Origin of the sequence: Microbacterium sp. CGR1 (genome assembly GCF_001266755.1) — a bacterium.
Taxonomy (GTDB): Bacteria; Actinomycetota; Actinomycetes; order Actinomycetales; family Microbacteriaceae; genus Microbacterium.
In genome coordinates this window covers 1-453,410 of sequence record NZ_CP012299.1, presented here as the reverse complement: position 1 = coordinate 453,410, position 453,410 = coordinate 1, and the positions used below count along the sequence as shown (strand labels likewise).

Genomic DNA, 453,410 nt, shown 5'->3' with positions numbered 1-453,410 from the left:
GATGCGAGGTCACCGCCGCGCAGCGGCACGCCCGTGGCGGTGACGTCGACGGCGCCCGTGACCCCCTCCAGCGTGACCGAGTCGGTCGAGAGATGCAGGGTGTCCAGCGTTCCGCCGATCAGCTGCGGGATCAGGATGCCGTCGGCTTCGACGGCGAGCTTCTGGTCGGCCGGCAGGTCGAGCTGCTCGATCACCATGCCCCGCACGATGCCGGGCAGGACAGCGCGCGCGATGAGCTCCGCAGCGACGGCGAGAACAGCGAGAACGACCACGACGATCAGCAGCACCCAGGGCCAGCGCTTGCGCGCGCGCTTCGGCGGTATGGCACCGGCATCCCCGCCGTCCTTCCCACCCGGGATCACGAGCGTCGGATGCTCGGAATCCGCGGACGGGTAAGGAAGGGTGTGATTGTCGTCGCTCATGCTGCCATCCTGCCCTACGGCACGGACGACGGCAGAGGTCACATGCGCTCGGGAGCGGACACGCCGAGCAGGTCGAGGCCGTTGCGGAAGACCTGCCCTGCGGCGTCATTGAGCCACAGACGCGTGCGGTGCACGGTCTCGATGGGGTCGTCGCCCTGTGGGATCACGCGGCAGTTGTCGTACCAGCGGTGGTACAGGCCGGCGAGCTCCTCGAGGTAGCGCGCGACGCGGTGCGGCTCGCGCACTTCGGCCGCGAACGCCACGATGCGCGGGAACTCCTGCAGAGCGCCGAGCAGAGCGCTCTCGGTCTCGTGCGTGAGCGTCTCGGGCGCGAACTCCGAGCGATCCACACCGGAATCGGCGGCATTACGGGCCACGTTGTGCGTGCGGGCATGCGCGTACTGCACGTAGAACACCGGGTTGTCGTTCGTGCGCTTCTGCAGCAGCTCAGGATCGAGAGCGAGCGGGGAGTCAGCAGGCGAACGCTCGAGCGAGTAGCGCAGCGCATCGGTGCCGAGCCATTCGCGCAGATCGTCCATCTCGATGATGTTGCCCGCACGCTTGCTCAGCCGCGCTCCCCCGACCGAGACCAGCTGACCGATCAGCACCTCGACGTTCTTCTCGGGGTCTTCCCCGGCGGCGCCGGCGATCGCCTTGAGGCGGTGGACGTAGCCGTGGTGGTCGGCTCCGAGAAGGTACAGCTTGTACTCGAAGCCGCGGTCACCCTTGTTCAGGTAGTACGCGGCGTCGGCGGCGAAGTACGTGTACTCGCCGTTGGAGCGACGGATCACGCGATCCTTGTCGTCACCGAAGTCGGTGGTGCGCACCCACACTGCACCCTCGTCGTCGAACACGTGTCCCTGCTCGCGCAGGCGATCGACGGCGCGATCGACGAAGCTGACGCCGTCCGCGTCCTTGGCGTGCAGCGTGCGCTCCGAGAACCACACGTCGAAGTCGACGTTGAACTTCGAGAGCGACTGCTTCTGCTCCTCCAGCTGGAAGCCGTAGGCGAGCTCCCGCGTGACGACCACCTGCTCGTCACCGGAGAGCTCGAGCAGGTCCGGACGCGCCACGAGAACACGAGCGGCCAGATCGCCGATGTAGCTGCCGGCGTACCCGCCCTCGGGAGTTGGTTCGCCCTTGACGGCGGCCAGCACCGAATTCGCGAAGCGCTCCATCTGCACTCCGGCGTCGTTGATGTAGTACTCCCTCGCGACCTTCGCGCCGGAGGCCGCGAGCACCCGGGCGATCGCATCGCCGAGCGCCGCCCAGCGAGTGTGGCCGATGTGCAGCGGCCCGGTCGGGTTCGCGCTCACGAACTCGATGTTGATGCTGTGACCGGCCTGCGTGTCGTTGTGCCCGTACTCGGCGCCGGCTTCCACGATGAGCTTCGCCAGCGCGCCGGCGGCAGCCGCGTCGAGGCGGATGTTGATGAAGCCCGGCCCTGCGACCTCGGCGGTCTGCACGCCATCCACCTGCGCGAGGCCATCGGCGATCTGCTGCGCCAACTCGCGCGGGTTCGTGCCGAACGGCTTCGCCAGGCGCATCGCGATGTTCGAGGCCCAGTCGCCGTGGTCGCGGTTGCGCGGACGCTCGAAGACGATGTCCGACGCGGACAGCGAGAACGGCTCGCCAGGACGTCGTTCCTCGGCGATCGGTGCGAGGACGGCGAGGAGGGCTGTGGCGAGCGATTCAGGGTTCATAGGCCTCCCAGTTTACGGCGCGTCACGCGCCCGAATTTGCGAGGGCGGATTCGTGATCTACAGTCATGCCATGAAGGCCGCATCCGCCCGCTATCGTCTGCCCGTCGCGGGCCTCGCCGTCGCAGTGATCCTGGCGGTCGCGGCAGTCATCCTCGGCGTGTGGCGGCCCTGGGTTCCGATGCCGTCTTCGGCACCCGTTGGTGCTGCGGCGGCCGCGGACGAATCAGTGGCGATCGCGCCGGTTCCCCTTCTTCTTCCGGAGCATCCGACCGTTCTCGTGTTCGGCGACTCCTGGACCTACGGCTCGGCCGCGACCGAGCCGACCCTCGGATACGCCTATCAGCTCGCCGACCTGATCGACGGACAGACGATCGTCGACGGAATCCGCGGCAGCGGTTACCTCAAGCCCGGACTCGATGGGCCGGCCTTCGGTGTGCGCATCGCCGCTCTGGACCCGGCACTCACTCCAGACCTGATCATCCTCCAGGGGTCGATCAACGACCGGGCGCAGGGCGAGGCCGGATACCGCGAGGCCGTCACCGCCGCGTGGGATGCCATGGCGGCGAAGTATCCGGACGCGTCGATCGTCATTCTGGGGCCGGCGCCGCACGAACTTCCCGTGGGCGCTGAGACCGCGCGCATCGACGCCGATCTCGGTGAACTCGCCGCCGCTCGCGGATGGTGGTACATCTCCCCCGTCGCACAGAACTGGATCACCGACCAGAACTACCTGTCGGTCATCGACGTCGAGATCGGCCGCAAGCATCCGTCGACCGACGGTCACCGCTACCTCGCCGAGAAGCTGGCCGCAGCGCTCGGCGAACTGGGCGACGCGCCGGTGACCGAGGCCGGTGGGTCGGAGACCACTCCCGAGCAGTGATATTGTCGATCGGTACGCCTCCGTAGCTCAGTGGATAGAGCGCCGGTTTCCGGTACCGTAGGTCGCAGGTTCGACTCCTGTCGGGGGCACACACGGGTCACGCGCTGCATAAATGAGAATTCGCACGCGGAGCCGAGATATCGAGAAAGGCCGCCTGGCTCCAGGCGGCCTTTCTCGTTGCGCTCGCGGCCCACTTACTCCGGTGGCTCGCTGCCGAGTTCACGACGGGCCAGTTCGAGCGAGCTCATCGCGGCAGCCTCGCTGGAATGCCCCTCGCTGACGGCCAGGTAGTGGCCTCCCGCGCTCTTGAGGCGCCATCGGTAGTCTCCGGACGCGTCGCGGTAGACCTCGAACCGGCCCTTCGGCCCTGGCTCCACTCTGCCGAGCGCAGCGGCGACCGCCGGGTTCCTGACCTCCGCGAGGATCGTAGCGCGCAGCTGCGCCGCCGGCGCCTCAGCCACCCCCGTGAGAGACGAGAGGATGCTCACCGCGGTCGCCCGATCTTCGTCCGTGACCCACCGCTCACGCGCGAGCGCCTCGATGAGCGTGAGGCCGCTCGCTGCCTCCTTGAGATCGGAGCTGAACGCGAGCGCGTGTGCGTGTTCGAATCGGCGCGACCACTCCTGACGAGCATCCGTGGCTCGCTGGGTCCGCCTCGTCAGCATGAAGCTGACGACAGACCAGATCAGTCCGACTCCTGCCACGCCGGCCGCGATGATCGCGGCGAGGAGTGTCGCGCCGGAGTCCGTCATGCCCACACGATAGCGCGCACCGACCGAGCCGGGACAAGGATTCCGTCCGCCTGACCCCTAGTCGTAGCTGTGGTGCACATGCCAGCCGTCCTCACCCCGGAAGACGTCGAACACCAGGGAGTGGCCCTCGTCATCCGTGCCCTGGAACCGCCATCCGTACAACCCTCGCTCCGACTCCGGCGCCGCTGACCAGATCGAGTCCCTGAGTCGCGTGGGCGTGTCGGAGACCTTCCACCGACGCCCGGCGAAGACCATTCGCGACGGGATGTCGTCGACCATCCATATAGTCGCAGGCAGATGAGCGGGAGCTGGTCGCATGAGTCGAGAATAGAACAAATCTTCGAATCTTGCTACCGTTGTCACTGGGCCGGAGAAGGGAGCCGGCATGGGCACGAGCAAGCGCCTGGCAGCCCACTACGACATGCGCTCTCAGCATCAGACCATCCTCACCGCAGCGCGCGCCGGCGCTCTTCAATCCCTGACGGAGCGCGAGCTCGCGCTCCGGGAACAGCCCGTCACGATCTATCCGCAGCCGTATCGTGCGGTCCGCGCCTGGGTGCGCTTCGGGCCCGAAGCGGTGCGGGTCGATGCGAAGCTCGCGCGGTCGACACCGTTGGCCGCAGGCATCGAGTTCCGGGCAGGCGACCGGACGTTCCGGTGCTGGGTGTGGGGCAATGCAGTGACCGTCGATGGGGGCTAGCGAGACCGACTTCTGAGCAGAGGCTCTCGACGCCGGAACAGAAGTTCGTCGGGAGACCTCCTGGTCGCCATCGGCCAGCTATTGAGCTACTGGACTCTGACGGACGAGCAGCAGGCCACTCTGATCGACATGCTCGTCGATGCGGGCGGGGTCACGGTGCTGGGTGAGTCGCAGGACCGGCTCGGCCGAGACATGGTCGGGCTCCGGGTCAGCGATGAGGGGACGTCCTACCAGAACACCCTCCTCATCTCCGAGGACACCGGCTGGATCACAGGCATCGAGAACGAGCTGACGAAGCCGATGGAGTTCATCCCGGCCGGCGTCGTCGGCTACACGATGTGGGACATCGAGTAGCCCCGGTACATGACGGAATCAGGCGGCCGACGTCGCGTCGGGCTGGTCCTCACGTCGGGTCTTGGCGGTCGCTCCGAGGGAGATCGTCGACAGGAGACCGAGGGACAGGAACCCTGCCGCCGTCCACGCCGCGAAACGCGTGCCGTCGGAGAACGCGGCCTTGGCGTCGTCGGCGATGTCAGCCGTCTCGGGCTGCGCCTCCAGTCCGCTGATCGCTCCGCCCGCACTGTCGACGACGGCCGACACGATCTGATCACGCTGCTCGGCCGGGAGTCCCCGAGCGTCGAGTGATGACGCGAGTATCCCCGCCGTGCTCGTGAACAGCACGGTGCCGAGCACTGCGACCCCGAGCGCTGCACCGAGCTGTCGTGACGTCGACTGCGTGCCCGAAGCCGCGCCGCTGTCGTCGACCGGCACATCGGCGAGCACGACGCCGGTCAGCTGAGCGGTGGCGAGGCCGACACCGAGGCCGTAGACGAAGAGGAACGGGATCAGCGGCACCCACGACGCATCGGGGGCGATGACGAAGCCGACTCCGGCGACGCCGATGATCTCGGCGATGAGGCCCGCACGGACGACCCACACCGGCGCGATCTTTCCGCTGGCCGCCCCCGCGGCACCGCTCGCGACGAAGGATCCGAGGGCGAGCGCGAGCAGCAGGAGTCCGGTCTGCAGCGCATCGAAGCCGAGGACGAACTGCAGCCACAGGGGCAGAGCGAGGATGATGCCGAACTCTCCCAGCGACACGACTGTCGCCGCGATGTTGCCGTTGCGGAACGAGGGGATGGAGAACAGACGCAGAGCAAGCAGCGTGGACCTGCCCTGCCGCTCGCGATGCACACCCCATGCGATGAACGCGACGAGTGCCACGATCGCCAGCGCGAAGGCGAAGGGGATCGGAGAGACATCGAGCGGCCAGGCCCAGTCGCCGATCTGCGGACGTTGGTCGACGAGCCACCAGCCGTACGTGCGCCCCTCGATGAGGCCGAACACGAGGCTGGCCATGGTGATGACCGAGAGGATCGCCCCGACCACATCGATCTTCGACGTCCGGTCGCTGCGCGACTCCGCCACCGTGAGCAGCACGCCGATGACGATGATGATGCCCAGCGGGATGTTGATCCCGAACGCCCACCGCCAGGAGAAGGCAGTCGTCAGCCATCCGCCGAGCAGCGGTCCCACAGCGGCCATTCCGCCGATCGTCGACCCCCACACCGCGAAGGCGATCCCCCGCTCGCGCCCGCGGAAGGTGGCGTTGATGATCGACAGCGTGGTCGGCAGGATCATCGATCCGCCCACTCCCTGCGCAAGACGGGCGAGGATCAGCATCCCGCCGTCCGGGGCGAAGGCCGCGAGCACCGAGGATGCTGCGAAGACCACGACTCCGATGATCATCATGCGCCGACGCCCGAGCCGATCCGCGAGGCTGCCGAACACGAGCAGCAGCGCGGCGAACACCAGCGTGTACGCCTCCTGCACCCACTGCACTTCGGTGGAGGTGATGCCGAGATCGTCGACGATCGCCGGAATCGCCACATTCACGATCGTCGAGTCGACGATGATCAGCGAGACGGCGATGCTGATGAAGACCAGGCCCACCCAGCGCAGGCGAATGTAGCGTTCCATGACTACTAGCTTAGCTAGCAATAAGCGCGGCGTGCGGTTTTTTGATCTCGAGGTGCACCCGGCTACAGCATCGCGGTGAGCACTCCCCCCTCCGCCCGCAGCGCCGCGCCGTTGGTAGCCGATGAGCGAGGACTGGCGATGTAGGTCACCAGACTCGCGATCTCATCGGGCTCGATGAACCGCTCGAGCAGCGTTGTGCGGTTCTGACCGATGATGGAGGCTTTCATCACCTCGGGCGGAAGGGACTGCGCCTCTGCCACGGCTGCAACGCTCGCCGCCACCCCGTCCGAATACGTCGGCCCTCCGAGGATCGTGTTCACAGTCACGGCGGTGCCTCTGGTGCGCTTGGCCAGCCCGCTGCCGAGAGCGGCCATCGCGGCCTTCGTCGTGCCGTAGTGCACCATGTCGGCGGGGATGTTCACCCCGGACTCGCTGCTGATGAAGACGATGCGGCCCCACCCCCGCGCAAGCATGCCTCCGAGAAGGTGGCGGGACAGCCGGACTCCGCTCATGACGTTCACCTCGAAGTATCGACTCCAGTCGTCGTCCGTGATCGTCTCGAACTCGGCAAGGCCGAAGATTCCCACATTGTTGACGAGAATGTCGACGTCGCCCAAGGCTTCCGTCAGTCGCTCCACCTCTTCTCGCCTCGCGAAGTCCGCCGCCAGCCCTGAGACCGTCGAGCCGGGGTGCTCCGCACGCAGTCGCCGGACCGCCGCATCCACACGCTGCTCATCACGTCCGTTCACCGTCACGTCCACGCCTTCGCGGGCGAGCGCGGAGGCGATCGCGAACCCGATGCCCTGCGTCGAGCCGCTGATGAACGCCGTCTTCCCGTGCAGCTGCAGATCCATGGTGCTTCCTCTCCTCGACGCACACGCGTCTGTTTACTTGCTTGGGAAAGTTAACCGTAGATCCTGGGGCTTGCTCAGGCAAGTTCACCGATAACCATCTCCGAGGCACGATGACCTAGTCTGAGGCCATGTCAGAGCAGCCGGACGCCTCCCCCCTGACCACGGAACAGCTCGAGATCTGGGCATCCGTCGCCACGCTCATCGAACGACTGCCGACGGCACTCGACGCGCAGCTGCAACGCGACAGCGGTCTGACGCACTTCGAGCACGGCATACTGTTCGCTCTCGACTCGGCGCCCGAACGATCGCTGCGCCTGAGTGTGCTCGCCGGGTACGCGAGCTGCACCCTCTCGCGCCTCTCGCGGGCGATCACCCGTCTCGAATCGAGAGACTGGGTGCGTCGCGTCGCGGACCCCGATGACGGGCGCTTCACGCTCGGAGTGCTGACGGCGGCGGGACACGAGAAGGTCACACGGTCGACGCCCGGCCACCACGCTCTCGTGCAGCAGCTCGTCTTCGATGCGATCACCGCCGCGCAAGCTCGACAGCTCGCGACGATCAGTCGACGGATCTCGTCGGCTGTCGGGCCGGACTCCGGGTGGAGCCCCACTGCAGCAGCCGACTGAGGCCCCAGGACGGCTGCGCTCCCTCGCCCGAAGCGGGTGACGGGGTCTCCACCGCGCGCTCGGCCGGTGTCAGGATGGGCCGACGAACGGCCCGCACGACGCACCAGTATCGAGAGAATCGAGAGCGCGATGGACGACCCGGCACAGCTGCGATCCTGGAACCAGGGCGCGACGCGCGACGCGATCGAGCGCTTCGTCCTGTCGGTCACGGAAGGTGCGGACGCGGTTCCCGTCGAAGAGCGCATCGCCGTGTTCGACAACGACGGCACCCTCTGGTCGGAGAAGCCCATGCCGACGCAGCTCCACTACGTCGTCGAGCAGTGGCGTGTGGCCGCCGAGCTCGACCCGGAGCTCGCGCAGAAGCAGCCGTACCGCGCCGCCGTGAGCGGTGATCTCGCGTGGCTGGGCGCGGCCATCGACAAGCACTATTCGGGTGACGACTCGGATCTGGGCGTCATCCTCCAAGCCCTCGGCGGACTCACCGATGGCGTCAGCGTGGAGAAGTACGCCGAGTCGGTGGCGGAGTTCTTCGCGACCGCGACACATCCCGTGCTGCAGCGACGCTACGCCGACGCGGTCTATCAGCCGATGGTGGAGCTCCTCCGGTATCTCGAGCAGCACGGCTTCACCTGCTACATCGTGTCAGGCGGCGAGCGCGATTTCATGCGACCCATGACGCAGAGCAATTACGGCATACCGCCGGAACGCGTCATCGGCTCGGCGTTCGGTCTCGGCTACGACGCGGAGAAGGCGGTGGTGCGCTACGCGCCGTCCTTGGCGTTCTTCGATGACGGGCCGGAGAAGCCCGTGCGGATCTGGAGCAGGATCGGACGCCGACCGCTCTTCGCGGCCGGGAACTCCAACGGCGACATGCCGATGCTCGATTTCGCTCGCCGTGGCCCCCGTCCGGGCCTGGCCCTGCTGATCCACCATGACGACGACTCCCGCGAGGACACTCCGTACGATGCCGGTGCCGAGACGGCTCTCGCGAGCGCCGTCGACGCCGGTTACATCGTCGTGAGCGTGCGAGACGACTGGGAGACGGTGTTCCCGGGCGTTTCCGAATCACCCGCAGACGTGCCGTGAGCACCCCCCGCGCCGCCGGCACCCACGTCCTCGTGGTGCTGGCGTGCGCGACGATCGCACTGGTGGGAGCATGGCTCCTCCGCGACGTGATCGCGCCGCTCGCGGTCGCTCTGGTGGTCGTCGTGATCTGCAGCCCGGCGAGCAGCGCTCTCGTCCGGCGCGGGTGGCCACGGGGACTCGGCGTGACGGCGATCATCCTCCTCGCCTACTCTGTGCTGCTCACGATGGGCGCCTTGGTGTGGATCGCCGGAGTGCAGTTCATCGATCTCCTCGGCGACCTCTCCCCCGGCGGCGATCTCACGCATGTCGCATCGCAGCTCGACAGTTGGGCCGCTCTGGGCACCGGAGGCCCGAGCTCGGACTCCGGTGACGTCGCGCGCATCGTCGTGCCCGCTCTCGTCGCCGTCGCCCAGGGCGTGAGCAGCGCCGTCCTCGGCGTCGCCGTCGCTCTCTTCCTGGTCTGCGCCTACGTGGTCGTGATGGCGGTGGATGCCGGACGCTACCAGCATGCGTCGACCGTGTTCGGCGCTCACAAGGCCGAGACGATCGCGCGCATATCGCGGCTGAACACGAACATCCGGCGCTACTACGTGGTGAACACCGTGTTCGGCGCCATCGTCGCGACGCTGGACGGCTTCGCGCTCTGGTGGCTGGGAGTGCCGGCCCCCGTCCTCTGGGCCGTCCTGGCCTTCGTGACGAACTTCATCCCCAACATCGGATTCGTCATCGGACTCGTGCCCCCGGCGATCCTGGCTCTCGCGGTGGGTGGGTGGCCGCTGCTTCTCGGCGTGGTGATCGTGTACTGCGTCGTCAACGTCGTTCTGCAGGTGTTCGTTCAGCCGGCTTTCGTCAGTGATGCCGTCGGGCTCAGCGTCACGCTGAGCTTCTTCGCCGTCGTGTTCTGGACCGTGATCATCGGACCGGTCGGTGCTCTGCTGGCTGTGCCGCTGACTCTCCTGGCGCGCACTCTGCTTCTCGAAGGCAGTGACGACACCCTCTGGCTGCGCTGGGTATCGGGAGACCGCGGCGCTCGCCCGTCACCGGCGACCAGGGAAGGGCGCGTCGTTCGTCGCATCCCCTGGGATTCACGCCGCGTCCGACGGTGGTCGCGGTGACCGACGACGTGACCGGCACCGCCCGAGACGAGCCGCAGGGTGCGCGGGAGACGCTGCAGCACTGGGAGTCCGCTGCGACCGTTCCCCTCACGGTGCTCGGCCTCGGCTTCATCGTCGCGTACTCGGTGATCGTGCTCGTGCCGGGCCTTCCAGACTGGGTACGCCTCGTGCTCGTGGTCGAGATCGCGATCACCTGGCTCGCATTGGTCATCGACCTCATCGTGCGAGTGGCGCTCACCCCGGCCGGGAGCCGCGTCGCATTCCTGGTGCACCATCCCGTCGAAGTCCTGTCCGTTGTCGTCCCCCTGTTCCGAGCGTTCCGCGTCGTCGAGCTCGCACGCGGCCTCCCCTATTTCCATCGCCGCACCGGCGACGCGGTCCGGGCGCAGATCATCACCTTCGCCCTCGCGTACACGGTGCTCTTCGTCTACTTCATCTCGCTCGCCACCCTGCAGGTGGAGCGCGGCGCCCCTGAGGCGACGATCATCGACTTCGGCACGGCGATCTGGTGGGCGTGCGTCACCATCGCGACAGTCGGCTACGGCGACACCTACCCGGTGACGACTCTCGGACGGGTGTACGCGGTGTGTCTGATGATCGGCGGCATCGCGATCGTGGGCACCACCTCGGCGCTCGTCATCTCGTACATCGGAGACCGGGTGCGACGGATCACCCACCGCGACGAGACCCGTGAGCAGCTGTGACCGACACGACGCTCCTCGCCCTCGACGGGTGACATGCCGGCGACCGGTCTGCGTCTCGATGCCAGCATGAGCACATGAGCGACCACGCCACGCGACGCGCCCCGCGAGTCCTCCTGCCGAGCATGGCGGGGTACCGTCGCGAATGGCTGATGCGCGATGTCGTCGCCGGCCTCGCAGCCGGTGCCGTCGTGGTGCCGCAGGCGATGGCATACGCCACCATCGCGAACCTGCCCGTGCAGGTAGGGCTCTACACGTGCATCATCCCGATGCTGGTGTATGCGCTGCTCGGCGGGTCCCGCGCGATGAGCGTGTCGACGACGTCGACCATCGCCACTCTCACGGCCACGACGCTGGTGACGGCATCCGTCGCGTCGAGCGTCGAGGACCCGGCCGGAAGCCTGATGACCCTGGCGATGCTGGTCGGTCTGCTGCTCATCGGTGCGCGCCTGCTGCGGTGGGGATCGCTGGTCGAGAACATCAGTGCGGCGACGATCCTGGGGGTCAAGATCGGTGTCGGCGGCACAGTCGCCGTGGGGCAGCTCCCGAAGCTCCTGGGCGAGACATCGGAAGTCTCGGGAGAGGGGTTCTTCCGAACCATCGAGGCCGCGATCGCGGCCGCTGCGAGCATCAACCTGCCCACGGTCGCGCTCTCGGTCGGGAGCCTGATCGTCCTCCTCGTGCTGAAGCGGTTCGCCCCTCGGATCCCCGGAACCCTCGTCGTCGTGGTCGGCGGAATCGTCCTCGTCGCACTCGCGAACCTCGACGAGAGAGGTGTGGCGCTCATCGATCCCGTGCCCTCGGGACTCCCGACCCCCGGCATTCCCGACCTCACGCAGATCGGAGCGCTGCTTCCCGGCGCCCTCGCGATCGCGGTGATGGTCTTCCTCGAGACCGCGGCAGTCGCGCGCAGCATGCGCCGCATGACCGAGCCCGCCATCGACGCCGACCAGGAGCTCGTCGCCGTGGGAGCCGCCAACCTCGCCGGCACCTTCTTCACCGTGCTCCCCGCCGCCGGCGGGTTCTCGCAGAGCGCGGTCAATCGGGACGCCGGCGCCAGGACCCAGCTCGCGACGCTCGTCACCGTCGCGCTCGCGATCGTGGTCGCCCTCTTCCTCGGCCCGGTGGTCTCGCTGCTTCCCCAGGCGACTCTCGCGGCGATGGTCTTCCTCGCCGTGGCCGGGCTCATCGACATCCCCCTGCTGGTCCGGTGGGCGCGGATCAGTCCGACGGACTTCTGGATCGCGCTCATCGTCGCCGTGCTCGGCCTGACCGTCGGGCTGCTGGCCGCAGTGGCCGCCGGAGTGGCGTTGACGCTGATCCTGGTACTGCGAGAGCTCAACATCCCGCGGCTCGAGATCATCGGAGAGCGCGACGGACGCCTCGCGATCCACACTGTCCGCGGGCTCTACACGGCCAACGCTCTCGCATGCGAGAGGGCGATCATCGACATCGTCGCCGAACGGCCCGAACCGGTGCGCATCGTGATCTTCGACGCCCTGCGGCTCGACATCGTCACGATCACGGTCCTCGACATGCTGGAGGACCTCGACCGTGAGCTGACCGCGATGGACAGCACGCTGCACATCGCCGCGCTGCCGGAACGTGCCACGGCGATCGCGGTGAAGACGGAGTGGTATCAGCGCATGATCGCCGAGGGCCGGGTGCACGCGAACGTCGACGAGGCGTTCACCGCGACCGACTAGAGGCCGGGCCTGCGGTCTACTCCCGGGAGAGCATCGCGGCGGCCTCCAGTTCGAGATCGAGGTACTGCTCGCCGCTGACGTCGACACCGACCCCGAGCAGCTTGCCCCCGGTGAACGGGAACGGCACCCCGTACTGGCTGCTCACCGGATCCGCGCTGTCCCATCCGATGCAGAGCCCGTCTCCGCACAGCGTGAACTTGCCGATCTGGGCACGCATGGGTCCAGAGGCGACCGCCTGGTCGTCGACGTAGAGCGTGGCTGTGCCGAGCGACTCTCCGTGCTCCCCCGCCCCCTCCCGCACGAACTCCACGCCGAGGGTGTGCGGACCGGGAGTCAGCTCCTCGGAGGTGAAGGTCTGCTCCGGCGGGATGCCGAGGAAGTTGTACACGTAGGTGAGGCGGTTGTCCTTGATGAACAGCGAGTGCCCGCCGAACCTCGATCCGTGGGCGAACAGCACCCCCTGTGCGCCCTCGTCGAGCACGACGTCGGCGATGATCTTGTACGAGCGCCCTCGCACGTTGACCGCGACGCTCTCGGGCACCGCTGCGGTGTCGGGGTAGTAGACGTACCGCTCCCGGGGCTTCTCGGCCTGGGGCCGATCGATGGTGAGCTGCTCTCTCGCGGAGCGGTCGTCCAGAGGAAGGACGAAGTTGGCATCGGCCTCCTCGAACCACGCGGCGATGAGCTCCTTCAGCTTCTCAGGCTCGCTGGCCGCGAGGTCGTTCGACTCCGCACGGTCGACCTCGACGTTGTAGAGCTCCCATACGTCGTCCTCGAAGCGTCCTTTGCCGGTCAGCGGCGCGTGCACGGCAGCCGCCTTCCAGCCGTCCTTCCAGATCCCTCTCGTGCCGAGCATCGAGTAATACTGCGTCTTCTTCTCGGTCGCCGCATCCGGCGCCGCGTCGAAGCTGTACTTCATCGAGACCCCGTCGAGCGGATGCTGCTCCACGCCACGGAAGACCTCAGGCATGTCGATGCCGACCACGTCGAGCACCGTGGCGACCACGTCGACCGAGTGGTGGTACTGGTGACGCAGCTCTCCCTGCGCGCGGATGCCCTTCGGCCAGTGGATGACCATCGGGTCGCACGTGCCGCCGGCGAACTGCGAGTAGCGCTTGAACATCTGGAACGGTGTCGAGAACGCCACCGCCCAACCGGTCGGATAGTGGTTGTAGGTGTCAGCGGACCCCAGGCGATCGAGCATCGCCAGGTTCTCGGCGAGGTCGTCCGGGTATCCGTTGAAGAACTTGTTCTCGTTGACGGAGCCGTTGGGGCTGCCCTCGCCCGACGCGCCGTTGTCGGCGCAGTAGAAGACCAGCGTGTTGTCCAGCTGGCCGCTCTCCTCGAGATAGTCGATGATGCGCCCGACCTGCGCGTCGGTGTACTCGGAGAACCCGGCGAACACCTCCGCGAATCTGGCGAACAGACGCTTCTCGTCGTCGTTAAGCTCGTCCCAGGGGCGCACCTCGTCGGCGGGGTTCGCGACGTCGTCCGGCAGCGGGTTGATCGGCGTCAGGGCGGTCCCCTCCGGGACGATGCCCTTCTCGACCATGCGGGCGAGCACCCACTCGCGATACGCGTCATAGCCGTCATCGAACGCGCCCTTGTACTTGTCGATGTACTCCTGCGGCGCGTGGTGGGGCGCGTGGTTGGCACCCGGGCAGAACCACATGTACCAGGGCTTCGACGGGTTCGAGGACTGCTGGTTGCGGATCATCCGCAGAGCCTGATCCGCGAGGTCCTTCGAGAGGTGGTATCCCTCCTCCGGCGTCGCGGGGGCGTCGATGAAGTGGTTGTCCTCGACGAGATCGGGATACCAGTTGTTCGTCTCGCCGCCGAGGAAGCCGTAGAAGCGGTCGAAGCCGAGCTGAAGGGGCCACATCGAGCGGTTGCCGCCCGGGGCGACGTCCTCCTCGGGGACGTTGTGGTTCTTGCCGACCCAGAACGTCGAGTATCCGTTCTGCTGCAGGATCTGACCGACCGTGGCGCATTCGGCAGGGAGCCGCCCCGCGAACCCCGGGAAGCCGTTCGTACCCTCCATGATCACGCCCGCACGGTTGACGTGATGGTTGCGGCCGGTGAGCATGGTCGACCGGGTCGGCGAGCACAGCGACGTGGTGTGCCACTGCGTGTACGTGAGACCCGCTTGAGCGAGGCGATCCATGGTCGGCATGTTGATGCGTCCGCCGTACGGGGACCAGGAGGCGAGGCCGGTGTCGTCGTAGAGAACCACCAGCACGTTCGGCGCGCCCTCGGGTGCCACCGGCAGCTCGTACGGCGACCAGTCGGGCACGGAGTCCCGGACGTCCAGCTCGATCCTGCCCGAGAAGTCCGCGTTGAATTCCGACATCGTCTCTCCTTCGTCGCCGTATGAGAAATGGTTCGTCCCGAGGAGGCTAGTCATGCCGCGATCCCCCCACCCTCACGCGTCACCCGTGAAGGGTGAGGGACATCGATCACCCGGCGTCGAGTCGGCGACGCGACACCTCGGCGAGCGCGTCCTGCAGCGCGTCTCCGAGTCGGGGCTGCTCGACGAAGATGTTCTCCTCGCCGACGACGGCGCGCACCCCCGTCGACGCCAGCTGCGCCTGCACCCGGGGGCCGACGCCCGCGACCATCAGAGTGGCCCCCACCGCCGCAAGCTCTTGGGCGTAAGTGCGGATCATCGTGAGGAAGGTCACTCCCAGCTCGTCCGTGCCGCGGAGGCGGATGATCACGAATGCTCCGGGGCTGCTGTGCTCGGCGTCGGGCAGCTGCTGACGGAACGAGGGCGCGGAGGCGAAGAACAGACTGCCGTAGGGGGTCAGCACGACCGTCTCCCCCGGTTCGAGGGTCGGGGGCGGATCCTGCTCGATCGGACGCCCGTTCGGCTCGTCGAACACCCACCGACGCACCCGCACGCGATTCGACTGGCGTGCGATCTGCAGCACCACGGCGAGACCGACACCTGCGAGCACCGCGTACTGCAGCGGGATGAGGAGCGTGAGCGCGAAGGTGACGAGGAACACGGCGATCTGCACGGCGCCCGTCTTGAACACCATGACGATCTGCCGCGGCTTGACCGTGCGGACTCCGACCAGGATCAGGAGGCCGGCGAGCGCGGGCATCGCGATGTATCCGATGAGCGGCCCGAACACGAGCACGCTGAGCACCATCACGACGGCGGCGATGAGGTTGCCGGCCGCACTGCGGGCCCCGGCTGCCCGGGACAGCGCCGTCGCCGACATGGATCCTCCGACGGGGATGCCCTGCAGCATCCCGGTGGCGATGTTGGCGATGCCCTGCCCGCGGAAGTCGGCGGAGGCATCGGGGTAGCGACCGTCGGGGTTCGGGATGGACCCGGAGATCGCGGCTCCCTGCACGAGACCGACCAGTGCGAGCGACAGCGCGGGGACGATGAGCACGAAGATCATCGACAGGTCGGGCAGGGAGACCGAGGGAAGACTCCGACCCGCCTCTGCCACGTCGGAGATCGTCGCGACCGCGCCGTCGGGCAGCACCACGGCGAGCGCGGATCCGACGATGATCGCGACGACCATCGAGAGCGCGCCGAGCGGGGTGCGCTCGAGCAGAAGAATCAGTCCGATCGTGGCGGTGCCCACGATCACGGACCACCAGCTGATCTGCAGCAGGTTCGCGGCGATGTCGACGACCCTCAGCAGACGAGCGTCGGCATCGCTGTCGAACCCCGTGAAGTTCTCGAGCTGACTGAGCACGATGTTGACGGCGACGGCGTTGACGAATCCGATCAGCACCGCCGTCGGGATGAAGCGCACGAGGCTGCCCAGCCGTGCGACGCCGAGCACCAGCATCACGATGCCTGCCATCACGGTCAGCATCGCCATCGCGCCCATGCCGTCGTCTCCGTGGACCTCGGGCACATCGGCGATGATTACCGCCATCGCGCCTGTCGCCTGCACGGACATGAAGACCGATCCGGTGGCCAGCGCGCCGGCGAACGTCCCGACGATGTAGGCGTTCAACCCCATCACGGGGTTCACCCCGGCGAGCAGACCCGACGCGAGCCCGTCGGGGACGCTCTCGACCCCCAGCACGATTCCGGCCTTCAGATCGCTGAGGATGGTGCGGCGCGAGCCGAACCGACGCCGATAGCGCAGCCAGCGCTGTCGCAGCTCGTCCCCGGTCATCTGCATCGGAGCGGAGTCAGATCTTGATCGGGAACGTCAGCAGGATCACGAGCCCCACGAGGGCGATCACACCGCTGAGTGCGAGGAATGTCCTGCGCCGCCAGACCGCGCTCTGGTGCTGCGACAGTGCGGCGAAGAACAGCACCAGGGCGAACAGCACCGTCAGCAGCGAATAGTCGTCGCCGCGCTGGTTGTTGGCGAGGGCCTCGTCGAATTTCGCATCGGCTCGCGCGTTGAGCTCCTCGGCCTCCCTCGTGCCCGGGGGCACGTACTCCTCCATCACGAAAGGTCCCTGCGATTCGCGGTCTTCAGCGATCCAGGCGTCGAACGCGACCGTGAACTCGGGGGTGAACCGCTGCTCGATGAACTGCACCAGCTCCTGCCTGCCGTCCGCCTCCGCCAGCACCCACTCGGTGTAGATGGTGAGGTCGTACTGACGCGCGGCCTGGGCTGTCGACTGGGCCGACGCCGCCTGCACCCGGGCACTGGATGCCTGGCTGAAGGCGATCGACATCTCGCCGCCCCACTTCGACGCCTCGAATCCGCACCAGGCCGTGACGACCGCGGTGATCGAGAGCAGGACGACCGTGACGATGTCGAGGATCCGCGTGGCTCTCGTGCGTTCGGGTGTCGAGTCGTCCGTCATGCGCCCATCTTCTGCGTTGATCCGTGTCGAATGCAGCGGCGCTCACCCGTCGAGGGTGAGCGCCGCCGGGGCCGGGCTAGCTCACGGCATCCGGAGCACGCTCCGTCAGAGTCTCCGACACCGGTTCGGCTCGCGGATCACGTGCCACTGGCGCGATGTCCGCGTCCCCCTCCGGCCGACGCAGCAGCTCGATGAGGATCGCGAGGACCAGCAGGCCCGCTCCGACTCCGATGACCACCCCGAACGACACCGGTCGCGTGACGATCAGCAGCGTCATCGCCGCGAGCGCACCGACGAGGAAGATCGGACCTCGGAAGCGGTCCACCCCTCGACCGAAGGCACCGGTCGTGAGGCCTCGCTTCTCGGCCGCACCGCGTACGGCCGAGAACCCGCTCTCGAGGAGTCCCCTGAACGCGACCGCCGTTCGACCCGAGCCTGCGAGCCACGCCCAGATCGCGATCAGCACACCGACGAGTGCGAGCGCGGCGATCGTTCCCGCAAGGAGCGACGTGAGCTGTTCGAACAGCGCCGTCGCCGCCGCGGCCGACATGATCGACGGGCTCACCGCGCGGATGAACACACCTCGCCCGATGCCCATGCCCGCCGTGAGCAGCAGGAACACGAGAGCGAAACCTGCGCTCGACCAGAAGAGCGCTCGAGGTCGATCGCGCATCAGCAGCACGCCGGCGACGAAGAGGCCGAGCACGAGCCACGGCAGCCAGAAGCCGCCGATGTCCGCGACCTGGTACACCGTGCGCACCAGTGCGAAGGCATCCGCCTGGGCGATGGGAATCGACCTGTCGATCTCGGGGATCACGTCGGCGAGGCCGATCCCGCGCTCCGACATCGCCTCTTTGACCCGGTCGATCACCACTCCGAGTTCGATCGTGACCGCGCCGTCGTCGCCGAGCTGCACCGCCGTGCCCGGTGCGTTCTGGATGATCGCCGTGGCCCGCTCATGGGTGAAGCGCAGCGACTGCGTCCAGATGTCGGCGAACTGGTCTGACCGCACCACATCGCGCACCACTCCGTCGATCAGCGAGATCGCGCCGTTCGCGGCGGGGCCCTCGAGCAGCGAGATCGCCGTGTCGGCGCGCGGTGGAAGCCCGAGCGACCGGATGCCGTCGAACACCTCGCCGACGACCGCCGAGATGTCGACCTGCTCGTCTATCGCGGTGGTCACCTGATCGGCGACGAAATCCTGCACATCCGGATCGGACGCGAGCGGGGCGAATGTGGCGACGAAGCGCTCGGTGTCGACCAACTGCAGACGGGCCCAGGTTCCCATCGCGGCGACGGGCGCGAGCACCACAGCCAGCACGAGCAGGATCGCACCGACGACGCTCTTCGCTCGGAATCGTCGCTTCTTCGGCGTGCGGAGTTCGTCGTTCTCCCGTTCGAGCGCGACGACGCGCTCGCGGAGCTCATCCAGTTCACTCATCCGAGTCCCCTCCGTTCTGCGTCGCTCACCCGAAGGCGGCGATGCCCTTGCCGATGATCACCACACCCAGCACGAGAAGCAGCACCGTCATGATGACGGCGTTCTCCGCCTGCAGCCAGTCGCGCAATCTGCCCAGCGGCGCGCGCAGGCGCTCCGACGCGAGCAGGAATCCGACGACCGGGATCAACACCGTCGACGACGCGAGGATCGTGTAGATCACCACCACGACGACCATGTCTCCGACACCGAGCCCTGCGCCACCCAGAGTCACGCCGGCACTGGCTCCGAGCAGCAGGTTCTTGGGGTTCAGCGCCGCGAGCAGCAGTCCGAGCCCGAGTGCCGCGAAGAACGTCATCCCGTCGATCTGCGCCATCCACTTCGGCATCGCGGGCTGTGCGCCCGGCTTCGGCCGACCCCGCCATTGGCGCACCGCCATGAGCAGCATCAGCACACCGAGGACGAGCTGCACCACCCCGAGAATCGGAGTGGCTCCGTCGCCGGACTGGTCCGGGAGGACCGACGAGAGGGCGGCGAACAGCACAGCCACGATCACGATCCCCCCGAGCCATCCGACGAGGAAGCCGACCCCTGTGGAGCGGGCGCGGGGAGACATCAGCATCAGGATGCCGGCGATCACCGGCAGCGGGCTGATCGCGATGCCCACCGCGAGCGGCAGCAGCTGACCGATCACCGGACCCATGACGTCTCCCTCTTCTCGCCCGCTCGGCCGCTCAGCTCAGCAGCTTCTGCTTCGCCGCGGAGAACTCCTCCTCCGACAGCACGCCGGAGTCTCGCAGCGATGCCAGCTGCTGGAGCTTGGCGATCATGTCGTCTGCGCCGCCCGCAGCCGGAGGCGCAGGGGGAGCTGCCGGAGCGGCTGCGTACTGCGCCGCCGCGTTCTGGGCTGCAGCATCTATCTGCGCCTGCTGCTGGGCGGCCTCGTACTGCTGCTGCTCGTACTGTCCTTCCGCCCGCTGCTGCTGGTGACGCATCGACGCCCCCGACACCGCCGACGCGGTTCCTGCGACGACTGCTGTTCTCGCGGCGAGTCCGATCAGTCCCGGACGGCCGAATCTCCTCAGAGGCATGTCACTCTCCTTCCTGCTCGAGGATGTCCATCATGGCGTTGACGACCGGGGCGGGGATGCGGTCGGTCCGCAGCACCTCTCCCCCGGCACGTGCGAGGTTCTCGGCGAGCGCCCTCGCGAAGGCGAGCTCGAGCACGACGATCGCGGCCGAGCTGCCGGCGGGCACGAGCTCGGCGAGCATCTCGATGTCCTCGTCGCCGGCGAGGCCTGCGGCCAGCGGGTCGAGCTCGCTGAGGCCTGGCACCTCGCCCGCTTCGAGGTCGAAGACCTCGATCTCCCCGTCGTCCGATTTCGCGAGGACGACGACATCGAGCAGTCGCACCGTCCCCGCGCCTATGAGGTCGTCCAGCGCTCCGAAGATGCTCGGATCCGGATGCCTCCCCTCGAACCCGACGAGGTAGTACTCCACGGGTCCGTAGCGGAAATCATTCATCTCGTGTTCCTCTCTCTGACGGTGCGCGCGCGCTGAGCTCTTCGATCGCCGCACGATTGGTGTCGAAGACCCTCTGATCGTCGAGGATCCCCAGCTTCTTCAGTCGGTCTTCCGCCGATGCGCGCAGACGGCTGAACGACACCGTCACGCCATGGGATCGCATCGACTCCATGAGGCTCTCGAACGATTCCGCCGCGGTGACATCCGCATCGGTGACCGCCTCCATGTCGATGACGAGGTGGCGCACGGCACCCGGCCCCGGCGCCTCGACCGCCGAGCGCACCGCCGTCGCGAACGCATCCGCATTCGCGAAGAACAGCGGCGCAGCCATCCGCACCACGACGATCCCGGGTGCGGTCATCGCGCCCGGTTGCGCGGCGTCGAGCAGCGATGCCGTCGGCCGATCATCGTCGGCGAGCACGTCGATCGCCGGGCTCGACGCGCGCCTCGCCAGGTTGATGAGAGCGAGCACGAAGGCGATCAGGATGCCGGGGATGGAACCGACGAACAGCGTCACCAGGAAGCACACGGCGCCGATGGCGAACTCGAACCGATCGATCCGCCAGAGTGCGGCGAATTCCCTGATGCCCAGCAGCGGGAGGATCGCGAGCCCCACGATCGCGCCGATCGCGGGCGAGGGGATGTCCTCGAGCAGTCCGGTGCCGAACAGCAGCAGCAGCAGTGTCCCGGCGGCGAGCACGAGCGAGGGCAGCTGAGTGCGCGAGCCCGACTGGTCCATCGCCGCGGTGCGGCTGGTCGACGACCCGACGGCGAAGCTGCCCTGGGCCCCGGCGGCGATGTTCGCGACGCCGAACGCGAGCAGGTCTCGGTTCGGAGACGTTCGGTAATGCCGCTTCTCGCCGTACGAGCGGGAGACGAGCAGCCCCTCGGCCGTGGTCACGAGGGTCAGAGCCATGGCCGACGGCACGAGCAGCAGCCACGTCTGCCAGTCGAGCACGGGCCAGGTGAGGGTCGGTGCGCCCGCAGGCACCTCGCCGAGCACGGCCACGCCACGATCCGCGAGGCCGGTGCCGAGCACCACCACGGTGGCGAGCACCATCACGACGAGCGCCCAGGGCACCGCGCTCAGCATCCGCCGACCCAGCACGAGGATCGCGACCGACGCGATGGAGATCGCGAGCGACCACGGGTTCGTGGTGCCGAGACCCCCGACGAGACCCGCCAGCTTGTCGACGAACTCGCCGCCTGAATCGATCGAGACGCCCAGCATCTTGGCGATCTGCGAGACGAGGATGTCGAGGGCCAGGCCCCCGACGAATCCGACCAGGATCGGCTTCGAGAGGAAGTTCGCGAGGAATCCCAGTTTGAAGACCGCGAGCAGCACGAACATGACGCCGCAGATGATCGCCTGCGCGAGTGCCATGGTGATGTAGTCGTCTGAGCCGGCCGCGGCGAGGCCTCCGATCGAGGAGGCGACCAGCGCCGCCGCCGCCGCGTCCGGCGAGGCGACGAGCTGTCTCGACGAGACGACCAGGACGTAGACGATCGTCGGCACGACGAGTGCGTAGAGCCCTGCGGTCGGGGGAAGACCTGCGATCTGCGCATACCCGATGTTCAGGGGGATCGCGATCGCGAGGAGCGTGACGCCGGCGAGCAGCTCGCGCACGAGGTTGTGACGGGTGACTCCGGCCAGCGGTCTCTGCACCTCGTCACCTCCGCGCTCGCGCCCTCGATGCGGGACGATGTGCCCATGCTGACATCGGTGCGTCGGCGGAGACGCCGCCGCTCACCCGAAGCGGGTGAAGGGCGCCGGTCACTCGATCGGCGGGGTCGTCTCGCTGTCCTGGCGCGGGATCCACACCTGGCGGATGACGATCAGGATCGATGCGGTGATCGGGATCGCGACGAGCGCCCCGAGCAGACCGAGAAGCGTGGCGCCGATCATCGCGCCGATGATCACGAGCACGCTCGGCACGGCGGCAGCGCGACCCATCACCCGCGGCGTGACGACGTAGGCCTCGATCTGGATGTAGGCGAAGTACGCGATGACGAAGATCAGCGCAGCCGTCGGGCTGACGAACAGCGTGGCGATGCCGCCGATCACGAGGAAGACCAGTGACCCGATCATCGGCACGAGGGTGACGAAGAACGCGGCGATCGCCAGCACCGCCGGCGCGGGCGACCCCACGAGCAGCTGGAGGACGAGCACCACGGCCGCATTGATGGACGACAGCGTGACTCCCCCGGCGACCACCCCGCCCACCGACGACGTCACCTCGTCGAGCAGTCGTGAGAAGCTCGCTCGCCGATAGGCGGGGACGAGCCGAGAAACTGACTGCTTGATGCTCTCCAGCGACGCGACGAAGTAGAGCGTCAGCACCGAGACCATCACGAAGCTCGACACCGCCCCGATGACTCCGAATCCCGCTTTCAGGACCCCTCCCGAGATCGTCAGGAACGATGACAGGGTCGTGAGCGACTGCACCCCCTCCGCGACCACCGCCGAGAGGTCGACGCCGAGATTGCGTTCGAGATCGAGGTACCACTGGCTCTGCTGCATCGACTCGATCGTCTCGGGCGCGCCGACGACCACCGCGGCGAGCTGACGCACGATGGCCGGAACGACGACGAGCAGGATCGCGACGACGAGCAGCAGGAAGGCGACCGCGACGATCGCGACGCCGATGGGGCGGCGTACGCCGCGGCGCTCCAGCGCCCGCACCGCCGGATCGAGCCCGAGGGCGAGGAAGACGCCGAGGAAGATCGACATCAGCACGGTGGAGATGCCCGCGATCGTGGCGGCGATCGCCATCGCGAGAAGCACTCCGAGGGCGACCGCGAAACCCGAGCGCAGCGGATGCGCCGGGAGCACTCGCTGCAGACGACCCCACCGCGACGGGGTCGCCGGCGTGGCCACAGGATCCTGCGGGTCGGTCACATCCACACGAGGACTGTATCGAGGCGTCCGGACGGGTCCGGGCGGCCGCTCGCCCGCTCCGGGTGAGGGGGCGGCGATTTCGATGATGCTCGGTGCCACTATCACCACAGACAGAAACTCAACGAGAGGAGTCTGCAATGTCCATATGGGATAGCTTCTGGGCCATCATCTGGTGGTTCTTCTGGGCTTTCGTATTCATCTCCTACCTGATGGTGCTCTTCAACATCGTCGCCGACCTGTTCCGTGACCATGCGCTGAACGGATGGCTCAAAGCGCTGTGGATCATCTTCCTGGTCTTCGTGCCCTTCCTCACCGCACTGGTGTACCTGATCGCCCGCGGCCCCGGCATGGCAGAGCGCAACGTCTCGTCCATGCAGGCGCAGCAGCACGCGGCCGACAGCTACATCCGCAGCGTCGCAGGCAGCAGCCCGAGCGACGAGATCGACAAGGCGGCCAAGCTCCTGGCCTCCGGAACGATCACCGAGGCGGAGTTCGCCTCCATCAAGGCTCGGGCCCTGGCCTGACAGCCGAGACTGGGGCGGGCGGACAGATGCCTCGCGAACTCGGGGATGTGCAGATCCTCGTCGTGAGGATCGGATCCGACCGTCCCAGTCCTGCACTGCTCGAGTCGCTGCTGCGCCAGGTCGAGAGCAGCACGGTGCAGCTGCTCGACTTCTTCCTCCTGCATCGACGGAGCGAAGGGGGCTACGACCTCACCGAGATCGACGAAGCCGAGTTCTCGCTCGCCGGTCTGTCACTGCAGATCGCAGGCCTGGTCGGCAGCGACGACGCCCGGCGCATCGCGATGGAGCTCCCTGTCGGCGCCTGGGCAGCCGTGGTTCTCGTGGAGCCGATGTGGTTCGCACAGCTCTCCTCCGACCTCGCCCGGCTCGGCCACCCGCTCATCGGAACCTATTCCGTGTCCGCGGCGACGGCCAACGCGGTCTGGGAGCGCGCCCGTCGCCGCACCTGAAGTGGGATATCATCCGGGTGCGGAGCCTGCGCCTCACAGCGTGGTCCGCACGGCCTCCCGTCGCGACGACACCGCCAGTTTGCGATAGATCGACCGCTGATGGGTCTTCACCGTGTTGATGGACAGGCCCAGCTCGCTCGCGATCTCCGGGAGGGTGCGAGAGGTCTGCAGCTGCCGGAAGACGTCTCTCTCACGGTCGGACAGCGAGCCGGTCACGGGACTCGCTGCATCCGATGCCAGGCATCGGCCGATGAAGTCCTCGAATTCGGAGCCATGGTGCACGTGCTCGCTGAGGAGTCGCCGGACAGCCGTCTCCCGGCGCCCGAACGGCAGACGCACGTTCTCGCCTGACGCGACCGCGATCGCCGCCTCACACAGGTCATGCGCCTTGTCGTGATCGCCCACGTGACGGCGCATGACCGCGGCCGTGATCAGCGTCGATGACTTGACGTACGAGACCTCCGCGAAGATGCGCATGGATCGCAGCATCTCCAACGCCGCGGCGTAGTCTCCACCCCGGCGGAGCACCCCGGCGAGCGCGACGCCGATGAGGGGGAGGTCGGGGATCGCCAGGTGTCGGCGAGCGATCCGCAGGGCTCGCTCCTCGTTTCCGACGGCCTCCTCGAGGAGTGCGATGGCCGACTCTCGGAACACGGGCCACGAGACGCCGTGGAGCAGTTCGAGGGGGATGTCCTGGACGCCGATCGCAGCCCGTCGGCATGCTGCGGCCTCGCCTCCCTCTGCGGCCGCGTACGCCAGCATCATCCGCGCGACCGCCGTGAATGACGGGTCATGCCCGCTGGTCAGAAGCACCGCCTCGAAGTGCCGCACCGCATCGTCGGTCTCACCCGCCCAGTAGGCGACCAGACCGGCTGCTGCTGAGGTGCTGCCGCCGGCATAGCCGATCGCGGCCGACAGCGCGGTGCCGGGTGCCTGGATCTCGGCGAGGGTTCTCTCCGCATCCGTGAACCGGCCATCCCAGGTCTGGCCGAATGCGAGGTGGCCGAGCGCCCGCTTCCACAGCCCCACCTCGCCCGAGCCCTCGATCTCTCGGGCTGCGGCGCCGAAGTACTCGGCCGGAAGCGTGGGGTTGGTGGGATGCCGGATCTCCGACCATCCGATGAGGTAGTTGACGGCGGCGCGGTCGACCATGAGCTCTTTCGAGCTGGCGAGCAGCGAACGCAACGTGGAACCCGCCGACATCGCGTGCTCGCGGTCATCGGCGACGAACAGCTGTGCGATCGCGAGGGTCGTCGAGCATCCTCCCCCGGCGCGCTGGTGTGCGGCCTCGGCGCGATCCAGCAGCTCGCGGGCGAGATGATGCTCGCCCAGCACATCAGTCGCGCAGGCTCGGACGGCGAAGATCTCGGCGTCGTCCGGGTGATAGCCCCGCAGGACGGTGGCGAGGCGCTCGACCTCGGCCGCGCACACTCCCATGACCAGACGCATCCAGTGGCGCATGAAGGTGGCTCTGGCCCCCGGTCGGATCGTTCGCCCGCAGCGAGTGCGCGACCGACATCAGCGGATCGGTGGCCTCCCAGAACTGCGCCACGCGTCTATGACGCTCGGCGCTGCGCTCGGGATCCTTGCGAGCGATCTCGATGCACTGCCGGGCGAACGAGCCATGCCAGCGGTAGACGACACCATGCGGCGCCTCGAACCGGTCGAGGAAGAGCCCGAGCCTCACGCAGTCGTCGAGCAGCGCCGCCGCATCAGCACGCCCGGTCACAGCGCTCGCGAGCTCTGGCGTGAGCTCATGGCAGATGGCGGCATCGAGCACGAACTCTCTGGTCTCGTCAGGCAGCGCGCTGAGCACGTGGTCGCGCACGTAGTCGCCGAGGAACGCGGATGCCGTGGCGGCGTCGGATGAGGGGCGCGCCCCGCCGATCGCCACGAGCTTCACGGCGATCGGCCATCCGTGCGTCTCGCGCAGGATGGTCTCTGCGTCCAGCCCCGTCGCCCCCACGCCCTCGATCCGCTCGATCTCGGACCGCGTGAAGCGCAGTGTGTCGGATCCGACGAAGGCGCCGGGGTCCATCAGATGCTCCCGCGACAGCGTGATGTCCAGGAGAGTCGTTCCCACGAGCACCAGGTGGAGATTGTCCGGCGGCTGTTCGGCCAGCAGTCCGAGCAGTCCGTCTCGCCAGTGCTCACCGGCTCGCTGCGCGTCGTCGATCACGAGGTGCACGATGTCGTCGACCGTCTCGAGGACCTCGCAGATCTCGGCGTAGGCACGCATCGGGTCGAGGAGACCGCGTGTGAGGGCGAGGGCGTGGCCCGCTCGCTCACTGCCGACGATCAGCGCATCGACCACTCCCTGCGCGAGGAATCCGGCTTCCGCATCCGACGGAGTCAGAGCAAGCCAGGCGAGTTCGTCGGTGCCGGATGCCCATTCGGCGACCGCCGTCGTCTTGCCGTACCCGCTCGGAGCGCTGACGACGCTGAGATGCCGCCCTCTCGCCGCCTCGATCAGTGCATCGTTCACCCGCGCTCGCCGCACGCCTCCCGGTTGTCGTTCCGGAGGGCGGAAGCGCACAGCGGGTACAGGACGAGACAGGCGCGTGGGGGAGGCCATGCCCTCAAGGTAGCGACGGGCGGTATATCGGACAAGAGCATGTCTCCCTGACGATCACCAGTCGGTGGGAGCGATTCCACGTCGCCACGTCACCGACGACACCGTCCCGCGAGCCCTCACCCGCATCGGGTGAGGGACACGCCATCCGCGCCGTCCTCGGTGCACTCTGAGATCAGCGCGCCGGACCGTGCGCGGGGAGGTTCGCGATGACGGATGGGGCCGATCATGGGTGAGTTGCTGGTCACACTCATCCCCGTCGCGCTCGGAGTCGTCCTGAGCCCCTTGGCGATCATGGCTCTGGTGGCCGTGCTGCTCTCCCGACGAGCGAGTGCGAACGGCATCGCGTTCCTGATCGGGTGGGTCGTGGGGCTCGCCGGCCTTCTGGCGCTGGCTCTCTGGCTCTTCGGCGTCTTCGAGGTGCACGGGCTTCGCGAACCGCCGCTCTGGGTGCCGATCCTCCGTCTGGTGATCGGACTGTTCCTCGCGGGCGCCGCCGTCTGGGTCTACCGCAAGGGCTCTGCGCGCATCCGTCAGATGGCCGCCGCATCCTCGCCGCAGCAGGTGGTCGCGGCCGCTCCGCAGCTGCCGGGGTGGCTGCATGCCGTCGAGACGTTCCGGCCCGTGCGCACCGGATTCCTCGGGCTGGCGCTCTTCGTGCTGAACCCCGTCGACGCGTCCTGCGCCATCATCGCAGCGCTCGACATCTCGCTCGCGCAGGTCGGCGACGACGCGGTCTGGGTCGCCCTGGCGTTCGTGGTCGTCGGGACGTTGCCCATCGCGGTGCCGGTGTTCTACGTCGCGATCCGAGGCGAGCGCTCGCAGCCGCTGCTCGACTCCGCCCGACGATGGGTCGCCGGAAACACCCACGTGATGAACGCCGCTCTGCTGCTCGTGATCGGCGCCCTCCAGCTGCAGAAGGGCATCTCAGGGCTCCTGTGAGCGAACGAATTCGTTGCGTCATGACGCACCATGACTCGCCCCGATCCACTTCGGGTCGGCCGGCTGCACTGCTCGGGAACACCGCGTTCCCGAGAGACGAAGGAGGCAGAGATGGTCCGTGAATTCCAAGGGAAGATCGAGCTCGACGTCCGCGATTCGCAGGCGGACTGGGACGCCTTCCTCGCCTCGCCGCCGCCCCAGGGGGCGCCGAACGTGCTGGTGGTGCTCTACGACGACACCGGTATGGCCGCGTGGTCCCCCTACGGAGGCAGGATCAACATGCCGACCATGGATCGGCTGGCGAAGAACGGTCTGACGTACTCGCAGTGGCACACCACCGCACTCTGCTCACCCACGCGTTCGACCTTTCTCACGGGCCGTAACCACCACCGGAACGGCTTCGCCACCATCTCGGAGTCGTCGACCGGATTCCCGGGCTACAACTCGCACATCCCCGAGTCGAACGCGACCATGGCACATGTCCTCCGCGACGCGGGCTGGGCGACTTTCTGGGTGGGCAAGAACCACAACGTCCCGATCGACGAGTGGACCGCGGGGGCGTCGAAGAAGCACTGGCCGCTGGCGCAGGGCTACGACCGCTTCTACGGCTTCATCGGCGGCGAGACGAACAACTGGTATCCCTCGCTCGCGGAGGACAACCATTACATCGATCAGCCCTATCTGCCGGAGCAGGGCTACCACCTGTCGAAGGACCTCGCCGATCAGGCGCTGACGATGATCCGAGACGTCAAGCAGACCGAGCCCGACAAGCCGTGGTACCTCTGGTTCTGCCCGGGCGCCAACCACGCTCCCCACCACGCCCCGCAGGAGTACATCGACAAGTACAAGGGCGCCTTCGACGACGGCTACGACGCCTATCGCGAATGGGTGCTCGCCCGGATGATCGAACGCGGCATCCTGCCGGAGGACACCGAGCTCACCGCGTTCAATCCGATGCCGGACGGCACGTTCAACCCCACCGACGAGGTGCGGCCCTGGGACACGCTGAATGACGAGGAGAAGGCGATGTTCTCGCGGATGGCCGAGGTCTACGCGGGATTCAGTGAGTACACCGACTCGCAGATCGGACGCATCGTGGACTATCTCGAGGATTCCGGTCAACTCGACAACACGCTGATCCTGTACTGCGCCGACAACGGGGCATCCGGTGAAGGCAGCCCCAACGGATCGGTCAACGAGGGCAAGATCTTCGGCGGCTACCCCGACGACGAGGCGGAGAACCTGCGGATGGTCGACAAACTCGGCTCTCCCGAGACGTACAACCACTACCCCACCGGCTGGGCGGCCGCCTTCTCGACGCCCTACAAGATGTTCAAGCGTTACACCTATCAGGGCGGTGTCTGCGACCCTCTGGTGATTCACTGGCCCGCCGGAATGCGGGCGCGTGGCGAGGTGCGGCACCAGTACCACCACTCGACTGACATCGTGCCGACCATTCTGGAGGCGTGCGGGGTGCAGTTCCCCGACGTGTACAACGGCGTCGAGCAGACGCCGCTCGCGGGGGTCTCGATGACCTATTCATTCGATGCGGCCGCCGACGGGCCGACCGAGAAGCACACGCAGTACTACGAGATGCTCGGCCAGCGCGGCATCTGGCACGACGGGTGGAAGGCCGTCGCCGTGCACGGCCCCATGGCCGGCACGAGCGGGTTCGAGAACGACGAGTGGGAGCTATACCACACGGATGTCGACCGGGCGGAGGCCGTGAACCTGGCCGCCGAGCACCCGGATCGTCTCGAGGAGCTCAAGGCGCTCTGGATGGAAGAGGCGAAGGCCAACGATGTGCTGCCCCTGAACGACCTGCAGATCATCGGCAACCCGAAGGACTTCGAGACCTTCGTCGCGATGGAGTTCCACCAGCCGGCCCCGCCGTCCGGACGTTTCGTGTACTACCCGGGCACGACCGAGGTGCCGGAGCGCTCTGCGGCGAACACGCACAACGTGTCGTACAAGATCGCGGCCGAGATCGAGTTCACGCCCGAGACCGAGGGCGTCATCTTCGCCCACGGCTCACGGTTCGGCGGCCATGCGCTCGTCGTGAAGGACGGCGAGGTGCATTACCTCTACAACTTCCTCGGGATCCCGCCGGAGGATCGCGTCTCCGCTCCTGCGCCGACCTCCGGCAGACACATCATCGGCGTGGAGTTCACCAAGGAGGGCATGGGCGAGCACCGCGAGGGCGTCGGTCCGGTGAAGCTGTACATCGACGAGCAGCAGGTCGGCGAGAAGAGGATCCGGACCGTGCTGGGACACTTCTCGCTCTGCGGCGAGGGACTGACGATCGGCCGTGACAGCGCCGACCCCGTCTCGTCTCTGTACGGCTACGGGTTCGACTTCACCGGAGGAGAGATCGCGCAGGTGGTGTTCGACATCGCTGATGACGCCTACCTCGACCTGGAGGCGCATCTGGCCGCGGCGATGGCCAGGGATTGACGGAGCGCGCACCCGGGATCTCGGCATCCCGGGTGCGCAGTCTCTCGCAGATAGGTTGTGCACAATTTAATCGCGTGCAATACTCGAGGTATGGCCGTGACCGATGAGATGGTGTGCTTCTCGCTGTACTCCGCCGCCCGAGCGACGACGCAGGCGTACCGTGCCCTCCTGGCCCCGTGGGGTCTGACCTACCCGCAGTACCTCGTGCTCGCGATCCTCTGGATGGAGGGCGAGCAGACGATCGGCTCGCTGGGCGACGCCATGCAGCTCGACTCCGGCACCCTCTCCCCCCTGGTCCGCCGCCTCGAGCAGGCGGGCTACGTCGCGCGGGCCCGCAGCTCGGCCGATGAGCGCGTCGTCACCGTGCGACTGACCGACACCGGCATGGCTCTGCGCACCGAAGTCGCTCCGGTTCACACCAAGATCGCCGCCCTCGCCGGAATGCAGGACGACGACCAGCGTCACCGCCTGATCACCGAGCTGCAGGAGCTCACCGCACGCCTGCAGCTCGCCGACTGACCCCAACCCGGAAGGAGTCCACACGATGGACGCTCTCTACACCGCCGAAGCACTCGCCACCGGAGCCGGACGAAACGGCCGCGTCACCACGGGCGAGGGCCGACTCGACCTCGACCTCGCCATCCCGAAGGAGATGGGCGGCAGCGGCGACGGCGCCAACCCCGAGCAGCTGTTCGCGGCCGGGTACGCCGCCTGCTTCCACTCCGCACTGCAGACCGTCGCGCGTGCGCAGAAGGTGAAGATCACCGATTCGTCGGTCGGGGCCCGCGTGCAGATCGGGTCGAACGGCGAGGGCGGATTCGGCCTCGCCGTGCAGCTCGAGGTCGTCATCCCCGACCTTCCGCACGAGCAGGCTCAGGCGCTCGCAGACGCCGCCCACCAGGTCTGCCCGTACTCCAACGCGACGCGCGGCAACATCGACGTCGCGATCACCGTCTCCGACGACTGATCCCGCTCGACCTCCACCACGACCGATCCCACAAGGAGAACATCATGCGCGCCCTCACCCACGAGACCTTCGGAGAACCCGAAGACGTCCTCACCGTCACCGAGCGTCCGACGCCGGAGCCCGGCCCCGGCCAGGTCCGACTGAAAATCGTCCTCTCCCCCATCCACAACCACGACCTGTGGACCATCCGCGGCACCTACGGCTTCAAGCCGGAGCTCCCGGCAGCATCGGGCACCGAGGCTCTGGGAATCGTGGATGCTCTCGGCGAGGGCGTCGATGATCTCTCCGTCGGTCAGCGCGTCGCGACGGGCGGCACCTTCGGCGCCTGGGCGGAGTACGTCGTCGCGAACGCCGCGGGCCTCATCCCCGTGCCGGAGTCGCTCAGCGACGAGAGCGCCGCGCAGCTCGTGTCGATGCCGTTCAGCACCATCAGCCTGCTGCACTTCCTGGGCGCCGAGAAGGGCGACTGGATCGTTCAGAACGCGGCGAACGGCGCGGTCGGTCGCATGCTGGCACAGCTCGGCGCCGCTCGTGGCGTCAACGTCATCGGGCTCGTCCGGCGCTCGGCCGGGGTCGATGAACTGCGCGAGCAGGGCATCGAGAACGTGGTCTCCACGGATGCGGACGACTGGCGCGAGCAGGTCGCCGCGATCACCGGTGGCGCGCACGTCGCCTTTGGCATCGACTCGGTGGGCGGCTCGTCGGCGGGCGACGTCCTGTCGCTCCTCGGCGAGGGTGGCACTCTGGTCGCGTTCGGTGCCATGAACTCCCCCACGATGGAGATCGCCTCAGGCGACGTCATCTTCAAGCAGGCGACCGTCAAGGGCTTCTGGGGCAGCAAGGTGATCCAGACCATGGATGCCGGCACGCGCGGCGCCCTGTTCGGCGAACTGATCCAGCGCGTCAGCGACGGCACGCTGACCCTGCCCGTCGCCGGCGTCTTCGATGCGGCGGATGCCGCAGAGGCAGTCCGCGCAAGCAACACCGCGGGCCGGGTGGGCAAGGTTCTCCTGCAGTTCTGACCTGGTCAGGCGCAGGGCGGTCGGATTACTTGACAGCGGCAATTAATGCCGCCTACGCTGACGGTGACATCGAGATCGATCGAACACACCGGAGTGCGATGACCGACACCCTGCGCCTCACCTGGGACGCCCCCGCCACCCGCTGGGAGGAGGCGACGCCCCTCGGCAACGGCCGCATCGGCGCGATGGCGTTCGGCGGCTCCGACGGCCACTATCAGCTGAACGACTCGACGATCTGGTCGGGAACGCCCGACGGCCCCGCGCGTGCACTGCAGAAGGTGCGCGCCGGGGGTGCCGGCCCCGAACGGCTCGCGGCCGTGCGCGAGGCCCTCGCAGCCGCCGACGTGCGCCGGGCGGAGGAGCTGCTGATGGCGTTCGAGGGTCCCTACTCGCAGGAGTTCCTCCCTCTCGCCGATCTGCTCGTGCGCGTGGCGGACGCTCGATCGGATGAGACCGTCCCCGCTCGCATCCTCGATCTCGACAGGGCGACCCTCGTCGAGTCACTGCGCACCCCCGCCGGCCGAGTGACGCGACGGTCCTGGGTCTCGGCTCCGGCTCACTCCCTGATCATCGAGCTCACCTCGGACGACGAGTTCGAGACCACCGTCGAGCTGTCCACCCCGCTCCGCGGTCGCGTCGTCGACGCGTCCGACGCGCTCGTGCTGGATGTGCAGGTTCCGATCGACGGCGCCCCGCTGCACGAGGACTCCGTCGACCCCTTGCGCTACGCCGACGACGATGCCGAGTTCGACGCCTACGCGGCCGTCGCCGTCTCCCTCGACTCGGATGGCGAGGTGGGTCGCCACGACGATCGCATCGTCGTCCGCCATGCCCGCCGCCTGCTGATCGCCCTGTCCACTTCGTCGCGCGCCGGGTCGTGGTGGGCCGACGCCGACGGGGACTGGCGGACCGCCTCACGCGAGGCGATCCGGGATCGCGCACGAGAGAGGGCGGAGGCCGCGGCTCAGCGCGACGCCTCGTCTCTCCTCGCCGAGCACGTCGCCGACCGGCGCCGCATGACTCGGGCGCGATTCGCGATCGGCAGTCGGCGTGAGGGCGAGTGGAGCGTCGATCGCGACGTTCTCCGCGGCTCCAACCCCCTGCTCCGCGCGACGATCGCCGCCGAATTCGGGATGTACCTCCTCGCGTCGAGCTCTCGTGCCGGCAGCCCTGCGGCCAACCTGCAGGGGATCTGGAACGACCAGCTGCAACCGGCCTGGTCGTCGAACTACACGATCAACATCAACACCGAGATGAACTACTGGGCGGCGCCGATGCTGCTCGATCCTGATGTCCTCGAGCCGTTGATCTCCCTCGTCGAGCGCCTCGCCCGCACCGGCTCCGACACCGCCAGGGAGCTGTACGGAACACGCGGATGGGTCGCCCATCACAACAGCGACGTCTGGGGGTGGAGCCTGCCGGTCGGCGACGGGCACGGGGCGGCGAGCTGGGCGATCTGGATGATGGGCGGAGTCTGGCTCACCCACAATCTCTGGGACGCGTACGAGTTCGGTGGCGACGATGAGCTGCTCCGCGCTCGCATCTGGCCGCTGATGCGGGGCGCGGTGGAGTTCTGCCTCGACTGGCTGACTCCGGGCCCCGACGGGCACCTGCACACCTCGCCGTCGACGGCCCCCGAGAACTCCTATGTGGCCGCCGACGGTCTGCCGACGCCGCTCGGCCTGACCGCGACGTCGGATCTCAGCCTCATCGGCTCGCTCTTCGAGCGCGCGCTCGTCGCGATCCGCCGACTCGGCATCGACGACGCACTGGAAGCCGAAGTGCGCGAGGCGCTGGCAGCCCTCGCTCCGTTGCGCATCGGCTCCGACGGCCGACTGCTCGAATGGTCCGAAGAGGTCGACGAGCATGAACCGCTGCACCGGCACCTCTCCCCCGTGGTCGGACTCTTCCCGCTCGACCAGGTGACGCCCGAGCAGACTCCGGAGCTGTTCGACGCGTCTGTGGCGCTCATCGACGCACGCGGGCCGGGAGCCATGGGCTGGTCCTGGGCGTGGAAGGTGGCACTGCGCGCCAGGGCACGGCAGGGCGACATCGCCGCATCGCTGCTCGAGGAGGCGCTGACGCCGTTCGACGGCGACGCCACGCGGCACGGGCCCGTCGACGGCTCGGAGTGGGGAGGCCTGCTCCCCAACCTCTTCAGCACGCATCCGCCCTTCCAGATCGACGGCAACCTGGGATTCCCCGCCGCGATCACCGAGATGCTCGTGCAGAGCCACGGCCGCACAGTGCGTCTGCTTCCCGCGCTCCCCGCATCCTGGCCCCACGGAGACGTCCAGGGCATCGCCGTGCGACCGGGCCTCGTGCTCGACCTCGCCTGGGCGGACGGGCGGGTGATCTCGGGTGCTCTCGGCAACCCCGGCGAGCGCGACAGGGAGGTCTCCGTCTCGAACGGTGAGCGGGAGGCGATCATCGCTGTGCCGCCGGGCGCTCGGATCGACCTCGCCGATCATGATCTTCTCTTCTCCGCGTCGGCCGACCAGGAGGAGTCCCGTGCGCGGTGAGGTGCGTGATGTCGTCGCCCCCACCACACAGACCGAGCCTGATGACTTCGACGCCTTCTGGGCGGACACGATCGCTCGCACTCGGAGCTTTCCGCTCGACCTCTCCGTGACCCCGATGCCCACGCGTCTCACTCAGATAGACGTGTACGACGTGTCGTTCCGCGGGTACGGCGGAACACCGATCCATGCTTGGCTGCGCGTGCCTCACGGTGCCGCGGAGCCCCTCCCCGGGCTCGTGCAGTTCTTCGGCTACGGCAACGGCCGAGGTCATGCCCTGCGCGATCTGCGGTGGGCTGCCGCGGGCTACGCGCACTTGGTGGTGGACGCGCGGGGGCAGGGACACGGCGACACCGATGACGATCATGCCGACGGCGGTCCGTCCGCCGGCGGATTCCTCACCCGCGGCATCCGCTCGCCTCAGGAGTACTACTACCGCAGGGTGTATGCGGATGCCGTGCGTGCCGTCGACGCGCTCCGTGCCGTCGACGTCGTCGACGCGGATCGCGTGGGCGCGGTGGGCGCGAGCCAGGGAGGTGGAATCGCGCTGGCGATCGCCGGCCTGGTCCCCGACCTCGCTGTCGCGATCGTGCAGGCACCTTTCCTCTGCGAACTCGACCGGGCCGCCACGCTGAGCACCGAGCACCCGTACACCTTGCTCACCCAGTACTTCGCGGATCGGCGCGGCGACGCCGCAGCGGCTCTCGAGACGCTCCGATATTTCGACGGGATCAACCACGCGAAGCGTGCGACGGCCCCGGCTCTGCTGAGCACGGGACTCCTCGACGACATCGCGCCGCCCGAGACCGTGCTGCCCGCATTCGCCGCGTACGGCGGCCAGAAGACCGTGGTCCTGTGGCCGTACAACGGGCACGAGGCCGGCGGAGACCTCGACGAGGAGAACGCCCTGGAGTTCGCGGCCGAGCACCTGGGCCTGCACAGCCGACCGCCTCACGGCGGATTCGCTACGATAGCCGACACGACACGAAGGACCTGATGGACCACGACACCGCAGCGCGAACCACCCTGATCCGCTCGGCGTCCGACGCGGGATCACGGGTCTTCGAGACGATCCTGACGCGCAGTCCCATCAGCCGGATCGACATCGCCCGCCAGACGGGGCTCTCCCAGGCCGCCGTCACGAAGGCGGTGGCCCCGCTCGTCGCGGCCGGCCTCGTCGACGCGCCGCCCGCCTCGCATCGCGACGGCACCCCCGGACGCCCGGTGAGCCCCGTCTCCATCGTCCTCGAGTCGATGGTCATGATCGGCGTCAAGGTCAACGTCGACGAGATCATCGCCGTCGCGACCGATCTCGCCACGACCGTGCTCGCCAGCACCCGTCGTGCGCTTCCCGCCGACGATCCCCACACCGTCATCGACGCCATCTCCGACGTCGTCGCCGCGCTCACGGCCGAGCTCGGCGAGAGCGCGTCGGCCATCGCGGGAGTCGGAGTGTCGGTGTCGGGTGACGTCGACAGCATCACCGGGATCGTGCGCGAGTCGAACATCATGGGGTGGGCGGACGTGCCGCTCGGCGACCTGCTCCAGGAGCGCCTCCCCTGGCCCGTCACGCTCGAGAACGACGTGCACGCGCTGACGATCGGAGAGCACTGGTTCGGTGTCGGGCTCGGCACCGCCTCGTTCGCGATCGTCACCATCGGACGCGGGATCGGCAGCGGACTGCACCTCAACGGAGAGGTCGTGAGCGGGGCGTTCGGTGTCGCGGGCGAGATCGGGCACCTGCCGCTCGCCGATCCGGCACTCGTCTGTCCGTGCGGGCGTCGCGGCTGCGTCGAGGCCGCCGCCTCGACCGGAGCGATCGAGGCGGCGGTCTCCGGTGCCCTCGGCCGGCCGGTCGCGATCGATGAAGCCGTGGCTCTCGCCCACGCCGGAGACGCCGACGCCGACGCCGCATTCCGCGAAGCGGCCCGCCTCATCGGCACGGCCATCGCCACACTCGTTAACCTCACCGGTCCCGAAGTCGTCATCATCGGCGGCGAGGGCGTCTCGGACTTCGACCTGTTCGAGAAGACCCTGCACGACGCGTTCGAGGCGCACGCGTTCGGCGCTGCGGCGCGCTGCCGCATCCTGACCCGTCCGCACACCTTCGAGGACTGGGCGCGAGGCGCATCCGCCGCCGCCATCCAGTCGCTCGTGCGCTGACCGTTCGGGACGAGCGGAAGAGAGGGGACGGATGCCATCGGCATCCGTCCCCTTCTCGCGCCCAGCCCGCCACGGTCCGCAGCGCAGAGATGCGCGGGACGGATGATCCGTCCCGCGCATCCCGTGTCGATCAGAGTGCGTCGTACGCGGTCTGCAGCAGCTCCAGGTAGCGTGCGAGCCCGAGGCCCTCGATGTCGGCGACGTACGCGTCCCACGCGCCGTCGTCCGTGATGTCGCGCTGCCCCGTGACGAACTCCGCCTGGGCCTGCGTGATGTAGGTGGCGATGTTCGTCTGCAGCTCCGCGAGCTCGGCCGAGGTCTCGAGGTCGGGCCACAGCTTCTCGATCGGGAAGATCACGCTCTCGTCGGGCTGGAAGGGCTCGTACTCCTGCGTCGCGTAGAGCAGACGTCGCTCGTATCCGTCGGGCGTGTAGATGTCCTCCGGCACGACCTGGGCGTTGCGGAACTCCAGCGAGTCCCAGTACTGCGACATCGAACGCCACGCGGCGTTGGAGGTCTCGTCATACGTGATGGGACGGAATGTCGGCTCGAGCTCGGGGTCGAGCGCGAGGTCGCCGTCGACCGCGGGCACCCATGCCTCCCCCTCCGGTCCCATCGACGCGCGGATCTGGCCCTCGTCCGTCGCGAGGTAGTCGAGCAGCTTGATGGCCTCGATGCGCTCGTCCTCGGTCGACTTGTTGGTCAGCGCGAACGTGCCCACCGGATTCACCGGCGACCGCCACGTGGCGAGCTGAGTGCCGTCCGGACCCGCGATCGGCGCGACCGCGTCGTAGTTCTTGTCACGTCCGTCAGGAGAGTCCGCCGAGACGAACACGTACGGGTGCAGCGTGACGGCGGAGCCGAGGATCTGCGCGTCCCCGCTGTCTCCGAGCGCCTTGAGGGCGTCGCCGTTCTGCGTGAACGCCCCGGTGTCGAGCAGCCCTTCCTGCGCCAGCGACGTGATGTACTCCAGCCCCGCCCGCCAGCTGTCCGAGGTGGCGTTCAGCGCGACCTCATCGCCGTCGAGCACGAGAGGCGGCGGGCTCGAGGGTCCGCCGACCGGCGCATAGGTGAAGGCGTTCATCAGATAGTTGATGATCGGCTCCGACGCCGAGCCGCTCAGCGGCACCTCGTCGGCGGCGCCGTTGCCGTTCGGGTCGCCGTCCTTGAAGGCGCGCAGCACCGTGCGCAGCTCCTCGGTGGTGGTCGGCTGCTCGAGTCCCAGGGCGTCGAGCCAGGTCGTGTTCATCCAGAGCTTCGACGGGTAGCTGCAGTGGAAGCACTCGCTCCACTGGGTGATCGCATAGATGTGGCCGTCAGGCGCGGTGACCGACTGCTTCCAATCGGGCTTCTCCTCGAATCGCTCGGCGAGGTTGGGGGCGTATTCGTCGATGAGGTCTTCGAGGGGCACGAGCACCCCCTGCTGCCCGTACTTGAGGATCTCATTGCGCGAGAATCCGTCGACCCACGGCACGAGGAAGTACGCGTCGGGGTAGTCGCCGCTGGCGAGCGAGATCTGTCTCTTCTCCCCCGCGACGCTGCCGTCGTAGGTCGTGGTCTGCCAGTCGAAGTCGATGTCGAACTTCTTCTCGACCTCCTGGGTGAACAGATTGTCCTTGAGCGAGCCGTTCTCGCCCTGCGGGCCGAATGCGACGAGCTGGCCGTTGTCGTCGCTCGCCGGGGTGCAGGCGGCGAGCGCCAGTCCCGTCGCGACGACGGTGACCGCCGCGATCGCGCCTCGTGTGATGCGGTGTGTCATTGCCGGAATCTCCTTTGACCGGTTCAGGTGTGCGGGTGTGTGTGGTGGGTCTGTGAGAGGAGTGGTCAACCCTTGACGGCGCCGACCATGATCCCCTTGCTGAAGTGCTTCGCGACGAACGGGTACACGATCAGCATCGGCACGGTGGCGATGATGACGGTCGAGTACTTGAGCAGGTCGGCGAGCTCTCGACGTTCGAGCTGGGCGGCCAGGTCGCCACCGCCTCCGCCGTCGTTGAGGATGAGGATGCCTCGCAGCACGAGCTGCAGCGGCTGCAGGTCGGCGTCACGCAGATAGAGCAGCGCGTCGAAGTACGAGTTCCACTGCATGATCGCGTACATCAGCGCGATGACCGCGAGTAGCGGCTTGGCGAGCGGCAGCACGATGGTCCAGAGGATGCGGAGTTCGCTCGCACCGTCGAGCTGTGCCGCCTCGTAGACCTCGTCGGGGATCGACGAGCGGAAGTAGACCATCGCGATGATCACCTGCCAGACGCCGATCGCGTTCGGGAGGAGCATCGACCATCGGGTGTCGAGCAGGCCGAGCGACTGGACGACGATGTACATCGGGATCACTCCGCCGGAGAACAGCATCGTGAAGACGACGCCGCCGGTGAGGGTCTTGCGCCCGAACAGGTTCGCCCGGGACAGCGGATACGCGATGGCGACCGTCCCGGCGACGCTGATGATCGTGCCGACCACGGTGTAGAACACCGAGTTGCCGAATCCGCGGAGGATCGCGGGGTTGTTGAGAGCTTCGGTGTACCCACGGAGGGTGAAGTCGACGGGCCAGAACAGCACCCGGCCGGATGACACCGCCTGAGGGCTGGAGAACGAGCTGGCGACGATGTTCAGCAGCGGCAGGAGCACGACGAGCAGGAAGACCGTCAGCAGCAGGTAGGCGGCGATCACGAAGACGCGATCCGCTCTGGTCTCCTTCACCTTCACCCCGGAGGCCAGGGGGTCCCGTCGGCGGCGGCCGCGCCCTGAGCCCGATCCGACGACGATCTCCTCGGTGAGCAGGGGCTGCTCTCTGATCACGGTGCTCACCACAGCCCACTTCCTGTCACTCGCTTGGATATGCCGTTGACGACGAGCAGGAGCACGAGGCTGATGACGGCGTTGAAGAGTCCGATGGTGGCTCCGAGGCTGAAGTTGGCGTTCAGGATGCCGGTCTTGTAGACGTACGTCGGGATGATCTCCGACGTCGAGAGGTTCAGCGCGTTCTGCAGGAGGAACGCCTTCTCGAACCCGATCGCCATGATGTTGCCGACCCCGAGGATCAGGATGATCGTCGCTGTCGGCAGCAGGGACGGCAGGTCGACGTACCAGATCTTCTGCAGCCGTGATGCGCCGTCGATCTTGGCGGCCTCGTAGAGGGAGGTGTCCACGGATGCGAGGGCGGCGAGGTAGATGACCGCGGAGTACCCGGTGGTGGTCCAGATGTCTGTCGCCACATAGATGTGCCGGAAGAAGTCGGCGCTCGCCAGCAGATCGACCTGACCTGCGCCGAAGAAGCTCAGCGTCCGGCCCAGGATGCCCACGCGTGGAGACAGCAGCAGGATCGTCATCGACACGATCACGACGGTGGAGATGAAGTACGGCGCGTACGTGACGAGCTGGACCGTGCGGGTGAAGAACCGCAGTCGGACCTCGTTGAGCAGGATCGCGAGGATGATCGGCAGCGGGAAGCTCGCGATGAGGGTGTAGACCGCGAGGATGAACGTGTTGCCGATGAGCTTGGGGAACACCGGGTTGCGGAAGAGTGCGGTGAAGTTGTCGAATCCCACCCAGGGACTCCCCCACACGCCGTCGATGGGGTTGTAGTTCTTGAACGCGATGACCGCGTTGGCCATCGGCACGTATCGGAACACGATGAACCAGATGACGGGCAGGAGCAGCAGCAGGTACAGCTGCCAGTAGCGGCGCAGGCTGCGGACGAATCGCGAACGTGCGTCGGTGCGTCGAGGACTCGGCGGCGAGATCTCGACCGGTGGTGCGTGCTCAGCACTGAGCTTCATGATCGCCCTCCCAGGGCAGGATTACTTTACGTCGTAATAAAATCACGCCGAGCCGAAAAAGTAAACGCTCGATTTCCGGTCGGCGATTTCGAGGGATCGCTTGCACGTCCATCTCAAACGTGATTTATTGACGTTGTCAAGTAACTACCGGAGGGTCTCATCCCATGACTTCCCGTGCAGACACCGTCGTCGCACTCCGCGCCGCTGGTGCCGCCTTCATCGTCCAGATCTCCGACCCGATCCCCCGTGTGCTGCACTGGGGCGCGGATCTCGGAGACCTCGATCCCGCAGCCGTCTCGTCGCTCGCCCTCACCGCCGGGCCCGCCCAGCTGAACAACTCCCCAGACATCCCGCGTGCCTTCTCCGCGCTGCCCACCGAGTACGAGGGCTGGTCGGGAACCGCGGCTCTCTCCGGTCACGCGAGCGGACGCGCCACGACCCCCCGACCTCGACTCGTGGGACACGATGTCGAGATCCCGTCCGACGGCGTCGGCGGGCGCATCGTGCTCCGGTTCGACGACACGATCAGCGGCATCCGCACCGAACTCGCATATCACCTCGACCCGCACGGAGTTCTCGCGGTCGACACGTCCCTCGCACGCGACGCCGCCCTCAGTCCGCGCATCGGGCGGACCCCCTACACGGTGGGCGCCGTGCTGTCGCTGCTTCCGCTCCCCGAGCGCGCGACGGAGATCCTCGACTTCACCGGGAAGTGGTGCCGTGAGCGCTCCCCGCAGCGTTCGCCCTTCGGCTTCGGCACCCACCGTCGCGCCGCGCACCGCGGCAAGCCGGGACACGACTCGCCCTTCCTGCTCGCGGCCGGAACCGCCGGATTCGGCTTCCGGCACGGAGAGATCTGGGCCGTGCACCTCGCGTGGAGCGGTGAACAGCAGTACCTCGCCGAGCGCCTTCCCGAGGGCGCTGGCGTGTTCAGTTCGGTCATCGGAGCCGGTGAGGAGCTCCACCCGGGCGAGATCATCCTCGAAGACGGCGACCGCTACGACGCACCGACCGCGCTGTTCCTCTGGTCCGACAGCGGACTCGACGCGATCAGCGACCGACTCCACCGGCGCCTGCGCGCGCGTGCGACGCATCCGCGCTCGCCGCGACCCCTGGTGCTCAACACCTGGGAGGCGGTCTACTTCGACCACGACCTCGAGCGCCTCACCGCGCTGATCGAGCGTGCGGCGGAGGTGGGGGTCGAGCGCATCGTGCTCGACGACGGCTGGTTCCGCGGACGCCGCGAAGCGGATGCCGGCCTGGGCGACTGGTTCGTCGACGATGAGGTGTGGCCGGACGGACTCGGGCCCCTCGTCGATGTCGTGCGTGCTCAGGGGATGCAGTTCGGTCTCTGGTTCGAGCCCGAGATGATCAATCTCGACTCCGATCTCGCGCGCGCCCATCCGGACTGGGTACTGGGTCCGGCCGAGGGCCTCGGCCCGGAATCCCGGTCGCAGCACGTTCTCGACATCGCGCGCCCCGAGGCGTACGACTACCTTCTCGCGCGTCTCGACGCTCTTGTGCGCGAGCACTCGATCGATTACCTGAAATGGGATCACAACCGCGATCTTCTCGAAGCGGTCAGTCGCGGCGGCGATGGGGACAGGCCCAGCGTGCACCGGCAAACGGCCGCGCTCTACCGCCTGCTCGACGAGCTGCGGTCGCGGCACCCGGGGCTCGAGATCGAGACATGCTCGGGCGGCGGCGGACGCATCGACCTCGGGATCCTCGACCGCACCGATCGTGTCTGGGCCTCGGACTGCAACGATCCGGTCGAACGCGTCCAGATCGAGCGGTGGACGCGCAGCCTCGTCCCTCCCGAACTCATCGGCTCCCACCTCGGCTCCGCGCGATCGCACACCACCGCCCGCACCACCGATCTGTCGTTCCGTCTGGCTACGTCGCTGACCGCGCACGCGGGCATCGAGCAGGACCTCACCGTCGTCGACGACGGCGAGCTCGCGGCGATCGCCCGCTGGACCGCGATGTACCGCGAATTCCGCGACCTGCTGCACAGCGGTCGCGTCGTCAACGCGGACCTCGCGGATCCCGCGACATCACTTTCGGGAATCGTGGCCCGAGACGCATCCGAAGCGCTGTTCACCTGGAGCCGGTTCACGACATCGGCATCGGGCCAGTCCGGTCGGGTGCGTTTTCCCGGACTGGATGCCGCTGCGCCGTACACCGTCCGGATCCGCGAGGACCTCGGCGCGTCGAGCAGACACGGCGGAGACCCCGAGTGGGTGACGGCCGCCGTCGCCGCTCCGGTCGAGATGCCGGGGTCCGTCCTCGTCACCGCCGGCGTCCCCCTGCCGACGCTCAATCCGCAGCAGGCGATGCTCATCGAGATCAGGCGCGCAGACGACTGACGGTCACACCTCCTTCCCATCCCCCGACAGAGCAGTCGAACGAGAGGAAAGCAATGAACGCACACCGACAGAGAAGGAGAGCGGCCTCGTTGACCGCGGCACTCGCCGCGACAGCGATCGTCCTCGCTCTGGCACCTGGCGCGAGCTGGGCCACCGAGGCGACACCGGAACCGACTCCGGCGCCGGAGACGACGCCGGAGACGACGCCGACGACGGCTCCCGCGCCGACGGACGACCCGGCACCGACTGAAGAGCCGGCACCGACTGAAGAGCCGGCACCGGAACCTGCTCCCTCGAGCGCCCCGGAGCAGGAGCCACCGGCGGATGCGACGCGCACGCCTGCGGACGAGACCGAAGACGGCATCTCGAACCGATCGACCGCCCCCTACATGGGCTGGAGCAGCTACAGCATGCAGGTGTACGAAGGAGGCCAGTGGATCACCGCCGATCAGATCATGGCTCAGTCGGATGCCATGCATGACAAGCTCCAGGATTTCGGCTACGACTACATCAACATCGACGCCGGCTGGAACGGAGGCCAGGACGAGTACGGACGTCCCATTCCCAGCACGACACTGTTCCCCGACGGCCTCGACGCGGTGATCGACCACGTGCACGACAACGGCCAGAAGGTGGGTCTGTATCTGATTCCCGGGATGAGCCTCGAGACGGCGCAGAAGGCGCTCCCGATCTACGGCGCTCCCGGTTGCACGACCGAGAATCTGCTCAAGCAGCCTCTCCAGCAGGGCGACTACTGGGGCTTCGGGTACCGACTCGACTTCGACAACCCCTGCACCGAGAAGTACATCGACTCGATCGCCGATCTGCTCGGCGAATGGGGAGTCGACTTCATCAAGTTCGACAGCGTCACCCCCGGCTCCGGAATCAGCGACCTGTCGATGGACGCCCGCGAGGAGGTCGCCGCCTGGTCTCGGGCGCTCGACCGCAACGACATCTGGTTCGAGCTCTCCTGGGCCGTCGACATCGACTACGCGGACTACTGGAAGCAGTATGCAGACGGCTGGCGCATCGACTGGGACGTCGAGTGCTACTGCGGCGATGAGGCCCTGACCACCTGGGAGAACGTCGCCCGCCTGTTCCCGAGGCTCTCGGACTGGTGGCGCCACGCCGGGCCCGCAGGCTGGAACGACCTCGACTCCCTCAACGTGGGCAACGGGAAGATGGACGGCCTCACGCGCGACGAACGCCGCACCGCGACGACGCTCTGGGCGACCTCCGCGGCGCCGATGTACCTGGGCAACGATCTGACGAACCTCGACGAGTACGGGCTCGAGCTGATCACCAACCGCGAGGTCATCGCCGTGAACCAGGCAGGCGTGCCCGCTCGTCCCGTCTCGACGGCGACGAAGCAGCAGGTCTGGTACGCACTGAACCCGGATGGCACCTACACCGTGGCGCTGTACAACCTGGGCCGTGCAGACGCCGACATCACGGTCGACTGGTCCGACATCGGACTCGACGGCTCCGCGAAGGTCCGCGATCTCTGGGCCGGCAAGAACCTGGGATCGGAAGCGGAGGGCTTCACCGCCGAGAGCGTGCCAATCCATGGCGTGCGGCTGCTGAAGGTGACGCCCGCGAAGCAGGCGGCACTCACCGTCAACGACGACTCGCTGCGGGTCGGCTACGACGGGGCGTGGGACCGCAACGTCGGCAACGAGGTGCCTGCGACATCGCAGCCCTTCACCGTCGCCGTGTCCGACACCCCGGGTGGAGGCACGCCCGAACCGCCCGCCACCGGGCTGACAGTGACCCTGAACGACGACGATTCACGCATCGGCTACAGCGGGTCCTGGGGCGACAGCAACAACCGCGGGCTGGGCGACCACGGCGACGACGTCCACTACGTCGAGACGAACGGAGCGGCCTTCGAGTACACGTTCCAGGGAACCGGGATCCAGTACGTCACCGAGAAGCACGAATCGCAGGGCGAGGTCGAGGTCTACCTCGACGGACAGCTGGTCGAGACCGTCGACACCTCGCTGCCCGCGGCCGACGGGCGCCTCTCCCAGCAGGTGGTCTACGCCGTCGCCGATCTCGCGAGCGGAAGTCACACCCTGCGGGTGGTCAAGAAGTCCGGATCCTTCATGCTGCTCGACAAGCTCGTCGTCACTCTCGACAGCCAGCTGAGCACGACCTCGGGTGCGTTCAACAAGGCCGCTCCCGCCGACGTGACGGTCGATGTGCTGCGCGACCCGAGCGAGCTCTCCTCGATCAGCCTCGGCGGTGAGCCGCTCGAGCGCGACGCCGACTACACGCTGTCCGGATCGACGGTCACACTGAAGTCGTCGTACCTCGCCGCACTCCCGGTGGGAGACGCGACGCTGGACTTCGCGTTCACCGGAGACCATCTCGACGATGTCCACGCCACCACGGCCGACGGCGACTCCGTGTCGTTCACGTTCCGCGGGACGGGCGTCGCGTGGCTCGGCCCGAAGGCACCCGACCAGGGAGCCGTTGAGGTGTACATCGACGGCAAAAAGGTGAAGAGCGTCGACACCCACGCCGAGTCGCGCGTGTCGAATCAGACCCTGTTCGAGGCGACCGGGCTGAAGGACGGCGAGCACACGATCAAGGTCGTGAAGACGTCGGGAGACGTGCTCCGCACGGACGTGTTCCGATACACGGTCAAGAAGGTCGGCTGACCCCCGTCGGGGCGGGCCCCGTGCCCGCCCCGATGCACCACCGACGAACCCTCTCGCGGATGTCCGCCCCCGGGTGCACACTCTGCAGATGGAGATCACACTCGCACAGCCGGCGGGACTCGTGATGAGCCCCGCCTTCAGTCATGTCGCCGTCGTCCCGCCCGGGGCCACGACGATCCACGTCGGCGGCCAGAACGGCGTCGATGAGACGGGCGCGCTCGTCTCGACGGATGCTGCCGAGCAGTCGCTCCGAGCGGTCGAGAACGCTCGGATCGCGCTCGAGTCGGCGGGCGCGGGCCTCGACGATGTCATCAGCTGGACGATCTACATCCACCAGGATGCCGATCTTCGTGCCGCCTACGGTGCCGTCGCAGCGACGCTCGCCCGTGACGGCGCCCCTCCGTTGGTGACCGCAGCCCTCGTGTCCGGCCTCGGCGTCCCGGGCGCAGTGATCGAGGTGAGCGCGATCGCCGCCGTCATCCGCGAATGACCGCGGCGCGCCGACTCAGATCCTTCCGCGCACCGGGGTCCGCTCGGCCGAGTCACCGCCCTCGGGCATCGCCATCTCCGCGCGGACGCCGAGCAGTCTGACCTCCCGGTCGTGATCGAGCGTGGCACCGAGCACCAGTGCCGCCTCGATGACCGTCGCGCGCCGGGTGGTCGGCTCCGGCAGCTTGCGGCCGAAGGTCTTGGTCTCGAACGGCGCATAGCGCACCTTCAGATGCACGCGGACGACCGGGCGCCCCTCGGCGGCGCAGTCCTCGAAGGCCTGCCCCGCCAGTTCGGTCAGCGCCGCCTGAACCTCTGCAGTCGTCGTGAGGTTCTGCTGGTACGTCATCTCGCGACTGTGGCTGCGGGCCACCCATGGGGTGCTGTCGACTACGGTCGGACCGAGACCCGAGCCCAGCCCGTGGTACCAGACGCCCATCCGCGGTCCGAACTCCTCGATGAGCTCTGCCTCGTCCGCGTCAGCGAGTTCCTGGACCGTCGTTACGCCGTGGGTGGCGAGCCGCTTCTGAACCTTCGGGCCGACTCCCCACAGGTCCCGAGTAGGCCGGTCTCCCATCACGTCGAACCAGTTCTCGGCGGTGAGCCGGAAGACACCCCGGGGCTTGCCGAACTCCGTGGCGATCTTGGCCCGCACCTTGTTGTCGCCGATGCCGACCGAGCAGTGCAGTGCCGTCGACTCGAGCACCGCGTTCTGCGCGCTGCGCGCGGTCTGCTCGGGGTCGTCCGTGGTCACGCCGAGAAAGCATTCGTCCCAGCCGATGACCTCGAGCACCACCCCGGGCAGTGCACGCAGTGTCGACATCACCTCGGTCGAGGCCGACTCATACGCGTCGTGGTCCACCGGCAGGAAGACCGCGTTCTCAGGCGCCTTACGTGCCGCGATCTTCAGCGGCATGCCGGATCCGATGCCGAACTTCCGCGCCTCGTACGACGCCGTCGACACGACGGCGCGCTCCGTCGGGTCGCCCCGGCCGCCGACGATCACGGGGAGCCCTGCGAGCTCCGGTCGGCGCAGCACCTCGACCGCAGCGATGAACTGATCCATGTCGACGTGCAGCACCCAGTCGGTCATGCACCGAGTGTGGCCCGTGCCGAGCGAGTTGTCACCCCTCGGACACGATCAGCACATCACCGAGATCAGCCGATCGAGACGGCGATCGCGGTCGCGATCACGGCGAGGAGCGGCAGCGTGCCCTGCATCACCGCGGCGCGCGCCTTCGTGCGATCGGAGAGGATCAGCACCAGTGCGGCGGCGAGCATCATCCCCGTTCCGGCGAACACGAGAGTCAGTCCCACCGTTGTGAAGCCGATGATCACGAAGCCGACGCCGAGCAGCGCGGTCAGCGCGAGGAACAGGTTGTAGAAGCCCTGGTTGAAGGCGAGCGCCTTCGTCGTGAGGGCGTCCGCCTCGCTCGCGACGCCGAAGATCTTCCTCGTCTCGGGCTCTGTCCATCTCAGCGACTCGAGCGCGAAGATGAAGACGTGGAAGGCGGCAGCGGCCGCAGCGAGGACGAGTCCGACGATGAGCATGACTCGATCGTATCGATGTCGGCTCGCGCTAGATCAGGAAGATCGGCAGAAGCCCGGGGTTGTGGGCGTGCACGAGTACCCCGAACACCACCGCATCGAACAGCAGGTGCACCGTGACGACATAGGCCAGCGAGTGCGTCCGAATGAAGATGAACCCCTGCAGCAGCGCGAACGGGATGGTCAGCAGCGGTCCCCACTCGCGGTAGCCCAGCTCCCACAGGAATGAGACGAACACGATCATCTGCAGCACGTTGGCGAGGGCGTCGGGGAAATGCCTGCGCAGCAGGGCGAAGACGGTGCAGATGAAGAACAGCTCGTCCCAGATGCCGACCGCTCCGACGCCGACGAACAGCCGGGCGATGAGGTCGGGCGAGTCCACGACCGGCCAGTTCTGATAGACGCCGCTGGTGATGAAGTAGAACGGCAGGATCAGCCAGCCGAGCACCAGGACGGCGACGAGCCAGCCCCACTGCAGGCGCCCCCACCGGCGATGCGCCCGCCAGGGGAAGCCGATCGCCCGGTCGCGGAATACGAAGCGGGAGACGACGTACGGAACCGCCACCGCGCCGCCGAGGGCGAGCGTGAACCGCAGCATCGCGAGGTTGTCGAGCTCTGCCGCGAGCGGGATCACGCTGACGATGAGCATGCCGAGGGCGATCAGGGACAGGTCCCTGGTGAGCGAGGGCTGACGGCTGGTCCCCACGACTCGAGCGCTCTCTCGACGCATGCCCACGCGCACCGTCTGATCCGCCGCCACCGGCAGACGGCGCTCGACGAGCCACGCGCTCCCGACGCCGAGTGCGAGCAGCGCCCAGCCGAGCCACGGGATCTGCACCACGAAGAACGCCGGCGCCGCAGCGCACACGAGGAGCGCGGAGACGACCGCCGGCCACGTCGCCGAGATGCGCTGCGCGGTGATCACGCGCGCGACTTCCGCCGATACACGAGATCGCGGATGTCTCGCCCCTTGGCGATCCCCTTGCGTTCGAACGCGGTCATGACGCGTCCATCGAATCGCTCGGCCCAGTCGCCGTCGAAGGCGCGCTCGAACAGAGGCTCCGCGTCGAGCACCTCGCGCATCTGCAGCGCGTAGTCCTCCCAGTCGGTCGCGAGGCGGAGCAGACCTCCGTCACGGAGTGCGCGAGCGGCGGTGTCGGCGAACCCCTGGCGGACGAGACGGCGCTTGGTGTGCTTCTTCTTGTGCCACGGATCAGGGAAGAAGATCCAGACCTCTGCCGCTGCCGCTTCGGGGAGGTACGACGAGAGCACCTCCGGCGCATTCGCCTCGACCACGCGGACGTTGCGAGCACCTTCGCGGTCGGCGTCGAGCATGGTCCTGGCGAGGCCCGCGCGGAAGACCTCGACCGCGAGGAAGTCGTCGTCGGGGCGGGACGATGCGGCGGCGACGATGGCGTGCCCCTGACCGGAGCCGATCTCGACGTACAGGTCCGCATCCCGCCCGTACTCGGAGGCGGGATCGAGACGCGCCTCCGGGTGCACCGAGGTCCAGGCGACATCGCGGGGCACGTCGAGCAGGTAGTGCGGTCCGAGCTCTTCGAACGCGCGTTCCTGAGCGTCGGACATCCGGCCGCTGCGGCGCACGAAGGAGACCGGTTCGTCGCGGAAGGTGCGGGGTTCGGGCATGCTTCCAGGGTAGTCGGCGGCGCTGAACGCCACCGACCGCGGGTCAGGAGGCCGGTGCCGTCACGAAGTCGATCAGCTCCTCCACCCGACCGAGGAGCGCGGGCTCGAGGTCGCGGTAGGTGTGCACCTTCGACAGGATGTGCTGCCAGGCGCGACCGGTGTCCGCCTGCGTCTCGTACGGCCACCCGAATGCGCGGCAGATCCCGGTCTTCCAGTCCGTGCCCCGGGGGATCTCCGGCCATCTCGCGATGCCGAGAGCCCGAAGGGTGACGCACTGCCAGACATCCACGAACGGGTGGCCGACGATCTTCACATGCCTTCCGTGCGGACCCCGGGCGACGGCGTCGGCGATGCGCGATTCCTTCGACCCGGGCACGAGGTGATCCACGAGGACCCCGTAGCGACGCGATGCGCTGGGAGGCTCTGCGGCGAGCAGCTCGTCGAGCAGGTCGACTCCCTGCAGGAACTCGACGACGACGCCCTCGACCCGCAGGTCCGCTCCCCACACCTTCTCGACGAGCTCGGCGTCGTGCTTGCCCTCGACCAGGATCCGGCTGGGAAGCGCGACCCTGGCTCGTTGATCGGCGGCGACGAACGAGCCGGATGCCGTGCGTCGGAGGCCCTGCTCCTTCGCGGCCGGGACCGTGAGCCGCACCGGTGATCCGTCGATCAGGAACCCGCCTCCGAGCGGGAAGAGGCGCTTGCGCCCCACCCGGTCCTCGAGTTCGACGTTGCCGCCCTGCACCCGTGTGACCGCTCCGCAGAATCCGTCCTGCGCCACCTCGACGACGAGATCGAGCTCGGCGGGAACCTGCGGCACCGGCTTGGCTGCTCGTTCCCTCCAGCCGGCAGCGAGCACATCGGATCCGTACCTGTCGTCCATGCCATCCAGCGTATGTGTCTCCGCTGAGGGCGAACGGCTATCCCCGCTCGGAAGGTGTCGCGTGTCGGCCTCTGTGCATAGACTCGTGCCATGGGGCTCGGCTGCCGGTCGGAGGGAACACGATGAAGACACGGTGGCTGGCGCTGGCCGCACTGACTGCGGCGGCTGCAGCAGCCGCGTTCTCCGCATCTGCTGCCTCCGCGACCGACCCCGTGACGCTCGACTCGGGATACGTGACGGACGACGCCGACGTCCTCAGCCCGAGCCAAGAGGACGCCGTCGAGGCTCGACTCCAGACGCTCAGCGACAATTCCTCGTCCGATCTCTTCGTCGTCCTCGTCGATGACTTCACCTCGCCGACCGACAACGTCGCCTGGGCCGATGCCGTCGCAGAGAACAACAACCTCGGCTCCGAGCAGTACCTGCTCGCGATCGCGGTAGAGGGACGCAGCTACTACATCTCGGCAGCACCCGACGGCCCGCTCAGCGACAGCAAGCTCGACGACGTGGAAGACAAGATCCAGGGTCTGGCCGCACAGGAGGACTGGGAGGGCATGATCGTCCTCGCCGCCGACGAGATCGAGGGCGACGGCGGTGCGGGCGCTCTGCAGGCCACACTGATCGTGGTCGCCGTCATCGCGGTCGGCCTGATCATCTGGCTGATCATCGCCCTCATTCGCCGCGCGCGTCGCAATGCCGCGATCCGCAGGCGTGGCGCCATGCCCGAGACGCCCGATCCGAACGATCCGTTCTCCACGCTGACCGACGAGCAGGTGGAGACGCAGGCGGGGGCCGCACTCGTGCAGGCGGACGATGCGATCACCTCGAGCCGCGAGGAGCTCGGCTTCGCCGTCGCCCAGTTCGGCGACGCGGCGACCGCCGAGTTCAGCGGAGCAGTCGAGACCGCGAAGTCGAAGATGTCCGAGGCCTTCGATCTGAAGCAGAAGCTCGACGACGAGATCGAGGACACCGTCCACGATCGCCGCGCCTGGCACATCCGCATCATCCGGCTGTGCGACGAGATCGACGACGTCCTCGACGAGAACACCGACGCGTTCGACGCGCTCCGCAAGCTCGAGCAGAACGCACCACAGGAACTCGACAGAGTCCGCGGCGAGCGAGCCGCTCTCATCCCGCTTCTGACTTCCGCGGCTCCCGCTCTGGCCGCGCTGTCCGCCACCTACGACGCATCGGCACTGAGCACGGTGTCCGACAACCCGGCACAGGCTCAGGAGCGGGCAGCCCTGGCCGACCGCTCGATCGAGGCCGCGCAGCAGGCGATAGCGGCCGGTCGCTCCGGCGAGGCGGCGTTCGCCATCCGCACGGCCGAGCAGTCGGTGGCGCAGGCGACACAGCTGGTCGAGGCCATCACCGCGCTGGGCACCGAGCTCTCCCGTATCGAATCGCAGGCGCAGGCTCTCGTCGCCGAGCTGCAGGCCGACATCGCCGCGGCACAGCAGCTGCCTGACGCCGGAGGCACGCTCGCCGCGGTCGCGGCCGCAACCTCGCAGCAGCTGCAGCGTGCGCAGGCCGACCTCTCCGGAGCATCGCGCAGTCCGCAGCGCGTGCTCGAAGCGCTCAGCGCGGCGAACACGCAGATCGACGCCGCGATCGCGGAGGGCACCCAGGCCGTGGAACGGGCGCGACGCGTGCAGCAGCTTCTCGAGCAGACCCTGACGCAGGCGGGCTCCGAGATCCGAGCAGCGCGCGAGTACATCGAGACGCGGCGGGGAACCGTCGGCTCCACGGCTCGCACCCGCCTCTCCCAGGCCGACGCGACCCTTACTCAGGCCGTGAGTCTGCGGTCGTCGGATCCCGAGACCGCGCTCGCAGAAGCAGGACGCGCGCTCGAACTCGCCCGGCAGGCCACCTCATCCGCCCAGGCGGATGTCGCGGCCATGAGCCCGAGCCGCTACGAGAGCGGATGGGGCGGCGCCGGCGGCAGCATCTTCGGCGGCGGATCAGGCTCCGGCGGTTCCGGCCTGGGTGGCGACATCCTGGGCGGCATCATCGGCGGTCTGCTCTCGGGCGGCGGCGGAGGTGGCGGCTCCTCGCGCAGCAGCAGCTGGCGTTCCAGCGGTGGCGGCGGGTTCCGCAGCTCCGGTTTCGGTGGAGGCGGCGGCAGCCGCTCCAGCGGCCGCAGCGGCCGTTCGGGAGGGCGACGCTTCTGAACCGCACACCTATCGACCCCAGACATCGAGTCCGACCCTCTGAAAGGAACCACGCATGACCAAGCAGTCCATCTTCGGACGTATCTCGACCCTCGTCCGCGCGAACATCAACTCGCTCCTGGACTCTGCGGAAGACCCGCAGAAGATGATCGACCAGCTCGTTCGCGACTACACGAACAGCATCGCCGACGCGGAGTCGGCCATCGCCGAGACCATCGGCAACCTGCGTCTGCTGGAGCGCGACCACGAGGAAGACGTCCAGGCCGCCACCGAGTGGGGCAACAAGGCTCTCGCCGCCAGCCGCAAGGCCGACGAGATGCGCTCCACCGGCGACGCCGCCGATGCCGACAAGTTCGACAACCTCGCGAAGATCGCTCTGCAGCGCCAGATCAGCGCCGAGCGCGAGGCGACCGGGGCCGAGCCGCAGATCGCCGCTCAGACCGAGATCGTCGACAAGCTGAAGTCCGGCCTCAACGGCATGAAGGACAAGCTCGGCGAGCTGAAGAACAAGCGCAGCGAGCTGCTCGCCCGCGCCAAGGTCGCCGAGGCTCAGACGAAGGTGCAGGATGCGGTCTCCTCGATCAACGTCCTCGACCCCACCAGCGAGCTGGGACGTTTCGAAGACAAGGTCCGCCGTCAGGAGGCCCTCGCCCAGGGCAAGATCGAGCTCGCGGCATCCAGCCTCGACGCTCAGTTCGAGAGCCTCGAAGACCTCGGTGAGCTCACCGAGGTCGAGGCTCGTCTCGCCGAGCTGAAGGCGGGCGGCTCCGCCCCTCGCCAGGCCATCGAAGGCTCCTGACACACCTGCGGGTGCCTCGGATCCTCGCGTCCGAGGCACCCGCTCCTCTTTCTCAGCTGGAGGCACCCATGGTGCGTTTCCTCGTCGTCCCGCAGTGGCAGGGCTCCCCCGCCGCTCGCGCGATGCTGCTCGTCGACGGCGCCTCGGCGATCGCCGGCGACCTTCCGCGTGCCGCGACCACGGTGCTCGATGTGCCGGTCGAAGCCGGTGAATCCCTCGGCACCGGCGTCCGCCGACTCAGCGCTCTCCTTCGCACCCGAGAGCTCGTCGAAACCGGCATGACCGCCGACACCGTGATCATCGGCGGCGACTGCAGCGTGACCGTCGCCGCCCTGGCGGCTCTTCCCGGCGGAACCGACGACCTGGCCGTCGTGTGGTGCGATGCCCACGCCGACCTGCACACGCCGGACACCTCACCCTCCGGAGCGTTCTCCGGCATGGCGCTCCGCGCGGTACTCGGCGACGGAGAGCCTCAACTCGCGCTCTCGCCCGGGATCCCCCGCGATCGGGTGGTCACGGTGGGCATGCGCAATCTCGACGACGACGAGGTCACCGCCCTCGGCGGCCTCGCCCAGCTCTCCGTCGACGATCTGGAATCGCCCGACGCTCTCGCCGACGCGGTCGAAGCGACCGGCGCGCGCCGCGTATGGGTGCACATCGACGTCGATGTGCTCGACCCTGCGGAGATCGCCGGCGTCTCCTCCCCCGCACCGTTCGGACTCTCGCCCGCGAGTCTGAGCACCGCGATCCGCGCACTGCGGTCCCGTGTGCCGCTGGCGGGCGCCACCATCGCGGGGTTCGCCCCTCGCTCACCCGCTGACGCGGTCGACGACCTCGGCGCGCTGCTCCGTCTCGTCGGAGCCGTCGCATGACGTCCGACTGGCGGCCGGCCGCCGAGCGCGCTGTAGCTCGCGGTCGGAGACTCGACCGCCGGATCCCCGCGTTCCTCCTGCGTTCGCCGATCAGCCGGATCGGCTACTGGTGGGGCACGTCCGTGGGCTGGATCTGGGGGTCCCTGTGGAGCACGGGTCCCGTCGAACGCCGATCGGGCCTGTGGGTGTTCCAGGGGATGCCGAACTGGACGTTCAACCGCGGCGGAGTGTGCGTCGGCGGCTGCTTCCTGACGGGTGACGCCCGTCCGAGCGACGCCGTGCTGCGCCACGAGGCGGTGCACAAGGCGCAGTGGCTGCGCTACGGCATCCTGCTTCCGGTGCTCTACCTGTTCGCGGGCAGGGATCCGCTGCGCAACCGCTTCGAGATCGAGGCAGGCCTGGAAGACGGCAACTACGTGCGCCGCAGCAGGTCGCGGCCGTAGAGCGCGGAGGCGCTCAGCGGTCGACGGGCAGCAGCCCGAAGCGCTCCGGCGCGTGGATCTGAGCAGGCTGGATCTCGAGGGCGCCCGTCAGGTGCTCGACGATGTCAGCCGTGCCGAGGAAGCCTCCGAGAAGGGTGACGTGGGTGTCGAGTTCGTCGTCGCAGAGCATCTCGTCTGCCCATGCGCAGGTCGCTCGGGCGAGAGCCTCGCCGGGTGCGCACGCTCGCCCGCTTCCCGGTGCGCCCGATCGCTGGGATCGAGCGAGCCACGTGACCGTCATGCGTCCAGGGGCTTCGATCACGCCGATGTCGGACGCGTCGGCGACCTCGATGAAGATCCGACCCGACGCGCACAGCGGCAGAGTGGCGAGGAAGACCTCGAGCTCGGTGAGCGAGTGCTCGTCGGCCGTCACCAGGTGGTGAGCACGGCGACGTGCGGCGCGGCGTTCGGCACGCGTGCTGCGGGTCTCGAGGAAGGTCTCCATGATGCATCCATCATACAGCACATGAAGGGTTGCCTAACCTTGCTCGGGGACTTCTTCCACAAGTGCGTATCGCAGAGCCTCGAGTTCCTGGTCCGTCATCCCGTTCGCGCGCAGGTAGCCGGCGGCCGAACCCCAACGTTCGTCGACCTGCTCGAGCAGCGCCCGCATCACCGGTGCCGGCGACTGCGTCGCCAGCGCGACGGCGTGCACCGCCTGCGGATGCTGCGACCTCAGGTACGCGGCGATGCGCTGCGACCGCTCGGCGGGCAGCAGCGACTCCGTGAGCGCGTAGTCCGCGACGATCGCCTCACGGTCGGCGCCCACTGCGGCGAGCGCGAGCGCGACGGTCACCCCGGTGCGGTCCTTGCCGACCGTGCAGTGGACGAGAGTCGGCTCCCCCTCGGCGATGATGCGGATCGCGGCGACGAGCCGATCTCCGCTCTCCTCGAGCAGGTGCAGATAGAGATCCTCCAGGCTCGTGTCCGTCTCGAAGAACGACCGCACGGATCCGAGGAACAGCGGAAGGTGAGTGGTGTCGGGACCCTCGATCTCGGTCGGCTCTGCGGCGACCTCTTCGCCGTCGCGGAGATCGACGATGTGAGCGACGCGGCGACGGACCTCGTTCACCCCGGCAGTGGTCGCCGCCGAGAGCTGGCCGGATCGCAACAGCACGCCCGAACGGATCCGACCACCGTCTGCGAGCATCCCTCCGACGTCGCGGAAGTTGTTGACCCCGTCGACCTCGAGAACGCTCATGCCTGCGCCTGCGCCTGCGCCTGCGCCTGCGGCGAGCGCGGCGGAACCGGGTACCTTCCGGCGATCACGACTCGGTTGAAGGCGTTGATCGAGATGCAGGCCCAGCTCAGTGCCGCGTACTCCTTCTCGGTGAACACTCCACCGACCCGGTCGTACACGTCGTCGGAGATGCCCTCCTCGGAGATGAAGGTGAAAGCCTCGGCGAGCTCGAGCGCGGCTTCCTCGCGGTCACTGAAGACATTGCTCTCGCGCCACGTCGCGATCTGCATGAGCGTGTCGGTGTCGATGCCCGCCTTGAGCGCGCGATCCACATGCAGACGCGTGCAGTAGCTGCACCCGTTGAGCTGCGACGAATGGATCATCACGATCTCCTTGAGCCGATCGTCGATCCCGTTGGCTGCGCAGATGTCTCCCACGGTGCGGGCGAAGGCGTCGAGCGCCTGGTAGGCCGCCGGCTCGGTCTTTGAGAGGTGCACTCGCGTCTCGCTCATGGCTCAATGATATTCCGTTGTGCACTCAAGCTGGCGAGCCGCTCACAGGAAGCGAGAATGCAGAGCGCGAAATGACAGCGCCGATTTGATTCCTTTTCGCCAAGGGTGAGCCGGGTTACGGCAAACATAATGCTCCCGCATTTCCCCACCGCCCTCGAAGCAGAGCAGAATATGCAGGTGGCGATCGACACCAGCGAGTTCAGCTATCTTCCCGCACAGGCGCAGACGATGGGGGTCGCCGAACCGTCCGTTCGACGCGTGACGCTGCCCCTGCCGGACGGCCGCCAGGTGAGCGCGCTGCGATTCGGCGACGAGGCACCTCGAGTGACACTGCTGCACGGCGCCGGTCTCAACGCGCACACGTGGGACACGACCGTGCTCGCACTCCAGCAGCCGGTGCTGGCGATCGACCTCGCCGGTCACGGCGACTCGTCGTGGCGAGACGACCTCGATTACACCCCTCGCACTCTCGCCCTCGACGTCGCCGCGGCGCTCGACGCCTGGACGGACGCCCCGCAGCTGGTCGTGGGCCACTCCCTCGGCGGCCTCACCGGCGCAGCTCTCGCCGCTGCCCGTCCCGACCTCGTGTCGGAGCTGATCGTGGTCGACATCACCCCGGGCATCGACACGTCCGCCGGGCCCGCCGCTCTGCGCGAGTTCTACGCCGGCCCCACGGATTTCGAGACGCGCGACGAGCTCGTCGACCGCGCGATCTCGTTCGGGTTCGGGGGCGCCAGGTCTGACACCGAGCGGGGCGTGTTCCTGAACACCCGCGTGCGCGCCGACGGCCGCGTCGAGTGGAAGCACCACTTCGCGCACCTCGCGGCCCAGACGCTCGCTGCGCACGACCGCGGCGACGTCTCGGCGCCGTCCGCACTTCACACCACCGGCTGGCAGGATCTCTCGCAGACGTCGGCACCCCTCACGCTCCTCCGCGCGATCGACGGCTTCGTGACCGCAGCGGATGCGCAGGAGTTCGCCGATCGTCTGCCTCAGGCCCGCGTGGTCGCCGTCCAGGCCACCCACAACGTTCAGGAGACCGCGCCCGGGCAGCTCGCCGCGGTGATCTCGTCCTCGCTCCCGCCGCACGGAATGTGACGTTCCGTTCCACATTCCGCCCTCACCCACCCGACACATCCCTAGGCTCGATCCATCGGCACACAGCAACTGCCGCACCGAGAGGAAACAACCCATGTTCCGACGTACGCGACGACTCGCGCTGATCTCCGCCATCGCGGCGAGCGCCATCGTCCTCACCGCCTGCGCAGGTGCCGCAGCGCCCGAGACCACTGAGCCCGTCGGAGAGCCCGATCCCGACGCGACGCTCCAGGTGGGGCTCGTCCTCGAACCCACCAATCTCGACATCCGTCACACCAGCGGCGCCGCCCTCGAACAGATCCTCATCGACAACATCTACGAGGGTCTGATCAGCCGGACGCAGGAGAACGAGATCGTGCCCCGCCTCGCCTCGGACTACGAGGTCTCCGACGACGGACTCACTTACACGTTCACCCTCAACGAGGGCATCACGTTCCACAGCGGAACCGCACTCACCTCGGCCGACGTGGTCGCCTCGTACGAGGCCGTCCGCACGGACGCGACGCTGCAGGGCAACGCCGAGTTCGCCTCGGTGGCCTCTATCACCGCCCCGGACCCCGCGACGGTGCAGATCGTGCTCACGGAGCCGAACCAGAACTTCCTGTTCTCGCTCACCGGGCCTGCGGGTCTCGTCTTCCAGACGGGCGACACGACCGACCTCAAGACCGCCGAGAACGGAACCGGCCCCTTCACCCTGACTCGGTGGAACAAGGGCAGCGCCATCACCTTCGCCCGCAACGACGCCTATTGGGGCGAACCGGCGGGAGTCGCCGAGGTCGAGTTCCAGTACATCCCCGACTTCACCGCCGGAGTGAACACCGCTCTCGACGGCGGGGTCCAGGTTCTCACAGCCGTCGACCCGAATCTCGCCCCGCAGCTCGAGGATTCCGGCGACTTCGCCCTCACGACCGGGCGCACCACCGACAAGGCCACGCTCGCGTTCAACAACGCCAAGGCGCCTCTCGACGACGTCCGGGTACGCGAGGCACTCCGTCTCGCGATCGATCACGAGGCTCTCGTCGAGGCCGTCGGTGCGGGATCCACCCTGTACGGACCGATCCCCGAGCTGGACCCCGGTTACGAGGACCTCTCCGATGTCGTCTCCTACGACCCGGAGAAGGCGAAGGAGTTGCTTGCAGAAGCCGGCCAGGAGGATCTCGAGCTCACCCTGACGATCCCCAGCTTCTACGGAACGACGGTCCCCAAGGTGCTCATCTCGGACTTCCAGAAGGTCGGCGTCACCCTCGATGTCGACTCCGTCGAGTTCCCGGCCTGGCTGGAGGACGTCTACACCAACCACGACTACGACCTCAGCTTCGTGCTGCACGTCGAGCCGCGCGACTTCGGCAACTTCGCGAACCCCGACTACTACTTCGGCTACGACAACGCCGAGGTGCAGGGCCTGTACACCGAGGCGCTGGCCGAGGTCGATCCCGACAAGTCCGCGGACCTGCTCGCCGAAGCCGCGCGCATCGTGTCCGAGGACCACGCGGCGGACTGGTTGTACAACGGTGCGACCATCACGGCCGTGAGCCCGCTCGTGACCGGCTTCCCCGAGGACTCGATCAACTCCCGCATCAACCTGGCCGGGGTGACCGTGGCCACCGAGAAGTGATGACGCGCACGTCGTGATCCGCTACGCGCTCGTTCGAGGAGCCCTGCTCATCGCAGGGCTCCTCGTCTCGAGTGCGGTGATCTTCCTGACCCTCAGGGTCTTCCCCGGCGATGTCGCGCAGCTGATCGCGGGCACGCAGGCCTCCCCCGACGAGGTGGAGGCCCTTCGCGAATCCCTCGGTCTGAACCGTCCTCTCCCCGCGCAGTACGCGGAGTGGATCGGCGGGATCTTCCGCGGCGATCTCGGCACGTCGCTCCTCTCGGGCGCCTCGGTCGGCGAGGAGCTGCTCGAGAAGGCGCAGGTCACGGTCCCGCTCGGCATCCTCTCCCTGCTCATCGCCGTCCTCATCGCCGTGCCATTCGGCATTCTGGCCGCGCTGCGTCGTGGCGGTCGCGGAGGCACGGCGCTGAGCGTGGGCGCGCAGGCTCTCGCCGCGGTGCCCGTCGTCTGGGCGGGCATGATGCTCATCGTCGTCTTCTCGGTCTGGCTCGGCTGGCTTCCCCCGCAGGGCTTCCCCCGCACCGGGTGGAGCACGCCCTGGCGAGCGATCGAATCGCTGCTGCTGCCCGCTCTCACGATCGGCATCGTCGAGGGCGCGATGCTCATGAGATTCGTGCGCAGTGCGACCCTGCAGGCTGCGGGACAGGACTTCGTCCGCACCGCCGCCGCCAAGGGACTCACCCGCACGCGCGCCCTTATCTCCCACGGCATACCGGCGGTCGGACTCTCGATCATCACTGTCCTCGGACTGCAGGTCGCGGGCATCATCGTCGGCTCGGTCGTCATCGAGCAGCTGTTCACCCTCCCGGGTATCGGGCGGATGCTCGTGGCCGACGTCGGAACGCGCGACCTCGTCAAGGTGCAGAGCGAGCTGCTCGTGCTCACCGGTTTCGTGCTCGTGGTGGGCTTCCTCGTCGATCTGGTCCATCGTGCGATCGATCCTCGGCAGAGGGAGGCCTGATGTCCGGTTGGCTGTCGAGACTGTGGCGGACCGCGACCGGGCGATTCGGTCTGATCGTCGTCGCCATCGTCGCTCTCACCGCGCTCGTCTCGCTGTTCTGGACGCCGTTCGACCCGCAGGAGTCCGATCTGGCGGCTCGCTGGGGTGTCCCCGGCTGGCCGCATCTGCTCGGCACCGACGACACCGGGCGCGACATCCTCAGTCTGCTCATGGCGGGCTCTCGGACGACGGTGTTCGTGAGCATCGGCGCCGGGCTCGTCGCCACGGTCGTCGGCATCGCCCTGGCCGCGCTCGGCGCGCTCACGGCACGGTGGCTGCGTGAGACGGTGGCCGTGCTCGTCGACATCCTGATCGCCTTCCCCGTGCTGCTCATCGCGATGATGATCTCGTCGGTCTGGGGCGGCTCGCTCTGGGTGGTGATCTGGTCGGTGGGCATCGGCTTCGGCGTCAACATCGCTCGCGTCACCCGACCAGAGCTGCGCCGCGTGCAGCAGAGCGACTTCGTCCTCGCCGCGCGGGCCTCCGGCCTGACGACCGGTCAGAGCCTCGCACGCCACCTGCTGCCCAACGTCGCGCCGGTGTTCATCGTGCAGCTGTCGTGGTCGATGGCGGTCGCCGTGCTCGCCGAAGCGGGACTGTCGTACCTGGGCTTCGGCGCGTCGGTGGTGGAGCCGAGCTGGGGGCTGCTGCTCGCCGATCTCCAGCGCTACATCGGCGTGCATCCCCTCTCGGTCATCTGGCCGGGCCTCGCGATCACGATCACGGTGCTCGCTCTCAACCTCCTGGGCGACGGCCTGCGCGAGGCCACCGATCCCACGCTGCGGCATCGCGCCGCCGAGATCCACACGCCGGCGGTGATCGCATGAGTCTCGAAGTGACCGACCTCGTCGTCCGCATCGACGGACGGTCGGTGGTCGACGGCGTCTCGTTCGAGGTGCCGGACGGATCGCGCCTGGGCCTGATCGGCGAATCCGGATCTGGCAAGTCCTTGACCGCCCTGGCCGTTCTCGGGCTCCTTCCCGACGGCGCGACCGCGAGCGGCAGCATCCGCTGGAACGGCACTGAGCTGATCGGAATGCCGGATCGCGAGCTCGCACGCCTGCGCGGTGACGAGATCGGGATCGTCTTCCAGGAGCCGCGCACCGCTCTGAACCCGATCCGCACGGTCGGCAGGCAGATCGCCGAGTCGATCCGCATCCACGAGGGCATCGGTCGACGAGAGGCCCGAGAGCGAGCGATCCAGGAGGCGGCTCGCGTGCGCCTGCCCGACCCGACGTCGATCGTCGATCGGTATCCGCACCAGCTGTCCGGCGGTCAGAGGCAGCGGGTGGCGATCGCGATGGCGCTCGCGTGCCGACCGCGTCTGCTCATCGCCGATGAGCCGACGACCGCTCTCGACGTCACGATCCAAGCCGAGATCCTCGCTCTGCTGTTGAACCTCGTCGAGGAGCAGGGCATGTCACTCGTGTTCATCACCCACGATCTCGCCGTCCTCGCTCAGGTCGCGACCCAGGGCGTGGTTCTCGAAGACGGCCACGTGGTCGAGGCGGCTCCCGTGAGCACGCTTCTCACCGCCCCGACGTCGCCGATCACCCAGGGGCTGCTCCGCGACGCGACCGCGACCCTGTGGCGGCCCGAGGGAGGCACGCGATGAGCCTGATCGAGGCGCGGTCTCTGCGGCGTGACTTCGTGATCCCCAAGCGCTCCGCCTTCGAGCCGACGCGCAGGCAGACAGCCTTGGCACCGACAGACCTCGACATCGTCGAGGGGTCGTCCGTCGGGATCATCGGCGAATCCGGGTCGGGGAAATCGACGCTCGTCAGACTGCTGCTCGGACTCGACCGTCCGACGTCCGGCACCGTCACCGTCGATGGAAGAGCCGTGGATGCTGCGGCATCCGCCCGCTCGCTGCACTGGCTGCGCCGTCAGACCGGGCTCGTGTTCCAGGACCCGTACGCATCGCTGGACCCTCGGATGACCGCCGCCCAGATCATCCGAGAGCCCCTCTGGGCGCTCGGCATCGAGGGAGACCACCGCGCGCGCGTGCGCGACGTGCTCGAGCAGGTCGGCCTCGAACCCGAGATGGGCGACCGCTACCCGCATGAGTTCTCGGGAGGGCAGCGGCAGCGGATCGCGTTGTCCCGCGCCATCGTGCATCGACCCCGCATCCTCGTCGGAGACGAGCCCCTGTCGGCGCTCGACGTGACCGTGCGAGCTCAGATCCTCGAGCTCCTGATCGAGCTGCGACGCAGCGCCGACCTGACGCTCGTCCTGGTGTCGCACGACATCGGCGTGGTGCAGAACCTGTGCGACACGGTGGTCGTGATGAAGGACGGCGCCGTCGTCGAGCGAGGACCCACCGCAGACGTGCTGCTGCGCCCGACGCAGGACTACACGAAGGCTCTCCTCGCCGCGATCCCCGTGATCCCCGCTCCCCCGTCGTGAGCAGGGTCGTCAGCGCGCCGAGCTCGTGCTGAAGAACTTCCGCCGACGGCTGGGACGCAGCGCGCGGCGCATGTAGACGGTCCCGAGGTCGCGGCCGAACTTGTGCCCGACTCGGCCCATCCGTCCGGCCTCGACGAAGCCGAGCTTCGCGTGGAGCCGGATCGAGGCGTCGGCCTTCGTGTCGCTGATCACGGCCACCATCTCGCGGATGCCGAGCTGTTCGCAGGCGTCGATGAGCGCCTGCAGCAGCGCAGCTCCGAGCCCCTTGCCGCCGGCTCCCGGACCGAGGTAGATCGAGTCCTCGACCGTGTACCGGTACGCGTTCTTGCCCGCCCACGGCTGCGCCAGCGCGTACCCGATCACGACCCCCGCCGGCGAGACCGCCACCAGGAAGGGCAGGCCGAGCTTGCTCAGCAGCGCGAACTTCTCACGCCAGTAGGGGATGCTGCTGCGCCGCTCATCGAGAGTGACCACCGAATTGCTGACGAAATGGTTGTAGATCTCGCGCACGTACGGGAGGTCGCCCGAACGTGCGGGGCGGATCGAGTACGAGAACACGTCGGGTTCGGGCTGCGGGCGCAGATGGCGCGGCAGCACACGGCGGCGATCACCGGGCTCGAACTGCATGCGATCAGCTTAGAGGGGGCGCTTCGCCGACGCGCCAGTCGATCGGACTCGCACCGAGCCCGTCGAGCAGCTCGTTCGCTCGCGAGAACGGCCGAGAGCCGAAGAATCCGCGCCGTGCGGAGAGCGGAGACGGGTGCGCCGAGGCGATCACGGGGGTCTCGCCGAGGAGGGGCTGCAGATTCGCCGCGTCCTTGCCCCACAGGATCGCGACGAGCGGCTGGTCCCGCGCGACGAGTGCGCGGATCGCGAGCTCGGTCACCTGCTCCCATCCCCAGCGGCGATGGGAGCCGGCCTCGCCGGGCCGCACGGTCAGCACCCTGTTGAGCAGCAGGACCCCCTGGTCGCTCCACGCGGACAGATCTCCGTGCGGGGCAGGCGGGATGCCGAGATCGCTCTCGAGTTCCCGGTAGATGTTCCCCAGGCTGCGCGGCAGCGGCCGCACGTCATGGTCGACGGCGAACGACAGCCCGATCGGGTGCCCGGGAGTCGGATACGGGTCCTGACCGGTGATGAGCACCTTGACGTCGGACATCGGGCGTTCGAAGGCGCGCAGCACGTGATCGCCCGCGGGAAGATAACCGCGTCCTGCGGCCTGCTCCTCCCGCAGCCGCTCCCCGAGGGCGGTGATCGTCTGCTGAACCGGAGCGAGTGCGTCCGCCCATTCGGGGTCCATGAGACCGTCGCCGGCGAGCTCGGCGAGAGTGCGCGCGGTCATCCTCAGTCGATCGGCCGCACGCGCAGCGGTCCGCGGGCGAGAAGATGGTTGGCCGACTGCGCGACGGGTCGCATCGTGACGAGGTCGAGATTCACATGAGCGGGCGCGTCGAGGGCATAGGCGATCACGTCGGCGACGTCCTCGGCGCGCAGCGGCGCCTCGACGCCCGAATACACGGCCTCTGCCGCGACCGCGTCTCCGCCCAGACGGTTGAGCGTGAACTCCTCGGTGTGCACCATTCCGGGAGCGATCTCGGACACGCGGATCGGCTCGCCGTTCAACTCGAGACGGAGGGCGTGCACGAGCATGGCCTGCGCGGCCTTGGCGGCGTTGTAGCCTCCGCCGCCCGGGTAGGCCACCTGGGCGGCCGTCGAGGTCACGAACACGGTGTCCGCGTGACCGTCCGCGGCGGCTGCCCGACGAAGCAGAGGCAGGAGCCCCGCCACCAGACGCTGGCTCGAGAGCACGTTCGCGTCGTACATCCACTGCCAGTCGTCGATCGACGCGTTCTCGATGCGATCCGTGCCTCGCGCTCCGCCCGCGACCTGCACGAGAGCGTGCACGGGTCCCGAATCCTCGAGCTCCGAGACCAGCGCTGCGACGGCTTCCGGGTTCGTCAGGTCGCACGCGATCGTCGACGCCCCGGTCTCCGCCGAGAGCGCCTCCAGTCGGGACGCCCGTCGTGCGACTCCCACGACCCCCCAGCCGCGGGCGCGCAGCGCGCGCACCGTCGCCTGTCCGATACCCGAACTCGCACCCGTCACCACTGCACGCCTGTTCACCATTCCTCCACCGTACGATGTTCCGGCCGCGAAAGCCGCTGCGCATCGTCGGGTCGTCTCGACGCGCCGCGTCGGGAGTCGACGCGCGCCGACCGGACCTCGGAGACGAGGACGAGTGCGACCCCGGCTCCGCACAGGGCGAATCCGGCGATCGTGAGGATCGTCAGAGGCTCCCCCAGCAGGATGGTTCCGGCCAGTGACGTCGTCGGCGCGATCAGGAAGAGCAGCGCCTGCAGGGCGGTGATGCCGATGCGCTTCAGCAGCCACCAGTACAGACCGTATGCGGCGAGCGTCGGAGCGGCCGCGGTCAGCCACCACGGCGAGCCAGAACGATCCGGAGGCGGGCGGAACCAGCGTCCCCGTCACCGCCGCGATCACCACGAGCAGCGCCGCCGTCACCGTCACGTGGACGGTCAGCGTCACGAGCACGCCGGTCTGCACCCCGGTCTTCCGCTGCAGCAGGGTGCCGACGATGAGGCACACCATGGCGACGGCCGGCAGCGCATAGGCCGCAGGTGGAGCCTCGGTGGCGCCGAGCTGCGACTGGACGACGAGCAGCACTCCGATCGCGCCCACTCCGAGCCCGACCCATTGAGCTCCGCGCACACGCAGACCGAGGATGGGCCCGACGAGCACAGCCACCACCAGGGGCTGCACCGCGTCGATGAGAGCCACGGTGCCGGTGGCGATGCCTGCGGCGACGGCACCGTAGACCGCGATGCAGTAGCCGAACTGCGCGAAGATCCCTATCGAAGCCTGGATCCGGAGCTCACGTCGGTGCATCCCCGTCGCCGCTCCTGAGACGACGACGAGCACGAGCAGCGCGACGGCCAGGGGTGCGAACCGCCACACGAGGAGCGTCAGGGGCGAGACCTCGACGGTGGCGAACGCCGGGATGATGAACCCCGAGCTCCAGGTCACGACGAATGCGGTCGCGGCGGTCGCCGTCGTCACGACCCGAAGTACACCGATCTGTTTACTCATGCGGACGACTATACAGACTGGTATAGTCGTCCGCATGACCTCGTCCGTTCCCGAACTCGTCCCGCTCACGCCCGGAGGGCGGCGCGTTCTCGACGCCGCATCCCGACTGTTCTACGAGCGAGGCATCCACGCGGTCGGGGTCGACACGATCGCCGAGGCGGCCGGAGTCACGAAGAAGACGCTCTACGACCGCTTCGGGTCGAAGGAGGCGCTGGTCGTCTCCTACCTCCAGCACCGGGATGCGCGGTGGCGCGACCACGTCGCCGGCCAGCTCGCCCGGGTGCCCGATCCCGGCGCCGACCGTGTGCTCGCGGTCTTCGACGCCGCGATCTCCTGGTCCGACGAGAACAGCCCGAAGGGATGCAGCGCGATCAACGCCCGAGCCGAGATCGGCGAGGGCAACGACGACCACCCGGTGTTCCCCGAGGTGTCTCGCCAGAAGGCCTGGCTCCTCGATCTGTTCGAGGAGCTCTGCAGCGAAGCGGGGATCACCGATCCGCAGGCGATGGCACAGGCGATGATGCTGCTGTACGAGGGCGCGATCGTCACGGTCGGGATGACGACGTTCGCCGAGCCGTTCGCGATCGCTCGCACGTGGGCGGCGAGGCTGCTCGGCCGGCCCTGAACCCGCACGCGCACCGGCGCCGGGATCCGGCCGGTGTTCATTACGTCACATTTCCCACCCACTGTTGACAACTTCCGATATTCCGTACTGTCGCATCAACGACATCAGTCGAATCGACCTTCCAACAGTTCCAGGGGGAACACATGTCCGCACCCGAGACCTGGCGTTTCGAGACCAAGCAGATCCACTCCGGCGCTGCTCCCGACCCCGTGACCAAGGCCCGTGCCACTCCGATCTACCAGACCACGTCCTACGTGTTCGACAGCGCGGATCACGCCGCGAACCTGTTCGCCCTGGCGGAGTTCGGCAACATCTACACCCGCATCCAGAACCCGACGCAGGACGTCCTGGAGCAGCGCCTCGCGGCGCTCGAGGGGGGCACCGGAGCCCTGGTCCTCGCCAGCGGTCAGGCGGCGTCGACGTTCGCTGTGCTGAACATCGCGCAGGCCGGTGACCACATCGTCTCGTCCAGCTCGATCTACGGCGGCACGTACAACCTGTTCAAGTACACGCTCGCCAAGCTCGGCATCGAGGTCACGTTCGTCGAGAACCAGGACGACCCCGAGGAGTGGCTCCGCGCGCTGCGACCGAACACCAAGCTCTTCTTCGCGGAGACCATCGGCAACCCGCAGATCAACATCCTCGACATACGCACCGTCGCAGACGTGGCGCACGAGGGCGGCGTCCCGCTGATCGTCGACAACACGATCGCGACTCCGTACCTTATCCGCCCGTTCGAGCACGGCGCCGACATCGTCGTGCACTCGGTCACCAAGTTCCTCGGCGGCCACGGCACCACCATCGGCGGCGCGATCATCGACGGCGGCACCTTCGAGTGGTCGAAGAACGTCGAGCGCTTCCCCGGCCTCACCGAGCCCGACCCGTCGTACCACGGCGCGAGCTACACCGCCGCGGTCGGCGACCCGCTCGCCTACATCATCAAGGCCCGGGTGCAGCTGCTCCGCGACCTCGGCTCGGCCATCGCGCCGCAGAGCGCCTGGAACCTCATCCAGGGCATCGAGACGCTGTCGCTGCGCATCGAGCGTCACGTGCAGAACGCCCAGGAGATCGCCGAGTGGCTCGACAGCCGGGACGACGTGGCATCCGTCAACTACTCTGGCCTGCCCTCGTCGCCCTGGTACGCCAAGGCGAACCAGTACGCGCCCAAGGGCGTCGGCGCGGTGCTGTCGTTCGAGCTCAAGGGCGGCGTCGAAGCCGGTCGCGAGTTCGTCAACAGCCTGTCGCTGTTCAGCCACCTCGCGAACATCGGCGACGTGCGCTCTCTCGTCATCCACCCGGCGTCGACCACCCACGCGCAGCTCACGCCCGAGCAGCAGCTCACGGCCGGCGTCACCCCCGGCCTCGTGCGACTGTCGGTGGGCATCGAGAACATCGACGACCTCAAGGCAGACCTCGACGAGGCACTCGCCGCGGCTCGCCGCGTGTCGGAGGCCGCTCGCGCCTGACCGCCATCACGCAGAGCAAGTGCCCCGGGCTTCGGCTCGGGGCACTTCTCGTCCCCGGCTCGTTCGGCCCGTGCACAGGCGGCGCGGACGACAATGAGAACCCACCCGAGGAGCTCACGATCGCCGCCACGACGCATCCGCCGACCCGCCGACGCACGCACGTACCCGCGGGGCGAGCCATCGCCGTCGTCGCACTGGTCGTGCTGGTCATGATCGTGTGCGTCTGGGTCCCGGGCGTGGTGGGAACCGCGGCCGCTGCGCTTCTCCCCTGGTGCGGTCTCGCGCTCGGAGTGCTGGCGGTGGTCGCCCTCCTCCTCGCCCGACGTGTCCTCCTGGTGCTGCTCGTGCCTATCGTCGCGTGGACGATGGCGATCGCTCCGTCTGCTCCGGGCTTCGCCTCGGGCAGCGCCGACGAGTCGCCCGGCGTGCGGATCGTCAGCCAGAACGTGCGCGCCCACTCCGGTGGCGCGGCGGAATCCGCGACGGACCTCGCTGGCTCCGGCGCCGAGGTCATCGCCCTCACCGAGCTCGACGCCGACAGCCTCGCGGCGGCACGCGACACGCTCGCCGCCGACTACCCGCACTCGTATGCCGTCGGCACGGTCGCCGTGTGGAGCCGCCTGCCGATCGCGGATGCGCAGGCGCTGTCGCTCGGACTCGACTGGAAGCGCGCACTGCGTGTGGTCGTGAATGCGCCGGACGGCGACGTGGCCGTCTACGTCATGCACGCGGCGTCCGTCCGCCCGGGCATGCAGAGCGAGCGGGACGCGATGCTGTCCGGCATCGCCGATGCCGTCGCCGCCGATTCATCGGGGTCGGTCGTCGTCGTCGGCGACTTCAACGCCGCCTCTGCAGATCCTGCCCTGGGCGCCATCCGATCTCAGCTCGACTGGGTCAGGCCGACCGACGGCGCCCTCGGGTTCACGTGGCCCGCCGCACTCCCGCTCGCCAGGATCGATCATGTCTTCACGCGCGGCCTGACCGTGCTCGGTTCGACGACCATGCGGGCAGGCAGCAGCGACCACCTGGCGACGGTCACCACCCTCGCGTTCTGAGCGATCCGACGACGCATCCGTCCGCGGCGCACCGGGCGCGTAACCTGCGGCCGGCGCGTCGCGCGTCAGGCGAGAATGGAAGCATGGACTGGCAGACGACCTCTGAGGACACGGTGCCGTCGGCGCCCGTGACGGAGGCCGACGTGCGCCTGCTTCGCGCACGACCTCCCGCCACCGGCGCCTGGCGCGACGGGGACCCGGCCGGCGGACGGCGTTTCACCTCGTTCGGCGCTTTCCCGACCGAGAGCGGCGCCGAGCTCCCGGGCTTCCGCCTCGCGTTCGAGACCTGGGGCGAGCTGAACGACGACCGGGACAACGCGATCCTCGTCCTGCATGCGCTCACCGGCGACAGTCACGTGCGCGGCGCCGCCGGGGCGGGACACCCGACCGCCGGCTGGTGGGAGGACATCACCGGCCCCGGAGCACCGCTCGACACCGACCGCTGGTTCGTCATCGCACCCAACATGCTCGGCGGCTGCCAGGGATCCACCGGCCCGGCCAGCATCGCCCCCTCCGGATACGAGTGGGCCTCGCGCTTCCCCTACCTGACGATCCGCGACCAGGTCGCCGCGCAGGTACGCCTCGCCGACTCGCTGGGCATCGACACCTGGGCTGCGGTGATCGGCGGCTCCATGGGCGGGATGCACGCGCTCGAATGGGCGGTCTCGCACCCCGAGCGTGTCGCTCGCCTCGCCGTGCTGTCATCGCCTCCGGTCACGACAGCCGATCAGATCGCCCTGAACACGGTGCAGCTCGAGACCATCCGGATGGATCCCCGGTTCCTGGGCGGCGAGTACTACGATCTGGCCGACGGCGACGGCCCGCACCGCGGACTGGCGCTCGCCCGTCGTATGGCACTGCTCAACTACCGCAGTCCGATCGAGCTCAACCAGCGGTTCCAGCGCTCGTGGCAGTCAGGGGTGTCGCCTCTCGGCCATGGCGGACGTTTCGCGGTCGAGTCGTACCTGGACTTCCACGGCAACAAGTTCACCCGCCGTTTCGACGCGAACAGCTACATCACCCTCGTCGAGGCGATGAACTCGCACGACGTCGGCCGCGACCGCGGCGGGGTCGAAGAGGCGCTGCGCGCCGTGACGGCGACGACGCTCGTCCTCGGCATCGACAGCGACCGCCTCTTCCCCGTCGACGGCCAGCACCGCATCTCCCGCAGCATCCCGAACACCCTCGACGGCACCGAGGCCGTGGTGCTGAACAGCGATTTCGGGCATGACGGCTTCCTCATCGAGACCGAGGCGGTCGGCAGCAACCTGCGGCGGCTGCTCGCGAGCTAGATCGGATCGATCGTCCACGGCAGGGATCCGGTGCGCAGCCGTAGGCCCTCCCACTCGAAGTCGGTGCCCTGTGGCGACTGGACCACTCGGGTCGCGAAGTGCTGCGCCTCGCCAGCCGACGCGAGAGCGTCCTCGGCCGTGTCGAACCGGCTGAGCTGATGCAGGGTGACCCACGTCGGCGGGAAGAGCGTCCACTCCCCCGTCGCATGCCTCGACAGAGCTTCGGCAGGGCTCAGCCAGACCGCGTCGACGACCTCGTCGGGCGAGAACCGCAGGTCCCCTCGCGGCGCTCCGGCGAGGAAGAACCACGTCCGGATGCGGATCGGCGCCTCGGCCGGCGGCTGCCAGCAGGACAGCAGCACCGGATCGGCGATCGTCAGGCCGACCTCCTCGCGCGTCTCACGGATCGCCGCTCGACGCGCGTCGTCGCTCTCCTCCGCCCCCGCGCGGCGGTCGGACGGCTCCACCTTGCCGCCCGGGAACACCCACGCACCGGCGAACGAACCGCGATCCGGCCGGCGCATCAGCAGCACAGCGAAGCCGTCGGGTGTCGAGCGCAGCAGCACGGCCGTCCCGGCGACGGGCAGATGGTCGAGATCGGTCACAGCCTCACTCTATGAGGCGCAATGCCGCTCAGGCCTGAACGAGGACGGGCTTGCGCGCCTCTGTGCGATACGACAGCAACGCGATCACGAGGCCCGCGACGGCGAGGGCCGCCCCGGTCCACGACGGCGCGACGAAGCCCCATCCGGCCGCGATCACCATGCCGCCGAGGAACGCGCCGAGGCTGTTGCCGATGTTGAGCGCAGAGTGGTTCATCGCCGCGGCGATCGACTGATTGTCTCCGGCGACATCCATCAACCGCGTCTGGATCGTCGGGCTGAGCACCGAGGACACGAAGCCCACGACGAATACGAGGAGGGCGAGGCTGACGATCCAGAATGCGAGCACGGCGAGGAGTGCGAACACGAGCGCCATCGCTGCGAGTCCGAAGAGCAGCGTGCGTCGCAGGTCGATGTCGGCGAGATGCCCGCCGACGAGGTTGCCGGCGGTCATGCCCAATCCCATCAGCACCAGCACGATCGGCACCGCCCACTCGGGAGAGCCCGCCACCTCGGTCACCAGGGGCGCGATGTAGCTGTAGACCGCGAAGAAGCCGCCGAACCCGATCGCACCGACGCCGAGCGTGAACCAGACCTGCGGGATGCGGAACACGCCGAGCTCCTCGCGCATGGTCCGGCCGGGAGAGCCGGGATGCTCGGGCACGAAGAAGATGATGCAGACGGTCGCGAGGGCGAAGACGAGGGTCACGACCGCGAAGGCTGCCCGCCACCCCCAGAGCTGACCGAGGAAGGTCCCGAACGGCACCCCGACCACGTTCGCCACCGTCAATCCGGTGAGGATGAAGGCGACGCCCTTGGCTCGGTTGCCCGGCCCCATCACGTCAGCCGCGACCAGCGCGCCGATGCCGAAGTAGGCGCCGTGAGGCAGCCCCGCGAGGAATCGCGAGGCACCGACGAGCTCGAAGGTCGGGAGGAAGACCGTGAGCGCGTTGAACAGGGTCAGCGCCAGAGCCAGCCCGATCATCACGCGATGCCGCGGGTAGCGCGCGACGAAGCCGGCGATCGTGGGAGCTCCGACGACGACGCCGAGAGCGTAGAGCGAGATCAGCCAGCCGGCCTGGCTCAGCGCGTCTTCGGGGCTGCTGGCCCACAGCGTGGGCAGCAGCTCGTCAGCGATGTTGGGCAGCAGGCCCATGACGACGAACTCGGTCATGCCGATGCCGAAGCTGCCGATGGCGAGGGAGAGGAGCGCCCACTTCGCCGCACCCCTCGATTCAGTCGAGGGATTCACCCGTCGAGTCTACGGGGTGTCCGAGTCGTCGATCGCCGCTTCGAGCCGCTCGATCTTCGCGTCGAGCTCCCTCGCGTACCCGGGTCGGATGTCAGCCTTGAGCACCAGCGAGACCCGCGACCCGAACGGCATCACGGCCTCGGTCGCGCGCTTGACGACGTCCATCACCGAGTCCCAGTCCGGTCCTTCGATCTCGGTGAACATGCTGGTCGTGCGGTGCGGCAGTCCCGACTCGCGCACGACCCGCACGGCGGCGGCGACCGCGTCGTGGACCGACGCGTCTGAGCGCTCCAATCCGTCGGAGGGTGTGCCGCTCGGCGCGACGGAGAAGGCGATCAACATGGGTTCACTCCCGGGTGGTGGACGGATTGCGGGCGGGCACACGGACGACGGCGCGGATGCCGACGGCGAGGAGCACGATGAGGAGGACGTTCCGCGCGGTCAGGATGACGATGGGCTGCAGCTCCGCGCGCAGCAGCGCGTCGTAGCTGAGCGGGTAGACCAGGCACGTGAGGGCACAGAGCGCGAGCACGAGCACGGCGGGCCAGACGGCTCGTGCGCGGTCGAAGACGAACCACAGGATGACCGGAGCGATCAGCCACGTCTGGAACTGCGGTGAGCCCACCTTGTTCATCACGATCAGGGTCGTGACGAGACTCAGCGCGAGAGGAGGCAACAGCCGCGCCGACGATGCGCTCCGCGCAGCCTTGAGTCCCCCGACGACCATCACGACGACCACGAGGACCGCCATCAGCGGTGTGAGCACCGCACTGACCGCGTCCGCACCCTGAGCACTGATCTGGAAGGTCAGGATGTCGAAGCTGTACTCGATGCGAGCGGCACCCGAGATCGCGAGCCAGAGGAACGGGGTCGCCGCGACGGCTTCGATCTGGAGGCCCCGCCCGGTCTGCTCCGTCAGGAATCCGAAGATCTCGGTGTCGGCTCCGAGCAGGAACAGCAGCGAGATGACGACGGCGGACACGGCTGCAGCCGTGAGCAGGACGCGCATCCTGCTCACGAGCGCGACCACGGCGGCGAGCACGAGGGCGGCCGGCCAGATCTTGATCCAGGCGCCGATCGTCAGCAGTGCGGCTGCCGCAGCGGGGCGACGGACCAGCCAGAGCCCGCCGATCACCGTCAGAGGCACGGTGATCGCGTCTATGCGGTACATCGCGATCGGGCCGAGCAGAAGCAGGGCGGCGACCCAGAACCACGCCGCCGCACGCCGCGGCCGAGATGATGCGCGGCCGAGAAGCACCGCGAAGGCGATCGCATCGAGCACCGTCACAAGCGCAGCCCACGCGATCAGATAGGCCTCCGAGGCGCCCACGACGGCGATGAGCGGGGCCGACAGGACCTTGGCGAGCAGCATGGGAACGAGCGCGAGCTGGGGATAGACCCACGACTCGGTGATCCCGACGATCGCTCCTCCCGAGAGCGCGGCGGTCGACCAGGGTTCGTAGACCAGCACCACGTCCCCCATCGGCTGGCTCGGGTACAGCCACCCCATGACCGCGATCGCGATATGCACGGTCGCGAACGCGCTCCACAGCGCGACGAGACGAATCGTCGTGGTGCGGCTCACGCGATGACGTCCGCGATCGCGCGAGGAAGAGCCTCCGCGACATCCAGGGCGACGATCGGATGTCCCTGCGCGCCCCCGATTGCGCCGATGCCCGCAGCGATGCGCCCGGCGTGACCGTGCAGCCAGGCGGCGGCGGCCGCGATCTCCGCAGTCGATGCATCGACGGCGCCCGCGAGCAGCGCTCCGAGAACACCGCCGAGGACATCACCGGTGCCGGCCGTCGCCAGCCAGCCGGTGCCTGCCTCCACTCGGATGACGCCGCCGTCGGGGTCTGCGATCAGCGTCTGCGCGCCCTTCAGCAGCACGGTCGCGTCGATCTCGCTCGCCACGCGGGCGACCGCGGTCGCCCGATCATCGTCACCGGCGAAGCCGAGCTGAGTCTGCAGCCGCTCGAACTCGCGTCGATGCGGCGTCAGCACGAGCGGCGCGCGGCTCCCGGGCGCGAGATCCAGTGCCCCCGCGTCGACGACCACCGGGACGGAGCCGTCGAGCAGGTCGCGGAGCTCGCGTTCCTCGTCGGAGGTCCTGCTCGCGGCATTCGTCCCCGATCCGATGACCCAGGCGCCGACGCGTGCGCCGGCGGCCCGCGGGCTGACCACCGTCTCGGGGCGGCGAGCGATCACGGCATCCGCCGCTCGTCCCTCACCGATATACCGGACGAATCCTGCTCCGGCACGCCACGCCGCTTCCACGCCGAGCACGGCTGCGCCGGGGTAGTCCGAAGACCCGGTGCGCAGGCCCACGACCCCGCGGGAGTACTTGTCGTCATCCGCGCCCGGCACGCGCAGGAGGCGGGCGGTGTCGTCGCGGGACCAATCGCGTGCGTCGGGCATGACTCCACGTTAGTGCGACGGCCCTCCTCGCCCCAGCCGCACAGTAGCGTCGAGGGGTGAGCATTCTCTTCTCTCCCCTGAGCATCCGTTCCTCCACTTTCCGCAACCGGCTCTGGGTGTCCCCCATGTGCATGTACAGCGCGGTGGACGGCGTCGTGCAGGAGTGGCACCACACTCACCTCGCGCAGTTCGCCTCCGGCGGCGCGGGCCTGATCGTCGCCGAGGCGACCGCTGTCGTGCCGGAAGGTCGCATCTCACCGCGAGACGCCGGGCTCTGGAACGACGAGCAGCGCGACGCCTGGGCGCCGATCGTCGAGGCGATCCACTCGCGCGGTGCCGCAGCGGGCATCCAATTGGCGCACGCCGGCCGCAAGGCGTCGACCTGGTGGCCCTGGGCCGACGAGCGCGGATCCGTGCCCGAGACCGACGGCGGATGGACGACCACGGCCCCGTCCGCGATCGCCTTCGAGGGCTTCGCCGCACCGGTCGCACTCGATGCGGCCGGCATCGACGCCGTCGTGGCGGGATTCGCCGCCGCCACTCGACGGGCGCTCGACGCCGGCTTCGACGTGCTCGAGGTCCACGGCGCACACGGATACCTGCTGCACCAGTTCCTCTCTCCTCTGTCGAACCTGCGGGACGACGAGTACGGCGGATCGCTCGAGAACCGGGCTCGGCTGCTCCTCCGGGTGGTCGACGCGATCCGCGAGGTCGCCGGTGACGATGTGCCGGTGTTCGTCCGCATCTCGGCGACCGATCACGCCGAGGGCGGGTTCACGCCCGAGGAGGCGGCGACGGTGAGCACCTGGGCCACCGAGCACGGGGCCGATCTCATCGACGTCTCCAGCGGCGGGCTCGTCGCGCATCAGCAGATCAGCGTGTTCCCGGGATACCAGGTGCCGCTGGCCGAGTCGGTACGCCAGGGCGGACGCATCCCGGTGTCCGCCGTGGGCCTGATCACCGCTGCCGAACAGGCCGAGCAGGTGCTCGCCGACGGGGCCGCCGACGCGATCTTCGCCGGCCGGGAGTGGCTGCGCGACCCGCACTTCGCGCTCCGCGCCGCGCACGAACTCGGCGCGGACATCACCTGGCCGCCGCAGTACGAGCGCGCGCACTGGCGCTGACCACCACCCACGGCGAAGGCCCCGGTCCGCTCGGACCGAGGCCTTCGTCATGTGTGCGGTTCAGTGGCCGCGGATGCGACGGGTCGCGTCCTGCACCTCGCCCACGAGCTCCTCGAGGATGTCCTCCAGGAAGAGCACGGCGGTCGTGCGCCCCTGGGAGTCGCGCACCTTCGCCAGGTGTCGACCCGCTCGGCGCATCACCGCGAGTGCGTCTTCCAGATCCGTGTCCTCCTGGATCGGCACCATGTGGTTGATGCGCTTCGAGGGCAGCGGCTCGACCAGCTTCGCGGCAGAGCCCGGCCCGTCCGACGCCCGCAGGATGTCCTTCAGGTGGACGTACCCGACCGGCGCACCCTCGTCGTCGACGATCACGTAGCGCGAGAATCCGTACCGGGCGACGGCCTTCTCGATGTCGTCGGGCGTCGTGGACTGCGGAAGGGTCACGAGATCGCTGAGCGGAACAGCCACGTCGCGAGCCTTCTTGTCGGTGAACTCCACGGCGGCCGCGACCGTGCCCGCCGTGTCGGTGAGCACGCCCTCGCGCCGTGACTGGTCGACGATCGTCGCGACCTCGTCGAGTGTGAACGTCGACGCCGCCTCGTTCTTGGGCTCGACCCGGAACAGCCGCAGCACGCCGTTGGCGGCCGCGTTCAGCAGCCAGATCACCGGCATGAAGATCTTGGACACCAACACGAGCGGCGGCGCGAGTATGAGCACCGCGCGATCCGGCACCGAGAACGCGAGGTTCTTCGGCACCATCTCACCGAACACGACGTGAAGGAACGACACGATGAGCAGGGCGATCGTGAACGACACCGCGTCGACGACGCCGTCCGACCAGCCGATCGCGTGCAGCGGCACAGCGAGCAGATGGTGGATGGCGGGCTCTGAGACGTTCAGGATCAGCAGCGAGCAGATGGTGATGCCCAGCTGCGAGGTCGCGAGCATCAGCGTCGCGTGCTCCATCGCGTAGAGCGCGGTCTTGGCCGAGCGCGACCCGCGGTCGGCCTTCGGCTCGATCTGCGATCGACGCGCGGAGATCACCGCGAACTCTGCGCCCACGAAGAACGCGTTCGCCACCAGCAGCACGACCAGCCAGGCCAGTCCTCCCCAGTCGTTCATCGTCCGACCACCTCTCCCGGCAGATCCGGACTCGGAACGTAGCGGATCCGATCGACGCGGCGACCGTCCATCCGGACGACCTGGAGCGTGCCCGTGTCGAGGGCGACCTCGTCGCCCACCGACGGCACGCGCTCGAGGACGCTCATGACATACCCGCCCACGGTGTCGTACACATCTCCCTCGGGAACCTCCACGCCCGCTCTGCGGCGCAGCTCGTCGGGCCGCAGCTCCCCGGGGAACGTGATGCCGTCCCGATTGCGGACGACACCGGCGCGCGTGCGGTCGTGCTCGTCGGAGACCTCGCCAACGAGTTCCTCCACGAGGTCCTCCAGCGTGACGAGACCGGCAGTTCCGCCGTACTCGTCGACGACCACCGCCAGCTGATATCCGCGGGCTCTGAGCTCAGAGATGAGCGCATCGACGTGCACGGTCTCCGGCACGCGCAGCGGATCGGTCGAGAGCGCGCCGACAGGGACCTCGCCGCGTCGCTCGCGCGGCACGGAGATCGCGGCCTTGAGGTGCACGACACCCGTGATGTCGTCGAGATCGTCGTCGTACACCGGGAAGCGACTGTGCCCCGTCCGGCGAGCGAGCTGGATGACGTCGTCCGCCGAGTCTCCGACGGCGAGCGCATGCATGCTCGGCCGAGCCGTCATCACATCGGCGGCCGTCAATCGCGAGAACGTCAGGGTGCGGTCGAGCAGGCTGGCGGTGTCGGCTTCGAGCAGCCCGGCGCTCGCCGAACGACGCACGAGAGAGGAGAGCTCTTCTGCGCTGCGGGCGCCCGAGAGCTCCTCCTTCGGCTCGATGCCGATGCTCCGCAGGACCCCGTTCGCGCTGCCGTTGAGCACGACGACGGCGGGCTTGAAGACGGTGGTGAAGGCGACCTGGAACGGGATGACGAGTTTCGCGGTCGCGAGCGGCAGGGCGAGAGCGAAGTTCTTCGGAACGAGCTCGCCGAGGATCATCGACAGAACCGTGGCGACCAGCATGGCGACGATGGTGGCGATCGGGCCGACGGCCGCGTCGGGGATGCTCCACGCGACGAGCGTCGGACCGAGGAGGTTCGAGAGCGCCGGCTCCATCGTGTACCCGGTCAGCAGCGTCGTCAGGGTGATGCCGAGCTGGGCGGACGACAGGTGGGTCGAGGTGTGCTTGAGTGCGCTGATCGTCAGCGACAGGCGGGACTCGCCTCGGGCCTGGCGGGCTTCGAGGTCGGCACGGTCGAGATTGACCAGCGCGAACTCGCTCGCGACGAACAGCCCCGTGCCCACAGTGAGCAGAAGCCCCACGCCCAAGAGGATGTAGTCCATCAGTCGTTCCTCCCGATGTGGAGAGGCAGGCAGTGGGGCGATGTACTACAACTGGGAGGGTCGTCCATGGTGTCCACGATTCTACGGGATGCCGGTGCGACGGAGGACGGACCGCTACCAGCTGACCGGCAGCGCCTTGCCCTCTTCGTATCCGGCCGCGGACTGAAGCCCGACGAGCGCCCTGTCGTGGAACTCGGGCACCGAAGACGCACCGGCATAGGTGAACGACGACCGCACGCCCGAGGTGATCATGTCGAGCAGGTCCTCGAGTCCCGGACGCAGCGGATCGAGGTAGATCTTCGACGAGGAGATCCCCTCCGCGAACAGCTCCTTCCGTGCGCGCTCATAGGCATCGAGGCGTCCGAATCGGGCCTGCACCGCCTTCGTCGAGGCCATGCCCCAGGATTCCTTGTAGAGACGGCCCTCCGCGTCGCTCTGCAGCTCTCCGGGCGCTTCGATCGTCCCGGCGAACCAGGAGCCGACCATGACGGATGCTGCGCCGGCGGCGAGCGCGAGCGCCACATCGCGCGGATATCGCACACCCCCGTCCGCCCAGACGTGCGCGCCCTGCTCGCGTGCCGCTTCTGCGGTCTCGAGCACGGCGGAGAACTGCGGGCGGCCGACCGCGGTCATCATCCGCGTCGTGCACATGGCGCCGGGCCCCACGCCGACCTTGAGGATCGAGGCGCCCGCCTCGACGAGGTCCTTGACGCCGTCGGCGGTGACGATGTTCCCCGCCACGATCGGGATGCCGAGGTCCAGAGCGGCCACGGCGCTCAGCGCACGCAGCATCCCCTCCTGGTGCCCGTGCGCCGTGTCGACCACGAGCACGTCGACGCCTGCGGCCGCCAGTGCCTTCGCCTTGGCGGCGACGTCTCCGTTGATGCCGACCGCCGCCGCGACGGCGAGACGGCCGTCGCGGTCCAGGGCCGGCCGATACAGCGTCGAGCGCAGAGCACTGCGCGCACTGAGGGTGCCCACGAGATGTCCGTGGTGCGTGATCGTGACCATGTCGACGCCCGCGTCGGTGATCACGTCGAACGCATGACGCTCGGATCCGATGTCGTCGGCGTCGAGCGACGGTGTACCGACGTGCACGAGATCGCCCAGCTGCGCATCGGGCAGCGCGGTCGCCAGCCGTGTCGCGGGCAGGACGCCGAGGATCCTCTCCGCATCGTGCGGTGCCTCTCCCGTGGCGACGACGATGCCGTGCCCGGCGGTGGCCGGCATCAGACGAAGGGCATCCGCCACCGACGCCTCGGGCGGCAGCACGATCGGCGTGTCCCACAGCACCGGCTGCGCCTTGACATCGCGGATCGCGGCGTCCAGCCCCTGCAGGGGCATGTCCTGCGGAAGCACTCCGAGCCCGCCCCGCCGCGCGAGCACCGCGGCGAGCCGAGGACCGGTGACGGAATTCATGTTCGAGGCCACGATCGGGAGCGTCGCGGGAGTCCCGTCCTGCGGCGCCAGGTCGACCTGCAGACGACTCGTGACAGCTGATCGTCGCGGCACGAGGAACACGTCGGAATAGGTCAGATCGACTGCGGGTGACTCACCGGAGAACTCCATACCCCCACGGTACTCAGATAGCGCCGCCGAGGGCGCATGCCTTCGACGAATGCCCGAGGAAACACGTTAGGCTTGGAAGTCGAGAGTGTGCGGGCCCGGACGCATCACGCGTCCTGGTGTGCATATATGGACTTCAGCGATGAAAGAGGGCGATCGAGCGTGTCGAACCAGGTGACCGGCGTCGGGGGCGACGGGGGGTTCGGAGCCAATTCCTGGCTCGTGGAAGAGCTCTACGAGCAGTACAAGGTGAACCGCGACTCCGTCGACAAGGAGTGGTGGCCGATCCTCGAGAAGTACCAGTCGGATGCCGCGACCGGCAGCGCGGTCCCCGCAGCCGCCACGGAGCAGCCCGCTCACCCCGTGACCGCGCCCATCCCGGTCATCGGCGCACAGCCCGTCGCACGGACCACGACCAAGCCCGCCGCTGCAGCCCCGATCCCCGCGCAGGCTCCGAAGCCCGCAGCCAAGGCTGAGGCGCCCGAGTCAGCCGAGCCCGTCGAAGAGGACAAGGTCACGCCCCTCCGCGGTCTGCCCAAGACCCTCGCCGCGAACATGGACGAGTCGCTGACGGTTCCGACCGCGACGAGCGTGCGCACGGTGCCCGCGAAGCTGATGATCGACAACCGGATCGTCATCAACAACCACATGGCGCGCACGCGCGGCGGCAAGATCAGCTTCACCCACATCATCGGCTGGGCGCTGATCCGCACTCTCGACGAGTTCCGCAGCCAGAACGTCTTCTACGCCGAGATCGACGGCAAGCCCTCGGTCGTGGCTCCGGCTCACGTGAACCTCGGCATCGCGATCGATCTGCCCAAGCCCGACGGCACGCGCGCTCTGATGGTCCCCAGCATCAAGCGCGCCGACACGCTGACCTTCAGCGAGTACCTCGTCGCCTACGAAGACCTCGTGACGCGCGCCCGCAACAACAAGCTGACGGCGGCCGACTTCCAGGGCACCACGGTCTCACTCACCAACCCCGGCGGCATCGGCACCGTGCACTCCGTGCCTCGTCTGATGAAGGGGCAGGGCTGCATCATCGGCGCCGGTGCCCTCGAGTACCCGGCCGAGTTCCAGGGAGCGAGCGAGAAGACGCTCAACGAGCTGGCGATCGGCAAGACGATCACGTTGACGAGCACCTATGACCACCGCGTCATCCAGGGCGCCGGCTCCGGCGAGTTCCTGAAGAAGGTCCACGAGCTCCTGATCGGACAGCGCGGCTTCTACGACGACATCTTCGCCGCTCTGCGCATCCCGTACTCCCCCATCCGCTGGAACCCCGACATCGCGGTGGATCTCGCCGAGCGGGTCGACAAGCAGTCCCGCGTGCAGGAGCTCATCAACTCGTTCCGCGTGCGCGGTCACCTGATGGCCGACATCGATCCGCTCGAGTACGTCCAGCGCTCGCACCCCGACCTCGAGATCGAGAGCCACGGGCTCACCTTCTGGGATCTCGACCGCGAGTTCGTGACGGGCGGGTTCGGTGGCCGTCGGGTCGCCAAGCTGCGCGACATCCTCGGCGTCCTTCGCGACTCGTACTGCCGCACGCTCGGCATCGAGTACATGCACATCCAGGACCCCGAGCAGCGCCGCTGGTTCCAGGAGAAGGTCGAGGTCAAGTACCAGAAGCCCGGCCACGACGAGCAGCTGCGGGTTCTCCGCAAGCTCAACGAGGCCGAGGCGTTCGAGACCTTCCTGCAGACCAAGTTCGTCGGCCAGAAGCGGTTCTCGCTCGAGGGCGGCGAGTCCCTCGTCCCGCTGCTCGACGAGATCCTGCAGGGTGCGGCCACATCCGGACTCGAGGGCGCCGCGATCGGCATGGCGCACCGCGGCCGTCTGAACGTGCTGACGAACATCGCGGGCAAGACCTACGGCCACGTGTTCCAGGAGTTCGAGGGCACGCAGACCCCCGGCAACCAGCGCGGCTCGGGCGATGTGAAGTACCACCTGGGCACCGAGGGAACGTTCGTCGCCGATGACGGCTCCGAGCTCCCGGTGTATCTGGCCGCGAACCCGTCTCACCTCGAGACGGTCGACGGAGTCCTCGAGGGCATCGTGCGCGCCAAGCAGGACCGCAAGCCGATCGGCACGTTCGCCTGGCTGCCGATCCTCGTGCACGGCGACGCGGCGTTCGCCGGTCAGGGCGTGGTGGTCGAGACGCTGCAGATGTCTCAGCTGCGCGGGTATCGCACCGGCGGCACGATCCACGTGGTGGTCAACAACCAGGTCGGCTTCACGACCCTCCCGAACGACTCGCGTTCCTCGGTGTACTCGACCGATGTCGCGAAGACCATCCAGGCACCCGTGTTCCACGTGAACGGCGACGACCCCGAGGCTGTGATCCACGTCGCGCAGCTCGCGTTCGAATACCGCGAGCGGTTCCACCGCGACGTCGTCATCGACCTCGTCTGCTACCGCCGCCGTGGTCACAACGAGGGAGACGACCCCTCGATGACGCAGCCGCTGATGACCGACCTGATCCAGGCGAAGCGATCGGTGCGCAAGCTGTACACGGAGTCGCTCGTCGGTCGTGGCGACATCACCGAAGAGGAGTACGACGAGGCCAAGGCCGACTTCCAGAACCGTCTGGAGATCGCGTTCGCCGAGACGCACGCCGCCGAGACCGGTGCCAACCCGGTCGCCCAGGATCTGCCGCCGGTCGACGAGCAGGTCGGCGCTCCGGAGATCACCGGAGTCTCGAACGAGGTCATCCAGCTCATCGGCGACGCGTTCGTGAACAAGCCCGAGGGCTTCACCGTGCACCCCAAGCTGCAGCAGCAGCTCGAGAAGCGTCTCGACATGAGCCGCAACGGCAACATCGACTGGGGCTTCGGCGAGCTTCTCGCCTTCGGTTCGCTCCTCGTCGAGGGAACGCCCGTGCGGCTCGCCGGGCAGGACTCGCGCCGCGGCACGTTCGTGCAGCGTCACGCGACTCTGCACGACCGCGCGAACGGCCAGGAGTGGCTGCCGCTGTCGAACCTCTCCGAGTCCCAGGGCCGCTTCTTCGTCTACGACTCGCTCCTCAGCGAGTATGCGGCGCTCGGCTTCGAGTACGGCTACTCCGTCGAGGCTCCCGAGGCCCTCGTGCTGTGGGAGGCCCAGTTCGGCGACTTCGTCAACGGCGCTCAGTCGGTCATCGACGAGTACATCTCGGCTGCGGAGCAGAAGTGGGGACAGCAGTCCAGCGTCACGCTGCTCCTCCCCCACGGCTACGAGGGTCAGGGGCCGGACCACTCCTCCTCGCGCATCGAGCGGTTCCTGCAGATGTGCGCGCAGGACAACATGATCGTCGCGCGCCCCTCGACGCCCGCGTCGTACTTCCACCTGCTGCGCCGCCAGGCCTACGCGCGTCCGCGCAAGCCGCTCATCGTCTTCACCCCGAAGGCCATGCTGCGTCTGCGTGGGGCGACGAGCCCGGTCGAGGCCTTCACGCAGGGCCGTTTCGAGCCGGTTCTCGACGACAACCGGGGCCTCGATCGCAATGCCGTGAAGCGCGTCCTCGTGCACTCCGGCAAGGTGCACTGGGATCTCAAGGCCGAACTCGAGAAGAACCCGAACCCCGAGATCGCGCTGGTCAGGCTCGAGCAGCTCTACCCGACCCCGATCGACGGACTGAAGGCCATCACCGATTCGTACCCGAACGCCGAGCTGGTGTGGGTGCAGGAGGAGCCGGAGAACCAGGGAGCCTGGCCGTTCCTGGCACTCGCCTTCGCCGATGTCCCGGGTGACCGCAGCTTCCGTCCGGTATCGCGTCCGGCTTCGGCATCGCCCGCGACGGGCTCGTCGAAGGTGCACGCGGCCGAGCAGGCGAAGCTGCTGCGGGATGCTCTCACGCTCGGCTGATACCCGGCAGACATGAAGGGGGCGCCTCGACTTCGGTCGAGGCGCCCCTTTCGTCTGAGAGTTCAGTACCAGATGTCGAGTGCCGGCGCGGGGAATGCCACGAACGCGCGGTCCAGCTCTTCGACGACGGCGGCGTCGGCATCGATCCGTCCGGCGACGTGCAGAGACGAGGCCCGCACACCCCCGGCATAGAGGATGGAGAGCGCGGACACATCGAGCTCCGCATCCACGGCCGCGGCATCGTCCACGGCCTCGACGGATGCCTCCCCCGTCTCGTCGACGCGCAGACGCCAGTCACCCGACGCGAAGCCGAGCGGATCGCGAACGCGCAGAATCACATTGATGGGCGCCGAGTACCGTCGCGCAGGGAGAGCCGCGGGGACGTCGAGCAGGCGCAGCCAGCCATGGTCGTGCACCGTCTGGGTGACACCACGCGGGTCGCGAACCAGCCACGGAAGCGCGTCGTCGAGCGGACGCAGATCGGCGGTGACCTCGTCGACGAGATCGTGCTGCAGCGCGAACCCCCACAGGGCGGCAGTCGCTTCGGGAGTCTCCGCGACCAGCAGGCGCACGGCGAGGGCGAATCGGAAGGATCCGGTGCGCTCGCTGAGGGTGAAGGCCATCGCCCCGCGCACCTCGCCGTCCGCATCGACGAAGCGGATGCCGCGCACCTGATCGCGGTCGGTGTCACTCGGTGACAGGCCGGCGATGCCGGTCCAGCGGGAGTGCCACCCGGGGATCTGACCGCCACGATGACCGCGGACCCGATCATGCACCGCTCCGAGTTCCGCGGCGAGCGACTCGCGGTCGAGGTATTCGACGCGGCCGTCCGAAGACGGACCTGCCCAGCCGGCGCGACGGGTATCGACCGTGACGCGCGACATATGCACAGCCGACCCGAAGCCGTACCTGCCGTAGATGGTCGCCTCCGAGACCGTCAGCCCCGCGATCGGCACTCCTGCCGTCGCCGCTGCCCTGAGCTCGCCCTCGAGGAGCGCTCGCGCGATGCCGCGACGTCGGTGCGTGGCCGACACCGTGACTCCGCTGATCGCCCACATCGGGATCTCGCCCCCACCGGGCAGCGTCAGCGGCGTGACCCAGGAGTCGATCGTGGCGACCGGAGGTGCGCCCGTCGCCGCTGCGTCGTGGACGCCGATGTTGCGTCGCGACTCGAAGGCCGCTCGGCCGAAGGCGAGCGCCTCCGGTGCGGGCTCCGCGCCGAGGAAACCTCGGGTCATCGCCCTCTGGAAGCTCTCGGACTGTGCGTCGTCAGCGGTGTCGACGACCCGGTAGACCAGCGATTCCGCCGCCAGTCGCTCGGTGGAGGTCGGATCGGCCGGGATGTCGCGTGAATCGATGAGCGTCATGCTTCCAGCCTATGGGCGGATGCCGACATCACGATCTCAGGGGTCGACGGCTGCTCGCCCGCGGTCAGTGCTGAGCGGACTGCACCTCGCGCAGTCGCGCGAACACCTGGTCGCGCAGCTCCTCCGGAGCCGTCTCCTTGCAGGCGCGCGCCACGACCTCGGTGAGGGTCGTCGCCACGAGTGCCTCGTCCCGACAGGACGGGCAGTTCTCGAGATGCTCGCGGATCTCCGTGTGCTCGGTGTTGCAGACCTCGTTGCGGAGGTACTCCTCGAGATCCTTGCGGGCCTTGTCGCAGCCGCAGTCGGTCATTTCTTGCTCCTCGGGTCGGCCGCGGAGATTCCCCGCTCCACGGCGTAGTCAGCCAGCAGCTCCCGCAGCATCCGCCTGCCTCTATGCAGGCGACTCATCACGGTGCCGATGGGCGTCTTCATGATGTCCGCGATCTCCTGGTAGGCGAAGCCCTCGACGTCCGCGAGGTACACCGCCAGCCGGAAGTCCTCGGGTACGGCCTGCAACGCGTCCTTGACGACCGATGCGGGCATGTGGTCGATGGCTTCCGCCTCCGCCGAACGGCTGTGCGACGCGGTGGTCGTGGTCGACTCCGCACCGCCCATCTGCCAGTCCTCGAGCTCGTCGATCGTTCCCTGGAACGGCTCCCGCTGCTTCTTGCGGTAGATGTTGATGTAGGTGTTCGTGAGGATCCGATAGAGCCACGCCTTGAGGTTCGTCCCCTGCGAGAACGTCGCCCAGGATCCGTACGCCTTGACGAAGGTCTCCTGCACGAGGTCAGCAGCATCAGCCGGGTTGCGCGTCATGCGCATCGCCGCGGCGTAGAGCTGATCCATGAACGGGATCGCCTGTTCCTCGAATTCGCGCCGAGGGTCGCTGACCGTCTCTGCGGTTGCCGTGTCATCCATCACCGGCCAGTCTAGGCGGGCGAGGTCCACCGACTCGCGTTCCAGCGTTGCGAGCATGCTCTCTCCTTGTCGTCGAGCGCCCGGATTCCGTCATGCGAGCACTCGCGTTTACTAAGGTGGGAACCGATGAGCGCCAACAGGTATTCCCCCTCCCCTGTCCAGGGCGTCTACGTCGCGCCGACCAGCGCGAACGCCGTCCACGCGACCGTGACGATCCCGGGTTCGAAATCGCTCACGAATCGCGAGCTCATCATCGCCGCGATCGCTGACGGACCGGGCCGGCTCATCGCTCCGCTGCACTCCGACGACTCCCGCCGGATGATCGACGCGCTGCGTGCGTTGGGTGTGGGCATCGAGGAGGTCGACGGCAACGGAGACTTCGGCCCCGATCTGGCGATCACTCCCGCCAAACTCGTCGGCGGCACCACGATCGACTGCGGACAGGCCGGCACGGTCATGCGCTTCATCGCGCCGCTCGCGGGCCTCGCGCAGCACGACGTGCACCTCACCGCTCACGAGACCGCCCTGCACAGGCCGATGGGCGGCCTCATCAGCGCACTGCGCGACCTGGGAGTCGACATCGACGACGAGGGGACGTGGGCGCTGCCGTTCACCGTCCGCGGGCACGGCCGCATCCGCGGTGGACGGGTCGAGATCGATGCCTCGGCATCCAGCCAGTTCGTCTCGGGACTGCTGCTCGCGGCGCCGCGGTTCGACGTGGGTCTGCACCTGGTGCACACCGGCGAGCATCTGCCGAGCCTGCCCCACATCGACATGACGATCGAGGCGCTGAGTCGTCGTGGCATTCGCATCGAGCGGCCCGCCACCGGAGAGTGGCTCGTCGAAGCCGGGGTGCCCCGCGCCAAGGAGATCGCCATCGAGCCCGATCTCTCGAACGCCGCGCCGTTCCTCGCCGCGGCCCTGGTCACGGGCGGGGCGGTGTCGGTTCCCGGCTGGCCGGTGCACTCCACCCAGCCCGGCGCACTGCTTCCCGAGATCCTGCAGGCGATGGGCGCGCACGTCGGCCGGCACAGCGGGACGCTGACGGTCAGGACCGGCTCCGAGATCCGCGGACTCGACATGGACCTGTCCGCAGCGAGCGAGCTGACTCCCACCCTCGTCGGGCTCGCGGCGTTCGCGTCCGGCCCGACGACGATCCGCGGAATCGGTCACATCCGACTCCACGAGACCGATCGCATCGCGGCCCTCGTGGGCAACATCCGCGCGCTGGGAGGCGAGGCCGAGGAGCTCTCCGACGGTCTGCGCATCATCCCGCGGGATCTGCACGGCGGCGGCTGGGCGGCGCACCACGACCACCGCATGGCGACGACGGGCGCCCTCATCGGCCTGCGCGTTCCGGGAGTCGAGATCGACGACATCGGAACGACATCGAAGACCCTCCCTGAATTCACCCTCCTGTGGGAGCGCATGCTGCGGGGCGCGTCCGCGTGAGCTGGCTCGACGACTCCGACGACCTCGAGGACGACTTCGAGGACTTCGATGAGAGCAGCATCCGCGCGCGTCCGAACCCGAAGGCGAATCGCCCCCGCACGAAGCGGCGGCCCGCCCATGACGATGCGCAGATCGGACGCGTCCTCGGTGTCGACCGCGGCCGCTACTCCGTGCTGCTCGATGAGGACACGCCCGACGAGCGGATGATCACCGCGGCACGGGCACGAGAACTCCGCAGGAACCCGATCGTGACGGGCGACCAGGCGAAGGTCGTCGGTGACATCTCCGGCGAGGACGGCACGCTGGGGCGCATCATCGGCATCGCCGATCGCACCTCTCTGCTCAGGCGCAGCGCCGACGACACCGACCAGGTCGAGCGCGTCATCGTCGCGAACGCCGATCAGATGCTGGTCGTCGTCGCCGCGGCCGACCCCGAGCCGCGAGCCCGACTGGTCGACCGCTATCTCGTCGCCGCTCTGGACGCCGGCATCCGCCCGCTCCTCGTCGTGACCAAGACCGACCTGGCCGATCCCAGCGCCTTCCTGTCGCACTTCGACGGCCTCGACCTGCGCGTCTTCACGAGTGCGCAGGACGAGATGCCCGTCGATGAGATCGGCGCGGCACTGGTCGGTCACTCGACGGTCTTCGTCGGCCACTCCGGCGTGGGCAAGTCGACGCTCGTGAACGCCCTGGTGCCCAGCGCGCTCCGCGCTACAGGGCACGTCAACCAGGTCACCGGCCGTGGCAGGCACACCTCCTCGTCCACCGTCTCTCTGCGGTACGTCGGCCCGGAGGGTCGCGGTTGGGTGATCGACACCCCGGGGGTCCGGTCCTTCGGACTCGGGCACGTCAACCCCGCGAACATCCTCGCCGCATTCACCGAGCTCGCCGAGATCGCCGAGAACTGTCCGCGCGGATGCACGCACCTCGCCGATGCCCCGGATTGCGCTCTCATCGAAGCCGCGGAGAGCGGCGAGCTCAGCGAGACGGGACGAGCGCGTCTGGACTCCCTCCAGCGGCTCCTGCAGACCTTCGCCGACAAGGCGGAGCAGACGCCCGGCCGCTAGGCTGGAGGGGTGACTGTGCGCCTGGAACCCGGAACCGCTGCCCCCGACTTCGCTCTCCTCGACCAAGACGGACAGACCGTCACCCTCGACGATCTGCGCGGCCGCAAGACGGTGCTGTACTTCTATCCCGCGGCCATGACCCCGGGCTGCACGACTCAGGCCTGCGACTTCCGCGACAGCATCTCGTCGCTCGAGGGCGCCGGATACCGGGTGGTCGGGGTCTCGCGCGACGAGCCTGCAAAGCTCGCCGAGTTCCGCGAGCGCGACGGCCTCACCTTCACCCTTCTCAGCGACCCCGACCACGCGGTGCACTCCGCGTACGGCGTATGGGGCGAGAAGATGAACTACGGCAAGGTCGTGGAGGGCGTCATCCGATCGACCTTCGTGCTCGATGAGCAGGGTACGATCGCACTCGCCCAGTACAACGTCAAGGCCACCGGACACGTCGCGCGCCTGCGCAAGCTCCTCGGCGTCGACGCCTGACGGTCACTCCGCCGGGCGCTCGTTCTCGGCTCGCGTGCTGGCGATCAGCAGCGCGAAGCACAGCAGTGCTGGCAGACCCACTCCGACGGTGAACGCCCACGCGACCGGCTGCAGCGTCAGCGAAGCGAGCGCGAGCGCGATGGCGAGCACCTGGAAGACGACGCCACCCGATCGCGCCCATGACCGCCCCGTCCTCGTCCCGATCGCGAACGCGATGAGCGCGGCGGCGCCGAGGAGAGTGAGCACGATGAGAGCGAGCGCTGTCGGCAGTGAGGCTGCGTCCCCTGCGCCGAGGCCCACGAGCTCGATGAGAGCGAAGACGATCAAGGCGGCGCCCTCCGCCGCGAGGACCGCGGATGCCGCCAGAGCGAGGCCGGGTGAGCGCACAGTTGTCTCCTGAGAATCGGATGAGAACGGCGGAAACCCTTGATTTCGCCGGTTTCATGTAACAGAATAGACAGCGTCATGTGCTCCCACAGCGGCGTGGGGCGGGCTTCGAGCTCGCATCACAGAAAGCGGGCATCCGTCCGTATCTCATACAGGGTAGCTGAACCCGATCTGCACCCGAAATCCGAGTCGTCGCAGTGCGTCGATTTCTGAAAAACCACACCGAGGAGCCCCCATGGACTGGCGCGATAAGGCCGCCTGCTTGACTGTCGACCCCGAACTGTTCTTCCCTGTCGGGAACACGGGTCCGGCCGTCGACCAGATCGAGAAGGCGAAGACCGTCTGCGCCACCTGCACGGTGACCGAGATCTGCCTGCAGTACGCCCTCGAGTCCAGCCAGGACTCGGGCGTGTGGGGCGGCCTCTCCGAGGACGAGCGCCGCGCACTCAAGCGCCGCGCCGCCCGCGCCCGCCGCGCCTCCTGAACATCGAGAAGCGGCCCGAGACGATGTCTCGGGCCGCTTCTGCGTATCTGCTCACCGTCGCGGCGGACTCGTCACGCGGTGAGCCAGCGGAGCGGGATGTCGATGACGACTTCGGTGCCCTCTCCCTCGCTCCCCCGCCACTCGATCGATCCGCTGAGCTCCCCCTGGATCAGGGTGCGGATGATCTGCGTTCCCAGTCCCTGACCGATGCGCCCCTCCGGCAGCCCCTTGCCGGTGTCGTGCACCGTGACGCGCAGATTCTCCTCGGTGCGCGCGGCGTCGATCGTGACCATGCCCTCCTGCCCTGCGAGGCCGTGCTCCACCGCGTTCGTGACGACCTCGGTGAGCGCGAGAGCCAACGGCGTCGCATACTCGCTCGGCAGGACCCCGAAGCGCCCGGTCGACCGAGTGCGCGCACGGGTGTTCGGCGCGGATGCGACCTCGGCGACGAGCTTCAGAACCCGGTGGAACACCTCGTCGAAGTCGACCTTCTGAGTCAGCCCCTGAGCGAGGGTGTCGTGAACCACCGCGATGGAGTCCACACGTCTCATCGCCTGGGTCAGCGCATCGCGCGCCTCGTCCGAGTGCGTACGACGCGCCTGGATGCGCAACAGCGATGCGACCGTCTGCAGGTTGTTCTTGACACGGTGATGGATCTCGCGGATCGTCGCGTCCTTGGTGATGAGCTCCTGCTCCTGATGACGCAGCTCCGACACGTCCCGGCACAGGACGATGGCACCGATGCGCGTCCCGTGATCCTTGAGGGGAATCGCCCGCAGCGAGACAGTGACGCCGCGTGCTTCGATGTCGGTGCGCCACGGGGCGCGCCCGGTCACGACGACGGGCAGCGACTCGTCGACCTGTCGCGACGGCGGCACGAGCCTCGTGGTGACCTCGGCGAGAGACTCGCCCTCCAGTTCGTCATCGAACCCCATGCGATTGAACGCCGAGAGCGCGTTCGGACTGGCGAACGTCGTGATGCCGTCGACGTCGATCCGGATCAAGCCGTCTGACGCTCGGGGAGCTCCGCGGCGCGGGGAGGTCGGAGCCGCCGGATCGGGAAAGCTGCCGTCGGCGATCATCCGGAAGATGTCGTTCGCGCACTCGTCGAACGTGATCTGCTGTCGCGACGGCGTCCGGGCCTCGCCGAGGTTCGTGTGCCGGGTGACGACGCCGATGACGGTCCCCTGGTGCTCACTGCCGCGGCGCTCGTTGACGATCGGCACCGCCCTCACGCGCGTCGGGGTCTCCTCGAACCAATCCGGTGAGGACGAGTCCACGATCTCCGCCGAATCGAACGCCCCCTGTACCTGCGTGCGCCACTGCGGCCGCACCCGCTCGCCCACGATGTCGCGGTAGAACAGGGTGGCCGCTCCGCTCGGACGGGCGTGGGCTACGGCGACGAACGATCCGTCGTCGGTCTCGATCCAGACGACGATGTCCGCCGACGCGAGGTCCGCGAGAAGCTGACCGTCGCCGGCGAGTCGATGCAGCCACTCGACATCGTTCTCGGCAAGACGGCCCTGGGCATTGGCGAGGTCGCTGAGCGTTGACACCCCACCAGCCTAGAGCGCGTCCGCTCAGAGAACGGCCAGCGACGTCGCCCGCCAGCGTCGGTCGAGACCTTCGAGGCGAATCGCCACCGCCCGGGTGCGACCGGGACCCGCGACCACGACGACAGCCTCCACCTTGCCGTCCACCGGTTCCGTCACGCGGATCGACAGGATCTCGAAAGTCGGGCGCGCAGGCGAGACCCCCCTCGCGCTGCGCGCCCTCGCCGACAGATTCGCCCGCGTCACCAAACTCCGGTACGCGTCTTCATTGAACCAGCGGGCGAGCTGATCGACTTCTCTGACTCCCGCGAGCACCTCGAGCACGCCCTGGGTCAGGCTCCGCAGCAGCGGACTCGGATCCGGCAGCTCGGCGCGGGGCGTCGGCTGTGGTGCGAAGTACTCGTGAAGCATCATCTGAGGCACTCTCCATCGGGAAGACTGCGCCAAGTAGAGCATGCGTCGACTGGCCGATCCGGTCGCGTTCGTGATGTATGTGGATAACTCGTACATGCGCTCCCGGACTTCATTTACGGTGGTCCGCGTGCACTGGGATCGACTGTTCGAAGACCTCGAAGGCCAGCTGGCCTCCGAGTGGGAGAGCGAGCGCGCGGCGCTCGACGCCGAGTCGGAGCGCCTGCGCATCTCGAGGCTCGAGCTTCGCAGCCGGCTCAGAGTGCTCTGCGCATCGGCCGCTCCCGCCACCCTGGATCTGCCGGGTGGAGCTCGCGTTCGGGCACGACTGAACGCGCTGGGCTCCGATTGGATCGCTGCGACGATCGCGCAGGCCGAGGAATCACGGACGACGCGGTCGACCGTGATCGTCCCCCTCCACGCGCTCCGCGGACTCACCGTCGATCACGGCCTGCTGCTGTCGAGCCTGGACGAAGAGGACGAGCCCGCCCCCGTGCTCCGCGAGCGCATGTCGCTCGGGTTCGTCCTCCGTGACCTCGCCCGGCGACGGGTTCCGGTCAGAATCGTCAGCGTCGATGCATCCGACCTCCACGGGACGATCGACCGAGCGGGCGCGGACCATCTGGATCTCGCCCTGCACGACCCGGGCGAGGCGAGGACCGCCTCGGCGGTGCGTGCGTTCCAGATCATCCCGTTCGCAGCCGTCACGTCGGTGCAGACCGCGGGAGATCAGATGCCGTGACGGCGGGATGTGCCCCAGACCTCTGGGAAACTCGCCTCATTCGCCTCACGCCACAGTGCCATCCGTCTGGCCTCTTCGGACTGCTCGGCGAGATACTCCGAAAGGCTCGACTCCTCGACGCGCCACCGGGCGGGTGCACCGAGCTTGGACCCGCGCAGACGCCCCGCGTAGACGAGTTCGATGACCTCGTCGACCCCGATGCTCAGCAGTTCCGCCACCTGCGCCGGCGCCAGGAAGCGCTGCGTGGCCGGAGAGGGATGGGGCATGCTCCCATTCTCCCCCTGCCGTGCCGATACGCCAGGGCCGATCCGATGCTGTGGATAAGTCTCGAGCAGCCGCGGCGATTTCTGTGACCATGTCGCCATGAGCAAGTTCTCCCGTTCACGGCGTGCCGTCTGGGGTGACGCCCGCTTCCTGATCGGCATCGCCGTAGTCGCGCTGTCTGTCGCCGGCGTGTGGGCCGTCGTCTCCTCCTCCGGCGCCACGACACCGGTACTCCAGGCGACGCGAACGATACCGCTCGGCGAAGCGCTCGTCTCCGGTGACTTCGAGGTGGTGGACGTGGGACTCGGCTCCGTCTCGGATCGCTACCTCGCGCCCCAGGACCTTCGGCCCGGTCAGATCGCGTCCCGGACGGTCGTCGACGGCGAGCTGATGCCGACTTCTGCCGCCGAGGACGCGGATGCGAACAGAACCACCACGATCGTCGTCGAAAGCAGCACCGGCATCCCGGCCGATGTGGGCGCCGGGAGCATCATCGAACTCTGGCATTCTCCTCCGGTGGACGATGGCGCCCTCCCGGGGACGCCGCGCATCCTCGTCGCCGATGCGATCGTCACATCGGTGACGAAGACCGAAGGAATGCTCGCCGCCGACGGCACCACGGCTGAGATCGTGATCGACCGAGCGGATGTCGCCGATGTGCTGTCCGCGATCACCGGCGGCTCTGTCCTGTCCGTCGTGCCGATCGGCTCGACCTCGTGACGTCGGTAGTCATCGCGCTACCCGATTCCCGTGCACGCACCCTGGCCGAGGAACTCGAGCTCGAAGGCATCAGCGTGGTTTCCGTCGTCGCGCCGAGCAGGATCCTGCCCCTGCCCGACGGCGTCGATGCCGTCATCGTTCCCGCCAGCCGCGCGGTGCTGACGCCCGCGCTGGTCGCCGACTGCGACAGGGCAGGGGTGCGGATCCTGCCGCTCGGCGACGGCGACAGCAGACTGCTCGGGCGCTACGGCCTCGCGGCCGCACTCCCGAAAGAAGCGCGCGGCTGGGAGATCGCTGCCGCGCTCACCGCCGACCTTGCGGGCTCCGTCGAGCGAATCGCGCAATCTCCGCGTCGTGTCACGGTGGTCTGGGGTCCGTCCGGTGCGCCGGGACGATCGACCGTCGCGATCCAGCTCGCCGTCGAGCTGTCCAGGGCAGGACGCCGCACTGCCCTGGTGGATGCCGACACCGTCGCTCCCTCCCTCGCGCTGCTGCTGGGACTCAGCGATGATGCACCCGGGATCGCCGCCGCGTGCCGTCGGGCAGAACTCGGCGCACTCGACTCGGCAGAACTCACGCGGCTGGCGACCGTCCTCGAGACGAGCGCAGGAGAGATCGAGGTCCTCGGGGGCATCAATCGCCCTGGGCGCTGGCCGGAACTCGGCGCACGTCGATTGGAGGCGACGCTGCGCGCATGCCGCAGCTGGGCAGAGGAGACCGTCGTCGACGTGGCGAGCGCCTTCGACGCCGACGATGAGGCGACGTACGACCTCACCGGCCCGCGTCGCCACGCAGCCACAGTTGCCGCGCTGCAGGAGGCAGACCTGATCATCGCCATCGCGGCGGCCGACCCGCTCGGCATGAGCAGGTTCATCAGGGAGCATGCCGAGCTACGACGGCTCACGACCCCGACGCCCATCAGAGTGGTGGTGAACCGCGTGCGCCCCGGCCCCCTGGGCATGGATGCGCGAGGTCAGATCCGGCGCACGCTCGAGAGGTTCGCCGGCATCACGGACGTCGCGTTCCTCCCTTTCGATCAGCGGGCCGCCGACGCCGCCCTCCTGCACGCCCGAGCGATGGCGGACCTCACTCCGCGCTCGTCCCTCGTCGCCGGCGTGCGCCGCGTCGTGGAGACTCTCGTCTCCACATCAGCAGAGCCGCCTACTGGCGGTAGCTCGAGAGGAAGTTCCCGAGGCGCTCGACGGCTTCTGCGAGCACGCGGGGCTCGGGGAGCGTGACGAGTCGGAGGTGGTCGGGGGTCGGCCAGTTGAAGCCGGTTCCCTGCACGAGGAGGATGTGTTCGGAGACCAGCAGGTCGTAGACCAGCTTCGCGTCGTCCCTGATCTCGTGGACGTTCGGGTCCAGACGAGGGAAGGCGTACAACGCGCCGACGGGCTTGACGCACGAGACACCGGGGATCGATTCGAGTCCCTTCCAGGCGATGTCACGCTGCTCATGCAGGCGCCCAGTCGGCGCGATCAGCGAGTCGATGGACTGCACTCCCCCGAGAGCCGCCTGAACCGCGTACTGGGCGGGGACGTTCGGGCAGAGACGCGTCGAGGCGAGCAGGTTGATCCCCTCGAGGAACCCCTTCGCGTGGTCCTGCGGCCCGGTGATCACGAGCCACCCGGACCGGAAGCCGGCGACCCGGTAGGTCTTCGAGAGCCCGTTGAACGTCAGACACAGCAGGTCCGGCGCCAGGGTCGCCGTCGGGATGTGCACCGCATCATCGAACAGGATGCGATCGTAGATCTCGTCGGAAAGCAGCAGCAGCTGGTTCTCACGGGCGATCTGCACCATGCCCTCGAGAACTTCGCGTGAGTAGACCACGCCGGTCGGGTTGTTGGGGTTGATGATGACGAGAGCTTTGGTGCGCGGAGTGATCTTGGATCGGATGTCCTCGAGGTCGGGCTGCCATCCGTTGTCCTCATCGCACAGGTAATGGACCGGGGTGCCGTCGGCGAGACTCGTCATGGCTGTCCACAGCGGGTAGTCGGGTGCCGGGATGAGCACCTCATCGCCCTCGTCGAGAAGAGCCTGCATCGTCATCGTGATGAGCTCGGAGACGCCGTTGCCGAGGAAGACATCCTCGGGATCGAACCGCGGGAACCCGGGGATCTCCTCGTACCGGCTGACGACTGCTCGCCGTGCCGAGATGATCCCCTTGCTGTCGCTGTACCCGTGAGCGGTCGGAAGCGCCGCCAGCATGTCATGCACGATCTGGTGGGGTGCCTCGAAGCCGAAGATGGCGGGGTTGCCCGTGTTGAGCTTGAGGATCCGATGTCCCTCGGCCTCGAGCCGCGCCGCCTCGACGAGCGTGTTTCCACGGATCTCGTACAGGACGTTCTTGAGCTTCGACGACTGGTCGAAGTGGCGCGTTGGTGTCATTGAGCAAGCCTACAATGACGCGACGAGGGGCCGATCCCCACGGACCGGCCCCTCGTCCTGCGCTCTGCTACTTCTTCTTCTTGCCCTGCGCCCGCCGCTGCTCGCGGTTGCCCGCGGGAGCTGCCGAGCCCTCGGTGCGCTGCCCGAACGCGCCGCGCGGAGCCTCAGCCGACTCGGCCTCCTCGGCGGGCACCTGACGCGCGGCCGCTGCCTGACGAAGCTTCTCGGTCGCGGCCTGCTGAACCTGACCGCGGTCGTTGCGGACCTCGACCTCGCCGGCGTCGTTCGCGGCGGAGTACTCGAGCCGCTGGTCTCCACCGTCTTCGGCGAGGCCCTTCGCCTCGACCTCGGCCGTCTGCGAATCGCCCGCCCGACGCACCTCGACCTCGAGATTGTAGAGGTAGCCGACCGACTCCTCCTTGATCTGCCCCATCATCGACTGGAACATCGCGTAGCCCTCGCGCTGGTACTCGATGAGCGGGTCGCGTTGCGCCATCGCACGGAGACCGATGCCGTCCTTGAGGTAGTCCATCTCGTAGAGGTGGTCGCGCCAGCGGCGATCGAGCACCTGCAGCACCACGCGTCGTTCGAGCTCACGCGTCGCCGCTTCTCCGAGCGACTCCTCACGAGTCTCGTATGCGATCTTCGCGTCCGACAGCAGCTCGCGGGTCAGACCCTCTGCGGTGATGCCACCCTTGCGGCCGGCAGCCTCGGACACGACCTCGTCGATGGTCACGCTCACCGGGTACAGCGTCTTGAGCTCGGTCCAGAGTGCGTCGAAGTCCCAGCTCTCGTTGTGACCCTCGCCGGTGTGATCGCGCACCACTCCACTGATCGCGTCCTCGATGAAGTGCTGGACGCGGTCGGCGATGTCATCGCCCTGCAGGATGTGGCGGCGGTCGGCGTAGATCGCCTCGCGCTGACGGTTCAGGACGTCGTCGTACTTGAGGACGTTCTTGCGCATCTCGGCGTTGCGCGACTCGACCTGCGACTGCGCGCTGCGGATCGCCCGCGACACCAGGCCCGACTCGATCGGGACGTCGTCGGGGAAGTTGGTGCGCGCGAGGATCGCCTCGGCGGCGCCCGACTGGAACAGGCGCATGAGATCGTCGGTGAGGCTCAGATAGAAACGGCTCTCACCAGGGTCGCCCTGACGGCCCGAGCGACCGCGCAGCTGGTTGTCGATGCGGCGCGACTCGTGGCGCTCCGTGCCCAGGACATAGAGCCCACCGGCCTCGATGACCTTCTCGGCCTCTTCGGACACGATGGACTTCATCGCCTCGTACGTCTCGTCCCACGCGATCTCGTACTCCTCGGGCGTCTCGACGGGGTCGAGTCCCTTGCCCTTGAGCTCCTGCACGGCGAGGAACTCGGCGTTGCCGCCGAGCATGATGTCGGTTCCACGACCGGCCATGTTGGTGGCGACGGTCACGGCGCCGAGGCGCCCTGCGCGTGCGACGATCTCGGCCTCGCGCGCGTGGTTCTTCGCGTTGAGGACCTCGTGCTTGACGCCCTTCTTCGCGAGGAGCCGCGACAGGTACTCGCTCTTCTCGACGCTCACGGTGCCCACGAGCACCGGCTGCCCCTGCGCGTGACGCTCGGCGATGTCCTCGACCACCTGCGCGAATTTGGCGGTCTCGTTCTTGTAGACGAGGTCGGACTGGTCCTTGCGAATCATCGGACGGTTCGTCGGGATCGGGATGACACCGAGCTTGTAGGTCGACATGAACTCGGCCGCCTCGGTCTCGGCTGTACCGGTCATGCCGGCGAGCTTGTCGTACAGGCGGAAGTAGTTCTGAAGCGTGACCGTGGCGAGAGTCTGGTTCTCGGCCTTGACCGGCACGGCCTCCTTCGCCTCGATGGCCTGGTGGATGCCCTCGTTGTAGCGACGTCCGACCAGGATGCGACCGGTGTGCTCGTCGACGATCATGACCTCGTCGTTCATGACGACGTAGTCGGTGTCCTTCTTGAACAGGGCGAGGGCCTTGATCGAGTTGTTGAGGAACGAGATCAGCGGCGTGTTCGCGGACTCGTACAGGTTGTCGATGCCGAGGTAGTCCTCGACCTTCTCGATGCCGGGTTCGAGAACGCCGACGGTGCGCTTCTTCTCGTCGACCTCGTAGTCGACGCCCGCCTCGAGGGTGCGCGCGATCTTCGCGAACTCCGCGAACCAGCGGTTCGCCTCACCGGAAGACGGTCCTGAGATGATCAGCGGCGTGCGCGCCTCATCGATCAGGATGGAGTCGACCTCGTCGACGATCGCGAAGTAGTGCTCGCGCTGGACGAGGTCTTCCTTGCGCCACGCCATGTTGTCGCGGAGGTAGTCGAAGCCGAACTCGTTGTTCGTGCCGTAGGTGATGTCGGACGCATACTGCTCGCGGCGCACAGCCGGGGTCTGGCCCGAGACGATGATTCCCGTCGACATGCCGAGGGCCCGGTACACGCGCCCCATGAGCTCTGCCTGATAGCTCGCGAGGAAGTCGTTGACCGTGATCACGTGGACGCCCTCGCCCGCGATCGCATTGAGGTACGCCGGGAAGGTGGCGACCAGGGTCTTGCCCTCACCGGTCTTCATCTCTGCGATGTTGCCGAGGTGGAGAGCAGCACCACCCATGATCTGCACGTCGTACGCGCGCATACCGAGGGTGCGCTTCGCCGCTTCGCGCACGGCGGCGAACGCCTCGGGCATGAGCTGATCGAGCGACTCGCCCTTCGCGAACCGCTCACGCAGCTCGGTGGTCTCGTTGCGAAGTTCGTCGTCCGTGAGCTTGGAGATGTCCTCTTCCAGCGCGTTCACGGCCTTGACCACCTGGTTCAGGCGTCGGATGACCCGCCCTTCTCCAGCGCGCAGCAGCTTCTCAAGAGGATTGGCCACAGATGTCATCTCCCTGTCGATGGTTCCGGCGGCGCCGCGTGTCGGGCGCGTGCCAGGCATACCTTGTCATGTTACCGGTCCGTGACCTGCACGTCGTCTGCATGGCGTGCCTCCAACGCGTTTCCGAGTATGTATATATTGGTCCACGACACCGGGAGGTCCATATGTCGGTCCGACAGAGTCTGCTCGCGATCCTCGCTCAGGGCCCCTGCTACGGCTACCAGTTGCGGCACGAGTTCGACCGCCGCACGGGCTCGGTATGGCCGCTCAACGTCGGTCAGATCTACAACACGCTCGAGCGCCTCGAGCGTGACGGGCTCGTCGCTCGCGGTGCAGCGGACGAGCACGGCCACGTCTACTGGGAGATCACGGCCACCGGCGCGTCCGAGGTGGACCGCTGGCTCGCGTCTCCCGCGCCACGAAGCCAGGCGACGCGCAACGAGCTCGCCATCAAGCTGGCTGTGGCGGCAACCCTCCCCGGCGCGGACGCCGCCCGAGTCATCGCGGCCCAGCGCGCGGCGTCGGAAGAGCATCTCGCAGATCTCACCGCGACGAGGGCGACGCGCGAGGACGACAGCCCCGAGGGGCTCGCATGGTCGCTCGTCGTCGATTCGATGATCTTCACGGCGGAGGCCGAGGTCCGCTGGCTCGACCATGTGCAGACCCGGCTCGCCCAGCACCCTGTCCACGCCCTCGCTCTCGAGTTGACGACCGATCGACCCAAACGTGGCAGGCCTTCGAGGGCAGACGTGGCGGCACTCGTCTGACGGGTTTCGCCTCAAGCGTATGCACAGCCAGCGGCGTCGCCCGGGAAACTAGGATCAGTCCTATGGCTGGAATATGGGGCAGACGCAAGCGCGAGCAGGAAGAGCTGGCCGCACAGGACGCCGACCTGGCTCGCCGCGCTGAGCAGGCACTCGTCTCGGCGGACGAGCGCATCAGGAGCACGTCCGACGAGCTGGCGTTCGCGGAGGCCGAACTCGGGGAGCAGCTGACTCGTGACCTGAAGAAGGCGCTCGCTGCGGTGCGCACGCATCTGCGCGAGGCATTCCAGCTCCACCAGCTCAACCACGATGAGATTCCCGACACGCCTGAGGAGCTCCGCACCCGCAACGCGCGGATCATCCAGCTGTGCGATTGGGCGCAGGATCTGCTCGACGAGAAGACGTCGGATCTCGCGGCATCGATCTCGAAGGTGCGTCGCGCACCCGAGATCATCGCCCAGGTGCGTGCCGATGCCGAGGCGCTGAGCGCACGGATCCCGCACACGAACGAGACCGTCGCGCGTCTCTCCGCGCGTTACTCGGACTCGGCGATGCACCAGATCACGGCGAGCGCCGCCGAAGCAGAGCAGCTGATCGCGTTCGCAACGCACGGCGCGGCCGTCTCAGAGCGTCGCCGCGCGGCGAAGCAGAACGAGGAGGCGAACCTCGCACTGGAGACCGCCACCGAGGCCACGCGGCGCGCTTCCGCGCTGCTCGACGCCGTGGAGGACTTCGAGATCGAAGCGCTGCGTGCGGAGTCGACCCTTGCCGAGGTCGTCGCGGATTCACGCAACGACCTCATCGCCGCGCGCACCGCCCCCCAGGTGCCGGCCGTCGCGGCCGCCGTCTCCGCGCTGCAGGACGCGCTGAGCGCCCTGTCGCCCGCGGGCACCCCCGGGGATCCCTTCGCCGAGCTGTCGCAGCTGCGCGACGCGAACACGGCTCTCGATGACGCGATCGCCACCGCTCGGCATCGCGAGGCGCACCCGCTGCCCAGCATCCAGCAGGTGCAGCATGCGATCGATGATGCCGACCGCCAGCTCGGCGTCGCCCGCGGACTCATCGCCGGGCACCGCGGCTGGATCGGCGCCGACGCGCGCACGCGCCTCGCCGAGGCCGAGAGGCTGCGGGTCGATCTGTCGGATCTGCTTCCGGCGGAAGAGACGCGCGACGAGGCTCTGGCCAGTGCACGACGCGTCGCACACCTGGCTTCTGAGGCCCTGCAGCTCGCCCAGCGCGACATCGATTCCTCACGGCCGCAGGATCAGGGCTGGGGCGGCGGAAACGGCTGGGGCGGCGGCGGCTGGAGCGGCGGCGGCCGACGCGGCGGTGGCGGCGACGTCGCCTCGGGCATCCTCGGCGGCCTCGTCATCGGCAGCATTCTCGACGGCATCTTCGACTGACGCGGTCGCACAACGCGACGACGGCCCGGCTCCCTCTGGAGCCGGGCCGTCGTCGTCTCAGCCTCAGGAGGCGAGCGCCTCAGTGGGCGGAGCCTGCGTCTCGAGAGCGATCACACCGTAATCCCAGCCCTTGCGTCGGTAGACGACGCTCGGGTGGTCGGTGCGCACGTCCACGAACAGGAAGAAATCGTGCCCGACCAACTCCATCCGGTCGACGGCCTCTTCGACGGTCATCCATTCCGCTCCGAAGTTCTTGGTGCGGATGACCACCGGTGAGTAGACCTCGTCGTCCTCGTTCTGGATCGGCACGTTGCCGGTCGCGACGGCCCGCAGGACATCCACGGATGCCGGCTGGACATCGATGCCCTCCAGCGCTCCGCTCTCCTTCTCGAAGTGCGCCCCGCGTGGGTGCTGACGTCCGTCGACTCGCTTCTCCTTCGCTCGACGAAGTTGCTCGGCCATCTTGTCGACGGCCATGTCGAGTGCGACGAACTTGTCTCCGTCCGTGGCTTCAGCGCGCACGACGGGGCCCTTGCTGACGAGCGTGAGCTCCACGGTCTCGTCCGGCACGTGACCGTTGCGGTACACCCGGTGGGTGACCTTGACATCCAGCCGTTGCGCACGGGACGCGAACGTCTGGATCTTGGCGATCTTCTCTTCGACAACGGCTCGGAATCGATCGGTGATACCCACCCCGACGCCAACGATGCTCGTTTCCATTGCTGCCTCCTTGTCCCGGTCCTCCCGGCCAAGGGCGGACCGTGGTCGCCTTGTGACCCCCAACGGTAGTCGGCCTGACCTCGGATGTCACGGGTCAGTTGCTGCGTGTCCCCGATGCGTTCACATTCCGTTCGCTGTGACGCGGCGTGGCGGCGAGCGCGACCGCTGCCAGGACATGCGCGCCCGCGTCTGTCAGCGCGCGAGCCGCCTCATCGAACGTCGCACCCGTCGTGACCACGTCGTCGACGAGCACGACGGTCTCCCCCTCGAGCACACGTCGCGCTCGCATGCTCCCGCGGACGTTCTCCGCTCGGCTCACGGAATCGAGGCCTCGCTGATCCGTGCGCCGACCCCGCAGAACGAGCAACCGGTCGGGAAGCCGACCCGCCCGCCGGATCAGCAGCTCGGGCACCCGGTAGCCGCGCCGTCGAAAGGCGGCCACCGATGTCGGGATCGGCACGAGGTGGAGCGGTCGATCGGCATCCGCGCGTGCCTCGAGCACGTCGACCACCTCCCCCAGCGCCGATCCGAACGGGCGAGCGAGCAGCGTCTCGCCGTCGTCCTTCATCCTGCGGATGCATCGCGCCGCGACCGACTCGAAGGGCATCGCCGCGCGGACCTCCAGTCCGGCGGGCGTGCGGCGGACGAGCGGCTCCGGTCGGATGCTCTGTCGGCACGAGCCGCAGAGCAGCGTCTCGGGCCGGTCGCACCCCGCGCAGGTCGCCGCGAGCAGAAGGGCGAGTATCTCGAGTCCTACGGCGCGGGCCGGTGGATGCGGTGACATCCGTCGATGCTCTCGCAACAGTCCGGCGCCGGGGCTGCAGAGGCTGCGCGGAACGCGGCCGTCATGGACTGTCAGTCGATGTCGGACGGCCGTGCAGGGACAGTCGCGCTCAGTGCCCCGCACGCGTCGCGAGAAGTGAGACTCCGCTGATCGACTCGCTCCATGCCGAGCCCGCACGGGCGAACACGGCGCCGTCCGCGCCCAGCACTCGCAGACCGGTGGCTGCGCGCGCACCCGCCAGGGACACCGCGCCGGTCGGAGCCACCTCTGACGTGCCAGGCCCTCCTACCACCTGCGTGACGACCATCCGGTCTGCGGGATCCGTCAGCAGTCCGAGACGATCCGCGCCCAGCCAGACGAGGCCGATGGCGCCGCCGTCGAGCTGCGCCAGCGGCTCGGTGGGCCCGAGCTCGGTCGGAAGCCCGGCCTCATCGCGGATCACCGATGACACGACGATCCAGCGCTCGCCCCCGATCACGACGGCCGCGGCGACGCGGGCCCCATCCGCCGAGACGCGGATGGCGGATACGGAGGAGGCCTCCGGCCACGCGCCCGCGATGCTCTGAGGGGCGACATCGCTGCCGATCGCCTGCAGAGCCGCCGGTGCGTTCGAAGGGACCGACCACGTGTAGTCGTAGGGATCCATGGACGGCCGCACCAGCGATGGGCGGTCATCCAGCTCGTTGAAGCTGCCTTCACCTGCGAGCCACACGTGCCCGTCGATGAGCTGCACGGCCGCGTGGGAGCTGTCGACCGACACGTCGACAGCTGTGACGGGCTGACCCGCGTTCACGATCTGGTCCGAGACGCCGGGGATCGGCGTGATCTCTCCACCGACCAGCATGCCGAAAGTCCCGTCCTTCAGCACGAGGCTGCCCGGATCGGCCTTGTCCGTCACGACCTCGACGACCCCGGCCTCCAGTGTGCGGCCGTCGACGGTGAAGCGCACCTGGTCGATCTGCACGCCCCCGGCGGTCAGGGTCGCCTGGAGCTGAGTGCGCATGCGCGCGAGGGTGGTCGGGTCGAGGCCCAGCGCCGCCCGGTTCAGGGCGACGTCGGCGATCTGGTCGGGGTCGATCGGCACGGAGTCCCGTGCGAGCTGCACCTCCTGCGGGAACGCGCTCTGCACGGCCGGATCGAGCCAGGGGCTGGGCGCGCCGCCGATCAGCGACTGCGCGATGGTCGTCGCCACCGTGGCGCGTCGAGGGAACCAGCGCACATCGGGCACGAGTCGTTCCCACGTCTGATCGAAGTACTGCAGCGCGTAGTCGTCGTACACGCGCGAGAACCTGGATTCGTCGATCACCACGCCGTCCGGCGCCTCGGCGATCCGCCACTGGCCGTCTGTGAGTTCGACCACGAAGGCCGAGTTCGAGGCGCCGAACGCCTCGGAGTACGCTCCGGTCGCGTCGACGCTGGCGACCTGATCGAAGGCGACCCTCACGTCGGCCGTGTCGCCGTCATCGGCATCGTCGTCTTCGTCGACATTCGAGCTGAACGAGCGGGTCGCCGAGCTCACATCGATCGACACGCCGGTGTTCGGACGCCAGGTCGATGCGAGCTCCGGGGTGAGAAAGCTGCGAGCGGTGTTCCAGTTGTCGGCCGGGGTGATCGCGGCCTCCATGAAGCCTTCGACGATCGCCGCAGGCCCCGCGCCGTCCACCGGACCCGAAGCGAGCGGGAGGAAGTCCTGCCCCTCGGGGGACGCCCCGAGAGGCTTTCCCGGCTGTGCGTCTCCGCTGGTCGGAAGACCTGTGCACGCTGACAGGATGAGCACGGTCGCCGCGATCACGAGACCACGCAGCGCGCGCCGAGTCCGCGCGGTCATTCGATGCTCCCTCGATCGAAGAGCTCCGCCGGGACATCGGCGAGCTGGATCGGCTGCGTGGCATCGCCGAGTTCGGCGAGCGGCTCCTGCGGCTCGATCGGGATGGGCGAAGGCCCATCCGTCGCATCGCCACGGCGAGGCAGGGTCAGAACGAAGTTCGTCCCGACGCCGAGTTCGGACCACACCGCGAGCGATCCGCCGTGGAGAGTCGCATCGCCGAGCGCGATCGACAGTCCGAGCCCCGTGCCCCCGAGAGTGCGCTGGCGGGAGGGATCAGCGCGCCAGAATCGGTCGAACACCCGCTCGGCATCCGCCGGGTCCATGCCGAGCCCGAAGTCGCGTACGCCGGCGGCGACCGCATGCTGATTGCTGTCGACGGTGACGACGATCGGTCGGCCCTCGCCGTGCTCGATCGCATTGCCGATCAGGTTGCGCAGCACTCGTCGCACCCGCCGCGGATCCATGTCGACCGGCGAATAACCGCCGGGGGCGACGAGCCTCAGCTCGCTGCCGCGATCGTCGGCGAGAGGGCGCATCTGCTCGATGATGTCCTCTGCCAGATGCGCGAGGCTCGTCGCCTCGAGCTCGAGCTGCACGGAGCCTGCGTCGTAGCGGCTGATCTCGAGCAGATCCGACAGCAGCGTCTCGAACCGCTGCACCTGCGTGTGCAGGAGCTCGGTGGTGCGAGCGGTCGTCGGATCGAACTCCTCCCGCTGATCGTTCAGCATGTCTGCGGCGAGGCGGATCGTGGTGAGCGGAGTCCGCAGCTCATGCGACACATCTGACACGAAGCGCTGCTGCACGAGTGACAGCTCGCCGAGCTCCTTGATCTGGGATTCGATGCTGTCGGCCATGGCGTTGAAGGAGCGTCCCAGCGTCGCGATCTCGTCTTCCCCGTGCACGTCGATGCGGACGCCGAGGTCGCCCGAGGCCAGACGTGCGCTCGTCTCGGCGGCCTCGACGATAGGCGTCGACACGGTGCGGAGAACGATGAAGGAGATCGCGGCGACGATCGCCACCAGACCTATGCCGGCGACCCACAGGGTGCGCTGCACGAAGGTGAGAGTGTTGTCTGCATCCGCGAGGTCGTACGCGAAGTAGATCTCGAACGGCCCCGCCTCGGGAACCCGCAGCTGCTGCCCCACGATGATCCCGGGGACAGCTCGGCCGCCGACCTCGAGTGATACGGACTGCCAGGACTGCCAGTCGTCGAACTCGACCACCCTGTTCCTGAGGCCCGAAGTGATCAGATTGTCGCTCAGCCCGGCGGTGAAGCCGTTGAGCGGGACGTCGGGGTCGACCTCCATGCGGAATCCGGCAAGACCTTCGGCCGTCGAATTGCGTCCGAGGTCCTCCTGCACGCTGTCCCACAGCTCCGGCAGGGCTGCCGGGTCATCGCCCAGCGCCGTCGCGTCCAGGGTCGCCTGCGCCTGGTTCACCGAGCGGGCCGCGTCTTCGAGCGCCTCGTTCTTGCGGGATTCGAACAGATCGTTCTGGATCACCAGCGCCATCGTCACGCAGGTGATCAGGATCGCGGTGGACGTCAGCAGAAGCGTGATCGTGAGCGTCCGGAATCGCAGAGAACTGCGCCACAACGCCTGGACGACGGTCGGCCAGCCACGCCAGTCGCGGATGACAGCGACCGCCGTGGTGGTCGCTGTGGTCGCGGCCATCGTGGGCCTAGCCCGCGCTCCCGGCACGGTAGCCGACGCCCCGTACCGTCATGACGATCTTGGGGTTGTCCGGGTCGAGTTCGACCTTCGCCCGCAGACGCTGCACGTGCACGTTGACCAGCCGCGTATCGGCCTTGTAGTGGTAACCCCACACCTGCTCGAGCAGCATCTCCCTCGAGAACACCTGCTGGGGCTTCGACGCGAGCGCGACGAGCAGTTGAAACTCCAGGGGCGTGAGAGCGATCGGAGCCGTGCCGCGGCGCACCTCATGGGCGTCGACGTCGACGGTGAGGTCTCCCACGCGCAGCTGCTCCCCCACGTTCTGCGACGTGGGCCGCAGTCGGGTTCTGATACGAGCGACGAGCTCCTTCGGATTGAAGGGCTTGACGATGTAGTCGTCGGCTCCGACCTCGAGTCCTCTGACCACATCAGCGGTGTCGCTGCGGGCGGTGAGCATGATGACGGGGACTCCGGATTCGGCACGGATGCGCGTGCAGATCTCGATGCCGTCCATCCCGGGCAGCATCAGGTCGAGCAGCACGAGATCGGGACGCTGTGCGCGCCACTCGTCGACCGCCCGCGCACCGTCGGCGCAGAACACCGGCTCGAAACCTTCCGTGCGCAGCACGATGCCGATCATCTCGGCGAGCGCGGTGTCGTCGTCGACCACAAGAATGCGTGAGGTCATAACTGTTACCTTATGGCACTCAGTACCACGGTCCTCCTGTCTACGCGCCCGACGGGTCATGTGACACGATGGGAGCGCACGACGGAGGGAGTGCCGGTGAGCGGCCAGACATGGACCCCTGCCCCGAAGAAGGGCATCATCCCCCTGCATCCGCTGACGTTCGGGATGCTGTTGAGCAAGTCGTTCGTAGCGCTGCGCCACAACCCCAAGGTCCTCTTCGGCTTCGGCGTCGTCATCCAGCTCGCGGTCGTGGTGCTCAGCGCCACGGTGATGGGCTTCGTGTTCGTCACGACGTTCACGCGGCTCGAGTCGCTCTCTCCCTCCTCCCCGGACTTCGAGGCCGTGTTCGCCGGAACGATCGCGATGAACATCGTCGCGGGCATCTCCGTCGGTCTCGCGTCCGTCGCGTTCACCGCTCTGATGCAGGGCGTCGTCGCAGCCGAGATCGGCTACGCCGCGATCGGCGTGAAGGCCACGCTGAAGACCCTCTGGCGCAAGATGACCCCGTCGTTCTGGCGGCTGGCCGCCTTCGCTTCACTCTCGGTCATCTTCATCTTCGGTGTGATCGTCATCCTCTTCGTCATCGTCGCCGGCTTCGTCGCCAGCGGGCTCGGCGGATCCGCTGAGGCCATCGGCGGCGTCGTCATCCTCGTGCTGCTCGTCCTGCTCACGACGATCCCCCTCCTGGTCTGGCTGACGACCAAGCTGTTGCTGGTGCCGTCCATCCTCGTCCTCGAGCGCGCGAAGCTCCGCGATGCGCTCGTGCGCTCGTGGCGACTCACCCGCGGTCGCTTCTGGATCGCCTGGGGAGTCACCTTCCTGATCGGCGCCATCATGGGTGCCGCGATGCAGCTCGTGAATCTCCCCGTGTCGCTGCTGAGCTCGATGCTCGGATCGGTCATCGCCCCGACCGGCTCTGCGGACACTGCCGCGATCATGGGGTTCGTCTTCGCCCTCCTCGCCCCGCAGATCCTGCTCCTCGTGCTGCAGGCGATCACGCTCGTGGTGCAGAGCACCGCAGGCACCCTCGTGTATCTCGACAGTCGGATGCGCTACGAGGGTCTCGACCAGGCGCTGATCAGTCATGTCGAGCGACGCGACCTGGGGTGGACGGAGGAACAGCTCGGCGACCCCTTCGTCGTCGACGCCACGCGCGCCGTCTCGAGTGCACCGCCGCCCAAGCAGGTGCCCGAATGGGCGACGATGACGCCGGCCGGCTATGAGGCGCAGCCGTATGGAGGGCAGCCGTACCCGGCACAGCCATACCCGGCACAGCCGTACCCCGGGCAGGAGTACCCGGCACAGCCGTACCCCGGGCAGCAGTACCCGGCACAGCCGTACCCCGGGCAGCAGTACGGGTACCCGACTCAACCTCCCCCTTCACAGCCGCCGTACGCGCCGCCGGCTGCGACCGTCCCGCCTCAGCCACCGGCGTATCGGCCGGCACCGGCGCCCGCCGCTCCCCCGGCATCCTCAGCGCCCGCGGACGACTCCACCTGGGCGGCCCCCGGAGCGGGCAGCGAAGGATCTGCATGATCCGCCCGCTGGACGATGTGCTGGTGCCCGACGGAGACGAGGCGAGACAGTGGGCCGAGCAGGAGCTCTCCGACCCGCGCTATGCCGATGCGAAGCCGACGTGGTTCGATCTCGTCGCGCGTGACATCGGACGGTTCCTCGCCGATCTGTTCAGCTCCGACAACGGCGCCAGCGTCGGGCCCTCTGCGCTCATCGTCGTCAGCGTCATCGTCTTCGGCGCTCTTGTGGCGGCCCTCATCATCTGGGGTCGCCCTCGCCGCTCCCAGGCGATCCGTCGGCCGGGTGCCGGGCTTCTCGGCGCCGAGGACGACCGCTCGGCGGCGCAGCTGCGTGCGGATGCCGACCGTGCCGCGCGAGCGGCGGACTGGGACGAGGCGACGGTCCTGCGGTTCCGCGCGCTGGCGAGAGGACTCCTCGAGCGCGACCTCATCGAGCCGTCCCCCGGCGCGACGGCCCAGGCGATCGCGCGCGAGGTCTCTGTCGTGTTCCCTGCGGAGACGACGCCCGTCCGCCAGGCCGCCGTGTTCTTCGATGACGTGCGCTATCTGCGGCATCCCGCGACCGCTGATCGCTACGCGGAGCTCGCAGCGACAGACGACCGTCTCAGTGCCCTGCGCCCGGAAGCAGTGACCGCGTGAGTGTTCTCGAGCAGCGGGACGTCCCCGCGTCGACCGCCGAACGCGCGCCTCGAGGCCGACGGTCGCGAGCTCTGCTCGGATGGCTGATCATCGTGGCGCTCGTCCTCGGCGGCGTCTTCGTCGCGATTCAGGTCGGTGTGCGCATGCCCGATCAGCGGGGTTCGCTCGATCCCGAGAGCGTGAGCGACTCGGGTGCCATGGCCATCGCGCAGATCCTGCAAGAGAACGGTGTCGAGGTCTCGGTCTTCCGTTCGCGCACCGAGGCACGCCAAGCGCTCGATGACGACGCCACGCTCGTGATGGCGAATCCGTACACGCTCTCCGACGAGGCGATCACCGAGCTCATCGAGCCCGCCGACCGGGTGGTCTTCCTGTCGAGCAGCACACACCTGCTGAGCCTCTTGAGGATCGGCGACAACGCCACCCCGGATTTCACCCCGGTGCAGGCGGACTGCGACGCACCCGAGTTCGCGGACGTCGGCTCGATCCGTCCTGATCGGCTGTTCACACCCGCCGACGGCGTGGAGGGATGCTTCGGCGACGACGACGCGGCGGCCGTGCTCATCGATGAGAGCGACGGAGCCACGCATGTCGTCGTCGAGGGTGCGCGCCTCTTCAGCAACGCCTATCTCGCAGACGACGGCAACGCCGCACTCGCGCTCGCGCTGCTCGGACAGACCGAGCGCGTCGTCTGGTACGTGCCCAGTTTCGGCGACACGGACATCGAGGGCGAGACCGAGGACACCCTCGGGTCGCTCACACCGGGATGGGTGACACCGGCCATCCTGCTGCTCATGCTGGCCGGCGTCGCGGCAGCACTGTGGCGCGGTCAGCGCTTCGGACCGCTCGTCGCCGAGACGCTGCCGGTGACGGTGCGCGCCTCGGAGACCATGCACGGTCGCGCACGTCTGACCGCGAAGGCCGGCGACGCTGCGCACGCGGGCGAAGCTCTCCGAGACGGGAGCCGGCGCCGCCTGGCGCGCAGGCTCGGCCTCGCTGTCACCGCGAGTGCCGAGGAGGTCGCGGATGCCGCAGCCGACCGGCTGCGCGTGCCGCGTGGCTCGTTGCACGAGCTGCTCGCGGGCGCGCCACCCGTCGACGATCCGTCACTGATCGACCTCGCGCGCCGACTGCAGGAACTCGAGAGCGCCGTCGACGCCTCGTCCTTCACGGAGCGGAGATCCGAATGAACCGCCCCCGCCGAACCGCCGTCCATCCATCATCCGACCGGAAGCCGAGGACACCACGTGACCGCTGAGAACTTCAACGACGCCGAGCTGCGTCAGGCCATGCACCGCGTGCGCACGGAGGTCGACAAGGCCGTCGTGGGCCAGGCGGGCACGGTGACCGGCCTGCTGGTGTCGCTGCTCGCGCGAGGACATGTGCTGCTCGAGGGCGTGCCCGGGGTGGCGAAGACCCTGGTCGTGCGATCGTTCGCCCGGGCGCTCGGCCTCGACACGAAGCGCGTGCAGTTCACCCCCGACCTCATGCCGGGAGACGTCACCGGTTCGCTGGTCTACGACGCCCGCACGGGCGAGTTCGACTTCCGTGCGGGTCCGGTGTTCACGAACATCCTTCTCGCCGACGAGATCAACCGCACGCCTCCGAAGACCCAGGCCGCCCTGCTCGAGGCGATGGAAGAACGTCAGGTGTCCGCCGACGGTGTCAGCCGAGCTCTGCCCGACCCGTTCCTCGTCGCCGCGACGCAGAACCCGATCGAGCACGAGGGCACGTATTCGCTGCCGGAGGCCCAGCTCGACCGCTTCCTGATGAAGCTGGTCGTGGGAATGCCGGAGCGGGATGCCGAGGTGTCCGTGCTGCGCAAGCACGCCTCCGGCTTCTCCCCGCGCGAGCTCACCGGCGTGGAGGCCACCGTCTCCGCGGACGAGATCCGTGCGGCTCAGGATGCGGCAGGACGCGTCGAGGTCACCGATGACGTCCTCGGCTATGTCGTCGACCTCGCCAGAGCCACGAGGCAATCGCCTTCGGTCGAGCTCGGCGCGAGCCCCCGCGCCTCCACGGGTCTGCTCGCCGCTGCGAAGGCGTGGGCGTGGCTCAACGCATCCTCTGCCGTCACGCCGGATCACGTGCAGACGATGCTCGTCCCCGTCTGGCGGCACCGGCTGCAGCTCCGTCCGGACGCCCAGATGGAGGGCGTGTCCGCGGATGCCGTGCTCACATCCGTCGTCCAGCAGACCAGGGTGCCGATCTAGGTGTTCGTCACCGGCCGTCTCGCGCTTGCCGTCGCCGTCGGCATCGTCCCGCTCGTCCTCGCCGGGCTGGCGGACTTCCCGCCCTATGCCGCCCTCGGCATCTGGGTGCTGCTCTGCGTCCTGCTGATCGTCGTCGATGTGCTGCTGGCTCCGAGCCCCCGCTCCGTCGCCGTGACCAGGCGCGTGCCGACGCGCACCCGCATCGGCGAGCAGGTCCCCGTGAGCGTCGCGCTGCAGAATCAGGGTCCCCGGACGCTCCATGCGCTGATCCGCGATGCCTGGCAGCCGACGGCCGGAGCGGGTGAGGCCCGTCAGCGACTCAGCGTCCCGCCGGGTGAACGGCGACGCGTCTCCATCCCCCTACTGCCACGACGTCGCGGCGAGCTGGCGAGCGAGTTCGTGATGATCCGCTCGCTCGGTCCGCTCGGCCTCGCCGGCCGGCAGGCCCGTCACCTCGTACGCGGGACCATCCGGGTGCTGCCCGCCTTCTCGTCGCGGAAGCACCTCCCCTCCCGCCTCGCGCGTCTGCGGGAGCTCGACGGGAACACGAGCATCCAGGTGCGCGGTCAGGGTACCGAGTTCGACTCGCTCCGTGAGTACGTCCGAGGGGATGACGTGCGGTCGATCGACTGGCGCGCCACCGCTCGCGCGGGCACCACGATGCTGAGGACGTGGCGACCGGAGCGCGACCGCCACGTCGTGATCATCATCGACACCGGCCGCACGGCCGCCGCGCGCGTCGGCGACGGCACGAGGGTCGATGCCGCCCTGGAGGCGTCTCTTCTGCTCGCGGCCCTCGCCGCGCGTGCGGGCGACCACGTGCATCTGCTCATGTACGACCGGGTCGTGCGGGCGCGCGTGACCGGTGTGGAGGGGACAGCGCTGCTTCCGGCGCTGACCGATGCGATGGCTCCGGTGCACGCGCGTCTCGTCGACACCGATTGGCCGGGTGCTTTCGCTGCCGTGCGCACGCTCACGACCCGTCCGTCGCTCATCGTGGTGCTCACCGCTCAGGATGCGGCTGAGTCGGCTCGCGGATTCCTCGGTGCGTTCCCCGACGCGAGCAGGTCGACATCGATCCTCGTCGGTTCGGTCACCGACGACGGCATCGCGGATCTCACGACGCGGCGCGGATCTCGGGAGGAGATCTACCTCGCTGCGGCGGCCGAACGCACGATGCGCGACGCGGAGAACGTGGCCGACGCGGTGCGCCGCGCGGGAGGCGAGGCGATCGCCGCTGACCCCGAGTCGCTGCCTCCGAGGATCGCAGACCGGTACCTGGAGCTGAAGGCCGCCGGGCGCCTCTGAACGCAGAGAGTCAGCCGGCCAGGAGCCTGGGCGTACCTGCCTCGTACTCGACGAGGTCTCCGGTCTCGCCGCGGCGATACGCTCGACCGCCGATCACGAGCATATAGATGAGGAACGCGGCGAGGGCGGCGACGCCGATGCCGATCTTGACCGGCCAGGGCAGCGCCCACCCCGTCACGAATCCCTCGATCAGTCCGGACACGAACAGCGCGAAGACGAGTCCGATCGCCACTGTCGCGAGCGAGCGTCCCTCGGACGCGAGTGACTCGCCTCTCGAACGGTGTCCCGGCGCGACCCACGACCAGAACAGGTGCAGACCCGCCGCAGCCGCGACGAAGATCGACGTCATCTCCAGCAGTCCGTGCGGGAGGATGTAGAGGATCATCACATCGACCTGGTCGTGTGCGGCCATGACGGCGCCCGACACGCCCAGCCCCATCGCGTTCTGCACGAGGACGTTGATCGGCCAGATGCCGGTGATGCCGAACAGCACGCATTGCAGGGCGATCCAGGCGTTGTTCCACCAGACCATGCCCATGAACACCGCGGCCGGGTTCTCGGTGTAATAGCCGGTGAAGCTCTCGTCGGCGTACTGCTCCAGCAGGTCCGGCGGGCCGAGGGTCGCGAGGAGTGCCGGATCTGCGGAGATCCATGTCGCGGTCCCGACGACGATCGCGATGAATGACGCCGCGATCACGAGCGTCGTCCAGCGCAGTCGATAGAGCGCGGCGGGCAGCTGCAGCGAGAAGAATCGGCCGGTCTGGGTGAGGATGCTGTCGGACGCCCCGGTGAGTCGCAGCCGCGCGCGCACGAGGATCGTCGAGAGGTACGCACCTTGAGGTGACTCCCCCACCGAGGTCTTGAGCTCAGCGAGATCCGCGGACGCCGCGCGGTAGCGGACGATCAGCTCGTCGACGCCCGCGCCGTCGAGCCGAGCACGGCTCAGCTGGTCGAGCCGTTCCCACTCGGCGCGGCGTGCATCTGTCAGCGCATCGGCATCCACCTGATTTACTGTACTCATGTCCGCCGCGCTCGATGCATCCGACGAGGTCCTCTCGGGCGAGGCCGTCGCGATCGACGTGCAGCCGATCGGCTTCGTGTTGCGAGCCGCGGGCGCGATCATCGACCTCCTGGTCGGGCTCGCTGTGTTCCTGTCGACGATCTTCCTGCGGATCTGGCTCCTCGACATCGGCGTCCTGACCCAGGCGACAGACACGATCGCCTTGATCGCCTCGATCGTGATCAGCTTCGTGGTGCTGCCGATCACCATGGAGGTCGCCCTCAAGGGCCGCAGCCTGGGCAAGCTCGCCGTCGGGGGTCGGATCGTGCGACTCGACGGTGGCGCGACCGGTTTCCGCCATGCGTTCATCAGGGCACTCCTCGGCGTCCTCGAGATCTACATGACGCTGGGCAGCATCGCGGTGCTCGCCGGAGCGTTCAGCGCCCGCTCGCAGCGGCTGGGAGACATGGTCGCCGGCACCTACAGCCAGCGCGTGCGCACGCCGAAGCTGATCCCGAGCGTCCCCGTGCTGCCGCCGATGCTCGCCGGCTGGGCGCAGATCGCCGATGTCGCGCGCCTCCCCGACCGTCTCGCGCGCCGCATCTCGCAGTTCCTGCAGAGCGCTCAGCGGATGGTCCCGTCAGCTCGCGCCCGAGTGGCGCAGGATCTCCTGACCGAGGCATCGCCGTTCGTCTCGCCTCTGCCTCAGGCCGCCCCGGAGGTTGCGCTCATCGGCATCACCGTGCTGCGGCGCGAGCGGGAGCGCAGAGCGCTGGAGAACGCCGACCGCCGAGCGGAGAAGCTCACCGGCCGACGCGTCGGGGCCTGAGCACACCGGTCTCTTCGCGAACCCCGGCGCCGTCAGAATCGGATCGCGTCGATCACCTTGACGCGAAGGGCGACCAGTGCAGGGATGAAGCCAGCGACGGCGCCCACCAGGATCGACGCGGCGAGCCCCACGAAGGCCGCGCGCATCGGGAACGGCGGAACGTCCTGGATCCCGTAGAACAGCGAGGTGACGACCCAGTCCGAACGGAGCACCGCGACGACGATCGCGATGCCGACGAGCCCCGCCACCGTCGTCGCGACGAGGCTCTCGAGGAAGACCGAGAAGAAGACCCGGCCCGAGGTGGCGCCGAAAGCGCGACGCACGCCGATCTCACGCACTCGCTGCCGCATCGCGACGAGCTGGATGTTGATCAGACTCAGAGCTCCCAGCGCGAGGATCACGGCAGCGATGCCGCCGGTGACCATCTCGAAGGTCGCCTGCGCATCCAGCGCACCCGGCTGAGCAGCCCAGTCCGAGCGGCTCACCGACACAGTCTGCCCGTCCGGGAGCCCTGCGCGAAGATCCATGGCGAGCACCGGTGCGATCTCGTCGACCTGCTCCTGTCCGAGCCAGACCTCGTACTGCGGCCAGGCGCCCTCCGGCAGAGCATCGACGCGGGCACGATACGCGTCGTAGAGGATGTCGACCCGAAGCTCCTCGTCTCCGAACCCCTGGCGAGGCACGACACCCACGACCTGATAAGTGCCACCCGCAGGCCCCGCGAGCGTGAGAATCGGATGCTCCGCGACGGGCGTGCGACCGATGCGATCCCACAGCGCCTCCGTGATCACGACGGGCGGGGAGAGTGCGTCGGCATCCGCATCCCGCATCCATCGGCCCACGAGCAGCTGCTCGCGGTGGATCTCGGAGTAGAGCGGATCGATCAATCGTGAGTTGACATCGACGATGCCGTCCGGCAGCTGCACCGGAACGACCATGCCCTGCGCGATCCGGGCCGTGTGGCTGAACTCGAACCGCTCGGTGACGCGCGTGAACCTCTCATCGAAGGCGTCGAAGTCGACCGGCGCCCCGTCGTCGCTGCTGATCGTGACGACCAGGGTCGCCGCCCTGCCTCCCCAGCGATCCGACTGCTCCGCCTGGAACTGACGCTGATATTCCGAGACGGCGACGACCCCGGTGAGGGCTGCCACCGAGACCGCGATGCCGATCAGGCTGAGCAGCACACGCAGCTTGTGGACGCGGATCTCCGCCCACGCATCCGACAGCGCTCCGAGGATGCCGGTCATGACGCGGCTCCGCGACGCGAGTACGGCATGGCCGGCATGCTGTCGGGTGTCGGCATCTCGGCCCCGGTGGACGCAGCCGCCGGTGCGGATGCGGACGGGACGGATGAAGAGGGAACGGATGCGGAGGGAACGGACGCCGCGAGGGTCGAGGCTTCGAAGGCGCGGCTGAGATCCGCAGGCTCGAGGACCCCGGCGTCGAGTCGGTAGTGCCGTCGGGCACGGGCGGCCACATGGAGGTCGTGCGTGATGGTCACGAGCGCCGCGTCGGTCTCGGTCGCGACCTCGTCGAGCAGCGACATGACGGACGCGCCCGTGTCGATGTCGAGTGCGCCGGTCGGCTCGTCCGCGAGGATCAGCACGGGCCTGCGCACGAGGGCCCTCGCGATCGCGACCCGCTGCTGCTCTCCTCCCGAGAGTCGATCGGCGACCTGCTCGATGCGATGACCGAGGCCGACTCTCCCGAGCATGTCAGCGGCGATCTGCCTCCTGTTCCAGAACAGCCGACCGCGCGCATGGCCGAGTGGCATCATCACATTGTCGAGCGCGGTGCGCCCCGGGAGCAGATTGAACTGTTGGAACACGAAGCCGACGTTGTCGCCGCGCAGCCGGTCCAGCCGCCCCGACCGCATCCGACGCACTTCGCGATCCTCGAACGACACGGAGCCGGTGGTCGGAGCGTCGAGCATCCCGAGGATGTTGAGCAGCGTCGACTTCCCGGAGCCCGACCTGCCGACGATCGAGACGTGATCGCCCGCACTGACCTCGAGCGTGATCCCTCGCAGGATCTCCAGCTCCGAGTCGTCAGCGAGCCGCACGCTCTTCGTCACATCGCTCAGCGCGACGAGAGTCACCAGCTGACCCCGCTGTCGCACTGCTCGACTCCGGGAGCCACCTCGTAGCAGACCTCCTCGACCGGGGCGACGAAGCCGGGGACGAACTGGCGGATCGACTCCCCCTCTTCGAGGCCGGAGACCACCTCGACCATGGCCCCGTCGTTCACGCCGAGCTCGACCGCTCGCTCTTCCGGTTCAGCGCCGTCGCCGGCATCGACCCAGACGTTGCCCGTGCCCGCACCACCCTGCACAGCGGTGACCGGCACCACCAGCGCGTCGTCCACCTGCCCGAGTGCCAGATCCATCGTCGCCGGCAGACCGGCGAAGACGACCTGGTCGCCGGGCACCGCGCATCGCACGCTCGCTGTGCCCTCGGCGCTCACCTGCACCCGCACTCCCGTGCACACGAACGGCGCGGGCCCCCCGGTGATCGTCACCGATGCGTCGGCCGGCGCATTCACCAGGCGGTACAGCTGGACCGGCTCGACGGTCGCGAGCAGGTGGTAGCGAGCGGGCGTGAGCGTGAAGATCTCGGTTCCGGTGGATGTCGCCTGACCCTTCACGAGAGCGATCTCCGAGACGTCGCCGGCCTCCGGCGCGACGACGTCCACATCCTTCTTGGGCTCGTCCTGCCTGATCGTGAAGAGCTTCTGCCCCGCCGCGACGGTCGCCCCGTCGGGGACATGCACCGCGATGACCGTTCCGGTGATCTCCGACCGCACCGGGAACGCGTCATCGCGTGCGACGTTGCCGCTCAGGGTGAGAGCGTTCACCACCGAGCCCCGTTCGACCGGGATGACGGGATCGACGATCGACGACTCGGGGCTGACCATCGCCTCTGTGGCGTCCGGGAAGAACGCGATCTTCACGAGAGCCGCGGCGCACGCGCCGAAGACGAGAACGAGAAGAAGAGGGAAGATCCAGCGTCGCCAGACGATCACGGCTGCCTTTCCGGCGGCGCCGCCCTGGCGCATCCGCGGTCAGCGTATCGGCATGGGTCGATGACCCACCCGCCCCGAGGCGGCGTGTCCCCGTCGGCGATGCGGACGGTATATCAGGCGCGAAGCGCCTCGTGCCGGACGACGAGCCATCCCGCGGGAACGGACAGGCGATCCGCATGCTGTGCGCACAGATCATGCGCGTTCGGGTGGCGCGCCATCCCCAGGGGCCCGAGCGCGGCCATCTGATCGCCGTAGTCGTAGGTGAGAGTGGCCACGGCCTCGCGCGCGCAGCCGACCTTCGAGCAGAGTCTTCCGTCCATTCACGCCAGGCTACGTCGAGGTTCATCGGATGAGCGGATGCCGCGCCGCCGCGCCCGTCGGACTCGGCCTAGACTTTCGCTATGCCCCGTCGCTCCCGCACCTCTGACGCACCCCGCCGCGGGGCCAGGCACGGGCGCCACGGTCGGCTCGGACGCAGCGAGGTCGTGCGCCCTCCACTCGCCCCTCTCGACGGGCGCATCGACCGGTTCGATCTGACCGTCGGCACTGCGGTGGAGTTCCTTCGAGGAACCTGGCCCGAACTGCAGGAGGTGCGGTTCGAGATCGGCGCCATGCCCGCGTTCGAGGCCGCAGACGAGGTCCCGCGCTGGTACCTCGATCACGAGAAGGCGCGCATCGTGCTCTTCCGGCTTCCCATCGAACGGCTGCTGCCGCCGGGACACGACGACTCCGCCCACCGCAGGATGGCGATCGAGAGCGCCGTGTTCAGAGCTGCGGCCGAGTACGTCGGCCGCGAGCCCTGGGACCTCGGCGGCCACGAGCACTGAGCGCAGAGACCGTCCTCGCCGGTCCGCAGGTCACGGGTAGACGGTGATGCTCTGCTGCGCTCCCGCAGCCGGCCATACCGGCCAGACCGCGAGCGCTCCGGACGCGCTCATCGTGACGGAGGCATGCACCGGCGCCGAGGTCGACAGCGCATACACCGTGCGCGGCGTCACATCGACCGACGCCGACGAGTGGGCGGGGACAGTGACCTCGACGGGCTCTCCGCCCGATGTCGATGCGACCTGCACCGTCGCATCGGAATCCTCGTCGTTGGCGAGCACGAGGCGCGGCGTCGGCCCGGCAGGAACGGCGACGTACACGTCATCCTCGAGCTCCGGCGCCGGCGTGACCCAGGCGAAATCGTCCTGCGGCCCGGCGACATCCTGCTGCCGCACCGCGGCGAGCACAGGGTTGTCCGATTCGATGCTCATCGTGTAGTCCCCCGGCGACAGCGCGGAGAGCGACAGCTCGGTGGGCGCGTCGGCGGTGAGCGGAACGGTGAACTCGTCGGCGATCGTGGACGCACCGACCTCTCTGACCGTCACGACGGCCTGGGAATCGACCTCGGGTGACATCAGCCGCAGAACCGCCATGTCTGCGTTGTCGCCCTGGTTCTCGAAGACCTGGATGCCCGGGAGCACCGGCTGACGCTGCGCAGCGGGAACCGCATCCTGCAGGTCGATGCCCGAGGGATCGAGGGTCCGGGTGAGCGACGACTGCAGTACAGCGCGCACGGGCGACCCTGTCGCGGTCACCTTGACGATCGGGAAGTCCGATCCGGCGGCGATCGATGACAGCGCGAGCGCGACCTGAGACTCCGCGGGGACGATCACGGTGCTGGACGCCCGCGCAGACCCGAACACGCCGAGAGAAACAGTGGAGGGCACGACCCCGGGGTTCGTGAGAACGATCAGGTCCTCGGTCCCGGTGGCGACCGTTCCGCCGACGAGCCACGACTCGATTCCCGCAGGACGGCAGGGCGCCGCGGCGAGACCGAACAGGTCCGCCTCCTGCACGCTGACCGACTCCGTGGCGCCGAGCAGCGGCGCCTGGCGTCCCTCGACAGGGCCCACGAGGCGTTGCGCGGACCCGCCGTCGGCGAGGTCCTTCGCAGGCAGGGGACTCGACTCCGGTCGCCCGGACGACCCCTCGGAGGTCACTTGGGGAGACGCCGCCGACACCATCTCGAGCGGGTTGGAGGGATCTCGACCGACCGCGCGAAGGTCACCGTTGCAGACGAGAACGGTGTCACCCGGAAGGGGCGCCACCTGCGCCTGAGCGGGCTCGTGCGCGACAGTCGGCCACGGCGCGGTGATGCCGACGACGACACCGACGACGCACGCTCCTGCGACGACGGCGCCTGTCAGGACTCGAGCGCCGGTCGCCGCCACCCGGAACGCGCGGTTGCGGATCATCGCCGCTCCTCCTCACCCTGTTCGGTCGACGGCTGGGCCTCGACTGCCGCATCCGGCTCGGGCCCGTCCGAGGGCGCGGCGTCGGCTGTTGCGGCTGTCTCAGCGACCTCCGGATCGCCGTGCGGTTCTGCGGCGCCGTCGCGGTCCTCGGGGTGCCGAGGCAGCACGAGCGGCTCTTCCGGTGCTCGTCCGACGATGCGCGAGCGGGCGCGAGCTGCTCGCCGCGACGCACGTGTCGGCACGGACAGCAGCAGCGCCGCGAGCACGAGCACGAGCTGGACCGTGATCACGAGGCGCGCTGTCGCCTGCTGAGCGGTCGAGAGCGGAGCCCGTGGCGAGGCGTCGGCCTCGAGCCTGTAGAGCACACCACGGTCGGTCGAGCCGGCCTGGACGAAACCGGCCCGCTGGTCGAGCGATGTCACCGCGGCCGTGCGCAGAGAGCGAGCACGGTCCGACTCCTCACCCGAGACCTGTGCGAGCAGGACGTACGAGATCCCCGTCCGAGCCAGCTCATCAGCCGCATCGAAGTCCCTGGCCGAGAGCAGATCGACCGCGAGCGTCGTGAGGTCGGAGCCGCGCAGCTCCGTCGCTGTCGAGAGGATCGTCGTCTGGGCGCTCAGCGTCTCGCTTCCGCCCCACGCCACCTCGGTCGCCAGGCCGCCGTCGTTCTGCGGGGTGAGCACGAGGGTTCCGATCTGACGGTCGGCACCCGCCTGCGCTGCGACATACGCCGGCAGCGTCGATGCGGGACCGTCTCGGAGCTCCGACTCGTCCGCGTGGACCGCGGCCAGGGCAGGAACAGCGCACACGGCGATCGCAAGACCGGCGACCGCCGCGCTGAGCACCCGGACCCGTGGCATGGTCACCGCGGTGTCGAGCGTCACGAGGGCGGCTCCGGTGACGCCGATCCACGCGAGGCTGAGACCCGAACCCGGCCAGATGGCGACGGGAGTCCCTTGGGCGAAGGACACGGCGACTCCCACGGCCAAGAACGCGGTGGCCAGGCCGCAGAGCGCGACGAGCAGAAGAGTGATTCCGGCTCGCCAGCGCGGGGCGACCGCTGATGCGAGAGCGAGGAGCGCGAGCGGGGCGAGCAGCACCCCCACCCACGGCGCGAGCTCGAGGCCGAGCCACGTCGCCCACCCGGCCATGTCACCGCTGGGGAATCCGCTGGCCAACGCGAGTCTGCCTGCGGCATCGGCCGCTGCCTGCGGACCGGCCCAGATCGAGCCGGGATCCGCGAGCACCGCGAGGATGTCTCCGCGGCTCAGCTGCCAGACCACGAGCGGCGCGAAGAGGGCGACGGCGGGAATCGGCACCCAGACCAGGCGGACGGCTCCGCGGATACGAGCGCCGGCGAGGGTGATGCCGAGCGCCACGACCCACAGCAGGAGGAGTGCCGGGGCGAGCGAGGGCGCACATGCCGTGACCGCGGCGAAGAGGAGCGATGCTGCACCTGCTGCGCCCCACGAACGATGGGCTACTGCCCCTGCGTGGAAGAGCCAGGGCAGGAGGAGGTGCACCAGCACAGCGGCGGGGCGACCGTCGACGAGCGCGGTGAGGAAGGTGGGAGCGAGCGCCCACACGATTCCGGCGAAGATGCGCAGACCCGCACGATCGGTCACTCGCGTGGCCGCGAACCAGCCGCCGAGCACGGCGAGGGGCAGCGCCAGCACCCAGAGGAGCACGAGGGAGAACGACGGGGCGGCCGGCCAGAGGGAGCCGAGCACAGCGAGCACTCCGGAGAAGGGATCCGCGGGGCCGACGACGTCGACTCCGAGACCGCGCAGCCCCCAGGCGGCGTCATTCCACAGCGCACCCACCGTCGACCGCAGCGGAAGCAGCGCACCGCCACCGAGCACGGGCCACGCGAGGATCGTGGTGAAGGTCGCGATGCTGACGACGAGGGCGCCCAGCACCGCCCAGGCGCCGCCGCCCGAGAAGAACCGGAGCTCACTGACCGCTCCGCCCTCGCTGCCGTGGCCGTCATCCAGCCGACGACGAAGATCGGAGCTGCTCACACGCAGCGGGGCGATGCTCGACCAGCTCGAGGTGCGGAAGGAGCGGATGCGAGAACGAGACCGCGCGATCGCGCCGAAGCGGAACATCGCCGTCACCGCAGCCGCCCACTCGGGCGCGACGGCCTCCGGCCGCTTGCCGATCAGGTCGGCCATGGATCGCCAGAGCGCGAGAGGAAGCAGAGTGAGCCAGTGCAGCGGGACGGAGATCGCCGGGGCATAAGCGAGGCGGCGGTGCAGCTGGGCGAGTCTGGTCGCGAACGCGCGCCTGCCCCGCGCGGTCGGAGGTGTCCCTGGTCCGTCCGGTGACACGGATACGCGCGCCGAGGGCGCGAGCACGACGCGTCCGCCACCGAGGCGGGCACGGACTCCGAGGTCGAGACCCAGGTCGGCTCCCGCGAGCGCCGGATCCGGACGGAGCGCATCGCGGACCTCACCGCGGATCAGCATGCCGCGGATGTCCGCACCGAGCGCGTCGTCGCTGGCATCGTGCTGTCCTTGGTCGAGCTCGCCGCTGGCCAGCTCCACCGAGCGCCCCAGAGTCGTCATGCTGACGCCCAGAGAGACGATCTCGCGGTCGTTGTCGGTCTGCACGAGCTTGGGCGCCACGATCGCCGCCGACGGAGATCGTTCGAGAGTGCCTATCAGGCGCTCGAGCGCTCGCGGGTGCGGAGCGGTGTCCTGTGCGAGCAGCCAGACGGCGCTGCCCTCGAGGATGCGGGGTCTGGCGAGTTCGACGGCATCCGCGAATGAGGTGTTGCCGCGCGCCTGGATGATGCCCTCGACTGCGCTCGTCACGGCCTCGCTCTCGCGAGCCGACGCCGCGTCGCCGCACATCACCAGGGTGATGGCGGCTGCGGGCGTCGTCTGGGAGCGCAACGCATCGAGTGTGCGGAGCAGCTGCGCGCGGGCGGAGGAACCGGGGCGCGCGACGATGATTGCGTGAACTCGGGCTGGCATGACGTGGTCAGCCTATGCGTGCGACAGGAATCGGGGGCTGACCCGACCCGGCGTGGCCGCGAAGCTATGAACGCGGACGAATCACTGCCGGGTCAGCTCGCGCGGCGCTTGAGCTTGCGGCGCTCGCGCTCGGAGAGACCGCCCCAGATTCCGAAGCGCTCGTCGTTGTTGAGCGCGTACTCGAGGCACTCGCCGCGGACATCGCAGGATGTGCAGATCCTCTTGGCGTCGCGGGTCGATCCGCCCTTCTCGGGGAAGAAGGCCTCAGGATCAGTCTGCGAGCACAGTGCATCGCTCTGCCATGCGAGAGCATTGTCATCGTCGGTCTCGACCTTGCGAACCCCGGGAACACCGAGGTTGATCGGATCGACGAACCAGTTCTCCGGTACGTCTGAACGGTAACCCGTCATCTCGCTCTCCAACCCCTAAATTCCGCCCCCTCGGCGGGCCGTGCTCAACTAATTACACCCGTGTCATTCCCATCGGTCAAGTCGCGGATCGTAAACCCTCAATCCGGTCTTGAAGGTTCTTGACCTCCGTACGGCGTGTCGCACGTCCGCCCGAGGAGTCAGCGGCCGGAGGCGAGATCGCCGGGCGATGCGACGAACGCCTCGCCCTGGCCGCCGACGGTCAATCGGACCTCGTCGGCGGACGCGAACGCGACGGTGCCGACCGGAACATCGAGCACTGCACCGTCCGCACCGCCCACCCTGACGCGACCGGACGTCGCGAGGACCATCGTCGGTCCGTCCACGTCGATGACGACGTCCTGGCCGTCGAGTTCGACCCTTCTCAGCGAGAAGTCCGCGACGGGCACCGGGTACTCCGTGATCGCACCTTCCGTCGACGGGCGCAGCACCGGCACCTCGCCGGTCGTCGTGTCGAGGACCGAGAGCAGCTCGGCCACATCGATGCGCTTGGGCGTGAGACCGCCGCGCAGGACGTTGTCGCTCGCCGCCATGATCTCCACCCCGAGACCGGCGATGTAGGCATGCAGGAGCCCGGCCCGCAGGAAGATGCCCTCGCCCCTGCGAAGCACCACGTGGTTCATGAGCAGCGCGACGACCACACCGGGGTCTCCCGGATAGGTCTCCGCGATCGCCGCCACACCGCGGAGCGTCTCGGCCCATTCGCCCGACGCGGAGGCTGCGGCCGCGCTCACCGAGGCGACGACGTCGTCGACCACGGACCGCGCATCGCCGGACAGCAGCCAGCCGATCGTGTCGCGCAGGACGTCGCCCTCACCGCGGAGACGATCAGCGAGTTCCTCGACCCCGGCGCTCTGCTCCAACTCCCCCAGCAGACCCAGGGTGTCGCCGACGGGGCGCAGCCCGCTCAGGGATTCGAACCGTTCGCTCAGGGCGACGATCAGCTCGGGCTTGTGGTTGTCATCGCGGTAGTTGCGAGTCGGGTCCGTGGCGTCGAGCGTCGATTCTCTCGCCCACCCGGCTCTCGCCTGCTCGACGGTCGGGTGCACCTGGATGGACAGGGGCGATGCAGCCGCGAGGAGCTTGAGCAGGTACGGCAGAGCACCGCCCGTGACGGCGTCCAGCGTCCCGCCGCCCTGCACGTCGGACGGGTCTCCCGGGTGGTCGCCGAACCACACCTCCGCCTCAGGCGCACCCGTGGGGGTGCGGCCTTCCAGGTCGGCCAGGAGCGTCGGGGATCCCCACGCGTAGTCACGGGGTGCATTCGAGAGACTGAGCAGCATGCCACCAGGCTATTGGCAGGGAACCCACGGTGCCACGACCGTCCCATCGGTGACTCGCGACTTCCGCGCGGTAGCCTGAACGCGATGGCGCAATACACGAAGCACCCGGTCGCCGCCCCGCCCGCCGCTCCCGAGCGCGAGTCCACGGGGCATCTTCTGCTGCGCGGGTACATCGGCCTGGTGCTGTTCGCGACCTTCGCGCACTCGGCTGTGTACAACCTCGTGGGCGAGATCGGCGCATTCATCACCCTCGTCGTGTTCCTGATCGCGACGCTCTCCATCGGCGTTCCGATGATCGCCCGTCGCAGACCTGCCGCGTTCGCGTGGCGTCGCCTGCCCTGGGCCGCCGTCGCTTACACCACGCTGGCGCTGCTCTCGGTCGCGTGGTCTCAGTGGCGCGGAGCGACCATCATCACCTGGGTCCTGCTCGCCACCGTCACGGTGAACGCGCTCTTCATCGTCCACGTGCTGACCTGGCACGAGATCGTGCGGGCGCTCGCTTCCGCGTTCAAGTGGATCCTCGGCCTGTCTCTCGCGCTCGAACTGTGGGTCGCCCTTGTGGTCCACGCTCCGATCCTGCCGAACTTCTTCGTGCGGCCGGACGGCGAGACCGACGCCCACTGGTACTGGGTTCGCGGCAACCTCGTGGACGGCGGCCGGATCCAGGGCATCGTGGGCAATTCGAACGTGCTCGCCATCATCTGCCTGTTCGCGATCCTCACCTTCGGCGTGCTGTTCGCCGCGCGCACGCGCTGGCGCACCACTCTCGCGCTCTGGGCCCTCCTCGCGGGATACTTCCTCGTCCGGGCCGGATCCGCGACGGCATACGTGTGCGCCGCCGCTGCCGCCGCAGTCCTGGTCGTCGCCCTGCTGATGCGCCGCGCGACGTCTCCGGGCGCACGAACCCGACTGTATGTGCTGTTCATCGGCGGCGCCGTGGTCATCGGATCCGCCGTCTGGCTCCTGCGTGAACCCCTGTTCGCCCTCATCGGTCGCAGCGCAGACCTCACCGGGCGCTCCGACAAGATCTGGGACAAGGTCCTCGCGCGTGCCGCGGAGCATCCGATCTTCGGCAACGGGTTCTCGAGTCCCTGGGTCCCCTTCGATCCTGCCTTCGCCGGATGGATCGAGGATCACGGCATCACCGTGTTCCACGCGCACAACATGTGGCTCGACGTCCTGATGCAGCTGGGCGTGGTGGGGGTCGTCCTCATGGCTCTCGCCTATCTCAGCCTGCTCTGGCGTTCGTGGTTCTTCGCCATCGACCGCCCGCGCTGGGATCTGAGGTCGGACCGCGACTATTCGGCGATCACTCTGCTTCCGAGCCTCTTCACGGTCGTGCTGCTCGTGCAGGGTCTGACGGAATCGACCCCGATCATGCTCTGGGGCTGGATGCTGCTGGTCCTGCTCTCGTTCAAGATCAAGGTCGTGCCCCTGGTCGGCGTCGGTGAACGCGAGCGTGTGATCGAGCGCGGCGAGCGAAGCCGGCGGGTTCCGTGACGCCCGAACGTCGTCTGAGCGATCTGCTCGGCTCGGCCGAGTTCGCCCGCGCGTACACGATCGCGGTCCTCACAGCGGTCTTCTCGTCGTTCGCGATCGAGCACATCGCCTCATCGGTCACCCTCGCGACGATCATCGCCGTCCTGTGCGTCGTCGGCGCCTGGATCCTGTGGGTGCGCAGGGAGGAGCTGTCGCTGCTGCGGATCGCTCCCTCCTCGCTGCTGGCCTTCCTGGCGTGGGCCGCCGTCAGCATCGTGTGGACGACCGACAAGTCCGACACCGCTTTCGGTTGGATGGAGCTCTTCGGCTTCGCCTTCCTGGCGATCACCGTCGGCCACATCCGCGACACCCTCCAGACCGTCCGCGCCCTGGGCGACTCGCTGAGGTTCCTCCTCCTCGTGTCTCTGGGCCTGGAGCTCCTCTCCGGCGTGCTGCTCGACACGCCCTTCCTCTTCCTCGGCATCCAGGGAGACCTGGCCGTCGGCGGACCCGTGCAGGGGATCTTCGGCAGCAGGAACATGCTCGGTTTCGTCACCGTGATCGCACTCATCACTTTCGTGGTGGAGTGGCGGTCGCAGTCGCTGACCGCTCGCATCGCGATCCCCTCGATCGCGCTCGCGGCGCTGCTGGCCTTCTTCTCCTCCTCCCCCACCGTGCTCGTGCTCGCGGCCGCAGTCGGCGTCGTCGCCGTCGCGCTCGCGATCGTCCGTCACACCCCGCCCGAGCGGCGGACCATCGTGCAGTGGGTGCTCGGTGTCCTCGTCGCTCTCGCCCTCGCCGCCGCGTTCGCACTGCGCCATGTGATCATCGCGCTGCTCGATGCCGGCTCGGATTTCTCGATCAGAGCGACCCTGTGGAACACGATCCTCGATTTCGTCGCTCTCAAGCCGGTCGAGGGGTGGGGCTGGTACGGCGCGTGGGCCCGCGGAGAGTTCCCGTTCACGTACATCAACTTCCTGCTCGACGACCACCACCAGAGCGCGCTGAACGCGTACTTCGACGTCCTGCTGCAACTGGGCGCCGCCGGCCTCGTGCTCTTCCTCCTGTTCGGCGGCATCGCCACCGTCCGGTCCTGGCTCGTCGCGAGCGCTCGACGTTCGGTGGTCTACGCCTGGACCCCGCTCATGCTCGTCACACTCGCCGTCGAGTCGATGTTCGAGAGCTTCACGATCGTCGGCGCGGGCTGGTTCATGCTCGTGCTCTGTGCGCTGCGGGCCGGCCAGACGAGGTCGTGGCGGGAGAACATCGACGCCGCGCACACCGGAGCGATCCCGACGCTGCGTCCCGAACGCTGACCTCCGCGCCGCGCCCTCGGCGGATTCCGAACTGCTCCGGGTAGGGTGGATCTGCTCGCGGCGCCCTGCGGGCCCCGAGCCTCCGGAGATTTCACCTCGTGACTCACGCCCCCTTCGACCCGGCCTCCGCGACGATCGTCATCGTCACGTACAACCGGTCTCACCTCCTGACCGGCCTCCTCGAGAGCATCACGGCGATGGACCCGAAGCCGGGCCACGTCGTGATCATCGACAACGCCTCGTCCGACGACACCACCGAGGTCGTCGACTCCTTCCGTCCTCGGCTCGGCACCGAGATCATCTACCGACGCCTCGAGACGAACACCGGCGGGTCGGGCGGCTTCAGCGAAGGCATGCGCACGGCGTACGAGCTGGGTTCGGAGTGGATCTGGATGATGGACGACGACGTCGAGGTCGTGACCGACGGCCTGGCGAAGATGGGCAAGTGGGCCCCGCGGTTCAAGAGCATCCAGGGCCGCCGATACGACTACGACGGCAGCGAGTTCTACTGGCAGTACCGGATCGCCGAGCGCATGGGCATCCCGATCCCGTTCGCGCCGTCCGGGTTCGATGCGTCGGGCTACAAGGAGATGAACAGCGGATGCTTCGAAGGCATGTTCATCCATCGGTCCATCGTGAAGCAGATCGGTCTGCCCGACCACCGCTTCTTCATCTACTGGGATGACCAGATGTACGGGTGGCTCGCCTCGCGCAAGACCACTGCGGTGATCGTCGACGAGTTCGTCCTGCGACGCACTCGCGAGATCAAGCAGTGGGACATGGGCATCCGCCACATGAACGCCTCGAGCAACGCCTACCGGTTCTACATCATGCGCAACCGGGCGTACATCAAGCAGTACTACCGCGTTCACCGCAACTACAACCCCGTGCTGTTCGGCCTCGGGACGTCGATGACGTTCGCGAAGGAGCTCATCCGCCTCCTCTTCGTCGAGCGCACGGTGCGAGGAACGAGCAATCTGTTCCGGGGACTCAAGGAGGGCGGCAAGCTCGGCCGCGATCGCTCCTGGACGCCCATGCCCGCTCTGGAGGACTGACCGCATGACCGACGAACCGCAGCCGGAACTCCGCTGGGCGCCACTGGAGCCGAAGCCGAGCAATCGTGGTCGTGTCTGGCTCATCGTCGGGCTCGTCGTCGCCGTGCTCGTCATCGTGGGCGTACTGCTGTTCTTCCTCCTCCCGCGGGGCGAGACCCCGACTCCGGGAGCCAGCGGCTCGCCCTCCCCTTCCGCGTCGGCATCGACATCCCCGTCCCCGTCCCCGTCAGCGTCGCCGACGCAGACCGAGACCCCTCAGCCGACGGCGGAGCCCGCGCCGACGATGACACCGATCACGACCCCGCCCCCCGTCGCGGACCCCTCGGTCGACGCCTTCCGCGGACAGGTTCAGGGCTGGCTCGATGATGCGCTGACAGGACTGCAGATCGTCAGCGAGTCCAGTGGACAGGACGCGACCGAGGTCATCGAGAGCCTCCAGGCCGACGCGCAGCGGCTCGGCGAGAGCGCTCCGCCCTCATCCATCGAATCCGCCTGGGGCAGCGCGCTGAGCGAGTACGACCAGGCGCTCAGCTCGCTGCACTCCGACGCGGCCGCAGGGATGCAGCCGAGCGTCGACAGCGCACGCTCGGCCGCGAATCAGCTTCGAGGCCTCGTCGGGCTCTGACCCCGCGGCGGCGGCCCGATCCGTTCGGCTCAGTCGCCGTCGGACTCGAGGCGGCGCAGGCGCTCCTCGTAGTGCGCCGCGAGTTCGAGGCGCAGTCGCGCGCGCTCGTGCTCCGACTGGGCGCGGCTGAGCGCCTCGTCGGCTTCCAGATCAGCCACATCGAGGCGCACGCGGAGCCACTCGAACCGCTGCTCGAGCGCGGCGACCTGAGGAGCGATGCGATCGAACTCGGATCTGATGTAAGAGAAGTCGGCCTGGGTTCCCGCGAGGCGTGCCTCGTAGTCGCGCTGCGCGTGTTCGACCTGCTCGAGAGCACGCCCCATGCGGGCGTCCACTCTCGCGTCTACACGGCGTTCGACGACGGCGTCGAGTCTGCGACGGAGTCGGTTCAGCATTCAGTCCTCAATCATTCGGGTGATTGTCGATGGTCTGTGGGATTCAGCGGTGATAGGTGACGCGGCCGGAGTCGATCCAGTGCCGCACGAGCGCCGACTCCAGGTCGATCCGGTGCTCTGCTCCGACCGCCGAGGGGTCTCCGTAGGCGTGGTTCCATGATGTCTGATCCGGCGCGTCGACGAAGGAGAATCCGGCTGCATCGACCGCGGCGTCCGGGAACAGGCGGGTGGCGATCCAGAGCATCACCGTCCCCGTCGTCGCCCACTGGCCACCGCTGCGCGGATCGGCTCCCATCGCCTCGCCGAGTGGCAGCACCACCTCGCGGTTCGGCATCGTCACGATTCCGAGATCCGCGGGCCAGAAGGCCGGGAGCTTCGGGTTCTCCCAGAGGAGGCGCCCGGGTTCGATCATCAGGTAGAGGCGCTCGGAGTAGCCCTCGAAGAACCAGGGCGTCGGACGCACACCGCGATTGAACACGACGACGTCGGCGCGCCGACCCACCGACGGCATGCCGTCGACGTCGTCGACACGGAAGCCGTTGACTCGGAACACGATGTCAGCCGTGTCGATCCTCGCGGCGCGCTCGTCGGACGGCTCGAGCGGCTGATTTCCGACGACGGCGATCCGACGAGCGGTATCCGCTCGCCCGTATGCCGTGACGAGCGGACGGAGTCGGTCGTAGAAGTCGACCTCTCCGGCAATCGCCCTGTCATCACCGACAAGATCCGTCACACGCCCCATGAGACCTCAGCTTAGGGCACCGCGGCGGCTGTCCCATCGGCGGGGCGGCGAGTCACGGAGAGGACGCGTCTAGAGTTGTCGGCGTGACTTCTTCGCAGACCATCCCGCTCTCCACGGCGAGCATCGGCACCGGCTCCCCCGTGTTCACGATCGCTGAGATGTCGGGAAACCACAACGGCGACATCGATCGGGCGCTCGCGATCGTCGACGCGGTCGCCGCCACCGGCGCCGACGCTCTCAAGATCCAGACTTACACCGCCGACACGCTCACAATCGACTCCGACAAGCCCGCCTTCCGGGTCGCGAGCGACCACGGGCTCTGGGGCGGCAGGAACCTCTATTCCCTCTACCAGGAGGCTCACACGCCGTGGGAGTGGCATGCGCCGATCTTCGATCGCGCGCGCAGCCATGGACTGATCCCCTTCTCGACGCCCTTCGATCCGAGCTCGGTCTCGTTCCTCGAAGAGCTGGGGGTCGAGATCTACAAGACGGCATCCGCTGAGATCGTCGACATCCCGCTCCTCCGGGAGGTCGCCCGCACCGGTAAGCCGATGATCGTGTCGACCGGCATGGCGACGCTCTCGGAGATCGATGCGGCGGTCACCGCCATCCGCGGTGCCGGAGGCACCCAGCTCGTGCTGCTGGCCTGCACAGCGGCCTACCCCGCGGTTCCCGAAGAGGCGCGACTGGGCAACATCGCGGCGCTCCGAGACGCCTTCGACGTGCCGGTGGGGCTCTCGGACCACACGCTCGGGATCGGGGTCGCGGTCGCCGCTGCGGCCCTCGGCGCGGTCGTGATCGAGAAGCACGTCACGCTCGACCGAACGGACGGCGGCGTCGACGCGGACTTCTCTCTCACACCCGACGAGTTCAGCGCTCTCGTCGTGGCCTCCGAACAGGCGCGCGTCGCGTCCGCGAGCGGTGTGTCCTTCGGACCGACCGCTCAGGAAGAAGCGGTGCTCGCCCTTCGCCGTTCGCTGTTCGTCGTCGCCGACGTCCGAGCCGGCGACACCGTGGGACCCGAGAACGTGCGGTCGATCCGCCCCGCCGGCGGACTCCGCCCCGATGACTTCGCCCTGGTGAGCGGACGCACGTTCACGCGAGACGTCGAACGCGGCACCCCGCTGACCTGGGATGCGCTCTAGACCGCGAGTCCTACGAGAGCCGCCACCGGGCGAGGGTGAGGAAGCCGTCATCGTCGGCAGGCAGGTACGGCAGATAGCCGGCGCGCTCGAACAATCGTCGTGATGCGACGTTGTCGCCGTGCACGGTGGCCACCATGCGCACCGGCGGCTGTGCGGCGAGGGCTCGCTCCGCGGCCTGGAGCACCGATGCCGCCAGCCCGCGGCCACGGCTCTCGGGTGCGACCGTGATCGAGATCTCCCACTCGTCGGCCGACCGTCGGTCCCATCGGCAGGTGGCGACCGGCACTCCGTCGGACTCGACGATCAGGAGTCGCCGGTCGGGGTTCCGCAGGCTTCGCGCGAGCCAATCGGTGTGCGATCTCCAGTCGATCTCGCCGCGTGAGCGCGAGCCGGAGCGGACCTCCGGGTCGTTGCGCCACTCGAACAGTCTCCGCCCGTCGTCGACGTTCGCCGCACGGGCGACGAGTCCGGAGGGAGGCTCGACGGAAGGGCGGGTCGTCAGCAGCTGTTCCCAGGACGCCACGATCCGCCAGCTCCCGAGTCCGTCGACGGTCCGCTTCAGCTCGGCGGCCGTCCGGGCGAGCGATGCCGGAGAAGCCAGGAGATCGGCGAGCGCGCCGATCCTCTCCTCGAGTCCGTGATGGGGCGGCTCCCCGAGGCCCACCGCGAGCCCCTGTTCGACGACCTGACGGTAGCCGACCCGCTGGTTGTCCGCCACGCAGACGAGCGCCATGGGAAGACCCATGCACGCGAAGTCCCAGACCGAGGTGCCGGCAGCTGTCACGGCCAGGTCGTGGGACGCGGCGATCGCGGGGAGGTCCTCGACGAAGCCGAGGACCTGGACGGCATGACGCGAGGACCCCGCCGCGGACAGCACGTCGGGACGCCGCCGGGGGTCGATCACCGTGATCTCCACCGGAGAAGGAACGCGATCGAACGCGGCGACGACGCGCGCGGTCACGCCGTGAGGGTCCGTGCCGCCCATCACGATCAGCACGCGAGGCGCTGCCGCCGCCGTTCTCAGGGCGTCGCGCTGAGCGAGCACCTGAGCGCGTACGACAGCCGCGTCGATGCCGGCCAGATGACTCCGGCTGCGTTCAGGACTCGCGAAGGTGCGCTCGGACGCCAGATTGGCATCGATGGCCAGATCGGCGTCGCGCACACCGAACGGACCATCCTGCATGTTGCTGAGCAGCACTGCGAGGGACGAGAGGTCGGGGACTTCGCGATAGGTGTCCAGATGGATCACGTCGGCGTCCCGCCCGAGCTCCGCGAAGTCGCCGAGGCTCGCCGCGGCGCCGTCCACGGTGAGCAGCTCGAGTTCCGGATCCATCCGGCGCAGGACCTCCGCACCGACCGCATCCACATCGCCGAACACCGACGCCGCCCACCCCCGGTCCCGCGCCTCGCGGGCGATGGTGAGAGTGCGCATGAGGTGCCCCATGCCCGCCTCGACACCGGCATTGCAGTGCAGGAGGACCCGTCGCCCGCTCATCACACGTCCCTCTCCTCGGGGGCGCGGCTGCGCCCACCCGATAGGATAGGCCGGGCATGGAACAACCCGAGCATCCGTGCCATCACGACAACGCTGAGGAGACAGAGTGTCGGTTCTCGAGGGCGCGAGCATCCTCATCACTGGCGGCACCGGGTCGTTCGGCAAGGCGTTCATACGTCACGCCCTGACCCACATCAATCCCCGGCGTCTCGTCATCTTCTCGCGCGACGAACTCAAGCAGTACGAGGTGCGGCAGCAGTTCGGCGACGACCCTCGACTCCGGTGGTTCATCGGCGATATCCGCGACGAGAGGCGACTCGCTCGCGCGCTGCACGGCGTCGACTACGTCGTTCACGCCGCTGCCCTCAAGCAGGTGGACACGGCCGAGTACAACCCGTTCGAGTTCGTGAAGACGAACATCCTCGGCAGCCAGAACGTGATCGAGGCGTCGATCGACGCCGGTGTGAAGCGCGTCGTCGCGCTGTCGACGGACAAGGCCTCGAGTCCGATCAACCTCTACGGTGCGACCAAGCTCACGGCCGACAAGCTCTTCATCACCGGCAATCACTACGCAGCCGCGTACGACACGCGGTTCGCGGTGGTCCGCTACGGCAACGTCATGGGATCCCGCGGCTCGGTCATCCCCTTCTTCTCCCGCCTGGGTGCCGAGGGAAAGCCGCTTCCCATCACTGATCTTCGATGCACGCGGTTCTTCATCACACTCCCCCAGGCGGTCGAGATGGTGATCGACACGTTCGAGCTCATGCAGGGCGGCGAGCTCCTCGTTCCGCGGATCCCGTCGATGAAGGTCACCGATCTCGCCCACGCCGTCGTGCCGGGAGCGGAACTCGTCGATGTGGGCCTGCGCCCGGGCGAGAAGCTCCACGAGGAGATGATCAGCCCGGAAGAGGGCCGTCGCGCCGTCACGGTCAGCGATGGGAAGTACTTCATCATCCAGCCCGACCTCGCGTCCTGGGGCTATCAGATGCCCGCCGGAGCCGTACCCGTGCCGGAGGGCTTCGCGTACCGGTCGGACAGCAACGATCAGTGGTACTCGCAGCAGGAGATCTCCGAGATCATCGTGGCGGGGATCTGACGATGCTGCCCTACGGACGGCAGTCGATCTCCGAGGAGGACATCCAGGCCGTCGTCGAGGTGCTCCGTGGCGACTGGCTCACGACCGGCCCGGCAGTGGCCGCATTCGAAGCGCGACTCGGCGAGATCGCCGGCGGGCACCGGGCCGTCACCGCGACCTCGGGCACGGCGGCGCTGCACATGGCGTACGCGGCTGCGGGGGTCACGCACGGAGACACCGTGATCTCGACTCCGATGACCTTCATCGCCACGACCTCGATGGCGTCGGTCCTCGGGGCCGACATCGTCTTCGCAGACGTCGAGGAGGACACAGCGCTCATCGACCCGGACGCGGTCGACGCCCTCGTCGATGAACGCACCAAGGTGATCGCCGCCGTGGACTATGCGGGACACCCCGCCGACTACGACAGACTGACAGAGATCGCGGCGCGTGTGGACGCGCTCGTCCTCGACGACGCCGCCCATTCGATCGGCAGCACGTACCGGGGTCGGCCGGTCGGCGATCTCGCGGACCTGACGACGTTCTCGTTCTTCCCGACGAAGAACCTCACGACCGGCGAGGGCGGTGCGCTCGTCGCCAAGGATCCGAAGATCGCCCAGCGCGCCCATGAGTTCCACTTCATCGGGCTGGTGCGGGATGCCGATCGCTTCGCGATGACGACGGAAGGCGCGTGGCATCAGGAAGTCCATGAGTTCGGGTTCAACTATCGCCTCGACGACATCGCCTGTGCACTCGGGATCGCCCAGCTGGCGCGGCTCGAGTCGTTCCGGCGGCGACGCGCCGAGATCACGCGGCGCTACGACGCGGCTCTCGCAGGCGTCGACGGGGTCCGTACTCCGATCCAGCGTGACGACGTCGAGCTGATCCGGCATCTCTATCCGGTGCGCATCCTCGACGGACGCCGTCGGACGGTCTTCGACCGGATGCGCGCGGACGGCATCGGGGTGCAGGTCAACTACATGCCCGTGTACTGGCACCCCGTGTACGCGGACGCCGGTTATCGCCGCGGAATGTGCCCGAACGCGGAGGCCTTCTACGCCGAGGAGCTCTCGCTCCCCATCCACCCCGAGCTCACCGACGACCAGGTCGACCAGGTCGTCGAGTCGCTTCTCAGGGCTCTGCGTTGACGCGGATCGGGATCATCACGCAGGCGCGGATGACCAGCACCCGTCTTCCGGGGAAGGTGCTGATCCCGGCCGGCGGCCGCTCCATGCTCGACCACCACCTCGACAGGCTCGCCGCCACCGATCTGCCGATCGTGCTCGCCACCACCACGAACGCCGCAGACGACCCTCTCGCCGCGCTCGGGCACGCACGCGGCATCGACGTGTTCCGCGGCAGCGAGACCGATGTGCTGAGTCGGTTCGCGGGGGCGGCTTCCTCCGCCGAGTTGGATGTTGTCGTCCGAGTGACGTCGGACTGCCCGCTGATCGATCCCGCCGTGGTCCTCGAAGGCGTCCGTCGGTTCATCGAGCTGGACGATCCTCACGCTCATGTCTCCAACGTCCTCCAGCGCACGTACCCGCGAGGCTTCGACTTCGAGGTGTTCTCCGCGGCCGCTCTCGCCGACGCCGACAGGAACGCCACCGAGCCGGCGGAGCGCGAGCACGTCACCCCTTATCTCTACGCGGGCGGGTCACCGCGGGCGAACATCCACTCGATCACGCAGGACGTCGATGCCTCGCGCTATCGGGTGACGCTGGACACTGCGGAGGACCTGACGGTCATCCGCAGGCTGATCGAAGAGCACGGTGCCGCGTCGCTGGACGCGAACGGGATCGTGGCGGTGCTCGACGCGCATCCCGAGCTCGCCGCGTTCAACGCGCACGTCGAACAGAAGAAGCTCGGGGAATGACCGGGAGATCGCCGGCGAATCCCGCTCAGCCGCGGTTGTAGTCGGCGTTGTACCGGTCGAGGACGTCGGTGATCGGCCCGTCCAGGGCGAGCGTGCCCTTGTCGAGATACAGACCTCGGGTGCAGAAGCGACGGAGGTCCCGCTCGTTGTGGCTGACGAAGAAGAGCGTGCGCCCTTCGGCGAGGAGCTCGTCGATGCGCTTGTAGCACTTGTCTTTGAACGCCTTGTCTCCAACGGCGAGAACCTCGTCAACGAGCAGGATCGGCTCGTCGAGCTGGGACACGACCGAGAACGCCAGGCGCACCTTCATGCCGTTGGACAGGTGCTTGTAGGGAGTGTCCTCGAATCCCGCCAGCTCGGCGAAGGCGATCATGTCGTCGTAGCGCAGCGCGACAGCGTCGCGCGGCATTCCGTGCAGACCCGCCATCAAGGCGACGTTCTCCCGCACGGTCAGATCTCCCACGAAGCCGCCCGTGATCTCGATCAGCGGGGCGACTCCACCGTGCACGGTCACCGCCCCTTCGTCGGGGAGCAGCACGTTCGCGACGAGACGGAGCAGCGTGGACTTGCCCTGGCCGTTGCGCCCGACGACGCCGATCGACTCCCCCTGCTGCACCGTGAACGAGACGTCACGCAGTGCCCAGAACTCACCCGAGCGCGACCGCCGCGCCGCAGGAGCGAACAGGTCTTTGAAGTTCTGGCGCCCACGGCGATTGCGGCGGAACCGAACGCCCAGCCCGTTGGCCTCGATCGCGACGGTCATCCCAGCTCCTTCAGCACGGTGCGCTCGAGGGACCGGAAGGTCCATACGCCGAGCGCCAGAATGACGAGGGTCATGCCCACGCTGACCAGCAGAGTGAAGAGATTCCACTGGTCGGGGAAGAACGGCATCCGATAGAGCATGAAGATCCCGGCGAGAGGATTGAATGCACCGAGCGTCTGGAAGATGCCGGGGAGGTCGGTGACGTTGTAGATGATCGGCGTCGCGTAGAACATGGCGCGCAGAATCAGCGCGGTCGTGCGCTCCAGGTCGACGAAGAGGACGCAGAGCGGGGCGACCAGAAGCCCCAGGCCCACGAGCAGGACGGTCTGCAGGAAGATCGCGACCGGCACCCAGAGGACTCCCCAGCCCACCTGCACCGTGTGCGCCGGATCCTGCTCGACCAGCAGGTTGATGATCACGAAGGCAGCGAGCACAGGCAGCGAGAAGAGGAACTCGATTCCCTTGCTCAACACGATGCGGTTGACCCAGATCGAGCGCGGGATCGCGGTGGATCGTACGAGCCGCGCATCCTTCTTGAACGCGCGCGTGAAGTCCGTGACCGACGTGTTGAACCACACCCAGGGCAGCAGAGCGCTGATGAGGAACACGATGTACGGATCCTCGCCGACGTCGCGGTTGAAGATCTGCGTGAAGACGAACCAGTAGATCACGCTCATGACGAGCGGATCGAGCACCGACCACAGATAGCCGAGCAGGCTCGTCGAGTACCGCACCTTGAGGTCTCTGGCCGACAACAACCACAGAGAATGCAGATAGCGCCGGGGCGTCCCGGGCGCCCCGACAGCAGCGTGACTCACGGTGTCGAGTCTACGAGAGCGAGTTGTTCCACAGCGACAGCGCCGAGCCGATGGCCATGTGCATGTCGAGGTACTGGTACGTGCCGAGGCGTCCGCCGAAGTGCACGTCCTTCTCGCCCCTCGTGAGCTCGCGATAGGCGAGCAGGCCGTCACGGTCCGTCGGGGTGTTCACCGGGTAGTACGGCTCGTCCTCGCGGTTCGCGAAGCGAGAGAACTCCCGCATGATGACCGTCTTGTCCGACTCGTAGACGTCCTTACGCTCCGGGTGGAAATGCTTGAACTCGTGGATGCGCGTGTACGGCACGTCCATGTCGGGGTAGTTCATCACGCTGGTGCCCTGGAAGTCGCCGATGTTCAGCACCTCCTGCTCGAAGTCGAGCGTGCGCCAGCTGAGGGCACCCGCCGTGTAATCGAAGTAGCGGTCCACGGGGCCTGTGTAGACGATAGGCAGCTGTCCGACCGTCGCCCTCTTGTTCAGGGGCTGAGCCTCATCGAAGAAGTCGACGTTCAGCTTCACCTCGATGTTGGGGTGATCGGCCATCCGCTCGATCCACGCGGTGTAGCCGTCCGTCGGCAGCCCCTCCCACGTGTCGTTGAAGTAGCGGTTGTCGTATGTGTATCGCACAGGCAGGCGGCTGATGATGTCGCCGGACAGCTTCTGCGGATCCGTCTGCCACTGCTTCGCGGTGTAGTCGCGGAAGAACGCCTCGAACAGGGGGCGGCCGACGAGCGCGATGCCCTTCTCCTCGAAGTTGGACGCCGTCTTGACGTCGAACTCCCCCGCCTGCTCGCGCACGAGGGCCCGTGCCTGGTCGGGCGTGTAGGCCGACTGGAAGAACTGGTTGATCGTGCCGAGGTTGACCGGCATCGGGAACACGGTGCCCTTGTGCGTCGTGTACACGCGGTGCACGTAGTTCGTGAAGCTCGTGAAACGGTTGACATACTCCCACACCGTGGCGTTGGAGGTGTGGAACAGATGCGCGCCGTAGCGGTGGACCTCGATGCCCGTCTCGGGCTCGGCCTCGCTGTAGGCGTTCCCGCCGATGTGGTGGCGACGGTCGATGACCGTCACCTTGCGGCCTGCTTCGGCGGCGCGTTCTGCGATGGTGAGGCCGAAGAAGCCCGACCCGACGACAAGAAGATCCATGTTGCTGCTTTCTGCCCACAAGGCTGACATCCGCACGGCGTCGCGCGGCACACAGCAGACAACTCTACCTGCAGCGCACTCGGCGCTGCCTGTCAGCCCGCCTCGGTGCCGACACGCCCTCCCACGTCCAGCATCTGCTGGAGCATCGGGGCGAGCGTGCGCCCATACGAGTCGGAGAGGTGATTGTCGTCGATGTAGACGGCGACGTTGCCGATCGAGCCCCTGCACACGCCCTCAGGACACAGCCAGGGTCGGAAGTCCACCGCGATCACCCCGTCAGCCGCCGTGAGATCGTCGAAATCCTCTCCGTCGACGAAGGCGAGTTCGGGCACGTCGCACGATGCGGCGTCGGCACCCGGAACGACCTCCGAATCCTCCGACACGCACTCGTACATGTCGAAATCGAAGCGAGGATTGTCGCGCACGGCGATCACCTGGATGCCGTTCGCCGTGAGCTCCTCCGCGATCTCGCGGATCCCCTCGACGAGAACCTCGGGAGACGAGGGCGTCGCCCGGGTCGCGACCAGGTAGACCGCATCCGGCTGGACCCTCATCGCATACTCGATCGCCGCGGCGCGCCATTCGTCGCAGGGTGTACCCGCCGCCGACCAGGTCGGAGCTCCGATGCCGATGGCGCACCCTCCCTTCAGCAGAGCGACGAGGCCCCATCCCTGCTGATCGGCGAGAACGACGAGAGGCGACATGAGCTGCTGTGCGTGCGAATCCCCCATCACGAGCACTCGCCAGGCGTCGAAGTCCTCCGCTGCCGCGGTCTGGGCGCAGCTGCCTTCCAGCGCAGGCTCCACAGGTTCGAGGTCTCCCGCGCAGCTGCCGTTCAGGTCCACCCACTCGTCATCGAGCGCCGTGGCCGGCGGCATCAGCGGGAGATCGGTGACGACGAGATCGATCGGCGAGTCGATCTGGGCGGCACCCGGATACCCGCCGCTGTCGCTGTCCATCAGCGCCGCCGCACGATGCTGGATCGTGAGCTGCCAGGCGGCGAGGGGTGCGGCGACCAGCAGGACCGAGGCCGCGAGTGCGAGGACGCCGAGACGACCGGAGCCATCGAAGAACGCGGCGTCGCGGATCGGGCGCTCCACGAGCGTCGACACGATCCGCGCCAGCACGAACGAGACCAGGACGATACCGGCGCCGGCCAGCCATCCCGGCTCGGACCTGCCGCTCACCATCATCCAGGTCACGAGGACCGGCCAGTGGACGAGGTAGAGCGCGTACGCGTCATGGGAGACGAATCGCAGCGGCGCCGACTCGAGGATCATCGCGGGGCCGCCACGCGGGCGGTCGCGCCCGGCGACGATGACGAGCGCCGTGCAGATCACCGGCCACAGAGCGAGATACCCGGGGAATCCGCCCTGCACGTCGAGCACGATTCCGCACATGACGATGCCGACGATCCCGACCCAACCGAGGAATGCGGCGATCGACGGTCGGACGCGGACATGCGGGAGAGCGATCGCGACGAGCGAGCCGGCCGCGAACTCCCACAGTCGCGTGCGGGTGTCGAAATAGGCGAAGGACTGGGCGCGCATCGTCTCGACGACCGAGAATGCGAACGAGGCGACGAAGATCGTCCCGAAGACCACGGCGAGTGCGGGGATGACGAGGTGGCGCCGACGACGGAGGATCAGCCAGACCGCGGCGATGATGAGCGGCCACAGGATGAAGACCTGTCCTTGGACCGACAGCGACCAGAAGTGCTGGAACGGACTCGGGGTCACGGAGTCGCGAGCGTAGTAGTCGACCTCCGACAGGGCCAGCGTCCAGTTCTCGACGTAGAAGAGACTCGACCAGGCCTCACGCCAGACGCGCGGCCACTCGGTCTGCGGATACGCCGCGAACGCGACGCCGAGGACGCCGACGATCGTCACGGCCGCAGCGGGCAGCAGCCGCTGGAAGCGGCGCAACCAGAAGGACGCGAGCGCGAGCGGACGCTCCGACCCGACTCGTCGCACGAACGACGCGGTGAGGAAGAAGGCGGAGACCATCAGGAACACGTCGACGCCGCCCGAGACGCGCCCCAGCCACACGTGGTACGCCACGACCAGCAGGATGGCGAGCGCGCGCAGACCGTCGATGTCCGCGCGGCGGGTGAGCGGATCCCCGGCGACAGGCGCAGTCGGAGGAAGCGGTGTCGGGTGCGTCGTTTTCATGAGGGGCGGCGTATCGGCGAGGGGTGTCGCCGCAGTCGTCTCGGGTCGACCGTCTGCCTCTGCCAGCCTATCCGCCCGTTGCGAGCAGTCGCTCGGCCGCCGCGTCGATCTCGGTTCCCAGCAGTCTGGCGTATTCGAGATTGAGATGATCCGCGTCGTAGTAGACGGGGATGCCGCCGACCACGGCGTAGCACGATGTCGCGTCGCAGAATCGGTCGGTCAGATCCAGCACGCTGATCGACGGTGACTCTGCCTGAGCGCCCGCCACGACCACCGGGTCGACCGGGTGCGCCTCGGCTCGAGGGCGCGCGCAGGACTTCGGGTCCTCGGCATTGTGCAGCACGCAGTCGGGGCTTCTGACCTCAGCGTTGAACGGAGGATCCGCCAGCGCGAGCACCTTGATCCCCTCCTCGCTCCACCGCGTCCAGTAATCGAGCAGTCCGTCCGACATCTGATCGACCTGCGGCCGGTCGCTGCCGTCGTCCACCAGCTGGAGCCGCGACGCCATCGCGGTGACGACGAGGTCCGGATCCTCTTCGGCGACGGTGTCGGCGAGGTCGCTCGACCACTCGCGGCACCTCTCGACGTCGGCGGCACCCCACGCGCTGCGGAACCCGATGAACTCGACGTCGGCTGCGGGACACCCGCCGTAGAAACTCGTGTCGACGATCCAGCCGTGCTCCTCTGCGATGTCGAACACAGCTCCCTGCCACTGCTGCGCATGGGAGTCCCCGATGAGCCATACCCTCGTCGGATCCTCTTCGCCTCGCGAGAAATCGCACTCGTGGGTGGTCTTGAGGTCCCCATACGTGAGAATCGGCAGGAACTCGCCGCACTCCGCAGGCGTGTAGAAGTACTCGTTCTTCTTGGTCATCACCGAATAGTCCGCAGCCCCGAAAGGGTCGTCGCACTCGGCCCCCGGTGCGAGCGCCGAAGGCCCTTCGCACGTCGACGCGGCGAGGTCGTCCGGTGGGCTGTCCGCCTCGACCCTCGCCGCATATGCGGCAAGGACCGCCGCCACGAGCGCCGCGATGACGAGCATCCCCGTGACCATGAGTCCGAACGCGCGGCGCGAGGAGCCGCGCCAATATCCCCAGGTCTGTCCGGCGTCTTCGACGAACCTCTTCGTGAGCACGGCCAACACCAGCGAGATGGCCAGAACCGCGACCTTCGAGAGAGTGCTCGCTTCGCCACCGATGACGAACGGGGCGACGACGATGAGCGGCCAGTGCCAGAGATAGAGCGAGTACGAGACTCCGCCGATCCACTGCACAGGTCTCAGTGCGGTCACCTTCGCATGCCAGAGAGCGGCGTGCGAGTTTCCGGCGAGGATCACCGCTGCGGTGCCGAGAACCGGCACCAGTGCGGCGTACCCGGGGAAAGAAGTCGCATGATCATAGGCGAAGGCGGCGACGACGATGAGGCCGAATCCGAGCAGGCTGACGATGTCGGCCGCAGCGCGTCCGAGCGGGGTTCGACTGCCGAGCAGCGCGACCGCCCCGCCGATCGCGAATTCCCACCCGCGCGTGAACGTCGCGAAGTACGCCTGAGGCGGAGCCATGGTCGTGTAGACGACGCTGGCGACGAAGGAGGCGACCCCCACCAGCGCGACGACCGCGATCAGCGCCGTGGCCGTCCGCGCTCTCACTCCGCGTCGCGTGTCCGGTCGTCCGGTGCGCCGCGACACGGCCAGCGCGGCCACCAGCAGCACGGGCCAGACGATGTAGAACTGCTCTTCGACCGACAGCGACCAATAGTGCTGGACCACGCTCGCCGCATCATTGAGCGCCGAGTAGTTGACCGACATCGATGCCAGGAACCAGTTCTCGACGTACCCCGCGCTCGCTGCGACCTCCCAGGCGCCCCGCTCCCAGCGAGGGTAGGGAAGGAACAGCACGAGAAGCACGAGCGACACCGCGAGGACGAGCAGCGCCGCCGGAAGCAGGCGCCGGATCCGTCGGGCGTAGAACGCACCGAGGCGCACTCCCCCGGTCCGTGTCATCTCGCCCACCAGGTGCCCCGTGATGAGGAAGCCGGAGATCACGAAGAACACATCGACTCCGACGTAGCCGCCGGGCAGGCGCATCGGCCAGAGGTGATTGAGCACCACCAGGCCGATGGCCACGGCGCGAAGTGCTTGGATGTCGGTTCGGAACACCCGCGCCTTCGGCGCCGCGGTCGGAGCGTCTGCGCTCCGCAACGACACGCTCACGACCCGAGATACTCCCTGAGGAGTTCGTCTCCCACGCGAGGGGTGAAGCCGATGCTCTGCACCCGGGTCAGGTCGAGGACGCTGTTCGTGGGGCGCGGAGCGACGGGCGACGTCGCCGCGGCGAAGTACGCGTCAGTCGACACACCCGTGACCCGCGCCGGATCCTCGCCGACGAGTTCGAACACACGGCGGGCGATGTCGGCCCAGGTGACGCGCTCGCCCTCGGACGTCAGGTTGTAGACGCCGAACGGCGGGCGGGTCTCGACGAGGGTGCGGATGAGGCGCGCGATCTCGGCCGCGAACGTGAGTCTCCCCCGCTGGTCGTCGACGACCTTCGGGTCGACTCCCTTCGCGGCCAGCGAGGCCATGGTGCGGACGAAGTTCCCACCGCTCCCGATCACCCACGAGGTGCGGACGATGTAGTGACGAGGGGCTGTGGAGACGGCGAGATCGCCCGCCGCCTTCGACTGGCCGTAGACGCCGAGTGGACACACGACGTCGTCCTCCGTGTACGGTCGCTCGGCGGTTCCGTCGAAGACGTAGTCACTCGACACATGCACGAGGGTGATGCCGTGCTCCGCAGCGATGCGAGCGAGAGCTGCCGGTCCGGCGGCGTTGACCGCCCACGCATCCCGCCTGCCCTCGGGCGTCTCCGCACGATCCACGGCCGTGTACGCGGCGGCGTTGATGATCGTGTCGTAGTCGCGCCACCGTCGCGCGTCGGTCAGAGTCGTCGATCCGAGATCGAAATCCGCGCGCGTCGTCCATTCGACGCTGCCGACGCCTTCGAACTCGGCTCGCAGCGCCGTTCCCAGCTGCCCGCCCGAGCCGATGACGAGGGTCTTCTTCGGGGCGACCGGCTCGACATCCGCGAGACGCGGGTGTGCGAGGTCCTTCGCAGACACCTCGGCCTCGGCGAGCGGGATGGGCCACTCGATCGCGACGGTCTCGTCAGCGAGATTCAGGAACGAGTACGAGGCGTCCGGCGACCAGTGATCGTTCACGAGGTAGGTGTACGCGGTGTCAGGCTCGAGGGTCTGGTAGGAGTTGCCGACGCCGCGAGGCACGAAGATCGCCTTCGAGGGATCCAACTCCGCCGTGAAGACCGCTCCGAATGTCGGGCCTTCTCGCAGGTCGACCCAGGCCCCGAAGATCCGACCGGTCGCGATCGACACCCACTTGTCCCACGGCTCGGCGTGGATCCCGCGGGTCGTGCCGACGGCGTCGTTGAAGGAGACGTTGTTCTGCACCGGACCGAAATCGGCGAGGCCCAGTGCGGTCATCTTCTCGCGCTGCCAGTTCTCCTTGAACCATCCGCGCGAGTCACCGTGCACGGGCAGATCGAAGATCTCGAGCCCGGGAATCGTCGTCTCGGTGCGACTCAGAGGCTTTCCGAAGTCGATCTCGCTCACCGGGTCACTGTCCCTTCGACGCGTAGAACGCCTCGGTCTGGTCCTTGGACGGCGCCCACCACGATTCGTTGTCGCGGTACCAGGCGATGGTCGCGGCGAGTCCGGACTCGAAGTCGGCGAACTCCGGCTTCCAGCCCAGCTCGGTGCGCAGCTTGGTGGAATCGATCGCGTACCGCAGATCGTGGCCTGCGCGGTCCGTGACGTGGTCGTACGCGTCTCGCGGCTGGCCCATCTCCTCGAGGATGAGCTCGACGACGTCCTTGTTGTTCCGCTCCCCGTCGGCGCCGATCAGATAGGTCTCGCCGATCCGACCCTTCTCCAGGATCGTGAGCACGGCGGACGAGTGATCGTTCGCGTGGATCCAGTCCCGGACGTTCTCCCCGGCACCGTACAGCTTCGGCCGGATACCGCGGATGACATTGGTGATCTGCCGAGGGATGAACTTCTCGACGTGCTGATAGGGGCCGTAGTTGTTGGAGCAGTTCGAGATCGTCGCCTGGACGCCGAACGAGCGGACCCACGCGCGCACGAGCAGGTCGCTGCCGGCCTTCGTCGACGAGTACGGCGACGACGGGTTGTACGGCGTCTGCTCGGTGAACCGCTCGGGGTCGTCGAGTTCGAGGTCGCCGTACACCTCGTCGGTCGAGATGTGGTGGAACCGCGTCTCGTGCCGACGCGCCGCTTCCAGCAGCGTGTACGTGCCGATGATGTTCGTGTCCAGGAAGGGACGAGGACTGTGCAGCGAGTTGTCGTTGTGCGACTCCGCCGCGTAGTGCACCACGGCGTCCGCTTCTGCGGTGAGCCCGTCGACGAGCTCGGCATCGGTGATGTCACCGTGCACGAATCGCACCCGGTTCTCGGGGAGCCCCTCGAGCGACGCCCGGTTTCCGGCATAGGTCAGCGCGTCGAGCACCGTGACTGTGTGATCGGTGTTCTCCACCGCGTAGTGGACGAAGTTCGAGCCGATGAAACCGGCGCCTCCGGTGACGAGGATGTTCGACATCAACGACCTCTTTCCAGGGTCTCGAGCAGGTAGGTGCCGTATCCGGACTTCACGAGCTTCGTGGCCCGCTCGCGCAGGTCATCGTCGGTGAGGAAACCCTGACGCCAGGCGACCTCCTCGGGGACGCCGATGCGCAGACCCGTGCGGCGCTCCATGGTGCGCACGTAGTCGCCGGCATCCGACATCTGGTCGAAAGTCCCGGTGTCGAGCCACGCTGTTCCGCGCGGGAGCACCTCCACCTGGAGCGCGCCTCGTTCGAGATAGGCGCGGTTGATGTCGGTGATCTCGTACTCGCCGCGAGCGCTGGGCTCGAGGGCGCGAGCGATCTCGACGACGTCGTTGTCGTAGAAATAGAGTCCAGGTACGGCGTAGTTGCTCTTGGGGTGCTCGGGCTTCTCCTCGAGCGAGACGGCACGACCGTCCGCATCGAACTCGACCACTCCGTAGGCGTTGGGCTCCGCCACCCAGTAGGCGAACACGGCGCCGCCCTCGACATCGGTGTAGCGCTTGAGCTGCGTTCCGAGCCCCGGGCCGTAGAGCAGGTTGTCACCGAGCACGAGCGCGACCTTGTCGTCGCCGATGAAGTCCGCTCCGATCACGAAGGCCTGTGCCAGGCCGTCCGGCGAGGGCTGCTGTGCGAAGGTGAGGTTCACTCCGAACTGCGAGCCGTCTCCGAGAAGCCGCTCGAACTGCTCGGCGTCGTGAGGCGTGGTGATGATCAGGATGTCTCGGATCCCGGCCAGCATCAGCGTCGACAGCGGGTAGTAGACCATCGGCTTGTCGTACACGGGAATCAGCTGCTTCGAGATGCCGATCGTGATCGGATGCAGTCGGGTTCCTGAGCCACCAGCGAGAATTATGCCTTTCACCCCCATATCGTGTCACATCCCAGCTGGGACTCAGACAGGCACGATTTACTTGCGTCACATCGTTCACACTGGCATCGTCTGTGCATTTCCGTCACAATGAGCAGGTGACCGGCTCAAAATCCCCCCACCTGCTCGGCCTCATCGCCAGTGCAGCGGCTGTCGTCTTCGCCGCATCCCTGCTCGTGGCGACGCCGGCCAACGCCGTCGCGCCCTCCTCCTCCGGCGCTCTGTCGACTGCGGGGGCCACGCTGACATCCTCGACCGCGGTGACGGGTTCCGCGGACGCATCCATCCGGGACACCGCGAACCTCGCGCAGTTCAAGCCGGGGAACATCATCTCCGATGACGTGTTCTTCCAGAGCGACACCATGTCCGCCGGCCAGATCGACTCGTTCTTCCGCGGGAAGGTGGCTTCGTGCCGAGGTGGGTACGTCTGCCTCAAGGACTACCGTCAGAACACACCGAACCGTCCTGCGGACAGCTACTGCCGCGGATACTCCGGAGCGCCGAACGAGTCGGCGGCGACGATCATCGCGCGGGTCGCACAGTCCTGCGGCATCAACCCGCGGGTGCTCATCGTCATGCTCGAGAAGGAGCAGAGCCTCGTCACGCACACGTGGCCGAGCACCTGGCGCTTCGACATGGCCCTCGGCCAGGGGTGCCCGGACACGGCGCCGTGCGATCCGGCCTACGCAGGCTTCTTCTACCAGATCTACGGCGCCGCCCGGCAGATGCAGATCTACGCCGAGGGACGCTGGTTCACGTACTACGCGCCAGGGAAGACCTGGAACATCCTCTACCACCCCAACCGGGCCTGCGGGTCCGCCCCGGTCAGGGTCGAGAACAAGGCGACCGCCGCTCTGTACTACTACACGCCCTACCAGCCGAATAGGGCGGCGCTCAACGCCGGATACGGCACCGGGGACGGATGCTCCAGCTACGGCAATCGCAACTTCTACCAGCTCTTCACCGATTGGTTCGGCAGCACTCAGACGACGGGCGCCGCTCCGGCCACCCTCGCGCAGGTGCCGGGTCGCGCGGAGATCTACCTCGTGCAGTCCGGTGTCCGCCACCATGTCGTCGCTGCCGAGGACCTCGCCGCACTGCGGTCGAGGCTCGGCGGTGCCGTGTCCGTGGCCGCGGCGTACCTCGACCCGATGCCCGAGGGCAAGCCGGTCACGCGGTACGTGCACGACCCTCGGACCGGGACGCTGTACCTCCTGGAACCGGACGGCACCCGCCATCGCTTCGTCGACGCGGCTCAAGTCGCCCTGTTCGGATACGCGTTCAGCTCGTACGTCAACCTCACGGGCACCACTGCGGACCGATTCTCCGAGGGTGCCCCCGTCGGTTCGTTCTTCCGCTCGGGGGCAGACCCCGAGGTCTACCTCTACCAGGCCGGTCTGCGCAGGCATGTGGCCAACCAGCAGACCTGGCTCGAGGTCTCCAAAGGAACATCCGGATACGTCGCGTCGATGAAGCCGTCCGCGGCCGCATCGATCGGCAACGGGCTCCTCGTCATCAAGGCGAACAGCCTGATCCGCGCCGCGGGAACACAGGATGTATTCCTCACGCTTCTCGGCGACCGCCTGCTGCGCGTACCGAGCACCGCCCTCGCCCGTGAGTTCGGCGCTGCCGGCATCACCGTGGTGCCGAGCAGCTCGGTCGCAGCCAACACGAGAGTCGGTTCGACGCTCACCCCCGTCGTCTCGTGCGGCAGCAGCACTCTGATCGCCGCGGGCGGCAAGCTCCATCCGGTGTCGGGCACGCAGTATGGCGGCATCAAGCCGACCACGCTGGGCAGCGGGGAATGCGGCGCGATGCCCCGCTCGAAGACCACGGTCTCCGCACCTCTGTTCATCCAGCCGCAGGGAGCCCCGGAGATCTACGTCGTCTCGGGCGGCACGCTGCGTCATGTGCCGTCCCCTGCCGACCTGCTGGCCCTCAACGGGTCGAGGCCGTTGAAGGTGCTGCCCTGGTCACCGGCCACCGTCGAATGGTTCGGCACCGGTGCGGCGAACCTGCCCGAAAAGTCGTTCGTGCGCTTCACCGGGCGCGAGGAGATCTACCGATACGAGAACGGGACGTTGCGTCACGTCCGCAGCATCAAGACCCTGCTCCAGCTGAACGGGGGAACCGCGCCGCGCGAATACGTGCTCCCGGGTGATCAGCTGTCGCGATACAAGGTGGGATCCCCTCTGCTGACCAGCGGAACCGACTTCGTGCAGTTCACCGGCGCGCCGGAGATCTACTTCTACGAGAACGGCAAGCTCCGGCATGTGACGTCGATCGGGGTTCTCCTCCGGCTCGGTGGAGGGCGTGCACCCGCAGTGCTCCAGCTCGCCCCCGCCTTCAAGGCCGACTACGCCATGGGCGCTCCGATCACGTGATCGTCGCGTTCGGCCGATCGGATAGGATCGGTGAACTATGAGCTTGTCGTCGGACCGTGTCCTCGTGATCGTCCCCGCGTGGAACGAGGCCCGCAACGTCGGACGCACCGTGCACGAGATCCGGGCAGCGAGCGCCGACTTCGATCTGCTCGTCGTCGACGACGGATCGACCGATGACACGAGCGCGGTCGCGCGAGAGGCCGGCGCCACGGTCATCTCCCTCCCCTTCAACCTCGGCGTCGGCGGAGCGATGCGCACCGGCTTCACCTACGCGAAGCGCCACGGCTACACCCGGGCCATCCAGGTCGACGCCGACGGCCAGCACAACCCCGTCGACATCGCGCGAGTCCTCGACGGTCTCGACACCGCGGACATCTCGATCGGCGCACGTTTCGCGGACGTCGGCGACTATTCGGTTCGCGGCCCGCGCCACTGGGCGATGGTGTTCCTGGCCAAGACCGTGTCCCGGGTCGCGAAGACCCGTCTGACAGACGTGACGAGCGGCTTCCGCGCTGCCAACAGCAGAGCCATCGAACAGTACGTCCGCTATTACCCCGCCGAGTACCTCGGCGACACCATCGACTCGCTCGTCGCAGCGTGCCACGCCGGATTGACAGTGACGCAGGTGCCGGTGGCCATGCGGCCGCGCGTGCACGGCACCCCGAGTCAGGGCCCGATCGGAGCATCGATCTACCTGCTGCGTTCGGTGTTCACCCTCGGCCTGGCGATGCTGCGACGACCCGGTTCGACGAGTCGGTCCACATCCGTGGGCGAACCGGAGGTCGCACGATGATCGTCATCGTCGGGATCGCTCTCGCTCTCGTCATCCTCGCACTGGTCTTCTGGATGCTGCTGACGCGACGTCTTCGCGAGAAGTACGCGGTGATGTGGATCGTCATCGCGCTGAGCGTCCTGCTGCTCGGGATCTTCCCCCAGCTCCTGCTCTGGGCGACATCGCTGCTCGGTGTGCAAGTGCCGGCGAACCTGCTGTTCGCTCTCGCGATCACCCTGCTCCTGGGAGTCGCGCTGCACCTCTCCTGGGAGCTCTCCCAGGCAGAGGACGAGATCCGCCGCGTCGCGGAGGAAGCGGCGCTGTCGCGCGCGGAGATCGACCGGTTGGATCGCCGCATCGCCGCTCTGGAGGCTCAGCACCGCGGCCGCGACGCCGACAGCGCTCCCCCGGCATGACGTCCGGAGCCCCGAGCGCCGATGTCTGGGGCGTCGTCACCGTGCATCGCCCGGCACAGGTGCCTCCGCTTCTGGGAGATCTCGCTCCGCAAGTCACCGGCATCATCGTGGTCGATGACGGCAGCGGTGCAGAGTTCGACGTGATCCGCGCGGACATCGCATCGACCGGTGCGCAGGTGATCACGTTGGAGAGCAACCGCGGCATCGGTGCGGCACTGAATCACGGCATCCGCTGCGCCATCGAACACGGCGCGAGCGCGGTCGTGACATTCGACCAGGACTCGACCATCGCCCCCGGCTTCGTCGCCGCTCTGGGCGCCGCGCACGAGCATGCGCGCGCGCACGGCGTTCCCGCGGGCCCCGTGGTTCCGGAGTTCTTCGCGGACGTCTCCCAGGCCGGGTCATCGACGCCGCAGGGAGTGGTCCACGCCGCCCACGCGATCCAGTCGGGCATGTATCTTCCGTCAGAGGTGCTCGAACGGGTCGGGCTGATGGACGAAGCCCTCTTCATCGACCTCGTGGATACGGACTTCGAGATCCGCTGCCTGGATGCCGACCTGCCGTGCATCGTCGCCCCCGGCCTCCGCCTGCCCCACCGCCTGGGTGCACGCTACCGGGTACCCGGCCCGCTCGGAGCGGTGCTTCCCACCCTCACGCTGAGCACGCCGTTCCGGTACTACTACAGGGCGAGGAATCGGATCGTCGTGGGACGGCGGCATCCGCGTCATCGGGCGCGCCTGCGTCGCGACGCGCGAGCCGACTACGCGTACTTCCTCATCGCGTGGATGCTGGCCAGGCCCCGATCCACCATGCGCAAGCTGCTCATCGCGGGGTTCCGTGACGGACGCGCTGAGCGCCTGGGCAGGATGAGCCCGGAACTCGCCGCTGACGCCGCTCGAGTCACCTGGCGCGCGCGCCCTGTGTGACCGGCGCGAGATCTGCGAAGGGACCGCTCAGCGTGCCACCGTCGGAGTGCGCCGCCGGCCCCGGATCAGCCACCCCGCTGCCCAGCTCGCGACATAGGCGATGACGAAAGGCGTCGGGACGGCCCGCGTGCGGCGAACCCTCCGCAACATCCCCAGGGTCACCGGCAGTCGCCGACCCGAGCCGAAGAGCCGATCCAACTCGATCGCGCGTGCCGCGCGGGGATCACGCTCCAGGAGCGTCTGCGCCATGAGCTGGCGCCACCCCACATAGATCCAGAACAGCATCCGCGTCATCGCGGACGGTGACGCCGCCCCCTCGTACCGCACGGCGAACGTGACGGCGTTGCCCCAGGCTCTCCGCAGGGTCGCGATCGGGCCGAGCCTCAGCCTGCTCGGGTCGCCGAACACGTTCGCGGAGTGCTGCACGTAGTCCTGCACGACCTCATCCACGATGCGACCGCCTCCCTGCGCCATCCCGACGACAGCGAGCCAGTGATCGTGCGCGACCGTGTGTGAGGAGAGGCGGGGAAACGGCAGCGCCGTCGTCAGCAGGTCTCGGCGGAAGAGGCACAACGAACCGGTGAACTGATTCACGATCATCGTCGATGCCGGGTCGAGCTGCCGGCGGTCGGTGAATCCGAGCACCTCGTCACCGGGATGGGACACCAGACGCGCCTGCCCGGAGACGATCGCCGAATCCGAGAGGTACGGGAGCAGCTTCTCGAGCTTGTCGGGATACCAGAAGTCGTCCTGGTCGCTCAGCGCCACCCACTCGGTCTCGGCGGGCACCGCTGCGAGACCCCTCTCGAAGTTCAGGTAGAAACCCAGGCGTCTGCCGTCCGCGACGATGCGGAAGCGCTCGTCCCCGGCCGCGACCTCGGCGACGACCTCCTCGACGGTCTCCAGTTCTCCGTCGACGGAGATGATGCACTCCCAGTCGGTGACCGTCTGATCGCGAATCGAGGCGAGCTGGCGGGTGAAGAGTTCCCGGGAAGGTCGGTAGGCGGCGAGCACGATGACACCAACCATGGGACCCTGACCTCTCGTTCACGCCGACTCAAGTAGTCTAGGGTCGCACGCGTTCACGTCCGCGCCATCCGGAATGGTGTCGGGCCGCAATGGTCCGAGGAGTCCCATCGATGAAGGTTCTGCTGTCACGCTTCGCGGGCTTCAGCGCCGTTCCTCTGATCTCATTCATCGCGCCGCTGTTCCTGCTGCCGATCATCCCGAACGTCTTCGGTCTGGCGGCGTGGGGCTCCGTGGGCACGGCTCAGGCCGTGGGAACCGTCTGCGCGATAGTCGCGGGATTCGGCTGGAACATCTCGGGCGGAGCGCGCATCGCGCTCAGTGCCGACGACGACGCCCGACGTCAGCTCTTCGGTGATTCGTTCTGGTGCCGCGGACTGCTCGTCGTCGCGGCGGGACTCGTCGGTGCCGCCCTCAGCTCGGCCCTGGTTCCCCCCGAGTTCCGCCTTGTCGCCGCCCTCGTCACGCTGGCGACCACCGCCGCGGCCATGACCGTCGTCTGGTACGCAGTCGGCGTCGGGGATGCGCGGGTCGTCCTGCTGTTCGAGACCGTGCCGGTGAGCCTCAGCGTCGCTCTCGCGATCCCGCTCCTCCTGCTCACCGAGCAGCTGCTGTGGTATCCGGTCCTCACTCTGATCGGCTTCCTCACCGGCCCGTTGCTTCTGAACCTCCGCCTCTACCGACGACCCGTGCCTCCGTTCGCCGGGCGGCGCATCCTGCGCGCATATCGTGCGAACGTCTCGGTCGCCGCGGCCGAGACGATCGGCGGAACCTACACCTCTGCGCCCATCCCGCTCGCCCAGGGCCTCCTCGGCGCGACGGCCAGTGGTCAGGCGACCTCCGCCGACAAGTTCTTCCGCATCGCCCTCTTCGCCGTCACGGTGCTGTCGAACACTCTGCAGAAGTGGGTGCTCGAAGTGTCTTATGCGCATGGCCGGGCGCGCCGCCATCTCGTGGCATTCGGCCTCCACACAGGCCTCGCTCTCTTCGGCGGTACGGCGCTGGCTCTGCTCGGCCCTGTGCTGTCCACGCTCCTGTTCGGCCGGGCAGCGACGCCCGAGATCGCCGTGTTCCTGGGCTTCGGCGCCACCTTCGCGCTGACGAGCCTGACGACCCCCTTCATCCGCAACGTCCTGGTGCCGGCCGGCCTCAACCGCTACGTGCTCTACGGCACCCTCGGCGCCGCTGTCGTCGGAGTGCCGCTCATGATCTGGGCGTCCCAGTGGGGTCTCAGCGGGATCATCGCCGGCCTCGCCGCCTCGGAGCTCGTGATCCTCGCCGTCGTCGGGTCGGCCGGAACACATCATCTGCTGCGGGAGAGGCGAGCGGCTTTCGCTCTCGTGGCACCGTCTGAGGGAGGAGTCGCACATGACTGAGACCGTGTGCGTATGCATGGCGACGTACAACGGCACAGGGTATCTGCGCGAGCAACTCGACTCGATCCTCGCGGGACTGCGGCCGGACGATCAGGTCGTCATCGTCGACGACGCGAGTACCGACGGCACCGTCGCCCTTCTCGAGACATACCGCGATGCGCGCGTGACCGTGTACAGAAACCCGAAGAACCTCGGTTACGTCAAGACGTTCGAGCGTGCGCTGTCGCTGGCGGACCGTGACGTCATCTTCCTCTCCGACCAGGACGATGAGTGGGTTCCCGGGCGTCGCGACCTGTTGGTCGAGGCACTCCGCGACCGCTCGATCGCCGCCGGCGACCTGGTGCTGCTCCCTGACGACTCGCCACTGAGCTCGCCGCTCACCGGACGACCCTGGCGCCTCGCTCCGCTGCCCTCGGGCGGATCCCTGGCGAACGAGCTGCGTCTGCTGGCCGGCGATGCCCCCTACTACGGCTGCGCGATGGCGATCCGACGTGAGGCCTCGGAGCTGATCCTGCCTTTCCCGGGGTTCCTGGTCGAGTCCCACGACCTGTGGATCGCGACGGTCGGCAACACGGCCCGTGTGCTCGCGCATGTGCAGAGCCCGGTTCTGCGACGTCGGCTGCACGATGCCAATGCGTCGGCACCGAGGCCACGGGGTCTCCGCAAGGCTCTGCAGTCGCGGTGGATGCTTCTCCGTGCCTGGCGCGAGGCATCACGTCGCGTCGCCGCGGCACGGCGACTCAGCCGAGGCCGCTCAGCCCCGTAGACAGCGGCTGAGCAGTTTCCGTGCCGACCCTCAGCGGGGATCCGCGACGTGCGCCAGGGCCGACCGCACACCCCGCGCCGTGCCATGCCTCAGGACGAGGGGCAACGCGGCGATCCCGTGCAGACGGGACATGAGACGTACTCTCGCGGTCCGCGCTGTGCGGCTCCATCCCCGCGCAGCGGCCGATCGACGCGCGATGCGGTAGTACCGACGCTCGTCGAGGAAACGGCTGCCGTCGAGCAGCGTCTTCTGAGACGCGCTCGCCAGATGACGCCGATAGGAGAACGCGAGCGGCGGCGTATACGCCAGCGTGCCCCCGTCGAACGCGATGTCCATCAGGAGAGCGAGATCCTGGATGACGGCGAGGTCATCCGTGAAGTCGATCCTGCGCAGCGTCTCGACCCGCAGCGAGAGCGAGGGCCAATACAGCCAGTTGCCCCGGATCAGCGTCGTGGCCATGTCAGGACCGCTGAACACGGTGATCCCCTGGCCCTTCGGGGTGAGCAGGCGCTGCTTGATCCGATCGACGAGGGGCAGCACGACCGCGCCGCGCTCATCGATGACCTGGACTCCCGGCTGGATCACATCCGCGTGGGGCACGGCACGCGCCGCGGCGCGGACGACCGCCACGTAGTTCGGGTGCAGGAGGTCGTCGCAGCCGAGGATCGTGACGAAGTCCCCGGACGCGCGGCGCACCGACTCCCGGAAGTTCTCGGTGATCCCGACGTTGTGCTCGTTCCGGGTGTAGATGATCCGCTCGTCCGACTCCTCGTCGAAGTGCGCCGCGACGGACTCATCGGGATAGCAGTCGTCGATGATGGTCAGCCGCCAGTCCGGGTCCGTCTGGGCGCGCACCGATTCGACGGTCTCGTAGAGCTGTTCGGGGTCTCCCCAGAAAGGCACGAAGATCTCGTACGTCATGAGCCGAGTCCGCACGAAACGATCTTGTAGAGCTTCGCATCTCCGCGCTGCTCGACGAGCTCGACGTAAGGCGAGCTCTCGAGGTCGTCGAGTCCCGAGTAGTCGCCGTCGTTCTCCTGGAAGTCGCCGTCGGCGCTGAAGTCGAGGACGTACGCGACACCGGTGTCCTCGAGGGCGTCGCACACCTGCGGAGAGTCGCCGTCTGTGTTCAGCTTCGTGTTGATCGCCTCGGCGTCGTCGGTGAGATCCATCAGGAGATGCGGCATGAGGACGCGTCGTCCGCTCACGCCATAGGCGAAGGACGCTCCGGTCCACGGGTCTCCCGCGATGACGGGGCCCTCGGGAACGAGCTCGTCGAGATCCTCCATGAGATCGAGCTCGTCCGGAGACAGGATCGGCCCACCCGGTCGCAGCTCGTAGGTGAACTCGATATCTGCTGCCGCCTGCCGGATCGCGGCGTTCTGGGTGACTCCGACGAGTGCGATCACGACGACGGCGATCAGGACGATCGGCAGACGCTCGGAGAAGCGCCGCACCGGCGCGAGCAGGCGCTGACGAAGAAGCCATGTGACCAGCACGATGCCACCGAGCGCAGCGAGCGGGAGGACTCCGATCGCCCAGAACGCGGCGATCCGAGGCGGGTTGTTGTACCACGGGGCAGTGAACCAGAACCGGAGCGTCTCATACGGTGACGCCGACACGATGATGTAGAGCACGGCGGAGATGACCGCCATCGCCAGGACCGACCACCGCGCATAGGTGCCTCGGCGGATCACGCTGTACGCGCCGATGATCATCAGAGCGGTGATCCCGAGCGAACTCGGGTAGCCGTACACGCTCGCCGCGACGACCTCACCGATGGAGTCGGGCACGGTGTTGATGATGGGCCAGTAGATCTGGCTTCCGGGGGGACGCACGACCTGCAGGAGGACCACGCCGACGGCGGCGTAGGCGACGAGCAGGCCGATCGCGATCACCCGCGGGCGTCCGGGAGCCCTCATCTGATGCAGAAGCCTGGCGAGGACGAAGGGCACCGTGAGAGCGACGACCGCCATGAGAGCCCCGGGGTGCGCGACACCCAGGCCCGGCACGACGAGCACCAACAGCAGGGCCCAGTCCTGGCGACGCGACACTCGCCCGGGCCTGAGAAGCCACCAGGCGACGACGATCGCGGCCGGAGCCACGGCCAGGCCGAGGAACAGCGGATAGAGCACCCCGTAGTGCAGGAGCAGGAAGGGGAAGGCCGGGAAGGCGGCAGCCAGAGCGCCCGCGATCACCGTCATGATCTGGTTTCGTCCCAGAAGCTCGCGCACGAGGAACACCGCGCCGATCGGCCAGACGACCGCCGCGACGACGATGATCATCGCATTGGTGGCGAGGGGCACGGATGCCCCGCTCAGGGCGACGACGATGGAGACGAGCGCGTGCCATCCGGACGGGTAGAAGGGGACGCCGGCCGGCGACGTCATGCTTCCCAGCCACAGCGGCGATGCGTTCCCGGTGTCCAGGACGTACTGCACAGCGTTCAGATGGAAGAAGTTGTCGTAACGCTGTGAGAAGAACTCTGGGTCGTGCATGCTCCGCACGAGCACGAACGCGATCAGCGCAGCGGGCACTGCGATGGAGACGATGATCGCGACCAGCTGCCTCGCGCTCACGTGCGTGCGTGGTCGCGCCGGGACTCCGACGTGCTTCGACCAGAAGAAGGCGGCGAGCGACGCCACCGCGGTGAGTACGAGGACGGGCAGGATGCTCCATCGGATTCCCACGAAAGGCGCTGCGATGGCGGCGACCGCGACGAGGGAGACGCTCAGCGCCGGTGCCAGCGCGAGGAGTGTCATTCCGCGCAGGCGGAGGAGGAAGCCGAGCAGGAGTCCCGGGAGGAAGAGAAGAGCTCCGGTGACGATCAGTGCGGGCAGGATCGAGACCCAGCTCACGCCGCCTCAGCCTCCGGGTAGCGGACCTTCGGATTGAAGGTGATGCCCTTCAGCCACTTGCCGAGCAGCTTCGCGCGCAGATCCAGCGGGACGCGACCGCGGTGCAGGCTCACGAAGAGCCGTGCGCCGAACTCGATGAAGTACAGGAATCCGCGATGGTGCAGCTGCCAGGAGGCCTCGTTGCGCACGCCGTACGAGAACTTCCAGAGGCTCTTGCGGTCGACCATCGCGAAGTTCACTCCGCGGTTGTCGCCCATGTCGTGGACCACGACGCTGTCGAGCACCTGCACGCCGGGGCAACGAGCGGTGAGGCGAAGGGTGTACTCGCGGTCGTCGAACCAGATGAAGTACTCGGAGTAGGGAAGCCCGTACTCCGCGATCGCCCAGCGTGGAATGAGCACGGAGACGAACGAGCACGCTGTGACCATGACATTGTTCTGGCCCTTGACGAGCAGACGACCCCAGTCCCACGTCGTCACGGGGTTGTTCATCTCGCAGATGCTGCCGTCGGTGAACTCGACGACGGAACATGCGAAGGGGACGTCGCCGCCGAGTTCCTGGACGGCCCCGTCGAATCCGGCGATGAGGCTCTCGAGCGCTTCCGGCTTCGGATAGCAGTCATCGTCCATGATCCACACGTGGTCCGCGCCGGAGGCGTATCCGCGCAGCATCCCCTCGGAGAAGCCACCCGCTCCCCCGGAGTTGGTCGACATGGTCACGACTTCGAGGGGGACGGACGTCTCGAGGGATGCCAGGTACTCCGCCGTGCCGTCGGTCGAGGCGTTGTCGATGACGAACAGCGTCTCGACGGCGTGCGTCTGCGCCTCGATCGATGCGATCACCGTCTTCAGCTTCTGGAGCCGATTGAACGTGACGACCACTCCAGCGACACTCACCATGAGCCCACCTCTTCCTTGAACCATGAACTCGCGGACTGCTGGGACAGCAACTTCTTCTCCGCCTTGCGCTCCTTCCGCCACAGCGCTTCCCTCGACTCCTCGTCGTCGACGAGCGGGGCCACCGCCTCGGCGAGTCGACGGGCGGCGACGCGCGCGTGACGCGGAACCAGAGCGGATTCGGGGATGATGTCGCTCTGTGCCCCGACATCCGTCGAGATCACGGGCACACCGTGTGCGATCGCCTCGAGCGTCGTGAGCGTGAGTCCCTCATTGTGCGACGCGACGACGAGCACATGCGCTTCATCGAGCGTCTCGGAGACAGGGGTGTCGGAGCTGCGTCGGACGATGTCCTCCCCCAGCCCCTCGGCACGGATGATGTCATCGACCCAGCTCGACAGCTCGCCGCCGCCGTGAAGGATGAAACGCAGCGAGTATCCCTGGCGCTTCAACCGCCTCGCCATGGTGATGTACACCTCGGGCGCCTTCTGCCGGGCCATCCGGCCGACGAAGGCGACCGTGAACGGCTCACCCGGCGTACGGGGGCGGAACACGGCGTCCTTCGGCTTCACGGTCAGGCCGCCGAGCGGCGCCATGACGACACGGTCGGCAGGGATGCGCTGCACATCGGTCATCCAGCGGGCGAGGCTCGGCGAGATGACGTGATGCGTCGTGATCGATCGGGACGCGATCGCACTGCTCAGCGGATACCCGCCGCCGGTGTACTCGACGATGTGAGTGCTGTCGATGATGGGGATGCCGGGACGCGAGGCGGCGATCCAGGCGACCCGGTCGTACAGCCACTGATTGTGGTGGATGACGACACCGCGCACGTCGAAGGTGCGGAGCAGCGAGCGGAGCAGCGGTTCGACGCCGGCGGTCTGCGAAGTGACGGTGGGCTCGGAGAACGGGATGAGCAACGCTCCGTCGAGCTCGGGCCGCGTGACCCATGGCTGGTGAGAGTCCCGATTGGTCAGCACGATGGGAAGGAAGCCGGCCTCGCGCACCAGACGCACCGTCTCGAACGCCCAGAGTTCGGCGCCACCGAGCTCGAACCAGTGGAGTCCGATGATCACGGCCTTCGGCGCCCCGTCGAGAACCGGGCCGGCCGGCACGATCACGTCGTCCTCGTGTGCGCCCCCCGGACGGAACTCCGCCTCGTAATCGCGAGGCTCGATGGCCGTCGTGAGCTTGCGGCGGAATCTGAGCAGCGAGAGGTCCCGGGCGTCGTCGTAGAGCAGCGGCGCGCGCGACTTGACGCTCCGTGCGATCCGGCCGACCAGGCCGGGACGCTGCGGGCGGTAAGGGTCCGAGTCGAGCACATCGTCGGATGACACGTGCAGATGCCTGGCGGGCGACGCCACGAGACGGGCCGAGGCCGCTTCCGCAAGCTCGGGCTCACGCTCTTCGACGGAGACGGAGCTGACGATGTCGAAGCTCCCGATGCGGTGTCGGTTGTTCCTCGAGAGTCCGTCGAACGTGCTGTCGTCGGTCAGTCGAGGCGTCGTCTCCACCGAGCCGTCGTAGAGATGGATCCGCAGCTTTCGCTGAGGTGCCATGAGCGCGTGGAAGTTCAACGCGCCGACGAGAAGGCGGCGTTCGCGCTCCGACAGATCGGCGCCCGTCTGCGGGTCCTCGAAGCGGAAGAGTGCAGGCTGATCGAGAGCTTGAAGAGGTGTCACGGATACAGTTTGCTTTCGGATCGACGGACGCACGAGACCTCCGCGATCCTACCAGCGGCCCAGCCCCTGACCCTGGGTTGCGCCTGTGCCGCGCGTTCGGACGCATCCCCATCGATCTGCCAGGGACACCGCGCGGAGGATCGTATGATTGCTCTCGGTGCGCCCGAGACCGTCGGCGCCTCGGAAGGTGGAATCGCGGTGCAACAGGCTCGCACAGCCGACGACCAGAGAATGACGACTCCTGGCGCGAATCGAGGGCTCCTCGAGGTCTTCCGGCAACGGCATCTCCTCTCGCTCATCGTGCGCAAGGAAGTCCAGATCCGGTATCGGGGTTCCATCTTCGGCTGGCTGTGGTCGTACGTGAAGCCACTCGTGCAGTTCGTGGTGTTCTTCGTCGCGATCGGCGTGTTCCTCGGCCTGAACGACCGCGTCGACTACTTCCCGATCTATCTGCTCTCGGGCATCACCGTGGTGACCTTCTTCAACGAGGCGTTCTCCAACGGCACCCGGTCCCTGGTCGACAACGCGGCGCTCATCAAGAAGATCTACCTGCCTCGCGAGATGTTCCCGATCGCCAGCATGATGATCGCCGCCGTGAACACGGTGCCGCAGATCATCGTCGTGATCGCCATCTCGCTGTTCTTCGGGTGGGCGCCCACCTTCGCCTCGCTCGGCGCCATCCTTCTCGCACTCGTCATCATCGCCGTGCTCGCCAGTGGCCTCGGGCTCTTCTTCGGGTCGATCAACGTGACGTTCCGCGATGCGCAGAGCTTCGTCGAGATCATCGTGATGGTCGCGATCTGGGCCTCCCCCGTGATGTACGAGTGGACGCAGGTCGCCAATGTCGTACCCGACTGGCTCTTCGTCCTCTATCGACTGAACCCCATCACCGCCGCCGTGGAGCTCTTCCACTACGGCGTCTGGTTCCCGCTCGGGCCTGACGCGTCCCCGCTCCCCGACGTGTGGATGTACGGGCTTATCGCCCTCGTGACGTCTCTCATCGCGCTGGTCATCGGCCAGCTCGTCTTCCGCCGACTGGAGGGCCGCTTTGCCCAAGATCTCTGATGCGCAGCCACTTCCGCGGATCATCATCGACGACGTCCACAAGACGTTCAAGCTCCGGCACACGCATTCGATCAAGGAGACGGCTCTCGCCGCGATCCGTCGCAAGCCGCTGACGACCGACTTCCACGCCCTGGACGGCGTGTCGTTCGACATCCAGCAGGGCGAATCCGTCGCTCTCCTCGGTTTCAACGGATCGGGCAAGTCGACGATGCTCAAGCTGATCTCGGGTGTTCTCGAGCCCGATGCCGGCACCGTGCTCACTCGCGGCCGCATCGCCGGCCTGATCGAGGTCGGCGCGGGGTTCCACCCCGATCTGTCCGGACGCGAGAACATCTTCCTCAACGCCGCGATCCTCGGCATGAGCAAGAAGGAGACCGAGGCTCGGTACGACGAGATCGTCGCGTTCAGCGAGATCGAGCAGTTCATCGACACCGAGGTGAAGCACTATTCGTCCGGCATGTTCCTCAGACTCGCGTTCTCCGTGGCGATCCACACCGAGATGGACGTCCTGCTGATCGACGAGATCCTCTCGGTCGGCGACGAGCCGTTCCAGAAGAAGTGCCTCGCTCGCGTGCGCGAACTGCACGCTGAGGGGAAGACGCTCGTCGTGGTCAGCCACGACCTCAACATGGTCTCGAACCTGTGCGACCGCGGCATCCTGCTTCAGAAGGGCAAAGTGCGCTTCGACGGACCGAGCGCGGAAGCCGTCGAGGTCATGCGCTCCTGAGAGCGCTCGGACGCCGGCGCAGCGCGCTCGGCGACCGCGCGCGCGGATGTGCGTCTCAGAGATCCGCGTGGAGTCCCCACACACGCTCGGCCGCGCCGAGCCAGGAGAACGACCTCGATCGATCCGCGCCGAGCACGCTCAGACGCCGTGCGCCGTCTCCGACCGCATCGACGACGGCCTCGGCCATCTCGGTCGACGGCACGATCGCGCCCCCGTCAGCGATCACATCCCGATGGACTCCGCTGTCGACGGCGACCACCGGCACACCGAGGGTCATGGCCTCGACCGCACGCCATGGCCACGCAGCGCGTGGGCTGGTCGCGACCAGCGCCGACGCCCCGGCGAAGACGGCCGCCCGATCCTCCGTCGACAGTGCGCCGCGGATGTGGGCCCGCGCTTCAGGCAGCCCTGCGGCCACTGCGACCTCGACGAGTCGCGGTTCTGCCCCCTCCGGAGCGTCGAGCACGACGGCATCCCCGCCGGATGCGACAGCTGCCCGGAAGCCGTGCTCGAGCGACTGCGCCGATCCGGTGAGCAGCACATACCCTTCCGTCAGGGACAGAGCGGCTCGTCGTTCTCGCGCGTCGAGGGGCATCACCAGAGCAGTTGGGGCGGCCCCAGGGATGACGCGGATCCGTCCGCTCAGCTTCGCGATCTCCGCCAGTCGCTCACCGACCGAGTGGGAGGGCACCACGACGGCATCCGCGTGCTTGACGGCTCGCTTCAGCATCGCCCGCTGCCAGGCGACCACGGACTTGGTAAGCGAATCCGGCTCGTCCCACGCCTGCAGATCCCACAGCGTGACTGTCGTCTGATCGAGGTCGTGTAGGCGGTCGTGACGCACCAGCGGAGCCATCAGGGTCGGCGAGTGGATGAGCCCCCCGCCCACCCCGGGGACGATGCCCAACTGCCAGGACGCCGCGAGCTCGCGCCGCGCGAGTGACAGTCTGCGCACGTCGACCAGACCCGGGATCTGCACGTCGACGCCCGACGGGACGATGGCCTCGACCTCGCACCCGGAGGGGGCGGTCGAGATGAGCGCAGCGGTGAGGTCCGACGCCGCTGAGGCGTGGTCCGCGTGCACGACATGCGTCAGCTGATCCAGAACAACACGCAGCCGAGCACCCATGCGACAACAGTAATCGCCCACCCGCCCCGAACCTGGGAGCAGCACCGGGTGCGCGGAGGATTGCGGGGCCGTTCGCCGCCGATATCTCGCTTCGTGCTTGAATGCAGGGGTGAGTGACGGACGCCTGCCTGTACGTCGTCGATGGTTGCGGTGGACCATCGGCGCGATCGTGACCCTCGTCGTGCTCGCGATCGGCTGGGTCGGCATCCGTGGGATCGGAGCCGTGAACGATCTGCAGCAGGTCTCGGCGGCGTCGTCGAAGCTCAAGCAGGCGATCGGGCAGGGCGACCTCGACACAGCCGCAACGCTCTCTGCGCGCATCGCTCACCACGCACGGTCCGCGCACGACCTGACATCCGATCCGATCTGGTCAGGCTTCGGTCTGCTGCCCTGGCTCGGACCGAACTTCTCGGCGGTGAGCGACGTCGCCGAGATCGCCGACGACGTCGCGTCGGACGCGCTCGTTCCGGTGCTGGCCGCCGCTGAGGAACTCGATCTGGCGAGTCTGGGACTCTCCGGCGGAGTGGTAGATCTCACGCCTTTCGCGCAGATCGAGCCCCCGTTGGCTGAGGCGAGTGCCACGCTGACCTCTGCGGAGACGCGAGCGCTCGACATCGACGCGGGCGCGACGATTCCTCCGCTCGCCGATGCCGTGCGAGAGATGCGATCGGCCGTCACGCAGGCTGCCACCGTCGTGGGAGCGCTGCATGGAGCGTCCGCGCTGCTGCCGAGCATGCTCGGCGGAGAGGGTCCCCGCAACTATGTGCTCGCGATGCAGAACAATGCCGAGCTGCGATCGTCCGGCGGCATCATCGGGGCGATCGCCCTGCTGCACGCCGAGAACGGCCGGATCACGCTCGTGCAGCAGGCCTCCGTTCCGGACTTCCCCTCCCTCGACACGCCGCTGCCGTTGAGCGAGTCGACCGTCGCCCTCTTCGAGGACAGCCCCGGTCGGTATATGCAGAACCTGACGAGCATTCCGGACTTCACCGAAGCGGGCCCCGCGATCGCGGCGCGGTGGCAGAACCGATTCGGGCACCCCATCGATGGCGTCATCGCGGTCGACGCCGTGATGACGGAGAACCTCGTCGCAGCCACGGGCCCGCTCACCTTCGGGCCGTTCAGCGCGACGAAAGACACCGTCGTGGGCCTGCTGATCTCGGAGATCTACGCCAGCGTGCCCGATCCGGCGGCGCAGGATGAGATCTTCTCCCAGGCGGCGGGAGCGCTGCTGTCCGCTGCACTGACCGAAGCGGCCCCGAAGGATCTCGTCGCCGCCCTCGCCGAGTCGGCCGACGAGGGACGCATCCGCATCTGGAGCGCGCATGAGGACGAAGAGGCGATCCTGTCGGCGTCGACGCTCGGCGGGGCGCTGCCCGAGGACGGCCCCCAGACCCACGTCGGCGTGCTCTTCAATGACACGACCGGCGGGAAGATGGACTTCTACGCGGACGCGGCCATCACGACGTCGATCGGCACGTGCGACGGCGAACCGACCACGCAGGTGACGGTGACCTGGAAGAACGACGCGCCCGCGGACGCCGGGACGGCGCTGCCGCCATACGTGACCGCTAACGGGTTCTACGGAGTACCCGCCGGGTCGACCAGGACCCTGATCACCGTGTACGGCCCCGAGGGCGCGACCCCGTCTCATATCGATCGCGACGGAGAAGAGGTCAGTGTGCAAACGGCTCTGCTCGGCTCCCGCTCCGCCGTTCAGCACGAGGTGCTGCTGGCTCCGGGCGAATCGTCGACGATCACCGTCGAATATCAGGGAACCGGCGCCGGAGAACGACTGACGGTGGTCGATCACACGCCCATGGTCACCGCACCCGACGTGTCCCGCGAACAACTGCGTTGCGCGTCGTGACTTTCCTGTTTCGATGATGTAGGGTCATTCTCACTGGGGAATATCTGAGTTCTGCAATTCTGTCGTGGGGACAGGAAGAGCTCACGCAGTCGGATGCAGGGGTGTATCCGAAGGCGATTCCGCGTGTATTTCTGGGGAGAATCATGCTGAAGAAACTGGCTGCCATCAGCCTTACCGCTGGCGTACTCGTGCTCATGGCACCTGCTGTCGCCTCCGCCTCACCGGTCGTTCCGACCGAGTCCGACTCGTATGCCGGCACGCCGCGGGTGAGCGTCGATGATCCGATCATCGACATCTGCGAAGTGTCCACCGTCGTCTTCGGCGCAGGCTATTTCCTGCCGTCTGAGAACGTCGGAGTGTCGGTCTCTGGCCTCAACGCGGGCGACTCCGCTGTCTCGGGCAACACGGCCGCGGCGGACGGCAGCCTCGTCGTCACCTTCCGCCCGCCGGCCGACGGCGAGGGCTCCTACGCACTCGCCTTCGACGGGTCGCGGTCGTACACGGCGACGATCACCGTCTCGCACGGCCACGATTCGGCGGTGAGCTGCGACCACGATCCCGGTGTCGCGGCCGCGGGCACGGAGCTTCCGCTCACCGGCGGCGGGCTCGAGCTCGCCCTCACGGGCGGCAGCGTCTCGCCGTGGGTTCTCGGAGGTGGGGCAGCTGCTCTGGTGGCTGGTGGAGTTCTCGTCGCCACAGGCGTCACGCGCCGTAAGCGCGCCTAGGTCAGGTCCCCGCTTTCAGCGGGAACCGACTGGACGACGGTGATCCCTCCCCCTCCGATCACCGTCGTCTGGTGAATCCGGTCCTGAACCGGAGGCCCACGGCCGCCACCTTCACTCTCAGGTGGCGGCCGTGGGCTCACTCATGTGCACCGGCCGTTCGAGGGAGAACATCCCGATCGACGTCACCGATCACGGAGTCGGCGTCGGCGTCTCCGTCGGCGGGTGCAGCGTCTGCCGGACCAGCTCGTGGATGTACCCGTAGTCAGGGGTGTGCTCGTCCACCCCGTTGTCAGGAGTGAGCTCGATCGTGGCGACGGTCTGCTCCCGGGCCTTCGTCATCAGGTCGAAGAACTCGGGCAGCTTGTCCTGAGGCAGATCGGTGCTGATCAGCGCGGTACCCGCGGCGGCCACCTCGTTGAAGCGCGTGAGCACCGTCTGCGGGGTGAACTGCGCGAGGATCGCCTCCTGCAGTTCGCGCTGGCGCTTCATCCGATCCCAGTCGCTCGTCGTGTACCGCGATCGCGCATACCACTGCGCCGTGTCACCGTCCATGTGCTGCTCGCCGACCTCGATCCACCCGATCGCCCATGCGTCGACGTCATACGGGTCGGTGCCCTCGGGTGGGCCACCCTTGGGCAGCCGCTCCGTCACAGTGATGTCCACACCGCCGAGCGCGTCGACGAGCGCAGCGAAGCCGTGCATGTCGACGAAGACGTAGTACGGGATCTCGATGCCGAGAACGCCCTCCGCCGCATCCTTGGTCGCCTCGATGCCGGGATCGGAACCGTGCGATGCGGCGTCCGGGTACAGGCCGGTGCCGTTGTCGTCACGGCAGATCTCTGCGGCATTGCGCACGTGGTTCATCCAGCCGTTCCAGCCGCACGCGCTGGAGCTGTGACCCTCGAAGCCGTTCGGATACAGAGCCTGCATCGGGCTTCCCTCGCTGAAGGGTGCATTGGGCAGCTCGCGCGGGATCCCGGTGATCGTCACGGCGCCGGTGGTCGCGTTCACCGAGACCACCGAGATGCTGTCGAACCTCATCGAGTCTCGGCCCTCGCCGCTGTCCGCTCCGAGCAGCAGGATGTTGTAATACCCCTCGCTCGGCGGCAGGCTGGGCCCGCTCTGTCCGAAGATCGTGCTGATCGTTCCCCGGGCTGTGCCGACGTACGACGCCGCGTATGCCGTTCCGGTTCCGACGAGACCGAGCAGAAGCAGGGCGACGAGTGGGATCGCGAACTTGGACGGGCCCGGGACCCTGACCAGTCGGACGAGCCGCAGCACATCGAAGGTGAGCACCACCCACAGCACGAGGTAGGCGATCAGCAGCACCTGGACGAGAGTCAGGATGACCGCGGAGAACCAGCCTCCGCCGACCGTGAGCCACAGCAGTACAGGACGAGCGAACAACGCCAGCCCTGCGCCCACGATCACGAGCAGCCATGCGGTCAGCGTCGCCCCGAGACCGAAGCGTCCGAGCCTGCGATTGCCGGCGAGAACCTGGGCAGAACCGGGCACCAGCAGGTTGAGCAGCACCAGCCACCACCCGCGTTTGGTCATCATCCCCGCATCGGCGGTGTTCGGATGCCGGATCGGGCGGCTCTCGATCAATGGTCGCGCCGTACCTCGCGGCGGCGCAAGGGTCACAGGGACCCCTTCAGCCGATCGTTCTTCTCCTCGACCTGCGCTTCGAGGTCGAGCGCGTAGGCCTCGACACGATCGGCGAGGTCGTCGTCGGAGGTGCCGAGGATCCGCGCCGCGAGGATGCCCGCGTTGCGCGCTCCCGCTATCGACACCGTCGCGACCGGGATTCCGGCGGGCATCTGCACGATGGAGAGAAGCGAGTCCATCCCGTCGAGGTACGCGAGCGGAACGGGGACTCCGATGACCGGCAACGCGGTCATCGAGGCCAGCATCCCGGGAAGATGAGCGGCCCCGCCGGCACCTGCGATGATCACACGGATGCCGCGACCGCGCGCTTCCCGCGCGTACTGCATGAGCTTGTCGGGGGTGCGGTGCGCCGAGACGACCTCCACCTCGTGCGGGATAGCGAAGTCGCTCAGCGACTGAGAGGCGTCGCTCATCACGCGCCAGTCGGAGTCGGAACCCATGACGACGCCGACGAGGGGCGCGGTGGAGGAGTGCAGTGGCTCAGTCACCCACTCAGGCTACGGTCTGGTGCTGGGAGAAACCCCGAACGGCACACCCCTGACCGCACGCTCAGTCGAAGTGCGCCGCCGCGGCGCGCGCGACGTACACCGCGTCATCGAGGTCGTCGCCCGTCACATTGACGTGCCCGACCTTGCGACCCGGTCGCGGGCTCTTTCCGTAGGTGTGGATCTTCGCCGACGGATGCTCGGACATGGCTCCGGCGAAACGGTCGCCGAGCGTGCCGGTCTGCGGCCCTCCGAGGATGTTCACCATCACGGACCACGCCGCCTGAGGCGCGGTGTCGCCGAGGGGCAGGTCCGCGACAGCGCGCAGGTGCTGTTCGAACTGCCCGGTCACTGCGCCGTCCTGGCTCCAGTGGCCGCTGTTGTGCGGACGCATGGCGAGTTCGTTCACGAGGATGCGCTCATCGTCGGTCTCGAAGAGCTCGACCGCGAGCATCCCGGTGACCCCGAGTCCTTCCGCGATCGATCGACCGATCTCCTCGGCGACCCGGACGAGGCGCTCGGCCGCATGAGGCGCCGGCGCGATCACCTCTGCGCACACGCCCCCGCGCTGCACCGTCTCGACCACCGGGTAGGCGACGATCTGGCCGCCCGGACGACGAGCCACCTGCTGCGCGAGCTCGCGCACGAATCCGACCAGCTCCTCGACCAGCAGCGCCTCGCCGTCGGCGAGCCCGTCGAACCAGTCCTGAGCCTCGCCGGCCTCTCGGACCACGCGGACTCCCTTGCCGTCGTATCCGCCGCGGGGGGTCTTCACGACACCCTGCCCGTCGTGCTCGTCGAGGAATGCCTGCAGCTCGGAGGAGTCGCGCACCGGCGCCCAGTCCGGCTGAGGAACCCCGAGCTCTTCGAGCCTCGCCCTCATCAGGAGCTTGTCCTGGGCGAACTGCAGGGCGTCCGGCCCCGGGTGCACGGCGACCCCGTCTGCGACCAGTGCCCGCAGCACCTCCTGCGGCACGTGCTCGTGGTCGAAGGTGACGACGTCCACGTCGCGGACGAACGCGCGGACGACCTCGAGGTCGTGGTAGTCGCCGACCGCCGTCGCGGCGAGCTGCGCGGACATCCCCTCGTCCTCAGCGAGCACCCTCAGCTCGAGTCCGAGCTCGACCGCCGGAGCGATCATCATCCGAGCCAGCTGGCCTCCACCGATCACACCAACGCGCAGCGCCATGGGCCGCCTCCATTTCGTCCTGACCATTCTCGCGCATCGGCGCGCGCGCCGTTCACGCGTCCCGCCCGACGCGGTACCGCGCTCAGAATCCGGCAGTGCCGTCGTGACCTGACTGCGCATCGCGGTGCGCCAGGATCTGGCTCACCTCGATCTGATCGGCCAGTGTCTCGTGCACGAGCGTCACGTTCGGGACATTGGGCAGACGCAACGGCGCATCGACCCCGTTCGAGAGGGTGATCGTTCCGACGCCCCACATCCGCTGGATCATGCCGCGGCGGACGCCGATCGTGTATCCCCGAGCGTGCGACATCTCCCGCCGGTTGCGGGCGCCGACACCGTGATTGACGATGACCCTCCGCGTGGTGAGAGTAACGGAGCGCGAGTACCAGATGACCCAGGGCACGACGACCAGCAGGAGGACGATCGCTCCGGCTGCACTCAGCAGCATCCAGTTCTCGAACGGCGCCGGGAGGTTGTCGTAGAAGAAGGACGTCGCACCGAAGACGGCGATGAGCACGAGCGCCGACCAGAAGAGCCTCCGGGCGTGAGTGCGGAACCGGGCGATGAGCAGCTCTTCCGCGGGCGCACCCGGCGGTGGCATCGTCGGCCTTCCGCCGAGAGTCACGGGCTGAGTCACCCCTCCATTGTGCCCGCAACCGCCGACATCGCGGCTCGCGCGCCGGGCGTGTCAGACTCACGCCGGACGGACGTGCACCACATCTCCGGCAGAGATCGACGTGTCGGAGCCCTCCGCCTGCACGACGAGCCGACCGTCCACGTCGAGTCCGGTGGCTCTTCCGACGAGGACGGAGTCGCCGGGAAGGGAGACCCTGATGTCGAGACCGATCGTGGCGCACCGCTCGGTCGCGGCGGCGTGGAGACCGCTCGAGACGGCGTCGCCCGCTCCCGCGAGCTCGGCGACCAGCTGATCGAGTGCGCGCAGGTAGGTGGCGAGAAGCCTGTCGGCGTCGGCCTCGACGCCGAGGATCGCGAAGGACGTCGCGGTCGGCACCGGAAGCTCCGACCCTGTCATCGCCGTATTCACACCGGTTCCGACGACGACGGCATCCTGAGTCGCCTGCGCCAGGATTCCGCAGATCTTGCGACCGTCGACCAAGATGTCGTTCGGCCATTTGACCGCCACGTCGTGGTCGGGAAGCTGTTCGGCGATCGCATCCGCCATCGCCACTCCGGCCGCGAGCGGGATCCAGCCTCGCGAATCCGCCGCTGAGGGCAGCCTACGCAGCAGCACGGAGACGGCGAGCGATGCGCCAGGCGCGGATGTCCAGGAGCGGCCGAGTCTGCCGCGCCCCGCCGTCTGGTTGTCGGTGAGGACAACGGACAGGTGCGGCGTCGACGGCGAATCGCGCGCTCGCTCGCTCAAGATGTCGTTCGTCGAGCCTGCTTCGGTCAGCACCTCGAGACGTGAGGCGACCGCGGCAGTGAGTGGAAGGTCCACGTCAGACCTCCTCTTCGTCGGCCTCTTCGTCGTCATCGTCCTCATCGGTGCGCACTGCCCCGATCTCGTTCGCCTGCCAACGATCCCACTTCTGCATGAGCTGCGCGATCGCGGCGTGGAACTTCTCCGTGGCCACTCCGGGGGTCGTGTCTCCGAAGTAGTGCTGCACCCACATGCGCAGCCTCGCGATGGCGACCTCGTCGGCACGCACGCGTTCCACCTCGGCGACGATGTCACCCGCAGCGCCGGCGTCGAGCCATTCACAGTCCGACAGGTAGCCGTTGGTGTCGATCGATGCCCTCTCGTCGGCCGGCCGCGTGATCATCAGCGGCTTGCCTACTGCGAGGCGGTCGTAGACCATCGCCGAGATGTCGACGATCGCGACATCGGCGGCGGCCAGCTGCCATCCGAGCTCCGCGCCGTCGTCGTAGACGTGCTGTGCGGACGTATCCGCGGCGTTGGCGGCCGCGATGGCGGCGATGATGCGTCGGTGCGCGGCACCGTACGCGTCGTCGATCACGCCGCTTCGCGGGTGCGGGCGGTAGATCACGCGGTGCCTCTCCGATGCGAGCAGCGTCGTGACGAGGGTCTCGCCGTGGGTGGCGATCGACCCGTAGTGCGCGCTCGGGCGGTCGCCCTCCCACGTCGGGGCGTAGAGCACCACGGTGCGCTCGTCCGGAACGTACGGCAGCGTGCCCGAGTAGTGGTCGGCCTGCGGCCGGCCGATCTCGATCGTCCGTCGATCGATGTCCCAGTCCCAGAGAGTCCGTGACAGGCGGTCACGGGCAGCCTGTCCTGCGACCAGGGCGTAGTCGTACGCCTTGTACTGATTGGTCGTCATGTACATCTTGTCCGACTCGCCGTGATTGATGAACACGTGCCAGCGCCTGCCGTAGCGGAACATCTGGAAGTTGCGGGTGTTCTGATTCACGTAGAGGACGACACGGATGTCCTGCGTGCTGAGGAAGCGTTCGAGATCACGGATCGTAGGGACGAAGGCGACGGGAGGACCGTCCTCGTCGAGCAGCTTGTCGGCGCCCGTCGCCGACCGGGACAGCACGACGACGGGCCAGTGCTTCGACAGCTCCACGAGAGGGCGATACCACTGCCGCATCTGGTACATGTTCACGTCGCCGTCGGCGAAGTACACCGCCACCTGGTAGTGCTCCGGCGGGTGCGGTTCGCGCTCGGCGAGGCGCCGCCGCACTCGCTGCACAGCCTTGCGCGAGGCGAGCGCCCGCTTCAGCAGACGGTAGGCCTTCTTCGCATCGGACACAGCACCCATCCCTCCAGGATACCGAGTGCGGCGGCTCGCCCCGCCTGACGCCTTCCGAGATCACCGGTGCCGGGAATCAGCGAACGCGCGAGAAGCGCATGCCATGATCGTCATGTGCCTGACAACGACATCGCCGCCCCGGAGAACGGAGTGTCTTTCGTCATGCCCGTGCTCAACGAGCGCGCCTATCTGGAGCACGCAGTCGCCTCCGTGCTCCAGCAGGAGCTCACTGTCCCGGCCGAGCTGGTGCTCGCGCTCGGGCCTTCCACCGACGGCACGACAGAACTCGCTCAGCGCCTGGCCGCCGGGGACGCGCGGATCCGGCTCGTCGACAACCCCGCAGCTCACATCCCGGTCGGATTGAACGCCGCGATCCGGGCCAGCCGCTTCGCGACCATCGTCCGCGTCGACGCCCATTCCGAACTCGCTCCGGGCTATGCGGCCCTCGCCCTCGCGACTCTCGAACGCACGGGTGCCGCGAACGTCGGCGGTGTGATGCGCGCTGACGGGCGCACGCCGTTCCAGACCTCCGTCGCGCGCCTCTACAACTCCCCCGTCGGCCTCGGCGGGGGGGCCTATCACGGCGGCACCCACGAGGGCGAGGCCGAATCCGCCTACCTCGGCGTGATGCGTCGGTCGGTGCTCGACGAGGTCGGGCTCTTCGACGAGTCGATACGTCGCGGAGAGGACTGGGAGCTCAACCTCCGCATCCGCCAGGCAGGACATCTCGTCTGGTTCGATCCCGATCTCTCGGTGACCTACTGGCCTCGCGAGAGCTGGCTGCGCCTCGCCCGTCAGTTCCGGGCCACGGGCGCGTGGCGCGGCGAACTCGTGCGACGATACGGACGCCGCAACGGCATCCGGTACTTCGCTCCCCCGGCGCTCGTCGTCCTCGTCGCGGCCGCTCTCCTCACCGGCGTCCTGCAGTTGACCGGCATCCTCTCCGGCGCTCTCTCGCTCGTCGTCGGGGCCGTGGTCTATCTGCCGCTGGTGGCGTATCTGCTGCTCGTGGTGGGCGTCGCCTGCCTTCCCGGCGGTGGCGGGCTGCGCCAGAGACTGTGGACACTGCTGGTTCTGCCCACCATGCACCTCTCCTGGGGCCTCGGCTTCATCGAGGGCGTGCTGCGCGGCGCCCGCGACACGGTCGACGCGTCCCGACTCGGCACCCGCAACACGCCACTCCCCTGACGCGCCGCACCGCCGACCGGCTCACCGGGTGACGTACCCCTGGTCCAGGATCCGCGCGACGACCCGCTCGGCGGAGCGACCGTCATCCCGCGGGTTGAACTGCGCCCGCCAGGCACGATATCGCTCCGCATAGACGTTCCCGTGCTCGCCGTCGGCGAGTGCCGCGACCAGTTCATCCTGCGTGCGGACCAGAGGGCCGGGGGCGCGGGTCTCGAGATCGAAGTAGAACCCACGGAGCTCTCCGCGATAGTGGTCGAGGTCGGGCACGAGGAAGAACATCGGCTTGCCCGTGACACTGAAATCGAACATCACCGAGGAATAGTCGGTGATCAACACGTCGGCGGCGAGCAGAAGCTGCGAGGTCTCGGGGTATCCGGTGACGTCGATCACGCGAGCGCCCGCTCGGTCCCGTCCCGTGTCGATCGTGCGCGAGTGGCCGCGCACGAGCACGACGGAGTCCGTCTGCCTGGCGAGCGCCTCCGCGTCGATGAAGTCGACCATCTCGGGTCGGTCGTCGCGCCAGGTGGGCGCATACAGCAGCACGCGCTCGCCGTCGGCGATGCCCAGGTCCGCGCGGATCGCTGCGGCATCCCCGGTGACCAGAGCGTCGTTCCGCGGATATCCCTCGACCCAGATGGGCCGTCCGAAGAATGCGTACGCCTTGCGGAGAATGCGCTCGGAGTAGGTGTTCTGTGCCAGGAGCACGTCCCAGCGTCGAGACTCCTTGATGACCGCCGCCATCCGTCGAGGAGCGAACCCCGGACGGTGCAGCGCCAGCCGCTTCAGGGGCGTGCCGTGCCAGGTCTGCAGCACCTTCTGGCCGGGCTTGCGAGCGAAGCGGCGGCGCAGCCAGTCATTGACCACGAGCAGGCGGGATGCCGCGCGGGCACGCCACCACTCCGGGCTGCCCTCGACCACCGCGATCGCCCCGTCGGGAACCGCCACCGACAGGTCGACCACACTCCAGTAGCGCGTGACGTCCGGCGCCTGCGCGAACAAGGCGCGGTCGATCGCCTGCGGGTTGCAGCCGACGGCACGTCCGTAGAAGCTCTCGAAGAAGACGGCGTTCTCGGTCGCCCCGGGATGCGCGAGGTAGCGGCCCTCGAGCGTCGCCTGCCCCTCGCTCGTCTCATAGGCGGGATCGATCGGGGCCGCGATGCGCACGGTCGTCCCGTCGACGGCGACGCGCACGCCGGTCAGCACCTCCGCTGCGACGAGGAGATCACCGAGCTCCACGTCGGCGATGTGCAGCTCGTAGTCCCCAGTCGGCAGGGGAAGCTCAGGGCCGCCCCACCGTGCTGCGCGCAGCGGGAACGTCGCCTTCCAGGTCTTGCCTCCGCCGGTGATGCGCGCGCCGACCCGGGCGCGCGGCCCGATCAGCTCGGCGGTGGTGGGGCGCTGGCCGGCGCCTGCGATGACCAGCGTCTCTGCCGCCTCATCGATCCGGGCCGTGGTCATGCTGCTCCCTTCGGCGCGGGGATCCCCCGCGCACGGATTGTCTCGTAGACGCGCCGGGTGTTGCCGCCGTCGCGGAAGGCGTGCATCTCCGCGCTGAGCGTATCCGAACGCTCGGCGCGTGCAGAGAAGAGGTCCTCGTCGTCCAGAAGTGCAGACAGCTGCGGCAAGAGCGAGTCCCAGCCGGTCGCGGCGTCGTCGCCGGCGACGTCCTGGAACCGACCGTAGAAGCCTCTCGTCCGCGCGTAGTCCTCGGCGTCGGGAGCGAGGAACAGCACCGGCATTCTCAAGAGTCCCACGTCGTACGCCATCGAGGAGTAGTCGGTGATGAGCACATCGATCGCCGGCAGCACCGGCGTGACGTCGGTCAGCAGGCCGGAGCCGAGCATCCGCACCCTTCTGCTGGGCAGCGGAGGCGCATACCCGCCCTCTCCGAGCGGGTGGGAGCGAACGAGCAGCACGGCATCCCGCTGCTCGAGCATCTGGATGATCCGCACCCACTGAGTCGCCGACGGGACTGCGGGATCATCGGCTCCGTCGCGCCAGGTCGGGGCGTAGAGGATCGTCCGAGATGCGGTCGGCAATTCGCCGACGACGCGCGCCAGCGCATCGGACGCGGCGGCCCGACGCTCGGTCGGGTCGCCTGCGGACAGCACGTCGACGCGCGGCTCGCCCGTGACGACGACGCGGCCGTCGCCGAGCGCGAAGGCCGACTCGAGCCGACCCCTCGACCGGTGCGATGCGGCCGGGAAGACTCGGATCCGCTGAGCGGCTCGGCGGTACAGGAAGCCGACGAGACGACGCAGCAGCGGCGCACCGGGGACGTCCGGGACCTGCGTGGTCGCGGGTGAGTCCAATCCGATCCGCTTGAGGGGGATGCCGTGCCAGAGCTGCACGACGAAGGCACCGGACACCGCATAGCGGTTGACGTCGCCGAGGCCGTGCGTGACGACGACGACGCGGGCACGCGCCGTCGCCCACCACCCTCGCAGGCTGCCCTTGCGCATCGTGCGGAGGCCGAGCGCCGCGGCATCGCGGTCTTCCCGATCGGAGGACGTGAGCCACACGGTGTCGTGCCCCTCTGCTGCGGCGACACGGTGCAGGGCGAGAGCCCCATCCCCGACGCCAGCACCGCACCCGAACACCCATCGGGCGCCGCGCGGAATCACGAGGGTGCCGGCGCGTCCGGCGAGGTAGAGCGGTATCCGAAGCAGCTTGGCCGCATTGCCGGAGCCGAAAGAGAAGGACGCCACCCCGCGAGCCTATCGCGGGGTGGCGTCCTTCTCGGTGAGCACGGTTGCCGGAGTCAGCCGGCGAGGTCGCCCAGGGTCACATCGGCCTCGTATTCCTTGCCGCCACGGATGTAAGTGACCTTCGCGTCGCTGCCCCCGGCTGCCGCCCGCACCTGCGCCGTGAGGTCGCTGGCGCTCGTGATGGGCACGCCGTTGAACGCGGTCACGATGTCATCGGCCTCCAGCCCGCCGGCCGCGGCAGCGCCGCCACCGGTGACATCCGCGATGTAGGCACCCGACACGTCGGCATCCTTGACGCTGGCCGCATCCTGCACCGACGCCCCGAGCAGGCCATGGGTGGCTGCGCCGTCGGCGATGATCTCCTCCGACACCCGCTGAGCGATGTTCGCGGGGATGGCGAAGCCGATCCCGATGGATCCCGACTCCTCCGAGCTCCCGGAGCTCGCGATCGCGACGTTGATGCCGATGAGCTCGCCCTTGCTGTTCACGAGCGCTCCGCCGGAGTTGCCGTGGTTGATGGCGGCATCCGTCTGGATCACGGCGATCGAGATCGACTCCGACGTCTGCTGCGAGGTGTTGCCGGGCAGATCGAACTGGAACGGGCCCTCGCCCTCCTCAGGCGTCTGCTGCTCGTTCTGCGGAGCATCTTCCGAGGACGAGTCCGGAAGCGCCGACGACGCGATCTGGATGCTGCGGTTCAGAGCACTGACGATTCCGGTCGTGACCGAGTTCGACAGGCCGAGCGGCGCGCCCAGAGCCACCGCGGTGTCCCCCACGTTGAGCTTGGAGGAGTCTGCGAAGTCGATCGGGGTGAGATCTGTCGCGTCCTCGAGCTTGATGACGGCGAGGTCGTAGATCGGGTCGGTCCCGACGACGGTCGCCGAGAAGATGCGGCCGTCCGACGTGGTGACGCGGATCGTGGGATCGGCGACTGCGCCGCCGAGCGTCACCACGTGAGTGTTCGTGAGCACGTAGCCGTCGTCGCTGATGATGACGCCCGATCCGCTGCCGCCCTGATCGGAGCCGGCCACCTCGATGGTGACGACCGACGGGAGCGCCGCGGTCGCGACGGCCGTCGTCTCGTTGACGGAGCCGGGGTTGTTGACGGTGATGGTCTCGGGACCCTGGGCGACGCCCGTCGAACTCTGGTCGGAGATCCCGTTGAGGATCGCTCCGCCGCCGAAGCCCGCGACACCGCCGACGAGCGCAGCCGCCACGACGATCGCGGCGAACTTCACTCCGGCGCGCGGCTTCTGCTCTTTGACCTTGACGGAGCCGTCGACCGGCTGCCCGGCCTGAGCTCCGGTGTGCAGACCGAACGCCGCACCGGGAGAGGCCGCGGCCGGTCCGCCGACCGGGCCCGATGCGTGGCCAGGGTGGTGACCCGGCGCTCCGAGGTACTGCTGGGGGACGGTCTGGGCGTCCGGCGCCACAGGGGCGGTCGGCGCCTCGAATGCCGCCGCGGGTGACGATGTGAACGTCGCGGGAACGTGGTGTCCCTGATATGGCCCCGGGGCGGCGACGATGCCGGGGGTCTGAGCGGCGGCATCCGTCGTCGAACGGTCGACGACCTCTGCTGCCTCGGTGGACGGCGCTGCGTCATTCGACGCAGGTGCCGTGTGGTCCTGGGTGCTGTCTTCGTTCATGGTGTGTGCTCCTTCAACAACGCCCTCTCAGAGTGACGCCTGTATCTGTGCGTTTCGTATGGCGAAGATGAGTTTCACCTATGGCCTTAGCCTGTTCTTCATGAGTGTCATCCCCGGCGCATGGCGGCGCACGGCAGCGGGAGCCGGTCTGCTCGCACCAGACGGAACCGTCGCGCCCACCATCTTCGCAGAGATGTCCGCTGCTGCGGCCCGAACCGGTGCGATCAATCTCGGCCAGGGCTTCCCCGACGAGGACGGTCCTGCAGAGGTGCTCGACGCTGCCAGGGACGCGATCTCTCGCGGGGTGAACCAGTACCCGCCCGGAAGAGGGAACCCCGACCTGCTCGCCGCGATCAGCGAACACCAGCGGCGCTTCTACGGGCTCGAGGTCGACCCCTCCACAGAGGTGATCGTGACGGCCGGTGCCACCGAGGCGCTGACCGCGACGCTGCTCGCCCTCATCGACGGTCCTGACGACGAGGTCGTCGTCTTCGAGCCGTACTACGACTCCTACGCGGCGGCGGTCGCTCTCGCTGGCGCACGACTGCGCACGGTGCCGTTGCGAGCACCGGACTTCCAGCCCGATCTGGAGCAGCTGGCGGCCGCGGTGTCCGACCGCACGCGCATCATCCTGGTCAATGACCCCCACAACCCCACCGGAGCCGTCTTCGGTCGCGAGGTGCTCTCGGAGGTCGTCCGTCTCGCCGACCTGCACGATGCGATCATCGTCACCGACGAGGTCTACGAGCATCTCGCTTTCCAGATCCCGCACACCCCCGTCGCCACCCTGCCGGGTGCCGCCGAGCGCACGCTCACGATCTCGTCGGCAGGCAAGACGTTCTCCGCGACCGGCTGGAAGATCGGCTGGGTGCACGGCCCCGCCGATCTCATCACCGCTGTGCTGACCGTGAAGCAGTATCTGACATACGTGAACGGCTCGCCGTTCCAGCCGGCGATCGCCGTGGGTCTGCGCCTCGGAGATGCGTTCTTCGCGGGTGCCGCGTCGACGCTGGCGCGCAAGCACGAGATACTCGGCGCCGGCCTGCGCGCCGCCGGGTTCACCGTGCATCCGCCCCAGGGCGGCTATTTCACGGTGGCCGACGCGTCAGCGCTCGGCGGAGCGGATGCCGCGGAGTTCTGCCGCGCACTTCCCGAACGCGCAGGAGTGGTCGCGATCCCGCTGACCGCCTTCGTGTCGCAGTCACGCCGACGCGAGTACGCCGGGCTCGTCCGCTTCGCGGCGTGCAAACGCGTCGAGATCCTGGAGGACGCGGCGACGAGGCTCGCGACGAGCTTCTGAACGCTCCCGTTCAGCGCGGACCGACGGCGTAGCGGCGCCCGCGCAGGGACGGGTTCACTGCCCGCACGCGATCGATCGTGCTCCGCTCGACTGTCGCGACCGCGATGCCCTCGGTCGTTCCCACCCCGGCGAGCACGACGCCCTGCGGATCGACGATCTGCGAGTGCCCGACGCCGATCGGGGTCGGGTGGTCGGCGGCGATCACGTACGCGGTGTTCTCGATGGCGCGTGCCGCCAGCAGCGTGGTCCAGTGGTGCTCCTTGAGCGGACCGCGGACCCACTCGGCCGGCACCACCAGGGCGTCGGCGCCGGCATCCATCAGAGTGCGCGACACCTCGGGGAATCGCAGGTCGTAACAGGTCATCAGTCCGAATCGGATGCCCGCGAGCTCGAACGTCGCAGCTCCCCCGACCTCCCCCGCCTCGACCCAGTCGGACTCGGTCTGGCCGAAGGCGTCATACAGGTGCTGCTTGCGATAGGTCGCGAGGATGCCGTCGCCGCGCACCGCGACCACCGTGTTCCTCACATGAGCGGCGTCCGAGGCCTGCTCGGCCAGCCCCGCCACGATCACCACTGCGTAGTCGGAGGCCAGCGCAGTCAGTGTCGACACGAACTCACCATCGAGTGGCTCCGCATTCTCGGCGAGAGTGGCGTCCATCGGATCCACGAAGTAGCTCGAGTACTCGGGGAACACGACCAGCCTGGCACCGCGTGCGGCGGCCTCCGCCGTCAGCTCCGCGATCCGATCACGGTTGGCGGCGCGGGAGGCGGTGGGGGCGAACTGACAGACGGCGACGGGCACAGCGGCGGGCACGGCGGGGGTCTCTGGCATGCTCCCATCCTCTCGCACACGCGTCCTCGCGGCCTCGATTCGCGCACTCCTGATTCGCGTGTTAGGCTATTGATCGTGCCGCGGGGTGGAGCAGTTCGGTAGCTCGCCGGGCTCATAACCCGGAGGTCGCAGGTTCAAATCCTGTCCCCGCAACGAGAATGCGACACACGAAAGGCCCCTGATCGGGAGATATTCCGATCAGGGGCCTTTCGCATGTGTACCTCACGCCGGCCTCGCAGCCGAGCGACATCGAGATCGCTCGGCTGCGAGGGGTCAGCGGTAGCTGAGTGTGAGCTCAGGACCGGTCGGCTCGACGAACTTGACTCGGACGCTGCCCAGCGCCGCCGCGCCGGCCGCGACGTAGCTCATCACGACGCGGTCCCTGTTCGCGGTTCCGCCGTCCGGCAGGATGAGAACGCGCGCGACCGAGAGCGCGTCCACGAAGTCGCCCGCCGAGGCGCCCCCGACCCGGCCCTGTTCCCAGGTGCGGAAGACACTCGCCGCGGGTGAGCTGTCGCGCTGCACTCCCTCGGAGATGGTGGTGCGCGCCATCTCGTCGAGGAAGGCGAGATTGTCGAGAACCATATCGACGTCGTTGAGGACGGACTCGTCGAAGCGGTCCGGATAGTCGATCTCGATGCGCACCTGCACATCATCTCCGTCGAACGGCACCGAGCCGTTCATCGCGCCTCCTCCGGTTCCGCCGTCGAGGGTGATCTGTCCGAGATGACGGCTCTCCATCAGCTCACACCCCCAGATTCGCGCTGAGGATCTCTTCGGCAAGGAGGCGCGAGACCTCCTGCGAAGCCGCGGAATCCGACGAGAAGAAGTCCTCGACAGTCGCGTCGAACAGCTGATGCCCTCGGGCATACTCGGCCACGGTGAGCGCCAGGCAGCGCGCCGTCAGCGCGTAGAGGTCGCTCGCCGCGTAATGCGTGCCATTCGACGAGCGCCCGACGCCGGCGCCGCGGGGAGTCGGGTTCGACGCCGGCGCGCTGCCGAGCGCCGCTGCGGCACTGGCGAGCTCCGTATCGATCCGGCCCATGCTGTTCGACACCACGGTCGCATTGCTCCTGTCCATGCTCATCGTGCCGTCACCGACCGGGTACGGGCCGAGAGCGAACGCGTCCAGATTGTAGGTGGCGTTGTCGGAGCGGATGATGCTCGCGGCTTCGGTCATCGCGTCGTTGAGCTCGTTCTCCTGCTTCTCGAGCGCCTTATCGAGATTGCCGAGCGCCTCGTCGAGAGACGACAGGATGTCGGAATAGGTGTTGCCCTCGATGACGACGTTGCGGGCGATCCCCTGCACGGCGCTGCTGGCCGCGCCGGCGATTCCCGAGAGCACGGCTGCTGCGGCCACCGTGCCCGTGCCGGCCGTCACGATCGCGGATACGACGCCCGCCACCGCTCCGACGACGGTCAGCACGAGCGTCCCGTTGGCCGCAGCGGCGTTCCCCGCCTTCTGGTCCCAGGCGGCGCGAGCGCTGTCGCAGATCGACACGACGTCCTGTCGCGCGGCGGGCCACATGGCGGCCTGAGCGCTGTAGTTGAGCTGGAGGATCACGCATGCGTCCCCCAGGCCGTGGGTGACGGACTGGAACTGGATGTAGTACTTGTCGATGAACGCGGGCTTGAAGCTGCCCTCGATCTTGTTCGCCATCATCTCGTGCACCGAGTCGTTGGCTGTGCCGATCGCACCGGTGTTCTGCACCGACGCACCCGCGCCCGAGGTGCCGAGGATCGCGGCTGCCGCCGAGGTCGCACTCGCCGGTGCCTCGCAGGCGTCGCCGCCGTCCGGCAGATCAAGCCACTTCGACACGCGGGCATCGATCGCGGCCCGGATGTCGTCGAAAGCCGGTGCGACCGAGTGGTTAACGCCGTTGCCGTCGCCCCCGCCCTCGCCTGCGGCATTCGGCCGGTTGTAGAAGTTGAGCATGAAGCCCCACTTCGCGTAGATCTGGTCATTTCCCCAGTTCGGGTGAAAGCCCTGGTCCGCCATGAAACAGTCGATCGCGGCGCGCTTCATCTTGCCGATGATGTCCGGCAACTCCGAATAGTCAGGCATATCTCGATCCCCTCCAGTCTCGATTTCCGTGAAGTGCCGCCCGGACATCTCTCGACGCGTCGGGGCGGCTCCACCGAGAGACTAATCGATTCCCGGACTCCTTCGCTCGCGACCAGACGACACCCGCATCGCCCTCGGATCCACTCGTTAGACTGTCCCACCGAACGGCGCGACCGTCGACGGCGGCGCGGTCGGTGGAAACAATGACCCGGAGGTCCATGATGACGCAGACTCCCGACAGCGCCGCGGGGAACCGTCCCGCGCTCGCATCAGGCTCATCGCGGCGCGCGATCGTCAGCCTCTGGATCGGCGCCGTGGCTCTGCTGATCTCCGTCGCACTGATCGTGCTCCTCGTGCCCGTTCCGGCCCTGCTCCCGGTCGCAGCAGCCGCCGCGCTGCTGGCGATCGTCGCTCTCCTGCTGGGCGGTCGAGCGAGACGCTCCGCGGTCGCTCGCACGGGAACGGCGGCCGTCGTCGTCGCAGCGGTCGCCCTCATCGTCGATCTCATTCTCGTCGTCGTGATGGCAGTCGGCGTCCTCGCCGGCAACGGCCTCAACCACGTCGAGGTGCGTGCCACGGGCGGACCCGCATTCGCGGTCTCCTTCGCCGATGACACACAGGCGTACGACGAGGAGTGGGCCTCCAGCGGCTGGAAGCAGTACACGACGACCGGCGATTCGGCGGAGATCGTCGTCACCGCCCCGGACGACGACACGGACTCGACCGTGAGCTGTCAGATTCTGTGGAACGACGAGCTGGTCGTCGAGCAGAGCGGCACGGGCTCCGTGACCTGCCGCTACGACGCGGACTGACCGACCGGGCTGATCGGCGCGGACGGATCGAGACGGCGTCAGCGGACTGCTCGTCGCGCCCGGCACCTGCCTCCGCGGGCGTCGGCAGAAACGGACGATGCCGCCCCTCGCGAACGAGGGACGGCATCGTGTGCAGACGGGGCCGGGGCTGTTACTCCCCCGAGGCGGCTTCCAGGCCGAGCAGCGTGTTCACGGCATCCGTGAGGCGCTTGTCGGCCTCGGCGAACTTGGTCAGGTCGCCTGCCTTCAATGCGGCCTCTCGGTCGGTCAGCGCCTGCTGCGCGGCTGCAAGAGCCTCGGCCTCGGCGTCGGTCGGCACCGTCGGCTCGGTCGGGACCTCACCGGTGTCCGGGTCGGGCTCGGTCGGCTCGACCTCATCGTCTCCACCGGTCGCACCGGCATCACCGCCGAAGAGGGTGTCGAGCGCGGCGGTCAGCGTGTCTTCGAACGCGACCTTGTCGCCGAAGGCCACGAGGACCTTCTGCAGACGCGGCAGCTTGGTGCCCTCCGAGGACTGCACGTACACCGGCTGCACGTAGAGCAGACCGCCACCCACGGGCAGAGTGAGGAGGTTTCCGTACAGCACCTCGGACTCGCCCTGCTGCAGCAGGTTGAGCTGCGGCACCACAGCCGTGTCCGAGTTGTAGGTGTTCTGCACCTGGCCGGGGCCCGGCACGGTCGTATCGGTGTCGATCTCGAGCATTCGAAGCTGGCCGTAGCCTTCCGCCTTCACGCCGGCCTCCGATCCGGCATCCGAGTCGACCGCGAGATAGCCCATCAGCACGTCACGGTTGCTGCCGCCCTGCGCCGAAGGAATGAACGTCGAGAACATCGAGAAGCGCGGGGAATCCTGACCCGGCATCTGCATCGTCAGGTAGTACGGCGGCTGCAGGACCTGCTCGCTGCGCGGGTCGTTCGGCGTCTGCCAGCGGTTGTCCTGCTGCGCGAAGGAGCCGGCGGTGTCGATGTGGTAGGTGCCGAGGATGTCGCGCTGCACCTTGAACAGGTCGGTCGGGTAGCGGACGTGGCTCATCAGATCGGCCGACATGTCGCTCACCGGCTTGAGCGTCGACGGGTAGATGTTCTGCCAGGTCTGCAGCACGGGATCCTGGTCGTCCCATGCGTACAGGGTGACCGAACCGTCGTAGGCGTCGACCGTGGCCTTGACCGAGTTGCGGATGTAGTTGATCTCGTCGATCGCGAGCGTCGGCGACGGGAGGTTCGAGTCGGCGATCGCATCCGACAGGCTCACGTTCGTCGAGTAGGGGTAGGTCGAGCTCGTGGTGTATCCGTCGACGATCCAGACGATCCTGCCGTCCACCACGCTCGGGTACGGGTCGCTGTCGAGCTCGAGGTACGGGGCGACCTTCTGCACGCGCGTCTTGGGATCGCGGTCGTACAGGATCTGCGAGTCGTCGTTCACGAGGTTCGAGAACAGGATCTGCTCCGACTGGAACTTCAGCGCGTACAGCAGCTTCGTGAAGCTGCTCCCGATCTTCGGTCCGCCGTCGCCCTCGAACGTCGTCTTGGTCTCGCTGGCGCCGTCCTTGCCTCGCGGATAGTCGATCTCGACAGGATCGGTTCCGTCGGGAGAGCCGACGATCGAGTACTCCGGCGAGTTCTCGCCGAAGTACACGCGCGGCTCGAACTCCTCCTGCTGGGTGAGGAAGCCGTCGGACGGGATGCCACGCTCGAGGAAGACCGGCTCGCCGTCGGGCGTGCGCTGGTTGCCCGCTGCGACGACCAAGCCGTAGCCGTGCGTGTAGACAGCGGCGCGGTTGTTCCAGTTCGTGACGTCGACGCCGTTCATGTCGAGGTCGCGGACGGAGACGACCGTGTCCTGCATCTCACCGCCGATCTCGTAGCGGTCGACGTCGAGCTTCTCCTGGAACTGGTAGTAGCCGCGGTACTGCTCGAGCTGTCGCACGGCGGGGCTGATCACGTTGGGGTCGACGATGCGGATCGATGCGGTGGTCTCGGCGTCTTCACGCAGCTGGCCGGCCTCGGCATCGGTCTCGGCTTCGAACGGGGTGGTCTCGAGGTCGGCGACCCCGTACGCCTCCTTGGTGCCGTCGATGTTCCGCTGGTAGAACTCGGCCTGGTAGGCGTTCTGGTTCGGGCGGACCTGGAACGTGGTGACGGCCCACGGGAATCCGACGCCGACGACGAGCGAGGCGACGATGAGCAGCGCGGTCGCGGCGAGAGGGAACCGCCACCGGCCGATGACGGCCGTGACGAAGAAGAGGATGGCGACGAGCGCGGCGATGATCGCGAGGATCGCGAGGCCGGGGATCGTGGCGTTGACGCCCGTGTAGGCCGGGCCGACGATGCGGTCGTCCTGTGCGACGAGGGTCTTGTAGCGGTCGAGCCACAGACTCGCCGCCTGAACCAGAAGGTACAGACCCGCGATCACAGCGAGCTGGATGCGTGCGGGCTTCGAGATGCGCAGCTCGCCCTGACCGATGCGGACCGACCCGTAGAGGTACGACACCAGCGCGGTGACGATGAGGGTGAGCAGCAGGACCGCAGACACGAAAGCAAGCAGGATCGAGTAGAACGGCATCGCGAACATGTAGAAGCCGGTGTCGACGCCGAACTGCGGGTCGGTGGCGTCGGTCGCGACGCCGTTGGCCCAGAGCCAGACGGTCTTCCACTGGCTGGCCGCCGAGAAGCCGGCGAAGAGGCCGAAGAAGATCGGCATGCCCCACATCGCGAGGCGGCGGAGCGGCTCGATGACCTCCTGGTACCTGTCGAGCTGCGAGCTGAGCCGCACGTAGACGGGGCGCAGTCGGTACGCGAGCTGGATGGCGACGAACAGCGGCACGGCCATGCCGAGGAATCCGACGACGAACATCACCGCCGTGGCGAACCATTGGGTGGTGAGCACTCCCGCGAAGCCCACCTGGTCGAACCAGAGGAATTCGGTGTAGAGCGACGCGAAGACGAAGAAGGCGGCGATCAGCGCGGCGATGATCGCCAGCGAGATACCGAAGATTCTTCGCGAGGTTCGGGGAGTGGCCGGGTTCGGTGCAGAAGTCGAGGTCACCCTCCCATCCTAGGCACGCCTTACTGTGCTGCGGCTGTCATACCTGTCACGGGGAGGTCACGACGTCGCAGGTCGGGAGCGATCCCACGTCGCCGCCGTCCGCGATCACCTCGAGCGCGTCGAGCGATTCCTCCAGCGTCGAGGTGCTGATCACGGTCAGTCCGTCCGGCACGTGGCCGGTGACCTCGTCGCAGTTCGTCGACGGAGCGAGGAAGTACTCCGCCCCCGCATCACGGGCACCGTAGAGCTTCTGACGGATGCCGCCGATCGGCCCGACCGTCCCATCGGCCTCGATCGTGCCGGTGCCGGCGACGTTCTCGCCGCCGTTCAACTCCCCTTCGGTGAGGGTGTCGATGATGCCGAGCGCGAACATCATCCCGGCGCTGGGTCCACCGACGTTGTCGAGCTGGAGCGTCACATCGATCTCGAAATCGTAGTCCGTGCGCAACGTGACACCGATCACCCACGTCGTCACGTCACCGTCGGTCTGCTCGACGGGCGTCACCTCGACCACCTGTTCCTCGCCGGAGCGCTGCACGGTGAGCGAGACCGGCGCGCCCTCCCCATCCTGGATCGCCTGACGCAGCTGCTTCGCGGAGGTCACCGCGGCGCCGTCCACGGCGGTGATGACGTCCTCCGCCTCGAGCGCTCCCTCGGCCGGTGCATCCTCGACGACCTCCTGGACGACGACCTCGGCTCCGGTGTCGTAGCCCAGCTCGTTGAGCGCTGCCGCGGTCGCCTCGTGCTGCGAGTCCACCATGAGTGTCGCGTTGCGTTCGTCGCGCTGCTCCGTCGTGACCCCCTCGGGGAACACGGAGTCGAGAGGCACCACCGCTCGTGAGGAGTCCATCCACGCGAGAGCGAGCTCGAACCAGCTCGGGGTGCGCTCACGGTTTCCGACGACCTGCACGGTCGTGAGGTCGAGAGTCCCTCCGGTCTCGAACGTCTCGGCGCCGTCGACCTGGATGAGCGGAACCTGCTCGCCGTCGGCTCCTGCCGCGGTGCCGAGGGTGTCGTAGACCGGGCCCGGGCGCTGGATCACGTAAGGCGTCGGGAGGAAGGTCAGCACGACGAGCGCGATCAACGCGACGACCAGCGCCCAGACTCCCAGTCCGAGCTTGACAGACCGGGTTCGATCCACAGGGTTCCTCCGTCGTTCGCGGGCGGCGTACAGCGATCTGCCCGCTTCGGGGTCTCGCGGCCGATCCTGTGACTAGCGTAGATGCCACGGCTTTAGGCGTGCTGAGAGGCGAGCGACATGTCAGACAACGACCCGACCCCCGAGGACTTCCAAGAGTTCCTCCGACGCATGATGTCCGGCCAGGGCGCCGGAGACATCGACCCCGAGGCGCTGCAGAACGCCTTCGCGGGCATGGATGGGATCCAGATCGACCCGGCGATGATGCAGACGATCATGTCGCAGCTGCAGGGTGCGTTCGGCGGCGATCCCTGGGAGAACGCGCTGCGGCAGGCGCTGCACATCGCCAACCGCGACGGTCTCGGCATCACCGACGGCTCGCGGACCTCGCTCGTCGACTCCTTCGCCCTCGCGGACCTCTGGCTCGGCGAGGCGACCACGATCTCCGAACTCGGCGAGTCGCCGAAAGCCATGACGCGCGGCGAATGGGTCGAAGCGACCCTGCCCGTGTGGAAGGAGATCGCCGGCCCCGTGTCGACGAGCATCGCCGATGCGCTGACCAGCGCGCTCGACACGCAGGTGCCCGAAGAGATGCGCGACGTCGTGCAGGGCGCGGGCAAGCTCATGCGCGGTCTCGGCGGCTCGGTCTTCGCGGCGCAGTTCGGCCAGGTCCTCGGCAACCTCGCACTCGAAGTGGTGTCGGGCGGAGACGTCGGCATCCCGGTGCTTCCGGCCGGCACTGCCGCTGTCATCCCCCAGAACCTGACAGCATTCGGCGAGGGTCTCGAGATCCCCGAAGACCAGATCACCCTCTATCTCGCGACCCGCGAACTCGCATACGCCCGGCTGTATCGCCACTCGAAGTGGCTGCACCTGCACGTCATGGCGCAGATCACCGATTTCGCCCGCGGGGTCACGGTCGACGTGGATGCACTCGAGGACGTCGCAAGCCGTCTCGACCCGTCCAACCCCGAAGAGCTCCGCGCGGCCATCGAAGGCGGTGCGCTGCTTCCCACGCAGACCGACGCGCAGCGCGAGGCACTGGCCCGACTCGAGAACCTCGTCGCGACGATCGACGGCTGGGTCGACGTCGTGACCGCGCAGGCCACCTCGCGTCTTCCCGACGGTGCCCGCATCGCCGAAGCCGCACGCCGCCGCCGCGCGGTGGGCGGTCCCGCCGAGGACGCACTCGGCGCTCTCGTCGGACTCAAGCTGCGGCCCCGTCGTCTGCGCGAGGCGTCGGCCATGTGGCAGGCGGTGACAGACGCCGTGGGCATCGCCGGGCGCGACTCCCTGTGGGACTACCCCGACCTCATGCCGACGTCGGACGACATCGACGACCCGTCGGCGCTCGTGGCGCGACTGCAGGCGAGCGCGCGGGGAGAGCAGCCGGTCGCCGATGAGTTCGACGAGGCGCTGGCACGTCTGCTGGATGGCGACGACTTCTCGCGAGAGCAGCCGGAGACGCCCGAAGGCGAGCAGGACACCGACGGTGACGACGGCCCGGGGGGCGACCGACCCGTGTGACCGACGGGGTGGCAGAGGCGCGAGGACTTTTCCACGGATGCCCGCGACTCCCCCACCGGGAGCCCGGCTTTGCGCAGAATCGAGGGATGTCTCCTCTGACACCCAAGACCATCACTCGCCTGGATCCCGCGGTTCCGCTGCTCTGGCGCGACGGTGAGACCCTGCAGATCGGCATCGAGGGGACGCTGCGCATCGCCGCCTCGGAGCCGTGGGTCGAGCGTCTGATCGCTCGGATGGCCGCCGGATTCCGGCGCGGGGGCTTCGATGTCGTGGCACATGCCGCCGGCGCCCCGCGCGCAGAGGCGCGGATGCTCCTGTCGCGGCTCGAGCCGCTGCTCGTCGACGATTCTCCCGCTCCCCCGGCTGCGTGGGTGGAGAGCATCGACGTCGCCGACGCGCGATGCGAGTTCCGCATGCGCGAGGCGCTCCTCGACGAGGGCATCGCCGTCGGCGAGCGGGAGAATCCCCGCGACATCGGCATCGTGCTGGTCGAAGGTGCGGCGGCCGCGCTGCACTTCGCACGCTACCTTCGCGACGACACGTCGCACCTGCCGGTCGCGCTCGAGCGAGGACGGATCACGGTCGGACCCCTGGTGGTACCCGGCGAATCGGCCTGCCTGACCTGCCGCGACGAGCATGAACGCGAGCGCGACGATGCCTGGCCCCGCATGCACGCCCAACTCATCGGGCGCGGCGCGGGTCCGATCAGTGCCGCGCGGATCACGGAGGCGGCGACGCTCGTCGCGCGGCTGCTCGCAGAGAGCGCGGCCCCGGGCTCGTTCGTCGAGGTCAGCGGCGAGGGGCGCCGCGACTGGCGCTCGGTGACGTTTCACGAAGAATGCCGGTGCCGCGAGCAGTCGTTCCCATCTCTGCCAGGAACCGCGACGGGGCGCGTTCCCCGCGTCCCGCTGAGCGCGACCACGACAGCGAGAGAGTACGCGCGGCCCGCGTGACGCCGACGTAAGCGAGGCGGCGCTCTTCGTCGATCGCCTCGAAGCCGGTGGCGTAGGAGATCGGGAGTGCACCCTCCGCCCACCCCGCGAGGTAGACATGCGGCCATTCGAGACCCTTGGCGGCGTGCAACGTCGACAGAGTCACGGTGCGCATGGTGGGCTCGTGCTGGTCCTTCGCGCGCGCCATGAGCGCGTCGCTGAAGGTGCGCAGGGTCTCATCGGGTCCGGCGTCTTCGGCGAGACGCAGAATCGCCCGCCGAGCCTCCCAGCCGTCGCGCTGAGCTCCCCCGGCCGCCGGTGGCTCGTCGGAGAGACCGAGCTCGCGGAGGACCCTCTGGACCCCGGGCAGGAAACCGTGCTCGGTCGGCGCGACCGCGGCGGCCCGCAGGGCCAGGATCGCCTGTCGCACCTCGGGCATCGCGAAGAACCGGGTTCCACCCAGCACCGATGTCGCGATGCCCTCGGCGGCGAGCGCCTGCTGCAGCACCGCGGACTGCGCATGAGCCCGGTAGAGCACGGCGATCTCTGAGGGCGACGCCCCTGACTCGATCCGCGCTGCCACGGCGGCGGCGATCCCCTCTGCCTCGTCGCGCTCGGAGTCGTACGCCGTGACCGTGGGCGAATCCGCGTTGAACGTCTCTCTCGCCGGGACGAGTTCGAGGGCGCCCGGCCGCCCCTTCATCAGGGCGTTCGCCGCTTCGAGGATCGGGGCCTGCGAACGGTAGTTGGTCTCGAGACGCACGACCGTGGCATCGGGATGCCGCCGCTCGAACTCGAGGAGGAATCGCTGTTCGGCGCCGGCGAACGAGTAGATGGTCTGACTCGCGTCACCGACGACGCAGATGTCCTTGCGATCGCCCAGCCAGAGTTCGAGCAGGCGGTTCTGGAGCGGAGAGACGTCCTGGTACTCGTCGACCGTGAAATGCCGATACTGCTCGTGCACGGACGCTGCGACGCGAGGTTCGGCCTCGAGCATCCCGGCGCAAGCCAGCAGCACGTCCTCGAAATCGAGTTGGCGCCGCTCGTCCTTCAACGCTTCATAGCGCTGTTGCAGTTCGACGAACTGAGCGGAGTCGACGCCGCTCAACGTGCGGCCGAGCGACGCGTGCTGTTCGATCGACAACATCGACACCTTGCGCCATTCGATCTCCGAGGCGAGGTCGCGAAGCGTCGCGGTGCTCGGCCGCAGTCGCATCGCGTCGGCAGCCTGGCCGAGCAGCCTCACCTTGTTGTCGATGATCGACGGAGCGGGTGATCCGGCCAGTGTGGGCCAGAAGAAGTTCAGCTGGGCGAGGGCGGCGGCGTGGAATGTCCGCGCGGCCACGCCCTCGACGCCGAGCGCGCGCAGACGACCCCTGAGCTCGCCCGCCGCTTTGGCCGTGAAGGTCACCGCCATGACGCGCGACGGCGAGTATGCACCGGTGTCGACGCCATGGGCGATCCGGTGGGTGATCACTCGGGTCTTCCCGGTTCCCGCACCTGCGAGCACGGCGACGGGACCGCGCAGCACGGATGCCGCCTCCCGCTGTCGATCGTCGAGGGCTTCGAGCGCGCTCACGCGCGCTCCTCGAACCAGTCGAGGATCAGTGCGCGGGCGATGGACGCGGGTCCCGGGAGGCCGACGGGTCCGTCACCGGCGAGAGCGGACCTGATCTCGTCACGGGTGAACCAACGGACGTCGATGATCTCCTCCCCGTCGGGCCGCAGCTCGTGCTCATCCAGAGCGACGGCACGGAAGCCGAGCATGAGCGAGCGAGGGAAGGGCCACGGCTGAGACGAGACGTAACGCAGCGAGGCTAGCCGAACGCCGGATTCCTCCTCGAGCTCACGATGCACGGTCGACTCCAACGACTCGCCCGCCTCGGTGAATCCGGCGAAGCATGAGTACATCCGGCCGCCCCAATTGGCGTTCGCCCCGAGCAGGAGCCGTTCGCCGTCAGAGCTCTCCACCGCGACGATGACGGCTGGGTCCGTCCGAGGGAAGTGCTCGCGACCGCAGACGAGGCAGCGGCGCGACCATCCGGCCTGGCGCAGCTCCGTCCCTCCGCCGCATCGGGGGCAGAACGGTGCGTCCCGCAGCCAGCCTCCCAGCGCGAGCGCCTCGATGAGCAGCTCCGTGTCACCCGAGCCGAGACGCGCGCCGAGGTCGCGGAGTCCCAGCCACACCTCGTCGGGTGCGGTGTCGACGGTGTCGCCCTCGGGCTGCAGAACGGCGAGAAGCACGGCGGTACCGTCACCTTCGCGCCCGAGGAGCGCCCAGGTCGCATCGACGATCTCGGCGGCGGGAACCCGCAGCAGCGTGGCCGATTCGAGGTCGGCGCCCGAAATGCGCACGCGGCCGTCTCGTACGGCGATGACCCGCGTCGCCTCGTCGGCGCGCAGACGATCGAGGACTCCGGGTTCGACCCGCAGATCCGCTGCGCGATCGAGGGATGTGCTGCTGCCGGCGATCATCGTCTCCCTCTCTCACGGGCGTGGCGGAAGCTGGACCACCCCCACGTCCACCTACCCTGGAGGCATGGGACGCTCTCCATTCACTCTAGCCGCGGCGGTGACTGCCGCACTGCCCGGCGCCGAGGTGATCGGGGCCCGCACGCTCAGCGCCGACGGTGACGGACGCTTCGACTCCGCGGTCGCCACTCTCGCAGACGGGCGCGAGCTCGCGATCCGTGTCGCCGATGACGACGAGACCTCACGCGAGCTGGCCGCCGAGGCCCTCGCGCTGCGGGCTCTGACGGCCGGTGCGCGGGCGATGCTCCCCTTCCGAGCCCCCGAATACATCGGCGAGACGCGACTCGCAGACGCCCGCGCGCTCGTGACGGAGCTGCTGCCCGGATTCCAGATCGAGGCGGCGATGGTGCCGGCCGGCCGTGGCGCCGCCGAATCGATGGGTGCGGCGATCGCGGCAGTGCATTCCCTGCCCACCTCGGTCGTGAGAGGCGCCGGATTGACGACGCGGTCTGCGCAGGAGAGCCGCGACGAACTCGCTCGACTGATCGACTCCGCGGCATCGACCGGGCGCGTCCCCGCGCGGCTCACCGTGCGATGGCGCGACGCCGTCGCCGACGACGATCTCTGGCGGTTCGAATCGACGGTCGTGCTGGGCGGCGTGCAGTCGACTTCCTTCATCTTCCGGGACGACCCGGATCTCGGTCCCGAGGTCACCGGACTCATCGGCTGGCATTCGCTGGCCGTCGGAGATCCGGCGATCGATCTGTCGTGGCTGTCCACCGCCCCTGATGCGGCGCACGACGTCCATGCCGCGTACGCTCGGGCCGCCGACCGCGGGCCGGACGGCGCTCTCGAGGTGCGCGCACGCCTGCTCGCCGAGCTCGAATTCGCCCGATGGCTCGTCCACGGCGACTCCTTGCACCGACCCGACATCGTCGACGACGCCGCCGCCCTTCTCGAGGCACTCGCCGAAGGATTGCACAGCGACGATCTCGGCGTGATCGCGTCGCGCAACGAGGGCGTCGAGTCCGCCCTGGACGCGCTCGACAGAGTGCCGGCACGCGCCTCGGCGGGGGCCGACACGTCGATGCAGACCGACGCGTACAACCCGAACGAGCTGTGGCGCGACGACGACGCCGACGGTCCTGATGGCGATGCCGACGATCAGGCGACGAGCGATCTCAGCGACGCCGCCGCGGACGCCGCTCGTCGTCTCGAGGTCGGTGGTCTCGAGACGGAAGATCTTTCAGGCGTGCGCAGGCACACCGCGCAGGAGCCCACCGCGGAGCGACGCCCGGTCGATGACCCGGCGCGGACTGAGCGAGCGGACGGCTCAGACGAGGGATCGCCGGAGGACGAGGCTCAGCGGGCTGCCCGAGCAGCGCTCCAGCGCTGGAAGAGCTCCGACTCGGAGTAGACGCGGTCACCGCGGATGACGAGGTCGTCCGCGACGTAGTACAGCGCCACGTCGATCTCCTCCAGGGGCACTCCGAAACGACGGTGGTAGGCGAGACGGTAGAGCGCGAGCTGCAGCATCCGCTCCTCCCGTTCCCGAGGTGTGCGTGGGGCCTTGCCCGTCTTCCAGTCGACGATCTCGATGCGCCCGCCGCGATCTTCGCGTCGATAGACCGCGTCGAGTTTGCAGATGACGATATGGCGTTCGTCACCCGGCACAGCGCCACCCAGCGCGAAGTCGATCTCGATCTCGACCGCGATGGGCTTGAGCGCTCCCCACTCGCTGGCCTCGAAGATCGACTGCAGGGTCTCGAGGTCGGCGGCGTCGGCGGACGAGACCTCCGCTCCGCCGACGGTCTCGACGAACGAGAGATCATCCTCGTCGACCTCCCACAGCGCCTCGTCGACGCGCTGACCGACGCCGACGAGTTCGCTCCGCCGCTCGACCCATGCGTGGAACAGCGTGCCCAGCCGGGTCTGCCGATACGGCCGCTCAGGCATCGGACGGACGATGGAAGACACGGTGCCGGTGAAATCGGTGACGTAGTCCTTGAAGCGGGAGGCCGGCACCCGGGTGGGCGGTGATGCGTCGGTGCCACGCAATCGGGCGGCGCGCTCGGCGAGCAGACGCGCCAGTTCGGGAGCGGCCTCCGGCTCCCCGTCGGCTGCCGCGCGCACGGCAGCGGCGGCTGCCTCGACGACTCCACGCCGAGCGCCGAGCGGGTCGAGAGGCCAGGTGAGCGTTGCGCCGGGGCCGTCGTAGGGGTTCTCGTCCGGATCCACGGGCTCGATCGGAGCGATTCCGAGAATCTCCATCGCCTCGGTCAGATAGGGGCTCGGCTTCTTCGGCTGCTTCTGCCCCGCCCAGTGGGCCCCGGTCAGAAGCAGATGACTGCGCGCCCTGGTGACGGCGACGTAGGCGAGTCGACGCTCCTCCTCCTGCTGATACTCGCGGTAGGCGTCCTTGAAGACCGTGATCGCGCCCGGCGCTGTCTTGCTCCTGCTGGTCAGCGATGCGATACCTGCCTTCTGCCGCTTCGCCGCATCGAGCTCTTCGTCCGAGGGCGCTATCCAACTGAAGGTCGGCAGGGCCGCGCTGTCGCCTCGCAGAGCGAACGGCAGCACTCCGAAGCCGAACCATCCTGAGGTGTCCGTCGGGCGCGACGGCAGTTCGCCCTCGACCATACGGACGACGGCGACCGCATCCCACTCCAGCCCCTTGGATCCGTGGATCGTCAAAAGCTGGACGACCCCGGGTTCGGGCGGCTCGGGCCGCGGCACCAGCTCGTCCGTGCTCTCGGCCTTCTCCAACCAGGCGAGGAGACTCGAGATGGTCCCCCGTTCGTCTGCGGCGAGGAACGACCGGACCTCGTCAGTGAACGCGCGCAGCTGCGTCGCCGCGATACGCGCCGGCCCTCTGGTCTCGTTCGCTGCGAGCTCGATGTCCAAACGCAGCTCGAGCTCGATCAGCCTCAGCAGATCGGGAAGCGGAAGCGACGACGCCCGTCGGAGGCGTTCGAGCATCTCGCCCGCGGCACGGATGCGAGAACGCCCGTCCGGCGTGATCCCGGCGAGAAGGCGGTAGTCGTCGCTGAGACCGCGGAGCACGTCGACGGCGTCGATGATCGACAGCGCCTCGTCCGCCCCCCGTGACGCGCGGATGCGTTTGCGGAGCTCGTCGTCCAGCGGCAGCAGCCCGCTGTCCCGACGGGAGAGCTCCGCCGCGAGCTGCTGCAACGCCGCCATGTCGGCGACACCGACGGAGAATCGAGGACCGACGAGGAGCCTGATCAACGCAGAGCCCGCCGTCGGATCGTGCAGCACGCGCAGCGTCGACACGACATCGACGACCTCGGGGGTCGCCAGGAGTCCCCCGAGCCCCAGGATGCGGTGCGGAATCCCTTCTGCGGCAAGGGCCGCCGCGAACGTCTGCATGTGCCGCTTCGACCGGAACAGCACCGCTCCGGTATGCGGCTTCGCGAGGTCGTCGTGCTCCGCGCGACGCGCCGCGAACCATTCGGCGACCGCGCGAGCCTCGTCATCGACGGTGAGCGGGAAGCTCATCTCGACCGCCCCGGGGCCGGCGCCGGGACGAGACTCGAGCGGTGGCACATCCAATCCGGGCCTGCGCAGCGGACCGAGGATGCGGTTGGCGACACCGAGGATGCTCCGGTCGTTGCGCCAGCTCGTCATCAGACTGTAGTTGCCGACGCTCTCGTGTTCGGAGAAGGTGCGCGCGAAGGCGTGCAGATTGTCCGCGCTGGCGCCTCGCCATCCGTAGATCGACTGGTGCGGATCCCCGACCGCCATCACCGCGGTGTCGCGGAAGAGTCGGGCGAGGAACTGCGTCTGGATCACCGAGGTGTCCTGGTATTCGTCCAGCAGCACCACCTGATGCTGCTGCCGCAGGTCCTCGCGCACGTCGGGAGACGACTCCACGATGTCGTAGGCGCCGCTGACCTGGTCGGCGAAGTCCAGCACTCCGCGGCGCTCCTTCTCGGCGATGTAATCGCGCACCAGGACGGACAGAGCGGGAAGAGCGCGCAGGTTCGCAGCCGCGGTCGCGACCTCCGCGTTGCTGAGGTACGGCTCGAACGCCTCGGCCTGGCGCAGCGCGATGCGATCGGCGCGGTCAAGATCGACCCGGTGATCGAGCGAGTCGCCGGCCAATCTCTGAACCGCGTCGACCACCCCCGCCACCGACCGGTCGATCTCCTCCAGCTCCGGCAGGTCGGCGCGCAGCACCACGTCGCGCACGAGCATCCAGGATGCGGCCTGGCTGAGCATGGCGACGTCGGAGTCGCGGCCGATGCGCGCCGCGTGCTCGCGCACGATGCCATCCGCGAACGCGTTGTAGGTCGAGACCTTCGGACGGATCAACAGATCCTCGGCCGAACGGGGGGTCGAGACCGCCCCGGTGCCGAAACGTGCGGCGAGCTCGTCGAGCACCTGCGATCGGACGACCTCGCGCTGTCTGGCGTTCGCGGCTCTCGACACCCGATCGAGGGCACCGCTCGCCACGATCTCGGGCAGGTGCGGCAGCAGTCCTCGTCTCCCGTATTCGTCGATGAGCGCCAGACGGACGCCGATGCGCTCCGCGAGCTCACCCGCGGCCTTGCGCGTGAAGGTCAGGCCGAGGATCTGATCGCGTCGCACATGCCCGTTCGCGACCAGCCAGACGACGCGGCCGGCCATCGTCTCGGTCTTTCCGCTGCCCGCGCCCGCGACCACCAAAGCCGGCGCCGGTGGCGACTCGATCACCCGCTGCTGAGCCTCCGTCGGTGCGGGGAGACCGAGCGCGGCGGCGACGTCCAGAGCAGAGATCCCGTTCCCCGCTCCCGTCCACGCCGTCACGCGCTCACCGCGGCGACGGTGTGGATGCGGCACGGCTGGACTCGCCATTGCGTATCCGCGCAGTGAGCCTCGACATGGGCCGTGAAGCTCGCCGCCGACATCCCTCGGGCGGCTTCCGCGATCCGCCCGAGGAACTGGACACGCTCTTCACCGGCGAGGGTGTGCTGGTGCGCGACGCGGAAATCGCTGCCGGCCAGGGTCTTGGCGACCAGGACCAGGCGCGCGCCGGCGAGGGCCGCAGGATCCGCTCCCGCCACGAGTCCTTCCTGCACCGCCACCTGGTATGCGGCGAGCTGGGCGTGGTCCGCCACCTTCTGCTCGCTCTCCGGCTCGTACTTGCCAGTCTTCAAGTCCACGACCACGACGCGCTCCCCGCTCTGCGCATCGGCCATGCGCGTCCACTTCTGTCCCCGCGCCTTCGCATGCTCTCCACCACCCGCGGTGTACGCCTCGACCCGGTCGATGAAGCCGTGCACGATCGCATGGTGCGGATGGGGGTCGCCGTCGACGCTCGCCGCACGCACGCCCGGCGCGATGCCCTCCTGCTCGGGCACCTCGACCGCGAACCGGAACTCCACCTCGCCGGCGATCACCCGACCGCCTTCGTCCGCCACGTCCGACAGGTAGCTGTGCAGTCGATCGATGTACAGATCGGCGCGGCGCCTCTCCTTGCGACCTATCCAGGCCGTCTCGAAATCGAGCTCCGGCCAATGCTCGGCCAGGACCTCACGCAGACGGTCCAGTTCGCCGTCGGGCACCTGCTCCATCGCCTCGTGGATGATCGTGCCGATTCCGGCCGACGGCGGCATCACGGTGTCGCCGCCCAGGGCGGACACGGCCCAGTTCAGCTCGCACTCCTCGAAGGACTCCATCCGCGACGGCGAGACCCGGGCGGCGTCGACGGCGAGGTCGTGCAGCGGTGCATCGGTCGTCGGCGGCGTCACTCCGTACCACTCGTCCGGATCGGCACCCGGCACTCCCTCCCGCGCGAGCACCGCCAGCTGGGCGGAGGCGTGGTCTCGGGCGGCACGGACGGTCGAGGTCGTCAGTACCCGACGATGACGCGCGACGAGACCGCGCAGCGTGAGCGGGTGCTCGGCCGAGGCATGCAGCTCGGGCGGGTCGGGCGGCGGGAGGAAGCCGAAGAACGCACTGGGTGTCATGTCGTCGTCATCGACCGCGGTGATGAGGAGTCTGCTCCGCGAACGAGAGATGGCGCGGACGAACAGCCGCAGCTCATCGTGCAGAGCGGCGCGGCGCCTGTCGAGTGCCTCGGGCGGGTGCTCGGCGGTTCCGGTGCGGGATGCGAGCAGTGCGTCGGCGAGACGCCAGGACTGGAGCATCCCGCCGCGCAGCCGCACATTCGGCCAGATTCCGTCCTGCACTCCGGCCACCACGACCGCGTCGAACTCCGTTCCGAGTGCGGTCGCCGGTGTGAGCAGGGTCACACGGCCCGGCCGGTCGGGACTCGAGAGAGAGTCTTCGGGCACCTCGCTGTCGAGGATGTCGCGCACGAAGACCTCCGGCTTCTCGTTCGGGGTGCGCTCGACGAATCGCTTGGCCGCACCGAACAGGGAGACGAGCGCATCGAGGGCTCGCGCCGTCTCCGCGCCGCTGGTCTGCAACGACATCTCACGCCAGGCGATCTGGAGCTTGCGCCCGTCGACCGCTCTGGCCTGGTCCCAGACCCGCCACAGGAGATCGTGGATCGTCTCGCCGTCGGCAGCCGCGGCGGCCACATCTGCGATCGTCGCGGCGAAGCGCGCGGCCAGGCGCGATTCCTGGGCGTCGATGAGCGTGAAGTGGTCGGGCGATGCCAGCGCCTGGCGCAGCAGTTCCCGTGCGGGCGTCGAGCCCCCCAGGTCGAGCTCGATATGGCGCAGACGAGCGCGAAGGCGTCGGAGCCCGATCGCATCCATGCCTCCGAAGGGCGTGCGGAGCGCCTCCTCCCAGTCCTGGGGAGTCCGCTCCTCGGCCGGCGTGAGGGCCAGGCGCACGATGCCGACGATGTCGCGCACGATCGGCTCGGAGCCGAGAGGACGTTGCACGCCCGCGGCTCTCGTCGGGATCTCCCGCGCGGCGAGCTCTGCGTCGAGCTGCGTGACCTGCCTGGTGTCGTGTGCGATGACCGCGATGCGATCCCACGGGACGTCATCCACGAGATGCCATTCGCGCATGACACCCGCGATGCGGTCGAGCTCTTCATGCGGTGACGGGGCGATGAAGGTGCTCACGTCGCCGGGGGCGCCCGGGCTGTGCGCGGCGACGGGCTCGGGCGCGCGCCTGTGGTCGACGCGACCCGACACGCCGATCGCTTGCGTGACGGTGCGGGTCAGCGCGGTGAGCGCCGGCGCCTGACGATGAGGGACATCGAGCACGTGGACCTCGCCCAGCGCCGTGGCGAGCTGCGCGAACAACTCGGGGCTCGCGCCGCGGAAAGCTCCGGAGGAGATGTCAGGATCGCCGAAGGCGAGCACTGCCGTGCCTCGCGCACGGAGCGCCTCGACCACCGCGATGCCACCGCGCGTCAGCTCCTGCGCGTCGTCGATGAGCACCACCCTGAGGTCGGCGAGAGGGCCGAGGGCACTCGGCTCGGCGGTGCGCAGGATCGTGCACGCCTCGGCGAGCAGGTCTGCCGCGTCGCGGTGGGATGCCCGTGCCAGGTCGAGCACGGCGCGGTATTCGACGAGGAACTCGGCGACGGACGACCAGGCGGGGACATCGGACGTGCGCAGCTCGTCGGGCTGCGCCCCCAGTTCGACGCATTCCGCGAGGAAGGCACGGAGCTCGGAGCGGAACCCCTTGGAGGCGCGTACGGCGGGGCTCAGCGCCTGCGGCCAGTCGATGCGCTCGTCCTCCGCATCGCCGGCGAGGAGCTCGGCGATCAGGCGGTCCTGGTCTGCGCCGGTCAGCAGAGCCGGTGGCTCCGCCCCTTCGCGAACCATCGCTCCGCGCACCACCTGGAATGCGAACGACCCGAGCGACCTGGCCAGCGGCCCGGGAGTGGCCTGACCGATCCTGACCCCGATGCGGTCCCGCAGCGCGGTCGCCGCCTGCCTGCTGGGAGTGAGGACGAGGACCTGCTCCGGACGCATCCCCGCTGTGTCGAGCAGATGGACGACGCGCTCGGTGAGAGTGCGGGTCTTGCCTGTGCCGGGCGCCCCGATGATGACGCCGGATGCCGAGGCGTCTGCACCGATCACGGCGTTCTGCGCGGCATCCTCTGTCATGTCCTCCACGCTACTGCGGCGCGCCGACATCACCGGGCGTCGGCGTCTCGCGACGGTGTGCGCTCAGGGCGAAACCGGCCCGATCCGCGGATCCCGTGACCTCGCCGCCCGGTAGAGTTGGGCTCAGTCGTCGACCTCCGAGGTCGACTCGACCACAGCATCGTCGACTGGAAAACAGGAGTACGCGTGGAAATCCGCATCGGCATCATCAACACCGGCCGTGAGCTCAGCTTCGAGACCGCATCGAGCGCGGACGAGGTCCGCACGCAGGTCTCCTCGGCTCTCGAGCAGAACACTTCTCACCTGAGCTTCGCCGATGTCAAGGGCAACTCCTACCTGGTTCCGACCGCGAACCTCGCGTACATCGAGCTCGGCACCGAGGAGTCTCGTCGCGTCGGCTTCTTCGCCTGACCCCACGATGTACATCCTCCTCGCTCTCGTCGGGGCGTGCGCGCTCGGCATCGCGGCCCACTACATGATCGGTGGGCGGGAGTTGCGCGGGGTCGCTCTCACCCCCGCTGTCGCCACGGCCCTCGCGGCCGTCATCTACACCGGCCTGCAGTGGCTCGGCGTGGGCGAGGACAGCATCTGGCTATGGCTCGCGAGCGTCGTGGGCTCCGTCGGCATCGCGGCAGTCGCCACCGTCGCGATCGTCGCGTCGCGCCGACGTAGCGATGCCGCGGCCAAGGCGGCGCTCGGCATCTGATGCCGTCGGCCGGGTCCGTCGGCTAGGAGGCGAGACCCATCGCATCCATGCGGCGTGCGTGCGCGCCCATCAGCTCGGTGTAGACCAATTCGACGCGGTCCTCGCTCATCGCGGCGAGCTCGGGCTGACGCAGCGCGGACCGGCACACCAGGATCGTGTCCCCCACGAGCCGGCGCGCCCACATCGAGAGCAGCGACCGCCACTCGCCGTCGCCGTCGATCGTCTCCTGGATGATGGCGACGATCTCGTGTCGCGCATCGTCCTCGGAGAGGATCTCCGCGACCCTCTCCCCCGTGTCGCCGTAGCTCGAGGCGAGTGCGAAGTAGAAGTCGTCGAGCATCCCTGCCGTGATGTAGACGGCGAGGAGAGTCTCCCGCGGACGCGCGCCGATGGTCTTGCGCCGGAAGGCGTCGAGGTTCTCCCTGAACGGGAGCATGAGCTGCGTCGGATCGTCTCCGCGCTCCGCGATGAGTTCGACGATCGCCCGATGCTTGGTGAGCGCAGCACCGGCTGCCCGGGAGAGCGCCTCCTTCTCGGAGAGCTCCGGAGTCGCCCTGATCAGCCGCGTGAGCGTCTCGAAGTACCCCAGCTGGAGGTACGCCGCCTGTCCCAGGAATCGCGGCAGCTCCGGCGCGAGTTCGGCGAAGTCGACCCGCGTCGCCGCTCCTTGATCGCCCCGACTGCGCAACGTCATCGTGCGCCGGGGCGTCCTACGCTTCCAGAACCAGTTCACCACGGGGTTCACACTACCCGGGGGACGCGATATTCCCGGGCGTCGCCACCCCCTCGGGTAGGCTGTCCCTGTCCCCGCCGTCGGAGCGGGGCCCGCGCCTGTGGCACAAGAGACGGCGTGGATCCGTGAACATGGCGATCCTCGCAGGTCGCCGGACAGGCATCTGAACATTGACAACCTTCGCTGATCTCGGAATCGATCAGGACATCATCGACGCTCTCGCCTCCAAGGGCATCGTCGACGCATTCCCGATCCAGGAGCAGACCATCCCCCTCGGCCTTCCGGGCCAGGACATCATCGGCCAGGCCAAGACCGGAACAGGCAAGACCTTCGGCTTCGGCATCCCCGTGGTGCAGCGGCTCGGCCTCGACCCCGAGCACGGCGTCAAGGCGCTCATCGTGGTGCCGACGCGCGAGCTCGCGGTGCAGGTGTACGAGGACATCGACCTGCTGACGAGCAACCGCTCCACCAGCGTCGTCGCGATCTACGGCGGCAAGGCATACGAGGGCCAGATCGACCAGCTCAAGGCGGGCGCCCAGATCGTCGTCGGCACGCCCGGTCGCCTGATCGACCTCGCCGGCCAGCGTCTGCTCGACCTCTCCAACGCGACCGAGGTCGTGCTCGACGAGGCCGACAAGATGCTCGACCTCGGATTCCTCGCGGACATCGAGAAGATCTTCCAGAAGGTCCCGGCCGTCCGTCACACCCAGCTGTTCTCCGCGACCATGCCCGGACCGATCGTCGCGCTGGCTCGTCGGTTCATGACGAACCCGATCCACATCCGCGCGACCGACCCCGACGAGGGTCTCACGCAGGCGAACATCAAGCACCTGGTGTACCGCGCCCACTCGCTCGACAAGGACGAGATCATCGCCCGCATCCTCCAGGCGGAGGGTCGTGGCAAGACGGTGATCTTCACCCGTACCAAACGCGCCGCGCAGCGCCTCGTCGACGAGCTCAGCGACCGCGGCTTCAACGTCGGCGGCGTGCACGGCGACATGGGACAGGACCAGCGCGAGCGGTCGATGGCCGCGTTCAAGGCCGGCAAGCGCGACGTCCTCGTCGCGACCGATGTCGCCGCCCGCGGCATCGACGTCGACGATGTCACGCACGTCATCAACCACACCATCCCCGACGAGGACAAGACGTACCTGCACCGCGCCGGTCGCACCGGCCGTGCGGGCAAGACCGGCATCGCCGTGACCTTCGTCGACTGGGAGGACCTGCACAAGTGGGCGCTGATCAACCGCGCCCTCGAATTCGGGCAGCCCGACCCGGTCGAGACCTACTCCTCGAGCCCGCACCTGTTCAGTGACCTCGACATCCCCGCAGGCACCAAGGGCCGTCTCGTGTCGGCTCCCAAGACCCAGTCGGTGAAGACCGAGCGCGCACCGCGCCCCGAGCGTGCGGCCGATGCCGCGGCCGAGGGCACGGATGAGGGCGGCACCCGCCGTCGTCGGCGTCGTCGGGGCGGCTCGACCCCGGTGGGCTCGACGTTCGCCGAGGGCGCTGCCGACGCATCACCCGGAGACTCTCAGTCCTCGCCGTCAGCGGACCGCGGCGCCGAGGGCGCCGGCACCCACGACGGCGCAGGCAAGGAGCACCACGACGGCAAGCCGGCCCCGGCCCGTCGTCGCCGTCGTCGCCGCGGGGGTTCGGGCGGCGCGGGAGCGGCTCCGGTCGTCGGAGCCTGATCGACTCCACCTCAGGGACTCACAGAGGGGCGGATGCTGCAGCTGCGGCACCCGCCCCTCTGCCGTCCCGGCGTCACGCGTAGCGGGGCGCGGAGCCGGTCGCGCGCTCGATCAGTCGCTCCACCATCTCGTCGGATGTGGTGTTCTCGCCCGGCAGATTGGGTTTCCCGGTGCCGTGATAGTCGCTCGAGCCGGTGACGATGAGATCGTGCTTCGCGGCGATCGCGTGCAGCGTCTTCCGGCCTGCCGCGGTGTTCTCCCGATGATCGATCTCGAAACCGCCCAGGCCTGCGGGGATGAGCTGCTCGATGAACGGCACCGGCATCATGTGGTCGCGGCCGATCGTGGCAGGGTGCGCGATGATCGCCACCCCTCCGGCCTCGGTGATCAGACGCACTGCCGTGAGCGGGTCGGGCGCGTAGTGGGGCTCGTAGTAACCCTCTCTGGGGTGCAGAATCCCGTCGAACGCCTCGGTGCGGTCGCGCACGATTCCGCGGGCCACAAGGGCATCGGCGATGTGCGGACGGCCGACCGTCGCGTCGAGAGTGGTCTGGGCGAGGACATCGTCCCAGTCGAGGTCGTAGTCACGACCGATGCTGCGGACGATCCGCTCGGCACGACCGATCCGGTCGCCTCTGATGCGATCGGTCTCGGATCCGAGCGCCTCGTCGAGCGGATCGAAGAGGTAGCCCAGCACGTGCACACTGCGCCACTCGTGTTTCGCGGAGAGTTCCATGCCGGGGATGAACGTCATCCCGAGCTCGGCCGTCGCCGCCGCCGCCTCGTCCCACCCCGTCGTGCGATCGTGATCGGTCAGCGCCATCGTGCGCACCCCGAACCGGTGTGCCTGGCGCACGACATCGCCGGGCGACTCCGTTCCGTCCGAGTGGTTCGAGTGCATGTGCAGGTCGGACGGACCGGCGAAACGGCGGGATCGAGCGGTGGCCATGCTCCGAGCGTACCGACGACCGTGGACGTCGGCCGCGCACGCCTGTCGCTCTAGGGACTTCACAGAGAGGACTTCTAGGCTGAAGAGGATGTTTCGACTACTGGGGATCCTCGTCACCGTGCTGCTCGCGATCGCGACGGCCGTCGTCGTCTGGCCGCAGTTCTTCCATCTCGAGCAGACCTATCCGTTCGCGCAGATCGTCGCCGCCCGCGGCGTGGTCCTGGCGGCATTCCTCCTCGTCGCGGCCGTTTCGATGCTGCTCCTGTTCGCGAAGCCGTTGCGCGGCTTCGCGGCATCCGTGCTGATCGTCGCCCTGCTCGGCGCCGGTGCGACGGGAGCCATCGGCTTCATGCGCGGGTTCGGCGCGGACACGCTCCCCGCCGCCACCGATTCGAGCATCCGGGTGCTCACCTGGAACACGGCCGGCGACGAGGTGTCCGCCGAGGAGATCGCGCGGGAGATCCTCGAGCGTGGCGCTGACGTCGTCGCATTGCCCGAGACCACCGAAGAGGTGGGCGAGCAGATCGCCGTGCTGCTGCGCGATCAGGATCACCCCATGTGGGTGCACCATGTGCAGTTCAAGCCCGACGTCGTCGACGGCCCCAAGTCCTGGCACACGACCGTCCTCGTCTCCCCCGACCTCGGCGAGTACTCCGTGATCGAGTCGTCCGAGGACGGCTCCAACAACACCGGCTCGGTGCCCAGCGCGGTGCTGATGCCGGTCGATGGCGAGGGTCCGACGATCGTCGCGGTGCACGCCGTCGCGCCCCGGATGGAGGACATGGCGCAGTGGCAGAGCGACCTGCGCTGGATCGCCGACCAGTGCCCCGAGGGGAACTTCATCCTCGCGGGCGACTTCAACGCCACGATCGACCACATGGCGGGGCTCGGCGTCGACGGCGGCGACATGGGGTACTGCCGCGACGGTGCGACCCGCTCCGGCAACGGATTCAGCGGCACATGGCCGAGCTCGCTGCCGGCGCTGCTGAGTACCCCGATCGACCACGTCATGGCGTCGCCGAGCTGGTCCACGACGGGTTCCGTCGTGATCGGCGGCTCGGGAAGCGACCACCGCGGTCTCGTGGTGCAGCTCGAACCCGCAGGCTGACATGCCGTGGCCGTCGCTCAGGTGACAGACTGGAGGGATGAGCACCGCTGAGCGCGACACGATCGCAGAGCCCACGACCGAGACTCCCGCCGAGACGACCACCACGAATCGGAAGCAGCCCTTCCCCCGCGGATTCCTCGACACGATCTCGATCGGATGGGCGGAGCGCCCCGAGTCGATCCCCGCGCCGCGAGCGCAGGCGCCGTTCGCCGCCGTGCGCCGCGCCGCCCTGTCCGCTGCCTTCCCCGGCAAGCGACTCGTCATCCCTGCCGGTTCGCTCAAGCAGCGCAGCAACGACACCGACTACCCGTACCGTGCGCATTCGGCCTTCGCACACCTCACGGGATGGGCTTCGGATGCCGAGCCCGACTCGATCCTCGTGTTCGAGCCGGCCGAGTCCGGCCACGATGTGACGCTGTACTTCCGGGAGCGCGCCGATCGCACCACCACGGAGTTCTATGCGGACGCCACGGTCGGTGAATTCTGGATCGGCCCTCGCCCGTCTCTCGCCGGCGTCGCGGCAGACCTCGACATCGCGACCGACCACCTCGAGAGGTTCTCGGCCGCCGAGGGAGAGCTCGTGCTCGACGAGGACGACGACCTCACCCGCTTCGTCTCGGAGCTGCGGCTCGTGAAGGACGAGTACGAGATCGCCGAGATGCGCCGAGCGGTGGACATCACCGCGCAGGGATTCGAGGACGTCATCCGTTCGCTTCCCGACGCGATCGCTCATGCTCGCGGCGAGCGCGTCGTCGAGGGCGTCTTCCACCGCCGCGCGCGCGAGGACGGCAACGGCGAGGGCTACGACACGATCGCCGCATCGGGTCCCCATGCCTGCTACCTGCACTGGACCCGCAACGACGGCACGGTCGTGCCGGGAGACCTCATCCTCGTCGACGCGGGCGTCGAAGCGGACAGCCTGTACACCGCGGACATCACCCGCACGCTCCCCGTCTCCGGAACCTTCACCGAGGTGCAGCGCCGGGTGTACGAGACGGTGCGCGAGGCCGCTGATGCCGCGTTCGCCGCGGCTCGCATCGGGGTGCGCTTCCGCGAGGTCCACGAGGCGGCCATGCGCGTCATCGCCGCGCGCGTCGCCGAGTGGGGAATGCTCCCCGTGACCGCACAGGAGGCGCTGGACGGCGACACCGGCGGGCAGCACCGCCGCTACATGGTGCACGGCACGTCGCACCACCTCGGCATCGACGTCCATGACTGCGCGCAGGCCCGGCGGGAGATGTACTACGACGGCATCCTCGCCCCGGGAATGGTCTTCACGATCGAACCCGGCCTCTACTTCCAGATCGACGACCTCACCGTTCCCGAGGAGTACCGGGGTATCGGTGTGCGAATCGAGGACGACATCCTGATGACCGAGGACGGCCCGGTGAACCTCTCGGCGGACATCCCGCGCACGGCGGACGAGGTCGAAGCCTGGATCGCACGAGTCCAGCACTGACCTCACGGATGCACGAGGGCGAGCTCGCACTCACGGACGATCGCGCTGCGCGGCTGATCGCGCAGACGTTCCCCGAGCTCGCCCATCTGCCGATCGAGCGCGTCCGCTCGACGGGCACGGTGAACACGATCTTCCGGATCGGCGACGACCTCGCGGCACGGTTCCCCCTCGTCGCAGAATCGCGCGATGTCCTCGGCGCCGAGGCCGCGGCGATGGCTGAGCTCGCCGACGTCTGCGGCGTGCCGGCGACGCGGCCTGTCGGACTCGCCGCGGCGACCGAGGAGCATCCTTCTGCCTGGTCGATCCAGACCTGGTTGGCGGGTGTCGCCGCGACCCCCGCCGGCCACGCATCGTCGGAGTCGCTCGTCTCGGACGTCTCCGGGCTGATCACTGTGCTGCGGTCGACCGAGACCCGCGGACGGAAGTTCGACGGGCGCGGCCGCGGTGGTGTTCTCCGTGACCACGACGAGTGGGTCGCGCTCTGCATCGAGCGCAGCGCGCACCAGGTCGATCCTGATCGCGTGGATCGACTCTCGAGCTTGCTGCGCGACGCGCCCCGCGAGGGTGCGGACGTCATGAGCCACCGGGACCTCACGCCGTTCAACCTGCTGGTGGCCGACGATCGTCTCGTCGGTGTCCTCGACGGCGGGGGCTTCGGCCCTGCCGACCCTGCGCTCGATCTCGTCGCCGCGTGGCATCTGTTCGACGCTCGGGGGCGATCCGTCGTGCGTGACCGTCTGCGCGTCTCCGACAGCGAGTGGCGGCGAGGAGCAGCCTGGGCGCTGCAGCAGGCGATGGGCCTCGTCTGGTACTACGAGTCCTCGAACCCCGCCATGAGCGGTCTGGGACGGTCGACGATGAGGCGTCTGCTCGACGATCCGGACCTCGCGAACCTCTGAGCGATCATGGCGTCGCCGTCTGCGATGCCTGCCGCCCTCGATATACGGCGGTGCGGAGCTCGACGGCCCAGACATCGGCGGTCGGCATGTCGAGCGATTCGGCGACGGCGATCTCGGCCTCGACGTCGTAGGGCACGCGCACGAACTGGATCCCGAAGGGATCGTCCGCCGACTGTCCTCCTTCGAGGATCACGTAGGACGGAACGGGTGTGTCGAGCGGGTTCCCGACGCTTCCGACGTTGAACAGCGTACGTCCGTCGTTCGATTCGATGTAGGCGTCGTGGATGTCGGCGTAGCCCACCACATCGGGCAGCGGGCCGTCGCCGGTCATCTCCGTCGCCTCGAACATCGCGGAGAACTGCTCGGGCGTGTGGGCGAAGTGCACGCGGACGTGCGGGCTCTGCGCCGACGCGTGGAACAGGCGGATCCGATGACCGCTGAGGACCAGATCGACACTCAGCGGAAGCGACCGGAGCCACGCCCTGCTCGACGCCGACAGCTCATCTCGCCACCACAGCATCTCGGACGGCCCGTCGTCGGGGATGGTCGGCAGGAAGTCGTCCCAGTTGCCGCGGACGTTCACCTCGCACACGTCGCGGCAGCGCCGCACGGCGTCCTCGCCTCGTGGCCCCTTGCCCGCCGTGTCTCCGAGGTTGACGATGCGGGCGATGCCCCTGCGATGGATGTCGGCGAGCACCGCCTCGAGAGCGGTCAGGTTTCCGTGGACATCGGAGATCAGGGCGACGCGTTCGAGACTCACCCTGCCATGCTCTCAGGGCCGGACGAACTCCGCGACGATCGGCGCGAGCGACGCGCCGATGTCGGATGCCGCGCGCTTGCGTCCCTTCACCTCGAAGGTGTGACCGCCACCCTCGATCCAGACGACGCGGGCGTCCTGACACGTGGAGACGACGTCATCGAACTGTGTCAGAGGTTGGATGAAGGGGTCGTTCGTGCCCTCGATGAACAGCTGCGGCGCAGCGACCGCCGGCAGGTGGTCGGCTCTCGGCTTCTCCGGTCTGCCCGGAGCGTGCAGCGGGTAGCCGAGGTAGACGAGACCGTCGACCGCCAGTCCCTCGGCCACGGCCATCGATGCCATGCGTCCGCCGTAGGACTTGCCTGTGGCCCAGATGGCGGCCTCCGCGTCGAGATCGCGCGCGAAGGCCACCGCCGCGTTCCACGTCGCGATCGCGTGCGCCGCAGGCCCCGGCATCCTGCGCCCCTGCTCCACGTAGGGGAAGTTGAACCGCAGGGTGGAGAATCCCCGGTCCGAGAGCGCATCCGAGAATCCCACGAGGAATGGATGGTCCTTGCCCGCACCGGCGCCGTGGGCGATCAGGACTGTCGCGCCGTTGTCGCCGGGCGCCCAGTCGGCAGAGACCGTCGTCACCCCGGAGGGCAGCTCGACAGGGATCTCGATCATCAGGCCCGCAGGTACGGGACGGCGAACGGCACGCGCATGACCTTGCCGCTCGACGCACGCACCATGCCCACGATCACGAGCACGACGTGCAGCACCGAGAGCGCGAAATAGAGCGTGATGGGGATGCCGAGCGGGTAGAAGCCGGTGGTCGGCGAATCGGAGGTCAGCGCGAACAGCAGCACGAAGTGCGTGACCAGGAGCACCGTGGAGACCAGAAGGTACGTCAGCCCCCAGTTCAGCGCAGCGCGAGCGTTCTCACGCGCGACCCCGCCGTATCGACGGGACGCCCCGCCGCTCACGGCCATGGCGAGTCCGGACGCGAGTCCGCCGACGAACGGGAACGGGATGAGGACCAGCAGGCCCAGTGCCCACGGAAGCAGACCCCGCGGGGGGACGGCCGCAGGGTAGGCGCCGACGGGGTACCCCTGTACGGGGTAGGCCGGCGGCGCGTAGCCCGGTGCCGATTGCTGCGGCGCGTAGCCCGGCGCCTGAGGCGGCGCATACCCCAGGGCCTGGGGTGCCGCATACCCCGGGGCCTGCGGCGGTGCGTACCCGGAGCCCTGCGGCGGTGCGTACGCGGAGCCCTGTGGCGGTGCGTAGCCGTGCGACTGCTGCGGGGCTGAGCCGGGCGCCGGCGGCGGGGCGTACGGGTTCAGCGGACGGGCCGGCGCCGCGGGCTGCTGCCCGTCAGGGAAGGGCGGAACGGGAGGCACGGGCGGCGGTGCGGGCTGCGCCGATCGCTCGGACGGGGTCGACGGATCGCGGGGTGCGTCTGACATCAGGCGGGCTCCGCAGACTTCGGAGGAACCCCCGCGCCACCGGTCCCGGGCGCCGCGGGAGACGGCGGCTCCGGATCCGCGGGCCTCGGCGGGACGGCCGGCTCTGCAGGCGGAGTCTCACCGCCGCCCAGCGGCGGTGTCGGCTCGCTGCCGGGAGTCGGATCGGCTCCGGGCGTCGGCTCTTCGGGCGTCGGCTGTGTCGTTGTCGTCGGCTGTCCGGCCGGTTCGTGCGCGCCGGGGGTGATGCGCTCGCCGTACCGCGGCGGCTCGTCGAGGTTCACCGGTGCCCGCGCCGGTGCCGGCGTGGCCGCACCCAGGGCGAGACGGGCCTTCGCGAGCGAAGCGGCCTGGACGCGGACCTCGTAGTGATCGGCCGCGAACTGCGTGACGCTCGCGAAGTCGCGGCGTCGCCGCACGATCGCATACGTGACGAGGCTCAGAAGCATCCCGAGTGCGACGCCGATGAAGACGAATCCGACGAACAGCTGGATCGGAACCTCCGGGTTGCCGATCACGAGGATCGCAGAGAGGAAGAGACCGATGAGCACGCCGTTGATCGCTCCCGATCGGGCGGCTGCTGCATAGCCCAGACGCCCGGTGATGCGCTCGACCGTCCGGACGCTCTGTCCGATGATCGCGATGTCCCGGGCGGGCACCTCCTGGGCGATCAGTTTCGACACCGTCTTCTGGGCGCCTTCGTAATCGCGTGTGGAGGCGACGATCTCGCCCTCATCGCGGCTGTCGGCTGGACGGTTCAGCATGCTCATCCCGCCATTGTTCCATGCCGTGTGGTGACAGGGCCGGGAGTGTGTCGTGCAGCGGTGCCGCCGGGGGCCACCCCTGCGACACCGGCGACTACGCTGGACGAGTGAGCACACAACGGGTATTCGCCGCGCGCCTTGCTGGCTGCGCCGTCTTCGACCCCGTGGGCGACCGGCTCGGCAAAGTCCGTGATGTCGTCATCGTGTACCGAAGTACGGGTGCTCCCCGCGTCATCGGCCTCGTCGTCGAGATCCCCGGGCGCAGACAGGTCTTCCTCTCCATCGGACGGGTGACCTCGATCCGCGCGGGCCAGGTGATCAGCACCGGTCTCATCAATGTGCGCCGATTCTCACCGCGCGCCGGCGAGGTGCGCGTTCTCGCCGAGCTCCTCGGGCGTCGGGTGAGCCTCGTCGACGGCAGCGGCACCGCCGTGATCGAAGACGTCGCCATCGAGCCGAACCGCATCGGGGAATGGGCGATCAGTCAGCTCTTCCTGCGTCGACCGAAGACCAGCGCCTCTCCGTTCGCGAAGGGACCGACCACGTTCGCAGCCTGGAGCGAGGTCGCCGAGCAGCACTCCCCCGGCGAGTCCCAGTCGGCCGAGCAGCTCGTCGCGTCGTACTCGGAGCTCCACGCAGCCGACCTCGCGAACACCCTGCTCGACCTCCCCCAGCAGCGCATGATCGAGGTCGCCGAGGAGCTCTCGGACGACCGCCTGGCCGATGCCCTGGAGGAGATGCCCGAAGACGAGCAGGTGCATATCCTCGATCGACTCGGCGACGAGCGCGCCGCCGACATCCTCGACCAGATGGAACCGGACGACGCCGCGGACCTCCTCGCGCAGCTTCCGCCGAATCGTCTCGAGCAGCTGCTCGAGCTGATGGAGCCCGAAGAGGCCGAGGACGTCAGGATGCTGCTCCGTTACGGCCCTGACACGGCCGGTGGACTCATGACGCCCGAGCCGATCATCCTGTCGGCCGACGCGACGGTGGCCGAGGCGCTCGCCCTCATCCGGCGCCACGAGCTGCACCCCGCCCTTGCAGCCGCGGTCTTCGTGACCCTGCCGCCGTTCGAGACGCCGACCGGTCGGCTGCTCGGCATGGTGCACTTCCAGCGGATGCTGCGCTACCCGCCGCACGAACGTCTCGGGGCCATCATGGACGACAGCCTCGAGCCGGTGCGGGTCACCGCGTCCGCCGCTGAGGTCGCCAGGATGCTGGCGAGCTACGACCTCGTCTCGCTCCCCGTGATCGATGCCGCCCACCGACTGGTCGGCGCGATCAGCATCGACGACGTCCTCGACTACCTGCTGCCCGATGACTGGCGCACGCACGACAGCGACGAGCCGACGGTCTCCAAGGAGGTGCGCTGATGCCCCGCTCCCGCTCGCGCTCGCCTCGGCTCGACGCACCCCTGGGCCGCGGCACCTCCCGCCAGCGCTCGACGTCGCGTGATCGCTTCGGCCGTTTCACCGAGTGGGTCGCCCGCGCCATGGGCACCCCCGCGTTCCTGCTGATCCTCACTCTGTTCTGTGTGCTCTGGATCTGCTGGAACACACTGCTGCCCGACCACCTGCGCTTCGATGACGCGGCGCTCGGTTTCACGGCCCTCACCCTCATGCTCTCGCTGCAGGCGTCGTACGCGGCCCCTCTGATCCTTCTCGCGCAGAACCGCCAGGACGACCGTGACCGAGTGCAGATCGAACAGGATCGTCAGCGGGCCGAGCGCAACCTCGCCGACACCGAGTACCTCGCCCGTGAGATCGTCGCGCTGCGGATGTCGCTCGAGGAGCGCAACAACCAGGTCGTGACCCGCGATGTGCTGCGGCAGGAGCTCAAGTCGCTGCTCGCCGAGCTCGGAGACCATGACGACGAGCCGGTCGAGCGACGCCCCCGCGGCCGCGCCGCCTCATCATGAGCACCGCTGATTCCGTGCGGGCGGCCGTAGCCGCGGTCACAGATCCCGAGCTGCGACGCCCCATCGGCGATCTCGACATGGTCAGGGAGATCGACGTCGACGGTCCGCGCGCGCACGTCGCGATCGTCCTCACGATCGTCGGCTGCCCGGCTGCCGCCCGCATCGAATCGGACGTCCGCGCGGCCGCCGCCTCCGTGCCGGGGATCACCGAGGTGGACGTCGAGGTCGGTGTCATGACGCCCACCGAGCGCAAGGCGCTCACCGAGAAGCTGCGCGACGGCCGGCCGCCGCGCCAGATGCCCTTCGGCCCGGACTCGCTCACGCGGGTGATCCTCGTCTCCAGCGGCAAGGGCGGGGTCGGCAAGTCCACGGTGACGGCGAACCTCGCGGTCGCACTCGCCGCGCAGGGTCTCGCAGTCGGTCTCGTCGACGCCGATGTGCACGGCTTCTCGATCCCCGGGCTCCTCGGCATCCCCGCGGGGACACAGCCCACGCGCATCGACGACCTCATGCTCCCGCCCGTCGCCCACGGAGTGAAGACGATCTCCATCGGCATGTTCCTGCGCGACGGCGAGGCCGTGGTGGCCTGGCGCGGTCCGATGCTGCACCGCACAGTGCAGCAGTTCCTGACGGACGTGTTCTTCGGCGACCTCGACATCCTGCTGATCGACATGCCCCCCGGCACCGGCGACATCGCGATCTCGATCGGGCAGCTGTTGCCGCACGCCGAGGTGCTCGTCGTGACGACCCCGCAGGCGGCCGCATCCGACGTCGCGATCCGCAGCGGGCTGGTGGCGCGTCAGACCGGTCAGCGGGTGATCGGCGTGGTCGAGAACATGGGCGCGCTCACCCTGCCGGACGGCACCGTGATAGACCTGTTCGGCTCGGGTGGAGGTGCTGCCGTCGCAGAGGCGCTGTCCGAGACGCAGTCCGTCCCGCTGCTGGCGTCGATCCCGCTCAGCCCCGGGCTGCGCTCCGGAGGCGACGACGGTGTGCCGGTCGTCCTGAGCGACGGCGCCGATGCGGCGGCGACGGCGATCCGTGATCTGGCCCGCACTCTCGCCGGACAGGGGCGCGGACTCGCCGGCCGGTCGCTTCCCATGAATGTCGGATAGGCCCGACCATGACTGTCACCGTCGATGAGCGGTTGCTTCGGGGAATGGCTCGAGATGCGGCGGTCTACGCGCTCACTCGTCCTGCGGCGATCGTGATGTGGATCGCCCTCGCTGCAGCGCTCGCGCTGAGCATCCTGAATCTGAGCGCTACCGGAGGCAACCCGGGGCTGTCGGGTCTGCTCCCCGTCGCGAGCATCGGTCTGATGGTCTATGCCGTCGTGATGACGATCGTCGGAGCACGGCGTGCCGTGCATTCGGCGACCCCGCCAGGCACCGTCGTCTGGGTGCGACTGGGTGACACTGCCCTGCACATCGGCGCGGGGCATCGCTCGTCCGACATCGACTACAGCACCTTCCAGAGCGTGCGAGCAGGCGCTGACGCGGTACTGCTCAAGCTGCGTGGCGCGTCGGCGATCACCGCCATCCCCCGGTCACTGGTGACGGACGACGACCTCGCCACGCTGCGCGCGCGCATCGGCTGAGCCTTCGCAGCGGAGCTCCGCCGGGCGGAGACTCGGGCTATGTCGCTTCGGAATCGTACGGCGGAGGACTCGCGACCGAGAACTCCGGTCGCACCCTCGCCGTCCGCACCGGTTTCACCGTCGGCTCCGCAACGACTGCCTCCGCACGGGCGGGACCGGGCGCAGCGTCGTCTTCGAAGAGCGCGTCGCGGATGATGCGCCGGGGGTCGTACTGCCGTGGATCGAGTTTGCGCCAGTCGACGTCGTCGATCTCGGGACCCATCTCGTCGCGGACACGCGATTTGGTGTCGCGGAGGAACTCGCCGGCGCGCCGAGCGAGCTTGGCGACGCTCTCGGCGTAGCGGGGCAGCCGCTCCGGTCCGATGAGAAGCACAGCGATCAGACCGATGAGCAGCAGCTTCTCGAAGGTGATCCCGAACTGCATCTGTCCAGGCTACCGCCGCGCCTGCCGTTGTGCCGCGCACCGAGCGCATACCCTGGGAGAACACATATCTCAGTCGGGAGAATCAGGCAATGAGCGAGAACGATGCGAATGCACGTTTCATCCGCGAGTCCATCGCGGAGCCGTCGCCGATCGCCCGCGCGCGTGCGCACGCCATCGAACTCGGCGCGTCGCCGATCAGCGCGGCCGTCGGCTCGCAGATCGCCGTGCTGGCCGCCGCGACCGGCGCCAGATCGATCGTCGAGATCGGCACGGGCGCCGGAGTCTCGGGCCTCTGGCTGCTGCGCGGCGCGCCGCAGGCGGTGCTGACCTCGATCGACAACGAGCCCGAGCACCTCGCCGCCGCCCGTCAGGCCTTCTCCGACGCACGCGTCCCCGCGACGAAGGCGCGTTTCATCACAGGTCGCGCGGCCGACGTGCTGCCCCGCATGAACGAGGCGTCATACGACATCGTGCTGGTCGATGCCGACCCCGAGAACGTCATCGACTACGTCGAGCATGGCCTGCGGCTGGTGCGTCGAGGCGGAATGGTTCTCGTCCCCCGCATTCTCGGAGGCGGCCGTGTCGCCGATCCGGTGCAGCGCGACGAGGTGACCTCCGCCTACCGCTCGCTCGTGCAGGAGACTCAGGAGTCATCAGCCGTGCTCGCGACCGTCTCTGCCTCCGGCGAGGGGCTGCTGCAGCTGATCAGCGTCGGCGAGAGCTGACCCGAACACCGTCGTGAACGGACGGAAGAGGGCGACGGATCATCGATCCGTCTCCCTCTTCCGTGAATCCGCGTGCGCGAATTCGAGTTCGATCAGGCGGGCGTCACGACGGCTGCCAGCACGTCGTGAAGCTCCTTCGCCTCTGCGTCGTTCACGGAGACGACCAAACGGCCGCCGCCTTCGAGCGGGACGCGCACGATGATGAGTCGCCCTTCTTTCACGGCCTCCATGGGTCCGTCTCCGGTCCTCGGCTTCATCGCTGCCATCGTGGGCTCCTTTTCCTCCGGTGGTATGCGATCAGTTTATCGGGTGTTACCGGAACCTGGATGTCCCCTATGAAGAAATGCATCAAGCCTTAACATTCACGGCACCTGCCAGAAGGTGTTCCCCAGGGCGTAGATGTGGAATATCCACAGCCACTGCCCCAGCAGGCAGACGGCCAGGACCCCGAGCCGCCAGACGCGCGAGCGCGGCACCGCGAGTGCTCCCCAGATCGGGCTCACGGGCAGCAGCAGCCGGAAGGTGCTCGACTGAGGGAAGAACACCGCGAGCAGGTAGAGGAGGTAACTCGCGCTCCACAGCCGCAGGTCGGGACCCAGCGCACGCACCTGCGGCACGTAGAGCAGGGCGGCACCCGCTGCCACCACCAGGAGCGCGACGGCGACCGGCCCCCACGAGCCGGGGAGTCCCCACTGACCGAACCAGAACTGGGATGCCTGGACCCACCCTTCGAAAGGCACGAACCCGTCGACACCGCCCACGAGCCAGTTGCGACGCCAGGAGAGCTCGGTCGCCAGGTACGCACCGGGATCGCCGGTCACGACGCCGGCGATGACCTGCCACGAGAAGCCCGCGACCGTGGCGAGTGCGCCGAGCGCCACGATGTGCACGATCTCCCGCGGGGCGAGCGGATCATCCCTGCGATGCCACCAGCGGAGGATGCCGTGCAGACCCAGGTACAGCGCGAACGCGAGAATCCCCGGTCTGGTGAACGCCATCACGGGGATGAGGAGATACAGCCATGCGTAGTTCCGTCGCACCGTGGCATCGAGAGCCAGGAAGAGCAGCAGCAGGAACAGGGTCTCGGCGTACCCCACCTGGAACATCGCCGCGATCGGTCCGGAGGCGAAGAACACCACCGCCCACATCGCCGCACGCGCGCCGATCCGATCGCGCAGCAATCGGTGCAGCGCGAGACAGGCGAGGTAGCCGGCCACGAATGACAGCAGGAAGGCGCCCATCCCCCACGACCCGAACACGAAGCCGATCGCCTTGGCGGCGAAGGCGAACACCGGCATGAACGCCCAGGCGTTCTCAGCGACGTCACCCGATTCGGTGAGCGGCAGATCCGAGGGGTATCCCTCTTCGGCGACGAGCCAGTACCACTGCGCGTCCCACCCGACGATGAAATCGGCGAGGCCCGGTTCTGCGCCGAACCTCGACAGCGATGTCGACTGCGTCGCCGCCGCGATCATCATCGCGGTCGTCACCGCGCGAGCGGCGAGGTAGATCAGGGCCACGCGCAGCGCCAGTGGCGCTGCGGCCCACCGGCGGGTCGCAGTCAGCGCGAGCTGAGCCATGCGCGCAGTCCTCGCTCGACGGCGTCGATCTGCGCGAGCGGCACGCGCTCCTCGTCATGGTGCGCGAGGTGCGGGTCTCCCGGTCCGTAGTTCACGGCGGGGATGCCGAGGGCGGAGAACCGAGCGACATCGGTCCAGCCGTACTTCGGGCGAGGCTCGGCGCCGACGGCCGCCACGAAGTCTTGGGCGATCGGCGCGTCGAGGCCCGGCCGCGCGCCTTCTGCGGCGTCCGTGATCTCCACGTCGAAGCCGGCGAGGAGGTTGCGCATGTGCGCTTCTGCATCTGCTGCCGACTTGCTCGGAGCGAACCGGTAGTTCACCTCGACCTCGCAGGCATCGGGGATCACGTTGCCTGCGACCCCGCCTGTGATGCGCACGGCGCTCATGCTCTCCCGATACAGGAGTCCGTCGACTGCGATCTCTCGTGCACGGTACTCGGCCAGGCGCGCGAGGATCGGGGCTGCCCGATGGATGGCGTTCTCACCGATCCACGCACGTGCCGCGTGCGCACGCACGCCGGTGGTGCGCACGATCGCGCGCATCGTGCCGTTGCAGCCACCCTCGACCTCGCCGTTGGACGGCTCGCCGAGGATCGCGAAGTCGGCCTGGAAGAGATCCGGCCGCACCGCGGCGAGGAGCGCCAGCCCGTTCTTCGAGGCCTCCACCTCTTCGTTGTCGTACCACATCCAGGTGATGTCGACCGAGGGCTCGGTGAGCTCGGCGGCGAGCTTCAGCTGCACAGCGGTGCCGCTCTTCATGTCGACGGTTCCCCGGCCCCAGAGGTACTCGACGCCGTCGATCTCGACGTCCTTCGTCGGCACGTTGCCGTTGATCGGCACGGTGTCGATGTGTCCGGCGATCGCGACCCGCTGCGCTCGCCCGAGATCGGTGCGCGCGACGATCGTGTTGCCGTGGCGGATCACCTCGAGATGGGGATACGCGGAGATCGCCTGCTCGATGGCATCCGCAAGCGCCTTCTCGTCACCCGACACGCTCGGGATGTCGCAGATCGCACGGGTCAGGTCGACGGAGGACGCGGTCAGATCGAGCATCATGATCCCAGCCTACTTACCCCGACATCTGGACCATCCCCCGTCGCCGGTAGCGATACCGTGGAGGTATGACTGAGGCGCGCACCGTGTGGGGTACTGGACTGTCGACGATCGCCGGTGACGGCACCGTACTCGATGCCTGGTTCCCCGAGGTGACGGCCGTCGAGCCCGGTGCCGACGACGCGGCCACCGCGCTCGCGGCGCTCGAGGAGTTCACCGGTCCGGACGAACGTCGCAACGTCTCGGTGCAGACGGTACAGCTGCAGATCGATCTCGATGCTGCGCCGGCCTCGACCGCTGACGCCTATCTGCGGCTGCACACACTGTCGCACCTCCTGGTGCGACCGAACGAACTCAACCTCGACGGCATCTTCGCGCATCTGCCGAACGTGGCGTGGACGAACGCCGGCCCCATGCACCCCGTGGATGCCGCGCGGCTTCGACCCGTGCTCCAGCGCTCAGGGATCCAGGTTCAGGGGCTCGACAAGTTCCCCCGGCTCACCGACTACGTGCAGCCTGCCGGTGTGCGCATCGCAGATGCGTCGCGCGTCCGCCTGGGCGCGCACCTCTCCCCCGGCACGACCGTCATGCACGAGGGCTTCGTGAACTTCAACGCAGGCACCCTCGGTGCGTCGATGGTCGAAGGACGTATCTCCCAGGGCGTCGTGGTGGGCGACGGCAGCGACATCGGCGGCGGCTCGTCGATCATGGGCACGCTCTCGGGCGGCGGCGCACACCGCGTCTCCATCGGGGCACGCACGCTGCTGGGAGCCAACGCGGGCATCGGCATCTCGCTCGGCGATGACTGCGTCGTCGAGGCCGGACTGTACGTGACGGCCGGCACGAAGGTCGTGCTGGTCGACGGCCCGGCGACGCCTGACGGCGGCAGGAAGACCGCCAAGGGTTCCGAGCTGTCCGGACGCGACGGACTGCTGTTCCGCCGCAACTCGCTGAGCGGCGCGGTCGAAGCCGTGCAGCGCGCCGGCGTCGGTGTGACCCTCAACGACGCACTCCACGCCTGATCGCACGACTCGCTGAGAGCGGGCCGTCTCAGCCTTCTCCGGGACTGCCGTGATAGTGTCGCGGTGACGCCACTCGCACTGCGAGACGTCTGCGTCGTCGACACGCTCCCGCGCCACTTGCCTGGTTCTGGCCATTTCGAACGGCGAAACGATGCGCGATCCCGCGCCGTCGCCCACCTTCCGCACCCGGCCCCTCGGCTCGTGCGTGCATTTCTCGGAGATACTTCATGACTTCCTTCCTCGATCTCGGCGTGCCCGCCGACCTCGCCGCCGTCCTCGCGAAGGACGGCAAGACCGAGGCGTTCGCGATTCAGCGCGACACGCTTCCCGACTCGCTCGGCGGACGCGACCTCCTCGGCCGCGGCCGCACCGGCAGCGGCAAGACGATCGCCTTCGCGCTCCCCCTCGTCGCCCGCCTCGCCGCCTCGTCGCGCAAGAGCCGCCCCGGGCACCCCCGAGGACTCGTCCTCGCTCCGACCCGTGAGCTCGCGACCCAGATCGCCGCGACCATCGCGCCCCTCGCCGAGGCGAAAGGCCTGCGCGTCACCACCGTGTTCGGCGGCGTCAGCCAGCGTCCCCAGGAACAGGCCATGCGCAACGGCGTCGACATCGTCGTCGCGTGCCCCGGCCGCCTCGAAGACCTGATGAAGCAGCGGGTCGTGCAGCTCGACTCCGTCGAGGTGACTGTGCTCGACGAGGCCGATCACATGGCCGACCTCGGCTTCCTGCCGGGTGTCACCCGCATCCTCACCGCCACGCCCGCCGGCGGACAGCGCCTGCTGTTCAGCGCCACGCTGGACCGCGGCATCGACACCCTCGCCCGCCGGTTCCTCTCGAACGCCGTGAGCCACGAGGTGGACGAGGAGAGCGTGCCCGTCGGCGAGATGACGCACCGCGTGCTCGTCGTCGATTCCACCGACAACAAGACCACTCTCGTGCGCGAGCTCGCCTCGGGCACCGGTCGCCGCATCCTCTTCACCCGCACGAAGCACCAGGCGAAGAAGCTCGCGAAGCAGCTGACCGCGGCGGGCATCCCCGCTGTCGATCTGCACGGAAACCTCTCGCAGAACGCGCGTGAGCGCAACCTCGGCGCCTTCTCGTCAGATCCCGCCGACGGAGGCGTGCGCGTCCTCGTCGCGACCGACGTCGCTGCCCGTGGCGTGCACGTCGACAACGTCGACCTCGTCGTCCACGTCGACCCGCCCATGGAGCACAAGGCATACCTGCACCGCTCCGGCCGCACCGCCCGTGCGGGAGCCGCGGGAACCGTCGTCACGGTGGTCCTCCCCGAGCAGCGTCGTGATGTGAAGGACCTCCTGCGCAAGGCGTCGATCACCGCCGCGCTCGAGCCCGTCACGTCGAACGCCGTCACCGAGCTCGTCCCCGAGCGTGCGCCGCACGTGCGTCCGGCTCCGGTTCAGCCCCAGCAGCAGCAGCGTCAGTCGTCGAAGCAGCGCCCCGCCGGCGGCGAGCGCAATTCAGCGGCAAACCCGCCGTCGCGCCGCAGCCGTCGTCCCCGCTCGGGCCAGGGCGGCCAGGGCGCCACGGCCGGCAGCCGTCAGGGTGGCCAGGGCGGATCCCGCTCCGGTGGCCAGGGCGGCCGTGGTCGCGGCTCGCAGGGCCGCTGACCCGAGAGACATACAGGCGGGTGCGCCGACGCTCAGCGTCGGGGCACCCGCCTTCTTCGTCCCGCCTGAGCGAGGTCAGCCGCGAACGGCGGCCAGCACCTGCGGGTCTGAGCACCCTCGGGCGAAACCGGCGATGCGCCGACGGATCTCGAACCCGAGCACCCGCGCGCCGATCCACTCGGCGATCGGCGCGAGCCAGGTCGGCTGACACGAGAAGTTGTACTTCCAGACGGCGAGCGTGCCCTCAGGCACCTCGGTGAACCGCCAGCCTCCGCCGAGCTTCGTGAAGAACCACGGCCCGGTCTCCATGACCATCCCGACGTTCCTCGGCGGGGCGTAGGACACATACCGGCTCACCATCGACAAGCCGAAGCGCTGCCTGGTGAACGTCCGCACATCCTTGGCCGCGACATCGGCGCCATCGAGGAAGTGCTGCTCACTGATGAACGGATCCCACCGGCGTCGGATCGCACCCGTCGTCTGTGAGACGGCGAAGGCCGTCGCCGGATCCACCGGCACGACGGCCTCCGCGCTCACGACAGGCATCGCGAGTCGATTCAGCGGGTCTGGAAGGTGCGCTCGGGAGATCCTGTGTAGAGCTGCTGCGGGCGACCGATCTTGGTCTGCGGGTCGAGCTGCAGCTCGCGCCACTGTGCGAGCCAACCGGGCAGACGGCCGATCGCGAACAGCACGGTGAACATGCGCGTCGGGAAGCCCATCGCCTTGTAGATCACGCCGGTGTAGAAGTCGACGTTCGGGTAGAGACGACGCTCCTTGAAGTAATCGTCGGCGAGAGCCAGCTCCTCGAGCTCCTGAGCGAGGTCGAGCAGCGGATCCGTGACGCCGAGCTCGGCGAGCACCTCGCCCGCCGCCTCCTTGACGAGCTTGGCGCGCGGGTCGTAGTTCTTGTAGACCCGGTGCCCGAAGCCCATCAGCTTCACGCCCTCTTCCTTGTTCTTCACCCGCTCGACGAAGCGCGAGACGCTCTGACCGGAATCGCGGATCTGCCCGAGCATGGTGAGCACGGCTTCGTTCGCACCGCCGTGCAGCGGGCCGGAGAGAGCCTGGATGCCGGCGGAGATCGAGGCGAACTGGTTCGCGCCCGTCGAGCCGACGAGACGCACAGTCGAGGTCGACGCGTTCTGCTCGTGGTCCTCGTGCAGGATCAGCAGCAGCTCGAGGGCCTTCGACATCACGGGGTTGACCTGATACTCCTCGGAATGCACGCCGAAGTTGAGCTTCAGGAAGTTCTCGACGAAGCCGAGGGAGTTGTCGGGGTACAGGAACGCTTGGCCGATGCTCTTCTTGTGTGCATACGCCGCGATGACCGGCAGCTTGGCCAGCATCCGGATCATGTTCAGCTCGACGTGCTCGGGGTTGTGCGGGTCGGTCTGACCCTCGTAGTAGGTCGAGAGGGCTGCGACGGCAGACGACAGCACCGACATGGGGTGCGCGGTGTGCGGAAGCGCCGAGAAGAAGCGCTTGAGGTCTTCATGCAGCAGTGTGTGCCGACGGATCTTCTCGTCGAACTCGGCGAGCTCGGCGGCGGAGGGAAGCTCGCCGTAGATGAGGAGCCAGGCGACCTCGAGGTAGCTCGTCGAACCGGCAAGCTGCTCGATCGGATACCCGCGGTAGCGCAGGATGCCCTTGTCTCCGTCGATGAACGTGATCGCGGACTTCGTCGACGCCGTGTTGACGAACCCGTAGTCGAGTCCCGTGTAACCCGTCTGCCGCGTCAGCGTCGAGAAGTCGATGCTGTCGTTGCCGGCCGTGCCGCGCACGAGTGGGAATTCAGCGGTCGTCTCGCCGATCGTCAGCTTCGCCGTCGCCTGCTGCTCTGCCGCTGCGCTCACGCGGGCCTCCTCATGGATCTTCATCAAGTCGGATGTGGCGATGTCACGGCGCTGTGCACCAGGTCAGTTCGAGATCGTCGATACACGACCGAATCGCCTTTACAGCCTAGTAGGCACACAGGCCTACTGTGACAACCGACAAAAGAACCACTGATCTGAGGCCAGAACCTACACGGCCTGTGCGTGCAGACGCCGCGCGCCCTCAGCGATCCTGTCGGAGGGAGCCGTCAGAGCCAGCCGCACGTGCTGGGTCGAGAACTCACCGTAGAACGGACCGGGACCCGCCAGGATGCCGAGATCGGCGAGCCGCTCGATGCTCGCCCAGGCGTCCTGCCCCTCCGTCGCCCACAGGTAGAGCCCGGCCTCCGAGCCGTCGATCCGGAACCCCGCCGCCTCGAGCGCAGGCCGCAGCATGTCGCGTCGCGCTCGGTAGAGCGCCTTCTGAGCGGCGACGTGCTCGTCATCGCCCAGCGCCACTGCCATGGCGTGCTGCACCGGCTCTGGCGGCATCAGGCCCAGGTGCTTGCGCGCGGTGAGCAGTTCGCCGACGATGCGCGCACACCCTGCGACGAATGCCGCACGATAGCCGGCGAGATTCGACTGCTTGCTGAGCGAGTAGACGCTGAGCAGATTCGCCCTGCTGCCACCGGTCACGCGAGGATCGAGGATCGACGGAATCGGCTCAGTCGCCCAGCGGCCGTCCCAGCCGAGCTCGGCGTAGCACTCGTCGCTCGCGAGCACGGCTCCCAGCTCTCGAGCCCGCTCGACCGCAGCAGCCAGTTCCTCCACGGTCCAGGTACGGCCGTCCGGATTCCCGGGCGTGTTGATCCAGATGAGCTTGGTGCCGTCAGGCCACTCCGTCGGATCGTCGGACGGCAGCGGGGTCGCTCCCACGACGCGAGCACCCACCTCATAGGTCGGGTAGGCGATTCGGGGATGCACCACGATGTCCCCCTCCCCCAGGCCCAGAAGGGTCGGCAGCAGAGCCACCAGCTCCTTCGAGCCGATGGTGGGCAGGACGTTGTCGACGGTCAGGTCGCTCACTCCCCTGCGCCGCGCGTACCACTCGACGATCGCCTCACGAAGGGCGGGAGTGCCGACGGTCTGAGGGTAGGCGTGCGCATCGGTCGCCTCCGACAGCGCCCGGCGGATCAGCTCGGGCGTCGGGTCGACGGGCGAACCGACCGACAGGTCGACGATTCCGTCCGGATGACGCGCGGCGCGTTCGCGGTAGGGAACGACCGCATCCCACGGGTAGTCGGCGAGATCGCGAACACTCACGGACTACTCGCCCTGCGGCGGGAGAGCGGCGATGATCGGGTGATCGTGTGCGATGACGCCGACCTTGGCCGCACCGCCCGGGGAGCCCACCTCGTCGAAGAACTCGACGTTGGCCTTGTAGTAGTCCTGCCACTCGTCGGGCAGGTCGTCTTCGTAGTAGATCGCCTCGACGGGGCAGACGGGTTCGCACGCGCCGCAGTCGACGCATTCGTCGGGGTGGATGTACAGCGAGCGTTCGCCCTCGTAGATACAGTCAACGGGGCACTCGTCGATGCAGGCGCGATCCTTGACATCGACGCACGGGAGGGCGATCACATACGTCACCCCTCCAGTCTACGACTCGCCGCCGGTCCGATCGCCCAGGACGGGGGCACGAGGGGCGGTCGCCTCGTCTGCGCCGGGCGCCGTGCCGGATGCCGCGGCCGTCGACGCCTGCGCCTCGGTGCGAGTCGGAAGCCGCGAGAACGAGGGCCATGCGACAGCGAGGAGCACGAGCCCCGCGACGAGATAGGTCCAGATGCGACCGCTGAGCGTGTCTTCGACCACCACCGATCCCCCGGGCCCGACGCCGGAGATGAGCACCAGCATGCCGAGCATGCCGAGCCCCGCGGCGAGAGTCGCGCCTCGGTCGTGGGTGAGCGCGCGGATCGCGACGAGGATCGCGCCGCACGCGATCGCTCCGACGATGAGTCCGACGGGCACGGGACCCCACATGAGGCTGTGACCGATCGTCCCTGCGACGCCGAACACGCCGCCGACGAGAGCCGCGGCGATCCAGGAGAGCACCCGGGAGATCCATCCGATACGCACGAGTCGATCCTACGCGCGCCGCCGCGAAGGGGCGCTCAGACAGCGAGCCCGAACAGGCGCAGGAGAGCCGCGACGAGGGCGGCCGCGACCACCACGACGAGGAACGACTGACGCAGCCAGAGAAGCCCGGCCGCGACGAGCAGAGCGGGAACCCGTGCATCGACGACGACGGCCTGCCCGGCTCCGAGGGTCTGCACGGCCACGAGCGCGGCGAGCAGGGCCACGGTGAGCAGATCGGAGATGCGCGCCGGTCGCGGTGCCTCGAGCACCGAGGGCGGCACGAGGTACCCGGCGGCCTTCAGAGCGAGGCAGATCACCGCAGCGAGAAGGATCGCACTCCAGATGCTCACGCGGCGGCCTCCCCACCGTCGAGTGCGGAGGCATCGATTCGACCGAGCCAGTTGAACCAGCCCACGATGATCGCGACGACGGCTGCCACGAGCACGGGCAGCCCGGGCATGATGAACGGCGTGAGGGCGGCCGCCACCACCGCCGCAGCCACCCCGACCGCTATGGCCTGACGTTCCTTCAGGCGCGGCCAGAGCAGAGCCAGGAACGCCGCGGCCGCCGCAGCATCCAGCCCCCAGGTCTTGGGGTCACCGAGCACGTCGCCGACGAGTGCCCCGATCAGGGTCGTGATGTTCCAGCCGATGAAGATGCCGATCCCGGTGACCCAGAAGCCGACCTGCCTCAGCCGCGGATCAGTCTCCGAGATGGCCACGGCGGTCGACTCGTCGATCGTGAAGTGCGCCGCCGCTATCCGCCGTCCAGTGGTCGTGCCGACGACGGGTGACATCCGCATGCCGTATGCGACATTGCGCACTCCCAGCAGCGCGGCCGACGCGATCGCCGACGGCAGTGCGGACACTCCTCCGGCGGCGAAGACTCCGACGAAGGCGAACTGCGACCCGCCCGTGAACATCAGCAGGCTCAGCACGCACGCCTGCCAGACGTCGAGTCCGGATGCCACGGCCAGCGCGCCGAACGAGATGCCATAGGCGCTGGTGGCGAGCACGACTCCCAGCGCTTCACGCCAGACCTCGCGGTCGGCGCTCATCGCACGATCGTTCGCTGCGGTGAACACATGACCATCATTCTGAACGCGATGTCCGGGATAGTCAAGCGAACGATCGTTTGACATGATGAACACATGGAGGAACTCCGAACGCGCATCGCCCGCACTCTGCGCAGAGAGAGGGAGAGAGCCGGACTGTCCGTGTCGGAGTTGGCGCGTCGAGCGGGAATTTCGAAGGCGACCGTCTCCCAGCTGGAGTCCGGTGCCGGCAACCCCAGCGTCGAGACGCTCTGGGCGCTCGGCGTCGCGCTCGGGGTGCCGTTCGCCGTCCTCGTCGATCAGCAGAGCAACGTGCCGACGCTCATCCGCGCCGATGATCTCACGGGCGTCCCGTCGTCGGTCGCCGCGTACAGCGCGACCCTGCTCTCAGCGAGCCCGCCGGGTGCGAGGCGGGATGTGTACCTGATCCACGCGGATCCGGGGGATCCACGCCGCTCCGATCCGCATCACGTGGGAACGACCGAACACGTGATCCTCATCTCCGGCCAGGCTCGGATCGGTCCGTCGGACGCCCCCGTGCTGCTGAACCCGGGCGACTATCTCTCGTACGCCGGAGACGCGCCCCACGTGTTCGAGGCGACCGTCGCCTCGACCAGTGCGGTGCTCATCTCGGAGCTGCGCTGAGCATCACTTCGGCGCGGAGCCCAAGACCGGTGACGGGTCCGGGATCTCGTCCGGCTTGTACTTCGGCAGCCGAGATGCAGGCAGGATCGCCACGGCACTGAGTCCCGCGAGCAGCAGCAGGCCGAGTCGCAGCGTCCCCAGACGCGACTCCTCGTTGACGGCCACCGCCGCGTCGACCTGCTCGGGCGTCGCATCCGTCTGCTCGAGTGCTGCGCGCAGGTCGTCGTTGCTGACGAAGTTCAGGTTGTCCATGTCGACCTGCGCGACGAGCGACGGCGGCAGCTCGGGGTGCTCGACGACCGCGCGGCCGATGCTCACCCCGAGGAGCGAGACGAGGAGTGCGCCGGCCAGAGCGGTCCCGACCGCCGAGGCGAGATTCTGCGTGGTGCCGCGCAACGAGCCGACATCACCCGCGAGCTCAGCCGGCGCCGCGGTGACGAGCACGTTGAAGACGAGGGTCACGAGCGCACCCTGACCGATGCCGAACACGACCAGCCCGAGGATCGTCGGAAGCGTCTCCCAGTTGTTGTTCACCACGAAGGACAGCCAGATGAGCGCGACCGTGGTGAGGATGAAGCCGAAGACGCCGATGACCCGCGGCGGGTAGCGCTTGTAGAACCGGACGACGAGTGTGGCGGTGATGAACACGGTCAGGTTGAAAGGCATCATCGCGAGCGACGTGTCGAAGGGCGTCCTTCCCTGCACGATCTGGATGTACAGGGGGATGGTGAAGTTCACGCACGCCTCGAGCGCCACGACGATGAACATCGCGTACACGGCAGCGCGCTCCTTCGACGAGTCGAGGATGCTGAGGTCGATCAGCGGCACCTTGCCCTCGGCCATCCGACGGCGAGTCCAGACGAAGAAGCATTGACCGAGCACGATCCCGACGACGACGAAGGCGGGCGCAGGAGAGAGCCCGAGGATGTTGAAGGGTGCGGCCTCGGTCGCAGCGACGGCACCCCACCCGTTGAGGTTGTTGAAACCCAGGGTCAGAAGCACGATGGCCGCGCCGATGAGGAGCGACGCCACGAGGTCGATGCGGATCGACGCGTCTCCCCCATCACCTCGCAGCGTGAAGCTGAACGCGAAGACGACCACGGCGATGCCGAACACGATGAAGAACATCGGCCGCCATCCGACCAGGGTGCCGAGCGTGCCGCCGATGAGGAACGCGGTGACTCCCGAAATGGCTCGGGCGGACCCGATCGCACCGATCGCCGTCGCCTGCTGCGCGCCCCGATAGTTCTCGGCGATCAGCGCCACGATCGAGGGGACGATGATCGCTGCGGCGGCGCCGGCGACCGCCTGCCCCGCGATGGCCCAGCCCACACTCGGGGACACGATCATCAGCACCGACGACGCGGCGAACAGGCCGATCACGATCCGGAAGATGAGGACCCAGCCGACCCGCTGACCGAGCTTCGCGCCGGTCATCACGAGGGCGGCCACGGCGAGGCCGTACATCACGATGGTGGTGCTGGCGACCGTCGGCGGCACGCCGAACTCACTGACCATGCCACCGAGGGATATCGGCAGGGCTGCCACGTTGAACGACATGAGCACCTGGGCGAGGAAGAGACTGACGAGCGGCATCCAGGAGGTCTTCGTGGATGCCGGAGCAGTGAGTGTCATGGCAGGGTCCTCTGAGCGGGGAAGGAGGTCAGTCCGTCGACCGAGCGGTCGGCGCGGGCGCTGAGGCGAACAGGTTCAGTCCGAGAGCGCGGGAGAGGTGACCGATGGCGAGCTGCGATCGCACGGAGTTTCCCGCCGCGTCGAGGCGCGGTGAGAATCCGGCGACGGCACCCTTGCCCGGCGCGACGGCGACGATCCCTCCTGCCACACCCGACTTGGCGGGCAGCCCGATCTCGAACAGCCACTCACCCGAGGCCTCGTAGAGGCCCGTGGATGCCACCACTGCGAGAGTGTCGCGGCAGACGTCCGCAGAGACCACCCGCTCGCCCGTGATCGGATTCACGCCGCCGTCGGCGAGCGTCGCCCCCATCACCGCGAGGTCGTGGGCCGTGACGCTGAGAGCGCACTGACGCGTGTAGACGTCGACGACCTCGTCGGGGTCGCCGACCAGCCGTCCATAGCTGCGGAGCAGCCAGCCCATCGCCCGGTTGCGCTCGTTGGTCGCGGCTTCCGAGGCGTACACCACGCCGTCGAGGCTCAGCGCGCGGCCGGCGAAAGCAGAGAGCCCCTCGCGCACGCGCTCCCACTGCTCGACAGCCGTCTGCCCCGGCATCAGTGCCGTCGTCGCGATCGCACCGGCGTTGACCATCGGATTCATGGGGTGTCCGCCGTTGAGCTCGAGCGCCATCAGGGAGTTGAAGGCGAGGCCCGTGTTGTTGACGCCGACGATGTCGCGCACCCGCTCATGGCCGTGCTCCTGGATCGCCAGGGCGTAGACGAACATCTTCGAGATCGACTGGATCGAGAACGGATGCTGCGCATCCCCGGCGTCATGCAGGCCGCCGTCGACCTCGATGACCGCGAGACCGAACAGCTCGGGGTCGGCCTCGGCGAGCACCGGGATGTAGTCGGCGACCGCGCCGCCGTGGTCCTGCGCATACAGACGATGAGCCTCACGCACGAGCTGGTCGACCCTCTCCCACCCGGGCAGCCCACCCGTCGAGACCTGCTGCGGGATGCCAGCCAGCGCCGCGACGTCCATGCGTTCTCCTTCGAGTCCACGACCCCCCAGCCGTCATCGCTCACCGTAGTGCCAATGCGTCGCGCTGCCTAGAGCAGGCAGTGCCCTGTTGCGACACATGTCCGGACACACCGAGACCCACCACCGCACGCAGGCGGGGTGGGTCTCGGAGGGAGGGTGTGCGGAGCTGCGGCTCAGTACCAGTTCACCGACTGGGAGTGGCCCCACGCGCTGCAGGGGGTGCCGTAGACCGACGAGATGTACCCGAGGCCCCAGCGGATCTGAGTGGCCGCGTTGGTCTGCCAGTCGGACCCGGCTGACGCCATCTTGCTTCCGGGCAGAGCCTGCGGGATCCCCGTCGCGCCACCCGAGGCGTTGTACGCCTTGTAGTTCCAGCCGGACTCCTTGGTCCACAGCGAGTTCAGGCAGGAGAACTGGTCCTCGCCCCAGCCGTACTCGCTCGACGCGATGTCGCGAGCCGCGGCCTTCGCGCCGTCGACGGTGTTCGTCTGAGCGAGCGCCGCGGCCTCAGCCGCCGCCTGGGCCGCAGCCGCGTCCGCAGCGGCCTTCGCCTCCTGGGCCGCGACATAGGACGCCTGCAGCGCAGCGGTCTCCGCGACGATCTCGTCGGTTCCGGTGACTGCGTACGCGGTCAGGCTCGAGAGCTCCCTGTTCGAGAAGTCATCACGGTCCGCCAGCTGATCGACCCACGTGGTCACGTCAGCGGTGTCGACGCTCGAGGGTGCGGCGCCCAGATCGAGGCCCGATGCCGCGACCTCTGCGTTCAGCGCCTCAGCTGCCGCGACGGCATCCTGAGCGGCGACCATCGTGAGCGCCGAGTCATCCGCGCTCTTGGCCGGGGCGTCCGGCTCGCCGGTGACGAACGAGGTGACGCCTGCGACGGCGTCCGGCAGCTCGGCGCCGGCCGCGGGGGCGGACACGATGCCGACCGTCAGAGCGAGGCCGAGCATGCCGCCGGTGATCGTTCCGAGAATCAGTTTCGGGCGACGCGCCGTGATGGCGTTACGAGCTGTCGCCGCCGCGTGGGCGCGCCGAAGCGCACGGGTGGTGTGAAGCATTGGGTTCGACTTTCGGGTCGTCGTACGCCCGTCACAGGACACTCATCGGGAGATCGCCCCAGGCGCAAGGTAACGATTCTGCAACGGCACTCCTGGACGTTTCGTGAGAAAGGGGCCCTGTACCGCCGTTTCCGGCGGTACAGGGCCCCTTCTCTCAGACGATTCTCAGACGTTCGCGTCCTGGCGCTTCAGGCGAGCGGTCTCACGCGCACGAGTGTTCGCGTCGAGATTCACCTTGCGGATGCGGACGACCTCGGGCGTGACCTCGACGCATTCGTCGTCACGGGCGAACTCGAGGCTCTCCTCGAGCGTCAGCTGGCGCGGGGGCGTCATCGACTCGAAGGTGTCGGAGCTCGCCGCACGCATGTTGGTGAGCTTCTTCTCCTTCGTGATGTTGACGTCCATGTCGTCGGCGCGGGAGTTCTCGCCGATGACCATGCCCTCGTAGACCTCCTGCGTGGGCTGCACGAAGAACGACATGCGCTCCTGCAGGGCGATCATCGCGAACGGAGTCACGACGCCCTGACGGTCGGCCACGATCGAGCCGTTCTGACGGGTCGTGATGGAACCGGCCCACGGCTCGTAGCCGTGCGAGATCGCGTTCGCGATGCCGGTGCCTCGGGTCGTCGTGAGGAACTCGCTGCGGAACCCGATGAGACCGCGCGACGGGACGATGAACTCCATGCGCACCCAGCCGGTGCCGTGGTTCGTCATGTTCTCCATGCGGCCCTTGCGGTTCGCCAGGAGCTGCGTGATCGCGCCGAGGTGCTCCTCCGGCGTGTCGATCGTGAGGTGCTCGAACGGCTCGTACGTCTTGCCGTCGATCTTCTTCGTGACCACCTGCGGCTTGCCGACGGTGAGCTCGAAGCCCTCACGGCGCATGTTCTCGACGAGGATGGCCAGCGCCAGCTCTCCGCGGCCCTGCACCTCCCAGGCGTCCGGGCGTCCGATGTCGACGACCTTGAGCGAGACGTTGCCGATCAGCTCCTTGTCGAGACGGTCCTTGACCATGCGAGCGGTGAGCTTGTGACCCTTGACCTTGCCCATGAGCGGCGAGGTGTTGGTGCCGATCGTCATCGAGATGGCCGGGTCGTCGACGGTGATCGCGGGAAGCGGCCGGACATCCTCGGGGTCGGCGATCGTCTCACCGATCGTGATGTTCTCGAAGCCGGCGATGGCGACGATGTCGCCCGGGCCCGCCGAATCGGCCGGGTAGCGCTCGAGCGCCCGCGTCTTGAGCAGTTCGGTGATGCGTGCGTTCTGGTGCGTGCCGTCAGCGCGGACCCAGGCGACCGTCTGGCCCTTCTTCAGCGTGCCGTTGAAGACGCGCAGCAGAGCGAGACGACCGAGGAAGGGGCTGGAGTCGAGGTTGGTGACCCAGGCCTGCAGCGGGTGCTCGTCGTCGTAGGCGGGAGCGGGGACGTGCTCGAGGATCGCCTCGAACAGCGGCTCGAGGTCGTCGTTGTCGGGCAGCGATCCGTCGGCGGGGCGGTTCTGCGAGGCCGCGCCGGCACGGCCGGACGCGTAGACGACGGGAACGTCGAGCAGGGCGTCGACATCGAGGTCGGGCACGTCGTCGACGAGGTCGGACGCGAGGCCGAGCAGCAGGTCGTGGGCCTCTTCCTCGACCTCGGCGATACGAGCGTCGGGACGGTCGGTCTTGTTGACCAGGAGGATGACGGGCAGCTTGGCCTCGAGAGCCTTGCGCAGCACGAAACGGGTCTGCGGGAGCGGGCCCTCGCTGGCGTCGACGAGCAGCACGACGCCGTCGACCATCGACAGGCCGCGCTCGACCTCACCACCGAAGTCGGCGTGGCCGGGGGTGTCGATCACGTTGATCGTGATCTCCTTGCCCTGAGCATGCTTGCCCTTGTAGGTGATCGCCGTGTTCTTGGCGAGGATCGTGATGCCCTTCTCGCGCTCGAGGTCGTTCGAGTCCATCGCGCGCTCATCGACGTGGGCGTGTTCGCCGAACGAGCCGGTCTGACGCAGCATGGCGTCGACGAGAGTGGTCTTGCCGTGGTCGACGTGCGCGACGATTGCGACGTTGCGGAGGTCAGAGCGAAGGGCGTGCGCCATGCAGATGTCCTAAAGAGTGTGGGGTTTTGCCGAGAAGCCGACGTTCCAGACTATCGTATTCGGGCGAGTCGTTCCTGAGCGCTCTCGAAGTAGCATCGTGATCGTGACCGTCGCCGACCTCTCCCCCGCTCCCTCACGCAGTCGTCTGTGGTGGGAGGTGGCGATCGTCCTCGCGCTCGGCCTCGGTCAGTCAGCGGTGTATGCGGTCGTTCAGCTGGCGTACCGCCTCACCGACGAGACGCCGCTCGCCGACCAGACCGCGACCCTGAACCCCTCCCGGAGCGATCGGGAGATCTTCGACCTGATCTACCAGATCCTGTCGATCGGCTTCTCCCTCGTCCCGGTGCTGCTGGTGTGCTTCCTTCTCTGGCAATCCTCGAGGCCGCACCTCGCGCGCCTGGGTCTCGACGGCACCCGGGTGGGTCCGGACGTCGGTCGCGGGATCCTCCTGGTGGCAGCCATCGGCATCCCGGGCATCGGGCTGTATCTCGCCGGCCGCGCACTCGGGCTGTTCGTCGCGGTGAATCCCGCGGGGCTCGACAGCCACTGGTGGACCATCCCGGTGCTTCTCCTCGCTGCAGCGCGCGCATCGCTGCAGGAGGAGTTCGTCGTGCTCGGATATCTCTTCGCCCGGCTCAGGCAGCTCGGGTGGGGCCCGTGGGCCATCATCGTCGCCACATCGCTGCTGCGCGCGAGCTACCACCTCTACCAGGGGCCGGGAGCCTTCATCGGGAACCTGGCGATGGGGCTGCTCTTCGGATGGCTGTTCCAGCGCAGCGGACGGCTCATGCCGTTCCTCGTCGCGCACTTCCTGATCGACGCGACCGTGTTCGTCGGCTACCCGTGGGCTGCGGCGACCTGGCCGGCGCTGTTCGGGCTGCCCGGCTGAGAGCCGAGGCGAGGTCAGCCGTTCGCGATCAGGATCGACGCCACGGCCCAGAGCACGATGACACCGAGGGCGATGAGCGCCCGATAGTCCCACGTGCGGTGGATCGGCGCGTCCGCACCGGAGAGAGCAGCCTGCCAGCGGTCACGGACGTCGGTGAGGTCGCGGAGCGCGACAGGGGCCTTGGCCTCGTCGTCGCCGGTCGCGCGTCGCACGGGCCGCGCTCGAGCCGGCCCTCCGTAGCTCGACAGGTCGGTGCCGTCGTCGAGCGAGAAGACAAGCTGCCAGCGCAGGTCGACGTCGCGCACGCGGCTCCAGCCGAACGAGGTGCGACGCAGCATGTTCTGCACCATCGCTCCCTGGTCGTCGATGCGGACGACCGAGACGAACGCGATCTCGTAGACCACCCAGAGTCCGAGCAGCACCCAGGGAGCGAGCAGGAGCATCTGGCCCCAGCCGGCGCGTACGACGGCGTCGCCGAGCAGGAAGATCGCGAGCAGCGAGCACAGCACGAGGGAGACAGGCCCGGAGGCCGCACGGAAAGTCCGTGCGGCCTCCGGTCGAGGGCCGATGCTCACTCTCAGTGACCGCCGAGGGTGATGGTCGCCCCGGGGATCGCCTTGAGCAGACGATCGGTGTACTCCTGCTGGGGATTCGCGAAGATCTCGTCGACAGTGCCCTGCTCGACGATCTTGCCCTTCTCCATGACGCACACCAGATCGCTCGACACTCGGACGACCGCGAGGTCGTGAGTGATGAACAGGTAGGTGAGCCCGAGCTCCGACTGGAGCTCGGCCAGCAGCTGCAGCACCTGATCCTGCACCAGCACGTCGAGCGCCGACACCGCCTCGTCGAGGACGATGATGTCGGGCTTGAGCGCGAGAGCGCGTGCGATCGCGACACGCTGACGCTGACCGCCCGAGAGCTCGTTCGGATACCGGGTCGCGAGGACGCGCGGAAGCGAGACCTGGTCGAGCAGCTCCTCGACCCGCTCGCGCTGCGAGGCGCGATCGCCGACGCCGTGGATCTGCATCGGCTCGGCGATCGTGTTGCCGATGTTGCGCAGTGGATCGAGCGAGCCGTACGGGTCCTGGAAGACCGGCTGCATGCGCCGACGCAGACCGAACGCCTGCGCATTCGACAGCCTCGACACATCCTGCCCGTCGATCTCGATGGTTCCGCTGGTCGGCTCTTCGAGCTTCAGCACCATCTTGGCGACCGTGGACTTGCCAGAGCCCGACTCGCCTACGAGCGCGAGCGTCTTGCCGCGAGGGATCTCGAAGGACACGTCGTCGACAGCGCGGAACGCTTCACTGCGGAAGTTCCCCTGGCGGATCCGGTAGTCCTTCGTGAGTCCGGCGACGCGCACCGTCGGCGGGATGTCGGCGAGGTCGTCGAGCGTCTCGATCCCCCGGTCCTCCACCACCGCCTGGATGCGCTGCGATGCGACGCTGGGCGCCGCGGCGACCAGCCGCTTCGTGTACGGGTGCTGCGGGTTCTCGAGGATCTCGCGGCTGGGACCGGACTCGACGATGTTGCCACCGTTCATCACGATGATCTTGTCCGCACGCTCGGCTGCGAGACCGAGATCGTGCGTGATCAGGAGCACCGAGGTGCCCTTGTCACGGGTGAGCGACGCCATGTGGTCGAGGATCACGCGCTGCACGGTGACGTCGAGAGCCGAGGTCGGCTCGTCGGCGATGAGCAGCTTGGGGTCGGCCGCGAGGCCCATCCCGATCAGCGCGCGCTGGCGCATGCCTCCCGAGAACTGGTGCGGGAACTGGTGCAGACGCTTCTCGGCGTCGGCGAGTCCGGCCTGCTGCAGCACCTCGACGGTGCGCGCCTTGGCCGCATCGCGCCCCTGGGCGATGCCGTTCGCACGGATCGCCTCCTTCACCTGGAAGCCGATGCTCCAGACGGGGTTGAGGTTCGACATCGGGTCCTGCGGCACGAAGCCGATGTCCCGGCCTCGGACGGCCTCGATCTCGCGACGGTTGAGCGTCGTGAGCTCGCGTCCCTCGAGGGTGATCGATCCCGCGGTGACCTGGCCGGTGCCGGGCAGCAGGTTCACGATGGCCGTGGCCGTCGTGGACTTGCCCGAGCCCGACTCGCCCACGATCGCGACGGTCTCTCCGGGCATGACGTCGAAGCTCACTCCGTGGAGCACTTCGCGCAGACCCTCCTGCGTGCGGAACGCGACGCTCAGGTCGCGGATGCTCAGCAGCGGGACCTGTTCGGTGATTCGCTCGCTCATCGGCGTGCCCTCGCCTTCGGGTCGAGGGCGTCTCGGATGAGCTCGCCCAGGGTGACGAACGCCAGCACCGCGAGGGTGAGAGCGATCGACGGATAGATGAGCGCCATCGGCGCGACACGCAGCGATGCCTGAGCCTTCGCGATGTCATTTCCCCACGACATCACGTCGCTGCCGAGACCCACCCCGAGGAACGAGAGCGTCGCTTCCGCGACGATCGCGGCGGCGAGGCCGAGCGTCGAGACGACGAGCAGCGGAGCGATGGCGTTCGGGACCACGTGGTTCAGGAGGATCTTGAACTTCGACTGACCGAGCGCCTGCGACGCCATCACGAAGTCCGCCTGACGCACACGGAGCACCTCGGCCCGCACGACGCGAGCCGTGGACGCCCAGGCGAACGCTCCGATGGCGAACGCGAGCGTCCACACCGAACGGGAATCCCGGAACACGGTCATCACGACGACGGCCGCGAGGATGTACGGGATGGCGAAGAAGATGTCGCCGATGCGCGAGAGCACCGAGTCGAGCCATCCGCCGTAGAAGCCCGCGAGAGCTCCCATGATCAGGCCGAGAACGGACGAGATCAGCGTCGCGATGAGGCCGACGGCCAGCGACGTCTGCGCGCCCCAGACGATGCGCGCATAGATGTCGCAGCCCTGGAACGTGAACCCGAGCGGGTGTCCATCCGTCGGACCGCCGTTGCTGTTCGACAGCTGGCAGTCGTTGTTCGGCGGCGTCGCGGTGAACAGAGTCGGCCACAGCGCCATCACGAGGAAGAACAGCGCGAGGACGACCGAGAACCAGAACAGCGGACGACGACGCAGGTCGAACCAGGCGTCACGCCAGAGGTTGCTGGGCTTGTCCGAGATCCGAACGGCGTCGACCGCGATCGACTCCGTCTCGATCGGAGCGACGTAGTGCTTCTGAGATGTGGGATCAGGCATAGCGAATCCTCGGGTCGAGCAGACCGTAGAGCAGGTCGATGAGAAGGTTCACCAACACATACAGGATGACGAACACGGTCACGAACGAGACGACCGTGGGTCCCTCGCCGCGCTGGATCGCCTGGAAGAGCGTGTTTCCCACACCGGGGACGTTGAAGATGCCCTCGGTGACGGTGGCGCCCACGAGCAGCACGCCGAAGTTCGTGGCGGAGTTCGTGATCACCGGGATCAGGGAGTTGCGCAGCACGTGCACGGGCAGCACGCGGTTGCGCGAGAGCCCCTTGCTGTACGCCGTGCGCACCCAGTCCTGGTTCAGGGTCTCGATGACCGAGCTGCGCATGAGACGCATGCTCACCGCATAGAGGCTGAAACCGAGCACGATCGCCGGCAGCCACAGCCCGCCCCAGTCGTTGTCCGCACCCACCGTGGGCTTGAACCAGCCGAGCTGGATCGCGAGGAAGTACTGCGCGAGGAACGCCACCACGAAGATCGGGATCGCGATCGCGACCAGCGCCACGACGAGCGAGACGTTGTCGAACAGCTTGCCCTTGCGCAGCGCCGAGATGGTGCCGATGACGATGGCGAGCACGAACTCGATGGCGATGGCCATCACTGCGAGTCGGCCGGTGACAGGAAGCGTGGCGGCGAGCACAGCCGAGACCGGGCGGCCCGAGTAGGTCGTGCCCAGGTCGCCCTGGAAGACGCCGGTGATGTAGTACCAGTACTGCACGATGAACGGCTGGTCCAGGTGGTACTGCGCGCGCAACTGCTCGACGACCGCCGGGTTGGGCGTCTTGTCGCCGAACAGGGCGAGGATCGGGTCGCCGGGCATGGCGAACACGAGGAAGTAAATGAGCAGGGTGGCTCCGAAGAAGACCGGGATCACCTGCAGGAGACGTCTCAGAATGTAACCGAGCATCCGCTTGTCCCTTCTTGAGGGGAAAGAAAGCTACGTGAACACAAGCCTGTGAGGCGGTGACGAAGAATCGTCACCGCCTCACAGGTGAAGTGCCGTCAGACTTACTCGCCGGCCTTCGTGATCTCGTAGTACAGCGGAACCGAGTTCCAGCCGAACGTGACGTTGTCGACGTTCTCGCTGAAACCACCGGTCACGTTCGAGTACCACAGCGGGATCGCGGGAAGGTCCTGGAACAGGACCTCCTGCGCCTTGGTGAAGTCCTCGATCTGAGCCTCGGCGTCGGGGTTGCTGATGCCGGCGGAGATGAGCTCGTCGAACTCGGGGTTCGTGTAGTCACCGTCGTTGGAGCCTGCGCCGGTGGCGTAGAGCGGTCCGAGGAAGTTGTACAGACCCGGGTAGTCGGCCTGCCAGCCCGAGCGCGCAGCCGTGGTGATGGTGCGGTCGTTGATCTTCGTGCGAAGGTCCTGGAAGGTCGGGTACGGGTCACCCGATGCCTCGATGCCGAGCGTGTTCTTGATGCTGTTGCTCACCGCGTCGACCCAGGCGTCGTGGCCGCCGTCGGAGTTGTACGCGATCTTGAACTCGCCGTCCCACGGTGCGATGGCGTCGGCCTCAGCCCACAGCTCCTTCGCCTTCTCGGGGTCGAAGTCGAGGACCTCGCTGCCGGGAACCGAGTCGGACCAGCCGTCGATGACCGGAGAGGTGAAGTCGGATGCCGGGGTGCGGGTGCCCGAGAAGATCGTCTCGGTGATCTCCTCGCGGTTGATCGCCATCGACAGCGCCTGACGACGCAGCTGGCCCTCTTCGCCGCTGAAGTGCGGGAGGAACTGGCCGATGGTGAAGGACTGGAACACCGCGGAGGGCTGGTTCACAGCACGGTCGCCGAGCTCGTCGGTGAAGACCGGGAGCGAGTTCGTCGGGATCGCGTCGATGACGTCGACCTCGTTCGACAGCAGGTCGGCGTATGCGGCCTCCTGCGTGGCGTAGAACTTGATGGTCAGACCGCCGTTGGCGGCCTGACGGCCACCGTCGTAGTCGTCGTTGCGGACGAGGTCGATCTGGACGTCGTGCTGCCACGCGTCTTCGCCGTCGATCATGTACGGACCGTTGCCGATCGGGTTCTGACCGAACGCTTCCATGTCCTCGAACGCGACGTCGGGGAGCGGGTAGAAGGCCGAGTAGCCGAGACGCAGAGCGAAGTCGGATGCCGGCTTGTTCAGCGCGATCGTGAAGGTGTAGTCATCGACCTGCTTGAGACCCGTGAGCTCGGAGTCGGTGTCGTAGCTGAAGCCCTCGATGTCCTCGAAGAAGTAGCTGGAGAGGTGAGCGTTCGACGCCTTGGCGCCCTCGTTCCACGCCTTGATGAAGTTGTCGGCGGTGACTTCTTCACCGTCGGTGAAGGTCAGGCCTTCCTTGATCTTGACGGTGAGGTTCTGCGGGTCCTCCGTGGTGATCTCCTCAGCCACGTCGTTGACGGGCTTGCCGTCGGCGTCGTAGTAGATCAGACCGGCGAAGATCTCGTCGAGGATCTTTCCGCCGCCCACCTCGTTGGTGTTGGTGGGGATCAGCGGGTTCTCGGGCTCCGAGCCGTTCGTGGTGATGATGGCGTCGGCGTCGGTGTTCGCACCGGAGCCGCCGTCGCCTTCATTGCCGCTTCCACCGCTCGCGCAGCCCGCGAGCGCCAGGGCGCCGATCGCGAACAGCGCAGTGCCCGCAAGGGCGATCTTGTTGCGCTTCACTTTGTGTCCTCCTGTGGACGGGTATTCATCAGACTGCGCGCTCATCGTCGAACGCGTAGGGATAGTTGACTGTAACCCGCGGTTTCGTGGACGCCGCTCTCGGCTAATGAACCGTTACTGAGTGGTGACCAACTGAAACATCCCCGAAACACGCGGAAATGCACGGAAACGAGTGACGGCGTCGTGTCCGCATGGACACGACGCCGTCACCCCTCAGGATGCGGTTCAGGCGAACGCCTCGATCGGCGGGCAGGCGCACACGAGGTTGCGGTCACCGTACGCCTGGTCGATGCGGCGCACGGGCGGCCAGTACTTGCCTGCCACCAGGGCGTGCACCGGATAGGCGGCGTCTTCACGGCTGTAGGCGTGCTCCCACTCCCCCGCGATCAGCGAGACTGCGGTGTGCGGAGCGTTGACGAGAGGGTTGTCGTCCGCGGGCCAGCGCCCGGCGGCGACGGCATCCGCTTCGGCCTTGATCATGATCATCGCCTCGATGAACCGCTCGATCTCGCCGAGGTCCTCGGACTCGGTGGGTTCCACCATCAGAGTCCCCGCGACCGGGAACGACATGGTCGGTGCGTGGAAGCCGAAGTCGATCAGTCGCTTGGCGACGTCGTCGACGGTGATCCCGGTCTCCTCGCGAAGCGGACGCAGGTCGAGGATGCACTCGTGCGCCACCCGGCCGTCCTCCCCCGCGTACAGCACGGGGAAGTGCTCGCCCAGGCGCGCGGCGATGTAGTTCGCCGACAGCACGGCGGCCGCGGTCGCGTGACGGAGGCCGTCGGCGCCCATCATCCGCACATAGGACCAGGAGATCGGCAGGATGCCCGCAGATCCGTACGGTGCCGCCGACACCGCGCCGCCTTCGAAGACGAATCCGCCCGCATGCTCCGCCCGCTGCGCGAGCGGGTGCGACGGCAGGTGGGCCGCGAGGTGCGCCTTGGCTGCGACGGGGCCCACACCGGGGCCGCCGCCGCCGTGCGGGATCGCGAACGTCTTGTGCAGGTTGAGGTGCGAGACGTCGCCGCCGAGATCGCCGAACCGGGCGTAGCCGAGCAGCGCGTTGAGGTTCGCACCGTCCACGTACACCTGGCCGTCGGCGTCGTGCACCGCGGTCGTGATCTCGACCACGTCCTGCTCGTACACGCCATGCGTCGACGGGTAGGTGATCATCAGCGCCGAGAGCTCGTCGGCGTGCGCCGCGATCTTCGCCCGCAGGTCGTCGAGGTCGACGTTCCCGAGCTCATCGCACGCCACGACGACGACCTTCATTCCGGCGAGCACCGCGGAGGCCGCGTTGGTGCCGTGCGCGGACGACGGGATCAGGCACACCGTGCGCTGCGTGTCGCCGTTCGCGAGGTGGTAGCCGCGGATGGCGAGGAGGCCGGCCAGCTCGCCCTGCGAGCCGGCGTTCGGCTGCAGCGAGACGGCGTCGTACCCCGTGACCTCGGCGAGCCACGCTTCGAGCTGCGTGATCATGTCGAGATACCCCGCGACATCGGATGCCGGCGCGAACGGGTGGATGCCCGCGAACTCCGGCCACGTGATCGATGCCATCTCGGTCGCCGCGTTGAGCTTCATCGTGCAGGACCCGAGCGGGATCATGCCGCGGTCGAGCGCATAGTCACGATCGGCGAGGCTCTTGAGATAGCGCATCATCGCCGTCTCGCTGCGGTGCGCGTGGAAGACGGGGTGCGTGAGGTACTCGTCCTGACGGAGCAGATCGCCGGGGAGGCCGCCCTGCGAACCGGAGCCGAAGAATCCGAATGCGCGCTCCCGGGCACCGCCGAAGACCTGAGCGACCTGATGGAGCTCGGCGACCGTCGTGGTCTCGTCGATCGAGATGCCGATCGTGTCGGCATCCGCGGCGTGCAGCAGGATGCCGAAACCGTGATGGGCCTGCTCCACGAACTCGGCAGCGCGCCCCGGCACCCGCACCTGGAGGGTGTCGAAGAACGAGTCGTGCACGACGTCCGCACCCGCATCGGCGAGCCAGTCGCGCAGCATCGCGGTCTTGGCCGCGACCTCCCGGGCGATCGCCTTCAGTCCATCGGGACCGTGGTAGACGGCGTACATCGACGCCATCACGGCGAGCAGCACCTGAGCGGTGCAGATGTTGCTCGTCGCCTTCTCGCGGCGGATGTGCTGCTCGCGGGTCTGCAGCGACAGCCGATACGCCGGCTTGCCGTCGGCATCGACAGAGACGCCGACGAGACGGCCGGGCAGCTGACGTTCGAGCCCTGCGCGCACAGCCATGTAGCCCGCGTGCGGGCCTCCGAAGCCGATCGGCACGCCGAAGCGCTGCGTCGTCCCGACCGCGACATCGGCCCCGAGCGAGCCGGGCGACGCGATGAGGGTGAGCGCGAGGAGGTCGGCCGCGACGACGGCGAGCCCGCCCGCGAGGTGCGCCGCATCGATCACGGCCGCCGGGTTCCAGACTCGCCCGGAGGCCCCCGGGTACTGCACGAAGACGCCGAACAGCTCGGCGGGCAGCTCCTCGCCCGCCGCGAAGTCGACGGACACCAGTTCGATGCCCACGGCCTCGGCACGGGTCCCGAGCAGTGCCTTCGTCTGCGGGAACGCGTCGGCGTCGACGGCGAAGACGTTCGACGCCTTCTTCGACGCGCGGCGTGCCAGCAGCATCCCCTCGACCACAGCGGTCGATTCGTCGAGCATCGACGCGTTCGCGGTGGTCAGGCCGGTCAGTTCGGCGACCATCGTCTGGAAGTTGATGAGTGCTTCGAGGCGACCCTGCGAGATCTCGGGCTGGTACGGCGTGTACGCGGTGTACCACGACGGATTCTCGAGCACGTTGCGCTGGATCACCTGAGGGGTGATCGTGCCGTAGTACCCGAGACCGATCATCGGCCGGTTCACCGTGTTGCGGGACGCGAGCGCTCGCAGCTCGGCGAGCGCCTCGGTCTCGCTCGCTGCGCGCGGGATCACGGACTCCGTGGAGGCGGGGGTGAAGATCGAAGCGGGCACGGCCTGACGCATCAGCGCCTCGACCGGGCTCCAGTCCTCGAGCTTCGACTCGACGCCCAGTGCGTCGAGCATCTGGCGCTGGGCGGCGGCGGTGGTTCCGATATGACGATCGGCGAAAGAGACCACTGGACGATCAGCCCTCCGTGAGAGCGACGTACGCGTCGCGGTCCATCAGGCCCTCGAGCGCACCGGCGGCGACGGAGACCTTGATGAGCCAGCCTCCGTCGAACGGCTCGGCGTTCACGAGCGACGGGTCGTCGACGACGGCGTCGTTGATCTCGACGACCGTGCCGGTGACCGGAGCGTAGAGCTCGCCGACCGACTTGGTCGACTCGATCTCACCGACGACCGAGCCTGCGGCGATCTCGGTGCCGACGGCGGGGAGTTCGACGAACACGACGTCTCCCAGCTTGTCGGCCGCGTAGTCGGTGATCCCGATGGTGACGGTGTCACCGTCAGCGGCGATCCACTCGTGCTCGTCGGTATAGCTGAGTGCGTTGAGATCGGTCATTTGGTCCTCCGGTAGAAAGGCAGGGCGGTCACGGTCGCGGGGATCCTGGTCCCCCGCACATCAAGGAATACTGCGGTTCCCGCGGCAGCGGAAGCAGGTGCCACATAGGCCATCGCGATCGGGTGGCCGAGCGTCGGGCTCAGTGCACCGCTGGTGACCTCGCCCAGCACGATGCCGTCCGCGTCGACCACCGAGTAGCCCGCGCGTCCGGCTCGCTTGCCCTCGGCGACCAGGCCGACGAGCACCGGAGCGTCGGATGCGGCATCCACCGCTCCCTTGCCGATGAAATCGGCTTTGTCGGACACCACCACTCGCCCGAGACCGGCCTGAGACGGCTTCGTCTCGCGCGAGAGCTCGTGACCGTAGAGAGGCATCCCCGCTTCGAGCCGGAGGGTGTCGCGCGCGGCGAGGCCCGCGGGGACGAGCCCGTGCGGCTGACCCGCCTCGACGAGGGCGTCCCACAGGGCGGGTGCGTCGGCGGCTCTCACCAGAAGCTCGAATCCGTCCTCGCCCGTGTAGCCGGTGCGGGCGAGCAGCAGCGGTGCACCCTGGAACAGCGCATCGGCCCAGGCGTAGTACTTCTGTTCCGCCCATGGGGTGCCGAGATCGGTGATGCCCGGCGTCGACGAGACGATCACCTCGGAGGCGGGGCCCTGGACCGCGAGCAGGGCATAGTCGTCGGAGACGTCTTCGACGTCCACGCCCCTGTCGCCGATGAACCCCGCGAAGCTGCGATCCTCTCCCTCGGCCCTGGCGGGCATCTCGCGTTCGATCCGTGATGGGAACGAACGGACGCGCGATGCGAACGCCTGGTCGACGAATCCGCGGTTTCCCGCGTTCGCGATCACCAGGAAGCGGTCGTCTGCGAGCCGGTAGACGATGACGTCGTCGATGATCCCGCCGTCGTCGGCGAGCATCAGGGAGTACTTCGCCTTGCCGACCGCCATCGCCGACAGCCGGCCCGCGAGCGAGTAGTCGAGGAACTCCCCGGCGAAGTCGCCGGTGACGAGGAACTCCGCCATATGGGAGATGTCGAAGATGCCGGCCGCCTGCCGCACGGCGTGGTGCTCGGCGAGGTCGGACGTGTATCGCACCGGCATCTGCCAACCGCCGAAGTCGGTGAACGATGCACCGAGCGCCTCGTGGCGCTCACGCAGCGGGGTGTAGCGGGGGTCGGACATGGAGTTCTCCCGGGCTGGATCGGGCGGAACAGCGACGCTGCTCCTGGGAACTCCCCCTCTGTCATGAGCCTGAGAGCTTCGCCCAGAGACTGGGCTTTCACCGTCGGCGGATCCGAGCTGACGCGGCGTCGCTCGAGATCGCTTTTCAGAGTGGCCGGAACCGCGCGGTACGCGTACCTGAGAGATTGGCGGGGAGGCTTGCTCCTTCGGTGCCCGGTTGCATTCGCCGGGGCTCTCCCGCGTGGGTCATTCGGCCTGTCTTCACTTGTGGCCTCAGTCTAGCGGGTCGACGTCGTCGGCACAGGCAGCAGAAAGCCGCGCTCCCCCGACGCCCCGAGGGTGGGGCGCCAGGCGAGCGCGGCGTCATGCACTGGAGGTCAGCGACCCGCCAGCTCGGCTCTGACCTCGTCTCGCAGACGCCCGAGGTTCTCGGGCTCGGGTGCGGCGCCCAGCAATGTCCTGGTGTACTCGTGCTGCGGATTGAGGATGACCTCGTCGGCGGGGCCCCGCTCGACGACATCGCCCTTGTAGAGCACCATGATCTCGTCGCTGAAGTGACGTGCCGTCGCGAGATCGTGCGTGATGTAGAGCACGCCGAGGTTCTCCTCCCGCTGCAGGTCTGCCAGCAGGTTGAGCACTCCCAGTCGGATCGAGACATCGAGCATCGAGACCGGCTCATCCGCGACGATGAACCGCGCGCCCGGGGCGAGCGCACGAGCGATCGCCACGCGCTGCCGCTGACCACCGGACAGCTCATGCGGGCGACGTTCGGCGAAGCTCTCGCCGGGCGACAGCCGCACGCGCTCGAGCAGCTCGATCGCCCGAGCGCGCACCTGGGAGCCAGACAGCTTGGGGTGGTGGAGCCGGATCGGCCGCTCCAGGTGATGGATGATCGTGTGGAACGGGTTGAGTGACGCGAAGGGGTCCTGGAAGACCATCTGCACCTGGGAGCGGTAGTCCTCCACGGCGCGGCCGCGCATGCCCGAGTCCTTGCCGTCGAGCAGGATCTGCCCGCCCGTCGGCGTCTCGAGCTTCATCAGCATCCGGGCGATCGTCGACTTGCCCGACCCGGATTCGCCGACGAGAGCGACCGTCTTCCCCGCTTCGATGGTGAGCGAGACGTCCTTCACCGCGTGCAGGACCGACGTCTTGAGGCCGGATCGCAGCGTGAAGTCCTTCACCAGGTTGCGGGCTTCGAGGGTGGGAGCACTCATCGGACCTCCTCCTGACTGGGCTGGTTGCCGGTGCGGACGAAATCTCCGCGCTCGCCGGTCAGACTCGGGAAGCTCGACAGGAGCTTCTTGGTGTATTCGTGCTGGGGCGTGCGGTAGATCTCCTCCGCGGTGCCCTCCTCGACGATCTGCCCCTGCAGCATCACGGCGATGCGGTCGCTGATCTCGATCAGCATGGGCAGGTCGTGCGTGATGAAGATCACCGCGAAGCCCAGCCGCTCACGCAACCGCATGATCTCGCGGATGATCCCGCGCTGCACGACCACGTCGAGCGCCGTGGTCGGCTCGTCCATGATCATCACCTGAGGGTCCAGCGCGAGCGCCATCGCGATCATCATGCGCTGACGCATGCCACCGGACAGCTCATGGGGGAAGCTCGTCAGTCTCGACGGGTCGACCCCGACCAGGGTCAGCAGCTCTTCGGCCCGCGCCTGCTTGTCCTTCTTGGACATGCCGGGGCGATGGGTCTCAAAGATGTCGAAGATCTGCGCCTTGACGCTGATGACCGGATTGAGCGAGTTCATCGCTCCCTGGAACACCATCGAGATCTTGTCCCAGCGGAAGGCCCGCAGCCCATCGCCGTCGAGAGCGACGATGTCGATGTCGTGGCCGTCGCGGTCATGGAACACGATCTCGCCGCTGGTCATGAGCGCAGGAGCCTTGAGCAGACGATTCATGCCGTAGGCGAGCGTCGTCTTGCCGCAGCCGGACTCACCGGCGAGGCCGAGGATCTCGCCTCGGTTGAGTGTGAGAGAGACGTTGCGGACCGCCTTCACGGGCGGATCCACCTCGTACTCGATCGACACGTCGCGTGCGGTCAGCACGGCATCCGGAGCGCTCATGCGGCGACCCCCTTCGTCTTGGCGGCCTTGCGCACGCGCCGAGCGGCGTCGGGTGCATTGCGGAGCTTGGGGTTGATGACCTCGTCGATCGCGAAGTTGATGAGCGAGAGTCCCGCGCCGAGCATGGCGATCATGATTCCCGGTGGGACGAACCACCACCAGGCGCCTCGTCCGAGCGCCTGACCTGACTGCGCGTCGTTGAGGATCGTCCCCCAGGTGATGGAGGAGTTGGGGCCGAGACCGAGGTACGAGAGACCGGCCTCGCCGAGGATCGCGAAGATGATCGCGAACAGGAACTGCGCGGTGAGCAACGGCAGCAGGTTCGGCATGATCTCGACCAGGATGACGCGGAAGGATCGCTCTCCCGCGACCTTGGACGCGTAGACGTAGTCACGGGTGCGCAGAGATCGGGTCTGCAGCCTGAGCACGTAGGCGGCACCGGCCCAGGACGTGATGCCGAGCACGAACGCGACGAGCTGCCAGCTGCGCTGCGGGACGAAGGAGGAGATCACCATCACCAGCGGCAGGCCGGGGATCACGATCATCACGTTGGTCAGCAGCGCCAGGGTGTCCTCGCGCCATCCGCCGAGGTACCCCGCGAGGACTCCGAAGACAAGCGACAGGATGATGGCGATTCCGCCCGCTACCACGCCCACGAGGAGCGAGCCCTGGGCGCCGATGGCGAGCTGGGCGAACATGTCGTTGCCGAGCTTGGTGGTGCCCAACCAGTGCTCCGGCGAGGGCGGGAGCAGTGCGGGGTTGTCGGTGCTTCGAGGGTCCTGCGAGAAGATCGGCGCGATGATCGCGAACAGCACGATCGCGATCACGATGCTCGCGCCGATGATGAACTTCGTCGATGAGGTGGGAAGGACGCGGCGGCGTCTGCGGCCCCGCTGGGTGGCGAGAGAGATCGTGCTCGCAGGCTGGGTCATGGGCTGATCCTTCGTGATCAGCACTGTGTTCTCGGTGTCAGACATTCTGGCGAGCCCTCGGGTCGATGAAGCCATAGACGAGGTCCATGATGAAGTTGGCGGCGAGCACCGTGATCGTGATGACGAGGAAGAGTCCCTGCATCAGCGCGTAGTCGTTGTTCGTGACCGCCTGGAACATCAGCTTCCCGATGCCCGGGTAGGTGAACACCTGCTCCATGACGATGGAGCCGGCGACCACGAATCCCAGGGTGATCGAGAAGCCGGCGATCGACGGGATCGCGGCATTGCGGGCGGCGTACGTCGTCATGATGCGACGCGGACGGAGCCCCTTGGCCTCGGCCGTGAGCACGTAGTCCTCGGCCATGGTCTGCACCATCATGTTGCGCATCCCGAACATCCAGCCGCCCACCGACGAGATCACGATCGTCAGTGCGGGCAGGATGGCGTGCGAGAGCGCATCCATGAAGAACGCCCAGGTCGGCTCGGGACCGTCCGGGAAGTCGAACACGTCGTAGCCGCCGAAGATCGGGAACCAGCCGAGCCCGACCGCGAACACCGAGACGAGCAGCAGCGCCATCCAGAAGTACGGGATGGACTGCAGCACGGTGGTCGCCGGGATGAGGTGGTCGACCCACGTTCCGCGCTTCCATCCCGCCCAGGCGCCGAGGACGACGCCGAGGATGAAGGAGATCACGGTCACCGTGCCGACGAGGATGAGCGTCCAGGGCAGCGCCTGCCCGATCAGCTCGCTCACCGGCGCGGGGAACTTGGTGACGGAGATGCCCAGGTCGCCCTGGAACATGCGCCCCCAGTACGCGATGTACTGATCCCAGAGGGACGAGTCATCACCGCCGAGAAGCAGCTTGATGTTGCGGATCGTGGTCTCGGAGACCTCGCCGCCCGCTCGCTGCATCTTGGCGATCATGATGTCCGCCGGGTTCCCCGGCATGAGCCGGGGAAGCAGGAAGTTGAGTGAGATCGCGGCCCATAGCGTGAACGCGTAGAACCCGATTCTTCGTGCATAGAACTTCATGTCACTGACCGTGCTTCCTGCTCCCCCGACTCCATGTGCTTAGTTCGCCGGCTCGAGCTGCGTCAGGACGTAGCCCGCCGCGATCGCACCCCAGGACGGTGGGAAGGCGTAGAGGTCCTCCTCCGTCGGCCATCCCGTGAAGTCCTTCGTGTTGTAGAAGGTCTGCGTCGCGTTGATCACGAGCGGGATATAGGGCAGATCACGGACGATCTCGGTCTGGATCGTGCCGTACAGCTCCTTCTTCTCTGCCTCGTCGTTCGTGCTGATCGCGGCCTGGACGGCCGTGTCGACGACGGGGTTGCTGTATCGGCTGAAGTTCCAACGCCCCGCGGGCACCTCCGAGCCCACCGCTGCGGTCGAACCGACGGTCGTGCCGCCGAACCAGTCGCGGTAGATCTGGAACGGGTCGGCCACCGAGGTTCCGACCACACCGCCGACGATCAGCTGGAAGTCACCGCCCTGACGGGCGTCCGAGAATTCCTGCCACTGCACCGTGGATGCCGTGATCTTGATGCCGGCAGCCTCTGCCTGCTCGGCGATCAGCTTCGCCGCATCGTTGTAGTCGGTCCAGCCGTCGACCGAGATCAGGCTGAGCTCGAGCGGCACGCCGTCCTTCGCGTAGAAGTCGCCGTCCTTCGTGTAGCCGGCGGCCTCGAGGATCTCGCCCGCCTCGTCGGCGTTCGCCTCCTGGGGGCTGATCTCGTTGGCGGAGTCCGCGACCCACTTCTCGTCACGGGGCAGCAGCGCGAAGGTCGGCGAGATGTCGCCGGTCAGACCGACGAACGCCTTGTCCTTGATGGCCGCGCGGTCGATCGCGACGTTGAGCGCCTGTCGAACCGCGACGTCGGTCTGGGGACCCGTGCAGCCGAGCTCGGCGTTCGAGCACGTGTACAGGACGGTCGGGTCCTGCGGCGTGTTGATCCAATCGATCGCTCCGTTGCCCGTGACGTCGTCCGGGTTCGGGATGAACATGCCCGTCCAGTCGAGCTTGCCGGCGGCGAGCAGGTCCTGTGCGGTCTGGTTGTTGTCGACCGCGATGTACTGGACCTTCTTGACTCCGAGCTCGTCGGCGTCGCGGAAGTTCTCGTTCGCGACGAGCGTGTACGACTCGCTCGTCGTCTTGTCGACCACGTAGGCGCCGGAGCCGACCGGCTCTTCGTTGGCGAAGTTCGCGAAGTCGGTGACCTCCGCCCACACGTGCTCGGGGAGGATGTAGGTCGAACCGAGGCGCTGGAACTCGGTCGTGTACTGCGCGGTCGTGTACGTGAGGACGACCGTGGTGTCGTCGGTCGCCTCCGCCGAGACGAGACCGTTGCCCTCAGGGTTGTTGGCCTCGTAGGTGAAGGAGAACGCGACGTCCGCGGCGGTCAGCGGCTCTCCGTCGCTCCACTTGAGATCGGGCTTGATGGCGATCGTGATCACCGTGCCGTCCTCGTTGTATTCGTACGAGTCTCCGATCAGACCGACGGGCTCGGAATCCGCCGTCTTGTTGAAGAAGAACAGCGGCTCGTAGATCGGCCCGAGTGCACCGTGGAGCACCGTCGGGGCGAACGGGTTGTAGTTCGCGGTGATGGGGGTCTGGCTGCCGGCCCAGACACGAAGAGCACGGTCGCCATCGCCACCGCTCCCCTCGTTGCCTCCGCCTGCGCCACAGGCCGTCAGGCCCAGGGCGAGGACGGATGCCCCCGCCACAGCGGTGAGCGCGATCTTGCGCCTTCCGTTACGGATCATTCTGTATTTCCTCTCGGTGCTGCACTGCAGGAGGGATTTCTCCGGGTGGAGTCGAACTCCGGACGGAGTTCGCAACAGATCCCGAAAGGGATTTGTTAGGACAGTAACCTAACAAATCCCTTTCATAGCGACAAGAGTCCAGAACGCTGGTATATAACGTTTCGGCCTCAGGGGCGGTGGCGTCATGAAGATGCACTAACAGTCGAGATGACACTAAGATCAGAACAGGAGGTTAAGGTATATATGACCCAAAGCAGAGGCATCGACGTCGCCGTGTCGACCGTGATCCTCACCCTTCGACGCACCGAGGACGGCTCGGCGGTGCTCGCGCTGCCACTCGTGCTGCGCACGCGCGAGCCGTTCGCCGGCCAGTGGGCCCTCCCCGGCGGCTGGCTCACCGAGACCGAATCGGCTGTCGACGCCGCAGCCAGGACTCTGGCCGAGACGACGGGACTGACGCCGAGCTATCTCGAGCAGCTCTACGCCTTCGGGGCCGTCGACCGCTCCCCCACCCGCGTCGTGTCGATCGTGTACTGGGCACTGCTCCGCCAGGATGACGTCGACGCGCAGAGCGCGGCGCATCGGGCATCCGGCAAGGCTCCGGAGAACGTGCGCTGGGTCGACCTCGATGAGCTCCCGGCGCTGGCCTTCGATCACACGAAGATCGTCGAGTACGCCCTGTGGCGACTGCGGAACAAGGTCGGCTACAGCCGCGTCGCCCACGGCTTCCTTCCTGCCGAGTTCACCCTGGCGGATCTCCGCGAGGCGTACGAGGCCATTCTCGGCAAGCACCTGGATCCGGCCAACTTCCGCCGCCAGGTCGAATCCGCCGGCAACCTCCTTCCCACCGACCGGTTCCGCACCGGCAACCACCGACCCGCCCGCCTGTACCGCTACAACACCGACGTCGAGCTGGCCGATCACGGCCCCCTCGGCCCCGAGGAGACGAGCACCCGATGAGCATCACCTTCGTTCCCACACCGGTCGTCCAGCCGATCGACGCCTCTGTCGATCACGCGATCCAGTCGATCGTGTCCGGCGCCTCGACCGACGCGACGTGCGCGACCGACCTCGCCGCCGGCCCCTGGGACTTCGACTCCCGCCCCGGATACGGTCCCGGGTCGTCGATGGGCGACGTCATCCCCACCGGCGCTCCGCGGCAGGGAGAGCTCCCCGCCGAGTACCGAGAGGCCGGCGAGGCCGACCTCGACGAGCGCATCCGCATCGCGAAGGCCACCCTCGGTGACCGCGCCGTCGTGCTCGGGCACTTCTACCAGCGCGAAGAGGTCGTGCGGCACGCCGACTACGTGGGCGACTCGTTCCAGCTCGCGACCGCGGCGAAGGAGCGTCCGAACGCCGAGGCGATCGTGTTCTGCGGAGTGCACTTCATGGCCGAGACAGCTGACCTGCTCTCGGGACCCGACCAGGCCGTGATCCTGCCCAATCTGGCGGCCGGATGCTCGATGGCCGATATGGCGGACATCGATCAGGTCGAGGACTGCTGGGAGCAGCTCGCAGACGTGCTGGGCGACCTCGACACACCCGATGCGGGTGGACGAGTGCCGGTGATCCCCGTCACGTATATGAACTCGTCGGCCGCGATCAAGGGCTTCGTGGGGCGCCACGGAGGAATCGTGTGCACCTCCTCGAATGCGCAGACCGTACTCGAGTGGGCATTCGAGCGCGGTCAGCGCGTGCTCTTCTTCCCCGACCAGCACCTCGGCCGCAACACCGCGAAGGCGATGGGCGTACCGCTCGAGCGGATGCCGATGTGGAACCCGCGCCAGGCGCTCGGCGGATCCTCCGCGGCACAGCTCGTCGACTCGCAGGTGATCCTCTGGCACGGGTTCTGCTCGGTGCACCGCCGTTTCACCGTGGATCAGATCGACCAGGCGCGGGCCGAGCACCCCGGGGTCCGGGTGATCGTGCACCCTGAGTGCCCGATGGCCGTCGTGGACGCGGCGGACGAGGCGGGATCGACCGACTACATCCGTCGGGCGATCGCCGCGGCGACCACGCCGACCACCTTCGCGATCGGCACCGAGATCAACCTCGTCCGTCGCCTCGCGGCGCAGTTCCCCCAGCACGAGATCTTCTGCCTGGACCCGGTGGTGTGCCCCTGCTCGACGATGTACCGCATCCACCCCGGGTATCTCGCCTGGGTGCTCGAAGAGCTCGTCGCGGGCCGCACGCCGAATCGGATCACGGTGACGGCGGACGTGGCCGACCCCGCCCGCATCGCCCTCGAACGGATGCTGGCGGCGAAGCCGCCCGTGGCGGCGAGCGCCCGATGAACGTCGTCGTCGTCGGCTCGGGCATCGCCGGACTCACGACGGCCCTGCACGCGCACGAAACCGGCCACTCGGTCACGATCGTGACGAAGGGTGCGCTGGGCGACGGCTGCACAGGGTACGCGCAGGGCGGCGTCGCCGGAATCTACGGCGTCGGCGACTCGGCGGCACAGCACGCCGCAGACACCATCGATGCCGGAGCAGGACTCTCGGATCCCGCCGCGGTCGATGTTCTCGTGCACGAGGGCGCGACCAGGATCGCGGAGCTGATCGCCCGAGGCGTCGCGTTCGACCGCTCACCCGACGGGCGGGTGCTGCTCGGGCGGGAGGCCGCGCACCGTCACGCACGCATCGTGCACGCCGGAGGGGATGCCACGGGAGCAGCGATCACCCGGGCGTTGGTGGCCTCGGTCCGCGACGCGGATGTCACCGTCGTGGAGGGCGCCTTCCTGGCCGACGTGATCGCCGAGGACGGCGTCGTGCGCGGCGTGCGTGTCCAGGTCGGCGGGGCGGTCTCGGAGCTCTCCGCCGACGCGGTCGTGCTCGCCACGGGCGGCGCAGGGCACCTGTATGCGCACACCACGAATCCCCTCGGCACCACGGGTGACGGCATCGCCGCCGCCGTGCGGATCGGGGCCGCGGTGGCCGACCTCGAGTTCGTGCAGTTCCATCCGACGATCCTGGCCGAGGGTCCCGCCTTCCTCGTCTCGGAAGCGGTCCGCGGCGAAGGGGCGACGCTGGTGGACGCCGACGGTCGGCGATTCGTCTTCGACAGCCACCCGGACGGCGAGCTCGCCCCGCGCGACGTCGTCGCGCGGGCGATCGCCCGCCAGTCCGCCCGACAGGGCTCCCCCGTGCGTCTCGACGCGACCAGGATCGGCGGACTCAGGCTCGCGCAGCGGTTCCCGACGATCGATCGCGTGACGCGGGAACGCGGTCTCGACTGGGGCTCCGCTCCGATCCCGGTGACACCCGCCGCCCACTATCTGATGGGAGGCGTCGTCACCGACCTCGACGGGCGCACCTCCGTCCCCGGGCTCTTCGCCGTGGGCGAGGTCGCGCGCACCGGCGTGCACGGTGCGAATCGTCTCGCCTCGAACTCGCTGCTCGAAGGCGCGGTCTTCGGAGCTCGCGCGGCAGCCGCGCTCGGCACGCCCTGGCAGCATCCTCCCGTCAGCTCGCAGCGCGGCTCGGCGCCTCGCGCACCTCTGTCCGAGGAGTCGGAATCCACCGGCGAGATCGCTGTCGGCGCCGACTTCAGTCGCGCAGCGCTGCAGCGCCTGATGTGGGACCACGTCGGCCTGCTGCGCTCGGAAGAGGGTCTGCGACACGCCGCAACCATCGTCGGCCGCTGGCTCGCCGCGATTCCCGAGCCGGCCACCGTCCGCGAGCGCGAGGATGCGAACCTCCTCCTGCTCGCCCGCGCGACCGCGTCTGCCGCGCTCGCTCGCACCGATTCCGTCGGTGCGCACTTCCGCGAACCCCTCGCCTCACCTCTCCTGGAGACAGTCTGATGCTCACCGCCGCCCACATCACCCGCGTCGTCAGCGCAGCCCTCGAGGAAGACGCCCCCTGGGGCGACCTGACGAGCGCGACCCTGCTTCCCGCGGATGCCACCGCCACTGCCGACCTCGTCGCCCGCGAAGCGGGCACCTTCAGCGGCGGCGAGGTGTTCGCGGCCGCGTTCCACCTCACCGATCCGGCGATCGCGGTCGACGTGCATGTGGGCGACGGAGACGCCTTCGATGCGGGCGACGTGCTCGCATCGGTATCCGGCTCGGCCCGCGGCATCCTCACCGCCGAGCGCATCGCTCTGAACTTCACCCAGCGGATGAGCGGTGTCGCGACAGCCACCGCCGCCTACGTGCGCGCGGTCGAGGGGACATCGGCGCGGATCGCCGACACGCGGAAGACGACCCCGGGCATGCGAGCGTTCGAACGGCATGCGGTGCTCTCGGGCGGTGGTCACAACCACCGGTTCTCGCTGTCCGATGCGGTGATGGCCAAGGACAACCATCTCGCGGTGCTGAAGCGCTCGGGCGTCGACCTCGCCTCGGCTCTGCGGGATGCGCTCTCCCGGCTGCCTCACACGACGCACGTGGTCGTCGAGGTCGACCGGCTCGATCAGATCCCCGCCGTGCTCGACGGGGGTGCGCACACGGTGCTGCTCGACAACTTCTCTCTCGACGACCTGCGCGCCGGGGTCTCGATGATCGGCGATCGCGCGCAGGTCGAAGCCTCGGGCGGGGTCGCTCTCGACACGGTCGGGGCGATCGCGGCGACCGGGGTCGACGTCATCTCGGTCGGCGCCCTGACGCACTCCGCCCGGGCGCTCGATCTCGGTCTCGACGTGCGGATCGACTGACGGGGATGCTCTATCTCGATCACGCCGCAACGGCTCCGGTGCGACCGGAGGTCGTCGAGGCCATGCGCCCGTTTCTGACCGGGGTCTTCGGCAATCCGTCGAGCCACCACACGTACGGTGAGGCCGCGGCGAGCGCACTCGATGACGCACGGTCGCGGGTGGCCCGAGTGCTGGGCATGCGCGCGGGCGATGTGATCTTCACATCCGGTGGAACGGAATCGAACAATCTCGCGGTGAAGGGCATCGTGCTGGCAGCCCTCGCACGCGGTCGCCGGCATCTGGTCGTCTCGCCGATCGAGCACGAGTCGATCCTCGAATCCGCCGACCACATGCGGCGCTTCCACGACGTCGAGGTGACGCCGATCCCCGTCGACGGCCTCGGCAGGATCTCCGTCGCCGCTCTGACGCAGGCCCTGCGCGATGACACCGCACTGGTCGCCGTCGGACACGCCAACAACGAGATCGGCACGGTCCAGGACGTCGCCTCCCTCGCAGCAGCCGCGAGGGAGGCAGGCGTCCCGGTGCATGTCGACGCCGTGCAGTCTGCGGGGTGGCTGCCGCTCAGCGGCCTCGGAGCGGATGCCGTCGCGATCGCCGGGCACAAGCTCGGAGCTCCGAAGGGGGTCGGAGCGCTCGCCGTGCGAGGGCGCGTCGCGCTCGAGCCGCTCATGCACGGGGGCGGCCAGGAACGAGGACGCCGTTCGGGCACCGAGAACGTCGCCGGCGCGGTGGCCCTCGCGACAGCGCTGGAGCTCGCCGACGCGGAGCGCGAGGAGGCGAGCGCCCGGGTCGCTGAGTCGACGGGGCGCTTCATCGCCGCGGTGCACGCACTCGTGCCGCAGGCGGCCCTCACCGGCGACCCCGTGACACGGCTGCCCGGCACGGCGAGCTTCACGTTCGCCGGAGTCAGCGGGGAGGCTGTCCTGCTCGAGCTCGAGCGTCGGGGCGTGGTGTCGTCGAGCGGTTCTGCCTGCGCCGCCGGAAGCGACGAGCCCTCGCATGTGCTTCTCGCATGCGGGATCTCCCCCGCGGTCGCGCAGACCTCTGTGCGGTTCACCTTCGGACGCGAGGCGCTCCCGCACGACCTGGCCGAACGGCTCGCCGGGCTGGTCGCCGAATCGGTGCGCGCGGTCACCCACCCCTGAACGACGAGCCCGACCGGCCGGCCATAGACTCGGCTCGTGACCGCCTCCGCCCCGATCGTGACCCTGATCGTCCCCGGCCGCGACATCGGCGCCTTCGCTCCTGCCGCACTCGAGTCGCTGCGCTCGCAGACCGAGACGCGGTGGAACGCGATCCTCATCGACGACGGATCCAGAGACGACACGGCGGAGATCTTCGCCGCGGCCGCCGCATCGGATCCACGGTTCCGGGCGGTGCAGCACGAGGCGTCCCGAGGCCTGGGTGCCGCGCGGAACGTCGGCATCGACCTCGTCGACACTCCCCTGATCGGCTTCCTCGACGCAGACGACGAACTCACGCCCTCGGCCCTCGAACGACTCGTCGGGACGCTCGCCGAGACCGGCAGCGATTTCGTCGCCGGCGCCTACGTGCGGTCGCGCTTCGACGGCGAGCGCTACGTCGCGGGGCGCGTGCAGCCGTGGGTGTCGGCAGCGACGTCGCCCGAACGACTCGCCACCACGATCGCGGAGCACCCTCGAGCGAGCGCGAACATCGTGGCTTGGTCGAAGGTCAGCCGCACCGAGTTCTGGAACGATCTGAGGTTCCCCGAGGGCGTCGCCTACGAGGATCAGGTGGTCGCCCAGCTGATGTACACACGGGCGCGCAGCTTCGATGTCATCCCCGACACCGTGGTGCGCTGGCGCCTGCGCGCGGACGGCACCTCGATCACGCAGGGGCGTGCGAAGCTCCCCGTGCTGCGCGACTATCTCACGGCTCTGCGCGGAGGAATCCGCGTGCTGCACGAGGCGGGGGCACAGGCCGCCGTCACTGCCCGTCTCGAGCTGATCCTAGCCATGGACATTCCGCCGCTGCTCGAGATCGCGCGCACGCACACCGAACCGGACTACTCAGCCGAGGTCGACGCGTTCGTCGCCGAGATCGAAGCACTCCCCGAGCACGCCGCCGCCCGCCCCGATCCCGCCCTCACCGCCGCGCTGGCGTGGTGAGACGCGCACTCTGGAGACCGATGAACCAGTACCTCGCCGACCTCTTCTCGCTCGAGGGGCGCACCGCCGTCGTCACCGGTGGCAGCTCGGGCATCGGACGCGGCATCGCGACGGCACTCGCGAGCGCAGGCGCCTCGACCGTGATCGTGGCGCGCGGTGAAGCGCGGATTGCCGAGACCGTGGCGGAGCTCACCCGCGCCGGATGCCGGGCGGCAGGAGTCGTCGGAGACCTCGGCACGCGGGAGGGAATCCGAGCCCTCGCTGAAGCGGCCGTCGAGCCGTTCGGCGAGCCGGACATCCTGGTGAACTCCGCAGGGATCAACATCCGCCCGCCGTTCTCCGAGATCACCGAGGGCGACTGGGACGCGACGATGACCGTGAATGCGCTCGCCCCTTTCCTGCTCGGCCAGCGCTATGCCACCGGCATGGCCGAGCGGGGCTACGGGCGCCTGATCCACATCAGCTCTCAGCAGGCGCATCGCGCGTTCGTCGGCAGCGGCGTCTACGGCGCCTCGAAGGGAGCCGTGGAGTCGCTGATGCGCTCGGAGGCCGAGGCATGGGGAAGCACCGGAGTCACGAGCAACAGTCTCGTCCCGGGGTTCGTGCTCACCCCGCTCAACGCCAGGCTGCAAGAGGACCCCGAGCAGATCGCCGCCCTCGCCGCACGGACCATGATCGGACGCAACGGACTGCCGTCGGATTTCGCGGCCGCGGCCGTGTTCCTCGCCGGCGCCGGCTCGAGCTACGTCACCGGGCAGTCGCTGTTCATCGACGGCGGCCTGTCGGTGCACTGAGCACGTCTCACCCCTCGGCCGGGTAGACCCGCTCGTCGGCACGGGACACGTCGAGCAGCGGAACCGGAGCGGTGAGCGCGTCGACCGCATCCGCCCCGGCGGAATCCTCCGGAGCCCGGTCGGCCCGACGGTGGGCGAGGGCCGCGCGCACGCCTCCCGAGACGGCCGTCTCGACGGCCCTCTCCGTATCGAGCACACGCGAAGCGGCCACCTGCTGCGCGGCGAGCTCGGCATAGAGACCGCCCCGCGCGAGGAGCTCTGCGTGAGTGCCCGACTCCACGATCAGGCCGGCTTCGACGACATGGATGACGTCGGCCCCCATGATCGTCGAGAGTCGATGCGCGATGGTCAGCGTCGTGCGCCCCTTGGCCGCTTCGTCCAACGCCTCCTGCACGACGCGCTCCGACACCGTGTCGAGAGCGGACGTCGCTTCGTCGAGCAGCAGCACGGGCGGATCCTTCAATAGCACTCGGGCGATCGCGATGCGCTGCTTCTCACCGCCCGAGAGACGGTATCCCCGTTCTCCGACCACGGTGTCATAGCCGTCTTCGAACCCGCTGATGATGTGATGGATGTTCGCTGCGGTGCAGGCGGCGATCATCTCCTCGTCCGTCGCGTCGGGTCTGGCGTACAGCAGGTTCTCGCGGATCGTCGCGTGGAACAGGTACGTCTCCTGCGAGACGATGCCGACCTGGTCGATGATCGACTCCTGCGTGAGGGTCTTCACGTCCGCCCCCGCGAACAGCACCGCGCCGCCATGCGCCTCGTACAGTCTCGGCGCCAGATACAGCACCGTCGTCTTGCCCGCACCCGAGGGACCGACGAATGCGACGTGCTGACCGGGCTCGGCCACGAACGAGACGCCCTGCAGGGTGGGGCGAGCATCGGGTGCCGCGTCCGGATAGCGGAAGACGACGTCGGCGAACTCGATCCGTCCCCGTGGCCCCGGCGCTTCAGCGACCGTGATCGCATCCGGGGCGTCCTGGATCTCGGGCACCAGGTCGAGGTACTCGAAGATGCGCGCGAACAGCGCAGACGACGTCTGAAGGTCGAGCGACACCCGCATGAGGCCCATCAGCGGCTGCAGCAGACGGGCCTGGACGGTCGTGAAGGCGACGACGGTTCCCGCGGTGATCGCGCCGGTGCCACCGGCGATCAAGTAGCCCGAGACGAGGTAGATGACCGCGGGGACGCTCGCCATCAGCACCTGGACGACCGCGAAGAAGCCCTGCCCGCTCATCGCCCGCCGTACCTGCAGCCTCACCTGGTTGCGGTTCTCGGCCTGGTACCGCTGCGATTCGGTGCGCTGTCGGTTGAACGCCTTCGACAGGAGCATCCCCGACACGCTCAGAGTCTCCTGCGTGATGGAGGTGAGCTCGGACAGTGACTCCTGAGTCTCGCCGGCGATGCGCGCACGGACCTGCCCCACGCGTCGCTGCACGATGATGAGGAACGGCATGAGCACGACAGCGATGAGCGTGAGTCGCCAATCGATCAGGATCATCGCGACGAGGGAGGCGATGACCGTCACGACATTGCCGAGGATGCTGGTCACGGTGTTGGTCAGGACGCCCGAGACGCCGCCGACGTCGTTCTGCAGACGCGACTGGATGACGCCGGTCTTCGTCCGGGTGAAGAATCCGAGCTCCATGGCCTGCAGATGCTCGAACAGCCGGACCCGCAGATCGCCCGTGACGCTGTTGCCGACGGTCGAGGTGAGCCAGGTCTGCGCGACGCCGAGGACGGCGGAGAGGAGGAAGAGCCCGACCATCGCCGAGACCAGCCAGATCAGGAGCTGCAGCTGGGGGCCACCGCCGTCGACGGGGAAGAGCGCGTCGTCGAAGATGCGCTGCACGATCAGCGGCGGGATCACGGCGATGGCGGCGCCGATCACGACCAATACGCCGGTCCAGAAGATGCGCCAGCGGTACGGACGGAACAGCGCGATCACCCTGGATCCGAGCCCGCTGATGCGCGGTGCCTCGGCGTTGAGCCGACGCTGTGCGCTCTCGTCCACACCGCGGAATCCCCCGCGTCCACCACCCATGCTCATGTCGCCAGCGTAGTCAGCACGCATGACCCCGGGACGCGCTCAGCGCGGGCGTCCGTCCGCTGAGAGCGGATTCAGAGGGATCCGGAATGAAATGTCCGAACCTGTGGTTACGCTGAGTGGTCCCCGCGCACTCGCGCGATCTCCCCCTCTCTTCAGTGCCTTGGAGGCCGTATGTCTGCCGTCGACACCGGGTCGATCACCACGCCCCCTCCCGCGCGCAGCGGCGAGATCGCCCGCAGCGACATGCGCGTGATCTGGCTCCTGCTCGTCGCCGCGTTCGTCGCGATCCTCAACGAGACCACGATGGGCATCGCGATCCCCCATCTGAACGTCGATCTGGGCATCCCGCCCGAGCTCGGCCAGTGGCTGACGAGCGCATTCATGCTCACCATGGCGGTCGTCATCCCGACGACCGGGTTCATCCTGCAGCGCTTCACGACCCGTCAGGTCTTCATCGCCGCGATGATCTCGTTCTCGCTCGGAACCCTGGTCGCCCTCGTGGCGCCCGGCTTCGAGATCCTCCTCGCCGGCCGCGTCATCCAGGCCGCCGGCACGGGCATCATGATGCCGCTCCTCATGACCACCATCATGAACGTCGTCCCCGCCCAGTCGCGCGGACGCATGATGGGGCGCGTCGGACTCGTCATCTCGCTCGCTCCCGCGATCGGACCGACGCTCGCCGGTGCGGTCCTCGAGACGCTCCACTGGCGTGCGCTGTTCGCGATCATCCTGCCCATCGCGCTCGTCTCGCTGCTCATCGGCGTCAAGTGGATGACCAACCTGGGTGAGACCCGCGTGGTCCCCCTCGATGTCGTCTCCATCCCGCTCGCCGCTCTCGGATTCGGCGGCATCGTCTTCGGTCTCAGCCAGTTCGGCGGCGAAGGCGGATCCGGCGAGACCGCCGGTGTCGTCGCTCTCGTCGTGGGTGCCGTCGCACTCGCGCTGTTCGTGTGGCGCCAGCTGGTGCTGCAGCGGGTCGACGACGCACTGCTCGACCTGCGCGTGTTCCGCTCGGCGAACTTCACGTTCTCGGTCGTCATCATGACGATCCTCGCGCTGTCGATGTTCGGGACGCTGACCCTTCTGCCGCAGTACCTGCAGAACGTCGCCGGCCTCAACGCCCTCGAGTCCGGCCTCATCCTCCTTCCCGGTTCGGTGCTGATGGGTCTGCTCGGCCCCATCATGGGTCGGGTGTACGACGCACGCGGCACTCGCCCGCTGCTGATCCCCGGAACGATCCTCGTGTCGGCCGCGCTGTTCTACTACTCGACCGTCGGCGAGCACACCGTGTGGTGGGTCCTCATCATCGTGCAGGCGGCCATGTCGGTCGGACTCGCGATGTCGTTCACGCCGTTGTTCTCCGCGTCGCTCGGGTCGCTGCAGCGTTCGCTGTACTCACACGGCTCCGCTGTGCTGAACACCCTCCAGCAGGTCGGTGGCGCGGCGGGCGTGGCGGTGCTGACGGTGACGTACTCCGCCATCCTGCACGCCGGAGAAGCCGAAGGGCTCCCCACGGCGGTCGCCGGTGCGCCGGGTGCCCGCATGGCATTCCTCATCGCCGCGATCATCTCGCTGGCTGCGGTGGCGCTGAGCCCCTTCGTCCGCAAGCCGGCAGACGATGTCTCCGGCGGAGCGCACGGCGGGCACTGATCGTCCCGCTGCGGCGGCGTCTCCTGCTACTGCGTCTTCGGCGCAGGGAAGTGGCAGACGCCGCCGCTGCAGTACCCGGCGGCGTCGTCATCAAGCAGGTTCGGAGTTCCGGTCAGCGGCTGAAGCACGGTCGGTGCGTCCTGCTCGGCGGAGTCCTGTGTCTTGGCCATCATTCGATCGTACGCCTGTGGCGACGGCATGGCGCGGAAATGCGGCGGCGGCCGGGGGCGGCTGATCATCAGACGTTCTGCCCTACGGTGGACGAGTGCTCAAACGACTCCTCGCCCGCTTCTTCTGGGCAGTCAGCCGCTGGACCCTCACCGCCGAGGCCACTCCTCAGAGACCCACCATCCTCATCGGTGCGCCGCACACGTCCAACTGGGACTTCGTGCTCATGCTGGCGATCGCGTGGAGACTGGGCATCGAGGTGCACTGGCTCGGCAAGAACAGCCTGTTCCGCGGGTGGCGGGGTCCGATCATGCGTCGTCTCGGCGGCATCGCCGTCGACCGCGCCGACCCGGCGCGGGTCGTCAACGACGTCGTGGAGCAGGTCCATTCCGGCGGCGTCTTCGGCCTCGTGATCACGCCCGACGGCACTCGCGGGGGCAACGAGTACTGGAAGTCCGGCTTCTATCGGATCGCACGAGAGACCGGGATGCCGGTGACTCTCGGTTTCGTCGACCGCAGCACGATGACCACCGGACTCGGCCCCACGATCGAGCTGACGGGGGACGTCGCCGCTGACATGGACAGGATCCGGGCGTTCTACGCAGACAAGGCCGGTCTCCGTCCCGAACGCCGCACCGTGCCGCGGCTGCGCGAGGAGCACGCGAACGGCGACAGCTGACAACGCCGTCTCAGGCCGAGTCCTCCTGCTCGATCTCCGACCGGGCCTCGGAACGGGCGTACTCCAGATCGTCGTCGGACAGCGTCTCGGCCATGCCGACCACAGCCCCGGTGATCGTCCTGATCTCATCCCGCGTTCGCTCGCCGAGGTGCGGCGCGGTATCTCCGAGCACCTCGACTCGCGCCTCGAGCGACAGCCCGGGCCACCACTCGCGGATCGGTGGAAGCGTCATCCCCTGCTCCTCGAGTGCATCTGCGCAAGAGTCTGGACAGACTCCGAGCGGTGCCGCAAAACTGACTCCATGGAACCCGACCACCGATCTGCACCGTCGAGCGAGCTCGATGACCGACGAGACGGACGCGACGAGACTCGGAACGAGCGCGCCGACCGCAACTGGGAGGAGCTCCTGCAGGAGCTGCGAGTCATGCAGACCGGTACGCAGATCCTCACCGGATTCCTGCTGGCCGTTGCCTTCACTCCCCGCTTCGAGGACATGGACGAGGTCCAGAGGGATCTGTACGTGGTGCTGGTGGCACTCGCCGCGCTGGCGACGATCCTGGCGCTCGCGCCGGTGGGCATGCATCGGGCGCTGTTCGGTCGCCGCCGCAAACCCGAACTCGTCCGGGTGGCCGCTCGGATCGTGAAGATCGACCTCGTGGCGATCTCCGCACTGACGATCGGTGTGACCACCCTCATCATCGACTTCACCGTCGATCGCGCCGCCGGACTCATCGCGCTCGTCTCCTCACTGGTCGCCGTCCTCCTTCTCTGGCTCGTCCTCCCGCGCCTGGTCCGGCGAGAGGCCGACCGTACGCGGGAGGACGAACGAGAGTGAGACGCCAGCTCAGCTGGTCGCGGGAGTGCGGTTCTCGGCACTCACCATCCACGCGAACTGCTCCAGGCTCTCGAGCACCGCGTGCAGGATGTCGGCCGACGTGGGGTCTTCCTCGTCGACGGCATCGTGCACGTCGCGGATCGTCCCGATCGTCGCCTCGAGGCGCGCGGTGATGAGGTCGATCGTGTCGGTCGTCGAGACCTCGCCCATCGGGAACGCGGGAAGAGAGGTCGATTCCGCGATCGTGTCCGTGCGTCCGTCTGGCACCGCGTGCAGTGCCCGCATCCGCTCGGCGACCGTGTCGCTGAACGTGCGCGCGGCGTCGATGATCTCGTCGAGCTGACGGTGGGTGTCCCGGAAGTTGCGTCCGACGACGTTCCAGTGAGCCTGCTTGCCCTGTAGTGAGAGCTCGATCAGGTCGACCAGCACGAGCTGCAGGTTCGCGGCGAGGGTGGGCGACGCCGTGAATCCCTTCTCGGCGTTCTGCCTTCTCGTCGTCTTCGCTCCGCGCTTGGATGCGGTGCCGGTCTTGGACGCGCTCTTGGACGTGCTCTTCTCAGCCATGAGTCCTCCTGGGGTTGGAAACTGCGAGATTAGCTCCGCTCGCGGCCCGTATCGAGGGGGTTGACAGTCCCCCCGGTCTCATCAGATCGTGGCGCAGTGACGAAATCAGAGAGAGCACAGACCGAGATCGACGACCACGCATCGGATGTGGTGATCGGCCCGACCTCGGAGTCGGATGCGGGTGAGGTGCTCACCCTGCAGCGCGCGGCGTTCGTGTCGGAGGCGCAGATCTACGGCAGCGCCGATATGCCCCCGCTGACCCAGACGCTCCCCGAAGTGGAGGCCGAGCTGCGTTCCAGCAGCGGCCTCGCGGCGCGGAAGGACGGACGGCTGGTCGGGGTCATCCGGTTCGTCGAGGACGACGGCGTCCTACTGATCGGCAGGATCGCGATCGCGCCCGACATGCAGGGAGAGGGCATCGGGCGCACGCTGCTCGACGCGGCCGAACGCGCGTCGAGCGCGGATGTGGCCGAGCTCTTCACCGGCAGTCTGAGCGAGGCCAACATCCGCCTGTACGAGTCATGCGGATACGAGGAGGCCGAGCGCGTGCCGCAGGGCGACGGAACCGAGCAGGTGTTCCTGAGAAAACCTCTGCATCAGGTGTGAGACCCCTCTGAACGGGCGCGTCGGGTTGAATCGTCCCGCCGAGTGCGGAATCGTGGCCCGTCACGCCGCACCCGCGTCGTGACCGCAACCGGAAGGAGAGTCTTGTGCTCACCCTCACCGATAACGCCACCGCAATCGTGAACACCCTCGTCAGCCGTCAGACCGACGCTGACGACGCCGGGCTTCGCATCCACTCCACGCCCGCCCCTGGACCGGATGGGGGTGCGCGCCTCGCCGTCCTCGTGACGCCGGACCCGGAACCCGACGACCAGGTCGTCGAGGTGTCGGGCACCCGACTCTTCCTCGATGAGACCGCCGCAGCCGCGCTCGATGACAAGGTGCTCGACGCCGGCGTCGATGACGAGGGGTCCGTGTCCTTCGCCGTGCTTCCGCAGGTCTCCTGAGGAGATCCGCCACCGGATGCCGCGGCTCATCGAGCCGCGGCATCCGTGCGTCTGGGACTGCCGCGCATCCGCCTCGCGTAGGTTAGACGGAGACCCGTGATCGTCGCGGATCCAGAAGGACCGTTCCCCCGCATGAAGCTGGCATTGCTCCGTCGCTACGTCGTCCTCGCTGAGACGCTGCACTTCCCCCGAGCCGCTTCCCAGCTGGGCATTCCCCTGGCCTCCCTGTACACCTCTCTCGACAAGCTCGAGGACGAGGTCGGACACACGCTGATCAATCGCGAAGGGACGCCGCGACTCACGAACGTGGGAGAGCTGTTCCTCGCTGAAGCGCAGGCGACCGTGGCCGCCGCTCCCCCGCCCGCGCCGAAGACGGCGGGCCCGGCGGGCGGCAAGGCCAAGGCGTCCAAGGGCAAAGGTCGCGCGCCCATCGTGAAGGGTCAGCCGAAGCCCTACAAGAAGCGTCAGGGTCGCTGAGCCTCAGCGTTCGGTGACCTGGCCGCTCTCGACGGACCACCGCCGATCGGTCTGGACGGCCTCCAGCATCCGTCGGTCGTGCGTGACCAGCAGCAGAGTTCCGGTGTACGACTCGAGCGCCTGCTCGAGCTGTTCGATCGCCGGCAGGTCGAGGTGGTTGGTCGGCTCGTCGAGGACGAGCAGATTGACTCCCCGCGCCTGCAGCAGCGCCAGTGCCGCCCGCGTGCGTTCACCCGGTGACAGGGCTTCGACGGAACGCGTGACGTGGTCTGCCCTCAGACCGAACTTCGCCAGCAGAGTGCGCACCTCGGCCGACGACATCTCGGGCACGAGAGCCTCGAACGCATCGGCGAGCGCAGAATCGCCGATCAGCAGCGACCGAGCCTGGTCGATCTCGCCGATCTGCACGCTGCTCCCGAGCGCCGCGGTCCCCTCGACGGTTTGCTGTCGTCCGAGGAGCCCACGGAGCAGTGTCGACTTGCCGGCGCCGTTGGGACCGGTGATTCCGATGCGGTCGCCGACGTCCACCTGCAGCGACAGCGGCCCCAGCGTGAACGCGCCCTGCTGGAAGACCGCCCCGTTGAGTGTCGAGACCACGCTGCTCGATCGGGGCGCCGAGCCGATCGTGAACTCCAGCTGCCATTCCTTGCGCGGCTCCTCGACCTCGTCCAGTCGTGCGATCCGGCTCTCCATCTGACGCACCTTCTGCGCCTGCTTCTCACTCGACTCCGTCGACGCCTTGCGCCTGATCTTGTCGTTGTCCGGAGCCTCCTTCATCGCGTTCCGGACGCCCTGGCTCGACCATTCTCGCTGGGTGCGCGCCCGCGCGACGAGGTCCGCCTTCTTGTCGGCGAACTCGTCGTACTTCTCCCGCAGGTGCCGACGCACGACGGCGCGTTCCTCGATGTAGGCGTCGTAGCCGCCCCCGTAGAGACGATTCGATCCCTGGGCGAGATCGAGTTCGAGCACGCGGGTGACGCTGCGAGCCAGGAACTCGCGGTCGTGGCTGACGAGAACGACGCCGCCGCGGAGACCGCGTACGAACGCCTCGAGGCGCTCCAGCCCATCGAGGTCGAGGTCGTTGGTCGGCTCGTCGAGGAAGACGATGTCGAACCGCGACAGCAGCAGTGCGGCGAGTCCGACGCGAGCCGCCTGGCCGCCGGACAGGCCGGTCATGAGCGCGTCCTCCGCGACGCCGCTCGTGCTCGGGAGTCCGAGGTCGGCGAGCACCGCAGGGATGCGCTCCTCGAGATCGGCGGCACCGCTCGCGAGCCACCGATCGAGCGCCTGAGAATAGGTGTCGGCGGGGTCCGTGCCCGCCGGGGCGAGCGTGGGATCGCCGAGCGCCGCTGCAGCGGCATCCATCTCACTCGTCGCCGTCGCGCAGCCCGTGCGGCGCGCGATGTATCCCGCCACCGTCTCGCCGTCGACGCGCTCATGCTCCTGAGGCAGCCAGCCGACGAAAGCGTCGGTGGGCGCGAGCGAGATCGACCCGCCCATCGGCGCATCCACACCGGCGAGCAGGCGGAGCAGAGTCGATTTCCCTGCGCCGTTCGCACCTACCACGCCGATGACGTCACCGGGAGCGACGGTCAGGTCGAGGCCCTCGAAGAGGATGCGGTGGCCGTAGCCGCCTGCCAGGTTCTGGGCGACGAGGGTGGCGGTCATCAGACCAGTCTGTCAGGCTCACGGCTGGTCCACGCCCGCCCCGGCCCGGTGACCGTCAGGCCACGGCGCGGAAGAAGAGCGAGAACCAGAGGATGAAGAAGGCGACCTGAGCGAGCGTGCCGAGAGGGCGCGACTCTCGTCAGAGCGCGACCTGATCATGCGTCGCGATCGCGAACTCCTGCCCGGGATACCGCAGTCCCGAGAAGTACATGTTCGTGTGCGCGACGATCTGCTCACCTGAGATCGGCACGCCGTCCCACTCCGTGTCGACCGTCGTGTGCGCGTCACTCACGAGGGTCACGTCATAGCCTTCCGCCGCCGCGCGCTGCATCGTGGTGCGTACGCAGAAGTCGGACTGCGCGCCGGTGATCACCAGTCGTGTCGCGCCGAGGGCGCCCAGGGTCTCGCGCAGGTTCGTGTCGGCGAAGGAGTCGCGGTAGCTCTTGCGAACCAACGGCTCTCCTTCGTCCCGCCGCAGCGGCGCGGCGAGCTCCCACTCGGGTGTGCCCACTCCGACGGGGTCGTGGTGGACCCAGACCACGGGAACCCCACCGTCGCGAGCGCGCTCGACGAGGCTTGCGGCACGCGCGAGCACACCGTGCTCGTCGAAGCATCCCGGCATCACGCCGGCCTGCAGGTCGATCGCGAGGACGACAGTGCGGCCAGATGATGGCATCCGAGTCAGTCCCAGTCCAGGTATTCCTCGATGATCACGCCGGTCTCGATCGGGTGGTGCATCGGGAACAGGTGGTCGCCGGCGATCGTCTTGATGCTGGAACGGTCGGGCATCGTGGCCTGCAACGCCTCGGCAGTGGCGGCGGGGGTGTCGGTGTCTTCGGTTCCCTGCACGATCAGCACGGGGATCGCCGGTGCGACGGCGATGTCGACGTCCTCGACGCCGAGCAGCAGCAGACCGTTTGCCCGGTCGCTGTGCGCTGCCACGAGGGCGCGTGCGATCGTCCCGCCGAAGCCGTGACCGCCGACCCAGGTGTCCTCGATTCCGACGTGATCGATCACGTCGATGACGTCGTCGACGCGCTCGTCGAGCGAGGCATCGGATGCCGCGCGGTGGCCGATCCGCAGCACATGGAAACCCGCCTCTTCGGCGAGATAGTGCGCGGCGACGCCCAGCACGTCCGCGGCGAGTCCCTGCTCCTGGATCAGAACCAGCTTGACCGGACCGTCTCCCTCATCCACGAAGGGTATCGCGCGGCCCTCTGGCTCGAAGATCTGGGTATCGGTCATGGGCGCGCGGCTCCTCGTTCGGATGTCAGGGATCGCTTTCCAGCGTAGTCGAGCCCGTCGGCGGAGATCGGCCCCGCCCCACCTCAGGCGCGCAGGGGCGTAGAGTCAGGCCAGGAGCTGACTCTGGTTCCCCGAAGATGGGAACCCGTTGTCAGACACGACACGCTCGTCCGTCCATACCCCGACCTCCGGCCCGGAGCTTCTGACCCTCGGCCTGCTGGCGAACTCCTCGATGGAGAACGAACGGCGCCTCCCGATCCATCCCCGCCATCTCGACCGCATCGACGCGGATGTGCGCGCTCGCATGATCGTCGAGCACGGGTACGGCGCCGACTTCCAGCTGGAGCCCGGCTATGTGGAGTCCCGCGTCGGCCGGGTCGCCGCGCGGTCTGACGTGCTCGCCTCCGCTGACGTGCTGCTGCTGCCCAAGCCGCAGCTCGCGGATGTCGCCGAGATCAGCGCTGGCGGCATTCTGTGGGGCTGGCCGCACTGCGTGCAGGACGTCGCTCTCACGCAGACCGCGATCGACAGCCGCCTCACGCTGATCGCCTTCGAGGCCATGAACCACTGGACCCCGCAGGGAGACATGAGCCTGCACGTCTTCCACAAGAACAACGAGCTGGCCGGCTACTGCTCGGTCATCCATGCGATGAGCCTCGTCGGCTCGACCGGGGACTACGGCCCGCGCCTGCGCGCAGTCGTCATCGGCTTCGGGGCGACGGCACGCGGCGCGGTGACGGCGTTGAATGCTCACGGGGTGCACGACATCGAAGTCCTCACTCAGCGCGGGGCGGCCGCCGTGGGCTCCCCCATCCACAATTCGCACCTCACTCAGCTGAACACCGACGACGGACCCACGCACCTCAGCGAGGTCGAGACGGAGGACGGCTCCGTGCTGCTCCCAGACTTCCTGGCGACGTACGACATCGTCGTGAACTGCACCCTGCAGGATGTCGCGGCGCCGTTGACGTATCTGCGCACCGAGGACCTGTCCCGTTTCGCCTCGGGCAGCCTGATCATCGATGTGTCGTGCGACGAGGGCATGGGCTTCGAGTGGGCGACCCCGACGACCTTCGACGAGCCGATGTTCACGGTGGGTCAGGGCGTGAACTACTACGCCGTCGACCACAGCCCGTCGTATCTCTGGAACTCGGCCACGTGGGACATCAGCGAAGCTCTCCTGCCTTTCCTCCGCACTGTGCTCGAAGGCCCCGACGCGTGGGCCGAGAGCTCGACGCTCACACGCGCGATCGAGATCCGCGACGGAATGATCCAGAACCCGAGCATCCTGAGCTTCCAGGGACGATCGACGGATTACCCGCACGCCCTGGCGGTGTGACGCGCGCTAGATGTTCCGTTTGAGCCCGACGTGGGCCGTCTGGTAGCCGAGCCGGGTGTAGAACGCGCGGGTGCGATCCCGAGCCTCGTCGGTGGTGATCTGTGACAGCGTTGCCCCCCGCGCACGACCGAATTCGTGCGCCCACTCCAGCATCGCCGCGCCCAGGCCCCGTGATCGCTCCGCCGTCGCGACACGCAGTCCCTCGATCTGCAGTCGGGTCGACCCGCCGCGAGAGAGCCCCGGGATGACGGTCAACTGCATGGTGGCGACGATGCGGTCGGCGCTGTCCCGGACGACCCCCAGGTAGTTGGATGCGTCGCGGATGACGGCGCGGAAGCCCGCCTCGTATCGGTCGAGTTCGACACTCTCACGGTCTGCACCGAATCGATCGTCCGACAGCAGCGCTGCGATCGCCTCGATGTCATCCCGGCTGGCCCGCTCGACACGGAAGGTTCGGCCGGCCACCTGCAGTCGTCCCCGCACCGAGGACCGCGCGTCGGCCTGCATCCTGGCTACGAGCAGGTCGAGCCATCCGCCGACATTGGTGCGAGCCTCTGCGGTGTCGGGATAGCGGCATCTCAGGTGCAGACCGGACTCGTCCAGGATGAACCACAGCATGACGCCGTCGGTGTCGGTTGCCGCGCTGACGTACTGGGCGTCGAGCCCGACGGAGTCGATCCGCACGGGCAGCCTGCGCAGATCCAGCCACGAGATCGCGAACATCCCTGGAGCCACCGGCATCCCACCCCACGGTGCGAGCACATCTGCGAGCGGCCACGCACCGAGTTGTACTGCTTCCTTGACGGCCGCTGCCGCAGCGTGCGGTTCGGCGAGCTCCGATTCGAGGACGGAATTCGTGATGAACCAGCCGACCGAGTCATGCCAGTCGTCCTCGAAGCGACTGTGCACGGGGAACACGGCTCGCAGCGCAGTACCCGCGACTTCGCGCGTCACCGCGGTCATCGCGACCACCGCCGATGCGAGCGTGGAGACGCCATCGTCACGGGCCTGCGCGGCGAATGCCGCGGCGTCGTCGACATCGAACACATCGCGCACTTCCACGCGCTCGCGATGCGGCTCGGGTGCGCCGAGCGACAGGGGGAACTGCGGCATCACACCGCCGCTGTCCGCGATGATCGCTTCCCATCGCCGCCGGACGTGGTCCGGTGCAGGGTCCTTGTCCAGCAGCGCCTGCGTGTGTTCGACGAATGCCGGCGCCGACCTCGGCGTCGACATCGGCTTCGCGCCCGTCTTGCCCGCGTCCAGCGCGGACAGCAGATCGCGCACGATCACGAGCATCGACCACATGTCGACGTGCGCGTGGTCCGCCGCGATCACGACCGTGAGCCCCGCAGCGGTCTCCAGCACGCACAGCCGATGGGACGGACGTCCGTATGGGGAGCACTCCGCGTCGAGGATATCGCGCAGCACGTCATTGACCGCCTGACCAGGGCCCACCTGATGCTCGACCCAGCTTCCGGGGCTGATCTCGATCTCGTGAAGCGTCGGATCGCCGTCCGCACCACGTGCGAAGGCCGATCGCAGCGTGCCATGTCGAGCGACGACAGCCAGCCACGCATCCGCGATCGATTCACGATCGGTCTGTGCGGGCAACCGGAACGACAGAGCCATCCAGGAGCCGGGTCGGTCACCCGCCCCGACATGCAGTCGCTGGTCGAACGACACGGGCAGGGGTCGTCCGAGCGCGGACGCGCTGACGTCGTACCCCCAGAGCCGTCCGAAGGGGAGGCGGAGGTGCGTGACGTTGGTCAGTCGCATGGGTAGCACCATATCGTCCGGATAACCTGATCACTCAACACGACTGCCCGAGCAGACTCGCTCAGTCATCGATCGAGGAGCCTGATGCCCACCTTCGAGGTACCCGGAGCCGAGCTGGCTGTCGCCCTGAGCGATGAAGGCGGGCACCCCGTCGTCCAGCTGCATGGCCTCACGTCGAGCCGGGCCCGCGACCGGGTGCTCAATCTCGACCTCGGTCGCGGACTGAGCGGAACTCGACTCCTGCGGTACGACGCACGCGGCCATGGCCGTTCGACCGGGCGGAAGGTTGCCAACGACTATCGCTGGCCGAACCTCGCGGATGATCTTCTGCGGTTGCTCGATCATTGGTTCCCCGGCGAGCGCGTCCACGGGGTCGGCCCCTCGATGGGTGCCGCGACCCTTCTGCACGCTGCGTCGCTCGCGCCGGACCGCTTCACCGGACTCACACTCATGGTGCCGCCCACCGGGTGGAAGACCAGACCCGATCAAGCGGACATCTACCGAGCCGCGGCTGCGCTGATCGAAGCCGATGGTGTCGAGGCGTTCCTCGCCAGCATGCGCGGATCGACGCCACCCCCGGCCACCGTCTCGGCCCCGGAGACATGGCCCGACGTCGCCGATGCCCTTCTGCCGTCGTTGCTTCGCGGTGCAGCGCTCAGCGACCTGCCCACCCCTGAGGCGGTCGCAGGAATCGATGTGCCGACGACGATATTGGCCTGGGTGGACGACCCCGGCCACCCGCTGTCGACCGCGGAATCCCTCGCCGAGCTGCTCCCGCACGCGACCCTGGCCGTCGCCCGAACTCCGGGAGACGTTCAAGTCTGGCCCGAGCTCTTGAGTCAGGATGTCGAGCGTCGCAGCTAGACCGGCTGTGCGCGCCGAGTTCGCTCGCGACTCCACGGCATGGCGATCATCGCCGGTCGCTGTCACGCTCGTATCCGCACCGACCGCGCAGTGATATCTTCATGCGGTGAGGCCAGAATTCGGGGATACCGCAGGCGCGATTTTCGCCGTCACCCTCGTGGTGGACATGCCGATCACCAAGCTCCATGCGCTGGACGTCATCGCTTTCGCGGCCGACAGCGCCATCCAAGACGCACGCACCGCGTCCCCTCGGGTACCGCTGTCGCCCGAGGCCTGGGCAGAGGTGCAGATCCCACGTTTCGCGGATCCGCCGCCGATCGCCATCGACGTCTGCTCTGACGCAAGCGTCGAAGTCGCGAGCGCTGCCGCCGACCGCCTCACGGAGGCACTGACGCAGGTCGGCTGGACCGTGCGTGCTCGACGTAGCGACGAGATCTGATTCGCACCCCGCGGCTTCGTAGGGGCCCGTGCCGATCTCCTCAGCACTCGGGCAGAACATCGCTCAGTTGTTGAAACGGAACTCCACGACGTCGCCATCCATCTCGGGTCGAACCGACGAGGCACCCGCCCTTGCGACGGCCGCTAGCCCGAGAAGGTACCGCGTACCCACCTCAGCCATCGTGATCGACCGCAGCTTGTAGCCGAGCGGTCGAGGATGCCACGTGGCATCTGGTCGAACCTCGTTCAGGTAGATATAGCGCGAAGTCACATCATCCAGAGTGCCGATCCAGATCGCGCTGCGTTCATTCTCCTTCTGAATCCCGACCAATTCGCCTTGACGCGCAAAGCCGCCGAGGGCGGACGCAGCATCGTCTAAATCGAGGTCGACGGAGAAGGAAGGCGGCCACTCAGGCTGAGTCTTGACGAACTCCTGGGCAAACGTCTCGTCAGACGTGACACGCGCGACGTCGCGCAATCGGAGCACGACGTACCCGTCGAAGTATCCGCCGTCGGCGGTCTGCGCCACGAGGATCCACTGCTCGCCGATCCGAAGCACGATGCCATCGACCCGGTCGGCGAACTTCGGCTTGCGCTCGATACGCAAAATCGACTTCGCCTCCTGCGCTCGTAGGAGCGCCCGGTGCAGTCGCCGGGAAACCATCGGATCAGCTCTCGCTCGTAGATGTGTTTCCGATGCGGAACTCCACCGGGTTCCCGTCGCGCTTTTCGTCGCGCACCGCGGCTCGTGCCGCCGCGAGCTGCGAATCATAGTCCGCCGACAGTGGCGCAAGGAGGACGCTTTCCAGCATCGCCTCAGTATTCCACAGGACGCGCTGGGCCGCGGATACCTACCCCTCAGGGAAGCAGCCCTGCGGACCGTAGCCAGACGTCAACAAATCGGTAGAACAGGGCTACAGCGCCGCCGATCACCGCAGTTGCAGTGACTCCGGCTGTCCACCGTAGCCACGTCGGCCACTTCCGCCGGAGAGGCTGAGCGGCCTCATCGATGTCCGGCGCGGGACGATCCTTCGCAGCACCGAGAACATCCATCAGGTCGGTTCCAACTGCGACCAGCCCCTTGGCCCGGCTGGCGCTCGAAGCGTACCCAACGATCTTCACCCAGTGTTGGTCAGTCCAGACGTAGACATCAACTCGGTCACCGCCCACGGAGATGAATGAGCTGAACGAGTACGTGAACGGCAGGCCATCTGATTCGAGCACGGCGACGGCCTCATCCAAGGACTCGCGACTAGGCGTGATGCTGCCGTCCGTCGCTTTGACCCATGACGTGCGCGACTTCAGATCGCCCAGCTCATAGACGAGCCTGTCCATCACCCGTTTGTAGGCCGACCAGGCCGTGTCCGGCGACTTCAGGTAGCGATCACCGGAGGCGTTGTACTCCCACACACTGACCATGGTGGCAGAGAGCCGGTCTCCGGTGTCCGTCGCGTGCTACTTCGAACCGCCAGATGTGTTTCCGATACGGAACTCCACGACGTCGCCGTTCACATCAAGTCCTCGAAGCTCTCTTCACCGGGACGCCAAACCATCGATGAGCCGTCCTTAAATCCCATGAGTTCCGCGATCTCGATGTTAATCTCGTCGAGCGTCGGGTGGATGACAAGTGCGCCGGTGTCCAGGGCGAGTCGAACGCCTGATCCCGTCCGTTCCGTTGTCGAAACGACCGTACCGGGCGTCAGCCTGCGCAGGGCATCCGCATATCCGGCATCCTTCTCACTCCACGTGCGTCCATCGAACTCGACCACCGGCCAGACGTAGCAATTGAGCGTGACCGGGTGACCCGCTCCGGGCGAGCCGTCGAACCGAAACTGCACATAGTCGTTGAGGACGAACTCAACGGAGAACATCCGCTCGCCGACAAGGCGCGACAGCAACCCGTTCGACTCGTACATCTTCCGGTCCATCGCTGATGACTACTTGGACCCGCCGGATGTGTTTCCGATACGGAACTCCACGACGTCGCCGTCCTGCATGACGTAGTCCTTGCCCTCGAGGCGCGCCTTGCCCTTGGAGCGGGCTTCGACTACGGACCCGGTCTCGACGAGGTCGTCGAACGAGACGATCTCAGCCTTGATGAAGCCCTTCTCGAAGTCGGTGTGGATGACTCCGGCGGCCTGCGGCGCCTTGGATCCCTTGGGGATCGTCCACGCGCGCGCCTCTTTCGGGCCAGCCGTGAGGTACGTCTGCAGTCCGAGCGTGTCGAAGCCGATGCGGGCGAGCTGGTCGAGACCGGACTCGTCCTGCCCGGTCGACGCGAGCAGCTCTGCGGCATCCTCGGGGTCGAGGTCGATCAGCTCGGACTCGATCTTGGCGTCGAGGAAGATGGCCTTCGCCGGGGCGACCAGCGCGGCGAGCTCCGCCTTGCGGGCGTCGTCGGTGAGCACGCCCTCGTCGACGTTGAAGACGAAGATGACCGGCTTGGCGGTGAGGAGTCCGAGCTCGCGGATCGGCGTCAGATCGATGCCCGCGACGGACAGCAGCACACCGCGCTCGAGCGCATCCTTCGCCGCGTTGGCGGTCTCGAGGACGACGGGCTCGATCTTCTTGCCGCGCACCTCCTTCTCGTACCGCGTGATCGCCTTGTCGACGGTCTCGAGGTCGGCCAGCATGAGCTCGGCGTTGATGGTCTCCATGTCGGATGCCGGATTGACCGCACCGTCCACGTGCACGACGTCGTCATCTGCGAACCCGCGCACGACCTGGGCGATGGCATCCGCCTCACGGATGTTCGCGAGGAACTTGTTGCCGAGTCCCTCCCCCTCGCTCGCGCCGCGCACGATGCCGGCGATGTCGACGAACGACACCGCGGCGGGCAGGATGCGCTCGCTGCCGAAGATCTCGGCCAGCTTGTCGAGACGAGGATCGGGCAGGTTCACCACCCCGACGTTCGGCTCGATCGTCGCGAACGGATAGTTCGCCGCGAGCACGTCGTTCTTGGTCAGAGCGTTGAAGAGGGTGGACTTGCCGACATTGGGCAGGCCGACGATTCCGATAGTGAGAGCCACGGGGGTCGAGTCTACCGGTCGCAGGTGCGCAGCCCCTGCGGGTGTCGGCGTCAGGCTCGCACGGCGCGGAATGCGTGCGTCACGTAGGGCAGGTCGATCGTCCCCTCACCGTCGAGTCCGAGCTCGTCGAACAGCTCGTCCATCTGCCGGGTGATCTCTGAGCGTTCGTCGTCCGACGCCGCGATCAGGTAGCTGCGCGAGCGCGCCATCTGATGCAGCTGCGTCCGGCTCATCGCCCGGGTCCACCCCCACTGCTGCTTCTCGATCCCTGTGAAGGGGGCCTCGATGCGCGGGCCGTCGGAGCCGGGTCCGTTGACCATGTCCTCCGCCGGACTGCTGTGCATGATGTCAGTGAGACGGCGCACCCAGTCCGCGCGTTCGTCGCGGATGTTCCAGATCAGCCCCAGCACTCCCCCGGTGCGGACGACTCGTCCGAGTTCGAGGGACGCCGCAGACGGCTCGACCCAGTGCCAGGCCTGACCCAGCACGGCGGCGTCGAGGCTGGCGTCGGGCAGCGGCATCCGTTCGGCTGTTCCCTGGAAAGTCGGAACACCGGGAACGCTCCGCCGCAGTGTCGCGAGCATGGCGGCGTCCGGATCCACGGCGACGACCTCGGCATCCGGGGCCTGCGCGAGCACACGTGTGAGCTTTCCGGTGCCCGCGCCCACGTCGGCGACGCGACGGGAGCCGTGCGGCATCGGATCGAGCATCCACGACACGGCCTCGAAGGGATACTCGGGTCTTCCCGCCTCGTAGTTCGCGGCCTCGGCGCCGAAGGATGTTGCTCGGTCGGTACTCATGTCGCCAGCCTACGGCGCGTCATCCTGGAGCGTCTCGGATGCCGGGAGAGAGTGGGGATGTGCCACTGGATTTCACCGCAATCGACTTCGAGACGGCGAACTCCAGCCCCGCCTCGGCCTGCTCCGTCGGCCTCGTGCGGGTGCGCGACGGCAGGATCGTCGCCACCGCCGGATGGTTGATCCGCCCGCCCGCCGGTCACGACGAGTTCCAGGAGTGGAACACCAAGATCCACGGCATCCGCGCCCACGACGTGATCGACGCGGCCACCTGGGCCGATCAGTTCGACCGCCTGTGCGCCTTCGCCGGCGCCGACGTGCTCGTGGCGCACAACGCGGGCTTCGACCTCAACGTGCTCCGCCGGGCGTCCGAGGCCACCGGCGGCGACTGCCCGCCGTATCGCTCGCTGTGCAGCCTGCAGGTGGCTCGCAAGACCTACGACCTCGAGTCGTACCGACTCCCGAAGGCCGCAGAGGCTGCGGGCTTCACCGGCTTCTCGCACCATGACGCGCTTGCGGACGCGCTCGCGTGCGCCCACATCATCATCGACGCCGCTCGCCGACACGGCGCGTCCGACGTCTTCTCCCTGGCGGATGCATTGTCGCTGCGAGTGACCGAGCCGGTCCTCGCCACCCCGGAGCGCGCGGTCGCCTGAGTCGCACCGGACGAATGTCCGTGGCCGAGCGCATCATGGAGCACATGGATGCTCTCACGCTCGTTCTTCTCCTGGTCGCGCTCGCGGCCGGCGCCGCCGTGGGGTGGTTCCTCCGCGGATCGCGCGGAGCAGCAGACCTCGCTCGCGCCGAGGCCGAGCTCGCCGCAGCTCGAGACGATCGCGACCGACAGTACGACCTGTATCGGGATGCCGTCGAGCACGCGAGGCTCGAGCAGCGCGCCGAGGCGCAGCGGGTGCAGCAGCAGAATGCGGTGCTCACCGCGCTCGCTCCCGTGCGCGAGAGTCTCCAGCAGATGCAGCAGAAGGTCTCGGCGATCGAGCAGGAGCGTCATGCGCAGTTCGGATCGCTCGCGGAGCAGCTCAGGCGCGCGCAGGAGTCCGACGAGGCGTTGCGCTCGACGACCGAGTCGCTCGCCGGAGCACTGCGCTCGACCGCCACACGAGGGGTCTGGGGTGAGACGCAGCTGCGACGGGTCGTCGAGGCCGCAGGGCTGATCCGACACGTCGACTTCGATCTGCAGTCCAGCATCTCGTCGGACCGGGGTCAGGGACGACCCGACATGGTGATCCGTCTCGCCGGCGGCACATCGATCGCGGTCGACGCCAAGGTTCCGCTCGATGCCTACCTCGAGGCATCGGCACTGCCGATCGGGGACGCGCATGAGACCCAGCGTCGCTCCCACATGCAGAAGCACGTGAAGGCCGTTCGCGCGCACGTGGACGCGCTCGCGAAGAAGGCGTACTGGACGGGCCTCGACGCCAGTCCTGAGTTCGTCATCTGCTTCCTGCCGAGCGAGTCGCTGCTCGCCGCAGCCATCGACGAAGATCCGACGCTGCTGGACTACGCATTCACGAAGAAGGTGGCGCTCGCGTCCCCGGTGAATCTGTGGGCCGTGCTCAAGACCGTGGCCTACAGCTGGACGCAGCAAGAGGTGTCGACCGAGGCGCGCGCACTGCTGAATCTCGGCACCCAGCTCTACGACCGACTCGGCGTCCTCGCGGGGCACGCCGACGATCTGCGCCGCGCACTCGAGCGCACGGTCGACAGCTACAACAGATTCGCGGGTTCGCTCGAGAGCCGTGTGCTCGTGACGGCCAGGCAGTTCCCCGGAATCAGCGCGTCGACGCTCGACTCCGCCCCACCGGCGATCACCGCGCAGACGCGACGCTTCACCTCGGCAGAGCTCATGAGCGGCTCCGGTGCGGAGATCGGCTCCGAGCTCCGCATCCCCCATGCTGCTGACGATGCGTCCGCTGCGCCGGGTACGTCGATCCAGGCCGATGTCGGAGACGTTCGCGGCCGGGTCAGCGACGACGAATCAGCGAACGCGGATTCAGCATCCCGACCGGTCGAGGCGGAAGAGCCCCGCCGCTGAGATCAGGCGACGCCCGGTACGCCGCTGAGCAGCAGGATCACGAGGCCGCTGGTCACGACGAAAGCTCCGACCATCCACCAGGAGCTGATCTCGTGCCCCTCGTCGAGGCGCTTGCGGAACAGCACGTCCGCACGTCGAGCGGGATCTGAGACAGCCGTCTTGACGACAGGCGCCGCCGGAGTCGCGATCGGCAGAGGCACTCCGGCCTCGTCGACGTTGATCCGCATGATCCGGCCGGTCGGCGTCGTCACGATCTTGGTCGGCGTGCCCTGGGAACCATTCGTGTGCTGCGTTGTCATCGGTCTGCCCTCCTGTGCCTGCGGTGCCTGGCGGCTCCGTCGACGGCGACAAATCCAGTGTCAATTGTCACACGAACGCACGAGAAAGCTCGGCTCAGCACCGCACAGGCGGTACCGGGTCGGTAACGATGAGGGGCCCGTTCCCGACTCGCGCTCTCAGGTCACGGCAGTCAGAGCCACTTCGAGACGAGGTGCTCCGAGGCGATCCGGCGAAGGGTTCCCGAGGCACCGCGCAGCACGACGCTCTCGGTGTAGATGTAGCCGCCCTCGCGTCGGACGCCGGCCACCAGCTGGCCGTCCGTGACGCCGGTGGCGACGAAGATCGTGTTGTCCCCGCGCACGAGATCGTCGGCCTCGTAGACCTTGTCCATGTCGAGGCCGGCGTCGATTCCGCGCTGGCGCTCATCGTCGTCGCGAGGCCAGAGCCGCCCCTGGATGTGACCGCCGAGAGCCTTGATCGCACACGCCGTCACGATTCCCTCGGGGCTGCCGCCCACCCCGACGCACATGTCGGTTCGGGCCGCGTGACGCGCCGCGTTGATCCCGCCGGCGACGTCGCCGTCGCTCATGAGTCGCGTCCCGGCACCGGCATCCCGGATCTCCTGGATCAGCTGCTCGTGACGCGGGCGGTTCAGCACCGAGACGACGATCTCGTCCACCGGCTTGCCGAGAGCCCCCGCGAGCTTGCGGATGTTCTCGCCGATCGGCAGACGGATGTCGACCACTCCGACACCGGCAGGGCCCGTGACGAGCTTGTCCATATAGAAGACGCTGGACGCGTCGAGCATCGATCCGCGATCAGAGACGGCGATGACCGAGAGCGCATTCTGACGTCCTGCTGCGGTCAGCGAGGTGCCATCGATCGGGTCGACGGCGATGTCGCACTCCGGGCCGCTGCCGGTGCCGACCTCTTCGCCGTTGAAGAGCATCGGAGCATTGTCCTTCTCGCCCTCACCGATGACCACTCGCCCCTGGAAGGCCACTGTCCCGAGGAAGGCACGCATCGCATCGACGGCGGCGCCGTCCGCCGCCTCCTTCGCGCCACGACCGATGAACGGAACGGCGCGGATGGCGGCCGCTTCAGTGGCCCGCACCAGCTCCATCGCGAGGTTTCGATCCGGACGAAGGGGGCTGAGATCCGCTGTAAGACTAACCATGCGGTCAGCCTAACCAGCGTGAACGTCTGAAACGGCAGTTTTCGGTCGAGTGACGACGAAGGAATCCCGATTCTTAACACACGGGTAGGAGGGCGTGCTCGCCCCGTCGCCGCCGACAGCATCCGGCAGTCAGCCCCGATAGAGTGACTGCTGTCCCGGCTTCCCCAAATCGCAGGAGTTCTCATGCCCGTCGCCACCCCGGATCAGTACGCCGAAATGCTCGACCGCGCGAAGGCCGGCGGCTTCGCGTACCCGGCTTTCAACGTCTCGAGCTCGCAGACCATCAACTCCGTCCTCCAGGGCCTGACCGAGGCAGGTTCCGACGGAATCATCCAGGTCACCACCGGCGGTGCCGACTACTTCGCCGGCCACACGGTCAAGGCCCGCGCGACCGGCGCACTCGCCTTCGCGCGCTTCGCGACCGAGGTCGCGAAGAACTACCCGATCACCGTCGCGCTGCACACCGACCACTGCCCGAAGGATGCTCTCGCCGGCTTCGTCGAGCCGCTGATCTCCGCCTCCGAAGACGAGGTCAAGGCGGGACGCAACCCGATCTTCCAGTCCCACATGTGGGACGGCTCGGCCGTGCCGCTCGCGGAGAACATCGAGATCGCCAAGGATCTCCTGCCCCGCATGAAGAACATCAACGCCATCCTCGAGGTCGAGATCGGCGTCGTCGGCGGCGAGGAAGACGGTGTGGCGCACGAGGGATCCAACGATGCCCTCTACACGACGTTCGCGGACGTCGACCAGGCCGTACAGGCGCTCGGTCTCGGCGAGCAGGGGCGCTACATCGCAGCCCTCACGTTCGGCAACGTCCACGGCGTCTACAAGCCGGGCGGAGTGAAGCTGCGTCCCGAGCTCCTCGGAGAGATCCAGCAGCAGGTCGCCGCGAAGTACAACACCGGCGCGAAGCCGCTCGACCTCGTCTTCCACGGCGGTTCTGGTTCGACCGATGAGGAGATCGCCCTCGCGGTGGCCAACGGCGTCATCAAGATGAACATCGACACCGACACGCAGTACGCCTACACGCGTGCCATCGCGGACTACATGTTCAAGAACTACGACGGTGTGCTCAAGGTCGACGGCGAGGTCGGCAACAAGAAGCAGTATGACCCGCGCGCCTGGGGCAAGATCGCGGAGACGGCCATGGCCGCTCGCGTCGTCGAGTCCACGCGCCAGCTCGGCTCGTACGGCCAGTCCCAGAGCTGATCCAGCCTGACAACGCAGATGCCCCCGACCGAACGGCCGGGGGCATCTCCTGTTTCACGGGGTCATCCACCCGCCGTCTTGGCGACGAAGTCGATGAACGCCGGGTCGTTCATCAGCGGAATCGCGGCACACACCGACGCCACGAGCAGAGTCACCGCCGCACCGACCAGCGGAACCCACCACGAGAGCTTGCCGGCGCGCAGGCGGCGGATCGACAGGAAAGCGGTGAGCGACCAGCCCACGGCGAGCACGATCGCCGCGACGGTGCCCCAGATCCGGCCCTCAGCGAAGTTGGTGAACTCGCCGTCCACGCCGAGCACCGTCATCATCTGATTCATCGCGGTGGAGAAGTCGAGGTACGACAGTCCTGTCATCACGACATTGATCAGCCCGTAGGCGAGCAGTGCGATGGTCACGAAGCGATCGACGGGACGCGGACGAGCCGCTGCCGATGCGGACGGGACTCGGTCACCGGGAGCGGGCGCGTTCTCGGTCCCGCTCACATCCACAGCCGGCACCTCGCCCAGCGGCGGCAGCCCTGCTGCCCTCCGCTGCTCTTCGAGGGTCGCGATTTCGCCGTACTGGGGACGCTGATCGGTCATTCGGCCATGGTATCCGCCCGGTCTCTGCACGACTCACAGACTGCGGGCGTCAAAAGAATGGCGGCCCCGGAGGAGTGGGGACTCCTCGGGGCCGCGGAGTCGGAACGCTGGGGACGCTCGTCATCCAAGTGGGGTGAGGAACGCTGGGGACATTCCTCCACCTGTAGCGCCGATTGCACAGACGACTACACCTCACATGTTAGGAAAGCGCGTGCCCGAGCACCAGAGGCACTTCTTCAGATAGTGAAGAGCATCAGACGGGCGACGCGTGCTGCGTCAGATCGGCGTCGCCAGACGGGCTGCGCCGCCGCCCAGAGCGTCCGCCCCCAACTGCATGGACAACCGCCTCGCCACGAGCTTGAGCTTCCCGACCAGGCCGCGATCGAAGCGCGGGTGTCCCACCGGAAGCGAGACGGCGAGTGAGGCTCTGACGCTCGGGGCGATCACGGGAACGGCGATGCAGGTGTTGCCGATGGCATACTCCTCGCGGTCCACGGCGAATCCCGGAGAGCGGTCGAGCTCCGCGATCAGCGCACGCCGGTCACTGATCGTGCGAGACGTGAGTTCCTCCAGCGGATGCCGCGAGAGATAGTCGTCACGCTCCTCTCCGCTCAGATCGCTGAGGATCTGCTTGCCGAGCGCCGTGGCATGCGCGCTCGAATCCAGACCCACCCACAGATCGAGCCGAGGACTGCGCGGGGCATCCACGATGTCGATGAGGTGCACTTCGCCGTCCTGATAGCGGGACAGGTATGCGGAAGCACCCACCTCGTCGGCGGTCTGACGCAGGGCCATGCGGACGTGCGCGAAGAACACGCCCCCGGCGTCGGACTGCAGCCGGAAGGCGGGGAAGTTCTCGCCGAGGACCAGACCGTCGGGCTCGCTCACGAGATACCCCTCATGCACCAGTGTGCGCACGAGGTTGTAGGTCGTGCCCGGGGTGAGGCCGGTTCGCATGGCGAGAGTCTTGACCGGCACCGGGCGCGGAGAGTTCGCGACCATGTCGACGAGTCGGAGCGCGCGCTGCACCGAGCCGATCAGCGTCGGCGCCGCCTCTGTGGCGGCCACCGTCAGGCGTTCCCGCTGGAGGAACGGCCTCCCAGCGCACGCGCGTCTCGCTGACCCGCGGCATCCTGTCGCAGCTCCTTGGGCAGGGAGAACATGAGGTCCTCCTCCGCCGTCTTGACCTCTTCGACGTCGCGGTAACCCGCTCCGTCGAGTGCGTCGAGGACCTCGCGAACCAGCACCTCGGGCACGGAGGCGCCGGAGGTGACACCGACCGTCGCAACGCCGTCGAGCCACTCCTGCTTGACCTCTTCGGCGTAGTCCACGCGATAGGCGGCCTTCGCGCCGTATTCGAGCGCGACCTCGACGAGGCGCACCGAATTCGACGAGTTCGAGGAACCGACGACGATCACGAGGTCGGCGTTCGCCGCGACCTTCTTGATGGCGACCTGGCGGTTCTGCGTGGCGTAGCAGATGTCATCGGACGGCGGATTGTGCATCTCGGGGAACCGGGCCCGCAGTCGGTTCACGGTCTCCATGGTCTCGTCGACCGAGAGCGTGGTCTGCGAGAGCCAGACCACCTTCGAGGGGTCCTTCACCTGCACGGTGTCGGCTTCGGCGGGCGAGTTCACGATGGTCACATGCTCGGGAGCCTCTCCCGCAGTGCCCTCGACCTCCTCGTGCCCCTCGTGGCCGATGAGCAGGATCTCGAAATCGTCGCGGGCGAAACGCACTGCCTCGCGGTGAACCTTGGTGACCAGCGGGCAGGTCGCGTCGATGGCGTGCAGGCCGCGGTCCGACGCCGCCTCGACGACCGCGGGCGAGACTCCGTGCGCACTGAAGACGACGTGAGCGCCCTCGGGAACCTCGTCGACCTCCTCGACGAAGATCGCGCCCTTCTCCTCGAGCTCGGTGACGACGTGGATGTTGTGCACGATCTGCTTGCGCACGTAGACCGGCGCGCCGTAGCGCTCGAGCGCCTTCTCGACGGCGACCACAGCCCGGTCGACGCCGGCGCAGTATCCGCGCGGAGCGGCGAGCAGAACACGCTTGTTCCCGACGACCGGGTTATCCTGAAGCCGCCCGGCCGCCCCACGTACTCGGGGGATGCGCGGCAGAGGCAGATGAACGGCAGTCGAGGTCACCCTTGAATTCTACCGCCGAGAACCTGAGCAGGAGCGGGAAGGGGCACCGAGCGCATGACGGTCTTCGAAGCATCGACGCGTCCTGGCGAGACTCCGCCGGCGGATGCGGTCGCCCCGCGCGACTCCTCGGCCGACGCACCGACCTCGGTCGCACGCCTGAACGCGACGATCCGCGACTTCGTGGCGCGCTGGAACACGGTGTGGGTCGAAGGCGAGATCACCTCCTGGAACGTGCGCGGGGGCAACATCTTCGCCCGGCTCAAGGACACCCGCTCCGACGCGCAGATCTCCATCAGGATCTGGTCGAGTGTGCGCCCGCGGATCCCCGGTGATCTGGCTGTCGGCGACCATGTCGTCGCCGCCGTCAAGGCCGACTACTTCGTCAAGGCCGGCGATTTCAGCTTCGCCGTCTCGGCGATGAAGCACGTGGGCCTCGGCGATCAGCTGGAGAAGCTGGAGAAGCTGCGACAGCAGCTGCGCCAGGAGGGCCTGTTCGACGCGTCGCGCAAGAAGCGCCTCCCGTTCCTCCCCCACGTGATCGGCCTGATCACGGGAGAGAAGTCGGATGCCGAGAAGGACGTGCACCGCAACGCCGAGTTGCGCTGGCCCCAGGTGCGCTTCCGCACGGAGTATGCGGCTGTTCAGGGCGACCGGTGCGTCCCCGAGACCCTCGCCGCTCTGGCACGACTGGATGCCGACCCGGATGTCGACGTGATCGTCATCGCCCGCGGCGGCGGCGATCCGCAGACGCTGCTCGGATTCAGTGACGAACGGCTCGTCCGGGCTGTGGCCGCGGCAACGACTCCGATCGTCAGCGCGATCGGACACGAGAACGATCATCCGCTTCTGGACGACGTGGCCGACCTGCGCGCATCGACTCCGACGGATGCCGCGAAGCGCGTCGTACCCGACGTCAGCGAGCAGCGGGCGCTGATCGCGCAGCTGCGATCCCGAGCCACGACCCGACTGACGCAGCGGCTGTCGCACGACATCGCGCAGCTCGAGCAGCTGCGGTCCCGTCCCTCGCTGCGCTCCCCCGACCCGATCATCGAGTCGCGTTCTCAGGACGTGTGGCTGCTGCTCTCGCGGGGACGCGACACGATCACCCGTCAGCACGATGCGGCCGGCCGTGCGACGAGCGAGCTGCGAGCCTCACTGCGGGCGCTCTCCCCCGCGGCCACGCTGTCGCGCGGCTATGCGATCGCCCACCTCGAGGGCGGAGTGATCCTCCGCGACGCCGCCGACGCTCCGGCCGGCAGCAGCCTGACGATCACGGTCGACCGCGGCTCCGTCGCGGCTCGTTCCGAGGGCGAGATCGCGGAAGCACCGGTGCCCCGCTCCGGATGAGCGGGTCCCGCGCACCGCGTAGGATGGAGGCGTGAGTGCGCCGAACGACACCCCTGTGGACACGCTGTCATTCGAGGCCGCTCGCGATGAGCTCGTGAAGGTCGTCTCCGAGCTCGAACAGGGCGCTCCGACCCTCGAGCAGTCGCTCGCTCTCTGGGAGCGCGGCGAGGCCCTGGCGGCCCGCTGCGAGGAATGGCTGCTCGGCGCCAAGCGTCGCCTCGAGGCCGCCCGTGCGACGTCGACCGGTGCCGCCGACGGAGACGACTCATGAGCAAGCCCGCTCCCATCGTCGCCGAACTGGGCCGGCCGGAGACCCCCGAAGAGACGGCGGCCCGCAAGGCCGCGTCGAGCAAGGCCTATCGCTCGAGCCAGACGGTGCGCAGCCTGGTGGCCGCTCTGATCGTCACGCTGGCCATCGTCACGGTGATCGTGCTCGCAGTTCCCCGTGGCGAACCCGCGACCGCCCAGAAGATCGACGTGGTCGGCGTAGCCGCGGACGTGGAGTCCACCATGGATCGCCCGGTGATCGTGCCCGACCTGGCCGACTTCTGGAGAGTCAACACGGCCGAGCTCACGAGCGGCGCGACGACGGTCTGGGATGTCACCCTCGCCCCGTCAGCCGAGGATGAGCGCGGATTCATCAAGCTGGCACAGGCCTTCGATGCTGACGCAGCCTGGGCCCCGCAGCGCCTCAACGGAACCGCGCCGACGGACACGACGTCGATCGGCGGGCTGGAGTGGGACGTCTACGACCTCGGCGATGCCGGTGCGAAGCAGAACATCACCTATGCGATCGGCACCCAGGCGGGTGACGACTACCTGCTGCTCTACGGCTCACGCTCCGCCGACTCCACCGCCGAGCTCGCCGAGTCCCTCGTCCCCCAGATCCGCGACCTCTCGGAGTAGCCCTCATGACAGACACGCTCACGCCCGCCGCCGCCTGGAAGCAGATGCAGGAGGGCAACCAGCGATTCGTCGATGACGCCCCGCGGCACCCGAATCAGGATGTCGCCCGACGCAAGCACCTGGCTGCGGCGCAGCATCCTGTCGCCACCCTGTTCGGATGCTCCGACTCCCGGCTGGCCGCGGAGATCATCTTCGACCTGGGGCTCGGCGACCTGTTCGTCGTCCGCAATGCCGGTCAGGTGATCGGCGAGTCGATCGTCGCGAGCCTCGAGTACGCGGTCGCGGTGCTGAACGTCCCCCTGATCGTCGTGCTCGCACACGACTCGTGCGGTGCTGTGCGCGCCGCCATCGACGGCACCGCGATCGACGCGGCGCCGCTGCCGCCGCACATCTGGAAGCTCATCGCACCGATCGTGCCTGCGGCCCGGAAGGTGCTCGTCGAGAGCGGCGGGACCACGGTCGCCGAGATCGACGCCGACCTGGTCGGCCAGGAGCACCTGCGCAACACGGTCCGCGACCTGCTGCAGTCGTCCGAGGTGATCTCCCACGCCGTCGCCGAGGGTCGTCTGGGCATCGTCGGCGCCAACTACCGTCTGGCCGAGGGAACCGCGATTCCCGTCATCACGGTCGGACTCGACACAGACGGAAACGACACCGAGGGGCACAGCCCCGCAACCAAGGAGGGTTCGGAATGACCGACCAGCACAGCGGCGCAGACGCGCAGGGCTACCGCATCGAGCACGACACGATGGGCGAGGTGCGAGTTCCCGTGAACGCGCTCTACGGCGCACAGACGCAGCGCGCCGTCGAGAACTTCCCGATCTCGGGCAAGGGCCTCGAATCCACGCAGATCGCCGCCCTCGCGCGCATCAAAAAGGCCGCCGCGCTCGCGAACAAGGAGCTGGGCACGCTCGATGGGGCCATCGCGGACGCGATCGCCCAGGCCGCCGACGAGGTCGCATCCGGTGCACATGACGGCGAGTTCCCCGTCGACACCTACCAGACGGGCTCCGGCACGTCGTCGAACATGAACATGAACGAGGTGCTCGCGACCCTCGCGACGCGCATCCTCGGTGCGGATGTGCACCCGAACGACCATGTGAACGCCTCGCAGTCGTCGAACGACGTGTTCCCGACCTCGGTGCACATCGCGGTCACGCAGGCGCTCATCGACACCCTCATCCCCGCGCTCGACCACCTCGCCGTCGCCTTCGAGGCGAAGGCCGAGCTGTGGAAGGACGCGGTGAAGTCGGGTCGCACGCACCTCATGGACGCCACGCCCGTCACCCTGGGCCAGGAGTTCGGCGGCTACGCCCGTCAGATGCGCCTCGGCATCGAGCGCGTGCAGTCGGCCCTCCCCCGCGTCGCCGAGGTCCCGCTCGGCGGCACCGCCACCGGCACCGGCATCAACACCCCGCTCGGGTTCCCGCAGAAGGTCATCGAGCTGCTCGCAGCCGAGACCGAGCTTCCGATCACCGAGGCCAAGGATCACTTCGAGGCACAGGCCAACCGCGACGGTCTCGTCGAGGCGTCCGGCGCGCTGCGCACGATCGCCGTCTCGCTGACCAAGATCAACAACGACCTGCGCTGGATGGGCTCCGGCCCCAACACCGGACTCGGCGAACTGCACATCCCCGACCTGCAGCCGGGTTCCTCGATCATGCCCGGAAAGGTGAACCCGGTCGTCCCCGAGGCCGTGCTGATGGTGTGCGCACGAGTGATCGGCAACGACGCGACCGTCGCCTGGGCCGGAGCATCCGGCTCGTTCGAGCTCAACGTCGCGATCCCGGTCATGGGCACCGCCGTTCTCGAGTCGATCCGTCTGCTCGCCAACGCCTCGCGCGTGCTCGCCGACAAGACCGTCGACGGACTGCAGGCGAACCTCGACCGCGCGGCGGCTTTCGCCGGAATGAGCCCGTCGATCGTCACCCCGCTCAACAAGCTCATCGGCTACGAGGCTGCGGCGAAGATCGCCAAGCACTCGGTCGCGAAGGGCATCACGGTGCGCGACGCCGTGATCGACCTCGGCTATGTCGAGCGCGGGGACCTGACGCTCGAGCAGCTCGACGAGAAGCTCGACCTGCTGTCGATGACCCACCCGGGTTGATCACCGGTAACTGACACGACGGATGCCGCAGGGACTCGTTCCCTGCGGCATCCGTCGTCTCCGCCCCCATCAGCAGCAGCGGGCTCCGGGGTCGGCATCCTGCTGGGCGTAGTGCGCCCGCCAGAACTCGCGTTCGGTGAGCGGCTCTCGCTCGGGATGCCGCTCCCGTTCGTGCGCGACGTAGGCCGTGTACCGCGACTGCCCTGTCACGCCGTTCATGTACCAGGCGACGGAGTGCCAGATCCTGCGCGCCGCCTCGGCCACCGCCGCAGACATCAGTGCCCCCTCGTCGCCTGGGCGGACGAGGGCAGCGCGTTCCACTCCTTCTCGACCGCGCGCTCCTCCGGTGAGGCGATGAGTCCTGCCGGAGCGAACCGACGCGACGGCACCTCCGGGTCTTCGTGATCGATGATCGGCCCGGGTCGCACCGCCTGGATGACCTTGACGATCGAGATCGTGATGACGATCACAGACAGCACCAGGAAAGTCACCGACAGGATGCCCTGGATCATCGTGTTGCGCACCACCGCCTCCATCGCGGCGACGCTGGTCGCCGTGCCGAACGACGTCTCGCCCGCAGCGAGCGCGTCGCGGAAGGCGACGTGATTGGCGAAGTAGCCGACCTGCGGCACGCTCGAGAAGATCTTCTGCAGCGACGCCGTGACGGTGACGACCGTCACGAATGCCAACGGCAGAGCGACCACCCAGAGAACCGTGAACGTGCGCCTGCGGGCGACGATGGTGAGCACCACGGCGAGCGCGATGGCCGCCAGCAGCTGATTGGCGATGCCGAACAACGGGAACAGGGTGTTGATGCCGCCGAGAGGGTCCGTGACGCCCATGATCAGCACCGCGCCCCAGCCCGCGACCATCACCGCCGTGCAGATCCAGGCCCCGGCCCGCCACGACGTGTCCTTGAAACGGGGGATGACGTTGCCGACCGAGTCCTGCAGCATGAATCGCGCGACACGGGTGCCGGCATCCACCGCGGTCAGGATGAACAGCGCCTCGAACATGATCGCGAAGTGATACCAGAACGCCATCATCCCGGTGCCGCCGATCCACTGCTGCATGATGTGCGCGAGGCCGAGAGCGAGGGTCGGCGCACCGCCGGTGCGGGAGACGATCGACTCCTCCCCCACAGCTTCGGCCGTGCTCGTGAGCATCTCGGGGGTCAGGTTCACACCCGTCAGCCCGAGGCTGTTGACGAACTGCACGGCGCCTTCGACGGTGCCGAGGGTCGCGGCTGGCGAGGAGTTCATCGCAAAGTACAGACCACGGTCGATCGAGATCGCGGCGACGAGCGCCATGATCGCGACGAACGACTCCATGAGCATGCCGCCGTAGCCGATGAAGCGGGTCTGTTTCTCCTTCTCGATCATCTTCGGCGTGGTGCCCGACGCGATGAGCGCATGGAATCCGCTCAGCGCCCCGCAGGCGATCGTCACGAACAGGAACGGGAAGAGGGAACCCGCCCAGACCGGCCCCGTCTCCCCCGCCGCGAATTCGCTGAAGGCCGGGACGGTGATCTCCGGCCGCACGAAGAGAATCGCGACGGCGAGTGCCACGATCACGCCGATCTTCATGAACGTCGAGAGGTAGTCGCGCGGAGCGAGCAGCATCCACACCGGCAGCACCGCGGCGATGAAGCCGTAGATGATGATCCCCCACGCGATCGTCGTGCGGTCGAGGGTGAAGACCGCCTGACCCCAGTCGGTCTCGGCGACCATCCCGCCGCCGATGATCGCCGCCATCAGCAGCACGAACCCGATGAGCGACACCTCGGTGATCTTGCCTGGTCGGATCCACCGGAGGTACGCGCCCATGAACAGGGCGATCGGGATCGTCATGGCCACGGAGAACACGCCCCAGGGGCTCTCGCCGAGGGCGTTCACCACGACGAGAGCGAGGATCGCCGTGATGATGATCATGATGAGGAGTGTGGCGACGATGGCCGCCGTGCCGCCGAATCGACCGAGCTCATCGCGGGCCATCTGGCCGAGAGAGCGCCCGCCCCGGCGCATCGAGAAGAACATCACGAGGTAGTCCTGCACGGCACCTGCCAGGACGACTCCGACGATGATCCAGATCGTGCCCGGCAGGTAGCCCATCTGCGCGGCGAGCACGGGTCCCACGAGAGGGCCGGCACCCGCGATCGCGGCGAAGTGGTGTCCGAACAGCACTCGACGGTCGGTCGCGACGTAGTCCTTGCCGTCCGCCTTGTACTCGGCGGGTGTCGCGCGTCGGTCGTTCGGCTTGACGAGGTTGCGCTCGATGAACTTCGAGTAGAAACGGTAGAAGACGAGATAGGTGCAGACCGCCGCGAACACGAACCAGATCGCGTTCACCGTCTCGCCTCTGACGATGGCGAGCATCGTCCAGGCGACACCGCCCAGTAGCGCGATCGCCGCCCAGAGGACGATCTTCAGCGGTGTCCAGCGCGGCTTCTCATCGACAGCCACCGGGGGAAGCGAGTGGTCTTCGACAGTCTTCGTTGTGTCACTCATGGCGCATCACTCCATCGTCTGCGTTCGGTGCCACGAGCGTAATCCGACGACCACGCCGACGGAAGCGAATCGCCGACGCATCCGCCGGAACATGCGACAGCGGATGCCGTGACACCACGGCATCCGCTGTCGGACCACTCAGGTCAGCTGAGTTCGCCCCCTTCGAGAAGCTCGGTCACCAGGGCGGCGATCGCGGAGCGCTCGGACCGCATCAGCGTCACGTGGGCGAACAGGTCATGCCCCTTGAGCGTCTCGATCACGCTGGCGATGCCGTCATGACGGCCGACACGGAGGTTGTCGCGCTGGCCGACGTCGTGGGTCAGGATCACGCGCGAGTTCTGCCCCATGCGGCTGAGGACGGTCAGCAGCACGTTGCGCTCGAGCGACTGCGCCTCGTCGACGATCACGAACGCGTCGTGCAGCGACCGACCGCGGATGTGCGTGAGCGGGAGCACCTCGAGAATGCCCCGTTCGACGACCTCCTCCATGACGTTGCCGGACACGACCGAACCGAGCGTGTCGAACACCGCCTGCCCCCACGGGCCCATCTTCTCGCCCTGATCGCCGGGCAGGTAGCCGAGCTCCTGGCCTCCGACGGCGAACAGCGGGCGGAAGACGATGATCTTCTTCTGCTGCTGTCGTTCGAGCACCGCCTCGAGGCCGGCGCAGAGAGCCAGGGCGGACTTTCCGGTGCCCGCGCGCCCGCCCAGCGAGACGATGCCGATGTCCGGGTCGGTGAGCAGGTCGATCGCGATCCGCTGCTCGGCGGACCGCCCGTGCATGCCGAAGATGTCGCGGTCGCCGCGGACGAGCTTGTACTCGCCGTCTCCCGTGATCCTGCCGAGTGCGGAACCGCGCTCGGAGTGGATGATGAGCCCGGTGTTCACCGGCAGGCCCCTCGCATCTTCGCTGATGCCCACCTCGCTCTCGTAGAGATCGCTGATCTCGTCACCGGACAGGTCGAGGGTGGTGATTCCGGTCCATCCCGAATCGACGGCCTGCTCGGCGAGGTACTCCTCGGCACGCAGACCGAGCGAGGCCGCCTTGACGCGCATCGGGAGGTCCTTCGAGACGATCGTGACATCCTGACCGTCCTGCGCGAGGTTCATCGCGACCGAGAGGATGCGGGTGTCGTTGTCGCTCAGCCGGATGCCGGCCGGGAGCACCGAGGAGTCCGTGTTGGCCAGCTCGACCCGAAGCGTGCCGCCCTCGCCGACCTCGACGGGGAAGTCCAGCCGTCCGTGCTCGACGCGAAGGTCATCGAGGTGGCGAAGCGCCTGACGGGCGAAGTATCCGATCTCCGGGTCGTGCCGCTTGCCTTCGAGTTCGGTGATGACCACCACCGGAAGGACGACCGAGTGCTCGGCGAACCGGAAGAACGCCTGCGGATCGCTCAGCAGGACGGACGTGTCGAGCACATAGGTCCGAAGATCCTGATCAGGACCCTCCGCCCCCGCTCGCATCGTCGTCTTACGGGTGGACTGCTGCGCGGTGCTGGTGGACTGCTGCGCTGTACGTGAGGTCACGACCCACTCCCGACCCGGGGAACTCCCGGTTATTCGAACGAGTCGACCAGGGGGTCACGAGTCGTCATCCTGAGGCCGACCCGACGGGCACCTTGCCCGATGCCTAGAAGCTACGACCAGCCGCCGACATTTGACGAACTCGACACGCCACGAGTTCGTTACGTGTTGGTTAACGCGGGGTGGCGTCGTCGGCGAGGTCAGCGGCCGAAGCGCCGGTCGCGGTCGGCGAAGTCGCGGATCGCGCGGAGGAAGTCGACCTGTCGCAGGTCCGGCCCGAGCGCCTCCACGAAGTAGAACTCGCTGTGGGCGCTCTGCCAGAGCAGGAAGTCGCTCAGACGCTGCTCGCCGCTCGTGCGGATGACGAGATCGGGGTCCGGCTGGCCGCCGGTGTACAGATGCTCCCCGATCATCTCGGGGGTCAGATGAGCGGCGAGGTCCTCGATCGTGCCGCCGGACGCCTGATGCGCCGTGACGATGCTGCGCACCGCATCGACGATCTCGTTGCGCCCGCCGTAGCCGACCGCGAGGTTGACGTGGAGGCCGGTGTGGTCGCGCGTGCGCTCCTGTGCGTCGTCCAGCACCTTCGCGAGCTCCGCGGGAAGGATGTCGGAGCGTCCGACGTGCTTCACACGCCAATTGCCCTCGCGCGACAGTGCCTCTGCGAGCTCGGCGATGATCTCGATCAGATCGGCGAGCTCGGCGGAGTCGCGCTTTCGCAGGTTGTCGCTGGACAGGAGATACAGCGACACGACCCGCACCCCGAGTTCGTCGCACCAGCCGAGGAACTCGCGCATCTTGGCGGCACCCGCCCTGTGTCCCTCCGCGGGAGTCTCGTAGCCGAGCTGCCTGGCCCAGCGCCGATTGCCGTCGATCATCATGGCGACGTGATGGGGAACGGTCGCCGGATCGAGATGGCGGCGCAGCCGGCTGGTGTAGAGGCGGTACAGCGGCCCCCGCCCCTGACCATCGCGTGTCATCACCTCCCTACGCTATCGCGTCGGCGTCGGCGGACCCAGGGCCGACGCTCAGGATATGTACGCTCGCCTGCATGGGCGCCCGCATAGAGTGAAGGCGTGAGCACTCCCGACTCCTCGGTACCTGACGTCCCCCAGCTGCCTCTCCTGGAGGAGGCGGCGCACGACGCCGCCGTCGAGATCAAGCCGACCTGGCGCGGCTGGATCCACGCGGCCACGTTCCCCGTCGCGATCGTCGCCGGGGTGGTGCTGATCACCGTCGCGCAGGGCGGCGCGGCCAAGTGGGCCGCCGCCGTGTTCATGGCCACCTCGCTGCTGCTCTTCGGCAACTCCGCTCTCTATCACCGGATCGACTGGAGCCCGAAGGTCAAGGTGATCCTCAAGCGGATCGACCACGCGAACATCCTGCTGCTGATCGCCGGCACCTATACGCCGCTCGCCGTGCTCGCGCTGCCCCCTCCGAAGGGCGCCCTGCTGCTCGTGTTCGTGTGGAGCGGGGCGCTTCTCGGCATCCTGTTCCGGGTGTTCTGGATCAATGCTCCGCGGTGGCTGTACGTCGCCCTCTACCTGCTTCTGGGCTGGGCTGCGGTGATGTACCTCGCCGACCTCTTCGTCGCGAACGCCACGATGATGGTGCTCGTCATCGTCGGAGGGCTCCTCTACACGGGGGGCGCAGTCGTCTACGCGATCAAGAAGCCCAACCCTTGGCCCGGCCATTTCGGGTTCCACGAGATCTTCCACGTGTGCACGGTGCTCGCGTTCCTGTGCCACTGGGTCGCGTGTCTGCTCATCGCCCTCGCACCGCTGTCCCCGTCACTCGGGGCCTGACCCGCCGAAGGCTCGGTCAGCGCTTCTCGGGGTCGTCGTCGCCCTCGCGCACGATCGGCAGGTCGGCATCCGTCTCGGTCGCCTCGTCAGCCGCCCGCGCGGCCTCTTCGGCGTCGAGCTCATCCCTGACCTCTTCGCGGTAGCGGACCCGACGGATGCGACGGTTCATGTCGAGGATCAGCAGGATCACCGCGATCAGGATGATCACGACGGCGGCGAAGCCGACGAATCCGGGCGTGACCAGCTCCGGTGCCACCGTCATCGTGGGCGTCGGCATCGGTGTCTCGGTCAGAGCGAGCATGGAGTCTGCCTTTCATGCGCAGGTCGCATAACCTGGAGTTACCAGCCTAACGACCGGAAGACCCACCCCGTGACGACCGCACAACAGCTCGACGACCGCTACGGTCGCACCCGCTCCCGCCGGGGGCCATGGATCGTCCTGATCGCTATCGCGGCACTTCTCGTCGGCGCGTTCGGCTGGATGATCGTCGCGGCGCAGATGAACGCGGTCGACTCCGACGATCTCGGCTTCGATCTGGTGGATGAGCACAGCGTCACCGTGCGCTTCCAGATCACCGGGGTGCAGGGCAAGGACGTGGCCTGCATCGTCGAGGCGCTGGACGAGGAGTTCGGGGTCGTCGGCTGGAAGGTCGTCGAGATCCCCGCCGGAGATGCCCATTCGCAGGCGCTCTCTGCCACGGTTCCCACCGTCTCGAGCGCCACGACAGGTTTGGTGAACAGCTGCTGGGTCGCTTAGACTCGAGCCAGACAGATGACGCCCTGGCACCGTGCCGGGGCGTCTTGGCATATCCCCCGCGGAACGTCGCCGGGTACCTAACGAAGGAGCTTCGTCATGTCTACTGACGCTCAGGTTCCCTTCCTCACGCAGGAAGCGTATGACCGGCTCGTCGCCGAGCTCGAGCACCTCTCCACCACCGGTCGCGAAGAGATCGCCAAGCGCATCGAAGCGGCACGCGAAGAGGGCGACCTCAAGGAGAACGGCGGGTACCACGCCGCCAAGGACGAGCAGGGCAAGCAGGAGGCGCGGATCCGCACCCTCGAGAACCTTCTCAAGACCGCCAAGGTCGGCGAGGCGCCCGCGAGCCGCGGCATCGTCGAGCCCGGCACGGTCGTGACCGCCGTGGTCGCCGGTGGCGAAGAGGTCTTCCTCCTCGGCAGCCGTGAGATCGCCGTGGGCAGCGACCTCGACGTGTACAGCGAGGCCAGCCCGCTCGGACAGGCGATCCTCGGACTCAAGGTCGGCGAGAAGTCCTCGTACGAGGCGCCGAACGGCCGCGCGATCTCGGTCGAGATCGTGAACGTCGAGACCTACACCGGCTGACGCGCTTCGATCACCCGCGCGTTCCGCGACGACAGAAGGCCCCGTCCGAATGGACGGGGCCTTCTGTCGTCGCGGGTCAGTCCGGAACGATCATCGGCTGGAAGCCGGCACGACGGAGGGTGTCGAGGGTGTGCTCGGAATGCTCGGTGCCCCGCGTCTCGACGCTGAGCTCGAGGAAGACCTCGCTGATCTGCAGCCCGTGCCCGTGACGGGTGTGCATCGCCTCGATCACGTTGGCACCGGCCTCCGCGATCAGCTCGGACACCCGCGCCAGCTGACCGGGACGGTCGGGCAGCGGGATGCGGATCGTCAGGTACCGGCCGGATGCCGCCAGACCGTGAGAGACCACGCGCTGCAGCAGCAGCGGGTCGATGTTGCCACCGGAGACCACGGCCATGGTCTTGCCGCTGGCCTTCACCTTGCCGGCGAGGATCGCGGCGACTCCGACGGCACCCGCCGGCTCCGCGATCACCTTGGACTGCTCGAGCAGCACGAGGATGGCGCGTGCGAGGTCGTCGTCCGTGACCGTGACGACCTCGTCGACGAGGTCCTTGATGATCTCGAACGGGATGGCGCCGGGGCGTGCGACCAGGATGCCGTCGGCGATCGTGGGCTTCGTCTCGATGTCGACCGGGTATCCCGCTTCGAGTGAGGGAAGCATCGCCGCGGCGTTCTCGGCCTGGACGCCGATGATGCGGACGGTGCGGCCCATCTCGGCGGCCTTGGCCTTCACCGCGGCGGCGACACCGGCGATCAGGCCTCCCCCACCGATCCCCAGCACGATCGTGTCGACGTCCGGAGCATCCTCGAGCAGCTCGAGTCCGAGCGTGCCCTGGCCGATGACGACATCGCGGTGGTCGAACGGATGGATGATCACCGCTCCCGTGCGCTCGGCGAACTCGGCGGCGAGCCGCAGCGACGTCGCCACCGTCTCTCCCTCGAGCACGACCTCGGCGCCGTAGCTCCTGGTCGCCAGCAGCTTGGGCACCGGGATGCCGATCGGCACGAAGATGGTCGCCGGGATTCCGAGGGTCTGCGCCGCGAGGGCGACGCCCTGCGCGTGATTGCCGGCGGAGGCCGCGACCACGCCGCGCGCGCGCTCTTCGGCACTCAGCTGGGAGAGGCGATATGCGGATCCCCGGATCTTGAAGGAGCCCGTTCGCTGCAGGTTCTCCATCTTGAGCACGACCGGCGCTCCGAGGACATCCGACAGAGCGCGCGAAGGCAACGTCGGCGTCCGCGTGATCACCTCAGCCAGACTCTGAGCTGCCTTCTCGAACTCGTCCAGGCTGGGGACTGCGCTCATCGATTCCTCCGTCTCCGCTCGCGCGGAACTGTGCTCCAGATTAGGTCTGCGTTCGGGACGTCGCCGGTCTTCCACGACCCCGTGCTGACGGTCACCGCTGCGACGTTGACGAACGCTGCGAGAGGCACCGCGAACAGCGCTCCGGGGATGCCGCCGACCATCGAGCCGCCGGCGACGACGAGCACGACCGCGAGCGGGTGCACCTTCACCGCGGAGCCCATCAGGATCGGCTGCAGGATGTGCCCCTCGAGCTGCTGCACGCCGAGCACGACGGCCAGCATCGCCAGAGCGATCCACGGCCCGTTGTAGACGAGGGCCAGCAGGACCGCGATCGCGCCGGTCACGACCGCACCGACGATCGGCACGAAGGATCCGAGGAAGACGAGCACGGCGACCGGTATCGCCAGCGGGACGCCGAGCAGAGCGGCACCCACGCCGATGCCGACCGCGTCGATCGCGGCCACCAGCAGCTGCGTGCGGGCGTAGTTGACGATCGTCGCGAAGCCGTTGCTCGCGGCCGCGTCGGCGGCCGGGCGCGCCGCGCGCGGGAACAGGCGCAGCGTCCAGCGCCAGATCCCCCGACCGTCGGCGAGCAGGCAGATCAGGATGAACAGTGAGAGGACCGCTCCGGTCACCACATGCGCGGCGGTCGTGCCGACCGCGAGAGCCCCGTTGAGGAGCGTCTGCGTCTGCTCGTTGATGATGCCGAGGCCCTGATCGATGTAGTCCTGAATCTGCGTCTCACTCAGGTGCAGCGGTCCGTTGAGAAGGAACTGCCGGAACTCCTCGATCGCCTGGGAACTCCGCGCCTGCACGTCGGGCAGCTGGGCGCGGACCTGCCAGATGACGAGCCAGAGCAGCAGGGAGACGATCGCGAGCGTGCCGATGATCGACAGCGCCACTGCCAGCCAGCGCGGGAACCGGTGGCGCAGCATCCACTGGAATCCCGGCCACAGCAGAGCCGTGATGAGGATGCCGACCATGAGCGGGATCACGAGGAGCTTCAGCTCGATCACGAGCCAGATGAATCCGGCCACCACCGCTGCGATCAGCAGGATGCGCCAGGAATATGCGGCCGTGATGCGGAGTCCTCGCGGGACGGCTTCATCGGCCTCGGTGGTCACCGTGCGATCCGGCGAGACCGGGCGCGGACGGAAGAGGTCTCTCAGCCGTGGACGCAGCTCTTCGCTCATCGCCCAAGTCTATGGCGCGGGCGCCGCGCGTCCGGACGTACGAGGCCCGGATGTCGGCGCTCGGAGATACCCTGACGAGGTGACCGAGACCCTCAGCTCCGCCCAGGCCCGTCGCATCGCGCTGGCCGCGCAGGGTTTCTCCCGCGCACGCCCCGCATCGGTGTCGGCCCGGCACATCCACCGGGTGATGGATCGGCTGGGCGTGCTGCAGATCGACTCGGTCAACGTGTTCGCGAGGTCGCACTACATGCCGCTGTTCTCGCGTCTGGGAGCCTACGATCCGGCGCTGTTCGATCGGGTGTTCCACTCCCGGACCACCCACTACGTCGAGTACATGGCTCATGAGGCGACGTTCATCCCCATCGAGGATTGGCCGCTGTGGCGATTCCGGATGGATCACTTCCGCGCTCGATGGGCGGCGGCCGACTCGTGGATGAGCCTGAACACGCGGACGCTGCGCTGGGTGCAGGACGAGCTCAGGGCGCGGGGCCCACTGCGACCGGCGGATCTCCGAGAAGATGCGCCCCGCGAGCGCGGCACATGGTGGGACTGGGATGACGTCAAGCTCGCACTCGAGCATCTGTGGCGCACCGGGGACGTCGCGATCAGCGGTCGGAAGGGCTTCGAGCGCAGCTACGCTCTTGCCGAGCAGGTGATCCCCGACGCCATCCTGTCGCGCCACGTGCCGCGGGACGATGCGATCCGCGAGCTCACACGTCGGGCGGCGCGCTCGTCGGGAGTCGCGACGCAGTCGGATCTCGCGGACTACCACCGCATCCGCGATCGCGCGGCGGTCTCGCAGTCGATCGCCGATCTGGTCGACACGGGCGAGCTGCTCCCGGTGTCGGTGCGGGGCTGGGACCGCGGTGGGCGCCCGCTCCCGACCTGGCGACATCGGGATGCCGTGCTGCCGCGCCGCATCGACGCGTCAGCGCTGCTGACACCGTTCGATCCCGTCGTCTGGTTCCGCGACAGAGCGCTGCGCGCCTTCGAGCTCGACTACAGGATCGAGATCTACGTCCCCGCCGACAAGCGGCGATACGGCTACTACTCGCTGCCCGTGCTCGTCGGCGACCGGATCGTGGCCCGCGTCGATCTGAAGGCCGACCGCGCGACGTCGACGCTTCAAGTGCAGTCGGCCTGGTGGGAGCCTCAGGCCAGGCCTGACGCCGACGCTGAGCGGATCGCCGCAGAGCTGGCGCTCGCAGCGGAATGGCAGGGCCTCGCGCATGTCTCGGTCTCGCGGTGGGGCACCGCGGCAGAGGCTCTTCACGCCGCACTCTCGGTTCGCCCGGACACGTCCGTGCGTCGCCATGTGCACGCGAGAGAGGTGCCCTCGTGAATCGCCGCAGGGCATGGGCGATCGGCGGCGTCGCTGCCGCTCTCGTCGTCGTGGTGGCGGCATCATGGCTGTGGCTGTCATCCGGCGATGTGTCCCCTGCTGCCGGTCCCCCGGCGACGAGCAGCGCGCCCACGCCTGAGATCGATGTGCGCACGACCGCACAGCAGGCGCTGGACGACCACCTCGAGGAGTGCACGTCTGCGGAGGTCTCCGATGACGCCGTTCCCGACGGATGCGGGATCAGGATCCCCTGGGGCACCGAGTTCGCCTCGGTCGACGACGTCCGGTTCCGCATAGAGCAGCTGCCGGTCCTGGAGCTCACGGACGGTGGATTCGTCGCCGACGGGGGCGTCCTCGTCGCCACCGTGTCGGGCACAGGTCAGGACGGCAGTCCGAGGACCGAGACGTATCGCACGGACTCCTGGACGCTCCGCGGTGGCGTGACCGTCGAGAGTGACGTTGTGGAGCTCGACGTCTGGTGAGCGTCGCTCAGGCCCCGCGATCGACTCGCCACGGGCGGCCGGACATGCAGAAGGCCCGATGCGCTGGTGCGCACCGGGCCTTCTGACACATCAGAACTGCACGCGTGGCGGCTCGGAGATCGCGCCGCTGTCGGCGACCTCGAAGAACTCGCGCTCGGTGAATCCGAGTCCCTTGGCGAAGAGATTGTTGGGGAAGACCTTGATCTTGGTGTTCAGCTCGCGGACCCCGCCGTTGTAGAAGCGGCGCGCAGCCTGGATCTTGTCCTCGGTGTCGACGAGGGCCTGCTGCACCTGAAGGAAGTTCTGGCTCGCCTGCAGCTGCGGATAGGCCTCGGCGACCGCGAACAGGCTGCGGAGCGCCTGCTGCAGATGACCTTCGGCGATGCCCGCCTCGCCGGGGCTGCCGGCAGACAGCGTCTCCGCTCGCGCACGCGTGACGTTCTCGAACACCGCCTTCTCGTGCGAGGCGTAGCCCTTCACCGTCTCGATGAGGTTGGGTATCAGATCCGCTCTGCGCTTCAGCTGAACCGTGATGCCGCTCCAGGCCTCGTCGACGCGGACGTTGAGCTGCACCAGCGAGTTGTAGGTCGCCCAGAGGTAGATTCCGATGAGCAGAATCACACCGACGACGATCAGTACCGGCACGAGCCATTCCATCAGAGGCCCACCCTTCCTCGTGTTTGTCTCATCCTATCGGCGCAGCCTGCGCGTCGACTGGGTGTGCGACGGTCAGCTGCAGCCCCGTCATGCGCCGAGAACGCGATCCAGGTATCGGTTCGTGAATCGGCGATCCGGGTCGAGCCGGTCGCGCACGGCGGTGAAGTCGTCGAACCGCGGATAGCGCTCTCGCAGCTGCTCGGCGGTCAGCGTGTGCAGCTTGCCCCAGTGGGGGCGTCCGCCGTGCTCGAGCATGATCTGCTCCACGGCCTCGAAGTACACAGAAGGATCGGCGCGCCAGTAGCGGTGGACCGCGATGTACCCCGTGGCCCTGCCGTACGCCGTCGACAGCCACCTGTCGTCGCCCGCCGCGAAGCGCACCTCGATCGGGAATTCGATGCGCCATCCTCGTCGCTCGATGAGCTCGCGCACAGCGCGGAAGGCCGGCACGACGTTCTCGACGGGCAGCGCGTACTCCATCTCGCGGAACCGCACCGTGCGGCTCTGTGTCAGGACGCGGTGCGACAGCTCGGTGTAGCGCCGGTCGCCCGTGAGCTTCACCGCGAGCCTGTTGAACGGCGGAGTGATGATGGGTGCCACCTGCCCGGCGGCGCATACCGCCCGGTACACGCCGTTCGAGAGCAGGGTCTCATCGATCCAGCGCCCTACGACCGGGAGAGGCTGCCGCCGAGTCGACTCCGGCAGTCTCGTCTGTCTCTTGGTCAGAGCGATGTCCGTGTGCGGGAACCAGTAGAACTCGAAATGGTCCGATTCCTCGACCCGACTGTGCAGGGTCTCGAGAACGTCGTCGAGAGGCGCTGGCTCGTCGACTGCCTCCATGAGGAGGTTCGGCACGCACTGCAGCGTGATGTCGACCAGGATCCCGAGTGCGCCGAGTCCCAGAGTGACCGCGGGCAGCAGATCGGTGTTCTGCCTCTCGTCCACTCTCAGGAACTCGCCGGCTGCGGTCACCATGGTCGCCGCGACGACCTGTGTGGCGAGTCCTCCGAACCCGGACCCGGTCCCATGGGTCCCGGTCGAGATCGCGCCGGAGATGGACTGACGGTCGATGTCGCCGAGGTTCTCCATGGCGAGACCGAACGGCGCAAGCAGTGAGGGGATGCGGTGCAGCCGGGTTCCCGCGAGCAGAGTCGCGCGGCCGGTGGACGCGTCGGCCGATACGAGTCCTTGCATGTCGTCGAGTTCCAGGAGCACCCCGGGGGCGACGGCGATGCCCGTGAAGCTGTGCCCCGCTCCGACCGCCTTCACGGTGAGACCTTGCGACACAGCCGCCCGGACGGCGCGCTGCACGCCTTCCGGCGTGCGCGGGCGCTCGACGCGGAGCGGCTTCACCTGCGCCGACCGCCCCCAGTTCTGCCAGGTTCCGCCGATCCGGGTCACAGGAACGCCTTCCCCTCGCCGCGATACGTGGGAAGCTCGTCGACGATCTCGTCGCCGGAGACGAGCTGGTAGCTGTCGATGCGCTCGGCAGGCTCGCCGCTCTTCGCGTGGCGGAACCAGACCCGATCGCCCACTCCGAGGTGCTGGGCCTCTCGCCCCTGCAGCGGTGTCTGCACCTCGCCCGCGGCCTCGCGCGACAGAGTGCGCAGTCCCTGCGGCCAGACGGGCGATGGCTGTCGCGACGTCACGGCGGGGCCCGAGGCGATCCATCCGCCACCGAGCACGGTCGCGATGTCGGCGGCCGGCCGCCGCACCACGTCGAACGCGAACGCCGACGCCGGTGCCGGGCGGAAGGATCGGTACCCGTCGAAGAGGTGCCCTCCGAGCAGTCCGCTGCCGGCACTCGCCTCGGTCAGCGATTCGTCGCTGCCGGTGAACTCGAGGGAGCCGGTCCCTCCGCCGTTGAGGAACTCGAGAGGGGCGATCTCCGAGAGTGCGCCGACGATCGCGGCTCGTCGGTCTCGCAGCTCTGACCGGGAGCGCGCCTGCATCAGACGGATCACCGGCGCGTCCGGTCCCGCGTTGTCGCCCTGCCCGGCGATCTGGGCCTCGTACATCTGCAGGCCGACGAGCGTGAAGCCGGGGCGGCGGACGATCGTGCGAGCGAAGGCCGCCACCTCTCCCGGAGTGAACAGCGCGGACCTGCGGACGCCGATATGACCGAGCGCCGCCGATCGCAGTGAGGCGTCCGCGTCGATCGCGACACGGATGTCGGGGCGATGGCCGGCAGGCGCGACGCTGTCGACGATGTCGAGATGCGCCGGGTCGTCGACCATGAGCGTGATGCGCCGCACCGCCTCTTCTGATTCGAAGAGCTGCGCGAGTCCCGCGCGATCGACCGTCGGGTAGCCGATCACGATGTCGTCATGGGTCTCGGCGAGCCAGAGCGCTTCGGCGAGGGTGAACGCGAGAATCCCCCGGTAGCCCGGAAGCTGCAGCACCGCGTCGAGCACCGAGCGCACGCGCACCGACTTCGAGGCGACGCGGATCGGCAGTCCGCCCGCACGGACCAGCAGATCCAGGGCGTTGTGCCGGAGCGCTTCTCTGTCGATCACCGCCACGGGAGCAGAGAGGTGGCCGGTCGCCGCAGACAGGCGCGGCCAGTACCGTGACGGGTCGTGCCACTCGGGGGAGACTGCGTTTCGTCCCTGATCGGGGCTCATATCGGCGATGAGGTCGAGCACTCCCCCACCCTATGTCCAGCGCGGACGCGGATTCATGCTTTCTGAGATCGAGTCGCAGCGCAGTCGTACGGCCACGTCCGGAATCCCGGTACTTTAGCCGCAATGCTCGTAATGAACATCCACGGTCGCCGTCTCTATCACTGAGGCCGTCATTCGTGGCGGCTCACCGGCCGTGCCCGGCCGGTTGCCGGGGGGTAGCGATGCTGTCTCAGCAGCATCACAGGGAGACGGGCGCTGGGACGCCCGTTTCCCTTCGCGCTGTCCGTGCGGGATGCGGCGCCGGAGCGGCCGATATACCCGTGTAATCTGAGCCAGTCACATGGAGCCCCCGTAGCCCAATGGCAGAGGCAGGCGACTTAAAATCGCTTCAGTCTGGGTTCGAGTCCCAGCGGGGGCACATCGCGCTTCTCAGCCATCCGCGCGTCCATCTGCCGCGCCGCGGGTCTGTCCGTTCGTGGATGCCGACCCGCGCGCCTCACGGACGCGGCGCAGGACCAGCACACCGACGGCGATCGCCAGCGCTGAATACACGGCGTAGTCGAGATACCCGAGCAGGTGCTCGAGCTGCTCGTGCTGGGTTCCCAGCAGGGCACCCACCCCGATGAGCAGGGTGTTCCACAGGCCGCTGCCCACGATGGTGTAGACGCTGAATCGGGCCAGGTTCATCCGCGTGGCACCCGCAGGGATCGAGATCAGGCTGCGGACGCCGGGGACCATCCGCCCCACGAGCACCGTCCACCCTCCGCTTCGCTGGAACCAGGCCACTCCCCGGTCCAGATCGCCGCGGCTGACCAGCTTGGTGGCCGCGAGAAGCCGCACGGCCCGCTCGATGCCGATGGCCGCCCCGAGCCAGTAGAGCAGGAGCGCCCCGATCCATGAGGCGAGGGTGCTCCACACGATCAGCCAGCCGAGCGTGAGGTCGCCGCTCTGACTCAGGTAGCCGGCGAACGGGAGAATCACCTCGCTCGGAATGGGCGGGACGAGCACCTCGAGGAACACCAGCACGCCCACCCCGATGTCGCCGAGCTGGGTGAGGACGTCGGCGGCGAACCCGGTGAGGCCGGAGAATCCGTGATCCGACGGCGATGACTCGGCGGCCGCCATGATCGCCCCGCTCATCGGCCGAACAGATCGCCGATTCCGGGGATGCCGAGGTCGCCGAGCCGCTGGCCCCATTCGCTCGCGGTGTCGCCGAGGCCCGAGACGGTCTCGCCGGCCGATCCGAGAACACCCTCAGCGGCTCCCGCGAGCTCCTCTCCGCCGAGTCCGCTCGCGATCGCCTCGACGTCGACACCCTGCGCGAGCGCGTCGAAGTCGACACCGAGCCCGGCCGCCTGCTCGAGAAGGGGGGCGGCGACGGCACTGCCGACGGCGCCGACCGCCACGATGCCCAACGCGCCCACGGCGGCGCCGCCGACGGCACCGGCAGCGCCGAACCCGCGCACCCGCGACAGGATGCCGCGCATGCGTCCGGGGTGCGCCGCCTCGGAGCGCCCGGCCGCACGTGCGAGATCCTCCGGCGAGGACGAGGTCGGGCGTTCGCCGGGCGCGAGCTCCGTGTTCATGCGCTCCTGCACCTGCGCGCGCTGCGCCGGCGTCAGCCGCGCGAACGCCTCGCGATGGATCTGCTCGACGCGGTGCGGATCTGCGGTCTCGAGCAGGTAGTCGTACCGTGCGATCGCGGCCCGGTCGGCGTCCGACCCCGATCCGGCTGCACGGGAGGCGGAGGCGGCACCGGCAGGAGGCGGAGAGTACGGGTCACGCGACGTCCGGTGCACCGGCGGAGGAGAGTATCGATCATTCTCCGGGTGACGCCGTCCGGGCGCGGGAGGCGTCTGCCCCCGCGAGCCGTCGCGATCCGTGCGGGATCCGCTCTCGTCGAGATCGAGGGCGCGAGCGGCCATCCCGAGCAGTCGGTTGAGTTTTCCCATGGTGACGATTCCTTCGTGGTGTGGACGACCACGGGTCTCGACAGCGGTGCGGTGAGGGGTCCTTGGCCGTCCGCGGATACGGACGCCAGGTCTCCTCCACCCTCACGGGCCGGTGGGCCGGGACACGACCTCGTATCCGTAATGACGACACCACCGCAGACGGGAGTACTCCCCTTGCGCTGCCGACGGTAGCAAGCGCGCCTATGAACGGGGTGCGAGACCCGCCCCGTCGGCGGAGACGACGAACGCCCCGACTCCGGAGGACTCGGGGCGTTCGAGGAGAGGACTACTTGGCGGCAGCCGTCTCGGCGGTCTTCTTGGCGGCCGGCTTCTTGGCACCGGTCTTCTGGCCGGCGGGCTTCTCGTCAGCAGCCTTGTCGACGGCGGTCGCCTGCGCGGCCGGAGCCGTGACGGCGGGAGCCGGCGCATCGGCGGCCGGACGCGGGCGAGCGGCGAACTCCTCGAAGACATAGCGCGGGTTCTGGACCGTCTCGAGGTTCACCAGGTCGCGACCGAGCCACAGGTTGTTCCACCAGCCCCACACCACGCGGAACTTGCGCTCCCACGTGGGCATCGCGAGGCCGTGGTATCCACGGTGGGCGACCCAGGCGACGAACCCCTTGAGGGCGATCTTGCCGGACTGGAAGACACCGTTGTAGAGCCCGAGGCCCGCGACGGCGCCGAGGTTCTTGTGGAAGTACTCCTTCGGGTCCTCGCCACGCAGCACGGCGACGATGTTCTTCGCGAGGAGCTTCGCCTGACGGACGGCGTGCTGGGCGTTCGGCACGCAGAAGCCGCCGACGCCACCACCGGACAGGTCGGGGACGGCAGAGACGTCACCGGCGGCCCAGGCCCCGGGAACGAAGGCCTCGGGGGTGCCGACACGGAGGTCTGCACGGGTCTGGATGCGGCCGCGCTCCTCGATCGGGAGGTCGCCACCGCGCACCACCGTCGGGTTCGCCATGACACCGGCGGTCCAGACGATCAGATCGGTGGGGATGACCTCACCCGTCGACAGCTCGACGTTGCCGTCGACCGCGCTGGTGAGCTGCGTGTCGAGGTGCACGTTGGCGCCGCGCTTCGCGAGGTCCTTGAGCACCCACTCGCTCGTCTGCAGCGAGACCTCGGGCATGATGCGCCCCATCGCCTCGATGAGGTGGAAGTGGGTGTCGTCGAAGGTCAGCTGCGGGTACTTGCTGACCAGCGACGAGGCGAGCGAGCGCAGCTCGGCGAACACCTCGATGCCGGCGAAGCCACCGCCGACGACGACGACGGAGAGCAGGCGATCACGCGCGGGGCCCGCAGGCAGCGACGCCGCCTTGTCGAAGTTCGACATCAGGCGGTCACGGATCGCGACGGCCTCCTCAATCGTCTTCAGACCGATCGCGTTGTCTGCGATGCCCGGGATCGGGAAGGTGCGCGAGACGGCACCCGCGGTCACCACGATCTGGTCGTATGCGAACTCGTACGGCTCGCCCACGGGAGGCGTGATCGTCGCGACCTTCTCGGCGTGGTTGATTCCGGTCACCTTGGCGGTGAGCACGTTCGTGCGCTTGAGGTGACGACGGTGGGCGACCACCGAGTGTCGGGCTTCGATCGAGCCGGCGGCCACCTCGGGGAGGAACGGCTGGTACGTCATGTACGGCAGCGGGTCGACCATGGTGACGTCTGCTTCACCCTTGCGAAGGTGCTTCTCCAGCTTCCACGCCGTGTAGAAGCCTGCATAGCCTCCACCGACGATCAGAATCTTGGGCACAGTGCGGTTCTGAGGCACAGGGGGACAACTCCTCGGGAGTCAGGAATGTGGCGTGCGTGCGCGCGCCGATCGGATGCGCCGGGCAGCTGCGGTGACGCCAAGCGCTATCAGGATACCAGGGACTGTGAGCGCGATGAGCGGCAGGGTACCGTAGCGCAGCGATTCAGCGCTGGGAAGCAGCGGTGAACCGGCTTCCGTCGGCGCGTCCGCATCCGGCAGAGGCGGCACCTCGACCGGCGCGGCGGTGGGTTCCGGCTGCGGGACCGTCTCCGCCCGACGGAACAGGCGGACCCACTCGGCGAGGTCTCCCATGGGGTTCTCGGAGACCTTGGGCACGTCCCCGCTGATCGCCGCCTCGGCATCCACCAGACCGTAGCCGTAGAGGGGGTCGGGAGGATCCGCCATGCCGGGGACCTCGATCGCCGTCTTGATGATGCGGTTGATGACGTTGGCGGCATCGAGCTCGGGATGCGCGGACCGGACGAGGGCCGCGATGCCCGCGACGATGGGCGCCGCACCGCTGGTGCCGCTCCAGGGCACGACCGTGCCGTCCGCCGAGACGCCGCGCAGGCCCTCGCTGGGTGCCGCGATGCCGATGGTGATCCCCTGCGTCGAGGCCTCGATGCTCGCCGTGCCCGTCTGATCGACTCCGCCGACCGTGAGCACGCCGGGGATCGTCGCGGGGGCGCCGATGATGTCGGTGCCGCTCCCCCGATTGCCCGCCGCGACCACGACCACGACGTCGTTCTCGAAGGCGTAGAGGAACGCGTCGTCCCAACTCTTGTCCCAGTCCAGCGTGTTCGTGGTGAACGAGAGGTTGATGATGTCCGCCCCGTGATCGACCGCCCAGCGCATCGCCTTCGCCACCTGCTCGGTGAACGGCACGGCGGCAGCTGCGCCGAACCCCACGGAGATCGAGAGCAGATCGGCTTCGGGGGCGACGCCGATCATGCCCTTGCCGTCGGCCGCGCCGCGCCCGGCGGCGAGGGATGCGACCCACGAGCCGTGATTGCCGTCGATGGCACCCACCGGGGTGCGCCCGTCGGGTGTCCCGGTGCCGGACACGTCCGTGCCGCCGACGACGGCCCCGTCGAACACTCCCGGGACCTTGGCGATCCCGGTGTCGATGACGGCGATGGTCACTCCGTCGCCGCGGGTGGTCTGCCAGGCGTCTCGGATCCCGGCGCCATCGAGCCAGTATTCGGCGGCGCGCACCGGATCGGCAGGATCATCGGGCACCGGCGGCGGCGTCGCCGCCGCGCCGAGGAGCAGGACGGATGCCACGATCGTCGCCACCGCGACGCCGTTGCGCAGCATCCGCGGCGGCCTCATTCGGTCGACGCCTCGACGTCGCGCAGCGCCGCGCCCGGGGCGTCGCACCGGCACTTCTCGGGAGACCACGTCGAACGCTCGAGAGCCACGTCGCCGATCGGGTTCACGCCGGGGCCGGCCGCGAGAGCGTGACCGGCCAGAGCGTGCAGGCACTTGACGCGCGTGGGCATGCCGCCGGCCGAGATGCCGTCGATCTCGGTGACCTCGCCGAACTGCGCACGGTCGGCGAGGTAGGCCTCGTGCGCCGCGAGGTAGGCCGCCGCGACCCCGTCGTCCTCGGCGAGGAGCGCCGCGAGCTCCGGCATGACCTGAGTGGCCTCGAGAGTCGACATGGCCGCAGTCGCGGCAGGGTGGGTGAGGTAGTAGAAGGTGGGGAACGGCGTTCCGTCCGGCAGCCTCGGCGTGGTGGCGACGACCGTGGGGTTGCCGCACACGCAACGGGCTGCGATGCCGACGACGCCGCGCGCGGTTCTCCCCAACTGGGCCGACACCACGGCGAGTTCGGCGGTCGTGGGGGCGGGGAATGGCGGCGTGGTCACCCGACCAGCGTACGGGAGCCGACCGGGAGGATGCTCGGAGCACACGCCCCGTGCGGCGGCGGCGCGGGTCAGCGGGCGACTGCGGCCGTGTCGCTGAGTCCGGCGGACGTCAGAGTGCGCAGGAGCTGCGGCATCCAGTCGGAGGGCGTCTCCTCGAGCGTGTCGCTGACCGGGCCCTGCTGCTGCGGAAGCGCTGCGGGGTCGAGGTCGTTGTCGATCAGGTACACGACCTCGCCGGGCTTGACGTAATACAGGCGCTCACGCGCCTGGGTGGTGATGTACGCCGGGTCGTTCCAGCGTTCACGCTCTTTCTCGAGCGCGGCGATCTGGTCTTCGGAGACCTGGATCGACTGCTCCAGAGCCGAGATCTTCTGCCTCTGATCGATGAAGGTGCCGAAGGTCGGCACCAGCACCCATGCGCCGAGGACCACGAGAGACAGCATGATGACCGAGAAGGCCGACAGGCGGATGCCGGAGGCCCACTCGCGCACATCGACCCTGCGGTCCTGCGCGCCTCTGCTCGCCGCGCCCCGGGGCGTCCGGCCCGCGGGCCGCCTTACGGCCGACGGCGGCGCTGAGGCGGGCCGGGACGACCCCGGAGACGCCGAAGGAGGAGCCGGTCGTCGTGCCACGGCTCCTCCTCCGTTCGAGCCGCTCAGGCGGCTTCTGTCTGTCTCAGCTGTGTTCAGCCCTGGTAGCGCGGGAACGCGGAGCGGCCGGCGAAGACAGCCGCGTCGCCCAGCTCTTCCTCGATGCGCAGAAGCTGATTGTACTTCGCGACGCGCTCGCTGCGAGCAGGCGCACCCGCCTTGATCTGACCCGCGTTCGTCGCGACCACGAGGTCGGCGATCGTCGTGTCCTCGGTCTCACCCGAGCGGTGCGACAGCATGGCGGTGTAACCCGAGCGCTGCGCCAGGCTGACCGCGTCGAACGTCTCGGTGAGCGTTCCGATCTGGTTGACCTTCACGAGCAGCGAGTTGGCGACGCCGCGCTTGATGCCGTCAGCCAGACGCGTCGGGTTCGTGACGAACAGGTCGTCTCCGACGAGCTGGACCTTCGAGCCGAGAGCGTCGGTGAGGAGCTTCCAGTTGTCCCAGTCGTCCTCGGCGAGGGCGTCCTCGATCGTGACGATCGGGAAGTCGTTGACCAGACCCTGGTAGTACTCGATCAGCTCGGGGCCGGTCCAGTCCTTGTTGTCGAGGCGGTACACGCCGTCGCTGAAGAACTCGGTCGCTGCGACGTCGAGGCCGAGCGCGATCTCGGTGCCCGGCTTGAAGCCGGCCTTCTCGATCGCCTTGACGAGGAAGTCGAGACCCTCGCGGTTGCTGGGCAGGTCGGGGGCGAAGCCGCCCTCGTCGCCGAGGCCCGTCGCGTAGCCGGCGGCCTTCAGCTCGCCGCGCAGCACGTGGTAGGTCTCGACACCCCAGCGGAGCGCCTCGGAGTACGTCTCGGCGCCGATCGGCGCGAGGAAGAACTCCTGCATGTCGATGCCGTTGTCGGCGTGCTCGCCGCCGTTGATCACGTTGAAGAGCGGCACGGGCAGCACGTGCGCGTTGGGGCCGCCCAGGTAGCGGAACAGGGGCAGATCGGCCGAGTCGGCCGCGGCCTTCGCGACGGCGAGGCTGACGCCGAGGATCGCGTTGGCGCCGGTGCGCTGCTTGTTCTCGGTGCCGTCGGTCTCGATCAGGATCTCGTCGACGATGCGCTGCTCGCTCGCCTCGATGCCCTCGAGCGCCGGTCCGAGCTCGTCGATGATGGCGTCGACGGCCTTGAGCACGCCCTTGCCGCCATAACGGCTCTTGTCGCCGTCGCGCAGCTCGTACGCCTCGAATGCGCCGGTGGATGCACCCGACGGGACGGCTGCCCGCTGGACTACGCCGTCGTCGAGGAGCACCTCCACCTCAACGGTCGGGTTTCCGCGCGAGTCGAGAATCTCGCGTGCGCCTACAGCCTCGATCAGTGCCACTGATGTGCTCCTTGCTCAGAGAAAAGGTGTGTGGAGCGTCGTCGATCCGCGCCCAGTCTAGCCCGCCCGGCCCTCAGCACCCGGGTCGGGGCCGGAGGTTCACACGACGACAGCGAGCGCGACGCCGTCCCAGCCTTTGACACCGACCGTCTGCAGCGCGGTGGCGTCGAAGCGCGGGTCCTCGCCCAGCATCCGCAGTGCATCCCTGGTGCCGACGACCTTGGGGTCGGCCGCATCGTCGCGCACGATCTCACCCTCCCGTCCGATGTTGTCGAGCACGATCACGGTTCCGGGATGGCCCAGCTTCGCGGCCCAGTCGAGGTAGACCGTGTTCGACTCCTTGTCCGCGTCGATGAAGACCAGGTCGAAGCCGCCGACCAGCGTGGGGAGCACGTCGGCGCCTCGGCCGATCCGGATGTCGACGCGGTCTCCGACGCCGGCGGCATCGATGCTCGCGCGGGCCACGGCGGCGTTGTCGGCTTCGGCCTCGACGGTGATCACGCGCCCCTCGGGACCCACCGCCCGTGCGAGCCAGATCGTCGAGTAGCCGCCGAGCGTTCCGATCTCCAGCACGCGGCGAGCGCCGCTGATGCGGGCGAGCAGATTGAGGAGCTTGCCGCCGACCGGCGCGACCTCGATCTCGGGAAGGCCGGCATCGTGCTGAGCGGCCAGCGCCGCCTCCAGCTGCGGATCATGACCGACGAGGAGATCAGCGAGATAGGCGTCGGCATTCGACCAGGCGGCGGGAGTGGATTCCATGCCCTCAGCAAACCGTGAGGCCCGAAGAGCGTCAAGAGGGTTGCGGACCCCTCCCGACTCGGGGAGCGGACAGCAGCCGCCCGGGCGCGCCCGCGAGCTCGGGCTGACGACGGAACTGGCCCGTGAGGGCCAATACGGCGATCACCGCCGCCGCGACGATCCATCCCGCGACGCCGAGAGGTCCGGCGAGTGCGAGATCGGGCTGCGATGCGGCGAAGATGAGGACGAGTCCGGCGGCCGCGTTCAGCGAGCCGTGCGCGAGGACGGCGGGCCAGACCGATGCGGAGCGCAGACGCAGCCAGCCCAGCAGCACACCCCAGGCCATGCAGCCGCCGATCATGAACAGCACGCCGGTGATGTCGGTGCGCCCGAAGTTGTAGCCCAGCAGGATCACCGGGCTGTGCCAGAAGCCCCAGATCGCTCCGCTGATGAGGAGTGCCGGCCACGTGCCGAGCGGTCGCAGGGCCGGGACGAGCCACCCGCGCCAGCCGAGTTCTTCGCCGAACGCCAGCACACTGTTGATCAGGGCGCCGACAGGGATCATCACGATCTGCGAGATCACGACGAGCTCGATCGGGGGCATCGGCGCACCGGCGGGCAGCGACCTCGCGATCTCAGCGGAGAACGCCGCGAACGTCGGGTCGAGCTGCACCCATCCGAAGGCCGCCGCGACCACGATGCCGAGCACGACGAGAACCGGAGGGACGAGCCAGCCCGCCACCATCAGCCAGACGACCCGCCTCGCCGGGCGCAGGGGCCAGATGCCCAGGAAACGGAGCCGCTCCCCCGATGCCGGCACACGCAGGGCGAAGGTGACCACGAGCGCGGCGAGCGCGGGGGTCAGCATCATCACGGGCAGCAGGAACCAGGTGCTGGGCTCGGCGAGGCCGTCGCCCAGCCACAGCGGCAGGGCGACGAGCCAGGCGAGCCCGCACGCGAGCGCGACGAAGAGGACGACGGATGCGGCTCTGATGCGGGTCATGGATTGACTCCCGGTTCGGTGTCGATGTGCTGTTCGGTGTCGATGTGCTGTTCGGTGTCGATGTGCGGAGCGATCATCGGGATGCTGCGGAAGCGAGGACGGATGCCGCTGTGGAGGCGTCGTCGACGGTGACGACGAATACGCGACCGTCTGTGCGGGTGATCTCGAGGGCCTCGCCGGTGCGCAGCACGAATCCGCGCCGCCCGTCGGTGCCGATTCGGTAGCCCCAGCCGCCGAACTCGGCGAACGGGTCGACCTGCACCGCGCGAGCGCTGGCGATGTCGGCCGCGGCGATCTCGAGACGCGGCCATCCGGCGACGGAGCGCACCCGAAGGCCAGCGGTGCTCGCCCGCACCCGGAACGACAGACCCGTCGCCACGACGATGACGAGGACCACAGTTATGCCCGCCACGATCCACCCGGCGGCGATGCCCCGGGCGAGCAGCAGCACGCTCACGGCGACCGTGAAGAAGACGCTGATCCCGAGGACGACCTGGCCACTGCGGGCCACGTTCACGGTCTTCATCCACACGGCGCGCTCGTGGTCGGCGAGAGGGAGAGGTGCCGCCGGATCCGCGGACGCGACGGACGCGACGGGCACCTTCGGCTGCGCGAACCATCCGATCACCCCGAGGCCGGCGGCGATCGCGACGATGACCGGGACGCAGAGGGTGATGTCGGGCGCCTCGTTCGCATCGGAGAGCCCTCGCTGGGAGCCGGTCGTCGTGATCGCGAGCATGGACATCAGGCCCGCCATCGCGAGGCCGGCCGCTCCGAGCAGACGGGCGGTCGTCGACCACTGCGACTGAGGAAGCGGCCCGCCCGAGCCCCGTGGGGGCAGCCTGTGCGAGACCAGGACGATGATCGCGAACATCGCCACGATCCCTCCGCCCAGGCCGATCAGCATGACCAGTGGCGTCCACCGCGGCGCGAAGCCATCGGCCCCGTCGAGGCCCCAGTGGATCGCCGCAGGATCGGGGATGTCGGGCAGCCACGCCAGGACGATGACGGCGGCGAGCACGATCAGAGCGGCGGGGACGATGACCCCGACCCACCAGAAGGCGGTGCGGGCGCGGCGGATCTCGGGGGTCATGCGTCGGTCTCCTTGATGAGCGCGGCCAGTGTCGAGGAAGAGAGTCCGAGGGATGCGGCGCGGGCGACGAGCGCGGCGATGTCCTGTGAGAGCTCGGCGAGCGGAGATGCAGCAGCGGACACCACCGCTCCCCTGCCACGGCGCAGATCGATCAGCCCCTCGTCGCGCAGCTGCTGATAGGCACGGAGCACGGTGTGCAGGTTGATCTCGAGCGCCTCGGCGAGTTCACGGGCGGCAGGCAGCCGGTCACCCGGCACGAGACGTCCGGCGAGGACACCGGCGCGAACGGATGCCGCGACCTGATCGAAGAGCGGCCGAGCGCTGTCGGCGTCGATGCGGATCAGCATCCCGTCCTCCAATCTTCTAGTAGTTCTACATAAACTATAACAACTGTCGCAACCCTCCAGCGAGCTTTGTCCGGATCAGGCCGTCGGCCACACTGACCTCATGCGCATCACTCCCCGTCGTCTCGCCACGGGCATGAGCCTGTGGGTCCCCAATCTGTTCAGCGGCATCCGCATCCGCCGCTTCAGCGAGGACTGGACGCACGCCACGGTCGAGCTGCACGTCAACGTGTTCACCCGCAATTACGTGAAGACGGCATTCGGCGGTTCGATGTCCGCGATGACGGACCCGTACTTCTTCATGCTCGTGATGCATCAGCTCGGTCGGGACTATGTCGTCTGGGACACCCGGGGCGAGATCGAGTTCGTCAAGCCCGGGCGCGGGGTGCTGACCGCCGAGTTCGAGGTCAGCCGCGAGCGGGCCGAGGAGATCCGCGAGCGGGCGCACGGCGGTGCGAAGGTGCTCGAGTGGTTCGAGACCGTCATCACCGACCGCGACGGAGACGTCGTCGCCAGAGTCCGCCGACAGGTCTACATCCGCGAGAAGCAGCGCGTCACCGCCGCTCGGAGCTGATGGTGACGGCGATACCGGACGTTCACCCGGACGTGACACGATGACGGGATGCCTCTCGCCCGCCGCCTGACACTGGTCGACGCCGTCGCGATCGGTCTCGGTTCGATGATCGGCGCCGGCGTGTTCTCCGTGTGGGCACCGGCCATGGGGGTCGCCGGAAGCGGCATCCTGATCGCCCTGGCGATCGCCGCGATCGTCGCCTACTGCAACGCGACCGCCTCGGCGCAGCTCGCCGCGGCGCATCCCGTCGCCGGCGGCACCTACGCGTACGCCCGCGCCGAGATCGGCCCGTGGTGGGGCTTCGTCGCCGGATGGAGCTTCGTGATCGGCAAGATCGCCAGCTGCGCGGCGATGGCCATGACCTTCGCCGCCTACGCGGCACCGGAAGGCTGGGAGGTGCCGGTCGCCGTCGCTGCCGTCGTCGCTCTCGCGGCGGTCAACTGCTTCGGCGTGACGCGAACCGCCCTCGTCACGCGCATCCTCGTCGTGTGCTCGCTGCTCGGACTCGCCGTGGTGGTCGCGGTGGGCCTCGGCGGTTCCTCGTCTACCGCCCCGGCTCCCCTTCCGGATGCCTCCGCGTACGGGGTGCTGCAGGGCGCAGGCCTGCTCTTCTTCGCGTTCGCGGGATACGCGCGCATCGCGACGATGGGCGAAGAGGTCGTCGACCCCGCCCGGACGATCCCCCGGGCGATCGCCCTGGCCCTCGGCGGCACGGTCGTCGTCTACACGCTCGTCGCGATCACGGTCGTCGTCGTGCTCGGCGGCGACGCGGTCACGAGCACCACCCCTCTCGCCGATGTCGTCACGGCCTCGGGGTGGACGGCTCTCACTCCTGTCGTCCGCGTGGCCGCGGCCGCCGCCTCGATCGGAGCTCTGCTCGCCCTCCTGACCGGCATCGGTCGCACCACACTGGCGATGGCCCGCGAAGAGGATCTGCCGCGCTTCCTCGCGAAGGTCGACGAGCGTTGGCACGTACCCCGTCGGGCCGAGATCACGATCGCGGTCATCATCGTGATGATCGTGCTCGTCGCCGATCTGCGCGACGCGATCGGCTTCTCCTCGTTCGGTGTGCTGCTGTACTACCTCATCGCCAATGCGGCGGCATTCCGCCAGCGCACTGCGGCTCGCCGCTATCCGCGGGTGCTGCAGGTCGTCGGTGCGCTCGGGTGCCTCGTGCTCGTGAACACTCTGCCGGTGGTGGCTTCGGTGGTGGGTACCGCGGTCGTGCTGGTCGGTGTGCTCTATCGGACGATCCGGCTGCGGCTCGCGCGCTGATCAGGATGGCGCGGCAGCGCTCCGAACGTCCTGCGCGGAGGACGCCCGGTACGCGCGGGGCGCGATTCCGAGCACGTTCCGGAAGTCGCGGGTGAGATGGGCATGATCCGCGTACCCCAGGTCGGCGGCGAGATCCGCCAGATCGACCGATGGGTGCAGACGCAGGTGCTCCGCGGCCTCCTGCAGCCTGCGGCGCCGGATCATGGCGGCCGGCGACACTCCGACGTGACGATGGGCGAGGCGCTGCAGCGTGCGCAGCGAGACCGCGAGTCGGGTCGCGGCCTCCTCGACCGAGTCGGCCGCGCCCTCCTCCATGAGCACCTCGACCAGCGCGTTCGCATGCCTCGCACTGTCGTCGAGGGGTCCGACCCGACGAGCGAGCCACTCCGAGAACACCGCGACGGCGCGTTCGCGATGCCCCTCCCCCGACGCCATCGCAGCACTGACCCCGTCCGCGAGCTCGGGAGCGACGACCGGCTGCTCGGCATCGACGAGTGCGGCAGGGTCGTCGATGAGGGCCGCGACAGCTGCGGGTCGCAGCAGGGCGCCCACTGCCCAGCCCGTGCCGGTCAGCTCGCGATGCGAAGCCCGTGTCGTCGCCCCGGACAGACTCACGTCACCGTTCTCGACGACGAGGTTCAGCGCCGGGTAGCCGACGATCTCCTGGCGAGACGATCGAGCGGGCTCGATGCTCCACTCGGGGATCCAGAACCACACCGCGAGGTCCCGCGCGGCGGTCGCAGGCGGCAGACGATGGAAGTCCGGCAGCCGGGCCGGATACAGCACACCGCGGGTCGCACGCATCGCTAGCCGCCCGCGAGGATCGTCACGGTGACCCGCATGGCGGACACGGTCGGTCCGAGGTCGTCGACGTCCATGCCTCGACCCTATGACCCGGCGCACGATCGTGTCGCGCAAGTTCAAGCGCGCGTCTGCGACTGCTCCTTACTGTGGCTGCATGAGCACCGAGAACAGGACCGGCGTGACCGGCGAGCACACGACGGACGGCCGACCGAAAAGCGCGACCTCCCTCACTCCCTTCCTCGCGGTCCCCCGGACGCGGGAGGCGATCGAGTTCTACCGGGACGTCTTCGGCGCTCGCGTCATCGATGTCACGGAGTTCGGCGGTGTCGTCGCCCATGCGGACCTCGACTTCGGGTTCGGCCACCTGCAGCTGGGCGAGCCGAGCCCCGACTATCATCTGGTTTCTGCGCCATCGGGAGACGACGACTGCTACTCGATGGGACTCTATGTCTCGGACGTCGACGCCGTCGTCGAGCGTGCCGTCGCCGCGGGCGCAACCGTGCGCGAGGCTCCGTCGGCGTTCGTGTCGGGAGACCGATTCGCCAGCATCCGGGATCCGTTCGGCGTGCGATGGTCGGTGATGACCCGGGTCGAAGACCTCTCGGACGAGGAGAGCGCACGGCGGGTCGCCGACTGGGCGGCGTCCTTCAGTGCTGCCCCGTCTGACGGCGCGAGCTGAGCGCGGTCTCGGCAGCCCGACACGCGGCCGGGAGCAGTGCCTCCGCCGTGCGCCGATAGCCGAGCGGACTCGGGTGGAAGCGATCGAGGCTGAACATCGCCTCCGGATCGTCGAAGAACATCGGGCCGACGGCGCGGCGGAGGTCGACGGGGTGCGCGCCCTCGGCACGAGCGGTCTCGGCCTGTACCCTGGCGAGTCGACGGGACATGCTCGACATCAGGCGCCGCAGAGGCTGCGGTACGGGGCGGAGGGCTCCGAGATCGGGACAGGTGCCGACCACGACCTCCGTACCCCGAGCACGCAGCCGTCGGACGGCCTCCCGCAGGTGCTGCGTCGAGACGGCGACGGGGATGCGGTGCGTCACGTCGTTGCCCCCGACAACGATCACGGCGACATGCGGGGCGTAGTCCTCGGGCAGCGCGTCGAGCTGGGCGGCGAGGTCGGGCGATTCGGACCCGACGACGGCGGCCGTGCGCAGATGGACCGGTCGTCGCATCCGTCGCGCCAGACCCTTGGCGAGTCGTCCGCCCAGTGTCTCCTTGCGCCGCTCGGCGCCGAGGCCCGCCGCCAGCGAGTCTCCGAGCACGAGCAGATCGATCGGCATGCCGTCGAGCGAACGACGCCAGACGCGGTCGGCGTCGATCGACTCCTCACCGAGCGGCTTGCCGATGCGTCGACGCGCGATCGCGGCCTGTCGGGTGAGGACGACCCGGATTCCGGCGGCGGCCACCGCGGTGGCGACACCCACCGCCGCGACGGCGACGAACGGCGGTCGGCTCATGTCCCGATTCGACCGGAACGGCGTGAACGCCGAGTGAACGGCATCCGCCGAACTCAGGAGAGGGGCTTGAGCTCCAGCTGCGAGGTGCCCGACGAGACGGTCGCGAACTCCGTGTATCCGTCGGTGGCCGAGCGCTCGAGCAGAGCTTTCACGTTCTTCGTGCGCCGTTCCAGCCGCACTCGCGCCCCGGAGCCCACGAGACCCGCCTTGTGCATGACGAGCTCGGCGACCGGCACGTCGGCGTCATGGATGAGCACGACGGCGCGCTCGCCGGCATCCGCGCCCGCCGTCACGAGGTCGACGAGGCGCTCGAAGCCCAGCGAGAACCCGACGGCAGGGACCTGCTGGCCGAGGAAGCGGCCGATCATGCCGTCATAGCGACCGCCGCCGCCGAGCGAGTACGATACCGAAGGGTGGGCCAGCTCGAAGATCGTGCCCGTGTAGTAGCCCATGCCGCGCACGAGGAACGGGTCGAAGACCAGCGGGATGTCGGTCGCGCCTCGGCCGGCGGCGACGGCCTCGCCGATCGCGACGAGGTGTCCGACGATCTCGTCCGGGGCACCGTCGGGAAGCGCCTTGCGGATCTGACGTTCGCCGAAGGGGTTGTACTCCATGGTCTGCGGGCGCAGGAGGAAGGCTTCGAACGCGTCGACGGCCGATGGCGCCGAACCGCGCTCGCGCAGCTCGGCGGCGACGCCGTCGGGCCCGATCTTGTCGAGCTTGTCGATCGTGATGAGGACCCCGGGACGTTCGTCGACCGTGAAGCCGAAGCTGTCGAGCATCCAGTCCAGCGCACGGCGGTCGTTGATACGCACGGTGGCGCCCTCGAGACCCAGTGCGTCGACCGCATCGAGCGAGGCGACCATGAGCTCGGCCTCCGCGCGCGACGAGTCGTCGCCGATGATGTCGATGTCGCACTGCACGAACTGGCGGTAGCGCCCCTTCTGCGGTCGCTCAGCACGCCAGACCGGACCGATCTGGATCGCGCGGAACACACCGGGGAGCTGAGCGCGATTGCTCGCGTAGAAGCGCGCGAGCGGAACCGTGAGGTCGTATCGCAGACCGAGGTCGGCCAGGGCGCCCTGGTCGTCGGCGGCGTCGCGGATGGCATCCGCATCGAGGCCGCGGCGCAGCACGTTGTAGGCGAGCTTCTCGTTGTCGCCGCCGATGCCGGCGTGCAGTCGCGAGTACTCCTCGAGCGCCGGGGTCTCGATCTCGTCGAACCCGTGCGAGCGGTAACGATCACGGATCACGGAGAGGACGCGCTCGCGGCGAGCCTTGTCGGCGGGGAGGATGTCGCGCATTCCGCGCGGCGGGTTCACAGTAGCCACGCCTCCATCTTTCCAGGTCGGCGGGCCAGGCCGTGGACTCAGGCTTCGGATTCCGCCTCGCGGACCTCGGCCTCGACCGCTCGGAGCCGTTCGCGCAGCGCTCGTTCGGCATCCCAGCCCTCGGCGCGCGCGACCGCCACGAGGCGGAGAAGTGCGTCGCCGAGCTCTGCTTCCGAGGAGGGCGCCGGTCCAGCCCCGTCCGCATCGGTCCGGGCGACGACGACGCCGGCCCCCTCGGCTCGACCGGCGACCTTCTGTGCCAGCGCGAGCGCCGGCATACCGCGCGGGATCCCGTCGAGGACGCTGCGTCTCGCGCGTTTCTCCGCCGCCTTCGCGGCGTTCCAGTGCACCAGGACCTCTTCAGGGGTCGTCGCGACCTCGTCCGCGAAGACGTGAGGATGCCGCCGCACCATCTTCTCGGTGAGCGTGGCCGCGACATCGTCGATGTCGAACGGGTCGTCGGGGTCCTGCGCGGCGATCGCGGCGTGGAACAGCACCTGCCAGAGCAGGTCGCCGAGCTCCTCACGCAGGTCGGCCCGTGAGCCGTCCTCGACGGCGTCGATCACCTCGTGCGACTCCTCGATGAGATACGGCACGAGATCACGATGGGTGATCTGCTGCGACCAGACGCAGCGATCCCGGACCTCGCGCATCGTCTCGGCTGCGGCGCGCAGCGGGTCGCGGGCGGGCTCTGCACTCACCGGTCCTCCTTCGAACGCCACTCGGGTCGCCTCGCGGTCACGAGGTCACGGCGCCCCGTCGTCGGTACGCACGGGCGCGGAGTGACACGATCACACCCGAGAGCACGAGAGCCACGAGCGAGCCGACGAGCACACCGAGGATGGCCTGATCGCGGGTGCCGGCGTCGGCCGCGAAGGCGAGGTTGGCGAGCAGAAGCGAGACGGTGAAGCCGATGCCGCCCAGCGCGCCGGCGGCGAAGATGTCGGCGAACGGCAGGGCCGGCGCCGCGCCTCGGGGCCGGATCCGCATCGCGAGCCACCCGAACAGGGAGATGCCGATGATCTTTCCGACGGGCAGCGCCACGACGATCCCCCAGAAGGCGGGAGAGAGCTCCGACGGTGCGAGGGCGGGGATCACCACGAAGGCGGCGACGAACGCGAAGATCGGCAGGATCGCGCCGTTCACGGTCGGTTCGAGCACGTGCCTGGTGCGCGCGGCAGGAACGGGCGACATCACGAGCCCGAGCATCACGCCGGCGATGGTGGCGTGGATGCCCGACGAGGCCACCAGGCCCCAGGCGACGACGCCGACGATGATCATCGCGACGGCCACCGCCGGATGCCCCTTGGCGTGGAGCAGTCTGCTGAGCAGCCAGAACGCGACGACGGCGGCGACGGCGAGCGCGAGGAACAGCCACTGCACGTCGTGCGCGAAGAGGACCGCGATGAAGATGATGCCGATGATGTCGTCGAGGATCGCGAGCGCGAGCAGGAAGACGCGGACGTTCGACGGAAGCCCCCGTCCGAACATCGCGAGCACGCCGAGCGCGAAGGCGATGTCGGTCGCCGTCGGGATGGGCCAGCCGGTGGCGGTCGCGGAGTCGCCCGCGATGAGCAGATAGACAGCGATCGGCACCAGCACACCGCCGGCGGCGGCGATGGCCGGCTGCACGGCCTTGCTGGGCGAATCGAGCTCGCCGTGGGTGAGCTCGTGCCGCAGCTCGATCGCCACCACGAGGAAGAACACGGCGAGAAGACCGTCGGACACCCAGTGCTCGATCGAGAGGTCGAGCACTGTGCCGGGCACGGCGATGTGGAAGTCGAGCACCGCGGCGAGCGCATCATGCGAGGGAAGATTCGCCAGCAGGATGCCGAGCCCTGCCGCGACGAGGAGCAGGACAGCAGGGAACTGCTGGCCACGGAGAGGGTTCGCGGAGATGCGCATCGCCCCCATGGTAGTTGCGAGCGCCCCGCACGTCTCACATCGTCATGCGTTCAGAGCACGACCCCGACCCGGGATACTCTCGAACGGTGACCCCCGAACACGCCTTCCCCGAGCCCACTGACACCTCGGCCATCCGCATCATCGGCCGTTTCGAAGCGGGCCGCGGCATTCCGGATGCCATGCGCACCGACGTCAGAATGCTCGGTGCCCTTCTCGGCCAGGTACTGCGCGAAGCAGGCGGCGACGACCTCTTCGAGGACGTCGAGCGGCTGCGGCTGGCGACGATCCAGGCCTATGACGAAGAGACCTCCGACGCCTTCGATCGGGCGGCCGCGATCGCCGAGTCGTTCAGCATCGCGCGCGCCGACGAGGTCGCCCGGGCGTTCACCTGCTACTTCCACCTCGTCAATCTCGCCGAGGAGCACCAGCGCGTGCGGGTGCTCCGTGAGCGCGCCGGCCAGCCGGGCCGCGAGGATGCGGCCGACACCGTCGCCACCGCCTATGCGCGTCTGAAGACCGAGGTCGGTGACGACGAGGCGCTCCGCCGTCTCGAGGGCCTGCGCTTCCACCCGGTGTTCACCGCCCACCCGACCGAGGCACGCCGTCGCGCGGTGTCGTCGAGCATCCGCCGCCTCTCCGAGCTGCTCACCCAGCACGACGCCGCGAGCGAGGGCGGGTCGGAGGAGCACCGCGCGCGCCGGAGGATGCTGGAGGAGATCGACACCCTCTGGCGCACCGCGCCGCTCCGCGCCGAGAAGCCCTCGCCGACCGACGAGGTGCGCACGGTCATGGGCGTGTTCGACGAGACCCTGTTCACCACCGTGCCGCACGTGTACCGGCGCATCGACGACGCACTCCGCGGCGACGACTCCGGCTCGAGCGCGCCGGTCGTGCCCGCGTTCGTGCGCATCGGGTCCTGGGTCGGCGGCGACCGCGACGGCAACCCGTTCGTGACCGCATCCGTCACCCGTGAGGCGTCGCAGATCGCCTCCGACCACGTGCTGCGCGGGCTGGAGCGCGCACTCGAGCGCATCGGCCGCGCCCTCACGCTGGACGCCGAGGACACCCCTGCGAGCGCCGGAGTCACGGCGCTGTGGGAGGCCTTCGCCGCCGCTGAGCCGCGCGTCGCCGAGGAGCTGGGCGCCCGCTCCCCCGGTGAGCCGCACCGCCGCGTGCTGCTCGCCCTCGCCCACCGTGTCGCGGCCACCCGCCGTGGCGAGGAGCAGCGCTACTCGCGCCCCGAGGAGCTGCTCGACGACCTGCGCACGGTGCAGTCGTCGCTGGCGGATGCGGGCGCGAAGCGCCATGCGTTCGGCGGCGTGCAGCACCTCATCTGGCAGGTGGAGACCTACGGCTTCCATCTGACCGAGCTCGAGGTGCGTCAGCACTCGCAGGTGCACCGCAAGGCGCTCTCGGAGCTCTCCAGCGGCGACGCGATCAGCGCGCAGACCGAGGAGGTGCTCGAGGTCTTCCGCGTGATCGCCGAGATCCAGCGCGACCGCGGCCTGCGGGCTGCCGGCCGCTATGTCGTGTCGTTCACTCAGTCGGCGTCCGACCTCGCGAACGTGTATGCGCTCGCGAGGCACGCGCTGGGCGACGACGCCCCCGTGCTCGACGTCGTTCCCCTGTTCGAGACCTTCGCCGACCTGCAGGCGGCGCCCGCCATCCTCGCGGAGGCCGTGACGTTCCCGGAGTTCCAGGAACGCCTCGCCACGACGGGCAACCTGCTCGAGGTCATGCTCGGCTACTCCGACTCGTCGAAGGACGTCGGCCCGGTCGCCGCAAACCTCGCCCTGTACGAGGCGCAGGAGAAGATCGCGCAGTGGGCCAAGGACTCCGACATCGAATTGACCCTGTTCCATGGTCGCGGCGGTGCTCTGGGCCGAGGCGGCGGACCCGCCAATTCGGCCATCCTCGCTCAGCCGCCGCACTCGGTCGACGGTCGCTTCAAGCTCACCGAGCAGGGCGAGGTCATCTTCGCGCGCTACGGCGAGCCGGCCATCGCGATGCGCCACATCGATCAGGTCGCCGCGGCGACGCTGCTCGCCTCGTCGCCGTCCGTCGAGAAGCACACGAGCGACGCCGCCGCACGCTTCGCCGACATCGCCGCCGTCATGGACACCTCGTCGCGCGAGCGATTCTTCTCGCTCGTCAAGGCGGAGGGCTTCGCCCCCTGGTTCGCCACGGTCACCCCTCTCGAGGAGATCGGCCTGCTCGCCCTGGGCTCCCGTCCGGCTCGACGCGGACTGTCGGTCGAGTCGCTGGAAGACCTGCGCGCGATCCCGTGGGTCTTCGCCTGGACCCAGGCCCGCATCAACCTCGCCGGCTGGTTCGGACTCGGAACGGCTCTCGCCGCCGTCGGCGACGAGGCCCGTCTCGCCGAGGCCTATCGCGACTGGCCGCTGCTGCGCACCATGATCGACAACGTCGCCATGAGCCTCGCGAAGACCGATGAGCGCATCGCCCGCCAGTACCTCGCCCTCGGCGATCGGGACGATCTCGCGCAGCTCGTGCTCGACGAGCTGTCGCTGACGCGCGAGTGGGTCATCCGTCTCACCGGCGGCGTTGGCCTGCTCGAGAACAAGCCGATCCTGCAGCGCGCCGTGCAGCTGCGCACTCCGTACGTCGACGCCCTGTCGCTGCTGCAGCTGCGCGCCCTCCGCGCACTGCGCGACCCGGCCGAGGCGACCGGGTCGGGTGCCGACGACGAGCAGCGGCGACTGCTGCTGCTCTCGGTGAGCGGCGTCGCGGCGGGCCTCCAGAACACCGGGTGACCCCCGCGTCGTCATCCCCGAACAAGCGCATGCCGGTGTGAAGGTGCTCACCTCGGCGTGCCCGCTAGAGTGAAAACTTCGCCGTATCCGGCGCACCCTCACGCGACACGATCGCACGCAGCACCATCCCCCGATCAGAAAGCTCTTTCGCGTGACCTCTCCGTCTTCCGTCGACTTCCATCCGCTCGCCGACGACGTGCAGCCCGTGTTCGACACGGTGCTCGCCCGCAGCCCGCACGAGCCCGAGTTCCAGCAGGCCGTGCACGAGGTGCTGAACTCGATCGCACCGGTGCTCGCGCGCAACCCGCAGTACGTCGACGGCGGCATCCTCGAGCGTCTGGTGGAGCCGGAGCGGCAGATCCTGTTCCGCGTGCCGTGGGTCGACGATGCCGGGCGTCTGCAGGTCAACCGCGGCTACCGGATCCAGTTCTCCTCGGTGCTCGGACCGTACAAGGGCGGCCTGCGCTTCCACCCGTCGGTCAACCTGTCGATCATCAAGTTCCTCGGGTTCGAGCAGATCTTCAAGAACGCACTGACCGGCCAGGGCATCGGCGGCGGCAAGGGCGGATCCGACTTCGACCCGCACGGCAGGTCGGATGCCGAGATCATGCGCTTCTGCCAGTCGTTCATGAACGAGCTCTACCGTCACCTCGGCGAGCACACCGACGTCCCCGCCGGCGACATCGGCGTCGGCGGTCGCGAGATCGGCTACCTGTTCGGCCAGTACCGCAAGATCACCAACCGCCACGAGTCCGGCATGTTCACCGGCAAGGGCACCGGCTGGGGTGGCGCAGAGGTGCGCACCGAGGCGACCGGCTACGGCGCCGTGTTCTTCGCACAGGAGATGCTCGGCGTGCACAGCGACTCGCTCGACGGCAAGCGCGTCGGCGTCTCGGGCTCGGGCAACGTCGCGATCTACGCGATCCAGAAGGCATCCCAGCTCGGCGCGACCGCCGTCACGGCATCCGACTCGTCGGGGTACGTCGTCGACGACGCCGGCATCGACGTCGACCTGCTGCGCCAGATCAAGGAGGTCGAGCGCGCGCGCATCGTCGAGTACGCCCACCGTCGCCCCGGCGCCCGATTCATCGAAGGCGGCAGCGTCTGGGAGGTCCCGGTCGACATCGCCGTGCCGTCGGCGACCCAGAACGAACTCGATCTCCACGCCGCCGAGACCCTGATCGCCAACGGCGTGCGAGCGGTCTCGGAGGGCGCGAACATGCCCTGCGTCCCCGCTGCCGTCGATGCGTTCCAGAGCGCCGGAGTCCTCTTCGCGCCGGGCAAGGCGGCGAACGCGGGAGGCGTCGCCACCTCCGCTCTTGAGATGAGCCAGAACGCGTCTCGCCAGCGGTGGAGCTTCGACGCGAGCGAGAACAAGCTGCGCGAGATCATGGCGGACATCCACCGCGCCGCGTTCGACGCCGCGGAGCGCTACGACGTGTCCGGCGACTATGTCGCCGGGGCGAACATCGCGGGCTTCGAGCGCGTCGCGGGCGCGATGCTCGCCCAGGGCGTGATCTGACCGGAGTCGCACCCACTGCGCACGACACAAGAGCCGCCTCCCTCCCGGGCAGGCGGCTCTTGCGCGTCTCTACGCCTGAGGTGCTCAGTTCTCGTCGACCGGCACCTTCACGACCTTGTTGAACCCGGTCACCGCCTGGTTCTCATCGAACGCGACCACCTTCTTGCGGAACCCCTTCGTGATCACGGCGAGGTAGATCAGGCCGAGAGCGGTCCAGATGAGTCCCCCGGTCAGGGCGTCGGAGTGCAGGTTCACCCACAGCAGACCCGTGAGGAGCATGCCGATGCCCGGCATCACGATGTACGAGAAGATGTCGCGCGGTGTGTGGCGCCGCCCCTTGCGCACGGCGAACCAGGCGATCACGGAGATGTTGACGAAGGTGAACGCGATCAGGGCGCCGTAGTTGATCCACGCCGCGATCAGCTCGAGGGTGAACGGGATCGCGAGCAGCGAGATCGCGCCGACCAGCACGATGTTGAAGGTGGGCGTGTGGGTGCGCGGGTTGATGTAGCCGAAGGCCTTCTGCGGAAGGACGTTGTTGCGACCCATCACGAGCAGCATCCGCGAGACGGATGCGTGCGAGGCGAGACCCGAGGCGAGCGTGGCGCAGAAGCCGGCGGCGGTCAGCACGGCCATGAGCACGTTGCCCCCGACGAGGTTTCCGATGATCGGCAGCGTCGAATCCTCGACGTACTGCATGTCGCCACCGGGTGCGAACTCGTTCCAGTCGGGGAAGCGCAGCTGCGTGACGTACGCGGCGACAAGGAAGATCGCGCCGCCGAGCAGCACGGTCAGCAGGATCGCCTTGGGCATCGTCTTCGGATCCTTCGCCTCCTCGGCGTACATCGTCACGGCGTCGAACCCGATGAACGAGAAGCAGACGATCGTCGCGCCCATGAGCACCGCGCCGATCGTCGCACCGTCGTGGATGAAAGGCGCGGCCGATGCGATCGTGCCCGCTCCTTCGCCGCGCATCAGCTGCGCGACGACCATGACGACGAACACGACCATCACGACGATCGAGAACACGAGCAGGATCATGTTCATGTTCGAGGTGCCGCGCATCGTCATGTAGATGATGCTCGTGACGAGAATGCAGTACAGCACGACCCAGATCCAGCCGGGGATGTCGGGGAAGAGCGCTTCGAGGTAGCTGCGGATGATGAGGCAGTTGACCATCGGGAGCAGCACATAGTCGATGAGCGAGGTCCAGCCGACCATGAACCCGAGGTTCGGGTGGATCGACTCACGGACGTACGTGTACGCAGACCCGGCGCTCGGGATGGCGCGGGAGATCTTGCCGTAGCTGATGGCGGTGAACACCATCACGACGAGGGCGACGAGGTAGGCCGCGGGGACGACGTTGTCGGTGTCGCGAGCCACCATGCCGAACGTGTCGAAGACGACGGTCGGTGTCATGTAGCCGAGTCCGAGACCGACGATCGCCCAGAGGCCGAGATTGCGGCGGAGGGTTCCTCCGCCCTGCGCGAGCGGCTTCGTCTTGATGGGCGTGACCATGAGTACTCCTTCGGGAACAGCGCATGGGCCGGACTTCGGGCGGTCCGACACTGACGCTCAGTATGTACCCCGGAGATTCGTCAGCGGAAGAGCGGATCTGATTCGAAATACGCATTTAACATGCCGAGAACCGACTCGATTCGAAGACCCCGCTCGATCACCAGCCCTCGGTGAGCACGCGGTCGAGCATCGCGACGACATGGTCGGCGCTCTCGACCGACAGACAGAGCGGGGGTTTGATCTTCAGCACGTTCGAGCGCTCCGAGGTGGTGAGCACGATCACGCCGAGCTCGCGAAGCCTCTCGCAGATCGCGGCCGCCTCGGCCGCCGCCGGGTGCAGGGTCTCGGGGTCGCGCACGAGCTCGACCCCGAGATACAGCCCCTGCCCGTGCACGGGCCCGACGATCGGATGCCGTTGCGCGAGTGCACGGAGCGACTCCGCCAGATGCCGACCGACGTCGAGCGCGTTGCGTTGCAGGTCGTCCTCGACCATGGCATCGAGGACCGCGAGGCCGACGCTGCTGCTGAGCGTGCTGCCACCGCCCGAGGAGAAGAACTGGCCCTGCTCGCTCAGCGCGTCGGCGATCCTCTTCGAAGTGATCACGCCGCCGATCGGGAAGCCGTTGCCCATCGGCTTCGCGATCGTGACGATGTCGGGGATCACTCCGGACTGCTCGAATCCCCAGAACGTGGATCCCATGCGCCCGAAGCCCACCTGCACCTCGTCGGCGACGCACAGGCCACCGTGTGAACGCACGAGGTCGTACGCACCGGTCAGATATCCGTCGGGGAGGACCACCCCGCCCGCGTTGCCGAGCACGGACTCGCACACGAACCCCGCCGGATCCCGGCCCTCGACGCTGAGGCGGTCGAGGTCGGCGGCGAGGTCGGCGAGGTACCGGTCCGCCGAGTCCTGGCCGCGGTGCGTGCCGCGGAACGAGTTGGGCACATCGGCGACGTGCACCCAATCGGGACGCGTAGCGAGCGCATCAGGATTGTCATAGGCGCTGGTGGTGACCGCATCGCTCGCCATCGTCCACCCGTGATAGGCCTCTCGCAGCGCGACGACGGTTCGTCGGCCGGTGGCCGCCTGCGCGAGACGGATGCCGAGGTCCACCGCCTCCGATCCGCTGTTCACGAGCAGCACGGTGTCGAGGCCGCTCCCCTCGGGCATCAGCGCGATGAGTCGCTCGCTGTACTCGGCGAGGCCGCGGAACAGGAACCTGGAGTTCGTGGCGAGAGTCTTCAGCTGGCGGTTCGCCGCCGCCGCGACTCGCGGGTGCCCGTGGCCGAGCCCGGCGACGTTGTTCACCATGTCGATGTAGCTGCGACCGGTCGTGTCGACGAGGTGGTGCCGCCAGCCTCGCTCGATCTGCGGCGGGTGCTCGTAATAGCGCTCCTGTGCGGCCGCGAAGATGCGCTCGCGGCGCTCGAGCTCCTGACCGGCCTCGTCGCGCTGCGCGGCGGACCGGAGGCCCAGCAGCGGAGCGGGGTCCGCGGTGAAGCGACGCCAGGCCGCGACGCGTTCCGGGGTGACGAGCCGCGCGGCGATCGGCGGATTCGGCAGCGGGGAGCGGAGCGGCGGAGCATCCCCTCGCGTCAGCCCGATGACCATCGTGCGGTTCTCGAAGGATGCGGCGAGCCTGCCGATGCTCTCGCCCCTCTCGACTCTCCCGCTGCGATTCGGCTCGATGTCGGTGCCACGGAGCGCGAGCCTCCACCCGCCGTCGAGCTCGATGTGCACCCCGTCGTCGGTGATCTTCAGCTCCCCCGCGGTCGGCGCGACCAGTCGCGACGACGGACCGGGGGCGACATGCACCTCCGTCTCCACCGGCCAGGTGGCGGCCGCGCTCACGGCGTCGACGGTCGTCCGGGTGAGCCGGAAGACGCCGTAGGGAACCACGGCAGCGCGAGCACCCGCCGCGTGGGCCTCGGCCACGAGAATCGCCTCGGCATCCGGATGCGACCAGCGCCCTGCATCGAGCCCCTCGGCTTCGATGCCCGGATCGACCAGGAGGACTCGGCCGTCGAGATCGGGAAGCAGCATCGACAGTTCCCGGCGGGAAGCGTCGGGTACGTCGGGAGCGTCAGGCACGTCGGGAGCGTCCCCCGGAATCTCGGCATCCGGAATCTCGGCATCCGGAGTCCCAGCATCCGGAGTCCCTGCATCCGGAGTCCCCGCATCAGGAGTCTCATCCGGAGTCCCAGCATCCGACATCTCGAACTCCGGAGACGCGAACCCGAGCCGCGCGAGCACGTGCTCGGACATCTCGGCGAGCGGAACGGCGGTCGCCGCGTCGAAGATGGCCTGCTCCCCCTCGATCCTCTCGCGGGCGTAGTCGTTGTCCCCGTCGATCGCGAGCTGACGCCAGCCGCTCGCGACGAGCAGCGCTGCTCTCAGCACGACGAGGGGCCACACCGCGACCGCCTCGTCGCGAGTGAGCGGGGCATCGGCGTGGAACGCCGCGACGGTGTCGAGTGCGCGAAGCGGGCGCTCCGGCTCATGGTGCAGCATCGACGAGACGCAGACAGCCAGTTCCGCGATGCGCCAACCGAGACCCAGGTCTCCCAGATCGAGCACCGTGTGCGGGTGCAGCCGCGAGTCAGCACCGCGCATTCCGGTGACGTTGTCGTCGGTCAGGTCGCCATGGATCGGCTGCACAGGCAGGCCGGCAGCGACGGTCGAGACAGCGGCGTGAGCCTCATCGGCTGCCGTGCGCACGCGCACGCGCAGTTCGGCCTCGGTCACTGCCGGGGCCAGCGCGATGATCTGCTCGTACGCGACGCGCATGTCCCACATCTGCTCACGGTCGAGCCCCGGATGCACGAGACCTGCGAGCGCGTTCACGGATGCCGCAGCCAGCGTGCCGAACTCCCCCAGGACGACGGGAGCGAGATAGCCCGCGTCGACCATCGGCTCGCCCTCGGCGAACTCGCTGCGCCGCACCGCGAATCCTCGCCAGCGCTGGGTGAGCTCACCGTCGAGCCCGGGGAGCACGGTGGGAACACGAACGCCGGCTGCGCGGTAGGCGTCGAGCGCCGCATGCTGCGCGGCTCTCGCGTCGTCGCCGAACACCGGGTTGTCGACGCGCAGCACGCTGCGTGATCCGTCCGGCTCGATCAGGACGAAGTTCCGGTCCTGGTTGCTCCCGAGCTCGCTCGCCTGGGCGTCGACCCCGTAGCAGTCGCGAGCGATCAGCGCGGCGTCCTCCGTGCTGATGTCCGGTCGGACGAGCCCTGCGCCGTCGCTCACCCTCGGCCCGCCGCGTGGCCGTCGGCATCGAGACGCACGTCGTCGGCATGCCGGGCCAGGGAACTGCCGTACCGCTCGGTCAGCTGAACCATCAGGTCGGGGGTGTCGCGGTCCACGCCGAAGACGTGCCCCGGGAAGTCGAGCTCGGGCTGGGCCGCGGAGATCTCCTCGTCGCGGTCGGGAGAGAGGAGCTGGACGGGATCCCCGACCGCGACCCAGCCGATCGGCACGACGGTGCCGGACGGCAGCACCGCCCGCCGGTGCACGATGGCGTTCACGCGCACCTCGCACCGGTCCCCGACCAGCGCGCCGTTGAAGATCCGGGCGCCCGACGCGAGGAAGACCTCTTCGCCGACGGTCGCACCCGCGATGCTCGCGAGGGTTCCGACGAGCGTGTGCGAGCCGATGTGCACGGCGTTCGCGGCCGTCGCCCTGATGAGCGCGTTCTCCATCACGATCACGTGCTCGCCGAGCGTGATGGGCCCGCCCTCGGCGGTGATCACGGCGCCGTGCAGCACTTGGCAGTCCGGTCCGATCGTCACGTCTCCGGAGATCACGGCGGTGGGAGCGACGACGGCGGTGTCATGGATCCGGGGCCGAGCCCCGAGGTGCTCGTACAACATGACGCCAGCGTAGTGGTGCAGCGCACGGGACGAGAAGGCCGACGGCGGCGTCCTGCTACGCTAACGCCCATGCAATGCAGGTGACTCGATCCCTCCCCCGCCTCCGGCCGCCCCTCGGCATGCCGCGGCATCCTCGATCGAAAGGCATCCTCATGCACTCCGCCGACCTTCCCCTGCTCGGACGCACCGCGCTCGTGACCGGCGTCTCGCGCAGGCGCGGCATCGGATTCGCGACCGCCACGACGCTCGCCTCCCTCGGCGCGAACGTGTTCGTCCATCACTTCCGCCCGCATGATCTCGACCACCCCTGGGGCGGCGACGATCTCGACGCCGTCCGCACCGGCATCCGGGACTCGCTCGCATCCGGAGCGGTGATGGGCGACGCCGAGGCGGATCTCCGTGACCCCGACAGCATCGAACCGCTGCTCGATGCGGCGTCCTCGCTGTCAGGACGGCTCGACATCGTCGTCTGCAATCAGGCGATGAGCGGAGGCGACGGGACGATCTTCGACATGACCGCCGACCGGCTGGACGCGCACTGGCAGGCGAACGCGCGCGCATCGCTGCTGCTCACCGCGGGCCTGGCGCGTCGAGTCCGGGTCGAGCTCGGCGGCGCGGACACCCCCGTCGCCCGCCCGGGCGACAGCATCCCCTCACTCGGCCCGTTCGAGAAGCCGACGGCGCACGTCATCTGGATGACCTCCGGTCAGGGCCACGGAGCGATGCGCGGAGAGATCTCCTATGCGACGAGCAAGGCCGCGCTCGCGGGCATCACGCGGTCGACGGCGGCGGAGCTGCTCGACGTCGGGATCGTGCTGAACACCGTCAACCCGGGCCCCGTGAACACGGGCTACCTCGATGCGGACACCACGGATCGCGATCTCTCCGGCGTCGACGAATGGATCGCCGGCACGCCGTTCGGCCGAGTCGGTCGACCGGACGACCCGGCGCGGCTGATCGGCTGGCTGTGCACCGACGCCGGCTCCTGGGTGGTGGGTCAGGTGCTGACCACGGACGGCGGGTTCTCGCTGTGACGCACGCGAGGTCGCTGCGCCGCGCCTAGGCGTCGACGGTCTTCTCGGCCGAGACGGGCTCGGGGAAGATCGCGGTGAACAGCTGCCCGACCCACTCGAGCAGCTCGGCCGCCTGCAGCGGTTCGAGGCCGACTCCCACGGCGGCCGGCACGGTGGGCATGGGCACGACGAGGGCCTCACCCCCGGCGACCAGCTTCGCCTTGGGATACAGCCGCTGCAGACGCACCTTGATCGAGTCCTCGAGCCGCGCCGGCGCGATGCGCAGGTTCGATCCCATGACCACCACGTCGGAGAGTCCTGCTCTGGCCGCGCGCCGACGCAGACGTGCGACGGCGATCAGACCCTCGACCTCGTCGGGCGGGGTGCCGTAGCGGTCGGTGAGCTCGTCGATGACGAGGTCGATCGCGTCGTCCTTCGCCGTGGCCGCCGAGGCGGCGGAGAGCTTCTGGTAAGCCTCGAGACGGAGTCGCTCGCTGTCGATGTAGTGCTCGGGAATACGCGCGTCCAGAGGCAGCTCGAGTCGCAGCTCCTGTCCCGACTCGACATCCTCGCCCCGGAACGTCGCGACGGCCTCGCCGATCATCCGAAGGTAGAGATCGAATCCGACGCCGGCGATATGCCCGGCCTGCTCGCCGCCGAGCAGGTTGCCCGCGCCGCGCAGTTCGAGGTCCTTGAGCGCGACCTGCATGCCGGAGCCGAGGTCGTTGTTCACGGCGATCGTCTGGAGTCGGTCAGCCGCCGTCTCGCTCAGCGGCTTCATCTCGTCGTAGAGGAAGTAGGCGTACGCACGCTCGCGACCTCGCCCGACACGTCCGCGCAGCTGATGCAGCTGGCTGAGTCCGTACTTGTCGGCACGGTCGATGATGATCGTGTTCGCGTTCGAGATGTCGAGGCCGGTCTCGATGATCGTCGTCGAGACGAGCACGTCGAACTTGCGCTCCCAGAAGTCGTCGACGACCTGCTCGAGCGCGTGCTCGCCCATCTGACCGTGTGCGACCGCGATGCGCGCCTCGGGCACGAGCTCGGCGAGCTGTGCCGCGACCCGCTGGATCGACTGCACACGGTTGTGCACGAAGAACACCTGTCCCTCGCGCAGGATCTCGCGCCGGATCGCCGCCGCGATCTGCTTGTCGCTGCGGGGGCCGACGAACGAGAGGATCGGATGCCGGTCCTCCGGCGGGGTGGCGAGCGTCGACATCTCGCGGATGCCGGTGACCGCCATCTCGAGCGTGCGCGGGATCGGCGTCGCACTCATCGCGAGGATGTCGACGTTGGTCTTCATCTTCTTGAGGGTGTCCTTGTGCTCGACGCCGAAGCGCTGCTCCTCGTCGATGATCATCAGACCGAGGTCCTTGAACATGACCTGGTCGGTGAGGATGCGATGCGTGCCGATCACCATGTCGACCGTGCCGTCGAGCAGGCCGTCGAGCGTGAGACGAGCCTCCTTGTCGGTCTGGAAGCGGGACAGCGGCCGCACCTTGACCGGGAATCCGGCGAAGCGCTCGGTGAAGGTCTCGAGATGCTGCTTCACGAGAAGCGTGGTCGGCACCAGCATCGCGACCTGTTTGCCGTCCTGGATCGCCTTGAACGCCGCACGCACGGCGACCTCGGTCTTGCCGAACCCGACATCGCCCGAGAGCAGGCGGTCCATCGGGATCGGCCGCTCCATGTCGGCCTTGATCTCGTCGATGGTCTGCAGCTGATCGAGGGTCTCCGCGAACGGGAACGCCTCTTCGAGCTCGCGCTGCCAGGGCGTGTCCGGACCGAAGGCATGCCCCTTGGCGCTCATCCGCGCCGAATACAGCTTGACGAGCTCGACGGCGATGTCGCGCACGGCCTTGCGCGCCTTGCCCTTCGCCTGCGACCAGTCGCTGCCGCCCATCTTCGAGAGCGTGGGGCCCTCGCCGCCGACGTACTTCGAGAGCAGGTCGAGCTGGTCGGTCGGCACGTAGAGCTTGTCGCCCGGGTAGCCGCGCTTCGACGGCGCGTACTCGAGCACGAGGTAGTCGCGCACCGACTTGGTCGCATTGCGGCCGCCCGTGGAGACCTCGCGCTGCGTCATCTCGACGAAGCGGCCGATGCCGTGGGTGTTGTGCACGACGAAGTCGCCCTGTTTGAGCTGCAACGGGTCGACGACGTTCTTGCGACGCGAGGCGAGCTTCTTGACGACCCGCTGGTCGCCGCCGATGGTGCGGCCGTAGAACTCGTTGTCGGTGAGGACGGCGAGCTTCGCCTCGCCGATCTGGAAGCCGGCCTCGACGGACCCTGTGACGAGCGTCGCGACGCCGGTGTCGGGCGCCTCGATGAGCTCGGAGACGATGCGCGCGGCGATGCCGCGGTCGGAGAGCACGTCGCGGGCGCGGTCGACGAGTCCGGCACCGGCGGCGATGACCACCACGCGCCACCCCTCGGCCACCTTGGCGTCGACGAACGAGATCGCTCCGTCGACGTTGCCGTGGAACGACGGGATGACCTGGGCGTCGATGGTCTCGGCGGCCTCGCCACCCATCGCGAACGGGCTCAGCCGCCACCACACGCCGCCACGGTCGCGGACGACCTCGCGCAGTCGGGCGATGGTGAGGAAGTCGCCGGCGCCGAGGTCGATGGGAGCCGATGCGCCGGACGTCGCCGCACTCCAGGCCGCATCGAGGAACTCGCGGTTCGTCTCGCCCAGCGTGATGGCCCGCGCGCTGGAGCGCTCGGGATCGACGACCGCGGTCGCGCTGCCCTCGGGCAGATACTCGGCCAGGGACTTGAGCGGACCGGACACCGCCGGGAGCAGCGACTCCATTCCCTCGACCGGAATGCCCTCTGCCATCTTCTCGAGCATGCCGGCGATCGCCGGGAAGCCGCCGATCAGCGCCCGCGCACGATCGCGCACATCGGGGGTCAGCAGCAGCTCGCGGCTCGGAGGCAGATCGACGCCGTCGACGTCGCCCGGAAGCGAGCGCTGGTCGGCGACGGAGAACGCGCGGATCTGGTCGACCTCATCGCCGAAGAACTCGACGCGGAAGGGATGTTCCGAGATCGCGGGGAAGACGTCGAGGATGCCGCCGCGCACGGCGAACTCGCCGCGACGCGACACCATGTCGACGCGCGAGTAGGCGCGCTCGACCAGCTGCTCGACGACGCGGTCGAGCTCATGACCGCGCGTGCCGGCGCGCAGCTCGAGCGGAGCGATCTCGCCGAGGTTGCCGGCGATGGGCTGGAGCGCTGCTCGTACCGAGGCGACGACGACGAGGGGGTGGTCACCCGACCACTCGGCGACGCGACGGAGGGTCTGCAGTCGCTGACCGACGGTGTCGGGGCTGGGACTCAGCCGCTCATGCGGCAGTGTCTCCCACGCGGGGAAGGTCACGACCTCGGCGTCGGGGATGTAGGCGCCGAGCGCTGCGGCGAGGCTCTCGGCGCGCCGCCCCGTGGGGACGACGGTCAGCAGCGCTGCGGGATGACCTGCGGCGCGGCGCTTCTCGAGCAGGCCGGCGAGCGCCGGCGCGTCGAGGCCGTCGACGAGGCCGAGATCGGCATCGGTCTGCGCCCAGCCGAGGGCGTCACGAAAAAGAGACGCCTCTTCCAAGGCGCGCAGAATCCCCGGAACAGTCACCGGACAAGCCTAGTCGCGGCCGCCGACACCGGGACCGGGAGCCGCCCGCACACGCGTTCTCCGACCCTTAGGATTCCGGGATGGAACCGGTCACCCTCACCACGGACCGCCTCACGCTGCATGTGCCGCACGAGTCGGACATCGACGCGATCGTCGCAGCCTGCCAGGATCCGGAGATCCCGCGGTGGACGACCGTGCCGAGCCCCTACACGCGAGAGCATGCCGCGGACTATGTGCGCCTGATCGGCGAGTGGTGGGCCGACGGGAGCCAGACGATCTGGTGCGCGTATCGCGACGAGGAACTCGTCGCCTCGATCGGGTTGCACCACATCACGCCGCACCACACCGGCGGGCACGCGGAGCTCGGATACTGGGTCACCGCTGCCGCGCGCGGCAACGGCTACCTCGTCGAGGCCGCGCGCGCCGTCGTCGACTGGGGCTTCGACGAGCTCGGTCTCGCACGGCTGGGCTGGCGGGCGGTCGCGGGCAACATCCCGTCGGCACGGTCGGCGAGGGCGCTCGGGTTCCGCTACGAGGGATTCGCACGCCAGGCGCTCACGAGCGAGCGCGGCCGCGACGACGGCTGGTTCGGCGGACTCCTCGCGTCCGACGACCGCACACCGGTCGACTGGCCGGTGCTCTAGTCGCGTGTCCGACCCCGATGGCAGGATGAACGCATGCCGGAGATGCCGGAAGTACAGGGCCTGACCACATTCCTCACCCAGAGCGCGGTGGGGCGGACGATCGTGCGAACCAGCGTGGGCGCGATCGCCGCGCTCAAGACATACGACCCGCCGAACTCCGCACTGCACGGTCAGCAGATCACTGCGGCCTCTCGACGGGGAAAGTTCGTCGTGCTCTCGTGCGGCGACGACCTGCATCTCGTCTTCCACCTGGCCAAGGCGGGCTGGCTGCGCTGGTACGAGACGCTGCCCACGACGCCGATCAAACCCGGCAAGTCACCCATCGCCGTCCGTGTCGGCCTCGACGACGAGAGCGGATTCGACCTCACCGAGGCCGGCACCAAGAAGTCGCTCGCCGTGTATGTCGTGCGCGACCCGCAGGACGTCCCGGGGATCGCCCGGCTCGGGCCCGACCCTCTCGACGAGTCGTTCACCCGGGAGGTCTTCGGCGGTCTGCTCCAGGGGCGGCGCACGCAGATCAAGGGCTTGCTCCGCGATCAGGGCGTGATCGCCGGAATCGGGAATGCCTACTCCGACGAGATCCTGCACGCCGCGCGGATGTCGCCGTACGCGATCGCCGACAAGCTCGACGACGACGAGGTCGATCGCCTGTATGCCGCCATGCAGACGACTCTCGCGGATGCGGTCGCCGAGGCCTCGGGCAAGCCGCCGGCCGACCTCAAAGACGCCAAGCGCCGTGGGATGCAGGTGCATGCCCGTCGTGGCGAGGCCTGCCCCGTGTGCGGCGACACGGTGCGCAGCGTCTTCTTCGCAGATCGCTCGATGGAGTACTGCCCGACGTGCCAGACCGGTGGCAAACCGCTCGCCGATCGCCGGTTGTCACGGCTGCTCAAGTAGCACTTCGACGCGGAATGAAATGCATCCGGATGTGTTGAGTACACTCAGAGCATCAACGTGCTCCGGGGTCGGTGAGAATCCGAACCGGCGGTGACAGTCCGCGAGCGTCTCGGTTCTCCGAGATGCCGATCCGGTGGAATTCCGGGACCGACGGTGGTGCGAGGCCCAGCCTCGCTAGTCCGGAAGGGAGGCAGCACGGTGCGCCGCCGCGCGCGCGTTCTGCCGACGTCTCCCTCGAGGAGATCCCCCGGAGCCTCAGAGAGGACCACGGATGGCAGTGAACGAGGCGGAACGCCGGGCGATGACCCGTGCGCTCGAGCTCGCGACGCTCGGCCCTCGCGGAGTGAACCCGCAGGTCGGCGCCGTCATCCTCTCCCCCGACGGCGAGATCATCGCCGAAGGCTGGCACCACGGTGCCGGAACGCCCCACGCCGAGGTCGATGCCCTCTCGCGACTCTCCGCCGGCGCCGCCGAGGGGGCGACCGCTGTCGTCACCCTCGAACCGTGCAACCACACCGGTCGCACCGGCCCCTGCGCCGTCGCGCTGATCGAGGCCGGCGTCTCGCGTGTCGTCTACGCCCTCGATGATCCGGGAGCCGTCTCGGGCGGCGGGGCCGACCGCCTCCGCTCGGCGGGCGTCAGCGTCGATGCGGGCGAACAGAGCGATGTCGCACACCGCATCATCGACGGCTGGCTCACCGCTCAGCGCCTCGGCCGCCCCCACGTCACCGTGAAGTGGGCGCAGTCCCTCGACGGCCGCGCGGCGGCATCCGACGGCAGCAGCCAGTGGATCACCGGACCTGAAGCCCGCGCGGACGTCCATCGACGTCGCGCTGCGGCCGATGCGATCGTCGTCGGCACAGGCACTCTGCTCTCCGACGATCCCTCGCTGACGGCTCGCGACGGCGAGGCGCTCCATGAACACCAGCCCGTCCCGGTCGTGATCGGCGCGCGCATCACCCCAGACGATGCGGCGATCCGCCGGCATCCGCAGACTCCGCTCTTCTACGACACCCATGATCTGCATGCAGTGCTCGCCGACCTGCACGCTCGCGGCATCCAGAGCGTGTTCATCGAGGGGGGCCCGACGCTCGCGAGCGCCTTCGTCGCCGCGGGGCTCGCCGATCGCGTGCTCGTCTACATCGCACCGGTGCTGCTCGGCGGCGATCGGCTGGCACTGACCGACATCGGCGTCGGGTCCATCGACGCCGCCCGACGACTGACGATCGACCAGTGGCAGCCCCTCGGGTCCGACCTGCTCGCGATCGCTCATCCCGCGCTCACCACCGAAGAAGGAGCCGCCTGATGTTCACCGGAATCATCGAGGAGATCGGCGAGATCACCGCGATCTCGCCCGCCGGAGACGGCTGGCGGCTGACGGTTCGCGCCCCCAAAGCGGTCTCCGACGCCGTGCACGGCGAGTCCATCGCGGTCTCGGGAGTCTGCCTCACCGTCGTCTACTCGACCGGCGACACCTTCGACGCCGACGTCATGAGGCAGACCCTCGACGTGGCTGCTCTGGGCGGCGCATCCGTCGGCACCCGCGTGAACATCGAGAAGGCGATGCCGGTCGGCGCGCGGCTCGGCGGTCACATCGTGCAGGGACATGTCGACGGCGTCGGCGATGTCCTCGACGTGCGACCCGGCGAGCAGTGGAGCGTGCTGCGCATCTCGCTGCCCGACGACCTCGCGCCGCTCGTGGTCGACAAGGGCTCCATCTCGGTCGACGGCACCTCCCTCACCGTGAGCGCGGTCAGCGCTGTCGACGCGGACGCTCACTGGTTCGAGATCTCGCTCATCCCCGAGACTCTCGCCGCCACCACCCTCGGCTCACGCGCGGTCGGCGACCGCGTCAACCTCGAGACCGACATCCTCGCCCGTCACGTCGAGCGTCTGCTGGCGTTCCGGGCAGCACCGGAAGGAGGCTCGCGATGAGCCTTTCCACCATCACCGAAGCCCTCGAGGCCCTTCGCGCAGGGCGCCCCGTGCTCGTCGCAGACGACGAGAACCGCGAGAACGAGGGCGACGTCATCATGTCGGCCGAGCTCGCCACGCCCGAATGGGTGGCATGGACGGTCCGCTGGTCGTCGGGGTTCATCTGCGCGCCGATGCCCGCCGACCTCGCCGACAACCTCAACCTGCAGCCGATGGTGGCCGCCTCCGAGGACGCCCGTTCGACCGCCTACACCGTGAGTGTCGACGCGGCCGAAGGCGTGACCACCGGAATCAGCGCGCACGACCGCGCGCACACGCTGAACGTCCTGGCGAATCCCGATTCGACCGCGACGAGCATCATCCGCCCCGGTCACGTCCTGCCGCTGCGCGCCGTCGACGGCGGAGTGCGCGAGCGCAGCGGCCACACCGAGGCCGCGGTCGATCTGATGAAGCTCGCGGGCCTGCGGCCCGTGGGCGCGATCGCCGAGGTCGTGGCAGAGGACGGCAGCATGATGCGACTGCCCGGACTCATCGAGCTGGGTGCACGCGACGGAGTGCCGGTCATCACGATCGAGCAGCTCATCGCCCACCTCAACGAGGTCGACCCCACCGGCTGGTCGCCCGAACGCGCCAGTCGTCGTGTCAGCCTGCGGGCCGACGCGACCGTGCCGACCACGCACGGGACCTTCCGGTTCCTCGCCTACAAGGACCGGGTGACCGGCACCGATCACATCGCCGTCGTGTCGGGCGAGCCCGGCGAGACCGCCCTCGTGCGCGTGCACTCCGAGTGCCTGACCGGAGAGGCCTTCGGGTCGCTCAAATGCGAATGCGGCCCGCAGCTCGACGCCGCCCTCGACGCGATCGAGCAGGACGGCGGCATCGTCATCTACATGCGCGGCCATGAAGGTCGCGGAATCGGCCTGATTAACAAGCTCCGTGCTTACAGCCTGCAGGAGGAGGGGCTCGACACGGTCGATGCGAATCTCGCACTCGGGCTGCCCGCGGATGCACGGGACTACGCGGCTGCGGCCGGCATCCTCGCCGATCTCGGCGTCTCGAAGGTTCGCCTGTTGACCAACAACACCGACAAGGTGAACCAGCTGCGCACCCTCGGACTCGATGTCGTCGAGCAGGTGCCGCTGATCGTCGGCGTCGGACCGAACAACCATCAGTACCTCGAGACCAAGCGTGACCGCATGGGTCACATCATCGGTGAGGCGGAGCTCGCAGAAGCTCTCGCCGACGGACGGAAGGACGACGCATGAGCGGCGCAGGAGCACCCAAGACCGAGAAGATCGACGGACGAGGCCTGAAGGTCGTCATCGTCGCCGGTACCTGGCACGACGTCATCACGAACGGCCTCATCGCCGGCGCCCAGCGTGTGCTCGATGACGCGGACGCCGACTACCGCCTCGTCCGCGTGCCGGGGTCGTTCGAACTCGCCCTCGCCGCCCAAGCCGCCTTCGCAGGTGGAGCGGATGCCGTCGTCGCACTCGGCGTGATCATCCGCGGAGGCACCCCGCACTTCGAATACGTCTCGGCAGCCACGACCGACGGACTGACGCGGGTCTCGCTCGACGCGGGCAAGCCCGTCGGATTCGGCGTGCTGACGCTCGACGACGAGAAGCAGGGTCTCGACCGCGCCGGACTCGAGGGCTCGAAGGAGGACAAGGGCGCGGAGGCTGCGGATGCCGCGCTGCGCACGGCCCTCCTGGTGCGCTCGCTGCGCGGCTGAGGCCGGCGTTCGCGTGGCTGAGGTCAGCCTGGCCCGGTAGGTCAGCCTGCCCTTGGTGGCGCGCGCGTCCCGCGTGCTCGTACCGTGAGGGCATGGAGACTCTGCGCCACGTCGTTCTGTTCGTCCATCTCATCGGCTTCGCCGTGCTGTTCGGCGCCTGGGCGGTGCAGGCGTTCGGCGGCAGGCGCGAGTTCACGCGCCTGATGAGCATCGGCATGACCATCGCAGCGATCGCGGGTCTCGCCCTCGCCGCTCCGTGGGGTCTGCCGGAGGGCGTCGAGATGAACTACGCCAAGATCGGCACGAAGCTCGTGGTGCTGCTCGCGATCGGTGCGCTCCTCGGCATCGGCACGTCGAAGCAGCGCAAGTCCGGCAGCGTGCCGCCCGCGATGTTCTGGCTCGTCGGCATCCTGACCGCCCTCAACGCGGGCATCGCCGCCATCTGGCGCTGACTCTCCTTCCCTTCCGCCGGATCAGCGGATTCTGACCTCGGACGCATCGATCTCGCGCCGGCGCCCTCGATCGGGAGGGGATCTGCGCACGGGAGGGCGGTGCGAATCCTGCGAACCTCCGAATCGACGATCTCCTCCGTATCGCCGCCACACCGGCGACCGAGAGAGCCGGCTCACCCACGACGGTGGAGGCCCTGAGCGACGGCCCGAAGGATCACGTCCTGCACTTCGGCCCACCGGTTCATGACCTGGTCGTACCCCACCCGGATGACGTGGTACCCCAGGAGCATCACCCGCGCGTCGTGCTCGATGTCGCGAGTTCGCTGCATCCCGACGTGGTGGCCGCCATCGATCTGCAGCACCAGGCACTCCCCGATGAGGAGATCGACGCGATGCCCGGCGATCCAGGTCTGGCGCCGCAGGGGCAGGTCGAGCCACCGGAGCCGCGGCACGACGACCGATTCGAGGCCGGAATCCGAGAACGGCGTCGCCTCGTCGATCAGAGCGCGACCGGATTCCGTCAGCGGGAGACGTCGAAGCATGTCGAGATCGACGAGTCCACGATGCAACGCGGAATTCCAGATCGACAGAGCGGTGTCCCGTGACTGACACCGCGCCACGATGGCGAGGACGTTCTCGATCGGATCCTCGAGGGTTCCAGGGACTCGTGGCACTGCCGGTTTCTCCCAGTGCACATGTCCTGAAACGGCGATGTGTCCGGCGTGCGGTGGTGCCGCGACGTGGGGATCGGCGAGGCCGACATCCCACAGCCCTCTTCTCGTCGCCTGAGTGACGCAGGTGAGTATGACGCCGTCCCGCGCGGCCGCGATGAGCAGCGGGTCGGCATCGCGCGCCGCGACCCAGCCCTTGCGAACTCGGATCAGCTCGCCACGGTCGACGGCTACGCCGATCGCATACCGTGAGACGCCGGTGACGAGCAGATCGCGCACCCGCGCGGCGCCTCGCGCGGCATCCACCATCGGTTTCTTCATCCTCTCCAGAGTGGATGAAAGGCGCACTCTCACCTCGAGAATGACTGCCCTGAGCCGCGAGTCGGGGAAAGACTCGCGCGTCCGCCATCCGTGCAGAAGCCCCGCGTCCTCATCGCGTGCGTCGATTCGGAGGAGATCTGCACAGGGGAGGTCGATGTGCGTCGTGTAACCCTCCGAATCGAGGATCCCCTCCCCATCGTCGAGGAGCTGGGGAGAGGGGGGAAGCTGGGCCGAGGTGGGAAGCTGGGCCGAGCGGGCGAGCTGGGCCGAGGAGGCGAGCCGAAGTGAGGGAGGCGCGCGAGAGGATGCCGGAGTCAGCGCGCGAGAGGATGCCGGAGTCAGCGCGCGGCGCGCGGCGGGGCCGAGCTCTCGCGCACGATGAGCTCGGTGCCGACGAGCGGCGTCTGACTGCGCTCTCCCCCATCGAGCTCGGCGAGGAGGGCGTCGACCGCGAGAGCGCCGACCTTCTCGGGATGCTGCTGCACCGTGGTCAGCGGCGGCCACAGTTGGGCGGCATCCGGCAGGCCGTCGAACCCGACCACGCTGACGTCGCCGGGAATGTCTCGACCGGCCTCGCGGAATGCCCGCACGACGCCGATCGCCATCTGGTCGTTCGCCGCGAACACGGCGGTGACGCGGTCGTCGTCACGCAGGCGGAGCCCGGCGCGATAGCCGGATTCGGCTGACCAGTCGCCCTGCAGCGGATCGGGTGCCTCGATGCCGCGCTCCACGAGAGTCGAGCGCCAGGACTCGCGTCGACGCTCTGCGGAGTAGGACTTCGCCGGTCCTGCGACGTGCCAGACGGTCTCATGGCCGAGGTCGAGCAGGTGCTCGGTCGCGAGGCGCGCCCCCTGAGCCTGATCCGTGTCGACGAAGGGGTGAGTCGTGCCGCGGTTCGAGTCGACGAGCACGACGGGCAGACCGTCGGGGATCTCGACCTCGGCCTCGTCGAGCTGATGCGCCTCGATCACGATGATGATCCCGTCGACGGCATGCTCCTCCAGGCGGCGGAAGGCTCCCGCGACGGTGTCGCGGGCACTCGACTCGACGGGGATGAGGGTGAGGGCGTATCCCATCTGCGAGGCGCGCACCGCGATCGCATCGAGTGTGCGCTGGTTGCCGTACGAGCTGAAGGAGAACATGATGACGCCGATCGCCCGGAATCGGCCCGATCGCAGCGCACGAGCCGCGCTGTTGGGCCGGTAGCCGAGCCGCTGCATGGCGTCTTCGACGCGCTCCCTGGTGGCGGCGCCGACGTAGCCGCGCGCGTTCACGACGCGCGACACGGTTTGTCCGGAGACGCCGGCCTCGCGGGCCACGTCCTCCATGGAGGGGTCTCGCCGCCGCTGCGGCGGCTCTGCCGACTGTACCGAGGTCACGAGCACTCATCCATTCATGTGTTGACGTTGACACACTAGCAGTGCATCGAATATGTTGACGTTGACACACGGCGCCGTGAGCGCCCGATCTCTAAGAAGGTTCTCGTCAATGACGACTCAAGATTCCGCAGCCCTGGCGGACCACGGCATCCGCCGGCGCGAGAAGCGCGACTGGAAGGGATGGGCCTTCGTCGGCCCGTTCATGGTCGTCTTCGCCCTGGTCTTCCTGACCCCGCTCGCCTACGCGCTCTACCTCAGCTTCTTCCAGGAGAAGCTGATCGGCGGCACGGCGTTCGTCGGGTTCGACAACTACGTCCGCGCGCTCACCGACCCGCAGTTCTGGGAGGCGTTCGGCCGCGTGGTGCTGTTCCTCGTGGTGCAGGTGCCGATCATGCTCGTCCTGGCGCTGGCCGCGGCGCTCGCCCTCGACAGCGCACGCCTGCGCGGCGCATCGTTCTTCCGCATCCTGATCTTCCTGCCGTACGCGGTGCCCGCGGTCGTCGCGGTGCTCATGTGGGGGTACATCTACGGCGACCAGTTCGGTCTGACGTCGAACTTCAACGACTTCCTCGGCAGCGACCTCATCACGCCCTTCGCCCGGGAGTGGATCCTGGTCTCGATCGGCAACATCGTGACCTGGCAGTTCGTCGGCTACAACATGCTGATCTTCTACTCGTCGCTGAAGACCATCCCCACCGACATGTACGAGGCGGCGTCGCTCGACGGCGCGGGTGCCTGGCGCACGATCTTCTCGATCAAGATCCCCTCGGTGCGCGGTGCTCTCGTGATCGCCACGATCTTCTCGATCATCGGCAGCTTCCAGCTCTTCAACGAACCCAACATCCTGCGGCCCCTGGCTCCGAACGTGATCACGACGTACTTCACCCCCAACATGTACGCGTACAACCTCTCGTTCGCCGGACAGCAGTTCAACTACGCCGCGACGATCGCCATCATCATGGGCGTCATCACCGCAGCGATCGCCTACGTCGTGCAGCTGCGCGGCTCGAAGTCGGAGGTGCGCTGACATGGCACTCCCCCTCGCCCGTCCCTCGCAGAAGCGCCACGATCTGATGAATCCGCGCAAGTCGAAGATCCTGCTGATCGTCATGGTGATGTACGCCCTGTACACACTGGTGCCGCTCGTCTGGCTGCTGTTCAGCTCGACCAAGACGCAGTCCGGGCTGTTCAGCTCGTTCGGGCTCTGGTTCTCCGACGACTTCGCATTCGTCGACAACCTGGTGGCGACCTTCTCGTATCAGGACGGCATCTTCCTGCGCTGGCTCGGCAACACGCTGCTCTACGTCGTGGTCGGCGCCGGAGGCGCGACGCTGCTCGCCACCATGGCCGGCTACGGCCTGGCGAAGTACCGCTTCCCCGGCCGGCGCGCGGTGTTCGCCGTCGTGCTCGGCGCGGTCGCCGTGCCGGGCACCGCCCTCGCCGTGCCGACCTTCCTGCTCTTCAGCGAGCTCGGGCTCACGAACACCCCGTGGGCGGTGATCATCCCCTCGCTGATCAGCCCGTTCGGCCTGTACCTGATCTGGGTGTTCGCGTCGGAGTCCGTGCCGACCGAGCTGCTGGAAGCGGCGCGCATCGACGGCGCCGGAGAGTTCCGCACCTTCTTCACGATCTCGATGCGACTGCTCGCACCGGGCATCGTGACGGTGACCCTGTTCACCGTGGTCGCGACGTGGAACAACTACTTCCTGCCGCTGATCATGCTGTCCGACCCCGCCTGGTACCCGCTCACCGTCGGCCTGAACCAGTGGAGCGCTCAGACGATCGGCGCCGGATCTCAGCCGATCTACAACCTGGTGATCATGGGCTCCCTCCTCACCATCATCCCGATCGTCATCGCCTTCCTGCTGCTGCAGAGGTTCTGGCAGTCAGGTCTCACCGCCGGAAGCGTCAAGCAGTAGCCTCCGGCACCCTCCGCACCGCCCCCCTGTCGGTCCGACGCTGGACCGCACCCCCGAAAGGACACAGCAATGAAGCACCTTCCCTCACCCGCCGCACGGCGCACCCTCACGGTGCTCGCGGCCGGAACCGTGGCAGCGCTGGCGCTGGCCGGCTGCAGCACCGGCGACTCCGGCTCCGGCGGCAGCGCTGCCGGCGACGGCTCGTTCGACTCCGTCGAGGCCGCTCTCGAGAAGGGCGGCGAGATCACGTACTGGTCGTGGACCCCCTCCGCCGAGGCTCAGGTCGAGGCGTTCGAGAAGGAGTACCCGAACGTCAAGGTGAACGTGGTCAACGCGGGCACCAACAACGAGGAGTACACCAAGCTGCAGAACGCGATCAAGGCGGGCTCCGGCGCCCCCGACGTCGTGCAGATGGAGTACTACGCCTTCCCGCAGTTCGCCCTGACGGATGCCTTCGTCGACCTCTCGCAGTACGGCTTCGCCGACTTCGAGGACGACTACACCGCCTCGACCTGGAACTCCGTCACCGACGGCGACGCGATCTACGGCCTGCCGCAGGACTCCGGCCCCATGGCGCTCTTCTACAACAAGGCTGTGTTCGACGCCGCCGGCGTCGCCGTGCCCACCACGTGGGACGAGTACTACGAGGCGGCGAAGGCGATCCACGCCGCGAACCCCGACGCCTACATCACGAACGACACCGGCGACGCGGGCTTCGCGACCTCGATGATCTGGCAGGCCGGCGGCAAGCCGTTCGAGACGTCGGGCACCGACGTCACGATCGACCTGCAGGACGACGGATCGAAGAAGTGGACCGAGAACTGGAACCGCCTCGTCGAGGAGGACCTGCTCGCGCCCTACGGCAGCTGGAGCGACGAGTGGTTCCGCGCTCTCGGCGACGGCAGCCTCGCGACCCTCGTGATCGGCGCCTGGATGCCGGGCAACCTGATCACGGGCGCCCCCGACGGTGCCGGTGACTGGCGCGTCGCTCCGATGCCGACCTACGACGGCACCCCGGCGACCGCGGAGAACGGCGGCGGCGGCCAGGCCGTGACCACGCAGAGCAAGAACCCGGCACTCGCCGCCGGATTCCTGTGGTGGCTGAACAACTCGGAGGAGAGCATCTCGACGTTCCTCGAGTCCGGCGGATTCCCGTCGACGACCGCCGAGCTGTCGAGCGAGGAGTTCCTCGCCGACGCGCCCGAGTACTTCGGCGGCCAGAAGATCAACGAGGTCCTCGCCGCAGCGGCCGACGACGTGGTCGAGGGCTGGAGCTACCTGCCCTACCAGGTCTACGGCAACAGCATCTTCGGAGACACCGTGGGCCAGTCGTACCAGAACGGCACCGACCTGAACGAGGGCCTCATGACCTGGCAGGACGCGCTGGTCGAGTACGGCAACTCGCAGGGCTTCGCCGTCAACAAGTAATCGCACGTCCGGGCCGGACGGGGACTCGCTCTCCGTCCGGCCCTCCCCATCGAAAGCACCTCATCGTGACCTCCTTCTCCATCGGCGAGACAGACTTCCTCCGCGCCGGGCTCCCCCACCAGGTGATCTCCGGTGCCATCCACTACTTCCGGGTGCACCCCGACCAGTGGCAGGACCGCATCCGCAAGGCCCGTCTGATGGGACTCAACACGATCGAGACCTACGTCGCATGGAACGCTCACGAGCCTCGGCGCGGCGAGTGGGATGCCACGGGCTGGAACGACCTGGGCCGGTTCCTCGACCTGATCCAGGCGGAGGGCATGGATGCGATCGTGCGGCCCGGCCCCTACATCTGCGCCGAGTGGCACAACGGCGGGCTGCCGAACTGGCTCACCGCCGGCGAGCGCGAGCTGCGCTCCTCCGAGCCGACGTTCCTCGCCGATGTCAGCGACTACCTCCGCCGGGTCTACGACATCGTCGCGCCCCGGCAGATCGACCGTGGCGGCTCGGTCGTGCTCGTGCAGATCGAGAACGAGTACGGCGCGTACGGCTCGGACAAGGACTACCTCGAGGCGCTCGTCGCCCTCACCCGAGAAGCCGGTATCACCGTGCCCCTCACCACGGTCGACCAGCCGACCGATCGGATGCTGGCAGACGGCAGCCTCCCCGAGCTGCACAAGACCGGATCCTTCGGATCGCGCAGCGCCGAGCGCCTCGCCACCCTGCGCGCCCACCAGCCCACCGGCCCCCTGATGTGCTCCGAGTTCTGGGACGGCTGGTTCGACTGGTGGGGCGGCGTGCATCACACGACCGACGTGGACACCGCCGCCGCCGATCTCGACGAACTGCTGGCCGCGGGGGCCTCGGTGAACATCTACATGTTCCACGGCGGCACGAACTTCGGTCTCACGAACGGTGCCAACCACAAGGGCCGTTACCTGCCGATCGTCACGTCATACGACTACGACGCGCCTCTCGACGAGGCCGGCAACCCGACCGCGAAGTTCTTCGCCTTCCGCGACGTCATCGCGAAGTACGCGCCCGTCCCCGACGAGCTGCCCGCCGCGGCCACCGCGGCACCGATCTTCTCCGTGCCGCTGAAGCCGGCGGGATCATGGACGGATGCCGCGGCATCGACGCCCGCATCCGCAGTTCCGCGGACATTCGACGAGCTGGAACACCTGAGCGCTCTGGTCCGCTACGACGTCGAGCTTCCCGAAGGTCGCGGCGGTCTGCTCGTGCTCGACGAGGTGCGCGACCTCGCCTGGGTGAGCGTCGACGGCCAGCCCGTCGCCACGCTCTCCCGCACGCGTCACGACCGTTCCCTGCGGATTCCCGCAGGACGGACGCTCAGCATCCTCGTCGAGGAGGGCGGCCGCGTGAACTACGACCACCGACTCGGCGAGCAGAAGGGTCTGATCGGCGTTCCTGCCCTCGACGGCACGCCGCTGACCGGCTGGCACTCGACCGCGCTGGACGTCGCAGGGATCGCGGCGGAGATCGGCTCCAGCGGCGGGAACACGTCGAGCGGCCCGGGAAGCGCACCCTCTGCGTGGGTCGCAGACTTCGCGCTCGACTCCGCCGCCGACCTGTTCCTCGACACCGTTGCCTGGAGCAAGGGCTATGCGTTCGTCAACGGGTTCTTCCTCGGACGGTACTGGCGCAACGGGCCGCAGCGCACCCTCTTCGTGCCGGCCCCGGCGACGCGAGCGGGAGACAACCGGCTCATCGTGCTCGAGTTGGAGCAGCTGCTCGCGCCCACGGCCGACTTCGTGCCGGCGCTCGCTCTCGGCGACACCGAGGAATAGATCACAGGCACGGGCATCCGCCCAGTACCGTGTGTCTGTGCCGCGCCGAAGATTCTCCACCCCCACGCCCGCTGCGCGCGCCCGTCATGCGAAGCGGCGCCGGGGCCGGGTGGCCAGAGCGGACAACGACCTCACCGCCGAGCAGTGGGCCTCGCTGCAGGAGGCCTGGGGCGGATGTGCGTACTGCGGAGCGGGCGACATCGCGCTCCAACGCGACTGCGTGATGCCGATCTCCCGCGGCGGTCGCTACACCGTCGAGAACGTGGTGCCCGCGTGCGGGTCCTGCAACGCGAGCAAGCGCAACGACGAGGTCACGTCGTGGCTCCGACGCAAGCGACTCGACGAACGCGCCTTCCTCAGCCGGTATGACGCCATTCTCCGCGACCTGCGCCCGACCGACTGATCGGGCCCGTCACCCGCTGCGGCGGGACTTCCAGACGGCCGCGGTGAGGTGCGCGGCGTCGGCCCGGGTGATGCTCTGCCAGTTGCGACCGCCCCGCGCGAACGACTCGTGCACGCCGGACGGCACCGCGGCCGGCTCCACCGGACGATCGAGCCAGTCGCACGCGCGCACGTGCACGAGGTCGACTGCACGGGCTTCGCCCGACGCGTCGTAGCGCCAGGGCCCGGCGATCCGGCCGAGCCACAGCAGTCCGTCGACGTCGCGCGTCCAGACGAACGACCCCTCGGAAACCGAGGAGAACCTCTCGAGCCTGCGCGCCGCCCGCTCACCGAAGGCGGCATCGACTGCGGCGAGCGCGTCGGCCGGCGACTCCGGGATGCGGTCGAGGCGACCTCCCACTCCGCAGACCCCGATCCGCAGCGCGCGCTCGACCGCGAGCCCCTCGCGCACCCCGTCGTCGCGCGACCGCATCGGGGCGCGGTACGCCGCGGGAACCTCGATGTCGTCGCCCGCGCGAGGTGCGGTGGTCATGCGAGCGGCACCAGCGTGGCGTCGACCCGTGCGCCGTCGATCGCGACCGACATCATCGTGCAGACGGGCTGCCTGCGGCGGTCGGTCGGCGACCCCGGGTTCAGCAGGCGCATCCCGGATGGGGCGACGGTGTCCCACGGGATGTGGGAGTGGCCGAACACGAGCAGGTCGACGCCCGGGAACGCCGCATCCATCCGCTCCTCGCGCCGCTGCTTCGGTCCGGTCTCGTGCACCACGGCGACCTCGACGTCCTCGACCGTCAGCCGTGCGATCTCGGGCAGTCGCTCTCGCAGCGCGGGGCCGTCGTTGTTCCCGTGGACGCCGACGAGCAGCCGCGACCGGGACTCGAGCAGATCCAGCGTCGCGAGGTCGATCCAGTCCCCCGCGTGCACGACGATGTCGGCGTCGTCGACCGCTCGCAGCACCGCGTCGGGAAGTCGCTTCGCACGGGCGGGCACATGCGTATCGGCGATCAGCAGCAGTCTCGTCGTCACGGTTCTCCGTCTCGGGTGGGCACGGGCATCCGCCTCCGACTCTACGCACGCGGTCCAGCGGGATGTCACACGCACCCAGCAAACGTTCAGGAAGGCGTAGGATCTCTCGGTGCCTTGGTATACCGGGCCATGGATCTAAGGAGCTGTATGAGTACGTCCACCGCCCCCGCGAACCCGCGTTCGCGTGTCATCACGGCGAGCCTGGTCGGCACCACGATCGAGTTCTACGACTTCTACGCCTATGCGACAGCGGCCGTGCTCGTGTTCCCCGTGCTGTTCTTCCCCACCGGCAACGACACCACGTCGCTGCTGTCATCGTTCGCCGTGTTCGGCGCCGCCATGGTCGCCCGCCCCATCGGCGCGGTCGTCTTCGGCCACTTCGGCGACAAGTTCGGACGCAAGGCGACGCTCGTCGCCTCGCTGCTCACGATGGGCATCGCGACCTTCATCATCGGCCTCCTTCCCACGTTCCAGCAGATCGGCTGGTGGGCGGCACTGCTGCTGCTGATCCTGCGCCTCGCTCAGGGCTTCGCCCTCGGCGGCGAGTGGTCGGGTGCCGCGCTGGTCGCCACCGAGAACGCTCCGGCCGGCAAGCGCGCCTGGTACGGCACGTTCCCGCAGCTGGGCGCACCGCTCGGCTTCATCATCGCCAACTTCCTCTTCCTCGGCATCAACTGGCTGCTTCCCCACGCCGACAACCCCGCGCTGAAGTCCGAGGCCTTCCTGTCGTGGGGCTGGCGCATCCCGTTCCTGTTCTCGGCCGTCATGGTCATCATCGGCCTGTGGGTGCGTCTGAAGCTCGTCGAGTCCGACACCTTCAAGAAGGCCGAGAAGAAGGGGGCGATCCGCAAGCTGCCCCTCGCGACCGTGTTCCGCCACCACTGGAAGCAGCTGATCCTCGGCACGTTCATCATGCTGGCGACGTACGTGCTGTTCTACCTGATGACCAACTTCACCCTCGCGTACGGCACCAAGCCGGCCACGCTCGAGACGGCGTCCGCCGCCGCTCAGGCCGCTGCCGAGGCGACGGGCAAGGACTTCGACGCGTCGGCCTTCGCCGCGCAGTTCTATCCGGGACTCGGGTTCGCCTACACGGACTTCGTGCTCATGCAGATCGTCGGCGTCGTGTTCTTCGGCATCTTCACCCTGCTCTCCGGTCCCATCGCCGACACGATCGGGCGTCGCAAGCTGCTGCTGTGGGTCACCGGGCTCATCATCGTGTTCGGCTTCACGTTCAACGCGTTCCTGCTCCCCGCGATGGACCCGAAGTTCACGGGCGCCCTCGCGCAGGCGTTCCTCGTGTTCGGGTTCATGCTCATGGGCGCGACGTTCGGTCCGATGGGAGCGCTGCTGCCCGAGCTCTTCCCGACGAACGTCCGCTACACGGGATCCGCGATCTCCTACAACGTCTCGTCGATCCTCGGCGCAGCCGTCGCTCCGCTCATCGCGCTCTGGCTCTGGGAGCTCGGCGACGGCGCTCCGTGGCTGGTGGGACTGTACCTGTCGGCGATGGGCGTGCTGACCTTCATCGCGCTCCTGCTGTCGAAGGAGACCAAGGACAACGACTACGAATCGGATCTCGGAGTCGCGGCCGCCGTCGAACTCTGACGCGCTCGTCCACACGAAGGGCGGCATCTCCTCGGGAGGTGCCGCCCTTCGTCGTCCGGCGGTCAGTAGGCGGCGTGGATGGTGCGCGTCGAGCCGTCGAGCACCATCGTCCCGCCGAACGGGACGATCCACTGCGGCCGCGTGTGGCCGAAAGGCACACCGACGCAGACCACCGCGTCGGGGTTGTACCGCGAGACCGTCTCGATCACCGCATCCCGTTGCGCGGCGCGCAGCGCGTCGGCCTCGGTCGGCGAGGGGAGGAACTCGAAATCGCTCACGGGCGGACGCGCGACGACCACTCCCGCGACCACATCGAGGATGCCGCGCTCGCCCAGCCCGCGCAGCCATCGCGCCACCCAGCTCGCCGGCGGACGCTCCTCGCTGGTCTCGAGCAGCAGGATCCCGCCGCGCAGGTCGTATGCCGAGGGCAGCCTGTCGGCGAGCGCGAGCTGATCGACGACCTCGAGGCAGCCGCCCCAGGTGCGACCTTCGACGCGGACAGCCGGACCCGACCAGGTCCAGTCCTCGGTCGCGACCCGATCGCCGTATTCGGTGAGAGCGCGCGGGTCCGTCCAGCGCCTCCCCACGTCCTCCGACTCTCCGGGCTCCGTGATCTCGACCGTGCCGCCGTCGAGCAGCGCCGCGCGCAGCGACCGCAGATGCACGTCGTCGACCGCGGGCCCCGGACCGAGATGCACGGCCGTGGATCCGCCGTAGTAGCCGCGGATCCCGAGGCTCCACAGCCAGTTGAGGATGTTGGTGTTGTCGCTGTAGCCGAGGAACGGCTTCGGGTCGGCCTGGGCGAGCGCGGCGTCGAGGTGCGGCACCACCAGGATCTGGTCGTCCCCGCCGATCGTCGCCAGGATCGCCCGGATGCTCGGGGCGGCGAAGGCCGCGTTCACATCGGCGGCCCGGGCTTCAGGACTCGCATCGAGCTGCCGCGTGGTCGGATACTCGACCGGGATCAGTCCGGTCAGCTGCTCGAGTCGGCTGAGCGCCTGCTCGTGGAGCTCGGGCGCGACCGCGGGCGCGGCGAAGGCGGGCGACAGGACGGCGACGCGGTCGCCGGGCACGGGTTTCGATGCGGACAGCATCGGCCCAGTCTCGCATCCTGAGCACGGAGATGAACGTCAATGCATGTTGACAAGAGGTCGATCGTCAACAAGTATTGACGCAGGAGGTTCCCCATGACCATGAAGACCGCCATCGCACAGGATGACGCCGGCGAGCCGCTCTCGGAGCTCCACCGCCTCGCCGCTCTGCGCAGCGAGCTGGCCAGGGCCGAGGAGACACAGGTGCGACGGGCGCGCAATCTCGGCTATTCCTGGCAGGCGATCGCGAGCTCCCTCGGCGTCTCGAAGCAGGCGGCGCACCGCCGTTTCGGCAGGCACTGACACTCATACAGCCCATCCACAGGATCCGCCCGCACACGAAGTACGGTCGAACTACCCCCTTTCAGAACGAGGTCCCGCATGTCCAGCACGGCGACATCACGCCGACGCGGACGCGGCGCGCACTACGACGGCCCGCGCGCCACTTTCCGCCAGCTCCTCCCCTTCCTCTTCGAGCACAGGCGCACGCTCATCGTCGTCGCTGTGCTCAGCGTCTTCGGGGCGGCCACCTCGCTCGCGCAACCGCTGCTGGTCGGGCAGCTCATCGAAGCCGTGCAGTCCGATCAGGGCCTCGGGATCCTGGTGTGGGTCCTCGTCGGTCTCGTGATCGTGTCGTCGATCATCTCCGGCTACCAGCACTATCTGCTGCAGCGCACCGGCACCGCGGTCGTGTACTCGAGCCGTCGCAAGCTGATCTCGCGCATCCTTCACCTGCCCATCAGCGAGTTCGACGCCCGCCGGACCGGAGACCTCGTCTCGCGCGTGGGCACCGACACGACACTGCTCTACGCCGTGCTCACCCAGGGACTGGCGGATGCCGTCGGCAGCGCGATCCTCTTCCTCGGCGCGCTGATCGCCATGCTCGTGATCGACCCGGTCCTGCTGCTGCTCATCGTCGTCGTGATCGGAGCCTCGGTCGTCGTCGTCACGGCGCTCAGCGGCCGCATCCGCACCGCGTCCACCGCTCAGCAGGAGAAGGTCGGCGAACTCGCCTCCGGGGTCGAGCGCGCCGTCGGCTCGATCCGCACCGTGCGCGCCTCGGGAGCCACCGAGCGCGAGACCGAGACCGTGTCGGCGCTCGCCTCGGAGGCCTACGGCATCGGGGTGCGGATCGCCAAGATCTCGTCGCTCGTGGTCCCCATCGCCGGAGTCGCACTGCAGGTGTCGCTCCTGGTGGTGCTGGGCGTCGGCGGCTTCCGGGTCGCGGCCGGCGCGATCACGATCGCCTCGCTGATCACGTTCATCCTGTTCCTGTTCATGCTCGTGATGCCGCTCGCCACCACCTTCGGGGCGATCACCTCGGTGAACCAGGCACTCGGCGCCCTCGGCCGCATCCAGGAGGTGCTGAACCTGCCGACGGAGACCCAGCACGACGCCGAGATCGCCGCATCCGTCCCCCGCGATGTGGCAGACCCCCTCGCTCCGGCGATCGAGTTCCGTGACGTGCGCTTCCGCTATCCCGAGAACGTGGTCGCCGCTCGCCTCGCCGCCGCGAAGGAGGCGCAGACGCTTCTGGCCGACGCGCACCTCGAACCGACCGACGACTCGGCCGCCGCGGCCGAGCGCGAGGTGCTGCGCGGCGTCTCGTTCGCGGTGCCCCGAGGTGCGCGCGTCGCGCTCGTCGGGCCCAGCGGTGCCGGCAAGAGCACGATCCTCTCGCTCGTGGAGCGCTTCTACGACCCGACAGGCGGTTCGATCCGCCTCTACGGCCACGACTCGCGCACCTACCCACGCGACGAGCTGCGCGCGCAGTTCGGCTACGTCGAGCAGGACGCCCCCACTCTCGCCGGCACGCTCGGCGACAACCTGCGTCTCGCCTCGCCGGATGCCTCGGATGCGGCCTGCGAACAGGTGCTGCGCGCGGTGAACCTGGGCGACGTGCTCGATCGCGATCCGCTGCGTCTCGATGCCCCCGTCGGCGAAGACGGCGTGATGCTCTCAGGAGGAGAACGCCAGCGTCTCGCGATCGCCCGCGCGCTGCTCACCGACGCACCGATCCTGCTGCTCGACGAGTCGACCTCGTCGCTCGACGGCGTGAACGAGCAGCGCATGCGCGAGGCCATCGACGCGGTCTCGACCGATCGCACCCTCATCGTGATCGCTCATCGACTGTCGACCGTCGTCGACAGCGATCTCATCGTCGTGCTGCAGGACGGCGCAGTGGTCGGTCAGGGCACTCACGCCGAGCTGATCGAGTCGACGCCGCTCTATCGCGACCTGGCTCGGCACCAGCTGCTCGCCTGAGCGTCGCGGCAGGGGCGCACGCGGCCAGCGCGGGAGAAGTACGCGAAGGCGGGATGCCGGAGACCACTCAGCCATGGGTTCGTCTCTGACGTCCCGCCTTCGCGGGTCTGGGGCCACGGGGGCCGTGGAGCGCCGGCTCCCCCGAACCGGCGCCCGGTCTGTCACGCCTTGTCGAGGCGGTAGCGCAGCGAGGCGAGCTCGGCCCGGAGGGCGGCGGGGACCTTGTCGCCGAAGGTGTCGTAGAACTCCTCGGTGAGGTCGGCCTCGGTCTTCCAGGCGTCGGTGTCGATCGAGAAGAGCTCCTCGAGGTCGGCCTCGGGCACGTCGATGCCGTCGAGATTGAGGTCCTCGATCAGCGGCAGGCGACCGATCGGGCTGTCGACCGTCGAGACCTCGCCGGAGACGCGACGGATGATCCAGTCGACGACTCGCGAGTTGTCGCCGAATCCGGGCCACAGGAAGCGGCCGTCCGCGCCACGACGGAACCAGTTCACCTGGAAGATGCGCGGTGCGCGGTCGAACCGGAGACCACGGCCGACCTTCAGCCAGTGACCGAAGTAGTCGGCCATGTTGTAGCCGCAGAACGGGAGCATGGCGAACGGATCGCGACGCAGCTCGCCGACCTTGCCCTCCGCAGCCGCGGTGCGCTCGGACGAGATGTTGGAGCCGAGGAACACGCCGTGGGTCCAGTCGGTGGCCTCGACGACGAGCGGCACATTGGTCGCCCGACGTCCGCCGAAGAGGATCACGTCGAGCGGCACCGCCTCCTCCCAGTCCTCCGAGATCTGCGGGCACTGCGCGGCCGAGACCGTGAAGCGCGAGTTCGGATGCGCGGCGGGGCGGCCGGAGTCCGGCGTCCAGTCGTTGCCCTCCCAGTCCGTGAGGTGGGCGGGCGCCTGATCGGTCAGACCCTCCCACCAGACGTCTCCGTCGGGGCGGAGTGCGACGTTCGTGAAGATCGTGTTGCCCCAGAGGGTCTCGACCGCGGTGACGTTCGTCGACTCGCCCGTGCCCGGCGCGACGCCGAAGAACCCGGCTTCCGGGTTGATCGCCCAGAGGCGGCCGTCTTCACCGGGGCGGATCCACGCGATGTCGTCGCCGAGCGTCTCGACGCGCCATCCCGGGATGGTCGGGCGCAGCATCGCGAGGTTCGTCTTGCCGCACGCGGAGGGGAACGCCGCAGCCACGTGGTACGCCTTGCCCGTGGGATCGATCACCCGGATGAGCAGCATGTGCTCGGCGAGCCAGCCCTCGTCGCGGGCGATGACCGAGGCGATGCGCAGGGCGAAGCACTTCTTCGCGAGGATCGCGTTGCCGCCGTAGCCCGAGCCGAAGGAGTAGACCTCGAGCGTCTCGGGGAAGTGCACGATGTACTTGTCGTCGTTGCAGGGCCACTCGACGTCGGGCTCTCCCGCAGCGAGCGGCGCGCCGACGGAGTGCACGGTCTTGACCCACGGAGCGCCGTCGGCGATCTGGCGGGTGACCGCATCGCCGACGCGCGTCATGATGCCGATCGACGCGACTGCGTAGGCGCTGTCGGTGACCTGGACGCCGATGTGCGAGAGCGGTCCCCCGACGGGCCCCATCGAGAAGGGCACGACGAACATCGTGCGGCCTCGCATGGATCCCTCGAAGATCTCGGTCATCTTCTCGCGCATCTGCGCAGGAGGAGCCCAGTTGTTGGTCGGGCCGGCATCCTCTTCACTCTCGGACGAGATGTAGGTGCGGCCCTCCGTGCGTGCGACGTCGCTGGGGTGCGAGCGGGCGAGGTACGAGCCGGGACGCCACTCGGGGTTCAGCTTGATCAGCTTGCCCTCGTCGACGAGCCCGCGCAGCAGCCAGTCGTTCTCGGCACGCGAGCCGTCGACCCAGTGAATCGAGGCCGGCTGCGTGAGCGCCGCGATCTCATCGACCCAGGCGGCGAGCTCTGCCATCGCAGGGGTGTCATACGTCGGAGCCGTCCCGAAGGTGCGCACAGGTGCGACAGATGATGCTCGGGGGGTGAAGACTTCGGCGATCGCCATGACTACTCCTTTGAAGTGAGGGGCGTTTGTTCCATCTTCTTCCGGTTGGTGCACGACTTTCTGCCATTCCGGGCGATAAGAATCGCGCTTCTTTCGCTAGTATCAAGGAATGGCTCCTTCCGGCATCCACCTCGCGACTCTCGGCCACCGCATCAGGCACCACCGCCTCGAGAAGCGCTTCACGCTCGATGAGCTGGGCGCACTCGTCGGCGTCGCCGGTTCGCAGCTGAGCCTGATCGAGAACGGCAAGCGCGAACCGAAGCTCTCGCTGCTGCAGGCCATCGCGCTGGCGACGGGCACCGAGGTCACCGACCTCATCTCGGGCGAGCCGCCGAATCGTCGCGCCGCTCTCGAGATCGAACTCGAACGCGCCCAGGAGAGCCCGGTGTTCCGGCAGCTCGGCATCGCCCCCGTGCGCGTCACGAAGGGGATGAGCGACGAGACGATCGAGTCGCTTCTGGGCCTTCATCGCGAACTCCAGCGACGCGAACGAGAGGCGATCGCCACGCCCGAAGAAGCCAGACGAGCGAACACCGAGCTGCGTCTGCGGATGCGCGAGCAGAACAACTACCTCGCGGACATCGAGAGACTCGCTGAGAAGCAGCTGCGGTCCGCCGGGCACGTGCAGGGCGCGCTGACGCACCGCACCGTGAGCATCATGGCCGACAAGCTCGGCTTCGAACTGATCTACGTCAACGATCTGCCGCACTCGACCCGCTCGGTCACCGACCTCGAGAACGGGCGCATCTACCTGCCGCCCGCATCGATCCCCGGGGGTCACGGCCTGCGGTCCATGGCACTGCAGGCGATGGCGCACCGGCTGCTCGGCCACACCCCGCCCACCGACTACGCCGACTTCCTGCAGCAGCGGCTCGAGATCAACTACTTCGCCGCCGCGTGCCTGATGCCCGAGACGGCGTCCGTCGCCTTCCTGCAGCAGGCGAAGAAGGATCGCAACCTCGCGGTCGAAGACTTCCGCGACGCATTCGGCGTGACCCACGAAGCGGCCGGGATGCGCATGACGAACCTCCTCACCCAGCACCTGGGCATGTCACTGCACTTCCTCCGTGTCGACGCCACGGGTGCGATCACGAGGGTCTACGAGAACGACGACCTCCCCCTGCCGATGGACGTCACGGGCGCTGTCGAGGGCCAGCGGGTGTGCCGGAAGTTCCAGGCGCGCGCGGCATTCACGCAGCAGAACCGCACGAACGAACACCACCAGTACACCGACACACCCTCCGGCACCTTCTGGTGCTCCACGCAGACCGGCGCCTCGACCGACGGCGAGTTCTCGATCACGGTGGGCGTTCCCTTCGACGACGCGCGCTGGTGGCGTGGGCGCGAGACCGCCGACCGCGCGGTCTCGACCTGCCCGGATGAGGCGTGCTGCCGCCGCCCCTCGGCCGACCTCACCGAACGGTGGAACGGGAAGGCCTGGCCGAGCGCCCGCGTGCACACCCACATGTTCTCGCCGCTCCCCCGTGGCGCGTTCCCCGGCGTCGATGACAACGAGGTCTACAACTTCCTCGGACGCCACGCGAGCGAGTGATCCGCGCCGACTCGGCGACTCAGCCGTCGAGGAAGCGCGTGAACCGAGCGAGCGCTGCCCGCACCGCCTCGTCGTCGACCGGCCGCGAATCGGGCACTGACTCGAAGAGCTCCGGCGGAGAACCGAGCGAGGCGCTCGCGTGCGTCCAGCATCCGATCACCCGGCCGTCGGCGACGAGCGTCGCCCGCACCATGCCGTTCTTGCCCGGCCCGACGAGAGCGAGATGCTCAGGGGCGCAGACGTCCGTGCGGTCGGCGTAGGAGATGTAGTACTCGTCGAAGGCTCCGAGCGCCAGCACCGCCGGGGCACTCGATGACCGCCGCGGACGAGCGACGCCGACGAACACACCCTCGTCGACCTCGACCACGCGCGCCGCCGCGCGATCTCGCGCCTCGCGCGCCTGCCCCAGCGTGAGGCCGGACCACCAGGCGAAGTCCGCGACTCCGGCCGGCCCGTGCCCGTCGATGTAACGCACGAAGAGCTCGGCGAGCGGGTCATCGGGGGCCGCATGCTCGCTGATGTGCTGATCGACCAGGACGAAGCGCTGCTCCCGACTCACACCGTCGCGCGCGACCACCGGACCCTGGCAGATCAGGCCGTCGAGCGTGAGCTCGCTCAGCAGGTGGATGCCCCGCTGCCCGGCCGGGTCGATGCCGACACCGGCGAACACCTCGAACATCTCGGCCCGCGTGAGGCCTCCGTCACCCAGACGAGGCACGGCTGCCGCCACGACCGCCGCGACCATCGGCGCGTCGATCCCAAGATCGCGGCGCCTGCCCGCCGCCTGTCGACGCTGCCGCTCAGCGGTCACGGACATCACCCAGCGAAGGTCACGCGCCGGAATGATGTGCAGGGTGCCGCGCATGGTCCACGCCCGAACCAGGTCGCCCCGGTCGAAGGCGCGATCCACCGTGCGGAGCGCGGACTCGCCGCGCGTGCGGGAAGCCAGTGCCCACCTCCCCGCGATGAAGTCCTGACTCTGCACGGCGAGCATGTGCGACGCGGCATCCGTCACCGTGCGCGCCGGAGTGCTCAGCCGATGAGAGCGGAGCCGCTCGGTGCGCAGAGTCGCGGTCTTCATGCCCTCATCATGCCGGGCAGGACGGACATCGCGCACTCAGCCGCGCAGCGTCACCTCACGGCGCTCGGGGAGCACGATCGGATGCGAACCGGCCATGACCTCGAGCACGCGGATCACCTGGCACGAGTACCCGTACTCGTTGTCGTACCAGACGTACAGCACGACATCCCGGTCGTTCGCGATGGTGGCGAGGCCGTCGACGATGCCCGCGCGGTGCGAGCCGACGAAGTCCGTCGAGACGACCTCGGGGCTCTCGACGTAGTCGATCTGCTGGCGCAGCTTCGAGTGCAGCGAGACGCGGCGCAGGTAGTCGTTGAGGTCGGCCCTGACCGCCGGACGCTCGAGGCTGAGGTGCAGCACGGCCAGCGACACATCGGGCGTCGGCACGCGAATCGCAGAGCCGGTGAGCTTGCCCTCGAGCTCGGGCAGCGCCCGCGCCACGGCCTTCGCCGCGCCCGTCTCGGTGATCACCATGTTGAGCACGGCCGACCGGCCACGACGGTCACCGCTGTGGAAGTTGTCGATCAGGTTCTGGTCGTTGGTGAACGAGTGCACCGTCTCGACGTGACCCCGCACGATGCCGTACGCCTCGTCGATCGCCTTGAGCACCGGGGTGATGGCGTTCGTGGTGCACGAGGCTGCGGTGATGATCCGGTCGTCGGGCTCGATCGTGCTGTCGTTGATGCCGTGCACGATGTTCTTGAGTGCGCCCTTGCCAGGCGCCGTGAGCAGCACGCGAGCGACCCCCGCCGACTCCAGGTGGCGGCTGAGACCCGCCTCGTCGCGCCATCGTCCGGTGTTGTCGACGACGATCGCGTCGTCGATGCCGTACGCCGTGTAGTCGATCGTCGAGGGGTCGTCGGAATAGATCACCTGGATGCGGGTGCCGTTCGCGATGATCTGGTCGGCGTCCTCATCGACCGTCACGGAGCCTGCGAAGCGGCCGTGCACCGAGTCGCGCAGCAGCAGCGACGCGCGCTTGACGAGATCGTTCTCCGAACCGCGGCGCACGACGATGGCCCGCAGACGCAGGCCACTGCCACCACCCGTGTGCGCGATGAGGATGCGCGCAAGCAGGCGCCCGATGCGTCCGAAGCCGTAGAGCACGACATCGGTGGGGGCCGCTGCGACCGCTCCGACCGCCGGCGCGAGCGCCTCGGCCAGATAGGCGTCGAGGGGCAGCTCGCTGTCGGAATGACCTGCGGCGAGGCGCGCGAGGTCGAGCGAGGATGCACCGGGGGCGAGTTCGTGGACGCCCTCGAGCACGGCCAGAGTCTCGTCGACGGCGAGTCGCTCATGCCCGAGCTGCGCCACCCTGTCGTGCACCTCGACGATGCCGGTGGCCGACAGACCGAGAAGTCGGTGGCCGTGGAGGGAGGTGACCACATCACGCTCGCGCTTGAGGGCGCCGATGAGCGGGATCATCCGCTCGGCCAGCTCTTCTCTCGCCGTCCAGTCGTCGTGGGGTGCGGCGGTTACGTTCATCTGCGTCCTTGCATGTGTGAGCGCGCCGAGGTCGCCGGCGCGCGAGATTGCCGGGTGAGCTTCGGGGGATGCCTCCAGGGTACGCGCCGGGCGCGAGGGTTCTGAAATCAGAGGCCACGCGCTGCCCGGACCGGCCTCGGGCCGATCGGACCGGGCGGCCGTCAGGACCCGAGGCACATGACGGAGACTCCCGCCGCCATCGCCCACGACTCGACCGCGAGCAGGCGGGCGGTACGCCCCTGATGCACGGGGACGAGCACCCATTCGGCGACGACCGTCCAGAGCACGACACCGATGACGCCGACGATCACGAGCGCCGAGAGGAGCCCGCCGAGCTCATGCCCACCGTGAGCCCCGACCTCGACCGCCCCCGCCATCGCCTGGCCCGTCGACAGGCTCTCGAACGAGCAGATCGCCATGACGAGCGACACCAGTGCACGGTGACAGCAGGTGGCGGCCGCGGGCGTTCCGCGCACGCCCGCCGTGCCGAGCATCGCGGAGACGAGGAGCACGAGTGCGGTCACCAGGCCGATCAGCGGATCGCCACCGCTCACCGCGATCACGATCATCGCCGCTGCCATGATCAGGGCGCTCTGCCTCCCCTGCCACGGCACAGCCCGCCAGACGGCGATGCACGCAGCGGCGGAGACGACGGCGGCGAGCGCCATCAGCCACGGTGCTGCGGGGAGGAGGTGATCCACACACGCATCATATTGATCAATCGCTCAAAATAGCGAGACCCGTGACTCATGCACCAGGATGGGCATGTGCCCCGCGTCGTAGACCACGATGAGCGCCGCCGGCAGATCGCCGAGGCGCTGCTCGCCGTCGCCGCTCGCGATGGACACGAAGCGGTATCGTCTCGCGCGGTCGCCAAAGAGCTCGGTGTCGCCACCGGCTCTCTCTGGCACTACTTCGACGGATTCGACGACGTCGTGCGTGCAGCCGCTGTGGAGATCACCCGACGCACCGACGAGCGCATCCGGTCGGTGACGACCGGGCTCCGCGGGCTGAGCAGGCTCGACGCCCTCATGCGGGAGGTCCTCCCCGTCGACGCGGAGACGCGCACGGAAGCGTATGTCGTCGTCGGATTCTGGGGCCGCCTCGCGACCCTCGCCTCAGACCCGGACGCCGGCTCCCCCACTCGCGCGACCTGGCAGAACGGCATCAGCGAAGCCATCGACGAAGCGGTCGCCGACGGCGAGCTGTCCCCCACCACACCGAAGCACGCGGTGATGTCGCTGCTCCGTTCGATCACCTACGGACAGCAGGTGCTGGAGGTCACCGAGCCCCGTGGCGCGGACGCTCACCTCGCGGTGCTCGACAGCATCCTCGCGCCCTGGCGCGCCTGAGTCAGTGCCACACCCCGCACGCTCGCGCCACCTGCCAGCCGCGCACGCTCACTCGGCCTGCTGACGATGTGCTCTTGTGCGCCTCGTCGCGCCGTCGTACCATCGACCCAATCCGTTTATTGAGCGAACGCTCGAAATAGTGAGGTAGGCCGATGTCCCACCCCCAGCCCGTCACCATCGACAGGATCGCCGCGCCGCACCCGCTCGACCCCCTCACCGGCGAGGAGATCGCGGCGGCCCGAGCCGTGCTCGAGTCCGCCGGACTGCTCGGCGAGACCGTCCGCGTGCCGATGCTGCTGCCCGATGAGCCCACCAAGGAGGAGCTCGCCGCATGGAGGCCGGGCGCCCCCATCGATCGCCGCATCGACGCGACTCTGCTCGACACCGCGACCGGCGTCGCGAGCGAAGTCGTCGTCTCGATCACCCGCGGCGAGGTGCTGCGCGCCGAGCGGGTCCCCAACGATGCGCCACCCTACGGCCAGCCCCAGTACCTCTTCGAGGAGTACGAGCGCGCTGAGGCGATCGCGAAGGCGTCACCAGAATGGCAGGCGGCGATGACGCGCCGAGGACTCGCCGCGCACATGGCCCTCGCGTTCTGCGGACCGCTCGCACCCGGGTACACCGGCCGCGCCGATGAGGTGGGCCGCCGGGTCATCCGCTCTCTCACCTTCCTCAAGTTCGACGAGCACGACTCCCCCTGGGCCCACCCAGTCGAGGGACTGGTCGTGCACATCGACCTCACGACGAACAGCGTGATCCGCATCGACGACGAGGGCGACGTGCCGGTGCCGGCGGGCCACGGAAACTACTACCCCGAGGTGCAGGGCGCCGCGCGCACCTCGCTCAAGCCGATCGAGATCACGCAGCCGGAAGGGCCCAGCTTCGCCGTCAGCGGCTCGCTCGTCGAGTGGGAGAACTGGTCGATGCGGGTGAGCTTCAACGCCCGCGAGGGTCTCGTGCTGCACGACGTCAGGTTCGACGGACGGTCGGTGCTCAATCGGGCGAGCGTGCCCGAGATGGTCGTGCCCTACGGCGACACCGCACCCGGGCGCTTCTGGATCAGCTACTTCGACGCCGGCGAGTACCTTCTCGGCAAGAACGCGAACCACCTCGAGCTCGGCTGCGACTGCCTGGGGGTGATCCGCTACCTCGACGGCTATGTCGCCGACGACCACGGCCATCCGGTGCGCATCCCGAACGTGGTGTGCATGCACGAGGAGGACTACGGCATCCTCTGGAAGCACACCGACCTCGCCGGCCGCTCGGACGTGCGCCGCTCGCGCCGCTTCGTGGTGTCGTACTTCTCGACGATCGGCAACTACGACTACGGGTTCTACTGGCACTTCTCCCTCGACGGCTCGATCGAGGTCGTCGCCAAGGCCACCGGGATCGTGTTCGCCGGCGCCGGCGAACCGGGGGTGCGGCAGAAGCACGCCACCGAGCTCGCGCCGGGCGTCTTCGCGCCGGTGCACCAGCACCTGTTCTGCGCACGGCTCGATGTCGCCGTCGACGGCGAGGAGAACCGTCTGGTCGAGATCGACGCGCAGCGCATCCCGATGGGGCCGGACAACCCGTTCGGCAATGCCTTCACGTGGTCGGAGACTCCGTTGCTCTCTGAGGGCGGGGCGCAGCGGGAGGCGGACACCTCGGTCGCGCGCGCGTGGGAGGTGCAGAGCACCACTCGGACGAACCACGTCGGCCGCCCCACGGCCTATCACCTGATCCCGGAGCCCACCGCTCTGCTGATGGCCGACCCCGCGTCATCCGTCGCCGCGCGTGCGGCGTTCGCGACCAAGCATCTCTGGGCCACCCGCCATGAACACGGGCAGATCTGGCCGGCCGGCCGGTATCCGAACGCGCACCAGGGAGGCTCCGGTCTGCCGGAGTACTCGGCGGGCGACCGTTCGCTCGACGGCGAGGACATCGTGCTGTGGCACACCTTCGGACTCACGCACTTCCCGCGCCCCGAGGACTGGCCGATCATGCCGGTCGACTATGCCGGATTCTGGTTCAAGCCGAACGGCTTCCTCGATCAGAACCCCGCGATGGATGTTCCCGAGTCGTCTCAGGCGCACGTCACCGAGGACGCCGGATGCTGCGGAGGTGGCGAGGGCTGCACCTGCTCCCATTGAGCCGCGGCGTCGGCCTCGGCGGTCGACGCGGCGTCGTCATCGGGAACGCCCTGGCGGAAGCACGCGGCGAAGGTACCCCTCACGACAGTGCGGCGATCGCGACACGGAGGATGCCGTCGGCGCTGTCGAGCGCGTTGGCCGAGGCTTCTGCGGACGCCCCCGTGGCGACCATCAGGATCGCGAGCTTGACCGATCCCCCCGCCGCATCCAGGGCGGCGGAAGCCTGGTCGACCTCTGCGCCGGTGAGCTCCGTCACGGTGCGGATCGAGCGCGCGCGCAGCTTCTCGTTCGTCGCCTGAAGATCGACCATCACGCCGTGATAGGTCTTGCCGAGCTTGATCATCGACAGCGTGGTGAGCATGTTCACGACGAGCTTCTGGGCTGTTCCCGACTTCAGACGCGTCGATCCCGAGATGAACTCGGGCCCCGTGACCACCTCGATCGCGATCTCGGCGACCGCACCGATCTCGGATGCCGGATTCGAGGCGATCGCCACGGTGAGCGCGCCGACTCCCCGAGCGAACTCCAGACCGCCGACGACGTACGGGGTGCGACCCGACGCCGAGATCCCGACGACGGCGTCGCGCTCGGTGAGGCCGAGTTCGCGCAGCGAGGCTGCTGCCGCCGCGTCGTCGTCCTCGGCATTCTCGACCGCCGACCGGATGGCCGTCTCGCCTCCGGCGATCAGCCCCACCACCATCGAGGGGTCGGTGCCGAAGGTCGGCGGGCATTCGCTCGCGTCGAGAACTCCGACGCGGCCTGCGGTGCCCGCCCCGAGATAGATGAGTCGTCCGCCGGCGCGGAAGCGGGCGGTGATGCCGTCGACCGCCGCGGCGATCTCCGCGCTCCGCTCGCCGACGGCCGCCGGCACACGATGATCTTCCGCGTTCATGCGCCGCACGAGCTCATCGGTGTCGAGCAGATCGAGGTCGCCGCGATCGGTCGTCGACGCCTCGGTGCCGAGCGTCGAGAGGACGTCGAGGAGCGCGGTCAGTCTGGCGTGTTCATTCGGCACGATGCACGAACCTTTCGTGGGGAAGATCGGTGCGCTCCGCGAGCAGAAGCGCTCCGTCGAGGGCGTCGCCGGAGGAGACGACGACCGTGCGGTCAGCGGCGCGGAGCGCCTGGGCGAGCGACGAGCGGAACCAGACGTGGTCGGTGAGCCCTCCGTGCAGGGCGACCTCGCGACTGCTCGAGGACGCCGCGATCGCCGACGCGACGAGCAGGCGGATGCCCTCGGCGGCGATGTCCGCGGAGACGGCGTCGCCGCTCTGCGCCGCATCGAGAAGCAGCGGCGCCAGAGTCGCGAGGCGGCGAGGCACCGGCCCGTCCATGGAGATCCAGGCGGGAACCGCGGCGGGCTCGCCGATCGTCGCCGCAACCGCATCGGTGAGCACGGTCTCGACCGCGAGCCCGACCGAGGCGCGCAGGACGGCACGCAGCGCCTCGCGCCCGAACCAGGATCCGCTGCCGAGGTCTCCCAGCTCGGGCCCCCACCCGTCGACCAGCGTCGCCACCTCGCCGTCGATGCCGAGGGCCGCAGCGCCCGTTCCGGCGATCAGCAGTACGCCCGCACCGCCCCCGAGCGCTCCGGCATGAGCGGACACCACGTCGGAGGTCACCGCGACGGGCACGTGAAAGGCATCGGCGAGGACGGCGGCGAGCTCTGATGCGGCCTCGGGGGCGGCCCAGGCTCCGGCCGCACCCACCGAGACCACGGAGATCTGTGCATCGAGATGATCTCTCATCGGCAGAATCGCGGCGAGAGCTGCGTCGACGCCGCCTGCGGCCGCGAGCCCGGGAGCCCCGATCCCGTCGTACACGGGACGCCGGGGCACTCGACGCTCATCGGCGGCAGAGACGACGCCGGAGGATTCGGCGAGCACGGCCCGGCAGCGCGACTTGCCGAGGTCGACGGCGACGAGAGCATGCGAAGAGGGCATGGAAATAGTCTACGCACGAGCATCCGATCATGAAAGAATTGTTCACACGCCCGAAATCCGCCTCTGACGCAGGAGAGCCATGAGCATCCAGACGACGATCGCCTCGGCCGCCGAGAAGCTGCCGCCGTCGCTGGCCCGCATCGCTCGGACGATCGCCGATGATCCCACCGTCGTCGTTGACAGCACGATCACCGAGATCGCGGCGAGGTGCGACACCTCGGTCGCCTCTGTCGTCCGCTTCTGCCGCACCATCGGTGTGAACGGCTACGCCGCGCTGCGGATGGCGCTGGCCACAGAGCTCGGTCGCGAATCCGTGCAGTTCCCCGCGGCATCGGGTTTCGGATCCGAGATCTCCGCGGCCGACACCCTGCGGGAGGCGACCGCGAAGGTCGCCGCACTCGAGCTGCTGGCCATCGAGGAGACCGTCGCGAACCTCGACTACGACGAGCTCGCGGCCGCGGTCGAGGCGATCGACGACGCCGACCGCGTCCTGCTCTTCGGGATCGGCGCGAGCGGACAAGCTGCTGCGGATCTCGGCCGCAAGCTGCTCCGCATCGGACATGCGGCGATCGTCCTGACGGACGCGCACGAGGCGAGCGCCGCCGCATCGCTCGGAGCGAGGAAGACCGTGGCGATCGGGTTCTCACATTCGGGAACGACCCGCGAGACCGTGCACTTCCTGCAGACGGCACGGGCTGCATCCGGCACCACGATAGGCGTCACGGGTGGGCCGGCCTCGCCGCTCGCCGAGAACTGCGACCACGCCCTGCTCACGCGGGCGCGTGAGCCTCGCCTCCGCGCGGGCGCGATGGTGAGCCGCATCGCGCAGCTCGCACTGGTGGACTGCCTGTTCGTCGGCGTCGCCCAGCGCCGGCACGCGCACACCATCCATGCGCTGCAGCGCACGGCGGATGCCACGCAGCCGCTGCGCTGAGGACCGACGCTCAGGCCGGGGTCGGACCGGGCCGCTGCCCCGCGTGCACGGGCCCGGCGGGGTGCGCTGATGCGGCGGGGTGCACCGATCCTGCGGTCCGGAGGAACACGATGATCCAGCTGAAGATCAGCACCGCCGCGATCAGCTCGACCGCCGTGAGGTTGTAGTAGCCGACGGCGAAGAACACGCCGAGCAGCACGATCACGAGCACGTAGATCCACCCGAGCACCACGAACACCCGTGGGATCGTGCGCACGAACCAGGGCAGCCCGACGACGATCACGGCGAACGCGACGGTCATCCCGGTGGCGACGGTGTTGTGCACGAGGAAGAACTCGTCGACCGGGAAGATCCCGACGCACGCGAGGAAGATCCCGATCAGGATCAGCCCGCCTCGCACCACGCGCCGTCCGCGACGATCGACGTGGTCGTCGACCGGCAGCCCCGCCGTGGCATAGCGGGCGATCGTCGTCACCAGGACCCCGGCGATGATCAACGTCGCGTTGAACGCCAGAGACGCGCTGTTGCTGCTCATCCCCAGCGCCGACAGGTTGTCCTGCCACCAGTGCACATCGCTGGAGGCGAGCATCGCCGCGAAGGCGCCCACCACGAGGAAGACCGCCAGGACGAGGGAGAGCACCATCGGCGTGAGCGCCACCGCGCTCAGGAACGTCACATAGGCGGTGAGGGCGAACGCGACGGCCACCAGGATCGCCCCGGGGAAGGCGAACACCGGGGCGTCGGTGAAGCTGCGATCGAGCAGTTCGGCGATTCCGAGCCATCCGAGGTACGCGATCGCGGCGTGCGCGAAGGCGATGGCGGCCAGGTCGTACCAGCGCAGCCGATCCCCGGGGACGCTGAATCCATCACGGGTGCCGTCCGGCGCGACCGCCGCCGGTCGCACGACGAGACGCCCGAGCGCGAACGCCAGGACGGCGGTGATCGCGCCGCCGTAGGCGGCGAACGCGCCGATCGAGCCGGTGCCGCTGATCGCCATCTCCTGACCCCAGAAGACCGGCCACCCGATGGCGAAGCCGAGCACGAAGAACACCGCCCCGACTATGAGCGCGGTGGCCTCGAAGACCGCATCCGCTGTGTCGGGTCCGCGCAGCTGACGCAGGACCTGCATGACCTTCTCGCCGACATATCGCATCACTGGCCTCCGCCCACATCATAGAAGCCTCGCCCTCCGGACCGCGCCGGTGATAGCATCACGGCACGGATCGTATACAACGTCGTCGTTCCACCACCCGAGGTGATCAGTCATGAACGGTGCACTCGCCGCCCCCGCCGAATCGGTGTCGACGCTCGTCGCGCGCAACATCAGCGAGTTCCGGGCCGCCGTCTCGGAGTCCTTCGTGCCGCTCCAGGTGTCGACGGCCGGGCCCGACCACTTCCGCGGGATCATCCGCGGCGCCTCGGTCGACGAGGTGCACGTCAACGAGGTGCGCGCCACCTCGCACGTCGTCGAGCGGACACCCGAGCTCATCGCACGCAGCGACCGGTCGTACTTCAAGCTGAGCCTCATGCTCGCCGGCACCGGGATGCTGATCCAGGACGACCGGGAGGCCGTGCTCCAGGCCGGCGATCTCGCCGTCTACGACACCGACCGCCCGTACTCGCTGGTCTTCGACGATGACTTCCGCACGATGGTCGTGATGTTCCCCAAGCACCTGATCAGCCTGCCCTCCGACATGATCGGCCAGCTCACCGCGGTGCGCATCTCGGGTCAGGGCGGTCTCGGCGGAATGGTCGTGCCGTATCTGACGCAGCTCGCAGGCAACCTCGACCAGCTCGCCGGCACGACAGGGGCACGACTGGCGCACAGCGCGCTCGACCTCGTCACGACGGTGTTCACCCGCGAGCTGGGCCTCGACGAGGTGTCGGCCGACCCTCATCGCGCGCTCGTGCAGCGCATCCGCTCGTACATCGACCGCAACCTCGCCTCGACGGATCTCGGACCCGCGACGATCGCATCGGCGCACTTCATCTCGACCCGTCACCTGCACGGCCTGTTCCAGGAGCAGGGCGTGACGGTGTCGACCTGGATCCGCACCCGCCGCCTCGAGCAGTGCCGTCGCGATCTGCTCGACCCGATGCTCGCCGACCGGCCCGTCGCCGCGATCGCGGCCCGATGGGGCTTCGTGGATGCGGCGCACTTCAGCCGCGCGTTCAAGTCGGCGTTCGGCATCTCCCCCAGCGAGTACCGCGCGGCGCACTGAGCGCAGCGCAGCGGGAGAACGTCCGTCAGGGGACGTAGACCGGCGGCGCGAACATCGTGCCGCCGTACAGCATCTGCACGGCGACGAAGCCCGGCAGCGACACGGCCGCCACGAGCGCGAGCGCGAGCATCGCACTGAGAAGCACCCCGCGGCGTCCTCCGTCCCGGACGGCGAAGAAGGCGCCGATCGCGATCAGGGCGTGGAGCACCAGCACGGGCACGAGGCCGATGGTGAACCCCCAGCCCTCCATCGTCGACCCTGCGGAGACGGCCTTCGACTGCTCGCTGAACTCCTCCTCGTACGACATCCCGCACCAGACCCACGCGACGGCGAAGAACAGGAGAGCGAAGAAGACGGATGCCGTCCAGGCGACCGCCTTGACCGCCGGCGAGAGGGCGGCCCGGGGTTCTGTTCGCATGACTCATCCTGACACCCGCCCGGAGCCGCGCCGCTGACGCCACGGCGGATTCCCAGGCCCGTCCTTGCTCTGCAGGGCACGCCGGTTGACTGTCGGCGCGCGATGGCGCCGCTTCACTTGAGCGGATGCCAGGGCGAGCCGGAGCATGAGGCAAGCACACCGCGAGGATGCGGTGCCCGGGGCGAGGACGCTCCGCCGCATGCGACGTCAGGACTCCCATGACCGCTCCCGTCACGACCGATCCCGCACTCGACGAATGGCGCACGTACGACGAGTTCGCCGCCGGGATCGACACCTTCCGACTGCCGAACGCCTCGCTGTCGGGCACCGCGCTGACGCTCACGCTCGACGATGGATCCGCGCTGGCGCTGACGTTCGATGCGGTCGCTGTCACCTGGTCAGGACTCGGCGGGTCGGGCACCGACCCGTACGACGCCGTCGCAGTGCGCGACGACGTCATCTTCGTGAACATCCCGCTCGAGAGCCGTGAACGCGAAGCGATCACCGTCGTCTATTCGACCTCGACCCACCGGGCCACCGTCGTGCGATCACGCATCGCGGCCGAGGCTGTCGAGGGCACACCGCAGGTCGGTCAGGACTTCTGGGCGGCGACGACCGATGCCGGTCCCGCGACGGGCGAGGTGCCGGGGCCGAGCCGAGACCTCATCGGCAAGCGCAACATCTACCGGTACAGCCCGCACCACCTCTACGAGCACGTCTACATCTCGAGCCGGCGCTACGCCTGGCAGTGCCTCGAGGGCGTGCAGCGGGGCCACGGCGACATGGACCTGTCGACCGTCTGGAAGTTCGCCGACGGCCTCTACCTCTTCTGCTTCCGGGAGTTCCGCATCGCGGTCGCGAGCGTCTGGCTGCACGACCTCGGCTACCAGCTCATGACGACGGGGATCTTCCTCGGCCTCACCGGCGACGGCGCCGCGGAGCACTCCCGCGGCGGCGGTCACATCTATCCGCTCGGGTCCGTCGACTACCCCGACGCCCAGCCCGTCTGACCCCGCGACGAGATCCAGGAGAGGACCTCCCATGAGCAACGCCGACATCATCGCAGCGCACTACGCGGCCAGCGACCGCGGCGACCTCGACGGCATGCTGGCGCCGCTCGCCCACGACGTGAGCTGGACCGAGGCCGCCGGTTTCCCGTACGCCGGCACGTACATCGGGCCGGATGCGGTCGCGGCAGGCGTCTTCCAGCGCATCCAGGACGAGTGGGACGACTACACGGTCGCGATCGACGAGGTCATCGACGGCGGGGACGTGGTCGTCGGCATCGGCACCTACTCGGGCACGTACCGCGCGACCGGCCGATTCTTCGCGGCACGTGTCGCGCGCGTCTGGCGCCTGGCCGATCACCGGGTCGTCGCGTTCGAGCAGTTCACCGACACCGAACTGGTCAACCGCGCGCTGCGCGACTGACCGCAGCACGACAAGCACACGAGAGGCAGGAATCACATGAACAAGCGAGTATCCGGCACTGCGGCGCTCATCGCCGTGGCAGCCCTCACTCTGGCAGGTTGCGCCGGCGGAGACGGCAGCGGAGGTGGCGACGACGCCCCGATCGTCGTCGGCTCCGTGAACACGATCAGCGGTCCGGCGACGTTCCCCGAGGCGTCGCAGGCGGCGGCCGCGGTGTTCGACGCCTTCAACGAGGCCGGAGGCCTCGACGGACGCACCATCGAGTACAAGACCCTCGACGACAAGGGCGACCCGGCCACAGCCACCGCGTCAGCCCGAGAGCTCGTCGGCAGCGACGGGGCCGTCGCGCTGGTCGGATCAGCGAGCCTGATCGAGTGCGAGATCAACGCGAAGTACTACGAGCAGGAGGAGATCCTCTCGCTGCCCGGCATCGGAGTCGATACCGGCTGCTTCGCGAGCGACAACATCTCCCCCGCCAACGTCGGTCCGTTCAACGACATGACCCTCACGCTGCAGTACGGCTCGGAGGTGCTCGGACTCGACGACATCTGCATCCTGCTCGAGATCGCAGGATCCACCCGCCCCACCTACCAGGCGGCGATCGACAAGTGGACCGAGATCACGGGCAAGGAGCCGAAGTACGTCGACGACACCGTGCCGTACGGCGCCTCGGACTACACGCCCTACATCGTGAAGGCCCGCGAACAGGGCTGCAAGGCGCTCGCGATCAACCCCGTCGAGCCCGACGCGATCGGCCAGGTCAAGGCCGCGAACGCGCAGGGCTGGGACGACGTGACCTGGCTCTATCTGACGAGCGTCTACAGCGAGAACTTCGCGGATGCGATCGATGACGCCGGGGCCGGCATCTACGTGCCCGCCGAGTTCTACCCGTTCACGGACGACGACGAGATCAACACCGACTGGCGGGAGCTGATGGAGGCCAACGACATCCCCCTCACCTCGTTCAGCCAGGGCGGATACCTCGCCGCGACCTACTTCATCGAGGTGCTCGAGGGCATGGACGGCGACATCACCCGCGAGACGGTCACCGAGGCGCTGCGCGGAATGGATCCCATCGAGAACCCCATGGTCGGAACGCCCTACGCCTTCGGCACGCAGAACACCGCGGGATGGCCGATCATCCTCGAATCCGGCACGAACGCCTGGGAGAAGGTCGCCGACGACTGGCTCCGCATCGGCGAGTAGCCGCCCTTCACCTGCCGCCGAGCGCATTCTCGGCGGCAGGTCCTCTCCCCCTCACACCAGAAAGGACGCCTCATGCTGCAAGGCGCCATCGCCGGTCTCGCCGCCGGCGGTCTCTATGCGGTCCTCGGAGTGTGCCTGACCCTGATGTCGCGCCTCGTGCGGGTCGTCAACTTCGCCCAGGCCGCGACCGGGATGTTCGGTGCCTTCAGCGCCGTGTGGTTCGTCAGCGAACTGGGGGTACCGATCTGGCTCGGCTCCGTGCTCGGCGTCGTCGTCGGCGGGGCGCTCTCCGCCACCATCGGGTGGATCGCCGCGACCTGGCTCTCCGAGGCCTCCACCACCACTCGCTCGGCGATGACCGTCGGTCCGCTTCTCCTGCTCATCTCGATGTCGTTCATCCTGTTCGGCAACAAACCGCAGCCGTTCACCCCGATCATCGCGGGCCCCGCCTTCTCGTTCGGGGGCGTGGTGATCAGTCAGGTCACCGTCGCCACCGTCGCCATGGCGGTCGTCACGGCGGTCGTGGTGCGGATCGTGCTGCGCCGGACGAGAGTGGGCACGCAGCTGCGCGCGCTCTCCGAGCGCCCCACCACCGCCGAGCTGCTCGGCATCCGTTCCCGTCCGCTCTCCATCGCGGTGTGGTTCGTGACCGGTGTGATCAGCGCGATCGCCATCATGATCGTGGCGCCGTCGCAGTCGAACGACGCGACCAGCCTCGCGATGCTCATCGTCCCCGCCGCAGCCGCTGCGCTGCTCGGCGGCTTCCGCCGTCTCGACCTCGCCGTCGTCGGCGGAGTCGTACTGGGCGTTCTGGGAGGGCTCGTCGCGCAGATCGACGAGGTCGCGCTCGTGCGCAACTTCCTCCCGTTCCTGTTCATCGTCGTCCTGCTCCTGTGGACGCAGCGCAAGGAGGTGTGGGATGCCGCTCGCTGACCGTCCCTGGTTCCGTCTGTCCTGGCCCCTCGCCGTCGCCGCCGCGGCGGTCGGACTGGGTGCCATTCTGAGCGCGGCGCTTCCGGGGTACTTCGTGTTCCTCGCGATCAGCGCAGTCGTCGCGGCCATCGCGATCCTGGGACTGGGCATCGTCACGGGCTCCGCCGGCATGATCGCGCTGTGCCAGCTCACGTTCGCCGCCGTGGGCGCCTGGATCGTCTCGCTGCTCAACGTCATGCAGGCGCCGGGCGGCTTCGTCGTCTGGCTTCTCCTCGGCGGCATTGCCGCCGGTCTTGTGGGCATCCTCGTCGGGCTCCCCGCGCTGCGGCTGCGCGGCGTGAATCTCGCCGTCGTCACGCTCGGCTTCGCTGCGGCGGCGGATGTCACCCTCGTGCAGATCCAGTTCCCCGGGTCCGCCGACGGCACGGCTGTTGAGCGCCCGACGCTGTTCTCGAACGATCGCGAGTTCTTCTTCCTCTCGGTCGTGGTGCTCGCCGTCTGCGCGCTGGGAGTCTTCTTCCTGCAGCGCGGACGGTGGGGCTCGAGCTGGAAGGCGGTCGCCTTCTCGGAACGCGGCACCGCGGCTGCGGGGCAGAGCGTGCAGAGCGCCAAGCTCACCGCGTTCGCCGTATCGGCCGCACTGGGAGGCATCGCCGGAGGACTCCTCGCCGGCCAGGTGCAGCTTCCGTTCGCATCGAGCTTCACCCCGCTTCAGTCGCTGGCGCTCTACGTCCTCGCCGTCATGTCGGGGGCCCATCTGATCGACATGGCGATCCTCGGCGGCATCCTCTGGGTGCTCGTGCCCGAGCTGCTGAAGCGCTGGGGCGTGCCGCAGGACTGGGCGTTCGTGGTCTTCGGCGTGCTCGGCGTGCAGGCGCTCACCAGCGGGACCAACCTCGGTCAGGGCATCCGCAATCTCTTCTGGAAGCGCGCGGATCGCAGGACCGCCTCGGCGAAGCTGACCGCGTTGCCTCCCGATGCGGATGCCGAGGATCGGGCGATCACGACAACGACCACCGCGACGGTCGATGAGCGCGAGCTCGACGGTGCACCGGTGCTCACTGTCGACGGACTCACGGTGCAGTTCGGTGCTCTCACAGCGTTGGACGATGTGTCGTTCCAGGTGCCGGCGGCGTCGATCATGGGCCTGATCGGTCCGAACGGCGCAGGCAAGTCGACGTTCGTCGATGCGATCAGCGGGTTCCTGCCGAAGCACGGCGGTCGAGTACTGCTCGGAGATCGTGATCTCGCCGGCCTGTCTCCGACGCGTCGCGCCCGGCTCGGGCTGCGCAGGACCTTCCAGCAGGACAGGGTCCCGCCGTCGCTCACGGTCGGCGCGTACGTGAGGTTCGTCGCTCGACGTCGACTCGCCGCATCCGACATCGATGAGGTTCTCGAGTTCTTCGGATGCCCGCCGGCCGGTGCGCGCCTGTCGAGCGTCGACGTCGGCACCAGGCGACTCGTCGAGGTCGCGGCGAACGTGGCCTCTCGTCCGCGGCTGCTGATCCTCGACGAGCCCGCGGCCGGCCTGTCGCACGATGAGCACCTGGCTCTCGCCGCGCGTCTGCGCGAGCTGCCGGCCCGGTTCGGCGTGGCATTGATAATCATCGAGCACGACCTCGATCTCGTGCGCTCGGTGTGCCCGACGCTGACTGTGCTCGACTTCGGTCGAGTGCTCGCGAGCGGTCCGCAGGCCGAGGTGCTCGCGAACCCGGAGGTCGTGAAGGCGTACATGGGAGAGACGGAGCTGCTGAAGTGAGCGAACTGGTGCTGGACGGGGTGACGGTCAGCCGGGGCGCGGGGCCGGTGATCTCGGATGTGTCGCTGACCGTGCGCGGTGGCGAGGTGCTGGCGCTCGTCGGACCGAACGGGGCCGGCAAGACCAGTCTGATCGAATCGGTGTCGGGGGTGACCCCGCACTCCGCGGGATCGATGATGCTCGACGGCGAGCCGCTCGACAAGCTGTCCCGGGTGTCGAGAGCGCGGCGCGGCATCGTGCACATCGAGCAGGGGCGAGCGGTGTTCCCATCGCTGACCGTGCGCGAGAACATCTCGCTCACCGCGCGGACGCCTGCGGAACAGGATGCGGCGCTCGCGCAGTTCCCTGAGCTCGAGAAGCGCATCGACTCCCCCACCGCGCTGCTGTCGGGTGGCGAGCAGCAGATGGTGGTGCTGGCACGTGCCTTCGCCGCGAAGCCGCGGATCCTGTTGATCGATGAGATGTCGCTCGGTCTCGCGCCTGTCGTGTTCATGCGGCTCATGCCGATCGTGAAGTCGATCGCCGAGTCGGGCGTCGGGGTGCTGCTCGTGGAGCAGTTCACGCAGCTCGCCCTGGGCCTGGCTCGCGAGGCCGTGGTGGTGGCCGGTGGGCGCGTCTCCTTCCAGGGCACCGCCGAGGCGTTGAAGGAGGATTCGCAGCTGCTGCACCGCGCGTACCTCGGTGGGTAGCGCCGTCAGGTCGGGCTTCAGATGCTGCGGCAGTAGCCTGAGGGGATGACCGAGACCATCAGCGCCCGCGCCGTCCTGCTCGACATGGACGGCACTCTCGTCGATTCGACGGCTGTCGTGGAACGGCTCTGGTTGGCGTGGGCCGAGCCCCACGGAATCGCTCCCGAGACTGTCTTGAGCGTCGTGCACGGCCGGCAGGGGCATCAGAGCATGGCGATCATGCTGCCGGAGCGCGACCACGAGATCAACATCCGCGAGAACGCGGTGATGCTCGCGAACGAGAGCAAGGATGTCGATGGCGTCATCCCGATCGAGGGTGCGGACGCCCTGCTCGCCGCCCTGCTCCCCTACCCCCACGCGATCGTCACCTCGGCCGACGTGACGCTGATGAACGCGCGGATGGGCCAGGCCGGCCTGACCGTGCCCGCACTGACGGTCACGGCCGAGAACGTGTCGGCCTCCAAGCCCGACCCCGAGGGCTTCCTGCTGGGTGCGGAGCTGCTCGGCGTCGACCCCGCCGACTGCGTGGTGTTCGAGGACTCGGGCGCCGGCATCCAGGCCGCGCATGCTGCGGGGATGCGGGTCATCGGCGTGGGCGCGCACGCGACGTCTCATCAGCCGACCTTCCATGTCGATGACCTCACCCAGGTGGCCGTCATTCCGACGGCGGACGGTTTCGAGCTCGCGATTCGCTGATGCGGTGATGCGCTGATGCGCTGATGCGCTGATGCGCTGCTGTGGTGCCGTGGTGCTGCAGTCGCATCGGTGACGCTCATCCGCGTCATCCGGTGCGGGCGAGCGGCACGGTGAGTGTGAGTCGGGCCACGCTGAGCCTCGGTGTGCGCCATCGTTCGTCGGGATCCCACCATCTCGGTCCCCGCACCTGCGGGACCCCGTCGTCCATGCGGATCTCCCACCCCGAGGTCCCGAGGCTTCGGTGGTGCCACCAGCACAACGGCACCCCGTTATCGGTATGAGTCGGACCACCCCTGGCATGCTCGACGACATGGTGGATCTCGCACCACGACGCGGGAACGTGGCACCCGGGAATGAGGCATTCTTTGTCGCGGGCGATGATCGCCCGGCGCTGATGCACCGTGAACACCCGGTCGGTGGTCGTGATCCCGATGATCCTGCCCGCATCGACCAGCACCCGTTGAATCGTCCCCGCGCAGGCGACCTGGGCGGCGACGGAGACCGGGACGTGGGCACCGGATCCGGGGATCGTCGCCCACCCACCGTTTCCGCCCGCTCCGCCCATTCCGCCCTTTCCGCCCATTCCGCCCATTCCGCCCACGAGATCCTTCGCGTCGACGTTCACGACCAGGACCGGCGCGGAACCGCCGAGGGTGGGCATGTCGTTGTGTCGCGCGGCGATGGCGAACACCATCGCGAGGGCGTCGTGACGCTTCTGCGACGCGGAGCGGTCATCGAGCACACACCGCGGATCCGAGTTGAACGGATCCCTATCGTCACCGTCCGCACCAGCACCAGCACCAGCACCAGCACCAGCACCAGCACCAGCACCAGCATCCGCATCCGCATCCGCATCCGCATCCGCATCCGCATCGGCACCCTCGCTCGGGGCGAAGTGCACTCCGGGCATGGGCGGGCCGTCACCTTTGGGGTTGAGGATCGCGTCCAGGATCAGCTGCAACTGCGCCGCGACGTCCGGGGTCAGATACCCACGGATCGCGTGCACGCCGTGCGTGAGACGACCGATCGTGATGCCCCGCCGGCGCCGGGAGTCCTCATCCTTGGGTTCTTCCCCATCGGGGTCGAACATCGACGCGAGATCCTCGGCAAGAGCTTTCAAGTCCTGCGGGGTCGGCGCCGGACCCGGCTCATCAGCCTCCAGGCCCTCATCAACAGCGTCGACCACGACGCCGTGGCCGCGAGCACACCCCGCCAACGCGACATCCGCCGCCAACCGCTGATCGACCGTCAGCCGATCCCACACGTTCTCGATCGGCCCCGTCGCCGCGAGAAACCCGGCCACCCCGACCACCCCATCCAGCAACGCGAGACGCATCTCCGACCACCGCGCCGGCATCCTCTCCCCCGCCAGACTCACCGGTCGCCGCACCAGATCGACGACCCTGTCGACCCGGGACGCGCCCCGCACATCCACCGACACCGTCCGCTGCAACAACTCGTTCAGACCCCGACACCCCGCCGAATGCGGAAAATCCGCCGCGTCGCCCGTCGCGACCGTCTCCACAATCACCGCCTCGACCCGGCGGAACGCCGCCCCCGCGCCCCGTAACACCATGATCCGATCCGCATCCGTCAGCCCGGCCAGCGCGTCATCGGACAGCACCGCGTCGAGGTCGGCGATGACCCGATCCAGAAGCTCCGCAGTGCTGTTCATACCCCCTAGTCAACCCCGGGCCACCGACATTCGAGACCCGAAACCATCCCGAATTACCCCAGATCAGATCCGTATTCCAATCTCCCAGAATGGCACAGCGCAGGCGCCCAGATCGCGCGCGCGATGCGGGGGAAACCCCAAGAGGCGCGACCGACAGGAGGAAGCGGGGAAGAGGCGAAAGACGGGATACGTGAGAACGGAGAACACAGAGGCGTCATCGGAGCGCGAACGACCGAACCGGGAACGAGAGCGCCCACACCGGGGACGACCGACCATGCACCCGAGCGACCGCCTCCTACATCCCCGCCCGGTCGAAGGCGATCGTCGGCACATCCACGACGTGTGACCCGCCATCCGCCACGATCACGGCACCGGTGACGTACGACGACTCCCCCGATCCCAGGAACCGCACGACCGACGCGATCTCCGCCGGCCGAGCCGGGCGCCGCAGCGGCACATCCGCCGTGACGGTCGCATACGCCTCTTCCCGCGAGCCCAGCCCGGCATGGGTGGCGAACTCGTCCATCTCGTCGTCGGCCATCGGCGTCTGCACCCACCCTGGGCACACCGCGTTGACGCGCACACCCTGCCTTCCGTAGTCGCGGGCGAGGGTCCGCGTCAGCCCGATCAGCGCGTGCTTGCCCACGGTGTATCCCGCCACCGACGGACCCGCGAAGAGACCTGCGAGAGACGACACGATCACGATCTGTCCTTTCGCCTCGATCAGCGCAGGCAACGCCTCTCGCGCCATGACGAACGCCGTGGTGAGGTTCGCCCGGATCGCCGCATCCCAGCTGTCGTCGTCGGTGTCGGCGACCGGCGAGAAGCCGTGTCCGCCGGCATTCGCCACCAGCACGTCGAGGCGCCCGAACGTCGCGAGCACCTCCGCCACCGCTGCCTGCGCCGATGCGGTGTCCGCGGCATCCGCGATGATCGGATGCGCGCCGACGGCGTCGGCCACGGCGCGCAGCGGCTCGGGCCGACGCCCCACGACCACGACGTGCGCACCTTCAGCGGCATACCGTTCGGCGATCGCCGCCCCGATGCCGGTACCTCCGCCGGTGATCACGATGACCCGCCCGGAGACCGTCGATCCCACTGCACTACCCATGTTCGCTCCTGTTCTCGCCGCGCTCACGCGCTCTCGCCGCGCTCATGCGCAGTCCCGTCGTCCCCGAGACCATCAGGCCGGGAATCCTGATCGGGCCGAGTACCCGAAATCACTGAGGATGGTCGTGCCGTTGATCGCTCTGCTGCGCGGCGACACGAGATACAGCACGTGTGAAGCGACGTCCTCGGGCGTCTGCACCTCGAAAGCCGGGGAGACAAACGCGTGCTCCCCGAGGTCTCCACGGCTCATCGGGGTGTCGACGATCGACGGCGCCACCGTGTTCACCCGGACATCAGTGCCGGCGAGATCCACCGACAGCGATCGACCCAGCTGCACGAGCGCGGCCTTCGATGCGCAATAGGGCGCCATGCCGGGCGACGACACGAACGCCGAGTCGCTCGCGAGCAGCACGACGGATGCCGAAGGCGACGCCCGCAACGCGGGAAGGACCTGCGCGAGAACCAGGAACGCCCCCGTGACATTGACCGCGAACACGGCGTTCCAGTCGTGAAGCGAGATCTGCTCGATCGTCGATCCGACCGGACCCGAGATCCCCGCGCAGCACACGACCGCATCCACCCCGCCGAGCTCCTCGACGGACGTGGAGACCGCCAGCGCCACCTGTGTCTCGTCGGTGACATCGACCACCCGGACCACAGCGTCATCGCATCCGCGTGCCGTCTCTGCGAGCGCAACGGCATCCCGATCGAGGAGCGCCACGCGCACCCCCTCCGCGGCGAGCGCGTGGGCGGTCGCGCGGCCGATACCGCTCGCGGCGCCGGTGATCAACGCGGTCGTGCCCGTCAGCTGCAGGTCCATGATCTCCTCGAGACATCGCCGCGGCGCCGGCGGCGCTCCGCGAGGACGGCGGTGTCATCACCGTCATCCTGCTCCGCCGGATCCGGGCCGGGAACACGACCAGGACGGCTGTGCGCGCTGGCACCATCGTCCTTCGCTCAGGGTCAACCGCCGCGCTCCCGGCACGAGCAGACTCGCTGTATCGACGAACCCCTCGTCGTCGATGCCGTGCCGACACGGCCGTCACCGAGCAAAGGAGCCGACGTGGCAGACCCGATATCTGCGTCCACGACGCAGCAGGACCACACCTCTCTTCGACCCGGCGCGCTGGGCGTCGCCGGGATCGTCTTCCTCGTGCTCGCCGCCGTCGCACCACTGACCGGCATCGTCGTGGTCGCCTCGCTGGCGATCGCCCTCGGAAACGGCGGCGGCACGCCGATGGCCTTCTTCATCGTGGCCGCGATCCTGCTGCTGTTCGCCGTGGGATACGCGCAGATGTCGAAGCAGCTGGTCAACGCCGGCGGCTTCTACGCCTTCGTCGTGAAGGGCCTCGGTCGCACGGGCGGTCTGGTCGCCGGCCTCATCGCCACGCTCGGCTACAACTTCTTCGTGGTCGGCACGATCGGCACCAGCGGCTTCTTCATGCAGAACATCATCCGCGACCTCACCGGCCTCGACGTGCACTGGCTCATCTGGGGTCTGCTGTCGATCGTCGTGTGCTTCGTGCTCGCACGGGTCGGGGTGGACTTCTCCTCGAAGATCCTCGGTGTGTGCCTCGTGCTCGAGGTGCTGATGCTCGTGGTGTTCGACGTGTCGGTGCTCGTGCAGACCGGATACGACGTGGCCGCGTTCAGCCCGGAAGCCGTGTTCTCGGGGTCGCTGCCGATCGGCCTCCTCCTGGCCGCGACGGGCTTCCTCGGCTTCGAGGCGACCGCCCTGTTCAGCGAAGAGGCGAAGCAGCCGCTGCGCACGATCCCGCGGGCGACGTACACCTCGATCATCGCGATCGGCGTGATCCTCGGCGTCACCACCTGGGCGGTGGTGAGCGCGACCGGCGTCGCGCAGGCGCAGGCAACCGCTCTCGAGCACCTGCCGACGGGCGACCTGATCTTCATGCTGTCGCAGCAGTACCTCGGGGGCCCGCTGACGACCGTGATGATGATCCTGCTGCTGGTCAGTCTGTTCGCGGCGATGCTCGCGTTCCACAACTCCGCGACGCGCTATCTCTACTCCCTCGGGCGCTCGCGGATCCTGCCGCACGCTCTGGCCCGCACGCGCCGCAACGGCGCCCCGCAGCTGGCAGGAATCGTGCAGGCATCGTTCGCGGCGATCGTGGCGATCATCTTCGCGATCGCCGGTGCCGACCCCATCCTCACGCTCGTGCCGGCGATGCTCGGCTTCGGCACCCTGAGCGTGCTGATCCTGCAGGGGCTCGCCGCGATCTCGATCGTCGTGTACTTCCGCCGTGCCGGCGATCCACGATGGTGGAGCACGTTCATCGCTCCGGGGATCGGATTCCTCGGCATCGCCGCGATCTCGGTGCTGGCGATCGTGAACTTCAACATCGTCGCCGGATCCGAGGAGCTCGCCATCCGTCTCATGCCGCTGCTGCTCGTGGTGGCGCTGATCGGCGGCATCGTCTACGGCGCCTATCTCAAGCGCTCCCGGCCCGCCGTGTACGAGGGCCTCGCATCCGACCTCGAGCGCTTCAGCGACCGCTGACGCTCCCGCAACCCCACTCACCTGAGGAGAGACATGACGACCCTGAACCCCGCAGACACCTCCACCTGGCTCCCGCTCGAGGGCCTGGCTCCCGGCTTCGACGCGAACAAGGCTCCGCACACGACCGCGTTGAGCGGTCGGGAGATCACCGTCGTGGACGCCCGGGGAACCCGCATCTCGCACCGGTTCGCCGACACCACGGTCGCGTGGGACTACCGGCCCGGTGCCGACGACACGACAGCACCCGCCTCCGACACCGACGACTACGAGGCGTTCGAGGTCGACGACGACCTGTACTTCGTGCAGTTCCATCACGACTACCTGCCGAACGAAGCAGTGTCTCTGATCGTCGACCTACGCCACGGCCGCGTCCTCGCCGTCATCTCGGTGATCCTGCCCGCGCCCGAGCAGGGACGCACTCGCGTGCAGCACGTCTTCGCGCCGAGCATCATCGACGGAGCGACCGTGACGGGCGCAGAGCCGGCGCCGACGACGACGCTCATCGGTCGCCGGGTCGAGTGGATCTACAGCGAGGAGCACGCCTACGAGCACGTGTACCTCTCGGAGCGCTGGTACTCATGGCAGTGCCTCGCCGGCCCCGAGCGCGGCCTCGCAGACACCGACGAGAACAGCGTGTGGGAGGTGCGCCCCGGGATCTACGTCTTCGCGTGGCGCGAGAAGGTCATCCCCTGCGCATCGGTCACGATCGCCGACCATCGCGACGTGAACGCGATCCGCTCGCACGGCGTGCTCTTCGGGCTCGACGAGTCGGGCGAGGTGCCCACGCACTTCACGTTCGGCGCTCACGGCCGACTGCTCTCGACGACCCATCACGCGAACGGCCTCGAGCCGGCGCTGTTCGGAACCCTCTGAGATGACGACGGCCGAGCTCATCGTGACGGGCTCGGTGGTCCGCACGGCGGATCACCGAGCACCGATCGTCGAGGCGTTCGCGGTGCGCGACGGGCGGATCCTCGACGTCGGCACGCGGGCCCAGATGGACGCGTACCGCGGCCCGGACACGAGGATGCTGGATGTCGGCGATGCCGCGGTCTACCCCGGCTTCGTCGACGTGCACAACCACCACGCTCTCGCCGGGCGCACCGAGCTGTTCGAGCTCTCGCTGCCGCCCTCGCTGGGCCTCGACGACATCCTCGACCTCGTGCGCGAGAAGGCCAGCGCGCTGCCGCCCGACGCGTGGATCGTGGGCGGCCCGGTGTCGACCACTCTGCTGCCCGGCCTCGCGAACAGCGCGATCAGGCAGCGTCTCGATGAGGCGGCCGGCGGTCGCCCCGTCGTCCTGGTCGAGGACTCGAGGCACAACAGGTGGGCGAGCACGCGGGCGCTGCAGCTCGCCGGGATCACCGCCGACAGCATCCCCTCCGGTGGAGTCACCGTGCTCGATCCCGATGACGGCACGCCGACCGGGGTGCTGTTCGAGGCAGCGGGAATCCCGGTACAGGAGGCCTACGATCGCAGCGGTGGGCTGACGGGCGAGCAGCACGTGGCCGCGTCGCGCCGCGGCGTCGAGATCCTCAACTCCTACGGCATCACGACCTTCCAGGATGCCGGAGTGTCGACCGACATCCTCGCCGCCCTCGCGACCCTCGACCGGTCGCACGAGCTCACCGCCTGGGTCGTCTCGTCGCTGCTGATCAACGATGAGATCTTCGGGTTCGATCCGATCGGCACCCCGCTCATCGACCTCGGTGAGCAGTTCCGCACCCTGCACCACCGGCCCGACTTCGTGAAGATCTTCCTCGACGGAGTGCCACCCGCGCGCACGGCGTCGTTCCTCGAGCCGTATATCGCGGATGCCGTGCACGGTGCGCACTTCCACGGCGAGACGACGATGGACTTCGACGAGCTGCACACCTGGCTGCGGTCGGTGGCCGAGCGCGGACTCGGCGCCAAGGTGCACTGCACGGGAGACGGATCGGCGCGTCTCGTGCTCGACGTCGCCGAGCGCATCCGGTCCGACGGCTTCACCACCCCGATCCAGATCGCGCACGGCCAGTTCCTCGCCGACGACGACATCCCGCGCTTGCGAGCGCTCGACGTCTCGGCCGACATCTCGCCGTTCATCTGGTTCCCGGGCGTGATCCCGCAGGCGTTGGCCGAGGTCCTCGGCGACCGCGCCGAGCATTCGCAGCCCAACCGTGCCCTGCTCGACGCCGGCGCGCTCGTCGCCGGCGGCTCGGACTGGCCGGTGAGCGAATCGCCGAACACTCTCGAGGGGCTGCAGGGTCTCGCCACGCGCGCCGATCCTCTCGGCCGAGCGCCCGGCGTCCTCTGGCCCGAGCAGGCGATCACAGCGGAGGAGGCCCTGCAGGTCTTCACGATCAATGCCGCGACCGCGATGGGCCTCGGCGCGGAGACCGGATCGCTGACGCCGGGCAAGTCCGCGGACTTCGTCGTGCTCGCGCGGGATGCGATCGCCGGCCCGGCCGACGAGATCGTGCACACTCCCGTGCGGTCGACGTGGTTCGCCGGTCGCGAGGTGTACTCCGCGGGCTGATCAGGTCGCATGCCGTGCGCGTCATTTCCCTGCGGGGTCGATGACGCACCGCTCAGCAGCGATTCGGATGCGTTGGTGACCCCGCATGCGGGACGACACGCAGGACCTCGCACGCCGGATGAGACGCTGATGCCCCCTTCCACCTACTCGGCAGGAGGGGGCATCGCGAGCGTCGACGTCAGCGTCCGAGCAGGAACCTCGCCCCCAGCTCGCCGATCATCGCCGCGGGGGCGTTGGTGTTGCCCGTCGGAACGGTGGGGATCACCGACGCGTCGATCACGCTCAGCCCCTCGAGACCGCGCACCCGCAGCAGCGGGTCGACCACCGCCTCGGCATCCGATCCCATCCGGCAGGTGCCGACCTGGTGGTGGTAGGTGATGGCCGTGCGGCGCACCCAGTCGTCGATCCCGTCGTCCGACACGTCGGGGCCGGGGTACACCTCGGTCGCTCCCCATTCCTCGGCGAGCGCCGGCTGCGCGCCGATCCGGCGGCACTGACGAACCGATGCCGCGAGCGCTGCCACGTCCCTGTCGTCTTCGAGCGCGGCGAGGTCGATCAGAGGCTGGTCCGCGAGATCCGGACCGGACAGGGTGAGCCCACCGCGGCTGTACGGCGTCACGAGACCGGCCATGAGGGTGAATCCGTCATCCCCTCGAGGTTCGAGCTCGCCCCACATCGGCACCGAGAAGTGGATGGGCTGAGTGTCGGGCTCGGCGAGGTCGTCGCGGCTGCGCCAGAACAGGTGCGACTGCGTGACCGAGACGCCCGGCTGCGGCGGTCCGACCGGCCTCTCGGTCGTGAAGATGACCGGTGAGAGCAGATGGTCGTGCAGGTTCTTGCCGACGCCCGGTGCATCCAGCACGACGGGGATGCCGAGCGCGGCGAGCTCGTCGGCGGGGCCGATGCCCGAGCGCAGGAGGATCACGGGTGATCCGATCGCACCGGCCGACAGCACGACCTCGTCGGCGAAGACCTCCTCGGAGTCGGCGCCCGAGCCGAGTCGGACTCCGACGGCGCGGCCCTCCTCGACGATCACCGAATGCACCTCGCGCTCGGTGAGGATCGTGAGCCTGTCGAGCACCGGCTGCGCGTAGGCCATCCACGTGTTCACCCGCCGGCCGTCGCGGATCGTCACCTGCTGCTGCGAGACGCCGTCGAGGGTGCCGCCGTTGTAGTCCGGGTTGCGGGGCAGCCCCTCTTCGACGGCTGCGCCGATGATCGAGGCCTGGATCGGCGAGAGCTCGTAGTCGTCGGTGACGGGCAGCACATCGTGCTCGAGCGCGGCGAAGACGGGTTCGACCGTGCTCCAGCCCCACCCCGTCGCGCCCGCGCGTTCCCAGGCGTCGTAGTCGGAGGCGGCGCCGCGCACCCAGATCATGGCGTTGAGCGCATGCGAGCCTCCGGTGACCTTCCCGCGCGGCAGGTGCAGTCGGCGTCCGCCGGCGTGCTTCTGCGGAACGGTGAAGAAGTCCCAGTCGTCGGCGGAGTGCCACAGCTCCCCCGCCCTCGACGGGTCGTGGATCGCCGGATTCGCGTCGTATCCTCCGGCTTCGATCAGCGTCACCTCGACGCTGGCGTCCACCAGGCGTCGCGCGACGATCGCGCCCGAGGTCCCGGCCCCGACGACGATCGCGGTTCTCATGCCTGCGCCTTGCGGCCCGGCCCCGACACGACCTGCGTCACGGCGACGGACTTGAGCCCCTCGACACCGAACTCCAGGCCGTAGCCCGAGCTCTTCACGCCGCCGAACGGCACCATCGGGTGCAGCCCGCCGTGCGAGTTGATCCACACCGTGCCGGACTCCATGCGCGTCGCGGCCTCGCGGGCGGCGTCCGGATCGCTCGACCACACCGATGCGCCGAGACCGACGTCGACCGAGTTGGCGAACGCGAACGCCTCGTCGACGTCGCTGTACCGGATCACCGGCAGCGCCGGGCCGAACTGCTCCTCCTGCACGAGGGCCGCGTCGTTGTCGATGTCGGCGACGATCGTGGGGCGATAGAAGAGCTCGCCGAGCTCGGGAGCCGCCTCGCCGCCCGTGACGACACGGGCGCCGCGACCCTTCGCCTCGTCGACCAGGCGCGACACGATGTCGAACTGGGCGCGATTCTGCAGCGGACCCAGCACGTTGTCCTCATCGAGCCCGTTGCCCATCGGGACGGATGCCGCGATCTCGGCGAGCGCGGTGACGACCTCGTCGTAGACGGAGTCGTGCACGTAGAGGCGCTTCATCGCGGCGCAGGTCTGACCGGTGTTGATGAAGGCGCCCCAGAAGAGGTCCTGCGCGATCGCCGACACATCGGTGCCCGGCAGCACGATGCCGGCGTCGTTCCCGCCGAGCTCGAGGGTGAGGCGGGCGAGGTTGCCGGCCGAGCTCTCGATGATGCGTCGCCCGGTGGCGGTGGATCCGGTGAACATGATCTTGTCGATGTCGGGGTGCGAGGCGAGGCGCGCACCCACCTCGCGATCGCCGGAGACACCGATCAGAACGTCGGCGGGCAGCACGTCGTTCATCACCGCCAGCATCGCGAGGACGCTCAGGGGCGTGTACTCGCTCGGCTTCGCGACGACGGTGTTGCCCATGCGCAGCGACGGACCGATCTGCCAGATAGTGATCATGAGCGGCCAGTTCCACGGACCGATCGCGCCGACCACTCCGGCGGCCTTGTAGACGAGCTCGGCGTGCAGGGTCTCGTCGTCGACGAGCACCTGCGACTCGAGCGGGATCGACGCATTGGTGCGCAGCCAGGCCGAGCACGCACCCAGTTCGAAGCGCGCGTTGGGGCCGTTCAACGGCTTGCCCTGCTCGCGCGAGAGCAGGTGCGCGAGCGCCTCGGCGTTCGCGTCGATCGCATCGGCCGCAGCGATCAGCAGCTCGCTGCGCTTCGCGTGGCCGAGGGACTCCCAGCCGGGCTGAGCGGCTCGCGCTCGCGCGATCGCATCGTCGAGGTCGCTGACCGAGTGCTCGGGCGCACGACCCATGACCTCGCGTGTGGCGGCATCCGGGATGTCTCGCCCCGCGCCCTCCGGCGCCTGGATGCGGTCGAGCAGCGCGGCGGCTGCGGATGCGGCGGATTCGGACATCGGGACTCTCCTTCGAGCGGGACGCATGCCAAGGATCTGGCGGGTCGTCTCATTGTCGAACGCGATGCGACAGCCCACTTGTCGCGGAGCGCGCCGCAGATGTCCGAGTGCGAAGGGATGACCTCTCCACCCGCTCAGATCAGGGTGAAGTCCTCGAAGATGAGGGTCGTGCGTGTGGAGCGGATCGAGGGGATCGCCTGGATGTCCTCCAAGACGATGCGGCGGAGGTCGCGCACGTCGCTCGCCCGCACGAGCAGGATGACGTCGAAGTCACCGCCGACGAGCGCCATGTGCTCGATCTCGGGAATCATCCGCAGCCTGGCGCTGACCTCCTGCCAGGTGGCCTGCTCGATGGCGAGTGTCACGTAGGCGCTCGCATGATGGCCGAGCAGCACGGGGTCGGTGCGCACCGAGTAGCCGGTGATGATGCCCGCATCGGTCAGCCGCTTGATCCGTGCGTGAGCGCCCGCTCTCGAGATGTGCACGGCCTCGGCGATGGCGGTCATCGACGCCCGGGCGTCGATGCGCAGCTGCTCGAGAATCGCGTGATCGGTGTCGTCCAGCGTGATCATGGAACCCCTTCGTCCTCTGCCTGAATTCTGACATTTCGTCACGGAGGTGAGCAAGTAGATCGCATTCGTCCACGATGCGCGGAATGTTCTTGGACGCCTGTAGCGAGGAGAGCATGCTGGCGTCATCGAGTTCGGCAAGGAGGGCGAACGGATGGAACACGCACACCTGCTCCCGCGCGACACGGCGGTGCAGCTCATCGACGCAGAGGGCCGTGTCGTCGACGACCCGCACTTCCCGCTGCCGGATACGGACACCCTGCTCGCCGCCTATCGCGGTCTCGTCGAGGGGCGCCGCATCAACGATCAGGCCAGCGCTCTCGTCCGCCAGGGCCGCCTCGCCGTCTACCCGTCGTCGCACGGTCAGGAGGCGTGCCAGATCGGAGCGGCCCTCGCCCTCGACGCCGGCGACTGGCTCTTCCCCACGTATCGGGACTCGGTCGCGGTGATCGCCCGGGGTGTCGCACCGGCCGAGGCGATGGTGCTGCTGAAGGGCGACTGGCATTCGGGCTACGACGTGCGAGCGCACCACGTCGCGCCTCAGGCCACTCCGCTCGCCACACAGCTGCTGCACGCCGTCGGCTTCGCGTATGCCGCGAAGAAGCGCGGAGAGCAGACGGCCGTCCTGGCACTGTGCGGCGACGGTGCGACCAGTGAGGGCGACTTCCACGAGGCGCTGAACTTCGCCGCCGTCTTCCGTGTGCCGGTCGTCTTCCTCGTGCTGAACAACGAGTTCGCGATCTCGGTGCCGCTCAGCCGTCAGACCGCCGCGCCGTCGCTGGCCCACAAGGCGATCGGATACGGGATGCCGGGGCAGCGCGTCGACGGCAACGACGTCGCCGCCGTGCTGGCCGTTCTCGGCGAGGCCATCGCACATGCCCGCTCGGGCGACGGTCCGACGCTCATCGAGGCGCACACCTATCGGATGCAGGCGCACACGAACGCCGACGACGACACGCGCTATCGCGAGCGCGCCGAGGTCCAGGCGTGGGTCGAGCGCGACCCGCTGACGCGACTGCGAGCACACCTGACGAGCGCCGGCGTCCTCACGGCCGGCCGCGAAGCCGAGTACGCGGCGGAGGCCGAGAAGACCGCCGCGGCGATGCGAGAGGCGCTCAACGTCGATGCCGAGATCGATCCCGAGGATCTGTTCCGCTTCGTCACAGAGACCCGCTCTCCGCAGCGCGAGGAGCAGTGGCAGATGCTGAGGGACGAGATCGCACGCAACCACGCAGCAGCCGGAGGTGCACGATGACCATCGCCCACGACGACATCCGGGTCGACACCGGCGCACTGTCCGTGTCGACCATGAGCATGGCCGCCGCGCTGAACCTCGCCCTCGCGGATGCGATCGAGAGCGATCCCGAGGTCGTCGTCTTCGGCGAGGACGTCGGAGCGCTCGGCGGCGTGTTCCGCATCACCGACGGACTCACGGCGCGGTTCGGCGAGGACCGCTGCTTCGACACCCCGCTCGCCGAATCCGGCATCGTCGGCACAGCCGTCGGCATGGCCATGAACGGCATGCGTCCCGTCGTCGAGCTGCAGTTCGACGCCTTCGCACTGCCGGCGTTCGAGCAGATCGTCAGTCACGTCGCGAAGCTCGGCAACCGGACGCGCGGTGCGGTGCGGATGCCGCTCGTGATCCGCATCCCGTTCGGCGGCGGCATCGGCGGGGTCGAGCACCACTGCGACTCCTCCGAGGCGTACTACGCGCACACCCCGGGCCTCACCGTCGTGAGCCCGTCGACTCCCCAGGACGCCTATTCGCTGCTCCGGGCGGCGATCGCCTCGCCCGACCCGGTGATCTTCCTCGAGCCGAAGAAGCTGTACTGGACGAAGGGAGAGGTCGACACCTCGGCGACGGCGGACATCGGCTCCGCCCGCATCGCCCGCGAGGGCACCGACGTCACCCTGCTCGCCTACGGCGCCTCGGTGCCGCTCGCGCTCGAGGCCGCCGATGTGGCGGCATCCGAGGGGCGCAGCGTGCAGGTCGTCGACATCCGTTCGCTGTCCCCGTTCGACGACGCCACGGTCACCGCCGCCGTGCGGGCGACCGGACGAGCGGTCGTGATCGCCGAGGCTCCCGGATTCGCCAGCGTGGCCTCCGAGATCCAGGCGCGCGTCTTCGAGCGCTGCTTCGAGTACCTCGAGGCTCCGGTGCGCCGCGTCACCGGATTCGACACCCCCTACGCCCCGCCCAAGCTCGAGCACTGGTACCTGCCCGACGTCGACCGCGTGCTGGACGCCATCGACTTGCTGCACTGGGAAGACGAGTCATGACGGCGCTGACCACCCACGTCTTCCGGCTGCCGGACCTCGGCGAGGGACTCACCGAGGCCGGACTCGTGCAGTGGCTCGTCTCCGTCGGCGACACGATCGTCACCGACCAGGCGATCGCCGAGGTCGAGACGGCGAAGAGCGTGGTCGAGCTGCCGTCGCCCTTCGCCGGCGTCGTCACCGCACTGCACGGAGAACCGGGCGAGACCATCGACGTCGGAGCGCCGGTGCTCGAGGTCGCCGACGGCGCTTCTTCTTCTGCGGATCCTTCCTCGGCGGACGCTCCGGACACGGATGCGGGAGGAGATCTCCGTGCGGATGCCGGCGATCCGGAGCAGGAGGCGTACCGCGAAGAGGAGCGCGCAGGGTCCGGCAACGTCCTGATCGGCTATGGGACCTCGGAGCGCGGCGCGACCGGCCGACGGCGCCCGAAGGCGACGGCGGCATCCGAGATGCCACGCGAGAAGCCGGACCCGAATGCTTCGGAACGGCGGCCCGTGGCCGTCCGCTCTCCCCTGGTGCGACGACTCGCCCGCGACCTCGGACTCGACGTCCACGCCATCACCCCGACCGGCCATGACGGCGCCGTCACGCGCGCCGACGTGCTGGCGGCCGCTGTCGACGACGCCGTCGACGGGGCAGCGGCGCAGCATCGCCGCGATGATCACCAGCCGCAGTCCGCGAACGCCGAACGTCTCGATGGCCTCGCCGTCGTCTCCCGTGAGCGGATGTCCCCGCTGCGCAAGGCGGTCAGCGCACGACTGACCCGCAGCCGCTCCGAGATCCCCGAGGCCACGGTCTGGGTCGACGTCGATGCCACCGAGCTCTGGAATCTGCGCTCCGAGATGGTACCGGCCGGCGGCAGGGCACCGTCGATCACCGCCCTCGTGGCACGCTTCGTCGTGCTCGCGCTCGCGGAGCATCCGGTGCTCGCCTCCCGCCTGAGCGACGACGGGTCGGAGATCATCTCCTTCGACGGCCTCAACCTCGGCGTCGCCGCCGACACCGAGCGCGGCCTCCTGGTGCCCGTCATCCCGCGGGCGCACGAGCTCACCGTCGAACAGCTCGATGTCGCGCTGCGCGAGCTGTCGGCGACGGCGCGTTCGGGGGCGATGCCTCCGGAGCGGCTGCGGGGGTCGACGTTCACCCTCAACAACTACGGCGGGCTCGGGGTCGACGGCTCGGCCGCGATCATCAACCACCCCGACGTCGCGATCCTCGGCATCGGTCGCATCATCGAGCGCCCGTGGGTGATCGACGGTCAGATCGTCGCCCGCCGCGTCGCTCAACTGTCGCTGGTGTTCGATCACCGCGTGTGCGACGGCGGGTATGCGGCGAGCTTCCTCCGCCGCGTCACGGAGCTCATCGAGCATCCGCTGCGCGCGTTCGGCAAGGTGTGAGGACGTCTGAGTCGCGCGGTCGCAGATGTGGGGCTTGGGTCGCCCGGCCACCGTGCGCTACTCTCGTCAATTACTGACCGATCATTCGGTAAGTAGCTCGGGGTGACGCAGCGTCGCTCCTCCGCACCCGCAGAACAATGGAGTTCTTCATGACGTCAGCAGTATCCGCGCGCACCTCGACAGCGCGAATGCCCGCCGAGGAGCGGCGAGTCCTCGCCAGCACCCTGGTCGGCACCTCGATCGAGTGGTACGACTTCTTCATCTACGCGCAAGCAGCCGGCCTCGTGCTCGCGCCGCTCTTCCTCGCCCCGATCGCTGAGGAGAACAAGGGGTTCGCGCAGATCCTCTCCTTCGCCACGATCGGGATCTCCTTCCTCTTCCGCCCCCTGGGAGCCATCGTCGCCGGGCACCTGGGCGACAAGCTGGGCCGCAAGAAGATGCTCGTCTTCACGCTCGTGATGATGGGACTCTCCACCTCCCTGATCGGCGTGCTGCCGACCTACGCCGCGATCGGCGTCGCCGCTCCGATCCTTCTCATCGTGCTCCGCATCCTGCAGGGGTTCTCGGCGGGCGGCGAGTGGGGCGGAGCGGCACTGATGGCCGTCGAGCACGCCCCCACGGCCCGCCGGGGGCTCTTCGGCGCCTTCCCGCAGATCGGCGTCCCGATCGGCATGATCCTCGCCACAGCCACGCTCTGGGTGCTGACGAGCTCGATGTCCCCCGAGGCGTTCCTCGAGTGGGGCTGGCGGATCCCGTTCCTGATGTCGATCGTGCTGATCGCCGTCGGCTACGTGATCAGGCGCGCCGTCGACGAGAGCCCCGTCTTCGAGGATCTCCGTCGTCGTCGTCGGGAGGCCTCTGCGCCGCTGGGTCGCCTGTTCCGCAAGAACACCAAGCAGGTCGTGCTCACTGCCCTGATCTTCATCGGCAACAACGCCGCCGGGTACCTGCTCATCGCGTTCTTCGCGACCTACGCCGTCACCGCCCTCGGCATGGAGCGTCCTCCCGTGCTGCTGGCGACGACGCTCGCGTCGTTCGGCTGGCTCATCTTCACGCTCTGGGGCGGCCACCTCTCCGATCGTCTCGGACGCGTCCGCACCTTCCAGATCGGGTACATCGCGCTCGCGCTGTGGGCGGTGCCGATGTGGTTCCTGATCGACACGGCGAACATCTTCTGGTACTTCGTGGCGCTGTTCGTGATGACGTTCGCGCTCGGGCTCTCGTACGGCCCGCAGGCGGCTCTCTATGCCGAGATGTTCCCGGCCAACGTCCGCTACTCGGGCGTCTCGATCGGATACGCGCTGGGTGCCATCCTCGGCGGGGCGTTCGCACCGATGATCGCGGAGGCTCTGATGAACCAGTTCCAGGCGGCCTGGACGATCGGCGTCTACATCGCCATCACGGCGGTGATCTCCCTCATCGCCGTGTCGATGGTGAAGGAGACCAAGGGCGTGGATCTGCACGCCTGATCATCGTCTTCCCGGCATGCTGCGGGCCGGTCGGTCATCCGACCGGCCCGCAGTCAGCCGAAGACCAGCGGCGTACGTGCCGTCGCGTCCTCGACCGTGATGCCGACGATCGTCGCCCCCTCCTCGAGCACCCCGCGATCGGCTTGGAAACGGAAGACCTGCCCGTCGCGCGTCGTGACGGCGTAGAAGTGATCGCTCGACGACACGACCTCGACCACGGTGCCTCCGGGGTGAGCAGCCATCGCATCCGCCACGGGGGCGCCGAGGCGGATATCACCTCGCGACGGCAGCGCGGCTCCGTCACCGACGGTGTCGCCGAGGCTGCGGTCGCTCCCGACGGTGATCGACCAGACGGCATCGCCGGCCTCCACGGGGCGCACCAGGATCGTCCCCGCCTCCGTGGGGGCGATGAGGGTCCACGGGCCGCCGTCGTACTCGGGTTCGACGACCTGCGCGTCCTCGCCGGCGGCGGCGATCGCGGACTCGACCGAGTCGCCGAGTCGGAGCGGACCCACGCCGCCGACTCCGACCTGCCAGTCACTCCACGCGGTTCCGGGATCGCCGGAGGGGTCTGTCTCGGCGACGGGCGGGTTCTCGGTGAGCTCCTCGACCAGTCCGGACCGGGCCTCCTCGGCGCGTTCTCGAAGCAGCAGCGCCGCCGCCTCGGCGTCGAAGTCGCGATCGCCGCTGAAAGGCTGCCACAGCTGCACGATCACGTTCCCGGTCGAGGCGAACGCGCTGAACGACCGCCAGTCCAGGGCCGCATCGATCAGCGAGCCCGCGAAGGCCCGGGTGTTCTCGGACGCCTCGGGGATCACGGCATCGAAGGAGACGGTCCCCTCTTTGACGAACTCGGCGCACTGCTCGGCTGCCTGGAGCAGCTGATCCATGCGGCCCTCGGCGTGAGCCTCGTCGGCGAACTGCATGATCGTCATCCGGCCGAAGCCGTTCGTGGGATCCGTCGGCACCTGCCACTCGATCGTCCTCGCCCCGACGCTGCCGAGTGACTGCTCGGCGTAGAGAGCGTCGCAGATCGGCGGATCCGCAGGGAGGCTTCCTCCGTCCGATATCTGTTCGAGGACCGGCGACGGATCGCCGACGTCCGTGGCGTCCGGAACGATCCCCACGATCTCCTCGGGGGCGAGCGCGAATGCGTCGAGCTCGTCGCCGACGAACACGATCGGTTCGGCATACGGCTCGGGCGCGGCGGTCGTCCGGGACGGCGATGGCGACGGAGGCGATGACGTCTGGGGACTCGGGGCGCAGGCGCTCACGGCGGCCACGGCACCGATCCCGATCAAGGCGAGCGTCACTCGCGCTCGACCCGTGATGAAGACAGCCATTGAATCCTCCGACCTCGTCATTCGCCGATGCAGACGCCCCCTCCTGGAGCCTAGGCGCGCTGGGACGACCTCGACCAGGAGCCCGTGCATGTCGAGATCAGAATGATGCCGGAAAGCGCATATGTCGTCGACGGGACGACCGCGTCACTCTCCGTTGAGTACCGCGGCTGCGGCGGCGCGGGCATCGACAGCCGTCGCTGCTCTCAGGACCGCTTGCGCAGCGGCATCGCACTGTTCGCCCGTGACGCCCGCGAGCGCCGCCGCGATTCGACCCAGCGCACGCGGTGTCATCGACAACGACGTGACGCCGAGCCCCACGAGCACGGCGGCCAGAGCGGGATCGGCAGCGGCCTCGCCGCATACCCCCACCGGCAGGCCCCACCGGCGTCCGGCCGCACCCGCCTGCCCGATCAGTCGCAGCACGGCCGGCTGCCACGGATCGTTCAGATCGCCCAGCTCTCCGAGCAGTCGATCAGCCGCGAGCGCGTACTGGGCGAGGTCGTTGGTCCCGATGCTCACGAAGTCGACGACCTCGAGCATCTCCGACGCGAGGAGCGCGGCGGAGGGCGTCTCGATCATCACCCCCACAGTCTCCAGTCCGGCTTCTCGCGCACGCTCCGCGAAGTCGCGTGCCTCATCGACCGTGGCCACCATCGGAGCCATCACCTCGACGAGTGCCGACTCCGCCCCCGCGGCGAGCGCCAGTGCCCTGAGCTGATCGTCCAGCAGCTTCGGGGCCCGTCGCGCGATCCGGAGTCCCCGCACGCCGAGGGCGGGATTGTCCTCCGCGTCGGAGTTCGCGAAAGGCAGCGGTTTGTCACTGCCGGCATCGAGCGTGCGCACCACGACCCTCTGCCCCGGAAACGCGGCGAGGACACCTCGGTAGGCGTCGACCTGCTCCTCGATCGTCGGTGCGTCGGCGCGGTCGAGGAAGCAGAACTCGGTGCGGAAGAGACCGACGCCCTGGGCCTTCGAGGCAGCGGCCACGACGGCCTCGGCCGCTCCCCCGACATTGGCGAGGAGCGGGATGCGCCGTCCGTCGGCGAGCACCCCCTCGCCGTCGAACGGCACCACGAGCGACGCGGCCTTCGCCTCGGTGACTCGAGAGCTGCTCGGGTCGATCTCGACCGTGCCCCGATCGCCGTCGACGAGCACGACCGCACCGCGCGGGATCCCGGTCGCGCCGATGACTCCGACCACTGCGGGGATTCCGAGCGACCGGGCGATGATCGCCGTATGCGAGGTGGGGCCGCCCTGCTGGGTCACGAGCGCGACGCAGTTGCCGCCTTCCAAGGCTGCCGTGTCCGCGGGGGCGAGATCCGACGCGACCAGCACGAAAGGCTCATCACCCTCGGGAACGCCCGGCATCTCGACCTCGAGGATCTCCGCGATCATCCGATCACGGACGTCGCGGATGTCGGCCGCTCGCTCGGCCATCCGCCCACCGAGAGCCGCGAGTCCTTTCTCGTGCGCCGCCGATGTCTCCCAGATCGCCCGCGCGGCCGTTCGACCCCGCGACCGCACGACGTCCGCCGCCTCGGCCACCAGTTCGGGGTCGGAGGCCAGCAGACGCGACGCGTCGAGGATCGCCCGAGCCTCGCCGGTCGCCGCCCTCGTGCGCGCCCGCAGCTGGTCTGCCACCGCCACTGCGGCCCACTCGATCGCAGATGCCTCGGCCTCCCGATCACCAGGCGCGACGACGGTGCTCTCGTCCGGCTCGCGCACGGGCGCGGCGAGGAGCACGGCCTCGGCGGCGACCCTGCCCGAGCTCACGCCGCGACCACGCAGCACGTCGCCTGCCCGGACGGGAGGGGACTCGGGGGCTGCCTCTGCAGCGTGCGCCCCGACCGACCCCGAGGCGACGGCGTCGACGTCCGTGCCTTCACCGAATCCGTCGTCGAAAAGGGCCACCAGTCGGTCGAGCGCCCCCTCGGCGTCGCGCCCGAGTGCCGACAGCTCGATCCGGTCGCCCTGCCTGGCACCGAGGATCAGCAGTCGTGACAGGCTCGCACCCGATGCCTCAGTCCCGTCGGGCAGTCGACGCAGTCGCACATCGATGCCCGCCGATGCCTCGGCGATCAGAGCCGCCGGTCGCGCGTGGATACCGAGCGGATTGCGCACGACCACCGTCCGCGTCACGGCACCCGACCGGTCGGTCGATGCGGACTCGATCGGAGCGGCTCCCGTCGACGGGTCCTCGAGCTGGCCGCTCTTGGCGGCGAGCGCGATCGACGCCTCCCCCGCGACGACGTCCAGGGATGCGCCGGACGCCGCCGACACCACGGCCGCCAGCAGCCCTTCCACGAACGGCGCGGGGGCGAGGCGCACCGGCACATCGCTCGTCCGCAGCTCCAGCGCGAGCTCGGCGCTCAGCACTGCGGAGCCGAGATCCATCAGCACGAGGACACCGTCGCAGTCGGCGGCCAGCTCGTCGATCGCCGCGGCGACAGCGACGGCATCCGTGCCGAGGACGGGGGCGCCGTCGGCATCCGTTCCGGCGCCTGCGGCGACTCTCACTCGCGCTCCCCCGCCCTGCACCATCTGCAGGGCGAGCTCCAGCGCCGCCTCCCCGAGTCGAGCACTGTGGGAGACGGCGACGATGCCGATCATCAGGAGGATTCCGCGGTCGCCTGGGCGAGGGACTCGAACAGCAGTGTCGTCGACGCCGCACCGGGGTCGAGATGGCCGGCACTGCGTTCCCCGAGATAGCTCGCACGTCCCTTCCGGGCGACGAGCGGTTCGGTGGCATCCCGACCGGACGCGGCAGCCTCTGCGGCCGCCGCCGTCGCGGCAGACAGGTCTCCCCCTTCGGAGATCGCGGCGTCGAACGCGTCCACTGCGGGCGCCATGGCGTCGAACATGGTCTTGTCGCCGGCCTCGGCCTTGCCGCGAGCGACGATGCCATCGAGGCCGGCACGCAGCGAGCCGCCGAGTCCGGCGCCATCGAGCTCGGTCACGGGCCCTGCAGCCATCCCCATCCGCAGGAACAGCGTGCCGTAGAGCGGCCCGCTGGCGCCTCCGACCGAGCTCACGAGAGTCATGCCGACGGTCTTGAGCAGCTCGTCGACCGTGTCGGGCACACCCGAGTCGAGCTTCGCCACGACCGCATCCATGCCACGGGCCATGTTCGCGCCGTGGTCGGCGTCTCCGATCGCCGAGTCCAGCTCGGTGAGCCATTCGCGCTTCTCGGCGATGATGTCGCGGAACCGCCGGATCCAGTCGGCCAGGGCCGCGGTGTCGATCGCCGCCATCATGCCCCCCATCGCAGTCCGGGGGTGTTGACGGGCGCGTCCCACAGCCTGAGCAGCTCGTCGTCGGCCTTCAGCACCGTGAGCGAGCAGCCGGCCATGTCGAGCGAGGTGATGTAGTCGCCGACCAGGTTGCGGGCGATCTGCACTCCCGCCTGCTCGAGCAGCGCGGCCACCTCGCCGTACATCAGATACAGCTCGATCAGCGGGGATCCGCCCATGCCGTTGAGCATCACGATGGCGGGACCTGAGACGTCGAGATCGGCGAGGATCGGCTCCACGAGTTGCCGGGCGATCTCGGATGCCGGCGCCAGTGGCTCCCGGTGCCGACCGGGCTCGCCATGGATGCCGATGCCGATCTCCATCTGGTCCTCGGGCAGATCGAACGTCGGCTTGCCCGCTGCGGGAACCGTGCAGCTGGTGAGCGCCATGCCCATCGACCGCCCCTGTCCGTTGATGCGCTTCGCGAGGGCGACGACGGCGTCGAGATCCTGCCCCTCCTCAGCCGCGGCGCCGACCAGCTTCTCGAGCAGCACCGTGAGTCCGACGCCACGACGCCCTGCCGTGTAGAGCGAGTCCTGCACGGCGACATCGTCATCGACGATCACGGTGCCGACCTCGATGCCCTCCATCGAGGCGAGTTCGGCCGCCATCTCGAAGTTGAGCACGTCTCCCGTGTAGTTCTTCACGATGTGCAGGACACCGGCCCCGCGATCGACGGCCTTCGTGGCGGCCTGCACTCGATCGGGGGTGGGCGAGGTGAAGACCTCGCCGGCGACGGCGGCGTCGAGCATGCCGACGCCCACGTATCCCCCATGCAGCGGTTCGTGGCCGGACCCTCCACCCGAGACGATCGCGACCTTCCCCTCCGCCTTCGGCGTCGAGCGGGTGATCACGTGCGTCTCGAGGTCGACCGAGAGCTCCGGATGCGCGAGTGCGACGCCGCGCAGCGACTCGACCAGCACATCGGCGGGGTTGTTGATGAGCTTCTTCATCGTTCGATCTCCCTTGATCTCTACGGCGGCGCTCTTTCGCAATATTGGAAAGTTATTCGTCAATGTCGAATATGCTCGGGCGCAGTCGAGTTGTCAAGATCGACCTGACGACCGATGCGACCGCCCGGCTCGACGACGATCCGGAGAGAGGAGCCGCGATGATCCAGGCCATCGATCGCGCAGCGAAAGTGCTCGAGCTGCTGCAGGGTGCGCGCCATCTCGGCATCACGGATCTCGCGCTCGCCCTGAGCCTTCCCCCGTCGACCGTGCACGGGATCGTCAAGTCCCTGCGCGAGCACGGACTCGTCGCGAAGGAGCGCGGCGGGCAGCGCTACATGCTCGGTCCCACCCTGCTGCGGCTGAGCAACGTCTACCTCGACACCCTCGACGTCCGGGCCAGAGCCATGCGGTGGACGCAGGAGCTCGCACGCCGCACGAACCTGCCGGTGCGCCTCGGGGCGCCGCACTTCCACGAGGTGCTCGTGATCCACCACGACCTGCGTCCGGACGACAGCCAGCAGATGCTCGAGACCGGCGTGGCGATCCCCGCGCATGCCTCCGCGATGGGAAAGGTCCTGCTGGCGCACGACCTCGGCTTCCAGCGCACCGTCTTCGAGCGGCCGCTGCACAGCCTCACCGGGGACACGATCACCGACGTCGCCCGACTGCTGCTCGACCTGCCGGCCATCGCCGAGCGGGGCAGCGCCTCGGAGACCGATGAGGCCGTGCTCGGAGAGTCGTCCGTCGCCGCGCCGGTCGCCGACGCGTCGAACGACATCGTCGCCGCGGTCGCCGTCGTGATGCCCACATCGCAGGCGCCCGCCTCGGACGCGGTGCTCAACGCGCTGCGCGAGACGGCGCGCAACATCTCCCGCGAGCTCGGAGCGACCAGCTGGCCTCCCCGCGTGGCGCCGGCCGACGACTGAGCCCGCTCAGCGGGACTGCAGCCCGTCGAGGCTCACCCGCAGGATGTCCTCCCCCAGCTCGTCGGGATCGACGGGACCCCCGGGTCGATACCACTCGACGACCGAGTTGATCATCCCGAAGATGAGCCTGGTGGCGACCGCCGCATCGACGTCGTCACGGATCAGCCCCTCGGTCTGCGCTTCCGACACGATCGCGGTCACGCGCTGGTCGAACGCACGTCTGCGCACCAGCGCGGAGGTCTCGACATCGCCGTTCCCCCGCACGCGCAGCAGCAGCGTCACCGAGGGGAGCTTCTCGGTGAGCACCCGCACCGCGCCGCGGATGATCGCCCGCAGCCGGTCGGAGGCCAGCGAGTGCTGCGCGGTCGCGTCATCGACGACGGCCTCGAGCGCATCGAGCGCATCGTTCAGCGCGAGCTCGAGGATCGCCGACTTCGATTCGAAGTGATGGTAGAGCGCCGACTTCGTCAGCCCCAGCGTCGCGCTGAGGTCGGCCACGCTCGTCGCGTCGTAGCCGTGCTCGTTGAAGACCTTGACGGCGACCGCGAGCACCTGCTCGCGGTCATAACCTGGCCGGCCGCGCTTGGGGGCCGGCGCCTGGATTCCGGGCTCTGCCATGGGCCCAGTCTGTCAGTCCGGATGAGTTGCCATTCGCGGAAGGATCTGAGATCGTATTCCTGACCGATCGGTCTGAAATTATCGCCAGCGTGGGCGTTCGAGAGGATGACGATGTCCGAGGCCTATCTCGTCGACGGGGTCCGCACCCCCGTCGGTCGCTACGGAGGCGCACTCGCCGGCATCCGTCCGGACGATCTGGCGGCCCTCGTCGTCGCCGCCACAGTCTCGCGAGCCGCCATCCCCGGCGACGACATCGACGAGGTGATCCTCGGCGCCGCGAATCAGGCGGGCGAGGACAACCGCAACGTCGCACGGATGGCCGTGCTGCTCGCGGACCTCCCCGATTCGATCCCCGGATTGACCGTCAACCGCCTCTGCGCCTCAGGGATGTCAGCCATCGCACTCGCCGCGAACGCCGTGCGCGCAGGGGACGCCGACCTCATCGTCGCCGGTGGCGTCGAGTCCATGACACGCGCGCCCTGGGTGCAGGCGAAGCCCGAGCGGGCATGGGCCAAGCCCGGCGCGGCCTTCGACACGTCGATCGGCTGGCGCTTCACGAACCCGCGGCTGAGCGCCCGCGACAAGGCCACGTTCTCGATGCCCGAGACCGCCGAAGAGGTCGCACGCATCGACGGGATCACCAGAGCGGATGCCGACGCCTTCGCGCTTCTGAGCCATCAGCGCGCCATCTCGGCGATCGACGGGGGACGCCTCGCCCCCGAGATCGTGGGCGTTGAGACGGGCCGCGGACTCGTCGACACCGACGAAGGCCCGCGCAGGGACAGCACGCTCGACGCGCTGGCCGCACTCCGTCCGGTCGTCGCAGGCGGCCAGGTCGTCACGGCGGGCAACTCCAGTTCCTTGAACGACGGAGCCTCGGCGATCATCGTGGCGAGCGCCGAAGCGGTCGAGCGACATGGCCTTCGTCCGCGCGCACGGATCGTCGCCTCGGCGACCGCCGCGCTCGCTCCCGAGATCATGGGCCTGGGTCCCGTGCCGGCAACACAGAAGGCACTCGCGAAGGCGGGCCTGCAGGTCGGCGACCTCGGTGCCGTCGAGCTCAACGAGGCCTTCGCCTCGCAGTCCCTCGCCTGCATCCGCCGCCTCGGACTCGACCCGTCGATCGTCAACGCCGACGGCGGAGCCATCGCACTCGGCCATCCCCTCGGCTCCAGCGGATCCCGACTCATCGTCACACTGCTCGGCCGACTCGAGCGCGAGAACGCGCGCTTCGGTCTGGCCACGATGTGCGTCGGCGTGGGTCAGGGCACCGCGATGATCGTGGAGCGTCTGACATGACTCTGCGCATCGAGGAGCATCGAGACCGGGTGATCGCCACGCTCGACCGGCCCGAGAAGCGCAACGCCATCGACCAGGCGACGATCGACGCGCTACACGAACTCTGCGCGCTGCTCGAGCGGACGCCGCGCACGCTGATCATCACCGGCGCCGACGGCGTCTTCGCGGCGGGCGCCGACATCGCCCAGCTGCGCGATCGCACCGCCGACGACGCCCGGCGCGCCATCAATGCGACCGCATTCATCCGCGTCCACGATCTCCCGATGCCGGTGATCGCCGCACTCGACGGATACGCGCTCGGGGGCGGAGCCGAACTCGCTTACGCCGCCGACATCCGCATCGCGACGCCGTCCCTCCGCATCGGCAACCCCGAGACCGGGCTCGGCATCATCGCCGCAGCCGGCGCGACCTGGCGCCTGCCCGAGATCGTCGGAGACGCGAGGGCGAGCGAGCTGCTCCTCACCGGCCGAGCTCTGGATGCCGAAGAGGCGCTGAGGTGGGGACTCGTGTCGTCGCTCCATCCGGCCGACGAGCTGCTCGCGGCCGCACACCGGATCGTCGATCGCATCGCGGCGAACGATCCCCTCGCGACGCGGCACACCAAACGCGCTCTGCGCACTCCGCGAGCAGGCCACCCGGCGATCGAGGTCGAACTTCAGGCCGAGCTGTTCGAGTCGCCCGAGAAGATCCGCCGCATGACCGACTTCCTGGAGAAGAGACGATGAGCGACATCGGCAGCGCCCCGAATCGGGTCGGCGTGCTCGGAGGCGGCCGCATGGGAGCCGGCATCGCACATGCGTTCCTGCTCGCCGGATCTCACGTCAGCGTGATCGAGCGCGATGCGGCGAGCGCCGAGGCGGCGCTGACCCGCATCGGCGACAGCATCCGCAGATCCGTCGACCGCGACCCCTCGCTCGACGAGACCGAATTGACCGGGCGCATCACGACCGGCGTCGATCCCGGAGCCTTCGCCGCGGTCGACCTCGCGATAGAGGCGGTTCCCGAAGACCGCGCCCTCAAGGAGGACGCGCTGTCCCGGGCCGACGCCGTGCTGCCCCCGACGGCGGTTCTGGCGAGCAACACCTCGTCGATCTCGATCGACGATCTCGCTGCGGGCCGCAGACATCCGGAGCGATTCCTCGGCCTGCACTTCTTCAATCCGGTGCCCGCCTCGGCCCTGGTCGAGGTCGTGCGCGGCGCAGCGACCGACCGGGCGGTCGTCGAGAGCGCCACCGCCTGGGTGGCCGCCCTCGGCAAGACGCCGATCGTCGTCAGCGACTCCCCGGGCTTCGCGTCGTCGCGGCTGGGCGTGATGCTGGGCCTGGAGGCGATCCGGATGCTCGAGGAGGGCGTCGCTTCGGCCGCCGACATCGATGCCGCGATGACGCTGGGGTATCGGCATCCGATGGGTCCGCTGCGCACCACCGACATCGTCGGGCTCGATGTGCGCCTCGGCATCGCCGAAGAGCTGGAGCGCACGCTCGGCGAGCGATTCGCTGCACCGGAACTGCTGCGCCGCATGGTCGCCGAGGGAAAGCTGGGCCGCAAGAGCGGCGAAGGGTTCTACGCATGGAACGAGGAGAGATGACCGAGTATCTGCCGAGCTACGTCCAGGGCGAGTGGTGGACGCCGTCGTCACCCACGCGATCCACAGAGGTCCGCGATGCGTCCACCGGCGACGTCGTCGCCGTCGTGTCGTCCGCGGGCCTCGACCTGGCCGGGGCACTGGAGTACGCCCGCTCCGTCGGGCAGAAGAGCCTCGGTGCGCTCACGTTCCACCAGCGGGCGGTGCTGCTGAAGCAGTTCGCCCTCGCTCTCACCGAGCGCAAGGACGAGCTGTATGCGCTGTCCGCCCGTACCGGCGCCACGAAGGCCGACTCGTGGGTCGACATCGACGGCGGCATCGGCGTGCTCTTCTCGTACTCGGGCAAGGGTCGCCGCGAGCTGCCGAACAGCCGCGTGCATGTCGACGGCCCCGTGGAGCCGCTGTCGAAGGACGGGTCGTTCCTGGCTCGTCATGTCTACACGACGCTCCCCGGGGTCGCTGTGCAGATCAACGCGTTCAACTTCCCGGTGTGGGGTTCGCTCGAGAAGTTCGCACCCGCGTTCCTCGCCGGCATGCCGACGCTCGTGAAGCCCGCGACACCCACGGGCTACGTCGCCGAGGCGATGGTGCGCATCCTCGTCGAATCGGGACTGCTGCCCGACGGATCGCTGCAGCTCGTCAGCGGCAGCGTGCCTGACCTGTTCGAGAACCTGCGGCTCGGCGACATCGTCGGGTTCACCGGCAGCGCGTCGACCGCGGAGAGCCTCAAAGCCCACGCCGCGGTGCAGACCGGCGGTGTGCGGTTCACCGCCGAGACCGACTCGATCAACGCCTCGGTGCTCGGCACAGACGCGATCGAGGGCACCCCGGAGTTCGACGCGTACGTGCGCCAGCTCGTCACCGAGATGACGAGCAAGGCCGGCCAGAAGTGCACGGCCATCCGGCGAGCGATCGTGCCGGCGGGCTCGGCCGACGCGATCATCGGCGCCGTGCAGGCGCGCCTCGCTAAGAAGACCGTGCTGGGCGACCCCCGCGCCGAGGGCGTCACCATGGGTCCCCTGGCCTCGACGGGGCAGCGCGATGAGGTGCTGCGCCAGGTGGATCGCCTGCAGGCGGCGGGCGGGCAGGTCGTCGTCGGGACGACGGATGCTCCCGAGGTCCGTCGCGCAGACGGCAGCACCGGCACCGCACCCCACGGAGCCTTCGTGTCGCCGCTGCTGCTGCGCTTCGAGGACTCGCAGTCCGACGCGGCGCACTCGATCGAGGCCTTCGGCCCCGTGTCGTCGCTGCTCACCTACGACACCATCGCCGAGGCCGCAGCGCTCGTCGCCCGAGGTGGCGGCTCGCTGGTCACCAGCATCGCCACGCATGACCCGGCGCAGGCCGTGGAGCTCGCCACGCGCATCGCACCGTTCAACGGCCGGATGCTGCTGCTCGACCGCGACGATGCACGATCGTCGACCGGGCACGGATCGCCCCTGCCCAACCTCGTGCACGGCGGCCCCGGTCGAGCCGGCGGCGGTGAGGAGCTCGGCGGCATCCGCGCGGTGCTGCATCACATGCAGCGCACGGCAGTGCAGGGTTCACCCGAGATGCTGACTGCCTTGACGGGTGTCTGGCACGCGGGGGCGGCCGCGCGCAGCGACGGTCGGCATCCGTTCCGCAAGTCGCTCGCGGAACTCCGCATCGGCGACCAGATCGTCTCCGGCTCGCGCGAGGTGACCCTCGCCGACATCGAGACGTTCGCGCACTTCACGGGCGACACGTTCTACGCCCACATGGACGAGGCATCCGCCGCCGCGAACCCGTTCTTCCCCGGACGGGTCGCGCACGGCTACCTGCTCGTCTCGTGGGCCGCCGGTCTCTTCGTCGATCCGGAGCCCGGACCCGTGCTCGCGAACTACGGTCTGGAGAACCTGCGATTCATCACGCCGGTCTCCCCCGGCGACACGATCCGCGTCGAGCTGACCGCGAAGCAGATCACGCCGCGTGAGACGGACGAGTACGGAGAGGTGCGCTGGGACGCGGTGATCCGCAATCAGAGCGACGAGCTCGTCGCCACCTACGACGTGCTCACGCTGGTGAACAAGCAGCCGACACCCGAGGTCGTCGCCGCATGAGAGAGATGATGCAGCGCGATGCCGCCTCGCAGATGCTCGGCATGACCGTCGAGGAGGACGCCCCCGGAGAGGCCGTCGTCTCGATGACCGTGCGCGACGACATGCTGAACGGGTTCGCCATCACGCATGGCGGACTGGTGTTCACCCTCGCCGACACCGCCTTCGCGATCGCCTGCAACGAGGACGATCGCGTCACGGTCGCGGGTGGTGCCGACATCACCTTCCTGAAATCCACGACCGCCGGCCAGCGACTGACAGCGCGCGCGGTGCGCCGTGTCGTCAGCGGACGCAACGGCCTGTACGACGTGACGGTGACCGACGAATCGGGCGATGTCGTCGCCGAGGTCCGCGGCCGCTCGCTCACGACGAACCGGTCGCACCCCGCCTGAGCGCACGCACGCTCACTGCTCTGCCCCCGACGAAGGAGTCGACGATGACCGCAACACATGCCGAGATCGGTGCCGAGGCCGAGCTGCATTCGTCTGAACGACTGGCGCGGCTGCAGCTGCAGCGCCTGCAGTGGACAGTCCGGCATGCCTACGAGAACGTGCCGACCTATCGCCGCAAGTTCGACGAGCACGGCGTGCACCCCGACGACGTGCGCACCCTCGACGACGTGCGGCGTCTGCCGTTCACCACCAAGGCCGACCTGCGCGAGAGCTATCCGTTCGGCATGTTCGCCGTGCCGATGGCCGACGTGCGACGCGTCCACGCGTCGTCGGGCACGACGGGGCGGCCGACGGTGGTCGGCTACACCGAAGGAGACCTCGACCGGTGGAGCGACCTGGTGGCGCGGTCGCTGCACGCCGCGGGCATCCGCGCGGGGATGAAGGTGCACAACGCCTACGGCTACGGGCTCTTCACCGGCGGACTCGGCGCGCATGCCGGGATCGAGCGTCTCGGAGCGACCGTGATCCCGGTGTCGGGAGGGCAGACCGCCCGGCAGGTGCAGCTGATCACGGATTTCGAACCGGATGCCATCCTCTGCACGCCGAGTTATCTGCTCACGATCGCTGACGCGATGGAAGCCTCGGGCATCGATCCGACGACCACGTCGCTGCGCGTCGCGGTGCTCGGCGCCGAGCCGTGGACGAACGAGATGCGTCGTGAGATCGAGCGGCGACTGAACATCGATGCCGTCGACATCTACGGGCTCAGCGAGGTGATGGGGCCGGGGGTCGCGAGCGAGAGCGTGCTCACGAAAGACGGCCCGCACATCTGGGAGGACCATTTCCTGCCCGAGATCATCGACGGAGAGACCGGGGAACGGCTGCCGGACGATGCGCTCGGCGAGCTCGTCTTCACGTCGCTGACCAAAGAGGCTTTTCCTGTGATCCGGTATCGCACGCGCGATCTGACGCGCCTGCTGCCGGGAACCACCTACCCGGCGCTTCGGCGCATGGAGAAGATCACCGGCCGCAACGACGACATGATCATCCTGCGCGGCGTGAACCTCTTCCCCACCCAGATCGAGGAGCTGGTGATGGGCATCGAGACGCTCACCCCGCACTTCGTGCTCGAGCTGCACCACGTCGGGCAGCTCGACACGATGACCGTGCGCATCGAGCGACACCCGTCGCTGAGTGCCGAGGACTGCGATGCCGCCGCTGCGGTGCTCACCCACCGCATCAAGATGCACATCGGCACCAGCGTCGACGTGACGGTCGAGGAGCCGGGCACGCTGCCCCGGAGCGAGGGCAAATACCAGCGGGTCTACGACCTGCGGTAGGGCTCGAGCCGGGTGTCCCCGCCGTCAGCCGCGCAGCGCGAGCACGAACGGGAGCACGTCGCTTGCCCCCGCCTGGCGCAGCGTGCGCGCGGCGACCGTGAGCGTCCAGCGGCTGTCGGCGAGATCGTCGACGAGCAGCACGGGACCGGTCGGCACGTCGAGGCCCTGCGCGCTGAATCTGTCCCACAGACCTGCCAGCCGGAACACGCTGTTGCCACCGGGTTGGCCCGTCGGCCCGCCGTTCACGAGGTCGAGCGCACCGAGATACGGCAGGCGGCCGATCTCGGCGATCCCGCGGGCGAGCGAGTCGACGAGCAGCGGATGCGATCGCGACGGCATGGCGACGACCGCGACGGGGCGCTCGGCCCACCCCCAGTCGGCGAGCACGCGCACGCAGCCGCCGAGAACCTGGGGCGTCACCACCGCGTCAGGGGTGCCCGCCGCGAAGAGCTCGCGCAGCGTGCCGCCCCAGCCGAGGTCGGTGAGACGGGCGAGTGCGCGCCCTTCTCCGGCCTGCTCCCCCGCGGGGATGCGCCCCTTCACCGGCACGTCGAGCTTGTCGGCTCCGGTCGGCCAGGCGCGGCGAGGCTCGACCGGGACACCGACGCGATCGAGCGATTCCGCGGCCTGCGTCGTCGCCGATTCGCCGATCTCACTCGGGAACCAGATGCCGGCGCAGTTGTCGCATCTCCCGCAGGGCGCAGCCGTGTCGTCGTCGAGTGAGCGCTGGAGGAATTCCATGCGGCATCCGTCGGTCTGCTCGTAGTCGATCATGTGCTGCTGCTCGGCGCGACGCTCGGCCGCGATGCGCTCATAGCGCTCGGCGTCGTAGGCCCACGGCTGCCCCGTCGCGACCCACCCGCCCTGCACCCGGCGCACCGCGCCGTCGACGTCGAGAACCTTGAGCAGCAGTTCGAGCGGAGTACGCCGGATGTCGACCATCGCCTCGAGCGCGGGCGTCGAGATGGGCTGATCGCCGAGGGCGGCGATCAGCCGCTCGGCGCGCTCCCGATCCGGCATCGACGCGGTCGCGAAGTAGTGCCAGATGTCGCGGTCTTCGACGCCGGGCAGCAGGAGCACGTCGGCGCTCTCGCTCGCACGACCGGCACGGCCGACCTGCTGGTAGTACGCGACCGGCGACGACGGCGCGCCGAGGTGCAGCACGAAACCGAGGTCCGGCTTGTCGAAGCCCATCCCGAGCGCGCTCGTGGCGACGAGGGCCTTGACCTCGTTGCGCTTCAGCATCCCTTCCGACTCGGTGCGCTCGTCGGTGTCGGTCTGTCCGGTGTACGCGCGCACGTCGTGCCCGTGATCGCGCAGCAGCCGGGCGGTGTCGACCGCGGCCGCGACCGTCAGGGTGTAGATGATGCCCGAACCGGGCAGGTCGTCGATATGACTGAGCAGCCACGCGAGCCGGCTGGCGGAGTCGCGCAGACGCAGGACGCCGAGACGCAGCGAGGTGCGCGCGAGCGGGCCGCGGATCGTGAGCACCTCGGAGCCGGCGGCATCCGACGCCCCTCCCGTGCCGAGCTGCTCGGCGACGTCGGCCACGACCCTGCTGTTCGCGGTCGCCGTCGTCGCGAGCACGGGCACCTCGGGCGGCATCTGCTCGATGAGGTCGCGCAGCCGCCGGTAATCGGGGCGGAAGTCGTGCCCCCAGTCGCTGATGCAGTGCGCCTCGTCGACCACCAGCATGCCGATCCGTCGAACCAGCGCCGGCAGCTGCTGCTCGCGGAACGCGGGATTGTTGAGTCGTTCGGGAGAGACGAGCAGCACATCGACCTCGTCTCGGTCGAGCTGCTCCATGACCTCCGACCACTCGTGCGCATTGGTCGAGTTGATCGCCACCGCTCGAACGCCTGCCCGCTCGGCCGCGGCGATCTGATCGCGCATCAGCGCGAGAAGCGGCGAGACGAGGACGGTCGGCCCTGCCCCCTGGCGGCGCAGCAGCAGCGTCGCGACGAAGTACACAGCCGACTTGCCCCACCCGGTGCGCTGCACGACGAGCGCGCGGCGGCGCCCCTCGACCAGAGCCTCGATCGCCTCGTACTGACCGTCGTGGAAGTCGGCGTCCGGGCGGCCGACCAGCTCGCGCAGAGCCGAGAGCGCAGCGGTGCGGGTGTCGACAGAGGCGGGAGAAGTCATGTCTCCACTCTGCCCGATGCCTCCGACACCCGGTGTGCCACCATCCACAGGCGGATTCGAGCCGAGCCTCGGTGACGTCGTCTAGCGTGGGACGATGATCACCCGAGAACTGGCCGTATCCCTGCGCGACGCCGGACTCGTGTGGCATCCCGCCGAGGGCGACCGCTTTCAGCTCGATCTTCCGAACGATGTCGAGCTCGAGGCCGAAGCCGATGTCTTCACGGTCAGCGAGATGACGATCGAGGCCCGCCAGACCCCGAGCGGCACGGACCTCGCCTTCAACGGCACGACGGAGTGGGCGCTCGACGCCGTGACCCTCGCGGACGCGGTGTGGCTCCCCCGCGAGGATCAGCTGCGCGAGCTGCTGCGCGGCACCTTCCGGGCGCTGAGCCGCCTCTCCGACACCTTCGTGGTCGAGGTCGAGATCGCCGGCGAGACCCTGCGTTTCGAGCATCCGGATCCCTCCGAGGCGTACGGCAGAGCCCTCCTCGACCTCGTCTCCCGCTCGCGCTGAGCAACTCTCCGAGCATCTCGCCGAGCGCCGCATCGGGGGTCTTCCTTGCGCCGCGACGACCTCCGTGTCAGAATTACCTAACGACCGGTCAGTAAAGCGGATCGGAAACCGAGGAGTCGATGATGACCAGCCCCGCAGATCTCTCCCTCGTCGACGGAGAGCTGTCCGACGACGAGCGCCTGTTCGACGAGCTCATCGCGAACGAGCAGCGCATCGAGCCTCGCGACTGGATGCCCGATGCCTATCGCAAGACGCTGATCCGCCAGATCTCGCAGCACGCGCACTCCGAGATCATCGGCATGCAGCCAGAGGGCAACTGGATCACCCGGGCGCCGAGCCTCAAGCGCAAGGCGATCCTGATGGCCAAGGTCCAGGACGAGGCGGGGCACGGACTCTATCTCTACTCCGCCGCACAGACGCTCGGCATCACGCGCGACGAGATGATGGATCAGCTCATCAGCGGCAAGGCCAAGTACTCGTCGATCTTCAACTACCCGACGCCCACCTGGGCCGACATGGGGGCGATCGGGTGGCTCGTCGACGGAGCCGCCATCTGCAACCAGGTGCCGCTGTGCCGCGCCTCCTACGGGCCCTACGGCCGCGCGATGGTGCGCGTCTGCAAGGAGGAGTCGTTCCATCAGCGCCAGGGATTCGAGATCCTGCTGTCGCTGATGCAGGGAACCGACGAGCAGAAGACGATGGCGCAGGATGCCGTGAACCGCTGGTACTGGCCGAGCCTGGCGATGTTCGGTCCGCCCGACGACCAGTCCCCCAACTCCGCGCAGTCGATGAAGTGGAAGATCAAGCGCTTCACGAACGACGAGCTGCGTCAGCGCTTCGTCAGCATGCTCGTGCCCCAGGCCGAGATCCTCGGCGTGACCCTGCCCGACCCTGATCTGCGCTTCGACGACGAGACCGGCCAGTACGTGATCGGCGAGATCGACTGGGACGAGTTCTTCGAGGTGCTGCGCGGCAACGGCCCCTGCAATGCCGAGCGTCTCGAACGCCGCCGCACGGCCCATGAGGACGGCGCGTGGGTGCGCGAGGCTGCGGCCGAGTACACCCGCAAGCAGGCGCTGAAGACGAAGGCGGTGGCGTGATGGCGACACCCGGTGCCGACGACCGCGAGCCCTGGCCGCTCTGGGAGGTCTTCGTCCGCGCGAACCGCGGCCTGAGCCACGTCCACGTCGGGTCTCTGCACGCCCCGGATGCCGACATGGCCATCCGCAACGCCCGCGATCTCTACACGCGACGCGGCGAGGGCGTGTCGATCTGGGCGGTGCCCGCCGAGGCGATCACGACCAGCGACCCCGACGCGAAGGGCGCCTACTTCGAGAGCCCCGCCGGCAAGAACTATCGGCACGCCGTGTACTACACGGCGTCCGAGGGGGTGCCGCACCTGTGAGCCACATCCAGGGCGATATCCACGGCGACCCGCACGGGGACGTCTCGGTCGACGAGCTGCGGCTCGGTGACGAGCTCACCGGAACCGGCTCCGCGGCGGCATCCGCCGACATCGCCGAGTACGCGCTCTGGCTCGGCGACGACGCGCTGATCCTGTCGCAGCAGCTCGGTGAGTGGATCTCCCGCGCGCCCGAACTCGAAGAGGACGTCGCCCTCGGCAACATCGCGCTCGACCTGCTCGGGCATGCCCGCTCGTTCCTGCACTTCGCGGGGTCTTTCGACGGACGCTCCGAAGACGATCTCGCGTACTTCCGCGACGAACCGGAGTTCCGCTGCGCCTGGATCGTCGAGCAGCCCAACGGCGACTTCGCGCAGACCATCGCCCGCCAGTTCGTCGTGTCGACCTACATGTTCGAGCTGTACTCGGCCCTGCGGGCGAGCAGCGACCCGACCCTCGCGGCGATCGCCGAGAAGTCCCTCAAAGAGGTCGACTACCACCGAGACCACGCGGTGCAATGGGTGCTGCGGCTCGCCGGCGGCACCGACGAATCCCGGCGGCGGATGATCCGCGCGCTGGGCGACGTCTGGCCGTATGCCGACGAGCTCTTCCGCGACGAGCCCCTGATCGACCGCCTCGGGGACGCCGCGGCGCGTCCGTCGACGCTGCGAGCGGGCTTCGACGCCGTCGTCGCCGCCGTCTTCGCCGAGGCCGAGCTGACGCTTCCCGCCGTCGCGGCATCCTCGGCCGGAGGACGGCGAGGAGCGCACGCGAGTCCGTTCGGCCATGTCCTCGCGGAGATGCAGGTCCTGGCGCGACGGCATCCGGGAGCGTCATGGTGACCGGCACGCTGCAGACCGCGCCCCGGTCGACCGCCTGGCGGATCGCCGCGGCCGTGGCCGACCCCGAGGTGCCCGTGCTGACGATCGAGGACCTCGGCGTGCTGCGCGCGGTCAGCGTCGACGGCGACGTGGTGCGCGTCGACATCACCCCGACCTACAGCGGATGCCCGGCGATGGACACGATCCGCGACGACGTCATCCTCGCCCTGACCGCCGCGGGATATTCACGGGTCGAGGTCCGGCTCGTGCTCTCCCCCGCATGGACGACGGACTGGATGTCGGATGCCGGCAGGCAGAAGCTCGCCGAGTACGGCATCGCGCCTCCGACCGGGCGCTCGGCGATCTCGTCCGGCCCGATCCGCCTCGCGATCAGCGTGCGGTGCCCTCGGTGCGGCTCGCTGGACACCCGCGAGGTCTCGCGCTTCGGATCCACCTCGTGCAAGGCGCTGTTCGAATGCCGCGCCTGCCTCGAACCCTTCGACCACTTCAAGGTGCACTGATGTCGCTGTTCGCCCTCTCCGGTCCCGCGCCCGCGCCGTCGCCTCGTCGAGCCGCCGCGCCGACGAAGAAGCGCGCGCGCTTCCACACCCTCGCCGTCGAGGAGGTGCGGCCGCTGACCGACGACTCGGTCGAGGTGACCTTCTCGGTTCCCGCCGACCTCGCCGACGACTACGACCACCTGCCCGGCCAGTATGTCGCCCTGCGCACGTCGCTCGACGGCACGGAGGTGCGCCGGTCGTACTCGCTGTGCCGCGCACCCGAGCACCGCACGGCAGAGCAGATCTCCGCCGGTGTCCCGACCCGGCTCAGTGTCGCTGTGAAGCGCGACGAGGGCGGGCTCTTCTCGACCTGGGCGCAGACGGGCCTTCACCCCGGGTTCGAGATCGACGTGATGAGTCCGCAGGGCACGTTCACCTCCGGGCTCGACGATCTCGATCAGCGTCACGTCGTGGGCATCGCGGCCGGTTCCGGCATCACGCCGCTGATGGCTCTCGCCCACACCGTGCTGACGCGCTCCGACTCCTCCCGATTCACCCTGCTCTACACGAACCGCTCGACGCTCGACGTGATGTTCCTCGAGGATCTCGCCGACCTCAAGGATCGCTACCCGACGCGCCTGACGCTGCACCATGTGCTGTCCCGCGAGCAGCGCACGGCCCCCGTGCTCTCCGGACGCATCGACGAGGAGAAGCTGCGCACCATCCTGCGAGCGCTCATCGATCCGACCGACGTCGACGAATGGTTCCTGTGCGGACCGCTCTCGCTGGTCGACCTGTGCCGAGAGGTGCTCGCCGACGTCGGTGTGCCGCGTGAGCACATCCGCTTCGAGCTCTTCACGACGGGTGACGAGCCGGCGCGCGCCGCCCGCCCTGTCGAGGTGCGCGCGGGCGAGAAGACGATCCGCATCGAGGTGAATCTCGACGGCGTCTCGTCGACCGTCGAGAGTCCGGTCGACGCGCACGAGTCCGTGCTCAACGCCGCTCTGCGGGTGCGACCCGATGCGCCGTTCGCGTGTGCGGGCGGCGTCTGCGGAACCTGCCGTGCGAGGGTCATCGAGGGCAGCGTGACGATGACGGAGAACTACGCGCTGGAGCCCGACGAGCTCGAGCGCGGCTACGTCCTCACCTGCCAATCCCACCCCACGAGCGACCGCATCGTGGTCGACTACGACGTCTGAGGAGCATCGGATGATCGATCTGACCGTCGCCGACGACGTCGCCACCGTCGTTTTGAATGCGCCGACGAAGCGGAATTCACTCGACGAGCAGGCGCTCCGCGATCTCGGCCGCGCCTACGACGAGGCGGATGCCGCGGGGGTGCGCGCGCTGGTGCTGCGGGGCGAGGGCCGGGCCTTCTGCGCCGGTCGCGACATCGCGGGCGTCGACCCCCGTGACGACGACGTGATCGCGTATCTCGGCGGGCTCGTGACCCCGCTGCTGCAGCGGATGGCGCGGTTCCCCGCCCCGACCTTCGCGGTGGCGCACGGCGCCTGTCTCGGCGTCGGCCTCGGACTCCTCATCGCCACCGACGTCGTGTACGTCGCAGAGTCGGCCAAGATCGGGTCACCGTTCGCCGCGCTCGGCGCCACTCTCGACTCCGGCGGCCACGCCCTCTTCGTCGAACGTCTCGGGGCGCACCGGGCACTCGACCTCATCTACACCGGTCGGCTGATGAGCGGCACCGAGGCCGTGTCAGCGGGGCTCTTCTCCCGGGTGCTGCCCGACGACGAGGTCGTGCAGGCGACGACGGATGCCGCAGCGACCGCTGCGCGTGGCGCCACCGCCGCCTTCCTGGCGAGCAAGCAGCTGGTCGCCAGGATCCGCGACGAGCGCCTGGCGCTGTGGGAGTCGATCGATCTCGAGAACGCCGCCCAGGCCGCCCTGTGCGACACCGACGACTACCGCGAGGGGTTCGCGGCGTTCCAGGAGAAACGCACGCCGGAGTTCCGCGGCCGCTGAGTCGCATCCGCTTACTGCGGCAGGACGGACGGACGCAAGGCCGTCGCCGATGTCGGATGCGGGTGCGAGACTGCCTGCATGTTGCTCTCGGAGCTCGTCTCCACCGCCGAAGAAGTCACCGCCACCGCATCGCGCCTGGCGAAGATCGACGCCGTGTCCCGGCTGCTCGCACGCGCTGACGCGACCGACGTGCCCACCCTCGTCGGGCTGCTGCTCGCGACGCCGCGACAGGGACGGCTGGGTGTCGGCTGGCGCGGGGTGGCGGCGCTCGACGTGCAGCACGCTGCCGAGCCCTCGCTGTCGATCCGTGATGTCGATGACGCGTTCGAGGCCTTGACCGGCTCGTCCGGGTCGGGGTCGGCCGCGGCGCGTTCCGCGACCCTCTCGGCTCTCGCGTCGCGAGCGACGGCTCCCGAATGGGACTTCCTGTCGCGGGCCATGCTCGGCGAGCTGCGCACGGGCGCGCTCGGCGGCGTCCTGCTCGATGCCATCGCCCGTGCCGCGGATCGCCCGGCGGCATCGGTGCGACGAGCAGCGATGCTCTCCGGCGACCTGGGCGAGACCGCCGTGCTCGCACTCACCGGCACGGAGGACGACCTCGATGCGGTCGGCCTGGTCGTCGGTCGCCCCGTGCTGCCGATGCTCGCATCGACCGCGGCCACCCCGACCGCCGCGCTCGACATCACCGGCACCGCGTCCGTCGAGTACAAGCTCGATGGCGCGCGCATCCAGGTGCATCGCCAGGGAGACGATGTGAGCGTCTACACCCGCAGCCTCGCCGACATCACCCACCGGGTGCCGGAGATCGTCGAAATCGTGCGCGCGCTCCCCGCACACGATCTGATCCTCGACGGTGAGACGCTGTCACTCGACGAAGACGGCGGCCCTCGGCCGTTCCAGCAGACGATGTCGCGGTTCGGGGCAGACGTCTCGCGCGAGCTCGTGCTGCGGCCGTGGTTCTTCGACATCCTGCACGTCGACGGACGCGATCTGCTCGACGAGCCCCTGTCCACCCGCCTGACCGAACTCGAGAGGGTCGTCGGCGAATGGCGTATGCCGGGCATCGTCACCGACGACGCCGAAGCGGCCGAGCAGCTGTCGCGCGAGGCTCTCGCCGCGGGCCACGAGGGGGTGCTCGTCAAAGGGATCGATGCGCCCTATTCGGCGGGACGCCGCGGCAAGTCCTGGGTCAAGGTCAAGCCCGTGCTCACCTACGACCTGGTCGTGCTCGCCGCCGAATGGGGGTCGGGTCGGCGCCAGGGGCTCCTGTCGAACCTGCACCTCGGCGCACTCGACCCGACCGGCGAGTTCGGCGAGCCCGGCGGTCTCGTCATGGTCGGCAAGACGTTCAAGGGGCTCACCGACGAGCTGCTGCGCTGGCAGACGGAGAACTTCCCGCCGCTCGAGACGAGGCGCACGCAGGGCGCGGTGTTCCTGAGACCGGAGTTCGTGGTCGAGATCGCGATCGACGGCGTGCAGCGCTCGCCGCGATACCCCGGAGGCATCGCGTTGAGGTTCGCGAGAGTCAAGGGCTATCGACCCGACAAGAACCCTGCCGACGCCGACACGATCGAGACCCTGCGGGCGCTGCTGCGCGGGTGACTCTCGTCAGGCCGACGGAGCGAGACCGAGGTCCTCTTCGCGCACCGTGCCCTGGAACGACCAGGGGAAGTTGATCCACAGGTCGGTGTCCTTCCAGGCGTAGTCGGGCTGGATGATCGTCGACGGCTTGGTGTAGATCGTGACCGAGCGCACGTCGGCGCCCTTGTCCTTCAGCAGCTGCACGGCGAGGGCGAGCGTGCGACCCGAATCTGCGACGTCGTCGACCAGCAGCACGCGTCGACCGTCGAGATACGCCATGTCGAGTTCGGGCGGCAGCACCTCCGGCGCGTCGAGCACCGTGCCGATGCCGGTGTAGAACTCGACGTTGATCGCACCGCAGTTCTTCGCTCCGAGACCGTAGGCGATGGCACCGGCAGGCAGCAGACCGCCCCGCGCGATGGCCACCACGACCTCGGGCATGAAGCCGCTGTCCAGGATCCGGCGCGCGAGGTCTCGCGTCGCGGATCCGAAGCCGTCCCAGGTGAGCGTCTCGCGCTCGATCGATGCATCCGTCATCGTCTCATTCTCCTGCACCACCACTCGAACTCCCGCCACGCCGTCGCCTCAGCCGAGGCGCGTGACCTCGACCGAGACGAACAGCTCGGAGGCGCTGGGTCCCGCGTACACCCCGCGCAGCGGTGCGACATCGGCGTAGTCCCGACCGTGGCCGACATAGACGTGCGATTCGCCGATGTCGACGAGGTTGGTGGGGTCGTATCCGCGCCACTCGCCGGAGTACCACTCGACCCAGGCGTGCGACTCCCCCGTCACAGCCTGTCCGATCGCCGCCGTCGGATCGGGATGCAGGTACCCCGACACGTAGCGCGCCGGGATCCCCGCTGCGCGCAGCACGCCCAGCGCCACATGAGCGATGTCCTGGCAGACGCCGGACCGGGTGGGCCACGCGTCGCGGGCGGTCGAGCTCACGCCGGTGACGCCGCTGCGATACTCCATGGCCTCCCCGACGGTGCGGCAGATCTCTCGGGCCGTCTCGTCGACGCCACCACCCTCCGCTTCGATGTGCAGGGCGAGGTCGCGCATCTCGTCATCGGGAGCGGTGGCAGGCGTCTGCGCCACGCATTCCGCGAGTTCGAGCGATTGGGGTATCCGGGCTGCCAGCTCGTCCCAGTCGATGTCCGCCTCTCCCGTCGGCAGCGGCCTCACATCCACCACGCTCGTCGCGGTGACCGAGAGCATCTGATGCGGGGTCAGCAGCTCGAACGTCGAGACCCGGGTGTCCCAGTAGTCGGTGTACGAGTGCTGGGTCGCGGTCGGCGATATGTCGAGCGTCGCCTGCAGCACGAACTGTCCGTCCCGGGAGTGCGGCAGCATCCGCGCCTCGTTGTACGACGCCGTCGCCGGCTGCTCGTAGCGGAAGCCGGTGCGGTGAACGATCTTGAGCCGACTCACAGCGCCTCTCCGATCCACACCGGCATCGCGATCGAGGGGAAGTACCGCTCCCTGATCGCGTCGCTCGCCACCGACATCCCCACCTGGACCTCCTCCATGCTCTCCGACAGCCGATGCACGGTGTCGCCGATCGGTCGGTACTCGAGCTCCGACCGCATGCGTCCCAAGACGCGATGCGCCCGATCGGGCACGCCGAACGCACCCGCCGGATCGATACCGCGCAGACACTCCTCGGCCTGGAGGATGCTCGAGAGCACCGATCGGGGGAACAGCCGGTCGATCAGGAGGAACTCCACAGCGGACGCCCCCGTGGGCACCGCCCGGTGGCTGCGCAGGTGGGCTTCGTATGCCCCGCAGCTGCGCAGCAGCGTCGTCCAGCTCGGTCCGCCTGCCTCGGTCAGCGACCGCGTCGCCAGCAGCCGCGCCGTCATGTCCGCGCGCTCGATCGAGCGGCCGAGCACGAAGAAGTGCCAGGCCTCATCCCGGCTCGTCGAGGAGTCGACGACCCCGAAGGCCAGCGCCGACCGATCACGCACCCAGCGGAAGAACGGGTGCGTCTTGTCCGAGGCGATCCGCCGCGGCATCCGTGCGTTCGACTCGTTCAGCGTTTCCCAGAGGTCCGTCGAGATGATCTCGCGCGCTCGTCGAGCGTTCTCCCGCGCCGCCGCGATCGAATGGGCGATCGACGCGGAGTGCTCACGATCCAGCGCGAGCAGCCGCACGACGTCGTCCCGGCTCAGCACGGTGCCGGCATCGGCCGTCGTCCCCATCACCGACAGGAGCGCCCGACATGCGGTGTCCTCCTCGACCCACGGATCCTCGAGCAGCAGCTGCAGGTGCACGTCGAGGATGCGGGCGGTGCCGTCGGCGCGCTCGACGTAGCGGCCGATCCAGAACAGCGCCTCGGCGATGCGACTCAGCATCCTGCGCCTCCCTGCTGCTGCTGCTGCTGTTGCTGCTGTTGCTGTTGGTGGTGACGCAGGTCCAGGTCCTCGTCCTGCGGAGACGAGAGGAAGGGCGGATGCGGTTCCTCACGCGCCGGAGCGACCACGGCGATCGCCCCGGTCGCCAGCGACACCTCGTCTGCGGCGGCGTCCGGGTCTCCGTCCAGAGTCGACGTCGGCCCGGTGAAGAGCGACGGATCCAACACCCAGGTGTCCTTCGACCCTCCACCCTGGCTCGAGTTCACGACGAGCTGCCCCTCGGGCAGAGCGACGCGGGTGAGACCGCCGGGCAGCACCCAGATGTCGTGCCCGTCGTTCACGGCGAAGGGTCGCAGATCGACGTGTCTCGGGCGGAATCCGTCCTCCACGAGCGTCGGGATGGTCGAGAGCTGCACGACCGGCTGGGCGATCCAGCCTCGGGGATCCGCCCGCAGCGACCGACGCAGCTCGTCCAGCGTCTCGCGCGACGCGTCGGGACCGACGACCAGCCCCTTTCCGCCGGATCCGTCGACCGGCTTCACCACCAGCTCGTCGAGCCTGTCGAGCACCTCCTCCAGCGCGTCCGGCTCCTCGAGCCGCCAGGTGTCGACGTTCGGGATCACCGGCTCCTCTCCCAGGTAGTAGCGGATCAGATCGGGGACGTACGTGTACACGAGCTTGTCGTCGGCCACGCCGTTGCCGACGGCGTTCGCGAGCGTCACGGTGCCGAGGCGCGCCGCGAGCATCAGCCCCGGCGCGCCCAGCACCGAGTCCGGACGGAACTGCTGCGGGTCGAGGAACTCGTCATCGACCCTGCGGTAGATCACGTCCACCCGCGTCGGCCCCGAGGTCGTGTGCATCCACACCCGACCGCCCGAGCAGAAGAGATCGCGTCCTTCGACGAGCTCGATGCCCATCATGCGAGCGAGCAGGGTGTGCTCGTAGTACGCCGAGTTGTGCACCCCGGGGGTCAGCACGACGACGGTCGGATCATCGACGCCGTCCGGCGCCGCCGCACGCAGCGCCTGGAGCAGCCGGCCCGGGTAGTCGACGACGGGACGCACGCGCAGGCTGGTGAACAGCTCGGGGAGCGTCTGCGCCATCACCCGGCGATTCGCGAGCACGTAGCTGACGCCGCTCGGCACGCGCACGTTGTCCTCGAGCACGCGCCAGGCTCCGAGCTCGTCGCGGATGACGTCGATCCCCGCGACATGGATGCGCACGCCGTTCGCTCCGACGATGCCGGCCGCCTGACGGTGGAAGTGCGCGGAGGAGCTGATCAGCGACGAGGGGATCACGCCGTCCTGCACCGCATGCTGCCGGCCGTAGACGTCGGCGAGGAAGGCCTCGAGCGCACGCACCCGCTGCTTCACCCCCGACTCGACATAGCGCCAGTCGTCGGCGGCGACCACGCGAGGCACCACGTCGAGCGGGAACGGACGCTCCTCCCCGGCGAAGTCGAACGTCACGCCCTGCGCGAGGTACGAGCTGGCGAGCGCGTCGGTCCGTGCTCTCAGCTCGGCGTCGTCCATGCTCGCGAGCGCGGGATACATGTCCTGATAGGGCAGGCGCACTCCCCCACCACCGGGCTGCGCATCGGCAGGGAACATCTCGTCCCACGGCGCGGCCCCCGCTCGCTGCGGCGACCGGCGCGAGGTGTATCCGTCGAACAGTGACTCCATGGCCGCATGTTTCCGTGTCGCGGTTTCGGCGGTGTTACGCGCGCAAGTCGGCGCCGCGTCGGCACGGGCGCGATAGGATCGACGCGTCCGGCGCTCTCCGACGCCGGTGCCTGAAAAAGAGGCACGAAGCTCCCCACGATGACGCGGGGGCGAGACACATACGGAATACGAACGTTCTCCGTCCCTGTCTCGAAAGGCTTTCGCATGCCCTCCGTCTCCGCGCACGTCGCACTCACTCTCGCCCAGCACATCGACGCCGTCTTCGGTGTGATGGGCAACGGCAACGCCTACTTCCTCGACGCGATCGAGACCCAGACGGATGCCGTCTTCACGGCCGTCCGTCATGAGCAGGGCGCAGTGGTCGCCGCCGATGCGCACTTCCGCGCGTCCGGCAGGATCGCTGCGGGCACCTCGACCTACGGCGCCGGTTTCACGAACACCCTCACAGCACTCGCCGAGGCCGTGCAGGCGCATGTCCCCCTCGTGCTGGTGGTGGGCGATGAGCCGACGTCCGGCCCTCGTCCATGGGATGTCGACCAGATCGCCCTGGCCTCGGCGGTCGGCGCCCGCACCTATACGGTCGGGCACGCGGATGCCGCAGCGACCACCGTCATCGCGATCGAGCACGCACTGACCTACCGCGTGCCCGTCGTGCTGGCGATCCCCTACGACGTGGCCTCACGCGAGGCCGGCCCGGTGCCCGAGGCTCCGCTGCCGCGCATCCCCGCGCCGCTCGCGCCGCGCGGCGAGTTCGCCGAGGGCACGCTCGACGAGATCGCCCAGGCGCTTCACGGAGCATCGCGCCCCTTCCTGCTGGCGGGTCGCGGCGCCTGGCTCGCGGGGGCCGGTGCGGCGCTCGGCGAGCTGGCGTCCCTCACCGGCGCTCTGACGGCCTCCTCCGCGCTGGGGCGCGGCGTCTTCCCCGACACCCGGTTCGACCTCGGTGTCACGGGAGGATTCGGGGCCGACGGCGCCATGGAACTCGTGCGCACCGCCGATGTCGCCGTCGTGTTCGGCGCCTCGCTGAATCAGTTCACGATGCGATTCGGCGAACTCTTCGCACCGGGCACCAGGGTCTTCCAGATCGACATCGCGCCCGCAGCCACGCACCCGCACGTCGGCGGCTTCGTGCGTGCGGATGCTCGCGTGGCGGCCGAGGAGCTCGTCGCCCGGGTCGGCTCGCTCGGCTCCGGCGCCGCCCCTGAGAGCGGTTCTGCCGAGCACGGCCTCGGAGCGGAGGCACACCGCACCGAGACTCCGACTGTCCAGCACGGCGAGTCGCACCCGGCATCCGACGCTGTGCCCGCACAGCCGTGGCGCGAGACGGTCGACGTCGAGGCCGCACGCGCGTACGACGAGGGCGACGAGCTCGCTCCCGACGGACGCCTCGACCCCCGCTCCGCCGCGCGCCGCATCGCCGAGCTCCTGCCCTCCGACCGCGTCGTCGTCTCCGACGGCGGCCACTTCATCGGCTGGGCGAACATGTACTGGCCGGTCGAGGCCCCCGACCGCATGATGATGGTCGGCACCGCCTTCCAGTCGATCGGGCAGGGCTGGCCGAGTGTCGTCGGCGCAGCCCTCGCCCGCCGCGAGTCGACCGTCGTACTGACGTCGGGCGACGGCGGCGGACTCATGGCGATCGCCGACCTCGAGTCGGCCGTGCGCGCGGCAGCGGGTCGAGGCATCGCCGTGATCTGGAACGACGCCGCCTACGGTGCCGAGGTCAATCTCTACGGGCTCAAGGGGCTCGCCGAAGGCCCGATGCGCATCCCCGAGGTCGACTTCGCGGCGTTCGGCGCCGCGGTGGGCGCGGAGGGCGTCGTCGTGAAGACACTCGCAGACCTCGATCGACTCGCCACATGGACGCAGGAGGATGCTGCGACGCGGCGGTTCCTGCTGCTCGACCTGCGCATCTCGGGTGACGTGATCGCGCCGTACCAGCAGGAGATCATCCGGGTGAATTCCTGACCTCGCCGAGTCGCTAGGCTCCTCGTCATGACCGAGAATTCCGGAGTCCTGCGATACAGCGCATTCGCCGCGACGCCCGACGGCGGCAACCCCGCGGGAGTCGTACTCGATGGCTCAGATCTGAGCGACGAGCAGATGCAGCGGATCGCCGTGGACGTCGGATTCTCCGAGACCGCCTTCCTCGTCGCACGCACCGACGGCGACGGTGTGGCGCGCTACCGGGCGCGTTACTGGTCACCGGCGGCTGAGGTGCCGTTCTGCGGACACGCGACCGTCGCGACGGCGGTCGCCCTCGCCGAACGCGACGGGCCGGGCGATGTCGTGTTCGACACGAACGCGGGCGCTGTGACGCTGCGCTCGACGGTGGATCGGGATGGCGCGGTGACCGTGTCGTTCACGAGCGTCGAGCCGCAGGTGCGCGATCTCGGCTCCGACGTGCTCGACCGGTTCCTCGCGCTGCTCGGACTCACCCCGGCGGATCTCGATGAGCGCTTCCCCGCCAAGGAATCGTTCGCCGGCAACTGGCATCCGATCGTCGTGCTCCGTGATCGGGAGCTGTTCGATCAGTTCCGCTTCTCGCCCGCCGAGGTCGCCGCACTCATGCGCGAGCAGGGGTGGTTCGGCACCTCGACAGTGCTGCACGCGGCGAGCACCGCCGACTTCGATGCCCGCAACCTCTTCCCGGTGGGACGGATCACCGAGGACCCGGCGACGGGCTCGGCGGCTGCATCGGTCGGGGCGTATCTGCGCGACCTCGGACACCCGGCGACGACCGTCCGCATCCATCAGGGCACTCACGTGCGTCGTCCGAGCCTCTTGACCGTGACGATCCCGCCGACCGGCGGCATCGAGGTCTCCGGTGGGGCGTTCCTCCTGACCTGAGCCCGTCGACGCACCCGCTGCGCTAGCCTTCCGAGATGCCTGCCATCCGCAACATCGCCGTCGGCCTGCCCGTCAAGGACGGACACCTGCTCGCGCTCGAAGGGCACGACGCCTCGCGCGGCCTGGACTTCCTCCGGGCGATCGGCGGCGGGATCGAATTCGGTGAGACCGCCGCAGAAGCTCTCGGTCGCGAGTTCATGGAGGAGCTCGGCGTCACTCTCGAGGGCGCCGAGCCACTCGGCGTCTTCGAGAACATCTTCACGTACGAGGGCGCGCCCGGTCACGAGATCGCCCATGTGTTCGCGGTGACATCCGCCGAGCTGGATGCGGTGCCCCTCGACGCCGAGCTTCATCCTCGACGAGGGCAGCCCGGTGCGCTGGGTGCCGATCGACGACATCCGTGCCGGCACCCGCGTCCTGTTCCCCGAGGGCGCACCGGAAGCACTGCTCACCCTCGTCGAGCGCGTCCGGTGAGCGTCCGGATCACAGCACGTCAGGACTGCGCGCCGTAGTCGGGAAGCTCCTGCAGTGTCCAGGTGTTGCCGTCGGGGTCGTCGAAGGTCACGAAACGGCCCCACGCCTGCTCATCGACCCCCTGCGCCTCGACGCCGAGGCCCGTCAGGTGCGCCAGCGCCTCATCGGCATCCGGAACGACCACCTGGATCGTGTTCTGCTGCCCAGGGAGCAGTCCCTCGCCCAGGTTGGTGCCGAAGGCGATCGAGCAGGCCGACCCCGGCGGTGTCATCTGCACGAACCTCAGGCCCTCGTAGGGCACCTGATCATGATCGGCGTGGAAGCCGATCCTCTCGTAGAACTCCTTCGACCGGTCGACATCCGAGACCGGGACGAAGATCAATTCGATCTTCCACTCCATCGCGCACTCCTCCTGTCGGGGCGCCTTCGCCCATCGGCCCTCAGAGTACGCGGGGCCTCCGACACCCGCCAGAGGCTCTCGCCCGCAGCAGTCTGCACTCGTCACTGACGCCCGATGGGGAGGAGATCTGCGATCGGGAGGGCGTCCTGCGCAGGAAGCACCTCCCGATCGCAGATCCCCTCCGGATCGCAGATGCCCTCCGGATCGCAGGCTCAGGATGCCGGCAGCAGCGCCCCCTCGAAGAACGACGCCAGCTCATCCGTCGCGTCGAGGGGCAGGATCGCGGCGACGTACTGATCGGGCCGCACCACGACGATGACGCCGTCGCGCGACAGCTCCCGCGCCTCGAAGATGTCGGTCTCGGTCCACTTCGACGGGCCGGCCGCGTAGACCTTCTCCCAGTCGGTGAGCCCGAGCGGACCGGTCTTCGGCTGGAACAGCGCAGGCGCCGAGGTGACCTCGACCTCCTCGTGCGGCTGCTGGTAGATCGCCTTGACGTCGAAGACGGCATCGGTGTCGGCATCCGCAGGCGTGAACCGGGAGAGCACCGGAGCCGCCGACTCGGCCCACGCGTCGAGCGTCGCCGCATCGCGACCCGCGAACGCGTAGACGCGCCAGCGCCCGTCCGCCTTGGCGTGGTGCCCGAGATGGATCGCGTTGCCGTCGCCCACCCGCACGACCTCGGCCGACTTGAAGCGCTTGCCGAGGGGGAAGCCGCCCGCGAGGGCCTGATGTGCGTCCGAGCCGGTGATCATCGACGAGGTGTACTGCGTCATGAAGCCGGAGGGGAACTCCGCCGTCGCCAGGTAGTACGTCGCGAGGTCCGTGGGGTCGGTGATCTCCGACGGCTTGCGCGCCATCAGGGTCGACCACTCCCGATCGAAGTCGATGAGCTGCTGCGCGACGGGCCGACGCTCGGCGCCGTAGGTCGCGAGCAGCGCCTCGGGCGCCCGACCGGTCAGCACCGATCCGAGTTTCCAGCCGAGGTTGAACCCGTCCTGCATCGACACGTTCATGCCCTGGCCGGCCTTCGCGCTGTGGGTGTGGCAGGCATCGCCTGTGAGGAACACGTGCGGCGTGCGACCCGACCCGTCGATCACGTCGTCGAACCCGTCGGTGACCCGGTGGCCGACCTCGTAGACGCTGTGCCACGCGACCTCCTTCACGTCCAGCGTGTAGGGGCTGAGGATCGCGTTCGCCTTGGCGATGATGTCCTCGATGGGCGTCTGCCGCACGCGGTGGTCGTCGTCCTCGGCGACCTCGCCGAGGTCGATGTACATCCGGCTGAGGTATCCGCCCTCCCGCGGGATGTGCAGGATGTTGCCCGCCTCCGAGTTGATCGCGCACTTGGTGCGCCAGTCGGGGAAGTCGGTGTTCACGAGGACGTCCATGACACCCCAGGCATGCGCGGCGCTGCCGCCGACGTGCGTGCGGCCGATCGCCTGGCGCACGCCGCTGCGTGCGCCGTCGCAGCCGACGACGTACTTCGCGCGGATCGTGCGCTCTTCGCCGGTCCGCTCCCCTGCGACGTAGCGCAGGGAGACCTCGACCGGGTGCTCGCCCTCGTCGTGCACGGAGAGTCCGGCGAATTCGATGCCGTAGTCGGGCGCGATGCGGCCGGGACCGTTCGACGCCGCCTCGGCGAAGTAGTCGAGCACGCGTGCCTGGTTGACGATGAGGTGCGGGAACTCGCAGATGTCGTAGGCGTAGTCCGCCGTCCGCGACGTGCGGACGATCTCGTCGGGCTTCTCGGGATTCGGACCCCAGAAGTTCATCCAGCCGATGTTGTAGGCCTCGGCGATGATGCGCTCGGCGAATCCGAACGCCTGGAACGTCTCGACGCTGCGCGGCTGGATGCCGTCAGCCTGCCCGAGCACCAGACGGCCCTCGCGCTTCTCGATGATGCGCGTGGAGATGTCGGGATACTGCGACATCTGCGCCGCGAGCAGCATGCCGGCGGGACCCGAGCCGACGATCAGCACATCGATCTCGGCGGGGAGGTCGGCGGGCCGGTCCGCGCCGAGCCCCGCGGCGTCCTTCACGCGGGGGTCTCCGGAGACATAGCCGTGGTGGTGGAACTGCATCGTCTTCGATTCCTTCCGGACTTCTCTGTCAGGTATTGCCTTCGAACGGCACGTGTTCTATATTCGAACACGACGTTCTACTATTGAACACAGCTTAGGGACGGTCGTCTCGAAACGCAAGGGAGCGCACGCATGCCCGAAGGCACTCCGGCCTCGCAGACCCTGAGCCGCGGCATCCGCATCCTGGAGGTTCTCGCCGATGCGCGGATCCCCCTCACGATCGACGAGATCGCCGCGCGACTCGACGTGCATCGCTCGGTCGCCTATCGCCTGCTGCGCACCCTGGAAGACCACCGACTCATCGGAAGGGACGCCTCAGGCGCCGTGACCCTGGGACCGCGCATGGCCGCGCTGGCAGCGGGCGTGGCTCACGATCTGCAGGCCGAGGCCATCCCCGAGCTGACCGCGATCGCCAACGAGCTCGGCATGACCTGCTTCCTCGGCGTGCTCGACGGCGATGACTGCATCACGCTCGCGAGCATCGAACCCCGCCACGCGATCGCGAGCGTCGCCCAGCGACCGGGCGCCAGGCACTCCGTCACGGTCGGAGCGCCCGGCAAGGCGATCCTCACGCAGCTCCCGGTGTCCCAGTGGCCCGGAGAACCGGGGGCGACACTGCGCGCAGAGGTCGACCGGGCTCGCGCCCGCGGATATGCGACGAGCCATGACGAGGTCATCCCCACCGTGCAGTCCGTCGCCGTGCCCCTCGTGCTGCGCGGCCAGCGGCCCGCGGCGATCGCGGTCGTCCACGTCGCGACCGCCCTCGACGACGCCGAGATCGCGGACCGCCTGAGGCGCTCGGCATCCGCGATCCGCGACGCGCTCGACGGCTGAGCGCTCGGCGGCGGAGAACCGGACCGACGCTCTCCTGCACACGCACGAACGCACGCCCGCCAGGCGGACGTGCGCTCGTGCGTGGATGCGGGTCAGGCCCTGGCGAGCCCGCGGATCGGGCTCACGGACTGCTCCTCCTCGTGATCCGGCCCCAGCGGGATGCCCGAGCGGTCACGCAGCAGCAGCGTCGCCACGAGGCCGAGCAGCGTCATGCCGGCGAGGTACCACGTGACGGCCTGCGTCGAGCCGGTCGCCTGCACGATGGCGGTCGCGATGGTCGGCGCGAACGCACCGCCGGCGATGGCGCCGATCGCATACGAGATCGAGACGCCCGAGAAGCGGATGCTGGCGGGGAAGAGCTCGGTGTAGAGCGCCGCCTGCGGCCCGTAGGTGAAGCCGAGACCGATCGTGAGGATCGCGAGGCCGGCGAACAGCAGTCCGACCTGGCCGGTGTTCACGAGCGGGAAGAGCGTGAACACACCGACGAGCTGCATCACCCAGCCGATGATGTAGGTGGTGCGCCGACCGATGCGGTCCGACAGCCACCCGGCGATGAGCGTCGTGATGAGCCAGGTGACGGCCGAGCCGGTGACCGCCCACAGCACCGGTCCGCGCTCGAGACCGATCGGGCCCTCGGGGTTGGTGGCGTAGCCCTGGATGTATCCGCCGGTCGTCATGTACCCGACCGCGTTGTTGCCGGCGAAGACGAGGGCGGCGACGATGACGAGCAGGAGGTGCTTGCGGAACAGCTGCACGATCGGCATGCTCGCCTTCTCCTTGCGCTCGGCGAGCTCGATGAACACCGGGCTCTCCTCGACCTTGCGGCGCACGTAGTAGCCGACCAGGATCAGGACGACGCTGAGCAGGAACGGGATGCGCCAGCCCCACTGGATGAACTGGTCTCCGGGGGCGATCGCCGTCATCAGCGCCATCACTCCCGACGCGAGCAGCAGACCGAGCGGCACACCGATCTGGGGCGATGCGCCGAAGATCCCGCGCTTCTTCTTCGGGGCGTGCTCGACGGCCATCAGCACCGCACCGCCCCACTCGCCTCCGGCCGAGATGCCCTGCAGGATGCGCAGCAGCACCAGCAGGATGGGTGCGGCGATCCCGATCGCGTCGTAGGTCGGCAGGACTCCGATGAGCGCGGTCGCCGCTCCCATCAGGATCAGCGTCCACATGAGAACGGTCTTGCGCCCGAGCTTGTCGCCGTAGTGTCCCGCGAGGAACGCTCCGAGCGGGCGGAAGAGGAAGCTGACGCCGACGGTGGCGAAGGCGATCAACGCGCTGTTCGCGCCGAGCGGCTCGAAGAAGAGCTGCCCGAAGACCAGCCCGACCGCCGTGGCGTAGATGAAGAAGTCGTACCACTCGACCGTGGTGCCGACGACGGTGGCGAACACGACGCGGCGCCGATCGGCCGGTGTCGCGATGGTTCCGGTGGGTGTGAACCCAGCCTGTGACTGCCCGCTCATAGGGGTGTCTCCTTTGATTGTGACCGCATTGTCACGGCTCGCGTCCGAGGTGTGTCGAGTTGCTTGCCGAGGGGTGACACGATGATATATGATTTCGAATACGACGCACAAGGCGTCGACGTGAAGCGCGAGGAGGCGCCCCGTGACGGCATCCATGACCCGCCCCGGCAAGATCATCGCGATCCATCTGAGCTACGCCTCCCGAGCCGACCAGCGCGGCCGGCGCCCCGCAGCTCCCTCCTACTTCTTCAAGCCGGCGAGTTCCGTCGGTGTCTCCGGGGGCACGGTCGAGCGCCCGGCCGGCACCGAGCTGCTCGCCTTCGAGGGCGAGATCGCGCTCGTCATCGGCACCCCTGCCCGCCGCGTCTCGCTCGATGACGCGTGGAGCCATGTCGGCTGGGTCACCGCCTCGAACGACCTCGGCCTCTACGACCTGCGCGCCAACGACAAGGGATCCAACGTGCGATCCAAGGGCGGCGACGGCTACACGCCTCTCGGCCCTGAGCTGATCGACGCCCGCGCGGTCGACCCCGCGGCCCTGCGTGTCCGGGCCTGGGTCAACGGAGACCTGCGTCAGGACGACACCACCGCCGGCCTCATCTTCCCCCTCGCCCAGCTGGTCGCCGACCTCTCTCAGCACTTCACGCTCGAATCCGGCGACGTCATCCTCACCGGCACGCCGGCGGGTTCCTCCGTGATCGTCCCCGGCGATGTGGTCGAGATCGAGGTGGATGCTCCGGATGCCGAGGGCTCCCCCTCCTCGGGACGCCTGGTGACCACCGTCACGCAGGGCGATGTGCCCTTCGACGCCGAGGTCGGCTCGCTTCCCGCCGTCGACGACCTGCAGCGCACCGAGGCATGGGGCTCCCGCGAAGACGCGGGTCTGCCGCCTGAGGCCACGTCCGCGCTGTCCCCCGAGCTCCGCGCCAAGCTGATGGAAGCTCCGACAGCCGGCCTCTCGTCGCAGCTGCGCAAGCGCGGACACCACTCGTGCTTCATCGATGGCGTCTCTGCGAACCTCCCCGGCAGCAAGATCGTCGGCACAGCCAAGACGCTGCGCTTCGTACCGTTCAGAGAAGACCTGTTCGCGAGCCATGGCGGCGGATACAACGCCCAGAAGCGGGCGTTCGATGCCGTCGGCGAGGGCGAGATCATCGTGATCGAAGCGCGCGGCGACGCGACCACCGGAACACTGGGCGACATCCTCGCGCTCCGCGCCCGCGCCCGCGGCGCCGCCGGAGTCGTGACCGACGGCGGTGTGCGCGACTTCGACGCGGTCGCCGAGATCGGCCTCCCGGTCTTCTCGCAGGGCGCTCATCCCTCCGTCCTCGGACGCAGGCACGTGCCGTGGGACTCCGACGTCACCATCTCGTGCGGAGGCGCCACGGTCCAGCCGGGCGACATCATCGTGGGCGACGGCGACGGCGTCATCGTGATCCCTCCCTCGCTCGCCGAGCAGGTCGCAGACGATGCTCTCGCGCAGGAGATCGAGGACGCGTGGATCGCCGAGCAGGTCGCCGCCGGACATCCGGTCGACGGCCTCTTCCCGCTCAACGCCGCGTGGCGGGAGAAGTACGAAGCCGCCACCGGCACCGGTGCCGGCTCATGACGACGGTGGCGAACTCCAGCAAGTCGGAGCAGGCGTACGCCTGGATCCGCTCACGGATCTCGGGACACGTCTTCGGCCCCGGTTACCGTCTGGTGCTGGGATCGTTGGCGGAAGAGCTCGGGATGAGCGTCGTGCCGGTGCGTGAAGCGATCCGCCGGCTCGAAGCCGAGGGCCTCGTGACGTTCGAGCGCAACGTGGGCGCGCGGGTGACCCTCGTCGACGAGAGCGAATACGCGCACACGATGCAGACGCTCGGGCTGGTCGAAGGCTCGGCCACCGCCCTCTCCGCTCCCTTCCTCGACGCCGAGGCGCTCGACGCCGCGGAGGCGGTGAACGAGCGGATGATCCAGATGCTCGGTCATCTCGACGCCCATGCGTTCACCGAGCTCAACAGGCAGTTCCATTCGCTGCTCTTCGAACCCTGCCCGAATCCGCACCTGCTCGACCTCGTGCACCGCGGCTGGGCGCGGCTGTCCGGCATCCGGGATTCGACCTTCGCCTACGTGCCCGGCAGGGCTCAGCACTCGGTCGAGGAGCACGCGCAGATCCTCGAGCTGATCCGAACGGGCGCCGACCCGCTCGAGATCGAGCTCGCCGCCCGCAACCACCGCCTGCGCACGAGGGACGCCTTCCTCGACGCGCTGCACACCCGTTCTCACCACAACTCAGGAGACGAGTCATGACCGATTCCCGCATCCCCGCAGACCTGCCCGACCACATCCAGCACTACATCGACGGAGCGTTCGTCGACTCCGTCGACGGTGACACGTTCGATGTGCTCGATCCGGTGACGAACAAGACCTACACGACCGCAGCCGCCGGCAAGAAGGCCGACATCGAGCTCGCCGTCGCCGCTGCCACGCGCGCATTCGACGAGGGCCCCTGGCCTCGGATGCTGCCGCGGGAGCGCTCGCGGGTGCTGCACAGGATCGCCGACATCGTCGAGTCGCGGGATGCCCGCCTCGCCGAGCTCGAGTCGTACGACTCCGGCCTGCCGATCACCCAGGCGCTCGGCCAGGCCCGCCGCGCGGCCGAGAACTTCCGCTTCTTCGCCGACCTGATCGTCGCCCAGTCCGATGACGCCTTCAAGGTCCCCGGCAAGCAGATGAACTACGTCAACCGCAAGCCGATCGGCGTCGCCGGCCTCATCACGCCGTGGAACACGCCGTTCATGCTCGAGTCGTGGAAGCTCGGCCCCGCACTCGCGACCGGCAACACCGTGGTGCTCAAGCCCGCCGAGTTCACGCCGCTCTCCGCCTCGCTCTGGGCGGGCATCTTCGAGGAGGCCGGGCTGCCGCAGGGCGTGTTCAATCTCGTGAACGGCCTCGGCGAAGACGCCGGAGACGCCCTCGTGAAGCACCCCGACGTGCCGCTCATCTCGTTCACGGGCGAGAGCTCGACCGGACAGCTGATCTTCGGCAACGCCGCACCGTTCCTCAAGGGCCTGTCGATGGAGCTCGGCGGCAAGTCCCCCGCCGTCGTCTTCGCCGATGCCGATATCGAGGCCGCGGTCGACGCGACGATCTTCGGCGTGTTCTCCCTCAACGGCGAGCGCTGCACCGCCGGCTCCCGCATCCTCGTCGAGCGCTCCATCTACGAGGAGTTCGTCGAGCGCTACGCCGCCCAGGCGAAGCGCGTGAAGGTCGGCTACCCGCACGACCCGGCCACCGAGGTCGGCGCGCTCGTGCACCCCGAGCACTACGACAAGGTGATGAGCTACGTCGAGATCGGCAAGACCGAGGGCCGCCTCGTCGCCGGCGGCGGCCGCCCCGAGGGCTTCGACGAGGGCAACTTCGTCGCGCCGACGGTGTTCGCCGACGTCTCCCCCGATGCCCGCATCTTCCAGGAGGAGATCTTCGGCCCCGTCGTCGCCATCACCCCGTTCGACTCCGACGACGAGGCGCTCTCGCTCGCGAACAACACGAAGTACGGCCTGGCCGCCTACATCTGGACGAACGACCTGAAGCGCGCCCACAACTTCGCGCAGTCCGTGGAGGCGGGCATGGTGTGGCTGAACAGCAACAACGTGCGCGACCTGCGCACCCCCTTCGGCGGCGTCAAGGCTTCGGGCCTGGGCCACGAGGGCGGCTACCGCTCGATCGACTTCTACACCGACCAGCAGAGCGTGCACATCACGCTCGGCGGCGCGCACAACCCGACCTTCGGCAAGAACTGAGCAAGGACCCGACATGACCGACAAGACTGCGAAGACGCTGACCTCCTCGGGCTACTACGTGAGCCAGGAGGCTCCGATCGAGACCGCCAACCCGATCGCGACGCCCGAGAGCACTCCCCCGGACGTGCTGCGCTGCGCCTACATGGAGCTGGTCGTCACCGACCTCGCGGCCTCGCGGGTGTTCTACGTCGACGTCCTGGGGCTGTATGTCACCGAAGAGGACGACGAGGCGATCTACCTCCGCTCGACCGAGGAGTTCATCCACCACAACCTCGTGCTGCGCAAGGGGCCGATCGCCGCTGTCGCCGCGTTCTCCTACCGCGTGCGCTCGGCTGAGGATCTCGACCTCGCCGTGGCGTTCTACACCGAGCTCGGCTGCGACGTGCGCCGCAACCCGGAGGGCTTCGTCAAGGGCGTCGGCGACTCGGTGCGCGTGGTCGACCCGCTGGGCTTCCCCATCGAGTTCTTCCACCAGTCCGACCACGTCGAGCGCATGTCGTGGCGCTACGACCTGCACATCCCGGGCGAGCTCGTTCGACTCGACCACTTCAACCAGGTCACCCCCGACGTGCCCCGCGCCGTGAAGTTCATGCAGGATCTGGGGTTCCGCGTCACGGAGGACATCCAGGACGATGAGGGCACCGTGTATGCGGCATGGATGCGTCGCAAGCCCACCGTGCACGACACCGCGATGACCGGCGGCGACGGTCCGCGCATGCACCACGTCTGCTTCGCGACGCACGAGAAGCACAACATCTTGGCGATCTGCGACAAGCTCGGAGCCCTCCGCCGCTCCGACGCGATCGAGCGCGGCCCGGGCCGTCACGGCGTCTCGAACGCGTTCTACCTCTACCTCCGCGACCCCGACGGTCACCGTGTCGAGGTCTACACGCAGGACTACTACACGGGCGACCCCGACAACCCCGTCATCACCTGGGATGTGCACGACAACCAGCGCCGCGACTGGTGGGGCAACCCGGTCGTCCCGTCCTGGTACACCGAGGCCTCGCTCGTGCTCGACCTCGACGGCAACCCGCAGCCCGTCGTCGCCCGCACCGACGACTCCGAGATGGCCGTCACGATCGGCGCCGACGGCTTCTCCTACACGCGACCCGGCGACGACGAGGCCATGCCGGAGTACAAGCAGGGCGAGTACAAGCTCGGCCACCAGCTCTGATCGATTCATCCGCAGGTTCGCACACAGAGGAGAGACGGATGCTGTCAGCAGACATCGTCGCGCAGATCGCCGGAGAGCTCGCCGAGGCCGACCGGACCCACTCCGTGATCCCCCGGATCACCGCCCGGTACCCGGACGCGACGGTCGAGGATTCATACGCGATCCAGGGAGTCTGGCGCGACTCGCAGATCGCCGCGGGACGCCGTCTCGTCGGACGCAAGATCGGATTGACGTCGAAGGCGATGCAGCAGGCCACCGGCATCACCGAGCCCGACTACGGGGTGATGTTCGACGACACCGTCTACGAGTCGGGTGCCGAGATCCCGGTCGACCACTTCTCGAACGTGCGCATCGAGGTCGAGCTCGCGTTCGTGCTCAAGCATCCGCTCGAGGGGCCCGACTGCACGCTCGACGACGCCCTCGCCGCGATCGACTACGCCGTGCCGGCGCTCGAGGTGCTGAACTCGCACATCGAACTCGAGGGCAGGACGATCGTCGACACGATCAGCGACAACGCCGCCTACGGGGCCATGGTCCTCGGCGATGTGCACAAGCGCCCGGACGAGATCGACCTGCGATGGGTGCCCGGCGTGCTCTCGCGCAACGGCGAGATCGAGGAGACCGGAGTCGCCGCCGGCGTGCTGGGCCACCCCGCCACCGGCGTCGCCTGGCTCGCGAACAAGTTCCACCAGCACGGCGCGCGTCTCGAGGCCGGCGAGGTCATCCTGGCAGGATCGTTCACACGCCCGATGTGGGTGTCTCGCGGCGATCAGGTGCTGTGCGACTACGGACCGATGGGAACGATCGAATGCCTCTTCATCTGAGCCCCTCCTTCCGCGAGCATCTCGCCGTCTCCGATCGCCCGCTCATCGGGATGTGGGCGTGCTCAGGCAGTGCCCTCGTCACCGAGGTGGCTGCGGGCTCGGGCCTCGACTGGCTGCTGATCGACATGGAGCATTCTGCCAACACGCTCGAGTCCACGCTGCTGCAGCTGCAGGTCGTCGCCGCCTATCCGATCACCCCGGTGGTGCGCGTGCCGTCCAACGACACTGTGGCGATCAAGCAGGTCCTCGACCTCGGAGCACAGAACCTCATCGTCCCGATGGTCTCGTCGGCCGAGGAGGCACGCGCGGCCGTCTCGGCGACCCGCTATCCGCCAGAAGGCGTCCGAGGAGTCGGGAGCGCGCTCGCCCGCAGCGCGCGCTGGAACCGGGTCGACGGCTATCTGCGCGACTCGGCGCGGCACACCTCCCTCACCGTGCAGATCGAGACGGTCGCCGGGGTGGAGGCCGCCTCCGAGATCGCGGCGGTCGAGGGCGTGGACGCCGTGTTCGTGGGCCCGTCCGATCTCTCCGCGTCGATGGGACTGCTCGGCCAGCAGACGCATCCGGATGTCGTCGCCGCCGTCGAGCAGGTGTTCGCCGCGGTCGCGGCCGCAGGCACGCCCGTCGGTGTGAACGCCTTCGATCCCTCCGCCGCCGATGCGTACACCGCCGCCGGCGCGGACTTCGTGGCGGTCGGTGCCGACGTGGCGATGCTGGCACGCGCATCCGAGGCTCTGGCCGCCCGCTTCATCCCGGCATCCGACGACACGACCCGCTCCAGCTACTGACGCCTGCCGCTGCCCTCGAGTGGAAGGATTGACGGATGCAGAGCAGCGACGAGCCGTCATGATCCGCGCCCTCGCAGCGATGCAGGACCGAGGATTCCGCTGGTTCTTCCTCGCCCGCGCCATCACTCTGATCGCAGGGTCGATGTCGTCGATCGCGCTGGCCTTCGCCGTGCTCGAGATCGACAACGACGCACGCTCGCTCTCCCTGGTCCTGGCCGCCTTCACCGTCAGCAACATCGTCTTCCTGCTCTTCGGCGGCGTGATCGCCGACCGGCTGCCTCGCGCGCTGATCATCCAGTCCTGCTACGTCATCGACATCCTGACGGTGGGCGCGATGGCCGCCCTCCTGTTCAGCGGCACAGCCACGGTTCCCCTGCTCGCTCTGCTGTCGGTCGTGAACGGTGCGTCCACCGCGTTCGTGCTCCCCGCCATGCAGGGGATCATCCCGCAGCTGACCTCCCCCGAGCACCTGCAGCAGGCCAACGCGATGCTGTCGTTCGTGCGCTCGGCGACCACGATCGGCGGCCCGATCATCGCGGGCATCGTCGTGGCCGCGGCCGGCCCCGCCTGGGCCATGGTCGTGCAGGCGATCGGCTGGGTCATCGCGATCCCCGTCCTGGCGATGGTCCGACTGCCTCCGTCTGATCATGCGGGCGGAACCACGATGTTCCACGACCTCAGGATCGGGTGGCAGGAGTTCTGGAGTCGCACGTGGTTGTGGGTCATCGTTCTCGCCTTCATGGTGATGAACGCCATCCACATCGGCGCGTGGGGCGTCGTCGGTCCGTACATCGCCAAGAACGACGAACGGCTCGGCATCGCCGGCTGGGGGTGGGTCGTCAGCGCCGAAGGCGTCGGCATCCTGCTCATGACCCTCGTCCTGATGTGGTTCCCGCTGAAACGCCCCCTGCGCTACGGCATGATCGGCATGGCCGCGTTCGCGATCCCGCTCACCGTCCTCGGCGTGCACCCCGCGGTGGTGCTGCTCGCCATCGCCGCCTTCCTCGCCGGCGCCGGGGCCGAGGTGTTCAGCACCGGGTGGAACCTCGCGATGATGGAGAACATCCCGGGCGACAAGCTGTCCCGCGTCTCGAGCTACGACATGCTCGGCAGCTTCGTCGTGATGCCGATCGGCACCCTCGTCTACGGCTGGCTGATCACCCGCAGCGATGTCGAGACGGTGCTGGTCACCTCGGGGATCCTCTATGCCGTGCTCGCCGCCGTGACACTGGTGGTACCGAGTGTCTGGCGGATGGGCCGCCCCTCCGATGCAGTGTCCCCGCGCTCGGAGTTGGCGGATTCATAGCAATCCGGGCGAGACTGGGGGCATGACCTTCGCCGCGCTCCAGCCGCTCGCAGACCGTGCCGCACTGTTCTCCGCCCTCCGTCAGGACTCCCTGGCCACCGCCCTCGAGGACCTCGGTGACAATCGATGGGATGCCGACATGGCGGCGGGCACCCTCACCTTCACCTCGAACGCCGATGCCACGCGCCGGCTCGTGGCCCGCGCCCACCTCGTCGCGACGATCGCCCCCGGTCCCCGCTCGCTGCTCTGGGCGTGGGCGCACCCGCAGGGCGACCCTGCCGGCATCGCCGGCCAGCTGCGCGATTACGGCAGGGAGCACGGCATCCCGGAGCTGAGCGAGCAGGAGCTCCCCTTCCCCGTGGACGCCGCCGGCGACGCCGACTGGATCACCGCAGCCGCCCACACGGTCGGCGCGGTCGCGGTCGAGCTCACCGGTCGAGCGCCCTACTACCTCGCGCCGGTCGGCGGCGGCACGTACGCCGTCTTCCTGCTCGATGCGCCGCTCCCCGCCCTGACCGTCGCCGCAGCCTCCATCGCCCTTCCGCGGATCCTCTCGGGCCTGGCTCTGCCTGATGCCCGGACGGCGGTCTGGGACGCCGCCCGTCTCGCCGGGTGGAACCTCACGTGGACCGACGAGGCGTTCTCGGGCGCCACGGTCGCCGACGGCACGGGCACTGCGACCTTCCGCTTCGACGACCAGGCTCGCATCACGAACATCGAGAGCAGCCTGCACCCCCAGGGCTGAGCTCTGATGACGCCGGCGCGTCAGCGACCCATCCGCTGGCGCGCCGTCTTCATGCCCCGCCCCACGGGGACGTGCGCGGTCGCCGCCGCGAGTCCGAATGCCGGCATGTCGACGTAGACGGCCTCCAGATCCGCTGTCGGCACCTGATAGGTCTCATGCCACACGCCGACGCTCCCCGTTCCCTGCAGCGTGCGCATGAAGTCGCGCCAGGGCTGCAGATGGGGTGCGTCGCGGTCTGCGGCGAACCGCTGCAGATGCTCCGGACTCTCCCAGTACGACAGCAGGATCGTCGTGCGACCGAACCAGCTGTGCACTCCGAGCATCCCCGCCTCCGGGTGCGTCGCGAGATGCTGCAGCATCGGGGGCATCTTGCTGGCCGTGCGCCACACCCTGCCGAGCTGCCACCACCGATTGGCTCGCATCCCGATCAGGAAGACCGTCACATCCGATCGTTCCGGAGCGGCCGTGAACCTGCCGGGGAAGACGTGCTGAGTCATGCGCTCTCCTTGGAACATCGTTACGTAACTGCGTTATGCAACAACGTTACGATAAGATCGATCCCATGGCAAGACCTCCCCTGTACGACGACGCCCTGCGCGACCGCCTGCTCGACGCGACGGCCGAGATGGTCGACGACAAGGGCCCCGAGCGGATCAGTCTCCGCGACATCGCACAGAACGCCGGCACCTCGACCTCAGCGGTCTACGCGCTGTTCGGCGGGAAGACCGAACTGCTCGTCGCGGTCATCGAGCACGGCTTCGCGTCGTTCGGCGAGGCGCAGGCCACGGCCGAACCGGAAGGGCTCCGCGCACTCGGATTCGCGTATCGGACGTGGGCGATGGAGAATCCCGCGCTCTACCGCCTCATGTTCGGCGGCGCAGTGGCGACCGAGGACTGCCGCCCCGATGACGCGACCATGAGCACGGCGATGGCGCCGCTCGTGCGCGCGCTCGCGGCCCGCGTCGACGAACCGCACGTCATGGCCGCCGCTCTCACCGTCTGGGCGCAGGTGCATGGAGCCGTGAGCCTCGAACTCGCCGGGGTCACTCCCCCGCTCGTCCCGTGGGACTCCGTCTACGGCACCGTGGTCGATGCGGTCGAACGCGCGTTTCCCGCACGCTGATCCCCACCAGGCTCCGCACGGAGATGCCGCGGCATCCGAGAGTGTGTGGAATTCTGATCAGATGAAGAACGGAATCGTCCGGTTCGCCGCACTCTACGTGTTCAACGTCGCGGTGCTGCTGCTCATCGGCCTGCTGTCGTCGGGGGTCTCTGTCGGGTTCACCGCGCTGTGGGCGGCCGTCATCCTGACGCTCGCGGCGCTCTTCGTGAAGCCGCTGCTCACCACGGCGTTCCGCAACGCGGCGGCGAAGTCCGCGGCCGATCGCACGAGGACCGGCGAGAAGGTCGTCCAGTACGTCCTCGTCTATCTCGTCGAGCTGCTCATCTGGGTGGCCGTCGTCTGGCTGAGCGGCGTCCGCGCCTCTGGCTTCTGGAGCTACGCGCTCCCGCCGCTCTTCCTGCTGTTCGGCTGGATGATCTACGACCAGGTCGACGACAGGCTGCGGGCGAAGGCCGGCGAGCTGTACGACGCCGTGCAGGGCAAGGTGTCGCGCCGCAAGCCGGCGCCCGCAGCCTCCACGCCCGCCCCGGAGACGACCGCCGCCGCGGAGGCGCGGGAGGAGCTCCACGACGGTCTGACCCCGGAGCAGCGGCGGATGCTCGACGAGCTGGGCTGAACGCAGACGGTCCCGATCCCGGGCCTCACCCCGATCCGCAGGCGGATCGGAAGGGGAAGTCCACGGATCGGGACCGACGATGCAGATCGAGACCGGCGACGGTCAGACCAGGCGTTCCGCCGCCTCGACGACGTTGGTCATTAGCAGGGCGACGGTCATCGGACCGACTCCGCCCGGGTTCGGCGACACCCAGCCCGCGACCTCGGCGACATCCGGGTGCACGTCTCCGAAGACGAGGTTCTTGCCCGTCTCGGTGTCGGTCTCGCGGGTCACGCCGACGTCGAGCACGGCGGCGCCCGGCTTGACGTCCTCGGCGCGGATGAGGTGCTTGACGCCCGCGGCGGCGACGATGACGTCGGCCTCCTGCAGGTACCGCGGCATGTCGACCGTGCCGGTGTGCGTGAGCGTGACCGTGGCGTTCAGGTCGCGTCGCGTCAGCAGCAGGCCGATCGAGCGACCGATCGTCACACCTCGTCCGACGACCACGACGTGCTTGCCGGCGAAGTCGTAGCCGTTGCGCAGCAGCAGCTCGATGACACCCCGCGGCGTGCACGGCAGCGGGGTGTGGATCGGGTTGTTGACGTTGAGCACGAGTCGACCGAGGTTGGTCGGGTGCAGTCCGTCCGCATCCTTCGCCGGGTCGATCCGCTCGAGGATCGCGTCCGTGTCGATGTGCTTCGGCAGCGGCAGCTGCACGATGTATCCGTGGCAGTCCGGATCGGCGTTGAGCTCGTCGATCAGCGCCTCGACGTCGGCCTGGGTGGCATCGGCCGGCAGCTCGCGTTGGATCGAGTTCATCCCGATCGCCTCGGACTGACGGTGCTTCATACCGACGTAGAGCTGAGATGCCGGGTCGGCTCCGACGAGAACGGTCGCGATGCCGGGCACCACGCCCTTCGCCTTCAGCGCGGCGACCCGTTCGGTGAGCTCGGCCTTGATCGCGGCCGACGCCGCCTTGCCGTCGAGGATCTTCGCGGTCACTGCTGCAGGTCCGGGTAGAGCGGGAAGCCTGCGGCGAGCGCATCGACACGCGCGCGGAGCGCCTCGACGTCGGCGCCGGGGAGCAGCGCGAGTGCGATCACGTCGGCGACCTCGGTGAACTCGGCGTCGCCGAAGCCGCGGGTGGCGAGTGCCGGCGTCCCGATGCGCAGACCCGAGGTGACCATCGGCGGGCGCGGGTCGTTCGGCACCGCATTGCGGTTGACGGTGATGTGGATGTCGTGCAGCAGGTCCTCGGCCTGCTTGCCGTCGATCGCGGCGTCACGCAGGTCGACGAGCACCAGGTGCACGTCGGTGCCGCCGGAGCGCACCCCGATGCCGGCATCCTTCACATCCTGCTGCGAGAGACGCTCGGCGAGGATGGACGCTCCGCGCAGCGTGCGCTCCTGGCGCTCCTTGAACTCCGGGGTGCCCGCGAGCTTGAACGCCGTCGCCTTCGCGGCGATCACGTGCATCAGGGGGCCGCCCTGCTGCCCCGGGAACACAGCCGTGTTGAGCTTCTTCGCGAGGTCGGCGTCGTTCGTCAGGATGAAGCCCGAACGGGGGCCGCCGATCGTCTTGTGCACGGTCGACGAGACGACGTGCGCGTGCGGCACCGGGTTCGGGTGGAGGCCGGCGGCGACGAGGCCGGCGAAGTGCGCCATGTCGACCCAGAGCAGCGCGCCGACCTCGTCGGCGATCGCACGGAAGGCGGCGAAGTCGAGCGTGCGCGGGTATGCCGACCAGCCGGCGATGATGACCTTCGGCTTGTGCTCGAGGGCGAGGCGACGCACCTCGTCCATGTCGATGGTCGAGGTCTCGGGGTCGACGCCGTAGGCGACGATGTCGTACAGGCGGCCGGAGAAGTTGATCTTCATGCCGTGAGTGAGGTGACCGCCCTGGTCGAGGGCGAGGCCGAGCAGCGTGTCGCCGGGCCGAGCGATCGCGTGCAGCACGGCGGCGTTCGCGGATGCTCCCGAGTGCGGCTGGACGTTCGCGAACTCCGCGCCGAACAGGTCCTTGGCGCGCTGGATCGCGAGCTCCTCCGCGACGTCGACCTCTTCGCAGCCGCCGTAGTAACGACGGCCGGGGTATCCCTCGGCGTACTTGTTCGTCAGCACCGAGCCCTGGGACTGGAGCACGGAGACGGGCACGAAGTTCTCGGATGCGATCATCTCGAGGAACGTCTGCTGCCGTGCGAGCTCTCGGTCGAGGACCTGTGCGATCTCGGGGTCGACCTCGGAGAGTGGGGCGTTGAAGTAACGGTCGGTCATGACATGCTCCTCTGACAACGGATTCGAAGGGTGTACCTATCGGCCCAGGCGCGCGGTCGAATTCCGTGGTCAGTCGCTCCCCGGTGGTAGTCCACCCAGACGCCAGTCGCGACGTGAGAAAGCATAGCGGATTTCCCTGTGCTGCCGACTCTGCGCACGGTAGGTTTTGTTCATGGTCCTTCCCCATTCCATGCCCCTTGTTCCTCTTCCCGCTTCCTCCATCGCCGTCGATGGTCGGCTGCCCGTCTCCGACGGCCTGCGAGTCATCGGCGACTCCCCCGCGGCGGCCCAGCTGATCGACGCCGTCGCGCGCCGCAGCGGCATCCGGCTGTCGCACTCGACGGACAGCGACGGCGCCGGCGACGGCGTCGCGTCGACGATCGTCCTGCGGATCGACCCCACCACGGCGCCCGAAGGATACGGGCTCACAGTCGGCGACTCCGTCGAGATCGTGGGCGGCGACGAGGCAGGACTCTTCTACGGCATGCAGACGCTGCTGCAACTGCTCCGCGAGGACGACGAGGGATGGGCGTTCCTGCGCGCCGAGATCACCGACGCGCCACGATTCGCACGTCGCGGCGTCATGCTCGACGTCACGCGTCACTTCTTCGACGTCGATGAGGTCAAGAAGTTCATCGACAGCACCAGTGCCCTGAAGTTCAATCACCTGCACCTGCACCTCAGCGACGACCAGGGCTGGCGCATCCAGATCGACTCGTGGCCGAAGCTCACCGAGCTCGCCTCGTCCACGGCCTCCCTCGGCGACCCCGGCGGCTTCTACACGAAGGACGACTATCGCGAGATCGTCGCGTACGCCGCTGAGCGGCACATGGTCGTGATCCCTGAGATCGACCTCCCCGGTCACACGCACGCCATCGGCGTCGCGTATCCGGAGCTCGTCGAGGATCCGGTCATGAACGACAGCCTGATCGCCGAATCGGCGCGCCTGGGGCAGCCGCTCCCCGTCGCAGGCGAGCCCTATCTCGGGTGGGGCGTCGGGCACTCGAGCGTCCGCATCCATGAAGAGCGCACCTACGAGTTCGTCCGTGACGTCGTGCGCGAGCTCACCGAGATGACCCCGGGTCCGTACATCCACATCGGCGGCGACGAGTCCCTCGGCACCCCGCAGGCGGACTTCGATCTGTTCGTCGAGCGCGCCACCGCGATCGTGTTCGAGGAGGGCAAGATCCCCGTCGCCTGGCACGAGGTGGGCGCAGCGAAGGACATCGCCGAGGGGACGATCGGCCAGTACTGGGGCAAGACGACACCCGAGGGATCGCACGCTGAGGAGGCGGCGCACTTCGTCGAGCGCGGCGGGGCGCTGATCATGTCGACCGCCGACGTCGCCTACCTCGACATGAAGTACACCGAGGATTTTCCGCTCGGACTCACCTGGGCCGCGATCATCGATGTCCGCAGGGCGTACGAGTGGGAGCCGACCGCTGTGCTCGACGTCCCGGAGTCCGCGATCCTCGGCATCGAGGCTCCGCTGTGGAGCGAGACCACCCGCACCCTGAGCGAGGTCGAGCAGCTGGTCTTCCCGCGGGCCGCCGCTCAGGCGGAGGTCGCGTGGTCACCGCGCGACGCCGACGGCCGGGACTGGGAGTCGTTCCGCGGGCGACTCGGCGCACTCGCCCCGCTGTGGAAGGCTGAGGGCGTGGACTTCCACCCCGCAGACGAGATCCCCTGGAGCGAGCAATGACATCCGTTTCGACAGCGACGGGATCGGTCGTCATCCACTCGGCCCGACTGATCGACCACGGCGTCGAGGTCGCGGACGCCTGGGTTCGCATGGAACACGGGCGGGTCGCCGCTCTCGGCACCGGCCAGACGTGGGCCCCCGCCGATGAGGTCGTCGACGCGACCGTCGTCGCCGGGCCGGATGCCGTGCTCACACCCGGATTCATCGACATCCACTGCCACGGCGGCGCCGGAGCGTCGTTCGACGACGGGCCGGAGGCGATCCGCTCGGCTCGCGCTCTGCACCGCGCTCATGGCACGACACGATCGGTGATCTCCCTCGTCACCGCCCCCGTCGACGCCCTCGCTCGACGCGTGGCGCAGATCGCCGACCTGATGGAGTCGGATGCCGACATCCTGGGTTCGCATCTGGAAGGGCCGTTCCTCGACCCGGCGCACCACGGAGCTCACGAGCCGTCGCTGCTGCGCACTCCGACACGAGACGACGTCGCCCGCCTGCTCGACGCCGGCCGCGGGACGATCCGGCAGGTGACGATCGCACCGGAGCTCCCCGGCGGTCTCGAGGCGATCCGGATGATCGTGGACGCCGGCGCTGTCGCAGCGGTGGGACACACGAGTGCGGATGCCGCGACTGCGGACGCGGCATTCGAGACCGGCGCCTCCGTGCTGACCCACGCCTTCAACGCCATGCCCGGAATCCATCACCGAGCGCCGGGGCCGGTACTGGCGGCGGCGGCCGACCGCCGCGTGGTGCTCGAGGTGATCGCCGACGACATCCACCTCGACCCGCACGTGGTCAAGCTCGTGTTCGACTCGGCACCCGGTCGCGTCGCACTCATCACGGATGCCATGGCGGCTGCCGGCAGCGCCGACGGGCACTACGACCTGGGTGCGGTGAGCGTGACGGTCCTCGACGGCATCGCGCGCGCGGACGACACGGGATCGATCGCGGGGTCGACGCTCACCCTCGACGTGGCGCTGCGCAGGGCGACCGCGGCGGGCGCACCTCTCACGGAAGCCGTCCGGGCGCTCACCGAGACACCGGCGGGAGCGATCGGATACGGCGACCGGATCGGTCGCCTGGCGGTCGGGTTCGTCGCTGACGCGGTACTGCTGAACGCACAGCTGCAGGTCGCTCGCGTGTGGGTCGGCGACCGGCCGTAGCCCGGTGCGGGTGAGGGGCCGCCGTTCCCCAGATCGGCGACCCCGTCACAATTCCCCCCACGTTGCGAGAGCTGGCGGGCCGAGCGCTCCTCCCCCGAGGTGCCCGACCCACCATGCCGGTGCACTTACCCCTTGCACCAGCGCCTGAGCTCCGCCCCCCGGTGGAGCCCCATGGCTGTCTCTAGTGATGAGACGACGTCGACGCCGATTCATTACGCGATTTCTCAGATCTTTTTTCACGGTTCTTCCGCGCGCCCGACTGATCTGCCCGTGATCAGGTCTTTATTCGCCCCCGGTCTTCTGCGAGCACTTTTCGAGAAGGGGTGGCAAGCCTGAGAGATAGGAGAGAGAATGGAGATGACGCGTGATGAAAATGGGGTTCACGCGTCTCTTCATGTGGAGGCGCACTCGCGCTCCACGACAGATGGATGACAGTGGATCAGGACAGCACTTCACACGAGGAAACGATCGCCGACGCCGATCTCGTCCTGCGCACCCGCTCGGGTGACGCGGCGGCCTTCGGCGAACTGTGGAGGCGGCACTATCCCTCCGGCATGTCGGTCGCGCGATCGATCACGTCGTCGATCGACCCCGACGACCTCGTGCAGGAGTCCTACACCCGCATCTATCAGGCGATCATCAAGGGCGGCGGACCGAACGGATCGTTCCGCGCCTACCTGTTCACGAGCATCCGCAACACCGCCGCCGCCTGGGGCCGCTCTCGACGCGATTCCGCCATCGACGAGCTCGACTCCGTCGCCGATCCCGACAGCACCGACCAGGCGGCCAACGAGGCCCTCGATCGCAGCCTGACCGCGCAGGCGTTCCGCAGCCTGCCCTCCCGCTGGCAGGAAGTGCTCTGGTACACAGAGATCGAGCAGATGAAGCCGCAGGAGGCCGCGACCCTGCTCGGCATGAAGTCCGGCGCCGTCTCGCAGCTGGCTTTCAGAGCGCGTGAAGGACTTCGCGAAGCGTGGATCCAGGCTCACCTCCGCAGCGCGGCCGAAGGTTCCGACTGCCGGTGGACCATCGAGCACCTGGGTGCCTACTCGCGCGGCAACCTCAGCACGCGGGACCACAACCGTCTCGAGCACCACCTCGACCAGTGCGCACGCTGCATGATCGTCGCCGCTGAGGCGAAGGACGTCTCCAAGCGGCTGGCCCTCGTGCTGCTGCCCCTCGTCCTCGGAGTCACGGGTTCCGCAGGCTACCTCGCCACCCTCCAGGGTGGCGGTACGCCCATCGTCGCGCTCGCGGCCATGCCCTCGGGGATCACCGAGGGAGCTGTCGTGGCTGCGGGAGGCGGAACAGCCGCCGCCGGATCGTCGAGCGGCACCGGTGGAGCCGGCGCGACCGGCGCAGGCACAGCGACCGGTGGCGGAGCCGGTGGCACGGCGACCGGAGGCATCTTCAGCGGAGTCGGTGCGCTCGTCAGCGCAGGATCGGCGGCCCTCGTGGTCGCCGGCGTCGTGGCGGCCGCCACAATCATCCCGAGCCTCACGGGCGCGACGCCCGCGGCATCGATGCCGAGTGCGGGCGACAGCGATTCCTCGTCGATCAGTGCAGACGTCGGGCCCGACGAGTCGATGTCCGACGACAAGACGCCGATCGTCGATGAAGCGGAGACCGAGCCCGAGCCCGTCACCCCGCCCGTCGAAGCACCCGTCACCCCCCAGCCCGCTGAGGACATCGCGCCGGCGATCGTCTCACCCCCGGCCCCGACCGAGTCGACCGCGCCGGCGCTGCCCGAGTCCACGTCCCCTCCCGTGGACGAAGAGCCTGACGACGAGAACCCCGACGGCGAGAACCCCGATGGCGAGGTCCCGGGCGAGAACCCCGGAGAGACCCCCGGCGGCGAAGCCCCCGGCGAGAACCCCGGAGAAACCCCCGGTGGCGAAACCCCCGGCGGCGAAACCCCCGGAGAAACCCCCGGCGGCGAAACCCCCGGCGAGAACCCCACGGAACCGGCCGCGCCGACGACTCCGATCGAAGTGAGCCTCGCGAGCATCTGCCTCGACGCACGCGCTGTCACCTATGTGACCGTGAATGTGTCCGGCGAACCGGGCGCGGACATCGAAGCGCTGCTCGGCGGACGCCGCGGCGGCGTCGACGGCACATCGCTGAGTGACGCAGGGACCGGCACGATCGAGTTGCGCCCCGGTCTCGTCCAGATTCTCCTCGGCGCGCCCCTCGAGGTCCACTACGTGACGGCGTCCGGTCCGATGCTGCCGACGACCACGAGCCTCTCGGCTCTCGGGGTGACCCTCGGTTCCGTGGCCCTCGCTCCCTCGTGCGGAGGGCCGGCTGCGGATCCCGCCGAGACGGTACCCTCCGAGCCGACTCCGGACGACGCGATCGCGCCGATCCCCGAGCCGACGGACGAGGCAGCACCCGCTGCCCCGACCGAGTCCCCGGACGCCGAGGCGTCCCCTGAGACGCCGGCACCCGAGACGGAGGCCCCGGCCGCTCCCGTCGAGACCGCTCCTCCGGCAGAGCCCGTGACCGAGGACCAGACCGCCCTTCCGGCAGAGCCTGCCCCCGCTGACGACACCGCGCCCGCCGACGAGACCGCGCCGGTCGACCAGGTGGCCGCAGACGAGGCCGCGCCCGCGCTCTGACCCGCCATCGGCGGCGAATAGACTGGATCCATGTCCCAGGATCCCGCCTCCGTTCCCGGCGTCGACCGCCCCACCATCACCGCTCTCGACGTCGTCCGATCGGTCGTCCTGATCGTCGCAGTGGGCACCCTCGCCCTGTGGGGATTCGCCACCTGGCCCTTCCCGTACAACGTCATCCTCGGCATCGGGGCTCCGGTCGTCGTGATCCTGATCTGGGCGCTCTTCCTCTCGCCGCGACCCGTCCTGCGACTGCATCCGTTCCTTCGCGTCGTCGTCGAGCTGCTCATCTACGTCGGCGTGACGATCGCGTGGTGGCTGATGGACCAGCCCCTCATCGGCATCGCGTTCGCCGTGGTCGCCGTCGGCGCCGGCGTCGTGAGCGGCCGGCGTCGCATCCGATGAGCGCCCTCGACCTGCTCGTCGCCGCACTCGGCGACATCGTCGACACCGATGCGACGGTCCTCGAAGAAGCCCGCGCCGACAGATCGGGGCATGCGGCGCCCGGGCGGCCGCTCGCGGTCGTGCACGCCGAGACGGTCGAGCACGTCCAGACGGTGATGCGCATCGCGACCGAGACGGCGACCCCTGTCGTGGTGCGTGGCGCCGGCACCGGTCTCGCCGGCGCGGCGAACGGCGGCGAGGGCGAGATCGTGCTGTCCACTCGCCGGATGACCGCGATCCACGAGATCCGGGCCGACGACCTGCTTGCCGTCGTCGAACCCGGAATCCTCAACGCCGACCTCAACGACGTGCTCGCGGAGCACGGACTCTGGTGGGCGCCGGATCCTGCGAGCCGTGCGATCTCGACGGTCGGCGGCAACATCGCCACCGGAGCGGGTGGGCTGCTCTGTGCGAAGTACGGCGTCGTGCGAGACGCGGTCCTCGGTGTCGATCTGGTTCTCGCCGACGGCCGACTGCTGCACCTCGGCCACCGCAGCGTCAAAGGCGTGACAGGACTCGACCTCACCTCGCTCGTGATCGGATCCGAGGGCACCCTGGGCGTGGTCGTCGGCGCCACCCTCAAGCTGCGCCGACTGGTCGAGGGAACGACCTGCACCGTGACGGCCGTCTTCCCCGATGTGCGTGCCGCAGCGTCCGCCTCGGCCGCGGTCACCGCCTCGGGTGCGCAGCCGGCGATCATGGAGCTGATGGACTCCGCGAGCCTCGCCGCCGTCGCAGCCCTGCTCGACCTTCCCTCGCCCGTGACCGGGAGCGCCCAGCTGACGATCCAGACCGATGGTCCGGCGGCAGTGGCCGAGGCGACGATGATCTCCGACATCCTGACGGCTCATCAGGGTGTGACCGAGGTCTCCCATGACCGCGAAGAAGGAGAGCGCCTCCTGGCCATCCGGCGTGCCATGCACCCCGCCATGTCGGCGCTCGGCACGACCCTCATCGAAGACGTGTCGGTGCCGCGCAGCGCCATGCCCGCCATGTTCGACGAGATCGCCCGCATCGAGAAGGCCTACTCGATGGCGATCCCCACGGTCGCTCACGCGGGCGACGGCAACCTGCATCCGAACTTCATCTTCGAGGGCGCAGAGCCTCCCGCTGAGGTCTGGGCGGCGGCGGACGAGCTGTTCCGGGCCGCGATCGCGCTCGGCGGCACGCTGACCGGAGAGCACGGCATCGGAACGCTGAAGAGCCGCTGGTTGGCCGACGAGCTCGGAGACGACCAGTGGGAGCTGCAGCGTCAGATCACTCGGGTGTTCGATCCGCTGGGAATCCTCAACCCCGGCAAGGTCTTCGCTCCCGATGCCTGACATCCACGTCAGCGCCGCGGTCATCGTCGATGACGCCGGCAGGGTGCTCGTCGTGCGCAAGCAGGGCACGACGCGCTTCATGCAACCCGGCGGCAAGCCCGAGCCCGGGGAGACCCCGTCGCAGACGCTGATCCGCGAGCTGCACGAAGAGCTCGGCCTTCGCCTGGATGGGGGCGATCTGGAGCCGCTCGGCACGTTCGTCTCCGAGGCGGCCAACGAGCCCGGTCACCGAGTCGTGGCCGACGCGTTCTCGGTGTCCATCGCCGCGGCGGAGGTCGTCGTCCAGGCGGAGCTCGCCGAGCTGCGATGGATCACACCCGCGGATGCCGAGACGCTGCCGCTGGCGCCGCTCAGCATCGAGCACCTGCTGCCGCTGGCGTGGCCGACGATTCGGCCCTGAGAGCCGACCGCGTCAGATCCCCTGCCAGCTCGGCTTGTTCGCGAAGGTGTAGCGGTAGTAGTCGGCGAGCTTCAGCCGGGACGCCGCGGCCTCGTCGACGACGACGGTCGCGTGCGGGTGCAGCTGGATCGCCGAACCCGGGAGGATGGCCGACAGCGGCCCCTCGACGGCATCCGCCACGGCCTGTGCCTTGCCCTCTCCGAAGGCGAGCAGCACGAGGTGCCGAGCGCGAAGGATCGTGCCGAGCCCTTGGGTGATGCAGTGCATGGGCACGTCGTCGATCGAGTCGAAGAAGCGAGCGTTGTCTTCGCGGGTCTGCTCGGTGAGGGTCTTCACGCGCGTGCGCGAGGCGAACGACGAGCCGGGTTCGTTGAAGCCGATGTGTCCGTCGGTGCCGATGCCGAGGATCTGCAGATCCACTCCTCCGGCCGCATCGATCGCGGTCTCGTAGTCGTCACCTGCGTGCTGGATGGTGGCCTGTGCGCCGTTGGGCACATGGATCCGTCGCGGGTCGAGCCCCAGCGGCTCGACGACCTCGCGGGTGATGACCGAGCGGTAGCTCTCGGGATGAGCGGGGTCGATCCCCACGTACTCGTCCAGGGCGAAACCGCGCACCTGCGAGACGTCGCGACCCGCGAGCCTGTCTCGCAGCGCCTTGTAGACGGGGAGGGGCGTCGAACCGGTGGCGAGGCCGAGCACGGCATCCGCACGTCCGTCGATCAGCTCGACGATCTCGGCGGCGACGAGGGCGCCTGCCGCTTCTGCGTTCTCGACGATGACGACTTCAGCCATGGGAAACGGTCTCCTTAGAGGGGGTGGTTGCGCCGACGACCGCGGCCCCGAAGGCCGCGGCGGGAGAGCCGGCAGGGAGCAGTTCGATCCTGTCGTCCAGGTGGAGCGAGCGCATGAAGGGCGAGGCCTCGGCATCGGACCGGAGAGCGTCGCGGATGCCCGTGTAGAGCCTGTCGCCGAGCGAAGTGAGGCCGCCGCCGATGATCACGCGTTCGACGTCGGCGGAGAGCACGAGCGCACGCACCGCCGCGGCCCCGCCGTGGAAGAGATCGGCGCGGAGCGCGAGCGCCCGTTCGTCACCGGTGTCGGCTGCGTCGAAGATGTCGCGCACCGGGAGCGCACCGGGACGATCCCAGGCTCGGGCGAGCGCGCCTCCGCCGCAGAAGGTCTCGATGCAGCCGCGCTGTCCACAGCCGCAGAGACGGCCGTTCGGGTCGACCGAGAGGTGCCCGACCTCGCCGGCCGTGCCTCGCGCGCCACGCCAGATCGTGCCGTCGACGACGATCCCGGCAGCGACCCCGGTGCCGAGATTGAGATAGGCCATCGACCCGTCGACGCCGCGCAGCACCGCAGCCCCGAGGGCGGCCGCTTTCACGTCGTTCTCCACGCGGACGGGGATACCCAGCTGTCGACCGGCGCGCCCGGCGAGATCCAGGGACTCGACGCCGAGATTCACGGCATGGAGCACCCGACCGGTGTCGGCGTCGACCAGCCCGGGGATCCCGACGCCCACCGATCTGACCGACGAGCGAGCGAATCCTCCCTCGTCGGCGAGCGCATCGACCGTCTCGAGGATGCTGACGACGACTGCCTCCTCACCCCAGCCGGTGGGTCGGCGCAGGCGCGCCAGAATGTCTCCGTCCGCGGACACCGCGACGGCATCGATCTTGGTTCCGCCGACGTCCAGGCCCACTCGTATGGGCCGACCGGACAGGTCGACGGCGAGCGCATCCGTCATCGGATGGTGCCCCTGCTCGTCTTCGGCTCGTGGACGCGGTCGCTCCCGCCGGTACGGATCACGAGACGCCCAGCTGGCTGGACAGCACCATCACGGCGGCACCGCGCAGGACGATGTCGTCCTGGTGTGTGCGGCGGATGAGCGCGTCCTCGAAGACGCCCTCGAGCGTGCGCGCGTGCAGGGTCTCGACCGCGGCGTCGATCAACACGCCGTCGAGCAGATCCTCAGGACCCGAGAGCACGACCTCGGACAGATCGAGTGCCGCGACGATCGGGGCGATCGCGATGCCCATGCGGGTGCCCGCATCGCGGAGGATCTCGTCGCGCGATCCGGGGGCGTCTGCGATGGCGGGACGCAGCCGCGTCTCACTCAGCCACGCTTCGAGGCAGCCGTCTTTGCCGCACGCGCAGCGGGGTCCACCGTCGGTGCCCACGACGACGTGGCCGATCTCGCCCGCTGCGAAGCGACTGCCGAGCAGCGGCTGGCTGCCGGTGATGACGCCGGCTCCGACTCCGCGACCGATCTTGATGAGCATGAAGTCGGCCTTCGCCTCGCCGAACGTGTACTCGGCGAGCACCGCGGCGTTGGCGTCGTTGCGCACGAGGACCGGCAGATCGAGATCGACGCCCAGCTTCGCCTCGAGAGGGAGATTGCTCCACCCGAGGTTGGGCGAGCTGAGCACGACGCCGTCAGGACGCACGACACCGGGGCTGCCGATCCCGACGCCGAGGATGGGCTGCGTGGCCGTATCGGCGAGCGCTCGGGCCAGCTCCAGCGTGGCGGCGTAGGCGGCGTCGCCGTCTGCGCTCTCGGGTCGCGGCACCTCACGGCGCTCGAGCACGTCGCCGTCGAGGCTGAGCAGAGCGCCGACGAAGGCATGGGGGCCGGAGAGATCGATCCCGATGATCTGGTGCCCGACTCGGTCGATGTCGATGAGGATCGGAGGCTTGCCCGGTCCGACCGTCTCGCGCACTCCCATCTCGACGACGATGCCGTCGGAGATGAACTCCGCGACGAGGTCGGAGATGGTGACCCGAGTGAGGCCGGTCTCGCGAGAGAGGTCCGCTCGACTCATCGCTCCCGAGTGATAGAGCGTCTGCAGCACGAGCGCGCGGTTGTGACCGCGAGCGTGTTCCGGGAGCACCTTCGAGCGAGAGCGCAGGTGGCGCCCCGGGCCGAAGGCGTGCGCGCTCGCGGCGACGTAATCTGGCGACGTCGAAGGACGCGATCCATCCGATACGGACATGTTTGTTAGTAGACCTTACGAACAAAAATTTCGCAACCCCTGCCACAGTTAGCACAGGGAGGGTTACGGAAACGTTACATTATGCCGAGAGTACTCCGGCGGCGGTGCCCGACGAGTCCGCCAGGCCTTCGACGAGGCCCGCGACTATCGCCTGCCGCGCCTCGCGTGTCAGAGGCTTCCCCGGCACTCCAGGACGCCTCTGCACGGGCGTCGGACCGTCGAGAGGACGATACCGCACACCGGACTCGGCGAGGCGTCTGAGATGGACGGGAAGACGTCGCGCGAACCCCTCATACGAGGGTGGTTCGCCGCCGTCCCACAGCCGTTCGGCGATCGCTGCGAGACGAGGGAACATCGCGAAGTCGACCCGATCTCTCGTCGGGAGGTGCTCGGTCCACACGTTGGCCTGTCCGCCGACCGCGCCGTCCTCGATGCGCAGCGTGTAGGCCTGCTCGATCGGCAGCGGCGGGCCGACCCGGATCGGCTCCTCCGCCGACTCCGACTGGGGGTAGTCGAGATACACCTCGAGGTCGGGGCACGCGATCACGGGGATGCCGCACCTCAGCGCCTCGCGCATCGCGACGGGACCCCGCCACGCGAGGATCCGCACACCCTCGGGGACATCGCCCTCGAGCACCTCGTCCCATGCCAGGGCGATGCGCGCACGGCTGCGGAGGTGGGCGACGAAGTGATCGGTGAACCAGGGCTGCACGTCGTGGGGAGTCGCGAGACCGAGCTCGCCCATCCGCTCGCGCGCAGCGGCGCTCTGCGCCCACTCGGTGACCGGCACCTCGTCGCCGCCGATGCCGATCCACGGAGAGTCGAAGAGGTCGCACAGGGCGTCGATCGCCGCGCGCCCGAACGCGAGGGCGTCATCCGTCGGCGCGAGGGTGCGAGGGTTCACGCCGAAGTGCGACCACGGCGCGACAGCGCGCTCGCTCGCATCCGTGTTGCCGAGCGCGGGGTACGCGGCGAGCGCCGCCTGGATGTGCCCGGGCAGTTCGACTTCCGGCACGACCGTCACGAATCGCTCCGCGGCGTAGGCGACCAGGTCGCGCAGCTCCGCATCCGTGTAATGACCCTCGTGCAGCCCCGGCACCACTGTGGCGTGCGGCCCGTGGCCCCGCTGTGTCTCCTCGCGGCGCGCGCCCACCTCTGTGAGCAGCGGATAACCCGGCACCTCGAAGCGCCAGCCCTGATCGTCGGTGAGGTGGAGGTGCAGCACCGTGAGATGGTGGTCGGCCATCAGATCGACGAGTCGCATCAGGTCCTCGACCGGGCGGAAGTGCCGCGCGACATCGAGCATGACCCCCCGCCAGGTGTGAGCCGGAGCAGACTGCCATGTTCCTGCGGGGATCCGAGCGCGATCGGAGCCGGGCTCGCGCAGCTGCCGGAGCAGCGTGACGCCCCGGAACACGCCCGCCGCGCTCGCCCCCGCGACGTCGATTCCGTCGGCGGTCACCGTCACGCGGAATGCCTCGGCGCCGACACGCCCTCGAGCGAACGGCTCCCCCGCGAGAGACTCGTCGATCCTCAGCGTGATCGCGGATGCCGCATTCCCGGTTTCGAGATGCTCGCCGAGACGGGATGCGCTCGCGACGAGCGCTTCCGGGGCCGACACCGGGGTGTGAACCGTCCACTCGAACGGCTCGGCAGCGGGATCGATCACCGACGGGATGTTCGGGACCGGGGCACGATGCGCGGCGGGCGTCATTCGCAGCGCTCGACCCGGTGTCGCACCGGACGCGTGTCCCGCCAGCACCACCGGCACACCGCCGACGAGCACCTCGTCGACGCCGATCGGCGCCTCGTGGGGAGCATCGAAGGTCGCCCCCGCCGTGATGGTCTCGGGATCGAACAGCACGAGGTCGGCCGTCGCTCCCTCGCGGATCACACCCCGCGGCGCGTCACCCCGGTCGAGGCCCAGCCGCATCGCCGGCGTGCCGGACAGGTGCTGCACAGCCTGTTCGAGGGAGAGCACCCCGAGTTCTCGCACGTAGTGCCCGAGGTAGCGCGGGAAGGTCCCTCGGCCCCGCGGATGCGGTCTCGCGCCGATCAGGATCCCGTCGCTGCCGCCGCTGTGCCGCGGGTGCCGCATGATCGTGCGGACGTTCTCCTCGTCGCCGATGTGCATCAGGATGCCGGTGGCCCCCGCATCCTCGAGGATCGTGTCCAGCACCACGTCGACCGAGCGCCTGCCGGACGACTCGGCGATCTCCGCGACGGTCCGTCCGACGAGGTCCGCGAGTTCGGGCGACGAGGTGCCGGAGATCTGGATGGCCGACCAGTCGGCACGCTCCCCGTGGAAACCGTCGCAGCCGATCTCCTCGAGCTCGACGCGGACGGTCTCGCGTCCGCTCTCATCGAGCGCAGCGAGGGTCGCGAGCAGGTCGCCGCTCTCGGCCAGTCGGCTCGGAAGCAGCGCCGCGAGCGTGGTGGCACCGGGAAGATAAGGGTAGGTGTCGAGGGTCACGTCGACGCCGTCGTCGTGCGCCTCATCGACCAGAGCGAGCAGCTCTGCTGCACGCCCGCGGTTCGGAGCGAAGTTCATGGTCGCATGCGTGAGATGGATCGGGCACCCGGTGCGACGGCCGATGTCGAGCGCCTCCCGATAGGCGTCCAGGGCTCCCCCGCCGTAGCTTCGGGTGTGGGGCGCCCAGTAGCCGCCGCGTTCGGCGACGACTCGGCAGAGCGCTTCCAGCTCCGCCGTGTCGGCGTACATCCCCGGGGTGTAGGTCAATCCGCTCGACATGCCGAACGCGCCTGCGTCGAGCGCCGCGCCGAGGATGCCGGACATCGCTGCGATCTCCGCAGGTGTGGCCGCCCGGTTCTCGTGACCGACCACCATCATGCGCAGATTGCCCTGCGGCACCAGGACCGCGGCGTTGCCCACCGCGGCCGAGTCGATCGCAGCGAGCAGGTCATCCATCGAACGCCAGGGGACGGCGGGCGGCATGCCGTTCCAGCCCGCGATCTGAGCCGGGATCACCGCCGCCGTCGCGTCGTCCAGCGGGGCATAGCCGAGCCCGTCCTGGCCGAGCACCTCCGTCGTGACGCCCTGGAGGATCTTCGCGTCGTGGGCTGCTCCCTGCAGCACGGCCAGCTCGCTGTGCGCGTGCATGTCGATGAACCCGGGAGCCAGCACCCGCCCCACCCCCGCGACCTCCACCGCATCCGCCGGCAGTTCCAGGACCCTCTCATCTCCGTCGCGGATCACCGCGACGATGCGGGCTCCTTCGACCGCGACGTCGGCCGCGAACCTCTCGGCTCCGGTGCCGTCGACCACGGTGACGCCTCGGTACACGCGCACGGGCTTCTCGGTGCTCAGAAGCATGTCGCGACCGCTCCGATCACCCGGGGGTCCGCCGCATCCGGGTCGTCGATGACCGCCACCACGCGCCACTTGTCGAAAGCCGTGCAGGGATGCGACAGCCCGAGACGCACGACGTCGCCGACGGAGACATCCGCCCCGTCTGCAAGAGCGAGGAAGGCGTGCTGGTCGTTCAGGGCCGTGATCCGCCCCTCGACCGATTGTGGGACCGGCAGGTCGAGGTCGAACGGCACATCTCGACGGCCCGCGTCCAGCAGTGCGAGTCCCTCTTCGGGCTGCGAGACGACGCGCGACCACGCGTGCATGGCGGAACGCAGCGGCGCCGTCGATGTCAGGGCGCCGAACGGCGACATGCGCGAGTAGAAGCCGTCGTCGTGGATCTGGAACGCACCCGACCGCAGCACGATGTCGGCATCCGCTCCGTGAGGGGCCAGGATCGCCGCTGCCCGGTCGGGGAAGGCGCTGCCTCCTGCGCTGAGCACGGGCCGAACGCCGGGCGGATACTCGAGGCGACGGTGCAGGTCGACGAGTGTGGACAGATAGGCGTCGACGGCGGCGACAGACGCCTCCGACCGGTCGGGACCGAACGGTCCTTCGTAGCCGGCGACTCCGGCGAGCCGCAGACCGGGGGCCGCGACGATCGCCTGGGAGATGCGCTCCCCCTCTTCCACGCTGCGTGCGCCCGTGCGCCCGCCCCGGCCACCGAGTTCGACGAGCACGTCGAGAGGACGCTCGGCGTCGTGAAGCGCGTCGGCGAGGATGCCGACGGTCTCGACGGAGTCCGCCCAGCAGAGGATCCGGAGATCGGCCGCCGCAGCGAGCAGAGCGCCGAGGTGGTGCGCGGCGCCACGATCCGTGACGGCGTTCGCGATGAGCACGGTGGAGACCCCTGCCTCCACCGCGACTTCGGCCTGCCACGGCGTCGCGACGGAGATCCCCCATGCGCCGGCATCGAGCAGCCGCTGCCAGAGCGCCGGCGCCATCGTCGTCTTGCCGTGCGGTGCGAGGACGACTCCCTGTTCCGCCGCCCAGGCGAAGACGGTCGATTCGTTGTGGGAGAGCGCCGCCTCGTGGACCGTCAGCACCGGCGTCACGAGATCGGACAGGTGCAGGCCCGCGTCGGGTACCTCCGACAGCCGCAGCCCCGCGGAACGCGGAGGGAAACCCTTCGCCCAGGTGCCGAGAACAGGATCCGGGATTTGTAGAGGCATCTAACAAGGCTACTAGGCTGGTCGCATGACCGCGAAGATCCGAGTGTCGACCGACGCCGCCCCCGCTCCCGCTCACACCTTCTCGCAGGGGATCCGAAAGGGCCCGATCGTGCAGGTCTCCGGGCAGGGCCCTGTCGACCCCCAGACGAGCGAATACCTCTTCCCCGGCGATGTCGCGGCTCAGACCACGCGCACGCTCGAGAACGTCAAGGCGATCGTCGAGGCATCCGGCGCGACATTCGACGATGTCGTGATGCTGCGCGTCTACCTGACCAAGCGCGAGGACTTCGCGATCATGAACGACGCGTATGGCGCGTTCGTGACAGCGCACACCACCAGCGGGGTCCTGCCTTCGCGCACGACCGTCTTCACGGGCCTCCCCCGCGAGGAGATGCTGGTCGAGATCGACGGCCTCGCCGTCATCAGCGACTGACGCATCGGGAATTTCCGCGGTCCACGGACCGTTGCCTCCTCGTTATCAGCGATCGCGTAGCATATCGCTAAGGACACGTGAGAAACCGGGGGGTGAGTTCGTGACCGATCTGATCTCAGCGCAGGATGCGAAGACCGAGAAGCTGACCGAGGCGACCGCCTCCGGCGACCAGCCGAATCCTGTCGCGCCCGCCGACTCCGGCGACGCACCCACCGACTCCCAGCCGCCGCGCAGCGGCGACCAGGAACTCGCCTGGGCGCCGATCGAACCGGCTCCCAAGAAGAAGCGCCTCGGCCTGTGGATCGGCCTCGGCGTGGGCGCGCTGGCCCTGGGCACGGCCGCCGCCTCGATGATCCTGATCGCGCCGG

Annotated in this window: 416 protein-coding genes, 3 tRNA genes, 1 pseudogene and 4 riboswitches (1 of these 424 running past the window's edge); of the genes and pseudogenes, 199 read left to right on the top strand and 221 right to left on the bottom strand. The window is 68.6% G+C overall.

Annotated features, from left to right (window positions below):
- Both AKG07_RS02080 and argS read right to left on the bottom strand, forming a co-directional pair.
- Positions 1-422 carry the start of a DUF2993 domain-containing protein gene (locus AKG07_RS02080; RefSeq protein ID WP_053095742.1) on the bottom strand. The gene continues 430 nt to the left of window position 1, outside the view, so the window shows 422 of its 852 coding nt (coding positions 1-422); the start codon lies at positions 420-422; the stop codon falls past the left edge of the window.
- Positions 423-460: 38 nt separating this feature from the next.
- Positions 461-2,125: an arginine--tRNA ligase gene (gene argS / locus AKG07_RS02075; RefSeq protein ID WP_053095741.1), complete on the bottom strand. Its 1,665-nt coding sequence runs from the start codon at positions 2,123-2,125 to the stop codon at positions 461-463.
- Between the two features lie 70 nt (positions 2,126-2,195).
- Here argS and AKG07_RS02070 point away from each other — a divergent pair, with 70 nt between their 5' ends.
- Together AKG07_RS02070 and AKG07_RS02065 are read left to right on the top strand one after the other, a co-directional pair.
- Positions 2,196-3,005: an SGNH/GDSL hydrolase family protein gene (locus AKG07_RS02070; protein ID WP_233277307.1), complete on the top strand. Its 810-nt coding sequence runs from the start codon at positions 2,196-2,198 to the stop codon at positions 3,003-3,005.
- A gap of 16 nt (positions 3,006-3,021) precedes the next feature.
- Positions 3,022-3,094: transfer RNA gene (locus tag AKG07_RS02065), tRNA-Arg, on the top strand.
- Positions 3,095-3,199: 105 nt separating this feature from the next.
- On the opposite strand, the gene AKG07_RS17370 is transcribed toward AKG07_RS02065, so the two are convergent.
- The gene (locus AKG07_RS17370; protein ID WP_230100618.1) at positions 3,200-3,757 is read right to left on the bottom strand and encodes a YegP family protein; all 558 of its coding nucleotides are present in this window, start codon (positions 3,755-3,757) and stop codon (positions 3,200-3,202) included.
- Between the two features lie 57 nt (positions 3,758-3,814).
- Positions 3,815-4,036: a hypothetical protein gene (locus tag AKG07_RS02055; RefSeq protein ID WP_230100619.1), complete on the bottom strand. Its 222-nt coding sequence runs from the start codon at positions 4,034-4,036 to the stop codon at positions 3,815-3,817.
- A gap of 106 nt (positions 4,037-4,142) precedes the next feature.
- Between AKG07_RS02055 and AKG07_RS02050 the strand changes: the two genes are divergently transcribed.
- A complete protein-coding gene (locus AKG07_RS02050) occupies positions 4,143-4,457 on the top strand; it encodes a hypothetical protein (protein WP_053095738.1) in 315 nt (104 codons plus the stop codon).
- An 81-nt stretch (positions 4,458-4,538) separates the two neighbouring features.
- A complete protein-coding gene (locus AKG07_RS02045) occupies positions 4,539-4,811 on the top strand; it encodes a hypothetical protein (RefSeq protein WP_053095737.1) in 273 nt (90 codons plus the stop codon).
- An 18-nt stretch (positions 4,812-4,829) separates the two neighbouring features.
- Here the strand turns inward: AKG07_RS02045 and AKG07_RS02040 are convergent, their stop codons facing one another.
- A complete protein-coding gene (locus AKG07_RS02040) occupies positions 4,830-6,437 on the bottom strand; it encodes a DHA2 family efflux MFS transporter permease subunit (protein ID WP_053095736.1) in 1,608 nt (535 codons plus the stop codon).
- Positions 6,438-6,499: 62 nt separating this feature from the next.
- Positions 6,500-7,291, bottom strand: a complete 792-nt coding sequence (locus tag AKG07_RS02035; RefSeq protein ID WP_053095735.1) for an SDR family NAD(P)-dependent oxidoreductase — start codon at positions 7,289-7,291, stop codon at positions 6,500-6,502.
- Between the two features lie 128 nt (positions 7,292-7,419).
- Here AKG07_RS02035 and AKG07_RS02030 point away from each other — a divergent pair, with 128 nt between their 5' ends.
- The 5 genes from AKG07_RS02030 to AKG07_RS02010 all read left to right on the top strand — a co-directional run bounded on the left by AKG07_RS02030 (position 7,420) and on the right by AKG07_RS02010 (position 12,525).
- Positions 7,420-7,917 carry a MarR family winged helix-turn-helix transcriptional regulator gene (locus AKG07_RS02030; protein ID WP_053095734.1) on the top strand — a complete coding sequence of 166 codons (498 nt, stop codon included), beginning with the start codon at positions 7,420-7,422 and terminating at the stop codon, positions 7,915-7,917.
- 129 nt (positions 7,918-8,046) lie between these two features.
- Positions 8,047-9,003 carry an HAD family hydrolase gene (locus AKG07_RS02025; RefSeq protein WP_053095733.1) on the top strand — a complete coding sequence of 319 codons (957 nt, stop codon included), beginning with the start codon at positions 8,047-8,049 and terminating at the stop codon, positions 9,001-9,003.
- A complete protein-coding gene (locus AKG07_RS02020; RefSeq protein WP_082297780.1) occupies positions 9,000-10,118 on the top strand; it encodes an AI-2E family transporter in 1,119 nt (372 codons plus the stop codon). Before AKG07_RS02025 ends, AKG07_RS02020 begins: the two co-directional genes overlap by 4 nt.
- Positions 10,115-10,822, top strand: coding sequence for a potassium channel family protein (locus tag AKG07_RS02015; protein ID WP_171821904.1), 708 nt, complete (start codon positions 10,115-10,117; stop codon positions 10,820-10,822). Before AKG07_RS02020 ends, AKG07_RS02015 begins: the two co-directional genes overlap by 4 nt.
- A 74-nt stretch (positions 10,823-10,896) precedes the next feature.
- Positions 10,897-12,525, top strand: a complete 1,629-nt coding sequence (locus AKG07_RS02010; protein ID WP_053095731.1) for a SulP family inorganic anion transporter — start codon at positions 10,897-10,899, stop codon at positions 12,523-12,525.
- A gap of 16 nt (positions 12,526-12,541) precedes the next feature.
- Here AKG07_RS02010 and AKG07_RS02005 read toward each other — a convergent pair whose 3' ends face one another.
- From AKG07_RS02005 to AKG07_RS01965, 9 genes are all read right to left on the bottom strand, one after another.
- On the bottom strand, positions 12,542-14,875 hold the full coding sequence (locus AKG07_RS02005; protein ID WP_053095730.1) for an arylsulfatase: 2,334 nt from the start codon (positions 14,873-14,875) through the stop codon (positions 12,542-12,544).
- A gap of 106 nt (positions 14,876-14,981) precedes the next feature.
- Positions 14,982-16,679, bottom strand: a complete 1,698-nt coding sequence (locus AKG07_RS02000; RefSeq protein ID WP_201778470.1) for a SulP family inorganic anion transporter — start codon at positions 16,677-16,679, stop codon at positions 14,982-14,984.
- A 10-nt stretch (positions 16,680-16,689) separates the two neighbouring features.
- Positions 16,690-17,319, bottom strand: a complete 630-nt coding sequence (locus AKG07_RS01995; RefSeq protein ID WP_053095729.1) for a hypothetical protein — start codon at positions 17,317-17,319, stop codon at positions 16,690-16,692.
- 76 nt (positions 17,320-17,395) lie between these two features.
- Positions 17,396-18,760, bottom strand: a complete 1,365-nt coding sequence (locus AKG07_RS01990; protein WP_201778469.1) for a hypothetical protein — start codon at positions 18,758-18,760, stop codon at positions 17,396-17,398.
- A gap of 25 nt (positions 18,761-18,785) precedes the next feature.
- Positions 18,786-19,460: a GAP family protein gene (locus AKG07_RS01985; protein ID WP_053095728.1), complete on the bottom strand. Its 675-nt coding sequence runs from the start codon at positions 19,458-19,460 to the stop codon at positions 18,786-18,788.
- A 31-nt stretch (positions 19,461-19,491) separates the two neighbouring features.
- Positions 19,492-19,848, bottom strand: a complete 357-nt coding sequence (locus tag AKG07_RS01980; RefSeq protein ID WP_053095727.1) for an SHOCT domain-containing protein — start codon at positions 19,846-19,848, stop codon at positions 19,492-19,494.
- 1 nt (position 19,849) lies between these two features.
- Entirely contained in the window at positions 19,850-20,281 is a 432-nt protein-coding gene (locus AKG07_RS01975) for a DUF6325 family protein (RefSeq protein ID WP_053095726.1), read from the bottom strand.
- A complete protein-coding gene (locus AKG07_RS01970; RefSeq protein ID WP_053095725.1) occupies positions 20,274-21,947 on the bottom strand; it encodes a SulP family inorganic anion transporter in 1,674 nt (557 codons plus the stop codon). The genes AKG07_RS01975 and AKG07_RS01970 overlap by 8 nt, the downstream gene beginning before the upstream one ends.
- Before the next feature lie 108 nt (positions 21,948-22,055).
- Positions 22,056-23,186, bottom strand: coding sequence for an AI-2E family transporter (locus tag AKG07_RS01965; protein ID WP_053095724.1), 1,131 nt, complete (start codon positions 23,184-23,186; stop codon positions 22,056-22,058).
- Positions 23,187-23,317: 131 nt separating this feature from the next.
- Between AKG07_RS01965 and AKG07_RS01960 the strand changes: the two genes are divergently transcribed.
- The gene (locus AKG07_RS01960; RefSeq protein ID WP_053095723.1) at positions 23,318-23,704 is read left to right on the top strand and encodes an SHOCT domain-containing protein; all 387 of its coding nucleotides are present in this window, start codon (positions 23,318-23,320) and stop codon (positions 23,702-23,704) included.
- 26 nt (positions 23,705-23,730) lie between these two features.
- Positions 23,731-24,153 (top strand): DUF6325 family protein, encoded by a 423-nt coding sequence (locus AKG07_RS01955; protein WP_053095722.1) that lies wholly within the window; start codon positions 23,731-23,733, stop codon positions 24,151-24,153.
- 33 nt (positions 24,154-24,186) lie between these two features.
- Here the strand turns inward: AKG07_RS01955 and AKG07_RS17980 are convergent, their stop codons facing one another.
- Both AKG07_RS17980 and AKG07_RS17975 read right to left on the bottom strand, forming a co-directional pair.
- Entirely contained in the window at positions 24,187-24,570 is a 384-nt protein-coding gene (locus AKG07_RS17980) for a helix-turn-helix transcriptional regulator (RefSeq protein ID WP_233277353.1), read from the bottom strand.
- Positions 24,571-25,489: 919 nt separating this feature from the next.
- Positions 25,490-26,638 (bottom strand): hypothetical protein, encoded by a 1,149-nt coding sequence (locus AKG07_RS17975; RefSeq protein WP_233277306.1) that lies wholly within the window; start codon positions 26,636-26,638, stop codon positions 25,490-25,492.
- 315 nt (positions 26,639-26,953) lie between these two features.
- Here AKG07_RS17975 and AKG07_RS01945 point away from each other — a divergent pair, with 315 nt between their 5' ends.
- From AKG07_RS01945 to AKG07_RS01910, 8 genes are all read left to right on the top strand, one after another.
- Positions 26,954-27,667 (top strand): GAP family protein, encoded by a 714-nt coding sequence (locus AKG07_RS01945; protein ID WP_072591087.1) that lies wholly within the window; start codon positions 26,954-26,956, stop codon positions 27,665-27,667.
- Between the two features lie 111 nt (positions 27,668-27,778).
- Positions 27,779-30,121: an arylsulfatase gene (locus tag AKG07_RS01940; protein ID WP_053095720.1), complete on the top strand. Its 2,343-nt coding sequence runs from the start codon at positions 27,779-27,781 to the stop codon at positions 30,119-30,121.
- A gap of 90 nt (positions 30,122-30,211) precedes the next feature.
- Entirely contained in the window at positions 30,212-30,640 is a 429-nt protein-coding gene (locus AKG07_RS01935; protein WP_053095719.1) for a MarR family winged helix-turn-helix transcriptional regulator, read from the top strand.
- A gap of 25 nt (positions 30,641-30,665) precedes the next feature.
- Positions 30,666-31,088: an organic hydroperoxide resistance protein gene (locus AKG07_RS01930; RefSeq protein ID WP_053095718.1), complete on the top strand. Its 423-nt coding sequence runs from the start codon at positions 30,666-30,668 to the stop codon at positions 31,086-31,088.
- Between the two features lie 44 nt (positions 31,089-31,132).
- On the top strand, positions 31,133-32,110 hold the full coding sequence (locus AKG07_RS01925) for a zinc-binding dehydrogenase (protein WP_053095717.1): 978 nt from the start codon (positions 31,133-31,135) through the stop codon (positions 32,108-32,110).
- 98 nt (positions 32,111-32,208) lie between these two features.
- Positions 32,209-34,632 (top strand): glycosyl hydrolase family 95 catalytic domain-containing protein, encoded by a 2,424-nt coding sequence (locus AKG07_RS01920; RefSeq protein ID WP_053095716.1) that lies wholly within the window; start codon positions 32,209-32,211, stop codon positions 34,630-34,632.
- On the top strand, positions 34,622-35,626 hold the full coding sequence (locus AKG07_RS01915) for an acetylxylan esterase (RefSeq protein ID WP_201778468.1): 1,005 nt from the start codon (positions 34,622-34,624) through the stop codon (positions 35,624-35,626). Before AKG07_RS01920 ends, AKG07_RS01915 begins: the two co-directional genes overlap by 11 nt.
- Positions 35,626-36,792, top strand: a complete 1,167-nt coding sequence (locus AKG07_RS01910) for an ROK family transcriptional regulator (RefSeq protein ID WP_053095714.1) — start codon at positions 35,626-35,628, stop codon at positions 36,790-36,792. The genes AKG07_RS01915 and AKG07_RS01910 overlap by 1 nt, the downstream gene beginning before the upstream one ends.
- Before the next feature lie 130 nt (positions 36,793-36,922).
- Here the strand turns inward: AKG07_RS01910 and AKG07_RS01905 are convergent, their stop codons facing one another.
- From AKG07_RS01905 to AKG07_RS01895, 3 genes are all read right to left on the bottom strand, one after another.
- Complete coding sequence (locus AKG07_RS01905) at positions 36,923-38,551, bottom strand: extracellular solute-binding protein (RefSeq protein ID WP_053095713.1); 1,629 nt, start codon at positions 38,549-38,551, stop codon at positions 36,923-36,925.
- Between the two features lie 65 nt (positions 38,552-38,616).
- Positions 38,617-39,600, bottom strand: coding sequence for a carbohydrate ABC transporter permease (locus AKG07_RS01900; protein ID WP_233277305.1), 984 nt, complete (start codon positions 39,598-39,600; stop codon positions 38,617-38,619).
- Positions 39,597-40,571 (bottom strand): ABC transporter permease, encoded by a 975-nt coding sequence (locus AKG07_RS01895; protein WP_082297779.1) that lies wholly within the window; start codon positions 40,569-40,571, stop codon positions 39,597-39,599. Before AKG07_RS01895 ends, AKG07_RS01900 begins: the two co-directional genes overlap by 4 nt.
- A 164-nt stretch (positions 40,572-40,735) precedes the next feature.
- Here AKG07_RS01895 and AKG07_RS01890 point away from each other — a divergent pair, with 164 nt between their 5' ends.
- The 3 genes from AKG07_RS01890 to AKG07_RS01880 all read left to right on the top strand — a co-directional run bounded on the left by AKG07_RS01890 (position 40,736) and on the right by AKG07_RS01880 (position 46,093).
- Positions 40,736-42,940 (top strand): alpha-galactosidase, encoded by a 2,205-nt coding sequence (locus AKG07_RS01890; protein WP_053095712.1) that lies wholly within the window; start codon positions 40,736-40,738, stop codon positions 42,938-42,940.
- Between the two features lie 89 nt (positions 42,941-43,029).
- On the top strand, positions 43,030-45,603 hold the full coding sequence (locus tag AKG07_RS01885) for a X2-like carbohydrate binding domain-containing protein (RefSeq protein ID WP_233277304.1): 2,574 nt from the start codon (positions 43,030-43,032) through the stop codon (positions 45,601-45,603).
- An 88-nt stretch (positions 45,604-45,691) separates the two neighbouring features.
- A complete protein-coding gene (locus tag AKG07_RS01880) occupies positions 45,692-46,093 on the top strand; it encodes a RidA family protein (RefSeq protein WP_053095710.1) in 402 nt (133 codons plus the stop codon).
- A gap of 15 nt (positions 46,094-46,108) precedes the next feature.
- On the opposite strand, the gene AKG07_RS01875 is transcribed toward AKG07_RS01880, so the two are convergent.
- The 5 genes from AKG07_RS01875 to AKG07_RS01855 all read right to left on the bottom strand — a co-directional run bounded on the left by AKG07_RS01875 (position 46,109) and on the right by AKG07_RS01855 (position 50,170).
- On the bottom strand, positions 46,109-47,185 hold the full coding sequence (locus tag AKG07_RS01875; protein WP_171821903.1) for a DNA polymerase IV: 1,077 nt from the start codon (positions 47,183-47,185) through the stop codon (positions 46,109-46,111).
- Between the two features lie 65 nt (positions 47,186-47,250).
- A complete protein-coding gene (locus AKG07_RS01870; protein WP_053095709.1) occupies positions 47,251-47,643 on the bottom strand; it encodes a DUF1304 domain-containing protein in 393 nt (130 codons plus the stop codon).
- Positions 47,644-47,671: 28 nt separating this feature from the next.
- Positions 47,672-48,565: a CPBP family intramembrane glutamic endopeptidase gene (locus AKG07_RS01865; RefSeq protein ID WP_053095708.1), complete on the bottom strand. Its 894-nt coding sequence runs from the start codon at positions 48,563-48,565 to the stop codon at positions 47,672-47,674.
- Positions 48,562-49,287, bottom strand: coding sequence for a tRNA (guanosine(46)-N7)-methyltransferase TrmB (trmB, locus tag AKG07_RS01860; RefSeq protein ID WP_053095707.1), 726 nt, complete (start codon positions 49,285-49,287; stop codon positions 48,562-48,564). The genes AKG07_RS01865 and trmB overlap by 4 nt, the downstream gene beginning before the upstream one ends.
- A 43-nt stretch (positions 49,288-49,330) precedes the next feature.
- Positions 49,331-50,170, bottom strand: coding sequence for a DUF3097 domain-containing protein (locus AKG07_RS01855; protein WP_053095706.1), 840 nt, complete (start codon positions 50,168-50,170; stop codon positions 49,331-49,333).
- A 122-nt stretch (positions 50,171-50,292) separates the two neighbouring features.
- On the opposite strand from AKG07_RS01855, the gene AKG07_RS01850 reads away from it, so the two are divergent.
- From AKG07_RS01850 to AKG07_RS01835, 4 genes are all read left to right on the top strand, one after another.
- The gene (locus AKG07_RS01850; protein ID WP_053095705.1) at positions 50,293-52,341 is read left to right on the top strand and encodes a TPM domain-containing protein; all 2,049 of its coding nucleotides are present in this window, start codon (positions 50,293-50,295) and stop codon (positions 52,339-52,341) included.
- A gap of 55 nt (positions 52,342-52,396) precedes the next feature.
- Positions 52,397-53,140 carry a PspA/IM30 family protein gene (locus tag AKG07_RS01845; protein ID WP_053095704.1) on the top strand — a complete coding sequence of 248 codons (744 nt, stop codon included), beginning with the start codon at positions 52,397-52,399 and terminating at the stop codon, positions 53,138-53,140.
- 68 nt (positions 53,141-53,208) lie between these two features.
- Entirely contained in the window at positions 53,209-54,012 is an 804-nt protein-coding gene (locus AKG07_RS01840) for an arginase family protein (protein WP_053095703.1), read from the top strand.
- Positions 54,009-54,455, top strand: coding sequence for a hypothetical protein (locus AKG07_RS01835; protein ID WP_053095702.1), 447 nt, complete (start codon positions 54,009-54,011; stop codon positions 54,453-54,455). Before AKG07_RS01840 ends, AKG07_RS01835 begins: the two co-directional genes overlap by 4 nt.
- A 13-nt stretch (positions 54,456-54,468) precedes the next feature.
- Here AKG07_RS01835 and AKG07_RS01830 read toward each other — a convergent pair whose 3' ends face one another.
- The 3 genes from AKG07_RS01830 to AKG07_RS01820 are packed head-to-tail and all read right to left on the bottom strand — an operon-like array spanning position 54,469 to position 56,186.
- Positions 54,469-54,939: an SIP domain-containing protein gene (locus tag AKG07_RS01830; RefSeq protein WP_053095701.1), complete on the bottom strand. Its 471-nt coding sequence runs from the start codon at positions 54,937-54,939 to the stop codon at positions 54,469-54,471.
- A 33-nt stretch (positions 54,940-54,972) separates the two neighbouring features.
- On the bottom strand, positions 54,973-55,695 hold the full coding sequence (locus tag AKG07_RS01825; RefSeq protein WP_053095700.1) for a tyrosine-protein phosphatase: 723 nt from the start codon (positions 55,693-55,695) through the stop codon (positions 54,973-54,975).
- Complete coding sequence (locus AKG07_RS01820; RefSeq protein ID WP_053095699.1) at positions 55,692-56,186, bottom strand: carboxymuconolactone decarboxylase family protein; 495 nt, start codon at positions 56,184-56,186, stop codon at positions 55,692-55,694. The genes AKG07_RS01825 and AKG07_RS01820 overlap by 4 nt, the downstream gene beginning before the upstream one ends.
- Positions 56,187-56,357: 171 nt before the next feature.
- Here AKG07_RS01820 and AKG07_RS01815 point away from each other — a divergent pair, with 171 nt between their 5' ends.
- From AKG07_RS01815 to AKG07_RS01790, 6 genes are all read left to right on the top strand, one after another.
- Entirely contained in the window at positions 56,358-57,284 is a 927-nt protein-coding gene (locus AKG07_RS01815) for an alpha/beta fold hydrolase (RefSeq protein ID WP_053095698.1), read from the top strand.
- Positions 57,285-57,378: 94 nt separating this feature from the next.
- Positions 57,379-58,899, top strand: a complete 1,521-nt coding sequence (locus AKG07_RS01810) for an ABC transporter substrate-binding protein (RefSeq protein ID WP_053095697.1) — start codon at positions 57,379-57,381, stop codon at positions 58,897-58,899.
- A 13-nt stretch (positions 58,900-58,912) separates the two neighbouring features.
- On the top strand, positions 58,913-59,860 hold the full coding sequence (locus AKG07_RS01805) for an ABC transporter permease (RefSeq protein WP_053095696.1): 948 nt from the start codon (positions 58,913-58,915) through the stop codon (positions 59,858-59,860).
- Positions 59,860-60,726, top strand: a complete 867-nt coding sequence (locus tag AKG07_RS01800; RefSeq protein WP_053095695.1) for an ABC transporter permease — start codon at positions 59,860-59,862, stop codon at positions 60,724-60,726. Before AKG07_RS01805 ends, AKG07_RS01800 begins: the two co-directional genes overlap by 1 nt.
- Positions 60,723-61,514, top strand: coding sequence for an ABC transporter ATP-binding protein (locus AKG07_RS01795; protein ID WP_053095694.1), 792 nt, complete (start codon positions 60,723-60,725; stop codon positions 61,512-61,514). The genes AKG07_RS01800 and AKG07_RS01795 overlap by 4 nt, the downstream gene beginning before the upstream one ends.
- The gene (locus tag AKG07_RS01790; RefSeq protein WP_082297778.1) at positions 61,511-62,305 is read left to right on the top strand and encodes an ABC transporter ATP-binding protein; all 795 of its coding nucleotides are present in this window, start codon (positions 61,511-61,513) and stop codon (positions 62,303-62,305) included. The genes AKG07_RS01795 and AKG07_RS01790 overlap by 4 nt, the downstream gene beginning before the upstream one ends.
- A 9-nt stretch (positions 62,306-62,314) precedes the next feature.
- Here AKG07_RS01790 and AKG07_RS01785 read toward each other — a convergent pair whose 3' ends face one another.
- The 4 genes and pseudogenes from AKG07_RS01785 to AKG07_RS17965 all read right to left on the bottom strand — a co-directional run.
- Complete coding sequence (locus tag AKG07_RS01785) at positions 62,315-62,932, bottom strand: GNAT family N-acetyltransferase (protein ID WP_053095693.1); 618 nt, start codon at positions 62,930-62,932, stop codon at positions 62,315-62,317.
- 4 nt (positions 62,933-62,936) lie between these two features.
- A complete protein-coding gene (locus AKG07_RS01780; RefSeq protein WP_053095692.1) occupies positions 62,937-63,647 on the bottom strand; it encodes a uracil-DNA glycosylase in 711 nt (236 codons plus the stop codon).
- A 2-nt stretch (positions 63,648-63,649) separates the two neighbouring features.
- Positions 63,650-64,432 (bottom strand): SDR family oxidoreductase, encoded by a 783-nt coding sequence (locus tag AKG07_RS01775; RefSeq protein WP_171821902.1) that lies wholly within the window; start codon positions 64,430-64,432, stop codon positions 63,650-63,652.
- A gap of 603 nt (positions 64,433-65,035) precedes the next feature.
- Positions 65,036-65,413: pseudogene (locus AKG07_RS17965) on the bottom strand (DMT family transporter); the annotation flags it as partial.
- Between the two features lie 34 nt (positions 65,414-65,447).
- Between AKG07_RS17965 and AKG07_RS01770 the strand changes: the two are divergent.
- The 4 genes from AKG07_RS01770 to metX all read left to right on the top strand — a co-directional run bounded on the left by AKG07_RS01770 (position 65,448) and on the right by metX (position 69,851).
- Positions 65,448-66,038, top strand: coding sequence for a TetR/AcrR family transcriptional regulator (locus AKG07_RS01770; RefSeq protein WP_053095691.1), 591 nt, complete (start codon positions 65,448-65,450; stop codon positions 66,036-66,038).
- Positions 66,039-66,181: 143 nt separating this feature from the next.
- A complete protein-coding gene (locus AKG07_RS01765; RefSeq protein WP_053095690.1) occupies positions 66,182-67,504 on the top strand; it encodes a bifunctional o-acetylhomoserine/o-acetylserine sulfhydrylase in 1,323 nt (440 codons plus the stop codon).
- A gap of 209 nt (positions 67,505-67,713) precedes the next feature.
- Positions 67,714-68,559 (top strand): endonuclease/exonuclease/phosphatase family protein, encoded by an 846-nt coding sequence (locus AKG07_RS01760; protein ID WP_233277351.1) that lies wholly within the window; start codon positions 67,714-67,716, stop codon positions 68,557-68,559.
- Positions 68,560-68,642: 83 nt separating this feature from the next.
- Positions 68,643-69,851 carry a homoserine O-acetyltransferase MetX gene (gene metX, locus AKG07_RS01755; RefSeq protein WP_053095688.1) on the top strand — a complete coding sequence of 403 codons (1,209 nt, stop codon included), beginning with the start codon at positions 68,643-68,645 and terminating at the stop codon, positions 69,849-69,851.
- Here the strand turns inward: metX and AKG07_RS01750 are convergent.
- The 5 genes from AKG07_RS01750 to AKG07_RS01730 are packed head-to-tail and all read right to left on the bottom strand — an operon-like array spanning position 69,848 to position 74,123.
- Positions 69,848-70,456 carry an NUDIX hydrolase gene (locus AKG07_RS01750; protein WP_053095687.1) on the bottom strand — a complete coding sequence of 203 codons (609 nt, stop codon included), beginning with the start codon at positions 70,454-70,456 and terminating at the stop codon, positions 69,848-69,850. The two genes, metX and AKG07_RS01750, sit on opposite strands and share 4 nt — an antisense overlap.
- 28 nt (positions 70,457-70,484) lie before the next feature.
- Entirely contained in the window at positions 70,485-71,705 is a 1,221-nt protein-coding gene (locus AKG07_RS01745; protein ID WP_053095686.1) for an MFS transporter, read from the bottom strand.
- A 9-nt stretch (positions 71,706-71,714) separates the two neighbouring features.
- Positions 71,715-72,047: a thiamine-binding protein gene (locus tag AKG07_RS01740; RefSeq protein WP_053095685.1), complete on the bottom strand. Its 333-nt coding sequence runs from the start codon at positions 72,045-72,047 to the stop codon at positions 71,715-71,717.
- A gap of 4 nt (positions 72,048-72,051) precedes the next feature.
- A complete protein-coding gene (locus tag AKG07_RS01735; protein ID WP_233277303.1) occupies positions 72,052-73,290 on the bottom strand; it encodes a hypothetical protein in 1,239 nt (412 codons plus the stop codon).
- On the bottom strand, positions 73,287-74,123 hold the full coding sequence (locus AKG07_RS01730) for an NAD(P)H-hydrate dehydratase (RefSeq protein WP_053095684.1): 837 nt from the start codon (positions 74,121-74,123) through the stop codon (positions 73,287-73,289). Before AKG07_RS01730 ends, AKG07_RS01735 begins: the two co-directional genes overlap by 4 nt.
- A gap of 56 nt (positions 74,124-74,179) precedes the next feature.
- On the opposite strand from AKG07_RS01730, the gene AKG07_RS01725 reads away from it, so the two are divergent.
- Positions 74,180-75,247: an NADH:flavin oxidoreductase/NADH oxidase gene (locus AKG07_RS01725; RefSeq protein ID WP_053095683.1), complete on the top strand. Its 1,068-nt coding sequence runs from the start codon at positions 74,180-74,182 to the stop codon at positions 75,245-75,247.
- A 60-nt stretch (positions 75,248-75,307) separates the two neighbouring features.
- Here AKG07_RS01725 and AKG07_RS01720 read toward each other — a convergent pair whose 3' ends face one another.
- The 3 genes from AKG07_RS01720 to AKG07_RS01710 all read right to left on the bottom strand — a co-directional run bounded on the left by AKG07_RS01720 (position 75,308) and on the right by AKG07_RS01710 (position 79,251).
- On the bottom strand, positions 75,308-76,369 hold the full coding sequence (locus AKG07_RS01720) for a hemolysin family protein (protein ID WP_053095682.1): 1,062 nt from the start codon (positions 76,367-76,369) through the stop codon (positions 75,308-75,310).
- Positions 76,366-77,682, bottom strand: a complete 1,317-nt coding sequence (locus tag AKG07_RS01715; protein ID WP_053095681.1) for a hemolysin family protein — start codon at positions 77,680-77,682, stop codon at positions 76,366-76,368. Before AKG07_RS01715 ends, AKG07_RS01720 begins: the two co-directional genes overlap by 4 nt.
- A gap of 114 nt (positions 77,683-77,796) precedes the next feature.
- Positions 77,797-79,251, bottom strand: a complete 1,455-nt coding sequence (locus AKG07_RS01710) for a GMP reductase (protein ID WP_053095680.1) — start codon at positions 79,249-79,251, stop codon at positions 77,797-77,799.
- 159 nt (positions 79,252-79,410) lie between these two features.
- Here AKG07_RS01710 and AKG07_RS01705 point away from each other — a divergent pair, with 159 nt between their 5' ends.
- On the top strand, positions 79,411-83,094 hold the full coding sequence (locus tag AKG07_RS01705; protein WP_053095679.1) for a multifunctional oxoglutarate decarboxylase/oxoglutarate dehydrogenase thiamine pyrophosphate-binding subunit/dihydrolipoyllysine-residue succinyltransferase subunit: 3,684 nt from the start codon (positions 79,411-79,413) through the stop codon (positions 83,092-83,094).
- A gap of 62 nt (positions 83,095-83,156) precedes the next feature.
- Here the strand turns inward: AKG07_RS01705 and AKG07_RS01700 are convergent, their stop codons facing one another.
- The 3 genes from AKG07_RS01700 to AKG07_RS01690 form a co-directional block, all read right to left on the bottom strand.
- Positions 83,157-84,461: a GNAT family N-acetyltransferase gene (locus AKG07_RS01700; RefSeq protein WP_053095678.1), complete on the bottom strand. Its 1,305-nt coding sequence runs from the start codon at positions 84,459-84,461 to the stop codon at positions 83,157-83,159.
- Positions 84,462-84,525: 64 nt separating this feature from the next.
- Positions 84,526-84,771, bottom strand: a complete 246-nt coding sequence (locus tag AKG07_RS01695; RefSeq protein WP_053095677.1) for a zf-HC2 domain-containing protein — start codon at positions 84,769-84,771, stop codon at positions 84,526-84,528.
- On the bottom strand, positions 84,768-85,436 hold the full coding sequence (locus AKG07_RS01690; protein WP_053095676.1) for a sigma-70 family RNA polymerase sigma factor: 669 nt from the start codon (positions 85,434-85,436) through the stop codon (positions 84,768-84,770). Before AKG07_RS01690 ends, AKG07_RS01695 begins: the two co-directional genes overlap by 4 nt.
- A gap of 69 nt (positions 85,437-85,505) precedes the next feature.
- Here AKG07_RS01690 and aroA point away from each other — a divergent pair, with 69 nt between their 5' ends.
- Genes aroA through bcp form a run of 3 tightly spaced genes read left to right on the top strand, consistent with a single transcriptional unit; the run spans position 85,506 to position 88,381 of the window.
- Positions 85,506-86,831 carry a 3-phosphoshikimate 1-carboxyvinyltransferase gene (gene aroA / locus AKG07_RS01685; RefSeq protein WP_053095675.1) on the top strand — a complete coding sequence of 442 codons (1,326 nt, stop codon included), beginning with the start codon at positions 85,506-85,508 and terminating at the stop codon, positions 86,829-86,831.
- Positions 86,828-87,898: a ribosome small subunit-dependent GTPase A gene (rsgA, locus tag AKG07_RS01680; protein WP_053099066.1), complete on the top strand. Its 1,071-nt coding sequence runs from the start codon at positions 86,828-86,830 to the stop codon at positions 87,896-87,898. Before aroA ends, rsgA begins: the two co-directional genes overlap by 4 nt.
- A 9-nt stretch (positions 87,899-87,907) precedes the next feature.
- Entirely contained in the window at positions 87,908-88,381 is a 474-nt protein-coding gene (gene bcp / locus AKG07_RS01675; protein ID WP_053095674.1) for a thioredoxin-dependent thiol peroxidase, read from the top strand.
- Between the two features lie 3 nt (positions 88,382-88,384).
- Here the strand turns inward: bcp and AKG07_RS01670 are convergent, their stop codons facing one another.
- Positions 88,385-88,768 carry a hypothetical protein gene (locus tag AKG07_RS01670; protein WP_053095673.1) on the bottom strand — a complete coding sequence of 128 codons (384 nt, stop codon included), beginning with the start codon at positions 88,766-88,768 and terminating at the stop codon, positions 88,385-88,387.
- A 235-nt stretch (positions 88,769-89,003) separates the two neighbouring features.
- On the opposite strand from AKG07_RS01670, the gene AKG07_RS01665 reads away from it, so the two are divergent.
- Positions 89,004-89,252, top strand: coding sequence for a WhiB family transcriptional regulator (locus AKG07_RS01665; protein ID WP_028503730.1), 249 nt, complete (start codon positions 89,004-89,006; stop codon positions 89,250-89,252).
- A gap of 71 nt (positions 89,253-89,323) precedes the next feature.
- On the opposite strand, the gene AKG07_RS01660 is transcribed toward AKG07_RS01665, so the two are convergent.
- A complete protein-coding gene (locus AKG07_RS01660) occupies positions 89,324-90,808 on the bottom strand; it encodes a sensor histidine kinase (protein ID WP_053095672.1) in 1,485 nt (494 codons plus the stop codon).
- 24 nt (positions 90,809-90,832) lie between these two features.
- On the bottom strand, positions 90,833-91,219 hold the full coding sequence (locus tag AKG07_RS01655; protein WP_171821901.1) for an Rv3235 family protein: 387 nt from the start codon (positions 91,217-91,219) through the stop codon (positions 90,833-90,835).
- A gap of 94 nt (positions 91,220-91,313) precedes the next feature.
- Here AKG07_RS01655 and AKG07_RS01650 point away from each other — a divergent pair, with 94 nt between their 5' ends.
- The gene (locus tag AKG07_RS01650) at positions 91,314-91,958 is read left to right on the top strand and encodes a hypothetical protein (RefSeq protein WP_233277302.1); all 645 of its coding nucleotides are present in this window, start codon (positions 91,314-91,316) and stop codon (positions 91,956-91,958) included.
- Here AKG07_RS01650 and AKG07_RS01645 read toward each other — a convergent pair.
- Positions 91,946-92,224 (bottom strand): helix-turn-helix domain-containing protein, encoded by a 279-nt coding sequence (locus tag AKG07_RS01645; protein WP_053095671.1) that lies wholly within the window; start codon positions 92,222-92,224, stop codon positions 91,946-91,948. The two genes, AKG07_RS01650 and AKG07_RS01645, sit on opposite strands and share 13 nt — an antisense overlap.
- Positions 92,225-92,321: 97 nt before the next feature.
- Here AKG07_RS01645 and AKG07_RS01640 point away from each other — a divergent pair, with 97 nt between their 5' ends.
- The gene (locus AKG07_RS01640; RefSeq protein ID WP_053095670.1) at positions 92,322-92,942 is read left to right on the top strand and encodes a hypothetical protein; all 621 of its coding nucleotides are present in this window, start codon (positions 92,322-92,324) and stop codon (positions 92,940-92,942) included.
- On the top strand, positions 92,939-94,180 hold the full coding sequence (locus AKG07_RS01635) for an AAA family ATPase (protein ID WP_053095669.1): 1,242 nt from the start codon (positions 92,939-92,941) through the stop codon (positions 94,178-94,180). Before AKG07_RS01640 ends, AKG07_RS01635 begins: the two co-directional genes overlap by 4 nt.
- Here the strand turns inward: AKG07_RS01635 and AKG07_RS01630 are convergent.
- Both AKG07_RS01630 and secA read right to left on the bottom strand, forming a co-directional pair.
- Entirely contained in the window at positions 94,104-95,330 is a 1,227-nt protein-coding gene (locus AKG07_RS01630) for a pyridoxal phosphate-dependent aminotransferase (protein WP_053095668.1), read from the bottom strand. The genes AKG07_RS01635 and AKG07_RS01630 overlap by 77 nt on opposite strands.
- Before the next feature lie 67 nt (positions 95,331-95,397).
- The gene (gene secA / locus AKG07_RS01625) at positions 95,398-98,205 is read right to left on the bottom strand and encodes a preprotein translocase subunit SecA (protein WP_053099063.1); all 2,808 of its coding nucleotides are present in this window, start codon (positions 98,203-98,205) and stop codon (positions 95,398-95,400) included.
- Between the two features lie 164 nt (positions 98,206-98,369).
- Between secA and AKG07_RS01620 the strand changes: the two genes are divergently transcribed.
- Positions 98,370-98,972, top strand: a complete 603-nt coding sequence (locus tag AKG07_RS01620; protein WP_053095667.1) for a PadR family transcriptional regulator — start codon at positions 98,370-98,372, stop codon at positions 98,970-98,972.
- A gap of 62 nt (positions 98,973-99,034) precedes the next feature.
- Entirely contained in the window at positions 99,035-100,372 is a 1,338-nt protein-coding gene (locus AKG07_RS01615; protein ID WP_053095666.1) for a hypothetical protein, read from the top strand.
- A gap of 63 nt (positions 100,373-100,435) precedes the next feature.
- Here AKG07_RS01615 and hpf read toward each other — a convergent pair whose 3' ends face one another.
- The 5 genes from hpf to mtrA all read right to left on the bottom strand — a co-directional run bounded on the left by hpf (position 100,436) and on the right by mtrA (position 106,065).
- Positions 100,436-101,092 carry a ribosome hibernation-promoting factor, HPF/YfiA family gene (gene hpf, locus AKG07_RS01610; protein ID WP_053095665.1) on the bottom strand — a complete coding sequence of 219 codons (657 nt, stop codon included), beginning with the start codon at positions 101,090-101,092 and terminating at the stop codon, positions 100,436-100,438.
- Between the two features lie 94 nt (positions 101,093-101,186).
- Positions 101,187-101,876, bottom strand: a complete 690-nt coding sequence (locus AKG07_RS01605; protein ID WP_053095664.1) for a ComF family protein — start codon at positions 101,874-101,876, stop codon at positions 101,187-101,189.
- 109 nt (positions 101,877-101,985) lie between these two features.
- Entirely contained in the window at positions 101,986-103,704 is a 1,719-nt protein-coding gene (locus AKG07_RS01600) for a GerMN domain-containing protein (RefSeq protein WP_053095663.1), read from the bottom strand.
- Positions 103,701-105,377 (bottom strand): MtrAB system histidine kinase MtrB, encoded by a 1,677-nt coding sequence (gene mtrB, locus AKG07_RS01595; protein WP_053095662.1) that lies wholly within the window; start codon positions 105,375-105,377, stop codon positions 103,701-103,703. Before mtrB ends, AKG07_RS01600 begins: the two co-directional genes overlap by 4 nt.
- Before the next feature lie 7 nt (positions 105,378-105,384).
- Positions 105,385-106,065 (bottom strand): MtrAB system response regulator MtrA, encoded by a 681-nt coding sequence (gene mtrA / locus AKG07_RS01590; RefSeq protein WP_053095661.1) that lies wholly within the window; start codon positions 106,063-106,065, stop codon positions 105,385-105,387.
- Positions 106,066-106,161: 96 nt separating this feature from the next.
- Here mtrA and AKG07_RS01585 point away from each other — a divergent pair, with 96 nt between their 5' ends.
- The 5 genes from AKG07_RS01585 to AKG07_RS01565 all read left to right on the top strand — a co-directional run bounded on the left by AKG07_RS01585 (position 106,162) and on the right by AKG07_RS01565 (position 111,760).
- Positions 106,162-107,601, top strand: a complete 1,440-nt coding sequence (locus AKG07_RS01585) for a hypothetical protein (RefSeq protein ID WP_053099062.1) — start codon at positions 106,162-106,164, stop codon at positions 107,599-107,601.
- Positions 107,598-108,239: a DUF4129 domain-containing protein gene (locus tag AKG07_RS01580; RefSeq protein ID WP_053095660.1), complete on the top strand. Its 642-nt coding sequence runs from the start codon at positions 107,598-107,600 to the stop codon at positions 108,237-108,239. Before AKG07_RS01585 ends, AKG07_RS01580 begins: the two co-directional genes overlap by 4 nt.
- Positions 108,236-109,429, top strand: a complete 1,194-nt coding sequence (locus AKG07_RS01575) for a DUF4350 domain-containing protein (RefSeq protein WP_053095659.1) — start codon at positions 108,236-108,238, stop codon at positions 109,427-109,429. The genes AKG07_RS01580 and AKG07_RS01575 overlap by 4 nt, the downstream gene beginning before the upstream one ends.
- Positions 109,430-109,528: 99 nt before the next feature.
- Entirely contained in the window at positions 109,529-110,452 is a 924-nt protein-coding gene (locus AKG07_RS01570; protein WP_222839202.1) for an AAA family ATPase, read from the top strand.
- Positions 110,453-111,760 carry a DUF58 domain-containing protein gene (locus tag AKG07_RS01565; protein WP_053095657.1) on the top strand — a complete coding sequence of 436 codons (1,308 nt, stop codon included), beginning with the start codon at positions 110,453-110,455 and terminating at the stop codon, positions 111,758-111,760.
- A 10-nt stretch (positions 111,761-111,770) separates the two neighbouring features.
- Here the strand turns inward: AKG07_RS01565 and AKG07_RS01560 are convergent, their stop codons facing one another.
- On the bottom strand, positions 111,771-112,763 hold the full coding sequence (locus AKG07_RS01560; RefSeq protein ID WP_053095656.1) for a stage II sporulation protein M: 993 nt from the start codon (positions 112,761-112,763) through the stop codon (positions 111,771-111,773).
- Between the two features lie 16 nt (positions 112,764-112,779).
- Between AKG07_RS01560 and AKG07_RS01555 the strand changes: the two genes are divergently transcribed.
- A complete protein-coding gene (locus tag AKG07_RS01555) occupies positions 112,780-113,589 on the top strand; it encodes an RDD family protein (protein ID WP_053095655.1) in 810 nt (269 codons plus the stop codon).
- 32 nt (positions 113,590-113,621) lie between these two features.
- Here AKG07_RS01555 and AKG07_RS01550 read toward each other — a convergent pair whose 3' ends face one another.
- From AKG07_RS01550 to AKG07_RS01535, 4 genes are all read right to left on the bottom strand, one after another.
- Entirely contained in the window at positions 113,622-114,836 is a 1,215-nt protein-coding gene (locus AKG07_RS01550) for an ABC transporter permease (RefSeq protein ID WP_053095654.1), read from the bottom strand.
- Entirely contained in the window at positions 114,833-115,687 is an 855-nt protein-coding gene (locus tag AKG07_RS01545) for an ABC transporter ATP-binding protein (RefSeq protein WP_082298012.1), read from the bottom strand. Before AKG07_RS01545 ends, AKG07_RS01550 begins: the two co-directional genes overlap by 4 nt.
- A complete protein-coding gene (locus AKG07_RS01540) occupies positions 115,684-116,643 on the bottom strand; it encodes an efflux RND transporter periplasmic adaptor subunit (RefSeq protein ID WP_222839162.1) in 960 nt (319 codons plus the stop codon). The genes AKG07_RS01545 and AKG07_RS01540 overlap by 4 nt, the downstream gene beginning before the upstream one ends.
- An 80-nt stretch (positions 116,644-116,723) precedes the next feature.
- Positions 116,724-116,930, bottom strand: coding sequence for a DUF3499 family protein (locus tag AKG07_RS01535; protein WP_053095653.1), 207 nt, complete (start codon positions 116,928-116,930; stop codon positions 116,724-116,726).
- 165 nt (positions 116,931-117,095) lie between these two features.
- On the opposite strand from AKG07_RS01535, the gene AKG07_RS01530 reads away from it, so the two are divergent.
- A complete protein-coding gene (locus tag AKG07_RS01530; RefSeq protein ID WP_053095652.1) occupies positions 117,096-117,437 on the top strand; it encodes a metallopeptidase family protein in 342 nt (113 codons plus the stop codon).
- Between the two features lie 30 nt (positions 117,438-117,467).
- On the opposite strand, the gene AKG07_RS01525 is transcribed toward AKG07_RS01530, so the two are convergent.
- The 4 genes from AKG07_RS01525 to manA all read right to left on the bottom strand — a co-directional run bounded on the left by AKG07_RS01525 (position 117,468) and on the right by manA (position 123,539).
- Positions 117,468-118,850, bottom strand: coding sequence for a DUF5719 family protein (locus AKG07_RS01525; protein ID WP_053095651.1), 1,383 nt, complete (start codon positions 118,848-118,850; stop codon positions 117,468-117,470).
- Positions 118,847-121,828, bottom strand: coding sequence for a glycosyltransferase (locus AKG07_RS01520; RefSeq protein WP_082297777.1), 2,982 nt, complete (start codon positions 121,826-121,828; stop codon positions 118,847-118,849). The genes AKG07_RS01525 and AKG07_RS01520 overlap by 4 nt, the downstream gene beginning before the upstream one ends.
- A gap of 92 nt (positions 121,829-121,920) precedes the next feature.
- The gene (locus tag AKG07_RS18215; protein WP_072591048.1) at positions 121,921-122,238 is read right to left on the bottom strand and encodes a WhiB family transcriptional regulator; all 318 of its coding nucleotides are present in this window, start codon (positions 122,236-122,238) and stop codon (positions 121,921-121,923) included.
- Between the two features lie 158 nt (positions 122,239-122,396).
- Positions 122,397-123,539, bottom strand: coding sequence for a mannose-6-phosphate isomerase, class I (gene manA, locus AKG07_RS01510; RefSeq protein ID WP_053095650.1), 1,143 nt, complete (start codon positions 123,537-123,539; stop codon positions 122,397-122,399).
- Between the two features lie 84 nt (positions 123,540-123,623).
- On the opposite strand from manA, the gene AKG07_RS01505 reads away from it, so the two are divergent.
- The 4 genes from AKG07_RS01505 (at position 123,624) to AKG07_RS01490 (ending at position 128,014) form a co-directional block, all read left to right on the top strand.
- Positions 123,624-125,039 (top strand): O-antigen ligase family protein, encoded by a 1,416-nt coding sequence (locus tag AKG07_RS01505; RefSeq protein ID WP_053095649.1) that lies wholly within the window; start codon positions 123,624-123,626, stop codon positions 125,037-125,039.
- Positions 125,036-126,334, top strand: coding sequence for an O-antigen ligase family protein (locus AKG07_RS01500; RefSeq protein ID WP_053095648.1), 1,299 nt, complete (start codon positions 125,036-125,038; stop codon positions 126,332-126,334). Before AKG07_RS01505 ends, AKG07_RS01500 begins: the two co-directional genes overlap by 4 nt.
- Positions 126,335-126,432: 98 nt before the next feature.
- Positions 126,433-127,389, top strand: a complete 957-nt coding sequence (locus AKG07_RS01495; protein ID WP_053095647.1) for a glycosyltransferase family 2 protein — start codon at positions 126,433-126,435, stop codon at positions 127,387-127,389.
- Between the two features lie 4 nt (positions 127,390-127,393).
- Entirely contained in the window at positions 127,394-128,014 is a 621-nt protein-coding gene (locus AKG07_RS01490; protein ID WP_053095646.1) for a hypothetical protein, read from the top strand.
- A gap of 29 nt (positions 128,015-128,043) precedes the next feature.
- On the opposite strand, the gene AKG07_RS01485 is transcribed toward AKG07_RS01490, so the two are convergent.
- Positions 128,044-128,409: a hypothetical protein gene (locus AKG07_RS01485; RefSeq protein ID WP_053095645.1), complete on the bottom strand. Its 366-nt coding sequence runs from the start codon at positions 128,407-128,409 to the stop codon at positions 128,044-128,046.
- 43 nt (positions 128,410-128,452) lie between these two features.
- Positions 128,453-129,142: a hypothetical protein gene (locus AKG07_RS01480; protein ID WP_201778467.1), complete on the bottom strand. Its 690-nt coding sequence runs from the start codon at positions 129,140-129,142 to the stop codon at positions 128,453-128,455.
- A gap of 92 nt (positions 129,143-129,234) precedes the next feature.
- Between AKG07_RS01480 and pseI the strand changes: the two genes are divergently transcribed.
- The gene (gene pseI / locus AKG07_RS01475; protein WP_053095644.1) at positions 129,235-130,296 is read left to right on the top strand and encodes a pseudaminic acid synthase; all 1,062 of its coding nucleotides are present in this window, start codon (positions 129,235-129,237) and stop codon (positions 130,294-130,296) included.
- Between the two features lie 10 nt (positions 130,297-130,306).
- Here pseI and AKG07_RS01470 read toward each other — a convergent pair whose 3' ends face one another.
- Positions 130,307-131,791 (bottom strand): bifunctional UDP-2,4-diacetamido-2,4,6-trideoxy-beta-L-altropyranose hydrolase/GNAT family N-acetyltransferase, encoded by a 1,485-nt coding sequence (locus AKG07_RS01470; RefSeq protein WP_053095643.1) that lies wholly within the window; start codon positions 131,789-131,791, stop codon positions 130,307-130,309.
- Positions 131,792-131,897: 106 nt separating this feature from the next.
- On the opposite strand from AKG07_RS01470, the gene pseB reads away from it, so the two are divergent.
- From pseB to AKG07_RS01455, 3 genes are read left to right on the top strand one after another with little or no spacing between them, the layout of a single operon-like run.
- A complete protein-coding gene (gene pseB, locus AKG07_RS01465; protein ID WP_053095642.1) occupies positions 131,898-132,887 on the top strand; it encodes a UDP-N-acetylglucosamine 4,6-dehydratase (inverting) in 990 nt (329 codons plus the stop codon).
- Positions 132,888-132,889: 2 nt separating this feature from the next.
- Positions 132,890-134,014, top strand: coding sequence for a DegT/DnrJ/EryC1/StrS family aminotransferase (locus tag AKG07_RS01460; RefSeq protein ID WP_053095641.1), 1,125 nt, complete (start codon positions 132,890-132,892; stop codon positions 134,012-134,014).
- The gene (locus AKG07_RS01455) at positions 133,900-134,742 is read left to right on the top strand and encodes a cytidylyltransferase domain-containing protein (RefSeq protein WP_445928295.1); all 843 of its coding nucleotides are present in this window, start codon (positions 133,900-133,902) and stop codon (positions 134,740-134,742) included. Before AKG07_RS01460 ends, AKG07_RS01455 begins: the two co-directional genes overlap by 115 nt.
- 25 nt (positions 134,743-134,767) lie before the next feature.
- Here AKG07_RS01455 and AKG07_RS01450 read toward each other — a convergent pair whose 3' ends face one another.
- The 8 genes from AKG07_RS01450 to rfbA form a co-directional block, all read right to left on the bottom strand.
- A complete protein-coding gene (locus tag AKG07_RS01450) occupies positions 134,768-135,505 on the bottom strand; it encodes an ABC transporter ATP-binding protein (RefSeq protein ID WP_053095640.1) in 738 nt (245 codons plus the stop codon).
- Positions 135,502-136,323 carry an ABC transporter permease gene (locus AKG07_RS01445; RefSeq protein ID WP_053095639.1) on the bottom strand — a complete coding sequence of 274 codons (822 nt, stop codon included), beginning with the start codon at positions 136,321-136,323 and terminating at the stop codon, positions 135,502-135,504. Before AKG07_RS01445 ends, AKG07_RS01450 begins: the two co-directional genes overlap by 4 nt.
- Positions 136,324-136,333: 10 nt before the next feature.
- Complete coding sequence (glf, locus tag AKG07_RS01440) at positions 136,334-137,470, bottom strand: UDP-galactopyranose mutase (protein WP_053095638.1); 1,137 nt, start codon at positions 137,468-137,470, stop codon at positions 136,334-136,336.
- Positions 137,471-137,562: 92 nt separating this feature from the next.
- On the bottom strand, positions 137,563-139,641 hold the full coding sequence (locus AKG07_RS01435) for an acyltransferase family protein (RefSeq protein WP_053095637.1): 2,079 nt from the start codon (positions 139,639-139,641) through the stop codon (positions 137,563-137,565).
- 67 nt (positions 139,642-139,708) lie between these two features.
- Positions 139,709-141,853, bottom strand: coding sequence for an acyltransferase family protein (locus AKG07_RS01430; RefSeq protein WP_082297774.1), 2,145 nt, complete (start codon positions 141,851-141,853; stop codon positions 139,709-139,711).
- Positions 141,850-143,265, bottom strand: a complete 1,416-nt coding sequence (rfbD, locus tag AKG07_RS01425; protein WP_053095635.1) for a dTDP-4-dehydrorhamnose reductase — start codon at positions 143,263-143,265, stop codon at positions 141,850-141,852. Before rfbD ends, AKG07_RS01430 begins: the two co-directional genes overlap by 4 nt.
- Before the next feature lie 4 nt (positions 143,266-143,269).
- On the bottom strand, positions 143,270-144,268 hold the full coding sequence (rfbB, locus tag AKG07_RS01420) for a dTDP-glucose 4,6-dehydratase (protein WP_053095634.1): 999 nt from the start codon (positions 144,266-144,268) through the stop codon (positions 143,270-143,272).
- Positions 144,268-145,137 (bottom strand): glucose-1-phosphate thymidylyltransferase RfbA, encoded by an 870-nt coding sequence (gene rfbA / locus AKG07_RS01415; protein WP_053095633.1) that lies wholly within the window; start codon positions 145,135-145,137, stop codon positions 144,268-144,270. The genes rfbB and rfbA overlap by 1 nt, the downstream gene beginning before the upstream one ends.
- 104 nt (positions 145,138-145,241) lie before the next feature.
- Between rfbA and AKG07_RS01410 the strand changes: the two genes are divergently transcribed.
- Genes AKG07_RS01410 through AKG07_RS01395 form a run of 4 tightly spaced genes read left to right on the top strand, consistent with a single transcriptional unit; the run spans position 145,242 to position 149,641 of the window.
- Complete coding sequence (locus AKG07_RS01410) at positions 145,242-147,527, top strand: hypothetical protein (protein WP_053095632.1); 2,286 nt, start codon at positions 145,242-145,244, stop codon at positions 147,525-147,527.
- A 37-nt stretch (positions 147,528-147,564) separates the two neighbouring features.
- Positions 147,565-148,320, top strand: coding sequence for a glycosyltransferase family 2 protein (locus tag AKG07_RS01405; protein WP_053095631.1), 756 nt, complete (start codon positions 147,565-147,567; stop codon positions 148,318-148,320).
- On the top strand, positions 148,317-148,715 hold the full coding sequence (locus tag AKG07_RS01400) for a DUF2304 domain-containing protein (RefSeq protein ID WP_053095630.1): 399 nt from the start codon (positions 148,317-148,319) through the stop codon (positions 148,713-148,715). Before AKG07_RS01405 ends, AKG07_RS01400 begins: the two co-directional genes overlap by 4 nt.
- Entirely contained in the window at positions 148,712-149,641 is a 930-nt protein-coding gene (locus AKG07_RS01395) for a glycosyltransferase (RefSeq protein ID WP_053095629.1), read from the top strand. Before AKG07_RS01400 ends, AKG07_RS01395 begins: the two co-directional genes overlap by 4 nt.
- A 27-nt stretch (positions 149,642-149,668) precedes the next feature.
- Here the strand turns inward: AKG07_RS01395 and AKG07_RS01390 are convergent, their stop codons facing one another.
- Complete coding sequence (locus tag AKG07_RS01390) at positions 149,669-150,670, bottom strand: glycosyltransferase (protein ID WP_053095628.1); 1,002 nt, start codon at positions 150,668-150,670, stop codon at positions 149,669-149,671.
- Positions 150,671-150,780: 110 nt separating this feature from the next.
- Between AKG07_RS01390 and AKG07_RS01385 the strand changes: the two genes are divergently transcribed.
- The gene (locus AKG07_RS01385) at positions 150,781-152,043 is read left to right on the top strand and encodes a lipopolysaccharide biosynthesis protein (RefSeq protein ID WP_053095627.1); all 1,263 of its coding nucleotides are present in this window, start codon (positions 150,781-150,783) and stop codon (positions 152,041-152,043) included.
- Positions 152,036-152,809, top strand: a complete 774-nt coding sequence (locus tag AKG07_RS01380) for a glycosyltransferase (protein WP_053095626.1) — start codon at positions 152,036-152,038, stop codon at positions 152,807-152,809. The genes AKG07_RS01385 and AKG07_RS01380 overlap by 8 nt, the downstream gene beginning before the upstream one ends.
- A gap of 30 nt (positions 152,810-152,839) precedes the next feature.
- Here AKG07_RS01380 and AKG07_RS01375 read toward each other — a convergent pair whose 3' ends face one another.
- Genes AKG07_RS01375 through AKG07_RS01360 form a run of 4 tightly spaced genes read right to left on the bottom strand, consistent with a single transcriptional unit; the run spans position 152,840 to position 158,245 of the window.
- Complete coding sequence (locus tag AKG07_RS01375) at positions 152,840-153,730, bottom strand: glycosyltransferase (protein ID WP_053095625.1); 891 nt, start codon at positions 153,728-153,730, stop codon at positions 152,840-152,842.
- Positions 153,727-155,667, bottom strand: a complete 1,941-nt coding sequence (locus AKG07_RS01370) for a DUF6541 family protein (RefSeq protein WP_053095624.1) — start codon at positions 155,665-155,667, stop codon at positions 153,727-153,729. Before AKG07_RS01370 ends, AKG07_RS01375 begins: the two co-directional genes overlap by 4 nt.
- The gene (locus tag AKG07_RS01365; RefSeq protein WP_053095623.1) at positions 155,664-156,566 is read right to left on the bottom strand and encodes a glycosyltransferase family 2 protein; all 903 of its coding nucleotides are present in this window, start codon (positions 156,564-156,566) and stop codon (positions 155,664-155,666) included. The genes AKG07_RS01370 and AKG07_RS01365 overlap by 4 nt, the downstream gene beginning before the upstream one ends.
- The gene (locus tag AKG07_RS01360) at positions 156,560-158,245 is read right to left on the bottom strand and encodes a glycosyltransferase (protein WP_053095622.1); all 1,686 of its coding nucleotides are present in this window, start codon (positions 158,243-158,245) and stop codon (positions 156,560-156,562) included. The genes AKG07_RS01365 and AKG07_RS01360 overlap by 7 nt, the downstream gene beginning before the upstream one ends.
- Positions 158,246-158,389: 144 nt before the next feature.
- Between AKG07_RS01360 and AKG07_RS01355 the strand changes: the two genes are divergently transcribed.
- Positions 158,390-159,310, top strand: coding sequence for an ABC transporter permease (locus tag AKG07_RS01355; RefSeq protein ID WP_082297772.1), 921 nt, complete (start codon positions 158,390-158,392; stop codon positions 159,308-159,310).
- The gene (locus tag AKG07_RS01350; RefSeq protein ID WP_053095621.1) at positions 159,294-160,037 is read left to right on the top strand and encodes an ABC transporter ATP-binding protein; all 744 of its coding nucleotides are present in this window, start codon (positions 159,294-159,296) and stop codon (positions 160,035-160,037) included. Before AKG07_RS01355 ends, AKG07_RS01350 begins: the two co-directional genes overlap by 17 nt.
- A gap of 55 nt (positions 160,038-160,092) precedes the next feature.
- Here the strand turns inward: AKG07_RS01350 and AKG07_RS01345 are convergent, their stop codons facing one another.
- Positions 160,093-161,166, bottom strand: coding sequence for a glycosyltransferase (locus tag AKG07_RS01345; RefSeq protein ID WP_053095620.1), 1,074 nt, complete (start codon positions 161,164-161,166; stop codon positions 160,093-160,095).
- 109 nt (positions 161,167-161,275) lie between these two features.
- On the opposite strand from AKG07_RS01345, the gene AKG07_RS01340 reads away from it, so the two are divergent.
- Complete coding sequence (locus tag AKG07_RS01340; RefSeq protein WP_053095619.1) at positions 161,276-163,036, top strand: DUF4012 domain-containing protein; 1,761 nt, start codon at positions 161,276-161,278, stop codon at positions 163,034-163,036.
- Between the two features lie 143 nt (positions 163,037-163,179).
- Entirely contained in the window at positions 163,180-163,761 is a 582-nt protein-coding gene (locus AKG07_RS01335) for a hypothetical protein (RefSeq protein ID WP_053095618.1), read from the top strand.
- Between the two features lie 189 nt (positions 163,762-163,950).
- On the opposite strand, the gene AKG07_RS01330 is transcribed toward AKG07_RS01335, so the two are convergent.
- From AKG07_RS01330 to AKG07_RS01305, 6 genes are all read right to left on the bottom strand, one after another.
- A complete protein-coding gene (locus tag AKG07_RS01330; protein ID WP_053095617.1) occupies positions 163,951-165,405 on the bottom strand; it encodes an LCP family glycopolymer transferase in 1,455 nt (484 codons plus the stop codon).
- Positions 165,402-165,869: a 5-(carboxyamino)imidazole ribonucleotide mutase gene (gene purE, locus AKG07_RS01325; protein ID WP_053099056.1), complete on the bottom strand. Its 468-nt coding sequence runs from the start codon at positions 165,867-165,869 to the stop codon at positions 165,402-165,404. Before purE ends, AKG07_RS01330 begins: the two co-directional genes overlap by 4 nt.
- A gap of 109 nt (positions 165,870-165,978) precedes the next feature.
- Positions 165,979-167,223 carry a 5-(carboxyamino)imidazole ribonucleotide synthase gene (locus AKG07_RS01320; RefSeq protein ID WP_445928294.1) on the bottom strand — a complete coding sequence of 415 codons (1,245 nt, stop codon included), beginning with the start codon at positions 167,221-167,223 and terminating at the stop codon, positions 165,979-165,981.
- Entirely contained in the window at positions 167,186-167,740 is a 555-nt protein-coding gene (locus AKG07_RS01315; protein ID WP_053095615.1) for a PH domain-containing protein, read from the bottom strand. Before AKG07_RS01315 ends, AKG07_RS01320 begins: the two co-directional genes overlap by 38 nt.
- A gap of 57 nt (positions 167,741-167,797) precedes the next feature.
- Complete coding sequence (locus tag AKG07_RS01310; protein ID WP_233277300.1) at positions 167,798-168,562, bottom strand: biotin--[acetyl-CoA-carboxylase] ligase; 765 nt, start codon at positions 168,560-168,562, stop codon at positions 167,798-167,800.
- A 1-nt stretch (position 168,563) separates the two neighbouring features.
- On the bottom strand, positions 168,564-169,847 hold the full coding sequence (locus AKG07_RS01305) for a CDP-glycerol glycerophosphotransferase family protein (protein WP_053095613.1): 1,284 nt from the start codon (positions 169,845-169,847) through the stop codon (positions 168,564-168,566).
- 153 nt (positions 169,848-170,000) lie between these two features.
- On the opposite strand from AKG07_RS01305, the gene AKG07_RS01300 reads away from it, so the two are divergent.
- On the top strand, positions 170,001-171,026 hold the full coding sequence (locus tag AKG07_RS01300; RefSeq protein WP_053099055.1) for a glycosyltransferase: 1,026 nt from the start codon (positions 170,001-170,003) through the stop codon (positions 171,024-171,026).
- Positions 171,027-171,047: 21 nt separating this feature from the next.
- Here the strand turns inward: AKG07_RS01300 and AKG07_RS01295 are convergent, their stop codons facing one another.
- The 3 genes from AKG07_RS01295 to AKG07_RS01285 are packed head-to-tail and all read right to left on the bottom strand — an operon-like array spanning position 171,048 to position 175,380.
- Positions 171,048-172,484: a CDP-glycerol glycerophosphotransferase family protein gene (locus tag AKG07_RS01295; RefSeq protein ID WP_053095612.1), complete on the bottom strand. Its 1,437-nt coding sequence runs from the start codon at positions 172,482-172,484 to the stop codon at positions 171,048-171,050.
- The gene (locus tag AKG07_RS01290; protein WP_053095611.1) at positions 172,481-173,734 is read right to left on the bottom strand and encodes a CDP-glycerol glycerophosphotransferase family protein; all 1,254 of its coding nucleotides are present in this window, start codon (positions 173,732-173,734) and stop codon (positions 172,481-172,483) included. The genes AKG07_RS01295 and AKG07_RS01290 overlap by 4 nt, the downstream gene beginning before the upstream one ends.
- Positions 173,735-173,787: 53 nt before the next feature.
- Entirely contained in the window at positions 173,788-175,380 is a 1,593-nt protein-coding gene (locus AKG07_RS01285) for a S1C family serine protease (protein ID WP_053095610.1), read from the bottom strand.
- Positions 175,381-175,480: 100 nt separating this feature from the next.
- Here AKG07_RS01285 and AKG07_RS01280 point away from each other — a divergent pair, with 100 nt between their 5' ends.
- Positions 175,481-176,680, top strand: a complete 1,200-nt coding sequence (locus AKG07_RS01280; protein WP_053095609.1) for an aminotransferase class I/II-fold pyridoxal phosphate-dependent enzyme — start codon at positions 175,481-175,483, stop codon at positions 176,678-176,680.
- Between the two features lie 10 nt (positions 176,681-176,690).
- Here the strand turns inward: AKG07_RS01280 and AKG07_RS01275 are convergent, their stop codons facing one another.
- Positions 176,691-177,512: a carbon-nitrogen hydrolase family protein gene (locus tag AKG07_RS01275; RefSeq protein WP_053095608.1), complete on the bottom strand. Its 822-nt coding sequence runs from the start codon at positions 177,510-177,512 to the stop codon at positions 176,691-176,693.
- 79 nt (positions 177,513-177,591) lie between these two features.
- Between AKG07_RS01275 and AKG07_RS01270 the strand changes: the two genes are divergently transcribed.
- A tRNA-Met gene (locus AKG07_RS01270) sits at positions 177,592-177,665 on the top strand.
- A 120-nt stretch (positions 177,666-177,785) separates the two neighbouring features.
- Here AKG07_RS01270 and AKG07_RS01265 read toward each other — a convergent pair.
- Together AKG07_RS01265 and AKG07_RS01260 are read right to left on the bottom strand one after the other, a co-directional pair.
- Entirely contained in the window at positions 177,786-178,253 is a 468-nt protein-coding gene (locus AKG07_RS01265) for a hypothetical protein (RefSeq protein WP_053095607.1), read from the bottom strand.
- A gap of 4 nt (positions 178,254-178,257) precedes the next feature.
- Positions 178,258-179,577 carry a hypothetical protein gene (locus AKG07_RS01260; protein WP_053095606.1) on the bottom strand — a complete coding sequence of 440 codons (1,320 nt, stop codon included), beginning with the start codon at positions 179,575-179,577 and terminating at the stop codon, positions 178,258-178,260.
- A 218-nt stretch (positions 179,578-179,795) separates the two neighbouring features.
- On the opposite strand from AKG07_RS01260, the gene AKG07_RS01255 reads away from it, so the two are divergent.
- Positions 179,796-180,389, top strand: coding sequence for a hypothetical protein (locus AKG07_RS01255; RefSeq protein ID WP_053095605.1), 594 nt, complete (start codon positions 179,796-179,798; stop codon positions 180,387-180,389).
- Positions 180,390-180,540: 151 nt separating this feature from the next.
- Here the strand turns inward: AKG07_RS01255 and AKG07_RS01250 are convergent, their stop codons facing one another.
- Both AKG07_RS01250 and AKG07_RS01245 read right to left on the bottom strand, forming a co-directional pair.
- Positions 180,541-183,435, bottom strand: coding sequence for a UPF0182 family membrane protein (locus AKG07_RS01250; protein WP_053095604.1), 2,895 nt, complete (start codon positions 183,433-183,435; stop codon positions 180,541-180,543).
- A gap of 46 nt (positions 183,436-183,481) precedes the next feature.
- On the bottom strand, positions 183,482-184,576 hold the full coding sequence (locus AKG07_RS01245; RefSeq protein WP_082297770.1) for a YlbL family protein: 1,095 nt from the start codon (positions 184,574-184,576) through the stop codon (positions 183,482-183,484).
- 117 nt (positions 184,577-184,693) lie between these two features.
- On the opposite strand from AKG07_RS01245, the gene AKG07_RS01240 reads away from it, so the two are divergent.
- Complete coding sequence (locus AKG07_RS01240) at positions 184,694-186,100, top strand: zinc-dependent metalloprotease (RefSeq protein ID WP_053095602.1); 1,407 nt, start codon at positions 184,694-184,696, stop codon at positions 186,098-186,100.
- Between the two features lie 789 nt (positions 186,101-186,889).
- Here AKG07_RS01240 and AKG07_RS01235 read toward each other — a convergent pair.
- Complete coding sequence (locus tag AKG07_RS01235) at positions 186,890-188,611, bottom strand: ATP-dependent helicase (RefSeq protein WP_053095601.1); 1,722 nt, start codon at positions 188,609-188,611, stop codon at positions 186,890-186,892.
- The gene (nudC, locus tag AKG07_RS01230; protein WP_053095600.1) at positions 188,608-189,507 is read right to left on the bottom strand and encodes an NAD(+) diphosphatase; all 900 of its coding nucleotides are present in this window, start codon (positions 189,505-189,507) and stop codon (positions 188,608-188,610) included. The genes AKG07_RS01235 and nudC overlap by 4 nt, the downstream gene beginning before the upstream one ends.
- Positions 189,508-189,571: 64 nt before the next feature.
- Here nudC and AKG07_RS01225 point away from each other — a divergent pair, with 64 nt between their 5' ends.
- The gene (locus AKG07_RS01225; RefSeq protein WP_233277299.1) at positions 189,572-190,921 is read left to right on the top strand and encodes a phosphotransferase; all 1,350 of its coding nucleotides are present in this window, start codon (positions 189,572-189,574) and stop codon (positions 190,919-190,921) included.
- Here the strand turns inward: AKG07_RS01225 and AKG07_RS01220 are convergent.
- Together AKG07_RS01220 and AKG07_RS01215 are read right to left on the bottom strand one after the other, a co-directional pair.
- Entirely contained in the window at positions 190,867-194,361 is a 3,495-nt protein-coding gene (locus AKG07_RS01220; protein WP_082297769.1) for an ATP-dependent DNA helicase, read from the bottom strand. The two genes, AKG07_RS01225 and AKG07_RS01220, sit on opposite strands and share 55 nt — an antisense overlap.
- Entirely contained in the window at positions 194,310-197,543 is a 3,234-nt protein-coding gene (locus AKG07_RS01215; RefSeq protein WP_053095597.1) for an ATP-dependent helicase, read from the bottom strand. Before AKG07_RS01215 ends, AKG07_RS01220 begins: the two co-directional genes overlap by 52 nt.
- A gap of 186 nt (positions 197,544-197,729) precedes the next feature.
- On the opposite strand from AKG07_RS01215, the gene AKG07_RS01210 reads away from it, so the two are divergent.
- Positions 197,730-197,954, top strand: a complete 225-nt coding sequence (locus tag AKG07_RS01210) for a DUF3107 domain-containing protein (protein WP_053095596.1) — start codon at positions 197,730-197,732, stop codon at positions 197,952-197,954.
- A gap of 7 nt (positions 197,955-197,961) precedes the next feature.
- Positions 197,962-198,249, top strand: a complete 288-nt coding sequence (locus AKG07_RS01205) for a hypothetical protein (protein WP_053095595.1) — start codon at positions 197,962-197,964, stop codon at positions 198,247-198,249.
- A 22-nt stretch (positions 198,250-198,271) separates the two neighbouring features.
- Here AKG07_RS01205 and AKG07_RS01200 read toward each other — a convergent pair whose 3' ends face one another.
- The gene (locus AKG07_RS01200) at positions 198,272-198,985 is read right to left on the bottom strand and encodes a ferritin-like fold-containing protein (RefSeq protein WP_053095594.1); all 714 of its coding nucleotides are present in this window, start codon (positions 198,983-198,985) and stop codon (positions 198,272-198,274) included.
- 167 nt (positions 198,986-199,152) lie between these two features.
- Here AKG07_RS01200 and AKG07_RS01195 point away from each other — a divergent pair, with 167 nt between their 5' ends.
- Positions 199,153-200,676 carry a DEAD/DEAH box helicase gene (locus tag AKG07_RS01195; protein ID WP_053095593.1) on the top strand — a complete coding sequence of 508 codons (1,524 nt, stop codon included), beginning with the start codon at positions 199,153-199,155 and terminating at the stop codon, positions 200,674-200,676.
- Positions 200,677-200,749: 73 nt separating this feature from the next.
- Here AKG07_RS01195 and AKG07_RS01190 read toward each other — a convergent pair whose 3' ends face one another.
- On the bottom strand, positions 200,750-201,625 hold the full coding sequence (locus AKG07_RS01190) for a PHP domain-containing protein (RefSeq protein ID WP_053095592.1): 876 nt from the start codon (positions 201,623-201,625) through the stop codon (positions 200,750-200,752).
- 88 nt (positions 201,626-201,713) lie between these two features.
- Between AKG07_RS01190 and AKG07_RS01185 the strand changes: the two genes are divergently transcribed.
- The 3 genes from AKG07_RS01185 to AKG07_RS01175 are packed head-to-tail and all read left to right on the top strand — an operon-like array spanning position 201,714 to position 205,091.
- A complete protein-coding gene (locus AKG07_RS01185) occupies positions 201,714-202,733 on the top strand; it encodes an endonuclease/exonuclease/phosphatase family protein (protein ID WP_053095591.1) in 1,020 nt (339 codons plus the stop codon).
- A gap of 37 nt (positions 202,734-202,770) precedes the next feature.
- Complete coding sequence (locus AKG07_RS01180; protein ID WP_053095590.1) at positions 202,771-204,192, top strand: aminopeptidase P family protein; 1,422 nt, start codon at positions 202,771-202,773, stop codon at positions 204,190-204,192.
- Positions 204,193-204,200: 8 nt separating this feature from the next.
- The gene (locus AKG07_RS01175) at positions 204,201-205,091 is read left to right on the top strand and encodes a phosphotransferase (protein WP_053095589.1); all 891 of its coding nucleotides are present in this window, start codon (positions 204,201-204,203) and stop codon (positions 205,089-205,091) included.
- 4 nt (positions 205,092-205,095) lie between these two features.
- On the opposite strand, the gene AKG07_RS01170 is transcribed toward AKG07_RS01175, so the two are convergent.
- The 4 genes from AKG07_RS01170 to AKG07_RS01155 are packed head-to-tail and all read right to left on the bottom strand — an operon-like array spanning position 205,096 to position 208,060.
- Positions 205,096-205,851: a metallophosphoesterase family protein gene (locus AKG07_RS01170; RefSeq protein ID WP_053095588.1), complete on the bottom strand. Its 756-nt coding sequence runs from the start codon at positions 205,849-205,851 to the stop codon at positions 205,096-205,098.
- 12 nt (positions 205,852-205,863) lie between these two features.
- On the bottom strand, positions 205,864-206,514 hold the full coding sequence (locus AKG07_RS01165) for an alpha/beta hydrolase family protein (protein ID WP_053095587.1): 651 nt from the start codon (positions 206,512-206,514) through the stop codon (positions 205,864-205,866).
- On the bottom strand, positions 206,514-207,293 hold the full coding sequence (locus AKG07_RS18195) for a DUF4870 domain-containing protein (RefSeq protein WP_053095586.1): 780 nt from the start codon (positions 207,291-207,293) through the stop codon (positions 206,514-206,516). The genes AKG07_RS01165 and AKG07_RS18195 overlap by 1 nt, the downstream gene beginning before the upstream one ends.
- The gene (locus tag AKG07_RS01155) at positions 207,293-208,060 is read right to left on the bottom strand and encodes a general stress protein (protein WP_230100666.1); all 768 of its coding nucleotides are present in this window, start codon (positions 208,058-208,060) and stop codon (positions 207,293-207,295) included. Before AKG07_RS01155 ends, AKG07_RS18195 begins: the two co-directional genes overlap by 1 nt.
- A gap of 101 nt (positions 208,061-208,161) precedes the next feature.
- Here AKG07_RS01155 and AKG07_RS01150 point away from each other — a divergent pair, with 101 nt between their 5' ends.
- From AKG07_RS01150 to AKG07_RS01135, 4 genes are read left to right on the top strand one after another with little or no spacing between them, the layout of a single operon-like run.
- Complete coding sequence (locus tag AKG07_RS01150; RefSeq protein WP_053095585.1) at positions 208,162-209,427, top strand: magnesium transporter MgtE N-terminal domain-containing protein; 1,266 nt, start codon at positions 208,162-208,164, stop codon at positions 209,425-209,427.
- The gene (locus AKG07_RS01145; protein WP_053095584.1) at positions 209,427-209,972 is read left to right on the top strand and encodes a DUF1003 domain-containing protein; all 546 of its coding nucleotides are present in this window, start codon (positions 209,427-209,429) and stop codon (positions 209,970-209,972) included. Before AKG07_RS01150 ends, AKG07_RS01145 begins: the two co-directional genes overlap by 1 nt.
- Positions 209,969-211,087, top strand: coding sequence for an Mrp/NBP35 family ATP-binding protein (locus tag AKG07_RS01140; protein WP_053095583.1), 1,119 nt, complete (start codon positions 209,969-209,971; stop codon positions 211,085-211,087). The genes AKG07_RS01145 and AKG07_RS01140 overlap by 4 nt, the downstream gene beginning before the upstream one ends.
- 8 nt (positions 211,088-211,095) lie before the next feature.
- A complete protein-coding gene (locus AKG07_RS01135; protein ID WP_082297768.1) occupies positions 211,096-211,569 on the top strand; it encodes a hypothetical protein in 474 nt (157 codons plus the stop codon).
- A gap of 37 nt (positions 211,570-211,606) precedes the next feature.
- On the opposite strand, the gene AKG07_RS01130 is transcribed toward AKG07_RS01135, so the two are convergent.
- Positions 211,607-211,993 (bottom strand): twin-arginine translocase TatA/TatE family subunit, encoded by a 387-nt coding sequence (locus tag AKG07_RS01130; protein WP_053095581.1) that lies wholly within the window; start codon positions 211,991-211,993, stop codon positions 211,607-211,609.
- An 89-nt stretch (positions 211,994-212,082) separates the two neighbouring features.
- Here AKG07_RS01130 and AKG07_RS01125 point away from each other — a divergent pair, with 89 nt between their 5' ends.
- Positions 212,083-212,718 (top strand): O-methyltransferase, encoded by a 636-nt coding sequence (locus tag AKG07_RS01125; protein ID WP_053095580.1) that lies wholly within the window; start codon positions 212,083-212,085, stop codon positions 212,716-212,718.
- Positions 212,719-212,810: 92 nt separating this feature from the next.
- Here AKG07_RS01125 and AKG07_RS17360 read toward each other — a convergent pair whose 3' ends face one another.
- From AKG07_RS17360 to dapE, 3 genes are all read right to left on the bottom strand, one after another.
- Positions 212,811-212,984, bottom strand: a complete 174-nt coding sequence (locus AKG07_RS17360) for a DUF3117 domain-containing protein (RefSeq protein WP_067122349.1) — start codon at positions 212,982-212,984, stop codon at positions 212,811-212,813.
- A gap of 96 nt (positions 212,985-213,080) precedes the next feature.
- On the bottom strand, positions 213,081-214,298 hold the full coding sequence (locus tag AKG07_RS01120; RefSeq protein ID WP_053095579.1) for a hypothetical protein: 1,218 nt from the start codon (positions 214,296-214,298) through the stop codon (positions 213,081-213,083).
- Positions 214,280-215,353, bottom strand: coding sequence for a succinyl-diaminopimelate desuccinylase (dapE, locus tag AKG07_RS01115; RefSeq protein ID WP_053095578.1), 1,074 nt, complete (start codon positions 215,351-215,353; stop codon positions 214,280-214,282). The genes AKG07_RS01120 and dapE overlap by 19 nt, the downstream gene beginning before the upstream one ends.
- 65 nt (positions 215,354-215,418) lie before the next feature.
- Here dapE and dapD point away from each other — a divergent pair, with 65 nt between their 5' ends.
- Entirely contained in the window at positions 215,419-216,372 is a 954-nt protein-coding gene (dapD, locus tag AKG07_RS01110; protein WP_053095577.1) for a 2,3,4,5-tetrahydropyridine-2,6-dicarboxylate N-succinyltransferase, read from the top strand.
- 227 nt (positions 216,373-216,599) lie between these two features.
- The gene (locus AKG07_RS01105; protein ID WP_053095576.1) at positions 216,600-218,000 is read left to right on the top strand and encodes a DEAD/DEAH box helicase; all 1,401 of its coding nucleotides are present in this window, start codon (positions 216,600-216,602) and stop codon (positions 217,998-218,000) included.
- Between the two features lie 75 nt (positions 218,001-218,075).
- Here the strand turns inward: AKG07_RS01105 and AKG07_RS01100 are convergent, their stop codons facing one another.
- The 7 genes from AKG07_RS01100 to AKG07_RS01070 form a co-directional block, all read right to left on the bottom strand.
- Positions 218,076-218,546 (bottom strand): SRPBCC family protein, encoded by a 471-nt coding sequence (locus AKG07_RS01100; RefSeq protein ID WP_053095575.1) that lies wholly within the window; start codon positions 218,544-218,546, stop codon positions 218,076-218,078.
- An 11-nt stretch (positions 218,547-218,557) separates the two neighbouring features.
- On the bottom strand, positions 218,558-219,877 hold the full coding sequence (locus tag AKG07_RS01095; protein WP_150115050.1) for a citrate synthase: 1,320 nt from the start codon (positions 219,875-219,877) through the stop codon (positions 218,558-218,560).
- Between the two features lie 144 nt (positions 219,878-220,021).
- Positions 220,022-221,134: a succinyldiaminopimelate transaminase gene (gene dapC, locus AKG07_RS01090; RefSeq protein WP_053095574.1), complete on the bottom strand. Its 1,113-nt coding sequence runs from the start codon at positions 221,132-221,134 to the stop codon at positions 220,022-220,024.
- A gap of 3 nt (positions 221,135-221,137) precedes the next feature.
- The gene (gene fdxA, locus AKG07_RS01085; protein WP_042542002.1) at positions 221,138-221,458 is read right to left on the bottom strand and encodes a ferredoxin; all 321 of its coding nucleotides are present in this window, start codon (positions 221,456-221,458) and stop codon (positions 221,138-221,140) included.
- A gap of 9 nt (positions 221,459-221,467) precedes the next feature.
- Positions 221,468-221,944: a histidinol dehydrogenase gene (locus AKG07_RS01080; protein WP_230100669.1), complete on the bottom strand. Its 477-nt coding sequence runs from the start codon at positions 221,942-221,944 to the stop codon at positions 221,468-221,470.
- Between the two features lie 35 nt (positions 221,945-221,979).
- Positions 221,980-222,294 (bottom strand): AzlD domain-containing protein, encoded by a 315-nt coding sequence (locus AKG07_RS01075; RefSeq protein ID WP_053095573.1) that lies wholly within the window; start codon positions 222,292-222,294, stop codon positions 221,980-221,982.
- Positions 222,291-223,001 carry an AzlC family ABC transporter permease gene (locus AKG07_RS01070; protein ID WP_053099053.1) on the bottom strand — a complete coding sequence of 237 codons (711 nt, stop codon included), beginning with the start codon at positions 222,999-223,001 and terminating at the stop codon, positions 222,291-222,293. Before AKG07_RS01070 ends, AKG07_RS01075 begins: the two co-directional genes overlap by 4 nt.
- Before the next feature lie 93 nt (positions 223,002-223,094).
- Here AKG07_RS01070 and AKG07_RS01065 point away from each other — a divergent pair, with 93 nt between their 5' ends.
- Entirely contained in the window at positions 223,095-223,643 is a 549-nt protein-coding gene (locus AKG07_RS01065) for a helix-turn-helix domain-containing protein (RefSeq protein ID WP_053095572.1), read from the top strand.
- 3 nt (positions 223,644-223,646) lie between these two features.
- Here AKG07_RS01065 and AKG07_RS01060 read toward each other — a convergent pair whose 3' ends face one another.
- The 4 genes from AKG07_RS01060 to typA all read right to left on the bottom strand — a co-directional run bounded on the left by AKG07_RS01060 (position 223,647) and on the right by typA (position 229,457).
- A complete protein-coding gene (locus AKG07_RS01060; RefSeq protein ID WP_053095571.1) occupies positions 223,647-225,278 on the bottom strand; it encodes an MFS transporter in 1,632 nt (543 codons plus the stop codon).
- Positions 225,279-225,306: 28 nt separating this feature from the next.
- A complete protein-coding gene (gene glsA / locus AKG07_RS01055) occupies positions 225,307-226,320 on the bottom strand; it encodes a glutaminase A (protein WP_053095570.1) in 1,014 nt (337 codons plus the stop codon).
- Between the two features lie 173 nt (positions 226,321-226,493).
- Positions 226,494-227,378: an aggregation-promoting factor C-terminal-like domain-containing protein gene (locus AKG07_RS01050; RefSeq protein WP_053095569.1), complete on the bottom strand. Its 885-nt coding sequence runs from the start codon at positions 227,376-227,378 to the stop codon at positions 226,494-226,496.
- Between the two features lie 165 nt (positions 227,379-227,543).
- Positions 227,544-229,457, bottom strand: coding sequence for a translational GTPase TypA (gene typA, locus AKG07_RS01045; protein ID WP_053095568.1), 1,914 nt, complete (start codon positions 229,455-229,457; stop codon positions 227,544-227,546).
- 103 nt (positions 229,458-229,560) lie between these two features.
- Between typA and AKG07_RS01040 the strand changes: the two genes are divergently transcribed.
- Positions 229,561-230,346, top strand: coding sequence for a CPBP family intramembrane glutamic endopeptidase (locus AKG07_RS01040; protein ID WP_232224531.1), 786 nt, complete (start codon positions 229,561-229,563; stop codon positions 230,344-230,346).
- Between the two features lie 14 nt (positions 230,347-230,360).
- Here the strand turns inward: AKG07_RS01040 and AKG07_RS01035 are convergent, their stop codons facing one another.
- The 13 genes from AKG07_RS01035 to AKG07_RS00975 all read right to left on the bottom strand — a co-directional run bounded on the left by AKG07_RS01035 (position 230,361) and on the right by AKG07_RS00975 (position 246,643).
- On the bottom strand, positions 230,361-230,921 hold the full coding sequence (locus AKG07_RS01035; protein WP_053095567.1) for a hypothetical protein: 561 nt from the start codon (positions 230,919-230,921) through the stop codon (positions 230,361-230,363).
- Positions 230,922-230,923: 2 nt separating this feature from the next.
- Positions 230,924-232,597, bottom strand: a complete 1,674-nt coding sequence (locus tag AKG07_RS01030; protein ID WP_053095566.1) for a dipeptide ABC transporter ATP-binding protein — start codon at positions 232,595-232,597, stop codon at positions 230,924-230,926.
- Complete coding sequence (locus AKG07_RS01025) at positions 232,594-233,538, bottom strand: ABC transporter permease (protein WP_053095565.1); 945 nt, start codon at positions 233,536-233,538, stop codon at positions 232,594-232,596. The genes AKG07_RS01030 and AKG07_RS01025 overlap by 4 nt, the downstream gene beginning before the upstream one ends.
- Positions 233,531-234,457 (bottom strand): ABC transporter permease, encoded by a 927-nt coding sequence (locus AKG07_RS01020; protein ID WP_053095564.1) that lies wholly within the window; start codon positions 234,455-234,457, stop codon positions 233,531-233,533. Before AKG07_RS01020 ends, AKG07_RS01025 begins: the two co-directional genes overlap by 8 nt.
- Positions 234,458-234,558: 101 nt before the next feature.
- Positions 234,559-236,196, bottom strand: coding sequence for a peptide ABC transporter substrate-binding protein (locus AKG07_RS01015; RefSeq protein ID WP_150115049.1), 1,638 nt, complete (start codon positions 236,194-236,196; stop codon positions 234,559-234,561).
- Positions 236,197-236,421: 225 nt separating this feature from the next.
- Positions 236,422-239,253 (bottom strand): aminomethyl-transferring glycine dehydrogenase, encoded by a 2,832-nt coding sequence (gene gcvP, locus AKG07_RS01010; protein WP_053099051.1) that lies wholly within the window; start codon positions 239,251-239,253, stop codon positions 236,422-236,424.
- A gap of 61 nt (positions 239,254-239,314) precedes the next feature.
- Positions 239,315-239,692, bottom strand: coding sequence for a glycine cleavage system protein GcvH (gene gcvH / locus AKG07_RS01005; RefSeq protein WP_053095562.1), 378 nt, complete (start codon positions 239,690-239,692; stop codon positions 239,315-239,317).
- Complete coding sequence (locus tag AKG07_RS01000) at positions 239,689-240,873, bottom strand: glycine cleavage system aminomethyltransferase GcvT (protein ID WP_053095561.1); 1,185 nt, start codon at positions 240,871-240,873, stop codon at positions 239,689-239,691. The genes gcvH and AKG07_RS01000 overlap by 4 nt, the downstream gene beginning before the upstream one ends.
- A gap of 51 nt (positions 240,874-240,924) precedes the next feature.
- A riboswitch (glycine riboswitch) is annotated at positions 240,925-241,027 on the bottom strand.
- Between the two features lies 1 nt (position 241,028).
- A riboswitch (glycine riboswitch) is annotated at positions 241,029-241,123 on the bottom strand.
- A 127-nt stretch (positions 241,124-241,250) separates the two neighbouring features.
- Complete coding sequence (locus AKG07_RS00995; RefSeq protein ID WP_053095560.1) at positions 241,251-242,087, bottom strand: ABC transporter ATP-binding protein; 837 nt, start codon at positions 242,085-242,087, stop codon at positions 241,251-241,253.
- Positions 242,084-242,947, bottom strand: coding sequence for an ABC transporter ATP-binding protein (locus tag AKG07_RS00990; protein ID WP_053095559.1), 864 nt, complete (start codon positions 242,945-242,947; stop codon positions 242,084-242,086). The genes AKG07_RS00995 and AKG07_RS00990 overlap by 4 nt, the downstream gene beginning before the upstream one ends.
- Complete coding sequence (locus AKG07_RS00985) at positions 242,944-243,924, bottom strand: ABC transporter permease (protein ID WP_053095558.1); 981 nt, start codon at positions 243,922-243,924, stop codon at positions 242,944-242,946. Before AKG07_RS00985 ends, AKG07_RS00990 begins: the two co-directional genes overlap by 4 nt.
- On the bottom strand, positions 243,917-244,912 hold the full coding sequence (locus AKG07_RS00980) for an ABC transporter permease (RefSeq protein WP_053095557.1): 996 nt from the start codon (positions 244,910-244,912) through the stop codon (positions 243,917-243,919). Before AKG07_RS00980 ends, AKG07_RS00985 begins: the two co-directional genes overlap by 8 nt.
- A gap of 39 nt (positions 244,913-244,951) precedes the next feature.
- Complete coding sequence (locus AKG07_RS00975; RefSeq protein ID WP_053095556.1) at positions 244,952-246,643, bottom strand: ABC transporter substrate-binding protein; 1,692 nt, start codon at positions 246,641-246,643, stop codon at positions 244,952-244,954.
- 243 nt (positions 246,644-246,886) lie between these two features.
- Between AKG07_RS00975 and AKG07_RS00970 the strand changes: the two genes are divergently transcribed.
- From AKG07_RS00970 to AKG07_RS00940, 7 genes are read left to right on the top strand one after another with little or no spacing between them, the layout of a single operon-like run.
- Positions 246,887-247,603, top strand: a complete 717-nt coding sequence (locus AKG07_RS00970) for an NUDIX hydrolase (protein ID WP_053095555.1) — start codon at positions 246,887-246,889, stop codon at positions 247,601-247,603.
- Entirely contained in the window at positions 247,600-248,937 is a 1,338-nt protein-coding gene (gene nadA, locus AKG07_RS00965) for a quinolinate synthase NadA (RefSeq protein WP_053095554.1), read from the top strand. Before AKG07_RS00970 ends, nadA begins: the two co-directional genes overlap by 4 nt.
- On the top strand, positions 248,934-250,448 hold the full coding sequence (gene nadB, locus AKG07_RS00960; protein WP_053095553.1) for an L-aspartate oxidase: 1,515 nt from the start codon (positions 248,934-248,936) through the stop codon (positions 250,446-250,448). Before nadA ends, nadB begins: the two co-directional genes overlap by 4 nt.
- On the top strand, positions 250,448-251,299 hold the full coding sequence (gene nadC / locus AKG07_RS00955; RefSeq protein ID WP_053095552.1) for a carboxylating nicotinate-nucleotide diphosphorylase: 852 nt from the start codon (positions 250,448-250,450) through the stop codon (positions 251,297-251,299). Before nadB ends, nadC begins: the two co-directional genes overlap by 1 nt.
- A 5-nt stretch (positions 251,300-251,304) precedes the next feature.
- Positions 251,305-252,444 carry a cysteine desulfurase family protein gene (locus tag AKG07_RS00950; RefSeq protein WP_053095551.1) on the top strand — a complete coding sequence of 380 codons (1,140 nt, stop codon included), beginning with the start codon at positions 251,305-251,307 and terminating at the stop codon, positions 252,442-252,444.
- Between the two features lie 36 nt (positions 252,445-252,480).
- Positions 252,481-253,428, top strand: coding sequence for a glycosyltransferase family 2 protein (locus tag AKG07_RS00945; protein WP_053095550.1), 948 nt, complete (start codon positions 252,481-252,483; stop codon positions 253,426-253,428).
- Between the two features lie 20 nt (positions 253,429-253,448).
- Positions 253,449-254,222, top strand: coding sequence for an SDR family NAD(P)-dependent oxidoreductase (locus AKG07_RS00940; RefSeq protein WP_053095549.1), 774 nt, complete (start codon positions 253,449-253,451; stop codon positions 254,220-254,222).
- A 7-nt stretch (positions 254,223-254,229) separates the two neighbouring features.
- On the opposite strand, the gene AKG07_RS00935 is transcribed toward AKG07_RS00940, so the two are convergent.
- Complete coding sequence (locus AKG07_RS00935; RefSeq protein WP_053099050.1) at positions 254,230-256,275, bottom strand: ABC transporter ATP-binding protein; 2,046 nt, start codon at positions 256,273-256,275, stop codon at positions 254,230-254,232.
- Positions 256,276-256,446: 171 nt separating this feature from the next.
- On the opposite strand from AKG07_RS00935, the gene AKG07_RS00930 reads away from it, so the two are divergent.
- Positions 256,447-257,925, top strand: coding sequence for an MDR family MFS transporter (locus AKG07_RS00930; RefSeq protein WP_053095548.1), 1,479 nt, complete (start codon positions 256,447-256,449; stop codon positions 257,923-257,925).
- 26 nt (positions 257,926-257,951) lie between these two features.
- Here the strand turns inward: AKG07_RS00930 and AKG07_RS17785 are convergent, their stop codons facing one another.
- The gene (locus AKG07_RS17785; protein WP_164481686.1) at positions 257,952-258,095 is read right to left on the bottom strand and encodes a hypothetical protein; all 144 of its coding nucleotides are present in this window, start codon (positions 258,093-258,095) and stop codon (positions 257,952-257,954) included.
- Positions 258,096-258,190: 95 nt separating this feature from the next.
- Between AKG07_RS17785 and AKG07_RS00925 the strand changes: the two genes are divergently transcribed.
- Positions 258,191-258,772: a 1-acyl-sn-glycerol-3-phosphate acyltransferase gene (locus AKG07_RS00925; protein ID WP_053095547.1), complete on the top strand. Its 582-nt coding sequence runs from the start codon at positions 258,191-258,193 to the stop codon at positions 258,770-258,772.
- A gap of 10 nt (positions 258,773-258,782) precedes the next feature.
- Here the strand turns inward: AKG07_RS00925 and AKG07_RS00920 are convergent, their stop codons facing one another.
- The gene (locus AKG07_RS00920) at positions 258,783-259,004 is read right to left on the bottom strand and encodes a hypothetical protein (RefSeq protein WP_053095546.1); all 222 of its coding nucleotides are present in this window, start codon (positions 259,002-259,004) and stop codon (positions 258,783-258,785) included.
- Positions 259,005-259,073: 69 nt separating this feature from the next.
- On the opposite strand from AKG07_RS00920, the gene AKG07_RS00915 reads away from it, so the two are divergent.
- On the top strand, positions 259,074-259,607 hold the full coding sequence (locus AKG07_RS00915) for a DUF6328 family protein (RefSeq protein WP_053095545.1): 534 nt from the start codon (positions 259,074-259,076) through the stop codon (positions 259,605-259,607).
- A gap of 9 nt (positions 259,608-259,616) precedes the next feature.
- Here the strand turns inward: AKG07_RS00915 and AKG07_RS00910 are convergent, their stop codons facing one another.
- The gene (locus AKG07_RS00910) at positions 259,617-260,171 is read right to left on the bottom strand and encodes a Dps family protein (RefSeq protein WP_053095544.1); all 555 of its coding nucleotides are present in this window, start codon (positions 260,169-260,171) and stop codon (positions 259,617-259,619) included.
- A 96-nt stretch (positions 260,172-260,267) separates the two neighbouring features.
- On the opposite strand from AKG07_RS00910, the gene AKG07_RS00905 reads away from it, so the two are divergent.
- The 3 genes from AKG07_RS00905 to AKG07_RS00895 all read left to right on the top strand — a co-directional run bounded on the left by AKG07_RS00905 (position 260,268) and on the right by AKG07_RS00895 (position 261,658).
- On the top strand, positions 260,268-260,777 hold the full coding sequence (locus AKG07_RS00905) for a GNAT family N-acetyltransferase (protein ID WP_372984305.1): 510 nt from the start codon (positions 260,268-260,270) through the stop codon (positions 260,775-260,777).
- A gap of 104 nt (positions 260,778-260,881) precedes the next feature.
- On the top strand, positions 260,882-261,181 hold the full coding sequence (locus tag AKG07_RS00900; RefSeq protein ID WP_053095543.1) for a Fe-S cluster assembly protein HesB: 300 nt from the start codon (positions 260,882-260,884) through the stop codon (positions 261,179-261,181).
- A 132-nt stretch (positions 261,182-261,313) separates the two neighbouring features.
- Positions 261,314-261,658, top strand: a complete 345-nt coding sequence (locus AKG07_RS00895; RefSeq protein ID WP_053099048.1) for a LysR family transcriptional regulator — start codon at positions 261,314-261,316, stop codon at positions 261,656-261,658.
- A 3-nt stretch (positions 261,659-261,661) separates the two neighbouring features.
- Here the strand turns inward: AKG07_RS00895 and AKG07_RS00890 are convergent, their stop codons facing one another.
- The 3 genes from AKG07_RS00890 to AKG07_RS00880 all read right to left on the bottom strand — a co-directional run bounded on the left by AKG07_RS00890 (position 261,662) and on the right by AKG07_RS00880 (position 264,571).
- Positions 261,662-263,326, bottom strand: coding sequence for an ABC-F family ATP-binding cassette domain-containing protein (locus tag AKG07_RS00890; protein WP_053095542.1), 1,665 nt, complete (start codon positions 263,324-263,326; stop codon positions 261,662-261,664).
- Positions 263,327-263,465: 139 nt separating this feature from the next.
- Positions 263,466-264,002 carry an isochorismatase family protein gene (locus tag AKG07_RS00885; protein ID WP_053095541.1) on the bottom strand — a complete coding sequence of 179 codons (537 nt, stop codon included), beginning with the start codon at positions 264,000-264,002 and terminating at the stop codon, positions 263,466-263,468.
- A gap of 5 nt (positions 264,003-264,007) precedes the next feature.
- Entirely contained in the window at positions 264,008-264,571 is a 564-nt protein-coding gene (locus AKG07_RS00880; RefSeq protein ID WP_053095540.1) for an alpha/beta fold hydrolase, read from the bottom strand.
- 232 nt (positions 264,572-264,803) lie between these two features.
- Between AKG07_RS00880 and AKG07_RS00875 the strand changes: the two genes are divergently transcribed.
- Entirely contained in the window at positions 264,804-265,910 is a 1,107-nt protein-coding gene (locus AKG07_RS00875; RefSeq protein ID WP_053099047.1) for a N(5)-(carboxyethyl)ornithine synthase, read from the top strand.
- 6 nt (positions 265,911-265,916) lie between these two features.
- Here the strand turns inward: AKG07_RS00875 and AKG07_RS00870 are convergent, their stop codons facing one another.
- A complete protein-coding gene (locus AKG07_RS00870) occupies positions 265,917-267,689 on the bottom strand; it encodes a GNAT family N-acetyltransferase (protein ID WP_053095539.1) in 1,773 nt (590 codons plus the stop codon).
- 84 nt (positions 267,690-267,773) lie between these two features.
- Between AKG07_RS00870 and AKG07_RS00865 the strand changes: the two genes are divergently transcribed.
- Entirely contained in the window at positions 267,774-268,553 is a 780-nt protein-coding gene (locus AKG07_RS00865; RefSeq protein ID WP_053095538.1) for an alpha/beta fold hydrolase, read from the top strand.
- 106 nt (positions 268,554-268,659) lie between these two features.
- Entirely contained in the window at positions 268,660-268,992 is a 333-nt protein-coding gene (locus AKG07_RS00860) for a hypothetical protein (RefSeq protein WP_233277298.1), read from the top strand.
- A 63-nt stretch (positions 268,993-269,055) separates the two neighbouring features.
- On the opposite strand, the gene AKG07_RS00855 is transcribed toward AKG07_RS00860, so the two are convergent.
- The 6 genes from AKG07_RS00855 to AKG07_RS00835 form a co-directional block, all read right to left on the bottom strand.
- Positions 269,056-269,598 (bottom strand): hypothetical protein, encoded by a 543-nt coding sequence (locus tag AKG07_RS00855; RefSeq protein WP_150115048.1) that lies wholly within the window; start codon positions 269,596-269,598, stop codon positions 269,056-269,058.
- 61 nt (positions 269,599-269,659) lie between these two features.
- A complete protein-coding gene (locus tag AKG07_RS17780; RefSeq protein ID WP_171821898.1) occupies positions 269,660-269,803 on the bottom strand; it encodes a hypothetical protein in 144 nt (47 codons plus the stop codon).
- 46 nt (positions 269,804-269,849) lie between these two features.
- Positions 269,850-270,401, bottom strand: coding sequence for a hypothetical protein (locus AKG07_RS00850; RefSeq protein WP_150115047.1), 552 nt, complete (start codon positions 270,399-270,401; stop codon positions 269,850-269,852).
- Positions 270,402-270,499: 98 nt separating this feature from the next.
- On the bottom strand, positions 270,500-270,919 hold the full coding sequence (locus AKG07_RS00845; RefSeq protein ID WP_233277297.1) for a hypothetical protein: 420 nt from the start codon (positions 270,917-270,919) through the stop codon (positions 270,500-270,502).
- Between the two features lie 9 nt (positions 270,920-270,928).
- Positions 270,929-272,020, bottom strand: a complete 1,092-nt coding sequence (ychF, locus tag AKG07_RS00840) for a redox-regulated ATPase YchF (protein WP_053095535.1) — start codon at positions 272,018-272,020, stop codon at positions 270,929-270,931.
- A 50-nt stretch (positions 272,021-272,070) separates the two neighbouring features.
- Positions 272,071-272,820 (bottom strand): class I SAM-dependent methyltransferase, encoded by a 750-nt coding sequence (locus tag AKG07_RS00835; RefSeq protein ID WP_053095534.1) that lies wholly within the window; start codon positions 272,818-272,820, stop codon positions 272,071-272,073.
- 59 nt (positions 272,821-272,879) lie between these two features.
- Between AKG07_RS00835 and AKG07_RS00830 the strand changes: the two genes are divergently transcribed.
- Positions 272,880-273,473, top strand: coding sequence for an exonuclease domain-containing protein (locus AKG07_RS00830; RefSeq protein ID WP_053095533.1), 594 nt, complete (start codon positions 272,880-272,882; stop codon positions 273,471-273,473).
- Positions 273,474-273,517: 44 nt separating this feature from the next.
- Complete coding sequence (locus AKG07_RS00825) at positions 273,518-274,870, top strand: DNA recombination protein RmuC (RefSeq protein WP_150115171.1); 1,353 nt, start codon at positions 273,518-273,520, stop codon at positions 274,868-274,870.
- Positions 274,871-274,872: 2 nt separating this feature from the next.
- On the opposite strand, the gene AKG07_RS00820 is transcribed toward AKG07_RS00825, so the two are convergent.
- Entirely contained in the window at positions 274,873-275,169 is a 297-nt protein-coding gene (locus AKG07_RS00820; RefSeq protein WP_053095531.1) for a hypothetical protein, read from the bottom strand.
- A 170-nt stretch (positions 275,170-275,339) separates the two neighbouring features.
- The gene (gene glpX / locus AKG07_RS00815) at positions 275,340-276,326 is read right to left on the bottom strand and encodes a class II fructose-bisphosphatase (RefSeq protein WP_053095530.1); all 987 of its coding nucleotides are present in this window, start codon (positions 276,324-276,326) and stop codon (positions 275,340-275,342) included.
- A gap of 183 nt (positions 276,327-276,509) precedes the next feature.
- Between glpX and fbaA the strand changes: the two genes are divergently transcribed.
- On the top strand, positions 276,510-277,538 hold the full coding sequence (gene fbaA, locus AKG07_RS00810) for a class II fructose-bisphosphate aldolase (RefSeq protein ID WP_053095529.1): 1,029 nt from the start codon (positions 276,510-276,512) through the stop codon (positions 277,536-277,538).
- 62 nt (positions 277,539-277,600) lie between these two features.
- On the opposite strand, the gene AKG07_RS00805 is transcribed toward fbaA, so the two are convergent.
- The 3 genes from AKG07_RS00805 to AKG07_RS00795 form a co-directional block, all read right to left on the bottom strand.
- On the bottom strand, positions 277,601-278,140 hold the full coding sequence (locus tag AKG07_RS00805; RefSeq protein ID WP_053095528.1) for a DUF6264 family protein: 540 nt from the start codon (positions 278,138-278,140) through the stop codon (positions 277,601-277,603).
- A 276-nt stretch (positions 278,141-278,416) separates the two neighbouring features.
- Positions 278,417-279,208: an IclR family transcriptional regulator gene (locus tag AKG07_RS00800; RefSeq protein ID WP_053095527.1), complete on the bottom strand. Its 792-nt coding sequence runs from the start codon at positions 279,206-279,208 to the stop codon at positions 278,417-278,419.
- Positions 279,209-279,210: 2 nt separating this feature from the next.
- Positions 279,211-280,254 carry a 4-hydroxy-3-methylbut-2-enyl diphosphate reductase gene (locus AKG07_RS00795; protein ID WP_053099044.1) on the bottom strand — a complete coding sequence of 348 codons (1,044 nt, stop codon included), beginning with the start codon at positions 280,252-280,254 and terminating at the stop codon, positions 279,211-279,213.
- A 90-nt stretch (positions 280,255-280,344) separates the two neighbouring features.
- On the opposite strand from AKG07_RS00795, the gene xseA reads away from it, so the two are divergent.
- From xseA to AKG07_RS00770, 5 genes are read left to right on the top strand one after another with little or no spacing between them, the layout of a single operon-like run.
- Positions 280,345-281,637 carry an exodeoxyribonuclease VII large subunit gene (gene xseA / locus AKG07_RS00790; protein WP_053095526.1) on the top strand — a complete coding sequence of 431 codons (1,293 nt, stop codon included), beginning with the start codon at positions 280,345-280,347 and terminating at the stop codon, positions 281,635-281,637.
- 31 nt (positions 281,638-281,668) lie between these two features.
- Positions 281,669-281,908, top strand: a complete 240-nt coding sequence (locus AKG07_RS00785; RefSeq protein WP_053095525.1) for an exodeoxyribonuclease VII small subunit — start codon at positions 281,669-281,671, stop codon at positions 281,906-281,908.
- Complete coding sequence (locus AKG07_RS00780) at positions 281,905-282,543, top strand: DUF4245 family protein (RefSeq protein WP_053095524.1); 639 nt, start codon at positions 281,905-281,907, stop codon at positions 282,541-282,543. Before AKG07_RS00785 ends, AKG07_RS00780 begins: the two co-directional genes overlap by 4 nt.
- Positions 282,544-282,548: 5 nt before the next feature.
- Positions 282,549-283,238 carry a carbonic anhydrase gene (locus AKG07_RS00775; RefSeq protein ID WP_053095523.1) on the top strand — a complete coding sequence of 230 codons (690 nt, stop codon included), beginning with the start codon at positions 282,549-282,551 and terminating at the stop codon, positions 283,236-283,238.
- On the top strand, positions 283,235-284,650 hold the full coding sequence (locus tag AKG07_RS00770; RefSeq protein WP_053095522.1) for a class II fumarate hydratase: 1,416 nt from the start codon (positions 283,235-283,237) through the stop codon (positions 284,648-284,650). Before AKG07_RS00775 ends, AKG07_RS00770 begins: the two co-directional genes overlap by 4 nt.
- 69 nt (positions 284,651-284,719) lie before the next feature.
- Here AKG07_RS00770 and AKG07_RS00765 read toward each other — a convergent pair whose 3' ends face one another.
- The 4 genes from AKG07_RS00765 to AKG07_RS00750 all read right to left on the bottom strand — a co-directional run bounded on the left by AKG07_RS00765 (position 284,720) and on the right by AKG07_RS00750 (position 289,660).
- Positions 284,720-284,926: a YbdD/YjiX family protein gene (locus AKG07_RS00765; protein WP_053095521.1), complete on the bottom strand. Its 207-nt coding sequence runs from the start codon at positions 284,924-284,926 to the stop codon at positions 284,720-284,722.
- On the bottom strand, positions 284,926-287,157 hold the full coding sequence (locus tag AKG07_RS00760; protein ID WP_053095520.1) for a carbon starvation CstA family protein: 2,232 nt from the start codon (positions 287,155-287,157) through the stop codon (positions 284,926-284,928). The genes AKG07_RS00765 and AKG07_RS00760 overlap by 1 nt, the downstream gene beginning before the upstream one ends.
- 143 nt (positions 287,158-287,300) lie before the next feature.
- Positions 287,301-288,620, bottom strand: a complete 1,320-nt coding sequence (locus AKG07_RS00755; RefSeq protein WP_053095519.1) for a PhoH family protein — start codon at positions 288,618-288,620, stop codon at positions 287,301-287,303.
- Positions 288,621-288,880: 260 nt separating this feature from the next.
- Entirely contained in the window at positions 288,881-289,660 is a 780-nt protein-coding gene (locus tag AKG07_RS00750) for an isoprenyl transferase (RefSeq protein ID WP_053095518.1), read from the bottom strand.
- Positions 289,661-289,756: 96 nt separating this feature from the next.
- Between AKG07_RS00750 and trhA the strand changes: the two genes are divergently transcribed.
- Positions 289,757-290,485, top strand: a complete 729-nt coding sequence (gene trhA / locus AKG07_RS00745) for a PAQR family membrane homeostasis protein TrhA (RefSeq protein ID WP_053095517.1) — start codon at positions 289,757-289,759, stop codon at positions 290,483-290,485.
- 16 nt (positions 290,486-290,501) lie between these two features.
- Here the strand turns inward: trhA and AKG07_RS00740 are convergent, their stop codons facing one another.
- The gene (locus tag AKG07_RS00740; protein ID WP_053095516.1) at positions 290,502-290,786 is read right to left on the bottom strand and encodes a hypothetical protein; all 285 of its coding nucleotides are present in this window, start codon (positions 290,784-290,786) and stop codon (positions 290,502-290,504) included.
- Positions 290,787-290,855: 69 nt separating this feature from the next.
- On the opposite strand from AKG07_RS00740, the gene AKG07_RS00735 reads away from it, so the two are divergent.
- Positions 290,856-291,242: a DUF4307 domain-containing protein gene (locus AKG07_RS00735; RefSeq protein ID WP_053095515.1), complete on the top strand. Its 387-nt coding sequence runs from the start codon at positions 290,856-290,858 to the stop codon at positions 291,240-291,242.
- A gap of 96 nt (positions 291,243-291,338) precedes the next feature.
- Positions 291,339-291,827, top strand: a complete 489-nt coding sequence (gene greA, locus AKG07_RS00730) for a transcription elongation factor GreA (protein ID WP_053095514.1) — start codon at positions 291,339-291,341, stop codon at positions 291,825-291,827.
- Positions 291,828-291,903: 76 nt separating this feature from the next.
- Here the strand turns inward: greA and ilvA are convergent, their stop codons facing one another.
- Both ilvA and AKG07_RS00720 read right to left on the bottom strand, forming a co-directional pair.
- A complete protein-coding gene (ilvA, locus tag AKG07_RS00725) occupies positions 291,904-293,133 on the bottom strand; it encodes a threonine ammonia-lyase (protein WP_053095513.1) in 1,230 nt (409 codons plus the stop codon).
- The gene (locus AKG07_RS00720) at positions 293,130-294,326 is read right to left on the bottom strand and encodes an AI-2E family transporter (RefSeq protein WP_082297766.1); all 1,197 of its coding nucleotides are present in this window, start codon (positions 294,324-294,326) and stop codon (positions 293,130-293,132) included. The genes ilvA and AKG07_RS00720 overlap by 4 nt, the downstream gene beginning before the upstream one ends.
- Before the next feature lie 79 nt (positions 294,327-294,405).
- On the opposite strand from AKG07_RS00720, the gene AKG07_RS00715 reads away from it, so the two are divergent.
- Together AKG07_RS00715 and AKG07_RS00710 are read left to right on the top strand one after the other, a co-directional pair.
- Entirely contained in the window at positions 294,406-295,668 is a 1,263-nt protein-coding gene (locus AKG07_RS00715) for a winged helix-turn-helix domain-containing protein (protein ID WP_053095512.1), read from the top strand.
- Positions 295,665-296,150, top strand: a complete 486-nt coding sequence (locus tag AKG07_RS00710; RefSeq protein WP_053095511.1) for a hypothetical protein — start codon at positions 295,665-295,667, stop codon at positions 296,148-296,150. Before AKG07_RS00715 ends, AKG07_RS00710 begins: the two co-directional genes overlap by 4 nt.
- Positions 296,151-296,240: 90 nt before the next feature.
- Here the strand turns inward: AKG07_RS00710 and AKG07_RS00705 are convergent, their stop codons facing one another.
- From AKG07_RS00705 to AKG07_RS00695, 3 genes are all read right to left on the bottom strand, one after another.
- The gene (locus tag AKG07_RS00705) at positions 296,241-296,807 is read right to left on the bottom strand and encodes a LemA family protein (protein ID WP_042542063.1); all 567 of its coding nucleotides are present in this window, start codon (positions 296,805-296,807) and stop codon (positions 296,241-296,243) included.
- 87 nt (positions 296,808-296,894) lie between these two features.
- Complete coding sequence (locus AKG07_RS00700) at positions 296,895-298,208, bottom strand: D-arabinono-1,4-lactone oxidase (protein ID WP_053095510.1); 1,314 nt, start codon at positions 298,206-298,208, stop codon at positions 296,895-296,897.
- Positions 298,205-299,452, bottom strand: coding sequence for an alanine racemase (locus tag AKG07_RS00695; RefSeq protein ID WP_053095509.1), 1,248 nt, complete (start codon positions 299,450-299,452; stop codon positions 298,205-298,207). Before AKG07_RS00695 ends, AKG07_RS00700 begins: the two co-directional genes overlap by 4 nt.
- 324 nt (positions 299,453-299,776) lie before the next feature.
- Here AKG07_RS00695 and AKG07_RS00690 point away from each other — a divergent pair.
- A tRNA-Leu gene (locus tag AKG07_RS00690) sits at positions 299,777-299,849 on the top strand.
- 11 nt (positions 299,850-299,860) lie between these two features.
- On the opposite strand, the gene AKG07_RS00685 is transcribed toward AKG07_RS00690, so the two are convergent.
- From AKG07_RS00685 to AKG07_RS00635, 11 genes are all read right to left on the bottom strand, one after another.
- Positions 299,861-300,571 (bottom strand): DedA family protein, encoded by a 711-nt coding sequence (locus AKG07_RS00685; RefSeq protein WP_053095508.1) that lies wholly within the window; start codon positions 300,569-300,571, stop codon positions 299,861-299,863.
- Positions 300,568-301,383, bottom strand: coding sequence for a hypothetical protein (locus AKG07_RS00680; protein WP_053095507.1), 816 nt, complete (start codon positions 301,381-301,383; stop codon positions 300,568-300,570). The genes AKG07_RS00685 and AKG07_RS00680 overlap by 4 nt, the downstream gene beginning before the upstream one ends.
- A 286-nt stretch (positions 301,384-301,669) precedes the next feature.
- Positions 301,670-303,139 (bottom strand): NAD(P)/FAD-dependent oxidoreductase, encoded by a 1,470-nt coding sequence (locus AKG07_RS00675; protein WP_053099042.1) that lies wholly within the window; start codon positions 303,137-303,139, stop codon positions 301,670-301,672.
- Positions 303,140-303,178: 39 nt separating this feature from the next.
- On the bottom strand, positions 303,179-304,471 hold the full coding sequence (locus AKG07_RS00670; protein WP_053095506.1) for a S8 family serine peptidase: 1,293 nt from the start codon (positions 304,469-304,471) through the stop codon (positions 303,179-303,181).
- The gene (locus AKG07_RS00665; protein WP_053095505.1) at positions 304,468-305,010 is read right to left on the bottom strand and encodes a DUF501 domain-containing protein; all 543 of its coding nucleotides are present in this window, start codon (positions 305,008-305,010) and stop codon (positions 304,468-304,470) included. Before AKG07_RS00665 ends, AKG07_RS00670 begins: the two co-directional genes overlap by 4 nt.
- A gap of 68 nt (positions 305,011-305,078) precedes the next feature.
- On the bottom strand, positions 305,079-305,501 hold the full coding sequence (locus AKG07_RS00660) for an FtsB family cell division protein (protein WP_233277296.1): 423 nt from the start codon (positions 305,499-305,501) through the stop codon (positions 305,079-305,081).
- Between the two features lie 194 nt (positions 305,502-305,695).
- Positions 305,696-306,976 carry a phosphopyruvate hydratase gene (eno, locus tag AKG07_RS00655; protein WP_053095504.1) on the bottom strand — a complete coding sequence of 427 codons (1,281 nt, stop codon included), beginning with the start codon at positions 306,974-306,976 and terminating at the stop codon, positions 305,696-305,698.
- Positions 306,977-307,075: 99 nt separating this feature from the next.
- Complete coding sequence (locus tag AKG07_RS00650) at positions 307,076-307,735, bottom strand: O-methyltransferase (protein WP_053095503.1); 660 nt, start codon at positions 307,733-307,735, stop codon at positions 307,076-307,078.
- A gap of 31 nt (positions 307,736-307,766) precedes the next feature.
- Complete coding sequence (locus AKG07_RS00645) at positions 307,767-308,717, bottom strand: CPBP family intramembrane glutamic endopeptidase (RefSeq protein ID WP_053095502.1); 951 nt, start codon at positions 308,715-308,717, stop codon at positions 307,767-307,769.
- Between the two features lie 73 nt (positions 308,718-308,790).
- Positions 308,791-309,810, bottom strand: coding sequence for a DUF1648 domain-containing protein (locus tag AKG07_RS00640; RefSeq protein WP_053095501.1), 1,020 nt, complete (start codon positions 309,808-309,810; stop codon positions 308,791-308,793).
- On the bottom strand, positions 309,807-310,157 hold the full coding sequence (locus tag AKG07_RS00635; protein ID WP_053095500.1) for a GntR family transcriptional regulator: 351 nt from the start codon (positions 310,155-310,157) through the stop codon (positions 309,807-309,809). The genes AKG07_RS00640 and AKG07_RS00635 overlap by 4 nt, the downstream gene beginning before the upstream one ends.
- Positions 310,158-310,257: 100 nt before the next feature.
- On the opposite strand from AKG07_RS00635, the gene AKG07_RS00630 reads away from it, so the two are divergent.
- On the top strand, positions 310,258-310,728 hold the full coding sequence (locus tag AKG07_RS00630) for a PaaI family thioesterase (protein WP_053095499.1): 471 nt from the start codon (positions 310,258-310,260) through the stop codon (positions 310,726-310,728).
- A 48-nt stretch (positions 310,729-310,776) separates the two neighbouring features.
- Positions 310,777-312,003, top strand: a complete 1,227-nt coding sequence (locus AKG07_RS00625) for an APC family permease (RefSeq protein WP_053095498.1) — start codon at positions 310,777-310,779, stop codon at positions 312,001-312,003.
- Here AKG07_RS00625 and AKG07_RS00620 read toward each other — a convergent pair whose 3' ends face one another.
- Positions 312,004-312,807, bottom strand: a complete 804-nt coding sequence (locus tag AKG07_RS00620; protein ID WP_053095497.1) for an AraC family transcriptional regulator — start codon at positions 312,805-312,807, stop codon at positions 312,004-312,006.
- A 154-nt stretch (positions 312,808-312,961) separates the two neighbouring features.
- On the opposite strand from AKG07_RS00620, the gene AKG07_RS00615 reads away from it, so the two are divergent.
- Positions 312,962-313,486 carry a VOC family protein gene (locus tag AKG07_RS00615; RefSeq protein WP_053099040.1) on the top strand — a complete coding sequence of 175 codons (525 nt, stop codon included), beginning with the start codon at positions 312,962-312,964 and terminating at the stop codon, positions 313,484-313,486.
- Here the strand turns inward: AKG07_RS00615 and AKG07_RS00610 are convergent.
- The 4 genes from AKG07_RS00610 to AKG07_RS00595 all read right to left on the bottom strand — a co-directional run bounded on the left by AKG07_RS00610 (position 313,455) and on the right by AKG07_RS00595 (position 317,503).
- Entirely contained in the window at positions 313,455-314,267 is an 813-nt protein-coding gene (locus AKG07_RS00610; RefSeq protein WP_082297764.1) for an SGNH/GDSL hydrolase family protein, read from the bottom strand. The genes AKG07_RS00615 and AKG07_RS00610 overlap by 32 nt on opposite strands.
- Positions 314,268-314,320: 53 nt before the next feature.
- A complete protein-coding gene (locus AKG07_RS00605; protein ID WP_053095496.1) occupies positions 314,321-315,571 on the bottom strand; it encodes a histidine--tRNA ligase in 1,251 nt (416 codons plus the stop codon).
- Between the two features lie 65 nt (positions 315,572-315,636).
- Positions 315,637-316,251, bottom strand: coding sequence for a MazG family protein (locus tag AKG07_RS00600; RefSeq protein WP_053099038.1), 615 nt, complete (start codon positions 316,249-316,251; stop codon positions 315,637-315,639).
- A gap of 85 nt (positions 316,252-316,336) precedes the next feature.
- Positions 316,337-317,503, bottom strand: coding sequence for a Na+/H+ antiporter NhaA (locus AKG07_RS00595; RefSeq protein WP_053099037.1), 1,167 nt, complete (start codon positions 317,501-317,503; stop codon positions 316,337-316,339).
- 86 nt (positions 317,504-317,589) lie between these two features.
- Between AKG07_RS00595 and AKG07_RS00590 the strand changes: the two genes are divergently transcribed.
- Positions 317,590-320,277: a phosphoenolpyruvate carboxylase gene (locus AKG07_RS00590; protein ID WP_053095495.1), complete on the top strand. Its 2,688-nt coding sequence runs from the start codon at positions 317,590-317,592 to the stop codon at positions 320,275-320,277.
- Positions 320,278-320,428: 151 nt separating this feature from the next.
- A complete protein-coding gene (gene gdhA / locus AKG07_RS00585) occupies positions 320,429-321,799 on the top strand; it encodes an NADP-specific glutamate dehydrogenase (protein ID WP_053095494.1) in 1,371 nt (456 codons plus the stop codon).
- 84 nt (positions 321,800-321,883) lie between these two features.
- On the opposite strand, the gene AKG07_RS00580 is transcribed toward gdhA, so the two are convergent.
- The 3 genes from AKG07_RS00580 to AKG07_RS00570 all read right to left on the bottom strand — a co-directional run bounded on the left by AKG07_RS00580 (position 321,884) and on the right by AKG07_RS00570 (position 327,193).
- The gene (locus tag AKG07_RS00580; RefSeq protein WP_082297762.1) at positions 321,884-323,317 is read right to left on the bottom strand and encodes an APC family permease; all 1,434 of its coding nucleotides are present in this window, start codon (positions 323,315-323,317) and stop codon (positions 321,884-321,886) included.
- A gap of 157 nt (positions 323,318-323,474) precedes the next feature.
- Positions 323,475-326,570 carry an aminotransferase gene (locus AKG07_RS00575; RefSeq protein WP_053095493.1) on the bottom strand — a complete coding sequence of 1,032 codons (3,096 nt, stop codon included), beginning with the start codon at positions 326,568-326,570 and terminating at the stop codon, positions 323,475-323,477.
- Positions 326,567-327,193: a gamma carbonic anhydrase family protein gene (locus AKG07_RS00570; protein WP_053095492.1), complete on the bottom strand. Its 627-nt coding sequence runs from the start codon at positions 327,191-327,193 to the stop codon at positions 326,567-326,569. The genes AKG07_RS00575 and AKG07_RS00570 overlap by 4 nt, the downstream gene beginning before the upstream one ends.
- Before the next feature lie 152 nt (positions 327,194-327,345).
- On the opposite strand from AKG07_RS00570, the gene AKG07_RS00565 reads away from it, so the two are divergent.
- Complete coding sequence (locus AKG07_RS00565; protein WP_053095491.1) at positions 327,346-328,227, top strand: SDR family oxidoreductase; 882 nt, start codon at positions 327,346-327,348, stop codon at positions 328,225-328,227.
- Positions 328,228-328,252: 25 nt separating this feature from the next.
- Here the strand turns inward: AKG07_RS00565 and mfd are convergent, their stop codons facing one another.
- Entirely contained in the window at positions 328,253-331,831 is a 3,579-nt protein-coding gene (gene mfd, locus AKG07_RS00560; RefSeq protein WP_053095490.1) for a transcription-repair coupling factor, read from the bottom strand.
- Positions 331,832-331,911: 80 nt separating this feature from the next.
- Between mfd and AKG07_RS00555 the strand changes: the two genes are divergently transcribed.
- The 7 genes from AKG07_RS00555 (at position 331,912) to AKG07_RS00525 (ending at position 337,494) form a co-directional block, all read left to right on the top strand.
- Entirely contained in the window at positions 331,912-332,475 is a 564-nt protein-coding gene (locus tag AKG07_RS00555) for a GNAT family N-acetyltransferase (RefSeq protein ID WP_053095489.1), read from the top strand.
- A gap of 33 nt (positions 332,476-332,508) precedes the next feature.
- Positions 332,509-333,372 carry an Fpg/Nei family DNA glycosylase gene (locus AKG07_RS00550; RefSeq protein WP_053095488.1) on the top strand — a complete coding sequence of 288 codons (864 nt, stop codon included), beginning with the start codon at positions 332,509-332,511 and terminating at the stop codon, positions 333,370-333,372.
- 54 nt (positions 333,373-333,426) lie between these two features.
- Positions 333,427-333,572, top strand: a riboswitch (FMN riboswitch).
- A gap of 71 nt (positions 333,573-333,643) precedes the next feature.
- A complete protein-coding gene (gene ribD, locus AKG07_RS00545) occupies positions 333,644-334,678 on the top strand; it encodes a bifunctional diaminohydroxyphosphoribosylaminopyrimidine deaminase/5-amino-6-(5-phosphoribosylamino)uracil reductase RibD (protein WP_053095487.1) in 1,035 nt (344 codons plus the stop codon).
- Complete coding sequence (locus AKG07_RS00540) at positions 334,678-335,307, top strand: riboflavin synthase (RefSeq protein WP_053095486.1); 630 nt, start codon at positions 334,678-334,680, stop codon at positions 335,305-335,307. The genes ribD and AKG07_RS00540 overlap by 1 nt, the downstream gene beginning before the upstream one ends.
- Positions 335,304-336,572 (top strand): bifunctional 3,4-dihydroxy-2-butanone-4-phosphate synthase/GTP cyclohydrolase II, encoded by a 1,269-nt coding sequence (locus AKG07_RS00535; protein WP_053095485.1) that lies wholly within the window; start codon positions 335,304-335,306, stop codon positions 336,570-336,572. The genes AKG07_RS00540 and AKG07_RS00535 overlap by 4 nt, the downstream gene beginning before the upstream one ends.
- Complete coding sequence (gene ribH, locus AKG07_RS00530; protein ID WP_053095484.1) at positions 336,569-337,042, top strand: 6,7-dimethyl-8-ribityllumazine synthase; 474 nt, start codon at positions 336,569-336,571, stop codon at positions 337,040-337,042. The genes AKG07_RS00535 and ribH overlap by 4 nt, the downstream gene beginning before the upstream one ends.
- A 92-nt stretch (positions 337,043-337,134) precedes the next feature.
- Positions 337,135-337,494 carry a hypothetical protein gene (locus AKG07_RS00525; RefSeq protein ID WP_053095483.1) on the top strand — a complete coding sequence of 120 codons (360 nt, stop codon included), beginning with the start codon at positions 337,135-337,137 and terminating at the stop codon, positions 337,492-337,494.
- Positions 337,495-337,667: 173 nt separating this feature from the next.
- Here AKG07_RS00525 and AKG07_RS00520 read toward each other — a convergent pair whose 3' ends face one another.
- A complete protein-coding gene (locus tag AKG07_RS00520) occupies positions 337,668-338,486 on the bottom strand; it encodes a DUF559 domain-containing protein (protein WP_053095482.1) in 819 nt (272 codons plus the stop codon).
- Between the two features lie 338 nt (positions 338,487-338,824).
- On the bottom strand, positions 338,825-339,814 hold the full coding sequence (locus AKG07_RS00510) for a LacI family DNA-binding transcriptional regulator (RefSeq protein ID WP_082297761.1): 990 nt from the start codon (positions 339,812-339,814) through the stop codon (positions 338,825-338,827).
- A gap of 160 nt (positions 339,815-339,974) precedes the next feature.
- Between AKG07_RS00510 and AKG07_RS00505 the strand changes: the two genes are divergently transcribed.
- The 5 genes from AKG07_RS00505 to AKG07_RS17600 all read left to right on the top strand — a co-directional run bounded on the left by AKG07_RS00505 (position 339,975) and on the right by AKG07_RS17600 (position 345,423).
- A complete protein-coding gene (locus AKG07_RS00505; protein ID WP_053095480.1) occupies positions 339,975-340,892 on the top strand; it encodes a carbohydrate ABC transporter permease in 918 nt (305 codons plus the stop codon).
- Between the two features lie 46 nt (positions 340,893-340,938).
- Positions 340,939-341,784, top strand: a complete 846-nt coding sequence (locus AKG07_RS00500; RefSeq protein ID WP_053099034.1) for a carbohydrate ABC transporter permease — start codon at positions 340,939-340,941, stop codon at positions 341,782-341,784.
- 69 nt (positions 341,785-341,853) lie between these two features.
- Positions 341,854-343,212 carry an ABC transporter substrate-binding protein gene (locus AKG07_RS00495; protein WP_053095479.1) on the top strand — a complete coding sequence of 453 codons (1,359 nt, stop codon included), beginning with the start codon at positions 341,854-341,856 and terminating at the stop codon, positions 343,210-343,212.
- 65 nt (positions 343,213-343,277) lie between these two features.
- On the top strand, positions 343,278-345,020 hold the full coding sequence (locus tag AKG07_RS00490) for a glycoside hydrolase family 35 protein (protein WP_053095478.1): 1,743 nt from the start codon (positions 343,278-343,280) through the stop codon (positions 345,018-345,020).
- A gap of 37 nt (positions 345,021-345,057) precedes the next feature.
- Positions 345,058-345,423: an HNH endonuclease gene (locus tag AKG07_RS17600; protein ID WP_053099033.1), complete on the top strand. Its 366-nt coding sequence runs from the start codon at positions 345,058-345,060 to the stop codon at positions 345,421-345,423.
- Between the two features lie 9 nt (positions 345,424-345,432).
- Here AKG07_RS17600 and AKG07_RS00480 read toward each other — a convergent pair whose 3' ends face one another.
- Positions 345,433-345,954, bottom strand: coding sequence for a hypothetical protein (locus tag AKG07_RS00480; RefSeq protein ID WP_053095477.1), 522 nt, complete (start codon positions 345,952-345,954; stop codon positions 345,433-345,435).
- Positions 345,951-346,448, bottom strand: coding sequence for a metallophosphoesterase family protein (locus AKG07_RS00475; protein WP_053095476.1), 498 nt, complete (start codon positions 346,446-346,448; stop codon positions 345,951-345,953). Before AKG07_RS00475 ends, AKG07_RS00480 begins: the two co-directional genes overlap by 4 nt.
- A 147-nt stretch (positions 346,449-346,595) precedes the next feature.
- On the opposite strand from AKG07_RS00475, the gene AKG07_RS00470 reads away from it, so the two are divergent.
- Complete coding sequence (locus tag AKG07_RS00470) at positions 346,596-348,056, top strand: MFS transporter (RefSeq protein WP_053095475.1); 1,461 nt, start codon at positions 346,596-346,598, stop codon at positions 348,054-348,056.
- A 62-nt stretch (positions 348,057-348,118) separates the two neighbouring features.
- Here AKG07_RS00470 and AKG07_RS00465 read toward each other — a convergent pair whose 3' ends face one another.
- The gene (locus AKG07_RS00465; protein ID WP_053095474.1) at positions 348,119-349,150 is read right to left on the bottom strand and encodes an LD-carboxypeptidase; all 1,032 of its coding nucleotides are present in this window, start codon (positions 349,148-349,150) and stop codon (positions 348,119-348,121) included.
- 93 nt (positions 349,151-349,243) lie between these two features.
- Between AKG07_RS00465 and AKG07_RS00460 the strand changes: the two genes are divergently transcribed.
- Positions 349,244-349,450 carry a hypothetical protein gene (locus tag AKG07_RS00460; RefSeq protein ID WP_053095473.1) on the top strand — a complete coding sequence of 69 codons (207 nt, stop codon included), beginning with the start codon at positions 349,244-349,246 and terminating at the stop codon, positions 349,448-349,450.
- A 78-nt stretch (positions 349,451-349,528) separates the two neighbouring features.
- A complete protein-coding gene (locus AKG07_RS00455) occupies positions 349,529-351,412 on the top strand; it encodes an ABC transporter ATP-binding protein (RefSeq protein WP_053095472.1) in 1,884 nt (627 codons plus the stop codon).
- A gap of 161 nt (positions 351,413-351,573) precedes the next feature.
- Here the strand turns inward: AKG07_RS00455 and AKG07_RS00450 are convergent, their stop codons facing one another.
- Entirely contained in the window at positions 351,574-353,436 is a 1,863-nt protein-coding gene (locus tag AKG07_RS00450) for a phosphoenolpyruvate carboxykinase (GTP) (protein WP_053095471.1), read from the bottom strand.
- A 109-nt stretch (positions 353,437-353,545) separates the two neighbouring features.
- Between AKG07_RS00450 and AKG07_RS00445 the strand changes: the two genes are divergently transcribed.
- Positions 353,546-354,988: an XRE family transcriptional regulator gene (locus AKG07_RS00445; RefSeq protein ID WP_053095470.1), complete on the top strand. Its 1,443-nt coding sequence runs from the start codon at positions 353,546-353,548 to the stop codon at positions 354,986-354,988.
- A gap of 19 nt (positions 354,989-355,007) precedes the next feature.
- Here the strand turns inward: AKG07_RS00445 and AKG07_RS00440 are convergent, their stop codons facing one another.
- The 3 genes from AKG07_RS00440 to AKG07_RS00430 form a co-directional block, all read right to left on the bottom strand.
- On the bottom strand, positions 355,008-356,069 hold the full coding sequence (locus tag AKG07_RS00440; protein WP_053095469.1) for a winged helix DNA-binding domain-containing protein: 1,062 nt from the start codon (positions 356,067-356,069) through the stop codon (positions 355,008-355,010).
- A 36-nt stretch (positions 356,070-356,105) separates the two neighbouring features.
- A complete protein-coding gene (locus AKG07_RS00435) occupies positions 356,106-357,554 on the bottom strand; it encodes a glyceraldehyde-3-phosphate dehydrogenase (RefSeq protein WP_053095468.1) in 1,449 nt (482 codons plus the stop codon).
- Positions 357,555-357,715: 161 nt separating this feature from the next.
- Positions 357,716-358,255: a hypothetical protein gene (locus tag AKG07_RS00430; protein WP_053095467.1), complete on the bottom strand. Its 540-nt coding sequence runs from the start codon at positions 358,253-358,255 to the stop codon at positions 357,716-357,718.
- Between the two features lie 66 nt (positions 358,256-358,321).
- Between AKG07_RS00430 and AKG07_RS00425 the strand changes: the two genes are divergently transcribed.
- Together AKG07_RS00425 and AKG07_RS00420 are read left to right on the top strand one after the other, a co-directional pair.
- Positions 358,322-358,906, top strand: coding sequence for a TetR/AcrR family transcriptional regulator (locus AKG07_RS00425; protein ID WP_053095466.1), 585 nt, complete (start codon positions 358,322-358,324; stop codon positions 358,904-358,906).
- Between the two features lie 152 nt (positions 358,907-359,058).
- Entirely contained in the window at positions 359,059-361,038 is a 1,980-nt protein-coding gene (locus AKG07_RS00420) for a primary-amine oxidase (RefSeq protein WP_053095465.1), read from the top strand.
- A 79-nt stretch (positions 361,039-361,117) separates the two neighbouring features.
- Here AKG07_RS00420 and murQ read toward each other — a convergent pair whose 3' ends face one another.
- Both murQ and AKG07_RS00410 read right to left on the bottom strand, forming a co-directional pair.
- Complete coding sequence (murQ, locus tag AKG07_RS00415) at positions 361,118-362,053, bottom strand: N-acetylmuramic acid 6-phosphate etherase (RefSeq protein ID WP_053095464.1); 936 nt, start codon at positions 362,051-362,053, stop codon at positions 361,118-361,120.
- Positions 362,043-362,981: a BadF/BadG/BcrA/BcrD ATPase family protein gene (locus tag AKG07_RS00410; RefSeq protein ID WP_053095463.1), complete on the bottom strand. Its 939-nt coding sequence runs from the start codon at positions 362,979-362,981 to the stop codon at positions 362,043-362,045. The genes murQ and AKG07_RS00410 overlap by 11 nt, the downstream gene beginning before the upstream one ends.
- Positions 362,982-363,060: 79 nt before the next feature.
- Here AKG07_RS00410 and AKG07_RS00405 point away from each other — a divergent pair, with 79 nt between their 5' ends.
- A complete protein-coding gene (locus AKG07_RS00405; protein ID WP_053095462.1) occupies positions 363,061-363,915 on the top strand; it encodes a MurR/RpiR family transcriptional regulator in 855 nt (284 codons plus the stop codon).
- 10 nt (positions 363,916-363,925) lie between these two features.
- Here AKG07_RS00405 and AKG07_RS00400 read toward each other — a convergent pair whose 3' ends face one another.
- Positions 363,926-365,068: a DUF998 domain-containing protein gene (locus AKG07_RS00400; protein WP_053095461.1), complete on the bottom strand. Its 1,143-nt coding sequence runs from the start codon at positions 365,066-365,068 to the stop codon at positions 363,926-363,928.
- A gap of 112 nt (positions 365,069-365,180) precedes the next feature.
- Here AKG07_RS00400 and AKG07_RS00395 point away from each other — a divergent pair, with 112 nt between their 5' ends.
- Entirely contained in the window at positions 365,181-366,137 is a 957-nt protein-coding gene (locus tag AKG07_RS00395) for an AraC-like ligand-binding domain-containing protein (RefSeq protein ID WP_053095460.1), read from the top strand.
- 25 nt (positions 366,138-366,162) lie between these two features.
- On the opposite strand, the gene AKG07_RS00390 is transcribed toward AKG07_RS00395, so the two are convergent.
- Positions 366,163-366,555 (bottom strand): hypothetical protein, encoded by a 393-nt coding sequence (locus AKG07_RS00390; protein ID WP_053095459.1) that lies wholly within the window; start codon positions 366,553-366,555, stop codon positions 366,163-366,165.
- Positions 366,556-366,773: 218 nt separating this feature from the next.
- Here AKG07_RS00390 and AKG07_RS00385 point away from each other — a divergent pair, with 218 nt between their 5' ends.
- The 7 genes from AKG07_RS00385 to AKG07_RS00355 all read left to right on the top strand — a co-directional run bounded on the left by AKG07_RS00385 (position 366,774) and on the right by AKG07_RS00355 (position 373,269).
- Positions 366,774-367,565: a MoaF C-terminal domain-containing protein gene (locus AKG07_RS00385; RefSeq protein ID WP_053095458.1), complete on the top strand. Its 792-nt coding sequence runs from the start codon at positions 366,774-366,776 to the stop codon at positions 367,563-367,565.
- 31 nt (positions 367,566-367,596) lie between these two features.
- Positions 367,597-367,986, top strand: coding sequence for a nuclear transport factor 2 family protein (locus tag AKG07_RS00380; protein ID WP_053095457.1), 390 nt, complete (start codon positions 367,597-367,599; stop codon positions 367,984-367,986).
- A 36-nt stretch (positions 367,987-368,022) separates the two neighbouring features.
- Positions 368,023-369,192, top strand: coding sequence for an ABC transporter substrate-binding protein (locus AKG07_RS00375; protein WP_053095456.1), 1,170 nt, complete (start codon positions 368,023-368,025; stop codon positions 369,190-369,192).
- Positions 369,193-369,264: 72 nt separating this feature from the next.
- Complete coding sequence (locus tag AKG07_RS00370) at positions 369,265-370,125, top strand: ABC transporter permease subunit (RefSeq protein WP_053095455.1); 861 nt, start codon at positions 369,265-369,267, stop codon at positions 370,123-370,125.
- A complete protein-coding gene (locus tag AKG07_RS00365) occupies positions 370,112-371,884 on the top strand; it encodes a branched-chain amino acid ABC transporter ATP-binding protein/permease (RefSeq protein WP_053095454.1) in 1,773 nt (590 codons plus the stop codon). Before AKG07_RS00370 ends, AKG07_RS00365 begins: the two co-directional genes overlap by 14 nt.
- A complete protein-coding gene (locus AKG07_RS00360; protein WP_053095453.1) occupies positions 371,881-372,573 on the top strand; it encodes an ABC transporter ATP-binding protein in 693 nt (230 codons plus the stop codon). The genes AKG07_RS00365 and AKG07_RS00360 overlap by 4 nt, the downstream gene beginning before the upstream one ends.
- Before the next feature lie 45 nt (positions 372,574-372,618).
- On the top strand, positions 372,619-373,269 hold the full coding sequence (locus AKG07_RS00355; protein WP_053095452.1) for an HAD-IA family hydrolase: 651 nt from the start codon (positions 372,619-372,621) through the stop codon (positions 373,267-373,269).
- A gap of 85 nt (positions 373,270-373,354) precedes the next feature.
- Here AKG07_RS00355 and AKG07_RS00350 read toward each other — a convergent pair whose 3' ends face one another.
- The 3 genes from AKG07_RS00350 to AKG07_RS00340 form a co-directional block, all read right to left on the bottom strand.
- Entirely contained in the window at positions 373,355-374,944 is a 1,590-nt protein-coding gene (locus tag AKG07_RS00350; protein ID WP_053095451.1) for an HNH endonuclease signature motif containing protein, read from the bottom strand.
- A gap of 295 nt (positions 374,945-375,239) precedes the next feature.
- A complete protein-coding gene (locus tag AKG07_RS00345; protein ID WP_053095450.1) occupies positions 375,240-376,055 on the bottom strand; it encodes an SDR family NAD(P)-dependent oxidoreductase in 816 nt (271 codons plus the stop codon).
- A 72-nt stretch (positions 376,056-376,127) separates the two neighbouring features.
- On the bottom strand, positions 376,128-376,874 hold the full coding sequence (locus AKG07_RS00340) for an SDR family NAD(P)-dependent oxidoreductase (protein WP_053095449.1): 747 nt from the start codon (positions 376,872-376,874) through the stop codon (positions 376,128-376,130).
- A 243-nt stretch (positions 376,875-377,117) separates the two neighbouring features.
- On the opposite strand from AKG07_RS00340, the gene AKG07_RS00335 reads away from it, so the two are divergent.
- From AKG07_RS00335 to AKG07_RS00325, 3 genes are read left to right on the top strand one after another with little or no spacing between them, the layout of a single operon-like run.
- Complete coding sequence (locus tag AKG07_RS00335; RefSeq protein ID WP_053095448.1) at positions 377,118-378,575, top strand: APC family permease; 1,458 nt, start codon at positions 377,118-377,120, stop codon at positions 378,573-378,575.
- 33 nt (positions 378,576-378,608) lie between these two features.
- The gene (locus AKG07_RS00330) at positions 378,609-379,448 is read left to right on the top strand and encodes a molybdenum cofactor biosynthesis F family protein (RefSeq protein ID WP_053095447.1); all 840 of its coding nucleotides are present in this window, start codon (positions 378,609-378,611) and stop codon (positions 379,446-379,448) included.
- A gap of 1 nt (position 379,449) precedes the next feature.
- Complete coding sequence (locus AKG07_RS00325) at positions 379,450-381,093, top strand: amidohydrolase (protein WP_053095446.1); 1,644 nt, start codon at positions 379,450-379,452, stop codon at positions 381,091-381,093.
- Positions 381,094-381,271: 178 nt separating this feature from the next.
- Here the strand turns inward: AKG07_RS00325 and AKG07_RS00320 are convergent, their stop codons facing one another.
- The 3 genes from AKG07_RS00320 to AKG07_RS00310 form a co-directional block, all read right to left on the bottom strand.
- Positions 381,272-382,735 carry a GMC family oxidoreductase gene (locus AKG07_RS00320; protein WP_053095445.1) on the bottom strand — a complete coding sequence of 488 codons (1,464 nt, stop codon included), beginning with the start codon at positions 382,733-382,735 and terminating at the stop codon, positions 381,272-381,274.
- On the bottom strand, positions 382,732-384,177 hold the full coding sequence (locus tag AKG07_RS00315; RefSeq protein ID WP_053095444.1) for an aldehyde dehydrogenase family protein: 1,446 nt from the start codon (positions 384,175-384,177) through the stop codon (positions 382,732-382,734). The genes AKG07_RS00320 and AKG07_RS00315 overlap by 4 nt, the downstream gene beginning before the upstream one ends.
- 134 nt (positions 384,178-384,311) lie before the next feature.
- Complete coding sequence (locus AKG07_RS00310) at positions 384,312-384,749, bottom strand: Lrp/AsnC family transcriptional regulator (protein ID WP_171821896.1); 438 nt, start codon at positions 384,747-384,749, stop codon at positions 384,312-384,314.
- 151 nt (positions 384,750-384,900) lie between these two features.
- Between AKG07_RS00310 and pdhA the strand changes: the two genes are divergently transcribed.
- The 4 genes from pdhA to AKG07_RS00290 all read left to right on the top strand — a co-directional run bounded on the left by pdhA (position 384,901) and on the right by AKG07_RS00290 (position 389,892).
- Positions 384,901-386,001 carry a pyruvate dehydrogenase (acetyl-transferring) E1 component subunit alpha gene (gene pdhA, locus AKG07_RS00305; protein WP_053095443.1) on the top strand — a complete coding sequence of 367 codons (1,101 nt, stop codon included), beginning with the start codon at positions 384,901-384,903 and terminating at the stop codon, positions 385,999-386,001.
- The gene (locus AKG07_RS00300; protein WP_053095442.1) at positions 385,998-387,026 is read left to right on the top strand and encodes an alpha-ketoacid dehydrogenase subunit beta; all 1,029 of its coding nucleotides are present in this window, start codon (positions 385,998-386,000) and stop codon (positions 387,024-387,026) included. Before pdhA ends, AKG07_RS00300 begins: the two co-directional genes overlap by 4 nt.
- On the top strand, positions 387,023-388,423 hold the full coding sequence (locus AKG07_RS00295; protein ID WP_082297758.1) for a dihydrolipoamide acetyltransferase family protein: 1,401 nt from the start codon (positions 387,023-387,025) through the stop codon (positions 388,421-388,423). The genes AKG07_RS00300 and AKG07_RS00295 overlap by 4 nt, the downstream gene beginning before the upstream one ends.
- 149 nt (positions 388,424-388,572) lie before the next feature.
- On the top strand, positions 388,573-389,892 hold the full coding sequence (locus AKG07_RS00290; RefSeq protein ID WP_053099030.1) for an MFS transporter: 1,320 nt from the start codon (positions 388,573-388,575) through the stop codon (positions 389,890-389,892).
- A gap of 53 nt (positions 389,893-389,945) precedes the next feature.
- Here the strand turns inward: AKG07_RS00290 and AKG07_RS00285 are convergent, their stop codons facing one another.
- The 4 genes from AKG07_RS00285 to dhaK all read right to left on the bottom strand — a co-directional run bounded on the left by AKG07_RS00285 (position 389,946) and on the right by dhaK (position 395,478).
- Positions 389,946-391,235 (bottom strand): sensor domain-containing protein, encoded by a 1,290-nt coding sequence (locus AKG07_RS00285; protein ID WP_053095441.1) that lies wholly within the window; start codon positions 391,233-391,235, stop codon positions 389,946-389,948.
- A gap of 144 nt (positions 391,236-391,379) precedes the next feature.
- On the bottom strand, positions 391,380-393,845 hold the full coding sequence (ptsP, locus tag AKG07_RS00280; RefSeq protein WP_082297757.1) for a phosphoenolpyruvate--protein phosphotransferase: 2,466 nt from the start codon (positions 393,843-393,845) through the stop codon (positions 391,380-391,382).
- On the bottom strand, positions 393,845-394,486 hold the full coding sequence (gene dhaL / locus AKG07_RS00275; RefSeq protein ID WP_082297756.1) for a dihydroxyacetone kinase subunit DhaL: 642 nt from the start codon (positions 394,484-394,486) through the stop codon (positions 393,845-393,847). The genes ptsP and dhaL overlap by 1 nt, the downstream gene beginning before the upstream one ends.
- Positions 394,486-395,478 (bottom strand): dihydroxyacetone kinase subunit DhaK, encoded by a 993-nt coding sequence (gene dhaK, locus AKG07_RS00270; protein WP_053095439.1) that lies wholly within the window; start codon positions 395,476-395,478, stop codon positions 394,486-394,488. The genes dhaL and dhaK overlap by 1 nt, the downstream gene beginning before the upstream one ends.
- A 62-nt stretch (positions 395,479-395,540) precedes the next feature.
- Here dhaK and AKG07_RS00265 point away from each other — a divergent pair, with 62 nt between their 5' ends.
- Positions 395,541-396,404 (top strand): IclR family transcriptional regulator, encoded by an 864-nt coding sequence (locus tag AKG07_RS00265; protein ID WP_232224529.1) that lies wholly within the window; start codon positions 395,541-395,543, stop codon positions 396,402-396,404.
- A 6-nt stretch (positions 396,405-396,410) separates the two neighbouring features.
- On the opposite strand, the gene AKG07_RS00260 is transcribed toward AKG07_RS00265, so the two are convergent.
- Complete coding sequence (locus AKG07_RS00260) at positions 396,411-397,022, bottom strand: TetR/AcrR family transcriptional regulator (protein ID WP_053095438.1); 612 nt, start codon at positions 397,020-397,022, stop codon at positions 396,411-396,413.
- 111 nt (positions 397,023-397,133) lie between these two features.
- On the opposite strand from AKG07_RS00260, the gene AKG07_RS00255 reads away from it, so the two are divergent.
- From AKG07_RS00255 to paaK, 6 genes are read left to right on the top strand one after another with little or no spacing between them, the layout of a single operon-like run.
- Positions 397,134-398,321: a thiolase family protein gene (locus AKG07_RS00255; protein ID WP_082298006.1), complete on the top strand. Its 1,188-nt coding sequence runs from the start codon at positions 397,134-397,136 to the stop codon at positions 398,319-398,321.
- On the top strand, positions 398,318-399,046 hold the full coding sequence (locus tag AKG07_RS00250; protein ID WP_053095436.1) for an enoyl-CoA hydratase/isomerase family protein: 729 nt from the start codon (positions 398,318-398,320) through the stop codon (positions 399,044-399,046). Before AKG07_RS00255 ends, AKG07_RS00250 begins: the two co-directional genes overlap by 4 nt.
- The gene (locus tag AKG07_RS00245; protein WP_053095435.1) at positions 399,043-399,909 is read left to right on the top strand and encodes a 3-hydroxyacyl-CoA dehydrogenase family protein; all 867 of its coding nucleotides are present in this window, start codon (positions 399,043-399,045) and stop codon (positions 399,907-399,909) included. The genes AKG07_RS00250 and AKG07_RS00245 overlap by 4 nt, the downstream gene beginning before the upstream one ends.
- Positions 399,906-401,987 carry a phenylacetic acid degradation bifunctional protein PaaZ gene (gene paaZ, locus AKG07_RS00240; RefSeq protein WP_082297755.1) on the top strand — a complete coding sequence of 694 codons (2,082 nt, stop codon included), beginning with the start codon at positions 399,906-399,908 and terminating at the stop codon, positions 401,985-401,987. Before AKG07_RS00245 ends, paaZ begins: the two co-directional genes overlap by 4 nt.
- Entirely contained in the window at positions 401,984-402,376 is a 393-nt protein-coding gene (paaI, locus tag AKG07_RS00235) for a hydroxyphenylacetyl-CoA thioesterase PaaI (protein ID WP_053095433.1), read from the top strand. The genes paaZ and paaI overlap by 4 nt, the downstream gene beginning before the upstream one ends.
- Before the next feature lie 44 nt (positions 402,377-402,420).
- Entirely contained in the window at positions 402,421-403,716 is a 1,296-nt protein-coding gene (gene paaK / locus AKG07_RS00230) for a phenylacetate--CoA ligase PaaK (RefSeq protein ID WP_053095432.1), read from the top strand.
- A gap of 24 nt (positions 403,717-403,740) precedes the next feature.
- Here the strand turns inward: paaK and AKG07_RS00225 are convergent, their stop codons facing one another.
- The gene (locus tag AKG07_RS00225; protein ID WP_053095431.1) at positions 403,741-405,861 is read right to left on the bottom strand and encodes a RecQ family ATP-dependent DNA helicase; all 2,121 of its coding nucleotides are present in this window, start codon (positions 405,859-405,861) and stop codon (positions 403,741-403,743) included.
- A 94-nt stretch (positions 405,862-405,955) separates the two neighbouring features.
- On the opposite strand from AKG07_RS00225, the gene AKG07_RS00220 reads away from it, so the two are divergent.
- From AKG07_RS00220 to AKG07_RS00185, 8 genes are all read left to right on the top strand, one after another.
- Entirely contained in the window at positions 405,956-406,375 is a 420-nt protein-coding gene (locus AKG07_RS00220; protein ID WP_053095430.1) for a hypothetical protein, read from the top strand.
- A gap of 122 nt (positions 406,376-406,497) precedes the next feature.
- Positions 406,498-407,475: a 1,2-phenylacetyl-CoA epoxidase subunit PaaA gene (gene paaA / locus AKG07_RS00215; RefSeq protein ID WP_053099027.1), complete on the top strand. Its 978-nt coding sequence runs from the start codon at positions 406,498-406,500 to the stop codon at positions 407,473-407,475.
- Positions 407,475-407,780, top strand: coding sequence for a 1,2-phenylacetyl-CoA epoxidase subunit PaaB (gene paaB / locus AKG07_RS00210; RefSeq protein WP_053095429.1), 306 nt, complete (start codon positions 407,475-407,477; stop codon positions 407,778-407,780). The genes paaA and paaB overlap by 1 nt, the downstream gene beginning before the upstream one ends.
- Positions 407,777-408,619 (top strand): 1,2-phenylacetyl-CoA epoxidase subunit PaaC, encoded by an 843-nt coding sequence (gene paaC / locus AKG07_RS00205; protein ID WP_053095428.1) that lies wholly within the window; start codon positions 407,777-407,779, stop codon positions 408,617-408,619. Before paaB ends, paaC begins: the two co-directional genes overlap by 4 nt.
- Positions 408,613-409,119, top strand: coding sequence for a 1,2-phenylacetyl-CoA epoxidase subunit PaaD (gene paaD, locus AKG07_RS00200; protein ID WP_053095427.1), 507 nt, complete (start codon positions 408,613-408,615; stop codon positions 409,117-409,119). The genes paaC and paaD overlap by 7 nt, the downstream gene beginning before the upstream one ends.
- Complete coding sequence (gene paaE, locus AKG07_RS00195) at positions 409,119-410,297, top strand: 1,2-phenylacetyl-CoA epoxidase subunit PaaE (protein WP_053095426.1); 1,179 nt, start codon at positions 409,119-409,121, stop codon at positions 410,295-410,297. Before paaD ends, paaE begins: the two co-directional genes overlap by 1 nt.
- Positions 410,298-410,307: 10 nt before the next feature.
- Positions 410,308-411,078 (top strand): enoyl-CoA hydratase/isomerase family protein, encoded by a 771-nt coding sequence (locus AKG07_RS00190; RefSeq protein WP_053095425.1) that lies wholly within the window; start codon positions 410,308-410,310, stop codon positions 411,076-411,078.
- A gap of 78 nt (positions 411,079-411,156) precedes the next feature.
- Positions 411,157-412,680 (top strand): ATP-dependent DNA ligase, encoded by a 1,524-nt coding sequence (locus AKG07_RS00185; protein ID WP_053095424.1) that lies wholly within the window; start codon positions 411,157-411,159, stop codon positions 412,678-412,680.
- A 6-nt stretch (positions 412,681-412,686) separates the two neighbouring features.
- On the opposite strand, the gene AKG07_RS00180 is transcribed toward AKG07_RS00185, so the two are convergent.
- The 4 genes from AKG07_RS00180 to AKG07_RS00165 are packed head-to-tail and all read right to left on the bottom strand — an operon-like array spanning position 412,687 to position 416,695.
- Positions 412,687-413,196, bottom strand: coding sequence for a phosphoribosyltransferase (locus AKG07_RS00180; protein ID WP_053099026.1), 510 nt, complete (start codon positions 413,194-413,196; stop codon positions 412,687-412,689).
- A 48-nt stretch (positions 413,197-413,244) separates the two neighbouring features.
- A complete protein-coding gene (locus AKG07_RS00175) occupies positions 413,245-414,090 on the bottom strand; it encodes a transglutaminase family protein (protein WP_053095423.1) in 846 nt (281 codons plus the stop codon).
- Positions 414,087-415,013 carry an alpha-E domain-containing protein gene (locus tag AKG07_RS00170; protein ID WP_053095422.1) on the bottom strand — a complete coding sequence of 309 codons (927 nt, stop codon included), beginning with the start codon at positions 415,011-415,013 and terminating at the stop codon, positions 414,087-414,089. Before AKG07_RS00170 ends, AKG07_RS00175 begins: the two co-directional genes overlap by 4 nt.
- Positions 415,007-416,695, bottom strand: coding sequence for a circularly permuted type 2 ATP-grasp protein (locus AKG07_RS00165; protein ID WP_053095421.1), 1,689 nt, complete (start codon positions 416,693-416,695; stop codon positions 415,007-415,009). The genes AKG07_RS00170 and AKG07_RS00165 overlap by 7 nt, the downstream gene beginning before the upstream one ends.
- A 204-nt stretch (positions 416,696-416,899) precedes the next feature.
- On the opposite strand from AKG07_RS00165, the gene AKG07_RS00160 reads away from it, so the two are divergent.
- The 3 genes from AKG07_RS00160 to AKG07_RS00150 are packed head-to-tail and all read left to right on the top strand — an operon-like array spanning position 416,900 to position 420,057.
- Positions 416,900-418,663: a thiamine pyrophosphate-binding protein gene (locus tag AKG07_RS00160; protein ID WP_053095420.1), complete on the top strand. Its 1,764-nt coding sequence runs from the start codon at positions 416,900-416,902 to the stop codon at positions 418,661-418,663.
- 27 nt (positions 418,664-418,690) lie between these two features.
- On the top strand, positions 418,691-419,545 hold the full coding sequence (locus AKG07_RS00155) for a PhzF family phenazine biosynthesis protein (protein ID WP_053095419.1): 855 nt from the start codon (positions 418,691-418,693) through the stop codon (positions 419,543-419,545).
- 35 nt (positions 419,546-419,580) lie between these two features.
- Positions 419,581-420,057: an NUDIX domain-containing protein gene (locus AKG07_RS00150; RefSeq protein ID WP_053095418.1), complete on the top strand. Its 477-nt coding sequence runs from the start codon at positions 419,581-419,583 to the stop codon at positions 420,055-420,057.
- On the opposite strand, the gene AKG07_RS00145 is transcribed toward AKG07_RS00150, so the two are convergent.
- The gene (locus tag AKG07_RS00145) at positions 420,039-420,419 is read right to left on the bottom strand and encodes a VOC family protein (RefSeq protein WP_053095417.1); all 381 of its coding nucleotides are present in this window, start codon (positions 420,417-420,419) and stop codon (positions 420,039-420,041) included. The genes AKG07_RS00150 and AKG07_RS00145 overlap by 19 nt on opposite strands.
- Positions 420,420-420,631: 212 nt before the next feature.
- Positions 420,632-422,503, bottom strand: coding sequence for an FAD-dependent monooxygenase (locus tag AKG07_RS00140; protein WP_053095416.1), 1,872 nt, complete (start codon positions 422,501-422,503; stop codon positions 420,632-420,634).
- Between the two features lie 132 nt (positions 422,504-422,635).
- On the opposite strand from AKG07_RS00140, the gene AKG07_RS00135 reads away from it, so the two are divergent.
- Positions 422,636-423,337, top strand: a complete 702-nt coding sequence (locus tag AKG07_RS00135) for an IclR family transcriptional regulator (RefSeq protein WP_053095415.1) — start codon at positions 422,636-422,638, stop codon at positions 423,335-423,337.
- A gap of 92 nt (positions 423,338-423,429) precedes the next feature.
- On the opposite strand, the gene AKG07_RS00130 is transcribed toward AKG07_RS00135, so the two are convergent.
- Positions 423,430-424,809 (bottom strand): MFS transporter, encoded by a 1,380-nt coding sequence (locus tag AKG07_RS00130; RefSeq protein WP_053095414.1) that lies wholly within the window; start codon positions 424,807-424,809, stop codon positions 423,430-423,432.
- Positions 424,810-424,963: 154 nt separating this feature from the next.
- Here AKG07_RS00130 and AKG07_RS00125 point away from each other — a divergent pair, with 154 nt between their 5' ends.
- From AKG07_RS00125 to AKG07_RS00090, 8 genes are read left to right on the top strand one after another with little or no spacing between them, the layout of a single operon-like run.
- A complete protein-coding gene (locus tag AKG07_RS00125) occupies positions 424,964-426,418 on the top strand; it encodes a fumarylacetoacetate hydrolase family protein (protein WP_053095413.1) in 1,455 nt (484 codons plus the stop codon).
- Positions 426,415-427,101, top strand: coding sequence for a GntR family transcriptional regulator (locus AKG07_RS00120; protein ID WP_053095412.1), 687 nt, complete (start codon positions 426,415-426,417; stop codon positions 427,099-427,101). The genes AKG07_RS00125 and AKG07_RS00120 overlap by 4 nt, the downstream gene beginning before the upstream one ends.
- A complete protein-coding gene (gene hpaE, locus AKG07_RS00115) occupies positions 427,098-428,594 on the top strand; it encodes a 5-carboxymethyl-2-hydroxymuconate semialdehyde dehydrogenase (RefSeq protein ID WP_053095411.1) in 1,497 nt (498 codons plus the stop codon). The genes AKG07_RS00120 and hpaE overlap by 4 nt, the downstream gene beginning before the upstream one ends.
- Positions 428,595-428,607: 13 nt before the next feature.
- On the top strand, positions 428,608-429,771 hold the full coding sequence (hpaD, locus tag AKG07_RS00110; RefSeq protein WP_053095410.1) for a 3,4-dihydroxyphenylacetate 2,3-dioxygenase: 1,164 nt from the start codon (positions 428,608-428,610) through the stop codon (positions 429,769-429,771).
- Between the two features lie 38 nt (positions 429,772-429,809).
- Entirely contained in the window at positions 429,810-430,595 is a 786-nt protein-coding gene (locus AKG07_RS00105) for a fumarylacetoacetate hydrolase family protein (RefSeq protein WP_053095409.1), read from the top strand.
- Positions 430,580-431,383, top strand: a complete 804-nt coding sequence (locus AKG07_RS00100) for an HpcH/HpaI aldolase family protein (RefSeq protein WP_053095408.1) — start codon at positions 430,580-430,582, stop codon at positions 431,381-431,383. The genes AKG07_RS00105 and AKG07_RS00100 overlap by 16 nt, the downstream gene beginning before the upstream one ends.
- A 58-nt stretch (positions 431,384-431,441) precedes the next feature.
- The gene (locus AKG07_RS00095; RefSeq protein WP_053095407.1) at positions 431,442-432,689 is read left to right on the top strand and encodes an MFS transporter; all 1,248 of its coding nucleotides are present in this window, start codon (positions 431,442-431,444) and stop codon (positions 432,687-432,689) included.
- Positions 432,690-432,711: 22 nt separating this feature from the next.
- Positions 432,712-433,434 carry a DUF6882 domain-containing protein gene (locus AKG07_RS00090; protein ID WP_053095406.1) on the top strand — a complete coding sequence of 241 codons (723 nt, stop codon included), beginning with the start codon at positions 432,712-432,714 and terminating at the stop codon, positions 433,432-433,434.
- 20 nt (positions 433,435-433,454) lie between these two features.
- Here the strand turns inward: AKG07_RS00090 and AKG07_RS00085 are convergent, their stop codons facing one another.
- The gene (locus AKG07_RS00085) at positions 433,455-433,931 is read right to left on the bottom strand and encodes a DUF4188 domain-containing protein (RefSeq protein ID WP_053095405.1); all 477 of its coding nucleotides are present in this window, start codon (positions 433,929-433,931) and stop codon (positions 433,455-433,457) included.
- 65 nt (positions 433,932-433,996) lie between these two features.
- Here AKG07_RS00085 and AKG07_RS00080 point away from each other — a divergent pair, with 65 nt between their 5' ends.
- Together AKG07_RS00080 and AKG07_RS00075 are read left to right on the top strand one after the other, a co-directional pair.
- Positions 433,997-434,557 (top strand): TetR/AcrR family transcriptional regulator, encoded by a 561-nt coding sequence (locus AKG07_RS00080; RefSeq protein ID WP_233277295.1) that lies wholly within the window; start codon positions 433,997-433,999, stop codon positions 434,555-434,557.
- Between the two features lie 61 nt (positions 434,558-434,618).
- A complete protein-coding gene (locus AKG07_RS00075) occupies positions 434,619-435,173 on the top strand; it encodes a hypothetical protein (protein ID WP_053095404.1) in 555 nt (184 codons plus the stop codon).
- A gap of 102 nt (positions 435,174-435,275) precedes the next feature.
- On the opposite strand, the gene AKG07_RS00070 is transcribed toward AKG07_RS00075, so the two are convergent.
- Both AKG07_RS00070 and glyA read right to left on the bottom strand, forming a co-directional pair.
- Positions 435,276-436,154 (bottom strand): bifunctional methylenetetrahydrofolate dehydrogenase/methenyltetrahydrofolate cyclohydrolase, encoded by an 879-nt coding sequence (locus AKG07_RS00070; protein ID WP_053095403.1) that lies wholly within the window; start codon positions 436,152-436,154, stop codon positions 435,276-435,278.
- Positions 436,151-437,425 carry a serine hydroxymethyltransferase gene (glyA, locus tag AKG07_RS00065; protein ID WP_053095402.1) on the bottom strand — a complete coding sequence of 425 codons (1,275 nt, stop codon included), beginning with the start codon at positions 437,423-437,425 and terminating at the stop codon, positions 436,151-436,153. The genes AKG07_RS00070 and glyA overlap by 4 nt, the downstream gene beginning before the upstream one ends.
- Positions 437,426-437,460: 35 nt before the next feature.
- Positions 437,461-437,545: riboswitch (ZMP/ZTP riboswitch) on the bottom strand.
- A gap of 52 nt (positions 437,546-437,597) precedes the next feature.
- Between glyA and AKG07_RS00060 the strand changes: the two genes are divergently transcribed.
- From AKG07_RS00060 to AKG07_RS00035, 6 genes are all read left to right on the top strand, one after another.
- Complete coding sequence (locus tag AKG07_RS00060; protein ID WP_053095401.1) at positions 437,598-439,127, top strand: family 20 glycosylhydrolase; 1,530 nt, start codon at positions 437,598-437,600, stop codon at positions 439,125-439,127.
- Entirely contained in the window at positions 439,124-440,290 is a 1,167-nt protein-coding gene (gene nagA, locus AKG07_RS00055) for an N-acetylglucosamine-6-phosphate deacetylase (RefSeq protein WP_053095400.1), read from the top strand. Before AKG07_RS00060 ends, nagA begins: the two co-directional genes overlap by 4 nt.
- A gap of 428 nt (positions 440,291-440,718) precedes the next feature.
- Positions 440,719-442,908 carry a sigma-70 family RNA polymerase sigma factor gene (locus AKG07_RS00050; protein ID WP_082297753.1) on the top strand — a complete coding sequence of 730 codons (2,190 nt, stop codon included), beginning with the start codon at positions 440,719-440,721 and terminating at the stop codon, positions 442,906-442,908.
- A gap of 30 nt (positions 442,909-442,938) precedes the next feature.
- A complete protein-coding gene (locus AKG07_RS00045; RefSeq protein WP_053095398.1) occupies positions 442,939-443,310 on the top strand; it encodes a YrdB family protein in 372 nt (123 codons plus the stop codon).
- On the top strand, positions 443,307-444,671 hold the full coding sequence (locus AKG07_RS00040; protein WP_053095397.1) for an FAD-binding oxidoreductase: 1,365 nt from the start codon (positions 443,307-443,309) through the stop codon (positions 444,669-444,671). The genes AKG07_RS00045 and AKG07_RS00040 overlap by 4 nt, the downstream gene beginning before the upstream one ends.
- Entirely contained in the window at positions 444,664-445,071 is a 408-nt protein-coding gene (locus tag AKG07_RS00035; protein ID WP_053095396.1) for an NUDIX hydrolase, read from the top strand. The genes AKG07_RS00040 and AKG07_RS00035 overlap by 8 nt, the downstream gene beginning before the upstream one ends.
- Positions 445,072-445,083: 12 nt before the next feature.
- Here AKG07_RS00035 and nagB read toward each other — a convergent pair whose 3' ends face one another.
- The 5 genes from nagB to AKG07_RS00010 all read right to left on the bottom strand — a co-directional run bounded on the left by nagB (position 445,084) and on the right by AKG07_RS00010 (position 452,609).
- Positions 445,084-445,863 carry a glucosamine-6-phosphate deaminase gene (nagB, locus tag AKG07_RS00030; RefSeq protein WP_053095395.1) on the bottom strand — a complete coding sequence of 260 codons (780 nt, stop codon included), beginning with the start codon at positions 445,861-445,863 and terminating at the stop codon, positions 445,084-445,086.
- Positions 445,856-446,821 carry an ROK family protein gene (locus AKG07_RS00025; RefSeq protein WP_171821895.1) on the bottom strand — a complete coding sequence of 322 codons (966 nt, stop codon included), beginning with the start codon at positions 446,819-446,821 and terminating at the stop codon, positions 445,856-445,858. Before AKG07_RS00025 ends, nagB begins: the two co-directional genes overlap by 8 nt.
- A gap of 58 nt (positions 446,822-446,879) precedes the next feature.
- Positions 446,880-448,067: an ROK family transcriptional regulator gene (locus AKG07_RS00020; protein ID WP_053095394.1), complete on the bottom strand. Its 1,188-nt coding sequence runs from the start codon at positions 448,065-448,067 to the stop codon at positions 446,880-446,882.
- A 79-nt stretch (positions 448,068-448,146) separates the two neighbouring features.
- Positions 448,147-451,401: a family 20 glycosylhydrolase gene (locus AKG07_RS00015; RefSeq protein WP_053095393.1), complete on the bottom strand. Its 3,255-nt coding sequence runs from the start codon at positions 451,399-451,401 to the stop codon at positions 448,147-448,149.
- The gene (locus tag AKG07_RS00010) at positions 451,392-452,609 is read right to left on the bottom strand and encodes an alanine racemase (RefSeq protein WP_233277294.1); all 1,218 of its coding nucleotides are present in this window, start codon (positions 452,607-452,609) and stop codon (positions 451,392-451,394) included. Before AKG07_RS00010 ends, AKG07_RS00015 begins: the two co-directional genes overlap by 10 nt.
- Before the next feature lie 25 nt (positions 452,610-452,634).
- Between AKG07_RS00010 and AKG07_RS00005 the strand changes: the two genes are divergently transcribed.
- Positions 452,635-453,042: a RidA family protein gene (locus AKG07_RS00005; protein ID WP_053095391.1), complete on the top strand. Its 408-nt coding sequence runs from the start codon at positions 452,635-452,637 to the stop codon at positions 453,040-453,042.
- Positions 453,043-453,410: the final 368 nt, after the last annotated feature.

What these genes read in the sequence shown, in the direction of transcription:
- AKG07_RS01730 (WP_053095684.1), bottom strand. Translation starts at nt 74,123, where the DNA reads ATGCCCGACGCACGCGATTGGTCCCGCGACGACACCGCCCGCCTCCTG.
- AKG07_RS00580 (WP_082297762.1), bottom strand. Translation starts at nt 323,317, where the DNA reads ATGGTCACGCCCATCAAGACGAAGCCGCTCGCGCAGGGCGGAGGAACC.
- AKG07_RS01050 (WP_053095569.1), bottom strand. Translation starts at nt 227,378, where the DNA reads ATGCTTCACACCACCCGTGCGCTTCGGCGCGCCCACGCGGCGGCGACA.
- AKG07_RS01065 (WP_053095572.1), top strand. Translation starts at nt 223,095, where the DNA reads ATGGAGGAACTCCGAACGCGCATCGCCCGCACTCTGCGCAGAGAGAGG.
- AKG07_RS00245 (WP_053095435.1), top strand. Translation starts at nt 399,043, where the DNA reads ATGAGCGACATCGGCAGCGCCCCGAATCGGGTCGGCGTGCTCGGAGGC.
- AKG07_RS01995 (WP_053095729.1), bottom strand. Translation starts at nt 17,319, where the DNA reads ATGACGGACGACTCGACACCCGAACGCACGAGAGCCACGCGGATCCTC.
- AKG07_RS00525 (WP_053095483.1), top strand. Translation starts at nt 337,135, where the DNA reads ATGGAGACTCTGCGCCACGTCGTTCTGTTCGTCCATCTCATCGGCTTC.
- AKG07_RS00005 (WP_053095391.1), top strand. Translation starts at nt 452,635, where the DNA reads ATGACCGCGAAGATCCGAGTGTCGACCGACGCCGCCCCCGCTCCCGCT.
- AKG07_RS01125 (WP_053095580.1), top strand. Translation starts at nt 212,083, where the DNA reads ATGAGCGAGAACGATGCGAATGCACGTTTCATCCGCGAGTCCATCGCG.
- AKG07_RS01105 (WP_053095576.1), top strand. Translation starts at nt 216,600, where the DNA reads ATGACTTCCTTCCTCGATCTCGGCGTGCCCGCCGACCTCGCCGCCGTC.
- AKG07_RS17370 (WP_230100618.1), bottom strand. Translation starts at nt 3,757, where the DNA reads ATGACGGACTCCGGCGCGACACTCCTCGCCGCGATCATCGCGGCCGGC.
- AKG07_RS01070 (WP_053099053.1), bottom strand. Translation starts at nt 223,001, where the DNA reads ATGAGCGCCGACCGCGAGGTCTGGCGTGAAGCGCTGGGAGTCGTGCTC.
- rfbB (WP_053095634.1), bottom strand. Translation starts at nt 144,268, where the DNA reads ATGTCGAACATCCTCGTCACCGGAGGCGCCGGTTTCATCGGCTCGAAC.
- glsA (WP_053095570.1), bottom strand. Translation starts at nt 226,320, where the DNA reads ATGGACGTCGCGGCGCTGGCTGGCATCCCGCAGCAGGTCTCGACGGGT.
- AKG07_RS00085 (WP_053095405.1), bottom strand. Translation starts at nt 433,931, where the DNA reads ATGACTCAGCACGTCTTCCCCGGCAGGTTCACGGCCGCTCCGGAACGA.
- AKG07_RS00060 (WP_053095401.1), top strand. Translation starts at nt 437,598, where the DNA reads ATGGTCCTTCCCCATTCCATGCCCCTTGTTCCTCTTCCCGCTTCCTCC.
- AKG07_RS01555 (WP_053095655.1), top strand. Translation starts at nt 112,780, where the DNA reads ATGTCCGCCGCGCTCGATGCATCCGACGAGGTCCTCTCGGGCGAGGCC.
- mtrB (WP_053095662.1), bottom strand. Translation starts at nt 105,377, where the DNA reads ATGGCCGCGACCACAGCGACCACCACGGCGGTCGCTGTCATCCGCGAC.
- AKG07_RS00045 (WP_053095398.1), top strand. Translation starts at nt 442,939, where the DNA reads ATGTCCCAGGATCCCGCCTCCGTTCCCGGCGTCGACCGCCCCACCATC.
- AKG07_RS01850 (WP_053095705.1), top strand. Translation starts at nt 50,293, where the DNA reads ATGAAGACACGGTGGCTGGCGCTGGCCGCACTGACTGCGGCGGCTGCA.
- AKG07_RS00445 (WP_053095470.1), top strand. Translation starts at nt 353,546, where the DNA reads ATGGCTCCTTCCGGCATCCACCTCGCGACTCTCGGCCACCGCATCAGG.
- AKG07_RS00185 (WP_053095424.1), top strand. Translation starts at nt 411,157, where the DNA reads ATGTTGCTCTCGGAGCTCGTCTCCACCGCCGAAGAAGTCACCGCCACC.
- AKG07_RS00100 (WP_053095408.1), top strand. Translation starts at nt 430,580, where the DNA reads ATGCCTCTTCATCTGAGCCCCTCCTTCCGCGAGCATCTCGCCGTCTCC.
- paaI (WP_053095433.1), top strand. Translation starts at nt 401,984, where the DNA reads ATGAGAGAGATGATGCAGCGCGATGCCGCCTCGCAGATGCTCGGCATG.
- AKG07_RS01790 (WP_082297778.1), top strand. Translation starts at nt 61,511, where the DNA reads ATGAGCCTGATCGAGGCGCGGTCTCTGCGGCGTGACTTCGTGATCCCC.
- AKG07_RS02010 (WP_053095731.1), top strand. Translation starts at nt 10,897, where the DNA reads ATGAGCGACCACGCCACGCGACGCGCCCCGCGAGTCCTCCTGCCGAGC.
- metX (WP_053095688.1), top strand. Translation starts at nt 68,643, where the DNA reads ATGGACTGGCAGACGACCTCTGAGGACACGGTGCCGTCGGCGCCCGTG.
- xseA (WP_053095526.1), top strand. Translation starts at nt 280,345, where the DNA reads ATGACGGTCTTCGAAGCATCGACGCGTCCTGGCGAGACTCCGCCGGCG.
- AKG07_RS00390 (WP_053095459.1), bottom strand. Translation starts at nt 366,555, where the DNA reads ATGCGAACAGAACCCCGGGCCGCCCTCTCGCCGGCGGTCAAGGCGGTC.
- AKG07_RS01785 (WP_053095693.1), bottom strand. Translation starts at nt 62,932, where the DNA reads ATGCAGTTCGAGCCCGGTGATCGCCGCCGTGTGCTGCCGCGCCATCTG.
- AKG07_RS00600 (WP_053099038.1), bottom strand. Translation starts at nt 316,251, where the DNA reads ATGCGCGAGGTCCGGGATCGCTGCGTCTGGTCGCAGCAGATCACCCAT.
- dhaK (WP_053095439.1), bottom strand. Translation starts at nt 395,478, where the DNA reads ATGAAGAAGCTCATCAACAACCCCGCCGATGTGCTGGTCGAGTCGCTG.
- AKG07_RS01715 (WP_053095681.1), bottom strand. Translation starts at nt 77,682, where the DNA reads ATGGACTACATCCTCTTGGGCGTGGGGCTTCTGCTCACTGTGGGCACG.
- AKG07_RS01060 (WP_053095571.1), bottom strand. Translation starts at nt 225,278, where the DNA reads ATGACACTCACTGCTCCGGCATCCACGAAGACCTCCTGGATGCCGCTC.
- AKG07_RS00510 (WP_082297761.1), bottom strand. Translation starts at nt 339,814, where the DNA reads ATGGAGGACGTGGCCCGCGAGGCCGGCGTCTCCGGACAAACCGTGTCG.
- AKG07_RS00090 (WP_053095406.1), top strand. Translation starts at nt 432,712, where the DNA reads ATGACCTTCGCCGCGCTCCAGCCGCTCGCAGACCGTGCCGCACTGTTC.
- AKG07_RS00165 (WP_053095421.1), bottom strand. Translation starts at nt 416,695, where the DNA reads ATGGAGTCACTGTTCGACGGATACACCTCGCGCCGGTCGCCGCAGCGA.
- AKG07_RS01535 (WP_053095653.1), bottom strand. Translation starts at nt 116,930, where the DNA reads ATGGACGGAAGACTCTGCTCGAAGGTCGGCTGCGCGCGCGAGGCCGTG.
- AKG07_RS02025 (WP_053095733.1), top strand. Translation starts at nt 8,047, where the DNA reads ATGGACGACCCGGCACAGCTGCGATCCTGGAACCAGGGCGCGACGCGC.
- AKG07_RS00895 (WP_053099048.1), top strand. Translation starts at nt 261,314, where the DNA reads ATGAAGCTGGCATTGCTCCGTCGCTACGTCGTCCTCGCTGAGACGCTG.
- AKG07_RS00160 (WP_053095420.1), top strand. Translation starts at nt 416,900, where the DNA reads ATGCCCTCCGTCTCCGCGCACGTCGCACTCACTCTCGCCCAGCACATC.
- AKG07_RS00310 (WP_171821896.1), bottom strand. Translation starts at nt 384,749, where the DNA reads ATGATCACGCTGGACGACACCGATCACGCGATTCTCGAGCAGCTGCGC.
- AKG07_RS00615 (WP_053099040.1), top strand. Translation starts at nt 312,962, where the DNA reads ATGAGCACCGAGAACAGGACCGGCGTGACCGGCGAGCACACGACGGAC.
- AKG07_RS00835 (WP_053095534.1), bottom strand. Translation starts at nt 272,820, where the DNA reads ATGAGTACCGACCGAGCAACATCCTTCGGCGCCGAGGCCGCGAACTAC.
- AKG07_RS02000 (WP_201778470.1), bottom strand. Translation starts at nt 16,679, where the DNA reads ATGCAGATGACCGGGGACGAGCTGCGACAGCGCTGGCTGCGCTATCGG.
- AKG07_RS00220 (WP_053095430.1), top strand. Translation starts at nt 405,956, where the DNA reads ATGATCACCCGAGAACTGGCCGTATCCCTGCGCGACGCCGGACTCGTG.
- AKG07_RS01135 (WP_082297768.1), top strand. Translation starts at nt 211,096, where the DNA reads ATGACTGTCACCGTCGATGAGCGGTTGCTTCGGGGAATGGCTCGAGAT.
- AKG07_RS01030 (WP_053095566.1), bottom strand. Translation starts at nt 232,597, where the DNA reads ATGAGCGAGCGAATCACCGAACAGGTCCCGCTGCTGAGCATCCGCGAC.
- AKG07_RS00120 (WP_053095412.1), top strand. Translation starts at nt 426,415, where the DNA reads ATGACGACGGTGGCGAACTCCAGCAAGTCGGAGCAGGCGTACGCCTGG.
- AKG07_RS00740 (WP_053095516.1), bottom strand. Translation starts at nt 290,786, where the DNA reads ATGCTCGCTCTGACCGAGACACCGATGCCGACGCCCACGATGACGGTG.
- AKG07_RS00260 (WP_053095438.1), bottom strand. Translation starts at nt 397,022, where the DNA reads ATGGCAGAGCCCGGAATCCAGGCGCCGGCCCCCAAGCGCGGCCGGCCA.
- AKG07_RS00140 (WP_053095416.1), bottom strand. Translation starts at nt 422,503, where the DNA reads ATGCAGTTCCACCACCACGGCTATGTCTCCGGAGACCCCCGCGTGAAG.
- AKG07_RS01815 (WP_053095698.1), top strand. Translation starts at nt 56,358, where the DNA reads ATGCAGGTGGCGATCGACACCAGCGAGTTCAGCTATCTTCCCGCACAG.
- glpX (WP_053095530.1), bottom strand. Translation starts at nt 276,326, where the DNA reads ATGGTTAGTCTTACAGCGGATCTCAGCCCCCTTCGTCCGGATCGAAAC.
- mtrA (WP_053095661.1), bottom strand. Translation starts at nt 106,065, where the DNA reads ATGACCTCACGCATTCTTGTGGTCGACGACGACACCGCGCTCGCCGAG.
- gcvH (WP_053095562.1), bottom strand. Translation starts at nt 239,692, where the DNA reads ATGACCGATCTCAACGCACTCAGCTATACCGACGAGCACGAGTGGATC.
- AKG07_RS00875 (WP_053099047.1), top strand. Translation starts at nt 264,804, where the DNA reads ATGGAGAACGAACGGCGCCTCCCGATCCATCCCCGCCATCTCGACCGC.
- AKG07_RS02040 (WP_053095736.1), bottom strand. Translation starts at nt 6,437, where the DNA reads ATGGAACGCTACATTCGCCTGCGCTGGGTGGGCCTGGTCTTCATCAGC.
- AKG07_RS01400 (WP_053095630.1), top strand. Translation starts at nt 148,317, where the DNA reads ATGATCGTCATCGTCGGGATCGCTCTCGCTCTCGTCATCCTCGCACTG.
- AKG07_RS01720 (WP_053095682.1), bottom strand. Translation starts at nt 76,369, where the DNA reads ATGAACGACTGGGGAGGACTGGCCTGGCTGGTCGTGCTGCTGGTGGCG.
- AKG07_RS01320 (WP_445928294.1), bottom strand. Translation starts at nt 167,223, where the DNA reads ATGCGCAGTCAGGTCACGACGGCACTGCCGGATTCTGAGCGCGGTACC.
- AKG07_RS00570 (WP_053095492.1), bottom strand. Translation starts at nt 327,193, where the DNA reads ATGTTGTACGAGCACCTCGGGGCTCGGCCCCGGATCCATGACACCGCC.
- hpaD (WP_053095410.1), top strand. Translation starts at nt 428,608, where the DNA reads ATGACCGACAAGACTGCGAAGACGCTGACCTCCTCGGGCTACTACGTG.
- trmB (WP_053095707.1), bottom strand. Translation starts at nt 49,287, where the DNA reads ATGCCCGAACCCCGCACCTTCCGCGACGAACCGGTCTCCTTCGTGCGC.
- ilvA (WP_053095513.1), bottom strand. Translation starts at nt 293,133, where the DNA reads ATGAGCGCAGTCCCCAGCCTGGACGAGTTCGAGAAGGCAGCTCAGAGT.
- AKG07_RS00410 (WP_053095463.1), bottom strand. Translation starts at nt 362,981, where the DNA reads ATGCCCTCTTCGCATGCTCTCGTCGCCGTCGACCTCGGCAAGTCGCGC.
- AKG07_RS00775 (WP_053095523.1), top strand. Translation starts at nt 282,549, where the DNA reads ATGACAGACACGCTCACGCCCGCCGCCGCCTGGAAGCAGATGCAGGAG.
- AKG07_RS17780 (WP_171821898.1), bottom strand. Translation starts at nt 269,803, where the DNA reads ATGCTGGAAAGCGTCCTCCTTGCGCCACTGTCGGCGGACTATGATTCG.
- AKG07_RS01855 (WP_053095706.1), bottom strand. Translation starts at nt 50,170, where the DNA reads ATGGACGACAGGTACGGATCCGATGTGCTCGCTGCCGGCTGGAGGGAA.
- AKG07_RS01145 (WP_053095584.1), top strand. Translation starts at nt 209,427, where the DNA reads ATGCCCCGCTCCCGCTCGCGCTCGCCTCGGCTCGACGCACCCCTGGGC.
- AKG07_RS00010 (WP_233277294.1), bottom strand. Translation starts at nt 452,609, where the DNA reads ATGCCTCTACAAATCCCGGATCCTGTTCTCGGCACCTGGGCGAAGGGT.
- AKG07_RS01795 (WP_053095694.1), top strand. Translation starts at nt 60,723, where the DNA reads ATGAGTCTCGAAGTGACCGACCTCGTCGTCCGCATCGACGGACGGTCG.
- paaD (WP_053095427.1), top strand. Translation starts at nt 408,613, where the DNA reads ATGGTGACCGGCACGCTGCAGACCGCGCCCCGGTCGACCGCCTGGCGG.
- AKG07_RS00365 (WP_053095454.1), top strand. Translation starts at nt 370,112, where the DNA reads ATGCCGCTCGCTGACCGTCCCTGGTTCCGTCTGTCCTGGCCCCTCGCC.
- paaB (WP_053095429.1), top strand. Translation starts at nt 407,475, where the DNA reads ATGGCGACACCCGGTGCCGACGACCGCGAGCCCTGGCCGCTCTGGGAG.
- AKG07_RS00885 (WP_053095541.1), bottom strand. Translation starts at nt 264,002, where the DNA reads ATGCCATCATCTGGCCGCACTGTCGTCCTCGCGATCGACCTGCAGGCC.
- AKG07_RS00470 (WP_053095475.1), top strand. Translation starts at nt 346,596, where the DNA reads ATGAGTACGTCCACCGCCCCCGCGAACCCGCGTTCGCGTGTCATCACG.
- AKG07_RS01295 (WP_053095612.1), bottom strand. Translation starts at nt 172,484, where the DNA reads ATGACCACGGCCCGGATCGATGAGGCGGCAGAGACGCTGGTCATCGCA.
- AKG07_RS00340 (WP_053095449.1), bottom strand. Translation starts at nt 376,874, where the DNA reads ATGGACCTGCAGCTGACGGGCACGACCGCGTTGATCACCGGCGCCGCG.
- AKG07_RS00990 (WP_053095559.1), bottom strand. Translation starts at nt 242,947, where the DNA reads ATGAGCGCTCCGGATGCCGTGCTGACCGCACGCGACGTGTCGATCGAG.
- AKG07_RS01280 (WP_053095609.1), top strand. Translation starts at nt 175,481, where the DNA reads ATGAGTGTCATCCCCGGCGCATGGCGGCGCACGGCAGCGGGAGCCGGT.
- AKG07_RS01205 (WP_053095595.1), top strand. Translation starts at nt 197,962, where the DNA reads ATGTACATCCTCCTCGCTCTCGTCGGGGCGTGCGCGCTCGGCATCGCG.
- AKG07_RS00225 (WP_053095431.1), bottom strand. Translation starts at nt 405,861, where the DNA reads ATGACTTCTCCCGCCTCTGTCGACACCCGCACCGCTGCGCTCTCGGCT.
- AKG07_RS00300 (WP_053095442.1), top strand. Translation starts at nt 385,998, where the DNA reads ATGACCATCGCCCACGACGACATCCGGGTCGACACCGGCGCACTGTCC.
- AKG07_RS00355 (WP_053095452.1), top strand. Translation starts at nt 372,619, where the DNA reads ATGACCGAGACCATCAGCGCCCGCGCCGTCCTGCTCGACATGGACGGC.
- AKG07_RS00325 (WP_053095446.1), top strand. Translation starts at nt 379,450, where the DNA reads ATGACGACGGCCGAGCTCATCGTGACGGGCTCGGTGGTCCGCACGGCG.
- AKG07_RS01275 (WP_053095608.1), bottom strand. Translation starts at nt 177,512, where the DNA reads ATGCCAGAGACCCCCGCCGTGCCCGCCGCTGTGCCCGTCGCCGTCTGT.
- AKG07_RS01470 (WP_053095643.1), bottom strand. Translation starts at nt 131,791, where the DNA reads ATGAGCGGGCGACGGGTCCTCCTGCACTGCAATGCCGGTGTCGAGGCG.
- AKG07_RS01395 (WP_053095629.1), top strand. Translation starts at nt 148,712, where the DNA reads ATGACGTCCGGAGCCCCGAGCGCCGATGTCTGGGGCGTCGTCACCGTG.
- AKG07_RS00540 (WP_053095486.1), top strand. Translation starts at nt 334,678, where the DNA reads ATGTTCACCGGAATCATCGAGGAGATCGGCGAGATCACCGCGATCTCG.
- AKG07_RS00870 (WP_053095539.1), bottom strand. Translation starts at nt 267,689, where the DNA reads ATGCGACTGACCAACGTCACGCACCTCCGCCTCCCCTTCGGACGGCTC.
- AKG07_RS00075 (WP_053095404.1), top strand. Translation starts at nt 434,619, where the DNA reads ATGAAGAACGGAATCGTCCGGTTCGCCGCACTCTACGTGTTCAACGTC.
- AKG07_RS00405 (WP_053095462.1), top strand. Translation starts at nt 363,061, where the DNA reads ATGAGCATCCAGACGACGATCGCCTCGGCCGCCGAGAAGCTGCCGCCG.
- AKG07_RS00080 (WP_233277295.1), top strand. Translation starts at nt 433,997, where the DNA reads ATGGCAAGACCTCCCCTGTACGACGACGCCCTGCGCGACCGCCTGCTC.
- AKG07_RS01960 (WP_053095723.1), top strand. Translation starts at nt 23,318, where the DNA reads ATGTCCATATGGGATAGCTTCTGGGCCATCATCTGGTGGTTCTTCTGG.
- paaK (WP_053095432.1), top strand. Translation starts at nt 402,421, where the DNA reads ATGACCGCAACACATGCCGAGATCGGTGCCGAGGCCGAGCTGCATTCG.
- AKG07_RS01760 (WP_233277351.1), top strand. Translation starts at nt 67,714, where the DNA reads ATGATCGTGTGCGTCTGGGTCCCGGGCGTGGTGGGAACCGCGGCCGCT.
- AKG07_RS01690 (WP_053095676.1), bottom strand. Translation starts at nt 85,436, where the DNA reads ATGCTCGCAACGCTGGAACGCGAGTCGGTGGACCTCGCCCGCCTAGAC.
- AKG07_RS00295 (WP_082297758.1), top strand. Translation starts at nt 387,023, where the DNA reads ATGACGGCGCTGACCACCCACGTCTTCCGGCTGCCGGACCTCGGCGAG.
- AKG07_RS01240 (WP_053095602.1), top strand. Translation starts at nt 184,694, where the DNA reads ATGTCAGACAACGACCCGACCCCCGAGGACTTCCAAGAGTTCCTCCGA.
- AKG07_RS00105 (WP_053095409.1), top strand. Translation starts at nt 429,810, where the DNA reads ATGCTGTCAGCAGACATCGTCGCGCAGATCGCCGGAGAGCTCGCCGAG.
- AKG07_RS00040 (WP_053095397.1), top strand. Translation starts at nt 443,307, where the DNA reads ATGAGCGCCCTCGACCTGCTCGTCGCCGCACTCGGCGACATCGTCGAC.
- AKG07_RS00685 (WP_053095508.1), bottom strand. Translation starts at nt 300,571, where the DNA reads ATGAGCGGGGCGATCATGGCGGCCGCCGAGTCATCGCCGTCGGATCAC.
- AKG07_RS01255 (WP_053095605.1), top strand. Translation starts at nt 179,796, where the DNA reads ATGATGACGCAGACTCCCGACAGCGCCGCGGGGAACCGTCCCGCGCTC.
- AKG07_RS01765 (WP_053095690.1), top strand. Translation starts at nt 66,182, where the DNA reads ATGTCCGCACCCGAGACCTGGCGTTTCGAGACCAAGCAGATCCACTCC.
- dapD (WP_053095577.1), top strand. Translation starts at nt 215,419, where the DNA reads ATGACTGAGGCGCGCACCGTGTGGGGTACTGGACTGTCGACGATCGCC.
- AKG07_RS00975 (WP_053095556.1), bottom strand. Translation starts at nt 246,643, where the DNA reads ATGATCCGTAACGGAAGGCGCAAGATCGCGCTCACCGCTGTGGCGGGG.
- AKG07_RS00950 (WP_053095551.1), top strand. Translation starts at nt 251,305, where the DNA reads ATGCTCTATCTCGATCACGCCGCAACGGCTCCGGTGCGACCGGAGGTC.
- AKG07_RS01845 (WP_053095704.1), top strand. Translation starts at nt 52,397, where the DNA reads ATGACCAAGCAGTCCATCTTCGGACGTATCTCGACCCTCGTCCGCGCG.
- AKG07_RS00635 (WP_053095500.1), bottom strand. Translation starts at nt 310,157, where the DNA reads ATGCTGATCCGCATCGACGCCGACAGCGCTCGGCCGCTCTTCGATCAG.
- AKG07_RS01880 (WP_053095710.1), top strand. Translation starts at nt 45,692, where the DNA reads ATGGAGATCACACTCGCACAGCCGGCGGGACTCGTGATGAGCCCCGCC.
- AKG07_RS00550 (WP_053095488.1), top strand. Translation starts at nt 332,509, where the DNA reads ATGCCGGAGATGCCGGAAGTACAGGGCCTGACCACATTCCTCACCCAG.
- AKG07_RS00315 (WP_053095444.1), bottom strand. Translation starts at nt 384,177, where the DNA reads ATGTCCGAATCCGCCGCATCCGCAGCCGCCGCGCTGCTCGACCGCATC.
- AKG07_RS00330 (WP_053095447.1), top strand. Translation starts at nt 378,609, where the DNA reads ATGACGACCCTGAACCCCGCAGACACCTCCACCTGGCTCCCGCTCGAG.
- AKG07_RS00035 (WP_053095396.1), top strand. Translation starts at nt 444,664, where the DNA reads ATGCCTGACATCCACGTCAGCGCCGCGGTCATCGTCGATGACGCCGGC.
- AKG07_RS01655 (WP_171821901.1), bottom strand. Translation starts at nt 91,219, where the DNA reads ATGATGCTTCACGAGTACTTCGCACCACAGCCGACGCCCCGCGCCGAG.
- AKG07_RS00460 (WP_053095473.1), top strand. Translation starts at nt 349,244, where the DNA reads ATGACCATGAAGACCGCCATCGCACAGGATGACGCCGGCGAGCCGCTC.
- AKG07_RS00380 (WP_053095457.1), top strand. Translation starts at nt 367,597, where the DNA reads ATGAGCAACGCCGACATCATCGCAGCGCACTACGCGGCCAGCGACCGC.
- AKG07_RS00595 (WP_053099037.1), bottom strand. Translation starts at nt 317,503, where the DNA reads ATGCGCATCTCCGCGAACCCTCTCCGTGGCCAGCAGTTCCCTGCTGTC.
- AKG07_RS01215 (WP_053095597.1), bottom strand. Translation starts at nt 197,543, where the DNA reads ATGACAGAGGATGCCGCGCAGAACGCCGTGATCGGTGCAGACGCCTCG.
- paaE (WP_053095426.1), top strand. Translation starts at nt 409,119, where the DNA reads ATGTCGCTGTTCGCCCTCTCCGGTCCCGCGCCCGCGCCGTCGCCTCGT.
- AKG07_RS01450 (WP_053095640.1), bottom strand. Translation starts at nt 135,505, where the DNA reads ATGACCGTCGCGATCGAGGCCAACGGGCTGGGCGTTCGGTTCCGCCGC.
- gcvP (WP_053099051.1), bottom strand. Translation starts at nt 239,253, where the DNA reads ATGCTCGACGCACTGGGCGTCGAGTCGAAGCTCGAGGACTGGAGCCCG.
- AKG07_RS01405 (WP_053095631.1), top strand. Translation starts at nt 147,565, where the DNA reads ATGAGCTTGTCGTCGGACCGTGTCCTCGTGATCGTCCCCGCGTGGAAC.
- AKG07_RS00170 (WP_053095422.1), bottom strand. Translation starts at nt 415,013, where the DNA reads ATGCTGAGTCGCATCGCCGAGGCGCTGTTCTGGATCGGCCGCTACGTC.
- AKG07_RS00670 (WP_053095506.1), bottom strand. Translation starts at nt 304,471, where the DNA reads ATGAGGCCGCCGCGGATGCTGCGCAACGGCGTCGCGGTGGCGACGATC.
- AKG07_RS00890 (WP_053095542.1), bottom strand. Translation starts at nt 263,326, where the DNA reads ATGACCGCCACCCTCGTCGCCCAGAACCTGGCAGGCGGCTACGGCCAC.
- AKG07_RS01095 (WP_150115050.1), bottom strand. Translation starts at nt 219,877, where the DNA reads ATGAAGATCCATGAGGAGGCCCGCGTGAGCGCAGCGGCAGAGCAGCAG.
- AKG07_RS01505 (WP_053095649.1), top strand. Translation starts at nt 123,624, where the DNA reads ATGGCGCAATACACGAAGCACCCGGTCGCCGCCCCGCCCGCCGCTCCC.
- AKG07_RS00255 (WP_082298006.1), top strand. Translation starts at nt 397,134, where the DNA reads ATGTCCGAGGCCTATCTCGTCGACGGGGTCCGCACCCCCGTCGGTCGC.
- AKG07_RS02070 (WP_233277307.1), top strand. Translation starts at nt 2,196, where the DNA reads ATGAAGGCCGCATCCGCCCGCTATCGTCTGCCCGTCGCGGGCCTCGCC.
- AKG07_RS00970 (WP_053095555.1), top strand. Translation starts at nt 246,887, where the DNA reads ATGACCCAAAGCAGAGGCATCGACGTCGCCGTGTCGACCGTGATCCTC.
- AKG07_RS01630 (WP_053095668.1), bottom strand. Translation starts at nt 95,330, where the DNA reads ATGACACCAACGCGCCACTTCGACCAGTCGTCGAAGCTCAAGAACGTC.
- ribD (WP_053095487.1), top strand. Translation starts at nt 333,644, where the DNA reads ATGGCAGTGAACGAGGCGGAACGCCGGGCGATGACCCGTGCGCTCGAG.
- AKG07_RS00630 (WP_053095499.1), top strand. Translation starts at nt 310,258, where the DNA reads ATGCGCATCACTCCCCGTCGTCTCGCCACGGGCATGAGCCTGTGGGTC.
- AKG07_RS00720 (WP_082297766.1), bottom strand. Translation starts at nt 294,326, where the DNA reads ATGAGCGAAGAGCTGCGTCCACGGCTGAGAGACCTCTTCCGTCCGCGC.
- AKG07_RS00155 (WP_053095419.1), top strand. Translation starts at nt 418,691, where the DNA reads ATGACCGAGAATTCCGGAGTCCTGCGATACAGCGCATTCGCCGCGACG.
- AKG07_RS00605 (WP_053095496.1), bottom strand. Translation starts at nt 315,571, where the DNA reads ATGCGCGACATCCTCCCCGCCGACAAGGCTCGCCGCGAGCGCGTCCTC.
- AKG07_RS00625 (WP_053095498.1), top strand. Translation starts at nt 310,777, where the DNA reads ATGCCTCTCGCCCGCCGCCTGACACTGGTCGACGCCGTCGCGATCGGT.
- purE (WP_053099056.1), bottom strand. Translation starts at nt 165,869, where the DNA reads ATGGGTTCCGACTCCGACTGGCGCGTGATGAGCGACGCCTCTCAGTCG.
- AKG07_RS01875 (WP_171821903.1), bottom strand. Translation starts at nt 47,185, where the DNA reads ATGACCGACTGGGTGCTGCACGTCGACATGGATCAGTTCATCGCTGCG.
- AKG07_RS01365 (WP_053095623.1), bottom strand. Translation starts at nt 156,566, where the DNA reads ATGGTGAGTGTCGCTGGAGTGGTCGTCACGTTCAATCGGCTCCAGAAG.
- AKG07_RS02035 (WP_053095735.1), bottom strand. Translation starts at nt 7,291, where the DNA reads ATGGATCTGCAGCTGCACGGGAAGACGGCGTTCATCAGCGGCTCGACG.
- AKG07_RS00180 (WP_053099026.1), bottom strand. Translation starts at nt 413,196, where the DNA reads ATGACGGATGCATCGATCGAGCGCGAGACGCTCACCTGGGACGGCTTC.
- AKG07_RS00780 (WP_053095524.1), top strand. Translation starts at nt 281,905, where the DNA reads ATGAGCAAGCCCGCTCCCATCGTCGCCGAACTGGGCCGGCCGGAGACC.
- AKG07_RS01385 (WP_053095627.1), top strand. Translation starts at nt 150,781, where the DNA reads ATGAAGGTTCTGCTGTCACGCTTCGCGGGCTTCAGCGCCGTTCCTCTG.
- AKG07_RS00495 (WP_053095479.1), top strand. Translation starts at nt 341,854, where the DNA reads ATGAAGCACCTTCCCTCACCCGCCGCACGGCGCACCCTCACGGTGCTC.
- AKG07_RS00755 (WP_053095519.1), bottom strand. Translation starts at nt 288,620, where the DNA reads ATGCGAGCGGGGGCGGAGGGTCCTGATCAGGATCTTCGGACCTATGTG.
- AKG07_RS01770 (WP_053095691.1), top strand. Translation starts at nt 65,448, where the DNA reads ATGACCTCGTCCGTTCCCGAACTCGTCCCGCTCACGCCCGGAGGGCGG.
- AKG07_RS01940 (WP_053095720.1), top strand. Translation starts at nt 27,779, where the DNA reads ATGGTCCGTGAATTCCAAGGGAAGATCGAGCTCGACGTCCGCGATTCG.
- AKG07_RS01835 (WP_053095702.1), top strand. Translation starts at nt 54,009, where the DNA reads ATGACGTCCGACTGGCGGCCGGCCGCCGAGCGCGCTGTAGCTCGCGGT.
- AKG07_RS00500 (WP_053099034.1), top strand. Translation starts at nt 340,939, where the DNA reads ATGAATCCGCGCAAGTCGAAGATCCTGCTGATCGTCATGGTGATGTAC.
- AKG07_RS01485 (WP_053095645.1), bottom strand. Translation starts at nt 128,409, where the DNA reads ATGCTGAACCGACTCCGTCGCAGACTCGACGCCGTCGTCGAACGCCGT.
- aroA (WP_053095675.1), top strand. Translation starts at nt 85,506, where the DNA reads ATGAGCGCCAACAGGTATTCCCCCTCCCCTGTCCAGGGCGTCTACGTC.
- AKG07_RS00265 (WP_232224529.1), top strand. Translation starts at nt 395,541, where the DNA reads ATGTCGAATATGCTCGGGCGCAGTCGAGTTGTCAAGATCGACCTGACG.
- AKG07_RS00930 (WP_053095548.1), top strand. Translation starts at nt 256,447, where the DNA reads ATGTCTGCCGTCGACACCGGGTCGATCACCACGCCCCCTCCCGCGCGC.
- pdhA (WP_053095443.1), top strand. Translation starts at nt 384,901, where the DNA reads ATGGAACACGCACACCTGCTCCCGCGCGACACGGCGGTGCAGCTCATC.
- AKG07_RS00420 (WP_053095465.1), top strand. Translation starts at nt 359,059, where the DNA reads ATGTCCCACCCCCAGCCCGTCACCATCGACAGGATCGCCGCGCCGCAC.
- AKG07_RS01830 (WP_053095701.1), bottom strand. Translation starts at nt 54,939, where the DNA reads ATGGAGACCTTCCTCGAGACCCGCAGCACGCGTGCCGAACGCCGCGCC.
- AKG07_RS01800 (WP_053095695.1), top strand. Translation starts at nt 59,860, where the DNA reads ATGTCCGGTTGGCTGTCGAGACTGTGGCGGACCGCGACCGGGCGATTC.
- AKG07_RS00290 (WP_053099030.1), top strand. Translation starts at nt 388,573, where the DNA reads ATGACGTCAGCAGTATCCGCGCGCACCTCGACAGCGCGAATGCCCGCC.
- typA (WP_053095568.1), bottom strand. Translation starts at nt 229,457, where the DNA reads ATGGCGCACGCCCTTCGCTCTGACCTCCGCAACGTCGCAATCGTCGCG.
- AKG07_RS01490 (WP_053095646.1), top strand. Translation starts at nt 127,394, where the DNA reads ATGACCGACGAACCGCAGCCGGAACTCCGCTGGGCGCCACTGGAGCCG.
- AKG07_RS00650 (WP_053095503.1), bottom strand. Translation starts at nt 307,735, where the DNA reads ATGGAATCCACTCCCGCCGCCTGGTCGAATGCCGACGCCTATCTCGCT.
- AKG07_RS01645 (WP_053095671.1), bottom strand. Translation starts at nt 92,224, where the DNA reads ATGCCCCATCCCTCTCCGGCCACGCAGCGCTTCCTGGCGCCGGCGCAG.
- AKG07_RS01130 (WP_053095581.1), bottom strand. Translation starts at nt 211,993, where the DNA reads ATGCAGTTCGGGATCACCTTCGAGAAGCTGCTGCTCATCGGTCTGATC.
- AKG07_RS01335 (WP_053095618.1), top strand. Translation starts at nt 163,180, where the DNA reads ATGCTGAAGAAACTGGCTGCCATCAGCCTTACCGCTGGCGTACTCGTG.
- AKG07_RS00385 (WP_053095458.1), top strand. Translation starts at nt 366,774, where the DNA reads ATGACCGCTCCCGTCACGACCGATCCCGCACTCGACGAATGGCGCACG.
- AKG07_RS00940 (WP_053095549.1), top strand. Translation starts at nt 253,449, where the DNA reads ATGAACCAGTACCTCGCCGACCTCTTCTCGCTCGAGGGGCGCACCGCC.
- AKG07_RS00190 (WP_053095425.1), top strand. Translation starts at nt 410,308, where the DNA reads ATGATCGATCTGACCGTCGCCGACGACGTCGCCACCGTCGTTTTGAAT.
- AKG07_RS01435 (WP_053095637.1), bottom strand. Translation starts at nt 139,641, where the DNA reads ATGAAAACGACGCACCCGACACCGCTTCCTCCGACTGCGCCTGTCGCC.
- AKG07_RS00520 (WP_053095482.1), bottom strand. Translation starts at nt 338,486, where the DNA reads ATGAAGAAACCGATGGTGGATGCCGCGCGAGGCGCCGCGCGGGTGCGC.
- AKG07_RS01190 (WP_053095592.1), bottom strand. Translation starts at nt 201,625, where the DNA reads ATGGCCACCGCTCGATCCCGCCGTTTCGCCGGTCCGTCCGACCTGCAC.
- AKG07_RS01910 (WP_053095714.1), top strand. Translation starts at nt 35,626, where the DNA reads ATGGACCACGACACCGCAGCGCGAACCACCCTGATCCGCTCGGCGTCC.
- paaA (WP_053099027.1), top strand. Translation starts at nt 406,498, where the DNA reads ATGACCAGCCCCGCAGATCTCTCCCTCGTCGACGGAGAGCTGTCCGAC.
- AKG07_RS00995 (WP_053095560.1), bottom strand. Translation starts at nt 242,087, where the DNA reads ATGAGTGCTCCCACCCTCGAAGCCCGCAACCTGGTGAAGGACTTCACG.
- nadC (WP_053095552.1), top strand. Translation starts at nt 250,448, where the DNA reads ATGCTCACCGCCGCCCACATCACCCGCGTCGTCAGCGCAGCCCTCGAG.
- AKG07_RS17785 (WP_164481686.1), bottom strand. Translation starts at nt 258,095, where the DNA reads ATGGCCAAGACACAGGACTCCGCCGAGCAGGACGCACCGACCGTGCTT.
- AKG07_RS00250 (WP_053095436.1), top strand. Translation starts at nt 398,318, where the DNA reads ATGACTCTGCGCATCGAGGAGCATCGAGACCGGGTGATCGCCACGCTC.
- AKG07_RS00125 (WP_053095413.1), top strand. Translation starts at nt 424,964, where the DNA reads ATGACCCGCCCCGGCAAGATCATCGCGATCCATCTGAGCTACGCCTCC.
- AKG07_RS01980 (WP_053095727.1), bottom strand. Translation starts at nt 19,848, where the DNA reads ATGCCTCTGAGGAGATTCGGCCGTCCGGGACTGATCGGACTCGCCGCG.
- nadB (WP_053095553.1), top strand. Translation starts at nt 248,934, where the DNA reads ATGAACGTCGTCGTCGTCGGCTCGGGCATCGCCGGACTCACGACGGCC.
- AKG07_RS00555 (WP_053095489.1), top strand. Translation starts at nt 331,912, where the DNA reads ATGGAACCGGTCACCCTCACCACGGACCGCCTCACGCTGCATGTGCCG.
- AKG07_RS01925 (WP_053095717.1), top strand. Translation starts at nt 31,133, where the DNA reads ATGCGCGCCCTCACCCACGAGACCTTCGGAGAACCCGAAGACGTCCTC.
- AKG07_RS01355 (WP_082297772.1), top strand. Translation starts at nt 158,390, where the DNA reads ATGATTGCTCTCGGTGCGCCCGAGACCGTCGGCGCCTCGGAAGGTGGA.
- AKG07_RS17360 (WP_067122349.1), bottom strand. Translation starts at nt 212,984, where the DNA reads ATGGCAGCGATGAAGCCGAGGACCGGAGACGGACCCATGGAGGCCGTG.
- AKG07_RS01375 (WP_053095625.1), bottom strand. Translation starts at nt 153,730, where the DNA reads ATGACGTACGAGATCTTCGTGCCTTTCTGGGGAGACCCCGAACAGCTC.
- AKG07_RS01525 (WP_053095651.1), bottom strand. Translation starts at nt 118,850, where the DNA reads ATGATCCGCAACCGCGCGTTCCGGGTGGCGGCGACCGGCGCTCGAGTC.
- dhaL (WP_082297756.1), bottom strand. Translation starts at nt 394,486, where the DNA reads ATGGCGGCGATCGACACCGCGGCCCTGGCCGACTGGATCCGGCGGTTC.
- AKG07_RS00020 (WP_053095394.1), bottom strand. Translation starts at nt 448,067, where the DNA reads ATGTCCGTATCGGATGGATCGCGTCCTTCGACGTCGCCAGATTACGTC.
- AKG07_RS00880 (WP_053095540.1), bottom strand. Translation starts at nt 264,571, where the DNA reads ATGACCGATACCCAGATCTTCGAGCCAGAGGGCCGCGCGATACCCTTC.
- glyA (WP_053095402.1), bottom strand. Translation starts at nt 437,425, where the DNA reads ATGACCGACCGTTACTTCAACGCCCCACTCTCCGAGGTCGACCCCGAG.
- AKG07_RS01460 (WP_053095641.1), top strand. Translation starts at nt 132,890, where the DNA reads ATGCTGCCCTACGGACGGCAGTCGATCTCCGAGGAGGACATCCAGGCC.
- AKG07_RS00400 (WP_053095461.1), bottom strand. Translation starts at nt 365,068, where the DNA reads ATGCGATATGTCGGCGAGAAGGTCATGCAGGTCCTGCGTCAGCTGCGC.
- AKG07_RS00820 (WP_053095531.1), bottom strand. Translation starts at nt 275,169, where the DNA reads ATGACAACGCAGCACACGAATGGTTCCCAGGGCACGCCGACCAAGATC.
- AKG07_RS01710 (WP_053095680.1), bottom strand. Translation starts at nt 79,251, where the DNA reads ATGGAGTTCTCCGGTGAGTCACCCGCAGTCGATCTGACCTATTCCGAC.
- AKG07_RS01580 (WP_053095660.1), top strand. Translation starts at nt 107,598, where the DNA reads ATGATCCGCCCGCTGGACGATGTGCTGGTGCCCGACGGAGACGAGGCG.
- AKG07_RS00845 (WP_233277297.1), bottom strand. Translation starts at nt 270,919, where the DNA reads ATGGACCGGAAGATGTACGAGTCGAACGGGTTGCTGTCGCGCCTTGTC.
- AKG07_RS00910 (WP_053095544.1), bottom strand. Translation starts at nt 260,171, where the DNA reads ATGGCTGAGAAGAGCACGTCCAAGAGCGCGTCCAAGACCGGCACCGCA.
- manA (WP_053095650.1), bottom strand. Translation starts at nt 123,539, where the DNA reads ATGCTGCTCAGTCTCTCGAATGCACCCCGTGACTACGCGTGGGGATCC.
- AKG07_RS00765 (WP_053095521.1), bottom strand. Translation starts at nt 284,926, where the DNA reads ATGTCTGCGGCGGTGGCCGAGGCGGCGCGCAGGATCTGGCACTCCGTC.
- AKG07_RS01650 (WP_233277302.1), top strand. Translation starts at nt 91,314, where the DNA reads ATGCGCTCCCGGACTTCATTTACGGTGGTCCGCGTGCACTGGGATCGA.
- AKG07_RS01025 (WP_053095565.1), bottom strand. Translation starts at nt 233,538, where the DNA reads ATGCCTGATCCCACATCTCAGAAGCACTACGTCGCTCCGATCGAGACG.
- AKG07_RS01570 (WP_222839202.1), top strand. Translation starts at nt 109,529, where the DNA reads ATGCACCGCGTGCGCACGGAGGTCGACAAGGCCGTCGTGGGCCAGGCG.
- AKG07_RS01540 (WP_222839162.1), bottom strand. Translation starts at nt 116,643, where the DNA reads ATGCGCCAGGGCGGCGCCGCCGGAAAGGCAGCCGTGATCGTCTGGCGA.
- AKG07_RS00395 (WP_053095460.1), top strand. Translation starts at nt 365,181, where the DNA reads ATGAACGGTGCACTCGCCGCCCCCGCCGAATCGGTGTCGACGCTCGTC.
- AKG07_RS01665 (WP_028503730.1), top strand. Translation starts at nt 89,004, where the DNA reads ATGGACTGGCGCGATAAGGCCGCCTGCTTGACTGTCGACCCCGAACTG.
- AKG07_RS00145 (WP_053095417.1), bottom strand. Translation starts at nt 420,419, where the DNA reads ATGGAGTGGAAGATCGAATTGATCTTCGTCCCGGTCTCGGATGTCGAC.
- AKG07_RS00920 (WP_053095546.1), bottom strand. Translation starts at nt 259,004, where the DNA reads ATGACGCTTCCACCGATCCGCGAGTGGTGGCCCGGGCTGTCGCTCGAG.
- fbaA (WP_053095529.1), top strand. Translation starts at nt 276,510, where the DNA reads ATGCCCGTCGCCACCCCGGATCAGTACGCCGAAATGCTCGACCGCGCG.
- AKG07_RS00915 (WP_053095545.1), top strand. Translation starts at nt 259,074, where the DNA reads ATGGAACCCGACCACCGATCTGCACCGTCGAGCGAGCTCGATGACCGA.
- AKG07_RS00980 (WP_053095557.1), bottom strand. Translation starts at nt 244,912, where the DNA reads ATGAAGTTCTATGCACGAAGAATCGGGTTCTACGCGTTCACGCTATGG.
- AKG07_RS00640 (WP_053095501.1), bottom strand. Translation starts at nt 309,810, where the DNA reads ATGACCCCCGAGATCCGCCGCGCCCGCACCGCCTTCTGGTGGGTCGGG.
- AKG07_RS00480 (WP_053095477.1), bottom strand. Translation starts at nt 345,954, where the DNA reads ATGACCACCGCACCTCGCGCGGGCGACGACATCGAGGTTCCCGCGGCG.
- AKG07_RS01165 (WP_053095587.1), bottom strand. Translation starts at nt 206,514, where the DNA reads ATGATCGAGATCCCTGTCGAGCTGCCCTCCGGGGTGACGACGGTCTCT.
- AKG07_RS00705 (WP_042542063.1), bottom strand. Translation starts at nt 296,807, where the DNA reads ATGGAATGGCTCGTGCCGGTACTGATCGTCGTCGGTGTGATTCTGCTC.
- AKG07_RS01890 (WP_053095712.1), top strand. Translation starts at nt 40,736, where the DNA reads ATGACTTCCCGTGCAGACACCGTCGTCGCACTCCGCGCCGCTGGTGCC.
- AKG07_RS00535 (WP_053095485.1), top strand. Translation starts at nt 335,304, where the DNA reads ATGAGCCTTTCCACCATCACCGAAGCCCTCGAGGCCCTTCGCGCAGGG.
- AKG07_RS00450 (WP_053095471.1), bottom strand. Translation starts at nt 353,436, where the DNA reads ATGGCGATCGCCGAAGTCTTCACCCCCCGAGCATCATCTGTCGCACCT.
- AKG07_RS00345 (WP_053095450.1), bottom strand. Translation starts at nt 376,055, where the DNA reads ATGGGTAGTGCAGTGGGATCGACGGTCTCCGGGCGGGTCATCGTGATC.
- AKG07_RS00150 (WP_053095418.1), top strand. Translation starts at nt 419,581, where the DNA reads ATGCCTGCCATCCGCAACATCGCCGTCGGCCTGCCCGTCAAGGACGGA.
- AKG07_RS01225 (WP_233277299.1), top strand. Translation starts at nt 189,572, where the DNA reads ATGGGACGCTCTCCATTCACTCTAGCCGCGGCGGTGACTGCCGCACTG.
- paaZ (WP_082297755.1), top strand. Translation starts at nt 399,906, where the DNA reads ATGACCGAGTATCTGCCGAGCTACGTCCAGGGCGAGTGGTGGACGCCG.
- AKG07_RS01870 (WP_053095709.1), bottom strand. Translation starts at nt 47,643, where the DNA reads ATGCTCATCGTCGGACTCGTCCTCGCTGCGGCCGCTGCCGCCTTCCAC.
- argS (WP_053095741.1), bottom strand. Translation starts at nt 2,125, where the DNA reads ATGAACCCTGAATCGCTCGCCACAGCCCTCCTCGCCGTCCTCGCACCG.
- AKG07_RS01185 (WP_053095591.1), top strand. Translation starts at nt 201,714, where the DNA reads ATGTTTCGACTACTGGGGATCCTCGTCACCGTGCTGCTCGCGATCGCG.
- AKG07_RS01000 (WP_053095561.1), bottom strand. Translation starts at nt 240,873, where the DNA reads ATGTCCGACCCCCGCTACACCCCGCTGCGTGAGCGCCACGAGGCGCTC.
- AKG07_RS01345 (WP_053095620.1), bottom strand. Translation starts at nt 161,166, where the DNA reads ATGGGTGCTCGGCTGCGTGTTGTTCTGGATCAGCTGACGCATGTCGTG.
- AKG07_RS01260 (WP_053095606.1), bottom strand. Translation starts at nt 179,577, where the DNA reads ATGCCTGACTATTCGGAGTTGCCGGACATCATCGGCAAGATGAAGCGC.
- AKG07_RS00985 (WP_053095558.1), bottom strand. Translation starts at nt 243,924, where the DNA reads ATGTCTGACACCGAGAACACAGTGCTGATCACGAAGGATCAGCCCATG.
- AKG07_RS01920 (WP_053095716.1), top strand. Translation starts at nt 32,209, where the DNA reads ATGACCGACACCCTGCGCCTCACCTGGGACGCCCCCGCCACCCGCTGG.
- AKG07_RS00760 (WP_053095520.1), bottom strand. Translation starts at nt 287,157, where the DNA reads ATGAGTGACACAACGAAGACTGTCGAAGACCACTCGCTTCCCCCGGTG.
- AKG07_RS01100 (WP_053095575.1), bottom strand. Translation starts at nt 218,546, where the DNA reads ATGCCTGTCGTGAGCGCGGAGGCCGTCGTGCCGGTGGATCCGGCGACG.
- AKG07_RS18195 (WP_053095586.1), bottom strand. Translation starts at nt 207,293, where the DNA reads ATGTCAGACGCACCCCGCGATCCGTCGACCCCGTCCGAGCGATCGGCG.
- AKG07_RS00770 (WP_053095522.1), top strand. Translation starts at nt 283,235, where the DNA reads ATGACCGACCAGCACAGCGGCGCAGACGCGCAGGGCTACCGCATCGAG.
- AKG07_RS00505 (WP_053095480.1), top strand. Translation starts at nt 339,975, where the DNA reads ATGACGACTCAAGATTCCGCAGCCCTGGCGGACCACGGCATCCGCCGG.
- AKG07_RS00825 (WP_150115171.1), top strand. Translation starts at nt 273,518, where the DNA reads ATGGATGCTCTCACGCTCGTTCTTCTCCTGGTCGCGCTCGCGGCCGGC.
- AKG07_RS01600 (WP_053095663.1), bottom strand. Translation starts at nt 103,704, where the DNA reads ATGACCGCGCGGACTCGGCGCGCGCTGCGTGGTCTCGTGATCGCGGCG.
- AKG07_RS00680 (WP_053095507.1), bottom strand. Translation starts at nt 301,383, where the DNA reads ATGGGAAAACTCAACCGACTGCTCGGGATGGCCGCTCGCGCCCTCGAT.
- AKG07_RS01985 (WP_053095728.1), bottom strand. Translation starts at nt 19,460, where the DNA reads ATGGGTCCGGTGATCGGTCAGCTGCTGCCGCTCGCGGTGGGCATCGCG.
- AKG07_RS00465 (WP_053095474.1), bottom strand. Translation starts at nt 349,150, where the DNA reads ATGCTGTCCGCATCGAAACCCGTGCCCGGCGACCGCGTCGCCGTCCTG.
- AKG07_RS01305 (WP_053095613.1), bottom strand. Translation starts at nt 169,847, where the DNA reads ATGGGTGCTGTGTCCGATGCGAAGAAGGCCTACCGTCTGCTGAAGCGG.
- AKG07_RS01605 (WP_053095664.1), bottom strand. Translation starts at nt 101,876, where the DNA reads ATGTCACCGCATCCACCGGCCCGCGCCGTAGGACTCGAGATACTCGCC.
- AKG07_RS02050 (WP_053095738.1), top strand. Translation starts at nt 4,143, where the DNA reads ATGGGCACGAGCAAGCGCCTGGCAGCCCACTACGACATGCGCTCTCAG.
- AKG07_RS01935 (WP_053095719.1), top strand. Translation starts at nt 30,212, where the DNA reads ATGGCCGTGACCGATGAGATGGTGTGCTTCTCGCTGTACTCCGCCGCC.
- AKG07_RS01825 (WP_053095700.1), bottom strand. Translation starts at nt 55,695, where the DNA reads ATGAGCGTTCTCGAGGTCGACGGGGTCAACAACTTCCGCGACGTCGGA.
- AKG07_RS00350 (WP_053095451.1), bottom strand. Translation starts at nt 374,944, where the DNA reads ATGAACAGCACTGCGGAGCTTCTGGATCGGGTCATCGCCGACCTCGAC.
- glf (WP_053095638.1), bottom strand. Translation starts at nt 137,470, where the DNA reads ATGGATCTTCTTGTCGTCGGGTCGGGCTTCTTCGGCCTCACCATCGCA.
- AKG07_RS01390 (WP_053095628.1), bottom strand. Translation starts at nt 150,670, where the DNA reads ATGGTTGGTGTCATCGTGCTCGCCGCCTACCGACCTTCCCGGGAACTC.
- AKG07_RS01285 (WP_053095610.1), bottom strand. Translation starts at nt 175,380, where the DNA reads ATGAACGAAGACAGCACCCAGGACCACACGGCACCTGCGTCGAATGAC.
- AKG07_RS00095 (WP_053095407.1), top strand. Translation starts at nt 431,442, where the DNA reads ATGATCCGCGCCCTCGCAGCGATGCAGGACCGAGGATTCCGCTGGTTC.
- nagB (WP_053095395.1), bottom strand. Translation starts at nt 445,863, where the DNA reads ATGGCTGAAGTCGTCATCGTCGAGAACGCAGAAGCGGCAGGCGCCCTC.
- AKG07_RS01265 (WP_053095607.1), bottom strand. Translation starts at nt 178,253, where the DNA reads ATGGAGAGCCGTCATCTCGGACAGATCACCCTCGACGGCGGAACCGGA.
- AKG07_RS00025 (WP_171821895.1), bottom strand. Translation starts at nt 446,821, where the DNA reads ATGACGGATGCGCTCGCCGTCGACCTGTCCGGTCGGCCCATACGAGTG.
- AKG07_RS01955 (WP_053095722.1), top strand. Translation starts at nt 23,731, where the DNA reads ATGCCTCGCGAACTCGGGGATGTGCAGATCCTCGTCGTGAGGATCGGA.
- AKG07_RS01975 (WP_053095726.1), bottom strand. Translation starts at nt 20,281, where the DNA reads ATGAATGATTTCCGCTACGGACCCGTGGAGTACTACCTCGTCGGGTTC.
- AKG07_RS01140 (WP_053095583.1), top strand. Translation starts at nt 209,969, where the DNA reads ATGAGCACCGCTGATTCCGTGCGGGCGGCCGTAGCCGCGGTCACAGAT.
- AKG07_RS01695 (WP_053095677.1), bottom strand. Translation starts at nt 84,771, where the DNA reads ATGACCGACTGCGGCTGCGACAAGGCCCGCAAGGATCTCGAGGAGTAC.
- greA (WP_053095514.1), top strand. Translation starts at nt 291,339, where the DNA reads ATGTCTACTGACGCTCAGGTTCCCTTCCTCACGCAGGAAGCGTATGAC.
- ptsP (WP_082297757.1), bottom strand. Translation starts at nt 393,845, where the DNA reads ATGATCGGCATCGTCGCCGTCTCCCACAGTGCTCGACTCGGGGAGGCG.
- AKG07_RS00015 (WP_053095393.1), bottom strand. Translation starts at nt 451,401, where the DNA reads ATGCTTCTGAGCACCGAGAAGCCCGTGCGCGTGTACCGAGGCGTCACC.
- AKG07_RS17980 (WP_233277353.1), bottom strand. Translation starts at nt 24,570, where the DNA reads ATGCGCCGTCACGTGGGCGATCACGACAAGGCGCATGACCTGTGTGAG.
- nadA (WP_053095554.1), top strand. Translation starts at nt 247,600, where the DNA reads ATGAGCATCACCTTCGTTCCCACACCGGTCGTCCAGCCGATCGACGCC.
- AKG07_RS18215 (WP_072591048.1), bottom strand. Translation starts at nt 122,238, where the DNA reads ATGACGGGTTACCGTTCAGACGTACCGGAGAACTGGTTCGTCGATCCG.
- nudC (WP_053095600.1), bottom strand. Translation starts at nt 189,507, where the DNA reads ATGATCGCCGGCAGCAGCACATCCCTCGATCGCGCAGCGGATCTGCGG.
- dapE (WP_053095578.1), bottom strand. Translation starts at nt 215,353, where the DNA reads ATGATGCTCGATCTGACCGCGTCCTCCGTCGACCTGACCCGTGCGATC.
- AKG07_RS01640 (WP_053095670.1), top strand. Translation starts at nt 92,322, where the DNA reads ATGAGCAAGTTCTCCCGTTCACGGCGTGCCGTCTGGGGTGACGCCCGC.
- AKG07_RS01775 (WP_171821902.1), bottom strand. Translation starts at nt 64,432, where the DNA reads ATGGTGAACAGGCGTGCAGTGGTGACGGGTGCGAGTTCGGGTATCGGA.
- AKG07_RS01220 (WP_082297769.1), bottom strand. Translation starts at nt 194,361, where the DNA reads ATGGCGAGTCCAGCCGTGCCGCATCCACACCGTCGCCGCGGTGAGCGC.
- AKG07_RS00750 (WP_053095518.1), bottom strand. Translation starts at nt 289,660, where the DNA reads ATGACACGCGATGGTCAGGGGCGGGGGCCGCTGTACCGCCTCTACACC.
- AKG07_RS02055 (WP_230100619.1), bottom strand. Translation starts at nt 4,036, where the DNA reads ATGGTCGACGACATCCCGTCGCGAATGGTCTTCGCCGGGCGTCGGTGG.
- AKG07_RS00805 (WP_053095528.1), bottom strand. Translation starts at nt 278,140, where the DNA reads ATGACCGATCAGCGTCCCCAGTACGGCGAAATCGCGACCCTCGAAGAG.
- AKG07_RS00620 (WP_053095497.1), bottom strand. Translation starts at nt 312,807, where the DNA reads ATGCGTGCGACCCGCGGTGTGCTGTATCCGGCCCGGCTGCCGGACTTC.
- AKG07_RS00320 (WP_053095445.1), bottom strand. Translation starts at nt 382,735, where the DNA reads ATGAGAACCGCGATCGTCGTCGGGGCCGGGACCTCGGGCGCGATCGTC.
- AKG07_RS01020 (WP_053095564.1), bottom strand. Translation starts at nt 234,457, where the DNA reads ATGCTCGGTTACATTCTGAGACGTCTCCTGCAGGTGATCCCGGTCTTC.
- AKG07_RS01180 (WP_053095590.1), top strand. Translation starts at nt 202,771, where the DNA reads ATGAGCACCGCTGAGCGCGACACGATCGCAGAGCCCACGACCGAGACT.
- AKG07_RS01520 (WP_082297777.1), bottom strand. Translation starts at nt 121,828, where the DNA reads ATGCCAGCCCGAGTTCACGCAATCATCGTCGCGCGCCCCGGTTCCTCC.
- AKG07_RS00135 (WP_053095415.1), top strand. Translation starts at nt 422,636, where the DNA reads ATGCCCGAAGGCACTCCGGCCTCGCAGACCCTGAGCCGCGGCATCCGC.
- AKG07_RS01700 (WP_053095678.1), bottom strand. Translation starts at nt 84,461, where the DNA reads ATGACGCTCATCGATTCACGCGACATCCCGGCCGATCCGACCTCCACC.
- ribH (WP_053095484.1), top strand. Translation starts at nt 336,569, where the DNA reads ATGAGCGGCGCAGGAGCACCCAAGACCGAGAAGATCGACGGACGAGGC.
- AKG07_RS01780 (WP_053095692.1), bottom strand. Translation starts at nt 63,647, where the DNA reads ATGACCGCGCGCACTCTCGCCGAGCTCGCCGGCGACGGTCTCATGGAC.
- AKG07_RS00050 (WP_082297753.1), top strand. Translation starts at nt 440,719, where the DNA reads ATGACAGTGGATCAGGACAGCACTTCACACGAGGAAACGATCGCCGAC.
- AKG07_RS01810 (WP_053095697.1), top strand. Translation starts at nt 57,379, where the DNA reads ATGTTCCGACGTACGCGACGACTCGCGCTGATCTCCGCCATCGCGGCG.
- AKG07_RS01380 (WP_053095626.1), top strand. Translation starts at nt 152,036, where the DNA reads ATGACTGAGACCGTGTGCGTATGCATGGCGACGTACAACGGCACAGGG.
- AKG07_RS02005 (WP_053095730.1), bottom strand. Translation starts at nt 14,875, where the DNA reads ATGTCGGAATTCAACGCGGACTTCTCGGGCAGGATCGAGCTGGACGTC.
- AKG07_RS01120 (WP_053095579.1), bottom strand. Translation starts at nt 214,298, where the DNA reads ATGGCTCAGCTCGCGCTGACTGCGACCCGCCGGTGGGCCGCAGCGCCA.
- AKG07_RS00435 (WP_053095468.1), bottom strand. Translation starts at nt 357,554, where the DNA reads ATGAACGTAACCGCCGCACCCCACGACGACTGGACGGCGAGAGAAGAG.
- AKG07_RS00865 (WP_053095538.1), top strand. Translation starts at nt 267,774, where the DNA reads ATGCCCACCTTCGAGGTACCCGGAGCCGAGCTGGCTGTCGCCCTGAGC.
- AKG07_RS00130 (WP_053095414.1), bottom strand. Translation starts at nt 424,809, where the DNA reads ATGAGCGGGCAGTCACAGGCTGGGTTCACACCCACCGGAACCATCGCG.
- AKG07_RS00440 (WP_053095469.1), bottom strand. Translation starts at nt 356,069, where the DNA reads ATGAAGACCGCGACTCTGCGCACCGAGCGGCTCCGCTCTCATCGGCTG.
- AKG07_RS01615 (WP_053095666.1), top strand. Translation starts at nt 99,035, where the DNA reads ATGGCTGGAATATGGGGCAGACGCAAGCGCGAGCAGGAAGAGCTGGCC.
- hpaE (WP_053095411.1), top strand. Translation starts at nt 427,098, where the DNA reads ATGACCGATTCCCGCATCCCCGCAGACCTGCCCGACCACATCCAGCAC.
- AKG07_RS01930 (WP_053095718.1), top strand. Translation starts at nt 30,666, where the DNA reads ATGGACGCTCTCTACACCGCCGAAGCACTCGCCACCGGAGCCGGACGA.
- AKG07_RS00285 (WP_053095441.1), bottom strand. Translation starts at nt 391,235, where the DNA reads ATGGCTGTCTTCATCACGGGTCGAGCGCGAGTGACGCTCGCCTTGATC.
- AKG07_RS01550 (WP_053095654.1), bottom strand. Translation starts at nt 114,836, where the DNA reads ATGACCGGCATCCTCGGAGCGCTGTCGGATGCGTGGGCGGAGATCCGC.
- nagA (WP_053095400.1), top strand. Translation starts at nt 439,124, where the DNA reads ATGACATCCGTTTCGACAGCGACGGGATCGGTCGTCATCCACTCGGCC.
- hpf (WP_053095665.1), bottom strand. Translation starts at nt 101,092, where the DNA reads ATGGAAACGAGCATCGTTGGCGTCGGGGTGGGTATCACCGATCGATTC.
- AKG07_RS01820 (WP_053095699.1), bottom strand. Translation starts at nt 56,186, where the DNA reads ATGAGCGAGACGCGAGTGCACCTCTCAAAGACCGAGCCGGCGGCCTAC.
- AKG07_RS00610 (WP_082297764.1), bottom strand. Translation starts at nt 314,267, where the DNA reads ATGAGCCGACCGCCGTTCGTCGCCGTCGCGGCGGTGGGTGTCGCCACC.
- AKG07_RS01740 (WP_053095685.1), bottom strand. Translation starts at nt 72,047, where the DNA reads ATGTTGATCGCCTTCTCCGTCGCGCCGAGCGGCACACCCTCCGACGGA.
- AKG07_RS00455 (WP_053095472.1), top strand. Translation starts at nt 349,529, where the DNA reads ATGTCCAGCACGGCGACATCACGCCGACGCGGACGCGGCGCGCACTAC.
- AKG07_RS01300 (WP_053099055.1), top strand. Translation starts at nt 170,001, where the DNA reads ATGCCCGTGCTCAACGAGCGCGCCTATCTGGAGCACGCAGTCGCCTCC.
- AKG07_RS02030 (WP_053095734.1), top strand. Translation starts at nt 7,420, where the DNA reads ATGTCAGAGCAGCCGGACGCCTCCCCCCTGACCACGGAACAGCTCGAG.
- AKG07_RS01945 (WP_072591087.1), top strand. Translation starts at nt 26,954, where the DNA reads ATGGGTGAGTTGCTGGTCACACTCATCCCCGTCGCGCTCGGAGTCGTC.
- AKG07_RS01620 (WP_053095667.1), top strand. Translation starts at nt 98,370, where the DNA reads ATGTCGGTCCGACAGAGTCTGCTCGCGATCCTCGCTCAGGGCCCCTGC.
- AKG07_RS01990 (WP_201778469.1), bottom strand. Translation starts at nt 18,760, where the DNA reads ATGAGTGAACTGGATGAGCTCCGCGAGCGCGTCGTCGCGCTCGAACGG.
- AKG07_RS00565 (WP_053095491.1), top strand. Translation starts at nt 327,346, where the DNA reads ATGCACTCCGCCGACCTTCCCCTGCTCGGACGCACCGCGCTCGTGACC.
- AKG07_RS00370 (WP_053095455.1), top strand. Translation starts at nt 369,265, where the DNA reads ATGCTGCAAGGCGCCATCGCCGGTCTCGCCGCCGGCGGTCTCTATGCG.
- AKG07_RS01905 (WP_053095713.1), bottom strand. Translation starts at nt 38,551, where the DNA reads ATGACACACCGCATCACACGAGGCGCGATCGCGGCGGTCACCGTCGTC.
- AKG07_RS00645 (WP_053095502.1), bottom strand. Translation starts at nt 308,717, where the DNA reads ATGACCCGCATCAGAGCCGCATCCGTCGTCCTCTTCGTCGCGCTCGCG.
- AKG07_RS01840 (WP_053095703.1), top strand. Translation starts at nt 53,209, where the DNA reads ATGGTGCGTTTCCTCGTCGTCCCGCAGTGGCAGGGCTCCCCCGCCGCT.
- AKG07_RS01175 (WP_053095589.1), top strand. Translation starts at nt 204,201, where the DNA reads ATGCACGAGGGCGAGCTCGCACTCACGGACGATCGCGCTGCGCGGCTG.
- AKG07_RS00375 (WP_053095456.1), top strand. Translation starts at nt 368,023, where the DNA reads ATGAACAAGCGAGTATCCGGCACTGCGGCGCTCATCGCCGTGGCAGCC.
- AKG07_RS00935 (WP_053099050.1), bottom strand. Translation starts at nt 256,275, where the DNA reads ATGAGCATGGGTGGTGGACGCGGGGGATTCCGCGGTGTGGACGAGAGC.
- AKG07_RS01155 (WP_230100666.1), bottom strand. Translation starts at nt 208,060, where the DNA reads ATGAGCATGCTGAACCGTCCAGCCGACAGCCGCGATGAGGGCGAGATC.
- AKG07_RS01895 (WP_082297779.1), bottom strand. Translation starts at nt 40,571, where the DNA reads ATGAAGCTCAGTGCTGAGCACGCACCACCGGTCGAGATCTCGCCGCCG.